Below are 461373 nucleotides of genomic sequence, written 5' to 3'. Positions count from 1 at the left end.
CGTCAACGGCGTGCTTCTGCTCGGTGTCGAGGCGGGAGACCTGACGCTCGCCGAGGGTCTGCCCGTGCTGGTCATCCAGGGGTCTGACGACGACGTCACTCCGCCCGCTAACGGCGAGGCGCTGCAGGCCGCGGCTCCCGATCGCGTGAGTGTTGTGTCCATCGACGGCGGCGGTCACATGTTCCCGTCTGAAAACGTCGGCGCGACCTCGTGGGCGATCGAGGACTACCTCGACTGGGACTGAGCTCCGAGACCTTCGTTCGAGCGCAAGTCTCGGCGTAGCTGAGCGATCTCTTCGGTAAGGGCGCGCAGTTCCACGCGCGTCGCCGCCTGCTGGTCCTCGTCCTTTCGAGCGACGCGCTCGACGATCCACGATGCGAGCGTCGCGGTGACGACCCCGAGTAGTCCGATGCCGCCGATCATGAGCGCTACCGCGATCATCCGGCCTTCGACCGTGATGGGGGCGAGGTCGCCGTAACCGACCGTGGTGATGGTGACGACGGCCCACCAGAGGGCATCGCCGAACGTGGTGATCGTCGCGCCCGGTGCGTTCCTCTCCGCGTCAAGTGCAGCGAGCGCGGCCACGAAGACTGCCAACGATGCGGCACCCACCACGTAGACGACGACCCGCCCCCGAACGGCGGTCCCCAGGCTCCGATTGAGAACCGAAAGGAACGTGAGCAAGCGAAGCAGTCGAAGCGGTCGGAGCATCGGGAGCACGACCACCAGCAGGTCGAACAGGTGCTGCACGAACCATCGGGCACGGTTCTCGGACAGAATCAGGCTCACGACGTAGTCGATGACGAAGAGCAGCCACGTCGCCTGGATGACTGTTTCCGCGAGTGTCTCAGCGGGACCGGAGAGCTGAGCGATGATCTCCCACGCATAGGCGGCAAGGAACAGGACTGCAGAGACCGTCAAGGGCCATTCGGTGATCTTCCGCCATCGTGCGAGCTTCATGGCGAAACTCTACAGACGCTCCACGTATGCCAAGGCGGGTAGCCTTGTAGTCGCTGGGCCGCTCGAGGCGCATCGCCTTCGAGAGGAACACACATGAGCCTGATTCGCCTGAACGACGTGAGCGTGAAGTTCGAGAACACGCAGATTCTGCGCGAGGCCTTCTTTCGCCTCGAACCCAAAGACCGGGTTGGACTTATCGGCCGCAACGGGTCGGGCAAGACGACGCTGCTCAAGCTCGTGCTCGACCAGGTGCAGCCCGACCAGGGAACGGTCACCGTCGAATCGGGCGTAAAGATCGGCTACTTCTCGCAGTTCTCCGAGCTGAACGGCGAACAGACGATCAGCGAGGTGTTGGATGCGTTGTTCGTCGAGGTGCACGCCGTCGAAGACGAGCTCGCGTCGATCGACGCGGCGATCGCGGCCGATCCGTCGGGAGGGTCCGCGCTCGACGCGCTCATCGAGCGCCAGGCGGAGCTGTTCGGCGAGATGGAACGCCTCGACGGCTGGGACTACACGCGCAAGATCGACCAGGCGCTCACGACGCTCGGCTTCGATGAGCCGCACCGCACGTGCCCGATCGACGCGCTGTCGGGCGGATGGCGCAACCGTGCCGCGCTCGCGAAGATCCTGCTCGAAGACCCCGACGTGCTGCTGCTCGATGAGCCGACCAACTTCCTCGATGTGGCCGGCGTGGAGTGGCTCGAGTCCTGGTTCCGCGACTTCAAGGGCGCGGCCATCATCGTGTCGCACGATCGCGCGTTCCTCGATGTCGTCGTGACCCGCATCATCGAGCTCGAGAACTACCACCTGCACGAGTACCCCGGAAACTTCGGCGAGTACATCGTGCAGAAGCAGTTCCGACTCAAGACGCTCGAGGCACAGTTCGTGCACGAGAACGAGCTGCTGGCCTTCGAGGCCGAGGGCATCGCCGACCGGCGCGAGGCGGCGAAGGCCTCGAGCAAGAAGCTCGACAAGCAGCTGTCGGGAATCAAGAAGTCGCGCGCACCTCGACCCGTCGACCAGATCATCACTGAGATCTACGGTGGCCTGCACGTCAAAGACGTGCTGTGCCGCGTCGACGGGCTCGAGAAGTCATACGGCGACAAGATGCTGTTCACTGGTCTCGGCTTCGAGATCCGTCGCGGCAATCGCATCGTGGTGCTCGGTGCCAACGGAAGTGGCAAGAGCACCCTGCTTCGCGTGCTCACCGGTGACGAGAAGCAGGATCACGGCCACGTGGACTGGGCGTCGGGTGCGAAGGTCGTGTCATACAACCGGATGCTCGACGAGCTCGACCTCGACGATACGGTCACGCATGCGGTCAACGCGCTGCCCGACAGCCTCGCCCTCACCGCGACGCGCAAATCGGTGGGCCGATTCCTCGCCATGTTCCAGTTCTCGGAGGCCGACCTCAAGAAGCGCATCCGCGAGCTCTCGGGAGGGCAGCGCGCCCGCGTCGCGATGGCCCAGTGCCTACTGTCCGGCGCATCCGTTCTTCTACTCGACGAGCCGACCAACCACCTTGACCTCGCCAGCACCCAGGTCATGGAGCGCGCCCTCGTGCACTTTCCCGGCGCTGTCGTCGTGGTCAGCCACGACCGGTTCTTCACCGACAAGATCGCCAACCGGATGCTCATGTTCGGCGCGGCCGGCGCAGAGCCGGGCGAGATCGACGTGCGCGCGGCATAGGCACTCGGCGGTGCCGCCCATCATTGCTTTCTTTCAGAAAGGCGGGTCGTCGGCACCGGTGACAGGTGAGCTGGGAACTCCCTCGTCGACCGTGCCGCGGTACCAATTGCGAGCCGGTGGGTCGACGTTGTCTGGTGCGTCGGGAAAGCTGATGCGTCTGGGGGCGGGCTTCGCCAGGGCTGGAGGGTCGTGCTGCCTCGTATGACCCGACGGTGAGATGGAGATCATGGTGCCGTCGGCTCGAGTGATGAACTGCCACGCCGTCTTGTGTTTCACCTTGTGGTGGGGTGCGCATTGCGGAACGAGGTTCACGATCGACGTCTCGCCCTGAGGAAAAGGCACATTGTGATCGGCGTCGCAGTCGCGGGCGGCTCGTGTGCAACCCGGGAATCTGCAGGTGACGTGGATGAGGTCGACCAGTTCGCGCATTCTCGGGTCTGGTTTGTAGCGGGTGACGCCGGCCGTGATGACCGCCCCGGTGGCGGGGTCGGTCAACACCCGAGAGAAATAGGGTGCGTTGACGGTCAACCGGGTCGCAGTCAGCGCGTCTATGGGCCCGTATCCCTCGAGAGATGCGCTCTCATCGCTGAACCCGAGCAGCGAGAGGGCCGGCACAGTGACATAGACGTGCGCGCGGACCGCGTGTGCCGGAGCGCCCGGCATGCTGAGGTGACCGTTCAGGAGCAGATCTGACGCAACATCCGCGTGAAGCTGCGTTATGGTGCGGGGATCACCCGCGGCCTTGAGCGCAAGTGCGAAGCGGTGGAGGCGGTCGCGGATGGCCTCGTTCTCGACAGCGGGCTGCCGGATTCCGAAGACCGACATGCCCGCGTCATCATCTGTGCTGTCGACGAACGTGTTTCGGGTCTCGGCGGCGTGCAGATGACGCTCGACGGCATCCTCCATGGTGGCGGCCTTGGCTTCTCGACTTGCCTTCGTGCGCAGCACATGCACGGGCTGCTTCTTGGCGAGCTCGAGCATGCGCAGTTCGAAGTCGAGCTGCTTCTCGTCGGGGAGGCAACTGCCGAATTGCACGATGATCTCGGCATGGCGGAGAGAGATCTCACCGGAATACAGGGCGCGGTGAGTGTGCACGAATGTCTCGGCGAGCTCGTGACTGGTTTCGATGAGTGCGTAGGCCGCGCGCTCGCTCAGGTTCTCTGCCGAGGCGAGTTCTGTCGTTAACTCGCGCCTCGCGACTGCCTCAGTCGACCATTGCGGGCCTCCGCCCGACCGGTCTACTGGGTTCAGTGCCCGGCCTGCGGCCTGTGCGACGGTGACCAACCGCGCCCGCTCTGCCTGCAACGACGCGATCTGCCGCGACACCTCGTGTACTTCTTCGAGTGCCGCACGAAACGAGCTGACAAGACGATAGTCGGGCTCGGTTATCACGGCGTACCTTTCGCAGTGTGTGCAATCTATATACCAATTAAGGATAGCAGTTTCATCCAGATAATAGAACGTATGTTCGATATGTGCTGGAGATATTCTCCGACCCCGGTGACACTAAGGTCACTACGCTGTGTAGCAATAAGCGCAACTCGACAATGCTGTCCGAAAGGTTGACCATGAAAACGTCACAACCTCGCCCGCTCGACTATGTGCGCGTGACCGCACTTCTCTTTGCGATGACATTCGCAGTGTCCGCGTGCTCGAGCACGGCCGGCGCCACCTCCAGCACCGCCATCGAATCACCTACTGAGTCCCACGCCCCTGTCGAGGCCGTCGATCTCGCGGCCGGTGAGCAGGATGCCCCGGTCGAGGTGTCCGTGTCGGGTGACGACGGCGTCGGGGTCACTTTTCGCGAAATCACGTTGGCGCCGGGGGCATCGACCGGAGTGCACTGTCACTACGGACAGCTGGTCGCGGTCGTCTCGCAGGGATCGCTGACGCACTATGCCGACATCTATCCGAGTGGCGTGCACGTCTACGAGACCGGAGACAGCATCATCGAAGGAGCGGGCTATCGTCACGAGGGGCGAAACGAGGGCAACGAGAACGTGGTGCTGTGGGTCACGTACATCATTCCCGAGGGTAAGCCGCTCGCCGAGACCGACCTCTCGCACTGCGATGCCTAGCGATAGCGCACAAAAGAGATAGCGCACAAAAGAAGCAGCGCACCAGGGGGAGTACGGACCATGACGCATCATCCGCACACGAAGGTTATGCCGGACGTGAGGCTGTGGACAGGGATCGCCGCAATAGCCGTGGCGCTTCTCACCGTGACCGAGTTCTCGGTGCAGGTCTTCGTGGTCGGCGCGCGGCCCAGCCTCGATGACAAGTTGGCCCTCGTCGACTTCATGACGAGAACGAGCAACGGCACCTTGCTCACGATTCTCATCGACACGATGCTCATGGCCGCACTCATCGTGTTTCTCGCGGGTTTTCGCCAGCTCATCACGCATGCCGAGGTTGCCCTTCAGTGGGTCGCAGACCTGGCATATGGTGCAGGGCTCGTCTTCGTGGCGGTGACGCTCGTCGGCGACGCGATGGAGGCGGGCACGGCTCTCGACGTGACGGGCATGGCGGGCGACTACTCGGTTCTGCGCGCCCTCACCGTGGGTCACACCGTTCTCTTCGGTTCGATCGGATGCGTGTTGACGGCTCTGGTCGCGGCCGCCAGCGCATACGTGACGCTCGGCTCCGAGGCCCTGCCTCGGTGGACGGGCTGGCTCGCCTACTCGGTGGCGGCGTTGAATCTCATCGCCGTTCCGACGATGTTCGGGGGAACCGACCCCGCATCGTTCTTCGCCGCCGGGGGAGCGGGCACCGCGCTCTTCGCGACCTTCCCATGGTTGGTCTGGGTGACAGCGATCGGTGTCGTGACGATTCGCGACCGGCGTCGGCCCTACGACGTTGCCGCCGCCGGAAGTATCGCGGCAACCTGATGCGCTGCGCGAATTCAGGGCGCTGAGCGGCCAGGCACGTGGCCGCTCAGGAGAGCCACCGGTCTAGACCGAGGTCGTTGAATGGCGTCTCACGTACGTGCAATCGAAGCTCGTGCCGATCACCGTTCCGTCGTCGTAGTACTCGGCGACGTCGAGCATGAAGTCGAGGGTTTCGTCGACCATCCGGTCGGCTTCCTGCGGCGACAGCGACAGCGACCGCAGCCAGCCGCCGTCGGAGAGGCTCGACTCGACAGCCAGTCGCACATCGTCTTCGCTCAGTGTGGTGGCACGTACGAGCGCCGTGGTCGTCGCGTGATGCGACGCAAGACCGGAGAAACCTCGACTGCACCCACACCCGTTCTCAGGGTCGCGCCGATCTCGATCGCAGATGAATCCGAAGGTGACGATCTCGCCCTCGATACACCAGTTGTAGTCGTCGCCACGAGCCCCGTTGTCGAGACTCGTCGCCTGGAGAATTTTCATTCGGCATCCTTTCAATCGATGTGCTGAGACCGTAGACGGAGCCTCCGACACCGCACGTTCGCAGAGCGTCGGCTATCGTGAGGCGCGTGACTCGACACCTCTTCGCCCTGCCCTCTGCGCTCGCCGCGACCGCCTTGCTCGGTGCGGCACTCCTGTTTGCCGGCGCATCCAGTGCCTCGGCGCATGACGCGCTCGAGTCGTCGACCCCCGCTGTCGGCGAGGTCATCACGACCGATCCGACCGTGGTCTCGCTGACGTACAGCGACGAGCTCATCACCCTGGGCGGCGACACGAGCGCGTTCGCGATTCAGGTGACGGATGCGTCGGGTGCGTTCCACGAGAACGGATGCGTCGTCGTCGTCGACGGCGTCGTCGTCTCCACTGGTGTCGCCCTGGGAGACCCCGGAACCTACACCGTGACCTGGCAGGTGGTCTCGAGCGACGGACATCCGACGTCAGGCAGTTACACCTTCGACTATCAGCCCGTCGACACCGGGAATTCGCTGCCCGGCATGGCGGCTGCCCCCGCTTGCGGCGCGCAGTGGGCGGGCTCGCCACGGGAGGACTCCGCTCCCGCCGTGACGCCCGAGCCCTCGATGACCACGATGGCCGAGGAGCCGGCGCCGACCCTCACAGCGACCGCCGATCCGGCGTCCACGGGCGACGGCGGTGCCGATGGTGGCCGGATCGGCGTTGCCATCGCGGTGTCGATCGGCGGTCTGGCATTGATCGCGACGGTGATCGCGCTCACCGTGCGGCGCATCCGTCGTGATCCGTTCGAGAAGCCCGAGGGACCGTCGAAGGAGGAGTAGCGCTTCAATAGGCTCAGCGCTTCGACAAGCTCAGCGAACGGGGCTCAGCGACTCTGGCGGCGCTTTCCCACTCGCGGTGCGCCCTTGACGGCCGGGGCTCGCCCCTTGCCCTTCGACGCCTTCGCCTTGCCCCCGGCCTGGGGAACCGTGATCGTGGAGTTTCCTGTCGATTTCGCGAGATCTGCCGCAGCCTTTTCGGCGAAGGCAACTCCCTCGGGCGTCAGAACCGTCGACTCGGCGTCGTAGTCGAAGAGCGGGTAGCCCAGATTCTGCTCGAGCTGCTTGACGGCGGCGATCATGCTCGAGCGCGGAATGCCCTCGATCTTGGCGGCCTTGGCAAAGTGAAGCTCTTTCGCCGCCGTGATGAAGAGCCTGTTCAAACGATGATCCACAAAATCCGTCCTGACTGCGCACATCGCCCGGTCGCCTTCAGATTACGCGTTCGCGCCGCGCAACGCGTGAGCCGTATGTTGCTAGGCTGGCCGCACAAACGAATATCGGGCCGACATCACGCGATGCGGGAGAGCCCGCCGATCACCTCGGCAGGCACCGAAGGAGCAATTCTCCCCACCAATCTCTCAGGTACGTGTACCGCATCGAACAGGCCACTCTGAAAAGAGATCTCGAACGACAAGTCCGACGATCCGCCCACGGTGAAAGCCGCTGCCGATGCGCAGTGTCGAAGCTCTCAGGCACAGATGACAGAGGGGGAGTTCTTGACTGCCCGGGTTCACACCCGGGATCCGCAATACCCACTGCGCCCTGGAGAACTCGTGACCGATAGATATTCCCCGCTCAACCGCATCCATGTGGATGCTGGTGCGAGCTTCACCGACTTCGCCGGCTGGCAGATGCCGGTGCGCTACTCGAGCGACCTTGCCGAGCACCACGCCGTGCGCACCGCCGCTGGCATCTTCGACCTCTCGCACATGGGCGAGATCTTCATCGTCGGGCCTGAGGCGGCAGACGCCCTTGACTACGCGCTGGCCGGCAAGCTGTCGGCGACGACCGTGGGTCAGGCGAAGTACAGCCTGCTGCTCGACCGAACGGGCGGAATCATCGACGATGTCGTCGTGTACCGCACGGGCGACGACCGGTTCATGGTCGTGGCCAACGCCTCGAACAGAGAGGTCGTCGCCGCCGAGTTGACCGACCGCACCGCGCCGTTCGAGTGCGAGGTCTTCGACGAGAGCGACGAGCTCGCACTCATCGCCGTTCAGGGTCCGCGCTCACGCGAGATTCTCGTCGCGACCGACGGGTTCGCCATCGAAGGCGGCCATCCCGATGGGCGCGACGTGGCGGAGAAGCTCGGCGAGCTCAAGTATTACCGCGCGCTGCCGGGGTCGTTCCGCACGCAGCCCGTACTGATCGCCCGCACCGGCTACACCGGCGAAGACGGCTTCGAGCTCTACGTCAGCCCCGGCCACGCCGAAGAGCTCTGGAACGCGCTCACCGAAGCCGGGGCCCCGCTCGGACTCGTTCCCGCCGGGCTTGCAAGCCGCGACACCCTGCGTCTCGAGGCGGGCATGCCTCTCTACGGCCACGAGCTCGGCACCGAAACCTTCCCCGTGCAGGCGGGCCTCGGCCGCGTCGTCGCCACGGCGACGAAGGGCGACTTCGTGGGTCGCGAGGCCGTCGAGTCCGGCCCTGCCCCGGATGCGCGCACGCTGGTTGGCCTGGTCGCCGACGGCAAGCGGGCCGCGCGGGCAGACTACGAGGTCTTCGCCTCCGATGACTCCACGGAAGCCATCGGCGTCGTGACGAGCGGTGCCCTGTCGCCGACCCTCGGCATCCCTATCGCCATGGCCTACGTCGATGCGTCGTTCGCGGCGCCCGACACGGTCGTCAGCATCGACATCCGCGGCAAGCGCCTGAGCTACCGCGTCACCCCCCTCCCGTTCTACCGCGCGAAGAAAGACTGAACCCATGGCTACCGAAAGCGAACTGCAGTACACCAGCGAGCACGAGTGGGTGCTCGTCGAGGGCACCACCGCCACCGTCGGCATCACCGCCTACGCGGCTGAGAAGCTGGGCGACGTCGTCTTCGTCGACCTGCCCGACGTAGGAACGACCCTCGCCTCCGGCGCGATCGTCGGCGAGATCGAGTCGACCAAGTCGGTGGGTGAACTCTTCGCCCCCGTCGACGGAACGGTTCTTGAGAAGAACTCCGCCGTCGAGGACACCCCCGAGCTGGTCAACAGCGACCCGCTGGGCGAGGGCTGGCTCATCAAGATCGAGTTCACCGAGCTGCCGCCGCTGCTGTCGTTCGACGAGTACACCGCACTGCTGGGGGAGTAGCACACCGATGTCGCTTCCTTTCACCGCGCGTCATATCGGCATCGATGACAGCGCGCAGGCCGTTATGCTCGCCCGCCTCGGCTACGAATCGGTCGACGCGCTCGTGCGCGCGGCGATCCCCGGATCAATCCAGCTGAGCGAAACCCACCGTGCTGAGGCCATCCCGGCCGCCGCGACCGAGCGCGAGACCATCGCCGAGCTTCGCGCGTTGGCGTCGCACAACACGGTGAACCGCTCGATGATCGGGCTCGGCTACTACGACACCATCACGCCCGCGGTGATCCGCCGAAACGTGCTCGAGAACCCCAGCTGGTATACGGCGTACACGCCCTATCAGCCGGAGATCTCGCAGGGTCGCCTCGAGGCGCTCATCAACTTCCAGACCATGGTGGCCGATCTCACCGGTCTGTCGACGGCCAACGCGTCCATGCTCGACGAGGCCACGGCCGTCGTCGAGGGCATGCTGCTCGCTCGTCGCGCATCGAAGTCGACCTCCAACGTCTTTCTCGTCGACGCCGACGCTCTGCCCCAGACCAAGGCGCTTCTGCGTTCGCGCGCCGACGCCGTGGGCATCGAGATCGTCGAGCTCACCCTCGACCGCGTCGATCACCCGGCGTCGCACGACCACCCCCTCGCCACCGGATTCGGCGCCTTCATTCAGTACCCCGGTGCATCCGGCCGTGTCTGGGACCCGCGCGACGTGATCGAGGCGGTTCACGCATCCGGCGGTCTCGCCGTGGTCGCCGCCGATCTACTCGCCCTCACGCTCATCACCTCTCCCGGCGAACTCGGGGCCGACGTCGCCGTCGGCACGAGCCAGCGATTCGGCGTTCCCATGGGCTTCGGTGGCCCGCACGCCGGCTACATGGCCGTGCGCTCAGGGCTCGAGCGTCAGCTTCCGGGCCGCCTCGTGGGCGTGAGCCAGGATGCCTCGGGCCACCCCGCCTACCGGCTCAGCCTGCAGGCGCGCGAGCAGCACATCCGCCGAGAGAAGGCCACGTCGAACATCTGCACCGCCCAAGTGCTTCTCGCCGTGATGGCCGGAATGTACGCGGTGTATCACGGGCCGGAGGGGCTGCAGCGCATCGCCCTCGACGTCAACGACACCGCGCGTCGGCTCGCCAGCGCCCTCGAGGCGGCCGGTGCGGAGCTCGTTCACGAGGAATTCTTCGACACGATCCAGGTGCGGGTGCCCGGTCGCGCCGCTGAGATCGCCGCGCAGGCCCACGCCGGTGGCTACCTGCTGAACGTGGCCGACGACGACACGATCGGAGTGTCGGTCGACGAGACCACGACCTCTGTCGACATCGACACGGTGCTCGGGCTCTTCGGTGTGGCGGCCGCGAGCGATGCCGAGCAGCTCGCCGAGAGCCTGCCTGAGCACATCCTGCGCACGAGCGACTACCTCACGCACGAGGTCTTCAACACGCACCGCTCGGAGACGAGCATGATGCGCTACCTCAAGCGCCTCGCCGACTACGACTACGCGCTCGACCGCGGCATGATCCCGCTCGGTTCGTGCACGATGAAGCTGAACGCGGCCACCGAGATGGAGGCCGTCACCTGGCCCGAGTTCGGTGCCCTGCACCCGTTCGCGCCGCGAGTCGATGTCGAGGGCTATCTCACTCTCATCTCGCAGCTCGAGACGTGGCTGGCCGAGGTCACGGGCTACGACTCCGTGTCGCTTCAGCCGAATGCGGGAAGCCAGGGTGAGCTCGCAGGTCTCCTCGCCATCCGCGGCTACCACCACTCGAATGGATCGTTCGAGCGCACCGTCTGCCTCATTCCGTCGAGCGCGCACGGCACGAATGCCGCCTCCGCGGTGCTCGCGGGCATGAAGGTCGTCGTCGTCGCATGTGACGAGAACGGCAATGTCGACGTAGACGACCTGCGGGCCAAGATTGAACTGCACGCCGAGTCGCTCGCAGCCCTCATGATCACCTATCCGTCGACGCACGGGGTGTACGAGCACGAGGTCGCGGAGATCTGCCGCCTGGTGCACGCCGCCGGGGGACAGGTCTACGTCGATGGAGCGAACCTCAACGCCCTGCTGGGCTTCGCGCGGTTCGGCGACTTCGGCGGCGACGTCTCGCACCTCAACCTGCACAAGACCTTCTGCATCCCTCACGGCGGCGGAGGCCCCGGTGTCGGGCCCGTCGCAGCGAAGGCGCATCTCGCGCCCTTCCTGCCGGGCCATGCCCAGGCGCAGGATGCATCGCATCCGCTTGCCGGAGGCGGCACCGTGGTGCACGCCGGTGGGCCGATCTCGGCAGCGCCGTACGGCAGCCCGAGCATCCTGCCCATCAGCTGGTCGTACGTGCGCATGATGGGTTCGCAGGGCCTCGCGGATGCGACGGGTGCGGCCGTTCTTTCGGCCAACTACGTCGCGGCCCGGCTCTCGGAGCACTTCCCGGTGCTGTACGCCGGAGACAACGGACTGGTGGCGCACGAGTGCATCATCGACATCCGCCCGCTCACGGCGTCGACGGGGGTCTCGGTCGACGATGTGGCCAAGCGCCTGATCGACTACGGCTTCCACGCGCCCACGATGAGCTTCCCGGTGGCGGGCACCCTGATGGTCGAGCCGACCGAGAGCGAGGACCTCACCGAGATCGACCGATTCATCGACGCGATGATCGCGATCAAGGGCGAGGCCATGCAGGTCGCTGCAGGCGTCTGGCCAGCCGACGACAACCCTCTGCGCAACGCACCGCACACCGCGCAGTCCGTCGTCGAGGGCGAGTGGACGCACCCCTACGACCGCGAGACGGCCGTCTACCCCGTGCGATCGCTCATCCGCTCGAAGTACTGGCCTCCCGTGAGGCGCATCGACCAGGCATGGGGAGACCGTAACCTCGTGTGCTCCTGCCCGCCGCCCGAGGCGTTCGAGTAGCAGCACGTCGCCGTTTCTGCGGGTGCGGTAGCCTCTCAGCATGGCGAGACGATTTGCGATACAGCGCGGCCGAATTCCGATGATCGTTGCGGTGACGCTGGGAACTCTCGCCCTCGCCGCCGCTCCGGCGACGGCAGCGAACGCGGAGGTCTTCTACGACGAGGGCGGATGCGTCGTGCAGCAGGTCACAGACGGCGCGCCCGCGGGTGGCAGCCAGTGCGCCGGAGTCGACTTCGGCGGAACGAGCATGGGCCAGGCCGCCTTCATGGGTGCGAACCTGGCCGGTGCGAATCTGTCGGGTTCGAAGCTGCAGGCGGCGAACTTCACCGGCGCGAACATCGAGGGCGCTAATTTCACCGACGCCCAGGTCGATGGTGCCGATTTCACGGATGCGGGCATCCTGCCGGGCACCATCACGGCCGAGGCCACCGACGCGAACGGCGCCCCCATCAACTTTGCCCCCGTGGTTCCTGCCGGCCTCACCGCGGGTGATTGCATGATCGTCGACGTTCCTGTCGTCTCCGGCACCGTGTTTCCCATCGGCGATTCCGGCATGGTGTGCAAGTTCTCGTCGTCTAATGGCACGGCGATTGCTGTCGTCAAGATCCAGGTGACTCCGCATCCCGAGGCGACCGAGGCGCCGACGCCACTGTTCACCGACGAGCCGACCACGACGGGTACCACCGCATCGACGAGACAGCCCACCGACTGGGGACTCGTCGCGGCTGTCGGCGGCGGAGCGGTCGTTGTACTCGCATTGGGCGTCGCGGCGATGGTCATCTCGCGACGCAGGCCCGCCATCGTTGCCGGTGAAGACGGGGCCGGTGAAGAGAGTGCCGTCGAGCCGGACGACGACGAGGAGCCGAAGGCGCCCGGGGCCTAACTCAGCCTGAAGAGTTCGGGGAACGTCACCACGGCCCACGCATAGCCGACGAACGAGGCGATGTCGATGATCCAGTGGGCGATGACGAGAGGCATCGTGCGGCCCCAGCGGAGGTAACACCAGCCGAAGACGATTCCCATGACCACGTTGCCGAAGAACGGCCCGATGCCCTGGTAGAGGTGATAGCTGCCACGGAGCACGGCGGCGCTCAGGATGATCTGCCATTTCTGCCACCCGAGCTGTTTGAGCCGGGTGAAGAGGTAGCCCACGACGATCAATTCCTCGGTGAGGGCGGCTCTGAGGGCAGATGCGATCAGCACGGGGACAGTCCACCAGTACGCGTCGATCGGCGCGGGAACGACGTTGACGGTGATGCCGGCGGCCCGACCGATGAAGTAGAGCGCGATTCCCGGCACACCGATCACCAGTACCAGCAGAAGCCCGCGAGCGGAGTCCCGAGCGGGGGAGCGCAGGTCGAAGCCGATCCGCCGGAAGGGGTTCGGCCCGGAGATAGCCAGCAGGTAGAAGACGAGGGCGACGGGGATGAGGTCAAAGAAGATGGCCAGCGATTGGTACGTGAAATCGAGCCACTCGCGCGGGCTCTGCGCAGAGTTCAGCGCTGTCGACTGGCTCGCGAGAGGGGTGTCGTCCGTGAGTTTGGCGGCGAGGCTCACGATTGAGTAGACGGCGGATGCCCCGAGCGACAGCCCGAGAACGATTGCGATCTCCCACGTCAGCCGTCGTCGCCGCGTGATGCGCCACGGGGGTGGGGTGGATACAGGCACAGGTGTTCTTTCTTGCGTCGGCGGGCGCACATAGAGGGAATATTGTGCGTTCGGCACAAGGAATGCCGATTTCACGTTTCTAGTGTGTAACTTTTTCCCGCTGGATTTGGCAAGAACCCAGCCCCCTTTTAGGGTACTGGGTAGTCAGCCACGCGACTGATCACCTTTCGGGTGCCTCCGAGAACGTCAAGTGGGCATCCGGTAGCCCAAGAAAGTCCTCAGGAGGAAAATTGAAAATCAGACGCATTGGCATTGGGGCAATCGCCCTTGCCGCGGCCAGCGCTCTTATGCTGTCCGGTTGCACAACGTCGGCTCCGGATCAGAGCAAGGGCAATAAGGGCACCATCACGGTGGCCACTACGAACGAGGCGACCTCGTTCAACTCGAGCACACCGCAGGGCAACCTCGACACCAACGGCATGATCGTGTACTTGACGGGCACCGCAGGAACCTCTGCCGGTGCCAGCCTCGGCGGGTTCTTCACTCTTGACGACAAGTTCCAGGTCAAGCACAACGACAACATCGGCACCTATGAGAAAGTCTCCGATGACCCGCTGACAGTCAAGTACACGTTGAAGGACGACCTCAAGTGGTCTGACGGCAAGCCCATCACCGCCGATGATCTGCTCGTCGGCTGGGCCATCGGCTCCGGCTACTACAACGACTCGACCATCGACGAGGCAACGGGCGATGTTACGGGCGGTACCCAGTACTTCAGCCTGGCCGGCAGCACCGACGGTCTCGACAAGACCGCCTTCCCCGAGGTCTCCGACGACAACCTCAGCCTCACGCTGACCTACTCGGAGCCTTTCGTCGACTGGGAGCTGGCCAACCTGCTCGACAAGCCGGCCCACGTTCTGGCAGACAAGGCCGGCGTCAGCGAAGAAGACTTCATCAAGACGCTCAAGGACACGCCGAAGGGTGACCCGGCGAACCCCGTCGCACCGAACGCCACCCTGAAGGCTGCAGCCGACTTCTGGAACACCGGCTACGACTTCACATCGTTCCCCGACGACAAGTCGCTGCTGGTCTCGAGCGGACCGTTCATCGTCTCGGCCTACACGCCGCAGCAGTCGATCACCTTCAGTAAGAACCCCGAATACAAGGGTTCCGACGAGCCTGCTTACGACGAACTCGTACTTCGCTTCATCGGTGACTCGAACGCTCAGGTGACCGCCCTGCAGAACGGCGAGGTCAACGCGATCTACCCGCAGGCATCAGCCGACACCCTCACCGCTCTGAAGAACGCCAACCTCGAGACCTTCGAGGGCAACCAGCTCTCGTACGACCACCTCGACCTGAACTTCGGCTCGCCCGTGTTCCAGGACCCGAAGGTGCGTGAGGCCTTCCTCAAGACGATTCCGCGTCAGCAGATCCTCGATTCCATCGTGACCCCGGTCAACCCCGATGCGAAGGTTCTGAACTCGCAGATCTTCGTTCCCGCCAACCCGGAGTACAGCGACGCGGTCGCCGCGAGTGGATACGACTCGTTCGACAAGCCCGACATCGAGGGTGCGAAGGCGCTTCTTGCCGGAGCAACCCCGACCGTGCGCATCCTGTACAACACCGACAACCCGAACCGCGTCGACTCCTTCCAGGCGATTCAGGCTTCGGCCGCGCAGGCCGGATTCAACATCGTTGACGCCGGTTCGCCCGACTGGGCGTCGCTGCTGCCCGGCGGAGACTACGACGCGAGCGTCTTCGGCTGGATCTCGCCCGGAGCCGGAAACGCCGCTCTTGCCCAGATCTTCAAGACTGCCGGTGGTGGAAACTACAGCAAGTACTCGAACGCTTCTGTCGATGAGATGGTCAACCAGGCTCAGACGGAGCTCGACGCCGATGCGCTCAGCAAGCTGAAGATCGACATCGACGCCCAGACGGCGAAGGACTTCTACGGTCTTCCGCTGTTCCAGGCGCCGGGTCTCTTCGCGTCGAACGGAACGGTCGACGGCATCAAGTTCTTCGGCAACCAGACAGGAATCGTCTGGAACGCCCAGGACTGGACCCTGAAGGGCTAGCCCAGGTCCTGCACGCAGGCTGAATGGGGAGCGAACCTGCGTTCGCTCCCCATTCACAGGCCTGGCGTGCGACTATGTTCGTCGACCCCCACCGCTCCGCCGATTGTGCGGCGCGGCTAGAAGGTGCCCTGCCCAGGCACATTACGAGAATTCCGGTTCATGGCCGCATACATCGCGAGACGCATCGGCGTCTCGATACTGATCTTGATCGCCGCGTCGTTCATCATGTACGTTCTCGCGGCTGGATCGGGTGACCCGCTCAGAGACCTGCGCGGTGGTAACGCCGCCAACGAGGCGCAGCTGATTGCAGCCCGGGTCTCCGCGCTCGATCTCGACGTTCCCGCGCCCCTCCGATGGTTTCTGTGGCTCGGGGGCGCCGCCAAGTGTCTCGTTCCCTTCGCGAACTCCTGCGATCTCGGGCTGACCCTCGACAACGCTCCGGTCGCCACGATCCTGCCGACGGCAATGGTGTCGACGCTGCAGCTCGTGACCGTCGCCACGGTCGTCGCGATCATCCTCGGGGTCGTCATCGGTATCGTCACCGCCCTGCGCCAGTACAGCGGCTTCGACATCGCCACCACATTCCTCAGCTTCTTCCTCTTCTCGCTGCCGTCCTTCCTCATCGCGGTGCTCCTCAAGGAGTTCATTGCGATCGGATTCAACGACTTTCTACAGGATGGTGCCGCCATACCCGCGTGGTTGATCGTTGTGATCGCGCTGGTGGCAGGGCTCATCTGGATGGTTCTCATCGGCGGAAGCCGGCGCCGTCGGCTCATCGTGTTCGGTGTCTCCGCTGTGGCCACCGGGGCTGTGCTCGTCTACGTCTCGCTCACCAGCTGGTTCCTCTTCCCGGGACTCGGACCGGTCGGGCTGCTGGTGGTTCTGGCGGGTGTTGTGTTCATCACGACCTCGCTCGTATCAGGCCTGGCGAATCGTCGCGCGCTACTTGCTTCGGCGATCACCGCTGCCTTCGTCTACATCGCGTTCTTCGTGCTGCAGGGGCTCTTCACCATCTCGTCGGCGTTCACCCTGATCTTCATCGCGGTTGCCGCGCTCGTCGTCGGAATCGTCGTGGGCTTCCTTGTCGGCGGCAGCGATCGCGGCCAGGCTGTTCGAGCGGGTGCCATCACCGGCATCGTGAGCATGCTCTTGGTATTTCTCGACCGCTTTATGCAGGCCTGGCCGAGCTATGTCGAGAGCGGGCGCATCAACGGTCGACCGATCGCGACCGTGGGCTCCGGCACTCCCGGACTCACGGGCGACGTGTGGGTGACGGGCATCGATTCATTCACTCACCTGCTGCTGCCCACGATCGCCCTGCTGCTCATCTCCTTCGCGCAGTACACGCGTTACGCTCGTGCCGGCCTGCTCGAGGTTCTCAACCAGGACTACATCCGCACCGCTCGCGCCAAAGGCCTTCCGGAGCGCACCGTGATCATGCGGCACGCGTTCCGCAACATGCTGATTCCCATCGCCACGATCGTGGCGACGGATGTCGGCGCTCTGCTGGGAGGCGCGGTCATCACCGAAAAAGTCTTTGCCATCAGTGGAATGGGCAATCTTTTCGCAACGGCGTTGGGGCGCACAGACCTCAACCCGATCATGGGCTACTTCATCGTGATCGCCATCGTGGCCATCGCATTCAACTTCCTCGCCGACCTCGCATACGCGGCGCTGGATCCCCGGGTGAGGGTACGGTGAGCGGCTTGGCTACCAGACACATCAGGGCGTGGAAGCAGAACAGGAAATCATCATGAGCCAGGGCATGCTCGAAGTCACACCGGAGCCGCACGGCCCGACAGGCGATCGTTCCGATGCGGTGGCCGGCAAGTCCCAGGGCCGCATCATCTTCGACCGCTTCTTGCAGAACCGTATTTCAGTGGTCTCGCTCTTCGTGCTGGTACTGATCGTGCTGTTCGCATTCTCGGCCACCGGAATCGGACCTATTCCGGGCTGGTGGAAGTACGACTATCGCTCTCTCAACGATCAGGCAGGCGCACCGACGCTGTCGTTGTGGCCCTTTGCTCTCGGCGAACACCCCTTCGGCCAGAACCGAATCGGCGTTGACTATTTCGCGCTCGTTATGCGGGGCATCCAGAACTCGCTCATCGTTATGGTCGTGATCGGCGGGCTCGGCACCGTCGTCGGCACGGTGGTGGGCGCGATCGCGGGCTACTACCGTGGCTGGGTCGATGCGGTGCTCATGCGCATCACCGATGTATTCATCGTGATCCCCGCCATCGTCATCGGCGCGGTTGTCGGCCAGACGGCGGGAAGCGGTGGCCTCGGGGTCTGGTTCCTCTCGATACTGCTCGCGCTCGTGTCGTGGATGTCGATCGCTAGGCTGGTGCGCGCTGAGTTCCTGTCCCTTCGTGAGCGGGAATTCGTCGAGGCGGCCCGCGTCGCGGGGGCGAGCGATCTCCGAATCATCTTCAAGCACATCCTGCCCAACGCCGTCGGTGTCGTGATCGTGAGCGCGACCCTTCTCGCGGCCAGCGCCATTCTGCTCGAGACGGGCCTCAGCTACCTGGGCTACGGCATCCGGAGCCCCGAGTCGTCGCTCGGCCTGCTGATCAGCGACAACCAGTCGGCGTTCTCGACTCGCCCGTGGCTGTACTGGTGGCCGGCGCTGTTCATCGTCTCGCTGGCTCTGCTGGTCAACTTTGTGGGTGACGGCCTGCGTGATGCGTTCGACCCCCGGCAGAAGCGCTTCAAGCGGCGCAAGATGCGCGAGTTCGTCGAGGCCGCTCAGCCGCAGGTCTCGCTCAAGGCCCCGAAGTCGCCCACCTCGTGATCAGCTCGCTAGAGCAGGATCGTCACCAGCGCAACGGCGACGACACCGGCAACGAGGCCTGCAATCGAAGCGACGTGCGGCTGCACCTGAACCCGTTGGTCGCCGGCGGTGCCCAGCTCGATGCGCCCCTGTTCGCGCAGCGTGTTCCAGCGCGAGCGAACGAGGAATGCGGCGCGACCCGATTCGGTCCCCGCGAGGTCTCCTGGGCGCAGATCGGAGGCGGCCGTCCAGGCGCGGGCCTGCGTTCCCTGCGCGCGAGACGCTCGCAGGGCGGCGGTGGCACCGGGCGCCGGCGCGCACCAAACCGCGACCTTGCGCTGCGGAGTGATGAGTGTGAGCGCGTACTTCGTGTCGACATGGATCAGCGCATTCCACGGAACAACGATGGTGCTCAGCACATTGCGCACGACGATCGCGTCGTCAGAAACCGTGAGCTGGGGGCGCCAAAGCACCACCAAGACGGCAACCCCGATAAGGACCGAACCCACCGCGAGACCGGCGACGGAGCCGGTGGGCCGGTATGCGTATGTCAGACCGATCGCGACGAGAGCCGCGGCACAGACCACCCAGAACACCGCCGCGAGAATTCTGTTGAATCGCGAACGGAACACGACGGTCTCTTCTTCTACGGGGGGCACGGCTCAATTCTCGCAGTCCGACGCCCGAGCCCGATCATCCGCGCTGAAAGGAACCATCTCGCGTGAGTGCAACACTTCACACCTACCCTGCAGACACCACGCCGGTGCTGAAAATCGACGAGCTGTCTGTCGACTTCGGCGTCGACGGCGTCTGGGTGCCGGCGGCCCGCAAGGTGTCGTACACGATCGGACCCGGCGAGGTCGTGGCCGTAGTCGGAGAATCCGGAAGCGGCAAGAGCGTCTCGTCGATGGCGATTCTCGACCTCCTGCCCAAGAACGCCCGCGTGACGGGCGACATCCAGGTCGCCGGCCGCTCCGTCGTAGGACTCAACCCCCAGGAACTGCGTGCCCTTCGCGGCCAGGAGGTCGCCGCGATCTTCCAGGAGCCGATGACGGCACTCAACCCCGTCTACACGGTCGGCTTCCAGATCGTCGAGGCGATCCGCATCCACCGTTCGATGACGCCGTCGGATGCTCGGCTGCGGGCTCTCGAGATGCTGCAGCTCGTCGAGATGCCCGACCCCGAGAAGGCCTTCGATTCGTACCCTCACCAGCTCTCGGGCGGCCAGAGGCAGCGCGCGATGATCGCGCAGGCTCTGGTGCTGGACCCGGTTCTGCTCGTCGCCGATGAGCCGACCACGGCACTCGACGTGACCGTGCAGGCCGAGATACTCGAGCTGCTGCGAGACCTGAAGGATCGGCTGAAAAGTGCGGTGCTGCTCATCACCCACGATATGGGTGTCGTCGCCGATCTCGCGGATTGGGTCGTTGTGATGCAGGCCGGTGTTGTGGTGGAGCAGGGACCCGTCGCCGAGATCTTCGCCTCGCCGCAAGATCCCTACACCCAGGCGCTCCTCGACGCCGTTCCCCACCTCGGCCGCGGCAGCGAAGGCGACGAGGCGGTTGACGTTCTCGAGACGCTGACCGAGGTCAGCGACGCTATCGAGACCACGCCGCGCGACGCATCCGAGCACGCCGTCGCCGTCGCCGCCTCGGCTCCCATCCTCGAACTCTCGAACGTGATCGTCGAATACGGCGCACGCGGCAAGGTTGGCGCTTTCCGGGCTGTAGACGAAGTGAGCCTCTCGATCGCCGCGGGCGAGGTTCTCGGCCTGGTCGGCGAGTCGGGCTCGGGCAAATCGACCATCGGCCGCGCCGCGATCGGTCTGCAGCCGATCGCCGGCGGTCGCCTGGAGGTCGCGGGTGTCGACATCTCTCATCATTCGCGATCGGTCGTGCGACAGCTCCGCAACAAGGTGGGCATCGTCTTCCAAGACCCGTCATCGTCGCTGAATCCACGTCTGCCCATCGGTGAGAGCATCGGCGAGCCACTTCTGCTTGCAAAGGTTGCCGAGGGCGCGGATCTCGCCCGCAGGGTCGAAGAATTGCTCGACAGCGTGCGCCTTCCACGCAGCTACCGCAACCGATTCCCCCACGAACTCTCGGGCGGCCAAAAGCAAAGAGTAGGAATCGCTCGCGCGCTCGCACTCAGTCCGCAGCTCCTGGTTGCTGACGAACCCACGTCTGCGCTCGATGTTTCCGTGCAAGCCACAGTGCTCGACTTACTTGCGGGCCTGCAGCGAGAGTTGCGATTCGCGTGTCTCTTCATCAGCCATGACCTAGCGGTCGTTGATCAGATGGCCGATCGAATCGCCGTCATGAACCACGGCCACATAGTTGAAACCGGCACCCGAGATAATATTTTGCGCACCCCACAGAATCCTTACACGCAACGACTTATAGCGGCCATCCCGGTGCCCGACCCCGCTGAGCAAAAACTTCGAAGAGAACTCAGGCAGAGTAAGCGTCCGGATTCTGACGCAAAATAACTGGATGCGCGATCGGCGGCGGGTGTCAGCGAGATTCCGAGCTGCAGCGCGATGACAGTCTTCAGGACGTTCTCGCCGTGATGAAGCCGGCGAATCAACGCCGAATCTTCCAAAGTGATCACCCGTCCAATCGTGGATTGAAGTGTTCAATTTTGGACCGTCACAACTGCCCAGTTTTCAACCGTTGCCGACAAGGTCGAGGCCGCTGTTCCGGTAGCCGTCACTATGCGCCTCGGCTCAAGGTGCAAGCCTGCCCCCTCGGCGCCGGCGATCGGGGGACAGCAGCACGTTGCTCATGGTTTGCAGCGGCTGCACATCAGGGTAGGACGCTTCGGTCAGAGCGTCCGAGCGCAGAATGTCGGCTGTTGACTCGCGGTCCACGCCGGATTTAGTATCTTGACATACCCCAAACGGGGGTATCGATTGATCAGAAGGGTGACTCATGACAGTCCAAGAATTGACGCGCGGCGCATACGACTTTGAAGCCAGCGATGACTTCGACCTCGGGCTTGCATTCAGCGAAATCGAATGGGACACATCGACACCAATGATGTGCAGCGAACCGTTTGGTACCACCTCTGGTTGCTGTAGATCGAGGGTGCCATCGTCCTGCGGAAACACTGCATTTGGTGTCGCTATGTGCACGACCTGCCTCTGAGGGTTGGTGCCAGGGAGCCCGCCTCGCCCGCTCTGGCGGGGAGGGGCCTCTGTGATGAATAGAAGAGTTCTATGGAGGCAACAATGTACAAAGAGTCGGTTGAACTGGGCTTTCACGATGGTGGTGCCGGGTTGGTCGAAGACAGAGTGGAGCATCGCTTGACTGCAGGCTGGAGACTCTTCGGTGTCGCGGCCACTGGCAGTCACTGAAACAGGGTCGCCGACCATTCTAAAAGGTGACCAAACTGGATGATCGGCCTAGCAGTCGCCTGTCGTTTTCGACGGGTGAGAAGTCGCAGTGGGAGATAGCTCGGCTGGTCGGCGCCGCGGTCGACTGCTGATGGCACCCCTGAGATCTCTTGCCAAAGTCTCTCCGGGAAGATGTTGAATGCGAGGATGTCAACACGGGCGGCATCAAGGCAATCATGAGCAGCCAGGAGATTGGCTTCGACCTAGTCGTGGATCCGGATGAACTGGGCGTTCACGCTGTCGGTATCGGGTTGGCCGTAGGGTGGAGTGGCATCGCATTCTCGACTGCCCAGCGATTCTTGGGGTCATGCTCACAAGCGTCCGAGCGCTGAATGTCGGCTGTTGACTCGCGGTCCACGCCGGATTTAGTATCTTGACATACCCCAAACGGGGGTATCGATTGATCAGAAGGGTGACTCATGACAGTCCAGGATTTGACGCGCGGCGCATACGACTTTGAAGCCAGTGATGACTTCGACCTCGGGCTTGCATTCAGCGAAATCGAATGGGACACATCGACACCAATGATGTGCAGCGAACCGTTTGGCACCACCATGGCTTGCCCTAAGTCGACCGATGTGCCATCGGCCTGCGGAAACACGGCATTTGGTGTCGCTATGTGCACGACCTGCCTCTGAGGGTTGGTGCCAGGGAGCCCGCCTCGCCCACTCTGGCGGGGGATGAGCCTCTGTGGTGGATAGAAGAGGTTCTACGAAGGGAACAGTGTCAGAGTTGGTCAACGGCGCATATCTTGTCAGAGTTAGCAGTTTTACCAGAAGCCAAGTTGACGATGACGTCGATCAAATTATTCAGTTTCTGATTGGGGGAGAATCTGACGACTACTCTCTAGATGGAAATCGGCTCTTCAAGGCAATTAAGCACGCATCGTCGGATCTTGCTGAGGCCTTTAAGGGATCAGTCGAGAACCCTCAACGTCGTTCGATTGTGCTGGCGACTCTCCTTGCGTATGCAACTCGAGCGAAGACTCGTGCTACTCCATTTGGTTTATTCGCGGCCGTTGGTGAGCCCAATTCTTCCATTGCCTGGACTTCGGAGCAGGCGACCCCAACCTTGACAATCCGGCAAAGTGACTATCTCGATGGGTGGCAGCTGTCCCGCCAATCTTTTCCCGCCTGGCAATCAGCTCGCGCTGATGATTGGCTCTTCACAAACAACTCGCTGACAATCGAAGAGGGACGCTACATAACACCGTCAATCGTCCTCGAGCCCGAGGGCGACTTCAAGCCCCGAAGGTCCTCCGTGCGTCGATCGGTGACCCTGGACGAACTTCTGCGCCACTGCCGTCATGGTGTGACTGTGGAACTCGCTCTCGAATGGTTTGCTGAGCGGAATCCGACACGTTCGCATGTGGAGCTTTCTCGGTTCATTCGTGAGTGCGTAGAAGCACAAGCCCTGTTTCTCGTGAATCGGGGACGACCCCTCGTAAGTGCCATCCAGAGCAAAAAGGCGGTCTCTCACGATCCGAGGACAGGAGGGACGAGTGGTTTAGCTATGTCGAGTGGCGCGTCTCAAAGCGCTGTCGAGCAACCTCGGGCTGTAGATCAATTCGCGTCCAATATCCCGACGGTGCCCCAGGCAATGTCTTCTCGGGTCGATAGGGTCGCAAAAAAGGTTTTCTGCTTCACAGTGCCGTCAACGATACTCGAAACCCGAATTAAGTTTGCAAACGCGTTCGCGGAACGCTACGGGTACGGCGTCCGAGTCCCATTACGCGTCGCCACGGACAGACATATGGGGGTTGGCCAGATTATCGACTACAAGAAGGACGATCGAGGTTTTCCTGATGAAAGCCGGAAAGTCGCCGATACTCGAGACGATATCGTTCTGGCATCGAGCCGCTCGGGCGAAACGTTCATTTCTTTGACCGACGAGCAAATTTATGCGATGACCGACCCACGGCGGCAGCGCCTCACGGCGCACTTCGACGTTCTTTACTCTCAAGCACCGGTTACGAAACCCGGGGACCCCGACCTATGGTTTGGAACTACGCCTGGAACGGTGACACCGGGAGAATCGGCGGGACGGTTTTGGCGACATTTGTCGCCAACCATTTTCAATGACGTTGCGAGCGGGACCTTAAGCAGCTTCGAGGAGGCTGAACCGGTACAAGTCTGGTTTCTGCCTTTGAGGGCTAAGACTTTAGGGATCATGGACGCTCCCGACGTAACTGAGCGCTATATATCTGTCGGATATGAAACGAATGATGATCGTTGCATTCCCTTGGTCGACATTGAGCTGGTTCACGATGGACGGACAGTCCGGCTGCTTCGGTCAGGATCGGAGCGACCCTTAGTCGTGAGAAACCCGTCAATGGTAAATTACGCGCAACTCGCGCCGGAACTCGCTCAGACTCTTATTGTTTTAGGACGAGACGTGGAGACCCAATGGCACCCCTTCGACTGGGGATACCGGACGGAGTTGGCGTTCCTGCCCGCAGTGGTGGTTGACGACATTGTTGTTAGCCGCGCCACATGGCGCACTCCCGCTCAGCTATCGCGATCTGGAGGCCTCCCACCGAAGGAGTGGGCTCATGAGTTTTCCTATTGGAGGGATCGCGCTCGCCTCCCAGAGCTTATTGAGGTCGGCGTCGGAGACCGACTACTCACTCTTGATCCATATGAACCTAACAACTTCGAATTGCTTCGACGGAACCTGGCTGACGATAAACCTGCCATTACCCAAGCCCCTCCACTACCTGATGTAACAGGTTGGATCGGGGAGAGGGCTCATGAAATTGTCCAGCGAATACATTTGCCGGGTCGACCGGGAGGCGCTGAATCTCAGACGCGAGAGATGACGCCATTTATTCCGGCCCGGCCGCCGAAAAGCTGGATAGCGATGGAGCTAGTCGGCGGACCTAAACTTGAGCCGTCAATAACGGCTGCAGCGAATCTGGTCAAGATTGCTCGGACGTTTGGAATCGAGGATTGGCACTTTGTGAGATACAACTTGCCGGATCGCCATCTTCGGTTGCGTTTTGAGGTGAAGGCTCCTGGAGACCGATACGCTCTAATGCCTTCGCTCGAGTCCGCCGCGTTCGCACTCATAGGTGAAGTTTTCTCGAATGTTAGGTTCGTGGCATTCCAACCTGAACTAGCGAGGTACGGAGGTCAGGCGGGGTTCGGCGAAGTCAAATCTCTATTCACACTGAGTAGTGATTCTTGTCTAGCGTTCGAGACCAACGCTGGTTCTGGAGAAACGTTCGAACTTCGACTAGCGGCAGCTACGGCCTCGGCGATCGAGCTCCTGGCGGGCTTGATCGGCGGCTCAGAGTGGGTTGAAACTGCAATTGATGCACTCCGTGGGCTTCCTCGCGCCGTCGCGATGAAGAAGGATCGGCGTGCTGTCACCGACGCCCTAGGACGTGTGAACTTGGCAGGCTGTGACACATCGGAAAATCAAATGAATAACACTAGGTCAGCGTTCGCGACTAGCTCGGCAAGATCTGTCATCTTAAGCGTGCTTCATATGCATTCGAACAGATTTTTCGGCATGTCGGTCGAGCATGAAAAGGTGCTCATGTCCACAGTTGATTCAGTACTTCGTCGGCGCCTCGCGCTGTCAAGCAAATGACTTGCGTGAATATCGAGGGCCTGCGGTGAAGCTTGAAGATATTCCGCTTCGGGTAGCTGACTTGCTGTCCTCTCCCGGCGACGTGTTCGGGAATCACGCCTCCATTCGGGCAACTTATGTTGCGACAACCGGCGTTATCGTCCCGCTCATCGATGAGCTCTCCTACCATGATGGGGCTTCGGGTGCTTGCGTGCTTATGGCGGAGCTCGGCAGGGACGACCCGCGATTCATCGTTACAGCCAAGCAGTATTGCGCGTATATCTTCGGCGCGGCGGCTAAGGCGACTGCTAGAGGGGAAGCCTCGGCCACACTCTCGATGGATATGATGACCGCGATAGGTGCCGTTCGAAAAACGGTATCGGGAGCCCTTGATGGTCCATATCAAAAGGTGCTGTCGCTTGTGCGACAAAAAGCCGTGGCAGAGGCGGAATTATTGCGCACCGCTCGACTAGCCAAGCCATTCCCGGCCCTCTCTTCGTTCTCGGTATACGATCATATAACAGGACTCAGCCGAAGCGTGCTGTTGCTTGCGCGCGACACAGATCCAGCGACCATGCCGGTTCTTGAACAATCCATAGATGCTCTCATAGACGCAATTCCGACGTATCTTGGGAAGAACACTCAGATGGGCGGCATCTGGGTCGCCGGGTACCCCATTCGTGGTGACGATTCAGATGCGAATGCCGATCTGTTTCACTTTAATGTCGGTGCAGCGCACGGATTGGCAGGGATACTCACTGCTGCCGCGGCGGCATACATTGCGCTTCGATCCATAAAGGGGTTTGACTACAATAAGAGCCGCCACGACGCTCTTAAGCGTGCCTCTGAGGCTCTGATCTTATTCTCGCAGTCCACGGACGACGGGTCATTGTGGCCCGCCTTTGCCCTACGCACATCTGCGGGTGGCCCGGAGTGGACGGACGTGGAGAGAAAACCGTCATGGTGCTACGGCGCCCCCGGGATATGTTCGGCAATTTTCGCCGTAGGCCTAGCTTTGAGGGAGGATGACTTACTGGGCTGGGTCGCTGAGAACGTCTCGGCTGTAATTGCCGGTCCGTCACTGCAACGCCTAGAGGATCAATCGGTCTGCCATGGCCAGGCGGGCTTGATGTTATTCGCCGCCCGAGTCTCAGCGGTCACGAGCCATAAGCATTTAAGACTGTTGTCAGCAACCCTTCAGAGCCGCGTAGCGGCGGCCTACGATGAGAATTGCGCTTTCGGCTACACGTATACCTCAAGCGGACTCATCCGGCCAGCGAACGTGCCTGGAGTGCTAACTGGCGCGGCTGGCGTCGCATTGGCTCTTATATATACTGAACGCGCCCTCAACGGTAAGATGTCAGAGGCAGATGTTTTCTCTCAAGCTCCTTGGGTGTGAAAGCATGCATTTGCGAATGAACCCGGACTGATTCGGCTTGGCCCCCGAGCTCGCCGCCTTAGGGCATGCGCGGGATGTACTTCGGTAAGGCGTGTTTTCAAATGCATTATTCGGCTCGGATCTGCCGATCGCTGCCAGCTCGCCCGTATGGAGAAAGCCTCGGTGACCTGCCCAAGAGTTCTCGCGATCAGTGCATGGCCCGGTCAGCTTGTCCGAGAAGCAGAGTAGTTTCCCATCATGTCCGTTCCTATCAGTAGGCTCCGTCGACGGGTTCCCGACGGATATTCTCCGCCTTGCCGAGGAAACCCAATCGCGCAACGGGACGCATCGTGGAGGCCGCAACAACCGACGAGGTGTTCGGAAACCCGCGTGAGGAATATACTAAAGAGTTGCTTGATGCCATTCCCGGGGCCAACATACCCCTGGGCGTCTAGCCGTTCAGGGCGTTGTCGCCCGATATCCCACGCTAAAAAGAGCCCGTCACGATTCGGGTTCATCCCGATCCTCAAGGACTTTCTCCATGGCTGAAGCCACCCGCGCCGACCTGCGCAACGTCGCAATCGTCGCCCACGTCGACCACGGCAAGACGACACTCGTCGACGCCATGCTCAAGCAGACCAACTCGTTCGACGCCCACTTCGAGGGTGACGACCGCATGATGGACTCGAACGACCTCGAGCGCGAGAAGGGCATCACGATCCTCGCGAAGAACACCGCTGTCACGTACAACGGTATTCACGCGGCCGAGCATGGTGCCGGCGGCCCCATCGTCATCAACGTGATCGACACCCCTGGCCACGCTGACTTCGGTGGTGAGGTCGAGCGCGGCCTCTCCATGGTCGACGGTGTCGTTCTGCTCGTCGACGCCAGTGAGGGTCCGCTTCCTCAGACTCGCTTCGTGCTGCGTAAGGCCCTCGAGGCCAAGCTCCCGGTCATCCTGCTCGTGAACAAGACCGACCGCCCCGACGCGCGCATCGACGAGGTCGTCGCCGAGAGCCAGGATCTGCTTCTGGGCCTCGCCAGCGACATGGCGGATGACGTTCCCGATCTCGACCTCGACGCCATCCTCGACGTCCCCGTGGTCTACGCATCCGGTCGCAACGGTGCCGCTAGCATCAACAAGCCCGCCAACGGTGAGCTGCCCGACAACGACGACCTCGAGCCGCTGTTCGAAGCCATCCTCACGCACGTTCCCGCGCCGAAGTATGACGACGAGCACCCGCTGCAGGCGCACGTCACAAACCTTGACGCGTCGCCGTTCCTCGGACGCCTCGCTCTGCTGCGCATCTTCAACGGAAACATCAAGAAGGGCCAGCAGGTCGCCTGGGTGCGTCACGACGGTTCCGTGCAGAACGTGAAGCTCACCGAGCTTCTGATGACCAAGGCGCTCACGCGCTACCCGGTCGACAGCGCGGGCCCCGGTGACATCGTCGCCGTCGCCGGCATCGAGGAGATCACTATCGGTGAGACCCTGGCCGATCCCGATGACGTTCGCCCCCTGCCGACCATCACGGTCGACGACCCGGCGATCTCGATGACCATCGGAACCAACACGTCGCCTCTCGTCGGCAAGGTCAAGGGCCACAAGCTCACGGCTCGCATGGTGAAAGACCGTCTCGATCGCGAGCTCGTCGGTAACGTCTCGCTCAAGATCGTCGACATCGGAAACCCTGCAGCCTGGGAGGTGCAGGGCCGTGGAGAACTCGCCCTCGCCATCCTGGTCGAGCAGATGCGTCGCGAAGGCTACGAGCTCACCGTCGGCAAGCCCCAGGTCGTCACCAAGCAGGTCGACGGCAAGACCTACGAGCCGATGGAGCACCTCACCATCGACGCGCCGGAGGAGTACCTCGGCGCCATCACGCAGCTGCTCGCAGCGCGCAAGGGTGTCATGGATGGCATGTCGAACCACGGCACCGGCTGGGTGCGCATGGAGTTCATTGTTCCGTCGCGAGGCCTGATCGGCTTCCGCACCGAATTCCTCACCACCACCCGCGGCACCGGAATCGCGAACGCGATCTCGCATGGCTACGGCCCCTGGACCGGCCCGATCGTCACCCGTAACAACGGCTCGATCGTGGCCGACCGCTCCGGCGTGGTCACCCCCTTCTCGATCGTCAACCTGCAGGAGCGCATGAGCTTCTTCGTCGAGCCGACGCAGGAGGTCTACGAGGGCATGGTCATCGGTGAGAACTCGCGTGCAGACGACATGGACGTGAATATCACGAAAGAGAAGCAGCTCACGAACATGCGCCAGTCGACCTCGGACACGTTCGAGCGCATGACTCCGTCGCGCAAGCTCACGCTGGAGGAGAGCCTCGAGTTCGCCCGCGAAGACGAGTGCGTCGAGGTGACGCCCGAGTTCGTGCGCATCCGCAAGGTCGAGCTCGACTCGAACGCGCGCGCCCGCGCCACGGCGAACCTGAAGCGCGCCAACCAGGGCAAGAACTAGTCCCACCCTCTCGAAGCGGGGCAGCGGAGTCGATCCGCTGCCCCGCTTCGTCGTTGATAGGTTCTCGTGACAACGCGCCGGGCGCCCCCTAGGCAATGGCCTGGTCGAAGCTGAGTAGTGCCCACTCACGACCGGCTTCGCGTCGCTCCGTAGTGTCTGAGGTACCGGCAGATCTGCCGGACAACCTCAACTTTGGAGAAGACAATGACCATTTCACGCGCACACATCGCCATCCCGTTTCTCGCACTTGCTCTGCTCGCGGGTCCCGCTTTGACCGGATGCTCGTCTCAGACGCTCGCCGAAGGGGTCGCCGAGGGAATCGCCGGCGAGAACGGTCAGGAGATCGATCTCAACACGGACGGTGGCCTGCCCGACGGCTTTCCCGAGAACATTCCCGTTGTGGACGGCGACGTGATCTCGGGCGTCTCCGTTGGCGATGGTGAGACGCAGACGTGGACCGTTCAGATCGCCATCACCGACCCCGAGGCCGCCTACAACGAGATCAAGACGGGCCTCGAGAAGGCGGGCTTCACCTCGGACTTCACCGGAATGAACGAGGGCCAGGGCTACGGCACCTTCGACGATGGTGTGCACTCCGTGGTCATCTCGACCGGCGACAACGGCACCAATGTGGTTGCCGCGACCTACATCGTCGCGCAGACGATGCGCTAGGCGAAAAGCCCTGCTCCGACGTACGATCCCTGCCGCGCGCCCGGCGGAACAGCGAACAGGCCCGAGCCCACGTGTCTGATGTACTCGTTCATCAGGTCGTTCTTCGCCAGGTTCATCTGAATATCGATGAACTGCGCGGGGGAGCGCTGGTAGCTGATGAAGAAGAGGCCGGCCTCGAGACGGCCGAGGTTGTCGTTGCCGTCGACGAAGTTGTATCCGCGCCGCAGGATCTCCGTACCCGCATTCGATTCCGGATGCGCGAGACGCACGTGCGAATCCTTGTCGATGAGCGCTTTGTCTGCCCGGCCGAGCACGGCGAAGTCGGGGGCGGTGAACTCCGTGCCGCCCGACAAGGGGGCTCCGTTTCCCTTGGTGCGGCCGATGATCCGTTCCTGCTCGCTGAGCGCCGTTCGGTCCCACGTCTCAATAGTCATGCGGATGCGTCGGGCGACCAGGTAGGAGCCTCCCGCCAGCCAGGCGGGCGTGGCAGAGGCGGGAACCCAGACGGAGTTCATGACCTTGCCGAGTTGCTCCGCCTTGATGTTCGCTGTTCCGTCTTTGAATCCGAACAGATTGCGTGGTGTGACCTGCGAGGTACTGGTCGACGACGTTCGCCCGAACCCGAGCTGCGACCAGCGGAGGCTGGCGCGGCCGAATGCGATCCGCGACAGATTTCGGATTGCGTGCACCGCGATCTGCGGGTCCTCAGAGCATGCCTGGATGCAGAGGTCGCCCCCCGTTTTCTGCGGATCGAGATCGTCAGCAGGAAAATGCGGCAGCTCACGCAGCTCAGCGGGCTGCTGCGAAGCGATGCCGAAGCGGTCGGCCCCTGACGCATCGACGAACAGCGTCGGGCCGAAGCCGAAAGTGATGGTGAGGCCACCGGTGGGGAGATCGAGTGCCTCCCCGGTGTCCTCTGGCGGAGCATCGTACGGGCCGTCGACTGCGCCGAACTCGCCTACGGGCTTGCCCTGGCACATCAGCGCTGCCGCAGCGCTCCAGTCCTGCAGCAGCTCGATCAGATCGGCTCTCGAGGCCGTCGACGACATGTCGAACGACGCGAAATGAAGACGGTCCTGAGCGGGCGTAACGATTCCTGACTGGTGCGTGCCGTGGAACGGGTAGGCCGTGTTGCCCGCCGTCGAACCGCCGGCCGTCATGGATCCGGACGCGGCCATAGCACCGCGGTCGCCAGCGACGCCCACGCCGAGTCCCACAACGCCGGCGCCGGCCAGCCCGAGCAGCCCTCTGCGAGAGAGCTTCTGCGGGGCGGCCGGGGCCTCCTCCTCTGTGGAGCGTTCGTCAGTCATAGGAGTTAGCCGACGAGAGTCGCGGTGAGCTTGCTGAGCGGCTCACTCAGGGCGTTGACGCCGTCGGCGAGTTCCTTGACCTGGGTCGGCGTGAGTTCGTTGTAGTACACGAAGCCGCTGTCGAGGCTGCCGTATGTGGCCAGCTGCTTCTCGAGGTCGCTGAACCGTGTGTCGAGCGTCGTCACGAGGTCAGGATCCTTGGCTTCGACGATGTCGCGAACGCCTTCGTAGGCGACGCGGGCGCCCTCGAGGTTGGCCTGGAAGTCCCAGAGATCGGTGTGAGACCAGATCTCCTCTTCGCCCGTGATCTTGCCGCTGGCGACCTCTTCGAGCAGGCCGATCGCACCGTTCGAGATGGCGTCGATCGACACCGTGTAGTCGCTGGCATGAACTGCGTCGTAGAGCTGCTGGGTGTTCTCCGCGAGCTTGTCGGCGTAGTAGTTGCGCTGATCGGGCGTGAGGGCGATGTACTCGACGCCGCCGTTGTCGGCGGCGGCCGGCGGGAAGAGATCCTTCTCGATGCGGTGCCAGCCGGTCCACTCCTTGTCGGGCGCGACATCGGCCTCGCGGAAGTCGAGCTCCGGGTCGAGGTCTCCGAACGACTCGGCGACGGGCTCGATGCGCTCGTAGTTGGCCCGGGTGGTGGCGTAGGTGGCGCGAGCGGTCTCGTCGTCGCCGGCCTTGTAGGCGGCGAGGAAGGTGTCGGTACCCGTGACGAGCTGTGCGACCTGGTCTTTGATGTAGGCCACGTAGTTGGTGGCTGCGGCGTCGACCTGCTCCTGCTGGTCGCCCGCGAGCTTCACCTTGTCTCCGGTGACGGAGAAGGCGGCGTTGCCGACGCCGTCTCCGATCATGCCCGGCTTGCAGACGGTGAAGTAGTCACCGGGCTGCGCCTGCACGACGAGGTCGCGCGAGATGCCGGGGCCGACGTTCTCGACCTCACCGATAATGCGCAGGCCGTCGTCGGCGAGCAGGTAGAACTCGGTGACCTTGTCGCCCGAGTTGGTGACCTTGAAGCGCAGGGTTCCGCTGGCTGCCGTGTTCGTGCTGACCGAGCACGCGTCGGCGCTGGAGTCGACCGTGATGGCCGCGGCATCCGACGATGTCGCGTTGGGCACGCATCCGGTGAGTGCCAGCAGGGTCGCTGCGGCGCCGATCGATGTGATTACTGCTCTGGCTTTCACCGGGCTCCTTGGGGGGTTGAACGTGCTGTGCTGCTGTCGGACGTACTTGTCTGGGGCGCGGGCGTCTTTCGGGCCACCGCGCGGAGAAAGATGATCATCGTGGGAACGATATAGAGGACCCAGGCTGTGGCCTCGAGCCAGGTCGTCGCCGGCGAGAAGTTGACGGTGCCCTTGAGGAGTGTGCCGTACCAGCTGTCGGGCGGAACCGCGGCTGAGACGTCGAAGGCCAGGTTGTGCAGACCGGGCAGGATTCCCGCCTCCTGCAGATCGTGAACGCCGTACGACAGAACGCCGGCGGCGACGACAATGAGGAATGCGCCCGACCAGGCGAAGAACTTCGCCAGGTTGATGCGCACGAGACCGCGGTTGATGAGCCAGCCGAGAACGACGGCGACAACGATGCCGAGAGCGGCTCCTACCAGAGGCAGGGTGGTCGATCCGGTGGCCTGTACCGCGGCCCAGATGAACAGGGCTGTTTCGATTCCTTCGCGTCCCACGGCGAGGAAGGCGACGAGCACGAGGCCCCATCCGGCGCCGACGAGATGCTGATCGACATCGTGCTGCAGGTGATGCTTGAGGTTCTTCGACGTGCGGAGCATCCAGAAGACCATCCACGTGACGAAGATCGTGGCGACGATCGATAGCGATCCGCCGATGGCCTCCTGCGCCTCGAATGACAGACCGTAGGTGCCGAAGGTCAGGATCGCGCCGAGCGACAGCGAGACGAGAATCGCGAGACCCACGCCGAGCCAGATGCGTTTCAGCACGTCGTGGCGCTTGATCTTGACGACGTAGGCGATGAGGATTCCGACGACGAGGGCAGCTTCGAGTCCTTCGCGCAGGCCGATGAGAAAGTTCGCGAGCACGGTTGAGGGCCTTCGGGTGAGGCGGCGCAGGGCGGCGCCGGGGGCAGAGAGGCGGCCCACACTGGTCGTCTCGAATGTTCGGTAAGGCTTGCCTTACCGAATCTGACTGTAACCCAGCGGTGTCGTCGTGTCCAGTTAGCTCGGCTGCGGATTGACGGTGACTTCTCGACCCGAGGTCACGAGCCGAAGAGCGACCGCGACCGCCGCCGCGGTCAGTGTCAGAAGCAGCAGGCTCAACCCCCATTGAATCTCTGCAGCGAAGACGACGAAGGCGAGAAGTGCGGCGATACGGATGCGCATGGCCCCCGGGTCGCGAGACTCCCGCGGGGCGGCTTCCGTCGGCCGCTCCCAGCGCACGACGGCCAGGCTCAGCGCGGCGAGAATCAGCCAGACCGCCAGAACGAAGAGCGGCCGGGTCGCCCACCAGACACCGCTGCCCGGCACGCTGTCGACCCACCCGCTCAAAAAGCAACGCTCCACTGAGCGCCACGATGATCGGCAGATGCCATAGATAGATTGTCATCGCTCTGCTGCCGACGAAGAATGTCGCGATCAGGACCGGCTTGAGTGTCATGGCGACCCGCAGCAGGGGATACAGCAGATGAAGGATACAGACCTGCGCCACGCCCAGGAGGATCAGGGGAACGGTCGCGGGGTTGAGATTCGTCAGCATGTCGACCGGATAAATGTGGAGCGTGTAGGTGAGCACGGCGAGCAGCGCATAACTCGAGGCCGCCCCCGTGACGAGTTGCCAGCGAGGCCGCCGTGCGAACCATCCGTCGGCGTAGAGGAATCCGAGCTGTTGCACCGCGAGCCAGACGAAGACGAGGTTCAGCAGACCGATCTCCTGAATGCCGCTCAGGATGCGCGCGGCATCGACGATCACCGACAGTGCGATGAGCGCCGCGATGGTCGCCGCCGGGCGGGAGAGGTGCCAGCGGTGCACGAGGGGGAGGAACGCCTGGCAGGAGATGAAGGCCGCGAGGAACCACAACGGCATGCCCACGCCTGCGGCCACGATGTCGACGAGTGCTCGATCGACGCCGCAGATCACAAGAACCCAGAGCACCACGGTCAAGAAGACGAGCAGGGGCAGCGCGGGCCTGAGCAGGCGCACGAGTCGTGACCGAAGGAACTCGGCCGGTGTTGTGCCCCGCCGCATGGCGCTCCGCCACGAGACCGCCCCTGCGAACCCGCCGACGACGAAGAAGAGCGGCATGATCTGGCCAACCCACGTGGCGAGCGCGAACCAGTCCTGGGTCTGCAGCGGGTTGATCTGCCCGATCGAGTCGCCATCGCGATAGAGGCCCACCATCAGAGAGTGCATCATCACAACGACGAAGACGCAGAACACTCGCGCGAGGTCGACCACGAGATCACGCTTGCTGCTCGCAGCGAGTTCGACGATGTCGGCGGGCTCGCTGTCGGTGCTCGTGGTAGTTCGGCCGGATCGCTTCGGCATTGAATCATCCCCTCCGGGTGGTACCGAACATGATAGCGACGGCTGCGCCGGGCCGAGCACACAGCCTGGCCCAGATAGTCTGGAGTGATGATCGAGCAGGCGAACCAACCGCACCGGGAGACGTCTTCCGAGCCGCTGTCCTCGCGGGTCGTGTCCTGGGTCGTCGGTCTCGGGCTCGGCGCGCTGTTCGGGGTCATGGGAACGGCGGTCAGCCAGTCGACGTGGATGATCGCTTCGGGGTTCAGCCTGCCGATCGGGCTCATCGTCGCGCTTCTCGCGGTCACCCTGCTCCTCGTTGGCCTTCGCCTGGTGCTGCGCACACGAACCACGGCCATCCTCGCGGCATTCGGCATCGTCGTCACGATCTTCCTGCTCTCGCAGCCCAGCGCGGGCGGCTCCATTCTGGTGCCGGGCAACGCGCTCGGTGTCACCTGGACCTTCGCGCCGACGATCATCGCGCTGCTGGTGCTCGCGTGGCCGCGCTTGATGAAGAATTAGACTTGTTCAGCCGCACCATCTTCTGTGCGGCATGAAGGGAACGAACGCACTGTGACCTACGTCATCGCCCTGCCCTGTGTCGACGTCAAAGACCGGGCCTGTATCGACGAATGTCCGGTCGACTGCATCTACGAGGGCGAACGCTCGCTGTACATCCACCCCGACGAATGCGTCGACTGCGGCGCGTGCGAGCCGGTCTGCCCCGTCGAGGCCATCTACTACGAAGACGATCTGCCCGAAGAGTGGGCCGACTACTACAAGGCCAATGTCGAGTTCTTCGACGACATCGGTTCTCCCGGTGGCGCAGCCAAGATCGGCGTGATCGCCAAGGATCACCCGGTCATTTCGGCTCTGCCTCCGCAGTCGCACGGCGAGCAGTAAGTGGCCCTCGCGCCTCTTCCCGACTATCCGTGGGACGCGATGAGGCCCTATGCGGAGATCGCCCGTCGGCACCCTGGCGGCATCGTCGACCTCTCGATCGGCTCGCCGGTCGACGAGACACCGCGCCTCGTTCGTGAGGCTCTTGCTTCGGCGACAGACGCCCACTCGTATCCGCAGACCGCGGGAACGCCGACGCTGAGGGCAGCGGTTGGGGGCTGGTTCGCTCGCCGTCGCAACGTGCCAGACGTGAACGACGACGAGGTTCTGCCCACCATCGGATCCAAGGAGCTCGTGGCGTGGTTGCCGCTGATGCTCGGGCTCGGCGACGGTGACGTCGTTGTGCATCCCCGCGCCGCGTACCCCACGTACGCCGTCGGCGCGACGATCGCGGGAGCCAGACCCTTCGCATCCGACGACCCGGCCGACTGGCCGGAGAACACGCGCCTCGCGTGGCTCAACTCGCCCGGCAACCCTGACGGCGCAGTGCTGGATGTCTCGGGCCTGCGACGTGCGGTCACCCGTGCGCGCGAGCTCGGCGCGATCGTGGCGAGCGACGAATGCTATGCCGAACTCGGATGGGATGGACCCTGGCAGGACGAGCCTGTGCCCAGCGTTCTCGATCCACGGGTCACCGGCGGAGATCGCACGGGTCTGCTCGCGGTGTACTCGCTCAGCAAGCAGTCGAACCTCGCCGGGTATCGAGCCGCATTCGTGGCGGGCGACAGTCTCCTGATCGACCGTCTTCTCACCGTTCGCAAGCACGCGGGAATGATGCCGCCCGCTCCCGTGCAGGCCGCGATGGCTGCAGCTCTCGCCGACGACGAGCATGTCGCCGCCCAGAAGAGTCTCTACAGGGCGCGCCGTGAGGCCCTGCGCCCCGCCCTTGAGAAGTTCGGCGTGCGCATCGACCGCAGCGAGGCCGGTCTCTACCTGTGGGGTACGAAGGGTGTCGACGCCTGGCAGACCATCGCGGAGTTGGCCGAGCGAGGAATCCTGGCCGGCCCCGGCCTGTTTTACGGCGAGCATTTTCCCCAGCACGTCAGGGTGTCGCTCACCGCGACAGATGAGCGGATCGCTGCCGCCGTCGCCCGTCTTTCCTGAGTTCGGGCGTTGTCGGCAACCTCCAATGAGACCCGTCGGTTACGGGTGGATGTCATGGTTGCCACTATTTCGCCCTAGGCTGTAGGAGGGTCAACGCGGTCCGGGGTCACACATCCTGCGTCTAGCGTCCCGCCACTTACCATCAGGCAGGAACACTCGTCAGGAGGCGCCGTGACCGACGTCGGGCAGAACACATCAGCAGCAGAACCGGGAAAGGCGACCCTCTCTTATCCGGGAGGCACAGCCGAGTTTCCGATCCTCGAGAGCGTCGACGGGGCATCGTCCATCGATCTGTCGACGTTCACCAAGCAGACGGGAATGACGACCCTCGACTACGGGTTCGTCAACACTGCTGCCACGAAGTCGAACATCACGTACATCGATGGAGACCAGGGCATTCTGCGTTACCGCGGATACCCGATCGAGCAGGTGGCCAAGGGACTCAGCTTTCTCGAGGTCTCGTGGCTTCTGATCTACGGCGAGGTTCCCACTGAGAGTGAACTCGAAGACTTCGATCGACGTATCCGTCGTCATACGCTCCTGCACGAAGACCTCAAGCGTTTCTTCGACGGACTGCCGCACCAGGCTCACCCGATGTCGGTGCTGTCGAGCGGTGTGTCCGCCCTGTCGACCTATTATCAGGACTCGCTCGATCCCACGAACCCCGAGCACGTCGAGATCTCGACACTGCGCCTTCTCGCGAAGATGCCCGTTATGGCGGCATACGCCCACAAGAAGAGCGTGGGGCAGGCTTTCCTGTACCCCGACAACAGCCTGAGCTTCGTCGACAACTTCTTGCGACTCAACTTCGGCACCATGGCCGAGCCCTACGAGGTGAACCCCGTCGTATCGAGCGCGCTCGAGCGGCTGCTGATCCTCCACGCCGACCACGAGCAGAACGCGTCGACGTCGACCGTGCGGCTGGTCGGCTCCACCCAGGCCAATATGTTCGCGTCGATCTCGGCCGGCATCAATGCGCTCTTCGGCCCCTTGCACGGCGGAGCCAACGAGGCTGTTCTGAGCATGCTCGGCGACATTCAGGCATCGGGCGAAGGCGTCGCGAAGTACGTGGAGCGCGTCAAGAACAAAGAGGCCGGGGTCAAGCTCATGGGCTTCGGCCACCGCGTCTACAAGAACTACGATCCGCGCGCCAAGCTCGTGAAAGAGAGCGCCGACGAGGTGCTCGAGGCGCTCGGTGTTCACGACGATCTGCTCGAGATCGCGAAAGAACTCGAGCAGATCGCCCTTGCAGACGACTACTTCAAAGAGCGTCGCCTGTACCCGAACGTCGACTTCTACACGGGCGTCATCTACAAGGCGATGGGCTTCCCCACCCGCATGTTCACCGTGCTCTTCGCCATCGGGCGTCTTCCGGGGTGGATCGCTCACTGGCGCGAGATGACGAGCGACCCGCAGACCAAGATCGGCCGCCCGCAGCAGCTGTACTTAGGCCACGCCGCTCGCGACCTGCCTTCTGCTCAGTAGCCGCCGTCGCCCGTGGCAGGGGCTCCCGAGAGAACCTGCCGCGAGCTCGACACTCCGAGACGAGTCGCACCAGCTTCGATCATCGCGAGCGCGTCGTCGTAGCTGCGGATGCCGCCGGATGCCTTGACGCCCAGTCGTCCGCCCACGGTCTCGGCGATCAGACGCACGGCGTGCACCGTGGCGCCGCCGGTCGGGTGGAAACCGGTGGAGGTCTTGACGAAGTCTGCGCCTGCCGCCTCGGCGGCCTTGCACACGGCTACGATCTCCTCATCGCTGAGCGCGGCAGACTCGATGATGACCTTCAATACCCGGGGTGCAGGAATCTCGGCGCGAACGGCCGCGATATCGGCCTGAACCCGATCGAAAGCTCCGGCCTTGGCAGCGCCCACGTCGATGACCATGTCGACCTCGTCGGCGCCCTGCTCCACAGATAGACGCGCCTCGGCCGCCTTGATCTCGGAATGGTGCTTGCCCGAGGGGAATCCGCAGACCACCGCGACCTTGAGCGATGATCCGCTGGGGATGTGCAGCGGCAGCATCGACGGCGACACGCACACGGAGTAGGCACCCAGATCGGAGGCCTCGGCGATAAGTGCGGCAACGTCTTCGACCGTGGCCTCGGGCTTCAGCAGCGTGTGGTCGAAGTAGTTGGCGAGATCGGAGGTGCTGATCGGTTGGGGGTCGAGCGAGGTCATGATGATTCCTTCGTGGATCGGGTGAATTGAGGTGACTCAGGCGTGCAGCATGGCGTTGAGCTGGATGCCCGCGCCGGTGCGGGGCAGCACCTCGACGGAGCCGGTGAGTGAGTTGCGGCGGAACAGCAGATTCGGAACCCCGGAGAGCTCGACCGCCTTGGCCGTGCGACGCCCGCCATCGGCCGTGGGCGCGGAGTCGATGAGCACGACCTTGGTTCCCGCTGTCACATAGAGGCCGGCCTCGACGACCGAATCATCGCCGATGGAGATGCCGATTCCGGAGTTGGCGCCGAGAAGGGCACGCGCGCCGATGGAGACACGCTGGGTTCCGCCGCCCGACAGGGTGCCCATGATGGATGCGCCGCCGCCGATGTCCGATCCGTCGCCGACCACGACGCCCTGCGAAATGCGGCCCTCGACCATGGATGTGCCCAGTGTGCCCGCGTTGAAGTTCACGAATCCTTCGTGCATCACAGTGGTGCCGGGCGCCAGATGAGCGCCGAGGCGAACGCGCGAGGCGTCGGCGATGCGCACGCCTGAGGGGCTCACGTAGTCGAGTAGACGCGGAAACTTGTCGATTCCTGTGCTCGCGATGCCGTGGCGCTGGAGTGAGGGACGTAGGCGATCGAAGTCGTCGGGGTGCACGGGGCCGGCGTTCGTCCACACCACGATCGGGAGGTGTCCGAAGATGCCGTCGAGGTTGATGGTGTTGGGGCGCACGAGAAGGTGCGACAGCAGGTGGAGCCGGAGGTAGGCATCCGGTGTGGATGTCGGCGGCTCTCGCAAATCGATCTCGGTGGTCACGACCTCGACCGTCACGCTGCGTCGGGCATCGGACAGGGCATGCGCCTCGAGCGAAGCCTCGGCGAGATGTGCATCTCGGCCCTCGGGCGCCCGCCCCAGGGCCGGACTCGGGTACCAGGTGTCGAGAACGACGCCGCTGCTGGAGATGGTGGCAAGACCAGCCGCCCAGGCGAATTCGGGCGTTGCGGGGCTGGCAAATGTCTCAGAACTCATGCACTGAGCCTACCGAGTCCGTCGTTGCCGCCGACCGTGTGCCGCGTCGGCATCTAGGCTTGGCAGCATGACGGATTCTGCCCCCGCCCTGGTTTCGCCCCTTGATCTCGCCGCCACATCCGTCGCATTGACCAAGCAGCTGTGCGACATGCCATCGGTGTCGGGCGATGAGAGGTCGATCGCCGACGCGATCGTCGCGAGCCTCGGCGGATTCGACCATCTCGAGCTGCATCGAGACGGCGACACCGTCGTGGCGAGAACCAATCTCGGCCGCCCCTCACGTGTGGTGATCGCGGGGCATATCGACACCGTGCCCATCAACGACAACGTGCCGACGCGCTACGAGACCCTCGTGGAGGGGGAGTACCTGTGGGGCCGCGGAACGGTGGACATGAAAGGCGGCGTGGCGGTGCAGCTCAAACTGGCTGCCGAGCTGACCGACCCCGCGGTCGACATCACGTGGATGTGGTACGACAACGAAGAGGTCTCGAGCGATCTGAACGGCCTCGGGCGACTGGCGAGAAACTCTCCCGAACTGTTCGCGGGGGAGTTCGCCATTCTCGGGGAGCCCACCAACTCGCTCATCGAAGGCGGCTGCAACGGAACGCTGCGAGCGCAGATCCGAACGCACGGTCTGCGCGCCCATTCGGCGCGCAGCTGGGTCGGCGACAACGCCATTCACTCTCTCTCGCCGGTGCTCGCCACCTTGGCGACGTACGAGCCGCGACAGGTCGAGGTCGAGGGTCTCGTCTTCCGCGAAGGCCTGAACGCCGTCGGCATCAGTGGCGGGGTGGCCGGCAACGTGATTCCGGATGCGGCCGCCGTCGAGGTCAACTACAGATTCGCGCCGTCCCGCTCCGGCGATGAGGCGGAGGCCCATATCCGGGAGCTATTCGCCGGATTCGACGTGACGATCGTCGACGTCGCGGAGGGAGCTCGTCCGGGGCTGGACGCGCCTGTCGCGCAGCAGTTCCTCGAAGCCGTCGGCGGAGACCCGCTGCCCAAGTACGGATGGACCGACGTCGCCCGTTTCTCGGCCCTAGGCGTTCCCGCCGTGAACTACGGGCCAGGCGATCCGTTGAAAGCGCACGCTGATGACGAACGTGTGCTCCTCAGCCAGATCACGGCCTGCGAAGACGGCCTGCGACGGTGGCTGAACGGAACAGCCGCTTCGGCCGAATGATCACTCGCAGGCGTGCCGCACTCGTGCGTTACCGGGTCCTTCCCTGGTGGGCGCGTGTCGCCCTCATCTATGGGGCGGCGCGCCTCGTCAGCACCGTCATCATTCTCGCGATCGCCGCTCGGCAAGGACCCAACCCGTGGACGGGCGCGCATCCGTCGTATCTGGACTTTGCGACCATCTGGGACGGCCGCTGGTACTTCATCGTCGCCATGACGGGATATCCGGACCAGCTGCCCCTCACCGTCGACGGACACATCGGCGAGAACGCGTGGGCGTTCATGCCCGTATACCCGTTCCTTGTGAGGGGGCTCATGGTGGTCACGACGCTCTCGTGGCCTGCGGTATCGGTGGCTGTCTCGGTGATCGCGGGTCTCGGAGCTGCGCTCGTTTTCTTCAAGCTCATGTCGCGCGTGCTCGGGGACTCGCAGACGGCGATGTTCTCGGTGGTGCTGTTCAGCGTCGCACCTGTCTCCGCACTGTTCCAGCTGTCGTACGCGGAGTCGCTCTACACGTTCCTGCTCGTTGTCGGGCTCTATCTCGTGGTGCTGCGGCGATATGGCTGGCTGGTTCCTCTCATCGCCGTCATGGCGCTCACACGGCCGTCGGGGCTCGCGTTCGCGCTCTTCCTCGGACTGCACGTGATCGTTCGCCTTGTCGCGCGGCGTACCGATCCGTTCCCGTGGCCCGAGCGGATCGCGGTGAGTCTGATCGCCGTCTTCAGTGCCGCGATGGGACTGCTCTGGCCGGCGATCGCCGGGCTGGTCACGGGTGATCTCACCGCGTATACCGACACGGAGCTGGCCTGGCGGTCGGCCTACATCGGCTACCAGCACCTCGTTCCCTTCGCGCCATGGTTCCAAGGGGCCAATTGGTGGATGAATTCGCAGTCCGGGTTCCCGACCGGAGGACTGGTGGTCGTGTTGCTGATCGCCGCGTTCGGTCTCAGCCTCTTTATTCGGCCGGTGCGGCGACTCGGTGTCGATCTGCGGCTCTGGGTGCTGAGCTACGGCGTCTACCTGCTGGCCGTTTTCTTTCCGCAATCCAGCACGTTCCGCCTGCTGATGCCGATGTTCCCCCTTCTGGGGGCCGTCGCGCAGCCGAAGTCCATGGTCTATCGAGTCTCGATGGTTCTGGTCTTCGTCGCCGCGCAGACGGGCTGGCTGCTGATCTGCTGGGGCGTCGACGGGGCCGATTGGACCCCGCCGTAGACGTCGCGTCCCGAGAGACGGCGGCGGAACCGCTGTGAAATAGCGGATAATAGAAGTTCACGACGAAAGGGAGCCGCATGGCCGCCATGAAGCCCAGGACCGGAGACGGACCAATGGAGGCTGTCAAAGAAGGACGCCTCATTATCGTGCGAGTGCCACTCGAAGGAGGCGGTCGCCTCGTGGTTTCGGTGAACGATGCCGAGGCGAAAGAGTTGCACGATGCTCTCGCGGGGGTTGTGACCCCCGCCTGACCTGGCTGCGCACGAACGAGGCGCACCACACAGCGAAGTTCGGCGGTTGGTCTGACGGGAGAGCGGGTATTTCACCCGTTCTCCCCGATGATCAGTCGCCGACTTTTGTTATCTGGAGCAGTCCGTCGCCGGCAGGGGAGAGAGCGACAAGCACCGCACTCGACTTCGAGAGTTCGGTGATGAGGGTTCTGAAGTCGGTGGCCGTGTCGTCACGCTGTGCCGGATCGGCAACACGATCGCGCCACAGAGCGTGGGGAACAGCGACCGTTCCACCCTTGCGCACGAGCCGAAGACCGTGCTCGACGTATTCGATCACGTTCTCGGTGTCGGCGTCGACCAGGACGAGATCGTAGGAGTTCTCGTTCATGCGGGGCAACACGTCGACCGCGCGCCCGGCGATGAGTCGGAACCGATTGGCCGGGATGCCTTCGGCGAGGAACGACGCTCGGGCCGCCTGCTGGTATTCGATCTCGGTGTCGATCGACGTGATGGACGCCTGGGGCGCACCCCGCAGCATCCACAGACCCGACACGCCCGCGCCCGTGCCGACTTCGATGATCGCCTGAGCGCCGGATGCCGCGGCGAGAACGCCGAGTTGCGCACCGACGGCGGGCGACACGGGGTCGATGCCCAATTCGAGCGAGTGCGCGCGAGCCTGCGCGAGCCCGGCCGGCTCCAGGACGACGTCCTCGGAGTACTTCCAGTTCATTTCTTTACCTGACACGTCACTCTCCCGAAGGCAAGCATAGGTACTGGGCGCCCTGTCAGCCGCGAGCCACGCGGCGGAGGTAGTCTGTGAGAGTGTTCAACGGGTTGTCGTTCGAGAAGCTGCTGCTCGTGGGAGTGATTGCCGTCTTCCTGCTCGGCCCCGACAAGCTCCCGAGCTACGCCGCCAAGCTGGGCCGGCTCGTGAGAACTCTGCGCGACTACGCCAACGGGGCCAAGGTGCGCATGAAAGAGGAGATGGGCCCCGAGTTCGACGATGTCGACTGGAAGAAGCTCGATCCCCGTCAGTACGACCCCCGCCGCATCATCCGCGAGGCGTTGCTCGAGGACGCTCCCGTCGCGGCTGCGCCGGTGATCAAGCCTGTTTCCAAGCCTCAGCCCGCATACCTCTCCCGGCAGAAAGACGGTGCGAGTCCGCAACCGACGGCTGCTGTGGCCACGCCGTTCGACTCGGAATCAACCTGATTTTGCAGGCATTCGCGCTAGATTGAGGTCATGACAAGCGACGTCGACAGCACGGACTCGGTCACTTCTCTCTTCTCAGGAGCTGACGGCCTCATCGTCACGACTGACACCGTGACTGCAGACTGGACATCGTCGCCGTGGACGCTCAGCGGCCTCGTTCTTGTGGGATGTGTCGCTGTTACCGCGCTGCTCGTCGTCGTCATTCCCGTGCTTGCCGACCTCGTCTTCGGCTGGATTCCCCAGATCATTCTGCTCTGAGTTCGATTCGTGCGCTCGATCGTTAGCGCGGGCTCCCGCTGAAGTCGAGCGCTCCGTCTGCCATCCATACCGCCCGCATGGCCGATCGCACGGTGCCCCGCGCTCCGTCTGCTGACATGCTGTTCATCTCACCAGACCATTCCAGCCGTAGTCCGGTAGACGGGAACTCGTCGACCGGAACACACGACATGGCGAAGGAGTCTTCGGGCTGCGCAGCCAAGATGCACACCATGTCGGCCGCATTACGCCCGATATAGAGCTTGAAGAAAGGGTCGCCTAGAGCCCGGATGGATTCCGTGATGACGGTCGGCGGAAGCGACTCGACGGGCCTGTCGGCAGCGACCTGCGGGCGGTCGAACAGGGCGAGCGCACCACGAGCGTCGACGACGGCGCGTGATGCCGTCGGCTCTGGAACAGCGTCTGGACGTTCGGCGACCGACAGCCCGATTGCCACACCGACGGCGAGAGAGAGGAGAGCGGCCACGGCGAGTCGTGCAACCGCGAGACGGGACGATGCGCGACCGGTGGTGTTCGGAAGGATGCTTTCGCCCAGCGGGTCGGGGTCGCTCCGGTTCTGCGACGGAGGTGCCGAATCCTCGTGAAGCGGGGCGGGCTCAGGCGCCGTGAGCGGACGACGATGGCGGTCGAGGGCTTCGTGCATGCGGCGGGCATCGAGTTGCTGCAGCTGACGTGCCGCGACGCGGGCGTCGGCCGCGTCGCTGGCGGCCGAGAACACCCGCCGCTGCAGCTCTCTGCGCTGTGCATCGGTCGCAGCGTCGTCGTCGTTCACTGCTGCTCCTCTCGCGCCGTGGATGCGACCATACTGACACGTCGGCTCGAACCACGACGGAAGGGCCGTCAGAACGTGATTCGCCAGAGGTATTCGGTGCCATCGGGACGGAACCATCGAACGACGACGATGCCCCGCCGGGGCAGTTCCTGGCCGGTGACCACGAGCCTGACCTGGCGACCCGGGTCGAGAATCAGCGGCGCGCTCGTGCGCAGGGAGCCGGTTCCCAGCAGGCTGAACGACAAGGCTGTCAGGCGCTCGCGACTGCGATTGGTGAGCACGAGAGTGTGCGGCGCGATGCGCTTCTCAATGGTGAAGGGAACGGGATAGGCGTCGTCGATCATGCGGGCAGGCTAGGTGCAGCGACCGACTCCGGAGCCGCGTTCCGGCCCGTTGAGAGCCCGTGCTGTGGACGGACCCTGATGCGTGACCTCTGGGGAGGACGAGGTGCTTCAGCGGGGCGACACGCCGAGCCGGCGACCGGCCAACTGCCGACCGCGGGTGGCGATCATGTCTGCGACGGAGAGGATCGCGACGCTTGCCGGATCGGAGGGGTCTGAGAGCACCAGGGGTTCGCCTGCGTCGCCGCCCTGGCGCAACTGCAGACTCAGAGGCACCGATGCGAGCAACGGAACGGGCTCGTCTTGCCCCGCCGACAGCCGTCTGGCGACCTCCTCGCCCCCACCAGATCCGAACAGGTCGAGAATCGAGCCGTCGGACTGCGTGAGAGGCCCCATATTCTCGATGACTCCGAAGATCCGCTGTCCGGTCTGTCGGGCGACGATGCCACTGCGCTCGGCGACATCTGCCGCCGCCGGTTGCGGAGTCGTCACGACGATGATCTCGGCGTTCGGGAGCAGCTGCCCGATGGAGATCGCGATGTCGCCGGTGCCGGGCGGAAGATCGAGGAGGAGCACATCGAGGTCGCCGAAGAACACATCCGTGAGGAACTGCTGAATGGTGCGGTGCAGCATCGGTCCCCGCCATGCCACAGCCCCGCCCGACGAACCCGATCCGGGCGCCGAATCAATGAACATGCCGATCGAGATGACCTTCACGTCTCGGCCCACCGGAGGCAGAATCATGTCCCCGACTCGAGTGGGCTTCACTGCTAGCCCATCGTCATCGACGAGACCGAGGATTGCGGGGATGGAGAAGCCGTAGACGTCGGCGTCGACGATGCCGACCCGTAGGCCGCGCGCCGCAAGCGCCACCGCGAGATTCGCGGTCAGGGTCGATTTGCCCACCCCGCCCTTGCCACTGGTCACCGCGTACACGCGTGTCAACGAGTCGGGACCGAACTGAACCGAGCGGTGGGCCGCCGACCCTCGAAGCTTGTCGACGAGCGCGCGGCGCTCTTCTGAACTCATGATCGACACGTCGACGTCGACCGTTGTGACACCCGGCACCGCGGATGCCGCGACCCGCACGTCGCGCTCGATCGTGTCGGCGGCCGGGCATCCGACGATCGTGAGCTTGAGATCGACGGACGCGCGCCCGGCCTCGTCGACGGCGACGCCGCCGACCATGTCGAGGTCGGTGATCGGCTTGCGGATCTCGGGGTCGATGACGCGCGACAGAGCCTGCCGAACCGCCAGGCCGAGCTGCGTGTCGGGAGCCTCAGGCACCGGATGTTCCGGCTGCACGGCGACCTTCGGCATCCGGTTCGACGTCACGATCGAGTTCGTCGAGGAACGCGCGCAACTCGGTTCGGATGAAGTCCTTGCTGGCCAGATCTTTCATCGCGAGTCGCAGGGCCACAACCTCTCGCGCCAGGTACTCGGTGTCGGCCAGGTTGCGCTCGGCGCGCTGCCTGTCCTGTTCGATCTGCACGCGGTCGCGGTCATCTTGTCTGTTCTGCGCCAACAGGATCAGGGGCGCGGCGTACGAGGCCTGCAGAGAGAGGATGAGAGTGAGCGCCGTGAATCCGATCGCCGCGTCGTCGAATCGCAGACCTTCCGGCGCCGTGGTGTTGTAGAACATCCAGACGACCACGAACACGGTGAGGATAACGAGGAACCATGGAGTTCCCATGCCTCGGGCGATGGCCTCTGTCGCGCGGCCGAATCGATCGCGGTTCTGGCGATTGCGGCGCGGGATGACATTGCTGCGCAGACCTTTGGGCGCGTCGAGGCGAACGTCTGAGCGGTTATTGCGTGCCATTGCCGGCCCTCCTTCGTGCGCCTATGCGTACTGGTCTCTTCGTGGGAACGGGAACTGTTCCGAGGCGTTCGGGGAAACGCGTCGGGGTGCGTTTCTCGTCGTCGCCGTCGTGACTTCGCCAGTCATCGGGCAGCAGGTAGTCGAGGACATCGTCAATGGTCACCACCCCGACGAGTCGGTGGTTGTCATCGACGACCGGAACGGACACGAGGTTGTAGCTCGCGAGGATGCGGGAGACCTCTGCGGCCGAGGTATCGGCCGTGACCGGGTCGAGGCTCGAGTCGAGCAGAGTACCCAGGCGTTCGTGCGGCGGGTAGCGCAGCATTCGCTGGAAGTGCACCATGCCGAGGAACCGGCCGGTGGGAGGCTCGTACGGGGGCAGCGTGACACAGATCGCGGCACCCAGGGCGGGGGCCATCTCCTGGCGGCGGATGAGCGCGAGCCCCTCGGCGACCGTCGCATCGGCCGACACGATGATCGGTTCAGTGGTCATGAGTCCACCGGCCGTGTCGGGCTCGTACGACAGCAGCATGCGCACGTCGTCGGCCTCTTCGGGCTGCATCAGGCTGAGCAGGGCCTCGCCTCGTTCGCCTGACAGCTGCGCTATCAAGTCGGCGGCATCGTCGGGCTGCATCTGGTCGAGCACGTCTGCGGCGCGGTCATCGCCCAGCTGACCGAGGATCTCGACCTGTTCGCTCTCGGGCATCTCTTCAAGCACATCCGCGAGGCGTGCGTCGGGTAGCTCTTCGGCGACTTCGAGCATGCGCGCCTGAGGAAGATCCATCAGGGTCGATGCGAGGTCGGCGGGCTTGAGATCTGAATATGTCGCGATCAGCTGCTCGGCCGACTGCGCTTCGCCACCCTTGGTCTGCTCGACGACCTCGCGCCACTGCACGAACGAGGTGGCTCCCTTTGCGAACGGCGATCCACCCGTCTTGGGCCGCCGCACGAAGAGCTGCGCCACCTGCCACTCGCCGGGCCCTACCTCTTCGATCGCGACGTCTTCGACGGTGGCCTCGCCACTGCCGTCGTTGAAATCGAGTTTGCGGCCGAGCATCTCGGCGATCACGCGCACTTCGCCGCCGCGCTGCTCGAAGCGGCGCACATTGATGAGCCCGGTCGTGATGATCTGCCCGCTGCCGATGGAGGTGACGCGGCCGATCGACAGGAAGACGCGGCGTTTGCCGGGGATCTCGACGATCAGGCCGACAACGCGGGGCGACTCGGTTCTGCGATACACCACGAGCACGTCGCGAACCTTGCCGAGGCGGTCACCTGCGGGGTCGAAGACGGTGCACCCGGCCAATCGGGCGACGAAGACTCTGGTGGCACTCACACGTCTAACTTAGACCTTCCACATGAGGGCCATGGGAGGATGGACCTGTGAGTAACCAGATGCCGTTCGGCGGCCGTGCGCCCAGCAATTCCGTGACGATGCCCCGCGGTGAGGTCGTCGCGACGTACGAGTCGTACGTCGAGGCCCAGAGCGCGGTCGACAGTCTCGCACACGCCGATTTTCCGGTGGCCGAGGTCTCGATCGTGGGCAGCGACCTGAAGACGGTGGAGCGCGTGCTGGGCAAGCAGAGCTACGCCAGGGCCGCCGTCTCCGGCGCGCTCAGCGGCCTCTGGCTCGGCCTCTTCTTCGGCTTCTTCCTCGTCGTTCTGTCGCCGACCGCCACATCGCTGCCGTTCATCGCCGCCGCGAGTCTCATCGGGGCCGGTTTCGGAATGCTGTTCCGCGTCGTCACCTACTCGATCTCGCGGCGACGTCGCGACTTCACCTCGACGATGCAGGTGATGGCCACGAGCTACTCGCTCATTGTGAGCCCTGACGTCGCCAACAAGGCGCGGAACGTACTCGAGGCGCCCTAGCTCAGACGCGCCATCCACGCCTCAACGTCGTCGGCGGTGCGCGGGATGCCGGCCGAGAGGTTCTCCGCTCCGTCGGCTGTGACGAGGATGTCGTCTTCGATGCGAACGCCGATGCCCCGAAACGACTCGGGGACCGTCAGGTCATCCGGCTGGAAATAGAGCCCGGGCTCGATCGTGAAGACCATGCCGGGTTCGAGAACGCCGTCGAGGTACATCTCGCGGCGGGCCTGGGCACAGTCGTGAACGTCGATCCCGAGGTGGTGGCTCGTGCCGTGCACCATGTAGCGGCGGTGCTGCTGATTGTCGGCCTCGAGAGCCTCCTCCGCCGACACAGGCAGAAGGCCCCACTCCGCGGTGCGCCGGGCGATCACGGCCATGGCTGTCGCGTGGATCTCTCGAAAGCGGATGCCGGGACGCACGATTGCGAAGGCCGCATCGGCCGCCTCGCGCACGGCCTCGTAGATGTCTCTCTGAACGGGGGAGAAGCTGCCCGAAATCGGTAGCGTACGCGTGATGTCGGCCGTGTAGAGCGTATCGACCTCGACGCCGGCATCGAGCAGCATCAGATCGCCCGGAACGACGGGGCCGTCGTTCGTCGTCCAGTGAAGAATGCACGCGTGCGGCCCGGAGGCGGCAATGGTGTCGTAGCCCACGGCGTTGCCGTCAACTCGAGCGCGGGTGTTGAAGACGCCCTCGACTATGCGCTCACCGCGCTGGTGCGCCGAGATCCTCGGCAGGTCGCGAATGACGTCGTCGAATCCGCGAGCGGTGGCCGCCACGGCCAGCCTCATCTGTTCGATCTCGAACGCATCCTTCACGAGACGCAACTCCGAGAGATCGCGGGCGAAGCCTGCATCGAGCTCCTCGTCTGTGCCCTGCAGCAGCTCGCCGGCGGCCTCACGCACGACCCGCGTCGACGCATCCGCTGACTGTCGAACAGCGTCGAAGTCGGCGATGCCTCGGGTTGCGATGCCCAGGTCACCGGCGACCTGGGCCAACGACGGCCGGGCACCGATCCAAAACTCGCCGATCTCCGAGTTCGCGTAGAACTCGTCGGAGTCGCGCCCCGCCCGTTCGCGGAAGTACAGGGTCGCATCGTGTCCGCCTCCGGCCCGAGGCTCGAGCACCAGCACGGCTCCGGGCTCGCTGTCCGAGCCCCAGCCCGTGAGCCACGAGAATGCGGAATGAGCCCGGAAGGGATAGTCGGTGTCGTTGGATCGCTGCTTGCGATCGCCGGCGGGGATGACGAGTGTCTCTTCAGGGTGAAGGGCCGAGATCGCGTCGCGGCGCGCGGCGGCGAAGGATGCCTCGGGCCGGGCCGGAGGGATGATGTCGGTTCGATCCGCCCACCCGCTGGCGATGTAGTCGCGGAACGTCGTCGAGCCCGGAGTCGTGCTTCTGTTGCTCGCCCCAGCTTGCGCGGGAGCGGCGGAATGTTCTGTCTTCTGTGCGTCGGCCATGTATCCATTCTGAGCCATCGATTCGGGTGCCGAGTAAGTTAGACGCATGCCCGCAGTCCGTGACCGATCGTCGTCGCGTCTGCTCTCGCTGGTCGAGCAAGCGACTCCCGCTTTCTATGCCATATCCGCGCTCGCCGTCGTGCTCGGTGCCGTGGCCGGATTCGGAGGGCTGGACACCGTGGCGGAGGTACCTGTCGCGCGGGCGGCGAGCGGCCAGGTGGTCACAGGCAAGCAACTCGACGTGACAATCGAGGATGCGTTTCTCGCGGATGGCTTCGACCCCTACTTCGAGCCGGATGAGGGGAACCGATTTCTCGCCGTCAGGGCGCTGATCACCAACGTGTCGAACACACCGATGGACACGGCAAAAGACAATGTACTGGTCAACGGCGTCGTGGGATCCGCCGGCGAACCGCAGGCCGACGAGGTCATCCGCATCGGCGAATCGTCGAGCAACCCGATGCTGCAGCCCGGTGTCGCGCAGGAGGTCGTGCTGCTCTGGCAGATTCCCGCCACTGACAAGAAATCCGGCGCCGAGATCACCGTGCAGGTTCTCGACAAGACCCTGCGAAAGGGTTTTCTTTTCGACGACTCGTGGGACGACCCCCGTGTCACGGCAGAAGTTCCGCTCGTTGTGGGCGATCGCGGCTTCGACTTCGCGAGGGACGACGCGCCGTGACCTCTCGCATCCGAGTGACACGACGTGGCGCGATGTCTGCGCTGACGGTCGTCGCCGCGCTCGTGGCCACGGTGGTGGTCTACGGAATAACGCCGCACGGTGACGACATCAACGCTCCCTTTAACGTGCGCGGCAACATCGGCGATGTTCTGACCGGCCGCACGCTCACCGGTTCGGTGACGTCGGTGCGTCTGGCGTCGTCGATAGATGCCACAGCGGCCGACAGCGACTGGACCGGCGAGACGACGGGAACCTGGGTCGTGGTCGAAGCCGACATCGCCGCCAGGTTCGAACCCTCTTCGTTGTACAGGCCGACGCTGACGATCGGCGACACGACGTACTACGCCACCGAGCGTCTGTCGTTGGTGACGCTCGACGACGGCAGCGTCAGGCCCGGCATCTCGTCGGCCGGCGTCATCCTCTTCGAAGTCGCCAACGACCAACTGCAATCCGCCGACGCGGCCAAGGCGGAGATCGGCATCAATTCATCTTTTCAGTCGATTCTCGACTCCCGTCTTGTCACCGAGGTCGATCTGACATCCCTTCGCGTCGAGGCGAACCTCGCTGTGTCTCGACCAGAGGAGAGAGTCCTGTGAGCACCGAGCCACCAGCCGCATCCGATCCGTCGTGGTGGAGACGCAATCGGTGGCCGGTTCTCGCGCTCGCGGTGCTGCTGCCGGGAACCATGATCCTCACCACGTCGAGCGAATGGTTCGACTACCAGAACAGTCTCTATTCGCACGCGGTGACGGTGCCCGACGGCGAAAGCGCGGTGTACGGCGGGGTCGAATTCCGAGTCGACAACACGGTACTGGTGCGGGGCGGAACAGAGGGCGGCGACGAGCTCGAGCTCGACCCTGGCATGGATCTCATCGTCGCGATTCTGGAGGTCACGCCCGGCGACGAGCCCATCGACTCGTGCAATCTGACGATCTCGGCGACGAGCCCCGAGCATCCGGAACGACGAACATGGAACGCGAACGTCGATCTGCCTCGCAAGTTTCCCCCGACCGGCGATTCTCAGACGACGTGCTCCGACTCGGAAGGAAAGCCGTACCGACTCGTCGTCGCGGCCACTGTTCCGGGCGGCGCCACCGAGACCGCCTCATGGGTCGACATCGAGAAGCTCGGGTTGGCGCCCGACTATCTCGCGTTGGAGCTCTCGCCTTCCGGCATCTCGAGCGCGTCCACGTCTGACGAGATGTCGTCGAGTGCCACGTCGGCCGCCCGGCCCGACGACCTGAGGCAGAAATCGAACGCGACCGCGAGCAGGCTGATGCGAACAGGCTCGACGAGCAGATCGATGAGGAAGCCGATCGGCTGATCGGTCGCCATCCACCACGCGTAGGGGTGTGGGCCGATTGCCGCATAGATCCCGGCGAGAACCCAGTCTCCGATGCTGACCCAGAGGGCGTACGCGAAGACGTAGACGGCGAGAAAGACGACGCCCCCTCGCCAGATGACTCGAGCGCTCAGAAGCAAGGGCTTCGCTATCTCGATCGCGTCGTCGAACAGGGGGCGTGCGCGGCGAGCCAGACCGGCGGGGGCTGAGTTGAGGGTCGCTCCGAGAAGTGTGCCGCGAGGCTGGGCGCGGCGGCGCAGTTCGAGCCGCGAGGTCGTCAACGAACGCACATAGACGACGCCGGCGACGAGGAGCCAGGCGAGGGCCAGGAACACGATCTCGCTGCTCGAGTTCCAGACCCAGGATGCGCCGTCCCACGCGAGTCTGAGGGTCAGGGAATTCTCGACGAGGGTCTGTCTCAGGTCGTCGAGAGACCGAATGAACTGACGGCTGTCGATCCAATCGGGAACAACGCTGAAGAGGCTCGACAGCACGTTCACCGCGATGAAGACCCAGACCGCTTCGAGGTAGACCGTGATGATCGAAGTCCACGCCGGCAGCCTCGAGCGTAGGCGTTTGAGAGCGAAACGACCGACGAAGGCGATGATGGCCACCGCAACAGATGCGGGGGTGGCCGTCACCGCGAGCACCGTGGTGCCTGAATCGGCGTAGGTGAAGAAATTGTCGGACTCGATGGCGAGTCCGGCGTATTTCAGGAGATCCTGCCGCATGAGGTCCATTGCCGAGTACAGGGCGAAGAAGACGAGCACGCTCGAGAGCAGAATGTCTCGGAAGCCGAGGGCGGCTTCCTCTGCAGAGCCGTCGGTGACGTTGCCGCGGGCGAGCCGGGTGAAGGTGGGCATCGAGTCGCGGAGAACAAGGAACATGCCGATGTATGACACCAGCCTCGCGAGGACGGCGATCGGCAAAACGATGAGTCCCAGCGTCGCGTCGATCGCTCCGAGCTCGGCGGCGATGCGGATGACTACCCAGCGCACGATCCAGCCGCCGAGGAACCAGACCAGCAGCATCGGCCACGTGCGTCCCGCGAGCCTGAGCACCTCGCGGATCGTCGACCTCATGCGCTCATCGTAGCGGCGAGCTGCGCGCGCTCGAACTCGTACGATGGGCAGATGGCATCCGCATTCCCTCCAGGGCCGATCGATCTGCATACGCACTCCAGTGCCTCGGACGGAACCGAGACGTCGGCCAAGCTGGTTCGTGCGGCCGCCGACGCGGGCCTCGGAACCGTCGCCATCACAGATCACGATTCGACGGCCGGCTGGGAGTCGGCATCCGCCGAGGCCCGGCGAGTGGGCATCGCGCTGATCCCTGGCATGGAGCTCTCGACGCGGCGCGGGCGCGCCAGCATCCACATGCTCGCGTATCTCTTCGATCCCAACAGTGCCGGCCTGGTCGCCGAGACAGCACGCATCCGGTCTGCCCGCCTTACGCGGGCAGAGGACATGGTGCAGGCCATCGGCGCGGACTATGACCTCAGCTGGGACGATGTTCTTGCGCAGACCCAGGACGGGGCGACCGTGGGGCGGCCGCACATCGCAGACGCCTTGGTCGCGAAGGGGCACTCACTGACGAGGAGTGACGCATTCGCCGGAATTCTGCACTGGCGGGCCGGCTACTACCTTCCGCACTACGCGCCCGATCCGCTGACGGGCGTCGAGCTCATCGTGGCCGCGGGCGGCGTTCCTGTCATCGCCCACCCCGCCACGCGTGGACGTGAGGGAGTCGTGAGCGAGGGGGAGCTCTCGCGTCTCGTCGACGCGGGCCTCTTCGGACTCGAGATCGACCACAGGGAGAACACGGACGACGGCAAGGAGCGGTTGCGCGAGCTCGCCGCCAAGTTCGACCTCGCGATCACGGGGTCGAGCGACTACCACGGCGACGGAAAGCCCAATCGCTTGGGCGAGAACCAGACATCGCCCGACGTGCTCGAGCGCCTCGTCGAGCGCAGCACGGGCTGGACGCCCGTGCTGCCCGACTAAGTTCTACTCCGCTGCGCGCGGCGTGCGGCGACGCGTGCGGCGGCGAGGCGCGCTGTTGCCGTCGTGGTGCTCAGGGCCGGTGCCCGTGTGGGTTCCGGCGCCGTCGGCAGACGTCACGCGCGGCGCGTTCGCTGTGCCCGACTCGTGCCCAGCCGCACGCGGCGCGCGTGAGCGCGTGCGCGGGGGACGCGAGTCGCCCGAGCCACGAGGGGCGCGATCGGTGGCGGGCGCACCCGTCTTGGGCGAAGCGGGCCGCAGGCGACCCTTGGTGCCGGCCGGGATGTTCAGATCGGAGAACAGGTGCGGGCTCGACGAGTAGGTCTCGGTGGGCTCGGGCTGGCCGAACTCGAGCGCGCGGTTGATGAGGGCCCACTTGTGCAGATCGTCCCAGTCGACGAAAGTCACAGCGATTCCGGTCTTGCCGGCACGGCCGGTGCGGCCGACGCGGTGCAGATAGGCCTTCTCGTCTTCGGGGATCGTGTGGTTGATGACGTGAGTCACGTCGAGCACGTCGATGCCGCGTGCCGCGACATCCGTGGCGATGAGGATGTCTTTCTTGCCCGCCTTGAACGCGGCCATCGCGCGCTCGCGCTGTTCTTGGTTCAGGTCGCCATGAACAGCTGCAGCGTTGAAGCCGCGGTCGTTCAACTCTTCGACGAGCTTTGCCGCTGCCCGCTTCGTGCGAGTGAAGATCACGGTCTTGCCGCGGCCCTCGGCCTGAAGGATGCGGGCGATGACCTCGTCTTTGTCCATGTTGTGGGCGCGGTAGATGAGGTGGTTGATCTGCGCCTGCACCTGACCCTCGTCGGGGTCGGTGGCGCGGATGTGGATGGGCTTCGACATAAAACGACGAGCAAGGGCCACGATCGGGCCCGGCATGGTCGCGGAGAAGAGCATCGTGTGCCGCGTTGCGGGGGTCTGGGCGAAGAGCTTCTCGATGTCGGCGAGGAATCCGAGGTCGAGCATCTTGTCGGCCTCGTCGAGCACCATCTCGCGTACATTGGCGAGATTCAGCAGACGCTGGCCCGCCAGGTCGAGTAGGCGGCCGGGCGTTCCGACGACGATCTGCGCGCCTGCCTTCAGCTGCTCGATCTGACCCTCGTAGGCCTTTCCGCCGTAGATCGACACGATGGTCGTGGGGCGGTTGGATGTGGCAAGGACGAGGTCTTCGGTCACCTGCACCGCGAGTTCGCGGGTGGGAACGACGACGAGCGCTTGCACGCCGTTCTCCGGGGTGAGTCCGAGGCGCTGGATGAGCGGGAGGCCGAACCCGAAGGTCTTGCCCGTGCCCGTCTTGGCCTGGCCGATGATGTCCTGGCCGTCGAGGGCCAGGGGGATCGTCTGCGTCTGAATGGGGAACGGCTCGAGGATGCCCTTGCTTGCAAGCGCGTCGGCCATGTCCTGGTCGATGCCTAGATCGGTGAAAGTCACTGTGTGATGCCCTGTCATGAATTATCGGGCTACGCCGCTTACGGAGAATGGTCGCGGTGGGGATCGAGACCGATTCGGTCTGTGCCCTGCGCGTCGAAGGCCGGCGATGGCGCCTGGCGGGCGGCGTAGACGCCCCGATTTGTGTCAGGGCTTCACCGAGTTTACTGGATCGACAGGAATAAGGGCGCGTTGGGTCCGTTAGCGGGTGCGGCGCGCCGCTAGGCTAACGAGGGTGTTCACGTTTCGCCGGCCCAAGGTGCGCCTCGAGGTGCCCCGCCTGAAGCCTCGCGGAGAGGCGCTGCAACTGCCGCGCGTGAACCTCGCCGAACTCACCCCGGCCTTGCTTCCTTATCTGGGCCAGGCCGCGTACATCCAGCTCTCGCTTTTCGAGTCGCTGTCGCGCATCGTGACCCAGGCTCCTACTGTCGCGCACAAAGAGTCGCTCGGTCCGGCCGCGGGCCAGGCGCTCGACAAGCACGAGCGGCTCGTCGCCGAGATTCGCCGACACGTCTCTGATCCCGCGGTCATCATGCAGCCGTTCGCCGCCGCCATCGACGACTATCGTGAGGTCGTCGCGGGAGCGAACTGGTACGAGGCTCTCACGAGTCTCTACGTCAGCGCGGGCATCCTCGATGACTTCTTCATCCACCTCGCCGCCGGGCTCGAGAACGGTTCCGGTCCGCGCATGGTGCAGATCCTCGACGCCGAGAGCGGCCGCCAGGCGATCGCCACGATCGTGGCCGAGGGCATCGCGAACGATCCGAAGCTGGGATCGCACCTCGCCATGTGGGGTCGTCGAGTCGTAGGAGATACCCTCCTGGTCGCGCGCTCCGCGATTCATCACACCGACAACCGAAACTCAGACGAGCAGCGCATCGAACCGGTCTTCACCGAGGTCATCGCTGCGCACACCCGCCGCATGGACGGGCTCGGACTCACAGCCTGACGAGCTGCTCTCGCACCGCCTCCAGGCCGTTCCAGAGCTCGACGTGGCTCGTTGACAGCGGTGAAAGGCCCAGACGCATGCCCTGAGGTGCGCGAAAGTCTGGGATAACGCCGCGGCGCCAGAGTTCTGCGGTGATCTGCTTGAACGCCGGATGCTCGATGGTTACGTGGCTGCCCCGGCGTTCTGCCTGTCGCGGGGTCGCGACGTCGACGGCCCAGGATGCGGGCCAGCCGTCGACGGCATCGATGGCGAATCGGGTGAGCGTCTCCGATTTGGCGCGGACTGCCGGCATGCCCACCTCATCGACGAGATCGACCATGTCACGGAGTGCCTGCATGCCGACGATCGACGGAGTGCCGCTCAGGAATCGCCGCATGCCGGGCGCGGGGGAGTATCCGGGCCCCATGTCGAACGGCGCCGCGTGGCCCATCCACCCTTGGATCGGCTGCACGAGGCTCTCCTGCAGTTCCCGTCGCACGTAGACGAAGGCGGGAGATCCCGGGCCGCCGTTGAGGTACTTGTATGTGCACCCCACGGCGATGTCGACACCCCAGCCGTCGAGATCCATCGGCACGCTGGCGACCGAGTGGCAGACATCCCACAGCACGAGCGCACCCGCCGCGTGCGCGATTCGCGTCAGAGCGGGAACATCGGCCAGGAAGCCTGAGCGGTAGGCCACATGGGAGAGCAGAACGAGCGCGGTGTCGTCACCGAGAACGGCCTCGAGCTCGGGTGCCGTGACCCCGCCGCGGGTGTCGGATTCGATCCAGCGCACGACGAGGTTGCGCTCTGCCGCTATCGCCTCGACGAGGTAGCGATCCGTTGGAAAATTGTCGGTGTCGACGACGATCTCGCGGCGACCGGGCCGCGCATCGACGGCAGCGCGGATCAGTTTGTACAGCAGCACGGTCGTCGAGTCGCCGACGGCCACCTGGCCGGGCGCCGCACCGAGGGTGACGGCTCCGATCCGGTCGCCCAGCGTGAGCGGCAGGTCGAACCACTCCTCGTCCCAGCCCCTGATGAGGCGCGCGCCCCAGGCGGCGGGCACGAACTCGGCCAGACGCGCCGCGCTGGCCCGGAGGGGGCGCCCCAACGAGTTGCCATCGAGATAGGCGACGATGCCGGGGTCGTCCGAACCGACGAAGAGATCGCGCTTCGACCGCAGGGGGTCGTGCGCATCGAGCTCCTCTGCCTGGGCGAGGGATGCCATCGAAAGCTAGTTCGTGGCGGCCGACGAGCGAAGCGCGACGAAACGCGCGATATCGGCGCGCTCTCGGTAGATGCCGATCACAGGATCTGCAACACCGACGACCGCGGCGGTCACGACGAGACTGATGACCCAGATCCAGCCGCCGTCCCAGGGAAGGCCGGCCCAGGTGAGGCCCACCCAGACGACGGCGGCGACCGCTGCTCCGATGGCGGGCACGAGGGCGACTCCGTGGTTCTCCCGGTGCGCGAGGCTGTACCTGGCGATGAGGCCGAGGATCGCTCCGCCCAGGGTGATGAAGAGCAGTTCCATGGGTTAGAGCACGAAGCCGACGCGTCGTGCCTCTTCTGCACCGATCTCCACGTAGCTGAGAGTCGTTGCCGGAACGAGGTAGACGGTGCCCTTGACATCTGTCAGCGACAGGTGACCGGAGGCGCCGCTCAGGACCTCGGCAACGGCCTTCTCGATGTCGGCCGGTGACTGGCTCGACTCGAAGCTGATTTCGCGGGGGGAGTGTGCAATGCCGATTCGAATATCCACCAGGGCTACCTTTCACAAGTGCTGCGGCCCGCTCTGGGGCCATGCGTCCAGATTAGGACAGAATCGCGGGTCGTCATGTCGATCGGAGGCCGGGGTGACTCGCCGAGAGCGAACAGGCCCGACACAGGATGCGTACGAGTGTCCGTGGCACGCGTTAGCTTTGCACTCGTGGAAATTGATCGGCCCGAGCGCCTCGACCCCGCGCAGTTCCGTGTCCTGGCGCTCGGCGACTCGGCCAGCTGCGCCGTCATCGGCGCGCCGGGCACCGGCAAAACAACCGCTCTGGTCGAACTGCTGTGCGATCGCGTGCACAACCGTGGCTTCTCTCCAGACGAGGTTCTGGTCATCACCCCCACGCGTGCATCCGCCACTGCACTGCGTGACCGGTTGGCTCTTCGTTTGGGCGTGCCGTCTAACGGGCCGCTGGCACGCACGGCGAACTCGATCGCGTTCCAGATCGTGCGCGGCATGGCGGCGGTGCGCGGTGATGACCCGCCCGTACTCCTGACCGGGGCCGAGCAAGACCAGATCATCTCAGAGCTGCTCGCGGGTGACATTGCAGACGCGTCCGGTCCTGCGTGGCCCGAACATCTTGGAGATGACGTGCGGCGTCTGAGAGGGTTCCGCACCGAGTTGCGCGACCTCATGATGCGCGCCGTCGAGACCGGCACATCCGCCGACCGCCTCGCCGGGCTCGCCGAGTCTGTCGGCCGGCCGGAGTGGGCAGCTGCCGCCCAATTCATCGAAGAGTACGACCGCGTCAAGTCGAGCTATCGCGATCGCAGTTTTGATTCCGCCGAACTCGCTCGTGAGGCGGCCGTTCTGCTGCGCGAGGCGGAGTCGGCACCCGACGAGCTCGAGGCGGCCGTCGGCTCGCTTGCCAGGCTGCGGCTCCTGGTGCTTGACGACGCGCAGGAGTCGACGCTCGCGACGCTCACCCTGGTTCGCGAGTTCGCGCGACGCGGCGTGACCGTGGTCGCGTTCGGCGACCCCGACATCAGCACAGGCACGTTCCGAGGTGCCCATCCCGACACGCTCGCGCGTCTCGACGAGTACCTGGGCGTGCCCATAGAACCGGCCATCGTTCTCGGCGTTGTGCATCGTCATGGCGCTCAAGTGCGGTCGATCGTCGCCGACGTCACCGCCAGAATCGGCACGGCCAGGGCCGGCAGCCAACGTCGCGCTCTCGCGGCAGACGACGCTGCCCACTCCCGTGCGCGATCCGGAGTCTCGACGGTGCTCGCGACGAGCCCGTCCGACGAAATCGCTGTGATCGCGCGCCGCCTTCGTGAGGCGCACGTGTTCGAAGACATCGCATGGGACGACATGGCCGTGATCGTTCGCAGCGGATCTCAGATCGCGCCTCTCGAGAGGGGACTCGCCGCGTTCGATGTGCCCACCCGCGTCTCGCGTGCCCGCGTTGCGTTGCGAGACGAACCTGTGGTTCGCGCGTTCGCGTCGATCCTTGAAATCGCGTTCGGTCGCCGCGAGTTGACCTCAGAACTCGCCGAGGCGCTCCTGCTAAGTCCGCTTGCAGGCTCCGACGCCGTGCTGCTCCGGCGACTCAAGCGTGCACTTCGACAGCTGGAGTTCGAATCCGGGGGACAGCGCACGGGCTCAGAGCTGCTGGTCGATGCCTTGCAGATGCCGCTCGTTCTCGCTCGAATCGAGCCGAGGGTGGGCCGCAAGGCGCGTTTGCTCGCGTCGATGATTCTCCTCGCGCGTGAGGGTGCGTCGACCGAGGCGAGCGTCGAAGAGCTGCTGTGGCAGATCTGGGAGACCAGCGGCCTCGCGGAGCCTTGGCGTGCGCAATCCCTCGGTACCGGGCTCGTCGCCGACGAGACTGCGCACGACCTCGACGCCGTGGTCGCGCTTTTCTCGTCGGCCAAGAGGTTCGTCGAGCGATCGCCGGAGGCCCCGGCGACCGTGTTCCTCGAACAGCTTCTCGACGTCGACGTTCCCGAAGACACTCTGGCGAGGGCGGCGACGAGCCGCGCTGTCACCGTCACGTCACCCGCCGGAGCCGTCGGAACGGAATTTGCTCTTGTAGTGGTCTCCGGGCTTCAAGAGAACGTCTGGCCGAACCTCCGCATTCGCGGAACTCTGCTCGGCGCGGACGCTCTCGAGGGGGCCAGGCGAGGCGAGGCTTCGCCCGTACTCGATCAGCGAACGGCCGTTCTTCACGACGAGCTCCGCATGTTCGCCCAGGCGATTTCCCGTGCCTCCGCTGAGCTGCTCGTCACCGCCGTCGATGACGACGACTCATCGCCGTCGCCTCTGTTCCGGCTGCTGCCCGAACCTGTTCCTGGCGCCGTGTCGCGTACACCGCTGTCATTGCGTGGTCTGGTGGGTGTGCTCCGGAGAACCGTCGCCGCGCGGGGCGACTCGCAGGCAGCATCCGCACTCGCCACGCTCGCCCGTGAGGCCGTGCCAGGGGCGCATCCGGCGGAATGGTACGGACTGGCCGCGGCCAGCTCGACGGAGCCGCTCGTCGACCTCTCCGACGAGGCCGCACGGGTCACCGTCTCACCGTCGCGAATGGAGTCGTTCGAGACCTGTCCGCTGAATTGGTTGATCGACCATCTGGGCGGAGGATCATCGAACACGTCGTCACAGGTCGGAACGTTGATCCACGAGGCGATGGAGACCAGCACGACCGCTGCGGCTCCCGATACCAGCGAACAGGCGCTTTTCGATCTCGTCGATGCGCGGTGGGGCGAGTTGTATTTCGAGTCGTCGTGGCTCAGCGAGATCAAGCGCAGGGAAGCGAGGCAGCTCGTTGCGCGGCTGTCGACGTATCTCGCCGACTTCGACCGCCAGGGTGGCACGCTCCTGGGTGCGGAGTCGAAATTCGAACTCGAGGTCGATCAGGCTGTCCTCCGGGGAACGATCGATCGGGTCGAACTCTACCCAGACGGATCGGTGGTGATCGTCGATCTCAAGACCGGCAAACGGGCGTACACGGCTGCGGAGATCGGCGAGAATGCGCAGTTGGGCGCATATCAGCTTGCTTTCGACGCTGGCCTGATCGAGGGAGTGCCCGCCGAGGCCACGCCCGGCGGAGCCCGGCTGCTCATCGTGTCGAAAGCCAGTCGAGGCAAGAACTTCGTCGATCACACTCAGACCCCTCGATCGCCTTCCGAGCTCGAGGAGTTCCGGCAGCGCATCCTGACCGATGCCTCCGGAATGGCCGGTTCTCACGTCGATGCCCGCATCGGGTCGCACTGCCTCGACCCCTGGTCGCACGGGGCATGTCGCATTCACGTGATCAGGGCGGTGAGCGCATGATCGGCGCGGTCGAACTCGCCGACGCGCTCGACATGCCGAGACCCACCGACGAGCAATGCGCGGTGATCGAAGCGCCTCTCGTGCCATCGCTGGTCATCGCCGGCGCCGGAAGCGGCAAGACCGCGACGATGGCGAACAGGGTCGTCTGGTTGCTCGCAAACGGCCAGGTTCAGGTCAACGAAGTTCTCGGGCTCACCTTCACGCGCAAGGCAGCCGGAGAGTTGAGCACACGCATCTCGGGGCACATCGACTCCTTGCGGCGGTCAGGGCTGCTGCCTGCCATAGCGGTTCAGGGTGTGGCAGGGCATGACGGGGCTACCGACTCCCGCGACCTCTTCGACCGGCCCACCGTGTCGACCTACAACTCCTTCGGCAACACGATCTTCCGAGACAATGCGCTGCTCGTCGGCCGCGAACCGGAGTCGGTGCTCCTCGGCGAGAACGCGGCGTGGGGTCTCGCCCGGCGGGTGCTGCTCGCCGCAGGCGACGAGAGGCTGGTACCCCTCGGCAAGAGCCTCGATCAGCTCGTCGAAGCGGTGCTTTCTCTCAGCTCAGAATTGAGTGAGAACGTGGTCGACACCGAGGCCGTCGCCGGCCTGGCCGAGCGGTTCTCCTATCTCGTCGACCTTCCTTACACGGAGGGTAAAGCGAAGTCGACACCATACGCGTCGGTGGGTGCTGCCGTCGAGCCCATCGGCGCGCTTCCCCTCCTCGTCGACCTCGCACGATCGTATGCGCGACAGAAGCAGGCGAAGGGTCTCGTAGAGTTCTCCGACCAGGTCGCGCTTGCGCTCGAGATCTGCATGCGCAACCCGCAGATCGTCGACGAGTATCGCTCGCGTTTCTCCGTCGTGCTGCTCGACGAGTATCAAGACACGTCTGTCGTGCAGACCCGTCTACTCGCCCGGCTCTTCGGGGGCCACGGAGTCATGGCCGTGGGCGACCCGCACCAGTCGATCTACGGATGGCGAGGTGCGAGTGCCAGCAACCTCGGATGGTTCGGACGAGACTTCGGCGCCGGCGAGGTTCCGACCTTCTCTCTGTCGACGAGCTGGCGCAACTCCCGGTCTGTGCTCGACGCGGCGAACACCCTCGTCGAGCCGCTGCGCACGCAGTCGGCCGTCGACGTGCACCGCCTGAAACCGCGCCCCGATGCTCCGGCAGGCAGCGTGGAATACCGCTTTCTCGAGACGCGCGACGACGAGGCCGATGCGGTGGCTGACTGGCTCGCTCTGCAATTCGCGAGTCACGCGTCGTCAGGTTCGGCCGACGCGGCAAAGCCGTTGTCTGCGGCGATGCTGTTTCGGGTTCGAAGCCACATGGACTTCTTCGCCGCCGCCCTCGACCGTCGGGGGATACCGTTCCACATTCTCGGCGTCGGCGGACTTCTGAGCGCGCCCGAGGTCGTCGACGTCGTCAGCGCCCTCAGAGCCACACACGACCCGGCGGCAGGCTCATCGCTGATCAGGCTTCTCTCCGGTGCCCGATGGAACGTCGGCGTGCACGATCTCAGAGCTCTCGCGGAGGTCGCGAGTTGGCTCGCCTCGCGCGACTCCTTTCACCGGCCGGTATCGCAGGATGTCACGCGCAGCATGCGCGAATCGGTGGCACCCGACGACTCGGCGTCGATCGTCGACGCACTCGACTTCGTCACGGAACACGCGTCGACGCACCATCAGCTCGAGCGCTTCTCGGAGCAGGGCCTCGAACGACTGCGTCACGCAGGGCGAACACTGGCCACGTTTCGCGCCCGCGGAAATCTCCCGCTCATCGATTTCGTGCGATTCGTCGAGCAACAGCTGCTTCTCGATGTCGAACTCGCCGCCAACGAGAGGGTGGCGGCAAACGGCGGCTCCCGCGGAGCGCTCGACGCATTCCACGACGAGATCGCGTCGTTTCTCGCTGGCGACGACGAGGGAACTCTGGGCAGTTTTCTCGCTTGGCTCGACCGCGCCGAGAAACGAGACGACTTGAGTCCTCGCACCGACGAGCCGGAGCCAGGCACCGTTCAGCTCCTGACCATTCACGGATCCAAAGGCTTGGAGTGGGATGTCGTAGCCGTGCCTAGGCTGGTCGCCGACGAGATCCCCGCCCAGAGCAAAGAAGGAAAGGGATGGCTTCGGTTCGGAGTACTCCCATATGAATTCAGGGGAGACGCCTCGTCGCTGCCGGTCCTCGAGTGGCGCGGACTCGGATCGCAGCAGGCCTTCGACAGCGCAGTGAAGACCTTCCAAGCAGAACTTGCGGCGAAACACCTGGCAGAAGAGCGTCGACTCATCTACGTCGCGGTCACGCGCGCGCGAAACTCGCTTCTCCTCACCGGCTCGTTCTGGGCTACGCAATCGAAACCGCGCCGGGCGTCGACATTTCTCACTGAACTTGCACAAGCCGGTCTGATCGACGACGTGCCAGCGCACTCTGAGCACGAAGAGAACCCGCTCGAGGCCGACGGTCTCACGGCACGATGGCCTCTCGACCCGTTGGGCGCCCGACGTGGCCGCGTCGAGCAGGCCGCCGAATTGGTGCTTGCGCGCATCCAGAGCCCTCAGTCGCTCGCGGCTGGCCGCTGGCAGCGCGACCTCGATCTGCTCTTATCGGAACGCGACAGACAGATCGAGGAGGCCGGTCTCGCACCGGTGCCCAACCGCATCGCGGCCTCGCGATTCAAGGACTACGTCACAGATCCCCAGGCCGTCGCACGATCCCTTCGCCGGCCGATGCCGGAGAAGCCTTTTCGACAGACACGACTGGGCACTCGATTCCACGCCTGGGTAGAGAGTCGTTATGGCATTGCGGGCAGCGCTGAACTGATCGACTCCGCGGCGGCAGACAGCGACCAGGCGCCCGACGAACTGCCCCTCGAGCAATCTCAGCTCGAGAGCCTGCAGGCCACGTTCGAAGCGTCTCCGTGGGCCGACAGACGGCCGCTCGAGGTCGAACTCGAGATTCACCTGGTGCTCGGCACGCACGTTGTGGTGTGCAAGATCGACGCGATCTTCACCGATGGCGAGCGCTACCAGGTTGTCGACTGGAAGACGGGGAAGGCGCCGACCACCCCTGAAGACCTCGAGGTCAAGCAGCTGCAGCTGGCGCTGTACCGTCTCGCCTATGCCAGATGGAAGGGCATAGATCCGCAGCTGATAGACGCCGTGTTCTACTTCGTCGCAGACGACACGGTCATTGCACCCGAGCAGCTCTTCTCAGAGAAGCAGCTTCTCGAGCTCTGGCCGTTCTAGTCTTCGGAGATTCCACTCACACGGGTGCTGTCGCGTGCCGAAGATGGATCGGTGCGGGGTGTGCGACGAAGCATCTCTTCGACCTCTTCGACCGCCATGATCTGGCCGGTGTCGGTTGACAGAGGGTTCAACATGTCCGACTCCACGCTCACCGACAGCCCAGCCAGCATGGTCTTGGCATCGGCGATGATCGTCTCGTCGTGCTTCTCCGTGCCGTGCAGCAGCCATTTGGCGATCTCGAGCTCGGCATACAACCGGGCGCGCTTGCGCAGCTGGCGGTCGACCGGCGTGCTGCGGCCGAGGTTGTAGGCACCGAATACCCGGGTCGCAAGCTGCTCGCTCGGTGCCGAGCTGAGCCAGAACAGATCTGAGGCTGGATCGCCGACCTGCAGCTGCGACCAGCCCAGCACTCCCGACACCGAGTTCGCTGCGAGGAGGAAGGAGTCGGGAGAGAGTGATCCGTGCACGACAGTCGGCTGGAACTGCCAGAGCGCGCTGTCTTCGAGTGCCGTCGACCAGCGCGCGAGAAGGTCGGAGGGTACAGCGCCGGTCGCTGCGGCCCTGTCTTTCGTGATGCGGGCGAGACGCGCTGCGTCTGCTGCCGTCTGCACGGGAAGGCCCGAGTCGGTGACGAGCGATGTCGGCAGCGAGTGAATGGATGCGATGGCGCGCCCGATCGACTCGGCCACCGGATCTGCGGCATCGAGTTCGGCCAGCACAGCGGGGCTGCCAGGGATGTAGCTATAGACGATTGCTCGTGTGTTCGCGACAGGCGTCTGACCCTCGACGTGGGGAACGTCGAAGGGAAGACGGCCCCGGAACCCGGCGGTGAGAGCGTTCAGAGCGACGAGGTCTCGAGACTGTTCCGTCTCGGCGTCTTGAGAAGTCGGCACGCGCACGATGAGTTCGTTGCGGTCGCGCAGAGTGACCACAGCGGAGTCGTAGCGGCCCTGTGTTCCGGTTCCGATCGGCCTGGTCGAGACGATGTCAGCCCCGGGAACGGCCGCGGTCGAGAGCGCGGCTAGAGTGAAGTGGGATCTGGCCATACCAACAGGGTAGGGCTGGCATCTTCCCCCGTCGCGTTCGCCACGCACGATTGGTTCACATGACTTCCACCTTCCTCTCCCACCTGCCTCTGTCTCGGCAGGAGATCGACCGCGACAACGAATCCCGAGCACGCCCCCAGCTCTTCGATGAACTCTGGGCCGATCCGACGACCCGACTGCTGCCCCTGTGGCGGGGGCGCGCTCTTGCCGCACCCGACTTCAGCAGTAGGGCCGGACTAGCGCTTCTTGCCGTCGACCGAGTGCGTGAATTCGAGTTGCGCGTCTACCTCGGCATTTCGCTGTCGACGACCTCGCCCGAGCCTGTTGGAACGCGGATCGTGCTCGTCGTCGTGGGTGATGACGAGGCCGAGAGACTTGAACCCGATGAGGCCCGTTGGCTGAATCTCAGGGAGACGGCGACCGTGTTGAGCGATCGCGACGCCGGAGCGTTCGTCGAAGCCTTGGCGATCGCCGGATGGCACGCGTCGCACAGCCATTCGCCTCGGAGTGGAGCCGAGACCGTCGTCGAGAAGGGCGGCTGGGTACGGCGCGACGTGGAACTGGGCGTCGAACTCTTTCCGCGTACCGACGCGGCAGTCATCGTGGGGATCGTCGACTCGGAGGACAGGATCCTGCTCGGCTCGAACGCCATGTGGAAGCAGAACCGGTATTCGCTGCTCGCCGGGTTCGTCGAACCGGGGGAGTCGTTCGAAGCGGCGGCGCAGCGAGAGGTTTTCGAAGAGTCGGGCGTGCGCATCCTCACCCCGCAGTACCTCGGGTCGCAGCCGTGGCCGTTCCCGGCCTCGTTGATGGTCGGGTTCTACGCGCATGTCGATCCCGCCTTCGCAGACGACGCATTGCGCCCGGATGGCGAGGAGATCCTCGACCTTCGATGGTTCACCCGGGCCGAGATCGCGGATCCCGCGACGGGCGTTGCCCTGCCCGGCCCATCCTCGATCGCCCATGCCATCCTCGAGCACTGGTACGGAGGGCCGCTGCCCGCAGAGGCCCTCGCGTGGTGAGCGCAGGAACGGTCGCGAACGGCGAACTCTCGGAGAGCATCCTCGCCGCCCTCGATGACGACCAGCAGATCGCCGCACGCGCGCTCGTCGGGCCGGTGTGCATTCTCGCCGGCGCGGGCACGGGAAAAACCCGGGCGATCACGCATCGGATCGCCTATGGCGTCGCGACCGGTGTTTACTCTCCCAATCGCGTTATGGCTCTCACGTTCACCGCTCGTTCGGCCGCGGAGCTGCGCACACGGCTGCGCCCGCTTGGGGCCGGAGGCGTCTCGGCCCGAACATTTCACGCGGCAGCGCTGTCGCAACTCAACTATTTCTGGCCCACCGTTGTCGGCGGCGACATGCCACGAGTGCTCGAGGGCAAGGCTCGTCTGCTCGGTCAGGCCGCAGAGACGCTGCGTTTGAAGGTCGATACCGCGAGCCTCCGTGATCTCGCCGCCGAGATCGAATGGCGAAAGGTGTCGAGTCTGAGTCTGGATGCCTATGAATTGGCCCTGCGCACCTCGCGTTCGCTGCCGGGCACGCTCACGGTCGATCAGGTGCTCTCCCTGCATCAGAAGTACGAAGACATCAAAGACGAGCGCCGCCAACTCGACTTCGAGGACGTGCTGCTCGCCACGGCCGGCATGATCGAGCAGGAGCCCGCCGTCGCAATGCAGGTGCACGAGCAGTACCGGTTCTTCGTCGTCGACGAATACCAGGACGTCTCGCCGTTGCAGCATCATCTGCTGTCGCTCTGGGTGGGTGGTCGCAGCGACCTCTGCGTCGTCGGGGACGCCAGTCAGACCATCTATTCCTTTGCAGGTGCCCGAAGCGACTACCTCCTCTCGTTCGCCGCGGAGTATGGCAGCGCCACCACCGTGCGTCTGGAGCAGAACTACCGCAGCACGCCGGCGATCGTCGACGTCGCGAACCGATTGATGAAGGGTCGCTCGGGCGCCCTGTCTCTGCAGGCGCTAGGCGATCGCGGAGTTGCTCCTGAGGTCACGCCCTACGCGTCCGACGTGGCCGAGGCACGGGGGATAGCCTCCCGCATTGCGCAACTCATCGACGAGGGCACGCGAGCAGAGGACATCGCTGTGCTTTACAGGGTGAACGTGCAGGCCGCCGCCCTCGAGACCGCGCTGGCAGACGCCGGTGTCAGCTATCAGATCCGTGGGTCTAAGCGGTTCTTCGACCTCCCCGAGATCAAGCAGGCCGTGATGTCGCTGCGCGCCGCCTCGGTGTCGATCACCGGGGAACCGCTCTTCAAGTCGGTCAGCGACGTTCTGCGCTCGCTCGGGTGGAGCCAGGATGCGCCCGAGGCGCGCGGCGCGGTGCGAGACAAATGGGAGGCGCTCAACGCCTTGATGGCGCTCGCGGAGAGTCAGCCGGCGTCGACGACGTTCCGCCAGTTCACCGATGAATTGATGGAGCGCCAAGGGTCGGGTCACGAGCCCACCGTGCAAGCGGTCACCCTCGCCACGCTGCATTCGGCCAAGGGCCTCGAGTGGCCCGTGGTCTTTCTCGCCGGGTTGTCGGAGGGACTCGTTCCGATCAGCTATGCCACGACGTTCGAGCAGATCGACGAGGAGCGACGGCTGCTCTATGTGGGGATCACCCGCGCGCGCCGCCGGCTCGAGCTGTCGTACTCGGAGTCTGGGATGGGTCGCTCTCAGCAAAGGCAGCCGTCGCGTTTTCTGCAGGAGGCACTCCCTGGCACGCACAGTCGGCGTGAGGGCTGAACTTCTTCTCTTCGATGTCGCCCGTCTGTCCGTCGACGATACTGGCACGCGAACGCAGCCGAAGCCTCCTGGATCGCGGGGTGTCAGCTGCGAGCCGGTCGAGCACGGCGCGGGCCACGAGCGGCGTGACCGTCGACACGGTGAGCGGGTCTTCTGTCTGCGCACGTCGCCCCAGAAGCTGCCCGGCGAGGGCGGGCCAGCTCGGATCATCGTCGATGCGGGCACGTTCGACGCAGTGAAGACACGGGCCTGAACCCGGTTCCACCAGCGGTCCGATGCGCACCTCGGAATCGCCGAACACCACGGCGAGATGGGGGATGTCGCGTCGGAGCCAGGTGCCGGACTGACGGGGATCGGTGCTGAAAGTCGACACGATGATCGCCAAGTCGGCGGGTTCGGAGCCGTCGACGAGTCTGGCGCCGAGGCCCGCGAGCACCGAGCGGATCGCATCGGCGCCGACGGACGGGCCGGTGACGGCGATCATCGTACCTTCAAGCCCGCGGGTGGACGCTGCATGACGGCGCAGCGCCGGACGAACTCGCAGGAGGAGATCGGCGACATCGTCGGGGCTGGCACCGACGGTCTCGCCGATCATATCGAGCCCGGACTGGCTGATGCCCTTGCGAAGGACGGCCACGAGATGCTCCTCGGCTACAGTGACATCGTGCAATGTCACGATCGACCGGTCGGCACCGATCTGCATGCTCGACGGTGTGCGCCAGAGAACGGGGTATCGGGGATCGATCTGCAGAGCCATGCAGAGATGATGCCCGATCGAGCGTGCATACCGCCGAAGTTATGCACAGCCGACCGATATGCCTTCGGTAGCCCCTACTCGCCCTCGCCGCGGAGCAGATCTTCGAGCGCCTGGTCCATTTCGTCGGGCGCGGGCGTTCCTGCCTGCAGTCGAGACACGAGGGCCGCGGGGTCATCGATGTCGTCAGCGGTCGGAACGAGGTCGGGATGCGACCACAGCTCGTCGCGTACGTCTGAGCCGGCCGCGTCGGTCACTGCCTGCCACATCGCGGCTGCCTCGCGAAGGCGACGTGGGCGTAGCTCGAGTCCGATGAGGGTCGAGAACGCGGACTCCGCTGGGCCACCGGTGGCCCGGCGCCTGCGCACGGTCTCGGCGACGGCATTGCTCGAGGGAAGACGTGTCGTGGCCTGCGCGGTGACGACATCGACCCAACCCTCGACGAGAGCCAGCATGGTCTCGAGGCGAGTCAGAGCGTGCTGCTGAGCTTCTGTCTTCGGCGGGATGAGCGCGCCGGAGACGACGGCCTGGCGAAGCTCTTCGGGGTTCGACGGGTCGAAGCCCTCCGCGAGTTCTTCGAGGCGCTCGGTGTCGATTCGGATCCCGCGGGCGAACTCTGTGATCGAGGTGATGAGGTGCAGCCGCAACCACTTGGCGTGCCGGAAAAGGCGGGCGTGCGCCAGCTCTCGAACCGCCAGGTAGAGCTGAACCTGGTCGAGGGGAATGTCGAGGCCCTCGCTGAAGGAGGCGATGTTCTGCGGCAGCAGCGCGGCCGTCTGATCTTCGAAGAGCGGGATGCCGATATCGCCGCCCGAGACGACCTCGGTCGAGAGCTGGCCGACCACCTGGCCGAGCTGCACGGCGAACAGAGCGCCTCCGAGGTTGCGCATGAGCTTGGATGCGCCGGCGAGCATACCGGCCATCTCCTCCGGAGCCTGATCTTTCAATACGGCGGTCAGGGCGTCGGCGATGCTCAGTGCGACGGGCTCCGCGAGTTGGCTCCACACGGGCATGGTCTGTGTCGTCCACTGCGCTCGGGTGAGATAGACAGGAGGCAGAGCGAGCTCGGTGACGCTCGTGACCTCATCGAGCCAGAGCGCGGCGATGTGCAAAGCCCCGTCGAGTTCGGTGCGCTGCGCGTCGGTGACGCTCAGTGACGATTGGCCGGCGAACTCGTTCGCCTGCTTCGTGGCGACCTGCCAGTCGATGCCGTCGCCCGTCGTTCGCATCGCGTTCTGCAGCTGCTGCATGAGCTGCTGCACCGCAGCGGGGTCGGAGGGGAGTCCTGCCGCGCTCGCAAGCTTGGCCGGGTCCATCTCCGAGTTGCCCTCGAGGAAGCTCCGCAGCATGTCGCGGAAGTCGTCCTCCGGCTCCTTCGATGTGTCGTCGCTCATGGCAGGAAACCTCTTTCGCCCGGCAGTCGGCGAGGATCCGGTGTGCTCCATGCCCGCTGTCAGAATTGCTCTCTACGCTATCCCGTGGCCGATCGGCCTTGCTGGGATTTCCCATAGGCTGGTGCCTCTGGCCGTGCGCCCGTGGCGAACAGTCCTTGTCGGGTATTCCGACCCATCTGATTTCCACCCCTTTTGTCGAGGAGACACGTGAGCCTGTTCGGTTTGAATGACGCAGACCGCGTTGACGGCACGAACGGGCAACCAGGGGTGCCCTTCGTTCTCCGCTCACCCGAGGAGATCGCGACGGAGCGCCGCACGGCACGCCGTCGGACGACAGGCTGGACCGTGCTCGTCGTCGCGCTCGTGCTCGGCCTCGTCATGAGTTTTCTGCCGACGCCGTATGTCATCGAGCAGCCTGGCCCCGTATTCGACACTCTCGGGTCGCAGACCGTCGACGGCAAGGACACCCCGCTGATCTCGATAGACGGGGAGACCACGTATCCCACCGGCGGGACGCTCGACATGCTCACGGTCTCCGTTGTCGGAACACCGAAGCAGACCCCGTCGTGGGCCGAGGTCGTGCAGGCGTACTTCGACAGCAGCAAGGCAGTTGTGCCGCTCGAGGCGGTCTATCCGCCCGACGTCACCACCGAGGAGCGCGACGAGCAGAATGCCGCCCTGATGGTCGACAGTCAGCAGGAGGCCATCGCGGCCGCGCTCAGCAGCCTCGGCTATGACTTCACCACCAGGGTCGGCGTCGGAAGCGTGGCTAAGGGCTCGCCTGCCGAGGGACAACTCGAGCCCGGGGATGTTGTCACGAGCGTCAATGGCCAGCCCGTCGGCTCGATCGACGAGCTGCGGTCCGCAGTGGCGGCGAACGGCATCGACAAGCCGGCCGTCGTCGACGTGACGCGCGCGGGCACGCCGGTCGAAGCATCCATCACCCCGATCACCAGCGGCGATACATCTGTTCTGGGAATCGGCGTGCAGGCCAGCTTCGAGTTCCCGTTCGATGTGAAGATCCAGCTCGACAACGTGGGTGGGCCGAGCGCGGGCATGATGTTCGCGCTGGGAATCATCGACAAGCTCAGCGATGGAGAGCTGAACGGCGGCCAGAATGTTGCCGGCACGGGAACCATCTCGGCAGACGGCACCGTCGGGCCCATCGGCGGTATTCGCCAGAAGCTGTTCGGCGCGCGCGACGCCGGCGCCGACTGGTTCCTTGCCCCAGCATCCAACTGCGACGAGGTCGTCGGTCACGTGCCCGACGGCATCCGGGTGTTCGCCGTGGCGACCCTCGACGATTCTCTGGCCGCGCTGAAAGCGATCTCGAGCGGCGCCGGTCTCGACGCGCTGCCCACCTGCGACGCGAGCCCCGCCACATAACAGCTCGCGACAGCGGTCGTGTTCTCCCGAGGCGCAATGCGAGGCGGAGAGTTCTCAGCATGCCTTGTCTAGGATGGACGGACACCGCACCGCTGTAAAGAGGCCCCCACACGTGACTTCCCAAACCGCCGAGAAGCCCATCAGAAGATCCCGAGCACCCCTGGCGATCACCATCGCCATCGTCGTCGCCCTGGCAATCGCATTCTTCGCTTTCTCCAATCTCTACACCGAGATCCTCTGGTATGACCAGGTCGGATTCGTCGATGTGCTGACCACCCAGTGGGCCGCGGGCGGGGTGATGTTCCTCGTCGGCTTCGTAGCCATGGCCGTTCCTGTCTGGGCGTCCATAGAGATCGCCTTCCGGTGGCGTCCGGTCTACGCGAAGCTCAACTCGCAGCTCGACCGCTACCAGCAGGTGGTCGAGCCGCTCCGACGCCTCGCCTCCATCGGCATCCCCGTTATGCTCGGCATCTTCGCGGGTGTCGCCACGGCATCGCGTTGGCAGCTCACCCTCATGTGGCTCAACAGAACCCCCACGGGCCAGACAGATCCGCAGTTCGGTCTCGACATCTCGTTCTTCCTCTACGACCTGCCGTTCTTCCGCGGAGTCGTCGGGTTTGCTTCCGCCGTCATCCTCGTCGCCGGAATTGCCGCTCTCGCCACCAGCTATCTCTACGGAGCGATTCGTGTGGCGGGCCGCGAGGTGCGCATCTCCAAGACCGCCCGCATCCAGATTGCCGTTCTTGCGGCGCTGTACCTCGCCGTGCAGGCGGCCAGCATCTGGCTCGATCAGTACTCCACGGTCACGAACGGCACGGGCAAGCTCATCACCGGAGCCACCTATGCCGATGTCAACGGAACGATTCCGGGCCTGTCGATCCTCGCGGGCATCGCGGGCATCGTCGCGGTTCTCTTCATTGTCGCCGCGGTCATCGGCCGCTGGCGCCTGCCCATCATCGGCACGGTTCTGCTCATCGTGTCGAGCCTCATTCTCGGTTCGCTCTACCCCTGGGTCGTGCAGCGCTTCCAGGTCGATCCGTCTGAGCGTTCACTCGAGTCCGAGTACATTCAGCGCAATATCGACTCGACGCGCGACGCCTACGGCGTCTCCGGCGTCGAAGAGACCGAGTACGACGCCACGACCGATGCGACCGCCGGTGCACTGCGACAGGATGCGGTCACGACCGCGAACATTCGCATCATCGACCCGGCTCTCGTCTCCGACACCTACAAGCAGCTCGAGCAGTTCCGGCAGTACTACCAGTTCCCGCAGTATCTCGATGTCGACCGTTACAACATCAACGGCACTGTGCAAGACGCTGTGACGACCGTTCGCGACCTGAACCTCGAGGGCCTCGGCACATCGAACACCTGGTACAACCAGCACATCGTCTACACGCACGGCTACGGCCTCGTCGCGGCGTTCGGCAACCAGCGTTCCGTCGACGGCCAGCCCGTCTTCCTCGAGTCCGGCATCCCCACCACGGGCTCGCTCGGCCAATACGAGCCGAGGGTCTACTTCGGCGAAACATCGCCCGACTACTCCATCGTGGGCGGGCCTGAAGGCGGCCCCAAGAACGAGCTCGACTATCCGTCGGGCGAAGAGGGCGCGCAGCAGACGTATACGACCTTCACGGGCGACGGCGGGCCGAAGCTCGACAACGTCTTCAACAAGCTCGTCTACGCCCTCAAGTTCCAGTCGGAGCAGATCTTCCTGTCAGACGGGGTGACCGACCAGTCGCAGATTCTCTACGACCGTGACCCGGCTAAGCGGGTATCGAAGGTCGCGCCATACCTGACGATCGACTCCGACCCTTACGCCTCGGTCGTCGACGGCAAGGTCGTCTGGATCGTCGATGGCTACACCACGAGCGCGAACTATCCGTATTCGCGAACGGAGAGTCTCTCCGACGTCATCGCCGACACGTACCAGCCGAAGCCGGCATTCGCTGTCGACGATATCAACTACATCCGCAACTCGGTCAAGGCCACGGTCGACGCATACGACGGCAAGGTCACGCTCTATGCGTGGGACGAGACCGATCCGCTGCTCAAGACCTGGCAGAAGATCTTCCCGTCGACGCTCAAGCCCATGAGTGATATGAGTGGAGACCTGCTCAGCCACGTGCGCTACCCGGCCGACCTGTTCAAGGTGCAGCGCGCGATCCTCGGCGAGTACCACGTGACCGACGCCGGATCGTTCTACTCGAAGCAAGATGCGTGGACCACGCCGAACGATCCCACCGCGCCGTCCGAAAGCCCGAGCCTTCAGCCGCCGTACTACTTGACGCTGCAGATGCCAGGGCAGCAGGCGCCGTCGTACTCCCTGTACTCCACCTTCATTCCGGTGTCGACAGGGGAGGGCAGCCGCAACGTCTTGAACGGATATCTGGCGGTCGACTCGAACGCCGGATCGGAAGACGGCAAGGTCTCGCCCGACTACGGCAAGCTCAGGCTGCTCACCCTGCCGAAGGACGACACCGTTCCAGGCCCGGGCCAGGTGCAGAACAACTTCACCACCGACCCGACCGTGTCGCAGGCTCTCAACTTGCTGCGTCAGGGCGAGACCCAAGTCAAGAGCGGAAACCTGTTGACCCTGCCGGTCGGTGGCGGACTCCTCTATGTGCAGCCCGTCTACGTGCAGTCCAAGGGCGGCACCAGCTATCCGCTTCTGCAGAAGATCCTCGTCGCCTTTGGAGACAAGATCGCGTTCGAAGACACCCTGGATGCTGCCCTCGACGAGTTGTTCGGCGGAGACTCCGGTGCCGTCGCGGGCGACGAGTCTGTTCCCGTCACTGACGGGGGCCAGACGCCCGACAACTCGGCCGGCACACAACCGGATGCCGGAACGGGTACGCCCACGACGCCAGACACCGGCGGTCTCACGCAGGCGCTGAAGGACGCCAAGGCTGCCCTCGACGAACGCGATACGGCCATGAAGGCGGGCGACTGGGCGGCATACGGTGCTGCCGACGCCAAGCTCAAGGCAGCGCTCGACCGCGCGCTATCGGCCCAGGGGCAGTAAGCGCGGCCACCTGGTCAGAACCTCTCGCACCCTGTGTTAGTCTTAACAGGTAGCGCGGGGTGGAGCAGTTCGGTAGCTCGCTGGGCTCATAACCCAGAGGTCGCAGGTTCAAATCCTGTCCCCGCAACAGAAGAAAGGCCCTCCGGCTTCGAAGAAATTCGAAGCCGGAGGGCCTTTCGCTTTAACCCCGGCAACGTGTGCGCGGGGCTTTTGCTTTTCTGGGCCTTGGACGGTTCTGTTAGTGAAAGACGCTTGGCGGTAGGCACGTTGCGAAGCTCCTGAACTAGCTCACTATGGAATCCAACAGGCGACGCAGTTCTCGGCCATTCTTGTGGGGATGAGGAAGGTTGGAATACGCTGCGATCACGTCAACAGAGGTTGTATTACTTGATTGAATTGAAAGAGATCCGCACGTGAGCCAACAGAAGTTACTTGGAGACGAAATGGGCAGATTCCTGCTCATCGCGGAAGGCCAATGCGGCTGAGCGAAGTTCCGCAACTGGGGCGAGTTCATCGCCAGCAGACCCTACCGATTCCGTCCCTTAGGTGGAGGGTAGCGTTTTGACCAGGTTCAGGAGCCAGTTGATGAATCCCTCCTCGTCGACCACGTAATCCGGACTTGAGTCAAGAGTAGAGAGCAGTAACGGTGAACTAGTGCTCCCTTCTTTGACGCAATACAGGTCCCCTGCACCGTTGTTCATCACCGGAATCAATGTCGGGATTCTGTCATATCCCCTTTCGTCCAACGTCACTTCTAGAAGATCATTTGCCGGGGTTATGCCCTTGCCGATACCCAGAATCTCGTAATGACCAACGTTCAACCAGCCCATGTCAAGTAGAAACTGGCGGTACTCGGGCGAGATCAATCCGATACTGGCTTCGACTGCAACAATCTCTTCCTCTGTCGCGCCAGTGCCGCTTTCAACATTCCTTCGTGTTGCGAGGGCAGCTTTCAACTCATTGTTCATCTGATAATTCCTAGCTGTAGCGGTACGTTCGTCTTGTGGGCGCAAACCCTTGCGCTGCCGGAACAATCTCCACCCCGTCAGGCGAGAGCTAGCTTCTGGTCGTCATTGCTGCGGCTCAGACTGAGGGTTCGTAGGGCCTCATGGAATCTGCGGTTTGCTTGGAGTCAGGGATCTCAAGGTCTTCAAGAACGGAGTAACCACGCTTTCTCAAGCTGCGCATCTTCATTCGACCTACGCGCGGATGGAGCACCCAGACCGCAAGGGCATCGCGGAATATCCACTTTGCGTACATGCGCTCGGCGTGCATCCGGTCATGCTCGTCGGGATCGTTATCCTCGCGCTCCTGGGTCAAGGTGTGCATCGATTCCGCCCAGTGCATCAATTCGAAGACATCCTGATTACGTAGCGGGTTGACATCTTCCTTGATGCGGCTATCGAGACGTCGGTGGCTTTCCTTTGTCTTCTTGTCGGCTGAGCGGCTCAGACCGGCAAACCAAACTCGGAGCCTTTCGCGAATCTGATCACGTTCCTTCCTCCGCGCCAGACGATTGTCGCGACCGACGATGGTTATTGACACGACGACAGCTAGAGCGGCGACAATCACTGAAGCGGCGGCTACCGCGATGTCGGCGAGTTTCGTGGTCGTTTCGAACTCTGTCGCCCGCTCAGACTGGGACACGACCGCGAGAATCTGGGAGAGGCAGTCCACAATGCTGTTGCAGGTCATGAAGGGACTCTACTGAAGTGATACCAACTCGCATTTCACCTGGAGCCAACTGCGTGCTGCTGAGCGCCTCCTACTCCGTCGGAATGATGGTCCACCCTGTGGTGTGCGAGATGAGAGCCTGCAGCTGGTCCCGTGCGAGCGCGGCCTCGTCTGCTCCTCGCCAGTGCCACACGGTGAGCAGCAGAGGGTGCAGCGGATCGTCGTCGTCGACATGCACCTCGAGTGTGGTGTCCGACGTCGGCCTCAGATAGGCCGAGCCGTCATCATCGACCTCGAGCGGGAATCGAAACGTTGAGCCGAGCATCACCAGAGCCTCTCTCTGGGTGATGCGCGCATTGGCTCGCATCTGCGAGATCATTGCCGGCCGTAGACGGTGAGGCGGAGTCATCGGGTATCGACGATTGTCGAACTGTGTCCAATCGTGCATCCGAGTTCCTGCAGGCGACAGTGGATCGTGCTCGGTTCGAAGTTCGGGTCGGAGACGAGGAACTGATCGAAGATCGCGAGGAAGCCGATCGCCGAGGGCGCCCACTCCGTGGGCTTGTCGGTGAGGGTTGGCGGGCCGACATAGAAATTGTCTGTTACCGCAGGGTTCGCCAGATGTCGCACCGCGAGACCCTCGACCATCGATGAGCCGAGAACGGCATACAGCGTGTACCCTCCTCCGAACTCGTCGCGCAACTTGAATCCGAGGAGGCTCGTTAACGCCTCGTGGAAGGCGGCCATGGCCTCGATGAAACGGTCGCTGCCTTGCCGCAGTGTCTCGCCCACACGGCGGAGTGCCTCATTGCCGTCGTCGGCGAGAAGTGCCGCGGACGTGGCGAGAAAGGACTGCCATGGGCCCGAGTCGATGGTGCCGTAGAAATTCTGCTCAAGGACGACTCTGATGACCTCGCGTATCAGACGTCGCCTTCCCTCCTCGGATGAATGGAGATCGGGTCGAGATGAGATGAGATCGATGGCGGTGGGCAATGCACGATCGTCGCTGAGCTTGTCCGTAAAGCGACTGGCTGCCTCGTTGAGCACGTCACCGAGGAACAGATCCTTCGAGTTCCAGATTCGATAGACCGAGCTTCGAGAGACGCCCGCGGCGATGATCACCTCGTCCATCTGCAGACCGGGAAATCCCAGGCTCATGCCGCCCTCGCCGATCGAATCGAGCGCAGCGTCGAGCATACGTCGCCGGATCTGCTCCGAGGTCATGCGTGTCGGTCGGGTTCCGTTCAGGGATTCGCCCTGCTCGATTGCCATGAATACTCCTGAAGATCGTTTTCGCCCTACAGTCTCGTCGTCTTGACGCTGTCTCTGTAATGCGCGATGAGACGCGGAGTCCCAAGAGCTCAGGAGAAGTCGGCCTCCAGGGTGCTGATGAGCGATTCCTGAACGAACGCGACCCACCGATAGACCTCGAGAAGATAGCGGTCTGGGCCGGCGAGCTGGGGCTCGTCATCGTCGTGTTCGATGCCCAGGCCGGCCGCGATCGCGAGGCGCACGTCGGTGAGACAGCGCAACCATGCCTGCACCGCTGCCGCATCCAGGCTCACCGGGCCGGCTGAACCGTCGGCAGGGGAGAGAGCGTCGATGACTGACTGGGCGTTGCGTACCTTGCGGTCGATGAGATCTTTTGATGTGAAGCGACGGAACTCGGCGTCGAGCTCCCCCTCGTCGCCATATCCGGCTGGCAAAAGTCTGTCAATGGCTCGCGAGCCAGGGGAGTGCGGCACGACGTCGTCGGCTTGCGCAAGAAGCTCTTGTACCTCTGTGGCGAGGCGGATGAGTACGTCTGCCTCGGCGGGCTCGAACGAGGCGACGGCGACGTCGCCCAGGCGCGTGAACGGGATCACGAGTCGATTCGCTGCAGCGTCGCCCACAGCCCGAAGTCGTGCATGGCCTCGACGTGCCGTTCCATCTCTTCGCGTGTGCCTGTCGCTACGACCGCACGCCCCTCGGTGTGCACCTGCATCATTCTGCGGTCGGCTTCGGCTTTGGAGAATCCGAAATAGCTGCGGAAGACATACGCGACGTACGACATGAGGTTCACCGGGTCGTTCCACACCAACGTGATCCACGGAGAACCGAGCTGCAGTCGCTCGTCGAGCTGCGTGTCGACGTCGGTCGCGTCGAGAGTCTGTGCCACATCTACAGCCTGTCACATAGGCGGGTTGCAGACGCCCCTCTCCCTCGCGAGGGGGAGGGGCGAATGAGCGTGGGGTCACCCGAGCGGAGGATGCGGCTGGGTCGCCTGCATTCCTAGTCTGAGATCACGAACAGGTATCGAGCAAGGAGACGTGAATGAGCAACGCAGCGCACGATCTCACACCGACCTCGGCGGCGTCGCCGATCATGGCGACCCCGACGGGGTTGGCAGACAAGCAGCTGGTGCGCGCCGAGGCACAGAGACTGAAGAACGTTGAGCGGGGTCCCGTGTATCCGGCGTCGGTCTCGTGGCCGGCCGTGCTGTGCTTCGTGCTGATCTCCTGCGGCCTCGCGTGGGCGGTGCAGCTTCCCATCTGGTTGTCCGGCGACGGTCTGTCCGATCCTCTCTTTATGGTCACAACGCTTGCGATGATGTACACCCCGACCGTTGCGGCGTTCGTGTGCGTGCTGTTCGTGCGGCGACCTGCGAACATTCCTCGCCTGCTCGGACTCTCACCCTTGCGTCCGATCGGTCGGACACTCCTCTTCTGCGCCCTGGCCTTCATCGGGATCCCCATCGTGGCGTTTCTGGCGATGCTCCTAGGCGGTGCCTTCGGTCTGATTCGTCTTGACTTCGTGTCGTTCTCCGGTCTGGATGCCGCAATGGCGGCCGCCGGACAGAGCGTTCCGGGACTGTCGATCGAGATGATCGTGCTCATCAACGTGGTCACCCTGCCGATCGCCATCGTGTCGTCGTCGTTCGCGGCTTTCGGAGAGGAACTCGGCTGGCGCGGGTGGCTGCTGCCGAATCTGCGGCCCCTCGGCACCTGGCCGGCCTTGCTTCTCGTAGGCGTCATCTGGGGTGTGTGGCATTCGCCGATCATTCTGCTCGGCTACAACTACGGCCGCACCGATCTACTGGGTGTTGCGATGATGACCGCCTGGTGCGTGCTTCTCGGGGTGATCTTCGGGTGGCTCAGGCTGCGCACGGCGTCGGTCTGGCCGGCCGTGATCGCCCATGGTGCTCTCAACGCCGCGACGACGACCTGGTTGGTCACCTTCTCGGCAGAGAACCCGGGCGAGGACGCTGTCTGGGGCACCATTCTCGGAGTCTCCGGTGCCATCGTGCTGGTCGCCCTTATCGCTGTGCTGGCCATGACAGGTCAACTGAAGAAGCAGCCCCAGCCGGGTCTCCGGCTCGATGAGAGCACCGCCGGGACCGGGCCCGGCACGCCGTGAATTGAGCCCGGCGATCGACCGCTACTGGGCTTCGACCGGCGTCTCGAGATCGGCATCAACGTCGGCGTCGTCGAGTGCGTTGAGCACCCGTACGGCCGCGTCGTTCGCGCCGATCGCGTATTCGTTCGTCTCTGTTTCGTCGACGAGCTCTTCCGTTGCGATCTGCTCGATGCGACTGATCTTCTGTTCGAGCGCCTGCGTGGTCGACTGAACGAACTCCACGAGTCGCTCGTCGGGCGCGTTGTCGTCGGTCCAGTCGCCGACGACGTCGGCACTCGCCAGAGCCGCCACCGTGAGGCGGAGCCGGTTCTCCCATTCGCCGCGCTGGGCGGTGACGCCGTCGAGCTCTTCGATCGCCGCATCACGCTGGGCATCGCTGCGGTCTCGTTCCTCGCGCAGCGCGGCGATTTCTGCGCGGTTCTTCTCGAGCTCGGATGCTGCTTGTTCCGCTCGAGCGACAGCGTCGGCCAGATTGCTCCGAGCCTCGGAGAGCTCGGTGCTCGCGTCGCCGCTGTCTGCCTGCACCACGGAGGCCAAGGCCTCCTTCTCTGCGATCAACTCGGACGTCTGTCGCTCGTGGCTGGCGCTCAGCTCGGCGATCTGCTGCTCATGCGTGCTGGTGAGCTCATCGACCTGCGCGTCGTGGGCAGCCTTCAGCTCGGTGATCTGCTGCTGGTGGGCCTCGTCGATCGTCTCGAGCTGGGCGGTGTGCTCGGCGGCCAGCTCGGTGACATCTGTTGTACGAGTGCCTTCAAGCTCGGCAATCTGGGACTCGAGTCGCGCCGTGAGTTCGGCCACCTGTGCGTCGCGCTGAGCGCGAAGCTCGGCGAGTTCCGCCGTGAGAGATGCCACCTCGGTCTCGCGCTGCGCGTGCAGGCCGGCGATCGTGGCGTCTCGTTCGCTGCGGAGCGTCGCGACCTCGTTCTCGCGCTGGCTCGACAGGGCCGCCACCTCGGAGGACAGCTTCGCACGGAGCTCGGCCACCTCGGCATCGCGTTGCTGTTGGAGTGCAGCCAGTTCGGCGTCGCGCTGGGTCGTCAACGAGAGCAGCTCGTTCTCGCGCTGCTGGTGCAGGGCGGAGACCTGTGCGTCTCGCTCGTTCGCCAGCGCGGCAAGCTCTGCCTCGCGCTGCTGGTGAGCGGAACTGACGTCGGTGTCGCGCTGTGTGGTGAGGGCGGACATCTCGGAGGTCAGGCGAGCCGAGAGCTCGGTCACCTCGGCGGCACGTTGCTCGTTCAGCGCGGCAACCTCGTTCTCGCGCTGCTGGTGAAGAGCCGCGACCTCGGCCTCGCGCTGCGCGGTGAGGGCGGACACCTGGCTCTGAAGTTCTGCTCGAAGTCGCGCGACCTCGGTCTCTGCGGTCTCGGCCCGAGCGGTCTGGGCGGTCAGCTGCTGCTGCAGGTCATCGGCGTGGGCCTGTGACTCGGCCAGCTGCGCCGACACATCTGCCAGGTGCGCCTCGGCGTTGATTCGCGCGTCGTCACGCGCCTGGCGATCTTCGATCACGCTGTCGAGATGAAGGCGGATGATCTCGAGTGGATCTTCGGTGGTCTCGAGCGTGGAAATCGGTTCGAGGTCAGGTTGTATGTAGGCCGGCTTGGCCGTGGGATCGATGAGGTGGTGGCTGAAGAGCTCTTCGGTGACAGGGCGGTAGCGCGCCTGAAAGTCTTCTGATCCGATCTTGACGGCGGCATCGATCAGCTTGACGGCGAAGCGATCGCGACCCGAGAGCACAAGAGGCTGTTCGGGCGTGGATGCCGCGACAGGAGCGCGATTCTCCCGGTTCGAGTCAGAATTCTGAGGTTCGGGGGAGAGGGCATCGAAAGTCATGGAACTCCTTCGGCATTCGAGTCGATCGAATACCGTCGCTGTGGTCGGGCAGGCCGTTTTTCAGGATACCGGGCCGCGGCCCGGCGTGGGGTCAGGAATGGAAACCCGGCCACCGGCATCCAGAGCCTGTCGCAGCGCCGTCGATCACGCCGCGTCGTCGGTCAGCAGGTGGGCCGTGGGTTCGTCGATGATGAGGTCGGTGATGAGTCCGGCTGCCAGCGCGCCACGGAGGGCCGGAAGCTTCGACTTGCCGCTCACCACGCAGATGCGCCGGGCGACGCGCGAAACGAGTTCGAGACTCGGGCCGCTTGTGCGCGAGTTCATGGGGATGTCGGTAGACGAACCGTCGGCTCGGTAGAACACGGTGGCGACGTCGCCGACGACGTCCGATCGGGTGAGGGATGCGTAGTCGGACTCGTCGAGGTATCCGCCGATATAGACATGGCTGGGCACGTCGGCGAACGGCGAACCGAGGCCGAAGAGGGCAATGTCCATGCGCTTCTGGATGTCGAGCACGCGTCTGATGGCGCGCTCACGCCACATCGCCTGCTTGGTCGCGGCGTCGTCGAAGAAGGCCGGCACCGGGAACTGCTGCACGGCGGCGCCGAGGGCGACTCCGAAGCGGGTCATGATCTCGCTCGCGTAGACGATGCCCGTGGTCTGGTAGTTCGCCGCGCCGTTGAGTTGCACGAGGGTTGTGTTGTGCGTCACTTTCTCGGGAAGGTGACGGCTCACAGCGCTGATGGTCGACCCCCAGGCGACTCCGATCGTCATGTTGGAGTCGACGAACGGGGTGAGAATCCGTGCAGCCGATACCGCCACCCGCTCAAGGCGGTCGACCTCGTTCGTCGACGCCGGCACAGGCACGATGTGCGCGGTGACACCGTGACGCTCGCGTATGCGCTGCTGAGATGTCGAGACGCGCTCAGCCGGTGACTTCACCTGAATTTCGACGAGGCCTGTTTCTCGCGCAAAACTCAGCAGTCTGGAGACAGATGAGCGTGATGTATGCAGCTCGTGAGCGATGGCCTCCATGGTGATGTCCTGGAGGTAATAGAGCTGCGCGGCGCGGAGGGCGTCACGCGACTTCTCTGCATGGTGGTCCGCGGAAGCGATGGTCATGGGAACATACTTCCATGCCGTGCACGTCTGTGCATAACGCTTGAACAATTGTGTGCAGATGTTGAGACTTGACGAGTTATCGAGAACTTACTTACACGAAGGCGAGTACACAGTGAGTGCACCAGTCGTTTCCTCCTCCAGCAGCACAGAGCTTCGGCCCGACGTCGCCGGTCTCATCTCCAAGCCGCGAGCACAGGTGCTCGTGATCGGCGGAGGCATCAACGGCATCGCGACCTTCCGTGACCTGGCATTGCAGGGTGTCGATGTGATTCTCGTCGAACGCAGCGACTACTGCTCGGGTGCGTCGGCGGCGTCGAGTCACATGATCCACGGCGGTGTGCGCTACCTCGAGAACGGCGAGTTCCGTCTCGTTCGCGAATCGGTGCAGGAGCGCAACCGCCTGCTGCGGCTGGCACCTCACTACGTGAAGCCCCTGCCCACCACGATCCCCATCTTCTCGACGTTCTCCGGCATCGTCTCTGCACCTCTGCGTTTTCTCACGCACAAGCAGGGCAAGCCGAAGGAGCGCGGAGCGCTTCTCATCAAGCTCGGCCTGCTCGGCTACGACTCGTTCTCGCGCGACGGCGGATCGGTGCCCCGTCACCAGTTCGCCGGCCGCAAGAAGTCGCTCGACAAGCTTCCCCAGCTCCGACCAGACGTGAAGTACACGGCGACCTACTTCGACGCAGCCGTCGAGAATCCCGAGCGGCTCGCTCTCGACCTGGTCGAAGACGCACGTGCAGTGGGGCCGAATGCTCGCAGCGCGAACTATGTCGAGGCCATCGGTGTCTCGGGCGACGAGGTTCTTCTGCGCGATACCGTCTCGGGTCGGGAGTTCAGCATCGCGGCCGACGCGGTGGTGAACACGACGGGTCCGTGGACAGATCTGACAAACGAGGCCCTGGGTATGCCGAGCACCTTCATGGGCGGAACCAAGGGCTCTCACATCGTGCTCGACAACCCCGCCCTGTACAAGGCGTGTGCCGGTGGCGAGGTCTTCTTCGAGAACAACGACGGCCGTATCGTGCTGATCTACCCGCTCAACGGTCGAGTTCTCGTGGGAACCACCGACCTTGAGGCCGACATCACCCAGCCCGCGGTGTGCACAGAAGAAGAGGTCGACTACTTCTTCAAGCTCGTGTCGCACGTTTTCCCACGCATCCCCGTCGACCGTTCGCAGATCGTCTATCGCTATTCAGGCATCCGCCCGTTGCCGAAGCACGACGACACGGCTCCCGGATTCGTCTCCCGCGACTACCGCATCGAACCGTCGCGACTGGGTGGAACGAAAGTTCCCATGCTGAGCCTCGTCGGTGGCAAGTGGACCACCTTCCGCGCGCTCTCCGAGCACCTCGCCAACGAGACGCTCGAGCTGATCGGTCGCACGCGCAGCGTCAGCACGGAGAAGCTCGCCATCGGAGGTGGGGTCGGCTTCCCGACCACCACTCAGGCGACCGATACCTGGGTCTCGGCACACGCATCCGACGTGGGTGCCGAGCGCGCCCGCGCGCTGCTGGCGCGGTACGGAACGAAGGCCGATAAGGTCATCGACGCCGTGAGCGCCGCGGATGACGACAAGCAGCTGGTCAGCGTCGCAGGATTCTCGGCAGCTGAGATCGCGTACCTGGTCGAGAACGAGTTCGTCGTGCACCTCACCGACCTGGTTCTTCGGCGCACGATCCTCGCGTTCGTGGGCGACCTCGATCAGGCCGCATTCGACGAGCTCAGCTCAGTGGTATCGGATGCGCTGGGCTGGTCTGCTGAGCAGCTCGCCGACGAACGCGCAGCCGCTGTCCGCGACCTCGCGTTGTTCCATGGACTCGAGCTCCAGGCTGCGCAAGCGCCAACGGTGGCCGCTGCGGTCACGGACTGACTGCGCCGAGTCTGAACAGACGTGCAGGCGAATCGGTTGATTGCATCGACAACTGATCGCTAGCGTCATGGAGGGGCCGGCATCGGTCGGCCCCTCATCTCATCGAAGTGACATGGATGTCACACAAGGAAGGTCAATGTGGACAATCTTGGGGTTGTATTTCTCTCTGAATTGGTAGGCACTGCGCTGCTGGTTCTGCTCGGCTGTGGTGTGGTCGCGAACGTGGCTCTGGTGAAGAACAAGGGCTTCAATGGTGGGTTTCTGATGGTGAACATCGGGTGGGGCTTCGCTGTCTTCTCCGGTGTCATCGTGTCGTACAACAGCGGCGCTCACCTGAACCCGGCCGTCACTCTGGGGCTGGTCGCGAATGGTGCGACCGAGTTCGGTTCCGGGGTCCCGGTGAATATCGTGTCGATCCTCACCTACATCGCAGCCCAACTGCTCGGTGCGATCATCGGCGCCGTGTTCGTGTGGCTCGCGTACAAGCAGCACTTCGATGAAGAACCGGATGCCGCGAACAAGCTCGGCGTGTTCTCGACCGGTCCCGCGATCCGCTCCTACGGCTGGAACCTGGTCACCGAGATCATCGGCACCTTCGTTCTCGTGTTCGTGGTGATCGGCTTCGGACGGCAGGAGCCCGGTGGGGGTCTTGCCGCGTTGGGTGCTCTTCCCGTGGCGATTCTCGTGATCGCGATCGGCGCATCCCTTGGTGGCCCGACCGGATACGCGATCAACCCGGCCCGTGACCTCGGACCCCGCATCGCGCACGCCCTGCTGCCCATCAAGGGCAAGGGCGGATCCGACTGGTCCTACTCCTGGGTCCCCGTCGTCGGACCCATCATCGGTGGTGTCCTCGCAGGCCTCGCCGCCGTCCCCCTCCTCCCCATCCTCACGTAGCCGGTACCCCGGCTCACCGCATCCATATAACGAAGGAGTTAGTCATGAGCAAGTACGTCATTGCGATCGATCAGGGAACCACGAGTTCTCGCGCGATCATCTTCAACCACGAGGGCGGCATCGTCTCAACCGGTCAGAAGGAACACGAGCAGATCTTCCCCAAAGCGGGCTGGGTCGAGCACAACCCCAAAGAGATCTGGGACAACGTTCGCGAGGTGATCGGACAGGCTCTCTCGAAGGCCAATCTGACGCGTCACGACATCGTCGCGGTCGGTATCACGAACCAGCGCGAGACCGCGGTGGTCTGGGACAGGAACACGGGCGAGCCCGTCTACAACGCCATCGTCTGGCAGGACACACGTACCCAGGCCATCGTCGACCGCCTCTCCGCGGACGGCGGCGGCGACCGTTTCAAAGACACGGTCGGGCTGCCACTGTCGACGTACTTCGCGGGCACCAAGATCGTGTGGATTCTCGAGAACGTCGAGGGCGCCCGTGAGCGTGCCGAGGCCGGAGACCTCATCTTCGGAACCACCGACACGTGGGTTCTCTGGAACCTGACCGGCGGGGTCGACGGCGGAGTCCACGCGACCGACGTGACCAACGCCAGCCGCACGCTGTTCCTCGACCTCAAGACCCTCGAGTGGGACGACGAGATCCTCAAGGCGTTCGACGTTCCCAAGTCGATGCTGCCCGAGGTCCGCTCCTCCTCCGAGGTCTACGGCACTGTCTCTGACTCGAGCCTTCTGCGCGAGGTTCCGGTCGCCGGAATCCTGGGCGACCAGCAGGCGGCCACATTCGGTCAGGCGGCGTTCGACAAGGGCGAGGCGAAGAACACCTACGGCACCGGAAACTTCCTGATCTTCAACACCGGCACCGACATCGTCAAAAGCGAGAACGGCCTGCTCACCACCATCGGCTACAAGCTCGGCGACGGCGAGACCCACTACGCCCTTGAGGGCTCCATCGCCGTGACGGGGTCGCTTGTTCAGTGGCTGCGCGACAATCTCGGCATCATTCAGAGCGCACCCGACATCGAGGTTCTTGCGAAGACGGTCGACGACAACGGAGGCGCGTACTTCGTGCCGGCGTTCTCCGGCCTCTTCGCGCCGCACTGGCGATCGGATGCCCGTGGCGCGCTGGTCGGCCTCACCCGATATGTGAACAAGGGCCACATCGCCCGCGCCGCGTTGGAGTCCATTGCGTTCCAGACTCGGGAAGTTCTGGACGCGGTCAACGCTGATTCCGGCGTTCCGTTGACCGAGCTGAAGGTCGACGGCGGAGCCACCGCCAACGACACCCTTCTGCAGTTCCAGGCCGACATCCTGAACGTGCCCGTGGTGCGTCCCGTCGTCGCGGAGACAACCGCGCTCGGCGCTGCATACGCGGCCGGCCTCGCTGTCGGGTACTGGGACAACCTCGACGACCTGCGCAACAACTGGCAGGAAGACAAGCGCTGGACTCCGAACATGGACGACGCCGAGCGCGAGCGCCTCTACCGCAACTGGAAGAAGGCCGTCACGAAGACCCTCGACTGGGTCGACGAAGACGTGGCCGAGTAGTCACTGCCGCGTAGTACAGGCCGTTCCCTGAGCCTGTCGAAGGGCATCCCTTCGACAGGCTCAGGGAACGATGTCGTTAAAGGGCGAAGATGGTCCAGCTCGCCGTGTGCTCTTCGCCTGGATCGAGGACGACGAGGTCGGTGCCCGTGTTGAAGGCGTCTGGCGGGCACGTCATCGGCTCGACGGCCAAGCCGAGCCGGTTTATCGCTGGATCCGGCTGGTCTGCAGTGTGGATCTGCACCCACTGGCACTCGGTGCCCCAGCTGATCGCAACGCCGGATGCTCCGTCGCTGGTTGTGACGCGCACGGTTGCGAGGCCGGCTTCATCGCGTTCCAGTTCGGTGAACGCGTGGTCGATGAACGTGGAATCGATGGGCCTGGTCGCAACGAAGTCGAAGGCGCCGTCGTCTTCGAGTTCCACGTCGCCGAGGTCGATCGGAATGAGTCTGTCGGGCGTGACCGTGAGCACGGCGCGGGCGGGCAGCTCGAGCGACCAGTCGTCGACCCGGCCCGGGCCCGCGACGAGATATGGATGCGGGCCCGTTCCGTACGGGGCGGCTTCTCGGCCCGTGTTGATGGCCCGGATGGTCGTGGTCAGGCCGGCGGGGGAGAGTTCATAGCGAGCGGCGACGAGAACGCGGAACGGGTATCCCGATTGTGCCTCGATCTGGAATGCGAGTTCGACGAAGTCGTCGCCCGAGTCGACCAGCGACCACTCCTGCCACGCGGCGAGGCCGTGCAGTGCGTGGCCGCGGCGGGGTTCGGTGAGAGCCAGCTCGTATTCGGTGCCTCGGAACGTGTAGCGGCCGTCGACCACTCTGTTGGGCCACGGAGCGAGCACGGCACCGCGGAAGGCAGGGCGCACCTCGTCGGCATCGAACGGAACGACGAGATCGCGTCCTCGATATCGAAGAGTACGCAGGCTGGCGCCGACTCCGGCGATGTCGGCCGAGTAGTCGCCCGAGGTCAGTGAGTAGTCGGCGCCGGCGAGTGGAATGTCGGACAGGGTGGAGGCAGAGTTCATAGTGCCTCCACCGTAGCGGCAGAACTCAGCCGAAGTGGCGATCGAGCGAGAAGTTGAACACGCCGGAATCGAACGTGTTGTAAGCCTCGTAGTCGAGCACCTCGTAGAGGCGTGCGCGCGTCTGCATCTCGGGCAGCATCGAGGTGAGCGAGCCCTCGCGGGTGATCGTGTCGAGTCCCTTCTCGGCGGCTCCCATCGCCAGCCGAAGCAGTGACACCGGGAAGATGACGAGGTTGAGTCCGACATCGGCGAGCTGCCTCGTGGTGAAGAGCTCGCTCTTGCCGAACTCCGTCATATTGGCGAGAATCGGCACGTCGACGGCGGCCCGCACAGCCGCGAATTCCTCGAGCGAGGCCATGGCCTCCGGGAAGATCGCGTCGGCTCCGGCGTCTACGAGAGCCTTGGCGCGGTCGACCGCGGCCTGCAGACCGTCGACGCCCCGGGCATCCGTTCTGGCCATGATGAGGAAGTTGGGGTCGCGACGTGCCTCGACGGCGGCCTTGATGCGCTTGAGGGCGGTGTCGAGATCGACGACCTGCTTGCCGTCGAGGTGACCGCAGCGCTTTGGATTCACCTGATCTTCGAGGTGCATGCCGGCGACGCCCGCATCTTCGAGTGTCTGGATTGTGCGGGCCACGTTCATGGGCTCACCGAAGCCGGTGTCTGCATCGACGATCGACGGCAGATCGGTCATGCGAGCGATCTGCTGGGAGCGGCCGGCGACCTCGGTGAGGGTGGTGAGGCCGATGTCGGGGAGGCCGAGGTCGGCGGAGAGCACGGCACCCGAAATGTAGACGCCGTGCATGCCCTTCTGCTGGATGAGCTTCGCAGAGAGCGGGTTGAAGGCGCCGGGGAAGAGCTGGAGCTCACCGCTCGCCAGACCCGAACGCAGAGCGACGCGCTTGTCGGCGGCCGATGTGGGGGCGTACAGCATCAGAAGAGTCCCTTCGGTGTGACGATGCCGTCGAAGAGGCCGGGCCCGGCCGTGATGGTGAGACCGGCGAGCTCGTCGGCGCGGAGCTCGGGAAGGCGGGTGGCGACGGAAAGGAATCGCTCTATCTCGGCCTGCTCGAGCACGCCCTCTGCGAGCGTGCGGAACTTGGCGACGTACTGCTCGCGGGCGAACGGTCGCGCTCCCAGCGGGTGGGCGTCGGCGACAGCGATCTGATCGCTGATGACGGTGCCGTCGGTGAGGATGATCTCGACCCGACCGCCGAAGGCTTTCTCCTGCGGATCGATGGAGTGGTATCGCCTCGTCCACTCGGAGTCCTCGACGGTGCGCACCCTCTTCCAGAGCTTCACGGTGTCGTCGCGACCCGCGCGCTCGGGGGTGTAGGAGTCGACGTGGTGCCAGGAACCGTCTTGCAGGGCCACCGTGAAGATGTACGGGATCGAGTGGTCGAGGGTCTCCCGCGACGCGGTGGGATCGTACTTCTGGGGGTCGCCGGCACCCGAGCCGATCACGAAGTGGGTGTGGTGACTCGTGTGGATCGTGATGCTGCCGACGTTCTCCGGGTGCTCCACGAGAATCGGATACTCGTGGTGAAGTTTTCGCGCCAGGTCGATCCAGGCCTGGGCCTGGTACTCGGCCGAGTGCTCCTTCGTGTACGTGTCGAGGATGCCGCGCTTAGACTCGCCGGTGGCCGGAAGCGGAACCTCGTATGCGGCATCCGGGCCGTCGAGGAGCCATGCGATCACGCCGTCTTCGCCCTCATAGATCGGCGTGGGGCTGGTTTCTCCGCGCATTGCTCGATCGACGGCCTCGACGGCCATCTTGCCCGCGAACGCAGGCGCGTGTGCCTTCCACGACGAGATCTCGCCCTTGCGGGACTGCCGGGTAGCGGTGGTCGTGTGCAGCGCCTGGCCGACCGCCTGGAAGATCGTCTCGACATCGAGGCCGAGCAGCGTGCCGATTCCGGCGGCAGCCGACGGGCCGAGGTGGGCGACGTGGTCGATCTTGTGGGCGTGAAGGCTGATTGCGCGAACGAGGTCGACCTGAATCTCGTACCCGGTGGCGATGCCCCGGATCAGCTCTGCGCCCGTGCGGCCCGCGTGCTGGGCCACGGCGAGGATCGGCGGGATGTTGTCTCCGGGGTGCGAATACTCCGCCGCGAGAAACGTGTCGTGAAAATCGAGCTCGCGAACGGCGACGCCGTTGGCCCAGGCTGCCCACTCGGGCGAGAATCGCGCATCCGACGACAGGCCGAACACGGTCGACCCGGGGGAGTAGGGGTGCCGCTCCGCTTGCGATCGCGCCGAGACGACCGGCCGCCTGGTCAACGACGCGGCGGCCACCGAGGCATTGTCGATGACTCGGTTGATGATCATCTCGGTGACGTCGGCGTCGACGGCCACGGGGTCTGCGGCGACCTCTGCGATCGCGTGCGCGAGCTGGTCGGCTCGCGCGAGCGAATCTGAACTGGGGTGGACGCGAACGGAGTGGAGCTTCACGGGTGCGATGTCCTTTCGACGAAAGCGGCGCGGCAAGACGGCGCCTAAGAACAGGCTAGGCCACGCGTCAGACGCCCGCCCCTTGGGCACGGGTGTAGACCCGAACCTCCCACGGCTCGAGAACCGCTTCATGCCACTCCGGATAATTGCCGATGAGTCGCGTTCCGGCGTCGTCGGTGAGACCCTCGGGCAGTCGCAGCCGCTCGCCCGACCAGTTGCCGACGACGAGCAGGCGATCGTCGTCGTGGGTGCGAGTAAAGGCGTAAAGGGCCGGATGCTCCGGTTCGAGTAGCGCGAATTCGCCCAGCGAGACCACGGGCAGCTCGTGCCGCAGTGCGATGAGGCGCCGGTAGAAATCGAAGATCGACCTCTCGCCCGCAGCCCGGTCGGTTTGCACGTTGAGCGCCGCGGCGTTGCCATTGACCTCGATCCACGGCTCTGTCGAGGTGAAGCCCGCCCCAGGGTCCGGCGTCCACTGCACAGGCGTGCGAGCATTGTCGCGGCTGCGGAACGCCATCTGCACGAGAACGGTTGCGGGGTCCGCTCCGGCGGTGATGGCCTCGGAATAGTGATTGACGCTCTCGATGTCTTTGTACTGCTCGATCGCCGTGAATCCGGCGTTCGTCATGCCGATCTCGTCGCCCTGGTAGATATAGGGCGTGCCTCGGTGAAGATGCAGGATCGTCGCGAGCAGTGTGGCGGACTCGTAGCGGTAGCGTCCGTCGTCTCCGAAGCGCGAGACCGAGCGTGGCTGGTCGTGGTTGCCAAAATAGAGACTGTTCCAGCCGGACGAGGCGAGGCCGGTCTGCCATCGTGCCAACGATGTCTTGAGAGCCACCAGGTCGAACGGAAGATTGTCGAACTTGCCCGTGTCGCTATGGTCGAGCCCGACATGCTCGAATTGAAAGACCATGTCGAGCTCTTTTCGCTCGGCTCCCGTGAAGAGGGCCGCATCCTCGACCGTGACTCCGGGCATCTCGCCCACGGTAATCAGCTCGGCGTCTCTGCCTGCGAAGACCTCACGGTGCATCTCCTGCAGATACTCGTGGATCTGGGCGCCCATGCTCGGCCGCACGCTCTCGCCGACCAGCTCCGCTTCCGTCTTCGCGATGAAGTTGATGACGTCCATCCTGAAGCCGTCGACCCCACGATCGAGCCAGCGGTTCATCATGGCGAAGACGGCCGCCCGCACCTCGGGGTTTTGCCAGTTGAGATCGGGCTGCTTGGCCGCGAACAGATGCAGATAGTACTGACCCGTCGTTGTGTCGAGATGCCAGGCCGGCCCGCTGAAGGCGCTCGTCCAGCCGTTGGGCTCGTGCGCATCCAGAGGGTCGCGCCAGATGTACCAGTCGCGCTTCGGGTTGTCTCGCGAGGAACGTGATTCGACGAACCACGGGTGCTCGTCGCTGGTGTGGTTGACCACAAGATCCATCACGAGTTTCATGCCGCGTTCGTGCACCTCGGCGAGCAGCTGATCGAACTCGGCGAGGGTGCCGAACAGCGGGTCGATGTCTTCGTAGTCGCTGATGTCATAGCCGTTGTCGGCCTGTGGAGAACGGTAGATCGGTGACAGCCAGATGACGTCGACCCCCAGCTCGGCGAGATGATCGAGCTTCGAGCGGATGCCGCCCAGGTCGCCGATGCCGTCGCCGTTCGAGTCGGCGAAGCTGCGGGGGTAGACCTGGTAGACCACCGCCCGTGTCCACCACGCGGGAGTATCAGCAGTCGGCGCCGTCGTATTCACTTGACCGATCCTCTCATCACACCGGAGACCACCCACTTCTGCGCGATGACGTAGACGATGAGGAGCGGTGCCAGGGCCATCAGGTACGACGCGAAGGCCACGGTGTAGTTCGTGTTGAACTGCCCCTGAAAGATGAACTGCGCAAGAGGGAGCGTCTGCGCGGAGGGATCCGAGAGCACCACCAGAGGCAGGAGGAAGTCGTTCCATGCCCAGACGCAGGTCAGGATTCCGACGGTCGCGTTCATGGGCGCGAGCAGAGGGAATACGACTTTCCAGAACACACCCCAGGTGCTTGCACCGTCCATTCTCGCGGCCTCCTCCAGTTCGATCGGGATCGACTGGATGTAGGCGACGAAGATGAAGATGTTGAACGACAGGCCGTAGACCGTGTACAGCAAGATCAACCCGACGGGAGTGTCTAGCCCGAGCAGCGCCGTCTCTTTCACCACGGGAAGCATGATGATCGGGAATGGAACGAAGATCGCCGCGAGGAAGTAGAAGTACAGCCCTCTGAAGAACTTCTTGTGCATGTTGCGGGCGATGGCGTATGCCACGAGCGAGTTGGTGAGCAGGGTCAACACGACCGCTCCGACCGTGATGAGCGCCGTGTTCATCAGGGCTCGGGGAAAGTTTGTCAGCTGATAGGCATCGGAGAAGTTCTCCCAGCGCACACTGGTGGGCCATTCGAATCCGGTACCCCCGAGCTGGTCGGGGGTCTTGAGGGCGGTGATGATCGTGAAGTAGAGCGGAATGAGCACGGTCAGCGAACAGACCGCGATGAGGGCGGTCACCCACCAATTCGTTCCGCCGTTGACGCTGCTGCGTCGTCGACGCCGACGGGGGCTTGGAGCGGTTACGGTGCGAAGGGCTTCGACGCCCTGGAGTGCTGCAGACATCAGTAGCTGGCCTCCCTGCGCTGAAGGAAGCGCAGTTGGATGAATGACACGAGGATGATGACGAAGAGGTACACGACCGCGTTCGCCATCTGGTAGCCGTATTCGCCACCCTGGAAACCGCCGCGGTAGATCACCATGGCGATGGATTCGGTGCTCGTTCCTGGGCCGCCGTTCGTGAGGGCGACGATCTGGTCGAACACCTGAAGGAATGACTTGAACGACAGCACCATGTTGATGGTGAAGTACGCGCCGATGAGCGGGAATGTCAGAGACCAGAACCGGCGCCAGGCCGATGCCCCGTCGATGCCGGCGGCCTCGTAGATCTCGCCGGGGATGGTCTGCAGCCCCGCGAGGTAGAGGATCACGTTGAACGCTGCAGCCTGCCAGACCGTCGTGATGACGATCCCGATCCACGCGAAGTTCGGGTCGGCGAGGATGTTGCCCGACAGTCCTGTTATGCCGAGGCTCTCGAAGATGGCCGGGAACGAGTTCGCGAACAGATAGTTGAAGACGTAGCCGATGATCAGGATGGCGAGCACATAGGGAATGAAGAACACCCCTCGGAATGCCGTCTTGAACTTGATCCTCGCGTTCAGGCCCAGTGCGATCGCCAGGGCGATCACGTTGACGAGCACGGTCGAGACGATCGCGAAGCCGAACGTGAAGCCGTAGGAGTTCAACACCCGGTCGTCGAGAAAGAGGTTGACGTAGTTCGACAGCCCCACCAGATCCCACGTGCCGTAGCCGGCGTAGTTCGTGAGACTGAAGAACATGCCTGTCAGCACAGGGATCGTGTGCAATCCGAAGAAGATCACGACGGCGGGAACGACCATCCAGAAGAAGGCTCTGGGGGTGCGGCCGCTGCGGCGGCGGGGCGGGGCCGCCCGGCGGGTTGCGGATGCGGCGGGTGCGGTCATGATTTTCCCTTTCGCGCGGTCGCGGTGCGGGCCGCGACCTTGCTCCACTCGGAGTCGAGATCAGACAGGAATGCCTCCGAGTCGCCGGTGAGGACGAGGCTCTGCAGCATGTTCACGAGGGGGATCGATGCGGGTATCTGGTGATCGATGAATCCGATGATGCGACCGTCGGTGAAGTACGGCTCCAGACCGGCGAGCGCCGGATCGGCGTTCGGCACGGCATTCTTCAGGGGCGAGAACGTGCTCTGCGCCTCGGAGTACGACTGCACGACCTCGGGAGACATGAGGTAATCCACGAAGCGTTGAGCTTCTTTTCTGTGCGGGGTGTCCCTGCCTATCGAGAGGCCTACGTCGACACCGGAGACGACGACGCGAGAATCCGGGTCGTTGGTGACCGGGTACGGGAACGAAGCGATCTGCGCATCCGGGTTCGTGGCCCTGATGGCCGGAATCGCGTACGAGCCCTGCAGATACATCGCGGAATCGCCGGCACCGAACGCCTTGTTGCCCGAGGCGTAGTCTCGGCTGGCGAAGTCGTCCTGGCAGAAGCTGTAGAGCTTCACCTCTTTCTGGGCGGCGTCAGAGAAGTCCTTCGAGAACGACACGGTGTCGAGATCGGATCCTTCGCCGCGCAGCTTGTCGAAGAAGCCGTCCGGCATCAGCGTTCCACCCAGGTTGACGAAGGCTGGAGCGGCCGTCCATGCGTCTTTCATCGTGCAGTAGAACGGGTTGACCCCGTTGTCCTTGAACGTCTGCGCGGCAGCGAGCAACTCGTCCCAGGTCGTGGGAACCTCGACGCCGTTCTCGGCGAAGATCTGCGGGTTGTAAAGGATGCCGGAGGCATTGCTGGCGAAGGGGAGCGCGTTGACCTCCGGGCCCGATCCTTGGTCGCAGCTGCCGAGGGTCTGAACGATCTTCTGCACGGCGGGGTTTACGCTGGAGGCGGGGGCCTCGTCGCTCAGGTTGGCGAAGACGCAGGCGCGGGCGAGTTCGGCGAAGTTGCCGCTCACATTCAACGTGAGCACATCGGGCACCTTGTTCTTGACGAGAAGTGTGCGAATCGCTGTGTCGGGATCCGGAACCACGTTCTGCACCACGTGGATGTCAGGGTTCTTGGCCTCGAAGTCATCGATGAGCGATGCGAACTCTTTGACCGCCTCGGGCTTGAACTGGAAGAAATCGAGGTTGACGACCTGATCGTCAGCGCTCGAACATGCGACCAGGGTCGAGCTCGCGATCATGAGCCCGATTCCTGCGGCCAGTGCGCGCCGTATCGATCGTCCGTTCCGGCGAGCGGAACGGCCTGGGGGTGGTTGAAACACGAAAACGCCTCCTTGCGTCGTGCGGAACGCGGTCTGGGGTCAGATCGCGAAGATATCGATCAGCCGGAGCTGCTCGGGGAAGAGAACGGGTGCTTGGATGCCGGTGGTGCGGAGCGCACGGCCGGTCAGGTGGACAGGATGCTCGGTCCAGGCCAGAGGGGATTGGCCCGCGCTCTCGAGGGGTGCCGTCGGCGACGCCAGCGACACCCGATAGGTGCGGTCGTCTTCGAGTCCCGGAAACGTGATGGTGCCCGGCGGATAGCTTGTACTGGTCGTCACCTGCGTGTACGTAAAGAGGGCGTGCCCTCCATCGCGTGCGACGACTCCGCGCAGGTCTGCGGACTCGTCGGGTAGATCGGCATAGACCGCGCGCCCGGTGTGGGCCAGCTCGCGCACCCGCTTGTGGGCGTCCACCCACGCGGCGATGTCACTCAGCTCTGCGTCGTCGAGACGGGAGATATCCCATTCGATGCCGAAGTGACCGGGCAAAGCGACACCGGCGCGCAGCGACAGCTCGTGCTGTCGACCCGTCGAGTGCGACCGCGGGCCGCCGACGTGAGCACCCATGAGCTCGTAGGGGATGACCACATTGGTGTACTTCTGAATCGTCAGACGTTCGATCGGTTCGATGCAGTCGCTTGTCCAGATGCGGTCGGTGTGGGCGAGGATACCCAGGTCGACCCGGGCGCCGCCCGACGCGCAGCTTTCGATCTCGAGTTCAGGGTGTCTGGCCTTCAGCTCGTCCAGGAGCTCGTATAGAGCGAGAACATTGCTGTGCACGGCGGCTCGTCCGGTCACGGTGCTTCCGGCCTCGAGCAGATCGCGATTGTGATCCCACTTGAGATAGGCGATGGCGTACTGGCGAAGAAGAGCGTCGAATCGCTCGAGCAGGTAGTCGAAGACTGCGGGATTCGACAGATCGAGTACCTGCTGCTGGCGGCCCTCGATCGGCAGGCGGCCGCCCGCCTGCAGTATCCACTCGGGATGGGCGCGCGCGAGTTCGGAGTCGGTGTTGATCATCTCCGGTTCCACCCACAGCCCGAACTGCATGCCCAGCGCAGTCACATGGTCGACAATCGGGGCGAGCCCGTCGGGCCAGACCTCGTTGTCGACGAACCAGTCGCCGAGCCCGGCGGTGTCGTCGCGACGCCCGTGGAACCAACCGTCGTCGAGGACGAAGCGTTCCGCGCCCACCCGGGCGCCGGCATCCGCAAGTCGTGCCAGCCGGTCGAGGTCGTGGTCGAAGTAGACGGCCTCCCACGTATTGAGCGTGACAGGTCTTGATGACGAGGGGTGACTCGTCCGCGCCCGCACCGATTCGTGGAACCGGGCCGAGACCGCAGTGAGACCGTCGCCCCACGAGCCCAGCGCATCAGGCGTCGTGTAACTCTCGCCCGGGGCGAGGATCAGTTCGCCCGGAGACAGCAATTCACCCGCCTGTAGGAGAGCGTGCGCGCCGACCGTGCGCTCGGCGGCGACGCGTTGGTTGCCGCTCCACGCGAGGTGAACGGCGTGCACGAGTCCCCGTTCGAAACCGAAGCCGGGGGTGCCCGCGGCGAGAAAGAGAGTGGAGTCGGCGCCCGGGCGGCCGCGGCGGCTGTCGCGCACGTGTCGCCCGGTGGTGAATGTGTGTCGCTGAGGCGAGCGCTCGCGGAGGTGCCGGCCTGTTGTGTCGAGCAACTCTCGAGCGGACTGCGGCACAGGGAACGTCGCGAGCAGGTGCTGCAGCTCGTAATCCGTCGGCCCGAGATTGGTGAGGGTGTGCTGCTGGTGCAACAGACCCGCGCCATCCAGCGTCAAGGTCGTCTCGAGTTCTAGTTGAGTGCACTTGTCGACGGCGCGCAGTGTCACCGAGGTCGCGTCGAATTCATCCACGGTGCCGTTGTGCGCCTCTGGGGCATCGAAGGCGGGGGAGAAATCGTGCCCGTGCCGCGAGCCGACGAGGCCCGGTTCGTTCTGCCAGCCTGCAGATTCGAGCGGAACGAGCGTGAGCCGAGACGGGGTGTCGAGCCCGCCGGAGACGCGCTGCGGGCGGGCCGCGATGGCCATGTCAGCGAGCTGCGATTGGCTGAGTTCGCCCAGGTCTTCTCCCCAGTGAATGATGGCGGGGAACCCCGGCGTGGTGAGGTCGATGACCACGCTCGTTCCGGCTGATCTGAGGTGAAGGGTCTCGCTGCGGCTCTGCATGGATAATTTCTACCGCGAAACTAATTACGATGTCAACTCCCATTATTTGACCGAGGGCGCGTGTTTTGCTCGCAAAATGACGATCGTTAGTTGATAATCGAAACAAATGTCAGATGCTTCTCGTGATTCCGTCATCCGTGATCCTGCGCGCGACCTTGCGCGCGAGGTCTTGATCCACGGGCCGATCGCCCGCGGCGAGCTGGGGCGCAGATTGGGCCTGTCTCCGGCGAGCCTGACTCGTCTCAGCCGGCCCTTCCTCGACCATGGCATCCTCGTCGAAGCGCCGGAACGGCAGGACGGGGTCGTTGGCAGGCCGGTCAAGCCGCTCGACGTGCGGGTCGATGCGCAGCGGATGCTGGGGGTCAAGATCACGGGGGAGCGCGTGTTCGGTGTCGTGACCGATCTGCGCGCCACTGTCGGGGTGTCCGAGACCACGCTTCTGGCCGGGCATGGTGTCGAAGACGTGCTCGACGGCATCCAGCGGGTGATGGATGCGCTGGACGCCCACGATGTGGCAGCGATCGGAGCGAGCATCGGTGGCAAGGTCACCGGCTCGTCGCTCGTCGTTCGTGCTCCTTTTCTCGACTGGCACGACGTCGATCTCGGCGCAGCCATCGAAGCGCGCTTCGATCGGCCGGCGACAGTGGAGAACGACGTCGTCGCCCTCACGGCCGCTGAGCAGTGGTTCGGCCACGCGCGAGGCATCGACAACTTCTCTGTCATCACCATTGGAGCGGGCGTCGGCTACGGTCTCGTCGTACATGGGCGCCAGGTGATCTCGTCAGACACAGGTCTTGGCCTCGGAGGGCACTTTCCCCTCGATCCGACGGGTCCGCTGTGTGCAGACGGCCATCGTGGTTGTTCTTCGGCCATGCTGTCGATTCCGAGCATGTGCGGCAGCGCCGGCGTCGGGCTCGGGCGTGTGGTCGACTATGACGAGCTCCTTGCGCTCGCGGCCGAGGGCAATGCCGTGGCTCGACAGGTCGTCGACACTTCTGGACGAGCCCTAGGGCGACTCATCGCGGCGAGCGCCAACCTTGCCATGGTCGAGACCGTTGTGCTCTCGGGCGAGGGAATCGGTCTCCTAGCTGTTGCGGAAGATGCCGTGCAGGCCGCCGTGCAGGCCGACCGTGATCCCGATGCTCTGCCAGTAGAGATCAGGCAAACCGACGCGGACTTCACCGCGTGGGCCCGCGGTGCCGCCGCTGTCGCCATTCAGTCGGGCTTCGGTCTCATTCCGAGTGCCGCTTAGCTTCGCTAGGGTGAGGGCATGATCGGTTCGTCTCATCAGCCTCCGGCCGCCCGCGAAGGCCTTGGCGTGGCCATCGCGCAGTTCGCGCCGGGCGCCGACACCGCAGCGAATTTCGCCACGATCACACGGCTAGCTGAGCGGGCAGTGTCGCGCGGCGCATCCCTCGTCGTCTTTCCCGAGTACTCCTCGTACTTCTCCGACCCGTTCGGAGAGGGCTTTCTCGAGAATGCCGAGCCGCTCGACGGCGAGTTCGTCACGCGGCTTTCGGGCCTGGCCGAACGGCTCCAGATTCACGTGGTCGCGGGCATGATCGAGACGACGAAGCAGGGTGAACGGTTCTCGAACACCGTCGTCGCCGTGTCGCCCGATGGTGCCGTCGTGGCCTCGTATCGCAAGCTCCACCTCTATGACGCCTTCGGCTCGCGCGAAAGCGACTTCGTCGAGCCCGGCAGCATCGCGGCTCCCGAAACCTTCCCGGTCGGAGACTTCACCGTCGGGCTGCAGACCTGCTACGACATCCGCTTTCCCGAGGTGACGCGGCGGCTGGTCGATGCGGGCGCCGATCTCGTTCTCGTGCCGGCGGAGTGGGTGAGGGGTGTGCTGAAAGAGCATCACTGGCGCACCCTCGTCACGGCGCGGGCTCTCGAGAACACCATCTATGTCGCCGCGGCCGACCACACACCGCCCATCGGCGTCGGGGCCAGTCTCGTCGTCGATCCCATGGGTGTGACGGTCGCATCCCTCGCTGAGAACGAAGATGTCGCCGTTGCGTGGATCGCTCGCGCCCGGGTCGACGAGGTGCGGCGTGTGAATCCGGCGTTGGCGCTGCGGCGTTTCGGCACCGCGGAGTTGTAGAGCGACTGACGTGGCAGCCGAGCGGGAGAGCATCCAATTCTCATCGCGTGAGCAATTTCGTGAATGGATGCTGGTCAATCAGAATCTCGAGATCGGGATCTGGCTGATCGTCGCCAAGAAGGCCGCGCCTTTCGCGACGGTCACGTACGCGGAGGCTCTGGACGTGGCCCTCGAGTTCGGCTGGATCGACGGGCAAACACGCGGCCGCGACGAGTACACGTCAGATCGTGGATTCACACCGCGCCGCTCAGCGAGTCCGTGGTCGATGCGCAACCGTCTGGCTGCAGAGGCGATGATCGCCGAGGGCCGGATGTCGCCGCGAGGCCTCGCGGAGGTCGAACGCGCCCGGGCGGATGGCCGGTGGGAGAGGGCGTACGCGGCCTCGACCGATGCGCAGCCGCATCCGGATTTTCTCGCTGCGCTCGAACTCAACCCGGCCGCGAAAGAGTTCTACGCGACTCTCAATGCGCAGAACCGATTCGCGGTCTACTACCGAATCCACTCCCTGAAGACCGATGACGGACGGGCCCGCGCCATCACGCGCATGATCGACAAGCTCGCGCGCGGCGAAAAGCCTGCGGGCTGACGCCGACTTCTCGCCCGTGCTTGGTCAGCGGGTTTCGCGCCCGGCCCGCGCGAGTTGCGCCGCGGCCCGCTCGAGAACATCGACCTTCTTGCAGTAGGCGAAGCGCACGAGCGACGAGTATTCCGCGGCCAGCTGCTCGCCGCAGAAAGCGCTGATCGGAATCCCGACGACTCCTGCCAGGGCGGGAAGCTCTCGGCAGAGTGCCGCTGCGTCGGTGTAGCCGAGCGGCGCGGCATCGGCCACAACGAAGTAGCCGGCCTGCGGCGTGAAGACGTCGAAGCCCGCCTTGGCGAGTCCTGCGGAGAGAATGTCGCGCTTCGACTGCAGGGTGCGGGCGATGCCTTCGAAGAACTCGTCTGGCAGTCCCAGGCCGAGGGCGATCGCAGGCTGGAACGGAGCGCCGTTCACAAAAGTCAAAAACTGCTTCACGGCCAGGATCGCGGTGACGATCTCGTGCGGAGCCGTCAACCACCCGATCTTCCAGCCCGTGGTGTTGAAGGTCTTGCCGCCCGATGAGATCGTGACCGTGCGTTCCCGCGCCCCCGGCAGAGTGGCTACGGGGATGTGCGGAACGCCGAATGTCAGATGCTCGTACACCTCGTCGGTCACGATGATCGCGTCGTGCTCGTGAGCGAGCTCGACGATCAGCTCCAGAGTTTCGCGTGGAAGCGCCGTGCCGGTGGGGTTGTGCGGGTTGTTGATCAGGATGATCCGGGTGCGGTCGGTCACGGCGGCGCGCAACTCGTCGTGGTCGGGGAGGAACGAGGGGAGTCGCAGGGGGACGGTGCGGTGGATGCCGCGTGCCAACGCGATCACGGCGCCGTACGCATCGTAGAAGGGCTCGAAGGTGACTACCTCGTCGCCGTCGTCGATCAAGGCGAGCAGCGTGGCCGCGAGTGCCTCGGTGGCGCCGGCCGTAACGAGCACCTCGCGATCGGCGTCGACCTCGAGCCCGTAGAAGCGCTTCTGGTGGGCGGCGATCGCCTCGCGCAGAACGGGCATTCCGAGGCCGGGCGGGTACTGGTTCAGTCCGCCGCTGATCGCCTGCCGTGCCGCATCGAGAATCTCGGCCGGGCCGTCCTCGTCGGGAAAGCCCTGCCCGAGGTTGATGGCGCCCGTCGTAGAGGCGAGGGCGCTCATCTCGGCGAAGATCGTGGAGCGGATGGATCCGTCGGCGGAGAGGAGGCCCGCGCCGCGCGCTGTGCGCTGCCAAGAACCGGAGATAGTCACGAACACCAAACCTACCGCCAGCTGCCATGTGGATAACTTTCCCCGTCATCTGCCGACATCCTTTACGGTGTACCCATGTTCGGTCAGAAACACGCTGCGTCACTGAAGCGCTGTCTACTCGCGAGCGGTTTTCTCTTACTGATATTTACTGCGACCGGATGCGCCCCATCCGAACATCGGGATGCACCGACGGTCGCGGCACCGGATCCATCGCAAACAATGTCTCGCGAGGAAGCGCAAGCGCTAGCAAGCGATAGGTATATGAGCTTCCTTGCTGTAAGCGATGAAATTGCCGCTCACGGAGGATCTGACACTACGAAGTTGGCCGAAGTTGCAGAGGGCAAGGTCTTCGACGAGGTCGCTGAAAATATGGATGAACTTCGTGGCGCAGGTCTTCGAATCACGGGTTCTACGCGCCTTGTCCTTGTGGAGATTGTCGACTGGGATGACAACCAGATCCGGGCATACGTCTGCGAAGATGTCGGACTCGTCGATCTTGTTGACGCAGAGGGCAAGTCGCTCGTTTCACCCGACCGAATTGCCGTCACGCCGTTCGAGGTCGAGCTGACGCGAGATGGAGATTCACCGTTCCTGCTGTCTGAGAGGAAGGTATGGACAGGGAAAAACTTCTGCAATTAGTTGTGGTGGCCGGAACCGTACTTGGTGCAAGCGTGCTAATGCCCGCGCAGGAATCCGCCTCGGCAGCGGGATGTTCTCAGATCGAGCAGTGGATGTCAGGCTGCGGGGAGGTTTCCGGGGGCGGGGTCGATGTTGGGGTCGGGAGCAATAATTCCGGGGGCGGTGGATCGGGTACCGGCGGTGAGGATGGGGCCGGTGATGCTGGTTCCGGTGGATCCGATGGCGGTGGAGTCGAGGTTCCGTGTATTGCGACGAACGTCGAGCTGTGTGCAGAGCAGCGTCGGGTCGTGCCGGGAGATGAGAATCCGCCGACACCTCCGGTGACTACTCGCGAGGTTGCCCATCTCGTGCCGGGTGTCAGCGCGCAGGGAATGGAGCCGAGGGGGTTCATGGTGGTCGGGCTCCCCACGAACTTCTATGCCGATGCACAGACCTCGGTTGTGTCGACGACGCTGCTCGGGACTCCCGCGGAGGTTCGGTTCACACCAGTCTCTTTCATCTGGGATCACGGAGATGGATCGACGATCACGAGCGGAACGGGCGGCGCCACGTGGGCTTCTCTGGGCCTTCCCGAGTTCTCGGAGACGGCCACCAGCCACGTCTTCGATCGGGCCGGCGACTACACGATCTCGCTCACCATCCTCTACTCGGCCGAGTACCGCATCGGCGGCGGCGCATGGCAGGCGCTGGCAGGCACGGTGCCGTCTACATCGCCGCCCCTCACTGCTTCGGCCAAGGCGGCGAAGACCGTGCTGGTGGCCGATGACTGCGGGCGACGTCGCATATCTCCGGGTTGCTGACTCCCACCGAATCCGGCGGTCCGGTCTCCCGTTCTCCAACTCCAAGCTCAGCCCGAGCGTTACGGCAGTTCGTTTCCAGCCCACGCATAGACAACGTCCAGCTTCGGTGGTGATGCTTACAGGGCTTGGAAGGAGCACCCATTGTCTGAGAACACCGACAACCCGATCAACCCGGCGGCAGCCGAGGGCGTTGACCGCGACGACACAACGAACACCGGTTCGAGCCCCGCCGCCGCTGATCACGCCCCCGCCTTCCCTCACTACGCACCCAACGCAACCGCTGCAACACCGAGCCAGGCGACCCCCGTGACCCCAGCGGCCGCCCCCGAGGCCACGACGCATCAGCCTACCGCCCCGCAGCCGTACACCCCGGGATACTCGCAGACGCCCGCCGGGCCGCAGCCGGCTCAACCCGCTGCGCCGACGCATCCAGTTCAGGCCGCCGCCACGCACTATCCCGCCCCCCACAACCAGACCCAGCCAACCCAGGCTCAGCCCCCTCAGCCGCAGGCAAGCCAGACCCAGCCGACGCTGCCTTACGCCGCGACTCCGGGCAACTACGGAAACGGCGCATTCGGCCAGCCCCCGCAGCAGCCCCCGGTTGCGGGAGCCGAAACGTCTGGCGCCAATGCGCCGAAGAGGCGCGGAGCGACGATGGTCGTCGCGGCCCTGGCCATCGCGGCCCTCGTTGGCGGCGCATCCGGTGCCGGAATCACCGCATGGACCCTGAGCCAGAATCAGCAGACCTCGAGCTCAAGCGCGTCGGGGCCCCAGACCATCACGGTCAACAATGCCAACGATGCGTCTCTCGCCACCGCCGTGGCGGCCAAGGCCTCGCCCTCTGTCGTCACCATCTCCGTCAACGACGGGCAGTCGGGAGGCACCGGTTCGGGCGTCATCCTCTCGGATGACGGTTATATCCTCACGAACACCCACGTGGTCACACTCGACGGTGCAACGGGAAAACCGACAATTCAGGTCACCACGAACGACGGACGGATCTTCGCTGGAACGCTCGTCGGAACAGACCCCGTGGCCGATCTCGCCGTGATCAAGCTCGACAAGGCGAAAGATCTGACGCCGATCACCTGGGGCGACTCGACCAAGCTCAACGTCGGCGACTCCGTGGTCGCTATCGGCGCGCCGCTCGGCCTGTCGGGGACGGTGACCACGGGTATCGTCAGCGCGCTGAACCGCGCGATCACTGTCGCATCGTCCGCCGCCCCGAAGGGTGACACCGAGCAGACGCCTCCCGACCAGAACGGTGGCCCAGGCGACGGCACGCAGCAGAACCCATACGACTTCTGGAACTTCGACATTCCGGGCCAGGGAGGTTCCGAGGCTCCGAAGCAGGCTCAGGCCAACTCGAGCATCTCGCTCGCGGTCATCCAGACCGACGCCGCGATCAACCCCGGCAACTCGGGTGGTGCGTTGCTGAACGACAAGGGCGAACTCATCGGCATCAACGTGGCGATCGCCAGCGCCGGTTCCTCGAGCTCTTCGGGGCAGTCGGGTTCCATCGGTGTCGGATTCTCCATCCCCGCTGCACTCGCCCAGCGCATCTCACAGGAGATCATCAAGGACGGTGCCGGGAGCCACGGACTCCTCGGAGCCTCCGTGGGCGACGCCAGCTCAGACCAGGCGCTCGCCAGCGTTACGGCCGGAGCCCTCGTGAAAGAGGTCTCGTCGGGTGGCGCAGCGGAGAAGGCGGGCATCAAGGCCGGCGACGTGATCACAGCGTTCAACGGCATCCCCGTTGCCAGCGCGACCGATCTCACCGCGCAGGTCCGCAGTCTCGCCGCAGGCTCTGACGCCAAGCTCACGGTCTACCGTGACGGCAAGAACCAGGACATCGACGTGACGCTGGGAGAGCTCACCCAGTAGTCAACCTGCCCATCAGCGATCCCCGGGCGGCTTCGGCCGTCCGGGGATCGCTGTGTGTTTGGGGCGGCCACAAAACGATGCCCGGATGGGGCCTGCGATAGGCTCGTTCGGCCAGTGTCGGCGCGACGACATCGAATCACGCGTGCGACACGGCACCAGAACACAACGAGCGGATGCCATGACCCCGAACACCCCAGCGAGCTCTTTGCCCGGCGTTTCCTACGTCATGCCGGTGCTCAATGAGGTCACCCACGTCGAAGCGGCGATCGACAGCCTCCTGTCGCAGGATTACCGCGGCCCGTTCGATGTGATCGTCGCACTCGGACCGAGCATCGACGGAACCACGGAACTGGTCGAGCGGCTCTCGCGAGTCGACCCGCGCATCCAGGTGATCGACAACCCTACGGGGTCGACCCCCAGCGGGTTGAACGTGGCGATCAACGCCTCTCACAACCCGATCGTGGTGCGCGTCGATGCGCACTCGGTACTTCCGTCGGACTACACGCGCATCGCCGTCGAGACGATGGCCCGAACGAACGCAGCGAACGTCGGCGGCATCATGCAGGCCGAGGGCACGACGCCGTTCGAGGATGCCGTCGCCGCGGCATACGGATCGGCGATCGGCCTCGGAGGCGGGCAGCACCACCTCGGCGGCGAAGAAGGTCCGGCCGAGACCGTGTATCTCGGGGTCTTTCGCCGCGAGTGGATCAAGCGTGTGGGCCTCTTCAACGAGGAGATCCGGCGTGGACAAGACTGGGAGCTGAACCGGCGTCTGCGCGAGGCCGGGGGAGTCGTCTGGTTCACCCCCAAGCTCACCGTCACCTACCGTCCGAGGCCGTCGCTCGAGAAGCTCGCCCGGCAGTTCTTTTCGACAGGCATGTGGCGAGGCGACCTCGCGCGACGGTTCTTCAGTTCCAATGCGCTGAAATACTTCGCACCGCCCGTTGCCGTACTCAGCGTGGCGCTCGGCTTGCTGCTCGGCTGCTTCGGATACTTCGGCCTCGTCGGAAACGCCCAAGGCCCGGCACTCGTGATCTCGTGGATCTTCACCGCGCTCTTCATCTTTCCGATCCTCTACCTGCTGTTGGTCGTCGTGGCATCGATCGGCATCGCAGCGCGCCGCGGTATTCGCACGGGTGCATGGTTTCTCGTAGTCTTGCCGTGCATCCACTTCAGCTGGGGCACGGGCTTCATTCTGGGATTCCTGAAGCTCACGAGCAATATCACCGCGCACACCGGAAGGTAACCGTGTCACCGACGTCAATGCGAGGACGGCCGTCTTCGATCGCCGAGCTGCGCGCTGTTGCCCAGCCTCCCGAGGTGCGGGGTCGCCGCAACGCCGAACACTGGACCGCGTCGCTCTATCTGCGCAACATCTCTCCCTATCTGACCTGGCTCTTGCTCAAGACGTCGATCTCGGCGAACGGGGTCACTGGGCTCATGATTCTCGTCGGCTGGTCGGCGGCGGCGGCACTCCTGATCCCGGGAATCGGCGGCGCCTTCCTCGCCCTCGTGCTCGGCCAGCTGCAGATGCTCGTCGACTGCTGCGATGGCGAGGTCGCTCGGTGGCGCGGAACCTCGTCTCCTGCCGGGGTCTTCCTCGACAAGGTCGGTCACTACACGACCGAATCGCTGATCCCGATCGCTCTCGGCATCCGGGCGGCCGGTTTTCCGTTCGACGCGCCGGACGATTATCTCTGGACGACTCTCGGCTTCGCCCTCGCACTGGTGATCGTTCTGAACAAGGCTCTCAACGACATGGTGCATGTGGCGAGGGCCAACGCCGGACTGAGCAAGCTCGCCGACAAGCAGGGCGAATCCGAGCCCTCGCAGCGTCTGGTGGCCCGACTGCGTAGGCTGGCCCGGTTCGTGCCCTTCCACCGGCTCTACCACTCGGTCGAACTCACCATGCTGGCGTTCGCATTCGCCGCGCTCGGCATCGTGATCGGTGGACCTCTCGCCGGCCGTATCCTTCTCGGTGCTCTTCTGCCCCTCGCGGTGCTGGCCCTCATCGGGCACTTCGTCGCGATCATGGCCTCGAAGCGGGTGCGCTCATAGTCGACGTTCGACCGCCCACTGTGGGGGTCGTTGTGCTGACCCAGGGCACGCGGCCCGACGATCTGCGGCGCGGTCTCGAGTCGATTCTCGCCCAGACCGGGGTGACGCTCGACGTCGTGTGCGTCGGCAACGGATGGGTGCCGACCGAACTTCCCGAGGGTGTCGGCTCGCTCGCGCTGTCAGAGAACCTGGGCATTCCTGCGGGGCGCAACGCGGGTGTGAGCGCTGTCTCGGGTGAGTTCATCTTCTTTCTCGACGATGACGCGAGCATTCCGTCGCCCACATTTCTCATCGACGCGATCGGTCTCATCGGCGCAGACCCGAGCATCGGTCTCCTGCAGCCTCGGGTCGTCGACCCGCTGGGACTGACGAATCCCCGCCGCTGGACCCCGCGCATCCGCAAGGGCGACCCTCGGGCGTCGTCGCCGGTCTTCTCCGTATGGGAGGGCGCGGTGCTGCTGCCGCGATCCGTCTTCGATGCCACCGGCGGGTGGGCGGCACCGTTCTTCTACGCGCACGAGGGTATCGAGCTCGCGTGGCGTGTCTGGAATCAGGGCCTCGTCACCTGGTACGCCGGAGATCTCGTGGCGAATCATCCTGCCATCGAACCGACCCGGCACTCGTACTACTACCGCCTCAATGCCCGAAACCGGGTCTGGTTGGCCAAACGCAACCTGCCCGCGATTCTCGTTCCGTTCTACGTCGGCGCATGGACGGGCATCCAGATTCTTCGCTGGGCTCGACGCCCGGCGGCCCTTCGCGCCTGGTTCGGCGGTTGGATGGCAGGCTGGCGCGAAAACGCCGGCGAACGACGGCCGATGCGCTGGCGCACGGTGTTGCGGATGACGATGGCCGGCAGGCCGCCGATCGTCTAGTCGCCGTCTTCCACGGCTGCATCCGGATGCCTCGAGCACGTTCATCACGATTGGCTACCGGTAACGCCCCCTGGTCGGGGGCCCTATCAGACGCTGAGTACCCTTGAAACGTGGGAATTCTTCGCGACGCCAAGCTCGGACTCAAGGTAGGCGTCGATCTGCTGAAGTCGCGGCGCACACGGGGGCAACTCGCTCAGAAGCTCGCTCGGCGCCCACCGTTCACCCCTGGTGCTTTCGAAATCGGGCTGTACTTCGCCGACGGCGATGTCAACCTCTATCAGCTTCGCCAGTGGTACGAGCCGCTGGTCGAGCTGTCGAAGACCTGGCCGGTCGTCATCCTCAGCCGCAGTCCCTCGGCCATGAATGCCCTGCTCGAGGAGTCGCCGCTTCCCGTGGCTTATGTGCGCAAGGTCGTCGATCTCGAACGATTGATCGAAGAACAGCCGCTCAAGATCGTGTTCTACGTGAATCAGAACGCTAGAAACTTTCAGATGATGCGCTACGGGCGCCGCTGGCACGTTTTCATCAACCACGGTGAGAGCGACAAGATGTACATGACCACCAACCAGTTCAAGGCGTACGACTACAGCCTGGTCGCCGGCGAGGCCGCAGCCGCCCGACTGAATCGGGTTCTGTGGGACTACGACTTCGACAAGCGGGCGATCCGCATCGGCCGCCCCCAAGCCGATCACTACTCGGGGCCGGTGCCGTATCCACCCGACGAGCGACGAGTGGTTCTTTATGCGCCGACCTGGGAAGGCGACCGGCCGTCGGCCGCCTACGGGTCGATCGCGACACATGGAGTCAGCCTTGTGACTCAGTTGCTGGCAACCGGAGAGCACCGGGTGATCTACCGGCCGCATCCTCGCAGCGGTGTTGTCGATTCGAGCTATGCGGCCGCCAATCAGCAGATCATCAAGCTCATAGCCCAGGCCAACGCTGCCGATCCTCGGGCCCAGCACGTCTACGACGACGGTCCTCGGCTCGGGTGGCAACTCGCCGCTGCCGACATGGCTATCGTCGACATCTCTGCCATGGTGTACGACCGGCTGGCGAGCGGCAAGCCGCTCTTCGTCACACGACCGGTGAACGCGCTTGCCGAGATCGATTCGAGCGGCTACCTCTTCGAAGCCGAGTGGCTCGACGCCGACGAGGCCGCCGACATCGTCTCTCGAATCGACGCGCTCGAGCACGATCCCGAGGCGGAGGCTCGCCTGGCGCACTGGGTCGAGCGATATTTCGGTGACACGACCCCCGGCGCGACAACTCGCAGGTTTCACGAGGCCATCGACGGTCTGATGAACGAGTGGCAGAGAAACGCGGCGCTACACGCTGATGACGGGCCCATCGATGAGCACGAACCTGTCGTCGAGGAATAGAACTGACGAGGCCCTAGGCCAGTAGTCGAGCGACGGGAGTCAGCGCTCGACGCGGGCGAGACGCATGCGCACCAGAACGACCGCCACACCAATAACAACCAGAACGACGGCTGCGGCGACGAGCATAGGAACGAATGCAACTCCGGTGTCGGCCAGTGTTGTGCTGACCGGAGTGATCTCCGTGAATCGTGCGAACAATGCTCTCACCTCGCCTTTATGTGTGTAACAAATGTGTAACTTAGTCAACCCTAGCAGTTGACTCTCAGCAATTCACCACGTTTATGTGCGAGTCGCTAAAACGACGCACAATAGAGATCATGATCGACATCACTGATTCTGGTCGAGAGTACGAGCTCAGTATCGATGGAGAAGTAGTCGGGCGCTGTTTTTATCGTGATGCCGGCCGGCGTCGGGTGTTCATTCATACCGAGGTCGACGCGGGGCACGCGGGCCAGGGCCTGGCGACCAAACTCATCGAGTACGCCCTCCGCGACTGCCGTGCCCAGGGGATGCGCATCGTGGCTCGCTGCCCGATGGTGTCGGCCTACCTCGGCAAGCACAACGACTTCGCCGACCTGGTCGACACTCCCGCGGGAGTGGACGCGCCCGGGGATTCGAACGGCGATTCACCCGATCGGCGCTGAAGCCCGTTCGCCTCAGATTCGCGCTTCCGGCCACTCCGAGCCCGGAGCATCCGGTGCCAGAACATCGGGTGCGGGCGTCTTTCGAGACCGGGTGAGCATTCGTGGCTTGCGTCGATCCTTGCCCGTCACCTCTTTCTGCCGAGAAGCTTTCTTCTCTCGCAGAACCACCACTTTCGGCTCGAGGCTTGCGGGGAAGAACGGCGGGGGAGGCCCGAACGCGTAGCGAGCGCTGTGCACGACCTTGCGCCCCAGAATGTGATTGCCCGTTCCACCGATCACGGCGCCGACGCCAAAGGGCACGAGGCGACCCACGGCTCCTGCTCCCGTGCGCGCGGCGAGGTGCTTGAGAAATGTCGTCTTCAGCCGGTCGGCGATCGGTCCAACAGCGAATTGGGGGAGGCTGCGTGTCACCAACGTGCCCCAGTACTGGTTTCGCGGTGCTCCGGTTCCCGTCACCTGGCCGGCCAGCTGCCTCACGAGGTCGGCGCCCGCGGTGCCCATCATCATCGACATCACGAGCGTGCGCGCACGGTCGGGGTCGTCGACGGCGATGCCGTGCACCTCTGTGATGGACTGGGCGAACAGAGCGCTCGCCTCGAGGAATCCCGCCGTCTCGACGCTGGTGAGAGCGAGCGAGACACCGACGCCGATGCCCGGAATCACCGCGCTTGCTCCAACTGCGGCGCCGCCTGCTGTGACGGCGGCAAGATAGCGCGTCTCGAGGATCTTGATGATCTGCTCGGTCGACGCGTTCGGGTGCATCTTGCGGATCGATCGGATGTGCGCGATCACCACCGGGCGGTGCACACTCAGAAGGCCGTCGATGCCCTTCGTGAACTGGGGGTGCAGGTCGGGGTCGTAGACCGTGGGCCCGGGCTGGGCCTGGCCAATCTGTTTCTGCTTTTTCGCCACTGAGAGTCCTTCGTTCGGTCGGTGGGGTGAACATCCTACGTTTCGAATCCGAGAGGCGTAGCGTCGACACATGGATAACCGACCCACACATGCCCAGATTCCCGCCCCAGGCCAAGAGTCGGTGTGGGACTACCCGCGCCCCCCTCGCGTCGAGAAATCGGCCGAACGCATCCAGATCACCCTCGGCGGTGTCGTGATCGCCGACACAACCGACGCGCGCCGGGTTCTCGAGACCAGCCATCCGCCGGTCTACTACCTGCCTCGCACCGATTTTGCCGACGGGGTGGTCAGCCCCGCGTCGGGCAGCTCGTTCTGCGAGTTCAAGGGATCGGCGAAATACGTCACGCTTCGGGGCGGCAACGGCATCGTCGCGCAGGGGGCGGGCTGGTTCTATCCCACACCGACGCCGGGGTTCGAGGAGCTTCGAGACAGGATCGCCGTGTATCCGTCGGCCATGGATGCCTGCACCGTCGATGGCGAAACGGTTACGCCCCAGGAGGGTGACTTCTACGGCGGCTGGATCACGTCGAGGGTGGTCGGGCCGTTCAAGGGCGCGCCGGGAACGCTCGGCTGGTAACGCCGAGCCCTATTCGGCCGTGACGAAGTCGATGAGCTGCTCGACGCGGCCGAGCAGCTGCGGCTCGAGGTCGGTGTAGGTCGACACCCGTGACAGGATGCGCTGCCACGCGTGCGCGATGTCGGCCTGCTCGGCGTGCGGCCATCCGAATGCCTCGCAGATGCCGTGCTTCCACTCGATGGAGCGAGGAATGACCGGCCACTCGGTGAGGCCGAGCCGGGAGGGCTTGACTGACTGCCATACGTCGACGTAGGGGTGGCCCACGACGATGACGTTCGCGCCGTGAGGGCCGCGCGCCACCTTCTCGGCGATGCGGCTCTCCTTCGAGTTCGGAACCAGGTGGTCGACCAGCACTCCGACGCGTCGCCCTGGGCCGGGCCGGAACTCGGCGAGAATCTCTTCGAGGTTGTCGACCCCCTCGAGGTATTCGACCACCACGCCCTCGGCGCGCAGATCGGATCCCCATACCTTCTCGACGAGTTCTGCATCGTGGCGGCCCTCGACGAAGATGCGGCTAGCGCGCGCGACGCGGGCTCGTTCCTGTGGCGCGGCGATCGAACCGGATGCCGTGCGCCCGAGTCCGGTCTGCTTGGTTCGGGGAGCACGCACGGCGACGGGGGTTCCTTCGAGCAGGAAGCCCGGTCCGAGGGGGAACATCCGGCGGCGGCCCTTGCGATCCTCCAGCTCGACCATCCGCCCTTCGACCCGCACGACCGAGCCGCAGAAGTCACTGGCGACGTCTTCGAGAACGAGATCTGTCACGGCCTCTACGACCGGGAGATCGATCTTGGCGGGGCGCCTGGAGAAGTCGGCCAATACGTCGGAGCCATAGCGATCGTCGGTGTTCATCTGCTCGACGCTAGCAACTCATGACGAGGGCACCCGAGAGGCTCGCTGGGCGGCCCTTATGCGTCGTCAGAGCCACCGGGGCGCGTCGGCTCCGAGCCGGGCCGGGCATAGAATCCCGAACGGAATGGTTGCACACGCGCAACCTCCATTCGAAAGGCACCACCCGGCCTATGGCCCCCTCGACGAACTCACCCGAACCCTCCGACAACCAGAACGAACGAGACCGCCGCCAGCGCGCGCGGCTCGCCCGCACCCCGAGTGAACGGGCGATCGTCTTCACGCTGGCGCTCACTGGCCTGACAGCCGCGGTGATGCAGACCCTGGTCACCCCCATCACCCCCGAGCTGCCGACTCTGCTCGGCACGTCGAGCTCCAACGCCACCTGGGTGCTCACGGCCACACTGCTGGCAGCGGCTATCACGACCCCGATCTCCGGTCGACTGGGAGACATGTTCGGCAAGCGTCGCATCACGCTGCTGCTTCTCGCCATCACGATCGTCGGCTCGGTCGTCTGCGCGCTCGCGCAAGACGTGACGGTGCTCATCGCCGGTCGGGCGCTTCAGGGTGTAGGACTCGGTGTGATCGCACTCGGCATCAGCATTCTGCGAGACGTGCTGCACCCCAAGCGGCTCGGCGCCGCCGTCGCACTGGTCAGCTCTACCCTCGGAATCGGAGGAGCGCTCGGTCTGCCGGTGGCCGCCTTCGTCGCCGACACGTTCGACTGGCACGTGTTGTTCTGGATGGCCACCGCGCTGTCTGCTCTCGCCTTCGTGCTCGTGCTCTGGATCATCCCCGTCTCCACCCTCCGCACCGGCGGCTCGTTCGATTTCATCGGCGCGATCGGTTTCGGAATCGGGCTCGTGGCAATTCTGCTCGCGGTCTCGAAGGGCAACGAGTGGGGCTGGGCAACGCCGGGTACTATCGGCCTGTTTGTCGGGGGAGCCACCGTGCTCGTCGTGTGGGGCGTCTACGAGCTCCGCGCATCCAACCCGCTGATCGATCTGCGAGTTGCCGCGCGACGGCCGGTGCTTCTGACGAACTTGGCGTCGATCACCGTCGGGTTCGCCTACTTCGCCAGCGTGGCTGTGCTGCCTCAGCTGCTGGAGGCCCCCACCGACACGGGCGTCGGTCTCGGCCAGACGCTGTTCATCGCCAGCCTCTGCCTGATGCCCAGCGGAATCGTGATGTTCTTTCTCTCCCCGATCGCAGCGCGTCTGTCGGCGAGCAGGGGGCCGCGAACGTCTCTTGTGCTGGGATCGTCGATCATCGCGGTGGGCTACGTCGTTGCCGTCGGCCTGATGACGGAGGTCTGGCACGCCGTGCTCGTTGCGACCGCGGTGGGATTCGGCGTCGGCTTCGCATACGCCGCCATGCCGACGCTCATCATGCACGCGGTGCCCGCGTCGGAGACGGCGGCGGCGAACGGATTCAACTCCGTGATGCGCACGCTGGGGTCGACGATCGCTGCCGCGGTCATCGGAGTGATTCTCTCGTCGCACGTCGATATCGTGGGTGAGCGCGCCATTCCCACGGCCGCGGCGTTCCAGTGGTCGTTCGGACTCGCCGCTGCCGTCGCCCTCGTCGGCGCTGTGCTCGCGCTCTTCCTGCCCCGTCGCGAGACGGTTTATCAGACGGCGAGCATTCCCGTGGTCTCACCGGGCAAGGCCTGATCATTCGCTGCGCGCGGCGTTTGCCAACCAGTCGTTGAGGGCAGCCGTCAACTCTCCGTCGACCGGCAGCGGACGACCGTCGAGCGTGTGCACGGCGACCGCCTGTCGCACGCTCGACACCAGCCAGACGGCGTCGGCGTCGGCGAGATCGTCGGCCCGGATCGGTGCGAACCGTGCCGTGAACCCTCTCGACTCGAAGAACCCGAATGCCGTGGACTGGGTCGTGCCCGCGAGGATTCCGCTGTCGGCGGAGGGGCTCTCCACAATGTCACCGCGTCTCACGAGCAAGCTCGACGTGGGCCCCTCGAGGGCGAGGCCGTCGGTCGACGTGAAGATCACGTCGTCGGCGCCGCGTCGGGATGCCTCGCGCAGCGCAGCCGAGTTCGTCGCGTACGACAGATGCTTGGCTCCCAGTAGCAGCCAGGGGGCGCCCTCGGCCGCGTCGCTGGCGTAGCCGCGGTCGAGGGTGACGGCCGAGACGCCTGTGCGACGGATATCGGTGAAGTCGCGAGCGGGCCTGGCCAGCAGCCAGGCGGTGGGCGTGCCGTCGCCACCCTCGACGCCTCGAGTCAGAGCGAGCGTGACGGCCAGGCGCTCGACCGGATCGTGGGCATCGATCGAGCGGAGCAGCGCCTCGGTCCAGAGGGCGCGATCGATAAGGGGTAGGTCGAGCGCCCTCGCCGATGCCTCGAGACGATCGAAGCGGGCGTCGAGCGGAGGCATCCGGCCATCGATGACGCTGACGCTCTCGAAGATTCCGTCTCCCCGGGTCGCGCCCCAGTCGGTCACGGCCAGCTGCGGCTCCCGGGGATCGACCCGTCTGATGCCCGACGGTTCGAGGAGAAGAACAACGGGCGAGCCGGTCACGACATATCCCTGCCGACGATGTGCAGCTCGACATCACGCAGCTCGCCGGAGTCTGTGACCGCGGTGAGATAGGTGCAGTGCGGGGCCACGACGTCGTCGAGGGTCGCCTCGTCGACCCAGTCGCCCGCGTGCGGCATGAGGTCGGCGTCGTCGATCGCCTGCCACACGGCGCGGGGGAGAGCCTTCGCCCGTCTGGGCACGTGCGTGTCGGCGATCATGACGATGGGAGTGATCATCCGTTCAGTCTGACAGTGCGGGTGGGATTGAATAAGGGGGTGACTCATCCCCATCGCGACCTCATCGCGGCCCTTCGTTCCGATCTGACCGCCGCGGGGTTTACCGTCTCCGCCCTGTCCGGGCTCTGGGGCCCCGATGCCGACGCCGCACTGCACCGCAATCAGCGCGTACCCGCTCTTCGTGCGCTCGCCCGCCTGCGCAGCACCCTTGGACGCTCGACCGCGACGGCAACGCTCGCCGAACTGTTCGTCCTCGGGCTACCGGTCGCGCCCGCCCAGCTCGCCGAGGCGCTGCCGAGCCTCGGTCTCCAGGGCGCGGCCGAACTCCGTCTGATCTCGTCCGTCGACGAGCACGACGAGAGCGTGCGGCCCGTTGCCGACCTGCGCCCCTACAGCTTCATCGATCAGCTCGGCGTAGGCAGCTGGTGGATCGTGTCCGACCTGGGCGAGCTCTCGCTCGGACATGCGGTCGGCGAGGATCACGTGCTCGGCGTCGGAGGCGCATCCCTCACGCTGAGCGGACTCATGATCCAGCGGCCCGTCGACACTGCTCTCGACCTGGGCACCGGATGCGGCATCCAGGCGATGCACGCCGCCCGACACGCGCGCCGCGTCGTCGCGACCGACATCTCCGCCCGCGCCCTCGACATCGCCGCGCTGAACGCGGAGCTGAACGGGTTCGAGAACATCGAGTTCCGACTCGGCAGCCTCTTCGAGCCCGTCGCCGACGAGACGTTCGACCAGATCGTCTCGAACCCGCCCTTCGTGATCACGCCCCGGGCCGAGGGAGTGCCGAGCTACGAGTACCGCGACGGCGGCATGGTCGGCGACGCCCTCGTGCGGCACGTCGTGCGCCACGCGGGGGAGTATCTCGCACCCGGTGGAATAGCCCAGTTCCTCGGCAACTGGGAGTACACGCACGTGGAGGCCGGACTCGACCGGGTGCGGGTGTGGCTCGACGAGACGACCGATCCGATCGTCGACGCCTGGGTCATCGAGCGCGACGTGCAGCACATCGACGAATACGCGGAGACGTGGATCAGAGATGGAGGCACTACGCCCGCGTCGCCCCAGTTCGATCGGCTCTACGGGGCATGGCTCAACGATTTCGAGCACCGCGGGGTCGAACGGGTCGGCTTCGGCTACGTCCTGCTGAGGCGACCGGATGCGGCGGCGCCGGCGACGCCGTCGCCGCTTCGCCGTCTCGAGCAGGTGCACGGACCGCTCGGAGGCTCAGGCTCCGGCCTCGGTGAGCATCTGAACGACTGCCTCGCCGGCCACGACTGGCAGGCGAGCCGAAGCGATGCCGAACTCGCCTCATCGACGCTCGTCGTCGCATCCGATGTGACCGTGGAACGGCATTACTGGCCGGGTGATGACGATCCCACGGCCATGATCTTGAGACAGGGCGGAGGGTTCGGTCGTCAGAACCCCGTCGACACGGGGCTTGCGGCACTCGTTGGGGCCTGCGACGGAGAACTCACGGTCGGAGCGATCTGCGCGGCTCTCGCCCAGCTGCTCTCGGTCGATGAACGGGCTCTCGAGGCTGAGCTGCTGCCGCACGTGCGCTCACTCATCGACGACGCGATGCTGCTTCCTACTGCCGCGAGCTGACGCTCGCCGATGCCTCCCAGGGATGGCGGGACTCGACCCTGGCGGAGGCGATCACGCCGAAGAGCAGGAGCACCAGCACAGACGCCGCCACAACGACGAGGGGCGCCGACCATCCGCCGGTCACCTCGTGCACGGCGCCGACGATCGAAGGCCCCGTCGCCGCAAGCAGATAGCCGCCGCCCTGCACCAAGGCGGACATGCCCCGTGCCTGGTCGTTGCTCGCCGACATGCGCACGATGATGATGAAGACGATTGTGATGCCGCCGCCCTGTGCGGCTCCGCCGAGGACCGACCACAGGGGCCAGAGTTGGGGCGCGAGCAGCAGCCCCACCGGCATCGCCAACCAGAGAACGCCGACGAGTGCGACCACAGAGCCGGGACGCCACCGGTTGGCGAGTACAGGCACCCCCAATGCGCCCACGACAGCGAGAATCTGGAACACCGATGAGCTGGCCCCCGCGGACTTGGCATCGAGACCCTGCACCTCGTGCAGAATCGTCGGCAGCCACGTGGTGATGCCGTAATAGGAGAAGGCCTGACCGCCAAAAGCGAGCATCAGCAGCCATGCGGTGAGACTCCTGTACGAGGCGGAGTGAAGCGGCGCGGCCTCGGAGCTGTTTGGCGCAACCTCGCGGTCGCCGAGGATCGATCGGCGCCAGCCAGCGGCCTGACCCCAGACGAGTATGGCCGCTACGACGAGCACCGCCCACGCGGTGATCGCAGCGCGCCAACCGAGCCAATCGGCCAAGGGCGCGGTGCCGAGCGAGGTGAGCATGGCGCCCACATTGAGTGCGGCCGTGTAGACACCGGTCACGATACCGACCCTCGGGGCGGGGAAATCGCGTCGCACCAGGACAGGAACAACGACGTTGCCGACCGTGATGGCGATGCCGATCACCAGAGTTCCGATCACGGCGACGGCGAATCCTCCCTGAGCCCGGATCAGTGTGCCGATGAGGATTCCGGTCAACGAGATGAGAACGGCGCGCTCAGGACCAGCGCGGGCGATCAGAGCCGCTGCCAGGGGAGTGGCGAGGGCGAAGCAAAGAACGGGGAGGCTTGTGAGCAGTCCGGCGGTCGCTGCCGACAGACCGAGCTCGTCGCGGATCTGACCGATCACCGGAGCTATCGCGACGATGGGGCCGCGCAGATTGAGGGCGAAGAGGATGACCGCCACAAGCAAGAACCATGGCATCGCGCGAGCAAGGGATCCGTTGTCGCGCGTTCTCATCACTCCCTATTTTAAGGGGTTCGGCTTGGGAGCTGCCGCGACCGGGTAGTCGGCTGCGTACCGAGCGAGGACGTCGGCCACCGGCGCATCCAGAACCAGCGAACCCTTGTCGAGGTAGAGCCCGCGGGTGCAGAAACGCCTGAGGTCTTTCTCATTGTGCGAGACGAAGAACAGAGTGCGTCCGCCGGCGAGAAGTTCTTCGATGCGCCGATAGCACTTCTCGCGGAATGCCTTGTCGCCGACAGCGAGCACCTCATCGACGAGAATGATCGGCTCCTCGAGTTGAGAGATCACAGAGAAGGCGATACGTACCTTCATTCCGCTGGAGAGATGCTTGTAGGGAGTGTCGAGAAAGTCACCGATCTCGGCGAAGTCGATGATGCGGGCGAACCGCTCGTCGATCTGAGCCTTGGTCATGCCGTGCAGACCCGCGGTGAGATAGACGTTGTCGCGAACCGAGAGATCGTCGACGAACCCGCCGGTGATCTCGATGAGCGGGGCCACCCCTTCGCTCACTCGCACTGTTCCCTCGTCAGGAAGAACGACCTCGGCGACGAGTTTGAGGAGTGTGGATTTGCCCTGGCCGTTGCGACCGATCACGCCGATGGCCTCGCCCTGTTGCACGGTGAAGCTCACGTTGCGCAGCGCCCAGAACTCGTCAGGCCGCGAACGACGCAGCCTGCCGGCGAAAAGATCTTTGAAATTGCGGCGCGATCGACGGTTTCGTTTGAACCGGATGCCTGCGTCGGTGACGGTGATGACGGGCGACTCGTGCATCAGATCTCTTTCAATACGGCGCGTTCGGTGCGCCGGAATACGAGAATTCCCACGAGCAGCACGAGAAAGGACATCGCCGCGCTCACAACGACGAGGTACCAGTCGAGCTGCTCGGGAAAAAAGGCCGAACGGTAGAGCGAGAAGATGCCGCTGAGTGGATTGAAGGCAGCGAGGAGATGCAATTGAGCGGGCAGGTCAGTGGTGCTGTAGATGATGGGCGACGCATAGAACAGAGCGCGCAGAGCGAGTTTGACGGCTCGCTCGAGGTCACGGAAGAACACGACGAGCGGCGCGACGATCAGACCGACACCGACAGTGAGTATTGCCTGAATGAGGATGGCGACAGGAAAGAGGAGGACCTCGATGTGCACAGTCGCACCGGCGAAGATGGCGAACACGGCCAGCACCGGCAGGCTGGCGAGAAACTCGATGCCCTTCGAGAGCACAAGTCTGTTGACCCAGATGGTTCGTGGGATCTTGGTCGAGCGGATGAGCTTCGCCTCGCGAAGGAACGCACGCGTCGAGTCTGCGGTTGTGCCGTTGAACCACATCCAGGGCAGAAGCGCGGCGAGGAGGAAGACGATATAGGGGTCTTCGCCCACGGACTTCTGGAAGACCTGCGTGAAGACGAACCAGTAGATCAGCGCCATGACGAGCGGATCGAGGATCGACCAGACATAGCCCAATGCCGACGTGGAGTACCGAACGCGCAGGTCTCGTCTCGTCAGGAGCCAGAGCGCGTTGCGATATCGCGCGAACGGGGTGCGCTGATTCGGCCGCACCTCGCTGAGCGTCGTCGTCACGTGCCGGTTCTCATTTCTGTCGAAGAACAACGCTCCACTCTATCCCGCACACGAAAATGCCCCCTCACGCCGACCGGTGATCGGAATGAGGGGGCACTGGATCGAGATGTCACACGAAGAGGTTGGCTCGCTCCAGGTCTTCGGCGAAGTCGACCTCGACAGCGTAGAGATCGGAGATGTCGACCGGCTCGACCAGAAGCCGGTTCTGCTCGATGGCGAGTTCGATGCCTCGCTCGAAGTAGTCCTGGTCGCCGACAGCCTTGAGCTGCCGAAGCAGCGTGGCCTTGTCTGCGGCAGAGATGTAGTTGATGCCGACAGCCTCGCCCAAGCCACCCTTGACCGTCTTCGACAGTTCTTTGATGTAGCCCTCGGCGCTGGTCGTGTACTTGACCTCTTCGTCGGACACCTTCGACGTGTTGACTGTGACGAACGACTGGTCGCGGGCGATCATCGCGGCGGCACGGTCGAGCACAGCCGGGTCGAATACGACGTCGCCATTCATCCACAGAACTCCGCCAGGGCCCGATGCCTGAAGCGCTCGCATAAGACTCTTCGAGGTGTTGGTCTGGTCGTATTGTTCGTTGTAGACGAACGAGGCCTGGGGGAAGGCTTCGATGATGTGCTCGAGTTTGTAGCCGACGACGATCGTGACCTTGGCGTTGTTGCCGAATGCGTGGTGGATGTTGTCGAACTGCTGGCCCATGATCGTGCGGCCATCGTTGAGTTCTGTGAGCGGCTTGGGAAGGGTGCGGCCGAGTCGGCTGCCCATTCCTGCAGCGAGGATGACTACCTGGGTGGTCACGATGGATCTCCTTGATGGTGCGAAAGTAGCTGAGGACAATTCTGCGCATCTGCATCGGAGACGAGAATTCAGAAACCGTTAACCCATATGAGAGGCGCTGGACACTCCGTTATGCCGCACCTCACTGTATCGTGTCCCCCGTTTAGGGTCACGTGGCTCTGACTCATCGTTTCGTGTTCGTAATACAACCGGCAGGTGTTTCTCGGAAAGTGAATCGCGGGCGAGAGCACATCAGTGTGTGTCGTTGATGAATGCGAGTGTCGGCCCCGGCTGATACCTTAAGTTCGGTGAGCTCAGAGTCAGACATTTCCGCGACCGGGGGCGAAGGCAGCGAAAAGTTGAATGAGGAGTCGAATTCCTCTGCAGCAGAATCCGCGACCGGGGCCGAAGGCGCACAGTCTCAGCCCACAAAACAAGGCACGACAGCACGAAAACCGCGAGCCGCCAGAACGTCGAAAGCTCGTTCGGCGAGCGCAGAGCAGTCCTCCACGACGGTGAGACCGTCACGCACGGCGAAGCCGCGCACCCAAGTCCGACCGGTGAAGCCTGCCGAACCAGGCGCCGACTCGATCGGCGCAACCAGCGAAGAGGACGACGTGACACCCCAGTCCCCGACCGACATGGCCGACAACGCGGTTGCCGATGACGCCGTGACCGATGGCGCTGCTGCGCAGGCGGCAGGCGCAGAGAACGACGAGGCCATCGACGCCGCTGCGGTCGATGGCAGCAAGGAGAACGGTCCAAGCGCCGACAGCGAGCATGTGGAGGCGCCTTCGGCCAAAGCCACCACTAAACCTCGCCCGGCCTCGCCTCGATCTCCGCGGGCTCGCACGACCAGCACTCCTCGAGCCTCGGCCGGCGCGGACCGCGTGCCCGCTGCGCCCCGCGCACCACGCAAACCCGCAGCGCCTCGTGCGAAGGCCGCGCCGTCGGCATCCGATGCGCCTATCGTTCTCGACCCGTCGGCTGAGCCGATCAGCAAGCCGGCGAGGAAGCCGGCACCGAAGCCCGTCAGGCTGACAGCTGCACAGAAGAAGGCAGCGGCACTGGCGGAGGCCGAGGCGGCTGAGCGCGCGGCGTTCCGTGCGCAGCAGCCCGTTGTTCTCTCCATCAGCCGACTGGTCAAGAAGTTCGGCAGCACCACCGCTGTCGACGGTATCGATTTGGAGGTTCGGCAGGGCGCGTTCTATGGAATCGTCGGGCCGAACGGCGCGGGCAAGACCACGACCCTCTCCATGGTCACGGGTCTTCTTCGACCCGACTCGGGCACGATCACGATCAACGACCTCGATGTGTGGGCGAATCCCGCGCAGGCCAAGAAGATCATCGGAGTGCTTCCCGACCGACTTCGCCTGTTCGACAGGCTCACCGGCCGACAGATGCTCTACTACGCGGGCACGCTCCGCGGCCTCGACAACAAGTCCGTGCGTGAGCGCAGCGATGACCTCGCTGCCGCCTTCGGACTTGAGGATGCCCTCGGGCGCCTTGTCGCCGACTACTCGGCGGGCATGACGAAGAAGATCGCTCTCGCCGCGGCGATGATTCATTCGCCGCGAATCCTTGTGCTCGACGAACCTTTCGAGTCCGTCGACCCGGTGTCGGCGGCCAATGTGATCGAGATTCTGCAGAAGTATGTCGAGACCGGCGGAACCGTCGTTCTGTCCAGCCACAGCATGGACATGATTCAGCGTGTGTGCGACGGCGTGGCAATCATCGTGCAGGGGCAGGTTCTGGCGCAGGGCACGGTCGATGAGGTCAGGCGCGGTGGCACATTGGAAGACCGCTTCGTGGAGCTCGCTGGCGGGCGCAAGGCAGCGGAAGGCATGGAATGGTTGCTGAATTCCTCAAACTGAAGCTGAGGCTTCTCGGCAACACGTTCAACCGCACCCCAAAGCAAAATGTCGGGGTCGTCGTGAGCGTCCTTGCTTCTCTTGCGCTTACGGTCGCCTGCACGTGGGTGCTGTCGTCGCTCGTTCCTGGCTCCGATGAGGCACGCACCACAATCGTTCTCGGTGGCTCGATCGTGGTTCTGGCATTCATTGTCGGACCGCTGGTTTCGACGGTGCCCGACCCTCTCGACCCACGCAGATTCGCTTTGTTCGGCATTCCTGCGTCGACATTGGCGCGCGGCCTTGCGGTGGCGGGCCTCGTTAGTCTGCCCGTGATTCTGACCCTTGTCTTGGCTGCGTTCACGGTTCGTGTCTGGTCGCAGAACGCGGCGACGATCCTCCTGGCCTTGCTCGCAGCCGTCATCGTCGTCGCGACGGTTGTTCTCGCATCTCGTGTCACCTCTCTCCTTGCTGCCATTGGCCTCGCCACTCGCCGGTCTCGCGAAACGGCGACGCTTCTCACCATTGTTCTCATCGTGTTGGCATCGCCGGCCGTTGTGCTCTGGGTCAGCGTCAACTGGGGCCGAGACGGATCCGGCCTTGCCGGCGCTGCGGCCGACGCTCTGAGCTGGAGTCCTCTCGGCGCTGCATGGGCTCTGCCTGCCGATGCCGCGAGGGAGGTGCCCGCTGGCGAGATCACGCTCAAACTCCTTATCGCACTTGCCTTCCTCGCTCTGCTTTGGCTTTCGTGGAGGGCGCTGGTCGCCCGGGTGCTCGTCACCGCGCAGCGCAATGCGCCTGAGCGGGAGCACGCAAATCTCGGATGGTTCGCTCGAACACCCACCACCCGCGCGGGTGCTGTCGCCGCTCGAAGCTTCACATACTGGGCGCGCGATGCCCGTTACCCGGTTCCCGTCATCGGCGTCTTTGGATTCCTGGTCGTCGTGTTCCTGGCTTTTGTCATCGCGGGTATCCCGCTCACCTACCTCGTTCTGCTCACAGTGCCGGCACTGTGCGTGACCTTGGCGTTCTCGGTGCACAACGATGTTGCTCTCGACAACTCGGCCGTCTGGCTGCATGTCTCCGCGAGCCGGGTCGGATTTGCCGATCGGCTGGGGCGCACAGCTCCCGTGCTTGCGATGGGTATTCCGCTCATTGCTGTCGGATCGGTCGCGGCGGCGTTCTTCGCCGACAGCTTCGCGACGTTGCCCGCGATCCTGGGCGTCAGCACTGTCTTGCTGCTCGCAGGTCTCGGCGTCGGAAACTTTCTGTCGTCTCTGTTCCCCTACCCGGCCGTTCGTCCGGGCGACGGGCCCTTCTCTCAGCCTCAGGTCGGCGGCGGCACCGGCTTCGTCGTGCAGATTGGCTTCGTTCTTCTCACAGCGCTGTTCGCGGCGCCGTCTGTCACCTATGCCATCTTCGGGCTCCTCGGCGACGAGTCGGCGTTCTGGCCGTCGCTCTGGTGGGGCGCGGGCGCCGGTGTGGTCGTGTTCGTCGCCGGCACCGTCGTCGGCGGCGCCATCTTCGACCGTCGCGGTCCAGACATCCTGGCCGCAGCGCTGCGCAACTGATCGTGCGCCCGGTGGGTGCGCGCATCCCACACTGTCTGGAGGGTCACGGTTGCGCTCCGTGAAATTAGACTGGGCTCATGAGTCACGTTCCTCACTTCAGTCCAACAGCCAGCATCGCCGAGCCCGGCGGGCCCCGCGAGGGCGGCGGCACATCGACTCTCGACCGTGAGCTCGAAGAGCTGCTCGAGCAAGAAGCCATCGAACCGGGCGATCACGAGCGCTTCTCGCACTACGTCAAGAAAGAGCAGATTCTTGAGTCGGCGATGACCGGCAAGCCCGTCAAGGCTCTCTGCGGCAAGAAGTGGCTGCCGGGCCGCGACCCCGAGAAGTTTCCCGTGTGCCCCGACTGCAAGCGCATCTACGAGGGACTGAAGCCGGAGTAGCCGCCCACCTCGGTCAGACGTACAGCGTCGGGATCACCGGCTCGCCGCGGCCCAGACGGAACGCCTGGTCTGGGAGCTCGGCGATCGCGTCTGCCCTGTGCGCGCGTGCGCGCTCGACACCCTCGGGGCCGGTGAAGCTCTGATCCACGACGCCGTTGTCGACCAGAGTGACGAGCAGCTCGCGATCGGATGCCTCGGGCCGTGTGGCCTCTCCGACGTGGATCGTCTCCGCCGTCGAGCGCCCGGACGAGTTGATTCGGCGGACCGGGTTCTTGCGGCCCCCGACCGTGGCCTTTTCTGCGGACTTCTTGGCCACGGAGACCCATTCGCCCGCGGCGTCGGTGTGCGCGACGAGCTTGTAGACCATGCCGGCCGCGGGGGAGCCCGACCCGGTCACGACCGAGGTGCCGACCCCGTAGGAGTCGACCGGCGAGGCCGACAATGCTGCGATCGTGTACTCGTCGAGGTCGTTCGTGACGGTGATCTTGGTGTTGTGGTTGCCGAGGGAATCGAGCTGCTCACGAACGGCTTTCACGAGCGAGGGGAGGTCTCCGGAGTCGAGGCGGACCGCCCCGAGTTGATCTCCGGCGACCTTGACGGCGAGCTCGACGCCGCGGTGCACGTCGAACGTGTCGACGAGGAGGGTGGTCGATGGACCGAGCGCGTCGACCTGCGCCTGGAAGGCGGCCTCCTCGCTGTCGTGCAGGAGAGTGAACGCGTGGGCAGCGGTGCCCATCGTCGGGATGCCCCAGCTGCGCCCGGCCTCAAGGTTCGACGTAGCGCCGAAGCCGGCGATGTATGCGGCGCGCGCGGCGGCGACGGCCGATCTCTCTCCCGTGCGTCGCGATCCCATCTCGGCCAGGGGACGGCCTGCCGCGGCCGACACCATGCGCGACGCAGCACTCGCGACGGAGGAGTCGTAGTTCAGCACGCTCAGAATCAGGGTCTCGAGGATCACTCCCTCGGCGAATGTGGAATCGACAACGAGGATGGGGGAGTTCGGGAAGTAGACCTCGCCCTCGCGGTATCCCGAGATGGTGCCCCGAAAACGGTAGTCGGCGAGCCAATCGAGTGCCGCGGTGCGCACCACGCCCTGCTCTGCGAGCCAGGTGAGTTCGGCATCGCCGAAACGGAAGGCCTCGATGAGCTCGAGGAGGCGCCCTGTTCCCGCCACGATGCCGTAGCGCCGCCCCTGGGGCAATCGGCGGGCGAAGGCCTCGAAGACGCATTCGCGCTCATGAGTGCCGGCTTGAATCGCCGCATCGAGCATCGTGAGTTCGTAACGGTCGGTGAGAAGCGAGGATGCGGCGGTCACCGGGCAAGCATATCCGCGGGTCGTGCGCGCAGTAGTCTTGATGGGTGAGTGATGCGCCGATCGGAGTCTTCGATTCCGGTGTCGGCGGATTATCTGTGGCCCGGTCCATCCGCGACCAGCTGCCCCGGGAATCCATCACATACATAGGCGACACCGCTCGATCTCCTTACGGGCCGCGCCCGCTCGCTGAAGTCAGGGAGTTCGCCCTCGAGGCTCTCGACACCTTGGTTGCGCAGGGCGTGAAGATGCTTGTCATCGCCTGCAACACCGCCTCCGCGGCCATGCTGCGTGATGCTCGCGAGAGGTACTCCGTTCCCGTCGTCGAAGTGATCCAGCCTGCGGTTCGCGCCGCGGTATCGTCGACCAGAAATCTCAAGGTGGGCGTGATCGGCACCGAGGGAACGATTCGCTCCAGGGCGTACAACGATGCGTTCGCCGCGGCTCCACATCTCGAACTCTTCACTCAGGCGTGCCCTCGTTTCGTTGAATTCGTCGAAGCGGGTGATACGACGAGCCGTGAACTCTTTTCCGTGGCGGAGGACTATCTTGCCCCGCTTCGCGAGCACGACATCGACACGCTCGTGCTCGGTTGCACGCACTACCCCTTTCTGAAGGGCGCCATCTCCTACGTGATGGGAGACGGCGTGCGTCTCGTCTCGAGTGACACCGAGACGGCGAACGATGTGTTCCGTGAGCTCGTGAGCCGCGGAATCGAACGCACGTCGTCGGCACCGCCCGTGCACCGGTACGAGGCAACGGGCGCGAGCGCCGACGAGTTCATGCGCCTTGCAGATCTGATGCTCGGACGACAGGTCGAAGCGGTCGAATTCGTCGAGACCGGCGTCATTACAATTCCCCCCATCCACTGATTCACTCCTGGAGACACCATGTCGAACGATTTCCGCAAAGACGGACGCACCGCCAATCAGCTGCGCCCCATCACCATCGAGCGTGGATGGAGCGACCAGGCCGAGGGCTCGGCACTGATCTCGTTCGGCAAGACGCGCGTGCTCTGCACCGCGTCGTTCACCAACGGCGTTCCCCGGTGGAAGCAGGGCAAGGGCCAGGGATGGGTCACGGCCGAATACTCCATGCTGCCTCGCTCGACGAACGACCGCATGGACCGTGAAGCGGTCAAGGGCAAGATCGGTGGTCGCACGCACGAGATCTCCCGCCTGATCGGCCGAAGCCTTCGTGCTGTCGTTGACATGAAGGCTCTCGGCGAGAACACGATCGTGATCGACTGCGACGTATTGCAGGCAGACGGCGGCACGCGCACGGCGGCCATCACCGGCGCGTATGTCGCACTGGTCGATGCGATCGAATGGGCCCGCACCAAGAAGTTCATCGGGCAGAAGTCGCAGCCACTCATCGACAGCCTGTCGGCCGTGTCGGTGGGCATCATCGACGGTGTTCCCATGCTTGATCTCGCATACGTCGAGGACGTGCGCGCGGAAACCGACATGAACGTGGTCGTCACAGGCCGCGGGCTCTTCGTCGAGGTGCAAGGCACGGCCGAGGGCGCCCCCTTCGATCGCGCGGAGCTCGATGCCCTGCTCGATCTCGCGCTGGCGGGCACGGCCGAGTTAGCCGAGATTCAGGCGACGGCTCTCGGGTCGGGCGAATGAGCATCCGGGTCGTTCTGGCGACGCACAACGCGCACAAGGTCGAGGAATTCCAGAAGATTCTGGCCGCCGAGATCCCTGAGCTCGAGATCGTGGCCTACGACGGACCCGAACCGATCGAAGACGGCGTCTCGTTCGCCGACAACGCTCTGATCAAGGCTCGTGCCGCTGCGGCGCACACCGGGCTCCCCGCCCTCGCCGATGACTCGGGCATATGCGTCGACGTTCTCGGTGGTGCGCCCGGTATTTTCTCCGCGCGATGGGCGGGACACGGCCGAGGGGCGACCGCGAATCTCGAGCTCCTGCTCGATCAGCTGGCAGACATCAAAGACCCGCACCGCACCGGTTGGTATGCCTGCACGATCGCCGTCGTTGTGCCCGGGCAGCAGGGCCAGGCCGCCAGTGATCATTTCGCCGTGGGCGAATGGCCGGGGCGAATCGTGGATGCGCCGCGCGGCGAGAACGGATTCGGTTACGATCCGATCTTCGTTCCCGACGGCGGAGATGCCTCTGCGGCCGAACTCACGCCGGAGCAGAAGAACGCTGACAGCCACCGCAGTCGGGCGTTCCGCGAGCTCGTTCCCGTGTTGAGAATGAGCGTCATTCCTAACTAGCGCAGTCGTTAGGCGTAGTCCCGGAGCGTGCCTACGCTGGAGTGACAATGGCACGCACTGAACAGCATTCCCACGGCTCCCACGATCACGCTTCGGCCACCACGAACCGCGCCCGACTCGGCTGGGCAATCGCTATCGTCGCGACCGTCCTGATCGTCGAGGTTGTCGGCGCCCTGGCTACCGGCTCCCTCGCGCTCCTCGCCGACGCGGGGCACATGGCATCCGATCTCATCGGGCTCACCGTGGCGCTCGTCGCGACGATCATCGCGGCTCGCCCGGCGACAGACAGGCACAGCTTCGGCTTTCAGCGCGTGGAGGTCTTTGCCGCGTTGTTCAACGGGATACTGCTGATCGGGGTGGCGACGTTCGTGGCCATCGAGGGTATCTCTCGGCTCATCACGCCCGAAGACGTGCAGATTCCTCCGGTGCCTCTGCTCGTAGTCGCCGTCATCGGTCTGGTCGCCAACTTCGGCGCTCTGATGCTGCTTCGAGGGGGAGCGAGCTCGTCATTGAATATGCGCGGAGCGTACCTCGAGGTGTTCGGCGACCTGCTCGGATCGGCGACGGTGATCGTGGCCTCGATCGTGATCCTGCTAACTGGCTTCGCCCCGGCCGACGCGATCGCGTCACTTGTGATCGCGGCCATGATCATTCCTCGCGCCATCTCGTTGCTGCGCGACGTCATCCGGGTGTTGTTGCAGCAGACGCCCGTCGAGACCGACGTGGCGGAGATTCGCAGTCACATCCTCGCGGAGGACGGTGTTGTGGAGGTGCACGACGTGCACGTGTGGGCCGTGACGACGGGCAAGAACATCTTCTCGGCACACGTCGTTGTCGAGCCGGCGGTCTTCGAACGAGGGGAGTCGGGCCGGCTGCTCGATCGACTTTCAACGTGTCTGTCTGCGCACTTCGACGTCGGCCACTCCACGTTCCAGATCGAACCGGCGGAGCACGCGCAGCACGAGGAACACCTGCACCCGTAGGCGAGGGTCCCTCGTGCCGCGGGGTTACTTCTGGGGCAGAGCCTGGACGCCGAGCGTGCGGTACAACTCGACCTGCTGCACCGTCTCGAGCTCGGCCGGCGCACCCGTGAGCGGGTCGTTGCCGCCGCCCGACTTGGGGAAGGCGATGACGTCGCGGATCGAGTCTGTCGCCGCAAGAAGCGACACGACGCGGTCGAAGCCCATCGCGAATCCGCCGTGCGGCGGGGCACCGAAGGCGAAGGCCTGCAACAGGAAGCCGAATTTCTCCTGCGCCTCCTCCTCGCTGATGCCCATGATCTTGAAGACGCGCTCCTGCAGCTCGCGGGTGTGGATACGGATGCTGCCGCCGCCGATCTCGTTGCCGTTGCAGACGATGTCGTAGGCGTATGACAGAGCCGATTCGGGGTCGGAGTCGAAGGTGTCGATGAACTCGGGCTTGGGCGAGGTGAAGGCGTGGTGTACTGCGGTCCACGCGCCGCCGCCGACGGCGACGTCGCCACTCGCGACGGCATCGCCTGCGGGCTCGAACAGGGGAGCGTCGACCACCCAGGTGAAGGCCCAGGCGTTCGGGTCGATAAGACCCTGGCGTGCCGCGATCTCGCCGCGAAGCGCGCCGAGAAGACCGCGTGACGCCTTTGCGGCTCCCGCTGCGAAGAAGATGCAGTCGCCGGGCTGTGCGCCGGCGTGCGCCACGAGTCCGGCGCGCTCCTCATCGGACAGGTTCTTGGCGACCGGGCCACGAAGCTCTCCGTCTTCGCCGACCAGCACATAGGCGAGGCCCTTGGCGCCGCGCTGCTTCGCCCACTCCTGCCACGCATCGAGGGCGCGGCGTGCCTGACCGGCACCGCCGGGCATCACGACCGCACCGACGTAGGGCGCCTTGAAGATGGCGAAGTCGCTGCCCTCGAAGTACTCGGTGAACTCGACGAGCTCGAGGCCGAAGCGCAGGTCGGGCTTGTCAGAGCCGAAGCGACGCATTGCCTCTGCATAGGTCATGCGGGGAAGCGGAGTGGGGAGCTCGACATCGATTGTGCGCCACATGGCTCGCAGCACCTTTTCGGCGAGTGCGATGACCTCTTCTTGATCGACGAAGCTCATCTCGACATCGAGCTGCGTGAACTCCGGCTGCCTGTCGGCCCTGAAGTCTTCGTCGCGGTAGCAGCGAGCGATCTGGAAGTACTTCTCGAAGCCGCCGACCATCAGGAGCTGCTTGAACAGCTGTGGGCTCTGGGGCAGAGCGTAGAACGTGCCGGGCTTGAGCCTGGCCGGCACAAGGAAGTCGCGTGCGCCCTCGGGAGTCGAGTGGGTGAGGGTCGGTGTCTCGACCTCGACGAAGTCCTCGTCGACGAGAACGTTTCGAACGGCGGCCGACACTTTGGAGCGCAGCTTCAGCGGGTACGCGGCGTTCTCACGACGAAGATCGAGATAGCGGTATGCCAGGCGGGTCTCCTCGCCGGGCTCGTCGTCGAGCTGGAACGGCAGCACATCACTGGCGGCGAGAACCTCGAGGCTGGTCGCCTGGATCTCGACCTCACCGGACGCGATCGTGGTGTTCACGTTGCCAGCGGGACGCTCGCGAACGATTCCCTTGACGGTGACGACCGACTCGACCCGCAGACTCTCGGCCGTGGCCACCAACTCGTCACGGAACGTGACCTGAGCGATTCCGGATGCGTCGCGCAGGTCGATGAAGGCGACACCGCCGTGGTCGCGGATGCGGGCGACCCAGCCGGAGAGCATGACTTCGAGGCCCACGTCTTCGCGGGTGAGCGAGGACGCGTAGTTGGTTCTGTACATATGTATGCGTGTTGCTTTCTAGGCCTCGGGCTTGTGGTCGAAGACGTCTGGGTCGAGCGCCAGGTCTGCGCGGGACTGGGCAGCCCCCGCAGCGTTGGCCTTTCGAGCCTTCATCGTCGACTGCACGTAGTGCCAGATCGTGGGGATGAGTGTCGCCGCGACTGCGGCGAGCAGGATGATGTCGATGTACTTCGTGACGAAGTCGGCGACGGGGGGAATGTAGCCGAGTACGAAACCGCCATATGTCACGCCGGCGCCCCAGATGATCGCACCGATGAGGTTGTACAGCGAGTACTTGCGGTAATTCATGTGGCCGACGCCCGCGGCGATCGGTGCGAATGTGCGAACGACGGGAACGAATCGGGCCAGGATCACGGCGAAGGCGCCGTACTTAGAAAAGAACGCGTTCGTGCGCTCGACGTTCTTGATGCTGAAAATGCCCGATTCTTTGCGCTCGAAGATGCGAGGGCCGAACTTGTGACCGATCAGATAGCCGACCTCGCCGCCGAGGAACGCAGCGAAGCCGATCGCGAGGCACACCCACCAGATGTCGATCTTGATCGTGCCCGCGAAGGTGAGGAGGCCCGTGATGATGAGCAGCGTGTCACCGGGAAACAAGAATCCGATGAGGAGACCGGTTTCGGCGAAGATGATGAGGCAGACGCCCACGAGCGCGAGAGGTCCGAAGCCCTGGATGAGTGCCTCGGGATCGAGCCAGGGGATGAGTGCTGCGTGTGTCAAGTGGGCTCCAGTCGTCGGCGGGTCGAGTCAAGGCCGGTCGGCGGCGGACAAGGGTGCGGTCAGTGTGCATCAAGAGTACCTCTGCCGAGCTGCCGTATACGCGGACGACAGTGAGGAGTACGGGAGAAGGGACTTGAACCCTCACGCTCGAAAGCACAGGAACCTAAATCCTGCGTGTCTACCAATTCCACCACTCCCGCAGAGCAAAACCAGTGTACCGGCCAGCGCGGATCAGCTTCGTCCCGGAACGAGCAGCCCCGACTCGTAGGCGATGATGACCAGCTGCGCGCGATCGTGTACGCCGAGTTTGCTCATCATGCGGTTGACGTGCGTCTTCGCGGTCTGCGGCGAGATCACGAGTCCAGCGGCGATCTCTCCGTTAGACAGGCCCGATCCCACGAGAAGCAAGATCTCGCGTTCGCGCTCGGTGAGGAGCGTCAACTCGTCGGGGACGCGGTGCGGTGCGGGTTCTGCCGGCGAGAGATACCGATCGATGAGCGCTCGGGTTGCCTTCGGTGAAAGAAGGGCTTCACCCTCGTTGACCGTTCTGATGGCCGCCATGAGCGCTTCGGCCTCGGTGCCCTTTCCGAGGAAGCCGCTGGCGCCGGCGCGGAGGGCGCGCAGCACGTACTCGTCGTCTTCGAAGGTGGTGAGGATGATGATCCGGGTCGCCGAGAGCTGGGCGTCGGCGCAGATCGCCTCGGTCGCCTGTAGCCCGTCCATCACGGGCATCCGGATGTCCATCAGCACGACGTCGGGACGTGTCGCGCGAACGACATCCACGGCTTCGAGACCGTTGGACGCTTCGCCGACGACGGCGAAGCCGTCGGTATGAGAGACAAGCTCGGAGACGGCCGTGCGGATGAGGGCCTGGTCGTCGGCGAGTACGACGGAGATCATGATTGGGGTCCTGAATCGGAAGAGTCGAACGGGATGGTCACAACGAAGCGGTGCACGGGTCCAGGGCCGAACGACGTCTCGAGGCTTCCCCCGACAGACGACACGCGCTCCCGCACGCCGACGAGCCCGTGGCCGCTTTCGACGACGATCCTGTCGTCGCGTCGCGGCTTCGTCACGTTCGTGACGGTGATGCCGAGGCTGTCGGTGCCATAGTCGAGCTGAACGAGGGCGGTGCCGTCGCCGCCGTGCTTGTGGGCGTTCGTCAGGCCCTCCTGCAGAACGCGGTGGGCCACGATGTCGCGCAGTGAATCGAGCTCGAACGGCGTGCCGACCGTCCTCTGCTCGATGGAGAGACCGGCTTTGGAGAACTCGTCGATCAGCTGGGGGAGGTGGGATAGGCCGGGCGTGGGTGCGAGCGTCACCGAGTGCCCGCTGTCAGCCGACCGGAGCACGGTCAGCAGGCTGCCGATTTCGCCGAGGACGGTGCGAGCCGCCTCACGCACGGTGGTGAGGGACCGTTCCGCGTCATCCGGTCGCGTGCGCAGCGCCTGCGAAGCCGACGCTGCGTGCAGGTTGATCACGGCGATCTGGTGGGCCATCACGTCGTGCAGGTCGCGGGCGATGGCGAGCCGCTCCTCGGCCACCCGCCTCTCGGCCTCGGATTCGCGGGTCTCCTCGGCCCGCCTCGCACGCTCGGTGATGGACTGGATGAACGCGCGGCCGTTGTACTGGGCCACGCCGCCTGAGGCGGCGAGACCCACGAGGGCGACGAGCAGCACGAGTGATTCGATGCCGCGCGACTCGGGCGGGGGAGCGAGCAGTACCACGGCACCGATCGCGACGATGCCGGATCCCGCGAGGATGAGGGCCGGCATGCGGCCCTGTCGGGACCCGACGCCGAAGAGGGTGATCATCACCGTGAGGGTCGAGGCGACGACCGGGCCGGGACCGATGAGCGCCAGACTCGACAGCAGCACTGCTGCGCACGCCGCCGCGATCGCGACCGCCGCCGTGCTGCGGGGATACCGCGCTCGCAGTACGAGGGCGGCGACCAGAACGATCGCCACCACGGCAGAAGTCGCGAGCACCTCGGTCGTGCTGCCGGCGAGCGTGTTTGCACTACGGGATGCGACGACGACGGGAATGCAGACGACGATGATCGCGAGGGCCGAGGGTATCCAGCGCAGCCGCACGGGCAGGTGAGACTCGAAGGGCACCGGGAACGCTCGAGAACCGGATCTCATGGGCGCACCTCCTTCTTACTTACTTCCTTGCGTTTGCTCGCTGTCGTCCAGTCTCGCAGCACGCCCGGGCCGCGCGCGTCCCACGTTCGTGGTAGCCGAAGATGCCGTACCGGGGTGACGACGGGCATCCGGTTCGCGGCCAGTCTGGAGTGATCGTGCACATCGCACGATCAGACAGCACAGGAGCGATCATGCCGGTTCCGGTTCTCGCGGCGCGAGACGTCAAGAAGTCCTACGGTCGAGGCGCAGCCCGCTTCGACGCGCTGAAGGGGGTGTCACTCGACATCGAGGAGGGCGAGTCCATCTCGATCGTCGGTAAGAGCGGATCGGGCAAGTCGACGCTCATGCACCTGCTCGCGCTGCTCGACAAGCCGTCGACCGGTGCGGTCGAGTTGAGTGGACGCGACGCCGGCGCTCTCGGCGGCCGAACCCTCAACCGCACCCGCAACCAGACGTTCGGCTTCGTGTTCCAGCAGTTCTTTCTCACCCCCAACACCTCGGTGCTCGACAACGTGACGCTGCCGCTGCGCATCGCCGGGGTCGGCGGCTCCGAAAGGCGGCGGCGCGGCATGGAGGCGCTCGAACGCCTCGAGCTCGCCGACAAGGCGAAGAACAAGGCCACTGACCTCTCGGGCGGCCAGAAGCAGCGCGTGGTCATCGCCCGCGCGCTGGTGAACGAGCCGCGTGTGATCTTCGCCGACGAGCCGACGGGCAACCTCGACACGGCCACGGGTGCGGTGGTCGAAGACATCCTCTTCGACCTCAACCGGCGCACGGGAATCACGCTGATCGTGGTGACCCACGATGAAGACTTGGCGGCGAAGACCGACCGCAGCGTCTTCATTCGTGACGGCCTCATCGTCGACCGCAAGGGAGAGAGCGCATGAGCGGCCTCGACCTGATCCGTTCGGCGATCAGCAACACGTTCCGCAGCAAGACCCGTACGACACTCACCGTGCTGGCCATCTTCATCGGCGCCTTCACGCTCGCGCTGACCAGCGGTGTGGGAACGGGAATCAACCGCTACATCGACACGACGGTCTCGTCGATCGGTGCGAACGACGTGATGACGGTCACGAAGACCGTGGAGAACACGACGTCAGGGCCGGCGAAGTACGAGCCCAACACCACCAACGTCGAGAGCGCGACCGGCAGGCCCGGCTCGACGGTCGAGGCCATCACTGCGGCGGAGCTCGACGGCATCCGGGCGGTGAAGGGTGTGGATTCGGTCGAGCCTGTACTGACCGCCCGACCGAACTACGTGGAGTACAACGGAGGCACCCAGTACCAGGCGTCGATCGGCGGCTTCGTCTCGGGCATGAGCCTCGACCTGGCAGCCGGGTCAGAACCGTCCAGCGGCACCGATACCTACGAGGTCGCCCTGCCCGTGTCGTACGTCGAGCCGCTGGGCTTCACGAGCGATGAGGATGCCGTGGGCAAGACCGTGACGTTCGGCGTCACCGACAAGACCGGCGCGTCGACCACCGTCGATGCCACGGTGTCGGGTGTCTCCGAGGCCGGACTGCTCGGCTCCACGAGCCTCACCGCGAACGATGCGCTGACGACCGCCCTCTACGACGCGCAGTCGGTGGGCCTCAGCTCGTCGAGCAAAGACAGCTATGCGTCGGTGAGCCTGCGTTTCGACCCCTCGTCGTCGGATGATCAGGTGTCGACGATCAAGAGCGACCTGAAGGCACTCGGCTACGACGCCACGACCGTGAAGGACCAGATCGGGTCGTTCAAGACGGTCATCGATGCGATCGTTCTGGTGCTGAACGGCTTCGCCGTGATCGCTCTGATCGCGGCCGGGTTCGGCATCGTGAACACGCTTCTGATGAGTGTGCAGGAGCGCACCCGAGAGATCGGGCTCATGAAGGCGATGGGCATGGGCGCCGGCCGGGTGTTCGGCTTGTTCAGCCTCGAGGCGGTGTTTATCGGGTTCCTGGGAAGTGCCATTGGAGCGATCGGCGCGATCCTCGCGGGAACGGCGCTGAACGGGGTCCTGGCCAATGGGCTGCTGTCTGCATTGCCCGGTCTCACGCTGATCGCATTCGATCCCGCGTCGATCGCGGTCATCATCCTCGTGGTGATGGGCATCGCGTTCCTGGCCGGAACGATCCCGGCGCTGCGTGCGGCGCGGCAGGATCCGATCGAGTCGCTGCGGTACGAGTAGTTCGTAGCTGGTAGTTCATTCGCCTGTTCGCCGGAGCCCTGTGGATAACTTCCACGGGGCTTCGGCGTTTCGGGGCATCATGTCGGTCGAAGACGATCGACAGGAGAATGCGAGTGGCGAGCGCCGTGCAGCAGATCACCGAGCGCGTGCGCGACCGCGTTCGCCGTGAGGGTGTCGACCTGGCCTCCGACGAAAGCTTGGCCAGGCAGTTCGTCGACGACGAGGTTCGCAGCTATACGGAGCGGGCGTTGGGTGGCGGTGCTCCGCTGCTGGCCGATGAGATGCTCGCCACCCGAGAGGTCGTGGCCTCGCTCACCGGATTCGGTGCACTTCAGCCGCTGCTCGACGACCCGGGCATCGAGGAGATCTGGATCAACGGACCCAACAGGGTGTTCGTGGCGAGAAACGGTGTGTCGGAGCTGTCGACCGTGACGCTGTCCGATCTCGAGGTACGCGAACTCGTGGAGCGCATGTTGCAGAGTTCGGGCAGACGCGTCGATCTCAGTTCTCCTTTCGTCGACGCGTCCCTTCCCGACGGCAGTCGGCTCCATGTTGTGATTCCCGACGTCACCCGGGCCCACCTGGCGGTGAACATCCGAAAATTCGCCCGTCGCATCCGAGATCTGCACCAACTGGTCGGTCTCGGCGCGCTCACTCAGCAGTCCGCCGAGTTTCTGCGCATGTGCGTGCTCGCACAGCAGAACATCCTGGTGTCGGGCGCGACCCAGAGCGGCAAGACCACGCTGCTCAATGCTCTTCTCTCGGTCGCCCGGCCTAGCGATCGCATCGTCACGGTGGAGGAGACCTTTGAACTTGACCTCTCCGCCCGCGACGTTGTCGCCATGCAGTGCCGTCAGGCGAGCCTTGAAGGCACGGGTGAGATCACGTTGCGGCGCCTGATCAAAGAGGCTCTGCGAATGCGGCCCGACCGCATCGTGGTCGGAGAGGTGCGCGAGGCGGAGAGTCTTGATCTGCTCATCGCTTTGAATTCAGGCCTGCCCGGGGCATGCAGTATCCACGCGAACAGTGCCAGAGACGCGTTGGTCAAGCTGTGCACTCTGCCGCTGCTCGCCGGGCGCAACATCGATGCCGCGTTCGTGACGCCCACGGTGGCGTCGTGCATCGACATCGTCATTCACTGCGAGATGGACAAGCGCGGTGCGCGGCGCATCGTCGAGATCCTCGCGCCGAGCGGCCAGGTGGCGGGCGCTGCAGGACAGGGCGGGGTGATCGAGGCCAGCACGATCTTCGCTCTTGACGGGCGCGACCTCGTCGCGACCGGGGGATACCCCACGAAGATGGCGAAATTCCGCGCCGTCGGTCTCGATCCTTCCATCGTGCTCGCGAGAGGTGATCGATGAGTACTGTCTTCGGTCTCATTCTGGGTCTCGGGCTCGTCTTGTGCGCGGCCCCGATTCTCTGGCCCGCATCGCCCGAGCCGGTGGTGAGGGGGCGCGCGGGGCGTGTTCGTTCTCTTCTCAACCGTGCGGGCCTCGAGAGAGTGCCTGTTTCGGTGTTCATTGCCGCCAGTGCGTGCCTTGGGTTGGTCGCGGCTGCTGTTGCGGAGGCGTCGCTCGCCGTTCTCGCGCTCGACGCCGCAGCGCTGGTGGTCGGCGCTCTTCTGCCAATCACCGTGGTGCGCCGCCGGGGTCGTGCTCGTCGGCGCGCGAGTCACACATTCTGGCCGGATGCCGTCGACCACCTCGTGTCGGCTGTTCGCAGCGGGGTCGCCCTGCCCGACAGCGTCAGTACCCTCGCGCACGCCGGGCCGGCGTCAAGCCGGGCCGCCTTCGCCGAGTTCGAGGCGATGTATCGCACGACGGGAAATTTCGGCGTGAGTCTTGACGCACTCAAAGCGCGGCTCGCAGATCCCACGGCCGACCGCATCCTCGAGACGCTGCGCATGTCTCGCGAGGTCGGCGGAACTGATCTCACGCGAGTGCTGCGAAGCCTGTCGGCTTACCTGCGTGAAGACGCCGCGATTCGCAGCGAGGTCGAGGCGCGCCAGTCGTGGGTGATGAACGCGGCGCGGCTGGGGGTCGCGGCGCCGTGGATCGTGCTGCTTCTCCTGTCGACGCGACCAGAGGCAGCGGCCGCATACAACAGCCCCGGAGGAGTGGCGCTCATCGTCGGAGGCCTCTGCCTCAGCCTCATCGCCTACCGAGTGATGCTGGTCATCGCACGCATCCCCGAAGAGCGGCGGTGGTTCGCATGAGCGCGACCGTGGCCTGGGCGATGCTGTTCGGCGTGGTTCTCGGCGTCGGCCTCTGGTCGCTGGTGAGCGTGGCTCCGAGGCTGTCGAGACCATCGCTGGCCGAACGCACGGCTCCCTATCTCGTCGACGTGTCGGCCGGAGCCCGGCAGTTCCTGTCGAAGCGTTCCAGCGATCCGCTTCCTGTCTTCGGCGTGCTGCTAACGCCGATGGCCCGGGTCGCCATCGACATCCTCAGCGGAATTCTCGGAGGTACGGAGCAGATCGAGCGTCGTCTGGCGCAGTCGCGGTCGGAGCTCTCCGTCGAGCACTTCCGCTCGCAGCAACTCGTGTACGGAGTCGTCGGCGTGGTTATGGGAGCAGTGTTCGTCACCGTCTCCTTGCCTACGACGACGATGCCGGTGGTCACGCAGCTGGCTATTCCGATCGTGCTCGGCGCTGTGGGAGTCGGGGTGCGCGATCTTGTTCTGCGCAGGGCGGCGCGCAGGCGGATGGCCCGCATCGACAGTGAGCTCCCCACGGTGCTCGAGTTTCTGACGCTCAGTCTCTCGGCCGGTGAGACGGTGCTCGATGGGCTGCGACGAGTGGCGCGGGTCTCGAACGGTGAACTGGCCCGTGAGTTCGCCGTCGTCGTCACCGAGGTCAACTCGGGCGTCGGCCTTGTATCCGCCCTCGAGTCACGCGCCGGATCGTTGGCGTTTCCGGCGTTCACACGCTGCGTCGAGCAGATGACAGGGGCACTCGAGCGCGGAACCCCGCTGTCTGACGTTCTGCGAGCGCAGGCTCAGGACTCCCGCGAAGACACCAAGCGTGCCCTGCTCGAGGCGGCAGGCAAGAAAGAGGTCACGATGCTCGTGCCTCTCGTGTTCCTGATTCTTCCTACCACCGTGCTCTTCGCCGTGTGGCCGGGCATCGTCGTTTTGCAGACGGGCTTCTGACCCTACATACCTCGCCCATCCGATCCTGTTGAAAGAGAGACCGATGTTGTCCATCACCTCCCGAATTGCCCACCGCCTGCGCGACGACCGGGGCGACGTGCCCGGGTGGGTGCTCATCACGTTGATGACCGCCGGTCTCGTCATCATCATCTGGGGTCTTGCCGGGCCCGCACTCAGCCAGGTCTTCGAGCAGGCGATCGACCGCGTGACGGCCTTCTGACGCGGTTATGTTGTCGAACAGTCTGCGGGTCCTCGAGAGACTGCGGCGAGACGACGGATCGGCCGCCGTCGAGTTCGTTCTCGTGGGCGTGCTGCTGACCGCTCTGACGCTCGGGGTCATTCAACTGGCATTCGCGCTGCACGTGCGCAACACGCTGCTCGACGCGGCGGCCGAGGGTGCGCGGTTCGCCGCGCTCGCGGGAAACTCTCCTGAAGACGGAGCCGAGCGAACGAGGCAGCTCATCACTACCGCGGTGGGCGCCGACTACGCCGCCGCAGTATCCGCGGGGTACACGGAGTACCTCGGAGTGCCGGCGACCGAGGTCACTGTGAGCGCGCCTTTGCCGCTGGCCGGCCCATTCGGACCCCCGAGATCGTTGGAGGTGACAGGGCATGCCGCTGTGGAAGCACTTGATGGCTGACGACGGCTCGGCCTCGCTCGAGTTCATCACCGCGGGAATCCTGCTCCTGGTGCCGCTCGTCTATCTGGTGAGTGCACTCTCAGTGCTGCAGGGCGCCGCATTCGCCGCGGAAGGCGCTGCCCGCCAGGCGGCTCGGGTCTTTGTACAGTCGGAAACGATCGAGCAGGGGGCCGCGTCGGCCGAGCATGCCGCGGCGATCGCGTTCTCTGACTTCGGCATCACCGAGGGCATCGCTCCAATCGAGTACTCGTGTGAGCCGGTTCCGGATGCCTGCCTCACGCGGGCAGGTCACGTCACCGTGACGGTACGTGTGTCGGTGCCGCTGCCGCTGCTCCCGGCGTTTCTGGGCACCGAGAACTCGGGCGGCATACCGTTCGTCGCCAGAGCGACCCAGACGGTCTCGCGATTCCACTCGTGATGCGGGCCGACTGGTGGGAGTGAACGCTGCGGCAGAGCGACTCCGCTCCGACGAGGGTTCGACCCTGCTGCTCACCATCTTCTACGCTGCCCTCGCGCTACTCGTCGTGCTCGTTGTCGTAGGTGCGTCGAGCCTGTATCTCGAGCGCACACGACTCTTCACCGTGGCAGATGGGGCCGCGCTCGCCGGTGCCGAGTCGTTCTCGCTCGACGATGTCGAACTCGTCGAATCCGCGGTCGTGCCAAGGCTCGACCCCGTAGCCGTCGATGCCGCGGTCGACCGTTATCTCGCCAACACTCCGTCGGCGGCCGAGTTCGCCGACCTCACCGTGATCGAGGCCACCACCACAGACGGGCGCAGCGCCACGGTCACGCTCTCCGCGTCATGGCGGCCGGCCGTGCTGTCGCTCATCGTGCCGAACGGCTTCCCCATCGAGGTCGCTTCGGTCGCTCGCTCGGTGTTCCGGTAGCGCGCGCAAGGTCGCCAATCCCGGTGCTGGCCGTCGCCTCGACGACGGCCAGCACCGGGCGGAGACGCTCAGTCGAGGCCGAGAACGCGCACCGCCGCGTCTGTCGTCGCCGACGCGAACACGATGGCGGCATCAAAGGCTCCTGCCCCCACCTCCGCCGTCGCACTCTGCGACCGGATGCGGATAGTTTCGGCTTCGCCGGTTGCCTCCCAGCGGACGACGGACGCGTCGGCCGACTGCAGCACGTTGGCGCAGGCAGCCTCCACACTGTCCTCGCCGATAGGGGCCGAATCTGCCCGCTCGACGCGGAAGCCGATGTCGGTCGCGGCGGGGAAACTCATCTCGGGTACCTGGTCGTCAGTATGCGTCAGTGCGATCGCGCGGTATCCGGAGCCGAGCGAGTCGGCGAGCATGCTGCCAGCCGAGTACGCCGTCAGCACCCCGTCGAACACGACCGGTGTCTTCTGGATGTGGTTGTTGTGCGCCACGTAGGCGATGCGATCGCCAGCGGCCAGTGTCTCGACCGCCTCGCTGATGCGCCGCGCGACGAAGACCTCGCGGATCGTCGTGTCGTCGATGCGCCCTGTGCTGGAAAACAGGTCGGCCATCGCGCGCACCATGACGTCGGTCGTGGCCGCCGCGTCGATGAGCGCGTTCGCCTCGCGCCACAGGTGCGCATTGGCTCCGATCGCGTGCACCGCGCTGAGAGCATCGACGCGTGCCCGCAGGCGTGTCAAGTGCACGGTGAGAGCATCCTGTGCAGGACGGTCGAGCGCGAGCCACGACGTAGCGCTGGCCGCAGCCGAGCCGCCCACGACTCCTGCTGCAAGTTGTCTCGTCGCCTGGACAAGTTCCGTGGCGGCGGGATCGACCGTGGCAAGAATGCTAGCGAGCGGTGCGAGACTCGGTTCGATCGCCAGCGAATTTGGCAAATCCACTCCTAGCACGTGGATTCCATGGCCTTGCGGCAGTCGGTTGCGGAGATCGTCGAGGAACGTTCCGTAGAGCGCCGTGGTCAGAGGACCTACGAGCGTGCGCAGTTCTTCTGGTCGCTCTCCCGAGAGCCACTGTTCGACGAGGTGCGCCCCATCGTGACCAATCTCGAGGGCGAGACTATTGACGCCGCGCTGAATGAGCGCTTCGACGAGGCTCGCCCGCGCTGCGTTGAGCTCGGCAACGAAGTGCGCGGACTCGCCGACGCCGATAACTCGGGCGCCGGATAGGAGCTCGCTCAGCTCCGCATTTGCAAGTGGGTGTCGCTCGTCCCAAGTGGCCGTGGTGAATGACGGGGCGGGCGCTGGGGTATGAGGGTGGTTAGACATGGATCAGCATTCCTTATGTGAGAAACGGCATACGTAGGAGACCGGACGAGCCGGTCGAGGACGACGTGGTGCCGAATCAGAGCAGGATGCTTGCGATCACCCTTCGATCATATCCAGACGAGATATCGGCCGCTGGGGCATCAGTGCGCTGCCTCATGCGACGAATTGGTAGGTTCCATTCATGAGACTGACGACACCACCCGCTGGGGCGAGCTGGACCCACACAGGAGTGCGAGCTGGTTTCGAGGTCGCCTTCTTTGAGGATCTGGGCACCGGCCACCGTCTGACTGGTCATACAACCGCGCGCGAGTCCTCTGCCCTGTGGTCGGTTGGATATGACGTGGCGGTGGATCATTCTTGGAAAACGGTCGCTGTGCATGCATCCAGCCTGACGACCGCAGGAGAATGTGAGCTGGCTCTCACGCGCGACTTCGAGGGAATATGGACCGTGAACGGCGAGCTGCGGCCCGAGCTTGATGGGTGCTTTGATGTTGATTTCGAGTCGTCCGCGGTGACGAACACGCTTCCCCTCCACCGCCTCGACTTCATCGAGGGAGTCGGCGTCGACGTCCCCGCAGCGTTCGTTCGAGCTGACGACCTCCGTGTGGAACGTCTCGAACAGCGTTACACATTACTCGAGGCTGGTCCGGAGCAGATTCAGTTCCACTACGAATCATCTACCTTCGAATTTTCGTGTGATCTGCGCTACGACAGGGCAGGGCTCGTCGTTGATTATCCAGGCATCGCGATCAGAGAGTCCTAGGCCAGGGCCCGAACGGCATCGAGGGGACGCGAGGAGCCCGCAGCGCCAAATAACCACGTCATGTCTGGCTCCCCGCCGGTGCTAACAAGGGCGCAGTACTCACCTGCGCGACCGTACGGGAGATCGCCGGCTAGTTCGTGCGGTGTTTGCTGCGACCAGCGGTTCGAGAGACTAGAGGTGCGGCAACGGCAAGCGCAAAGCCGACAATCGCAATAGAGATAGCGACTGGAATGCTTGCTTGAACGCCGGCACGATCCTGAGAACTCTCAACAGTGGCGCTCACGAGCACGATGACGACTGCAAATACGACGGCCCCTAGGACGAGTAGAACGGCTGCTCCGTATAACGTCCTTACTGCCAGTCGGCCCCTCGAGATTACGGTCCTCGTGTATTCGCGCATGCATCTAACTCAGCACAGATCGACCGCGGAGGAAAGCAGAGCATCGGACTTCATGTCCCCCCACATGGCTGGTATCGAGCGGCCGGAGCGCCACGGTCATCCTCTCGGTCACCTGGCGACCGGCGATACTCTCGCTCATCGTGTCGAAGGGGTTCCCCATCGCGGCCACCTCCGTCGCGCGGTCTGTGTTCCGGTAGAGAGCGCGCAAGGCCCTCAGGCCACGCACAGCTTCGGTGTAGCGTACGTGTCCATGACTTCCAGTTCGCCGGCACCGAAGATCGATCTCACCGAGCGGGCGAAGTGGCAGGCGTTCGCTGTGGCCGTCGGCGTCGCGGCGCTCACGATCCTCGATCTGTCGAAGGTCAACGTCGGGCTTCCCTCCATAGAGAAGGCGCTCGGCGCCGGCTCCACCGAACTGCAGCTGATCGTCGCCGGCTATGCGCTCGCGTTCGGCCTCGCGCTCGTTCCCGCCGGCCGACTCGGCGACATCTACTCGCGCAAACTGCTCTTCTCCATCGGACTCATCTCGTTCACCCTCGCCAGCCTCGCCTGCGCGCTCGCTCCGACGGTCGAGACGCTGCTCATCGCGCGCATCCTTCAGGGAGTCGCCGCAGGCATCCAGATGCCACAGGTGCTCGGGCTCGTGCAGCAGCTGTTCCAGGGTGCCGCGCGTGGACGTGCATTCGGAATCTTCGGTGCCACCATCGGCGTCGCCACCGCGTTCGGGCCGACGCTCGGCGGGCTGCTGATCGCCGTCGGGGGAGAGACTGACGGGTGGCGCCTGCTGTTCTGGATGAACATTCCGCTCGGACTCATCGCCCTGTTCTTCGCGCTCCGCCTGCTGCCAACGAAGCCGAAGGGCACGACCGTCAAGACAGAACTCGACCTCGTCGGCATCCTGCTTCTCGGGTTCTCTGTGTTCAGCGTTATGGTTCCGTTCGTCTTCACGACGGGAGGGCCGGACGACGACCCGAAACGCTGGTTCTGGCTTGTCGGCTTTGTGCTCGGAACCGCGGCCTTTCTGCTGTGGGAACGCGACTACTCGCGTCGCGGCAAATCGTCGGTTGTGCACTTCGCCCTGTTCCGCATCGCGTCATATCGCAACGGAATCCTCGTGGCCACGGCCTACTTCGCGGCCATCCCGGGCACCTTCCTTCTCACCACGCTCTACCTGCAGCAGGGGCTCGGCGCCCTCCCCGTCTTCGCCGGCATGGTCAGCATTCCGTTCGCACTCACCTCGGCGGCCAGTTCGCTTATCGGCGGGCGCATCGTCGAGCGCTACGGACGTAAGCTCGTTGTGATCGGCACGGCCACGGTCATCGTGGGTTTCTCCCTGATACTCGCCGCGGCCGTGCTCACGCCGCGCGATCAGACGATCTGGTGGATGGCCGCCGCCATGGCCGTCGCGGGAGCAGGAGGCGGCCTCGTGATCTCGCCCAACCAGACCCTGACACTCGCAGAGGTTCCCGTCAGCGAGGGCGGCGTGGCCGGCTCGCTCGCGCAGGTCGGGCAGCGAGTCGGCACGGCGATCGGCGTGGCAGCCGTGAGCTCGACCTTCTTCTCGACCCTCTACCGAGAGACGTCGGCGCCCGACCAGCTCGCCGTGTATCACGACGGATTCCGCAACGGAATCCTGATCGCGATCTCGCTCATCACGGTGTCGCTCATCGTGGGACTCGTTGACCTGAGGTCGCGTGCGAAAGCCCGGGCCCACCAGGCCGCGCCATCCGCCTGATGAGAACTGTCGATGCCTGATCAGGCCGACGGCCTGCCCGGCCGCCGAGGAACGTAACGGGGAACGTAGCGCAGCATGAGGCCGGCGCCCAGTACGCCGACAACCCCCATGATCGCCGTCGAGAGCGACAGCGTGGCCACGGCCACGATGAGCGACACGAGCAGGGGAGCGGCGGCCGTTCCCGCGTCGCCCGTGAAGCGGAACGCTCCGAGGAACGGGGCAGGGTCGTCTTTCGGGGCGAGGTCGGCGCCGAGCGTCATCAGAATGCCGCTTCCGATGCCGTTCGCTAGGCCCGTGACTGCCGTGACACCGATGAACCACCCGACCGCGTGCTGCAGGTCGTGGGTGAAGGCCAGAACGAAGAGTCCGATTCCCATGCCGAGCATCGACGGTACGACGCTCCACAGTCGCCCGAACCGATCCATCACCTGGCCACTGGCATAGAACAGAGCGAAGTCCATGGCGCCGCCGAGGCCGATGATCAGGGCAGTCGTGCTCTCGGGCAGTCCAAGGCTCACCGCCCAGAGCGGCAGAATCACGGAGCGGCTCGCGCGCAGCGCACCGAGGATCGCCACTCCCGTTCCGAGCCGCACCAGAACTCCGCGGAAGTTCCAGACGGTGCGGAAGAGCCCGTGCGACTCCTCGGCGACGAGATGTTCGCCCTCGGTCTCGTGCGTTCCCTGCGCCCGGGCCAGAGCAGCGGCGCCCGCTGTGGGGTCGGGCATCACCATCAGCAGCACGATTACGATCACCGCGCACGCGAGGTGCACCCAGAACACGATGGCCGCCTGCGCCGTGAGTGCGATCAGGCCCGCAGCGATGAACGGTCCGACGAACCATCCCGCTCTGAAGGTTCCGCCGAGGGTCGACAGCGCCCTGGCTCGGTACTGCAGCGGAACGAAGGTGGTCATGAACGCGTGCCGCGCGAGCGCGAAGGTCGCGGTCGACAGGCCGAGCAGAAAGATGCCGACCCCGAGCATCCAGGGCCCTGATGCGGCGATGCATGTCGTGACGCCGATGATCGAGACGAGCGACGCGCCGACCATCGCGCGTCGTTCACCGATGCGGCTCACGATCCAGCCGCTCGGGATGTCGCCGATGAGCTCGCCGACCATGATCATCGCCGCGATGAATCCGGCCAGGGCGAGACCGGCGCCGAGATCCTGCGCGATCGCCGGAATGATCGGAATGATCGAGCCTTCACCGATGCCGAAGAGCAGCGACGGAAGGAGAGCGGGTAGGGCGATGGAACGGAATCGGAACCCGGTCTCTGCGTCGCTCATGTCGCATCAACCCTACGCCGGAGGATCGCCCACGCCCGCCCGGTAGGCTGGGTGCACCATGCAGGAACTAGATTTCAGCGAGCAGATCGCCGCCCTCCGCTCCACCTTCCGCGACATCCTCTCGGTCATCGACGTCGATGACCTGAAGGCCCGCATCGATGACCTCAGTGCTCAGGCCGGTGTGCCCGATCTCTGGGACGACACCGAGAAGGCGCAGAAGGTCACCAGCGCTCTGTCGCACGCGCAGTCCGATCTGGCGAAGGTCACGAGCATCACCTCGCGTCTCGAAGACCTCGAGATCATGGTCGAGCTCATCAACTCCGAGGGCGACGAGGAGTCAGCCCAGGAGGCGCAGGCCGAACTCGAGAGCCTCACAAAGCTGCTCGGCGAGCTCGAGGTGCAGACCCTGCTCAATGGCGAATACGACCCCCGCGCGGCTGTCATCACGATTCGTGCGGGAGCGGGCGGCGTCGACGCGGCCGACTTCGCGGAGATGCTTCTGCGCATGTACCTGCGCTACTCCGAGCAGCACGGCTACTCGGTCACTGTGCTAGACACCAGCTATGCAGAAGAGGCGGGCATCAAGAGCGCCACGTTCGAGGTCGACGCCCCCTACGCATTCGGAACACTCTCGGTCGAGGCGGGAACGCACCGCCTCGTGCGCATGAGCCCGTTCAACTCGGCGGGCAAGCGCCAGACGAGCTTTGCCGCCGTCGAGGTGATTCCGCTCATCGCGCAGACCGAGTCGGTCGACGTTCCCGAAAGCGACATCCGAGTGGATGTCTTCCGCTCGTCGGGCCCGGGCGGCCAGTCGGTCAACACCACAGACTCGGCCGTGCGCATCACACACCTTCCCACGGGGATCGTCGTCAGCTGCCAGAACGAGAAGAGCCAGATCCAGAACCGCGCCGCCGCCCTTCGCGTGCTGCAGTCGAGACTGCTTCTGCTGCAGCGCGACGAGGAGAACGCCAAGAAGAAGGAGCTGGCCGGAGTCATCACGGCGAGCTGGGGCGACCAGATGCGCAGCTACGTGCTCGCGCCGTACCAGATGGTCAAAGACCTGCGCACCGACTACGAATCGAACAACCCGTCGAACGTCTTCGACGGCGAGCTCGACGGCTTCATCTCGGCGGGCATCCGCTGGCGCAAGCAGAAGGTCTCTTAGGCAATACCGGGCTTGCGTTCAGACTCGAGCGCCAATCGGCGATCCGTGGCGAGTCGCGCGTCGAGTAGCTCCCCGTCCTGCTTAAGCTCAACCTGCCATGATTCGATTTGATCACGTATCCCAGATTTACCGGGGGACCAAGAAGCCGGCGCTGAACCGCGTCGACCTCGAGATCCTCCGTGGTGAATTCGTCTTTCTTGTGGGGGCCTCGGGCTCCGGCAAGTCGAGCTTCCTGCGCCTTGTGCTGAAGGAAGACAAGCCTACGAGCGGCAGCATCCACGTGCTCGGTCAAGACTTGGGAACGATCTCGTCGCGGAAGGTGCCCTACTTCAGGCGCAACCTCGGCGTCGTGTTCCAGGACTTCCGCCTTCTACCCAACAAGAACGTGTTCGACAACGTGGCGTTCACGCTGCAGGTCATCGGCAAGTCTCGCGGCTTCATTCAAGAGGCCGTGCCCGACGTGCTGGCCATGGTCGGTCTCAACGAGAAGGCCAACCGTCTTCCGCACGAGCTGTCGGGTGGTGAGCAGCAGCGCGTGGCCATCGCCCGCGCGGTCGTCAACAAGCCCGCCATCCTGCTCGCCGACGAGCCGACAGGTAACCTCGACCCGCTCACCAGCGGTGGCATCATGCAGGTTCTGCAGCGCATCAATGCTGGCGGCACCACGGTGATCATGGCCACCCACGACAATGCCATCGTCGACCAGATGCAGCGCCGCGTGATCGAGCTCGTTCAGGGCGAGGTTGTTCGCGACGAGCTCGAGGGCGGCTACGGAATGACTGCCGAGATCGCTCTGCGTGACAGCGGCATGACCGCCGAGATCGGCATTCCCGGAATGGTGCGCGGCAGTCGCGGAATGAGTGGTTCGACCCCGACGTTCTCGACTCCGGTCGTGGCGCCACAGACATCGTCGACGCCGCAGACACCGTCGGCCCCTGTCGCACCGGCTCAGAAGCCGGCGGCCCAGGCGCCCGAGCAGGGCGAGCCGGCCGTATCGGCGCCCCCAGCACCCGTGCCCGCCGCATCCACGCCACCGGCGCCGCTGTCAGCGACGCCCCGCCCCGTCGATCCTGTGACCGATCAACTCGGCCTGGCCGAGAAGCTGGGGCTTCGCGCTCCCGGTGAACGAATCGATCCAGCCAAGGACCAGAACGTAGGACCCACCTCGTGAGACTCGGACTCATCTTCGGAGAGGTCGGCACCGGCCTCAGACGCAACGTCTCGATGGTCATCTCCGTCGTGCTCGTCACCTTCATCTCGCTCACCTTCGTCGGCACGGCCATCCTTCTGCAGATGCAGATCGGCCAGATGAAGAACTACTGGTACGACAAGGCGCAGGTCGCGGTCTACCTCTGCACCGCCACGGACACGGGGGAGACCTGCGGAAACGGTGACGTGACGCAGGATCAGATCGACGCCGTGCAGGCGCAGCTCGACGGTCCGACCCTGTCGCCGTTCATCGACAAATACTACTTCGAGAACCACGATCAGGCGTTCGAGAACTTCCAGGCGCAGTTCAAGGGCAATCCGGTCACCGACTATGTGACGCCCGACCTGCTGCCGCAGACCTTCTGGGTCAATCTGAAAGACCCCACGCAGTCTGCCGTGCTTGTCGAGAGTCTGTCGGGCTTCGCCGGTGTCGAGAGCGTCACCGACCAGCGAAGTTATCTCGAGCAGATCTTCACAGTGCTGAACGCCGCCAGCTACACAGCAATCGCCGTCGCCGCCATCATGCTGATCGCGGCTGTCCTGCTGATCGCCACGACCATCCGGCTATCGGCCTTCTCACGTCGTCGAGAACTGGGCATCATGCGATTGGTCGGTGCGTCGAACAGGTTCATTCAGACCCCGTTCATCATCGAGGGCGTGATCGCGTCGCTCATCGGATCGGCCCTCGCGGGGCTGGCCATCTGGGCGATCGTGAAGTTCTTCGTGCAGGGCTGGCTGCTGAATCAGCTGCCGTTCACGTCGTTCGTCAGCACAGGCGACGCGTTGCTTGTCGCTCCGATTCTGATCGTGGTGGGAGCAGTGCTGGCTGCACTGTCGGCGAAATTCGCCATCACTCGCTACCTCAAGGTCTGATCGCCGCATAGCGGGCGCGGGCAGCGCGAGCCGCGCGGCTGGGCGTATACTGGACGGCTGCCGCGCGCGAGGTGCGGCACACGACATCGTCAGGAGTACAACGTGCCCAAGGAGAGCGGTCAGAAGGTCGTCGCGACCAACCGCAAGGCTCGGCACGACTACACAATCGAGTCGACGTACGAGGCCGGAATGGTCTTGAATGGCACAGAGGTCAAGTCGCTGCGCATGGGTCGTGCCTCGCTGGTCGACGGCTACGCGTTCATCGAGAACGGCGAAGTGTGGCTCGATGCGGTGCACATTCCCGAGTACACGCAGGGAACGTGGAACAACCACACCCCGCGTCGCAAGCGCAAGCTGCTCTTGCACAAAGAGCAGATCCTCAAGCTGCACAACAAGACGAAAGAGGGCGGTTACACCCTCATTCCCCTGCAGCTCTACTTCAGTGACGGGCGCGCTAAGGTCGAGCTGGCGGTGGCAAAGGGAAAGCGCGAGTACGACAAGCGCCAGACACTGCGTGAGCGGCAAGACAAGCGTGAGTCCGACAGGGCCATGTCGGCTCGACGCAACCTCGGCGACTGAGCGATCTTCCGCGCGGTCGGTGACCGGCGGTTACAGGCGCAGGGATGTTCCGGTCAGGTTCTCCGACAGGTGCCACAGTTTGGCTGCGATAGCTCGATCGCGTGACCACGCCTTGGCGGCGGTGACGCGCGGGTGACCGCGCAGCTGCTGCCAACCGGCCGGCCCCACATATTCGCCCCCACGCAGGTACTCGTCCGTGGCGGCCATCACGATCGGCCAGGCACCGGCATCCTTGCCCTGAGCAAACGAGCCGAGCAGCGTCCGCACCGCGGCTCCGGGTCTGGTGTCTGGCGTGATGCCCGGCCGTGCGGGTGTCAACTCATCGAGAGCGAATCCGGGATGCGCGACGATGCTCCGCGTGTCGTGGCCCGACTCGCGAAGTCGTCGGTCGAGTTCGAAGGCGAACGTCATCACCGCCAGCTTCGAGCGTGAGTAGCTTCGAAAGCTGCGGAATCGTTCGGGCGAATCGTGCTCATCGAGGTCGAGGGCGTAGAAGCGGTGGCTGATGCTGCCGAGATGAACGATTCGCGAGTCGGCGGTGGTGAGAAGTGACGGCATGAGTTGCGAGATCAGGGCGAAGTGGCCGAGGTGGTTGGTGCCGAACATGCTCTCGAACCCGTCGACTGTCGTCGAGTCAGCAGTGCTTTCGGTGATACCGGCATTCGCGACCAGGACATCGATCGACGGCAGCGCGACCAGCTCGTCGGATGCGCGCGACACGCTTGCGAGGTCGGCGAGATCGAGATGCACGTATGACGGCGGCTCGATGTTCTCTACTTCGCGGTGGAGGGAGTCGATGGCGAGCTTTGCCTTGGCCTCGTTGCGGCTCGCGATGACTACCCGGGCACCCCGCAGGGCGAGCTGTTCGGCGGTGAAGTATCCGAGTCCGGCGTTGCCGCCGGTGACGACGATGATTCGGCCGATGAGGTCGCGGCTCATGCCGTGGCCGCGAATCGCGCTTCGATGGATGCGCTGATGACGACGTCGGCGGGCGTCAGGTCGAGCGGCTCGCCCTCGCCGCTCTTAGCCAGGTCGTGTGAGGCGAACCGGGCGACGCTCATGGTGGAGCCAGCGCCTCCGACGTCTCCGAGCATCCCGGGGTCGGCGACGGCGATCGGTCGGAGGTTTGATAGCCCGAGTGCCTCTGCATAGCTCTGCGCCTTCGAGCGGGCCGACACGATCGCGGTCTTCTGAGCCTCCGCCTGCAGAGCGGAGTGCGTCGCCGAAGTCAGAGTCCACTCGACAGACGTCACCGTCACGCCGTCACGGAATGCGACGGAATCGATCCACGTCGCCAACGCCGAGAAGTCACGGAAGCGGGCGCGCACGGTCGTCGTGGCGTGATACACCGGCGGCAGCTGGGCGCCGTCCTGACTCCAGGGGCGCTGGCCCCACACACTCACCTGATCGGCGCTCCATCGTGTGACGGCGTCGGCTATCGGATCGTGCAACGCACGGAGGCTTTCAGACGTCTCCGCGTGAAGCTGACGAGTCTTCTCGAATACCGGCTGACGCTCGGGTCCTTCGAAACCGAGGGCGAGCTGCACGGTCGCGCGCTCCGGAGAGTGGTGAGTGTCGGTCGACGCCGTGACGGTGATGATGGTCTCGCTCATGGCTTCACTTTATCCGCGACCACGTACGCGCGGTGCTGGCGATTGCCGCGCATCTGTCGTAGGATAGGGGGCTGCATCCTTTGAGGTGCTGGTGCGCAAGACACAACTCAACAGTGCATGATAGTGACCCCGCTTGGGGATGATCGGTTTCGACACTGCCTGCGAAACTGCGAGAAGCGGGCCGAGGATTCAGGGTTATCTCGTTAACGATCTCTGAAAAACAATAAGTGCCAATTCAAACCGCACTGTCTCTGCTCAGGCAGACTTCGCCCTCGCGGCGTAGTTCTCTTCTAAGCACTAAATAGAGACCGTCAGTCCGGGAATGCTCTCTACCCGGGTTCTGGCGATATTCAGAGAGATTGCTTCCGCGTTACGCCTGAGGGCGCGGAGGGACTTGCACTCGGGCTGGGCCCGTCGAGCTAGATGCCTGTAGCAAAGCTCGGGGCCGAGTAGAACGACTCAACAGGATACGCCCGTAGAAGGCGCAGAATCACAGCAGTGGACCGGGGTTCAATTCCCCGCATCTCCACCATTGAGGTCACATCATGCACTGTTGAGAAGTTCTCGGTGGGGGGAATGCCCAGCCGACGTCATTCAGCCCGCGCGAAGTCCAACGGATGTCGGGATGGCCTGCCGTTGGCCGCCGGAGTGCACGATGTCGTCGCCGTCTACACGAACCTGAGTGGCGTGAGCGCGAAGAGCCTCCGCGACTGTTGGCAGCCGATGTTCGAGCTCGAACCACTCGACGTAGTCGCCGGACTCGGCCACAATCTCGGCCCACGGCGTGCGCGTTATGCGACACGCGGCAACGGTCGCCTCGTGCATGCGAACGTGATCCGGATGCCCGTATCCGCCTGCATTGTCATAGCCGACGACGAGAGATGGGCAGGTAACCTCGATCAGCGCCGCCAGGTCGTTGGTCACCTCATCGAGTGACGCGCTGACGAGTGCGTCCGGCGTGACGTCAGGCGACGGGCCGGCGAGTTCGGGGGTGACCCAGGACATGCCCGAATCGCGATATCTTCGGTCGGCATGACTCCGAGCGCGCGCAGGGCTGTTGCCGAGCCAATATCTGTCGCTGATGCCGAGAATCGCCGACGCTGCGCTCAACTCATTTTCGCGGATCTCAGACAGCGTCTCGGGGTCGGGTTCGACCTCGAGCGCACCGGCGACGATCTCACCGCGCTCGCCTCGCGTCGCGGTCACCAGCTGCACCCGGATGCCTCGGGCGACCAGCTCGGAGATCAGCGCACCTGTGGCAAGCGTCTCGTCATCGGGGTGCGCGTGCACGAACAAGACACTGTGCACACCATCGAGGATGCTCATGCGGCCGCGAGCGGCGAAACGAGGCTGCTGTAGACGCGCAGGAGCGCCTCGGCCGAGCGTGACCAGCTGAGTGCCTCTGCGCGCTCACGGGCCTTCATCGACAGGGCATTCGCCTCGTCGCTGTGGGAAAGGAGCCGCGTGATCGCCTGCGCCCAGACCTCGGGATCTCGAGAGTCGAGGACGATGCCGGTGACGCCGTCGATGACCGCCTCTTGGAGGCCTCCCGACGCAGCCGCGACCACGGGAACGCGGCTCGCTGCCGCCTCGAGTGCGACGAGCCCGTATGTCTCTGAGTGCGACGGGATCAGGACGACCCGTGCCTGGCGCAGCAGCGCGGCGAGCGCCTCACGGGATTGCGGCCCGATGAAGTGCACTGTGTCACCGATGCCTCGGAGTTCGGCGAGCCGTGAGAGCTCATCGACGTAGCCGTCAAAATCGGCGGACGCGTCGCCCGACACCACGAGTTCGGGACGGAGATCGGGCGATACGGCCGCGATGGCCTCGATCGCCAGGTCGAGACCTTTCAGCGGCTGCAATCGGGCGGCGACTACCGCATAGGGCGCACGTGCGTTCGATTCGGGTTCGGATGCGGAAGGAGCGAAGAGATCGCTGTCGACCCCGGGGGAGACCACAGTGATGCGCTCACGCGAACCACCCAGCCGAGTTTCGATCGTGAGTGCCTCGGCCTCGCTGATCGCGATCACAGCGTCGGATTCGCGCGCCAGCCAGGATTCTCCGGCCATGCGCCCCGGAGACTCGGACCGTTCCCCGTCGGAGAGTGGGGTCGAGTCGTCGGCTGCGATGCTGTGGAAGCTCTGGATGTGGGGGATGCGACGGGCGCGCGCGACGGGCAGCGCTGCCATTCCGGAGAACCAGTGGTGAGAATGAATGACGTCGAATGGACCGAGCTCCGAGAGCCGTTCGCCGAACTCGACGATGTAGTTTTCGTGGTCACCCTTTGCGGCGGGCCTCGCCGGACCGGCGTCGACGAGGCGCAGACGAAGACGCTCGCCAAGTGCGAGAACCGACGGTGCGGCCGCCGTGGATCGTCTGGTGATGATCTCGACGTCGTGCCCGAGCGACGCGAGAGCCTGGGCCTGGTGCAGAACGACCACGTTCATGCCTCCGGCGTCGCCGGAACCGGGCTCGTCAGCCGGTGAGGTGTGCAGGCAGACGAGAGCTATGCGCAGCACTTAAACGAACACTCGGTAACCGTTGAGGAACTTGTTGACGGGCGCGAGAAGCGCAACAAGCGGCACGAACATGCGCAGGAGGTAGACGATCACCGTGACCTGCCCGAGGTCGGCCAGCGCGAACAGGCCGAGGGCCACGGCGCCCCAGCCGAGCGCGATCTTCAGCGATCGGGTCGTGGCCAGGAATGGGGCCGCCGTTCCCAGGGAAGCGAAGACGATTCCTGCGTCGGCGACGAATCCGCGAATCCCGGCGTCGTCGAACTGACCGACCAGTACCCACAGCACGATGGCGATGGCCCAGAAGAGAACGAAGAGACCGCCGCCGACTGCCTTGGTCAGATACGTGACTGGGGCGGAGGTGGTGGCCGGGGCTGAAGCAGTCGTCATACCCCAAATTCTAGCCCGAGGCCTACGCGTCTCGTGGACGATGTCGGTGGCGAGTGCGAGGCTCGATATATGCGATGCATGATTGTTCCCCCGTACTTGCTAGCTCGGCTGTCGAGACTCGACGCAACCAGTCTCGAGACCGTCGCGACGGCGGCACACGAGACGTTGATGCACACACAGCCGCTACGCGCAGCCCGCCAAACAGCGATGCTGCGCCCCGCCCATCCGACGCAGGCCGGCCACGGTCCTCGGCGCACTATCAGCGACGCCGGTGGCCGCGAGGTTCTGCCGGGCACGGTTGTGCGGAGAGAAGGCGGCGCACCGACGGCAGATCCTGCGGTCGACGAGGCCTACGACGGGCTCGGCGCGACCTACGCTCTCTTCGCGGATGCCTTCGGTCGGGCATCCATCGATGACCGAGGGCTCGGGCTTGACGCCACGGTGCACTACGGGGCTCGGTACGACAACGCCTTCTGGGACGGGGAGCGCATGGTGTTCGGCGATGGCGACGGCGAGATCTTTCGACGGTTCACCCTCTCGCTGAGCGTCATCGGGCACGAACTCAGCCACGGGGTGACGCAGTATTCCAATCCGCTCGAGTACTCGGGGCAGTCCGGCGCTCTCAATGAGTCCGTCTCAGACGTGTTCGGCGCCCTGGTCGAGCAGTATGCCCGGCGGCAGACCGTGGCCGAAGCGAATTGGCTGATCGGGGCAGAACTCTTCACCGAGATGGTCGAGGGCGCAGCGCTCCGCTCGATGAAGGCTCCCGGCACCGCCTACGACGACGACATCCTCGGCGTCGATCCCCAGCCCGCTCATATGCGTGACTTCGTCGAGACAAGCGACGACAACGGCGGGGTCCACATCAACTCCGGCATTCCGAATCGAGCGTTCTATCTGGTGGCCGATTCACTCGGTGGCTTCGCGTGGCACCGCGCCGGTCAGATCTGGTACGACACCATCACCGGCGGCGCGCTTGCACCCACGGCGACGTTCGCCGACTTCGCGCGGGCGACAGCCGGGGCTGCGAGGAGCCGTTTCGGCGGTGGCTCGAGCGAACTCGATGCGGTCGAACGTGCCTGGTCATCGGTGGGGGTGCGGCCGTGAACATCACGGTCGTTCGCACCGGAGGCTTCGCAGGCCTGCGTCGAATCTGGCGCGTCGAGATCGACACAGCGTCTGAGTCGGCACTCGACGAGTGGAGTCAGATCCTCGATGCCTGCCCCTGGAACGAAGCCATAGACCTCGACGGCGACGGCGTGCCGGATCGCTTCGTCTTCGTGATCACGGTCGAGTCGCCGCCCGATGCCTCGGCTGCTGCTTCCGACGCCGTCGACTCCGAGCTGCGCGCGACCCTTCCCGAGACTCGAGTCGTCGGCCCATGGAAGCAGTTGGTCAATCGCGTGCAGTCGGATGATCGTGCCGACATATGACGACACCGAAACATGCCGTCAACACGGGCGCGCTAGTTTAGGTCGGTGACGAATTTCGCTGACACGACCCCCGGCAATCCCGAGCCCAGCCGCAGAAGCATTCGCGATGAGGTCGACGCGGCGTTGCGCGCCGACGTTCGTCTGCTCGGAGCGCTGCTCGGAAGAATTCTGACCGAAGCCGGCGGAGCAGAGCTGCTCAACGACGTGGAGCGGCTGCGCGAGCTCACGATCGACGCGTACGAGAAGCAGAACAACGCCTCTATCGAAGATGCGGAGAAGCTCGTCGACTCCTTTACTCCCGTGCGCGCCGAGCAGGTCGCGCGGGCGTTCACGAGCTACTTCCACCTGGCGAATCTGGCCGAGGAGCACCACAGGGTTCGGGTACTGAAAACCCGATTCGCGTCTCCGAGCGATCCGGCGCCCGCAGATTCTCTGCCCGCTGCGATCGAACGCCTTGTCGACGAGGTCGGTCGGGAGGAGGCTGCTGAGCGACTGGCCTCGTTGCGATTCCATCCCGTGCTCACGGCCCATCCAACGGAGGCGCGACGCCGGGCGGTCGCCTCGGCCATCCGACGTATCAGCGATCTTCTCTCCGACAGAGATGCCGGCCAGCAGAGCCGGTTGGCTGCGGCAGAGATCGAACGGCGCCTGCTCGAGCAGATCGATGTGCTCTGGCGTACATCTCCGCTGCGCACGACCAGGCCGACGCCGCTCGACGAGGTTCGTACGGCGATGAACATCTTCGATCAGACCCTGTTCCAGGTCGTGCCGCAGGTGTACCGGCTTCTCGACGACTGGATGCTCGATTCCGAGGCGGGCAAGGCACCCGTTGTGGCTCCGGCATTTATGCGGCTCGGAAGCTGGATTGCAGCGGATCGCGACGGAAACCCCTTCGTCACGGCAGCGGTGACAGAAGAGGCCGCTGCGATCGCCAGCGAGCACATTCTCTTCGGCCTCGAGCATGCGGCAACGCGCATCGGACGCACGCTGACTCTCGATTCCGAGGACACCCCGGCCAGTGAGGCGCTGATGGCACTGTGGGAGCGGCAGCAGTCGATCGCGCCCCAGGTGACGAGCCAGATCGGCACGCGTTCGCCGCATGAGCCGCACCGTCGGGTGCTCATGGTTGTCGCGGCGCGTATCGTCGCCACCCGTCAGGGCACCGAACTTGCCTACGGGCTGCCCGATGAGCTGATCTCCGATCTTCGTGTGATCCAGCAATCGTTGCGTGAGGCCGGAGCGGACCGCAGCGCCAACGGCGAACTGCAGAACCTCATCTGGCAGGTCGAGACCTTCGGCTTCCACCTGGCCGAGCTCGAGGTTCGTCAGCATTCGAAGGTGCATCGCCAGGCGCTGGAGGAGATCCGGGCCGGCGGCGAGACGAGCGAGATGACCCAGGAGGTCCTCTCGGTCTATCGCACCATCGCGACGCTGCAGAAGCGCTATGGCACGGCAGCGGCCCGCCGCTACATCGTGTCTTTCACCCAATCGTCTGCCGACATCGCCACGGTGTTCGCTCTGGCCGAGGCGGCCCTCGGCTCACCCGAGGCCGCCCCGGTTCTCGACGCGGTTCCTCTGTTCGAGACGTTCGCCGACCTCGAGGCGAGCACAACGATCCTCGACGAGATGATCACGTTGCCGCAGGTGCAGCAACGGCTCGCCGCGACGGGTCGACGGCTCGAGGTCATGCTCGGATACTCCGACTCCTCGAAGGACGTGGGGCCGGTCTCAGCGACGCTCGCGCTCTACTCGGCGCAGGAGCGCATCTCACGCTGGGCCCAAGACAACGACATCGAGCTGACGCTGTTCCACGGTCGAGGCGGTGCCCTGGGCCGCGGCGGCGGACCGGCGAACGAGGCCGTGATGGCCCAGCCCGGCGGGTCTGTGGAGGGCCGATTCAAGCTCACCGAGCAGGGCGAGGTGATCTTCGCCCAGTACGGCGACAAGGCGATCGCAGCGCGCCACATCGAACAGATGGCCGCTGCAACGCTGCTCGCGTCGAGTCCGTCGAACGAAGAGGCCAACAACACTGCCACGCGCGATTTCGCCGACATCGCCCGCACTCTCGACCTCCGGTCGCGTGAACGCTTCTTCGAACTCATCAAGGCCGACGGCTTCGCGCCCTGGTTCGCGCAGGTGACGCCGATGGAAGAGGTGGGATTGCTCGCTCTCGGCTCCCGCCCAGCGCGCCGCGGGCTGTCGGTCGAGTCACTCGAAGATCTGCGAGCCATTCCCTGGGTGTTCGCGTGGACTCAGGCGCGCATCAACCTGACAGGCTGGTTCGGCCTGGGTTCGGCCCTCGCCGCCGTGGGAGATGTCGACGCTCTGCGCGACGCCTACGAGCGCTGGCCTCTCTTCACCGCCATGATCAACAACGTGGAGATGTCGCTCGCGAAGACCGACGACAGGCTCGCCAAGCGCTACCTCGCCCTGGGCGATCGCGACGACCTGGCTTCGCTCGTGCTCGACGAGATGGAGATCACACGCGAGTGGGTCCGGCGCACAACCGGGCATGGCGAGATCCTCGAGGGTCGTCCGGTGCTGCAGCGCGCGGTTCGTCTGCGCAGTCCTTATGTCGACGCCCTGTCCCTTCTGCAGCTTCGCGCTCTGCGAGCTGTTCGCCAATCAGGCAGTGTCGATCCGGCAGACGATACGCACCGACTGCTGCTGCTCGCCGTCAACGGGGTTGCCGCCGGTCTGCAGAACACGGGATAGAACGTCGTGTCGGTTGGTCGTCGTTCCGTGTATCAGGCGCTACTCGGTGACCGGGTCGCGCTGCTGCAGCCGGAGTTGTCGCACTACGTCGGCGGCGCAGCGCGAGGCGAGGCCGGAATCGGCCGCGGGGTATACGAATTCGCGGGGCCATCGAAGACCTGGCTCGTACCCCTGTTTGCCGCGACAGCCCGAGCCGACGCCCTGTTCGGCGACCGAGGCCGCGACGTCGGCCTCACCGTGGTCAACGTGCCGCATTCCGATGCCCACGGCCGGCTGTGCCTCAGCTCGACCCGCAGCTTCGCCTTCGCCGGGGTGACTCGCACAATGCAGGACACGATGCTGGCCGGCCGTGATGGCTTGCTGCACGACTTCCTCGGCAGAACCCGCTTCCTCGAAGTCTCGTTGAGACTTTCCGTCTCGCCCGAGGGGTGGCTCCGGATGCGATCGGTCGGCACGTGGCTGTGGTTAGGACGTCTGCGCGTCCCGGTTCCCCGGATCCTCTCCGCGCGCGTGGATCTCCTCGAGCGCTGGGACACCGCGACGGCGAGCCAACAGGTCGACGTGACCCTCACGCATCCGGTGTTCGGCCGGGTGTTCGAGTATCGAGGTTCGTTCGTCTACGACCCTCGTGCCGGTTCAGTCGACGACGTCGATACCGCGCGCATCAACCGCCGGTACTAACGTTTGGGCTATCGCGCGGGAGCGGACGATTACTCGGAGAGGACGCGAAGTGCGTCGTCATGCAGCAGCCCGTTGCTGGCGAGCGCGGAGCCCGACCACGGCCCTGAAGTTCCATCGACCGACGTGAACCTGCCTCCGGCCTCCTCGATCACGGGAATCAGCGCGGCCATGTCATAGGGCTGGAGGTCGAATTCGCCGGCCACGTCGAGCGCGCCCTCGGCCACAAGCATGTACGACCACATCTCGCCGTAGGCTCGGGTGCGCCAGACCGAACGTGAGAGCGACAGCAGGCTCTCGAGGCGCCCGGCCTCATCCCATCCCTTGAGGCTGTTGTAGCTGATGCTGGCGTCGGCCAGCCCTGCGACGCGGGAGACCTGCAGTCGGCGCGGCTCCGTGTTTGCCGCAAGGGTCTGGTCGCTCGTCCAGGCGCCCTCGCCGCTCGCCGCCCACCAGCGCCTGCCCAGGGCAGGCGAACTGACCACGCCGACAACCGGAACGCCATCGATCGCAAGGGAGATCAGTGTGGCCCACACCGGCACGCCTCGGAGGTAGTTCGCCGTGCCATCGATGGGGTCGATGATCCACTGCCGGGAGGAGTCGCCCTCTGCGCCGTACTCCTCGCCGAGGATCGAGTCGCCGGGGCGCGCCTCTGCGAGTCGGTCTCTGATCTCCCGTTCGACGGCCTTGTCCGCATCCGTCACCGGCGTGCGGTCGGGCTTTTTCTCGACCACCAGGTCGAGTGCCATAAAACGGTCGAGCGAGATGCGATCGGCCGCGTTGGCGATATCGAGCGCGAGGGCGAGGTCGTCGGCGTACGAGACAGTCATGATGCCAGCGTAGCTAGCTCAGCGTGGTCACGAGTTTCTGCAGCGACTCGATGCGCGCCTTGCCGCTTTCTCCGAGCTCACCCGCCTTCACCCTGTCGAGGATCTCCCAGTCGTGAGCCTCGCTGAGCGCGACACCATCGGGTGGCGGCACCGAGGAAGGGATCGCCATGCGTGCGAACGACTTCAGCACGTTCGCGGGGTCGACGTGACCGAGGCCGAACGAACGTACGCCCGGCGTGTCGATGATCCAGCCGGAGCGGCCCTCGTCGTCGTGCACTCGAAGACCCAGGGTCGACGACGAGGTGTGCCGGCCCCTGCCGGTGACATCGTTCACTCGCCCGATCGCCCGGTCGGTTCCCGGTACGAGTGCGTTGACGAGGGTGGACTTGCCGACTCCGGAATGGCCCACGGTAACGGTCGTGTGCCCGATGAGCAGCGCCTTCAGCTCGTCGAGAGGCAGCTCGTCGCGTTGACCCGTGACCACCGTGAGGTCGAGGCAGTCGAACTCCGAGAGGAACTCCGCCGGGTCTGCGAGGTCGGTCTTGGTGATGAAGAGGATCGGGGTGATACCGGCGTCGAAGGCGGCGACCAGATAACGATCGACGAGTCGTGCGCGCGGCTCGGGGTTGGCGGCGGCGACGACGATCAGCATCTGGTCGGCATTGGCCACGATGACGCGCTCGACGGCGTCGGTGTCGTCGGCGCTGCGCCGCAGAAGCGTGCTGCGCGGGGTGATCTTGACCACGCGGGAGAGACTGCCCTCGGCACCGGACGTGTCGCCGACGAGGCCGACCCGGTCTCCGGTCACGATGGCGGTCTTTCCCAGTTCGCGGGCGCGGGATGCGGTGATCGCTCGCTCGGTCGGCGTGTCCTCGTCGACCAGCACCGTGAAGCGTCCACGGTCGACGGTCAGGATGCGCCCCGGTACGGCGTCGGCGTATTCAGGGCGGATCTTCGTGCGCGGCTTGTTGCCCTTGGGGTTCGGCCTTATCCGAACGCTCGACTCGTCGTACTCCGACTCGTCGTCGTCATCATCGTCGTTCGACCACCAGGTCATGAGCAGCTCGCGGCCAGCGCGCTCCAGAGCTCGGGAAACTCGGGAAGAGTCTTCGACGTCGTGGCGATGTCCTCGATGAGGACGTCGGGCGTGACGAGAGCGATGATCGCGCCCGCGTGGGCCATCCGATGGTCGGCGTAGGTCTTCCATGTGCCGCCGTGAAGGTGCGCCGGCTCGATGCGAAGGCCGTCGTCGAGTTCGGTAATGACGCCTCCCAGCGCGGTGATCTCGGTCGCGAGCGCCGCGAGGCGGTCTGTCTCGTGGTGTCGGATGTGCCCGATGCCGGTGATTTCGCTAGGGGAGTCGGCCAACGCTGCCAGTGCCACCAGGGCCGGGGCTAGCTCTCCGCCTTCAGAGAGGTCGAGGGTGATGCCGTGGATCTGGCCCGTGCCTTCGACGGTGAGCACACCGTCGACCAGCGACACGGTGGCACCGAAGAGCGGCAGAAGATCGATGAGATGGGCGCCGACCTGGGTCGTGCTGGTGGGCCAGCCGCTGACGCTCACTCGGCCGCCGGTGGCGACGGCTGCGGCGAGGAACGGCGCCGCGTTCGAGAGGTCGGGTTCGATGTCGATGGTCGCACCCCGGATGCCGCTGGGCGCCATCTCCCAGACGCCCGGCTCGGGAGACTCCACGGAAACTCCGCGATCCGCCAGCGCCTGGATTGTCATCTCGATGTGAGGCTGGCTGGGCACGCGTTCGCCCGAGTGACGCAGCACGAGGCCGTCGTCGAACCGAGCGGCGGAGAGCAGAAGACCCGAGACGAACTGGCTTGAGCTGGACGCGTCGATGACGATCTCCCCGCCCGCGACGCGGCCGGTGCCATGCACGGTGAAAGGAAGCGCTCCTGCGCCATCGTCTGCGATGTCGACACCGAGCGCGCGGAGTGACGAGATGGTCGTCGTCATGGGCCTGCGCCGGGCGGCTTCGTCGCCGTCGAACACGATCGGTCCGAGGGCCAGAGCCGCGACGGGTGGGATGAACCGCATCACCGTTCCCGCGAGGCCGCAGTCGACGGTTGTACTGCCGAGCAGCTCCTCGGCCGGGGTGATGAGCCAGTCGTCACCGAACTGCCCGGAGCCGGTGACGGCCTCGATCGTCGTTCCCATCGAACGGAGTGCGTCGACCATCAGGGTGGTGTCGCGCGAGTGCAGCGGAGCCCGGAGTGTCGATGGCGAATCCGCCAGTGCCGATAGCACCAGCTGACGGTTCGTGAGGCTCTTCGAGCCGGGCAGAACAACCGTCGCGTCGATGGGCCCGGAGGCGGTCGGCGCCGGCCACGGCGCATCGCCGGGTGGAACAGCGGCGACCCCCGGCGTCTCGTCGTCGTAGGGGGAGAAGCGCGGATCGAGTTGATTGATGATGCCCATTGCCCTCCAGATTACCGCCACGGCGGAATAAACGACGTTCCGGTGGTCGTTGTTGATCGTATGCGGGTCGGAACGGACCCGGGGATGGATCCGAAGGGGAGGGTGAGCAGACATGCTGACACAGGAGCGTGCGCGGCCGCTTGTCGCAACCCCACGCATGGCCTGGGATGAACGCGCCCTCGCCGAAGTAGACTCTGCTCTGATGAGCAACTCCACACCTGACACCCCTCCAGCGGCCACCCCAGATCCGCGGGATCTGTTCGAGGAACAGGCGATACCGTTCCTCGATCAGCTGTACGGCGCTGCCCTGCGCATGACCCGCAACCCGGCCGACGCCCAAGACCTGGTTCAAGAGACGTTCGTGAAGGCCTATGCCGCGTTCGGGCAGTTCGAGCAGGGCACGAATCTCAAGGCCTGGCTCTACCGCATTCTCACGAACACGTTCATCAACACCTATCGCAAGAAGCAGCGTGACCCCTACAAGGGCACCATCTCCGACATGGAGGACTGGCAGCTGGGTGAGGCCGAGTCGGCAACGGCCATGTCGAGCCGATCCGCCGAAGCGGAGGCCATCGACCATCTGCCCGACAGCGCGGTCAAAGACGCGCTTCAGTCGATTCCCGAAGATTTTCGTCTGGCGGTTTATTTCGCCGACGTCGAAGGTTTCTCCTATCAGGAGATCGCCGACATCATGAAGACCCCTGTCGGCACGGTAATGAGTCGCCTGCATCGAGGCAGACGACTCCTCAGGGGACTTCTGACCGACTACGCAGCAGATCGCGGCATCCATGTCGCGTCCAAGACGGGGAGCACGAAGAAATGACCGATTGCGGTTGCGACAAGGCCAAGGCTGAACTCGAAGAGTATCTGCATAATGAGCTCTGCTCGGCGGACGCCGACGACATCAGAGAGCACCTCGCCGGATGCGTCGACTGCGAGTCGGAGTTGCACGTCGGTCGAGTGCTGACCGAGGCTGTTCAGCGCGCGTGCCGCGAGACCGCGCCCGGCGACCTGCGTGACCAGGTGCTGCTGAAGATTCGCACGATTCAGGCGACGCACTGACGAACGAGTGACGGTCGGTTTCTCGAGAAGTACTCGAGAAACCGACCGATCATCACCTCTCGGTGGCGCGCTCGATGAGCTCCGTCTGCTCGACGGCGTGCCGCTTGGCGGAGCCGGCGGCGGGCGATGCCGCTGCGGGACGTGAGACGACGCGCACTGGTCGACCGAGGTGCGGTGCGACCTCGACGGCCACGAACGGCCAGGCGCCCTGGTTCTCGGGCTCATCCTGCACCCAGACGACCTCGGCATTCGGGTACTGACTCAGCACCGACTTCAGTTCCCCGATCGGTGCCGGGTAGTACTGCTCGAGGCGCACGAGCGCGATCGTCTCGTCAGGCTTCTTCTGCAGCTCGTTGAGCAGATCGTAGTGGATCTTGCCGGAGTGCAGCAGGACCCGTGTGACCGATGCCTTGTTCGTGACGCGGCTGTCGTCGATCACGGGCTCGAACGTTCCGGTCGTAAGGTCGGGTACGTCGCTCGTCGCACCGCGGAGTCGAAGCATCGCCTTCGGCGTGAAGACGACGAGCGGCTTGCGCGGGCGAGCGTATGCCTGTCGGCGCAGCAGGTGGAAGTACGATGCCGGCGTCGACGGACGTGCGACGGTCATGTTGTTCTCTGCGCACAGCTGCAGGTAGCGCTCGATGCGTGCCGATGAGTGGTCAGGACCCTGGCCCTCGTAGCCGTGGGGGAGAAGTAGAACGAGCGACGAGCGCTGCGCCCACTTCTGTTCGGCCGACGAGATGAACTCGTCGATCACGATCTGGGCGCCATTCGCGAAGTCGCCGAACTGGGCCTCCCAGAGCACCAGTGCATCCGGTCGTTCGACCGAGTAGCCGTACTCGAAGCCCATCGCGGCGTATTCGCTCAGCAGCGAGTCGTAGATCCAGAACCGCGCCTGGCTCTCGCTCAGGTTCGCCAGAGGCAGCCATTCCTGACCGTTCTCGCGGTCGTGGAGTACGGCATGACGCTGAACGAAGGTGCCGCGGCGGGTGTCCTGGCCGGCGAGGCGCACCGGGGTGCCCTCGAGCAGCAGTGACCCGAGCGCCAAGAGCTCGGCGAACGCCCAGTCGATTCCACCCGAGCGACTCATCTCGAGGCGTTTGTTCAGCAGCTGCTGCAGCTTGGGATGAACCGTGAAGCCGGCGGGCTTGTTCTGGAATGCGTCGCCGATCTGGTGGATGGTCGACTCGGCGACGGCGGTTGAGAACGCGTCGGAGCTCGATGAATCGTTCTGCTGCGCGTCGGGCAGTTCGAGGTCGGCAACGCTCGACCCGTCAGCCTTGATGACCGGGATCGACGAGGTCTGCGCCGCGTGGGTCTCGGCGAACGCGCGCTCGAGGCGATCCTGGAAGTCGCGATGGGCGGCCTGGTACTCCTCTTCGGTGATGTCGCCACGACCGACGAGCGACTCGGTGTAGAGACGGCGCACGCTGCGCTTCGCCTCGATGAGGTTGTACATAAGCGGCTGCGTCATCGAGGGGTCGTCTCCCTCGTTGTGTCCGCGACGTCGGTAGCAGATGAGATCGATGAAGACATCTCGGTGGAACTGCTGACGGTACTCGAATGCGAGTTGGGCGACGCGTACGACCGACTCGGGGTCGTCGCCGTTCACGTGGAAGATCGGAGCCTGGATCGTCTTGGCGACGTCGGTGGAATAGACCGACGAGCGAGACTCTCCGGGAGGGGTCGTGAAGCCCACCTGGTTGTTGATGTTGATGTGGATCGTGCCGCCCGTGCGGTAGCCGCGCAGCTGCGACATCTGCAGCGTCTCGACCACGATGCCCTGTCCGGCCAGTGCCGCGTCTCCGTGAATGAGGATTGGCAGCGTCGAGAAGGTTCCGATCGCCTTACGGTCTTGCTTCGCCCTGACGATTCCCTCGAGCACGCCGTCTGCTGCCTCGAGGTGTGACGGGTTCGCGGCGAGGTAGACGGGAATCTCGGTGCCGTCGCTGCCGCGGAAGGTGCCCTCGGTGCCGAGGTGGTACTTCACATCTCCTGAGCCTTGAACGGTCCGTGGGTCCTGAGTTCCCTCGAACTCACGGAAGATCTGACCATAGGTCTTGCCTGCGATGTTCGTCAGAACGTTGAGGCGACCGCGGTGAGCCATGCCGATCGCGACCTCATCGAGCCCCTCGTTTGCGGCGCCCTGGATGATCGCGTCGAGCAGGGCGATCGTGGACTCTCCGCCTTCGAGGCTGAAACGCTTCTGGCCGACATACTTCGTCTGCAGGAAGGTCTCGAATGCCTCGGCCTCGTTGAGCTTGGCCAGGATGCGCATCTGCTCGTCGTGTCCCGGCTTGGCATAGCGCTGTTCGACCTTGTCCTGGATCCACTTGCGCTGGGCGGGATCCTGAATGTGCATGTACTCGATGCCGGTCTTGCGGCAATAGGAGTCGCGAAGCACGCCGAGGATGTCACGCAGCAGCGCGCTGCGCTTCGCGCCGAACTCACCGGTTACGAATTCCCGGTCGAGATCCCAGAGGGTCAGCCCGTGGTTCGCGATGTCGAGGTCGGGGTGCGTGCGCTGGCGGTACTCGAGAGGGTCGATGTCGGCCATCAGGTGGCCGCGCACGCGGAAGGCGTTGATCAGCTCTTGAACTCGGGCGGTCTTGTCGACGGCGTCGGAGAGATCGACGCTGATGTCGGGAGCCCAGTGGATCGGCGCGTAGGGGATGCGCAGCTCGGCGAAGATGTTCTCGTAGAAGTTGCGCTCGCCGATGAGCAGCTCGTGCACCTTGCGCAGGTACTCGCCGGAGCCGGCACCCTGAATGACGCGGTGGTCGTAGGTACTGGTGAGCGTGATGATCTTGCCGATGCCCAGGTCGTTGAGCGTCTTCGCGCTGGTGCCCTGAAACTCGGCCGGGTATTCAAGGGCGCCGGCGCCGATGATGCAGCCCTGGCCCTTCATCAGGCGGGGAACGGAGTGCACCGTTCCGATTCCGCCCGGGTTGGTGAGCGAGATCGTCGTGCCCTGGAAGTCGGCTGCCGTGAGCTTGTTCGCTCGGGCTCGGCTCACCAGCTCCTCGTATGCCCTGAGGAACTCGTTGAAGCCCATGGTGTCGGCTCGCTTGATGCCCGGAACCAGGAGGGCGCGTGTGCCATCGGGCTTCGGGATGTCGATGGCGATGCCCAGTCCGACGTGCGCGGGCGCGACGACAGACGGCTTTCCGTCTACCTCGTCGTAGTACACGTTCTGGCTGCGGAACTCCTTCATCGCCTGAACGAGTGCCCAGCCGATGATGTGGGTGAAGGAGACCTTGCCGCCGCGGCTGCGCTTGAGGTTCGAGTTGATGACGATGCGGTTGTCGATCAGCAGCTTCGCCGGGATCGACCGCACACTGGTCGCCGTTGGCACTGTGAGACTGGCGTCCATGTTGGTCGCCAGCGTCTTGGCCATGCCGCGAAGGGGCGTGACGACGTCTTTCTCGGCATCGTCTTCGCTGCTGGTCGATTCGGCGGCGGTCTCCCGCTTGGGAGCGGACACCGGTGCTTCCGCCGGGATGGGAGCCTGGCGGGCCTGCACGCTCGTGGTGCGGGCTTCCGGCTGGGTTTCACGCTGGTCGGCGACGGATGCGCCGGACGGCGCCTCAGTCGAGACCGTCGCAACGGGTGACGTGGTCGGGGTGGCCGCTCCGGAGCTTTCCGCGACCTGCTCCGATTCGGTCGCGGCGGGTGGAGCCTGCCCGGCCGTCACGGGTGCTGCTGCACCGCCCTTGGAGACCACGGTCGAGTGGTAGCTCTCGAGAATCGGCCACCACGACTCGTCGACCGACTTGCGGTCTACCTTGAACTGCTCGTAGAGCTCCTCGACGAGCCATTCATTGGCTCCGAACTCCGACGCGCTCTCGTCGTTTTCCACTCCGGTCGTTTGGCTAGACAAGCCCGATCGCCCACTCTCTTCATCGTGCATCGACAATTCGCCTGAAATCAGTACATTCATGACAGCCGTCAGCGCCCTGCATCGTTGCCGGCGGGCGCCCGACACGTTCGTAGTCAAGCCTAATCCCCTCAGCCTGAAGCGCCACCCGGCACGGCCCGCTCGGCGCAGAAGCGACTACCGTTGGAGGTATGGAGTTCTATCACGCGACCGCGACCCACGACCTCACGTATTCCGACGTCTTTCTCGTGCCGTCGCGCTCGCAGGTGACGAGCAGACTCGACGTATCGCTCGCGCCGAACGACGGCACGGGAGCGAGCATCCCGATCGTCAGCGCGAACATGAACTCGGTCACGGGTCCCAGACTCTCGGCCACCCTCGCGCGGCGCGGTGGGCTCGGTGTTCTTCCGCAGGACATGCACCTCCAAGATCTCGATGCGGCGATCCGTTGGGTGAAGGCCCAGCCCGTCGAATTCGACACCCCCTTCGACTTTGCTCCCGACGACACCGTCGAGCAGGCGCTTCGCCAGGTGCCCGCGGTCGCGGGTCACGGAATCGTCATTCACGACTCCGCCGGCGTGTACCTCGGGTGCATCGCCGCAGCCCGTCTCGCCTCTGCGCTGCCCGATGCGCTCCTCGGAGATCTGCTGCACGGCCCGCTGACGGCTCTCTCCGCCGACGACATCGACTCTCCCAGAGAGGCGTTCGACGCGATGGTCGAGGCCGAACTCGACTTCGCCCCGGTGATGCGGCACGGAGCGGTCATCGGAACCCTGAGCCGCACGAGCGCACTGCGCTCCACTCTCTACACCCCGGCGCTCGACGCACAGGGCCGCCTTCGGGTCGCCGCAGCCATCGGTATCAACGGCGATGTCGCATCCAAGGCCCGTGCGCTCGCGTCGGCCGGCGTCGACGTGCTCGTGATCGATACGGCCCACGGGCACCAGGAGGGCATGCTGCGCGCCATCGAGACGGTGGCCAACGAGAACCTCGGCCTTCCCATCGTGGCCGGCAACATCGTGACGGCCGACGCCGTGCACGATCTCGTCTCGGCCGGTGCAACGATCCTCAAGGTCGGGGTCGGCCCGGGCGCCATGTGCACAACGCGCATGATGACGGCGGTCGGTCGCCCGCAATTCTCGGCCGTGCTCGAGACCGCCGATGCGGCTCGCGAGCTCGGGGCCCACGTGTGGGCCGACGGGGGAGTGCGCTACCCGCGTGATGTCGCGCTGGCGCTGGCAGCCGGAGCATCCAGCGTGATGATCGGCTCGTGGTTCGCCGGCACGATCGAGGCGCCAGGCACACTGAAGACGGATGCGACGGGCCGGCTCTACAAAGAGAGTTGGGGCATGGCGTCGACCAAGGCCGTCAAAGACCGCTTCGGACGCCTCGACGCCTACGAGCTCGCCCGCAAGACGTTGTTCGCCGAGGGCATCTCGTCGAGCAGCATCTACCTCGACCCGCTCCGCCCCTCCGTCGAGGATCTGCTCGACATGATCACGTCGGGCGTGCGCAGCTCATTCACCTACGCGGGAGCCTCCGATGTCGCCGAGTTCCACGATCGGGCGCTCGTCGGCATCCAGTCCGCCGCGGGGTACGAAGAGGGAAAGGCCCTTCCCGTCAGCTGGTAATCGCCCCGGCGATCTGGCGAGGCCTGCCGGTATACTGGCCAGACAATGGACGACCCTCCCTCAGCCCATCCATCCTTTCTTCTGAACAATTCCGGCGGCCACCGTGCCTCTTGACTGGATCATGTTCGGCATCGGTATCGTTCTCACATTCGGTACCGGCATCTTCGTCGCCAGCGAGTTCGCGCTGGTCAACCTCGACCGCAACGACCTCGAGACCAGGCAGAAGCGCGGCGGCACCGGGCTCGGTCCTACGATCTCGGCGCTGAAGATCACCTCGACCCACCTCTCGAGCGCGCAGCTCGGCATCACGCTCACCACTCTTCTCACCGGTTACACCATGGAGCCGGCCATCTCGAACCTGCTTCGCGCCCCGCTCACCGGCGTCGGCATCCCCGAGGCCGTCGTGCCTGGCGTCTCGGCGACGATCGCAATCGTGTTCGCCACGCTGCTGTCGATGATCGTCGGCGAACTCGTTCCGAAGAGCTTCGCGCTGGCGCTGCCGCTGCAGACGGCGAAGCTGGTGATCCCGTTCCAGCGACTCTTCACGCTGGTGTTCAAGCCGGCTGTCAGCCTGCTCAACAACAGCGCGAACGGTCTCCTTCGCGCGGTAGGCATCGAGCCGAAAGAGGAGCTCTCGGGTGCCCGCACCGCGGAGGAGCTCTCCTCGCTGGTGAGACGCTCCGCCATGCAGGGCAGTCTCGATCTCGACACGGCGACCCTGCTCAACCGCACGCTCCTCTTCTCGGGACACACAGCATCCGACGCCATGACACCCAGGCCGCGTATCGCGAGCGTCAAGCGCACAGACAGCGCAGAAGACGTGATCACCCTCACCCGCACGACCGGACACAGCCGCTTTCCCGTGCTCGACGACGACATCGATGACATCGTCGGAGTCGTGCACGTCAAGCAGGCCGTGAGCGTTCCACGGAACAGGCGGCACGACGTGCCCGCAGCGGCCCTCGCCTCGAACGTCATTCGCGTGCCCGAGACCATGAAGCTCGACTCATTGCTCGGCGAGCTGCGCGGTCGCGGCTACCAGATGGCGATCGTGGTCGACGAGTACGGGGGAACGGCGGGCGTGGTCACGCTCGAAGACCTGGTCGAAGAGCTCGTCGGCGAACTCGACGACGAGCACGACCGCTCGCGCGCCGGAGTCGTCAAGACTCTCAACTCCGTATCGTTTCCCGGCATACTGCGGCCCGATGAACTCGCCGATCGCGCGGGCATCAGCGTTCCCGACGACGGTCCGTTCGAGACGGTGGGTGGCTTCATGATGAGCGAACTCGGACGGCTGCCCGTCGTGGGCGACACGGTCGAGTTGCCCACCGGCCAACTCACCGTCGTTCGGCTCGACGGCCGGCGTATCGATCGCATCCGGTTCACCCCGATCGCCACCGACGAGGCCGCAGCGCCCGTCGATGCGCTCACGACCGATGAAGCGAGTACGGAGGTGAACGACCGTGGCTGATTGGCTGGGTATCGTCTGGCTCGTTGTGCTTCTTCTGGCCAACGCGTTCTTCGTCGGCGCCGAATTCGCCGTCATCTCCGCTCGCCGCTCGCAGATCGAGCCCCTCGCTGATCAGGGCAAGGCGAGCGCCAAGACCGCGCTCTGGGCCATGGAGCACGCGACACTCATGCTGGCCATGTGTCAGCTCGGAATCACCGTGTGCTCGCTTCTGATCCTCAATGTCTCAGAGCCGGCGATCCATCACCTGCTCGAGATTCCGCTGGCCTTCACCGGTCTGCCTGAAGAGGCGATCGGCACGATCGCCTTCATCATCGCGCTGCTGATCGTGTCGTTCCTGCACGTCGTATTCGGCGAGATGGTTCCCAAGAACCTGTCATTCTCGTTGCCCGAGCGCGCCGTTCTGCTTCTCGCTCCGCCGCTCGTGTGGATCGCCCGTGTCTTCAGATTCGTCATCGTCGCGCTCAATGCGACCGCTAACTCGATCCTGCGACTCTTCGGCGTCGAGCCGAAAGACGAAGCGGCGAGCGCATTCACGCTCGACGAGGTGTCGACGATCGTGTCGCAGTCGACCCGTGAGGGTGTTCTGAGCGATACGACGGGCACCCTCAATGCGGCGTTCGAGTTCACGTCGAAGACGGTTAAAGACGTGGCCGTGCCTCTCGAGTCGCTCGTGAGCCTGTCGGACCACGTGACGCCGGCCGAGATCGAGCACGCGGTCGTCAAACACGGATTCTCTCGCTACATCGTGGTCGACGAGGAAGGGCGCCCGGACGGCTACCTGCACCTGAAAGACGTGATCGATATCGACGCAGACGAGGCCGATCTGCCGGTGCCCGCCAAACGCATCAGGCAGCTCGTCTCGATCTATGAGGGAACCGAGCTGGAGGATGCGCTGGCCAGCATGCGTCGCACGAACGCGCACCTGGCGCGTACTTTCTCAGAGTCGGGTCGCACCACCGGTGTGCTCTTTCTCGAGGACATCATCGAGGAGCTGGTCGGCGAGGTGCAGGATGCGACCCGGCGCCTCTGAGAATCACGCGGCCGTGCGTCGGCTAGCGCTTTAGACGGGCCAGGCGGCGCGCACGTACTGCGACGGCCAGTAGTCGATGGCCACGCCCAGTTCGTGGGCGGCTCTCAGAGCAAAGTGCGGGTCTCGCAGCATCTCGCGGCCGAGCATCACTGCGTCGGCGCGACCCTCGTCGACGATCTGCGCCGCCTGCGTCGCGGTGGTGATGAGACCCACTGCACTGACGGGCACGTCGCCTCTCGCCGCAACGTATTCGGCCAAGGGAACCTGATATCCGGGCGCGAGCGGAATCGTGACGCCAGTGATGTTTCCGCCGCTCGAGATGTCGAACACGTCGGCGCCGCTGTCTCTGGCCCACCCCGCCACAGTCGCGGTCTGCTGTTCGTTCCAGCCGTCGGCAACCCAATCAGTGGCCGAGAAGCGCACTAGAAGGGGAACCTCGTCGCCCACCGCGGCGCGGATCTCAGCCACTATTCGAAGGAGCAGTCTGGCCCGGTTCTCAAGGGTTCCACCGTATTCGTCTGTGCGCTCGTTGCTGAGCGGTGACAGGAATTGGTGAAGGAGGTACCCGTGCGCTGCGTGGATCTCCAGCACGTCGAATCCGGAGTCGATCGCCCGCCGTGCCGCTGCGACGAAGTCGTCGACGACACCGTCGATGGCGGCGGAGTCGAGCTCGACGGGTGTCGCGTAGCCGGGGAATGCGAGAGGCGACGGAGCGACGGACTGCCAGCCGCCGGCATCCAGCGGAACCGTGCCCTTCTCACTCGCCCAGGGGCGATAGGTCGAGGCCTTGCGGCCGGCGTGGGCGAGCTGGATGCCCGTCGTCGCTCCCTGAGCGTGCAGGAAGTCGGTTATGCGGCGGAAGCCCTTCGCCTGCGCGTCGTTCCAGATCCCCAGGTCTTGGGGTGAGATGCGGCCCTCGGGGCTGACCGCCGTGGCCTCGGTGATCACGAGACCCGCACCGCCCTGGCCGAAGGAGCCGAGGTGCACGAGGTGCCAGTCGGTGGTCATGCCATCGTGTGCCTCAGCGGAGTACTGGCACATGGGCGCGACCCAGATGCGGTTGCGGATGGTCACGCCCCGGATGCTGAGGGGAGTGAAGAGAGTGGAGCCGCTCATGGTGATGTCTTTCGTCGGGTCATGCTGACGCGGTTGCTGCACGGTCATCCAGGAACGCGTGGAGAAGCTGCGCGGTCGTGAACACGTGACCGTCGATGCCGAGCTCCGCTGCTCCGTCGATATTCACGGCCTTGTTATCGATGAAGATCATGTCGTGCGCCTCGATGTCGAGTTCGCGCAGCACCTCGAGGTAGATCGCGCTTTCGGGCTTGAGTCGGCCCATCTCGGCACTGACGAAGACGCGCTCGAAGAGGGCGCCCATGGGTCCGCGACGGAAGTAGTCGCCGAAGTCGAAGCCCGCGTTCGACAGGAGAGCGATGCGGGTGCGTCCGTCGCGGAGCGCGAGGAGGATGTCGTAGGTGTCAGGGTTCACGCTGAGCCAGCTGCGGTAGTCGGCGATCCAGAGCTGCTGAATGCGCGACTCGCTGAATTCGACTCCGGCATGCCGCGCGATCTCGAGCCAATAGTCGCGGATGCTCAGGGTTCCGCCGTCGAGGGCGTCTCGGTTGGCCCAGTACGGCGGCCAGAACAGATCCTCCGGCACCCGCGCAATCGACATCAGTGCCTGGCGGTCTGCCTCGGAGGGGGAGTAGGAGATGACCTCGCCGTAGTCGAAGACCACGACTTTGCCGGGGATGCTGATGGGCATGAAGCTCCGCAGGTCGATAGAGGGTGGGGGTGCATCCAATCTATCGTGGAGCTGTGAGCGACAATACTGAACGCACTCCTGCACTACAGGCCGGCCGCGACGCCGCGACGGTCGAATGGACCGACGCCGACGCGATGCCGATCGTGCGAGTGCCTCGGGAGAGCGACGACAAGTATCGACGCGGTGTCCTGGGCGTGCGGACAGGATCGAACATGTACCCGGGAGCGGCCGTGCTCGGCGTCGATGCAGCGGCTCGGACGGGGGTCGGCATGATTCGCTATCTGGGCCCCGATGTGCCGACGGGCCTCGTGCTGCAGAGGCGGCCGGAGGTGGTGACCGCACCGGGCCGGGTGCAGGCGTGGTTGCTCGGATCCGGCATGGATGCCGAGAAGAGATCGGATGCCGAGACGTCGCTGCTTCGAAGCGCCCTCGGCGACGGCGTGCCCTGCGTGATCGACGCCGGCGCTCTCGATCTGGTGCCCGAGGCCGGAGCCGACACGATCATCACTCCGCACGCGGGCGAACTCGCCTCGCTGTGGGCTCGCGTCGGAGTAACGATCGATCGATCGAGCATCTCCGACGACCCCGTGCACTGGGCCATCGCCACAGCGCAGCGCTTCGGCGTGACCGTGCTGCTGAAGGGAGCTCGCACGATCATCGCCGGTCCGTCGGCCGAGACGATCAGTGTGACGGCGTCGTCGAGCTGGGCGGCGACGGCCGGCTCGGGCGATGTCCTCGGCGGAATTCTGGGGGCCCTGCTCGCGACGAACGCGACATTCGTCGCCGACGAGGCGACGGGCATCCTGTCGCAGGTGGCGGCCACCGCCGCCTACCTGCACCAGGCCGCTGCCGCGCGTGCGTCAGGGGGAGGACCGATCACGGCGCTCGACATTGCGGACTCGCTGGGCCCCACGATCGCAGATCTGCTCAGCCGGAATGCGCACTGACCAGCCCGATGCGTATCGGAGGACGGGCGGGCGTCAGCGCGGAGAGACGGTCAGGATGAAGTCGATCGAACCCTTGTCATCGACGCGCGCGAATCCGAGATCGATAGGCGCGATGCCATAGTCATCGAACGACACAGGCACACTGCCGGCGAGGCTCAGCCGTCCGTTCTCGAGACTGGCGGTGAGCGAGACGTTCACAGCTCGGCTTACACCGTGGAGGTTCAGCTCGCCGGATGCGGCCACGACCACCGGTTTTCCATCGATCAAATCGTCGCTGAGCGTGATGGGCGACGAGAGCGTGAATAGAGCGGTGGGAAAGTCGTCGGCGTCGAGGGCTGGTCCCCTGAAGTAGGCGTCGCGCACAGCATTGTCTGTCGTGATGCTGGCGACCTCTACGACGATCGTCGCGCTGGTGAGCACACTGTGGTCAACAGTGGCCGATCCCGTGACGTGGTCGGTTGTGCCGGTGACCGTCAGAGCCGACCCATTGACCACGGCGTCGACGGTGTAGCCCGCCTCCGAGCCGTCTGCGATAGCCCAATCTCCGGAAAGGTCGGAGATGTCGTCGAAGGCCACCTGGGGTGAAACCTCGCGGACGGTCGGCATCACGCTGGGCTCCACGGCGGCGGGACTCGCGGCCGCACTGCCGTACATGATGGGGCCGGCCACAGCGGCCATGGTTCCCAATGCAAGCACCGACGCCGAGACGCCGATAGCGATGCTCGCAATTCTCTTCATGATCCGTCCGCGGTAGTTGGGGGGTGAATGGCCAGACAATCAGGCGCAGGTGATCCCTTGCTGGGAGCCAGCGGGGAGCACCCTGTGCCCGACGTCCCGCGAGGTCGGTGTGGTGCGGCCTAGTATGGGCGACGTGCGGATGATGCTGGAGACGACGGTCAGGCGTCCGGCAGTCCTCTGGTCGGCCTTTCTGCTGGTGCATGCTTGGCTCGGCTTCGTGGGGCTCACGCACCCGACCCTGCCGTGGGGCGATGTGACACGGCAATACAGTTCGTGGGTGCAGAACGCCCTGGCCGGCGACGTCGTCGGGGTGTCGCAGCCGTGGGTCTATCCGCTCGTAGCGCTGGTACCGATGCTCGCGGCGATGGTGCTCGGCCCTCAGTTGTACGGCGTCGGCTGGCTGCTTGTCGTGGTAGTGACCAATGCCGTCGTCCTGGCCTATCTGCTTGCGCGCACCGGCCCGGGCGCTCGACTCGGGTCGCTGCGCATCACGGCGGCGTGGTGGTGGATCGGTTTTATGCTCTTCCTCGGACCTGTGGCCCTCGGACGAATCGACGTGACGACCGTAGCCATCGCGATCATCGCTCTCCTCGTGGCCCAGCACCGACCGGTCGTGGCCGGCGCGTTGCTCGCGCTCGCGACCTGGATCAAGGTCTGGCCCGCGGTTCTCGTTGCCGCGATCGTCGTCGCAATCCGAAAACGAGCATCCGCCGCGATCTCGTTCGTTGTGACCGCTATTGCCATCGGACTTGTCGTACTCGGTGTCGGAAGCGGTGCGAACAGCCTCGGATTCATCTCTCAGCAATCCTCGCGCGGGCTGCAGATCGAGGCGCCGATCAGCACGATCTGGATGTGGATCGCCTTCCTCGACCCGGCGTCTGCGTCGGTGAAGTACATTCGGTCGATCAACACGTTCCAGGTGGTCGGTTCGGGCATCGACACGGCAAGCGCGGTGATGACGCCTCTTCTGGTCGTCGCATCAGCAGCGCTGCTGACACTGGGTTTTGTCGTTATGCGCAGCGGAGCAAGGCCTGCTCACCTGCTCGCACCGCTCAGCCTCGCCATTGTCGTGGGTCTGCTCGTATTCAACAAGGTCGGTTCCCCTCAGTTCGTACTGTGGATCGCCGCCCCGGTGGTGCTCGGCATCGTCACGCAAGGAAGACGATTCCTCGCCCCCGCGATGCTGGCTCTGGGCATAGCCGCCGTCACCCAGATCTTCTACCCGTTCGGGTACGACGCGCTTCTGGTGCTGCAGCCCGGCATGCTCGTCGTGCTGACTCTGCGCAATGTCGCCCTCGTCGTGCTGCTCGGCGTGGCTGTACGCATGGTCTGGCGATTGAGACGGCACCCCGGCTCCGCTCGCTCTACCAAGGACTCACTGGAAAGGCAGGTCACCTGATGCTCGTCGCATTTTCTGTTGCACCCTCGGGAACCGGACGCGAGGACGGTTCGGTGCATGACGCCGTCGCTGCGGCCGTGAAGGTCGTCCGCGACTCGGGGCTGCCCAATCACACGGACTCGATGTTCACCACCCTCGAGGGGGAGTGGGACGAGGTCTTCGCCGTCATCAAGGAGGCAACCGAGGCGGTCGCACGTTTCGGCAGCCGGGTTTCGCTTGTTCTGAAGGCGGATATCCGAGATGGCTACAGCGGTGAACTGACGGCCAAGGTCGAGCGGCTCGAAAGCGCACTCGACCAGATCACTCCGTGATGTCGGTCTCTGACGCTCGGTGATAATCGACCTGCACGAGCAGGCCGTCTTGGATCGCCCGTTTGCGCAGTGCGACCTTCGTTCCGACGTCGATGCCGGCCACGCGATACTTCTCTCGAATGCGCTTCAGATAGGACTTCGCGGTCTCTTCTGAGATCTCGAGGGCCTGGGCGACCTGCTTGACCGGCTCGCCACCGCCGTACAGGGCCATGACGCGGCGCTCCTGAGCCGAGAGCTTGGGCGCTCCGCCGACCTCGTCTGCAGACAGGGCGAGATCGAGCTCGCTCGAGATGAACGGCCTGCCGGCGTGGGCCGCGCGGATCGCCTCGACGATCATTCCGGCCTCCTCGCTCTTGACCAGGTACCCCAGGGCGCCGGCCGCGATGGCCTCGCGAATCACCGCGGGCTCGGAGTACGTGCTCATGAGCACCGTCTTGACCCCCGTTGTCTTGAGGGTGCGGAGCTTGACCGAGATCGGAAGCGAGTCCTTGAGATCGAGATCGAGCAGCACCACGTCGACGGGAAACTCGGGGTGGGTGAGCAGGTCTGGCCATGTCGTGACAGCGGCCACCATGTCGATGTCGTCGGCTGCGTTGCGGATCCACTCCGTCAACGCTCCGAGGAGCATTCGATGGTCGTCGACGATCGCAAGTCTGATCGGTTCTGCGGAGTCTGTCACGGTTGTCCTCCCGGCCGCTTACGCTGCGGCCTGCTGTGCCACGGTATGAACTGTCGTCACGATCGTTATGCTTCCCCTCGTGACCATCTCCGAATGGTCGCCGACACGATCGAGCGCCGGCCATACGGCGGGGTCGATGCGCCGCTTGGGGACGCCATCGACCGTGAGTGCGACCGGGAAACTCATTCTATCGGGAGCGTCCCCGTCTTCTTCGACGCTCTGGGGGCCGATCACGATCTGCAGGGTCGGCTGCACACGAGACGAATCAGCCACGAGCAGCCAGACGGCAGAGAGGAGACCCTCGCGTTGGCTGGGGTCGAGGAACCCGGCCAGCCCACTCGGATCGGTGAGAGTCACGACCGGGCCGAGCACTTCTGACTCCTCGATCGCGTGGTGGAGCCAGGTGTCGTGTCGCCCCGCGACCAGAAGCAGGCGCAGCTCGGTCGCGATCGATGATGCCCCCGCCGCCACCTCGGGGTCGAGGGGAAGATCGATGGTGCCGCGGGCGATACCGTCGAGGATCTGCTCCGCATCGAGGTCGAGGCGTGCGAGTTCATCGGATGCCCGCATGCCGAACGCGAATCGGGGAGAGAGAAGGGCGCTCTCCACGACAGAGCGGTCGAGCTCCAGCTGCACGAGAGCGCCGAAACCTTTTACGATGAGCGCACCGAGGAGCGGCGGAAGCAGGGCTGTCGTGGCGACCTGCATCGACTGACCGGGGGAGAAGGAGTCGGAGAAGGCGCCTGAGACGAGCATGGCCACGATGATCACCGCGAACACGATGTCGGCGACGAGAAGCTGTCGCGCGGGCCGCGATCCGACCAGAGCGAGCAGTGTCGCTCCGACCCCGAATACCGTCGACGTGTGGAGAATCGGCTGAGACGTGCCGACGTTCGCGACGGTCTCCAGCAGCAGCGCGAGCGCCATGAGCACTGTGGCCGATGCGAACGCGACGGCCGGGATGCGTCCATGAAATCTGCGGGCGAGCAGACACGACCCGACGAGGGCCACCAGGAGCAGTGCCCAGGCAACGATGCGAACTGGAATGGATCCGTCGGCGGGATCGGCGACGGTGTCGGAGATGAAGGTGATCAGGCCCCGCAGAAACAGACACGACCCGAGGACGATCGCGGCGATGCCGAGATACCCGTAGCCGAGCCTGGAGTCCCTTGCCAGGTCGTCGTGCAGCGCGGAGACTGCTCGCGGCCCGATCCGGCGTGCCCGAACAAGTCGGCTCAGCACGTTCGGATCTTCGCCAGACGGCGACTGGCCGTGGGGGATGACGTCGGTCACAGCTTCGGAACCTCCAGAACGACCGTGGTGCCAGAGCCCGGTGCGGAGAAGAGTCGAGTACGACCGCCGACCTCTCGGATGCGGGCGACGACAGACTCGGCGAGACCGAGTTTGGCCGCATCGACCTGCTCGAGATCAAAGCCCACGCCGGTGTCGGTCACCATCGCGCGCACCGTTGTGTCGTCTTGGGTGATGGTCACCTCCGCGTTGCTGACACCGGAGTGTCGTCTGACGTTCTCGAGGCATTCCGCAAGCGAGAGCAGAAACGCGTCGAGCACGTCGCTGGGCAGCAGAAGACGCCCCGCCCCGTGCCAGGAAACCGTCAATCCCATACGGTCGAAGCGCTGTTTGACGGATTCGAGCGTGTGCCCGAGGTCGCTCGTCTCGGTTGCCTCCAGCGTGTACGCCCCAGAGGATCGAGGCATCGGGGTTCCCCCGAGGCGCAGTTGCCTCAGGAGGCGCGCGTCCTCCGCGGCCTGTGCCCTCAGCGCATCAGGACTCACGCCGACTCCGGAGTGCGCGAGCAGCGTCAGCGTGGCGAGAACAGTGTCGTGCAGAAGCCGTGCGCCCTGTCGGCGCTGCGCTTCGGTCTGTGTGGCGTGCCGTTCAGCGAGATGCGCACGACCCAGGCGAGCGATGCGGGCGAGTGCGCGCGAGATGCTCACGGAGAGCCACACGGTGACGCCGGTGAGGATCGACCAGCCGATAACCACGGAAAGCAGACCTTCGAGCGGAGACACCGTCGCCGAGCTGGTCATGATGGTCGCGACGAGAACGAGCGTCGCGCCCGTGGAGAGGGTGATGATGCGGGCAGGCGCGTCGAGATTGCAGATGATCAGGGCGGGAAGGGCGCCTGATCCGAGAACAATGGCGGCCGCCGCCGTCGATGCCGTGCCACCCCCGAGTGCGTCGAGGTCGAGGAGCAGAATTGTCGCCACCCCCGCCACGAGCACCGTCGCGGTCCAGGCCAGCGACCGTGTTCTGCCGATGATGACGAAGCCCGCGGCCATGAGGCCGTAGAGAGGCAGTGCTGCAACGAGCAGGTCGAGATCGGACGGTATGTCGAGCAGAAGGGTAGCGAACGACGCAGACAGAAAGGAGAGCCCGACCATGCGCGTCGTGCGGGCCAGGAATCGTCGTTGACCGCTTGCGCTCAGCGGCATGATCGGCGGCGGACGACTGCGGAAAACCAGCGTTCTGTCACGACAGTCATGCTAGTGGCTCTGTGCCCTGAAGTGGGGGGACATGCATATATTGTGTTGCAGATACGAGGGGCGTAGCCTGATTCAACTACTTGGGGGGAACCGCCGGGAGTGTCGTTGGCAAGGCGATACTCCCGGCCTTCTTTGTGTGGCATGCCAGGCGCGGAACGGCGGTCAGGCATCCAGCAGCCGCCTGAGCTGCCCGCCCACAGCCTCGTTCTCGATCAGGAAACCGTCGTGCCCGAAGGGCGACGACAGAACGACAGCGTCAGTTCCGTCGATGTTTCCAGGAACGTGCTGTGCGATCTCGAACTGGTCGTCGATCGGAAACAGTCGATCACTGTCTATGCCGATGATGATCGTGGGGATGGTGACGTTCGAGAGAGCCTTGGCCACCCCGCCCCGCCCCCGACCCACGTCGTGCGAGTTCATCGCCTGCACCAGGGTCACGTAGGAGTTGGCGTCGAAGCGACGCGTGAATTTGTTGCCGTGAAAGTCGAGGTACGACTCTACGGCGAATCTGCCGTCGCTGCCGAGGGGGCTGATGCCCGACTGCCAGCTTCTCTCGAACCTGTCATTCAGTTCAGACGGGCTGCGGTAGTTGAGCAGGGCCATACGGCGGGCGAGGGCGAGGCCGCGATGAGGCCCTTCACCGTCGGGCGCGTCGTAGTAGTCGCCGCTCGCAAATCGAGGGTCGATATGGATCGCCTCGACCTGAACGGAGTTGAGTGCAACCTGGTCGGCGCTCGAGCGGGCCGGTGCGGCGATCACGGCCAGCCTGTCGATGCGCTCGGGGTGGGTCACGCCCCACTCGATCGCGTGCATGCCTCCCATGGAACCGCCGATGACGGCGGCCCAGCGCTCGATGCCGATGGCGTCGGAGAAGGCCACCTGGGCTCGCACCTGGTCGGTGACCGAAGTGTACGGGAAGGATGCGCCCCATTCGATTCCGTCGGGACCGAGTGATGCCGGACCGGTGCTTCCTTGACAGCCTCCCAGCATGTTGGGGCTCACCACGAACCACTTGTCGGTGTCTATCGCGAGGCCCGGCCCGACGATGCCGCCCCACCAGCCGTCGGTCGGATGCCCCGGTGCGGCGTGTCCGACGAGGTGGCTGTCGCCGGTCAGCGCGTGCAGAACGAGAACGGCGTTGTCGCGCTCGGGAGAGAGCGTGCCGAGCGTTTCATAGGCGATGCGTACATCGGGAATGCTCGCTCCGACCTCGAAGTCAAATGGTCCGATCGAGACGAAGCTGCGACTGCCGACAGGGTCGCCGTCGCGCCACGCACCGGATGCGGGCGGCTTGCCGAGGATCGACCTGATCTGTGCGTCGGTGATGAAGCCGCTCGGCACGGTGTCTTCGGGTGTCTGCCAGTCCATATCACTTCATTCTGGCGTGCAGCGAGCGACCCGGCCCGAATGTTACGTCGGACCGGGTCGTCGATGGAACGAAAGGGGAGGACTACACGGCCGCGTTGGCGTGTGTGACCTCGCGTGCCGCGGTGAGGCCGGCCTCGAGGTCGGCCTTGATGTCGTCGATGTTCTCGAGACCCACGGACAGTCGCACGAGGCCCGGCGTGACACCCGAGGTGAGCTGCTGCTCGGGCGTCAACTGAGAATGCGTCGTCGACGCGGGGTGGATGACAAGACTGCGCACGTCGCCGATGTTGGCCAGGTGGCTGAACAGCGTGAGGTTGTCGACCAGCGCGCGCCCGGCATCCACACCGCCCTTCAGCTCGAACGACAGAACGGCGCCGACGCCCTTCGGCGCGTACCTATTGGCCGCGGCGTACCACGGACTCGACGGCAGGCCTGCGTAGTAGACGGTGGCGATGTCGTCGTGGGCGTCGAGCCATTCGGCGACCTCCTGTGCGTTCTGCACATGGCGTTCGATGCGCAGGCTGAGCGTCTCGATGCCCTGGATGAGCTGCCAGGCGCTGGCAGGCGCGATCGACGAACCGAGGTCGCGAAGCAGCTGCACGCGCGCCTTGATGATGTAGGCGATGCCGTTGCCGAGCGCTTCGGAGTAGTTGACCCCGTGGTACGAGGGGTCGGGCGAGGTGAGGCCCGGGAAGCGGTCGGGGTGCTCGCTCCAGGCGAACTTGCCGCCATCGACGATGACGCCGCCGATGACCGTGCCGTGCCCGCCGAGGAACTTCGTGGCGGAGTGCACGATGATGTCTGCGCCGTGCTCGAACGGGCGGATCAGGTAAGGCGTCGCGATGGTGTTGTCGACGATGAGCGGCACGCCGGCTTCGTGCGCGACATCGGCGACGAGGCGAATATCGAGGATGTTGATCTTCGGGTTGCCGATGGTCTCGGCGAAGAAGAGCTTCGTGTTCGGGCGCACGGCGCGACGCCACTCGTCGGCGTCATCCTGGTTCTCGACGAACGTCGTCTCGATGCCGAGCTTCGCGAGCGTGTACTTGAAGAGGTTGTAGGTACCGCCATAGATTGAGGCGCTCGACACGATATGGTCGCCGGCCTCGGCGATGTTCAACACGGCGAACGTCTCTGCCGCCTGGCCCGAGGCGACCAGCAGCGCTGCCGTTCCTCCCTCGAGGGCGGCGACCCGCTCCTCCACGACGTTCTGCGTGGGGTTCTGGATGCGGGTGTAGATATTGCCGAACTCGGCCAGGGCGAAGAGGTTCTTCGCGTGGTCGGAGTTGTTGAAGACGTACGAGGTCGTCTGGTAGATGGGTGTCGCGCGGGCGTTGGTCACCGGGTCGGGTGCCGCGCCCGAGTGGATCTGCTTGGTCTCGAATTTCCAGCTGGCGTCGTTGTCGCTCATGAGTCCTGCCTCCTTGGGGCGAATGCGAGAGCTGATCGCTCTCAGGCGAGCCTAAGAAGCGGGGGCACGAGCGTCAACGGGCGTAGACACACGGCGTAACAGCCATCGGGGATGGGGCTCGACCAGGGGCCTGAAGACCTTCCGCACGGGCTTCGAGGCCAGAAGGAAGGTGACGACGATCGCGAACAGGATCATGGCTGGCAGGTACCAGAAAGGAGTGTCTCCCTCGAGAATTCCGGACTCGCGGAACGGATACAGGACGAAGGTGTGCAGCAGATAGATGTAAAGCGTCGCCTGCCCCAAGTCGGTGAAGACCGTGCGGCGTCGAGGCACGAGAACGAGAAAGGCGAACGACAGGATGACGGCCACGGCGATCACGGCCAGACGAACGCCGCCGGCCCACCACTCGTGATATCCCATCTCCGGGTAGGACTCATCGAAGAGGAGGAACCGGCGAATGCCGATCTCGCGCCAGAAGTCGATTCCCGTGAAGGCGACGAGCGCGACCGCCGCGAACACCAGCACTGCGCCGGCGCGCCACACGGCGACGGTCGACGGAGACCACGACAGCCACCGGCGGGTCAGGCCGCTGTCGCGTAGACGCCAGCCGAGTACGAAGAAGGGAAGCAGACCCAGGGTGCGCGACGCGGCGAATTCCGAGGTGATCGCACCGATGTAGCCCGCCCAGACCGATATAACGACGCTGATCAGAAGCGGGTAGCGCAGCTGCGCGAGGTACGGCAGGGCCACGCGCCACGCGATCAGCGAGACGATGAACCACAGCGTCCACGACGGCCGGGCCAGGTCGAGATTGAGCGTGCCGACAACCGCCCAGCGCACCAGCGTCCAGATGATCTCGAAGATGAGATAGGGCAGAACCAGATCTGTGACGAGGCGCTTGAGCTGCTTCGCCCCGGGAGGACTCGACTTGGCGAAGTATCCGCTCACGAGCACGAAGACAGGAACGTGGAACGCGTAGATGACCAGGTAGACGCTGTACGACGTGTCGGACGCGTCGATGAGCCGCAGGATGGCGTGACCGACCACCACGAGAGTGATCGCCAGATATCGCGCGTTGTCCCACAGCGGCAGCCGCACCTTCGATCCGGTGGCGGGCGCAGGGGTCTGCGGTTGGCGTGGCTGCTGGGGTGATGTCACGGCGACCAGCCTAGCTTTGGCCCGGCAGCCCAGTTTCGGACCGACGGCGGTCTCACATCGCGCGGTCAGGGCAACGGTCTCGAACGCACTACCGTGGAACCGGAGTTCGAACCTTGAGGGGAGATGCAGATCGATGATCCGTCGCGCGGTTGTCACAGGAGCAAGTTCAGGCATCGGAGAGGCAACGGTCGTCGCGCTGCGTTCAGCCGGCTGGGATGTCGTCGGCGTGGCTCGACGCAGGGATCGACTCGAAGCGCTCGCGGAGCGCACCGGAGCCAGGTATTTCGTCGCTGACCTGACGGTGCAGAGTGAGGTCGATGCGCTCGCGGAGTATCTCGCGGAGACGGGCGGCGTCAATACGCTCGTCAACAACGCCGGAGGTGCGCGGGGTCTCGATTCGATCGAGAACGGCGGTGTCGAAGACTGGGCCTGGATGTATGAGGTCAACGTGTTGGCAGTGAAGAGAGTGATCTCGGTCCTTCTTCCTCACCTGCGCGAATCCGTAGGAGACGGCGGTGTCGCCGACATCGTCACGGTCTCCTCGATCGCGGGACACACGGCATACGAGGGCGGTGGAGGCTACAACGCAGCCAAATTCGCAACGCACGCCATGCTCGAGGTGTTGCGACTCGAGGTGAGCGGCGAACCCATCCGCGTGCTCGAGATCGCGCCCGGCATGGTCTACACCGAGGAGTTCTCGTTGAATCGCTTCGGCGGCGACAAGGAGAGGGCCGAGAACGTCTACGCCAGCGTGCCCGATCCGTTGGTCGCCGACGATGTGGCACGGGTGATCGTGTCGATGCTCGAGCAGCCTCCCCACGTGTCACTCGACCTGGTCGTCATCAAGCCCGTGGCCCAGTCGGCGCCGCACAAGGTGCACCGAGGGGCGCTCCACGTGCGGCCGCAGGATCACAGGGCCTGATCTGAGGCCTGATCGGTTGTGGTGGAATCGTCGACCGGAATGACCGGGTCGGCGAAGGCGAGGCGAGGCACGAAGAAAAGAAGGATGGCCGCGGCCAGCGCCCCCGCTCCGCAGATGGCCCACACCTGCATGTAGCCGAAAAGGCTTGATGCGGTCGCTGTGACGGTGGATGCTCCGGCGAAGAGCACGACGCCGAAGACAGCGGAGGCGAACGAGCCCCCGATCGTCTTTGTGGTGTTCGTGAGCGCCGCGGCGATGCCTGTCTGGCCACGAGGTGCCGCGGCGGCGGCGGCGCTGGGAAGCGCGCCGACCAACGCTCCTGATCCGAGTCCGGCGACGACCATGTTTGTCACCACCTGTGCCGCAGTGTCGTGGAAGGGCAGGAACAGAAGGTAGCCGAGCGCCACCAGGAACGCGCCCCCAATGAGGGCGACCCGGGGCGTCGCCCAGTTCGAGACCATCGGGAAGAGGATCGCCCCGACGATCATCGACACGAGATACGCCCCGATGAGGTTCGAGATGTCGCTGGCGGCGAGGCCTAGACCGTAGCCGTTGACGGGATCTGTCCCGGCGAAGGTGCTGAGGGGCGCCTGCGCGCCCAGAAGGCTGATGCCGATCAGGGCAGCCGTGAGCTGCACCGGCCACATGCTGGGCTGGGCGAGCACCCTGATGTCGATTGCCGGGTCGGACTGTCGTCGCTCGTACTGCACGAACGGAACGAAGACGAGTGCGCCGACGGCGACGAGCGCCCAGACCCACCACGACTCCGGTCCGTTGATTCTCAGGAAGGTCAGACCCGACGTGATGAGCAGAAGGCCCGCGGTGAGGATCGAGAAGCCCACAAGGTCGAGAGTACGCCCCGGTTGAGGCGTCGATTCGGGAACGCCGATCAGCACCACGAAGAACACGAGTGTGACGGCGATCGCGGGAATCATCAGGGTGGGACCGACAGCTTCGCCGAACGCGGCCAGAACCCGCCCGCCCGCCAGGGCGCCCAGGATCGCACCGGCCTCGAGGGCGACGACGAGCAGGCCTGCAGCGCGGCGGGTCTGCGATGCGGCACGGCCTGTGCGACGACCCCGCTCGAAGATGAGCGCGACCTCGAGCGGCAGCCAGACCACGTAGAACCCCTGCAGGGCCCACGCGATCAGGAACGACACGAAGTCGTCGGCGAAGACGAGCCACCAGCTCGCCGCCGCTGTCAGTACCGTCGTGAGGAGCAGCATCCGCTTGTGGCCCCACATGTCGCCGAGCTTCGCGATGAGAGGAACGACGAGGGCAGCCACCAGAAGCTGGCTGGCCTCGAACCAGTTGAAGTCAGCATCGACGATGCCCAGATGCTTCACCAGGTCGGGAATGAGGGGGATGTAATACCCCTGGAGGATTCCGCTGGTGATCTCGACGAGGAACAGATAGCCGATGAGGCTCGCCGTGACGCCCACGGATGTTGTACTGAGAGATCGTATCCCGGCGAATCTGCGCTTGCCAGGTCCGGTCGTCATGAGCGGATATTACTCGCGCTGTGGAAGGTGAGAAAACCGGTACCGTATGAGGCATGGTTCGAAGTGACGAGAAGACAACTGCCGATACGGCCCCCGTGGCTGAACCCGAGAGGGAGGTGCTCGGATGGTTGGAGTTCGGTGATGCCTCTCGTGACCTCGCGCGCGACGTCCTCGGAAGCGGCTTTGTTCCCGACTTCGTCATCGCCATCGCCCGCGGTGGTCTGCTCCCGGCGGGAGCCCTCGCCTACGCTCTCGGAACCAAGAGCTGCGGCAGTCTCAACGTCGAGTTCTACTCCGACATCGAGACAACCCTGCCCGAGCCGATTTTTCTGCCGCCGATGCTCGATAACACCGCACTGATCGGCAAGAACATCCTTCTGGTCGACGACGTCGCCGATTCCGGCCGCACACTCGCCCTGGTCGTCGGACTCCTCGAGAACGTCGGCGTGATCGTCAAGACGGCGACGCTCTACTCGAAGCCCCGCTCGGTCATCCAACCTGATTTCTTCTGGCGTAAGACAGACCGGTGGATCGTCTTCCCCTGGTCGGCGCATCCGCCGGTCAGCGTCTGATGTCCATCCACCTCTCTGGCGGCGGCTGGCCCTTCAACGACGATGGGGCGGTCTTCCGCCCCTTTCTCGACGAGGCCACTCAGCGGGCGACCGATGCAGGTCGCCTCGACGGCCCACGTATCGCTATCGTGCTCATTCGCGACGGCGACGGTCCGGAGAAGTTCGCGGAGCTGTCGGCGGTATTCGGAACCCTCGGCAAGGTCGATCCCATCGCCGTGCTCGCACCGGAGGGCGCTCCGATCGACGAGTCTCTCCTCGTCGACATCGATGGCCTCGTCGTGTGGGGCGGGCTCGTGCCGGCCTACCGCGAGAGCTTGTCATCGTCGTTCGGGGTAATCCGTTCCCTCGTGGAGTCGGGCGTTCCCTACTTCGGTATGTCGGCCGGCGCCGCCGTCGTGAGCGACGGTGCCCTGATCGGCGGATGGAAGATCGGCGAAGTGCAGGTGTGCCCTGTCGATGCTTCTCAGGAGATCGAACAGGTGACGGTCGCCGAGGGCATCGGTCTCATCGACACGGCGATCGACGTGCACGCCGCGCAGTGGGGCACTGTAGCTCGGCTCATCGCGGCGACGGAGGCAGCGGTCGTCGATGGCGGACTGGCCATCGACGAGCACACGGCGCTGATCGTGGGGGAAGGCTCGCTGCGAGTCGTCGGATCCGGCAGCGTGTGGTCGGTCTCTCGCGAGAACGGCACAGTGCGGGTCTCCACGATCGGCGTCGGCTGAACGATGGCGGATTCGCTGCAGAGGCTTCTCTCCGAGGGGCTGATCGACCCGGGTTGGGCTGAGGCGCTTGCCCCGGAGGAGGACACGATCGTCTCGCTGGGGGAGTTCCTGCGCGCCGAGGTCGCCGAGGGGCGTGGCTATCAGCCGAGCGGGCGCAATGTGTTCCGGGCATTCCGCCTGCCGCTGGCAGACGTGCGTGTACTCATCGTGGGGCAGGATCCGTATCCCACCCCTGGGCATCCGATCGGCCTGTCCTTCGCGACCGAGGCTCACGTGCGCCCTCTGCCGCGCAGCCTGCAGAACATCTATCGCGAACTGCGCGACGACCTTGGAGTGGTGCCTCCGCCGCACGGCGATCTGAGCGCGTGGTCTCGCTCGGGCGTTATGCTGCTCAACCGAGTGCTCACCGTGCGGGCCGGTGAGGCCGGCTCACACCGCAAGAAAGGGTGGGAGCGCGTGACCGACCTGGCCGTGCGCACCCTCGCATCTCGCGGAGCGCCGCTCGTGTCGATCCTGTGGGGCCGAGACGCCGCGACGCTGAAGCCGCTTCTCGGAGACACCCCGGCCATCGAGTCCGCGCATCCGAGCCCTCTCTCGGCCAGCCGAGGATTCTTCGGTTCGCGACCGTTCAGTCGAGCGAATGAGTTGCTCGAAGCGCAGGGCTCGCAGCCTGTCGAATGGTCGCTTGCGGCCGCGCCGCAATAGGCTTGAACAATGCTTGAAGAGGAGTACCAGCCGCGCCGCAGACTGCCGCCGGCCTTGCGCCCGAAGTCGCCGCCCCCGCCGAAGTTCGAATACGAGATCCGTGATGCGACGACTCGCGACCTTCCTGATATTCGCGAGATCTACAACCACTACGTGGCCAACAGCACCGTCACCTTCGACGAAGATCCGATGTCGCTCAAGGCCTGGCGCTCAAAATTCGCGTGGGTCGCCAAACTCGGATTTCCTTTTCTCGTCGCCGTATCGCCGAGTGGAAACGTTCTCGGCTTCGCCTACGTGGCTCCGTGGAAAGAGAAGGCGGCATATCGTCGCACCGTCGAGAACTCGATCTACCTCGGCCCGGCGGCCACGGGCAAGGGCCTCGGCAAGGCGCTGATGGGAGAGCTTCTGACGCGGGCCAAGGCCGCCGGTATCAAAGAGGTGCTCGCCGTGATCGCCGACCAGGGCGCCGAGGCGTCACTAAAGATGCACGAGGGCTTCGGGTTCAAGGAGGTCGGCCGTCTCGGCCGGGTCGGCTTCAAGTTCAACCGCTGGCTCGGAACGGTCATGCTGCAGAAGTCGTTGAAGTAGCCGAACTAGGCTCGCAGAATGACCGCTCCGCACGAGTTCTCTGCCCTCGACCAGTACCGCCACCTGCAGCGAGGCGAGCTCGGCGTCGTTGAGTTGACTCGGCACTACCTCGACCGCATCGAGGCGAGCAATGGTGACCTCGGCGCCTTCTTCACGGTGACCGCCGAGCGCGCACTTGAGCGCGCCCGACACGTCGAGAGCCAGGTTCCGCGATCGACGCGGCTGTGGGGACTGCCGTTCGCCGACAAGGATCTGTGGCGAAGGCAGGGGGTGCGCACGACATTCGGATCGCGCGCGTTCGCCGACTTCGTGCCCGATACGAGTGACGAATTGCCGCGAGTGCTCGACGAAGCCGGCGGCGTCAGCCTCGGCAAGACAGCGACGCCCGAGTTCGGTATGACCAGCCATAGTGAGACCGTCATCGCCGCGCCGGCCCGCAATCCCTGGAACCTCGACCTCGGTCCCGGCGGATCGAGCGGGGGAGCGGCTGCCGCTGTCTCCGCCGGTATGCTCCCGTTCGCACCGGGGTCGGATGGCGGCGGATCTATTCGCATCCCTGCAGCGGCCTGCGGGCTCGTGGGAATCTAGCCCTCTCGCGGGCGGGTGCCCGCGTTGTCGGGCATAGACGCGCTCGGCGGTCTTTCTGTAGCCGGTCCGATCGCCCGCAGTGTCGTGGATGCGGCGTTCCTTCTCGACGGCATGATCGGGCGCCGAGGCTCGGTGATCGACGATCATTTTGCGCTGCGGGCTCCGAGTGACAACGACGGCGACTTCCTGGGCTACGCAATCCGGGGCGAGGGCCGCTTCCAGATCGGAGTCTGCATCGATTCGCCGTGGTCGACATCGCACGATGTCGTCGTCGATCCCGAGATCATGGCGGTGTTCAGCGACACGGTTGCGCTGCTCTCCGATCTCGGCCACGGAATCGAGGAGACCAGCCTCGAACCGACGCCAGGTTACGGGGCCGCATTCACGACCGTGTGGCAGGCCGGCGCCGCGCAGATCCGGCTCGGGCCCGGCGCGCACGGCGATGCGGATGCCGATGGTGGCGTCGAACCGCTCACCGCATGGCTTCGTCGTCGCGGCCGTGAGCTCACGGCCGTGCAACTCGCGGAGGCGCTGGCCGAACTGTCTCGCTTCGAGCGTCGTGTCGTCGGCGCATTCTCCAGGTTCGATGCCGTGCTCACGCCGACGGTCGCCCTGCTTCCTCGCCCCATCGGCTGGTATGACGCCCTCGACCCGGAACGCAACTTCGCTCAGCAGGTCGCGTATTCGCCGTTCACGTCGTTCGTCAACGCCGCTGGACTTCCGGCTGTCACGGTTCCGGTCGGCACGAGCTCGGACGGCCTGCCCATCGGCATGCAGCTCATCGGCAAGCCCGGAGGAGAAGGCGCCCTCCTCGCGCTGGGGCGTCAGCTGGAGCATCGTCTGCGGTGGGAAGAACGGCATCCACCGGTCTGGGACTGAGCGGTATTCTCTTCGCAGGTTAGGTATGCCTATACTAAGTCCGATGAGAGTTCTGATGACCGAGGCGGGAGCCATGCCCACGACCGCCGGGCGCGTACTGCTGGCAGGCGATTCGACGATCATTCCCGTCATCCGTGGGTTGATCGAGACGCTTCCCGATACGGCCCGCGGGCAGATCTTCATCGAGGTGGAGACGGCGCTCGATATCACTCCGCTCGAGACGCCCGAACGCATCACCGTGAGCTGGCTGGCTCGTGATGTGCGCGCGGGTGCTCCGGGCCAGGCTCTCGGTCGCGCCGTTCGCGCGTGGGTGAGCGAGATGACCACGGGCGATGTTATGGCCGACGGAGCGGAACTCTGTGTCTGGCTCGGTGGCGAGGCCGCGCGCATCGACGATCTGCGTTCCGACCTGGCAGAACGACTCGGTTCCAGCCGAGAGACGCTCGCGCGCTGATTCACGCCTGGTCAGAGACGCGGCGGCCTGCGGCGAGCGCGCGTCTTAGAAGGATGTGTTGGAGTAGACCGGCACTGCCGGGGCGAGAAGCCGCTGCATCGTGGTCGCCGCTCCCGGAGTGACCTCCCGCAGTGCACCCGCCGCCGCAGCGACTCGGGCATCCGCGCCGCCGAGGTAGAGAGCGCCGAGCACCCAGGCATCCATCTCGATATCGACCGAGCCCGAGGTGAGCCGCTCGAGCTGCCCGGCGCCTGCCTCGGTCGACAGCCTGAACGAGCCGGCTGCGAATCCCAACGAGTCGGTCACCCGAAAAGAGACAGAACCCTCGTCGCCGTACGTTCGCGCCGTGAAGGCCGCGATCGGGTCGAGGATACGCAGCCAGATACGGTCCTCGATGTTCGTGACGGTCAGCACACGCGGGTCGACCAGTGCCCAGCGCAGCGCGTCGTCGGGTGCGCCGGAGGAGAACGTGACGCGGGTGCTCAAATCGATCGAGGCGAGGTACTGCCAGAGTGCCAGATAAGCGTCGCGAGAGGCGGCAACGAGATCGGTGACCTCGATCGAGTGAGGCTTGGATTCCCATCCGCTGAAACGGTAGGTGACATAGCCGTCGACGTCGCCGGCATCGCTGTAGTGCACGGCGGCACGACGGGCTCTGTCTTCTTCGCCCTCTTCTGTCACCCTGCCCGAGATGCGATCCGCGTACTGGGCGTGTCGAGCGATGGAGCCCGGCTGGGCCACATGGAAGGCATCGAAGACCGCAGGAGCGATGGCGGGAATATCGTGCGGATCAACGAGAGAGCAGTAGCCTCCGGGGGTTGTCGTCAGAGCGAAACGCGAGTCGGTGTCGACGGCGAGATCGTGAACCCAGGTCGCCGCGCCGAAACCGAAGCGTCGATAGATCGAGGCCTCTGACGCGGTCAGGGCGGCCACGGCGAGTCCCGCCTCAGCGGCGCGGTCGAGGTCGTCGGTCATCATGCGGCGCAGAATTCCGCGACGCCGGTGAGTGGCGCGCACGGTCACGGACGAGATGAGGTGGGCCGGCATCTGAACCCCGGGGCTCACCGTCAGCGGTTTCTCGAACGAAGAGAAGGTGGCCACCGGAATGTCGGGGCGCAACGAGTGCGTCGGCGCGTCGGTGTCGTACACGCCCGTGAGTACCTGGCCGTCGTCGATGATGTTGCGCGCTACGGATGCCGCATGGGTCGGCGTCGGCTTGCGGCCGTGAAAGCCGAGGAACTCAGCCTCGAGCCAACCGGCGGTCGATGCGTCTGGAGTGTCGCCGGTGATGGCGGCCTGAAACGTGCGGAAGTCGAGAGAGTGCGTTGAGGTGCTCACACCGTCAACGTTAGCGCCCGAGACCGACGCCTCAGTCGATGGGCTCGAGCAGGCCTGCCTCGGATGTGTCGAGGGAGATGGTCGGGAGCGACGAGGTGATCACACTGCCGTCTGCTCGAAGATTGCCCTCGACATCGGCGGCGCGAGGCGCGCCGGCCAGCCTGGGGCCGTGGTGATCGAGACCGATCAGAACGGGCTCACCAGCCTGCACGGTGACACGTTCGCCGCGAACGAAGACAGTGGCTCTGTCGCCCTCTTCGACGGTCAGCTCGATGTCCGCCTGCCGAACGTCGACCCGCACCCGGGTGTCGCGCAGCGTGATGCGATAGGTGAGTCCCTGCCATTCCTCCGGCAGGCGCGGATCGATCGTGATCCGGCCGCCGTGGTCGCGGAAGCCTCCGAACCCGTAGACCAGAGCGCTCCAGACCCCGCCCGTCGACGCGACGTGCACGCCGTCGGCGGTGTTGTTGTGCAGATCAGCCAGATCGACGAAGAGACCAGAGGTGAAGTACTTCAGAGCCAGGGCCGAATATCCGACTTCTGCCGCGATGATCGACTGCACCACGGCCGACAGGGTCGAATCACCGGTGGTGATCGGGTCGTAGTAGTCGAAATCGGCGCGCTTCTCTGCAGCCGTGAACTGGTCGCCCTGAAGAAGCAGTGCCAGAACCACGTCTGCCTGCTTCAGCACCTGGAAGCGATAGATCACCAGCGGGTGGAAGTGCAGGAGGAGAGGGCGCTTCTCGGGCGGGGTGTGCGAGAGGTCCCAGCGCTCTTTCTCAAGGAACTGGGCGTCCTGCGGGTGGATGCGCAGATTCTCGTCGAAGGGGATGTGCATCGCCTCGGCGGCACGCGACCACTCGTCGATCTCCGCCTCGTCGAACTTCACGCGCGCCACCATGCGGTCGTACGCCTGCGGGTCCTCCTCGCGGATGCGCGTGACCGCCGCTGCGGCAGAGCGCAGATTCGAGCGCGCCATGACGTTGGTGTAGAGGTTGTCGTTGACGACGGTCGTGTACTCATCGGGGCCTGTCACGCCGTGGATGTGGAAGATGTCTCCGCCGTTCGCCCGCCAGAATCCCAGATCGGCCCACATCCGCGCGGTTTCGACCAGGATGTCGATGGCCTCCCGGGCGAGGAAGTCCTCGTCGCCCGTTGCGGATACGTACTGCGTGAGGGCGTGAGAGATGTCGGCATCGATGTGGTACTGCGCCGTTCCGGCGGCATAGTACGCGCTCGATTCGAGGCCGTTGATCGTGCGCCAGGGGAAGAGCGCGCCCAGCTGATTGAGTTCGGTCGCGCGCATGCGGGCGTGGTCGAGCATGGCATGCCGGAAGCGCAGCGCATTTCGCGCGGCGATGGGCGAAGTGTACGTGAGGAAGGGGAGGACGTAGACCTCGGTATCCCAGAAGTAGTGGCCGCCGTAACCTGACCCGCTGACGCCCTTGGCCGACACGCCCTGGCCGTCGGCACGCATGGAGGCCTGCGCGAGCTGGAACAGGTTCCACCGTGTGGCCTGCTGAAGCACGGGCTGCCCTGGCAGCACCACGTCGGTGCGGGCCCAGAACGCCGCGAGCCACTCGCGCTGGCGTGCGACGAACGACTCCATGCCCTCGTCGCGCGCGCGGTCGAGCGTGCGATCGCAGCGGTCTGCGAGCTCTCGGGTGGGCACCCCCGACGACGTGTGATAGCTCACCGTCTTCGTGATGCGGATCGTCTTGCCCTGGTGAGCACGGATTCGATACACGTGCTTCGCCAGGTCATCGCCGATCTGGGACGACTCCTCGAATTCGTTCTCGGTCTCGATCGTATGGTCCGCGCCGCACGCGATCGTCATGCCCGAGTTGGTGCAGCGATAGCCCAACACGTAGCGGCCATCCTGATCGCGCTTGTAGCGCGGTTGGAGAACCCGATCTGTGAACGCCTCGGCCTTGCGCGGATCGAATTCTTTCGATGAGGCAGTCGGAGCGTGATACTCGTCGATGCCGTCTTGCCGATTGAGGATCTGGCTCGAGATGACGACGGAGGCGTCGGCGTCGAGCAGGGTGACCTCGTAGTCCATGAACGCCAGATGGCGATCGGTGAACGACACCATGCGGCGCGAGTTGATCAGCACCCGCTTGCCCGACGGCGTGCGCCACTCGAGCGAGCGGCGCAGGATGCCATCGGCGAAGTCGAGTCTGCGCTCGTACATCGGCAGGTCGGCCTCGGTCAGAACCAGCGGCTCATCGTCGACGTAGAGTCGGATGATCTTGGCGTCGGGAGCATTGACGATCGTCTGCCCGACCCGAGCGAAACCGAAGGCCTCTTCGGCATGCCTGATCGGCCAGGTCTCGTGGAACCCGTTGATGTAGGTGCCGTGTTCGTGGCCATCTCTGCCCTCGTCGACGTTGCCTCGGAGACCGAGGTATCCGTTGCCTATGGCGAACAGCGTCTCGGTTCTGCCCATGTCCTTCGAGCTGAAGTCCGTCTCGACGAGCGCCCACTCGTCGAGGGGAAAACGGTTGCGGTCGAGCGGGTCGCGAGAGATCAGGTTCATACGAGTTCCCCTGGGGTAGGAGTCGAAGACGAAGAAGGAGAGAGGGGGAGCAGTTCGTCGAGGTCGTCGACCACGATGTCGGCGCCGCTGTCGAGAAGCTCGGACGCGCCGGCGCCGCGGTTCACCCCGAGCACAAGACCGAATTTACCATCGCGTCCGGCCTGTACTCCGGAGTGGGCATCCTCGACGACGACGCACTGCTGTGGCGTCAGCCCGAGCAGTTCTGCGCCGTAAGCGTAGGTCGCCGGTGACGGCTTGCCGGCAAGCCCCTTCTGGGCTGCGACCAGTCCGTCGACGACCACCTCGAAGCGATCCCGGATGCCGGCTGCGCGCAGCACGGGCTCGGCGTTGCGTGAACTCGACACCACGGCCACGAGGCTCCCTGCATCGGTGATGGCGTCGAGAAAACGAAGAGATCCCGGGTACGGCGCAACACCGTCGGCCTCGAGGGACTCGGTGAAGGCGGAGTTCTTGCGGTTGCCGAGGCCGCAGACGGTTTCACTCTCGGGGGCATCGTCGGGCGTGCCCTCCGGCAGGGTGATCGAACGCGAGGCCAGAAAGGATCGCACCCCGTCATAGCGGGGCTTGCCATCGATGTACGCGAAGTAGTCGGCGTCGGTGTACGGCTCGTCGATGCCGCGCGCGGCGAGATAGGGCGAGAAGAGGCGAGCCCATGCAGACATGTGCACGTCGGCGGTCGGCGTGAGCACTCCGTCGAGGTCGAAGAGCACGGCCTTCAGCGACCGCAGCCGCGCGCGCGCGTCATCGATGGAGAGCACCGGAGTCGGGGCAGAGGTCACAGGAATCCTCGGGGGGTTCTGAGGCGAAGAGTGGAGGGGGAAGCTGTCGGATGAAGCGGGTAACTCCGCCATAGTAGTGGCTGCATGGAAACGTTTTCGCACCACGGCGTCAGTCGGTGGAAACCTCGATGCCGAGAAGTTCTTCCGATCTGGTCCACAGACGAGCGGCGAGGGAATCATCCCGCGCCGCCTTGCTCGTTCTGCCGTTCGGCACCAACCCGTCGAAGTAGGTTCCGCTGGGTGCGGGAGGCTCGGAGGCCGAAGCCAGTTCGATGAGCGGCACGGCTCCTGCCTCGGGAGTGATTCCGAGTCCGCCGTTGCCGAGCGCGCTGCCGAGCCGGAGCATCCATGAATCAGCCCCGAACGATGACGTGACGAACCCCGGGTGGAAGGCGTACGCGGTGATGCCGCTTCCGTCTGTTCTGCGCGCGAGCTCTCGGGTGCTGAGCAGCACCGCGGTCTTGGCCGAGCCGTAGGCCTGCCATCCGCCGAGCCACGGCCTGGCACGGGAATCGAGGTCATCGAGCCGAAGCCGACCCCAGCGATTCGCCACGCTGCCCGTTGAGACGACGGTCACGGGATGCCCCGCCGCCGCCGTTTCGCGAAGCCTCGGCAGCAGAAGATTGGTGAGCAGAAACGGCGCCAGGTGGTTGACCTGGAATGTTGTTTCGTGGCCGTCGACCGTCAGTGAGCGGCGCGGGAACAGTCCGCCCGCGTTGTTCGCAAGCACGTCGATTCGGTCGAGACTATCGAGGAGTTCGCCTGCCACGCGGCGCACGTCAGTCAGCGAGGCGAAATCGGCCACGAACGCTTCGGCATTCGTGATGGATGCGGCAACGCCGCGAGTTCGCTCGGCATTGCGCCCGAGAACCGTGACTCGGGCGCCGCGACGGCCGATTTCCTCAGCCGCCGCGCGTCCGATGCCCGAACTCGCCCCGGTGATCACCACTGTCGCGCCGGTCATCGTACGCGGGGAGAGAGTCATCGGTAGTTGCCCTTCTCGAGCCCGGCTTCGATCTCGAAGCGGTTCGTGAGGGCGTTGCGTCCGGCGAGAAAGTAGAGCACGGGGAAGACCATGCCGTACTTCTTCCACTGCTGTCTGTGCACGGCCTCGTGCTCCAGCACAGGAGGTTTTGTGTTCGTATCTGTGAGGTAGACCCCGCCCACGCAGGACCCTCCGCGAGAGAAGGCCCATTTCGGCATGCCTTCGCACACGAAGAGGCTGTCGACGCGCCTCACCTTTCCGGTGCTGAGTGTGAACCCCCAGAGGAGCGCCACCGTTGTGGCATAAAGGTAGCCGGCGCGGGCCAGCGGGGGAGCGAGCAGCACCGACTTCACCGCCCTGGTCAGCGCGACGTCGGGAATGGAGATCGGCTTCACGCGCCGACGGGCCGACCGTAGGTTTCGAGCAGCCGGAGCCAGATCTCGTTCATCGTGGGATAAGCGGGGACCGCGTGCCAGAGTCGATCGAGGGGAACCTCAGCGGTGACAGCGATCGTGGCTGCGTGAAGCAGCTCGCCCACGTCAGGTCCGACGAAGGTCACTCCCAGGATGACGCGGCGGTCCTCGTCGACGACCATGCGCGCTGTGCCGGTGTAGCCGTCGGCGTGCACGCTCGCGCCGGCGACGTTGCCGATCTCATAGTCGACGACACGGATGCGATAGCCGGCCTTCTCTGCTGCCGCCGCGGTCAATCCGACCGACGCAACCTCCGGGTCGCTGAACGTGACCTGAGGAACGGCGCGGTGGTCGGCCGTGGCGACGTGTGCGCCCCACGGTTTGTCGAACACCTCTCGACCCTCGGCGCGCGCCGCGATAACGTCGCCGGCAGCCCGAGCCTGGTACTTGCCCTGGTGGGTCAGAAGAGCGCGGTGGTTGACGTCACCCGTGGCGTACAGCCAGCCTCCGTCGAACGGCTCACCGTCGTCGCCGACGACACGCAGCGTGTCGTCGACGGTGAGCCAGTCGCCGGGCGTGAGTCCGATGGTCTCGAGTCCGAGATCGTCTGTGCGCGGTGTGCGCCCGGTCGCCACAAGAAGCTCGTCGCTCACGACGGTCGATCCGTCGTCGAGGTGAACGACCACGTCGCCGCCCGAGATCCGGTCGACCGAGGTGGGTGAGGTGTGCAGTCGCAGAGTCACTCCGAGATCGGTGAGCGATGCACCCACGAGCTCGCCGGCGAACGGCTCCATCGCCTCGAGGATTCCCCCGCGCGCGATGAGGGTGACGGTCGAGCCGAGGCCGGCGTAGGCGGTGGCCATCTCGACGGCCACGACGCCGCCTCCGATGATGGCGAGCCGAGGCGGAATCGACTGTGCGATTGTGGCCTCGCGGCTCGTCCATGGACGGGACTGGGCCAATCCCGGAATGTCGGGCAGCAGCGCCGCGGATCCGGTCGAGACCGTGATCGCGTGTTTTGCCGAATACCTGGTCGTCGTGCCGTCGGTGCCGGTCACGTCGATCTGTTTCGGACCGACGAATCGCGCGTATCCGCGGATGAGGTCGATGCCCGCGCCGGAGACCCAGTCGGCCTGGCTGTCATCTTTCCAGTCATTGGTGAACGAGTTGCGCCGCTTCAACACCGCCGCGACGTCGACGTCTGCCGTCACGGCTTCTTTCGCGCCTTCGACCGAACGGGCCGCGCGCAGCACGGTTGCGCTTCTCAGCAGAGCCTTGGAGGGCATGCACGCCCAGTAGCTGCACTCGCCCCCGACGAGTTCGCTTTCGACGAGCGCTGTGCGCAGGCCGCCTTGAACCGCGCGGTCTGCCACGTTCTCGCCGATGGCTCCCGCGCCGATGACGATGAGGTCGTATTCGGTCGTTGTCATGATGCTGTCCTTCGTCAGTGGCCCGTGAAGCGAGCCGTGGTGCGGGTGGCGAATGCTTCGAGTCCGATTCGTGCGTCGTCGCTCGAGGCGAGGCGCACCAGGGCAGGTTGAAGCTCGGCCTCGGCCGCGGCGTCGCCCGAGCGCACGGCGAGTCTGGCGTTGGCGAGCGCCGCCTGAACGGCGAGGGGCGCCTGCGCTGCGATGCGTTCGGCGAGCTCGAGTGCACGGTCGAGTTGCGAACCCTCGGGAACGATCTCTTGCACCAGGCCGATCCGAAGAGCCTCCGCCGCGTCGAACATGTCGCCGGTCAGGATCCAGCGCATGGCGTTTCCCCAGCCGACTGCGCGGGGAAAGCGCAGGGTGGCCCCGCCGAAAGGCAGGATGCCGCGACTCACCTCGAGCTGACCGAAGCGCGTCGAATCCGCGGCGACGACGATATCGCTGGCGAGCATCAATTCGATTCCGAGTGTGAGGCAGATTCCCTGAACGGCCATCACGACCGGCTTGCTGAGGCTGCGCCCTGAGACCTGCCAGGGATTGATGCCGTCTGCATCGACGTAGTCGATTCCCGATTCGGTGATGCGCGGGCCGATGTCGGCGAGATCGAGCCCGGCCGTGAAGTGGTCACCGGCCGCGTGCACCAGACCCACGCGCAGGTCCGGATCGGAATCGAGTTCGCCGTAGGCAGCCGAGAGCTGCTGCAGCATCGAAAAATCGGCTGCGTTGCGCTTGTCGGGCCGGTGGAGCTCGATGAGCAGAACGTGTCCGCGTCGTTCGGTCACGATGCGGGTCTCGGCGAGCCGACTGTCGGGTTCGGTCATGGTGTGTTCTCCTCTGCTGACGGCACGGGGCGGGTGAGGGCCGAGATGACGCGGAGAATGCTGGGCAGATCGTCGGACGCGGATTCGGGCGTCGACGGAGCGAACTCGGTGATACCGGCGCCGACGAGCGCAAAACGTGCGCGGATGGCCGAGATCGCCTGCACGAGCTGCTGCACGGTGAGTCCGAACGGTTCGGGATAGCCGACGCCATCGATCTCGGCGGGGTCGATGACATCGAGGTCGACATGGATATAGACCGAGCGCGCTCCTGTCTGCGCAATCGCCGCAACCACGGCCTCGGGGTCGTTCAGCTCTGCGGCCGACACAACTCGAATGCCCGAAGCATCGATGTATGCGGCCTCGTCGTCGTCGAGGGATCGCGTGCCGGCGAGCACCACTCGCGCCGTCGACAGGGGCTCCGCTGGCACAAGCGCGTCCGGACCATCACCGAGCAGTGTGCGCAACACCATTCCGTGGAATGCGTGCGATGGCGAGGTCTCGGGCGAATTGAGGTCGCCATGAGCGTCGAACCAGACGACCGTTGTGGTTGATTCGTTGGATGCCTGGAGCGCATGCGGAATCGCTCCCAGTTCTACCGCGCAGTCTCCGCCGATCGTCACGACAGGTCCGGTGGTCGCCCCGAGTACTCGCCTCTGATTCGCGAGCACCGACTGAATAGCCGTGTAGCGCAGAACGCCGGTACCCTGCGACTCTCCGGCCCCGACCGGTATCTCGACCACCCGGGTCGCGGCGGCGGGCAGATCGCCCTGAATGGCTGACGCTCCATCGACGAGGCGCATGGCCCTCGATGAGCCGGACCCCTGCCACTGAGGCACGATCACGAAAGTAGCTGGCACCTGTTCAGTCTTCCACGGTCTGCGGTGCACGACCCCGGATGTCTCTCGACCGGATTTGTGTCGCTCCGTTACAACCCTGCTGGGAAGGATGGGGCGGGATCAGCATGATGGATGCATGACCACCCGCACCGAGAAGCGACTCAGCGTCGTAGAGGTCACCCGGTACCGCCCTCGCGATGTCGAGTACCACGCCTACGTCGAGGTGCTCAACTCCCGAGCCGTCCGTGCCGCGCAGGATGCCGGCTGGGTCGTGAACCGTGTAGCGGCCGCCGATGTCGGAACGGCATCCCTGCTCGCTCTTACAGATGCGAGCGACGCGATCATGCTGATGGGTGGCGAGGACATCTCGCCGCGGTTCTACGATGGTGCGGCCGACTATCCCTTCGAGAGCCAGCACTTCGAGACCGCCGACGAGGGGCAGATCTCTCTTGTGCACCGCGCAATTCGCCGGGGCACGCCCCTCTTGGGCATCTGCCGCGGCCTCCAGGTCATCAACGTCGCACTCGGCGGCAGCATCGTTCAGGATCTCGGCACGCAGACCATTCACAAGAATCTCGGCGCCCCCATTCGCGACATCATGGCCGCACACACCGTGGCTCTCGACTCGTCGAGCAGACTGTCCACAGATCTGGGCGTCTCCGAGATTCTTGTGCAGAGCGCACATCACCAGGCCGTTGCGCACTTGGGTGACGGGCTGGTTACGGTGGGCGTAGCACCGGACGGGGTCGTCGAGGCGGTCGAACATATCGAGGCGCCGATCACGGGCGTGCAGTTCCACCCCGAAGACCCTGGTGCGCCATCGGGGCAGCTCGCTGCGCTGGTGGCACGCCTGAGCGTGCGAGAGCGCGCACTGGCCTGAGACTGTTGCCGATCGTTTTAACTGTCCGAACGCGACGCCGCGGCGGAGATTGCTGTCAGCGAGGCCTGCAGGGTCTGAAGCTCGGCAACGGGCATGCCCAGCCGCTCGATCATGGTCTGCGGGATGCTCTCCGCCCGCGATCGCAGCGCTCGGCCTGCCTCGGTGAGCGTTACGTCGAGTCTCCGCTCGTCGGTCGAGCTGCGTCGGCGATCGATGAGACCGGATGCCTCGAGCCGCTTGAGCAGGGGTGACAGAGTCGCAGGTTCGAGCTGGAGCGCAGCGCCGAGCTCTGTAACCGATCTCGGATCCTGCTGCCAGAGCGCCAGCATCACCAGGTACTGGGGATGGGTCAGGCCGAGTGGTTCGAGCACGGGCCTGTAGAGCCCGATGACGCTGCGCGACGCTACCGCGAGAGCGAAGCACACCTGGTTCTCGAGCGCGAGCACATCGATATCCTCCGGCATGCACGTTCCCCTTCGCCCGTGCGGTGCGCACGAATCAATAGTGCACTAAGTATATGAGGCTCACAGACCCGGAACGTGCTTGATGTTCGAACGGGCCATTCGCATGGCTTCACCGACGCCGCCGTTCAGTACGAGCTTCGACATGGCGAGTCCGAATCCGGTGACCTGCTTGGCGGTGATGGTCGGTGGCAGCGACAGGGCGAGTGGATCGGTGGCGATGTCGACCAATGCCGGCCCGTTGTGGGCGAAGGCCTCGGTCAGGGCCCCGCGCAGATCCTGAGGATCCTCGACGCGACAGGAGAAGAAGCCGAGCGCCGAGGCGACGGCGGCGTAGTCGACGCCGGGCACATCCACACCGAAGTCGGGATAGCCGTCGACGAACATCTCGAGCTTCACGAGGCCGAGGGTGGAGTTGTTGAACACGACCACCTTGACGGGCAGCTTGTACGCGGCGATGGTCACCAATTCGCCGAGCAGCATCGACAGCCCTCCATCGCCCGAGATCGTGACGACCTGGCGATCCGGATATGCCGACTGTGCGCCGATGGCCTGGGGCACCGCGTTGGCCATCGACCCGTGCAGATACGATCCGATCAACCGGCGCCGCCCGTTGGGGGTGATGTAGCGTGCCTGCCAGACGTTGCCCATGCCGGTGTCTGCGGTGACGATGGCGTCGTCGGCCAGCAGCTCGTCGAGCACGGTCACGGCGAATTCCGGATGGATCGGCACGGTCTTGTCGACGTCGGTGTACGTGCCGACGACCGAGTCGAGCAGCTTGTGGTGCCGCTTGAGCGTCTTCTCGAGGAAGCTGCGGTCGCGTTCGCCCCGAACGAGCGGTGTGAGGGCGGCCAGGGTGGATGCGACGTCGCCGTGGATCGCGTGCGTCACGCTTGCCCGCCGCCCGAGATGCGACACATCCGCATCGATCTGCGCGATCTGGATCTTCGAGCCGTCGGGCAGGAACTGCTCGTACGGAAAGTCGGTGCCGAGCAGAATCAGCAGTTCAGCGTCGTGGATTCCGGCGTGTGCTGCACCGTAGCCGAGCAATCCGGTCATGCCGACGTCGAAGGGGTTGTCGTACTGAATCCACTGCTTGCCGCGCATCGTGTGGCCCACGGGAGCGGCCAGCAGATCGGCGAACGCCACGACCTCGTGGTGCGAGCCTTCCACTCCGGCTCCCGCGAAGATGGCCACCGTCTTCGCTTCATTGATCGCGTTGGCCAGGGCGGCGACGTCCTGGGCGTCGGGCACGATCGCGGGTCTGCGGGGCAGAACGAATGCCGGGGCCGAGCCCACGGCATCCAGTTCGGCGACATCGCCGGGCAGCGACACGACGGCCACGCCGCCGAGTCCGGTCGCGTGCCGGATGGCCGAGTTCACGACGCGCGGCGCCTGCACGGCCGTCGAGACGAGCTCGCAGTAGTTCGAACACTCCACGAACAGGCGGTCGGGGTGGGTTTCTTGAAAGTAGGAGCTGCCGATCTCGACGCTCGGGATGTGACTCGCGATTGCCAGAACGGGTGCGCCCGATCGGTGAGCGTCGAACAGGCCGTTGATGAGATGCAGGTTTCCCGGCCCGCAGCTGCCGGCGCACACGGCGAGGCGACCGGTGAGCTGTGCCTCGGCTCCGGCAGCGAAGGCCGCAGCCTCCTCGTTGCGCACGTGGATCCAGTCAATGCCGCCCTTGGCGGATCCTCCGGTGCGGCGCACGGCGTCGACGACCGGATTGAGACTGTCTCCGACGATGCCGTAGATGCGGTGCACCCCCGCGTCGATGAGTTGGGCGATGAGCTGGTCTGCAACGGTTCTGGCCATGGCCCCAGTTAACCGTGCGCGGCTGAACGGGGCTAGGACGCCTGTCGAGTCTCCGCTGCAGCGCGAGGCCACCGCCGGGAGATCCAGAGCACCCCGGCCGCGGTCAGGCCGATCACCGCGGCGATCAGAACCACGTAGAACGCGACCGACACGTAGCCCTGGGGTGAGGTGTTCGGGTTGAGGAACGGATACGGGTACCAGTAGTCGGTCGAGGCGACCTGGTCGACGACGAAGGGAGCGCGCACGAGGGTGTAGACCACCCAGGCCAGGGGATAGATCAGAACGATTCCGATTCGTCGAGCTCCGAGCGGCCGGCGACCGGGCGCGAGGATCCAGTCGATCAGAAGGTAGGCGGGAGCGACGGCGTGCAGGATCTCGTTGGACCATTCGAGCGTCGCGCCCTGGGGAAGCTCGATGCCGCGCAGAAGCAGGTTGTAGACGATGCCGGTGACGACCATGTACGTCACGACCGCGGCGCGGGTCACCTGGAACCACTCGGGGTCGGCGCCGCGTCGAGCGATGAGGACGTATGCGCCGATGGCGAGAACGACGATCGCGGCGATGTTCGACTCGATGGTGAAGAAGCTGAAGAAATTCACGATGTTGCTGCCGACGTTCGTGACGTCTCTCGACGACCAGAAGGCCAGGCTCGTGATCAGCTGCCCGACGATGGCGGCGATGATGGCGACGGCCACGACTGTGCGCAGAACCGCGAAGAGGATCCTCATGCCGGTGTCATCTCCTTCGACGCGACCGCGCTGTGCTTTCCAGAAAGCTCCGTGCGCTCCGGGGGAGCTGTGTGCCCTCGACTGGATTTGAACCAGCGACCTATTCCTTCGGAGGGCCTGCGAAAGAACGTTATCCATGGTAGCTCCCTGAGCGCCAATATGCCTCGTCGACTTTGGCGTAACCCTATCCCCCTCTGTCATCACGGCTCCCACGAGCCTGGCGACCTTGTGTATTCTCCCCGCAAGAACCGCCAGATGCCGACGATGGGGCTCGCTGTCGTGAATTCGGCGGGCTTGGCATGGGTCATGGTCGGATCACGGCTGCCCCTGCACGATTCCGAAGGGCCACGAGCACTTCTATTTGAAGCGATTGAGAACGACGGCGTCAGCTTGGGGCTTTGCGCCGAAGTCGAACTGGCTAGTCGTCTTTGTAGACCCGATCCATCGCCACTGAGATTCGGAATACTTCAGCTTGGGGGATGGCATCGCCGCGAACGTAGGCTGCAACAATCTCACGGACCGCGTTGAGGACAATTATCTTCTCTGCGTCGTGGAGTTTGTCGAGCGCCGACCCAATAGCGAAGACTGAAATTCCGTCTTGAACGGCTCCGCGGGTGGCGGCATCAGGAATCCAGTGGACAGCGTTGTTGATGCCGCGAATCTGCTCGGTGGTCATCCACTTGAGCCATCCATCCGTCGTTGCCCCACGAGGTTGCGAGATTGCGTCGTTGAGCGTGTCGAGAATCTGTTCTACGCGTTCCCGGGCCTCGAGCCGGGAGGCATCCTCGCGCAAACGCATGTAGTTCATCGCTTCCCGCTTGGCCGCACGTCTGTCTGCCTGCCAGTTTGTGAGCCAAGTAACAATCAGCGTGAGAAGGCTACCTGCGGCGATCGGAGTAAGGGCATTCAAGATTTGATCGCTCACAACGCGACTGTATCTGAAAGCCAACCGTGGCCCCTCGCACCGATCATGCGGCCTGTCTCGACGAATTTCGAGGTCGTGTCGCCAGTTCACCGTTGGAGAAATCGTTGCGGCTTCCGCCGGTTCCGATCGCTGGCGGTTAGTTCAGGGTCCCGATGCTGGCCCCGGGCTGCGCTCACAGTTCCGAACTCGCGGCAAGGAGCCAAGGGGTATGAGCCACCTGTCGGAGTCTGCATCTCGGTTTCCCCGGCACGGAGACATAGGCAGGTTTAGCACTTCCGAGACTGACTACATCTGGATAATCCACGCGTGGATTCTCCACGTCTTAGGTATCAAAATATCCATCAATAGTGGTCACTAGACAATTCCTCGATGACACGCCTCAGAAGGGGGTCTTCCACCAGCACCTATGTCACAACCATGAGCAGCTTCGTGTACTGGTAGGCGTGTCATCGAGGAATTGTCTAAGCACCATCATGAATCGTCGACGCTATCTCAGGGACTGATGGCGTCGGGTCGGCAGGTTCATCATACGAAGGTTGATTCAGCGTGCGTGGCCGCTCGCTAGTAAACAGGGAGCGAGAGGAGGTTGTCAGACTGGGTTCCGTCCGCCCTCGTCCGCAGGTACGGAACGTTTGATTCCACCACGTCGACGAATGCGGATGAACCGCCTCCGCTCACATAAACCGTCGAAGGATTTTGGCGGACGTATGCAACCCCCTGGAGTTTGGTCATCCATTGAGAAGTCTCGCCGTTTCGACCTTGGAAATAGTAGTCAGTGATGGTGTCCAGACGCGGAGGTTGCTGCGCAACCTGAATACCTATGATCTCGTACACACAAAGCCCCCAAGCTTCAGAAACGCTACATTAAGTTTTGATTAGCCTGACAGTTGTGGACCGAATTGCCAAGCCTTTGTAGCCGGAAGTTCCTGAGGAGGATCTCGCCGGTGTCGATTGACACAGACGAAGAACGCGGCTGCATCCGAGCATGGACGAGTGAGGCTGGGTTGGACGTCCTACAGACCATGCTTGATCCAGAGCGTCGCTGGGCCACAGCCGGGGCGAGTCTGTTTGTCTTCGACGGCGGCGAAGCGGAAGTGGGTTGACTATTCGGCGCCGTCCACTGAGTAGCGTCTTATGCAAAGCGAAGACGGACCGACGTGCCGGACGCGATGCTGGTTGGCAGTGGCGCCGCTCTTGGCTGAGCGGCCGATTCAGCAGTGTTTCAAAAATGGGGAATCTGGTATGCCTCCGGGGGAGCTGTGTGCCCTCGACTGGATTTGAACCAGCGACCTATTCCTTCGGAGGGAAGCGCTCTTCCGCTGAGCTACGAGGGCGTACTCCAGAAAACCTACCAGAAGCGGCACATCGCGGCGCGCCCGATTGGCGGCTCGCGGTGGCCGCGCACGCAACATGATCTCGAAACATTCGGATGGCATGATGCATCCCATGAAGCGCTCCGTCTCAGCCCACATCGCCGTTCGTATCGACAGCCCCGTGACGATGGTCTTCGCCGCGTCGGTCGCCGAAGGCATCACTAGGGAGGTTGAGACCCTCGACTTCCGCTACGGCGACAGCAGCATTACTCCGGTGGAGATCAGCGATCTGCACGGCACGCGGCTGCACCAGTTCACGGTGGGTGCGGGAACCCTGACCATGGACTACTGGGCGACAGTGACGGGGGAGGCGGTGCCGGCCGCCATCACGGCGCTCGACCGCATCACCTATCTCAAGCCGAGTCGGTACTGCGAGTCCGACATCCTGCTTCCCACTGCCGTCTCCGAGTTCGCTGGTTTGAAAGGCCGGGCGCTGCTCGACGGCGTCAGCTCATGGGTCGGCGACAAGCTGAGCTACGTTCCGGGCTCGAGCCTGCCCACCGACGGAGCGGTTCGAACGCTGCTCGCCAGGCAGGGAGTCTGCCGTGACTATGCGCACCTCGTCGTGGCTCTGCTCCGCGCACTCGACGTGCCCGCGCGACTTGTGGCCGTGTACGCGCCGGGGCTCGATCCCATGGACTTCCACGCCGTGGCCGAGGCATTCGTCGACGGCGCCTGGCACATCGTGGATGCGACGGCCCTGGCCCCGAGGCAGAGTCTCGTGCGTATCTCCACGGGACGCGACGCGGCCGACACCGCGTTTCTCACGAACCACGACGGCCTCCTGACTCTGACCGAGCTCGAGGTGACGGCGACCGTCGACGAGCTGCCGACCGACGACGTGACCCAGCTGGTGCAGTTGCGCTGACGCCGATCAGGGGCTCCGGGGCACGACGGTGGGTGCGGGCCGAACGGTAAGATCGACGCTCGTGACTCCCGAACAGCTCTCCCTCGCCCTCTTCGATATCGTGACCGCCCGCATCGAGCGGCGCCGCGCCGCCGGAGAGGCCGTTCCCGACGGTGCCGTCACGATCGCCGATCTCGCTCTGGAGCGACCGCGAAACCGCGACCACGGAGACTGGGCATCGAATGTGGCCATGAAGTTCGCTGGGCGCCTCGGCACGAACCCTCGCGCATTCGCCGCAGAGATCACGCCCGAGATCGAGGCGATCCCCGGTGTGGCGTCGGTGGATGTCGCGGGTCCGGGATTCATCAACATCACGCTCGACGTCGCGGCCGCTGCCGAGATCGCTCGGCAGATCGTCGATGCGGGCGACGCATACGGACATAACGACTCCCTGGCGGGGCTCTCGGTGAACATGGAGTTCGTCTCGGCGAACCCGACGGGGCCGCTGCACCTCGGCCACACCCGGTGGGCCGCACTCGGCGACGCGATCGCCCGCGTGCTGCGCGCATCCGGTGCCGTGGTCGCGACCGAGTACTACATCAACGACGCCGGCAATCAGATGGACAACTTCGGCCTGTCGATCCTGGCGGCCGCCAAGGGCGAGCCGATGCCGGAGAAGGGGTACCCCGGCGCCTATATCGGCGAACTCGCGAAGCACGTGCTCGAGAGCGCGCCGAACCTGCTCGAGCTTCCGCTCGATGAGGCCGTGGCGCTCGCGCGCGATCTCGGCTACCTCAAGCAGCTCGAAGAGATCAAAGACTCGCTCGAACGTTTCCACGTTCACTTCGACGTTTTCTTCTCCGAGCGCACGCTGCACGCGGTCGACCCGACCACCGGGCGCAGCCTCATCGACGACGCGGCTGACAGGCTGCGCGCCCAGGGCCACGTGTTCGAGGCGGATGACGCCGTGTGGGTGCGAACCACCGATTTCGGCGACGACAAAGACCGGGTGCTCACGCGCGGCAACGGCGTTGTCACCTACTTCGCGGCCGACGCCGCCTACTACCTCAGCAAGAAGGACCGCGGCTTCACCGAGAAGATCTATCTTCTGGGCGCAGACCACCACGGCTACGTCGGCCGACTCAAGGCCCTGGCCGCCGCCGCTGGCGACGACCCGAACGTGAACATCTCGGTGCTGATCGGCCAGCTGGTGAACCTCAACGGAGCCAAGCTCTCGAAGCGTGCCGGCAACATCATCGAACTCGATGACCTGCTGGAGTGGGTCGGTGCCGATGCGCTGCGCTACTCGCTCGCTCGGTATCCCGCGGATTCGCCGCTGTCACTCGACGGTGACGTGCTGCGGTCGAAGACCAACGACAACCCGGTCTTCTACGTGCAGTACGCCCATTCGCGCACCCGTTCGGTTGCACGTAATGCCGCCGCGGCCGGTGTGGAGCGCTCCGCCTTCGACCCGTCGTTGCTTTCGCACGAGTCCGAGACCGAGCTGCTCGGATCGCTTCAGGAGTTTCCGCGGATCGTGCAGAAGTCCGCCGAACTGCGCGAGCCGCATCGCATTGCGCGCTACCTCGAAGAGGTCGCCGGTCACTACCACCGCTGGTATTCGCAGGCACGCGTGCTGCCTTTGGGCGAGGAGCCCATCAGCGATCTGCACCGCACCCGTCTGTGGCTGAACGACGCGACGGGACAGGTCATCCGCAACGGACTCGACCTTCTGGGTGTCTCCGCTCCGGAACGGATGTAGCTGGTGTGGTGGGGGAGCCTATGACAGTCGGCGGAGAGAGTGCCGTGCCTCGCCGACGCAAGACCGGGATCTTCGTCGCGTTGTCGGTCGTGCTCGTTCTCATCGCTGCGATCGTCGTAGCAGACGTCGGACTGCGTGCGTATGCCGAGGAGAAGGCGAGCTCCGAGATGGCGTCGAGCCTGCCCGACACCGTCGACGGAAAGATCGACGTGAAGATCGGTGGTTTCTCGTTTCTGCAGCAGTATCTGTCGGGCAGCTTCGATCAGGTGACTCTCGATGCTCCCGGGCTCTCGGTGGACGGCGTCCCGGTCGATGCCCACGTCGTGGCTACGGGAGTTCCCACCGACCTGTCGAAACCGGTGGGAGCCGTGTCGGCACGCCTTACGCTCAGCGAAGACGCTGTGAACAGCGTCATCGAGGTTCCCGGCTCGGCCGCGTTGACGCTTGACAACCAAGCCGTGGGCTACGACGGCTCGATCACCCTCCTCGGGCTCAGCCTCCACTATCTGGTCACGGCGGGCGTGTCGGTCACCGCCGACTCCGTCGTGCTGACGCCCGAGACGGCCAAGCTGACCGCGGGTTCCGCCGTGGTCGACGCGTCGGGTGCGTTGAACGCGGTCCTCGACAGGTCGATTCCTCTCTGCGTCGCGAACTACCTGCCGCAGGGAGTCGAGCTGAAATCCCTGTCGATCGTCCCCGGCTCCGCCACGGTCACCCTCGGCGCATCCGATTTCACCGTCGACGAGGCGAGCCTTCGCACAGTGGGAACATGCCCGTGAGCGCGCCGTCGTCGGTCATTCACCGCGTCGCCGCTCCGGCAGACGGGCTCCGAGACCTCGAAGTCACCTCGGACGGCGCCGTGTGGTGCGCGCTCGCTGCGACCGGCGTCGTCGTGCGCGTGGCACCCGATGGTGAGCAGCGCAGGATTGCCCTCGGCGGCGAAACAGCCGAAGCCCACTCGATCGCCGCCGCGACACACGACTCCGTCTGGGTCACCGATCGGGCGTCCGATCGCATCCTGAGACTCGATTCCACCGGTGTCGTATGGTCGGCCACGGTCACTTTCGGCGCCGCACCCGCCGGCATCGTCGGGCAGCACGACGGCAGTGCGTGGTTCGTCGAAGAGCGAGCGGATGCCGTCGGCCACGTCGACATCCTGGGGCGGGTGACGGAATTCGATACGGGTGTGCCTGGCGGAGAACCCGCATCCATCGCATCGAACGGCTCATCCGTCTGGTTCGCTCTTCCCGGTGCTGGAGCGATCGCCCATGCCAGGGGCGGCGACTCACTGCCCTCTCTGGTGGAGTTCGACGACACGTCGGCTGCGCCGACGTCGGTGAGTATCGGTGACGACGGATGCCTCTGGTTCGCCGATCCCGCCCGTCGCGTCGTCGGCCGTGTCGGGCGCAGCGGTGCGATCACGGAGTTCGTTCTGCCCGAGCCCTTATGGCGTCCGGTGCGCGTCGCGTCCGACGCAGCGGACGGGTGCTGGTTCACGATCGACGGAGTCGACGCGATCGGCCACGTCGACGGCGAGGGTCGCGCTGCGATGATCGCTGTGCCCGGCGAGCGAGGCGCCCCGGTGGCTATTGCACTCTCCGCGGTCGGTGAGCTCTGGGTGGCTCTGGATTCCGGTGACCTCCTCTACATTGCCGACCCCGGAAGCCTCGCGGCAGACATCCAGTAGTATTCTGCTGTCGCCCTTCTGCGGGCGCGCGAAGGCTTCAGGAACCAATCCGGGTTCGCTCGCCCCCACCCGACCATTGGTCCCGTGCCGGGACGATCGATCGCACGTCAGGATCCTCCATGACCTCTGTCGCAAATCCGCTTGCCCCCGATTGGCTCTCTGTGCCCGTCGATGCGAACGCCCTCTCTCCGGCCGTGTGGCCATCGAGTGCGCTCCGCGATCAGCGCGGGGTGCTCTCCATCGGGGGAGTTCTCGCTCCCGATCTCGCCCGTCAGTACGGAACTCCGCTGTACATCCTCGACGAGGAGCACGTCCGCTCGCGGGCCCGCGAGACTCTTGCAGCCTTCTCATCGCAGTTCGAGCGCATCGGAACGCGGGCGAAGGTCTACTACGCAGGCAAGGCGTTTCTCAGCACGGCTGTGGCCCGCTGGGTCAGCGACGAAGGCCTCGGGGTCGACGTGTGTTCGGGCGGAGAGCTCGCCGTCGCGCTGGCCGGCGGAGTGGATGCCGCCCACATCGGCATGCACGGCAACAACAAGTCGGTCGATGAGATCGAGCGTGCCGTCGCCGCCGGGGTGGGAACGATCGTGATCGACAGCGAGATCGAGATCGAGCGCGTGGCGGATGCCGCGGCCCGGCTGGGCAAGGTGCAGGCGGTCAGACTGCGGGTCAATAGTGGAGTGCACGCCCACACGCACGACTTTCTCGCGACCGCCCACGAAGACCAGAAGTTCGGGTTCCCGCTCGAACGGGCCGAGGCGGCAGTGCGAACGATCCGTTCACATGCCGGCCTGACCTTTCTCGGGCTGCACTGCCACATCGGCTCGCAGATCTTCGGAGCCGACGGTTTCGCCGAATCGGCAGCGCGGCTTCTCTCGCTGCAGGCGAAGCTCCTCGAAGACGGCCCGGTGCCCGAACTCAATCTTGGGGGAGGATTCGGCATTGCGTACACGACGGCCGACGACCCGACGCCCATCGCCGAGCTGGCCGCCCGCATCGCCGACATCGTCGCTGCGGAGTGCGCGAAGCTCGGTATCGCTCTGCCCGTCGTCGCCTTCGAACCCGGGCGCACGATCGTCGGCGGCGCGGGAGTGACTCTGTACAGCGTGGGCACGATCAAAGACGTCGACGTCACTCTGCCCGACGAAGCGTCGGGAGAGACGGCCCTGCGGCGCTACGTGAGCGTCGACGGCGGCATGAGTGACAACGCCCGCCCGGCCCTCTACGGTGCCGACTATTCCGTGCGAATCGTGGACCGCGCATCCGATGCCGATGCTGCCCTCGTTCGCGTCGCAGGCAAGCACTGCGAATCAGGCGACATCGTCGTTTATGCCGACTATCTTCCGGGCGATGTGGCTCCCGGCGATCTGCTGGCCGTTCCCGCCACCGGGGCATACTGCTGGGCGCTGGCGAGCAACTACAACATCGTCGGTCGCCCGCCCGTCGTGGCCGTCGCCAACGGCGAGGCGCGCCTCCTCATCCGGGGTGAGACCGAGCACGACCTTCTTGCACGCGACACGGGTGTCGCATCCGACGAATCAGGAGCATCATGATCGCCTACCGCAACCTCCGAGTAGCCCTGCTGGGAGCCGGTTCCGTCGGTGCCCAGGTGGCGACGTTGCTCACCGAACACCACGACGAACTCGCGTCGCGAGTCGGTGCCGGCCTCGACCTCATCGGAATCGCGGTGCGCGATGTCGACGCCCCCCGCACGGCACCCATCGACCCCGCTCTTTTCACGACCGATGCGATGGGTCTGATCGAATCGGCCGACATCGTGATCGAGCTGATGGGCGGTATCGAGCCCGCGCGCAGCTACATTCTGCACGCCCTCAATTCGGGCGCCGACGTCGTCACCGGCAACAAAGCCCTGCTGGCGGCTCACGGACCCGAGCTGCAGGCCGCCGCGGAGCAGGTGGGCGCCCAGGTCTATTACGAGGCAGCGGTCGCGGGTGCCATTCCCATCATCCGCCCGCTTCGCGAGTCTCTCGCCGGAGACCGGGTCAAGCGCATCCTGGGCATCGTCAACGGCACGACGAACTTCATTCTCGACAAGATGGATGTCGAGGGCGACACGTTCGAGAACGCCCTGGCCGTCGCTACAGAGCTCGGGTATGCCGAAGCCGACCCCACCGCCGACATCGAAGGCTACGACGCCGCGCAGAAGGCGGCGATTCTCGCGCGCCTCGCGTTCCACACGGAGGTTCCGGTCGAGGCGGTTCACCGCGAGGGCATCACGCAGATCACCGCTGCTCAGGTGAGTCAGGCCCAGAAGGCCGGCTATGTGGTGAAGCTGCTGGCCATCTGCGAACGCATCACAGACCCTGCCTCCGGCGTCGACGGCGTATCGGCTCGGGTCTATCCTGCACTGATCCCTCGCCGGCATCCGCTGGCCACCGTGCACGGCGGCAAGAATGCCGTGTTCGTCGAGGCCGAGGCCGCCGGCGACCTGATGTTCTACGGTGCCGGGGCCGGCGGAATCGAGACCGCGTCCGCGGTGCTCGGCGACGTGGTCTCCGCCGCACGTCGCCACGTCGCCGGTGGACCCGGCGTCGCAGAGACGACGCACGCGAACCTCACGATCCTTCCGATCGACAGCGTCAGCACCCGCTACCAGATCACACTCGAGGTGTCGGATGCTCCGGGTGTTCTCGCGCGCATCGCCTCGCTGTTCAGCGAGCACGGCGTTTCTGTCGAGGCGGTGCAGCAGTCGATCGCTTCGGTGGAGTCCGGAACATCGGAGTCCTCCGGCACCGCTACCCTTGTCATTGTCACGCACGTGGCCAGCGAGCGCGCACTGTCGCGTACGGTGGCCGACATCGCAGACCAGCAGGTCGTCGTGCGGGTCGAATCCGTCTTGAGAGTTGAAGGAGCATAATCCCGTGAGCACCACACGAGCATCCCGTCAGTGGCGCGGAGTGCTGCACGAGTACGCGGACCGTCTCAACATCTCGGAGGCGACCCCCATCGTGACGCTCGGAGAGGGCGGCACGCCCCTCATCCCCGCACCCGCGCTGTCTGCTCGCACAGGCGCCCAGGTCTACGTGAAGTTCGAAGGAATGAACCCGACCGGCTCTTTCAAGGACCGCGGCATGACGATGGCCATCTCGAAGGCCGTCGAGCACGGCGCCAAGGCCGTCATCTGCGCCTCCACCGGCAACACCTCGGCCTCCGCAGCGGCCTACGCCACGCACGCCGGCATCACGGCGGCCGTTCTCGTTCCCGAGGGCAAGATCGCGCTCGGCAAGCTGAGCCAGGCCATCGCGCACAACGCGGAGCTGCTGCAGGTTCGAGGCAACTTCGACGACTGCCTCGACATCGCGCGCGATCTGGCAGAGAACTACCCGGTGCACCTCGTGAACTCGGTGAACCCCGACCGCATCGAAGGCCAGAAGACGGCTGCGTTCGAGGTCGTCGAGGTTCTGGGCGACGCTCCCGACTTCCACATCGTTCCTGTGGGCAACGCCGGCAACTACACGGCCTACTCGCGCGGATACTCCGAAGAACTCGTTCGCGGCGAGACCACGAAGCTGCCGCGCATGTTCGGCTTCCAGGCTTCGGGCAGCGCTCCGATCGTTCGCGGCGAGATCGTTCGCAACCCCGAGACGATCGCCTCGGCTATCCGCATCGGAAACCCGGCATCGTGGGAACTCGCCCTCGCTGCTCGTGAGGCCAACGACGGCTACTTCGGCGCCATCGACGACGATAAGATCCTCGAGGCATACCGCATCCTTTCGGCCGAGGTCGGAATCTTCGTCGAGCCCGCCTCCGCGATCAGCGTTGCAGGCCTGCTCGAGCGCGCCGACGCCGGAGTGATCGGAAAGGGAGCCGTTGTGGTTCTCACCGTGACGGGTCACGGTCTGAAAGACCCGCAGTGGGCGCTCAAGACCGCAGACGGCTCCGACGTGACGCCCACATCGGTGGCCGTCGACACCGACGAGATCGCCGGTGTGCTCGGTCTGTCGAAAGCCGACTCGTGAGCCTTGCCGGCCGCTCGGTGACCGTCAAGGTTCCGGCCACGACGGCGAACCTCGGCCCGGGATTCGACACCCTCGGTCTGGCCCTCGCGCTCTACGACGAACTGACGGTCACCGTGCGAGAACAGCCTGGAGCGACCGTGCAGGTCACGGGCGTCGGAGAGGGCGAGGTTCCCACCGACGAGTCCAATCTGGTGGTGCGAGCGATCGCCCACGCGTTTGCTGCCTACGACCAGCCCTTGCCGGGACTCGACCTCGTAGCGCACAACGTCATTCCGCACGGGCGCGGCCTCGGGTCGTCCGGTGCTGCCATCGTGTCGGGCATCATGGCAGCCAAGGGCCTGCTCGAAGGCATCGTCGAGATCGACGCGCTCGGTCTGCTCGCACTGGCTACGGAGATGGAAGGGCACCCCGACAACGTCGCGCCCTGTCTGTTCGGCGGACTCACCATCGCGTGGGTAACGGCGGAGGGGCCGCAGTTCAAGAAACTGATCGTTCACCGTGGCGTTTCTCCTCTTGTACTGGTTCCCCAGGCCACGATGTCGACCGCCCTCGCTCGCAGCCTGCAGCCCGAATCGGTGCCGCACGCCGACGCCATCTTCAATGTGTCGCGCTCGACGCTTCTGATCGCGGCGCTCATCCAGAGCCCTGAGCTCTTGCTGGCGGCGACGGAAGACCGTCTGCACCAGAACTACCGGGCCGAAGCCATGCCCGACACGTCGCGCCTCATCGGCCTCTTACGCGAGCAGGGCTTCCCGGCCGTCGTGTCTGGAGCCGGCCCGAGCATCCTGGTGCTGTGCAGTGATCCGGCCCAGCGTCTCGCCGCCGTCGAGCTCGTCGAGTCGGAGTCGGCCACACCGTGGAAGTCACTCGTTCTGGCTGTCGACTTCAAAGGTGCTACAGTGGTCACGCATCCGGTTGAAGCGGCTTGATCCAAGCTCGTACCCGGTAGCAATCTCACACTCATCGCTGCCCCGCGACTTACGCGTACTGGCTCAGCACCTCTCGCCCATACGCCTCGTACACGGACAGCTCTCTGCTTAGTACCGCCCCGGCTTCAGGTTCGGAGCGGACAGCAGTGGAAGGAAACCCCACACACGTGACTGACGTCAATCTCCGCGCTCCGGGCGCGGAAACCCCCACAGCTCTCACCGGCCTCAAGGTCGCTGAGCTCCAGGCCCTCGCCCAGTCCCTCGGCATCAACGGTGCCGCCAGACTCCGCAAGGGCGAACTGGTGCAGGCCATCACCGAGCGCCAGGCAGCCGACTCCGCCGCTCCCGCGGCGACCGCAGACGAGTCCGTCGTCTCCTCGCCTGCAGAGCCGTCGGCGGAGCAGCCGACCCTCGTCGAGGTTTCGGAGAACACAGAGACCTCAGACGGCACTATTGTCGATGCCGCCTTTGCCGACGCCTTCGTCGCAGCGCCGCTGAACGACATCGTTCCCGTCGACGAGGCCGTCGAGGTCGAGCGGCCGCAGACCGACACTTCTGCTCCGCGCAAGCGTGCCCCCCGCCGTGCCAAGTCTGTCGATGGCGCCGGCGCGGTCGAGTCGGAGACTCGCGTCTCGGCCGTATCGCACGTGAACGCCAAGAGCGACGAGCTCTCCGCTCTCCTCCCGCCCGTCACCCGCGGTCGCGCAGCAGATAAAGACGCTCGTGCTTCGGAGCCGCGCGCAACGGAGAATGCTCCGTCGAGCGACACCGATGAGTCGCGCTCGGAACTGCCCCGTGAGCAGGGCGGTCGCCAAGGCCGCAACCGCAACCGCAACCGTGATCGCGGTGGCAACCAAGACAGGCAGAGCACCCCCGAGCAGTCCGCCGACGCTGCGCAGAACACCGAGCGCTCGGGTGCTGCACGCGGTCAGGGCGATCGAGCCCAGAACGAGAACGGCCGCAACGGTCGCGTTCAGGACGAGAACGGCCAGAACGGTCGCGGCCAGAACGGTCGAAACCAGGTCGAGCGCCCTCAGAACGATCGCGCCCAGAACGATCGTGCCCAGAATGACCGCAGCGATTCGAACGGACCTGCTCTCGACGAAGACGGCCGTGCCGACCGCAGTGCGCGCAACCGCTACCGCGACCGCAAGCGTCGTGGACAGACGGGCAACGACGACCTCGAGCCCGAGATCAGCGAAGACGACGTTCTGATTCCTGTCGCCGGAATCCTCGACATCCTCGACAACTACGCATTCGTGCGCACGAGCGGCTACCTGCCGGGCAACAACGATGTCTACGTCTCGCTCGGACAGGTCAAGAAGTACAACCTGCGTAAGGGCGATGCGGTCGTCGGTTCGATCCGCCAGCCGCGCGAGGGCGACGGCAACGGACGCCAGAAGTACAACGCGATCGTCAAGATCGAGTCCATCAACGGGCTCCCCATCGACGAAGCGGCGAACCGGGTCGAGTTCAACAAGCTGACCCCGCTCTACCCTCAGGAGCGTCTGCGCCTCGAGACCGAGCCAGGCAAGCTGACGCAACGCATCATCGACCTTGTGGCCCCCATCGGCAAGGGCCAGCGCGGCCTGATCGTGGCGCCGCCGAAGGCCGGCAAGACGATCGTTCTGCAGCAGATCGCCAACGCCATCTCGACGAACAACCCCGAGGTTCACCTCATGGTCGTTCTCGTCGATGAGCGTCCCGAAGAGGTCACCGACATGCAGCGCACGGTCAAGGGAGAGGTCATCGCCTCGACCTTCGACCGTCCCGCCGAAGACCACACCACGGTCGCCGAGCTCGCCATCGAGCGCGCCAAGCGCCTGGTCGAACTGGGCCACGACGTCGTTGTGCTGCTCGACTCGATCACCCGCCTCGGGCGTGCGTACAACCTGGCTTCGCCGGCATCCGGCCGTATTCTCTCGGGCGGTGTCGACGCATCCGCTCTCTACCCGCCGAAGCGCTTCTTCGGTGCCGCGCGCAACATCGAGAACGGTGGATCGCTGACCATTCTGGCGACCGCGCTCGTCGAGACCGGATCGAAGATGGACGAGGTGATCTTCGAGGAGTTCAAGGGCACCGGCAACAGTGAGCTGCGCCTCTCGCGCCAGCTCGCCGACAAGCGCATCTTCCCGGCCGTCGATGTCAACGCATCCTCCACGCGCCGCGAAGAACTGCTGATGGGCGTCGACGAGACCAAGATCACGTGGAAGCTGCGTCGAGCCCTCGCCGGCGTCGACCAGCAGCAGGCGCTCGAGATCGTTCTGGGCCGTCTCAAGGAGACGACGTCGAACGTCGAGTTCCTTATGCAGGTGCAGAAGACGATGCCGGCTCCCGCGGGTCACAACGGACGCGACCTGGAGAAGTAGAACATGTTCGAGTCAGTTGAAACACTGCTGACCGAGCATGACGAGTTGCAGGAGCAGCTCGCCGATCCCGCGTTGCACTCGGATCCTGCCCGGTCTAAGAAGGTCAATCGCCGCTACGCGGAACTCAGTCGCATCATCGCGGCCTACCGTCAATGGCAGCAGCTCGAAAGCGACCTCGAGGCCGCTCAGGAGATGGCCGCCGAAGACGCCTCGTTCGCCGAAGAGGTCCCTGGAATCACGGCTGACCTCGCGGTCGCCGAGGAGAGGCTCCGACGCCTCCTGATTCCGCGTGACCCCAACGACGGTCGCGACGTGATCATGGAGATCAAGATGGGCGAGGGCGGGGCCGAATCGGCACTGTTCGCGGCCGATCTTCTGCGTATGTACCTGCACTACGCCGAGAGCAAGAAGTGGAAGACCGAGATCATCGAGCAGACCTCGAGCGATCTTGGCGGCATCAAAGATGTTCAGCTCGCGATCAAGGGTTCTTCGTCTGATCCGGCGCAGGGAGTCTGGGCGCATCTCAAGTACGAGGGCGGCGTTCACCGCGTGCAGCGCGTTCCCGCTACCGAGTCGCAGGGGCGCATTCACACGTCGGCCGCCGGCGTGCTCGTGTTCCCCGAGGTCGACGAGCCCGAAGAGGTGGAGATCAGCCCCAACGATCTCAAGATCGACGTCTATCGGTCCTCCGGGCCTGGCGGTCAGTCGGTCAACACGACCGACTCGGCCGTGCGCATCACCCACCTTCCCACCGGAATCGTGGTGGCGATGCAGAACGAGAAGAGCCAGCTGCAGAACCGTGAGGCCGGCATGCGTGTTCTGCGAGCCCGCGTGCTCGCGCGCCAGCAGGAGGAGATCGACGCGGCGGCATCCGTGGTTCGCAAGAGCCAGATCCGCACGATGGATCGGTCCGAGCGCATCCGCACGTACAACTTCCCAGAGAACCGCATCGCGGATCACCGCACGGGTTACAAGGCGTACAACCTCGACGGTGTGATGAACGGAGCCCTCGAGCCTGTCATCGAGTCGTGCATCGCTGCCGACGAGGAAGCTCGTCTGCAGGAGCTCGGGGGAGCGGCCGACTAATGAGCGCGGTCGTCCTCGAACCGACGGGAACGCTCCGGCCGCCCACGGTCAGAAGCCTCCTCGAGCACGGCATCGCCGTGCTCGCTCGCAGCGGCGTCGCAGATCCGCAGGTCGACGCCGAACTTCTCGTGGGCTTCGTGCTCGGAGCGAGCCGCGGCCAGGTTCAGGCAATGACGATCACCGACAAGACTCTCGGTGTCGAAGATGCAGTGGCCATCAGCGAGGCGATCGAGCGTCGCGCTGCGAGAGAGCCGCTTCAGCACATCACTGGTGTCGCCTGGTTCCGCAACCTCGAGCTCGAAGTCGGCCCTGGCGTCTTCGTGCCTCGGCCTGAGACCGAGTTCGTGGCCGGCCTGGCCATCGATTCCCTGCGTTCGATCGTCATCGATCCTCGGCGCGAGGATGGCCCCATCGCGGTCGACCTCGGAACGGGAAGCGGTGCGATCGCACTGTCGCTGGCGACGGAGGTTCCCCACGCGCAGATAGTTGCCGTCGAGAACAGCTCCGCCGCGTTCGTCTGGACCAAGCAGAACTTTCGCCGGGTCGATGCCCCGAACGCTCGTCTGGTCTTCATCGATCTGATCGACGCAGTGCCGGAGCTCGACGGCCGCGTGTCCGTCGTCGTCTCGAACCCGCCGTACATTCCTGCCCAGGCGATCCCTCGCGATCCCGAGGTTCGTCTCTTCGACCCCGAGCATGCGCTCTACGGTGGAGAAGACGGCCTCGACGTCGTCAGGAACGTGTCACGCACTGGTCTTCGGCTGCTGCATTCGGGAGGCGTGCTGGTGATCGAGCACGGCGAGCTGCAGGGCGCCGAGATAAGGCAACTACTGGATGCCGATGGCTGGCATGCCACCGCCACTCACCGCGACCTCACCGGACGAGACCGGGCCACCACCGCGCTGCGCTGATACCGCAGCTATGCTTGGTCGGCGGCATGCCACCGGGCACCGTCCCTCGAACATCAGGAGTGATCATGGAACCGATCAGCGCAACTATCGGAAGCCTCGTGCTGTTCGTCATCTTCGTGGCGACGGTGATCTCCATCGTGCGCAATCCGAACCACGGTTTCGTCGGCAAGCTGGTGTGGTTGATCGTGGTGCTTCTGACCTCTGTGATCGGTTCGATCCTCTGGCTGCTCTTCGGCCGTGGCAAGGTCACCCGGTAGAGCTTCGGCCAGACCGAAAGACATGTCGAGAGCCGACGCCGCGATCGAGGCGACCGTGCGCCGCGCTCCGCTGATCGGCGCCCTGACGGGTATCCGTGCCTTGGCCGCATTCTGGGTATTTCTTCGACACTTCCGCACAGAGATCGTCGACGCACTCGGACCTGGGCCATTCACGCAGTTCGTGATCCACCTCGCGTCGGCGGGGTATCTCGGAGTCGACCTCTTCTTCATCCTCAGCGGATTCATCCTGACCTACACCCACCTGACGACGATGACCAGTGCGTATACCTGGCGCACGGCAGTCGGATTCATCTGGCTGCGGCTGGCGCGCGTCTGGCCGCTCACGGCCTTCGTGCTCATGCTGTTCGGGGCATATTTCATCTTCCAAGCCTTCTCGTCGGGCGACCCCTCGTTCCTGGCTCAGGCCGATCCCGGGCGACTGCTGCTGCACCTCACTCTGCTCAACGGCTGGTTCCCGTCGACGCTCGACTGGAATGGTGTCGACTGGTCGGTCAGTGCGGAGTGGATGGCGTATCTCACCTTCGCCGTCGGAGTCGTCGCGCTCGCTCGATTCGCGGCCGTCGCATCCCGACGTGTCATGGTCACGGTGATCGTGCTGCTGATGCTGCCCGTGCTTGTCGTGGGACTCAGCATGCAGGACGACACGATCTTCCTCTTCGCGAATGACAGCTACGTGACGGCAGCAGGTGTTCTGCCTATTCGGGTTCTCGGCGAGTTCTGGATCGGCGCCGTGCTGTGTCTGCTTCTGCGCCGATACCTCAGCGAGACGCCCGAACCGCAGAATGTCGGGGGAGTGCGGCGCATGCCTCTTGCCACGCTGGCCGCGGCCGCCTCAGTGGCCGTTCTTCTGGTCGTGGCCTACCACGACCCGCTGCACAACATACGGGCTGGTCAGGAGGAGTTCCACAACGGCATCGACATGATCGCGCCCGCCGAATCGATCATCGTGCTTCCCCTGCTCGTGCTCCTGATCGCCTGCCTTGCGATCTGCCCGCGCGATCCGCTCTCCAGGCTGCTTGCGACGAGGCCGTTTCTCTTGGCCGGACGAGCGTCGTTCGCCTTCTATCTGGTGCATCCCCTCATCATCGGAGCGGGACTCCTCGCCGCGTCGAGGCTTCACGCCGACTCAGGGCCGCCGCTGCTCGCAATGGGCCTCGCCACAGCTGCAGCCGCATGGCTCAGCGCCTGGATACTGTGGCGATTCATCGAGGAGCCGTCTCGCAAACTCCTGCGCCGCATGCTTCCCCCGAGCGTCGTTGTCTGAATGCTCAGGGCCCACCGACTATCATTGGGGTCGATATGGCTGCCCTCTATGACTGCTCGGTTCCGTCTGAGCTCCTGACAGGGATGCGACTGGCCCGTGCCGCTATCGGCCGCGGCGCTCTCGTCGTGATCCCGACAGATACGGTGTACGGCATCGCGGCCGATGCGTTCAACCCGGCTGCGGTTCAGGCATTGCTCGATGCCAAAGGTCGTACTCGCAGCTCACCGCCTCCCGTTCTCGTGCCAGGAGTCGCCACCCTCGATGCCCTCGCCGAGACGGTGAGCCAGCCCGTGCGCGACCTGGTCGATGCATTCTGGCCCGGCGGGCTCACGATCATCGTTCCTGCACGGTCTTCGCTCGCGTGGGACCTCGGCGACACCCGCGGCACCGTCGCGCTGCGCCAGCCGTCCGACCCCATCGCCCTCGAACTGCTCACCGAGGTAGGCCCCTTGGCGGTGTCGTCGGCGAATCTCACCGGCGAGCCTGCCGCAACCACGGCATCCCTCGCACGTGAAAGTCTCGGCGACAGCGTCGACGTGTATCTCGACGGCGGCGCAACCGAAACGATCACATCGACGATCGTCGATGCGAGCACGTTCGGCGACGACGGCGCGATTCGAATCGTGCGTCACGGGGCGGTTTCGGAGGAGCAGCTACGGTCGATTCTGGGTGATGTGCTCTCGGTGCCCGACGAGCGACTGGGCGGCTGATCCGTGCGGATCTACCTGCTTGTCGCTGCGATCTCGGCCGTCGTCACCTTTGGGCTCGCGCTCATCGTGTACAAGCTGAGTCACCGGTTCAGGCTCTATCCCAAGATCCGCGAACGCGATGTGCACACCCGACCCACACCGCGGCTGGGCGGTGTCGCCATGTTCATCGGCATGGTCGTCGCCTTCGCCGTGGCCTCGCAGGTCGATGGATTCAGACTGGTCTTCGTCAACCCGGGACCGGTGTTCGCAATTCTGGGCGCGGCCCTGATCATCGTGGTGATCGGAGTGATCGACGACCTCATCGACCTCGACTGGACTATCAAGCTCGCGGGTCAGATCATCGCGGCGTGGCTTCTCGTCTGGCAGGGCGTCGCGATCGTCTCGCTTCCGATTGCGGGAACGCTCGCGGTCGGATCCGGCGTGATGTCGCTCATCATCAGCCTGTTCGCGGTCGTGCTGGTGATGAATGCCATCAACTTCATCGACGGCCTCGACGGGCTGGTGGCGGGAGTATGTCTCATCGCGAACGGCGTCTTCTTCCTTTACACCTTCCTGCTCATTCAGGAGGGGTCGGCTACCGACTACTTCAACCTCGCCGCGCTCATCTCCGCCATCCTGATCGGTGCGTGCGCGGGATTCCTGCCGCTCAACTGGCACCCGGCGAAGCTGTTCATGGGTGACGCGGGCGCCATGCTGGTCGGACTACTCATGGCCACCAGCGCCATCGCAGTCACCGGAGTCATCGACCCAGCGACACTGGGCCGGCGCGAACTGCTTCCCGCGTTCATTCCGATCCTGCTTCCCTTCGCCATCCTCGTGTTGCCGCTGCTCGACTTCGGGCTCGCCGTCTTTCGGCGCCTTCGTGCGGGCAAGAGCCCCTTCAGTGCAGACAGAAAGCATCTTCATCACCGGCTGCTCGACATGGGGCACTCGCACTTCCACGCGGTTCTCATCTTCTACGCATGGACGGCCGTCGTCTCGGTCGGCTGCCTGCTGTTCTTCCTCGTTCCGACCGGCTACGCAGTTGTGTTCCTGCTCGTCGGTCTGGTCGTGTGCACTGTCCTGACCCTGGCGCCTCTCAGTCGACGCAAGGTCGTCGAGGCCACGGCCCAGTCGACAGAGGTCGAGAGCCCCGAGGCGTCGATGGCTGCATCGCTCGACCCGCTCGATGCGGCGTCCGAATCAGTCTCACCCCCCGCCGAAACGAAAGGCGCCTAGCGTGTCGACCCCCACCCCCCGTGCCACCCCAGCCGCCTCTGGATCCTCCGCGCGGCCCGTCTTTATGCGCATCCTGAAATGGGGCGGCCTGCTCGCCCTGGCCATCGCGGTGATCGGGGGAGTGGTGGGTTTTCTCGTCGATGCCGAGCGAGGCCTGGTGAGCGCTCTCGTGGGAACGGCGATGGCCATCTTGTTCACCGGCCTGACCGCCGCGTCGATCCTCGTCGCCAACCGCTTCTCAGGAACGGATTTCTTCACCGCAATCTTCTTCGCTGTCGTGATGGGCGCGTGGATCGTGAAATTCGCGATCTTCCTCGTGCTCGTCTTCCTCCTGCGCGACCAGCCTTGGATCAATCCCGTGGTGATGTTCCTATGCATCATCGCTGGCGTGCTCGGCTCGCTCATCGTCGATGTCGTCGTGGTCGCTACATCCCGCATGAGCTATGCAAGCGACGTCACGCTGCCCGGCGAGTAAGAATATGTCCGATCCGGCACATTCGGCGCACCAATAGGCCTTCTCGATTGGTCAGGGGGGCCTAACTCTTGATAGGCTTCATCACGATCGTTCCGCTGCGTCACTAGGGTTGTCACCCAGAGGCAGCACACCCCATCATTCGTCGTCGCGAGAGTCTTGCTCCACGCCCCGAACCAGGAGATAGCGCTGTTAGCTAACGCTCTGAACTTGCTTGTGCCGTTGGCTGCCGATGATGGTCAATTCCACGGTCCGTCCATCGAGGAATTTTTCCCAGAAGTCATCTTCTTCCCCGGTACCCCTTTCGAGATCAACCGGGTCATTCTGATCCGCTTCATCGCCGTCGCCGCGATCCTGATTCTCTTCTGGCTCGGAACGCGCAAGATGAAGCTGGTTCCCACACGGGGCCAGAGCATCGCCGAGATGGCGCTCGACTTCGTTCGCGTCACGATCGCCGAAGACCTGCTGGGCAAAAAAGACGGCAAGCGATTCCTGCCGATTCTGACCACGATCTTCTTCATGGTTCTCGCTATGAACCTCACGGGCATCATTCCGTTCTTGAACCTCGCCGGAACGTCGGTCATCGGTGTGCCGCTGGTGCTCGCGGTGGTCGCCTACGTGACCTTCATCTACGCGGGTATCAAGAAGCATCCCGGCGCATTCTTCAAGAACGCTCTCTTCCCGCCCGGAGTGCCCAAGGGTCTCTACATCATCGTGACGCCGATCGAGCTCCTCTCTACGTTCGTTCTGCGTCCGGTCACGCTGACTCTCCGACTGCTCATGAACATGGTCGTCGGCCACCTTCTGCTGGTGCTGTTCTTCGGGGCCACCTGGTTCTTCTTCTTCACGGCCGGCGGCTGGTTCGCTCTCTTCGGTGTCGGAACGCTGGCCTTCGGCTTCGTGTTCACACTCTTCGAGATTCTCGTCGCCGTGCTTCAGGCTTACGTCTTCACCCTGCTCACCGCTGTCTACACCCAGCTCGCGCTGGCTGAGGAACACTAAACGAATTAGGCGCCCGCCTCGTTCGACATCACGGAAGGAAACACACGTGGACGCAACAACCGTTCTCGCCGAGATCAACGGAAACATCGCGACGGTCGGTTATGGTCTCGCGGCCATCGGCCCGGCCATCGGCGTCGGTATCGTCGTTGGAAAGACCATCGAGGGTGTCGCCCGCCAGCCCGAGCTCGCAGGCCGCCTGCAGGTTCTGATGTACATCGGTATCGCCTTCACCGAGGCTCTGGCCTTCATCGGTATCGCGACCTACTTCATCTTCGTCTGATCCCGCTTCGCTCACTAACAGATAGGAGGCTGGAGTGCTTCACGCATTTCTAGCTGCCGCAGAGGAAACGGCCGAGACGACGAATCCGCTCATCCCAGAGATCTACGACATCGTCTGGTCGGCTCTCTGCTTCGTCATCATCCTGTTCTTCTTCTGGAGAATGGTGCTTCCTCGCGTCAAGACGATGCTCGACGAGCGCTCCGCCGCCATCGAGGGCAACATCGCCAAGGCCGACGCGGCTCAGGCGCAGGCCGAGGCTGCTCTCGAGCAGTACACGGCTCAGCTCGCCGAAGGTCGCGCCGAGGCCGGCAAGATCCGTGAGCAGGCTCGTGCCGACGCTCTGAAGATCGCGGCCGAGCTCAAAGAGCAGGCTCAGCTCGATGCTGCCCGCATCCAGGCGCAGGCAACGAGCCAGATCGAAGCTGAGCGTCAGGCGGCTGTTGTGTCGCTGCGTGCAGAGGTCGGAAGCCTTGCTCTCGACCTCGCGTCGGGCGTCATCGGTGAGTCCGTCAAGGACGACGCCAAGGCTGCCGGCATTGTCGATCGCTTCCTCGCTGACCTTGAGGCGTCCGAGGCATCCGCCCCGACCGCCGGAAACAAGTAAGCACATGGGATCAGCGACCAGAGAAGCTATCGCGGGCGTTCGAGCCAGACTCGCTGGCCAGGGCGGTGGCACCACTCTCGCCACCGGGGAGCAGCTGCTTCTTGCGGGCCGGGTCATCGGCGAGTCGTCTGCACTCCTGTCGCTCCTCGCGGACCCGTCCGCAGATCAGGCATCGAAGGCCGGGGTCGTCTCAGAACTCTTCGGCTCGAAGCTCGACGCAGAAGCGGTTCGTATTCTGAGTGACGTGGCCGCCAGCCGCTGGTCCAGCCACGACGACCTGCTCGAGGCCGTAGAAGAGCTCGGCTTCCGAGTGCTCGCCGATTCGGCAACGGACGCCGAATCGATCGAGGCCGAACTGGCCCGCTTCGGCGAAGCGGTTTCGACGAGCGATGAGCTCGAGCTCGCGCTCGGCTCGAAGCTCGGAGCTGTCGACGCCAAGCTCGCCCTGGTCAATGCTCTGCTCAAGGGCAAGGCATCGGCTCAGACGCTTGCGATCGTGCAGCAGCTTGTTGCCCAGCCCCGTGGCCGACGCATCGGAGAGCTGCTTCGGGTAGCGGCGAACATCGTGGCAGATCAGGCCGGCAAGTCGATCGCCACCGTCACCAGTGCGACTCCCATCGCTCCCGCGCAGCTGGAGCGTCTGGAGAAGGGGCTCTCGTCGCTGTACGGACGCGCCCTCTCCGTGAACCAGCAGATCGATCCCGCCCTCATCGGCGGTCTTCGCATCCAGGTTGGAGATGATGTCATCGATGGCAGCGTCTCCGCCCGCATCAACGATTTGAGACTTCAGCTCGCTGGCTAGCCCCTTGTGGCTGGCTTGCTACACGCCGGAGCGAATCCTTCGGCAGAAAAAAGGAAAAACGATGGCAGAACTATCGATCAGCCCCGACGAGATCCGTGGTGCTCTTCAGGACTTCGTGAAGTCCTACGAGCCCGGCAAGGCCACCAAGACCGAGGTCGGATACGTTACCGACGCCGGTGACGGTATCGCCCACGTCGAGGGTCTTCCCGGCGTTATGGCAAACGAACTGATCCGCTTCGCCGACGGAACTCTGGGACTTGCCCAGAACCTCGACGAAGACGAGGTCGGTGTCATCATCCTGGGTGAATTCTCGGGCATCGTCGAAGGCATGGAGGTGCAGCGCACGGGCGAGGTCCTCTCGGTTCCCGTCGGCGACGCCTACCTGGGTCGCGTCGTCGACCCGCTGGGCAACCCGATCGATGGTCTCGGAGAGATCGCATCAGAAGGGCGCCGCGCACTCGAGCTGCAGGCACCCGGCGTGATGCAGCGCAAGAGCGTGCACGAGCCCATGCAGACCGGCATCAAGGCCATCGACGCCATGATCCCCGTCGGCCGTGGCCAGCGCCAGCTCATCATCGGTGACCGCCAGACCGGTAAGACCGCCATCGCGATCGACACGATCATCAACCAGAAGGCCAACTGGGAGTCGGGCGACGTCAACAAGCAGGTTCGCTGCATCTACGTCGCCATCGGCCAGAAGGGCTCGACCATCGCCTCGGTGAAGGGCGCGCTCGAAGACGCCGGAGCGCTCGAGTACACGACCATCGTCGCGTCTCCCGCTTCGGACCCCGCGGGATTCAAGTACCTCGCCCCCTACACGGGCTCGGCTATCGGCCAGCACTGGATGTACGGCGGCAAGCACGTTCTCATCATCTTCGATGACCTGTCGAAGCAGGCAGAGGCGTACCGCGCCGTGTCCCTTCTTCTTCGTCGTCCGCCGGGACGCGAGGCATACCCCGGTGACGTGTTCTACCTGCACTCCCGTCTGCTCGAGCGTTGCGCCAAGCTCTCCGATGAGCTGGGTGCGGGTTCGATGACCGGCCTTCCGATCATCGAGACCAAGGCCAACGACGTGTCGGCCTACATCCCGACCAACGTGATCTCGATCACCGACGGCCAGATCTTCCTGCAGTCCGACCTCTTCAACGCCAACCAGCGTCCGGCGGTCGACGTGGGTATCTCAGTGTCGCGAGTCGGTGGCGACGCTCAGGTCAAGTCGATCAAGAAGGTCTCCGGAACCCTGAAGCTGGAGCTCGCTCAGTACCGCTCGCTCGAGGCATTCGCGATGTTCGCTTCCGACCTCGACCCGGCGTCGCGTCGCCAGCTCGCCCGTGGTGCGCGCCTCACTGAGCTGCTGAAGCAGCCTCAGTACTCGCCGTACCCCGTCGAAGACCAGGTCGTCGCGATCTGGGCTGGAACGAATGGCAAGCTCGACGAGGTTCCTGTCGAAGACATCCTGCGTTTTGAGCGCGAGCTTCTCGACTACCTTGCCCGCAACACCCAGGTGTTGACCACGCTGCGTGAGTCCAACGTTCTCTCCGACGAGACAGCCGCGCTGCTCGACTCCGAGGTCGACAAGTTCAAGCTCGAGTTCCAGACGGGCGAAGGCAAGCCGCTCGCCTCGGTCGGCCGCGAGGAGTTCACTGCGACCAAGGTTGAAGACGTCAACCAGGAAAAGATCGTGAAGGGTCGCCGCTAACTTATGGGAGCGCAACTCCGCGTCTACCGGCAGAAGATCAAGTCTGCCCAGACGACCAAGAAGATCACCAGGGCCATGGAGCTCATCTCCGCCTCGCGCATTCAAAAAGCGCAGGCGCGAGTTGCGGCATCCACCCCGTATTCGCGGGCGATCACTCGTGCCGTCTCAGCAGTGGCGTCGTACTCGAATGTCGAGCACATCCTCACCACCGAGCCGGAGAAGATCGAGCGCGCGGCGATCGTCATCTTCTCGAGTGACCGAGGTCTGGCCGGTGCCTTCAACAGCAACGTGCTCAAGGAGTCGGAGCAGCTGGCCGAGCTGCTGCGAAGCCAGGGCAAGGATGTCGTGTACTTCCTGGTCGGTCGCAAGGCGAACGCGTACTTCGCGTTCCGTCGTCGGGCGTCAGAGAAGACTTGGCAGGGCGGCACCGACAACCCCGAGTTCGAGACGGCCAAGGAGATCGGCGATGCCATTCTCGAGTCGTTCCTGAAGCCGGCGGCCGAGGGCGGTGTCGACGAGATCCACATCGTCTACAACCGTTTCGTGTCGATGCTCGTTCAGGTTCCCGAGGTTGTTCGTCTGCTTCCGCTCGAGGTCGTCGAGGGTGTTGAAGAGCCCGACTCGAAGGCGGTTCTGCCGCTCTATGAGTTCGAGCCCGACGCTGCCTCCGTTCTCGATTCGCTGCTTCCCGTCTACATCGAGTCGCGTCTGTTCAACGCCATGCTCCAGTCCGCGGCTGCCAAGCACGCCGCGACGCAGAAGGCTATGAAGGCTGCGAGCGACAACGCGGATGGCCTCATCCGCGACTACACACGACTGGCGAACAATGCTCGCCAGTCCGAGATCACCCAACAGATTTCCGAGATCGTCGGCGGCGCCGACGCGCTGAGCTCGGCAAAGTAGCGCGAAAGAAGAGAGAAGCAATGACACTGACCGCACCTGAAGCTGCGACGACGACTGCGCCCGGCGCTGTCGGCCGCATCGCCCGCGTCACCGGCCCTGTCGTGGACATCGAGTTCCCCCACGACTCGATCCCGGGCATCTACAACGCCCTCAAGACCACGATCGCCATTCCGGGCGCTCCCGAGACCGTGTTGACCCTCGAGGTCGCCCAGCACCTCGGAGACGACCTGGTTCGCGCCATCGCTCTGAAGCCGACCGACGGACTCGTTCGCGGTCAGGAAGTCACCGACACCGGAGAGCCGATTACGGTTCCCGTCGGCGACGTCACCAAGGGCAAGGTCTTCAACGTCATCGGTGAGGTGCTCAACGCTGAGCCGGGCGAGAAGATCGAGATCACGGAGCGCTGGCCCATCCACCGCAAGCCCCCGGCATTCGACCAGCTCGAGTCGAAGACGGAGCTCTTCGAGACCGGTATCAAGGTCATCGACCTTCTGACCCCCTATGTGCAGGGTGGAAAGATCGGACTCTTCGGAGGCGCCGGTGTCGGCAAGACCGTTCTGATCCAGGAGATGATCCAGCGCGTCGCGCAGGATCACGGTGGTGTCTCTGTGTTTGCCGGTGTCGGTGAGCGCACCCGTGAGGGCAACGACCTCATCGCCGAGATGGAAGAGGCCGGAGTCTTCGACAAGACGGCCCTTGTGTTCGGCCAGATGGACGAGCCGCCGGGAACGCGTCTTCGCGTCGCACTGTCGGCCCTGACGATGGCGGAGTACTTCCGCGACGTGCAGAAGCAGGATGTTCTGCTCTTCATCGACAACATCTTCCGGTTCACGCAGGCGGGTTCCGAGGTCTCCACGCTGCTCGGCCGCATGCCGTCCGCGGTGGGCTACCAGCCGAACCTGGCCGACGAGATGGGTATCCTCCAGGAGCGCATCACGTCGACCCGTGGTCACTCGATCACATCGCTGCAGGCGATCTACGTGCCCGCTGACGACTACACCGACCCGGCGCCGGCCACCACGTTCGCGCACCTTGACGCCACCACAGAGCTGTCGCGTGAGATCGCGTCGAAGGGTCTGTACCCGGCCGTCGACCCGCTGACGTCGACGAGCCGTATCCTCGACCCCCGCTACTTGGGTGAGGACCACTACAACACGGCCGTGCGAATCAAGGCCATCCTTCAGAAGAACAAGGAACTCCAGGAGATCATCGCGATCCTCGGTGTCGATGAGCTGTCCGAAGAAGACAAGATCACCGTCTCGCGGGCCCGCCGTATCCAGCAGTTCCTGTCGCAGAACACTTACATGGCCAAGAAGTTCACTGGCGTCGAGGGTTCGACTGTTCCTCTGAAAGACACGATCGAGTCGTTCTCGGCTATCGCCAACGGTGACTTCGACCACGTGGCCGAGCAGGCCTTCTTCAACGTCGGTGGCATCAACGACGTCGAAGAGAAGTGGGCTCAGATCCAGAAAGAGAACGGCTAGTCATGGCATCGCCCCTTACCGTGAGTGTCGTCTCGGCCGATCAGGAAGTCTGGTCGGGCGAGGCAACCATGGTCATTGCCAAAACGGTCGAAGGCGAGATAGGTATCCTGGCCGGTCACGAGCCTCTTCTCGCCATCTTGGCCGAGGGAGAGGTCCGCGTAACGCAGGCTTCGGGTGCACGAATCACGGCTCAGGCCGATGACGGCTTTCTTTCTGTAGAGAACAACACCATCACGATCGTCGCGCGCAACGCGGCGCTCGTTTAACGCAAGCGGGTCGACCACCTCGTGCTCATCCTCCTTCCCCCGTCTGAGACGAAGCGGGAAGGGGGTGACGCCGCGAGGCTGGATCTGGCCCGCTTGCGATTTTTTCGTCGTTGACGGCGACTCGTCGTCGTCTCGTTCGAGAATTGCGCGCGATCTCTCGCGATGAGGACGCAAGCCTCAAAGCGTTGAAGATCAGCGCCCGCCAGCGCTCAGAGGTTCTGCGCAATCGCACGGTGACTACATCGCCGACGATGCCCGCTATAGACAGGTACACGGGTGTCGTCTTTGACGCTCTAGACTCTGCCAGCCTGTCAGCCGAGGCCCGGTCGTTTGCGGCGGGCCATGTAGTGATCCAATCCGCGCTGCTGGGGCCTATTGGTGCCATGGATCCTATCCCGGCTTACAGGTTGTCGCACGACTCGAAGCTGCCGGGAGTCCATCTGGCCAAGACGTGGGCGCCTCTTGTGCCTCAGGAGATTGCCGCAACCAACGACCTTGTGCTCGATTTTCGATCTGAGGCCTACGTTGCTCTGTCGCCTCTGCCACGGGGAGGGAACTCCTGGTTCCTGCGGGTTGTGACCGAATCCGATGACGGCAGCGTGCGCGCCCTGAACCACTTCAACAAGAAGGCGAAGGGGCTGTTGACGCGAGCGCTGCTTATGCATGCACGCGATCTCGCGACGGTCGATGAGGTGTTCACCGTAGCCGTGCAAGCCGGGCATCGGATGGAGTTCGGAGACCCCGGAGAGATCCGCCTCTTCACCTCCGGCGTCTGATCACGGCAGGCTGGTTGGCGTTGCCGCTAGTCTTGCTGCATGATCACGACATATGACCCGGATGGCACGGCGGCCGGAGCTGCCGCCGGACTGATTTTCACCTTGATCTTCACGGCGTTCTACGTGCTTCTGATCGCTGCCATCTATGTCGTCAGCTCGTGGTTCCTGAGCAAGATCTTCGTGAAAGCGGGAGAGCCCGCGTGGAAGGCCTGGGTTCCGGTCTACAACTCGTGGGTGTTCCTCGAACTCGGGGGACAGGCCGGTTGGTGGGCCCTTGTCGCGTTCGTGCCCTTGGTCAACATCGCGTCGAGTGTGTTCATCTGCATCGCCGCTTACAACATCGGCTTGCGCTTCGGTAAGACAGGCACCTGGGTTGTGCTGTACATCTTCGTTCCGTACGTATGGTGGGGCATCTTCGCGTTCAACCGATCTGTGTGGAACCCTCAACCGATCGCGGGCATCTTCATCGCTCCGGATTGGGCGAGACCTACCGGCGCCGTGCTGCGCTACATACCGCAGGCGAGGCCTGTCTATGCGGCTCCGCCGACAGGTGGCCCGCAGAACCCCACATATTGAGTCAGGCCGCCGCCGCCTTCTCTAGCTCGTCGCCCCGCACGCAGCCCAGCGCGTGATCGTTGATCAGCCCCGCTGCTTGCATCAAGGCGTGCATCGTGGTCGGCCCTACGAACCCGAGTCCGAGGCTTCGCAACTGCTTGCTGAGAGCACGCGACTCGTCTGTCACCGTTAGCACCTCGTCGACTGTGCGGGGACGCTTGTGCGACGACGGAGCGTGGCTCCAGATCAGCCGATCGAGGGCCCCCGGGTTGTGACTCACCAACTCGTGGATCGTTCGAGCGTTTGTGATCGTGGCCGTGATCTTCTGACGATTGCGGATGATCGATGAGTCGACGGCCAACTCGTCGATCTTGACCTCGTCGAATTGAGCGACGCGCTCGATCGAGAAGTCGTCGAAAGCGATGCGGAATGCCGGCCGCCGCCTCAGAATGGTGAGCCAGGAGAGTCCCGACTGGAATCCCTCCAACGCGATCGTTTCGAAGAGGCCTGTGTCGCCGTGCAGTGGGGTTCCCCATTCCTCGTCGTGATACCGCCGATATTCGGAGTCATCGGAGACCCAACCGCATCGCGCGATACCGTCGTCTCCGGTTGAGAGAAGTTTTCGTGTCATGATTCCGAGAGTATCTCCGTGGACCGTGGCGCACTGTCACAGTGAGCCCCGCTGGGGATCGTTCGAGTGACCTGCGTTTGTGGAGAGGGCCGCAATCGTCCACTCCGTCACACTGCGCAGTTCCCAGGGTTTCTGCACAGACTGCCGGACGGCCGTCGTTTCGGTGCACGGGAGGCGGCAGCCTCTCATCATGACTTCCTCGGTGAAAGCGAAACGACCCGCAGATTTTTTGATCGCGCTGCCTCGCATCATGGGCTACACCCCAGCGAACAGCATTGTCGTCCAAACGTTTCAGAGCCGGCAGACAGCCGCCTCGTTGCGAGTCGATCTACCCGCCGAGTCGCAACAGACCAACCCGCGGCTGATTGCGGATGCGATCATCCGACTCATCAGTCGGGTGCCCGGGGTGGATGCGGTCCTCATAGCGATCTACACCGACGACGTATGGTCGGCGGAGGATCGGCCGCCTCGGCCGCAACTCGTCGAGGCCATCGTCACCAGGATGGCATCCGCAGGGCTAGGCATCGTCGACGCGCTGTGCTGCTCCGGTCGCGCGTGGGCTTCGTATCTCGATGCGGAGCACGGCGAATTCAACGACAGCGACACGACCCGGATCGATTCGGAGCTCGACAGCGTCGGCGCGCCGCGTAATGTACAGGGAGTAACTCAGGGCGCGCCACCGGTAGAAGACGCGCCGAGAGGGCAGCGCGACGAGGTGTCCGAGGCGTCGGCCGCAATCATGCACGATGTGCGCGACAGAGAACGACTGTGGGAGTGGTCGGCGGCACAGATCCTCTGGACAGACGCCATCGAATCCGCGCCGACCGACATTCCGCCGAAAGCGCTGGCAGCCCTCCTCCGGAGTATCAGAGACAAGGGGGTGCGAGATTGCGTGTTGATGCTTCTAGCCTGGGGTGACGATGCCGGAGATCGGGCTGCCGCGGACACGGCCATGCTTCGTCGCGGAATGGCCGTGCCTGACGGGTCGATTCTCCAGACCTTCGTCGGCGAGGGTCGGGAATGCCCTGACGGACTGAGGATTGAGGGCGCGGTACGCCTTCTACGCCACCTCGTCTCGCTGGCACCTCGACCCTGGCAGCTGGCTCCGTTCACCATGCTCGCCTGGTTCGAGTGGGCACGAGGACAGGGCTCCGCAGCGGGAGACTATCTCGAAGAGGCTCTGTCTATCGGCCCGGGGTACGAGTTGGCCCGGCTCTTCGAGCAACTGATCAGTACGGGCCGGGTGCCCGATTGGGTGGGCAGGCAGGCCGTGTGACCGGTGATCAGAGTCTGCTCCAGGCCTCCGTGAGTACACCGCGCAGTATCTGCTCGATCTCATCGAACTCAGCCGCGCCAACGGTGAGTGGTGGCGCCAACTGAATGACGGGATCTCCCCGGTCGTCGGCGCGGCAGTAGAGTCCGGCGTCGAAGAGCGCCTTCGAGAGGAAGCCGCGGAGCAGCCTCTCCGACTCCTCGTCATCGAACGTCTCTTTGGTCGCCTTATCTTTCACAAGCTCTATGCCGAAGAAGTATCCGTCGCCGCGCACGTCGCCCACGATCGGCAGATCGTTCAACTTCTCGAGCGTGGAGCGGAAGAGCGGCGAATTCGCGCGGACATTCTCGTTGAGTTTCTCCTCTTCGAAGATGTCAAGATTCGCCAGCGCGACGGCGGCCGACACAGGATGTCCGCCGAACGTGTAGCCGTGCGCAAACGATGTCTGGCCGTGCTTGAACGGCTCATAGACCCTGTCGCTCACGATGGTCGCGCCGATAGGGGAGTATCCGCTGGTCATACCCTTGGCGCAGGTGATCATGTCGGGCACATAGCCGTATTCGTCGCAGGCGAACATGTGGCCGATGCGGCCGAACGCGCAGATGACCTCGTCGCTGACCAAGAGAACGTCGTAGCGGTCGCAGATCTCACGCACCCGCTGAAAGTATCCGGGCGGCGGGGGAAAGCATCCACCCGAGTTCTGAACCGGCTCGAGAAAGACCGCAGCCACTGTGTCTGGGCCCTCGAACTGAATCATCTCCTCGATGCGATCGGCAGCCCAGATTCCGAACGCGACAGGATCGTCGCCGTGCTCGGGCGCGCGGTAGAAGTTCGTGTTGGGCACGCGGAAGCCGCCCGGCGTGACGGGTTCGAACATCGCCTTCATGGCCGGAATCCCAGTCACTGCCAACGCGCCCTGGGTCGTGCCGTGATAGGCGACTGCGCGCGAGATGACCTTGTGCTTCGTGGGCCGCCCCTGAAGCTTCCAGTAGTACTTGGCCAGTTTGAACGCCGTCTCCACAGCCTCCCCGCCGCCGGTCGAGAAGAACACGCGGTTCAGGTCGCCCGGCGCGTAGTGGGCGAGCCGGTCGGCAAGCTCGATCGCGTTCGGGTGCGCATACGACCACACGGGAAAGAAGGCCAGTTCTTCTGCCTGGCGAGCGGCGGTCTCCGCCAGACGACGGCGACCATGACCTGCGTTCACCACGAACAGACCCGAGAGGCCGTCGATGTATTTCTTTCCTCGACTGTCCCAGATGTGATGCCCCTCGCCGCGTGTGATGATCGGCACGCCTGCGCCGGATTCCATCACCGACTGCCGGCTGAAATGCATCCACAGATGGTCTTTCGCCTTGCGCTGCAGCTCGCTCTCCGCTGCGTCGGAATAGGTCATGTCATTCATCGGGTACCCCAGTTGTAGAGCTGCTTGTGCAGTTTCAGATAGACGAACGTCTCGGTTGAGATGACTCCGTCGAGATGCCGGATCTGCGAGTTGAGCAGAGTTATGAGATCGTCATCGCTCTCACAGACGACCTCGGCCATGATGTCGAATGTGCCCGCGGTGAGCACAACGTAGTCGACGGCCGGTATCGCGGCGAGCGCGTCGGCGACGATACGGGTGTCGCCCGACACTTTCAGGCCGATCATGGCCTGCCGGTAGAACCCGAGTTGCAATGGATCAGTGACAGCGACAATCTGCATCACGCCCGACTCGGTAAGCTTCTGCACCCGTTGTCGCACGGCTGCCTCGCTCAGGCCGACGGCCTTGCCGATCTCGGCGTACGACCGTCGACCGTCGACCTGGAGCTGCTCGATGATCGCCTTCGACGTGTCATCGAGATGGGATTGTCGTGGTTTCGAACTCATGCCTCGATTCTGTCAGCGCGACGGCCTGCCATCAAGGGATTTCGTCGTAGATGATCTCTTTCACCGCGAAATCAGTTGAATTGAATGCTCGCTCACGTCGCGATGGGGCGGCGGTGGAGCGATGCTCTGTGCGTCGGCGATTAGGCTCAACGGGTGAACGTGCCCGATATGACCCGAGGGCGGGTCGCATATGAGGCGGCTTCGTCATCGGGCTCCTGGCTGGCCTTCGTCGCGCCGGGCTTGGTCGCCGTCCTGGCCGACGGATGTCCGCCGACCGTGCTGTCTCGAGTGTGGCGCGAAATGTCGAGCGGCTCCACGTCGTTCGAGCGTGTCGTTCAGACTATTCCGTCGCTCGGCACCGACGCGGTGACCTCGTTCGCCGTAGCCGCTTTGGAGACTGATGGCCCGTCGTCCGCGGTCGTCTCCGTCGTCGCGCGGGGAATCTCCGTCGTCGACGTGTACACGACAGGCGCCGCGCCTCGACGGTTTTCGTCGCAAGGACTTCGTCCCTGGCATCTCGCATCGTTCTCGGACGTGACCGGACTTCGCTTCGGAGAAAGTCTCGACGCCGGTGGCCCCGCACCCGCGCTCACCATCTCGGGGGCCGAGCTTCCGCTCGTGCTTGGCGTCGCATCCGTCGATTCGGTGGTCTGGATGCTCGACGAGCGTCATGCGATCGTCGACCCGTCGGTGAGACGCGTGCGGCTCGAGTCGCGGGCGACGGCCGTCGCAGGCGACGACAGCGAGATCACGTTGGACCGAACTCCGGGTCTGCGCCCGGGCCGACACAGCGGCGCGCCTGAGGTCGACACGCTGTCGCCGCAGCGTCTTCGGCCCAGTCGTGTGAGGGTCGGGTCGCAGGCGCCCTTCGAGCTGCACGTTCCCGTGTTCATCGGGCGTCGTCCGCGCGGCCCACGTCAGCTTTCAGGTGATCAGGTGATTCTCGTCGAAGTGCCGTCGCCCACTCGCGAGGTCTCGGCTTCGCATCTGCATATCGTGCAGCGAGGTCGTGAGGTCGTTGTGACCGATCTTCAGTCGACGAATGGCACCGCCGTCACTCTGCCCGGCTCTCCTCGGATAAAGTTGAAGCAGGGGGACTCGATCGTTCTTCCCCCATACAGCCGGGTCGAGATCGGTGACGGAAATGTCATCGAGATACTTCCCGGAGCGGATTGACCGTGCAGAGCGGTCCGCGCACCGACACAGGTGTCTGCGCCCGCGTCCGAACAGTATGTCGAGGAGAAGAGTCCCGTGACCCAGATCGGTGACAGCAACGCCCACGTGAGCGTTGTCCTTCCCGGCGCCGCCGACACAACTCTGACCCTTACCTGGTCGTTCCTGTCAGACCGAGGCAACAAGCGTGCCGTCAATGAAGACAGCGTCGTCGCGAATCCGCCGCTCTTCGCCGTGGCAGACGGCATGGGCGGCCACTCCGCTGGGGACATCGCCAGCGCTGCGGTCGTTACGCGCCTCGGAGACATCACAGGCAGGGCCTACATCGATGCGGACACGATCGACCGAGCCCTCGAGTCAGCGCGCGCCGACATCGACAAGGTGGGCGACGAGAGTGTGCTGGGAACGGGAACCACGGTCACCGGTGTCGCACTCACCGTTGTCGACGACGAAGCGCAGTGGGCCGTGTTCAATATCGGGGACTCGCGGGTCTACATCTTCGCCGATGGCGTGCTCGAGCAGATCACGACCGACCACTCCGTCGTGCAGGAGATGGTGGCCGCCGGCCTGATCACGCGAGAGCAGGCCGATGTGCATCCAGACAGCAACGTGATCACCCGGGCTGTTGGATTCCACGACAGGTCGGTTCCCGACTACTCGCTCGTTCCCGTTGTGCCGGGCCAGCGGATCCTTGTCTGCTCCGACGGACTGACGAAGGAACTCACCGATCACGGCATCCGGCACTACTTGGCGACGACTGAGTCCGCCGAGCGCGCTGTGAGCGAGCTCGTCGCCGCGTCGCTGGCGAACGGCGGCAGAGACAACGTGACGGTGCTTGTCGTCGACGTCTCGTTGGCTGTCGATGAGATCGAATCGACGCGACCGAGCGCGCGAACCCGATGAGTGCGGTGCGGTGCAAGACCTGCGGAACAGTGCTTCCCAGTGGCGCGATGTTCTGTGGCGAGTGCGGGAGTTCGGTGCTGGCTGCGTCGGCAATGAGCGACACGCAGCACGTGGAGCCTCTGCCCATGCCGGGACGACACGAGGCCTTCACCGCTCCTGCCCGGCCCACGCCGAAGTCGTCTGCTGCGCGGGCTGTCTTCCGGCTTGTGTTCAGCACCGGCGAGAACGTCGTCGTGGCCGGACCGGGACTCATCGGGCGAAACCCGGTTGCCTCCGAAAGTGAGCGTCCACTCGAAATCGTGCGCATCGTCGATCCGCAGTTGAGCGTGTCGAAGACTCACCTCGAGTTCGGAATCGAGAACGGCATGTTCTGGGTCAGCGACAGGAACTCCGGCAACGGAACCTCGATCTCCGTCTCCGGAGAGGAGTCGGTGGATGCCCTGCCTGGCGAACGGTATGGAGTGGCCCGAGGCACGCGCATCCGAATCGGCGAGCAGTATTTCGACGTGCTCTAGGAGCAGCCCTCTGTTCGGATCCGCTCACAGGGCGGATTCAGGGCGATCTCTCCACCGGTGGGAGCGGGTGCAGGCGAGCGGGGCTGCCCCCGAGGTCTACTCGTTCCATGCGCCGCCATGACTCGTTCCTTGCCGACGAGGTCATCGTCGTTCCTCGGCCGGCGGACCCGCCTCCGAAGCCGCCATTTCCGATCATCGGAGCGCTCGCCCCACTGGGGGTGGCGGTGGTGGTCTGGTTCGTTCTGCATTCGCCTCTCGCGCTGATCTTCGCGCTGCTCTCACCGGTGATGGCCGTGGCGACGCTTCTCGACGGGCGGTTCAACGGGAGACGGGCGAAGAGACGAAGCGACGCCGAGTTGGTGCGGCGGAAACGCGCCTTTGCCGAGCGTGTGGATGCCTTCCACGCGCGCGAGATCTCGACGCTGAGACAGTGTGCCCCCTCGGCGCGGTCGATTCTTGATCGGACGGCCAACCCGTTCACGGCGACAGTGGCGGGGCAGGCGGTGGTCTGTCTGGGCACCGGATCGGCGAGGAGCAGTATCAGAGTCGAGGGAGGTACCGATGACGATGACGATTCGCGACGGTTGCGCTCGGCGGCTCTTCTGCTGACGGACGCACCCGTGCTTGCGGCGTCTCCCGCGCGGATCGTCGTCGTCGGGGCGCCCCCGCTAGCTCACGCGATCGCCCGAGGGTATGCCGTGCAGCTCGCCGCGGCCGTCTCACCCGATGCGGTCACCTTTCTGGCGGGCTCCACGATGCGGACCCAGGATTCCCGTGCGTGGGCGTGGGTGCACTCACTGCCTCACTCCGGCGGAGAAGAGGTGTCGCTCGGCTCGCTCGACGGGGCCCGACGACCTCTCTGCGCGACGTTCATCGTTGTCGCCGACTCTGTCGAAGCGGTGCCGGCGGAGGCGAACGTGGTCATCGCCGCGGATTCGGTTGCTGATGTCACGGTTCTTCGGCATCCCACGCTCTCGACTCCGTTTCAGATCGGAGGCGAATTCGTATCGGTCATCGAGGTGGAGGATTTCAGCAGAAGGCTGAATCGGCAGACGGCTGCAGCCGGTCATGTGCTCTTCGAACTGCCATCGCGTGTAACCGCTGCCGAGGTCGAGGCGCGGGTGCGCAGAGGAGACGGGGGAGCACCCCGGCCGTCAGTGCCCGGGCTCAGCGCGGCGATCGGAATCGGCGAGCAGGGCGAGGTCTTCAACCTCGACCTCGTCGAACAGGGCCCGCACGCGGTCGTCGCCGGCACCACCGGAAGTGGAAAGAGCGAGCTCCTCGTCACCTGGGTGGCCGCGCTGGCTCAGGCACACACCGCCGCCGCGTTCACCGTTCTGCTCGTGGACTTCAAGGGCGGAGCGGCGTTCGACCCACTGACAGGTCTCGAGCAGTGTGTCGGGCTGATCACCGACCTCGATCCCGGAGGGGCTGAGCGTGCTCTGTCGAGCCTCAGGGCCGAAGTGCGATGGCGGGAAGGAGTTCTCCGCGACGCGTCCGCCCGAGACATCTCCGACGAGCGACTCGGTGGCCGTCTGCCCCGTCTGGTGATCGTCGTCGACGAGTTCGCCGCGATGCTGTCGGAGTTTCCGCAGTTGCACGATGTGTTCGCCGATATCGCGGCCAGGGGGCGGTCGCTCGGCATGCACCTCGTGCTCTGCACACAGAGACCGTCCGGGGTCGTCAAGGACTCTCTGCTCGCAAATTGCGAGCTTCGGCTGTCTCTGCGAGTGAACAACGCGGCCGATTCGACCGCCATCATCGGCAGCCCGGCAGCGACTATGCTGTCTCCCGATCAGCGCGGTCGCTGCCTCATCTCGGTGGGCGGCCGATCGCCGGTCGCCGTGCAGGTGGCCTACACGGATGCCGCCGCCCTCGTCGACGGCCGAACCGCGACCGGGTCTGGCATCCGAGCGCCATGGCTGCCCGCTCTGCCTCATCGGATCATGCTCGACGATCTTCCGAGACCGTCTTCGGGTCTTGCGCTCGGCCTGCTGGATCTACCCGACGAGCAGCGTCAGCCACTCGCTTGCTATGACCTGACCGAACAGGGGCCGCTGCTGATCCTCGGTTCGTCGCGCTCGGGAAAATCGACCCTTCTCTCGACGATCGCTCATCAGGCATCCGCGGTGGTCGCCGTCGGCGCGGGCATCGAGCAGATGTGGGACACGGTGCGCGATGTCGTCGCTCTGTGTCGGGAGAGGCAAGCCGGCGACGATCCTTGCTCACCGGTCGTTGTGCTCATCGACGACCTCGATTCCGCGTTGCGCCGTTTCGATGCCGAGTACCAGAGCGTTCTCGTCTCCGACCTGGCCGCCATTCTGCGGGATGGCCCGGCATGCGGGATCACGCTCATCGCCTCGGCCCAGCGGCTGGCCGCGCCCCTCACCGGCCTCGCGCCGCTCTTTCCGGAACGTATCCACCTCAGATTCGCGAGTCGTCAGGAGTACATCGTCGCCGAAGGTGCGTCCTCTGACCACAATCCCCGTCTGCCTCCGGGGGCGGGGCATTGGCGAGGAGCACGGTTGCAGGTGGCGCTCGTTCCGACTCTTGCGCCGACACGAACAGTGGTGCCGTCGCGGCATGTGCGCACGCATCGCCGATCGATGCCGCCCGTCTTGCTCGTCGTCACGTCTCGCCCCGCGCACTTTCTCGATCGACCGGGCGACGCGATGCCCGATGCGGTCACCCTGATCGACGCCAGCGATCGTGCTGCACTGTCGGCTTTCACGCCCGCGGACGACATGCCGGTATGGATGGTCGGCACGCCTGACGCCTGGATCGCCGCGTGGAGCACATTCGCGAGTCTACGAAGCCGCATCCCCGTCTATTTCGACGGGTGCTCGCTCAGCGATTTTCGCTCGCTGACTCGGCGCCGTGACCTGCCGCCGGCTGTCGATCACGGGCGGCCTGCACGATGGTTGCTCACGCCCGATGACACGGTTACTCGATTCGAGCCGGCAGAGGTTTCCGGCCGGTAATCGCCAATATGGCAGCGGATTTCGTGAATTCTATGTTTCGGTATTGACGCTTTCGCCCTGTTTTGCCCCACGACCTCCTCTGCTATGCCACTATCAGACCACCCTGATGTCCGCCGAGTTCGGAGACCCACCCGACATGAACGCACCGCTGCCCCGTGACCCGATGATCCAGCAGGCGATCGCGTACGCGCGGTCCATGCAACGGGCGAAGCAGATCGCGTTGTCCCGGCGCTCGGTGCTGGCCGGAGCAGGAATGGGACTCGGCGCCTTGGCATTGGCCGCCTGCTCGACCGGCCCGCGTCCTGCACCGCTGGCAGCCGTCGACTCGTCGGCGTCGGACAAGTCGCTCGTGTGGGACAACTGGCCCGCGTACATCGATGAAGACGACGACGGCAACTACCCCACGGTCATCGGATTCGAGGAACAGACCGGCATCAGCGTCACCTACAACGTCGCCGTCGACGACAACAACACCTACTACGGCAAAGTAAAAGACCAACTTGCGCTGGGCCAGGACATCGGTGCGGACACCGTGTGCCTCACGGAATGGATGGTCTCCCGTCTTGTGCGAAAAGGCTATGTGCAGGAGCTCGACGCCAGCAACATTCCCAACAAGAAGAACATGCTGCCGTCGCTCGCGAACCCTGACTTCGATCCCGGTCGCACGCACTCGCTTCCCTGGCAGGGCGGGTTCGCGGGCATCTGCTGGAACAAGGAGCGGCTGCCGAAGGGCCTCCGATCGGTCGAAGATCTGTGGAATCCGGAACTCAAAGGCCGTGTGGGCGTGCTGAGCGAGATGCGAGACACCATCGGAGTCATCATGCAGTCACAGGGAACGGACGTTTCGAGTGACTGGGGCGAGGCCCAGTTCATGGATGCCGTAGATCTGTTCCGCAAACAGGTCGACGACGGGCAGGTGCGCAACATCAAGGGCAACGCATACCTGAACGATCTGCAGAACGAGGACACACTGGCGGCCATCTGCTGGTCTGGTGACATCACGCTCATCAACGCGGAGGCGGGCGACAAATAGGAGTTCATCCTGCCCGACTCGGGCGGCACCTTGTGGAACGATACCTTCGTTGTGCCGATGGGGTCGACCCGCAAGGCGAATGCCGAGGCGTTGATGAACTACTACTACGAGCCTGAGGTCGCCGCCGAGGTCGCGGCCTGGGTCAACTACATCACCCCTGTCGTCGGCGCACGCGAGGCGATGGAGTCCATCGATCCTGAGCTCGCGGACAACCAGCTGATCTTTCCCGACGAGAAGACCCTCGAACGAGCACACGTGTTCCGAACATTGACAGCAGAGGAAGAGAAGACCTTGGGCACTGAATTTCAGAAAGTGTTGTTGGGCATCTGATGAAGACGACGGGTACATTCGCCGAGGCGGGCGCCGACCTCGAGTTCGTCGATATCAGCAAGAGATTTCCGGGCTTCACTGCCATCGAGAGTCTCAATCTCACCATTCCAGCCGGCTCGTTCTTCGCGCTCCTCGGCCCGTCGGGTTGCGGCAAGACGACGACGCTCAGGCTCGTAGCTGGACTAGAGGAGCCGTCGGCAGGCCGCATTCTCATCGGTGGAAAAGACGTCACGAACACGAAGTCTTTCCAGCGGCCGGTGAACACGGTCTTCCAGTCCTACGCGCTGTTTCCGCACATGACGATCCTCGAGAACGTCGCCTTCGGCCTCCGTCGCCGCAAGATCGACGACCCACTGGGCAAGGCTCATGAAGCGCTGCGGCTCGTCGAGCTCGATCATCTCGCGGCTCGGCGGCCGGCGCAGCTGTCGGGCGGCCAACAGCAGCGCGTGGCGCTCGCCCGCGCGATCGTGAACCGTCCAGCACTTCTGCTGCTCGACGAGCCGCTCGGGGCGCTCGACCTCAAGCTGCGCCGCCAGATGCAGCTCGAGCTGAAGAGCATCCAGACCGAGATCGGGCTGACCTTTCTTCATGTGACCCACGACCAGGAGGAAGCCATGACCATGGCCGACATCGTGGCGGTCATGAACAAGGGCGAGATCGAGCAGATGGGGGCCCCAGAGCAACTCTATGAACTGCCCCGAACGGCATTCGTCGCCAACTTCCTCGGCCAGTCCAACCTCTTTACGGGCCAGGTCACCGATTCGACCGCAGACTTCATCACCGTCGACATCGCAGGCAGGGGCATAGTGGTGCCTCGCACCCGGGCTCAGCGCCACGCGGGCGAGGTGACGATCGGCGTGAGGCCCGAGAAGCTGATGCTGCACACGGACGCGCCGGCCGCGGGCGCGGGAATCAACATTCTCGGACCGGGGCGTGTCACCGATGTCTCGTTCTCGGGAGTCAGCACCTCGTACATCGTTCACATTCCGGGACTGGGGGCTGTGACTGTCTTCGCCCAGAACATGGTCTTCGGGCCGGTCGTCAACGAGGGTGCCGAGGTGTGGGTCAGTTGGACTGTCGACCACGGTTTCGGGTTGGAAGACGAGCCGACGCCGGGTTCCCGATTCCCCGCCGACGCGTCGACCAATGCGATCGCCATCCAGCGCAGGGCTGCGCTCGAGACGGAACTGGAAGGGGCGTAGCTCATGGCCTTCGCCGCCTTCGCATCGAGTGATGCGGCCGTGACGAAACCGCCTCGGCGAAAATCCACGATCGCCCTGGTTCTGCTTCTGCCCGGCATCCTCTATATGGTGCTGTTCTTCCTCACGCCGCTCATCTCTCTCGTCATCACGTCATTCCAGGCGGAACTTCCCGGGGGCGACATCGGCGAATACGTCCCTGCTCTGCAGTGGCAGAACTACGTCGACAGTGCGAGCGAGTACCTGCCTCACATCCTGCGCGCCTTCGGCTACGCGCTCGTGGCCACGGTGTTCGCCTTGATCGTCAGCTATCCGATCGCCTACTACATCGGGGTGAAGGCTCGGCGCTGGCCCCTGCTGCAGAGCATGATGCTGACTCTGGTCATCGCGCCGTTCTTCATCAGCTTCCTGCTCCGCACCCTCGCGTGGAAGCAGATCCTCTCGGACGAGTCCCCTGTGGTGCAGGCCCTCAAAGCGGTGGCCATCCTGCCCGCAGACGGGCACCTCACGGGCACACCGTTCGCCGTGATCTTCGGGCTCACCTACAACTTCATCCCGTTCATGACGCTCCCGCTCTATACGACTCTGGAGCGCCTCGACACCCGCTTCCTCGAGGCGGGAAGCGACCTGTATGCGAATCCCGCCACGACGTTCCTGAAGGTCACTGTTCCACTGTCGATGCCGGGCATCATCTCCGGCACACTGCTCACGTTCATCCCAGCGGCCGGTGACTATATCAACGCCAGTCGCGACTTTCTGGGATCGAGCAAGACTGCCATGCTCGGAAATGCGATCGAGGCAAACTTCCTCACCCTTCAGAACTATCCCGTCGCGGCGGCGCTCTCCATCATCCTGATGGCTGTGATCCTGATACTCGTCGGCGTCTACGTGCGCCGCAGCGGAACGGAGGACTTGCTGTGACAGCCCCGCCCCTTGAGACGAGCAACCCATCGCCGGAGCGCGCGGCCGCGCCGCGCCCACGGAGGAGGTTCGCGGGTCTCGGTCTTCCCATCTACGTCACCCTGGCACTCGTGTTCCTGCTCATCCCGATCGCGTACACCTTCGTGTTCTCGTTCAATGACTCCGCGAAGTCCAACATCGCGTGGAGAGGGTTCACCTTCGACAAGTGGCTCACCGTCTGTAACGAACCCGGACTCTGCGAAGCCTTCGGCAACAGCATCCTCGTCGGAGTCGTGGCAACCGCCCTCGCGACGGCGCTCGGCACGGCGATCGCCATAGCCCTCGTTCGGTACCGATTCCGATTCCGCTCCAGCATCAGCCTGCTGCTGTTCCTGCCGATGGCGACTCCCGAGGTTGTGCTGGGTGCGGGGCTCGCGGCGCAGTTCCTGGCCCTCGGCACGCAGAAGGGCATCGTCACCGTGATCCTCGCGCACACGATGTTCTGCATCAGCTTCGTCGTGGTCACCGTGAAGGCGCGCGTGGCCAGTCTCGACCCCGCGCTCGAGGAAGCCGGCAGAGACCTCTACGGTTCCCCGGCGCAGGTCTTCTGGCGCATCACATTTCCCCTGCTGCTGCCAGGCATTCTGGCGGCGGCGCTTCTCTCGTTCGCGCTGAGCTTCGACGACTTCATCATCACGAACTTCAACTCGGGCGCGGTCGACACGTTCCCCAAGTTCATCTACATCGCCGCGGCTCGAGGCATTCCTGCCGAGGCCAACGTGGTCGCATCGGCCGTCTTCATCATCGCGATTCTCATCGTCGTAGTGAGCCAGGTCAGCCGGTCGGCCAGACAGAAGAGGCTCGCGAAGCTCGGCTAGGTCACCGGGGCAGGCGCCGTCAGGCCGTGACTCTGATCGTGCCGACAGGCTGTCCGCCGCCGAGAACGGTGAGATCGAATGTGCGCACCAGTGCATCGACGTCGCCGCGGTCGACGGCGCCCGCCCGGACCAGGAGTTCGAGCGCCACGATCGCGGCGGCGCGCAGGCTGCCGTCGAGAATCTTGAGCGCGACGGCCACCCCGGACCTGGTGGACATGACCATGACCCCCTCGGCACCGAGTTTCGCGAAGAGCTGGAGCTCGTCGATGACGAGAGTGTTCTGCTCTTTCGGGGAGTCGACCGCCCAGCCGTTGGCGAGCACCGAGTCGACGAGCCATTCGGCATCCGGCGTCTCGCTCTGAGCGATGCGCGACACACCTCGCGCAAGCGCCCGGAGGGAGATCGCGTGCACAGGCGCACCGCATCCGTCGACACCGGATGCCGCGATCTCTTCACCGGTCTGCTCTTCGATGAGGTCACGGATGCGCAGCTGCAGGGGATGCGCGGGGTCGAGATAGTCGGTCGTGCTCCAGCCCTGCTGAACGCACGCGAGCAGCATCGCGGCATGCTTGCCAGAGCAGTTCATATAGACGCGCTCGGCGGAGCCGCCCGCCCGAACCGCGGCGTCGCGGGCTGCACGATCGCCGGGCCAGTCTGCGGGGCATCCGAGGGCCGACTCATCGAGTGAGGCCAGCTGAAGAATCTCGCGCACGACGTCGACATGCTCTGGTGTTCCGCCGTGACTCGCCATGGAGAGTGCGGTCTGCAGGGGAGTGAGGTGCACCCCCGCCTCGCGGATGGCCAGGGCCTGGAAGGGCTTGAGGCTGGAGCGCGGGAATACGGGAGCCGCCGCATCGCCGAGTTCTTCGAGCACCGTGCCCGTGGGATCGACCACGACTGCGGCACCGACGTGACGCGACTCGATGAATCCGCTGCGCTCCAGAACCGCCAGCTCGACAGCCCCTTCGATGGAGAAGGTGCCCAGTGAAGAGCCGTGCGATGCAGCCGTCGCCGCAGAGGTCATCGCAACGTCGCCATTGCGTCGTCGATGACTCCCAGTGCATCGGCCAGGAGTGCGTCGGAGATCGCGAGGCTCGGAAGGAAGCGCACGATGTTGCCATAGGTTCCCGCGTTCAGAACGAGAACGCCCTGAGATGCCGCGTAGGCCACGATCGCGTCGACGGCCTTCGGATTGGGTTCCTTGGTGGTGGCGCCCGTGCCTGGCTGAACCAGTTCGATCGCGATCATCGCTCCGACACCCCGGATGTCGCCGATGATGTCGTACTTCGATGCCAGCTCCTCGAGGCCCGCGACGAGCGTCTGCTCGATTCGGGTCGCCTCGGCGAGCAGATTCTCGCTCTCGATCTGCTCGAACACGGCCACGGCCGCCGCAGCAGCCACAGGGTTTCCACCGAAGGTGCCGCCCAAGCCGCCGGGAAGAGCGGAGTCCATGATCTCGGCGCGGCCGGTGACACCGGCGAGAGGAAGACCGCCCGCGATTCCCTTGGCGCTCAGAACCACGTCGGGAACCAGGCCGAAGTGCTCGCTGGCGAAGTAGGCGCCGGTGCGGGCCATACCGCTCTGGATCTCGTCGGCGATGAAGACGATGCCGTTCTCGGTGCACCACTGCTGCAGCGCGGGCAGGTAGCCGTCGGCCGGCACAACGAAGCCGCCCTCGCCCTGAATCGGTTCGACCACGAGGCAGGCCAGATCGTAGGCGCCCACGGTCTTCTCGAGGTAGCCGATCGTGCGGGCTGCAGCCTCGGCACCGGTGAGACCGTCGTGGTATGGGTACGAGTTGGGCGCGCGGTAGACATCGCCGGCGAAGGGGCCGAAGCCCGTGGAGTACGGCGCCGCCTTGAAGTTCATGGCCATGGTCAGATTGGTGCGGCCGTGATAAGCGTGCTCGAGAACAGCCACGCCCGTGCGACGCGTGTACTTGCGAGCGATCTTGACGGCGTTCTCAACTGCCTCGGCGCCGGAGTTGACGAGGACCGTCTTTTTCGCAAAGTCACCCGGGGTGTGCTGGGCGAGAAGTTCGGCGACCTGCACATACTCCTCGTAGGGGGTGACGGTGAACAGCGTGTGAGTGACCTTGCCGAGCTGTGCGGCGGCGGCCTCGATGACGTGCGCTGAGGTATGACCGACGGTCGTGACTCCGATGCCCGCACCGAGATCGATGAACTGGTTGCCGTCGGCATCGACGAGGATCGCGCCGTTCGCCTTCTCGATATAGATGGGAAGCGCTGTGCCGACACCCACCGGCACAACGGTCAGTCGTCGCTCGTGCAGTGCGATGCTCTTGGGACCGGGGATGGCCGTGACGACCTTCCGCTCCTGGGCGACGGTGTACGAGGAATTCAGGGTGTCTGTCATGATGCGATCGAGTTTACCGTCGCGCCGGCGCCCGCCCGGTTAGGCTGATCGCGTGAAAGCGCAGCATTCCTACACCGTGACCGTAGAGTGGCTTGGAAATCGAGGCACGGGCACGAGCGGCTATCGCGACTACGGGCGTGGCCACCTTGTGACGGCATCGGGAAAACACCCCATCGAGGGCAGTGCCGACCGCACGTTCCACGGTGACACCGAGCGGTGGAATCCCGAGGAGATGCTGCTGGCCGCCTTGAGCCAGTGCCACATGCTGTCGTATCTGCACGTCGCGGTTCTGCACGGCGTCGTGGTCACGGGATACCGGGATGAGGCGACCGGAACCCTCGCCCTCGACCGCACGGGTGGCGGACGCTTCACTTCTGCGACGCTGCATCCGAGGGTCGAACTGGCCGACCCGTCGCAGGCCGAGCTTGCGCAGTCGCTGCACGGCGAAGCGAGCGAGAAGTGCTTCATCGCGAACTCGGTCAATTTCCCCGTGCGGCACGAACCTCTGGCCGAATGACCGCCAGGCACGTGCGGGTGACTCTGCATACCGCGCCGGCGACCGACGCGCTCGAGCGAGCCGTCGCATCCGTGGTCGGCGTTGCGCACACGAAGGTGGTTCTGGATACCTCGTGCGACGAGTGCGGCAGGCAGCACGGCAAACCGCGTGTGGCCTCTCCCCGCGCCGACGACGGCTCGGAGATCATGGTGAGCAAGAGCTCGGCGGCAGGGCGGGTCGCGATAGCCCTATCGATGGATGCGCGAGGGGGCGATCTCGGAATCGACATCGAGTCGTCGGTACAGATGTCGCGGGCGCGGGTCGACGAGGCGGCCTTCTCCGCCGCGGAGCGCGATCTCATCGACGACGAGCGACCCGAGAGCCGTGACCTGCTGCGCACCCGACTCTGGTCTCGCAAGGAGGCGTATCTCAAGGCGACCGGTCGCGGTCTTCGCCTCGACCTCACCACGATCGATCTCGCATCCGGTATCGCGCCCGACGCGGTCATCGTCGAGGTTCCGCTAGCGGACCCGACCGTGGTGCTGACCGTCGTGATGCTCGGCCAGGAGCCTGTCTTCGTCGACGTCGAAGACCTGCGGGATCAGGCCGAGTCAGCGGGGCAGCACCGGCAGCCGCTCGGAGAACAGCCAGCTCTCGAATAGCTCGTCGAGATCGACGGCGCTGCGTTCGCGGGCGTGCAGATAGAAGCCCTCGGTCGTCACATTGCCGTAGCGGTTCTCGGTGGCCCATGAGCTCAGGAGTTCGAAGAACGCGTCGTCACCGATCGTGGTACGCAGAGCATGGAGCGTGAGCGCTCCCCGCTTGTACACTCTGTCGTCGAACATCCTCTCGGGCCCAGGATCGCCGATCGTCAGGTCTTGCGGGAGGTGCGAGAGACGCGCCCAGTGCTGATGCGCGAGTCGGTCCGCTGTCGGTCCGCCCGATTCCTCCGACCAGAGCCACTCGGCGTAGCAGGCGAAGCCCTCGTGCAGCCAGATGTCCTTCCACGTCGTAGCGGTGACACTGTTGCCGAACCAGGAGTGGGCCAGTTCGTGCGCGATGAGCCGTTCCGATCCGCCCAACCCGTCGATGTGGTTCCTGCCGAAGACCGCGAAGCCGTGGGCCTCGACCGGGATCTCGAGGTCGTCGTCGGCGACGACCACCGAATATTCGCCGAACGGATACGGGCCGAACGAGCGCTCGAAGAGTGCCAGCATTCGCTCCTGGTCGGCGAAGTCCTTCTGTGCGCGATCAACGATCGATGCCGGCGCGAGCACGGTCTGGGGCACCGGCGATCTCGAGAGCACCAGTTCTCTGTAGACACCGATCTGAATGCTGGCCAGGTAGGTGGCCATGGGCTCGACCGTCTCGAACGTCCACGAGGTGCGGCTCGCTCGACGTACCTTCGATGTGAGGCGCCCGTTCGCGAGCACCGAATACGACGATTCGGTCGAGATGCGGATGCGGAACGCGGCCTTGTCGCTCGGGTGGTCGTTGCAGGGGAACCAGCTCGGCGCGCCGCTGGGCTGAGAGGCGACGAGCACGCCGTCGCTGAGCTCCTCCCAGCCGAGTTCACCCCAGGGGCTGCGGACGGGCCGTGGGGATCCGCCGTAGCGCACTGTCACGACGAACTCCCGGCCCGCAGGGATCGCGGTGGCCGGTGTGATGGTGAGTTTCCTGGCCGATTCGACCAGTTTCGAGGGAGCCGCTCCGTCGATGGTGACGCGCGTCGCGACGAGCCCGCAGAAATCGACGCTGAAGCGGGTCAGCTCGTGGGTGGCCGTGGCCGTGATGATGGCGGTCGCCGCCAGCCGGTTGTTCGCGACCCTGTAGTCGAGGTCGAGGTCGTACGACGAAACCGCGTAGCCGCCGTTGCCGCTTGTGGGAACGTAGCTGTCGCCGATGGTCAGGGAACCGTTACTGGGGTGAGGAGGAGTGTTCGGCATCTGTCGATCAAGTATTCCACGGTGCGATGGGGTTGCCTGTCCAGCGGCTGGCGGCCGGCACGACCTCGCCGCGCATCACGAGTGATGCCGGCCCTACCGTGGCACCGTCGTCGATGCGAGCGGCGGGAAGGATCACGCTGTGCGGGCCCAGGGTCGCTCCGGATGCGATCACGACGGTGTCGAGCGACATCACACGGTCGTGAAACAGGTGGGTCTGCACGACACAGCCGCGGTTCACGCTCGATCCGTCGCCGAGCTCGACCAGATCTGCCTCGGGAAGCCAGTAGGTCTCGATCCAGGCGCCTCGGCCGATGCGTGCGCCGAGCGACGCCAGCCACAGTGCGAGCGCGGGCGTTCCCGTCGCGGCCCGCGCGAACCAGGGCGCGGCGACCATCTCGACGAAGGTGTCCGACACCTCGTTTCGCCAGATGAACGACGACCACAGCGGATGCTCGGTGGCGCGAATTCTGCCCACGATCGTCCACTTGGCGACGGTCGTGACGGCCGCCGCAACGGCGCCCGCCGCGAGCATGACCGGCCCCGAGAGCACGATCATCCAGCCGAGCCCGAACTCGAGAAGGAGCAACTCGAGCGTCAGCAGAACGCCGAGGCCGATGCCGACGGTGATCATCACGGGCACGAGACGGCCGAGCTCCCACAGTGCGCGCGCCACTCGCAGCGAGACGGGAGGCTGGTAAGTGCGACTCTCATCGAACTCGGCCACGGCGCGGCGCAGACGTACCGGCGGGTTGCCGAGCCATGACGACCCCGACTTCGCCTTGCGTGGTGTCGCCGACAGCACGGCGACCAGTCCGTTCTTCGGAACGGTCCTTCCGGGGCCGGTCATGCCGCTGTTTCCGAGGAACGCCCGACGGCCGATCTTCGCCTCGTCGATGCGCATCCAGCCGCCACCGAGTTCGTACGACGCGACCATGGTGTCGTCGGCGAGGAACGCATGGTCGCCGATTGTGGTCATTGCGGGCAGAAGAAGCACCGTCGAGGCCTCGACATTCGTTCCAACCTTGGCTCCGAGGAGTCGGAGCCAGACGGGAGTGAAGAGACTTGCGTAGAGCGGGAACAGCATCGTGCGCGACAGATCGAGCAGGCGTTCGGTCGCCCAGACCTGCCAGCCCACACGGGAGCGCACCGGATAGTGACCGGGAGCGAGGCCGATGCCCAGAACGCGAACACTGACCACGACGAGCAGGGCGAAGACGACGCCGGCCGCGATCGTCGCTAGGGGCAAGGATGCGAGAGACCTCAGCGCGAGCTCCCCAAGGGAGTTCGAGCCGCGCACCATGGCGCCGGTCACCAGCGCGCCGACCGCCAGGGCCACAAGGGGCAGAAGAGACAGCAGTACCGAGCCTGCACCGTAGGCGGCGACCCATCCGGATGCGCGCGGCGGCCGTTCGGACGGCCAGCCCGGGCGGGCCTTGCCCATCCGTTCTGCCGGCGAGCCCGCCCAGCGCTCTCCGCCAGGAACGCGGCCGGACACCGATGATCCTGCGGCGATCTCGGCGCCCCGTCCGACCCGCGCGCCGGGCAGCAGGGTGCTGCGTGAGCCGATCGTCGCGTCTGCACCGATCGTGACCGCTCCGATACGCAGAATGTCACCATCGAGCCAGTATCCAGAGAGGTCGACCTCGGGCTCGATTGCGACGCGTGCGCCGAGTTTGAGCATGCCCGTCACCGGGGGAAGGGAGTGCAGATCGACGCCTTCGCCGATGGTGGCTCCGAGAGCCCGGGCGTAGTAGGCGATCCAGGGGGCGCCGGCGAGACTGGCCGCACCCACCAGCGCGGCGACCTGCTCGGCCATCCACAGTCGCACGTGAACGTGGCCCCCGCGCGGATATGCACCGGGCTTCACACCACGCAGCAGCAGACGGGCTGCGATAACCGACACCCCCATGCGTCCGACAGGGGTCACGAGAATCAGGAATCCCGCGACCAGCCACCACCACGACACAGAAGGGAGCCAGCCGATTCCGGCGAAGGAGAGGAGCAGTGCGTTTGCGGCGAGAAGGTACACGCTCCAACGCGCGCCGACGATGATATGCAGCGGAATACCGAGCAGGGTCTGGGCCCATTGGGTGGAGCGCGGTGTGGGAATGACCGTGCGTGGCTCCACAGCGACGCTCGGTGCTCGGGAATCGAGTTCGGTCGCGAGCGCTCCGATGCGCGGATGGTCGTAGAGATCGGAGACGCGCGCCTCGGGGAAGCGTGCGCGGATCATGCTCGTGAGCTGGGCTGCGGCAAGACTGCCACCGCCGACGGCGAAGAAGTCGTCGGATGCGTCGGTGACGGACGTGCCGAGCACCTCTGTCCAGAGTTCGGCGAGCCAGCCGGCTGTTCCGCTGAGTTCGGCTGACGAGCCTGCTGCTCCGCTCGACGCGGATGCGAGGGGCCAGGGGAGAGCGGCCCGGTCGACTTTTCCAGAGATTCGGGTCGGTATGGACTCGACGATGGCGAGTGCGGGAACCAGGGCGGCCGGCAGTTCCTCTCGGAGTCGCGCGACGGCCGCGGCGCGGTCGAACTCGGACTCTGTGGTCGCGGGATCGAGCGCAAGGTAGCCGACGAGCACCTGATTGCCCGCGTTCGTCGTCTGCACGACCGCAGCCGCACCGGCCACACCGGCCAGACCCTGCAGCGCAGCCTCGATCTCGCCGAGCTCGATACGCCGTCCGCCCAGTTTGATCTGGTCGTCGGCTCTGCCCTGAAAGACGAGTCCCTCGCGCTCGAAGCGCACGAGGTCTCCGCTTCGGTATGCGCGCTCCCAGCCGAGGCTCGGCATCGGCGCGTATTTCTCGGCATCTTTTGCCGGGTCGAGGTAGCGTGCCAGCCCGACTCCGCCGATGATCAGTTCGCCGACCTCGCCGTCTCCGACAGGAGCTCCCGTTGCATCGACAACGGCGAGGTCCCACCCATCGAGGGGGAGTCCGATACGAATCGGCGTCGTGCCATCGAGAAGAGCGCCGCATGCGACGACCGTCGCCTCCGTAGGCCCGTAGGTGTTCCACAACTCGCGAGCGGGGGTGGCAAGGCGGGCTGCCAGCTCGGGCGGGCAGGCCTCGCCGCCGAAGATCAGCAGGCGCACATTCTCGAGCGATTCCGCGGGCCAGAGTCCCGCGAGGGTGGGAACCGTGGAGACGACCGTGATGCCGTGAGCGATGAGCCACGGCCCCAGGTCGGCACCCGAGCGAACCAGCGATCGGGGCGCAGGCACAAGGCATGCTCCGTGCCTCCAAGCGAGCCACATCTCTTCGCACGATGCGTCGAAGGCGACCGAGAGCCCGGCGAGTACGCGGTCAGCCTGGTCGAGCGGCTCCGACTGCAGAAACATCCGCGCCTCGGCATCGACGAACGCGGCCGCCGATCGATGTGTGACGGCGACGCCCTTGGGCACCCCCGTCGAGCCCGAGGTGAAGATGATCCAGGCGTCGTCGTCTGGCGTGGGAGCGCCGAGGGTGGTGATGGTGCCGGTGCCCGAGCGCACCGGTTCGAGGCCGATGCTCTCTCGAGTGTCAAGACGCCGGGTTCCGTCTGTGGAGACGCGCGGCACGATCGTGCCATCTGCGCCGATGTACCCGACGACATCCGCCTCGCCGAAGACCAGCTCAGCTCTCTCTTCGGGGTCGTCAGCATCGACAGGAACGTACGCGGCGCCGAGCACCAGCACGGCCAGAATCGAGATATAGAGGGTTCTGCCGCCCGACGGAATGCGGATGCCCACCCGATCGCCGCGGCGCACGCCGGCGACCGAGAGCGCGACCGCTGCCTGTGACACCAGTCGCATCAGTTCGCGGTAGCTGACCGATCCGTTCGCATCGGCGAGGGCGGCCGATTCCGGATGCCTGTCGGCCGAGTCGCGCAGAATGTCGACGAGCGTGCGCGGGGCTGGGGTGCGCTCGCTGCCCAGAAGGAGTCCGGGTTCAGCGGGGGAGTCTGTCACATCTGTCTCCTGGGGAATCGATCGTCGCGTGCCCACGCGGCGATCGAACCGTAGGGCCTCGAGGTGGACGAGAGGTTAACGAGCCTGAGGGGCACGGATCCGCCCGTTGTGCAGTTAGCTAGGACTGTGTCCGTTCCAACCACCCCCGTTCTGCAGCGATTGGTTCTCATCGTCGCTGTGCTCGCCGCCTTCGTCGCGTTTCTCGACGGTACCGTGATCACGGTCGCCCTGCCCGCCATTACGCGCGAACTGGGCGGTGGCATCGTGACTCAGCAATGGGTGATGGATGCCTATCTCATCACCCTCGGCTCCATCATCCTGCTGGCGGGTTCGCTCTCCGACGCGTTCGGGCGAAAGAAAGTGCTGTTCTGGGGCCTGCTGGGCTTCGGCGCGGCATCGCTGATCTGCGCGATCGCGCCCACCGCCGGGGTGCTCATCGCCGCGCGAGCTCTTCAGGGTGTCGCCGGGGCGCTCCTCGTTCCGAGTTCCCTCGCACTCATCCTCTCGACGTTCTCCGGACCCGCTCAGGCCAAGGCGATCGGGTCGTGGACCGCGTGGACGAGCACCGCCTTCCTCGCAGGCCCTCTCATCGGTGGGCTTCTTGTCGACTTGGTGTCGTGGAGGCTCGTCTTCGCAATCAACGTCGTGCCGATTGCCCTGACCCTGTTCTTTCTCGCCCGGCTTCCGCATGACAAGCCCGCTGCCGCCGGTGCGCGGGTCGACGTGACAGGCGCCGCTCTCGGCATCGTGGGGCTCGGCCTGCCCGTCTTCGCCCTCATCGAGCAGTCCAACTTCGGCTGGGCGAGCCCGGTGATTTTCGTTCCTGCGGCCGTCGGTGCAGCCTCGTTCGTGCTCTTCATCCTGCACGAGCGCCGCACGGCGCAGCCGATGATGCCACTGTCGCTCTTTAGGGTGCGCAACTTCTCGGTGGGCAATGTCTCGACCCTCTTCGTCTACGGCGCCCTCTCGCTCGGCACCTTCCTCCTTGCCGTTTTTCTGCAGCAGGTGGCTGGCTACTCGGCGACGCTGGCCGGCTTGAGCACGCTGCCTACGACGATCATCAGCATCGCTCTGTCGACGCAGATCGGCCGACTGGCGGGCAGATTCGGCTCGAGGCTCTTTATGTTCGTCGGGCCGATCGTGTCGGGTGTCGGCTTCCTGCTGCTCCTGCGCGTCACCGATTCCGCCGACTACTGGAGCCAGGTCTTCCCCGGCATCGTTGTCTTCGGCCTGGGAATGACGATCACGGTCGCGCCGCTGACATCGGCCATTCTGGGGTCGATCGAGCAAGCCCACGCAGGCATTGCATCCGCGGTCAACAACGCGGTGTCGCGCGTCGCCGGTCTCATCGCGGTGGCGGCTGCGGGCCTCATCGTGGGCTCGAATCTCGATGTCGCGGGATTCCACCGGGCGGCCATTGTCACGGGCGTACTGCTGATCGTGGGCGGCGTGATCTCCGGGATCGGCATCGTCAACTCTCATCCGACGGATGCGCAAGCGAAGGCGGCAACTCGATGACGACACCGAGGGTGCGCCTTGCCTTTCTGGGTGACGAGGTTTACGCCCTCTTGCAGCGTGGCGACCTCGCCTCGGCGTCGCGCCGCTCCCAACTCGAGCTTCCCCAGGCATTCGTCACCAGCGAGTCGTGGCTGTGGCCCATATTCCGAGCGAAGATCGCCGCAGATCCGGCAGCCGAATCCGTGGTCGTACGGGCGATCGTCGACATTGAGACCAACGTCGTGGTGGGCCACGCCGGTTTCCATGCGCCCCCGGATGCCCGGGGCATGCTCGAGGTCGGATACACGGTCCTCGAGGCCCATCGGAGGAGAGGCTTCGCCACGTCGACCGTTTCCCTGCTGCTGCAGGAAGCCGCGGAGCGAGGCGCGTCCGTCGTGCGGGCGAGCATCAGTCCTGAAAACATCGCATCCCTCGCCGTCGTTCGCGGTCTGGGCTTCGTTCACGTGGGCCAGCAGATCGACGACGAAGACGGGCTGGAACTGATCTACGAGCGGTCGCCCGAACCAGAGAGCACTCTCCCTCCCAGCCCCTGAACAGGAAGGTGCGGCGCTGGTAGTCCAGACTGGACGGGAATCATCCACTGTCTTCGCGCGCTCCGTGCCGCGCGTCCACTTCATCTCCCGTCATTCTGTGAGGCCCGCCCGTGCGCAAACTTCCCGTCATCTTCGCCGCCTCGGCGGCGCTCGCCCTGACCCTCGCAGGCTGCGCGGGATCTCCGGCGCCCAGTTCCACACCGGATGCGAGTGCGACGGCGGCGCCCCAGGCCGCGGCCGGGTCGTGCACGGACACCCCGAGCGGTGCGGCCTCGGACTCGATCAAGGTGACCGGTGACGCAGGTACCAAGGCGGGGGCCACCTTCGATGCACCTCTGAGCGTCGACGCGACACAGCGAACGGTTCTCGCCAAAGGCCAGGGCGACACGATCAACATCGGCGACCTCACGAGTGTGAACTTCACGCTCTTCAACGGTACGAGCGGCAAAGAGGTGTTCTCGACCTACGACAGTGGACACAACCTCTCCGTCAGCGTCGACCAGAACAAGATTTTGGCCGGAATTGTCAAGGGCATAGAGTGCGTTCCCGCTAACTCGCGCGTCGTAGCCGTCGTACCTCCAGCTGAGGCATTCAAAGACCAGGGATCACAGAACCTCGGCATCACGGCTACAGATACGACGGTCTTCGTCATCGACATCGGAGACATCGTTCCCTCACGTGCCACAGGTGCCGACCAGCCGGCCCAGGAAGGCATGCCGACTGTCGCCCTTGCTGATGATGGAACACCGACCGTGACTATTCCCGACACTGATCCATCGCCGGATCTGCAGATCTCAGTGCTGAAAAAGGGCGACGGGCCTGTTGTGCAGGCCGGTGCTGATGTGACCGCCCAGTATCAAGGGCTCGTCTGGGGCTCGAAGAAAATCTTCGACCAGTCGTGGGGTAAGAATGGCCCGTCTCCCTTCAGCACGGCCGATGGTGCAACGATTCCCGGTTTCGCAGCTGCCATCGTGGGCCAAACCGTCGGTTCACAGGTGATCGTGTCGATTCCTCCGGCTCAGGGCTATGCAGACAAGGGCAATCCGGGCGCGGGGATCACACCCACCGACACCCTCGTCTTTGTCATCGATATCCTGGCTACAAGCTAGGCGCATGTCGAGCGCGGGTGTTTGCAAGCGGCGTGGTGGTTATGCCACCGCTCACGACGAGAACACCCGCGTTCGAGTGGGAGGATGGACGCGTGAAACGCGTAGTCATCCTTGGTTCAACCGGCTCGATCGGCGTGCAGGCGCTCGATGTCGTTCGCTCGAATCCCGAGAGGTTCGAGGTCGTCGGCCTGGGCGCCGGGCGCAACCGCGACCTCCTCGATAAGCAGGCTGCGGACTTCGGAGTCGCTGACACGGCGCTGGGTGCCGAGGAGGCATCGCAACTCGTGCGAGACGTCGATGCCGATGTCGTCCTCAACGGAATCACTGGTTCGGTGGGACTCGGGCCGAGCGTCGCGGCGCTGAAAGCCGGGCGTGTTCTCGCCCTCGCCAACAAAGAGAGTCTCATTGTGGGCGGCGACCTGCTGAAAGATCTGGCTCGCCCGGGCCAGATCGTTCCGGTCGATTCCGAGCACTCCGCGATCGCCCAGGCGCTGCGCTCGGGCACGCCGGAGGAGGTCGAGCGTCTGGTGCTCACGGCGTCGGGCGGCCCCTTCCGGGGGCGCAGTCGCGACTCGCTCGCGAATGTCACGCCGCGCGAGGCCCTCGCGCATCCGACCTGGGACATGGGGCTGGTCATCACGACCAACTCGGCCACGCTGGTGAACAAGGGCCTCGAGGTCATCGAGGCGCACCTGCTCTTCGACGTGGCATACGGCCGCATCGACGTGACGGTTCATCCCCAGTCGATCATTCACTCGATGGTCGAGTTCATCGACGGCTCCACCATCGCTCAGGCGTCGCCGCCCGACATGAAGCTGCCCATCTCGCTCGGTCTCGACTGGCCGAACCGAGTACGCGGGGTTGGGCGCCCTCTCGACTGGTCCACGTCGCAGACGTGGACGTTCGAGCCGCTCGATTCCGAGGCGTTTCCCGCCGTGGAGCTCGCCAAGGAGGTGGGACGCGCGGGAGGCAGCTACCCGGCCGTCTTCAACGCGGCGAACGAGCAGGCGGTCGCGGCGTTCCACGCGGGCAGCATCGGATTCCTCGACATCGTCGACACCATCCGCAAGGTCGTCGAGCAGCACGACGCGCCGGCCGAGATCTCCCTCGACTCGCTGGCGGAGGCCGAGCAGTGGGCTCGGCGCACAGCCGACGCTCTTATAGTCGGCTGATCCAGCAGGCCTAGTGACGGCCGCCGCACGGCTGACGTCCAGCGAACGGACAGCGGCGACCTGGGGGAGCGCTGTAACGTGTGCACGTGGAAACGGTCCTTCAGTTCATTCTCGGCGTGCTCGTCATCTTCGTGGGCCTCGTCGTCTCGATCGGCCTCCATGAGGTCGGTCACCTCGTTCCGGCGAAGCTCTTCGGAGTAAAGGTCACGCAGTACATGATCGGCTTCGGCCCCACGCTGTGGTCCAGGCGACGCGGAGAGACCGAATACGGTTTCAAAGCCATTCCCGGTGGCGGCTATATCTCGATGATCGGAATGTTCCCGCCCGCGAAGGCCGGGGGTGCCGTGCGCAACGCGAGCACCGGTTTCTTCAACACGCTCGTGCAGGACGCGCGCGAGGTGAGCGCTGAGACGATCGGCGACGAAGACGATCGCGCGTTCTATCGGCTGCCTGTCTGGAAGCGCATCATCATCATGGCCGGCGGCCCTGCGATGAACTTCGTCATCGCCATCGTGGTGTTCGCCATCGTTCTCTGCGGCTTCGGCGTGGCCAAGACGTCGATCGGCTCGATCAGCCAGTGCGTGCTGCCGACAACGAGCGAGCGACAGACCTGCGATGTGGGCGACGAGCCTGGGCCGGGCGTCGCTGCCGGCTTCGAAGAGGGCGACATCATCACGGCCATCGACGGCAAGAAAGTCTCGAATTGGGACGAGTCGACCGCGATCATTCAGAAGTCTCCGAACAAGACGCTCAGCGTCGAGGTGCAGCGAGACGGCCAGCCGGAGACGCTCACCGTGGTGCCGCTGCTCGCAGAACGCTACGAGCAGGATGCCTCCGGCAACAAGGTGCTCGACGACAAGGGTCAGCCTGTCACGCAGGAGGTCGGCTTCGTTGGCATCGGCCCGAAGCAGGAGCTCGTGCCGCAAGGCCCCGACGCTGTGCTGCCGTTCGTGGGCGAGAACATCGCCGGCGTCGTGCACATCGTCTTGAACCTTCCTCAGCGCATGGTCGACGTCGCCAACGCGGCGTTCGGTTCAGGACCACGCGATCCGAATGGACCCATCAGCGTGGTCGGGGTCGGTCGCGCCGCGGGCGAGATCGCGAGCATGGATGAGTTCACGGTGCAGTCGAAAGTGGCGACGCTTCTCAGCCTTATCGGCTCCCTGAACATCGCGCTCGGCGTCATCAACCTCGTGCCGCTTATGCCGCTCGACGGCGGCCACATCGCCGGCGCGCTGTGGGAGGGCATCCGGCGATTCTTCGCCAAGCTCTTCAAGCGCCGCGACCCTGGGCCCGTCGACACCGCCAAGCTGATGCCGCTGACATTCGCCGTGGTCATCGTTCTCGGCGCCATGAGCGTGCTGCTGACGTATGCCGACATCGTGAAGCCGATCAACCTTTTCGGCTGATCCAGCACACCGCCCCGTACCCCTCCAGACGACGCCTACACTGGAAGATGTGGCTGCTATCAATCTGGGAATGCCGAAAGTGCCTGAAACCCTCGCACCTCGGCGCAAGTCCCGTCAGATCAAAGTCGGCAAAGTACTCGTTGGCGGTGACGCTCCCGTCAGCGTCCAGTCGATGACGACGACCCCGACACCGAACATCAATGCAACTCTCCAGCAGATCGCCGAGCTCACGGCATCCGGATGCGACATCGTGCGTGTCGCCGTGCCGAGCCGTGACGACGCCGAGGCTCTGCCGATCATCGCCAAGAAGAGCCAGATCCCGGTCATCGCCGACATCCACTTTCAGCCGAACTACGTGTACGCGGCGATCGATGCCGGCTGCGCGGCCGTGCGGGTCAACCCCGGCAACATTCGCAAATTCGACGATCAGGTCGGCAAGATCGCGGCTGCAGCCAAGGCCGCAGACGTATCGATCCGTATCGGCGTGAACGCCGGCTCGCTCGAGCCCTCGATCCTGCAGAAGTACGGAAAGGCCACCCCCGAGGCGCTCGTCGAGAGCGCCGTCTGGGAGGCGAGCCTGTTCGAGGAGCACGACTTCCACGACTTCAAGATCTCGGTCAAGCACAATGACCCGGTCATCATGGTCAAGGCCTACCGCCTGCTCGCCGAACGCGGCGACTGGCCACTGCACCTCGGAGTCACGGAGGCCGGCCCCGAGTTTCAGGGCACGATCAAGAGCGCCACGGCATTCGGCATCCTGCTTTCCGAGGGCATCGGAGACACGATCCGCGTCTCGTTGTCTGCCCCTCCCGCTCAGGAGATCAAAGTGGGCCTGCAGATTCTGCAGTCGCTCAATCTGCGTGAACGAAAGCTCGAGATCGTCTCGTGCCCGAGCTGCGGTCGCGCTCAGGTCGACGTCTACAAGCTCGCCAACGATGTCACCGACGGCCTTGAGGGCATGACCGTGCCTCTGCGGGTCGCAGTGATGGGATGCGTCGTGAACGGTCCCGGAGAGGCGCGCGAGGCCGACCTCGGCGTCGCATCCGGAAATGGCAAGGGCCAGATCTTCGTCAAGGGAGAGGTCATCAAGACCGTGCCCGAGGCCGAGATCGTCGCCACGCTCATCGAAGAGGCGAATCGCCTCGCCGCCGAGATGCCGCCGACCGACACCTCCACGGGCAGCCCCGTCGTCACAGTCGGGGCCCGATGAGGCTGGATCCACTGACGCCTGAAGAGATGGAGAGGGCGGGCACTGTCGTGCACGCCGTCGAGTCGTCGTATTCGGCCACCGTCGTGGGGCAGGTCACACTGCGTCGAGCTCTGTTGGTCGCGCTGGTCGCCGGCGGCCACGTGCTCCTCGAGAGCGTTCCCGGGCTTGCCAAGACGACGGCGGCCACGACGCTCGCCCGAGCCATCCACGCTCAGTTCACGCGCATCCAGTGCACCCCCGATCTGCTGCCGAGCGACATCACCGGCACTCAGGTGTACGACGCTCGAACCAGCACTTTCGAGACCCAGCTGGGCCCGGTCCACTCGAACTTCGTGCTCCTCGACGAGGTCAACCGCTCGAGCGCGAAGACGCAGAGCGCCATGCTCGAGGCCATGCAGGAGCGCCAGACGACCATCGGCGGAACGGTCTACCCGCTGCCCGAGCCGTTCCTGGTGATGGCGACGCAGAACCCCATCGAGCAGGAGGGCACGTATCAGCTGCCCGAGGCGCAGATGGACAGGTTTCTGCTGAAGGAGATCATCGACTATCCGACGATGGAGGAAGAACTCGAGGTGTTGCGTCGCCTCGACGCCGGTGTCTTCGACGCGTCGGGCCAACACGAGGGCACGGTCAGCCTCGACGACGTTCTCTTCTTGCAGAATGCCGCCTCGCGGGTATACGTCGACGACGCGATCCGCAACTACATCGTGTCGATCGTCTACGTCACACGCAATCCGCTCAACTACATCGGTGAAGAACTGGCCGGCTACGTCGAGTACGGTGCAAGTCCTCGCGGCACCATCGCGTTTATGCAGGCCGCGCGTGCGCTCGCCCTCCTATCGGGTCGCGCGCATGTGGTGCCCGACGACGTCAAGGCGATCCGGCACGCCGTGCTGAGGCACCGGGTGATTCTGAACTTCGACGCCGACGCCGAGGGCGTGCGCCCGGAAGCCGTCATCGACGCGATTTTCGCGTCTGTTCATACGCCCTGAGCGCTATGGACAGCCTTCTCGTGCGAATCAAGTCGCGGATGTTCATCCACGCGCACCGCAAGGCGCTGCATCTGCTCGACGGGGAATACGGCTCGCTTGTCACCGGCCGCAGCATGGACTTCGAAGACCTGCGCAGCTACGTCGCAGGAGACGAGGTGCGCGACATCGACTGGAAGGCGACCGCACGCCACGGCTCGACTCTGGTCAGGCGGTACACCGCCCTGCGCAGGCAGACGGTGTACTTCGTTCTCGACACGGGTCGCAATATGGCGGCGCGAGCAGCCGACGGAGAACGCAAGAGTGAGGTCGCCCTCGCCGTCGTCGGGGTCCTCGGCTATCTCGCGGTGCGGCACGGCGACGAGGTTGCGCTGCTCTCTGGCGACGCAGAGCGCACGATCCGGCTTCCGGCCCGATCGAGTGAGGACCACCTCGAACGAGTTCTCAGGTCGATCGACGCAGCGCACGGTCTCGATTCACCGCGGAGCGATCTCGACCGCACGCTGCGGCTCGTCGCCCGCACGGTCCGCAGGCGTGCCATTGTCGTGGTCGTGACCGATGACGTTGGCCTGGGGGCCGAAGAGACGAGGCTGGTGCGTCGGCTCCGCGCCCAGCACGAACTCGTCTGGGTCACCGTGGGCGATATCGATCCGTTGCGATTGGCTGGCGCGACGGCGGTCGATGACGGATGGCAGATTCCCGAGGCGCTTCGCACTGATCGACGACTCACTGCTGAACTGGCTCGATCCATCGACCAGGAGATCGTCGATCGTCAGACGATGTTCGACGACCTGAGGGTCTCGCACAGACGCATCGGCCGTGTCGACGACGTCGTGCCGTCACTTCTGCACCTGCTGAAGGCCAGGTCTCGTGCCTGACGCCGAACTCATTCCCCCGATCGGATACAGCGGAGCCTGGCTCATCATCGGCATCGTGCTGATCGTGGTCGTCATCGCCGCGATTGTGTTGATCCTTCTGCTGCGCGCGAGCAAGCGCTCCTCGCCACCTCAGCCGTTGCCTCCCGGTGGACTTGCCGGACTCCGGGCCGAGTACCATGCCCGGATCACCGAGATCGAGACTGAGTTCGCGGCAGGTCGGCTCTCGGCCCGTTCCGCGCATCACCGCCTCAGCGCCGTCGTGCGTCAATACGGCCGTGCCGTCAGCGGAATCGACGCCCCGGTGATGACGCTCACCGAGCTGCAGTCTTCGCCTCTGCCCACGGTGGCAGCGGCGGTTGCGGAGTATTACCCGGCCTCGTTCGAGTCGGCGGATCGCAGCGAGATCTCGTCTGCCGTGGCGAGGGCGAGGCAGGTGATCGAGTCATGGGGCTAGCCAACGCGTGGATCCTCCTCGGCCTGGTGCCGGTCGTCGTCGCGGTCATCGTGGTGCCCCGGCTTACTCGACGACGACGGTCCTCGGATGCCGCGGTTCCGGTCGCTCACACCGGGCGCCTCACGAGGCTCCCCGGCTTTGTCGCGGCCGTGTCCAGAATGCGCGGACTCAGCGTCGTCACGCTTGTCCTGGTGTCTCTGTTCATGGTCACGGCCGCCCTGCTTGCCGCTCGCCCCACCGTCACGTCCACCGAGAAACTGACGAAGTTCACTCGCGACGTTGTGCTGTGTCTCGATGTCTCGGGATCGATGACCGATGTCGACATCGACGTGCTCGAACGATTCAAGGAGCTCTCAGAGGGCTTCGAGGGCGAGCGACTGGCGCTCGTCATCTTCAATTCGTCTGCCGCCCAGGTCTTTCCCCTCACCGACGACTACGACTACGTCGCGCAGCAGGTCGAAGCGGTGCGCTCGAGTCTCGACGGCACGGGGGAGTTCGGCGATGCGTTCGGCGGAACCCTTACCGGAGAGGGCGCCTCGCTCATCGGCGACGGTCTCGCGTCGTGCGTGCTCACATTCGACAGGACCGACGAGAAGAGATCGCGTTCCGTAGTTCTGGCCACCGACAACGACATCAACGGCACGCCCATCATGACCCTCGATGAGGCCGGCTCGTTCGCGAAATCACGCGATGTGCGTGTCTACGGGATCGACCCGAGCGTGTCCAAACCCGGCGACTCTGAAGACTCGGCCGAGTTTCAGCGGGTCGTCGATTCGACCGGTGGCGACTATTTCGTGCTGGAGTCGACCGACACGGTGCCGACCATCGTCGACGGCATCGAGGCGACGGAGGCTGCCCTCGTCGACGACGAACCGAAGCTGATCGTCTCCGACCAGCCCACGATCTTCGTTGTGCTCGCCGTCGTGCTCCTCGGAGGCCTGCTCGTACTCGCTTGGAGGGCCAGGCTGTGAGATTCTCTCCCGTTCTGCCGTGGCCCGCTCTCATCGCGGTATTCGCCGTGTTGGCAGCGTTCGTCGTCTGGCAGCTGCTGCTGCGCGAGAACCGATCGCGTCGACTGTCGTGGTCGGTGCGGGCAGCCATGGTCGTGCTGCTTCTGCTTGTCGCCCTTCGGCCGGGAATTCCCGGCGCCGCGGGCGAGAAGGTGACCACAGATGTCGACGTCTTCTTCGTGGTCGACACCACCACGAGCGTCGTCGCCGAAGACTTCGATGGTTCCGAACCGAGACTCGATGGCGTGAAGAGCGACATCGTCGAGCTGGTCAAGGCGTATCCGGGAGCGCGGTTCGCCCTGATGTCTTTCGATAGCTCAGCTGTGCTGCGAGTGCCGCTCACCTCTGACGCCACGGCGGTCGCGAACGCGGCAGAGGTTCTGGCTCCTGAGATCACGATCTACTCGAACGGCAGCAGCGTGACTGAAGCGAAAGAGCTCCTCGCGTCGACGCTGCAGCGCGCGCAGACCGCAGAACCGGATCGATCGCGCGTCGTGTACTACTTCGGCGACGGTGAGCAGACCTCCTCGGCGCCGGTTGAGAGCTTCGGCGATTCCGCCTCATTCGTCAGTGCGGGCTTCGTCTTCGGTTACGGCACCGAGGCCGGCGGGCAGATGCGGGTGCAGACGGGGTACTACGACGATGACAAGACCGACGACGGGTACGTCACTGACGGCACCGGTTCGCCTGCCCGTTCGGTGATCGACGAGAAGAATCTGCGCACGATAGCTGACCAGCTGGGTGCAGAGTATGTTCACCGCACCGCTCCCGGCGATGCGCCGGTCGCCGAGGTCGGTTCATCCGCGACTCGCTCCGCGTCGAACGAGCCGTCCGGCGGCACGACGGAGCTCTACTGGATTCCGGCCGCCGCCCTCGTTCTGCTGCTTGCCTTCGAAGCCATCATGGTCGTGCGGCGACTTCGTGAACTTCGCGACGCCGCCGTTCGACACGGGGGCGAGCAATGATGCGCCGTCGCACGAAGGCCGGTCTCGTCGCGTTGCCTCCGACAGTGCTCGCGACGGTTGTCGCCGTGAAGCTGATCGGACTGGCGATCGTGTCCGGTCAGGTCGCGGCGGCCTACGAGCGCGAGGACTTCGAATCGGCCACGTCGATGGCCAGATGGCTCACCGTTGTCAACGTGATCGACCCGTGGAAGGCGCACTTCGCCGTCGGCGACGGGCTCGCAGCGCAGGGTCTCGACGCGGATGCGCAGCTCGAGTTCGAGCGCGCGCTCGGCTTGGCATCCGCCAAAGACCAGTGCCCTGTGCGGGTCAACCTGTCGCTCGTGCTCGAACGCCAGGGCGATGCGGTCGTCGCGGCCGATCCGACGAAGCGTGATGAGGCATCCGCGTTCTACGACGAGGCGCTCGACGTGATCGACGAGGCAGACGCATCGTGTCGGCAGCCGCCTCAGAACGGCGAAGACGGCACCGACGATGACCTCTCCGACTCCGAGAAGCGGGTCACAGAGAAGAAGCAGGCGCTTGCCGAGCGGACTCCCGAAGACGAGGGAGACAAGAGCGACGAGCAGCCCAAGCCAGACGGTTCGCCGAGCGATGCCACGGTGGATCAGCTCGAGGAGAAGCTCCGCGAAGCAGGTCAGGATCGCAATGACCAGCAGACGGCGGAGCGCACTCCGGCCGATCCGGACTACGTCGACAAACCCTGGTGATCGGACCGTTCAGCGGAATTCGTGCTCGGACACAGCAAATTCCGAAGTTCTCTCGCTAGTTTCGGGAGCCTTGCCGAAACCCTTCGGGGTCAGACAAAGGAATCGACTCTCATCAGCTCGCTACGCACCTCTTCAGCCATCGCCCCGCGACACGGCCGCCTCGGCAACCGCTCCAGTTTCTGGGCTGTCATCCGGCTGGTCGCGATCACCGCCGTCGTCGCGGTCGTGAGCTCGGCATCGATCGCTGCGATCGCAGTGAACAGTCTTGCGACGGAGGTGCAGGCCAACACTGTCACCCTCGGCAACGAGGACGGCGTGCAACAGCTCGTCGATGTCGGGGCCATTGAGGGGGGAGTCAACGTACTTATCGTCGGCAGCGATACGCGCATCGATCAGATCTCAACGCCGGGGGACGACACCGATGGTGCGCGTAACGACGTGACGATGCTGATGCACATCAGCCAGGACCACCAGAACGTCAGCGTGATCAGCTTTCCGCGCGACACCATGATCAATATGCCTCAGTGCACCGATCAAGGCGACGGCGAGGTCAAACCGGCGCAGCGCTATCAGCAACTCAACACGGCTTTGGGCAAGGGTGGACTGCCCTGTGTCGTTTCGGCGGTCGAGCAAATAACGGGCCTCAAAATTCCCTACGCCGGAGTCATCGCTTTTGATGGCGTCGCCGCGATGACGAACATCATCGGGGGCGTCGACGTGTGCGTCTCGAAGCCCATCAACGATCCTTACAGTCAGCTGTCGCTGAGCGCCGGAATGCACACCCTCGCTGGAACGGATGCCCTCGCCTTTCTGCGCACCCGTGAGGGCGTTGGAGACGGAAGCGACCTGGCTCGCATCAGCTCACAGCAGGTGTATCTGTCGGCACTCGTGCGCAAGCTGCTCTCGAGTGACACGCTCAGCAACCCCGTCACGCTCTACGGCATTGCGCGGGCGGCGCTAACAAACATGCAGTTCTCGACTCAGCTCGCCTCCGTCGATTCGATGATTTCGATTGCGAAGGCTCTGCAGGGTGTGCAACTCGACAAGGTCGCGTTCCTTCGGTATCCGGTCAGCGGCGACCCCAACGACCCGAACCGGGTAGTCGTCAACGAGGCGGATTCCGAGATTCTTAATGCGGCACTGGCCGCCGACACTCCACTCGACCTGAGCAAGGTCGCCACGGCTGACTCTGCGACGACGGCAGACGGCACGGGAGATGCGCCAGCCACGGATCCGGCACCGGATACGCCCACCGACCCAGCGGCCGATCCCGCGGCCACAACGGCTCCGGATGCGGGCGGGCCCACCGTGCTGCCCGACTCGTTCACCGGTCAGACGGCCGCGAAGGTCACCTGCTCCGTCGGCAACTGACCTCGCTGTCGGGTCGACGCCGGTTCGATCAATAGACTGGTGAGCGTGTCAGTTCGCCTCAGCAACTATTTCCTCCGTACCCTCCGCGAAGATCCCTCCGATGCAGAGGTGGCGAGTCATCGCCTTCTCGTGCGCGGCGGCTACATCCGTCGGCAGGCTCCGGGCATCTTCGCGTGGTTGCCCATCGGTCTTCGAGTCAAGGCTCGCATCGAGAACATCATCCGCGAGGAGATGACGGCTGCCGGGGCACACGAAGTTCACTTCCCGGCACTCCTGCCCAAGGAGCCCTACGAGGTCACGGGTCGGTACACCGAGTATGGCGACGGCATGTTCCGACTCAGCGACCGGCACGAGGCAGGCTACGTGCTAGCACCCACACACGAAGAGGTGTTCACCCTTCTGGTCAAAGACCTGGTGAACAGCTATAAAGACCTCCCCCTGTCGATCTATCAGATCCAGGACAAGTACCGCGATGAGGCCAGGCCCCGCGCCGGTCTGCTGCGCGGCCGTGAGTTCACGATGAAAGACGCCTACTCGTTCGACGTCACCGACGAGGGACTCGAGACCTCGTACCAGGCGCAGCGCGCCGCATACGAACGCATTTTCACGCGGCTCGGGCTGGAGTATGTGATCGTCAAGGCCGACGCCGGAGCCATGGGAGGGTCCAAGAGCGAAGAATTCCTGCACCCGACCCCCATCGGCGAAGACACCTTCGTGCGCAGCGCCGGTGGATACGCGGCGAACGTCGAGGCGTTCACCACCGCGCCGCCCGCGCCGCGTTCCTACGCCGGACTCACGCCGCCCGAGGTCCACGACACACCCGATACCCCCACGATCGAGACTCTGGTCGACCTCGCCAACGCGAACCACCCTCGCCCCGATGGTCGCTCGTGGACCGCGGCGGACACGCTGAAGAATGTCGTCTTGGCTCTCCGAAATCTGGATGGCAGCCGCGAGCTGGTCGTCATCGGCCTTCCGGGCGACCGCGAGGTCGATCTGAAGCGCGCGGAGGTCGCCTTTGCGCCCGCCGAGGTCGAAGCCGCGATTGAGAAGGACTTCGTCGCGAATCCCGGCCTGGTCAAGGGCTACATCGGTCCGTGGTCTGTCGACGGCGCCGTTCTGGGAACGACCGGCTCTACCGGCATCCGTTATCTGCTCGACCCTCGCGTCTCCGATGGCAGTGGCTGGATCACGGGGTCGAATCAGCATGGGCGCCACGTCTTCGGGCTGGTCGCGGGGCGCGACTTCACCTCCGATGGAATCGTCGAGGTCGCTCAGGTGCTCGCCGGCGACGAGGCGCCCGACGGTTCCGGCCCTGTCGAGCTCGCGCGCGGCATGGAGATCGGACACGTCTTCCAGCTCGGTCGCAAGTACGCCGAGGCACTCGGACTCAAGGTTCAAGATGAGAACGGCAAGCTCGCCACGGTCACGATGGGCTCATACGGAATCGGAGTAACCCGGATCCTTGCGATCATCGCCGAGCTGAACAACGATGCCAAGGGCCTCATCTGGCCCAAGGCCGTCGCCCCGTTCGACGTGCATGTCGTGGCGACAGGTCGAGACGCGGCCGTCTACGAGACGGCTGAGACGATCGTCGAGGCGATCGAGGCATCCGGGCTCGAGGTTCTCTACGACGACCGCCCCAAGGTGTCGCCCGGCGTCAAGTTCGGAGACGCCGAACTGCTGGGCGTGCCGACGATCGTGATCGTCGGTCGCGGTGCCGTCGACGGGGTCGTCGAACTCTGGGATCGCGCATCCGGCGAGCGTGTCGAGGTGCCCATCACGGAGCTCGTGCCGCGCCTGCGCTGATTTGCGTGCGCGGTACCGCGGAGTCGATCCGTCGGGTAAATTGGTCTGTTGGACCTGACGCCATCCGCGTCGGGGGACCACGAACTTAATACAGAAGAAGGAGGCCGGGTTATGGACATCGACCTCAGCGTGCTCAGGCTCTTGGAACGCGAGCGGGAGATCCCGTTCGACGAACTGGTAGAGATCATCGAACAGGCGATCCTGACCGCCTACATCAAGCACACAACGCCGGTTCTGCCGGTCGACGCACCGAAAGACACGCCGGCGCCGGTCGCTCCGAATGCACGCGTGCATCTCGACCGCAAGAGCGGACACGTGAGCATTTACGTGCCCGAACTCGACGACGACGGAGCCGTGGTCGGCGAGAGCGAAGACAGCCCGAGCGACTTCGGTCGAATCGGAGCATTCGCAGCGAAGCAGGTCATCAACCAGCGTCTTCGCGACATCGCGGATGACGCCGTCCTCGGAGAGTTCAAGGGGCGCGAGGGCGACATCGTCGCCGGAATCATCCAGCAGGGACCGAACCCGCGCATGATTCACGTCGATCTCGGAACGATCGAGGCCATCCTCCCTCCCGAGGAGCAGGTTCCGGGCGAGGACTACTCCCACGGCTCACGCATCCGTGTCTACGTCACGAGCGTGTCGAAGGGAACCAAGGGGCCCTCGATCACGGTGTCCCGCACGCATCCCTCTCTCGTGCGCAAGTTGTTCGCGCTCGAGGTGCCTGAGATCGCATCGGGCGCGGTCGAGATCGTCTCGCTTGCACGCGAGGCCGGCCACCGCACCAAGATCGCCGTGCGCGCCACCGAGCCCGGCATCAACGCAAAGGGCGCCTGCATCGGTGAGCTGGGCCAGCGGGTTCGAGCCGTTACGAGCGAGCTCGGCAACGAGAAGATCGACATCGTCGACTTCTCGACCGATCTGCCCACCTTCGTTGCGAACGCGTTGTCTCCGGCCAAGGTGTCGAGCGCATTCGTCATCGACGAGTCGCTGAAGGCGGTGCGTGCTCTCGTTCCCGACTATCAGCTGTCGCTCGCGATCGGCAAAGAGGGGCAGAACGCCCGTCTGGCTGCGAAGCTCACCGGCGCCAAGATCGACATCCAGCCCGATTCGGTGATGGACGAGGCCTGACGCCGCATCACCACAGGGATCGATTCGGCAGAGGTGTAGTATGGAACCCGTAAGAACGTGCGTCGGTTGCCGCGCGCGTGCCGATCGATCCTCACTTCTGAGGGTCGTCGCCCGGATTCCAGTCGTGGTCGTCGATGAGACGGCCGTTCTGCCCGGTCGGGGCGCGTGGGTGCATCCCCGCATCGAGTGCGTCGAAAAGGCGCAGACACGCAAGGCCTTCGGCCGGGCGTTGCGCATCAAGACCGCACTCGACACGTCCTCCGTTCTCGCTTTTCTCGAGCGGCAGGCGACTCATCCATCAATCCGCAGACATTCAGTTTCTAAAGAACAGGCTGAAACGTACATCGTGACCAACTAATGAGTGACAACTAATGAGCGGCTCCAAATGAGCCCCGCGCACAACTAATGGTCTGCCCCTGTTTGGGAGCGGATCCCAGACAGGAGAATTGTGGCTGCAAAACCACGCGTACACGAAGTCGCCGCCGAGCTCGGCGTCGACAGCAAAATCGCCCTTGCGAAGCTCAAAGAAATGGGCCAGTTCGTCAAGGGTCCTTCGTCGAGCATCGAACCGCCCGTCGCACGACGCCTGAAGGAAGCCCTTCTCGCTGACGGCGCCGGAACCGTTGCCTCGACGCCCGCTCCGGCCAAGGCTGCCCCGTCGCCGGCCCGTCCCGGTGGAGCGCGAACGACAGCGACCCCTGGCCCCGCACGTCCGGCGGCACCGGCCGCCCCCACCCCTGCGGCACCCGCAGCTCCCGCTGTCGAGACTCCCGCTCCCGCTGCCTCTCCGGCTGCGCCGGCCGAGACTGCCACAGCGGCTCCGACCCCGACTCCTGCTGTCGAGACGAATCAGCCCGCGGCCCCTGTGTCTACGGGCGACACCGCTCCCGCAGGTGGAGCGCCGCGTCCCGGCGCGCCTCGTCCGGGTAACAATCCCTTCGCCAGCCAGCAGGGCATGCAACGGCCGGGTGCACCTCGTCCGGGTAATAATCCCTTCGCCAGCCAGCAGGGTATGGGAACGACCCCGCCGCCCCGCGCGGGCAGCGGCGGCGGTTCCACCGGCGCGATTCCGCGCCCGGCAGCTCCCCGTCCCGGCGCACCTCGTCCGGGCGCTCCGCGTCCCGGCGGTGCAGGCCAAGGAGCGCGTCCCGGCGGATTCGGACAGCGTCCTGCAGGCGCCGGCGGCGGATTCCGTCCCGGTGGAGCAGGTGGCGCCCGTCCCGCGGGCGGCGGCTTCCAGCGTCCCGGTGGCGCTCCCGGCGCGACTCCCGGTTTCGGCGCTCCTCGCCCCGCGGGCGGTGGCGGCCGCGGCCGTGGCCCCGGTGGAGGAACCGCCGGAGCATTCGGTCGTGGAGGCGGTCGCGCCAAGGCGCGTAAGTCGAAGCGCACGAAGCGGGCAGAGTTCGAGCTGCGGGAAGCCCCGTCGCTCGGAGGCGTCAGCGTTCCCCGTGGTGATGGCTCGACCGTGGTGCGACTGCGCCGCGGAGCATCCATCACCGACTTCGCCGACAAGATCGACGCGAGCCCCGGAAACCTCGTCACCGTGCTGTTCCACCTCGGTGAGATGGCCACGGCGACGGAGTCCCTCGACGAGGCGACCTTCGACATCCTGGGTGAAGAGCTCGGCTACAAGATCCAGATGGTCTCCCCGGAAGACGAGGATCGCGAGCTGCTGAGCGGCTTCGACATCGACATCGACCAGGAGCTCGAAGACGAAACCGACGAGGATCTCGAGATCCGGCCGCCGGTCGTCACTGTCATGGGCCACGTCGACCACGGTAAGACGAGACTCCTCGACGCCATCCGCAGCGCCAACGTGGTTGCCGGCGAGGCTGGTGGCATCACCCAGCACATCGGTGCGTACCAGGTCTCGGCCGAGCACGAGGGCGTCGATCGCAAGATCACCTTCATCGACACCCCGGGCCACGAGGCGTTCACCGCCATGCGCGCCCGTGGTGCGCAGGTCACCGACATCGCCATCCTGGTGGTCGCGGCCGACGACGGCATCATGCCCCAGACGGTAGAGGCCCTCAACCACGCCCAGGCGGCCAACGTGCCGATCGTGGTCGCGGTCAACAAGGTCGACAAGGTCGGCGCGAACCCCGCCAAGGTGCGCCAGCAGCTCACCGAGTTCGGCCTCGTCGCCGAAGAATACGGTGGAGACGTTATGTTCGTCGACGTGTCGGCGCTCAACAACATCGGCATCAAGGAACTCCTTGACGCCGTGCTGCTGACGGCCGATGCCGGTCTCGACATGCGCGCCAACCCGAACAAGGATGCCCGTGGCGTCGCCATCGAGGCGAAGCTCGACAAGGGCCGCGGCGCGGTTGCAACCGTGCTCATCCAGTCGGGAACGCTGCGCGTCGGAGACCCGATCGTCGCCGGAACCGCGTACGGCAAGGTGCGAGCAATGCACGATGAGGATGGCAACATCGTCACCGAGGCCACGCCCGCCCGCCCCGTGCAGGTACAGGGACTCTCGACGGTGCCTCGCGCCGGCGACACGTTCCTGGTCACCGAAGACGACCGCACCGCCCGCCAGATCGCCGAGAAGCGCGAAGCCGTCGAGCGCAACGCCCTGCTGGCCAAGAGTCGCAAGCGCATCTCGCTCGAGGACTTCACCCGCGCACTCGAAGAGGGCAAGGTCGAGTCGCTCAACCTCATCATCAAGGGTGACGTCTCCGGTGCCGTCGAGGCGCTCGAAGAGTCGCTGCTCAAGATCGAGGTCGACGATTCGGTTCAGCTGCGCATCATCCACCGTGGTGTTGGTGCCGTCACCGAGTCCGACGTCAACCTGGCAACGGTCGACAACGCGATCATCATCGGGTTCAACGTTCGCCCCGACACGAAGGCGCGCGAGCGTGCCGCTCGTGAGGGTGTCGACGTGCGCTTCTACTCGGTCATCTACTCCGCACTCGAAGACATCGAGAACTCGCTCAAGGGCATGCTCAAGCCCGAGTTCGAAGAGGTGCAGTCGGGTGTGGCGGAGATCCGCGAGGTGTTCCGTTCCTCCAAGTTCGGAAACATCGCCGGTGTCATCGTGCGCTCGGGAACCATCACGAGGAACGCCAAGGCGCGGGTCATCCGCGACGGCGTCGTGGTCGGCGACAACCTGGCCATCGAGTCGCTGCGTCGCTTCAAGGACGACGTCACCGAGGTTCGTACGGACTTCGAAGCCGGTATCGGCCTCGGCAAGTTCAACGACATCCAGATCGGCGACGAGATCGAGACCATCGAGATGAAGGAGAAGCCGCGCGTCTAGTCCTCACGGACTGTGATCGCAGCTTCGAAAGAGAACGGAAAGCACCATGGCTGATCCCGCACGCGCCAGAAAAATGGCGGAGCGAATCCAGGTCATCGTCGCGAAGACGCTCGAGCGGGGGTTGAAAGACCCCCGCCTGGGCTTCGTCACCATCACCGATGTGAGAGTGACGGGCGACCTGCAGCACGCATCGGTCTTCTACACGGTGTACGGCTCAGACGAAGAGCGCGCAGACAGCGCGGCGGCTCTGAAGAGCGCCACGGGAATGCTGCGGAGCGAGGTGGGCAAGAACATCACCGCCCGCCTCACTCCGAGCCTGGAGTTCATTCCGGACGGCATCCCCGAGAATGCGCAGTTGATCGACGGCCTCCTGGCCGAAGCGCAGCAGCGAGACGCCGAGACCCTTCGGCTCGCTCGCGAGGCGAAGTACGCCGGCGACGCCGACCCGTACATCAAGCCGCGACAGCCCGGCGACGACGAGCTCGATGAGTTCGACGACGAAGATGACGACGAGCCGGTGACGACTCCTCGTCACTAGCGCGAATCGTCAGTTGATTCTGCGAAATACAGCGGCGACTTCCTCGACCTCGAGGAAGTCGCCGCTTTTTTCTACCCGGTGCACCAGCTCGGTGAGTGTCTCGTTGATGGGTGCTGTCAGCCCCGACGCGCGGGCCGCTCGCACGACGGCACCGTTGAGGTAGTCGATCTCTGTCGGCTGGCCGCGTCGGATGCTCTGCAACGTCGATCCAGGATTGGGCGTGTCGCCCATTCTCGATGCCATCACGCGTGGAAGCACACGGCCGATTGAGATCGGTGCCATCGCGAAAGCTCGCAGAAGCGGCTGGCTGAGGCCCTGCAGGGAGGCGAAACGCACTCCGGTCGCGAACCCGATCCGCACCGCTTCGCGCATGCTCCCTGTGACAATTCGGCCAAGCACCGGATGCACGAGGGTCACCTGGGCGGACAGCCCGGTGATGGCGGGCATCGCGTTGACCTGGTTCACGATGAGCTTCGACCACTGCGCACCGCGGAAATCGGAGACCAGCTGTGTTGGCATGGCCGCGCCGAGCGTGGACGATACGTGTGCGGCGATGTCTCGACGGGTCGGGTCGTTGGTGCCGATGATCGTAGGGCCGGCGGCGGTCACGTCGATGAGACCGGCTCGCAGATAGCTCGCAGCGTACACCGCGATCGCGCCGACGATGGGGGAGCCCGGCAGGAGTTCCTCGGCGATGCGCACCCCGTCGAGTCCGTTCTGCACGATCACCACGGGGATTCCGGCCAGCCATTCGGCGTTCGCCGTGATCGCGCCCGCTGCATCCTGCGCCTTGGTGCACACGAACGCCAGCTCGGGCGGCACGTCGAGTACTGCGGATGCGCGAGGCCGGGCCGTGTGCTCGCCCCAGCCTCCCGAGACTCGCAGGCCGGATGCGCGGATTGTCTCGAGCTGTTCGCCCCGCGCCGTTATGGCCACGTCGTGACCCGCGCGATCGAGAAGCGCGGCGATAGTGCCGCCGATCGCTCCAGCTCCGATCACGCCGATTCGCATGCTTCAAGCCTACGTGCTGGGGTCTACCGGGCTACTTCCACACGTCGCTGACAAGCGTGTCCAGCAGGTCTGGCGTGGAGATGTTGGCCTGGCTGACCCGGATGAAGACGCCGTCACGGACGAGGAGCGTATTGCCGACCTCGACGTTGTACTTGGAATCGGTCGAGAACTTCGTGCATGTCTCGGCGGAACCCTCCGCGGTGCAGCTGAACCCATCGGCGGGCAGTGACTGCATGTAGGCGGCCGAGATGGCAGGATCGACCTCGCCGACCTCGACGGACAGGTTCGTGATGTCGGCCTGCGGGTCTCTCCAGATGCATCGGAGCTCGGTCGCCGACAACATCGACTCGAGCAGAGTCGCGCCGCTCGGGGCGGGGGTCGGCGAAATGGATCCTGTTTGCGTGTAATACGGCTCGCCCGGGGTTCCGACCACCCCTGGGTCGTTCAACGGCCAACTCCCGAACGTGGAGGTGAAGGGAGTGGACGCGATGAGCGAGGCGCAATCGGTCGGGATCGTGTACGCGGCCGGCTCGGGAGCCGGGGGCGTGGTCTCGGGAACGGCCGGTTCGGAGCTCGTCGAGGGGGTGGCTGCCGAGGGCGACGTGGTGGTTGGTTGACCGCCCGACGGAGCCCCCGCGCATCCGGTCAGCACGACCGCGAGAAGGGTGACCGAAACGCCGAGGAGAGCCCTCATTCTTTTACCGCCTTCGTCAATCGACCTGGTGGCCAGCATAGGGCCGATCACGAAGGCAGAGCGAAGCCATCCGGCGTTCGGGCCAGAAGCCCGTCGGCGAGAAGCCCGTCGACGGCCCGCTCGAGTTGCACCCGGTCGTGCCAGACGGCGTCGACGGCTCCGATGGGCACCCCGTGGGCACCCTCGCTCGCGCGGAGAAGCGCGAGAACGAGACCCCGCACCTGGCGGTCGGAGCCCTCGAACTTCTTCTGCACCTTTTTCTTCGGCCCGCCCGTCTCGGGGAAGCCGGCACGAAGCCAGGCGCACGACGTGCGAATTGGACAGATGTCGCAATCAGGGCGCCTCGCCGTGCACACCACGGCGCCGAGCTCCATGATGGCGGCGTTGAAGCTGCGTGCATCGAGTTCATCGTGCGGAAGTAGACGATCCATCGCATCGAGGTCGCGCCGAGCGCTCGGCGGACCGGCGTCGTCGCGGCCATCGACCGATCGGGCGATCACGCGCCGGGTATTCGTGTCGACCACCGGATGCCTATCGCCGTACGCGAAGACCGCCACAGCCCTCGACGTATAGTCCCCGATGCCGGGAAGCGCCCGCAGCGCCTCGACGTCTGAGGGAACGATGCCGCCATGCTGCTCGGTGATGGCCACGGCACACGCGTGCAGCCACAGGGCTCGCCGAGGGTAGCCGAGCGACTGCCAGGCGCGCACGGCCTCACCAGGGGAGTCCGCGGCCAGCGCCTCGGGGGTGGGCCAGCGCTCGAGCCACTCTTCGAGGCGCGGAATGACTCGCACAACGGGCGTCTGCTGCAGCATGAACTCGCTGACCAGAATGCCCCAGGCCCCGAATCCCGGAGCGCGCCAGGGCAGATCGCGCGCGGATGTTTCGAACCACTCGATCAGCGCGCGGGCGTAGTCGCTCGTGGCGGCCGCTCCTGGAGAACCGATGGGCGGGGCGTTCGTCGTCACCGTGACAGCCTAGGCGGACTTCGGGCGACTACCTTGACGGCTCCCGCGACGCTTGTGAGATGCTCTTGGCGTGATCGCTTACTATTGGCCCGTTTTCAACCTTCAGCTCAAGACGGAGCGGTTGGTGCTCCGGTCTCCGAGTGACGATGAGCTGGCGGCACTCGCCGGAGTCGCTGCGGACGGGGTCCATGCGCCAGGGGAGTGCCCGTACCTCGTGCCCTGGACAGAAGGGACGCCCAGACAGCGTGCAGTGCACGTCATCCAGCAGCACTGGAGGCGCCGTGGCGAATGGACTCCGGAGTCGTGGGCCCTTGAACTGGGGCTGTTCGTCGAGGAAAGGCCCGTCGGCATGGTGGCCATGCGGGCACAGGATTTTCGTGTGCGGCGAGAGGTGAAGACAGAATCATGGCTCGGAGTCGAATTTCAACGACGCGGGCTGGGAACCGAGGCGCGCGCCGCGCTGCTGCACCTGGCATTCGCGGCGCTCGGGGCGGAGAGTGCTGTAAGCGAGGTCTTCCAAGACAACGCCGGGTCGCAGGGTGTGTCTCGACGCCTCGGCTACCGAAGAGACGGGGTGTCGCGGGATATGCGCGACGGACGCGTGGTTGTTTCGGATCGCCTTCGTCTCGATAGGAAAGACTGGGTCAGTGCCGAGCGAATGAGCGTGACGGTGACGGGCGTGGCGTCGTGTTTGGCGCTTTTCGGCGCTGCTCAAATAATCGACGACGCTCACATGGGTGCCGAGACAGAGCCCGATGCATGATCGTTTGGCTTCACGGCACCCACGGGGCAGGTAAAACGACGACCGCCGCACTCCTGCAGAAGCTGCTGCCGAATTCTCGCGTCCTCGACGCGAAGACCGCCTCGCCTGAGCGGGTCGCACAGCAGGTCGCCGACTCCGTGTTGCGTGCCTACACTTGAGGCGTGGCAACAGACCTCTCGCAAGACCGCGCAGACAGCCGTCGCTTCTTCGATGCCCAGGCGGCCGAGATCGTGCACAACTACGGTCGGGGCCGAGCCGTCGTCGCTGTGGACGGCGCGGTTCACGCTTCGGAATTCGGCCACGACCTGGTGACCGCTCTCGATCGCGCGGGCCACGCATCCATCTTCGCCTCGATCGACGACTTCGTGCATCCGAAAGTTCCCGGTGAGAACGCTCGCCAGACGTCGTCTGACTACTACGACCGTCGCTACGACTACGCCACGTTCAGGCGCGTGCTCATCGATCCGTTCCGCCTCGGAGGCAGTGCCGGTTTCGTCGTGGCGGCCTTCGATGAGAGTGCCTCCAGGGCTATCGAACCGGTCTGGCGAACGGCGCCGGCCGACGCCATTCTGGTCGTTGCCGGTCCGTTCCTCGCGCGGGGAGAACTGCGCGGTACGTTCAACTACACGATTTTTCTCGAGACGCCGGTGCGCCCCCGGAGTGCCGTACTCGACGAGGCCCTCGATCGCTACACGGCCGAGGCAGGGCCGCGCTTCTCTGCGACGGCAATCGTCGACACTACCGACCCCGAACGACCCCGGAGGGTGTTCGCGGACAGCTGCTGATGCTGCCGCACGGGCCCTCTGCCCGAGCGCGGAGCGGAGCGCGTTTACAGTTGAGGGGTGCCAGACCAGTTCACCCGAGAAAAAGCCGAGCCGTCGACGCGTAGCGGCGTTCTCCTCATCGACAAGCCCGCGGGCCTGACGAGCCACGATGTCGTCGCCCGCACCCGCCGAATAGCGGGAACGCGAAAGGTCGGGCACGCCGGCACACTCGATCCGATGGCCACGGGCCTGCTCGTTCTCGGCGTGAACACGTCGACGCGGCTGCTCACCTACGTGGTCGGCCTCGACAAGGAGTACCTGGCGACGATCAGACTCGGTGTCGCGACGACGACGGACGACGCAGAGGGGGAGGTCATCTCCGTGGCCCGGGCGGGTGCCGTCAGCAGTCTCGAAGCGGCGGACATCCGGTCTCAGGTCGCGCGTTTGACGGGTGACATCGAGCAGACGCCGAGTTCTGTGAGCGCCATCAAGGTCGACGGCAAGCGCGCTTATGCGCTCGTTCGCGACGGTGTCGAGGTGCAGCTCAAGTCGAGGCCGGTGACCGTGTCGGAGTTCGAGATCCTCGACCAGCGCTCCGCCAGCACCGAAGAGGGTGCCGACGCGATCGACCTCGATGTGCGAGTGGTCTGCTCGTCGGGAACCTACATTCGCGCTCTCGCCCGCGATCTGGGCGCCTCCGTCGGCGTTGGTGGACACTTGACCGCCCTTAGACGCACACGCATCGGCCCGTTCAGCGTCTCCGAGGCATCCGAACTCGACACCGTCGTCGTGGCCGAAGCCCTCGAAGCCCCGGCAGCGACGGCTTCGCGTCTGTTCCGGACGCTCGAGCTCAGCGAAGTGCAGAGCATCGACCTGGGGCACGGCAAGAAACTCGCGCTGGGCGACGACGTTCCGGATGCCGCGGGCCCGGTTGCCGCGATCGCTCCCGACGGCCGCCTGGTCGGCCTCGTCTCCGTCTCAGCGGGCCGTGCAAAGACACTGGTCAATTTTCCCCCGGACCCAGAATCAGGCATAGAACCGGCCTCGAGCGGAGCGTCCGAATGATCGAGTGGCTCACGATCGTGCAGGTAGTGGTTGCTGTTGCCGGCGGCATCCTGTGTCTCGTACTGGGGTTTGCGGGTCGCAAGCCGAACGACTACACACTCGGCGCTGTGGCGCTCGTGGAGGTGCTTCTGGTTGCGCAGTTGATCTCGGCGATCGTGTCTCCGTTCGCCGGCAACAACCCGAGCGGCGACCCTCTCGAGTTCTACACCTACCTCGTCTCCGCTCTGCTGCTTCCGGCCGCGGGAGCGTTCTGGGCGCTCGTGGAGAGAACCCGATGGAGCACCGTGATCCTGGGAGTAGTGTGTCTCGCGATCGCCGTGATGGTCTACCGGATGAACGTGATCTGGTTCGTGCAGGGCGCCTGACGGAGTTCTGCATGCATACGGGTTGTAAACTCGATTCGCCATGCCAGAACTCACTGCCCCCGCGCCCCGCTCGACACGCTCGAAAGGCATCGGCAGGGTACTCATCGTCGTATACGGCATCCTGGCCCTCGGAGCCACAGGACGGTCGTTCGTGCAGATCGCGAACGCCGTCAGAGACTCGCAGCAGGTTCCGCTGGCGTTCTGGCTGTCGGCCCTCGCCAGCGTGGTCTATATCGTCGCGACGATCGCTCTGATCGCACCCGGACGAGTCTGGTACCGCGTCGCCTGGATCACGATCACCTTCGAGCTCGTCGGGGTACTCGTCGTCGGCACACTCAGCCTCACCCACCCTGAGCTGTTCGCCAGGCCGAGCGTGTGGTCATGGTATGGAAACGGCTACCTGTTCATCCCGCTGGTTCTTCCGGTTCTGGGCATGCTCTGGCTCCGGTGGCGCCGGCCAGAGTCCGATGCTGTCGATCGAGACGCGTCACCGGACGCCGCATGAGGGTCTTCACCGGTCTCGACTCTGTTCCCTCTGACATCGGCCGTTCTGCCGTCACCATCGGTAAGTTCGACGGCGTGCACGCCGGCCACAGAGCGGTTATCCGACAGCTGCTCGGTGTCGCCGAAGCACAGTCGCTCACGAGCGTCGTCGTGACCTTCGACAGACATCCACTCGCGCTGCTCTCGCCGGGCAGCTGCCCGGCGACTCTCGTGGGCACCGAGCGCAAGATCGAGCTGCTGTCGTCGACAGGTGTCGATGCCGCTCTCGTTCTCACCTTCGACAGAGCATTCGCAGATCAGAGCCCCGAAGAGTTCGTCTCCCGTATGCTCGTCGACGCCCTGCACGCCAAGATCGTTCTCGTCGGCAGCGATTTCCGCTTCGGAGCGCGCGGTGCGGGCGATGTCGGCCTGCTTCGAGAGCTCGGTCGGCAGCACGGATTCGAGGTGCGACTCATCGACGACGTGCGCCTCGACGGCGACCGTCGCGTTTCGTCGACATGGATCCGCGAGTTGCTGAGAGAGGGCGACGTCGAGGGGGCTGCAGAACTGCTCGGCCATGTCCCCACAGTGCGCGGCATGGTCGTGCACGGCGCCGCGAGGGGGCGCGAACTCGGGTTTCCCACGGCGAACCTCTCACCGGAGTCGCAGGGGCTCATTCCGGCCGACGGAGTCTATGCGGGGTGGCTCACCGACAACGGGGTGAGATACCCGGCGGCCATCTCGGTGGGCAACAATCCCACCTTCACAGGCGTGCCCCAGAAACAGGTCGAGGCGTTCGTGCTCGATCAAGACATCGACCTCTACGACCATGTCGTCGATGTGGAATTCACCCATCGCATCCGCGGCATGGTCAAATACACCGGTGTTGGGCCGCTCATCGAGCAGATGAACGATGATGTCGTGCAGGTTCGACGACTGCTCGCCTGAGCCGCTCAGGCCGGTCTGATCAGATCGAACGGTAGACGAGAGCGGCAGCGCCGATCAGCGGCCCATCGGTATCGAGACCGGTGGGAACCACCTCGACGCGACGTGCGTACTCGAAGCGCGAGTACCGGTCGATTGCGGTGCGGATGATGTCGAAGAGATCGGGGGTGACGAGAGAGAAGCCTCCACCGATGACGACCAGCTCGAGATCGAGGAGTGTCGAGACCGAGGCGATCGCCCGGCCGATCGCCGTTCCGCTTCGAGTCACGGCGGCCACGGCGATGCGATCCTTCTCGGCATAGGCCCTGGCGAGATCCTCACCCGTCTCGCCCTCGAAACCGCGTGCCTGCGCCCACGCGACCGTGTGCGGGCCCGCAGCGATCTCTTCGAGCGTGCACGGAGCATCCACGTCGGTGAACCCGGGAACCTCGAGCTGACCGATGTGCCCGGCGTTGCCCGAGAAGCCGGCGACCACAGCACCGCCGGAGATCACGCCGCCGCCCACGCCTGTCGAGACGATCATGCCCATCATGTTGTCCGTACCCCGGCCCGCGCCCACCCAGTTCTCCGCGAGGGTGATGCAGAGGCCGTCGAGCCGAAGCACGGCGGGTGCATCGTGCCCGAGCTCGCGCGCAGCGGCCGCCACCGTCTCGCGCAAGGGAAAGTCGCGCCACGCCGGCAGATTGACCGGGGAGACGAGGCCTCTCTCACGATCGATCGGGCCGGCGGCGCCGATGCCTATGCCGCGAAGTGACGTGCCTTCGGGGAGACTCTGAAGCGATGACGTGGCAACCGACACGACGGCGTCTGCGAGTTCGCTCGCCGAGCGTTCACGACCCGTCGGATGCCGAAAGCGGCTTCCGGCGACGAGGGTGCCGCTGTCGTCGACGAGGGCTGACTCGACCTTGGTGCCGCCGAAGTCCACCGCGAGCACAAGGCCCGGTGGGTATGTCGGAGCGGGGGTCGATGCGGTCGGATTGAGGCTCGCTGTTGGCACCCAGCCAGCCTAGGCCACCGTGCTCCTACACCCCGAATGGATGCGCCTCGGACGCGTCTCGCCTGTCGGCCGTGCCGGATATCGTGAAGACATGGTCTTCGACGCGAACGCAGCCCCGATGCGACCCCACCGCGCCGTCGAGTCGCAGATAGGGGTTCCGTTCTCGCCATCCGTCGTGTGGCACTGCCTCGTAGATCCCGTGCTTCTCGACGGCTGGCTCGGCCATGTCTTGACCGACGGAAGCGTCGGTGGCCGATTCGCTGTCGTCTGGCCGGCGGGCGAGCCGCACGAGGCCGACTGGTTCGGAACGATCGACGAGAGCGAACCGCTGCAACGACTGAGTGTTCGCTTCGATTCGTGCGTCAGCGTCGCATTCGACATCACGCCCGACCGGCCGGCAGATCCTCGGTCGTGCGCCGTGAGTGTGTGGCACGAAGCGTTTCTCACCACGCCCGAGGAGCGTGCCGTGCGGGCTTTCTGGGGTGATCGGCTGCACGACCTGTCCGAGCTCCTCCATGGCCGACCCGTCGACTGGAACCGAGTGGTGGAGCGCTGACGATGCGCCTGAGCATGTCAATGCCTCCCCGACCAACAGCCGCGCCCCGTAGCGTAAAGAAATGGAATCCTCCGCGCAGTCTCGCGTTCTCGTCACCGGAGCGACGGGATACGTCGGCGGACGGCTCGTTCCCCGCCTGATCGACGCCGGTTTTCAGGTGCGCGTTCTTGTGCGCGACCCCGTGAAGCTCACGGACGTACCCTGGGCATCGGAGGTCGAGATCGTCACGGGCGATCTCGACGACGCGAGCACACTTAGCGCCGCCACGGCGGGCGTCGAGGTTCTGTATTACCTTGTGCACTCGATGGGCAAGCCCGGCCACTTCCGCGATCGGGAGCAACAGGCCGCCGGCAACGTCGCACGAGCGGCGAAGGCGTCGGGCGTCAAGCGCATCGTGTACCTCGGCGGGCTCCACCCCGACGACGGGCGCCTCTCCGAGCACCTGGAGAGCCGCAAGCGCGTCGGCGACATCCTGCTCGCCTCCGGTGTGCCCACGGTCGCGCTGCAAGCGGGGGTCATCATCGGATCGGGCTCCACATCGTTCGAGATGGTGCGTCACCTCACCGATGTTCTCCCGTACATGCCCGCCCCACGATGGGTGCGCAACCGCATCCAGCCCATCGCGATCCGTGACGTGCTCTACTATCTGGTGCACTCGGCAACCGTGCCATCCGATGTCAATCGCACTTTCGACATCGGCGGACCCGACGTCTTGCGCTACGGCCAGATGATGAACGGATACGCCCTCGAGGCCGGGCTGAAGCAGCGACCGATCGCTGCGCTTCCGGTGATGACGCCGTGGCTGGCCTCACAGTGGGTCAATCTCGTCACGCCCATTCCCCGCGCTCTTGCCGTACCCATCATCGCCTCTCTGCAGTTCGACTGCGTCGTCCACGAAGACGACATCCGCACGCTGATTCCCGACCCGGAGGGAGGGCTCACCTCATATCGGCGCGCCGTGCGGCTCGCCCTCGAAAAGGTCAAGACAGGGGCGGTCGAGACGAGCTGGCAAAACGCCGTCGTGCTGGGAGCTGCCAGCGACCCACTGCCGTCCGACCCCGACTGGGCCGGCCACACGGTGTTTCTCGACGTCAAACAGCGTCGGAGCAGCGCAGATCCCGCTGAGCTGTGGAAGGTGATCGAAGGTATCGGCGGAGAGAACGGTTGGTACTCGTTTCCGCTCGCCTGGGCGGCGCGCGGGTGGATGGACAAACTCGTCGGAGGCGTGGGGCTGCGCCGAGGTCGGAGGAGTGCGACAGAACTGCACAACGGCGACGCACTCGACTTCTGGAGGGTCGAGACCATCGAGCGCGGGTCTTTGCTCCGGCTCCGGGCTGAGATGAAAGTGCCCGGCCTCGCCTGGCTCGAGATGCGTGCGACCCCCGGCGACGAGGGCGCGGGTTCCGTCTACGATCAGCGGGCCGTCTTCTTCCCCCGTGGCCTCGGCGGGCGCCTCTACTGGTTCTCGATCCTTCCCTTTCACGGCGTTATCTTCACAGGAATGGCCAACCGCATCACCGCCGCAGCGGAGAAGGCTACGACGATCACGTCGAGGTCGATGCCCTCGTCGTGAATGGGCCGCCGCGTATCATGGCACGTGAGCACTAACGGAGGCATGATGACTGACAAGCCCGTGACCGCATTCGTCGGAGACAGCATTACCGCCGCAGGAGCATGGCAGGACTGGTTCTCCGACGTCGATGCGCGCAACTTCGGGGTCGACGGTGATACCACCGACGGATTGCTCGAGCGGCTCGACGCCGTCATCGAGAGCGACCCTCAGACCATCGTGCTGCTCATTGGAACGAACGATCTGGCCGAGCGCCGCAGCATCGAGCGCATCGTGCGCAACATCGAGAGCGCGCTCGTGCGGCTGCACCAGGAGTTGCCGGACGCAAGGATTCTTCTGCAGTCCGTTCTGCCTCGCGGACGAGAGTACGCCGAGAACGTGCGCGAGATCAATCGTCACATCTGGCAGTTCGCGGCAACGCAGCGGGTGCACTATCTCGACCTGTGGCCGGCGCTGGCCGATGCCGACGGAGAGTTGAACTCCGACCTCAGCGAAGACAGACTTCACCTCAACGAGGCAGGGTACGACGTCTGGCTTTCCGAACTCCGGCCGGCCCTTGAGCGGGTCAACGACCTTCCCCCCATGTCGCGCCCGATCAGGCTGCCCGACCTCTCTGCGCAGTGACGCGCCTCCAGCGCCCGGAGCCCCTGACATGACCGTGGATCGTCGTACCTTCCTGGTGGGCGCTGCAACGGGTGCGGCCGTCCTCGCCCTGTCTGCTTGTGTCGGTCCGCCGTCGCCTGCGCCCACATCGACGACACCCACACCGACACCGACGCCCGGAACGGTCCCATCGCCGAACGGCTTCATCCGGTCGAACTGGGCAGCCGACCCCTTCTCGCTCGGAAGCACCAGCTACATTCCGACGGGCACATCTCCAGACGCCCGCAAGGCTCTTGCAGAGAGCGTCTCCGATCGCATCTTCTTCGCCGGTGAGGCGACGAGCAGCGAGTTCCCCGGCACGATGAACGGGGCACAGAGCTCAGGCGAACGAGCGGCAGCCGACGTGCTCCGCCAGGCGTCCGACGGCGAACGCATCGGCATTGTCGGCGCGGGACTCGCAGGTTCCGCCGCAGCCAAAGCGCTGGTGGCCGCAGGATACGAGGTGGTCGTTTTCGAGGGCCGCGACCGCGTCGGCGGTCGGGTGGATGCCCACGGTCCCGGTGATTGGCCGTTTGTCGTCGATCTCGGCCCGAGTTTCGTTCGCGGCGTCGACTCGTCGAGCCTGACAGATCAGCTCAAGGCAGTCGATGTCGTCACGGTGCCCGTCGACGCCACATCGCGAGTGCAGCTCACCACGGCATCCGACACAGTGCCAGACAACGCCATCGGCCCGGACGCGGTCGATGCCGCAGTCACGTGGGGGGCCGCCCAGTCGCGAGACCCGAGCCTGCGAGAGTCGCTTGCACAGGCGAGCGATGCATCAGTCAACGTCACAGCAGATGAGATCGGCGTCACCCCGGCATCGCGCGTCGCAGAATATGTCGACAGGGTCGTCGTCACGACGCTCGGGGCCGATGCCGACGAGCTCTCCACCTGGTATGGACTAGACGATGCGGCCGAAGGCGAGGGCGGTGACGCGTTCGTGGTCGGCTCAGCCCACCAAGTGATCGTCGACGCGCTCGACGGCGCCGACGTGGCGCTTTCGACACCGGTGCGCGAGGTATCGCTCGGCGACGACGCCGTTCGGTTGAAGATGGCGACGGGCGAGTCCATTCGAGTCGACCGGGTGATCGTCACTGTGCCTCTCGGCGTGCTCCAATCGGACTCGATCACGTTTGACCCCCCACTTCCCTTCGGTCACCGCACGGCCATCGCCACCCTCGGATCCGGCGCCGTGGAGAAGGTCTGGCTGCGCTACGACACTCCGTTCTGGACGCAGACGGCTGCTTATTGGAGCCTGGTGGTCGACTCGCCCCCGTTCGCGGCGGATTCGACTCCTGCGCCCTCAGCGACCCCGGCAGACGAGAACGCCCCGATGATCACCCAGTGGATCAACCTCATGCCCCTGACGGGAGATGCAGTTCTGATCGGTCTGGTCGGGGGCAGCGCCGCGCGAGCATTCGCAGATCTCGGTGACAACGAGGTGCGAGACATCGCAGTAGCCAGCCTTCAGCCCTTCCTGCCCGTGTCGTGACCTCGTCGTCTCGTTAGCGCTACCAGCCCTGCTGCCAGCCCAACGATGACGAGCAGGATTGCGCCGGAGTACGCAGCGAATTCGAGGGGCCCCGAGACCTGGCCCGGGTCGAGGAAGAAGTAGGGGTACCAGCCCACGATCGAGCCTCGGATCATGGTGAAGCCGCCCCACACGAGCGGGTAGATAAGAACGAGCCATAGCCGCCGCCACGGGATTCTCGAGCGACCGGGCGCGAAGATCCAGTCGATGATCACGTAGGACGGAATCCAGAAGTGCAGCAGCTGGCTCGACCAGGGAACGACGATGCGGTAGTTGTAGTCTCCCGCCTGGCTGACGATGAGCCCGAACACGATTCCGGAGATGATCGTGAAGGTGGCCGTGAGCATCCGGGCCGTCATGAGCCACCCCGGGTCCGTCGGGCGTCTGAACGAAAGCCAAGCGCCGATCGCCAGCACCACGACTCCGGCCGCGTTGCTCTGATTGGTGAAGTAGGTGAAGTAGTTGACCGTGGAGAATCTGCTGAAGCCGAGAATGTATTGGAAGTCGCCGACCAGGGCGACGACGCCCACGATTGCCACCACCGCACGCGCCACCCCGAAGGCGGTGCGTGATCTCGTCTGACCGGAGACCGGCCTCGTACGCAACCGCACGCCGACTAGAGTCGCTCGATCAGGGTTCTGTAGAACCGTATTCCAGACAAGAACGTGCGCACGTGCATTCGTTCGTCGATCGCGTGCAGCGTCGCGCGTTCCGCAGAAGACATCTCGAACGGCGTAAACCGGTAGACATGCGAACTGATGGCCGTGAAATGTCGAGCGTCGCTCGCGCCGAGCATAACGTAGGGCGAGACGACCGCGCGGGGATATACAGCGGTGATCGTGTCTGTGAGGAGTTGCCACAGCGGACCCGAGGAGGGTGACACGGGAGACGGCTCGCTCGGAGTTGTCGCCTCGATCAACACGAGCGGGTCTCGGACCGCGCGCCTGATGTGTCGCAGCGTCGCCGAGACGGAGGAGTCGATCGCAATGCGAGTGTTGACGACGGCAACGGCATGTTCGGCCAACGCGTTCGCCGAGTCGCTCGCACGAAGCTGCGTTACGGCGGCCGTCGTTCGGATCATGGCGTTCGTCTCGTCACTGAGACGGCCGAACAGGGCGATCAGGGGCAGGCGAAAGGTCTGCGCCCGCGTGAACACGAAGCGAAGCATTGGAGTGGAATGCGCGCCGATCGTTCGGATCATCTCGACGGTCGGAGCTGACAGCGACGCGGGGAAAGGCCGCTTCTCGAGGCGCACGAGCGCCCTGGCGAGTCTGGCCGTGGCCGTCAGCCGCGGGGGAGTCGAGGCGTGACCACCGGACTGTCCGACAGTCAGTGTGACGTTGGCCATGCCCTTCTCGCTCACGCCGACCACGGCGGTCGGTCGGCTCACGCCCGGGAACACATGCTCGATGACGGCACCGCCCTCGTCGAGCACGAGTCGGGGGTGCACCCCTCTGTTCATGAGCTCGGCCGCAAGAGCCGCAGCTCCCGACCCGGCCGTCTCCTCGTTGTGGCCGAAGCTGAGGTAGATGTCGTGCTCAGGAGTGAAGCCGGCGTCGAGAAGGCCCTCGACCGCCTCGAGAATGGCGGTCAGGGCTCCCTTGTCGTCGAGCGTTCCCCGCCCCCAGACGATCTGCTCGGCGCCCGCGCCGGTCACGGCCCCGGCGAACGGCGGATGCGTCCAGCCCGTCTCGTCGTCGGCTGCCACGACGTCGTAATGGGCCATCAGCACAGACTCGTTGCCGGGCGATCGGCCTACCCAACGGAACAACAGCGCGTGTCCGTCGAGGATGTCCACCGAGAGCGTGGAATGAACCCGTGAGTAGAGCCGCGCGAGAGTGGAGATGAATTCATCGAACGTCGACCAGTCGGTCAACGACTCGTCGAGACGGGAGACGGTGGGAATTCTGATCAGCGTGCGCAGGTGGTCGAGTGCCCGTGCATCGCTGTGCCGCTCGGCCGCCTCGTCTTCCACACCACGACTTTACGCGGTGGGCACTGGCCTCGCCCCAACGCTGGCGACGGCGCGTGCCGCCGTGTCGAGGCCGCTCGAGACGGCGCGCGCAAGAACATCGCGATCGCGCGAGGGCCCATGCAGCAGAACAGACAGGAACGAGGCACAGAACGCATCTCCGGCGCCGGTCGTATCGACGGCGTGCATGGCCTTGCTCGGAGCAGAGAGGCGGATCCCGTCGTTCGTTCCCAGAGCGACACCCTCCCGGCCGAGGGTGAGGGCGACAAGCGGAAAACGATCGACCAGAGAGTCGACGATGGATGCCGGATCGGGCAGTCCGGTGAGTGCACGCCCTTCATCGAGATTCGGAACGACGATGTCTGCTCCGTCTATGGCGTCGAGGAATCGATCGCGACCGAAATCCTCGATGAAGCCAGCTGATCCCGGATCGACGCTCACCGTGACATCAGCCTCGTGCGCCCGTTGGATGAGCTCGGGGAAATCGGATGTTCTCGCGTGCCGGAAGATCGAGTATCCCGTGAAATGCAGGTGGTTCGCCCGCGACAGACGTTCGGCGCCGATATCGCGCGGGGAGAGCGCGGCGTTCGCTCCCCGTTGGGTGAGCATGGTGCGGGCGCCGTCGGGCGACACGATCACGACGATCGCTCCGGTCGGGAGGTCGGGTTCTCCGAGAAGGTGAGGACTGACTCTCGCCTCGACGAGCAGGGCGCGATGCCGCTCGAGATCGGTGACGTGCACCCGGCCCACGAAGTCGACATGGCAGCCCGCCCACGCCAGCCACGCCGCGGAGTTGGCGGCAGAACCGCCGGCCGTGCGCACGATACTGGCGGGGGTGTCGGTGTCGGGCCGGATGTCACCGCTCGGCGTGACGATGATGTCGTCGATCACGTCGCCGAACACGACGACGCGGGGTGAACCGGCCGAAACGGGCGCCGCGCCGCGATCACTCACGGCCGGGCGCACGCTCGCTCCATGCGGTGGCGATGTCGGCTGCGAGACGCACATTGTTGCGCGCGATGTCGAGGTTCACCTCGAGACTCGTGCCGCCTGACGCGTCCACGATGTAGCCGAGCAGGAAAGGCGTGACCGCCTTGCCATGAACGCCTGCTGCTTCCGCCGCGGCGAATGCCTGCGCGAGAACGCGGTCGTGCTCCTCGGGATCCCACTGCTGATCCAACGGAATGGGATTTGCAACCACGATGCCCTGGCCGTGCCCCAGCGCATCTTGGCTGTGCATGACCGCGGCGATCTCGGCCGCCGAATCGACGGACCAGTCGATGGTGTGACCCGACTCTCGCAGCCAGAAGCTCGGGAAGTTCGTGGTGCGGTACCCGATGACAGGAACCGAGAGGGTCTCGAGTCGCTCCAGCGTGGCTGCGATGTCGAGAACGCTCTTGACGCCAGCAGAGACGACGGCCACGGGGGAGATGGCGAGCGCGGACAGATCTGCCGACTCGTCGAAGGTCTGACCTGCGCCGCGGTGCACTCCGCCGAGGCCGCCTGTGGCGAAGACCCGTACGCCGGCCTTACCCGCGAGGTATGCGGTCGCAGCCACCGTGGTCGCACCGCTGATTCGCTTGGCCGCAAGAATCGGAAGGTCTCGCACACTCGCCTTCGCCATATCTTCGGATGCGATGCGCTCGACACCCTCGGCGTCGAGGCCGATGCAGGGGACACCGTCGAGAACGGCGATCGTGGCGGGTGTGACGCCACGCGATAGAAGGATCTGCTCGAACTCGCGCGCAGCCTCGAGGTTGCGCGGTCGCGGCAGGCCGTGCGAGATGATCGTGGATTCGAGCGCGACGACGGGCCGGCCGTCGGCCAGAGCGTCAGCGACGGCTGTCGAGACCAGAAACGGCGACGTCATACCTCGGCTTAGCCGAGTCGATCGCGAAGAGCGGCGACGGGGTCTGCTGCCTGGAGGACGCCCGGTCCGAAGCGGAGGACGGTGACGGTGTGCGAGACGGGGCCGGCCCCGGCTGAGAGGCGGGTCGCGATCGTCGCCCGCTCCCAGGTGAGGATGGCCTCCTGCGCAAGCTGAACCGTCAGGGCGAGGGGTTGCGTGTTGCCGACACGCTGGGCGGGCAGCGCATAGCCGCCGAGGGCCGCGAGGGCATCGTAGATGTCGGACACTTCGCGCTGCGGCAGCGGGGCAGAAGCCTGGGGCTGGAAGACGGCGACGAACAGTCGGGCCGCGAGTTCTACGGGGTCGGCATTCCAGACGCCCTCAGGGCCGGAGAAAAGGGCGGGGGCAGGGGCACCGAAGGGCACAGGAGAGGTCATAAGGAAAACTTAGCGCCGTGGCCGGTCTCGAACAATCGTGATGGCCGTGAATGTGGGGAGCGTCGACCAGACTGGACGCATGACACCTGATTCCCTGCACCCGCTCGCCACCCGTCGCGCCGTGCTCGCCGGCGCCAGCGGATTCATTGGAGAAGTGCTGCAGCGCGAACTTCTGGCAGAAGGATACGAGGTCACTCTCATCGGGCGGTCATCGCCGGCCGTGGCCTGGCATGAGCTCGAGGCGATCGACGCGGCGATCAACGGTGCCTCGCTCGTCATCAACCTTGCTGGAAAGAGCGTGAACTGCAGGTATACAGAGAGCAACCGAGCTGAGATCAGGCGATCCCGCGTCGACACGACCCGAATCCTCCGCGAGTCGATCTCACGTGTCGCATCGCCGCCGGCCCTGTGGCTGAACTCGAGCACGGCCACCATCTACAGGCATGCCGAGGATCGGCCGCAAACCGAGTCAACCGGCGAGATCGGCTCCGGCTTCTCCGTCTCTATCGCTACAGACTGGGAGCACGCGTTCTTCGCGGGCGAGCTTCCGCAGACCAGGAGGGTCGCCCTGCGGATGGCCATCGTGCTCGGTCGCGGGGGCGCGCTGAGTCCACTCCTTCGCGTGGCCAGACTCGGACTCGGGGGAACACAGCACGACGGGTGGTGGTTCCGCTCTCTATTCGGCTCTGCCGCACGGCGTCGGGCCGGCGTCTGGCACGAGAAGAGGGGAACCAAGGGCCTTCAGAAGTTCAGTTGGGTGCACATCGACGACGTCGTCTCGATCGTGCGGTTCATCCGCGACAGGCCGAACATCGAGGGCGTCGTCAACGTATGCGCTCCGGGACCGAGTGACAACAGGCGGCTGATGGCTCTGCTGCGCCGCAACGTTGGCGCCCCGATCGGGCTGCCGGCTTTCCGATGGATGCTCGAAGTCGCAATGTGGGTGCTTCGAACAGAGACAGAACTCGTTTTGAAAAGCCGGTGGGTTGTGCCGGAGCGGCTGCAGAATGCCGGCTACGTGTTTCAGCACAGCACCCTCGAGCATGCGCTCGACGACCTCGCGCGGCCGGCACCCGCTGCGACACGTTAAGCTGGCGGCACGATGTCGCAGCGCTATCCGAACCCGTCCTTCGCCCGTCTCGCACTCGCGCCCGGACTCCTCGCGGCTATCCTGCTGCTCGCCGGCGTCGCCCTGATCGACAGCGAGTGGTTCACGATCTTCCGCTATGCGATCAGCATCCTCGCGGCGATCATCGGAGTCTTCGCCTTTCAGGCCAAGCAGTGGTGGTGGATGCCTGCTCTCGCGGTCATCGTTGTTCTCTGGAACCCGATCGTGCCGCTTGAGCTAGACCTGTTGGTCTGGCAGATCCTGCACCTCGCGGCGGCCGTGGTGTTCGTGGCCGCCGGCCTGCTGATCAAGGTGCCCCAGGCGCCCGAGAACGCATCCACTCGTCGTTGAGACGGGCGCGGCGCTCGCGCCGCGCTCGGTAACGTAGACTGTGTGAAGGCCGGGCCGCTTCGCTCTCCCCGTCGACCGTGACAATGTCATGTTGCTCGACGCCCACACCCGGCCCGCACGACCGCACCGATCCCGGCCAGGGATCGTTATTTGGCATCGCCGTCCACAGAGGGAGCACGGACGGCGCGGCCCACACTCCACAGGAGGAGCATGTCTCGATCCGGCGGACGCCGATCACCCAAGAGCGTCGACAACACCGGCCTCATCCCGATCCTCGCGCGCAAGGTGCGCGAGGTCGAAGCTGCGGCACAGCGCGGAAAGGTCGCGCCCTCGAACCGCACCAAGTTTCTCGTCGTTGCCCTCCTGGCCCGCGAGGAACGCATCTCGGTTCGCAACAATCCCGAGCTGTCTGATGCAGACCGAGCCGAGCAGCTGAAACGACTCGACGGCATCGGATCGATTCTCGCGAAGACGGCGGCACGCGACACCTCGCTGATCACACTTCTCGAGAACGATGCGCCGATTTCGCCCGTCGCGCAGAAGCTGCGTCGACAGTACCTCGAAGAGGCCGGCATCGATGTGCCTGACGAGGTCGTCGAAGCGCCCAAGCAGACCACGATGCTGCCGCCCGAACTCGCCGAGCGACAGGTCATTCCCCAGTCGGTCAAGGCGCGTCAGCTCGCGAACCCGTTCCTGGCCCCCGATTTCGCAGCCGCATCAACACAGAAGCACTCCTCCCACGGTCGACTGTCGAACTGGGAGCTGCTCGGACCGCTGTTCCGCGCCTTCGAATACGGCGCGGGCGGACAGGTCGCGAGCATGGACCTTCCTGAGGCCCCTCGCATCGACAGGCTCTCGCCTCCTGGACAGGAGCTGATGCGGCACCAAGCCCGATTCGTGGCGAGTGTGGCTCAGGGCCACCGATCGTTCCTTCTCGCCGATGAACCCGGTCTCGGAAAGACGGCGCAGTCGTTGCTGGCCGCATCCGTCGCCGATGCTTATCCTCTGCTCGCCGTGGTGCCGAACGTCGTGAAGATGAACTGGGCCCGCGAGGTCGAACTGTGGACTCCGCACCGCCGCGCGACGGTTATCCACGGCGATGGAGCGGGGCTCGACGCATTCGCCGATGTTGTGATCGTGAACTACGAAGTCCTCGACAGGCACCTGGCCTGGCTGAGCACGCTCGGATTCCGCGGGATGGTCGTCGACGAGGCGCACTTCATCAAGAACATGTCGTCTCAGCGGTCGAAGCACGTGCTCGCGCTTGCCGAACGCATCCGTTCGCAGGCGCCCGGCGGCAACCCTCTGATGATGGCTCTCACGGGAACACCGCTCATCAACGACATCGACGACTTCCGCGCGATCTGGCAGCTTCTGGGCTGGATCGACGGCACGAAGCCTACGGCTCAGCTCATGGAGAAGCTCGAAGAGACCGGGCTCACTCCTGCCGACTTCGGATTCTTCTCCGAGGCACGTGAAGCAGTGATCGACATGGGGATCGTGCGGCGTCGCAAGCTCGACGTGGCCGCCGATCTGCCCGCCAAGAGGATCGTCGATCTTCCCGTCGAGCTCGATGACGACCTGGGTCGCTCCATTCGAGAAGCGGAAGCCGAGCTCGGTCGCCGACTGGTCACGCGCTACAAGCGGCTGCTCGCCGCCCGCACAAAGTCCGATCCGGATGCCGAGGTCTCGACAGAGAATCTGATGCGCGCGGTCGCACGTCAGGAGGTCGAGGAATCCAAGGCCCAGGGTGGCAGCGGAGACAACGTCTTCACCATGGTGCGACTGATCGGCCAGGCCAAGGCGTCGCTCGCCGCCGACTACACGGCTCAGCTCGCCCGATCGGTGGGCAAGGTCGTGTTCTTCGCCAAGCACATCGACGTGATGGACCAGGCCGAGGAGGCCTTCGCCAAAGCGGGGCTGCAGACGGTGTCGATTCGCGGAGATCAGTCCGCGCTGCATCGGCAGAAAGAGATCGACGCTTTCAACAACGACCCCGCTGTCTCCGTCGCCGTCTGCTCGCTGACCGCCGCCGGCGTCGGGCTCAACCTTCAGGCTGCGTCGAACGTGGTGCTCGCCGAGTTGTCGTGGACAGCCGCCGAGCAGACGCAGGCGATTGATCGCGTGCACCGCATCGGCCAGGAGGAGCCCGTTACGGCGTGGCGCATCGTCGCGGCCCAGACGATCGATGCGAAGATCGCTGAACTCATCGACAGCAAGCAGGGCCTGGCCGCACGCGCACTCGACGGAAGCGACGAGGAGATCTCGAGCGGCGACAGCGTGCAGCTGGATGCGCTCGTACACCTTCTCGAGCAGGCTCTGGCGGGCTGAGCGACTCGGCCTGCCAGAGCCACCGAGGATCAGATCAGATCCGGCACTCGCTCTGCTGCCGGCGGGGGAGGAGGCGGCGTGCCGTCGCCGAACGGACGCCCGCCCAGGATCTCGCGACCCGATGGCTCGAGCCAGCCCGTCGCATCCGGCCCAACGGGCACGATCTGCGTCGGGTTCAGGTCGGTATGCACGATGTAGTAGTGCTGCTTGATCTGCCCGAAATCGATGGTGTCTCCGAAGCCGGGCGTCTGGAAGAGGTCGCGTGCGTACGCCCAGAGCACCGGCATCTCGGTGAGCTTCTGTCTGTTCGTCTTGAAGTGGCCGTGATAGACGGCGTCGAAGCGAACGAGAGTGGTGAACAGCCGGATGTCGGCCTCGGTGATCGTGTCGCCCACCAGATAGCGCCTCGTGCTGAGGCGTTCGCTGAGCCAGTCGAGCCGGTCGAAGAGCGTGCGATAGGCGCGCTCGTATGACTTCTGCGAACCGGCGAAACCACACCGATAGACGCCGTTGTTCACGTCGGAGAAGACAACCGAGTTGACCTCGTCGATCTCGGCTCTGAGGTTCTCCGGGTAGAGCTGCGGTGCGCCCTCCCGGTGATAGGCGGTCCACTCCAGAGCGAAGTCGATGGTGATCTGGGGATAGTCGTTGGTGACGACCTGGCCACTCGACACCTCGACGATGGCGGGAACCGTGATTCCGCGCGGATAGTCGGGGAATCGCGCCAGAAACGCGTCCTGCAGGCGAGGGATCCGCAACACAGGGTCGAGGCCGTCAGGGTCGAGGTCGAAGCTCCAGCTGCGCTTGTCGTGCACGGGGCCGGCGATGCCGAGCGAGATGACGTTCTCGAGACCGAGAAGCCGCCGCGAAATGACGGCGCGGTTGGCCCAGGGGCATCCGCGGGCCACGATCAGTCTGTAGCGGTCGGGTTCGACCGGCCAGAGCAACCTGCCCTCGGAGTCGCGGCCCGACTCCGTGGTGAAAGACGTGATGCGATCGTCGATGTAGTTGGTGTCGCGGGTGAATTCGGATCCGGCGGTTACATAGGAGCCGGACGTGCTCAGGTCGTCGTTCATGTCTCGTTCACATCCATATGCTAAGGTTAACCGCCCAAATCAGGGCGCGTGCAGAAGAGGTGACGATGAAGAAGCCCAGTGTGTCCCAGGCCCTCAGGGCGATGTCGTCTCTTCGTCCAGGATCTCATCCGCATGCGCCGTCCGTCGCAGAGGTCGAGACCGAGCCTCTGGCCCGGCACAGCAGCACGGTCGACAACGCCGTGTATGCCGGCGGCCGTCGTGTGCTTTCGCCGACGAGTCTCGAGGACACGCTCTCGGGATGCGCCCGGTTCGATGACTCCATGGCCTGGATCGGCCTCTACCGCCCGGACGAGACGGAGCTTGCGGCCATCCAGAAGGAATTCGATCTGCATCCCCTCGCCGTCGAGGATGCCATTGGAGCGCACCAGCGCCCCAAACTCGAGCGCTATGGCGACACCCTCTTCGTCGTGCTCAGAGCAGCGAGCTATTCCGACGAGCGAGAAGAGGTCGACTTCGGGGAGCTCCATCTCTTCGTCGGACCGAACTTCGTGGTCTCGGTGCGGCACAGCGAATCGCCCGATCTGGCGGTCGTGCGTCAGCGCATGGAAGCCGAGCCCGAGCTTCTTGCCCTCGGCCCCGTGGCCGTGCTCTACGGCATCCTCGACGCTGTTGTCGACCAGTATCTGCCCGTGGTGTCGGGGCTCGAGAATGATATCGATGAGATCGAGGCGCAGGTATTCGCCGGCGACGCCGAGGTGTCGAGGCGCATCTACGAACTCTCGCAGGAAGTGCTCGATTTTCAGCGTGCGACCCTGCCGCTCGTCGGGATGCTCGAGACTCTTCGCGCCGGATTCGATGCGTTCGAGACCAATCTCGAGCTTCGGCGAGCGTTGCGCGACGTGGCCGACCACACGGCGGTCGTGAATGATCGGGTCGAAGGATTCCGCAGCACGCTCCGCGAGATCCTCGCCGTGAACGCGACACTGGTTGCACAGCGCCAGAACGAGGACATGAAAGTGCTCGCCGAGGCCAGTAACCGCCAGAACGAAGAGGTGAAGAAGATCTCAGCGTGGGCCGCGATCTTCTTCGCTCCGACGGTGATCGCGGGCATATACGGCATGAACTTCGACGCCATGCCCGAGTTGCACTGGCAATACGGCTACCCCGTCGCGATCGGCGTGATGTTGGTCGCGATGACAGGCCTGTACGTCATGTTCCGACGCCGAGGCTGGCTGTAATAACGCATCGCGTTCGGCGTCGCGGACGCACGGTAGAATAGTTGAAGCGAAAACTGGGGCCGCCCCGTACTGCTCGGAAAGGCTTGATATCTACTTGTCTGGAAGCTCTGCCACCCACAACATAGACATCGATGAAGGCGTCGAGGCTTTCACCCCCCAAGAACTCTTCACGGCAGCCACGGGGGTGCATGGCGCACCTCGGTCGTGGCCCGAGGTGCACGGTCGGCCCGACGTCATTGTCAAGAAGGGTCTTGCGACGCTCATCAACACGTCGCTGACTCCGCACCAGGCCCTCGTCGAAGATCTGCTCTTCATTCGCGATGCCTTCATCGCAGGAGGCATCGATTTCGTTCTCGTGCGTGGCAACGACGAGCGCCCCGTCCTCGTGGTCGATGCGCCGTTGCGCCGACGTGTCGAGAAGGCTCTCGCTGCAGCCTGCGCCGACGAGCCGTTCTACTCGCGCACGGTCGGCGGACGACGGAGGCCCCCGGTGCTACTGGGGGACGGCCTCCTCTCGGAGAAGCGCTCGGCGATGATCTTCCGACTGTTCCGTCCGAGACTCGAGCCCTTGGGCGGTCTCAGCTACGGATCGTCTACTGGTATCGAATTGCAGTTCTGGAGCATCGAGGGTGACCACTATGTGTGTCCGGTCGAGAATTCGCTGACCCGCCGGGAACTGCCTCTGGTCGAGGCCATCCCCGCGACGGTCGAGCTGTACGGCCGCAGCTGGGACACCTTTCAGGGCATGTTCGAGCCTCACGCCACCGACGTCACCTTCGACATCGACCTCGTCTTCTCGTGGGTCGACGGCAACGACGTCGAGTATCAGAAGGCCAGGGCTGCGCGCATGGAGGGTGTGGTCGTCGGCGAGGGCGACGAGGCCGACGCGCGCTACCGTCAGGTCGATGAACTGAAGTACGCCCTCAGATCGGTGTACCTCTTCGCTCCGTGGGTGCGAAACATCTTCATCGCAACCGATTCGCCGCGTCCCGCCTGGCTCGATGAACACCCCCGGGTGCAACTCATGCGCAGTGAGCAGTTCTTCGAAGATCCATCAGTGCTGCCCACGCACAACTCGCAAGCCGTCGAGAGCCAGCTGCACAACATCCCGGGTCTGAGCGAACATTTTCTGTACTCGAACGACGACATGTTCTTCGGGCGTCTTGTTCCGCCGTCGATGTTCTTCTCATCGGGAGGCGTCACCAAGTTCATCGAGGCGACGACCCGCATCGGCCTGGGCTTCAGCGATCCCAGCCGCAGTGGGTTCGAGAACTCGGCCCGAGTGAACCGCGATCTTCTTCAGAAGAAGTTCGGGCACGTCATCACGCGTCATCTCGAGCACACGCCCGCGCCGCTGCGCAAGAGCATCATCTCTCTCCTCGAGGCGGACTTCCCTGAGGAGTTCCGGCGCACGGCCGCCAGCCGGTTCCGTTCGAAGTCAGACATTTCGGTCACCAATTCGCTGTACCACTACTACGCGCTTCTGCAAGGTCACGCCGTCACTCAAGAAGACGCCAAGGTGCTCTATGTCGACACCACTCTGAAGAGCGGTCTCGGTAGGCTCCCGGCTCTGCTTCGCCGACGTCAATACGACCTGTTCTGCCTGAATGACGGCAGCTTTCCCGAGGTGCCCGCAGACGAGCGTGCCGAACTGATGGTCGACTTCCTCGAGAAATACTTCCCGATCCCCGCGCCGTGGGAGAAGACATCCGTCTGAGCGCGCGAATCGCTTAAGACGAGAGCGTGGCTTCCTGAGGCAGCAGCTGGGGCACGGTGAGAATCGGATCGATGGGAATCGCGGTCGGCTTTGCCGCGCGAATCACGACGTTCTCGCGTTCGAGGATGCGCGCCGTCTCTTCGGCTGACGTGTACGACGTCGTGCTGTAGCTGCCGATCGGCACGACGGTGTGCAGGATGGTGTTCTCGTAGACGTGCACGAGGTTGAATCCCTGCGCCCCATCGCGGGCGCGTGTTCCGCCCACAGGAACGTTGAGATCTTGTGTGTAGCACGTGGCCGATGCGACCGACACGGGGATGCCTGCGAATGTAGCTGTGCTCGAGTAGTGCAGGTGCCCCGCCAGAATGGAGCGCACGTCGGTTCCTTCGAGCACTTCGGCCAAGGCCGACTGGTTTCTCAGCTCAACGAGCACCGCGAGATCGAGAACGCTCGGAACGGGCGGGTGGTGCAGCGCCAGAATCGTGCCGTGAGGAGCGGGGGAGGAGAGTTCCTCGGCAAGCCAGTCGAGCTGCTCCGGGGTGATCTCGCCGTAGTGCGAGCCGGGCACGCTCGAGTCGAGCGCGATGACGCGCAGTCCGTTGACATCGTGCACCCTGTCGATCGGCTTCATCGAAGGAAGTTGGCCGAGCAGTCCCGCCCTGAACGACGCCCTGTTGTCGTGGTTGCCCATGACCCAGATGAGCTGGGCGCCCAGGCGCGCGGCGACGGGTTCGACCATCGCTCGCAGCTTTTCGTAGGCACGAGGATCGCCCTTGTCGGCGAGGTCTCCCGTGAAGACGATTGCTTCGGGCCGCGAGTTCGAACCCTCGAGTTCGATGAGCAGCTGGGCGAGATGGGCCTCTGCATCGATGGCCCCGTAGAGAAGGCCGTCATCCCCGATGAAATGCGTGTCGCTCAGGTGCAGGATGAAGTGATCGGGGCGGGGGTACTCGGCGGTTCTGACAGGCATGTCAACCTCGGGTGTGATGCCGAAGGCTCGGGCGACCTCCGTGCGTTTGCACCTAATAAACCACGTCTCACTGAATGACGGGTAAACGGCGCGCAGATTCCTAGATATTTTTGATGGGCTCCACGGAGGCAAGGCCCATGCGGTCGAGTACCCAGGCGTACTCCTGGGCGACTTCCTTCCACCGTTCGTAGCGGCCGCTCACGCCGCCGTGCCCGGCCGTCATCTCAGTGAGCAGCAGCACCGGCGCCTCCGCCTGCCTGAGGCGGGCGGTCCATTTGGCCGGTTCGACATACAGCACGCGCGTGTCGTTCAAGCTCGTCACGGCGAGGATCGGTGGATAACGGATGTCGTCTCTCACATTTTCGTAGGGCGAGTACGACTTCATGTATGCGTAGACCTCGGCATCGTGCAGCGGATCGCCCCACTCGTCCCACTCGATGACGGTGAGCGGAAGATCCGGATCGAGAATCGAGGTGAGAGCGTCGACGAAGGGAACCTGGGCGAGGATGCCGGCGAAACGGTCGGGGGCCATGTTCGCGACAGCACCCATCAGCAGGCCGCCCGCGCTTCCGCCCTGGGCCACCATGAGATCCGAGCTGGTTCGGCCCGAATCGATGAGTTCATCGGCGGCGGCGACGAAGTCGGTGAAGGTGTTCTTCTTCGCGAGCGTCTTTCCCTGCTCGTACCACGCGCGGCCGAGCTCTCCGCCGCCGCGCACATGTGCGATAGCGAAGACGACTCCGCGGTCGAGAAGAGAGAGCCGGGGCACCGAGAAGCCCGGATCTATGCTCGCCTCGTACGAGCCGTAACCGTAGAGCAGTGTCGGCCGTGGCATCCGAGATTCGTCGACCCGGCGACTGACGAGGGAGATGGGAATGCGTGCCCCGTCGTCGGCAGTCGCCCAGACACGTTCCTGCCGGTAATCGTCGGGGTCGTAATCGCCCTGCACGGCCTGTCGCTTCAGTAGAGTCATCGTTCCGTCGGCGACAGAGAAGTCGTAGACCGTCGAGGGCGTGACGAAAGACGTGTAGCCGAGCCGCACCGTGTGCTGAGTCCACTCAGGGTTGCCGCCTGTGCCGACCTGAAAAAGAGGCTCGTCGAATGGGATCTCTTCGATGGGGCCGAACGGGGCGGCGCCATCGAGGAGCCGGATGATGGCAACGCGGGTGAGCCCGTCCCGGCGGTATTCGACCGTGAGGTGGCCGGCGAAGGCGTCGACCTCCTCGATTCGACGACCGGGATGCGATGGGATGACAGTGCGCCATGCCGTCTCGTCACGGGGTGAATCAGCAGGCACGTCGACCACGTGGAAGTCCTCGGCGCCGTCGTTGTTCACGATGAGCAGGCGGTCTTCACTCGCAATGACCGCGTGCTCGACCTGGTACTCGATGCCTTCTCGTCGAGGCCATACGACCCGGAACTCGCCCTCTAAGTCGAGAGTGTCGAGAATGCGCACCTCGCTCGTGATCTTCGACGCGATGTCGAGCACGAGGAATCGGCCGCTGCGGGTGAGCCCCACGCCGACCCAGAATCGTTCGTCGGGCTCGGTGAAAACGGCGATGTCGAGGGACGCGTCGGTGCCGACAGCGTGCCGCCAGATGGTGTCGGGGCGCCATGCATCGTCGACGGTCGGGTAGAAGACGACGCTCGCATCGGGGGAGAACGTGGCGCCGGGGAATGTGTTGGGCACGACGTCGGCTCGGTTGGAACCCGTCTCGAGGTCGCGAATGTACAGCGTGTACCGTTCGTCGCCCGTCGTGTCGACCGAGTATGCGAGAAGGCGCCCGTCTGTCGAGACGTCGAAACTGCCGAGCGAGTAGAAATCGGTGCCCTCCGCCTCGATGTTGTCGTCGAGCAGCACCTCTTCGCGGGCGTCGTCCGACGCGAGATCCGGAGGCGTCCAGTCGTCGTCGTGCGAGATGGGGATCCGACAGTGGATGCCGTACTGCTTTCCCTCGACCGTGCGGGAGTAGTACCAGTAGCGACCATGACGCACGGGCACCGACAGGTCTGTCTCGAGCGTGCGCGACTTGATCTCGTCGAAGATCGACTGCCGCAGGTCGGCGAGGTGCGCTGTGGACGCCTGCGTGAAGGCGTTCTCGGCGTCGAGATAAGCGCGCACGGCGGGGTCGTCTTTGTCACGTAGCCACTCGAAGTCGTCGACGACGGTGTCTCCGTGGTGCGTGCGCGGGAATGGGTGGCGCTCCGCACGGGGAGCATCGGGGAAGTGTGTCATGTCAGGGCAACCAGTCTGGAGATCGCGGTCACGGGGATCGGCAACCAGGTCGGCCGGTTCCGTGCCTCGTAGATGGATTCGTAGAGCGCTTTGTCTATCTCGAGTGCGTCGAGCAGAACTCGGAAGCGCTCGATGTTGACGCCGGCACGGGCAGAATACCCCTCGAGGAATGCCGTGCGGGATGCGCGGGCCCAGTCGTCGGCCGAGGCGCCCGGATGCGACTGCTCGAATGAGCCTGCGACGTAGTCGAACGACCTGAGCATGCCCGCAACATCACGCAGAGTGAGATCAGGCTGAGACCGCTCCTTCAGGGGGCGGAGCGGCTCGCCCTCGAAGTCGAGAAGCACCCATCCGCGATCGGGAACGGCGACGACCTGGCCGAGGTGGTAATCGCCATGGATGCGCTGGAGCCTCGGCCAGTCGGCTGACTCGGCACCGGAGATGATGGCGTCGACGGCCGACGAATACACACCGAGTTCTGGCACCTCGGCGACGGCTGCGCTCAGGCGCCCCCGCATGCTCGATGCGACCTGCGCCCTCTCTGCCGCCGTCGCAGCGACAGTGGGCAGGATGTCTGCGAGCACGGCGTGAACCTCTGCGGTGGCTGCACCCAGGCTCCGTGCCCGATCACTGAAGTCCTCACGGCTCTCGACGGCATCGAGGGCTACGCGCCACGCGTCGCGCACCCCCGGAAGAAACCGCTGGGCGAAGGCCAGATGGCCCGCGTCAACGGGGGAGTCAGGTGATGATTCGGCCCGCCAGGTGCCCGAGACGTACCCGACAGAGGGAGGCACGAGCGTGCACCCGGCCTCGGCGAGCGCGGACTGAACGACGATGTCGGGGTTCTCGCCGTGGTGGAGGGTGCGGAAGACCTTGCAGATGACGGGCAGCGACGGCTCGCCCGTGGCATCCACTGTGTCGAAGATGATCGATGTGTTGGACTGCTCGCCGCGGAGAACGTGAGCCTCGGCGAAAGTCGAGGGCGATGCCGTCGGATGGCGATGCCCTGCGGCACTGGCGCCCGATGACCGCGCACTCTCGCTGCTCACCTCGCCATCGAGCATGAAGGCCAGCAGCGCAGCGCAGTAGGCCGGATCGTGCGGGGCGTCGTACACCCAGAGCGTGGCCGACGATCCATCGACCTCGCCGTCGACGGTGCCGACCAGAGTGGACTCGTCGGCGTCGGGCCTGGGCGCCGAGCGGTAGGCCAGCGGCACCTGATAGAGCGTGGATGCCGCTCCCGAGCCATCGCGAAGCAGGTGCGTCACGAAAGCGGTGCCGTCGGGTGCAGCCGGAAGAAGCCACTCGCCAACGAGGACGAGCTCTGCGCTCTGCGCAGCGCTTTGATACCACCGCTGGCGCGCAACCCAGCCTGGGAGAGTAGTCGGACGGCGGTCAGGACGGACTGCACCAGCGATCATTCTTTGACCATACCCCGGGGGAGTGCGGACACCCAGGGGGTTGCTGTAGACATGGTTAGGCTCGATATATGACGATCGCGCCAACTCACCTCCTCGCCGATGGCAACACTCTCCCCGCTGTCGGGCTTGGCACCTACCCGCTGAAGGGAGCCGAGGCGGTGACGGCCGTGAGCGCAGGCCTGTCAGCTGGATATCGACTGATCGACAGCGCTGTGAACTACGGCAACGAGGATGCCGTGGGCGAAGCCGTCCGAAACACCGACGTTCCACGCGATGAGATCGTCGTCACCACGAAGCTCCCCGGTCGCGCCCACGGGTATGACAGCACGCTCGCATCGTTCCAGGAGTCGCTCGACCGGCTCGGACTCGACCGCATCGACCTCTACCTCATCCACTGGCCTAACCCCGGCGACGACCGCTACGTCGACACCTGGCGGGCCATGGTGCAGCTGCACGAGCAGGGCTTGGCTCGGTCGATCGGAGTTTCGAACTTCACCGAGGAATACCTCATCCGTCTGCAGTCGGAGACGGGCGTGCTGCCCGCCGTGAACCAGATCGAGCTTCACCCATACTTCCCGCAGCTCGCCCTCCGCGAATTCCACGAGGTGCACAACATTCGCACGGAATCGTGGAGTCCATTGGGCAAGGGCTCAGATGTGCTGGCGTCGCCTGTGATCGTCGAGGCCGCCCGTTCCCACGGGGTGACCGAGGCGCAGGTCGTGCTTCGTTGGCACGTTCAACTCGGCAGTGTGCCGCTTCCGAAGTCTGCGGATTCGGTGCGGCAGGCCCAGAACCTCGACGTCTTCGGCTTCGAGCTGACCTCGGCCGAGATGGAGGCCATCACGCTTCTGGGGCGGCCCGACGGCCGACTGTTCGGCGCGGACCCGGTCACGCACAACGAACAGTGACGCTCAGTCGAGAGGCCTGACGAGCTTCTCGACAATGCTGCGTGCCTCGTCGCCCGGGCGGCCCGGGGACATCGCGAAGACGTGGTTCGCTCCGGCGAATGCGACCAGCTCGAAGTCGAGACCCGCCGTCTTCGCCCGGGCCTCGAGCGTCAGCGCATCCGGGTAGAGGATGTCGTTGGTGCCGACGAGCACGGTCGTCGGCGCGAGCCCCGCCAGCGAACCGTTCACTGGACTGAGGCGGTAGCCCCTGGGATCGTCGCCGTGCGCCCACGCCAACCCGTTCGGGATGAGCGCGTCTCGGTCGAGCAGCATATCGTTCGTGTCGATGGCCGGGATATCGGGATTCGTGAGAGTCAGATCCAGCCACGGCGAGAGCAGCACGATGCGCTCGGGCTGGGGGAGACCCTGCTCTACGAGACTCTGCGCGAAACCCAGCGCGAAGCCACCGCCGGCCGATCCGCCCATCAGAACGATCGGCGAATCCGGATGCGATGCACGTAGCGCGAGGTAGACATCCAGCATCTGCGCGTACGCGACCCGATAGCCGTGTTCGGGAGCCAACGCGTAGATCGGCATGGTGATCGTCGCGTTGGCGTTGCTGAGAATCTCGTCGAAGAACGGGGCGTGCAGGGCCGAGGCTTCGTGCACGTATGACCCTCCATGAATGAAGAGCACCTGCGTGTCGGTGGACTCGGATGCGCTCGAGAAGACCTCGGAGGTTACGCCGCCGACGAGAACCTGGGCTGCCGGTTCTGCTCCGGATGCGTCGGCGACGCGGTCGGTCACGTCAGGGGTCGACCACTGCTGGCAGCCGCCGAGCGCAAGCGACGCGATCACTATTCCGCACACGAGGGCGAGCCGGCGGCGCATGGGCGGTTGAAGTCCATCTGTTCGGGACCCGCCGGAGAAGTTGACCGTGCGGAGCGAAGAATGCGATCATCTAGTTGCCCGTGAACAGGGCAACCCTAGACACCCTAATAGTGTGTGAACTCATCGCGAAGAGAAGCGGTGAACTTCCGCTGCGCGAACGTGTGTGCACCTCTAGAGAGAGTCGCTGGTGGATCTCACCCTCATCGTTGTCCTGGTCATCGTTCTGGCCCTCTTCTTCGACTTCACGAACGGCTTTCACGACACAGCCAACGCGATGGCCACACCTATCGCGACGGGCGCTCTGAAGCCGCGGATGGCCGTCGCACTGGCGGCCGTGCTCAACCTCGTGGGCGCGTTTCTGAGCACCGAGGTTGCACGCACGATCTCCGGCGGCCTGATCAAAGAGGGCGACGGAGGAATCCAGATCACGCCGGAGATGATCTTCGCCGGCCTGATCGGGGCCGTGTGCTGGAACATGGTCACCTGGCTCTTCGGGCTGCCGTCGAGCTCGTCTCACGCGCTCTTCGGTGGACTCATCGGAGCGGCTATCGTCGGTGCGGGCGTCGGAGCCGTGGACTTCACTGTTCTTGTGTCGAAGGTGGTTCTTCCCGCTCTTGTCGCTCCCATTGTGGCGGGGGTCGTCGCCTTCGTTGCCACCCGGCTCGCCTATGCGATCACCCGAGATCCTGCGACGGGGCGAGGCCTTGGGCGCGGCAACTTCCGTTACGCGCAGATCTTCTCGTCGTCGCTCGTCGCGCTCGCGCACGGCACGAATGACGCGCAGAAGACAATGGGAGTCATCACTCTGACGTTGATCGCGACCGGAGCTCAGGCCGTGGGCACTGGACCGGAGTTCTGGGTCATCGCGGCGTGCGCCCTCGCCATCGCGCTGGGAACCTACACGGGCGGCTGGCGCATCATCAAGACGATGGGAACGGGCCTCACTGACATCAAGCCGGCCCAGGGCTTCGCCGCCGAGACGAGCACGGCTGCGACGATCCTCGCGTCGAGCCACCTGGGTTTCGCGCTGTCGACCACCCAGGTCGCATCGGGCTCCGTGATCGGGTCCGGCTTGGGGCGCAAGGGTGCATCTGTACGGTGGCGCACTGCGGGTCGCATCGGAGTCGGCTGGCTGTTGACGCTTCCGGCCGCCGCCGCTGTCGGTGCCGTCGCAGCGCTGCTCGTCACCATCGGGCCGGTCGGTATCGTCATCGATGCCGTGCTCGGTCTCGCGGTGATCGTGGCCATCTTTGTGATCTCGTCGCGTGACAAGGTCACGAGCGGAACCGTCGTCAGCGAGGTCGACGCCGCTGTCGGCGCCGTGCGCACCCCCAAGGCCACTCGCAAGAACCGCAAGAAGAAGAGGCAGGCAGCCGAATGATCGACTGGGCGGCATTCGCCATCGTCGCAGCAGCGGCACTCGTTTCGGCGTCCGTCGTCGTCAGCCTGTTCGCTTACGGTCTGCGACTGTTGAACGTTGGTCGCGGCCTCGACGCCGACGATTCGCCCGGCGTCATCGAGACCACGCCTTCGGGCTCCGTCACCGTCGTGAGCGGCCAGCCGGAGGGTCGACCTCGGTGGGCAACGATCGCCGCGGTGGCGTGCTTCGCCCTGTGCAGCTGCGCGGTTCTCTTCGGCATATACCTGATCGTGCCGTTCTTCCACGCGTCCTGACATCGGCCGCGCTAGGGTCGTGGCCATGGATTCAATTCCGGCGATCTCCGAACATGTCACCGCTGTTCGTAGCAGCTTCGATTCGGGGCGCACGCGTTCGCTCCGCTGGAGGATGGAGCAGCTCAACGGGCTCCGCGACTTCCTTCTCGAGCGCGGCCCTGAGCTGGAGCGCGCCCTTCGCGATGACCTGGCCAAGAACCCGAGCGAGTCGCAGCTGACCGAGATCGGAGTCGTTCTCGCCGAGGTCTCGCACACGATCTCGAGTCTGAAGTCCTGGCTTCGACCGCGGTCGGTCCCGGTTCCCCTCGCGCTGGCCCCGGCATCCGCATCCGTGATGCTCGAGCCCCTGGGTGTTGTGCTCATCATCTCGCCGTGGAACTACCCGGTTCAGCTGCTTCTCGCTCCGCTGGTCGGCGCCCTCGCAGCAGGCAATGCGGTGGTGCTCAAACCGAGCGAACTCGCTCCCGCCACATCGGCAGTGATGGCCCGTTTTCTGCCGCGCTATCTCGACGATCGGTCGGTCATCGTGGTCGAGGGCGGTGTCGACGAGACGACCGATTTGCTCGCCGAGCGCTTCGACCACATCTTCTACACGGGCAACTCGAGGGTTGCCCGTATAGTGGCCGCGGCCGCAGCCAAGAACCTCACGCCGGTGACGCTCGAACTCGGCGGCAAGTCGCCGGTGTATGTCGACGACACGGTTGACATCGACGCAGCGGCGAGACGCATCGCATGGGGCAAGTTCTTGAACGCCGGCCAGACGTGCGTCGCGCCAGACTACGTACTGGCAACAGCGGATGTCGCCGGTCGCCTCGTCGAGGCGCTGCGACGAGCGATCGGGTCGCTTTACGGCCTCGACGCGCGACAGACGACCGATTACGGGCGCATCGTGAACGATGCGCAATTCGAGCGTTTGTCCGGCCTCGTGAACGCGGGCACTTCTGCTATCGGAGGTCGATTCGACGCGTCGGAGCGCTACATCGAACCGACAGTCCTCGTGGACGTCGACCGGAACGACGAGGTCATGGCGCAGGAGATCTTCGGGCCGATCCTCCCCATCGTGACCGTTACGGGACTCGACGACGCCATCGCCTACATCCGCTCGGGCGACAAACCGCTCGCCCTCTACGCCTTCACCGACGACAAGACAGCGCGTCGCAGATTCTTGACCGAGACGTCGTCGGGAGCCGTCGGCTTCGGCGTCACCGTGGCCCACCTGAGCGTTCCGGGGCTGCCCTTCGGAGGGGTCGGCGAGAGTGGAACGGGCAGCTACCACGGCAGGCGAAGCGTCGAGACGTTCAGCCATGAGAAGGCTGTCCTTTCCAAGCCTTTGACGCCCGATACCCTGGGCCTCGTCTACCCGCCGTACACGCCCAGGCGCAGCTCCTTCATCCGGGGTCTCCTGCGCAGGCTGAGCTAGGCTTGCTTGCTGGGGCCACGAGCCCCTCTCACGAGCAATGGAGCTGATAGTCACATGGAGAATGCCCCCACGACCGCGCCCACAACGGCCGCCGAGAGACTCGCTGCGCAGACCTCGGCCGAGACGGCCGCCCAGCCCTCGACGGCCACTCGTTTCCGCACGGAGACGGATTCGCTCGGCAGCGTCGATATTCCGTTCGACGCATTCTGGGGCGTGCACACCGCCCGCGCTCTCGAGAACTTTCCGATCAGCCGTCGGCCCATCTCGGTCTACCCCGACCTGATCGACGCACTCGTGATCGTCAAGCAGGCGGCGGCCAGGGCGAACGTTGAGATCGGCGTTCTCTCAGCCAAGAAGGGCGCAATGATCGACGCCGCCTGTGAGGCGATCCGCCAGGGCGAGTACCACGACCAGTTCGTGGTGGGGGTCATCCAGGGCGGCGCCGGAACGTCGACGAACATGAACACCAACGAAGTGATCACGAATGTCGCCCTGAAACTCGCGGGCGAAGAGAAGGGCCGCTACGACCTGCTGCATCCCCTCGACGACGTGAACCGCAGCCAGAGCACGAACGACACGTACCCGACGGCAGTCAAGCTCGCGCTGTGTTTCTCGCTCAAGCGGCTGCTTGTGGAGCATGCGCTTATGCGTGACTCCTTTGCGGCGAAGGGCGAAGAGTTCGCCGGTGTGCTCAAGGTGGGCCGTACACAGTTGCAGGATGCCGTGCCCATGACGCTCGGCCAGGAGTTCCACGGCTTCGCGACCACTCTCACCGAAGACCTCGATCGTCTCGAGGAGACCGTCCCGTTGCTGTGGGAGATCAACCTCGGCGCTACGGCCATCGGCACAGGCATCACCGCCGACCCGCGCTACGTCGAATCGGTGCGGGCCCACCTCAGCGCTCTCACCGGCTACGAGCACATCACCGCGGCCGACCTCATCGAAGCGACCAGCGATGCGGGTGTCTTTATGCAGCTCTCCGGAATTCTGAAGCGCAGCGCCATCAAACTCTCCAAGATCTGCAATGACCTCAGGCTGCTCTCGAGCGGGCCCCAGGCAGGGTTTGGCGAGATCAATCTGCCGCCCCGGCAGGCCGGTTCGAGCATCATGCCGGGCAAGGTGAACCCGGTCATTCCCGAAGTGGTCAATCAGATCGCCTTCTCCGTGGCGGGTGCGGACGTGACCGTCACCATGGCGGCCGAGGGGGGACAGCTGCAGTTGAACGCCTTCGAACCCGTTATCGCGCACTCGCTGCTGCAGAGCCTGGCATGGATGCGCCAGGGGTGCCGCACACTGCGCATCAACTGTATCGACGGCATCACGGCCAACCACGAGCGGCTCGACGCCATGGTCGCGTCGAGTGTCGGCGTCGTCACCGCGCTCACTCCCTATATCGGCTACTCGGCGGCATCCTCGTTGGCGCACGCCGCCCTTCTCACGAAGCGCAACATCGCAGACCTCGTGGTGGAGGCCGGACTGATGGACAGGGAGCGCGTGCTCAAGCTCTTGTCGCCGGCCCGGCTCACCGGTCTCGAGCCGGTCACCGACGTAGTGCAGGTGATCGCGCAGGCCGAAGCGGAGGCGGCTACGAGGGAACGTCGGTAGCGTTCGACTCCGCCTCTCGCAGCAGCTGAGAGAGGCGGCGCAGCTCGCGTCCGTCTGAGAGGTCGGCCGACCAGCGTCGGGCCAGGATGCTGTTGCGCGCGGTGTCGCGCAGCGGCATCTGGATGGTCTCTTCGGCAGGAAGTCCGGCTAGCAGCTGGCGCGCACGGGTGAGCTCGGCATCCACTTCGACGCCGAGAATCAGCACCGCCGATGAGATGTACAGCCAGATGAGCGCGGCGATGGGTACGCCGAGCCAGCCGTACAGGCGGTCGTAGTTCGCGAATGTTGCGAGATAGAGGCCGAATGCGAGGGCCGCGAGGGTCCAGATGGCCACCGTGAACGTGGCACCCACCGAAAGCCAGCGCAAGCGCGGCCGATGCAGATTGGGCGTTCCGTAGTAGAGGAATCCGACGGTGAAGATTGCGACGACGGCAAGCGGAATCCACTTGAGTGCTGACCAGAGCTGTGCGATGACGTCGGGCCAGCCAAGGGAGGCGACGAGCGCCGCCGCAACGGAGGGCGTGATCGCCACGATGATGCCGATCACGAGGTAGCAGGCGATCAGACCCGCGGCGACACCGAGCATCAGTAGGCGGTTCTTCGTCAGTCGGCGTCCCTCCTCGACCTCGTACACGTTGTTCATGGCACGGCCGAATGCGGTCGCGAACCCCGACACGGTCCACAGGGTCAGCACCGTGCCGATGAGAAGGGCCCAGCCGGAGTTCGGAAGAAGAGAGAGCTGGTCGAAGATCGCGCGCACGGCCGCGGAGGTATCGGGCTGCGAGAGGCGACCGACAACGTCGAAGATGAGCTCGATGGTCGCGCCACGGCTGTCGAACAGCGCGAGTCCTGAGACGACGGCAAGGGCTGCGGGAAAGAGTGATAGCGCGGAGAAGAACGTGATCGCGGCCGCCGCGTCGATGTCGCGGTGCAGGATGAACCCGTGCCAGGTGCGACGAATCGCATACCGCGTCGCTCTGCGGTCGAGCTGTCTGCGGGTGGGGAGGGGGTCACCCGCGCTCGTCATGATTCGATAGTAGAGGGCAGCCCGAGGTGTGCCGCGACACCGCCTAGCATGGCCGTATGTTCTCCTCCGAGCCAACGTCGCCTCAGCTTGTTGTCGAGGCACTCCAGTCCGAACTGGGCGATTCGGTGTCGACCGATCCGGCCCTTCTTGAGTCTGTGCGCTCGGACAAGTCCGGATGGGTGGCGCCAGGCCTGCCCCTCGCGGTGGTTCGAGCCCGCACTACGGAGCACGTGCAATCGGCCATGCGAATCGCCACCAGGTTCAGGATTCCCGTCGTACCGCGCGGGGCCGGCACCGGGCTGGCCGGCGGCGGTGTCGGCACTCATGGCGCGCTCGTGATCTCGACCGAGCTCATGAACGAGATTCTCGAGGTGAACCCGGCCGATGAACTCGCCGTGGTGCAGGCCGGCGTCATCAATCAGCGGCTGAGCGACGTCGTGGCGCCGCACGGTCTGGTGTTCTCGCCCGATCCGGCATCGAAGGCCATTTCAACGATCGGGGGCAACATTGCCACGAACGCCGGAGGACTCCTCTGCGCGAAGTACGGGGTCACGAGAGAAGCGGTGCTGGGTCTTGTCGTGGTGCTGCCCGACGGGTCGTTGCTCCGAACGGGACATCGCAGCGTGAAGGGGGTCACGGGTCTCGACCTCACTGCCCTTCTCACAGGATCAGAGGGCACGCTCGGTGTCATCGTCGAGGCGACAGTGCGTCTCAGGCCGATTCCGCCCGGCGACGTCGTCACGCTGGGGGCGTTCTTCGGCGATATCCGTGACGCCGCAGCGGCAGCGGCGGCGATAACGGCCGCCCGCATCGGACCCGCCGTTATGGAACTGATGGATCACGCATCGCTCGTCGCCATCGATGCGTACTCCGGCACCCGGCTGTCGGCTGGCGGCGGTGCGTATCTGCTCGTGCAGACGGATGCGCGTGGCGCTGTAGACGAGGGGGCGGCGATCTCGGAGATTTTGACGGGCCTCGGAGCTGACGTGCGCCTGGCGCACGACTCCGCCGAGGGGGAGGCGCTCCTCGCTGTGCGGCGCAACTTTCACCCCGCGCTCGCCTCCGCCGGCGAGGTGCTCATCGAAGACATCTGCGTTCCCCGATCGCGCCTCGCCGACATGTTCGCCACGATCGACGAGATCTCGCGCCGGCACGGCATCGCGATCCCGACGATCGCTCACGCGGGCGACGGCAACCTGCATCCCAATTTCGTGCTGCCGCCACGCGCCTCGCAGCAGGCCGAGGGATCGGGCGAGCAGAACGATCAGTGGGTGCCGGCCTCGGTCTGGGCGGCGGCCGACGAGCTGTTCGTGGCGGCCATGAAGCTGGGCGGAACTCTGACCGGCGAGCATGGTGTGGGCGTACTGAAGAAGCGTTGGCTCGAGAACGAGCTCGGGCCGCGGAGTCTCGAACTGCAACGCGGCATCAAGGCGGTCTTCGACCCGCTGTCGATCATGAATCCCGGCGCGGTTTTCTGATCCGCGGTCACCCCCGAACAGGTGCTGTGCCGCTAAGATCAGTGGCCAGTCACCGATGAGGAGCATTGTGTCCCAGCATTATCAGCCCGGCTACTATCCGCAGCAGGCCGCGCCTGCATTCGCCCCTCAGCCTCAGCAGGCGGTGAACCCGGTCTACGCCGAGCAGGCGGTGTGGGCGGCGCCCACGCCCCCGACTCAAAGATCCACCGGACTGGTGCTATCGATCATCGGCATCAGCGTTCTCGGATTCGTCTTCCTCGCCGTGCTCGTCTACTTCGCCATCGGGCTCGGGCCTGTCGCGCTCCTGATCTGCGCTCTCATCGCGTTGATTCCTCTCGCCGTCGTGATCCTCACGATCACCTGGATCGACCGCTGGGAACCGGAACCGCGTGGCGCGCTGTGGTTCGCCTTCCTCTGGGGCGCGGCCGCCTCGGTGGCCATCGCACTGCTCGTGGGCCTCGGGGTGCAGCTCGCGGTCTACTACGCCACGGAAGGGCAGGGCGGAGTCGGCGACTTTTTCTCGGCCGTCATCCAAGCGCCACTCGTCGAGGAGAGCGCGAAGGGGCTCGGCATCCTGATCCTCTTCTTCGTGCTGCGGCGTCACTTCGATGGCCCGATCGACGGGCTCGTGTACGGAGCCACCGTCGCGGCGGGATTCGCCTTCACCGAGAACATCCTCTATTTCGGCTCGTCGCTGATCGAGTCCGGGGGAGTCGGTCTCGGTTTCACGTTCTTCCTGCGTGGCATCATGTCGCCCTTCGCCCACGTGATGTTCACAGCCTGCACGGGCGTCGCGCTCGGCTTCGCGTCGCAGAAGAAGGGCTGGCTCCCGGGCATCGGCTTCTTCTTCATCGGTCTGATTCCGGCCATGCTGCTGCACGCCCTCTGGAACGGATCGTCCTTCATCGTCGAGGGGCTCGGTGGCTTCTTCCTCGTCTACGCGATCGTGCAGGTTCCGCTGTTCGCCCTCGCGATCGTCGCCGTCGTGTTCCTGCGCAAGCGCGAAGCCGCGCTCACCCGCGTGCGTCTCGACGAGTACGCATCGGCGGGGTGGTTCACACCCGAAGAGGTCTCGATGCTTTCGACCAGCGCAGGGCGACGGCAGGCGCGAGCCTGGGCCGCGGCCCAGGGAGGCGACAAGGGTCGCGTGATGCGACGTTTCACCCAGGATGCGACGCGGCTGGCATTCGCGCGACAGCGCGTCGTCACGGGGCGCGACAGCATCGGCGGCCGCCGAGACGAGGCCGATCTGTTGCAGGCTGTCGCAGCAGATAGGGCGTTGCTGCTCGCGTCGGGCCCGCAGGCTCCCGCTTCCACGGCGCCCCAGCGCTATCCGCAGCCCTCCGACCCGACGCAGCCTTTCGACCAGTACGGCGCTCCTCAGCAGTCGCCACAGGGGCCGCCCGTCATCTGAGTGCAGGGGCGGAGGCCCGAGACGCGAGTAAACTAGATGGCCGCTGTCAAGGAGTGTCTATTCGTGGTTTCAACCGAGCTCGCCCAGGAACGTCACTACGTCGAGGGGCTGTACGCCCGTCTCGACGCACTGAGATCGGAGGCTCGAGCAGCCCTCGAAAAGGTGCGGCGCGACGATGTCGGTGGCAATCACCAGAGCCGCTCAGAGCGGGATGCCTACGCCCGGCTTTACGAGGACCGCATCGCGCAGCTCGACGAGGTTGACGACCGGCTGGCCTTCGGCCGTCTTGAACTGAGCGATAGCGACGACTCCGACGGCGCATCGGCGTTTCGGTACATCGGACGCATCGGACTGCGTGACGACGAGTTGAAGCCCATCCTCCTCGACTGGAGGGTGCCGCAGGCCGCAGCCTTCTACCAGGCGACGGCGGCGACCCCACTCGGCGCCCGTGCCCGGCGTCATCTCATCACCGAGGGTCGTTCCGTCACTCGCATCGACGACGAGATCTTCGATGCAGATCTGCTCGTCGAGCAGGCCGACTCGCTTCAGGGCGAGGCCGCCCTACTCGCGGCGCTCACCAGTCAGCGAACCGGCCGGATGAGCGACATCGTGGCCACGATCCAGGCCGAGCAAGACCGCATCATCAGGTCGGAACTCGGAGGGGTGCTCGTCGTTCAGGGTGGACCGGGCACCGGCAAGACTGCTGTGGCGCTTCACCGTGCCGCATACCTGCTCTACTCCCACCGCGAGAGACTCGCGTCATCCGGTGTTCTCGTCGTCGGGCCGTCTCGGGCCTTCCTGCAATACATCGAGGCCGTTCTGCCGAGCCTCGGCGAAACAGGAGTGGTCGTCTCGAGCGTCGGCGGCCTGTATCCGGGGCTCGAGGCTGTGCACGACGATGCGCCTGAGACCGCTCGGGTGAAAGGCGGCTCCGACATGGCGGGGCTGATCAAACGCGCGGTCCGTTCCCGACAGCGAATACCTCTCGAGGCCGTCGACCTCGACATCAACGGTGAGCGGCTCACGCTCGAGCCGGGACTCATCGCGTCGGCCATGAATCGGGCGTGGGAGACACGTAAGCCGCACAACGAGGCGCGCGTCGTGTTCGTCAAGAGTGCTCTGAATCAGCTGAGCCGACTTCTGGCCGAGCAGTTGCGTTCGCATGGCAACACTGTCGACGACGCCGATCAGGCGGTGCTGCGCGAGGACCTCCGCACCTCACAGGATGTGGTGGTGGCGCTCAACACGGCTTGGCTGCCGCTCACGCCGGAGAAGCTGCTCCAAGATCTCTACGCCAGGCCGCAATGGCTCGCGTCGCTCACTCCGTCGTGGTCGGCCGAGAAGCGTGCGCAGCTGCGCCGCGATCGCGACGCGCCGTTCACCATCTCCGATGTGCCCCTTCTCGATGAAGCGGCCGAACTCCTCGGCGAGTACAACGCGCAGAATGCCGCTCTGAAGCGCGAAGAGAAGCTGCAGAAGAAGCGCGACATCGAGAACGCCGAGAACGCGATCCGCAATATGCAGGTCGAGGGTCTCGTGCACGCGGAGGATCTCGCCGCGGGCTTTGCGGAACGCAGCGTGCGGGGAACCACGGCCGAGCAGGCTGCGGCAGATCGAACGTGGACCTACGGCCACATCGTGGTCGACGAGGCACAGGAGCTGTCGCCGATGCAGTGGCGCGTTCTCGCGCGACGCTGCCCCTTGCGATCGTTCACCGTCGTCGGCGACATGGCCCAGGCCAGCGCGGCGGCCAGCGCGCGCAGTTGGCAGGACGCGGTGCATCCGCTGGTGGGGTCGTCGCCCCTCGGCGAGCGGTGGCGGCTCGAGGAACTCACGGTCAACTACCGCACGCCCGCACAGATCGCTGCAGAAGCCGAGGCGATGGCTGAGGAGAACGACCTTCCGATCACCCGCGCGACGGCGGTGAGAGAGAGCGAGTGGCCCGTGACCACCACGATCGTCGAGCTCCGACCGGAGGGCGGTCCCGTCGATCCCGATGCGCTCGGTGACGCGGTGATCACCGTGATCGAGGACGACCGCGACATCGATGACCGCGGCACGGTGGCGGTCATTGCGCCCGAGGCGACGGTGGATTCGCTGTACCCCGCGCTGTCGGAGTCGTTCGGGCGTGACATCGGGCTGGGCGCTCAGGGTCTGAACCGCGCGATCGCCGTACTGACGCCGCAGGACGCGAAGGGCCTGGAGTTCGACGCGGTCGTCGTCGTCGACCCCGACGGCATTCTCGCCGAGTCGAGCCGTGGGGCATCCGGGCTTTACGTGGCCATGACGCGGCCCACCCAGCGCCTGCATCTCGTGCGGCCGGTGTGACGCGCGCGATTACCCCGTGAGAGAACGCTTTTGACCGGTGCACCCCGGTCACGGTTGGATGGAGCCATGACCGAAAACATGAACACCAAGCCCGAGATCGATTTTCCTGAGGGTCCCGCTCCGACCGAGCTCGTCATCGAGGACATCGTCGTTGGAGACGGTGCAGAAGCGACGCCCGGTGCAACCGTCGAGGTGCACTACCTCGGTGTTGAGTACGAGACCGGCGAGGAATTCGACTCCTCGTGGGGTCGCGGCGAGACGATCAGCTTTCCACTGAACGGCCTCATCGCGGGCTGGCAGGAAGGCATTCCGGGCATGAAGGCTGGCGGCCGACGCAAGCTGACCATTCCGCCTCACCTGGCCTACGGCCCCGCCGGCGGACACTTCCTCGGCGGAAAGACGCTCGTCTTCGTCATCGACCTGGTCAACGTTCCGTAACGCTCACCTCTTTCGACCGCCGCGGCGGGGCGTGGAGCTTTCAGCTTCGCACCCCGCCGTTGTTGTACGCGGCACGCCGAGTCAGGGCATGGGAGCGAGCGAGTCGTACTCCCTCAGCGAGCGATGTAGGCGCACGGCGGCGAGCGAGAAGAGCACCACGATGGCTCCACCGAGCAGCGGAGGCAACCAGAGAAGCGTGGTGGCTGCCGCCAGGCCGACGTAGGCGTCTCCGAGCCGCGGCCCACCCGTCACGACCACGGTGAACACACCCTGGATGCGCCCGCGCATGATGTCGGGAACGGCGGACTGCATCATGGTCTGCCGGAAGATCGAGCTGACGTTGTCGGCGGCGCCCGCGCCCGCCAGGGCGAGACTCGCCAAGGCCAGTGCCGGCAGGTTCGCGTCTTCGAACGCCGAGGTGATGCCCTCGATCGGTCTGTGATTCATCACGAGCAGCACGACGCCGAACGCGGCGATGAAGGCCCCGTAGACGGCGACGGCACGGCCGATGGCGCGACCCTGCAGGCGCACGTGACCCAGCCTTCCTGAGAACACCGACGACAGCAGCGCTCCGACGGCGAACGCCGCCGAGAGGATGCCCACGGTGATCGCGCCGCCGCCGATCAGCAGGGCGCCGACGGCCGGGAACACGACCCGGGGCATCCCGAACGTCATCGCCACGATGTCGATGAGGAACGACATGCGGATGTTCGGGGCCCGCTTCAGAAAGGCGAGGCCCTCCCAGACGGCCGCGAAACCGGCCCGCCGACTTCCACCCTCCGGAACGATGCGGGGCAGGGTGATCACGCCCGTGAATGCCGCGATGAAGAGCACGACGTCGACCGTGTAGGTCCACTGGAAACCGACGGTGGCAACGAGCACGCCCGCGAGGGCCGGCCCGAGGGTGACCTGCACACCGAAGCTGATGCCTCCGAGCGCCGACGCCGCCGGAAGGAGATCGGGGGTGAGTAGCCGCGGAACGATGGCCGCGCGGGTGGCGCCGATGACCGTGGTGGCGACGGCCGTCACCGTGGTGAGCGCGTAGAACATCCACAACTCGTCGATGTGGTTCCAGGCGAGCAAGGCGAGCCCCACCGTGGATCCCCAGGCCAGGAACTCGGCGACGAGCGCCACTGTTCGCCGGTCGAAGCTGTCGGCGAGCACTCCGCCGTACACCCCGGCGAAAATCATGGGAACGAGCGCGAACACGCCCACGAGCGAGACCGCTGTTGTCGAGCCGGTGAGGTCGTAGATGTGAAGGCCGACTGCGACGATGGTCATCTGGCCGCCGATCCCCGCGATCAGGCCTCCGAGCCACAGCCGGAAGAATGCCGGGCTGCGGCGGAACGGGCTGAGATCGACGAAGTGGGTTCGGCGCGTGCGTGCTGGCGCCGGGGAAGTGCTCACCTGTTCAGCGTACGGCCCATGATGGCCGAGATGAGGGCGTCGACCGGCTCGGCCGGGGCTCCGGGGTTGCGCAGCAGGGTGAGGTCGACCTCACCGAGCACGGGCAGCGCGAAGCGCGTGCCGACCACGACCAGGTCGTCGGGAATCAGTGAGCGGGGGAACACGGCCACGCCGAGGCCGGCTCGCACTGCGGCGAGCAGGCCGTTCACCTCACGCGTGTTGCAGGTGATGCGCCAGCGCCGTCCGGCCTGCTCGAGTGCTTCGATCGCGCTCGTGCGGCTGACGGTCGTCCCCTGGTAGGTGATCAGCGGAACCGGCGCGCCGAGTTCGACGATGGTCTTCTCCTGGCCGACCCAGACCAGTTGATCCCTTCGCACGACGGTTCCATCAGTTGTCTCGGGTTTCTGTTTGATGAAGATGAGATCGAGCGAGCCCGCGTGCAGTTTGCGAAAGAGCGGCCCCGACTGGTCGACGGTGAGTTCGAGGTTGATCTGCGGATACAGCTGCCGGAAGTGCCTGAGAATGCGGGGGAGCTGTGTGATCGCCAGGTCGTCCGCAGCTCCGAAACGGAGCTTGCCCTTCATCGCCGAGCCGCTGAAGTAGTCGTCGGCCGCACTGTGCGCCGCCAGGATCGTGCGCGCGAACCCGGCCATCGCATCCCCGTTGTCGGTCAGCGATACGTCGCGCGTGTCGCGGGCGACGAGAAGTCGACCGGACGCGCGTTCGAGCCGCCTGACGTGCTGGCTGACCGTGGGCTGGCTGATGCCCAGGCGCTGGGCGGCCAGAGTGAAGCTCGAGGTCTCAGCGAGCGCGAGGAAGGTGCGGAGAAGGGTGGGGTCGAACACAGGTCTCATTCGAAAAGGTAATGGGAGTTATAGGGTCAATTTACTCGGGGAATGAGTGGGTGGGGCAATAGCGTTGAAGAATCGGATGCCCGGCATCCGCACTCATACGCAACCGCCTTCGTTATCTCGCACTTGGATTATTCGTGACACCCCCTCCCTCCGACCCATTTCCCGTAACCGCCCCCATGCCCGTGCTGACGTCGGCACCCCCGTGGAAAGACACTTTCTCCTCTCTGAGAGTCCCCAACTTCCGGCTCTTCACCTCGGCCAACATCGTCGCCATGACGGCCCTCTGGATCCAGAGGATCGCCCAGGACTGGCTCGTGCTCGAGCTCTCCGGAAGCGTCGCCGCTGTCGGACTGACTGTCGCGCTGCAGTTCGCACCGATGCTGTTCCTGGGGCTGTACGGCGGGGTTCTCGTCGACCGCTACTCGAAGCGGATGCTGCTGGCGATCACGCAGAGCGTCTCGCTTCTCGCCAGTGTCGCCCTGGCCGTGCTGGCGCTGACCGGAGTCGTGGAGGTGTGGCACATCATGCTCGTCGCCCTCATCGTGGGCCTCGCGACCGTGATCGACAACCCCACCCGCCAGGTATTCGTCAACGAACTCGTCGGGCCGAAGTACCTGCGCAATGCCATCAGCCTCAACTCGTCGGTGTTCCAGCTCGGCGCGCTGATCGGCCCGGCGATCGGTGGCGTACTGCTCGTGTCGGTCGGGGCGGGATGGTCGTTCGCGATCAACGCTGTGGCGTGCCTCGGCGTGGTGATCACGGTCTTGATGCTCAACCCCGCGACCCTCTACCCGGCTCCTGTCGCGCCTCGGGCGAAGGGGCAGTTACGTGAGGGACTCGCGTACGTGCTCGCCAAGCCGACCATTCTCTGGACGGTCGTGATGGTGGCGTTCGTCGCCGTGTTCGCGCTCAATATGCCCGTGCTGCTCGCGGCCTACGCATCAGAGGTGTTCGACAGCGGACCGGGAGGATACGGCTTGTTCAATTCCCTCGTAGCGGTGGGAGCGCTCGCCGGGGCCGTGCTCTCGACGCGGCGCACGAGCATCCGGTTGCGCGCCGTCGTGATTACAGGCCTCGCCTGGGGAACGGTTCAGGCGATCGTCTCGAGTGCGCCCACCGAGCCTGTCGTCTGCGTGCTGCTCGTGCTCGTCGGGTTCTGCACCCTCCAGTTCCTGACGGGCGCCAATCAGCTGATCCAACTCTCGAGCAACGTATCGATTCGCGGGCGCGTCATGTCGGTGTATGTGCTTGTTCTGCTCGGCGGTCAGGCTCTCGGTGGGCCGCTCATGGGCTGGATAGTCGAAAGCTATGGTCCCCAGTTCGGCATGCTCGTGTCTGGGGTGGTGCCCGCTATGGCCGCGGTGGTCGTCGGCGTGATCCTCGCTCGGAGTGGCCGATTCACCCTTCGACTGCGTCGTCGCCTGCCGCTTGTCGCCATCGTGCAGCACTAGCCGACCGGGAAGCCCGAAATCTGCTAGAATCTCAAGGTTGCCGTCTAACGGCCGCGGATAAAGAGAGCCCGCACATACTGTGCCGGGCACCGCGCAATGAGGAGAAAGGGGATCACCAACTATGGCTCTTGAAGCTGATGTCAAGAAGGCGATCATCGAAGAATACGCAACTCACCCCGGTGACACCGGATCCCCCGAGGTCCAGGTCGCGATGCTCACGCGTCGCATCAAGGACCTCACGGAGCACCTCAAGGAGCACAAGCACGACCACCACTCGCGTCGTGGCCTCCTGCTTCTGGTCGGACAGCGTCGCCGTCTGCTGGGTTACCTGGCCGATGTCGAGATCGAGCGCTACCGTGCGCTGATCGAGCGTCTCGGTCTGCGTCGATAGTTCGCCGCATTTCTTGACGATGGGCCGTTCTCCCCTAGGGGAGAACGGCCCATTCGCATTCTTCGGCCGGGCTGAGGATCAGATGCGGTCGTCGTCGCCGAGTTCGGCAGCGCTCTCGGCTTCGTAGTCATCGTCGTCGAGATCGTCGTTCGTCTCGTTGGGATCGTCGATCTGCAGGGTGTCGATGTCGTTCTCGACTCCGAACTCGGTGTCGGCACCGTCGAGCAGTCCCTCGTCGAGACTCTCCTCGTCATCGACGGACGGGTCGCCCGGATTCGTGAACTCTGCGTCGCCCCGGCTATCGAGTTCGCTCGAGACCTCGAGCAGATCTTCCTTGTTGTATTCGTCGCGTTCTCTGTCAGTCATATCTCGACTCTAGAACAGTGAATGCACACTTCCCACAAAGACTTGTAAGGCAGGATCGACCCATGTTCCGACGCCACCCCGTGCTCTCTGTTCTCACGGTGCTCTATCTCGGCGGGGTCGCGTGGGTCACGCTCGGACCGGAGCCCTACGACGCGGACACGAGCAGTGTCCTCTGGCGTTTCCTCGACTTTTTCGGGCGCTACGAGGCAACCGACTGGATCACTTTCGACAGGGTCGAGTTCATTGCGAACATAGCGATGTTCGTTCCCCTGGGCATCTTCTTCGTGCTGCTTCTCGGCCGTCGACGCTGGTGGCTCGCGATCCTGCTCTGCGGTGCGATCTCCTGTGCCATCGAGATCTGGCAGGGTGCCCTTCTTCCGACGCGCGTCGCGGATATCGCCGACGTGGTGGCGAACACGTCGGGCGGCACGGTGGGTGTGCTTCTCGGTGTTGTGCTGATGTCGATCTCGCTGGCGCGGCGGGGTCGTCGGCGACGTGTTCGCGCTCGGGCCGCGCAGGCGCTTGGATAGACGCATGAGATTCTTTTCGTTCGGCCGCGTAAACAACCCAGAACTCGCGAAGACCGACCAGGGTTCGGGATCGCTGGATGACTATCTCTACGACCTCATGCCGCGCAACCAGAGAGTGCGCATCCAGCTCGCCGATAGCGACCCCTGCCAAGACGCTCTGCGCACCGTGATCGAGCAGGGTGTGACAGAGACCGAGGCTTTCATCACGCGCCGGAGCGCGGCCGACGAACGAACGGATGCGCCGACACCGGTGCGCCTGTTCGTGAACCAGCGACCCACCCCCGTCGTCGGCTTCGTTCCTCGGGGCCTCGAGGCCCCCGTCGAAGCGGCCCTCGGGCGGCTGGTCGACTCAGGCAAGTCCACCCGTATCCAGGCGACGGTCCGCGAGACGAAGAATGGCCTCCGGGTCGAACTGGCCATCGGTCTGACTCGCTGATTCCGATCGAGGATCTCGATCTTCCCTCTCGAACGGGAGGAGAGTTGAATGGCGCTATGGTCATCGGCGATCGCAGAGGCTCGGACGTTCCTGACAGGCACGATGCCGGCTCGGGATCCCTTGCCGACTACACCTATGGATTGTTCCCGCGTTTCACCAACGTCGTCGTGAGGGTCGCGGGCAGTATGCCCTTCCAGAGCGAACTCGTCGAGCTGCGCTCGTCGCCGATACCGCCGACGGAGGCATTCGTCGAACGGCGACCTCCGGCGGAGGATCGAGTCGATGCGCCTATGCCGGTTCGTCTCTGGGCGGGTTCGGAGCTGAGTGGCGTCGTGGGTTTTGTTCCCCGTGGTCTCGAAGCGCCGCTTGATGCCTGTCTTGGACGACTGTCAGACAGGGGCAAAGGTCCTCGAATACCGTGCTCGATCGCTTCCACCCGACATGGTCTCCGCATCGACCTCCACATGGGCCGTGCATACTGACCGGTCGGCTCGGTGCTGCGGACATGCTTGGATTGAACAATGCCTGCATCTCGCCGAAAGCTCTCCGTCTTCGCGTGGGAGCCGTTCCTCCTCGGCATCGTGCTTCTCGCGGCGTTGGCCGCTTCGATGACGGTGCGGCTTCCGGTGGCGGGCACGATTGTGGGAGTCGTCGCCGTCATCGTGGCCCTGCCGGCCATCGTTCAGCTCGTGCGCCTCGGGATCAGCCGCGGGGGAGACCGCAACACGCCGTCCGGGCTCGCGAGGCTCGACGGCTTCGCGCTGCACGACGTGCCCGTCGAAGGGGTGGTTACGCTCGACGAAACCAATCGGCGCCAGGATTCCATCGACCTCGCCCTCGGTTGGACCGACCCCGCACTCGTGGTCGTGCTGTGGCCTGGCGCAACTCGCTGGCTTGGTCGCGAGCTCCGTGTAGAGGCGTACTTCGTCGGGGGGCCGAAGCCGGCCCGCGCAGGATTCCTGCCTCGCGGCACCGGCGCATCCATCGGTGAGGCCCTTGAGGCGCTGCGCGACGAGGGTGTGCTCGTCACCGTGTCGGCGCGAGTTTTCGGTGCCGGCAAGCTGCCCGATCCGTCGAGGCCGTTCACGCGTCTGGCCCGTCCCCTCACGGTGGAGGTCGGACGACCCGCCGACGGCGCAATCGGTGCTATCCGGCCGTAAAGAGTGCGCGCCTGCTAAGATCGGCCTGTTGCCCCTCGTGGGCAACGAGAACAAATAAATACACGAGCATCAAATGCGGAGCAGGCCGGCAGGACGCTGGTCACCGGTGGTGGGTTTCGGAACGTGCGAGAAGCGGTCCGAGGTTTTCTACTGTTGGCCAGACATGCGCCCCATGCTCTGATGGTTCTGACGAATCCCTTGGATTCGACAAGGCGCGTACGTGCACGGGTCTCGCAATCGGCGAGCACCCGCATGTCGCTCTGTCACCCCACTCCGCTGTACGCATCGCGAGAGCCCACACGGGGCCGCGAATTCTCCTCGCCTGCATGGCGGGAGACAACACATAAGGAGAAAACCCCCATATGGAGGGTCCAGAAATCAAATTCGCCGAAGCCGTTCTCGACAACGGCAAGTTCGGCACCCGCACGGTCCGCTTCGAAGCGGGACGTCTGGCTCAGCAGGCACAGGGCGCGGTCGCGGCCTACCTCGACGAGGAAACCATGCTGCTGAGTGCCACCAGCATCGGAAAGCACCCGAAGGACAACTTCGACTTCTTCCCGCTCACCATCGATGTCGAAGAGCGCAGCTACGCCGCCGGAAAGATCCCCGGATCGTTCTTCCGCCGCGAGGGACGCCCCTCGACCGAGGCCATCCTGGTCTGCCGCCTGATCGACCGCCCTCTGCGTCCGTCGTTCGTGAACGGCCTCCGCAACGAGGTCCAGGTCGTCATCACGGTGCTCAGCATCGCGCCCGACGAGTTCTACGACACCCTGGCGATCAACGCGGCCTCCGCGTCGAGCCAGATCTCGGGCATCCCGTTCTCGGGTCCCATCGCCGGTGTGCGCCTCGCGCTGATCGGTGACCAGTGGGTCGTCTTCCCCAAGTACTCCCAGCTCGAAGAGGCCGTCTTCGACCTCACCGTCGCCGGCCGCGTCGTCACCGATGCCCAGGGCAACGAAGACGTCGCGATCATGATGGTCGAGGCCGAGGCCACCGAGAACAGCTGGAACCTGATTCAGGCCGGCGCCACGAAGCCGAATGAGGAGATCGTCGCTCAGGGCCTCGAGGCCGCCAAGCCGTTCCTCAAGCAGCTCGTCGAGGCTCAGGCTTCGCTCGCCTCGCAGGTGAACAAGGCAGTCCGTGAATACCCCGTCTTCCCCGCCTACAGCCAGGCCGGATACGACGCCGTCGCAGAACTCGCGTACGACGAGCTCGTCTCGATCTACCAGATCGCAGACAAGACCGAGCGTCAAGATGCAGACGACGCGCTGAAAGAGCGCGTCAAGCTGGCCATCAACGAGAAGGTGACCGCGGGCGAGCTGTCCGGCGACATCCCGCCGATGGTCTCGGCAGCCTACAAGTCGGTCACGAAGACGGTCGTCCGCGGCCGCATCCTCACCGAGGGCATCCGCATCGACGGTCGCGGCCTCGCCGACATCCGTCCGCTCGACGCCGAGGTGCAGGTCATCCCGCGCGTGCACGGCTCCGCCATCTTCCAGCGCGGCGAGACCCAGATCTTGGGTGTCACCACGCTGAACATGCTCAAGATGGAGCAGCAGATCGACTCGCTGAGCCCGATCAAGAAGAAGCGCTATCTGCACCACTACAACTTCCCGCCCTACTCCACCGGAGAGACGGGTCGTGTCGGTTCGCCGAAGCGTCGCGAGATCGGCCACGGCTTCCTCGCCGAGCGCGCCATCGCGCCGGTGCTGCCGAGCCGCGACGAGTTCCCCTACGCAATCCGCCAGGTGTCCGAGGCTCTCGGCTCCAACGGATCCACGTCGATGGGTTCCGTCTGCGCCTCCACCCTGTCGCTGCTGAACGCCGGTGTGCCGCTGCGCGCACCCGTTGCCGGCATCGCCATGGGTCTCGTCTCCGACACCATCGACGGTGAGACCCGCTACGCGGCGCTCACCGACATCCTCGGTGCAGAAGACGCTCTCGGCGACATGGACTTCAAGGTTGCTGGAACGAGCGATTTCATCACCGCGATCCAGCTCGACACGAAGCTCGACGGACTGCCCACGAGCGTGCTCGACGGCGCCCTGAAGCAGGCCAAGGCCGCGCGTACCGCGATCCTGAACGTCATCAACTCCGCGATCGACGCTCCCGACGAGATGGCACCGACCGCGCCCCGCGTGATCAGCGTGCAGATCCCCGTCGACAAGATCGGTGAGCTGATCGGCCCGAAGGGCAAGACGATCAACGCCATTCAAGACGAGACCGGCGCCGACATCTCGATCGAGGAAGACGGCACCGTGTACATCGGCGCTGTCGACGGTCCGTCTGCCGAAGCCGCTCGCGCTCAGGTCAACGCGATCGCCAACCCGACCAACCCCGAGGTCGGCGAGCAGTTCCTCGGAACCGTCGTGAAGATCGCGACGTTCGGCGCGTTCGTGTCGCTGCTCCCCGGCAAGGACGGCCTGCTGCACATCTCTGAGGTGCGCAAGCTCGCCGGTGGCAAGCGCGTCGAGAACGTCGAAGACGTGCTCGGCGTCGGCCAGAAGATCCTGGTCGAGATCACCAAGATCGACGACCGTGGAAAGCTGTCGCTCGCCCCGGTCGTGGCCGACGACGCCGACACCGAGGGCTCCGCTGCCGCCAGCGAAGGCCCCGAGGCTCCGGCCGAAGGCTAGTCGCCCTTAATGAAGGCCCGTCCCACTGAAGGTGGGGCGGGCCTTCGTCATTTCTTCCCTCTCGCAACTACACTGCCCTCATGACGCCGAACGACGACGCCAGCAGCAGCGCGGGCTTTCCGCCCGCCCGATTCCGCCTCGCGATCGACGGAAACGTCTTCGGATGGGCCTCTGGCGTCTCTGCCACGGCTGAGGCCCTCGACGCGTTTTATGCCGCAGGGGGCCGGCTCATCTCCACCGCCGATCATTACGCGGGCGGTCGCAGCGAGGTCATGATCGGCAATTGGGTACACAGCAGAAAAGCGCGCTCTCGAGTCATCCTCGCGACGAAGATCGGTCGGCATCCGGATGCGCCCGGCCTGTCCGCGCGGGGCATCATCTCAGCGACTGAGGCATGCCTCGATCGTCTTCAGACCGACCATCTCGATCTGCTCTCGTTCGATGGTGACCATCCCCAAACTCCACTAGAGGAGAGCCTGGAAGCCGCGGGCACCCTGATCGAGAGCGGCAAGATCCGTGCGCTGGCCGCGTCGTCGTATTCAGGAGCCCGCCTCATGCAGGCTCGTCAGATCGCCGATGAGAAAGCTCTGCCTCGCTTCAGGGCAGTCTTCAGTCCATACAGCCTCATGGCACGGCGGCCCGTTGAGAACGACCTCCTGCCCGCCATCAGAGCGCTCAAAATCGGGATCTTCGCCCGGCTGCCGCTGGCAAACGGCTTTCTGACCGGCGAGTACCGCGTGCGAGCAGATGCGCCCGAGTCGATCATGTTCACCGACGCGAGCAAGCACGTCGGTCGTGATGGATTCCGGGTGCTGAAAGCACTGGAGCTGGTGGCGGCCGAGCAGAACGCATCACTCGGCGCGTGTGCTCTCGCGTGGGTGCGTTCGAAACCGAGCGTCATCGCTCCCGTGGTGCGCGCGGCGTCGGCCGAACAGGTCGCCGAGCTCGTCGCATCCGCCGATCTGGTTCTCGAGCCTCACCAGCTCGCGGCCCTCGATCGCGCGTCGGAGTGACATAGGCTGGGGCGCGATGAACAATGCCGTGCCCCTACCCCTGAATCTGTCCGAACTCCACGTCGAAGCCTCCGGCGGATCTCTGGTCCGCCGCACGATCCTTCCGTCGGGGGTGCGCATCCTCACTGAGAAGATGCCCGGGGCGCAGAGCGCCACGGTTGGCTATTGGGTCGCAGTCGGCTCTCGAGACGAGCTCGGCACTGTGCTGGCTACGCCGGCGGCCCCCGCTCTTCCTTCGCGCTACGGCTCGACGCACTTTCTGGAACACCTTCTCTTCAAGGGAACGCCGACGAGGTCGGCCCTCGATATCGCGGTGGCCTTCGATGCTGTCGGCGGCGAACACAACGCAGCGACGAGCAAGGAATACACCTGCTACTACGCCAAGGTCCGAGACAAAGACCTGCCCATGGCGGTCGATGTCATCGCCGACATGTTGACATCGTCGTTGATCGAGCGAGGCGAGTTCGAGACCGAGCGCGGTGTCATTCTCGAAGAACTGGCCGAGGCATCGGACGATCCGTCCGATGTCGCGGGCGAGCGGTTCTTTGAAGCGGTTCTCGGTGACCATCCCCTCGGACGTCCTGTGGGTGGCAGCGCTGAGACGATCCGTGAGGTCACCCGCGATGCCGTCTGGCAGCACTACCTCGAGAACTATCGCCCGCAAGATCTGGTGATCACCGCGGCGGGCGCAGTCGACCACGACGAGCTCGTCGCGCGGGTCACGGCTGCACTGGCAGCTGCGGGTTGGAACCTGGAGCGCGCGGCTGACCCTGTTGCGCGACGAGAATCCGCCGGCGTCGAGATCCACAGGGGAGCGCCCCTGGTCGTGGTGCAGCGTCCCAATGAGCAGGCGAGCCTGATCGTGGGAACCGCCGGATTCACGGCCAACGACGAACGCCGCTCGGCACTCAGCGTGCTCGGATCGGTCTTCGGTGGAGGCATGTCTTCGAGACTCTTTCAAGAGATCCGTGAGAAGCGGGGCCTCGCCTACTCTGTCTACTCGTTCGCTCCTTCGTACTCCGACGCCGGGCTCTTCGGCATGAACGCCGGATGCACGCCGGCGCGGGTGGGCGATGTCGCCGAGTTGATGATCGAACAGCTTCATCTGCTCGCAGACGACGGCATCACCGACGACGAGCTGCGCCGGGCGCACGGCCAGTTGTCGGGCTCGGCCGCCCTGGCCCTCGAAGACTCCGACACCCGGATGTCGCGGCTCGGGCGCGCGGAGATCACGCAGGGCGAGTTCGTCGATCTCGACGAGGCTCTGCGTCGTCTCGACCGCGTTACGCCTCACGATGTGCAGGAGCTCGCCCGTGAGCTCGCCGCCCGCCCGATCTCGATCTCGGCCGTCGGCGCCATCTCGGAGAACGCGTTCGACAGGCTCGGCGTGACTCTGGCGGGGGCTACATCGTGACCCGCACGCTGTATCTGGTTCGACATGGCGAGCAGCAGGATGCCGAATACGGAATGGACGACGGACCGCTGTCGCCGCGCGGTCAGCGCCAGGCGCGACTCGTTGCGGAGCGCCTCGGTGGCGTGCCGTTCACGAACGTCTGGCACTCGCCCCTGCAACGCGCCGAGGACACGGCCACCATCATGGCCGCCCATCTGCCGGCTTTGCAGCCGGAGCCCACCGCGCTACTTTTCGACTGCGTTCCCACGGGCTACTCACCTCAGATGCCGCATTCGTTCCAGCCGTTCTTCAACTCGGTGACGATCGAGCAGGTCGACGCGGGCAGGGCTCAGATGGCCGATGCCGTGGCGGAGTTCCTGTCACCGACGCGCGAGACGACGAACGACCTCCTGATCACGCATAACTTCGTCATCGGATGGCTCGTGAGAGAAGCGATGGGTGCGCCGGATTGGCGCTGGGTGGGTGTGAACCAGGCCAACTGCGGACTCACCATCATCAACGTCAAGGCGGGAAGACTCCCGGAACTCGTCTCGCACAACGACCTGGGTCATCTGCCGGTCGAGCTGCGCACCGGCCTGCCAGAAGCCCAGCCGTACTGATCCAGCGTTCGCATTCCTAGACCGGAACGCTCAGATCCTTCGCGTACCAGACCGTTGCATTCGGATTCTGGTTGTACGCATCCACGGGCAGATACCCGCGCTTGGCATACAGGCGCGCCGCGCCCGTGAGCGTGTGGTGGGTGTCGAGCACCATCACATCTGCTCCGAACTGTCGCGCCCGCGACTCGAGTTCGTCCATCATCGCCGCAGCAAGGCCCCGGCCACGGCTCCTCGGGGCCAACCACAGATGCTTGACCTCGAATCGCCCGCGCCCCGCCTCATCGGGGGTGATTCGTCGAATGCCGCCGCATCCGACGGGCTCGTCGTCGACTGCGACAAGAAACGAGCCATCCGGCGTGACGAAAGCGCTCGGGTCGGGGTACGTGATCGTGTACGCCCCCTGCGCTGGAGGGAATTCGCCGGCCCGCCACGTGAAGTAGTCGGTCAGCAGTCTGTGAGCGTCGGGCGAATCCGTGCGAGCCTCGCGGATATCCATGGGTCAAGGGTAAGCGAGGAGATCGGCCTTGGTAGATTGGTGCCATGACTACGAAGGTCGCCGTCGTCGGCGCGTCCGGCCGCATGGGGCAGCTCTTCTCGCGAATCGTCGAAGAGACGGAGGGCTTCGAGCTCTTCGCACAGATCGGGTCGTCAGGAGACCTGTCCGCGATGATCGGGGCCGACCTCACGGTCGACGTCACGATCCCTGCGGTGTCGCATTCCATCGTGGACTTTGCGCTGTCGAATGACATTCCCGTGCTCGTCGGAACGTCCGGGTGGTCGGCCGATCGCATCAGGGTTCTGGAGCGTCGCCTGGTCGACAGTCCCGAACTCGGCGCGGTGATCATTCCGAACTTCTCTGTCGGTTCAGTGCTCGCGAGCTCGTTCGCGGCGATGGCGGCGCGGTTCTATGACTCGATAGAGATCGTCGAGGCGCACCATGCCACCAAGATCGACTCCCCATCGGGAACATCCGTCAGAACAGCGGAACTCATCGCTGCGTCGCGCGGAGCACTCGGACCGGTTTCGGCTCCCCATACCGATCAGCGAGCCAGAGGGCAGCAGGCGGCGAGCGTTCCCATCCACAGTTTGCGCCTGCAGGGCGTCGTCGCCAAGCAGGACGTGATTCTCGGCGGAGTCGGTGAGGTGCTCACCATCAGCCACGACACTCTGGCGCCCAGCGCATACGAGGCGGGCATCGCGATCGCCCTGCGGGCCGCAACGCAGGCAAGGGGCGTCATCGTCGGACTCGACAAGCTCATCGACCTCAACGCGGGCTCGGGCGAGCGATGAGCCGCCCCGACCGCCTCAGCGCGCGAGTGACGCAGTGAAAGGCCGCATCGCTGCATGGTCGATGGCCGTGCTCCTGGCGCTCTACCTGATTCTCGTCGTCGATCGATCCGTGCGTCTTGTAGCAACGGGGGAGCCGATCGCCATCGGACTGGGAGTCGCACTCGTCGTTCTGCCGCTGATCGCCGCCTGGGCGCTGATGCGAGAGCTGCTCTTCGGCATCCGCACCGAACGTCTGGTCAAACACCTCGAGGCGGAGCATGCTCTTCCCGAAGACGACCTTCCCAAGAGGCCCAGCGGTCGGCCCGACAGGGCGTCGGCCGATGCCGAGTTCGATCAATATCGGGCCGACGTCGATGCCGCTCCCGAAAGTTGGCGCGCCTGGTTCAGACTCGGCCTCGCTTACGACGCCAGCGGCGATCGTCGCCGTGCGCGCGCAGCGCTGCGCCGTGCGATCGCCCTGAACAGGCAGACCGCTTAGCGGCTGTCAGCGAGCCGCGCTGTGAGGCGCAGACAGGGCAGCGCTGAGAGCGTCATCGACGTTCTCGTCGCGGAACGCGAAACCGTCGGCGACAAGCAGCTGCGACGACACATTCTGGTCTGACAGCAGCAGCTCCTTGCCGGCGTCGGCCAGAGCCGCCTTGATAGCCCAGCTCGGAGCAGGCAGCCAGAACGGTCTGTTGAGTGAGCGGGCGAGAGTCTCGGAGAGTTCTGTCGCCGTCACCGGACGAGGGGCGGCGAGATTCACGGGCCCTGTCAGCGACGAGCGGAGTGCAAGGTGAGCGATCGCGGCCGCCTCGTCGTGGAGGCTGATCCACGGCCAGATCTGCGTGCCGGAGCCGAGTGGGCCGGCCACTCCCAGGCGAGCCAGAATCTCCAGCGGCTTCAGCGCTCCGCCATTGCCGAGAACAAGGCCTGTTCTGGCCATCACCACGCGTGTGGTCGGCGAAGCCTTGGCGGCCGCGCGTTCCCATGCCTCCACGACCTTGGGGAGAAAGCCATCGCCCTGAGCTGACGTTTCGGTCAGTATCTCGCCCGGTCGATCTCCGTAGAATCCCACGGCCGAGCCGTTCACCAGTGTGTGAGGTGGAGAGGACGACTTGGCGATGGCCGCCGTGATGGTGCTTGTCGCCTGGACTCGAGACGACAGGATCTGCTTCTTGTACGGCAGCGTCCACGGCAGGCGGGATATGGATGCCCCCGACAGGTTCACGATGACATCGGCAGCGTCGACCGTGGCGATGTTCAACCACGACACCTCTGGATCCCATTGGCGTTCTTTCGGGTGGTGCGTGGGACGACGAACGAGCCGGATCACGAGATGCCCGGCATCCTCGAGTTGCCGGGTCAGTTCGGTGCCGATCATGCCGGATGCGCCGGCGATGACGATGGTCTGCTGTTCAGGCATTCGGCCTCCCCTTTGTTCCAGCGTAACCGTCGTCGCTCCGATCGGACTCAGGTCAGGACGCGGCTTCTCACAAGGAGAAGATAGAGCTGGCAGCCGATGCAGAGGCCGAAGACCGAGTTGAGGAATGCCGCGACGAAGGCGAGCGCGGCACCGGTGACAAGCGCGAAGGGCACGCCCGCGAGCGCGAGAACGAGACCAAGGCCGGTGACAATCAGTCCGATGAGTTGTGCGAAGCGAGGTGGACGCGGGTCTTCGCGTTCCGCGGGCGGCGCGAGTCGTGGACGGATCACTCGACCGAAGAGCACGCCATAAGGATGTCGGGCTACGCCAGCGGCCGCGCCCCAGGAGAAGAGCACGACGATTCCGGTCAGCAGCAGGAACGCCGGTTGGGTGGCGCGCTCCCAGGGCTCGACGGGTGGCCGGGATGCCCCTGGCATGGCCAGGAGGATGACGAACAGAAGCAGCGTGGCCGTGATCGCCGCGCCGAAGCGCGGCCCACGCGGGTCGATTCCGTCTTTTGGCACCTGGGGTGACAGGGATTCATCGGCTGACTGCACGGTCATGGTTCTCCTTCTGGATGCGCTCGAGCAGGTCGACGAGTTCCGGTCGGCGGGGCGGCCCGCCGATGCGAGCGCGAACCCGTCCTTCTCCGTCGAGGACGAGGGTGGTCGGTGTCTGGAGCACGCGGTACTTGGTCGCCAGATCCGGCCGGTGGGTGAGGTCGATGTCGATGTGACGGATCGCCGAGTGGGGTTCGTCGTTCGCCAGGCCAGAGAGGAGGCGGCGGGTCGCCGGGCATTGCCCGCAGAACTCCGTGGAGAACTGAACCAGCGTCACGTCGGTTCCCAACAGGGCGGGCGATGCGGAATCCACCGTGAGGTCGCCCGCGGATACGCGGTGCACCGCACGGTCGGAGACCACCCGCCCCTGACGGCGTCGCCAGAGGAGGCCTCCGATCGACGTCACGAGAACCAGAGCTCCCACGGCCGCCCAGGTCCAGACAACATCCATATCGCGACGCTAGACGGCAGACGGTGCAAAGAACCCACTGTGACGCATCGTTACGTCGAGGAATCGGTGCTACCGTTGCAAGATGCTGTTCGGTCTGCTCCTTCTTAGCTGCCGCGACGAGTCCTAGTCTCAGGCCTTCCTCGTCGCGGAGTTCGCCATTGGCTGACCATCTGAAGAGCAGTAGAGGAACAAGACCGTGAAGAACAATCAAACAGCGTCGGCGATGCCGATCCACAAGTACCGCCCGTTCCACGAGCAGATCGCCGTCGATCTGCCCGATCGAACCTGGCCGTCGAAGCGCATCACCGAGGCACCGCGCTGGTGCGCAGTCGATCTGCGTGACGGCAATCAGGCGCTCATCGATCCGATGAGTCCCGAGCGCAAACGCGTGATGTTCGATCTCCTGGTGCGCATGGGCTACAAGGAGATCGAGGTCGGTTTTCCAAGCGCGAGCCAGACCGACTTCGATTTCGTACGCAGCCTGATCGACGAAGGCGCCATTCCCGACGATGTCACCATCCAGGTTCTGACTCAGGCGCGCGAGCACCTGATCGCCCGCACCTATGAGTCGATCGCCGGAGCCAAGCAGGCCATCGTGCATCTCTACAACTCCACGTCGATTCTGCAGCGCGACGTCGTCTTCCGCAGCGACAGGCAGGGCATCATCGACATCGCTCTGACCGGCGCGCGCCTGTGCCGTGAGTACGAGAAGACGATCCCCGAGACCGCCGTCTACTACGAGTACTCGCCCGAGAGCTTCACGGGCACCGAGCTCGAATTCGCGCTGGATGTCTGCAACCAGGTCATCGAGATCTTCGAGCCGACCCCAGACCGCAAGGTCATGATCAACCTGCCGGCGACCGTTGAGATGGCTACACCGAACGTCTACGCCGACTCGATCGAATGGATGAGCCGCCGCCTCGCCCACCGCGAGAACATCGTGCTGTCGCTGCACCCTCACAATGACCGCGGCACCGCCATCGCAGCCGCGGAGCTCGGCTACCTGGCCGGTGCTGACCGCATAGAAGGGTGCCTCTTCGGCAACGGGGAGCGCACAGGCAACGTCGATCTGGTCGCACTCGGCATCAACCTGTTCACGCAGGGCATCGATCCACAGATCGATTTCTCCGACCTCGATGAGATCCGCCGTACGGCCGAATACTGCAACCAGCTGAAGGTGCCCGAGCGCAGCCCGTGGGCCGGCGATCTGGTCTATACCGCGTTCAGCGGTTCACACCAGGATGCGATCAAGAAGGGCTTCGAGGCCATGGCGGTCGACGCGGCCGCGCAGGGCAAAAACGTCGACGAGCTGGTCTGGGCTGTTCCGTATCTGCCGGTCGACCCCAAAGACCTGGGGCGCAGCTACGAGGCGGTCATCCGCGTCAACTCCCAGTCGGGCAAGGGCGGCGTCGCCTACCTGCTGAAGAACGACCACGCTCTTGATCTGCCGCGCAAGCTGCAGATCGAGTTCTCTGGTGTGGTGCAGGCCAAGACGGATGCCGAGGGTGGCGAGGTCACGAGCGAGCAGATCTGGGACATATTCCAAGACGAGTACCTGCCCGCTCCCGCAGAACGGGCCGAGGCGAAGTGGGGCAGATTCGAGCTCGCTCGCACCCGTACGGCCAGCGATATGTCCGGCAGCGTCTCGCTGCAGGTCGAGCTGCGCATAGGCGAGGAGACTATCGATACAGAGGCCTCGGGCAACGGTCCGATTGCCGCGTTCCTCAACGTTCTGAGCGAACAGGGCGTGGAGGTCAAGCTCTACGACTACGTCGAACACGCTCTCAGTGCATCGGGCGATGCGCTGGCCGCCGCGTACGTCGAGCTGCAGGTGAACGGCACGAGGCTGTGGGGTGTGGGCATCGACGCAGACATCTCGACGGCGTCTCTGAAGGCCGTCGTCAGCGCCGTGAACCGCGCCATCCGGGTTTCGGACGCGGATCGCGAGCTCGCCGCGGTCTGATAGCGACCGGCGTCGATCGTCAGCGCTGCCCCGGCTTTGCCACACGGCGAAGCCGGGGCCAGCGTGGACGCAGGGCTGCACGCGAGATTCTCGGCATGCTCCGGATGGCGCGCTGCTCGGGGAGGCTCCAGCCGTAGCGCACGGCCAGCAGGCGCACCACCGTGGTGACGATGACGCAGATCACGGCGGCGACGGTGATATCCATGCCGCCGGCCCAGAACATAACGAGTACCGCTGAGCCTGCTCCGGCGGCCACCGCGTAGAGCGACCCCACGTGCATAAGCGCAATTGGCATCGCGAGCAGCACGTCTCGAACGACGGATCCGCCGACCGCAGAGACGACACCGACGAAGATCGAGGGGATCACGGGCAGGCCCAGTGATAGCGCCTTGGTCGTTCCGATGGCGCCGAAGAGGCCTATCGTCAGCGCATCGAGAATCGTGATCACCGTGTCGAGCCGCTCGAAGAGGCGCACAAGAAGCATGCCGAACAGCGCAGAGAGAACGGCGACGCTCAGGTACCAGTTCGTGTGCAGGGCGACGAGCGGAACCACGAGGAATATGTCGCGAAGGAGACCTCCTCCGAGACCCGTGGCGACGCCGATGATGGCGACTCCGAGCAGATCTAGTCGGCGATCGCGGAACTGCGAGGCGAACATGGCGCCCTGCAGACTGCCGATTCCCACAGCCAGCAGATCCGCCCAGAGGGGGATCGAGAAGGCCACGGCATCAGACACCTTCAAGGTGTACCACGACCGCGCGTGTGCCGGGCATTCACCAGACCGAGGGTCGATAATGGAACGTGCCTGTTTACCGTGACGACTGCGTTGTGCTGCGCACCCACAAGCTGGGTGAGGCCGACCGCATCGTCACCATGCTCACGCGTCAGCACGGCAAGGTCCGTGCGGTGGCTCGCGGGGTGCGTCGCACGGGGTCGAAGTTCGGCGCGCGACTCGAGCCCTTTATGGTCGCCGATGTTCAGTTCTACGAGGGCCGTTCGCTCGACACCGTCACGCAGGCCGAGACGATCTCCTCGTATGGGGCCGCCATCACCGCCGACTACGCGAGTTACACCGCGGCCAGTGCCATGGTCGAGACGGCAGACAAACTGAGCGAGGCCGAAGCAGGGCTCCCGCAGTACCTTCTGCTGGTCGGCGCTCTCCGCTCCCTGTCGCGAGGCGAGCACGGCGCGAGCCTCACCCTCGACTCCTATCTTTTGCGCGCCCTCTCGATGGCCGGATGGGCGCCGAGTTTTCACGATTGCGCCGTGACGGGCGAGCCCGGGCCGCATTCCGCCTTCGTCGTGCAACTCGGAGGAGTGGTCAGCGACTCGGTGGCCCCACCGGGCACGATCCGTCTCGACGAGCAGACGATCGGTCTCCTCAGCGCTCTGCTCACCGGAGACTGGGCGCGGGCCGACGCGGCCGATCAGGCATCCCGGTCGAAAGCGAGTGGTGTCGTGTCGGCTTATACGCAGTGGCACCTGGAGCGCGGATTGCGTTCCCTCGAGCACGTCGACCGCTCAGCCCAGAAACAGCGCCGGGAGGCCGTGTCGTGAGCAGATCCAGAGCATCGGACGTTCCAGAGTTCCGTCCCCTCGACTGGACAGGCGTCTACCCGCCCGACATCCCACGCGGTCAGGTTCCCAGCCATGTCGCGGTCGTGATGGACGGCAACGGGCGCTGGGCGAATTCCCGGGGGCTGACCCGGGTGGAGGGGCATCGCGCGGGCGAAGCGGCGCTGCTCGACGTGGTGGCCGGCGCCATCCAGATCGGTGTCAAGCACCTCAGCGTCTACGCCTTCTCGACCGAGAACTGGAAGCGCTCACCCGATGAGGTGCGCTTTCTTATGGGGTTCAATCGCGAGGTGCTGCATCGCCGCCGAGATCAGCTCAACGAGTGGGGTGTGCGCATCCGCTGGGCCGGACGCAAGCCGAGACTCTGGGCGAGCGTCATCAAGGATCTGCAGGTCGCCGAGCAGATGACCGCGACGAACAGCACCATGACGCTCAGCATGTGCGTGAACTACGGCGGTCGCAACGAGATCGTGGATGCGGTGACCGCCATCGCCGAAGACGTGCGAGCCGGCCGCCTGAAGCCCTCGGGAATCAGCGAGAAGACGATCCAGAAGCATCTCTACCTGCCAGACCTGCCCGATGTCGACCTCTTCGTACGCAGTTCGGGCGAGCAGCGCACCAGTAACTTTCAACTGTGGCAGTCGGCCTACGCCGAGATGGTCTTCCTCGACACCCTCTGGCCCGATTTCACACGTCTCGACCTCTGGCAAGCCATCGAGCACTACACGGGCCGCTCCCGTAGGTTCGGCGGCGCGATCGATGCACCCTCGGCGCCTGCCGTCTGAGTCGGGCGAGACCCGCTGAGTCGGGCGAAGCCCGCTAGCCTGACAGCATGTCGGATCTCACGCGCGTTGACTCTCACCCGGTGTCGCAACCCGAACCTCCCTTGGTGGTCATCGGTGAGATAGCGGTCACCAGCAGCTGGCTCGTGACACCCGCCGGCACGGTTCCTCTTGCCGGCACGGAGTTCTTCGTCACCGACTTCACCCGCGTGGAGCAGAAGACTCCGACGTGGGCCATCGTGCTCGCCATCGTGGGGTTCTTTTTCGTCTTCGTGCTCAGCCTGCTCTTTCTGCTTGCGCGCGAATCCCGGTTGACCGGATTCGTGCAGGTCACGGCGCGCAACGGTCGCCTGCAATACCAGAGCAATGTCCCGGTGACGAGCGCGGCGACGGCCCCGGATGTGTTCGGTCGCGTGCAGTACGCGCGTCACGTCGTATCTCTGGCCGGCTAGCGAACCGTCGAGCGCGCCGTTAGCGGGCACGTGCGCAGCCGCCGTCGGCGCGCTCGCCCGATAAGCGCGCTCTCGACCAGCGCGTCGACGTCAGGCCTGTCGCGGTGTGAGCTCGTCGGTGATGTCCGCGACCGTCGCACCGTAGGCATCCAGAAGCGCGTCGGCGTCGACGAAGGCCGACAGGCCGTGCTCGCCGGCGCCGAGCGCGATGCGACGACCGATGACACGCTCATCGGCGAAGACGGGCCACGCGGTCGTGCTTCCAAGGGGAGTGATCGTGCCTCGCTCGTAGCCCGTGGCATCCCGGGCCACGTCCTGGTGGGGCAGCGAGAGCTTGTTGACCCCGACGACCGCGCGCAGCTTCGCCCAGCTGATCTGACGGTCGCCCGGCACGAGGGCGAACACGAAGTCGCCGTCATGCCGCTTGACCACAAGGGTCTTCACCATCGCCGACGGGTCGAGGCCAAGTCTCTCCGCAGCCTCTTCGAGACTGTTTGCGGGCGGGCGTTCGACGATCTCCACCGCAAGCCCGCGGCGTGCCGCATCATCGATCACCCGGTCGCGTCCTGACGTCGTCATGAACGGAGTAAACCACGGGCTCGCCCCAAAACTTCCGACAACTCCGCCGAGGCCGGGAATAGCCGACGCGGGTGCGCCGTTGATATCGGCTGTGACCGATTCTCAGACACTCAGCGTCCCTGCGTCCATCAAAGTCGATGTCTGGAGCGACATCGCGTGCCCGTGGTGCTACATCGGCAAGCGCAAACTCGAAGCCGGAATCGAGGCGTACGCCACGCAGCCGGGCGCCCCGGCCGTCGAGATCGAGTACCACAGCTTCGAGCTCTCGCCCGATACCCCCGTCGACTTCGATGGCGACGAGGTCGACTTCCTCTCCAAGCACAAGGGCATCCCGGCCGAGCAGGCGAGGCAGATGATCACCCGCGTCGTGGGCATCGCCGAAGATGTGGGACTCCACTACGACTACGACGCTCTGCAGCACGCGAACACGGTGAAGGCACACGAGCTCATCCACTACGCCAAGTCGAAGGGCGTGCAGCTTCAGGCAAAAGAGCGGCTGCTCAAGGCCTACTTCGAAGAGGGCCGCAATGTCGGTCGTATCGACGACCTGGCAGACCTCGCCGCCGAGATCGGACTCGACCGTGACGACGTCGTGCGATCGCTGACATCGGGGGAGTACCTGGGCGCCGTCCGAGCCGACCAGCGCCAGGCTCAGGAGTATGGAATCCAGGGGGTTCCCTTCTTCGTGATCGATGGCAAGTACGGCGTGTCCGGCGCGCAGGATGCCGCCACGTTCGTCGAGGTGTTCGGCCAGGTCGCGGGCGAGCGCGACGGCTCCGCCGCCGAGGTATCAGCATGACGTCGGCAGTCGAGCCGGCGGGGGCGACTGAGGTGACCACCGCGTCGACACTGGCCGCACCGGATGCGCCCGGCTTGCGCATGGTCGGCGCATCCGGGGCCGTGTGCGTCGACGGCGTCTGCAGCATCGAGAGCGTGGCGCCGCCGTCTCGCTAGCCCACGGTCGGCCGTAGTTGACCGGCGTCGTCCACAGCCGTCGCCCCGCCTGCCCCGCCCCCATCAAATCTCTGGGAGAATCGACACGTCATGAATTCCTCCCTCGCAACGGTCGATACGGCCGTCACTCCGGCTCCTGCCCTCCGCATCGGGCCGATCGAACTTGAGGTGCCCGTCGTGCTCGCGCCCATGGCCGGCATCACCAACACCGCATATCGTCGGCTCTGCCGCGAATACGGCGCCGGTCTCTACGTCAGCGAGATGATCACAAGCCGCGCGCTGGTCGAGCGCACCCCGGAGTCGATGCGGCTCATTCGCCATCACCCGTCTGAGACTCTGCGCTCGATTCAGCTCTACGGAGTCGATCCGGCCACGATGCGCCAGGCCGTCACCATGCTGGTCGACGAGAACCTCGCAGACCACATCGACATGAACTTCGGGTGCCCGGTGGCCAAGGTCACCCGTAAGGGCGGCGGGTCCGCTCTGCCATGGAAGCTCGGGCTGTTCCGGCAGATCGTCGAGCAGGCGGTCGAGGCAGCCGGCGACATTCCCGTGACGGTCAAGATGCGCAAGGGCATCGACGACGATCATCTGACCTATCTCGAAGCGGCTCGCGCGGCAGAGGGCGCCGGCGTCAAGTCCATCGCCCTGCACGCCCGCACCGCTGCTGACTTCTATTCGGGCCAGGCCGACTGGTCGGCGATCGCCACCCTCAAAGAAACCATCACCAGCATCCCTGTGCTCGGCAACGGCGACATCTGGTCGGCCGACGATGCCATCCGCATGGTTGACGAGACCGGATGCGACGGGGTCGTCGTCGGGCGCGGATGCCTGGGCAGGCCCTGGCTTTTCGGCGATCTTGCAGACGCGTTCCGCGTTCGCATCGGCCAGCTCGACGCATCCGTCGCACGGGAGTCGCGCGCCGCGCCAACGCTCGGCGAGGTGGCGTCCGCCATCCGCCGGCACACCGAGCTTCTCTCGGAGTTCTTCGAAGACGAAGACCGGGCATGCCGAGATATTCGCAAGCATGTCGCCTGGTACTTCAAGGGCTATCCCGTGGGCCACGAGGTTCGTGCGAGCCTCAGCATGGTCAAGTCGCTCGCCGAGATGGATGCCGTGCTTGCCACGCTCGACGGCTCGCTGCCATATCCGGGCATCGACGCAGAAGGCCCGCGGGGTCGTGCCGGTTCGCCAAAGCGGCCGTCGCTTCCCGACAAGTGGCTCGAGTCGCGCGACCTCGCTCTGCCCGAGCGCGCCGAGCTTGCGAGCGCCGAGCTGCACCACAGTGGTGGCTAGAACCATGAGAGCCTTCTCAGATATCGCCTCCGCACCGACCGTTCTTCCTGCGGGGTATGAGCCTCACGACAGCGAACGAATCGTTGCCGAGCAGCACTCGTCACGCCGCAGCGACTTCGCCCGTGACCGCGCCCGCATTCTGCATTCGAGCGCCTTTCGTCGGCTCGCCGCCAAGACGCAGGTGCTCTCTCCTGCCGACCTCGACTTCGCCCGCAACCGTCTCACGCACTCCCTCGAAGTGGCCCAGGTGGGGCGCGAACTCGCCACGAGCCTTGGCCTCGACCCCGATGTGGTCGACACCGCCTGCCTCGCCCATGACCTGGGGCATCCGCCCTTCGGTCACAACGGAGAAAGGGCTTTGGCCGAGTGGGCCGCCGACATCGGCGGCTTCGAGGGCAACGCGCAGAGCCTGCGAATACTCACTCGGCTCGAGCCCAAGGTGATCTACGCCGACGGCACGAGCGCCGGGCTCAACCTCACCCGAGCAAGTCTCGACGCGAGCTGCAAATACCCGTGGACAATCGAGGACGCGATCGGCGACCCCAGCGGTCGGGCGAAGTACGGCGTGTACCCCGAAGACGATGCCGCCTTCCGTTGGCTACGCCAGGGGGCGCCTGCGGGTCAGAAGTGCATCGAGGCCCAGGTCATGGACCTGTCTGATGACATCGCGTATTCGGTGCACGACTTCGAAGACGCGGTGCTGACCGGCTACATCGATGTGGGGGCACTCGGCGCCCGGGCAGATCACGACGATCTCGTGGCGGCGATCTCGTCGTGGGTCGGCGACGACTTCAGTCGCGACGAATTGACAGCCGCCTTCGACGAGCTGACCTCCCTCGAGATCTGGCTTGACGGCTGGGACGGGTCACGGCTCGCCCAGGGCCGACTGAAGAATCTCACGAGTCAGCTCATCGGCCGTTTCGCGGGGCGCTCCACTGCCGCTACGCGCGAGGCCTACTCGGCCCCGGCGCTTGCCCGGTTCGGTGGAAGCGTTGTCGTGCCCCGGCTCGTGGAGGCCCAGATCGCCGTGCTGAAGGGCATTGTCGCCGCCTACGTTATGGCCAGCGATTCCCGCCAGCCGCTCTACGTCGAACAGCGCGCCATCCTCACCTCGCTCGCCACCGAGCTTCTGCGGCTGGGCGAGGGCGCTCTCGAGGTAGCGTTCGCGGCCGACTGGCGCGAAGCATCCGATGACGCGGCGCGCAAGCGCGTCGTGGTCGACCAGGTGGCCAGCCTCACCGACCAGTCGGCGATCGCCTGGAGCAGGGGACTGCTCGGCTGATGGCTGGACTGATTCTGCGGCGCGACATCGACGAGGTCAGGTCGCGCATCAACCTGGGCGACGTTGTCGGAGAATACGTCACCTTGAAGAGCGCCGGCGTCGGGTCGATGAAGGGCCTGTGCCCGTTCCACGACGAACGCAGCCCGAGCTTCCACGTTCGCCCGCAGGTGGGGTATTACCACTGCTTCGGCTGCGGCGAAGGCGGCGACGTCTTCACGTTCTTGCAGAAGATGGATCACGTGTCGTTCAGCGAGGCCGTTGAGCGCATGGCCGCCCGCATCGGCTTCGAACTGCACTACGAAGACGGGGGAGCCCCGTCTGACTACTCGAGCAGAGCTCGCCTCCTGGCGGCGAACGATGCCGCCCGCGAGTTCTTCATCGAACAGCTCATGACGCCCGAAGCCGACGTGGGCCGACGCTTTCTCGGCGAACGCGGCTTCGACGCGTCGGCGGCCCAGCGCTTCGGCGTGGGCTTCGCGCCCAAAGGGTGGGACATCCTCGGAAAGCATCTCCGGTCGAAGGGGTTCACGGCCGAGGAGCTCACCGCGGCCGGGCTCACGAGCGCGGGGGAGAAGGGCAGCTACGACAGATTCCGTGGACGCCTCATCTGGCCGATCCGCGACCAGACCGGCCAGACGGTCGGATTCGGTGCGCGTCGTCTGCTCGACGACGACAAAGGGCCCAAGTACTTGAACACGCCCGAGACTCTCGTCTATCACAAGTCTCAGGTGCTCTACGGGCTCGACCTGGCCAAGCGCGACATCGCTCGAAGCCACCAGGTGGTCATTGTCGAGGGATACACCGACGTGATGGCCTGCCACCTGGCGGGGGTCACCACCGCGGTGGCCACGTGCGGCACCTCCTTCGGCGTCGATCACATCAAGGTCATGCGTCGTGTGCTCTCCGACGACACTGCGGGCCTCGGCGAGGTCATCTTCACCTTCGACCCGGATGCCGCGGGCCAGAAGGCCGTGCTGCGCGCGTTCAGCGAGGAGCACCGCTTCGCCGCGCAGACCTACGTCGCCGTCGCTCCCGATGGACTCGACCCGTGCGACCTCAGGCTCGGTCGGGGAGACGACGCGGTGCGGCGTCTCGTCACCGGCAAGAAGCCCATGTTCGAGTTCGTGATCAAGCAGCGCCTCTCGACCTTCGACCTCAACACGGTCGAGGGCCGCGTCGCTGCCCTACGGGCGGCGGCTCCTGTCGTGGCCGACATCCGTGATCCCTCGATCCGCCCGGGATACGCGCGTGAACTCGCCCGGCTGCTCGGCATGGACCTCGGCGAGGTCGGTCGAGCCGTGGATGCCGCGGGCAGGTCGAGCGAGCATGCCGCGTCGCGAGAACTCGAGTCCCCGCGACTGGCACCGGCCGCCGAAGGCGGGCCGGCATCCATCACCTCGCTCGAGGTCGCACCCCCCGTGGCGATCTCGCTGACGAGCCTGCCGAGCACCACGGCGACCCGCCTCGAGCGCGATGCGCTGATGGCGATGCTGCAGTTTCCGAACAGCGTCGGCAAAGATCTCCTGGCTCGAGGAACCGCCGTGGCCTTCAGCAACGGCGCACTGGCTGCGGTACGCGACGCGGTGGCCATGCGGCTCAACTCATTCGACAAACCCGAGTGGGCGGCGATTATCCAGGAGACGGTTCCCGACCCGGTGAAGACGCTCGTCGCGCAGCTCGCCGTCGCTCCCGTGCCGGAGCGACCGGAAAGGGAGCTCGACGTCTACCTGCAGCAGGTGGTGCTCTCTCTCGTCGAGCGCGATCTCGTTCGTCGCAAGGAGGAACTGCTCGGGCAGTTCCAGCGCACCGACGCGGCCACCCAGCCCGAGGAGCATCGCTCGCTGCAACGCCAGCTGATGCAGGTCGAGGCCGACAGGCGTGCGCTGCGCGAATAGCTGAAGATGGCAGCAAATCGACGCTGTTCGACGGGAACCGGCTTGTTTCGATCCGGTAAACATGTTCCTTGTCGCTCTCTGTCAGCTTGGTGACAGTTCGTCTGCTGCGGTATGACTGGGGTACAGCAATCACGGTATGCCCCGATTCGGGGTACATCTGTGTCTGAGACATCACTCCAGAGAGGTAGACGGATATGAGATCCGCATCCACACGTACGGTGCGCGGCATCGCATTGCTCGCCGGAACAGCAGCGGCAGCACTGGTGCTCGCCGGGTGCTCCGGCGGCGGCGGCAGCAGCACGGGCAGCGCCATCACCATCGGCACGACCGACAAGGTCACCGTTCTCGACCCAGCAGGGTCGTACGACAACGGATCGTTCGCCGTGATGAACCAGGTGTTCCCGTTCCTCATGAACACCCCGTACGGAAGCCCCGACGTCGAGCCTGACATCGCAGAGAAGGCCGAGTTCACGTCGCCGACCGAATACACCGTCACCCTCAAGCCGGGCCTGAAGTTCGCGAACGGACACGATCTCACCTCGTCGGACGTGAAGTTCAGCTTCGATCGCCAGCTCGCCATCGCCGACCCGAACGGCCCGTCGTCGCTGCTCTACAACCTCGACTCGGTCGCCGCACCCGACGACACCACGGTCGTCTTTACGCTGAAGACCGAGAACGACCAGGTGTTCCCGCAGATTCTGTCCAGCCCCGCGGGCCCCATCGTCGATGAGGAGGTCTTCGCGGCCGACAAGGTCACCAGCGACAAAGAGATCGTCGACGGCAAGGCCTTCGCCGGACAGTACGAGATCACCAGCTACGACTTCAACAACCTGATCGCCTACAAGGCGTACTCCGGCTACAAGGGCGTTCTGGGCGCGGCGAAGACCGACGTCGTCAACGTGAAGTACTACGCCGACGCGTCGAACCTCAAGCTCGACATCCAGGAGGGCAACATCGACGTGGCGTTCCGCAGCCTGTCGGCGACCGACATCTCCGACCTCTCTACTAACGACAAGGTGAAGGTCGTCAACGGCCCCGGTGGAGAGATCCGCTACATCGTCTTCAACTTCGACACGCAGCCCTACGGCGCGAAGACGCCAGAGGCAGATGCGGCGAAGGCCCTTGCGGTTCGCAAGGCCGTTGCCGACGTCGTCGACCGCCAGGAGATCGCCACCCAGGTCTACAAGGACACCTACACGCCCCTGTACTCCTATGTTCCGCAGGGCCTCACCGGTGCAACCGAGTCGCTGAAGCCGCTGTATGGAGACGGCAACGGCGGAGCCGATGTCGAGAAGGCGAAGGCCGATCTGACCGCAGCTGGCGTCACCGTACCCGTGAAGCTGAGCCTGCAGTACAACACCGATCACTACGGCCCGGGCTCCAGCGACGAGTACGCGCTGATCAAAGACCAGCTCGACTCGAGCGGACTCTTCACAGTCGACCTGCAGTCGACCGAGTACGTGCAGTACGCGAAGGACCGCGTCGCCGACGCCTACCCGGCGTACCAGCTCGGATGGTTCCCTGACTACTCCGACGCCGACAACTACCTGACGCCGTTCTTCCTGAACCCGACGGGCAAGGAGAGCTTCCTGCAGAGCCACTACCAGAACCCGGCTGTCGACAGCCTCGTGCTGGAGCAGGGAGTGACGACCGACCCGGCCGCGCGCACCGCTCTCATCGAGAAGATCCAGGACACCGTCGCCGGTGACCTTCCGACCATCCCGCTGCTCCAGGGAGCCCAGGTAGCCGTTACCGGAACCACGGTGACGGGCACCAGCGACACGCTCGACGCGTCGTTCAAGTTCCGCTACGCAGCACTGGCCAAAGGCTAGATCCATCGCAGGCTAGAGTTCCTCTAGCGCGATCTCAGGGGCGAGGCGTCGTGCGTCTCGCCCCTGATCTGCTTGTCGGCCACCCACTCGTCTAACCAGGGACTTCTTCTTGTGACTGCAGAATTGGCAACTCCGGATCCCGCATCCGCGGCACCGCCCGTCACGGCTCGCCGTTCGGCATCCAGCGGCGGAGGACTGCTGCGCTATCTCATCGTGCGCTTTCTTCTCATCATCCCCACCATCTTCATTCTGGTGACCCTCGTGTTCGTGCTCATGCGCTCCACAGGCGATCCCATCACCGCGGCTCAGGGCGGCAAGCTCACCGCTGCCGAACTCGCCAAGCGCATCCACGATGCGGGCTATGACCGCCCGATTCTCGTGCAGTACTTCGAGTACATCGGGCAGGTCTTCACCGGAAACTTCGGCAACACCATTACCGACAACCGCCCGGTGACCGAGGTGCTCTACACCTATGGCGGCGCGACCTTGGAGCTGGCGTTCTACGCTCTCATCGTCGCCTTCATCGTCGGAATCCCGCTCGGCATGGTGGCCGCGTACTTCCGTGACAACGCTCCGGATGCGTTTCTCCGCATCTTCGCCATCCTCTGCTACGCCACCCCGGTGTTCTTCGCCGGCCTGCTGCTGAAGCTGATCTTCGCGGTCTGGCTGCACGTGCTTCCAGTGGCCGGGCGTGCCTCGACCGGTGCCGAACTCCAGATGCAGGTGCTGCCAGGCAAAACGGGCATCTACTTGATCGACGCGTTTCAGACCGGCAACCCCGATGTCATCGGGGATGTACTGTCGCACGCGGTGCTGCCCGGCATCGCCCTCGGCCTTCTCACTGCCGGAGTCTTCCTCAGGCTTGTGCGCACCAACCTCATCGGCACGCTGGGCACCGACTACGTCGACGCAGCCCGATCCCGCGGAGTGAACGAGTTTCGGCTGGTGCGCAAGCACGCCTACCGCCCCGCGCTCATTCCCATCATCACGGTGATCGGACTCCAGATCGCGCTGCTTCTCGGCGGCGCGGTGCTGACAGAGACCACATTCGAATGGAAGGGGCTCGGCTTCCAGCTCGCGCAGTATCTTGCCTCGCGCGACTTCGTGGCTGTGCAGGGCATCGTGGCCCTCCTCGCCGTGATCGTCGCCGTGACCAATTTCATCGTCGACGTCATCGCCGCCCTCATCGACCCCCGAGTGAGGTACTGACCATGTCCCGTCTCTCAACGCCGTCCCGCCCGCGCCGAAGCTTGGCTTCGCGCATCCCACTCTTCGATCAGGTGCGTTCCAGCATCGGCCTGCAACGAGGGATGCTGGTGGCCGGCCTGGTCATCACCCTCGCTTTTGTTCTCGTGGCGATCCTCGCCCCCGTGATAGCCCCGTTCGGATTCTCACAGCTACGCTCGGACGGCGTGGCCTTCGGGGCTCAACAGCCGCCTTCGTCGTCGCATCTGCTCGGTACGACCGTCGGCGGCTACGACGTGTTCTCGCGCGTTCTCTGGGGTGCCCAGACGGCCCTGCTGACGATCATCGTCTCGGTGCTGCTGTCGATCTTCATCGGCATCGCGCTGGGCCTGATCTCCGGATATCTCGGCGGCTGGCTCGACCGAGTGCTCGTCGTCGTGTGCGATGCCGTCTACGCGTTTCCGTCGCTGCTGCTCGCGATCGTGATGTCGATCGTGATCTCCGGAGGCAGATCGGATCTGACCGGAGGAATCCTGGCGGCATCCATCTCGATCACGGTCGTCTTCATTCCGCAGTACTTCAGAGTGATCCGGGCCGAGACAGTTCGCATCAAGAACGAGGCCTACGTCGAGTCGGCCAAGGTGATCGGCACCCGGGCCCCTCGAATCATCCTGCGGCACGTACTGCGCAACGCGACGCGCTCGCTGCCCCTGCTGCTGACCCTCAACTCCTCCGAAGCGCTGCTCACCCTCGCGGGCCTCGGGTTCCTCGGTTTCGGTATCGAGCCTTCGGCCGCAGCGGAGTGGGGCTACGACCTCAATAAGGCGCTGTCCGATGTCACCAGCGGCATCTGGTGGACGGCTCTCTTCCCTGGTCTTGCGATCGTGCTCGCCGTGCTTGGCATCACCCTCGTGGGGGAGAGTCTCAACGATCTGGCCGATCCACGACTCCGCGGACGGCGCGCGGCCGTCGACTCCGGTGCCCCGAGTGCCGACAACGGTGCCGTTCCCCACGGCGCGGGAGCCTCAGGCGCCCCCCTGATCGACTCGAACGAGGAGGCTCGATCATGAGCATCGCCGACGGCACTGTCAGCACCGACAACAAGAGCGTCGATGACATCGTCGCCATCACCGACTTGCGAGTGACCTTCGCGACGGATGGCGGCGCGGTGCGTGCCGTCGACGGAGTTTCGATCTCCGTTCGTCCGAGGGAGATCGTGGCGATCGTCGGTGAGAGTGGCAGCGGCAAGAGCGTGACCGCCAAGTCGATTCTCGGTCTCGTACCCGCCACCGCCACGTCGTCAGGTTCGATTCTGCTGCGGAGTCGAGACCGCACGCGCACCACCGACGTCGTCGCGGCCTCGGCCAATAAGCTCCGAGAACTTCGCGGCGAAGACGTCGCCATGGTGTTCCAAGAACCGTCGACGGCGTTGAACCCCGTCTATACCGTCGGTTGGCAGATCGCCGAGGGCATCCGGGCGCACGGCTCTGTGTCGCGCGCCGACGCCAAGAAGCAGGCCATCGACATCCTGCGCCGGGTGGGAATACCCGACCCGGAGACCCGGGTCAACTACTATCCGCACCAGTTCTCGGGTGGCCAGAAGCAGCGCGTGGTCATCGCAATGGCGCTCGTGCTCAACCCGGGCCTCATCGTCGCCGACGAGCCCACGACCGCCCTCGATGTGACCGTGCAGGCCGAGATCCTCGATCTGCTCCGCCGCCTGCGCGACGAGTTCGACACCGCGATCGTGCTGATCACGCACAATATGGGCGTGGTCGCCGATCTCGCCGACCGCGTCGTCGTGATGTATCAGGGCAAGGTCGTCGAAGAGGCGGATGCCCGAACCCTCTTCGCATCGCCCCAAGACGACTACACGAAGCAGCTCCTCGCCGCCGTTCCCCACATCGGCCAAGGAGAGGCGCGCGCGGCCGTTCGCACTCAGGAGCGTCTCGAGCGCGAGTCCTCCACGACACCTGTTGTCGCCGCTCGCGACCTGGTCATCGAGTACCCCGGGCGCCTCGGCCGAGGCGGCTTCCGGGCGGTGAACGGCGTCTCCTTCGAGATCAAGGAGGGCGAGGTTCTCGGGCTCGTGGGGGAGTCGGGCTCAGGCAAGACCACGATCGGTCGTGCGATCGCCGGTCTCTCGAAGGTCACCGGCGGCTCGCTCAACGTGCTCGGTCGCGAGATGCTCGGCATCAAAGAGCGTTCCTTCCGTAGTGCCCGGGTCGACATCGGCTTCGTCTTTCAAGACCCGGCGTCGAGTTTCAATCCTCTGCTCACCATCGCGGAATGCGTCGCCGAGCCGCTGGTCGTGCATGGCCGGGCGGCGGATGCCCGTGAGGCGCGCGCCCAGGTCGACGAACTTCTCGAGGCTGTGCAGCTGCCGAAGGCCTTCGGCGATCGCTACCCGCATGAGCTCAGCGGAGGTCAGAGGCAACGAGCGAGCCTGGCGCGCTCGATAGCTCTGCGACCGAAGCTTCTGATCGCCGATGAGCCCACCAGCGCACTCGACGTCTCGGTGCAGGCACGAGTGCTCGAGCTCTTCACCGAGCTGCAGAGGGAGTTCGGATTCGCGTCGCTGTTCATCAGTCACGATCTCGCTGTTGTCGACCTGCTCGCTGACCGCATTGCGGTGCTCTACAAGGGCGAACTCGTCGAAGAGGGAACGGGAGCCGAGGTCCTCGGTGCCCCGCGTCACCCCTACACGCAGAGGCTTCTGGCGTCGCTTCCCGTTCCGGATCCGATCGAACAGCAGGCGAGGCGCGAGGCGCTCCACCGACTTCAGGGGGTCGACGGCTAGGGTCGGTATCCATGAGCGAACGGATAATGACGGCGTCTGACGTCACGATCGAGTATCCGGCACACAGCGTCAGTTCCGCGCACACCGCGGTCAAGGGATTCACGCTGAATGTCGAGCCAGGCGAAATCATCGGCCTGGTGGGCTCGAGCGGGTCGGGCAAGTCGACGGTCGCCTCGGTGATCTCCGGATCTGCGGCCATGGCGCCGTCGCGCGACGGCGCTCCGCGCATCGTCGGTGGGGCGCTCTCGGTGCTCGGCTACGATCTCAAGCGCACCCGAGGCCGCAAGCTCAGCAGACTCACGTTCGGCATCGGGCATCTCGCACAGGATGCCGGTTCTACGTTGACCTCGAACATGACGGTCGCAGAGATCATTGCCGAGCCGCTGTTTCTGCGCGACAAGCACTTCGACGCCAACGACGCAGGGCTGAGAGCGGCAACCCTCCTCGACCGCCTGCTTCTGCCGGTCGGCATGCTCAACATGCTTCCGCACGAGCTCTCCAGCGGTCAGCGCCAGCGAGTCGCCGTCGCACGCGCCTTGGTCATGGACCCGGTCTTTCTGGTCGCCGACGAGCCGACCGCAGGCATCGATGTCTCCGTTCGCGGTCAGGTGGTCGACGTCATCGCCTCTCTCCAGCGTGATCGAGGGGCCAGCGCCATCATCATCAGCCACGATCTCGATGTGCTTCGTCGATCTGTTGATCGGATCGCCGTGCTGCACGAGGGCATGGTCGTGGGGCTGGGAACGATTGATGAGGTGCTCGACGATCCTCACCATCCCTACGTGCAGGGGCTTGCCCGCACCGTGTCCGGCGATCAGCGGTGAGCGATTCGCAGCATCATGAGATCCTGGCTGCGCCCCCGCACATCCCCGGTGATGATGCCCGTCCCGTTCCCGGTCCGATAGCGATCCTTCCGGAACAGGTTTCGCTCTTCGTCGATGCGGTCGAATCGGCTGGCGGGCAGGTCGCCGGTCTGTCGACGGATACCCGCGGAGTGATCTGGCTCGACCCCCAGGGAGCCGAGGAATTCGGTGAGATTCTTACCGAGAACCCTCAACTCAGTTGGATCCAGCTGCCGTACGCGGGAGTCGACGCTTTCGCCGACATTCTGAAGAGCTCTGCTCGGCCGACGCTGACCGTCACCAGCGCGAAGGGGGCGTTTGCCCAGCCCGTGGCGGAACACGCCCTTATGCTCACGCTGGCACTGCTACGCCGACTTCCCTTGCGTCTGCGAGCGACGTCATGGGGCGACGGCACGCTCGGAACCTCGCTCTATGGCCTCCACATCGTGATCGTGGGCGCCGGCGGAATCGCGCTCGAGCTCATCCGGCTTCTGCAGCCGTTCGGCGTCTCTGTGACGATCGTGCGGAGGGGCAGCACTCCCGTCGAGGGTGCCTCCGCAACGGTTTCGACGGACCGGCTCGACGCCGTCCTCCCTGGGGCGGACGTGCTCATTCTGGCGGCTGCCCTCACCGACGACACGCGCGGACTCATCGGAGAACAGCAGTTCGGTCAGATGAAGAATTCCTCCGTCGTCGTCAACATCGGACGAGGCGGGCTCGTGGTGACCGACGCCCTGGTCGATGCGCTGCAGACGGGCGCAATCGCCGGTGCAGGCATCGATGTGACAGACCCTGAGCCGCTTCCCGACGGGCATCCGCTGTGGAGTGCGCCGAATGTCATCATCACGCCGCACAGTGCCGACACGCCCGACATGACCCGCCCGCTGCTTGCCCGGAGGGTGGCGAACAACACGCGCGCCTTCCTCGGCGAAGGGGGATTCGACGGAGTAGTCGATCCGGTTGTGGGATACTGATGGAGGTCGATGAGCGTGACAAAGGCATCGCCGAATAGGTGATAGTGTAACTACGCTGTTTCCAGCAATCCTCGATAGCTCAATTGGCAGAGCAGTCGGCTGTTAACCGGCAGGTTCTTGGTTCGAGTCCAAGTCGGGGAGCGAAAAGGCCACCACGGGCTCCACCCCTGGTGGCCTTTTTTGTACCCGCCGCCGACACCGTAGAGCGATGACCCGATGAAGATCCGAAGCGCGGAGGACACCCGTGCCATCCGCGCAGCCCTGGCCGTGGGTCTGCCCACCGCGGCGTATGGCATTTCGTTCGGAGCTCTCGCGACACTGGGTGCGGGCCTCGACCTGTGGCAGACGATGGTGCTCAGCCTCGTGATGTTCACCGGCGGATCCCAATTCGCCCTGGTGGGGGTGCTTGCGGCGGGTGGGCTGTCCGCGTGGCCGTCAGCCGTCGCATCCGCCGCCCTGCTCGGTTCGCGCAATGCCGTGTACGCGATTCGGATGTCGCCGGTGATCGGGCCGGGATTCGCCCGTCGAGCTGCCGCCGCCCACCTGACGATCGACGAGTCGACGGCCGTCTCGAGCGCACAGAAGACGCTTCGAACCCAGAGGATCGGCTTCTGGTTGACGGGACTCGTCGTCTATGTCGGGTGGAACCTCACCACCGTGATCGGCGCCGTGATCGGCGACCTGCTGGGCGACGTGAGCGCCTATGGCCTCGATGCGGCAGCCGCAGCGGCATTCCTGGGGCTTCTCTGGCCGCGTCTGGTGAAGCTGCAGGCGCAGGCCGTGGCGGTGGCCGCCGCTTTCGTGGCCGCGCTTCTGACTCCTGTTCTGATGCCGGGGCTGCCCGTTCTCGTCGCGGCCCTCGTCGCCGTGCTGTTCGGCGCGACCAACTGGCTCGGTGGGCGGCGCACATCCAACGCGTCGACGGGTGCGCCATGACGGCCTGGCACGTCGTACTTCTCGCGTCCATCGTCTGCTTCGGCCTGAAGGCTCTCGGCTACCTGGTGCCGGCGCGCCTCATGGAGCGGCCGACGCCGGCACGCATGGTCGACCTGCTGACCGTGGCCCTTCTGGCTGCGCTCATCTCACTTCAGACGTTCGCCCGCGGTCAGGAGCTCGTGCTCGATGCCCGGCTGCCGGCCGTGCTCGTGGCCGCAGCGCTCTTCGCGCTACGCGTGCCGTTCATCGTGGTCGTCATCGCTGCCGCCCTCGTGGCAGCCGGCATCCGTGCCCTTACTTGAAGCGACGGCCCGTGGGTTACGCGTCGAGGTTGTCGACTCCAGGCATCCAGCTGCTGCCGGGCTCGGTCCAGCCCTTCTTGCGGGCGATCTTTGCGGCGCGTCGCCCGTAGATGAACTCGAGACGATCGACGTAGAGGATGCCGTTCAGATGGTCGAATTCGTGCTGGAAGATGCGGGCGAGCCAGCCCGTGGCGGCTATTTCGAACGGCTTCTGATCGAGGTCGACAGCGCGCAGCAACGCGTCCGACGACCGCACCAGCGGAAAACGCTCGCCGGGGAACGACAGGCAGCCTTCGGCATCGGAGTCCTCGTCGCTCTCGGCGACAGGTGGCGGACTGATGAGCAGAACAGGGTTGATTGCGACGCCTCGGTGCTCAACATCGTCGTCGTCGGTCCACCCGTAGGTGAACAGTCGAAGCGGCACACCGACCTGCGGCGCGGCCAGGCCGACGCCCGGCGCGGCATCCATCGTCTCGAACATGTCGGCGACCAGCTGACGCAGCGTGTCGTCGAATGCGGTGACGTCGGAGGCGGGGGAGTGGAGAACGGGATCTCCAGAGATTCGAATCGGGAGAACAGCCATTCGCTAAGCCTATCGGCGCGATCGTCAGGGTAATCTCGGGGGGTGCCTCCCGAACTCACCGACATCCAGGACCAGTTCGCCCTCGATCCGGCTCAGTTCATCGGCATCCCTATCGCCATCGTCGGCGCGGTCTTCCTGAGCCTGGGTGCTCAGTTCCAGTCGCGCGGAGTCGCCAAGGTCGAGAAGAACACGAAGGTGTCCGCGTCGAGCGGCCTCAACCTCCGGCAGCTGTGGTCATTGCTCTCCCGACCGTCGTGGGTGTTCGGAACCCTGATGCTTGGGCTCGCCGTGGTGTTCCAGCTCACGAGCCTGGGCTTCTCGCCGATCATCGTCGTGCAGCCTCTCGGTGTCGTCGCGCTCGTGATGACGGCGTTCCTCAACTCGCGTCTGAGCAAGGTGAAGCTCGACCGCAAGTCGGTTCTCTCGATCGTGCTCTGCGTCGGGGGAGTGTTCCTCTTCGTAGTGCTCGCCGCGTTCACGGCGCGCGACCGGCCGATCAACGAGCTGCAGCTCGCGGTCATCCTGGTGATCCTCGCCGTGGTGCTGCTGATCTTCGGAGCGGCATTCATCGTCTTCCGGCGCCGCGTGCGCGCTGTCGGCTACATCATCGGTGCCGGTGTGCTCTACGGCTTCGTCGCAACCCTCGCCAAGGTCGTCATCAAGCGCTTCCAGCAGGGCGACTTCGAGTGGCTCACGCTCCTCTGCGTCGCCGGTCTCGTCGCCGCGTTCGCCCTCGGCGGCTACTTCGTGCAGACGGCGTACTCGTCGGGTCCCCCCGACCTGGTCGTCGCCGGACTCACCGTCGTCGACCCGCTCATCGCAGTGGGAATCGGCATCATCGTGCTCGGCGAGGCCGCCCAGGCCCCGTGGTGGGCCATGATCGGCTATATGATCACCGGCCTGATCGCTATCGTCGGCGTCTTCGGACTCGCCCGATATCACCCGCAGATCGAACGCTAAGGTAGTTTGTCCTTTTAGCCCCGTTCGGGTTCCCCTATTTCTCCCTATCTCTCAACAGAAGGTTTCATTCCGTGTCAGATTCCTCCGGCCCACGTCCCGCCTCGGCGGAGGTGCCGTCGACGGCTTCCTCCGAACGGCCCCTGCGCATCGTGATCGGCGCCGACACCTTCTCTCCTGACGTCAACGGCTCGGCTCGGTTCTCCGAGCGTCTTGCATCGGGCATGGCTTCTCGGGGCCACGACGTCCACGTCGTCGCTCCGGCTGCGTCGAAGAAGCACGGCACGTGGACCGAAACGTACGACGGTCACGACATCACGGTTCACCGGCTGCGCAGCTGGCGCTGGTACCCGCACGACTGGCTCCGATTCGCGTTGCCGTGGGTCATCAACCAGAACAGCGCGAAGATTCTCGACGCGGTCAAGCCCGATGTGGTGCATTTCCAGTCGCACATCGTTGTGGGCCGCGGGCTCTCCATCGAGGCGGAGAAGCGAGGCATCCGCATCGTGGGCACCAACCACTTCATGCCCGAGAACCTGCTCGAGTTCACGCTCCTTCCCAAGTCATGGCAGGACTGGGCCGTAGGTCTCGCGTGGAAGGCGGCCAAGCGCACCTTCGGCCGCGCCAGCGCGATCACGACCCCGACCAGACGCGCCGCTGAATTCCTCGAGAAGTCCACGGGCCTCACCAACGTCTACGCGATCTCCTGCGGAATCAATGCCGACAACTACACACCCGACTTCACGGTCCGCCCGAAGAACCGCATCCTGTTTGTCGGGCGTGTCACCGGCGAGAAGCAGATCGATGTGCTTTTGAAAGCCATGACCCTGCTTCCCGACGACCTCGATGCGCAGCTCGAGATCGTGGGCGGCGGCGACCTGAAGAAGAGCCTCGAGGCGATGGCCGTCACGCTGGGCATCGCCGACAGGGTCACCTTCACGGGCTACGTCACCGAGCAAGAACTTCGGGATGCCTACACCCGCGCCACCGTCTTCGCGATGCCCTCGATCGCCGAGCTGCAGAGCATCGCGACCATGGAGGCCATGGCATCGGGGCTGCCGGTTGTCGCGGCCGACGCGATGGCCCTTCCGCATCTCGTTCACGACGGCGAGAACGGGCATCTGTTCGCACCCGGCGACGCCCAGCAGATGGCCGACCGGCTCGCCGGCATTCTTACGCTGCCGCAAGACGAACTCGACGTATTCAAGAACGCATCGCTCCGGCTCATCGCGGCCCACGACATCCAACGCACGTTGACCACGTTCGAGAAGCTGTATCGCGGCGAGGTCGTCACCGACCCGTTGATCGTCTCGCCAAGCGCCTCGCACGAATAGCGGTAATGTGGTGAATCGGCATCCGGCCTGAACTTTTCAGAAGCCGGTGCCTCAGGGGGCGTTAGCTCAGCCGGTTAGAGCAGCGGACTCATAATCCGTCGGTCGTGGGTTCAAGTCCCACACGCCCTACCAAGATAGATTTACTCGAACTTTTGACTGCAAAAAAAGTTTGCTCGTCGCGGTTCGACGTTCGATTCGGAGCCCCTGGTCCTGCGACCGAGGGCTCCTTTTCTAGTTTCAGTTGTCGTTACGCTATCTAGGCGCGACATCTTGAAAGGCTGATCGGCATCCTTGAGATCTTGTACCGCTTCGCGCATTTCGCTGTTTGCTTTGACGGTAAGGTCTTCGTCTACCTTGACCCATGTGAAGAAAGTCTCAAGCAACAGGCGTCGCACTCGATTCGGAGAGTCGCGGTATAGCCTCCCCGGATCCGCCAGTATTTCGACGTAAGTCATTCGCGTCTTGGCACCCCTCTCAAGGACATCATCAGTGCGTGTCAACCTGTTCTTGAGATCAGCTTGTTCGATTTTGACGGAGCGAATTCGTTCTCGAAGTCGGTCATTCGTCACGCCGACATCCATAGCTAAGTCGTAGAGTCGGCCGTCCTTGACCGCCAACGCATCGATTTGCTTCAGCAGACCCTCTTGCCCTGATCGGCGTCCAATGTGCGGGGGATTCGCTTGCGTGGTGATGGGTCGGGGCCGTTACTCCAACGGCAGCTGACCCGAGAGGACGTGGTGGACGCGTCCTTCGCTGGAGTGCAGAGAAAGGAAAGACCTCTGCCCCTGGCAGAGGTGATCCACGTCCACGCGGCGGTGACGCGCACCTCGAAGACGTCGTTTCAATTGGGTCTACATCAGCACGTAGCGGTATGCGTCGGCCCAGGTCTCGAAGACGCGGCGGCGAGGAACGACACGAACGACGACGGCACGTCCTGGGTCTCACCCAAACGCGTGGGCCCGAGTAGGATCGCGTCTCCGCAGATCTCATCCCTCAGTAGGAAGGGCGGTTGTGTCGCCACAGCAACAGTGTTGCTCGCTGGTTGACGGGCGGCTCCCGAGGCTTGCCCTCTTCGTTCACGAAGAGCGACGAAGCTGGACCGACGTGCTCGACGATCTGAGTGTCGCTTTCGACTTCTGCTTGGTAGTCGTCGAGAGACTCGAACTCGTGGAGCACGAGCGGTTTGTCATCACATGAGGGTATGAGGATTCCGATGAGCATGGGGTCACCTCCTTTGATCGTGGGATGTATCTGAAGCCGATTGGCTACAGGATGAATCCCGCGATGTGGAACTGGGACGTGGTTGTGTTGGTGGAAGCCCGACCGCAGCGCTCGGGCCCGTGAGGGCGAACACTGCGGCGGACGCCCACCGTTGAGCAGGTCAGGCGTTGGTCGGCTTCCCGCCACGAGAGGTGCTCGCCGTCGGGGGAGTGGCGGGGCTCTTCTCCTTTGCCGCGGCTGGCGCTTCGAAGATCGCCGCGATCACTCCCTGCTTTGTAGCGGACTCGCGTTCGATCTCGGCGCGGACCTCATCCGTGACGCTTCAATTGTTGAGCTGGGCGATGATGTCCAGCTGCGCCCGGGTGCTGTCGGTCATGCGAACCGACAACGGCCTGATCTGACTTCCGGCCTCCGGTTGACTGTGCCGTCGGGCAATTCCCTTTCAGACGAGTTGCCCCTGCCTATCAGTAAAACGTTGAGATCCGGATCTATCAATCCACCGTTCGCGGATGTTGTCTATTCGACTACGTGCACTTCGCGAGTTGTCATTCGTCTTGTCGAGTGTGTAACGACTCGAGCTCCCCGTGCCATTACGCCTAGCGGGCTAGGAGACCCGGAGCAGAGGAGCATCTGTGACGATGTACTCGACTATCTGGTCGATTGTCCGACCTGCGGACCCCGCCGCTCGGCGTTCCAGAACGGAGGACCATGCCGGACGACTGAGCTTCAATCTTCTTACGAAGCTGCCTCCCGCACTCGTCGGTTCCGTGAGCTCTGAATGACCCCAATCGACCGCCTGGCGCATCTTGTCGCATTTTTTTCAAAGTGTATTGTTCCCCCACTTCAGGGGTCATAAATTGACGCACGCCTTGAGTTCTCGGGCGCGATGTACTCGATTGGTACTCGACGTCCCAATATGTCTTGGACACATCGAGATCGTGTCTGTACCGTCGGATCTCGGCTAACCCGGAGAATTCCGGTCTTGAAAAACCACACTCTATGCCTCATAGCCATGCGCAGAAATGCAACGACATTTCCGCCCGAGTGTAGGTATCAAGACCGATTGTATTTTTTTCAGATGGAGATTCTTTGCGAATGCTTCATAAATGTATGCAGACCAACGTTACTTACAGCTAGGGCCACATTGTTTGAGCTCGAAAACTTCAGGAATTAGAGACATTGATAAGCGTTACAAACCTCACCAAGAACTACGGAACCGTCAAAGCGGTAAACGACCTGTCATTTGAAGTCACCGACTCATCTGTCTTTGCGTTTCTCGGAACAAACGGCGCGGGCAAGAGCACCACGATCTCGTGTCTGACGACCGTAACGACCGCCGACTCCGGACGTATCGAAATCGATGGCCTGCAGGTCGGCCGTGATGACGACGCGATACGGCGCAAAATTGGTGTGGTCTTCCAGTCTTCACTGCTCGACCCCACCCTCACTGTTCGAGAGAACCTACACGACCGAGCGTCCTTCTACGGTCTCGACAGGACAACCCGAGCCGCCCGCATCGAGGAACTTGCCGAGCGGGTCGATCTATCCGAGTTTCTCGACCGCCCCTACGGCCCCCTGTCCGGAGGGCAGAAGAGGCGCGCCGATATCGCTCGTGCACTGATGCACGACCCGGTCCTGTTGTTCCTTGACGAACCGACAGCCGGCCTCGACCCGCAGAGCCGCGAACAGGTGTGGGAGACAATCCACTCGCTACGAACGACTCAGGGACTCACCGTCTTTCTTACAACGCACTACATGGAGGAGACGGAGGAAGCAGATCAGGTGCTTATCATCCACGCGGGCGCCCTTGTCGTACAGGGAACACCGTCGCAACTTCGCGCGAGCCATAGCTCGAGCATCTTGTCTGTCACCGCTCGAGATACTGACGCACTCATCCGCGCCTGCGAGCAATCTGCACTGACCTACTCAATCGCGGGTGACGTCTGCCGTATCACCGTGCCGGATTCAGTTTCTGCTCTCGACTTCGTGAACGAAAATCGCTCCATCGTTGAGGACTTCGAGTTCCGGCACGGCACCATGGACGACGTTTTCCTCTCGGTCACGGCGACCGGAGCTCGAGCATGAACGCCTGGATCTTGGCCCGCCGCAACCTGCGCATCTTCTTCCGCGACAGGGCGGGTGTCTTCTTCTCCCTACTCTCGTCACTCATCCTCATCGGCCTGTACGCCTTGTTCCTCGGCGGCCTGCAGGTCGACAACCTCGCCGAGAAGTTCCCGAACGCCTCTGACGGCGAGATTCAGGCCTTCGTCGACGCATGGGTTTTCGCGGGCATCACGATGATCACGACGCTGACGACCGGATTGGCCGCTCTGAGCGTGTTCGTCGAGGACTCGGCGAGCGGCAGGTTCAAGGACTTCCTCGTGTCGCCCATCCGCCGGTCGAGCATCATCTTCGGCTACATGATCTCGAGCTTCGTGGTCGCGCTGGTCATGACTATCGTCGTGGTCGTCGTGTCGCAGCTCTACACGATTATTCGCGGCAACCCGCCGATGACTCCGTCAAGCCTGCTGCTGACCGCAGGCTACGTCGTCGTGTCGGCCGCCGCGTTCTCCGCTCTGTCGGGGTTCGTCGTCACGTTCCTCAGCTCCAACAGCGCATTCGCTGCCCTGAGCACCATCGTCGGCACAATCATCGGCTTCCTCGCCGGCGCGTACATTCCTGCGGGAACCTTGCCGGTGGGTGTGGTCAACGTCATGAACGCCCTACCGTTCGCCCAGGCGGCAATGTTGCTGCGACAGCCGTTCACCAACGAGGCTGCACGTGCGTTGACGAACGACAACTCGACTGCCCAGTCGGCGCTCGACACCTTCTACGGAATCGCGATCTCGGTCGGCGAGCTCAAGATCACGAACGGTCTCGCTTTCGCGGAGCTTGGCCTTCTCTTCATTGTCTTCGCTGTACTCTCCTCGATCCGACTCGCGAAGCGCATCAGATGATCGACGACGCACATACCGAAGGACAGAGCATCGGCCTCTTCCCCGGGCAGGGAAGCCAGTTCGTCGGAATGGGTGCCACGCTTGCGCGTCGCTTCTCAGAGGCAGATGCGGTATTCGACGAGGCATCCGAGGCGATCAGCACGGATGTACGTGCGCTCTGCTGGCGCTCGTCGATGGCGGAACTCTCACTTACCGAGAACGCGCAAGTCGCCATCTCGGTCTGTTCCATCGCAGCATGGAGAGTCTGGAAGACGCGGGGCGAGGCGGGCGTTCCGATGACCGTCGCAGGGCACAGTGTTGGAGCTCTACCCGCCGCCATTGCCAGCGGGTCTCTCGCTCTGGCGGACGGTCTTCGTCTTGTAAGCACTCGAGCTCGGCTCATGGCTAGGGTTCCTAGGACAGGATCGATGCTGGCAGTGTCTGTCACGTCCGACGTGATGCTTCAAGATGTTCTCGCGAACGCCGCCCAGTTCTCGCTCGACGTCGCTGCCCGCAACGGATCGCGCCAAGTTGTTCTCAGCGGTGCAATTCCCGGAATAAACGCCGCCAAGGAACATTTCGGCGCACGCTCGCGGGTGCTTGATGTCAGCAACGGATTTCACTCCCGACTGATGGATGAAGTCGTCGAAGAATGGTCGGATGCTGTCGCAGAAGCACGTTTTAATGACGGCGACGGACCCTCATATGTCGCCAGCACAACGGGTGAAATCGCTTCCGGCTCCCGAGATGTGAGAGCAGATCTGACCGCCGGACTCCGGCACACCGTGAGGTGGGACCTCGTAATCGGTGACGGTGCCCGTGACCGCTGGATCACTTTTGGCACCGGAGGGGCACTCGCCCGATTCGGCCGAGGCATGATCTCGAGCGACGCCATCACGAACGTGGACGACAAATATGTGGAAAGGGTCCCTCATGCAGGCTGACGCCCAGCGCGAAAGCTTCGCGCTCGTCTTCGGGGGATCGCGAGGCATCGGTCGAGCTGCCGCTGAACGTCTCTCGGTGAGCGGCCTCACCGCAGTCATCACTTACCGATCCGATGCGACGGCAGCGCAAGACGTGGTCATGACCATCCGGAACAACGGTGGCCGTGCCCACGCCCTGCAGGTCGATGTTCGCGACGAGTCGGCTGTTCGGACAGTATTTCGGTCAGTCGCAGTGATGGACGGCGTCCTACAGACCGTCGTCTACAGTGCGGGTATTACTTCCGACGGCCTACTCGCGACGATGTCGGCCGACAGCTGGGCGAGCGTCCTTGACACCAACCTGACGGGTGCCTTCTACGTTGCCCGACAATCCGTGAAGGCGATGCGCAAGACCGGGGGATCGATCGTTCTGGTGAGCTCGACCTCGGGCATCAGCGGCCAGCCGGGTCAGGGTAATTACAGCGCGAGCAAAGGCGGAATTAACGCACTCACGCAGTCGCTGGCCAAAGAGGTTGCCGGCCTCGGCATACGGGTCAACGCGGTCGCGCCCGGTTTCACCGACACCGACATGCTTCGGCGAATGGACGCGAAAGCGCGAGCTGAATACGCAGCGCACATTCCCCTTGGCCGCATGGGAGAGCCGCAAGAGATAGCCCACGCGATTGCATTCCTCGCAGGACCGCAGTCGTCATACATAACAGGACAAGTACTTGCGGTTGATGGAGGCATCACCGCATGAGAAAGAGGAATTCGAAATGAGCAATTTTGACGACATCAAGAATGCGGCTGCCGAGCGGTTGGCCCTGAACGCGCGTCTCCGAACGATGCTGGTAGACGGGCTCGAGCTTCCCGTGGACGCGGACAAGATCGAAGACGACCAGCCGCTCTTCGGTCGCGGCCTTGAGCTGGACTCGCTCGACACCCTCGAGATTGTGAGCCTGGTCGAGGAGGAGTTCGAGGTCTATATCACCGACGACGACAAGTCGGTCTTCGGCTCCATTAACAAGGTTGCCGACTACATCGTTGCAAATCGCCCCCGCTAATGAGCTCAGCGCTGACTGCCGCAGACATCCTGGCGAGGTTGCCGCACCGGCATCCATTCGTCATGCTCGACGCGGTGACCGAATTAGTGCCGTCGCACTCAGGCACGGCGCTCAAGAACATCTCGATCTCGGATCCAGTGTTCGCGGGTCACTTTCCGGGCGAGCCCATCTACCCCGGCGTGCTGCTGATCGAGTCGGCCGCGCAGCTCTGCGGACTGATCCTCGCTGAGGTAGGTGCGGACGGGTCACCGAGAATTGGCTATTTGGCATCGGTCAAGAAGTTCCGCTTCGTTACTCTCGTTCGTCCCGGTGACCAGATTCGCATTGAGGGACTCGCCGGCACACACTTCGGGGGAATGACCGACTTCACCGTGAAGCTGACGGTGAACGGGAAAGACGTCGCCTCGGGTTCGCTGGTTATCGCTCTTCCGAACGGATAGACATGGCTGCCGAGATTCGGGACTACAACCCGTCGACCGATGCCGACCGGGTTGCGGACTTCTTCAACCTCAATCGCTACGGGCCGGCTCGAGATGGGTCCATCCTCACGGGCTTTGAGCTCAATCTGGTTCTTGCTGAACGTGGTGTCCATCTCTTTCTGGTCGCCGAAGATCGAGGCCGAATAATTGGAACAATCGGCTACCTGCGGGTGTCCGGCCGTCGAGTATCACGTGATGACGAGCTCTTCGCCGGCATGTTCGTGATCGACCCGGGCTACCGTGCAGGTTTCCTTGCCGGACGTCTCTTCACCTCATCGTTTACTCGTCTTCTCGAAGACGGTATAACGTCGTTACGGGTCGAGGTGAACCCCGCCAATGTCAAAGCTTTCCCTCTCTACATCCGGGTTGGGTTCCGTTCAGCTGCGACCCATCCACAACCGGACCAGGACGGCTACATCGAGCTAGTCAGCCACCTGCCTGGGGTCGTCTCCCGCCTTCTGCATGAACTGGCTTCTGACGTGCCTCTCTCCGACGTATTCGCGTCATTTTCGTGGAGATCCATGGCGGGCGGGCGCAATCGCTCCCTCAGCCATGGAGTCACGATCCTCGATGACGGTGACGTTCTCGTCGAGTACGACTTCACGGTTCGAGGGGAGTCCATTCTGGTGAACGTGCGCATGGATGACGGTGCGCATGTGAGCACGGTCATCAACGGGGTGATCGCGGAGCTACCCGCGGCCCCGACAGAGAGACCTGCTACCGGCAGAACCGCAGCGGCCAACGGTTCAATCAAGGTGGGAGAGTACGCCATTGAGCTAGGTAGCGACGGCACCGTGAGCGTGCGGCACCGATCCTATTTCGGGCCGGTCTATCGCGACGCGCTCTCCTCGGTAATCGGAAGCCCCTCCGCCTGGCGTCGACCACCGTCGAACAGCCCCCTCGTGACGGAGCGGCAGGACGGCTGGCTGATTGATTGGCAGGTCGACGGCGTCCGCATGCAGAAAGCGATCACGATCGAAGGCAATGTTGTGTCGGTGGTCGTTCGCAGTAGCTCGAGTTACGGGCTTGTGGCAGAACCATGGAGCTCGATTCGTGGAGCCCTGGTTCGTTGCTATGTGGGGGATGACGAGCAGTTCCAGTCCCCAAATGTTCCCGGCCTGTGGCCGCCGGACATTGTCGACTTTGAGGCTAGTCATGCCGTTGAGCCGTTCGTCCCTCATCTGCAAACCGTTGTCGAAGAACCGGTCTCGGGAGTACGTCTGGAGTTTGAGTGGCAGCAGGTGGACTCTTTGCGCGTCGAAGGCCAGACGCTTGGCAGAGGTACGACGTCGGGGTCGGAGCTGCGTTACTCACTGACACTCAGTAAGGCCAGCGTCAACAATCATGGTTCGATCGATGAAGCTTCGAACAACCACCCCGAAGGCATCGCGTGGAATCGCGATTCACCAGGCGGTCAGGCAATCGATGCCAGTGCCACGTTGGCGGGAGCCTGGTCGAGTGAGATTCGTGGTGGTCAAAAGGCGGTACAAGCGCGAAGGGGCACGACTTCGGAACTCGTCGTCGCGCCCGAACACGGAATCGCGACGTGGAGAGTCGAAGGTCACGACGTTCTTTCGTCCCCATTCCCCTCTGCGAGAAAACTCGGTCCGCTCGATAACTGGGCCACCGGCCTGTGGGTGACAGTCCAGGGCGGACGCGAAGATGTTGAACACGGCGTTGGCTGGGGTGGATTTCCGCGAGTCGCCAACAATTCGGGGCTCGCAATCGACGGCCCATCCTGGTCAGTTGACGGCCAAGATGACTCGCTATCACAGCTCCAACTCAATCTCATTGGCGGAGATGCCTCCCTGTCCGGAGTCGAGATCGTTGCGCATCTCACTCCAAAGATTTTCGGGTCGACGGTGTTTATTCCGGCGAGCCCGACAGGCTGGTGGGCGCTAGAGAGAACAGGCCGTCGCTGGTTTTGCTTCGCACGAGCTGTTCGCATTCCTCTGAGCGGCGATCGAGTCTTGTCAATTGCAGCCTCAACGGATACAGACGAAATTCTGGTTCGATCAAGCAGCGATTCGTTTTTGGTCTCGCTCATCTCACGGTCGAATCCTTCGGGTAGCTCTTGGCTGCTGTCCGTCGAGACTCAGGAGGCAAACTGATGAGTCGACGTAGCCCCGAGATTGTCTTCGTGTGCCCCGGCAGGTACAGCGTCGGTGAGCTTTACAACGCCATCGTGATGAGCAGAAGTCTTGAAGCGGACGGGATGAAGACTAAATTCATTGTCACTGAGCAGCTCGCCGGCTACGCGAGAGGTAGCGGCGCCGACGTGATCGTCCGACCAATGCGCCGCAACCGCGGTGCCGATGTCGTCGATTCGATTGATCAGCTTGCGCCTGATCTAACAATCCTGGCCGACTACCACCTGCCATCTCTCGAACCGGGCGCGGCGGACCTCCAGAGCCTGATCTCACCGGCCTCACCAACGGTCATGCTCGATTCCTTGGGATTTGGTTTGAGGGGCGCCGACGTATCCAACGCGTTGGCGAGCCTTCCGGGCGCAGAGGCGCTTCGCCGTTGGTTCACTCCGACGACCCAGATACCACAGGCGCAGGATCCCGATGCCCTTCTGCACCCAGTTCCCGTGGCTGGCCCGGACGCGTCCAACGCATTTGCTCTCTACGATTCGGTGCCCGAGGCCAGCAACGATCGGGGGTCCGTTCGTGATCGCTTCGGCATTACACCTGGGCATGCCTTGGTCGTGGTTGCGCAGTCCGCATGGGCTGCCACCGGGTTCACCCAGCTGGGACGAACCCGAGGGAATCAACTCTCCAAGTCCTACGACGACTTGAGGATTGACTGGATTCTGTACTGCCTCAGCCTTGTCGGAGTGCCGATAGCAGTTGTGGGAGTCCGACGCGATGCAGCAACGCGCTCACAGTACCCGAACGTATCTCTTGTTCACACGCCCTTTCTGAACCTTGACGACTTCTCCGACTTACTCGGCGCCGCGGATCTTTATCTAACCGACAACCTCCTGTCCGCGGCCATGGGACGCGCGTCGCTGCTTGGCACGCCATGTCTTGCCCTCGTGCACGAGGGCGCCGACAACATCAAACCAACTACTGAGTTCGAGGCAGCCTGGCATGCGGAGATGGCCGCGCTGTTTCCTGGATACGACTTTCCGTACCTTGTCAATCCGTTTGGATGGGTCTCCGAGGTGGGCACCATGATGCCCGGAAACAACTATCTCCAGTCCGTCCCGCGGGCTGATGTCTTCGATCCCGAGGGCCTCGCTGAGGCTGTTGGCCGACAGCTCTCAACGAGCCCAGATGTCTTGCCGTCAGCTGTCCTCCGACAGCTCAGCACATCGATGGCAGGTCCGGCAGAAATTGTCCGCCGCGCCCTAGATACCCGCTCCTCCCTCACCCCGTACGCAAATCCACAGAACGGAAACAACGACAATGCTTGATACAACTGCCGGATACCATGCTCTGAGAAACACGGCTGGCGCTCACCGCCGCGGCGCAAGCGTCCTGAGCGTGACAGGTCCCGACCGAGGCGCCCTCGTGACATATGTGTGCGCCAAGCGCACAGAGTTCGCACAGCCTGGCACTGTCACTGAATCAATTTCTCTTTCATCGGATGGCAAAGTCGATGCACTGATCCTTGTCGTCATCGAAGACGAGCGAACTCTCCTCGTGTCAGACCAGATCTTGAGTGTCGACACCCAGGCAATTTCGGCCAAGCTTAACCTCAGCCAGGTGTCGGTGACTGATGTCACCGCTGGATTTACCGCGGCATCCGTCGAGGGGCCACAATCTTGGCGGGCTGTTGGCGGACTCGCCGAGGACGATATCTCGTCGGTTCTGCTGAACGAACTCAGGAGCATCTCTGTGCAGGGAACCGAGGCGCCCGCCCTGCTCGCCCGAGTTGGCACAACGGCGGAGTATGGCTATTTGATTCTGATCGAGGCGCCCGCGAGCGAGATCGACGCCCTCGACGTTGCAGCGGGTCTGGCCGGAGAGGTCGGAGGAGGCGAAGTCGACCAGCAGGCCCTGAACCGGGCGCAGGCCGAGGTCAGTCACCCGCTTGTACCCGCCCAATTCAACGGCCTGTCGATCGCGGAGGCCGGTGCCCTGTGGACCCTATCGGCCGATCGCGACGACGACTTCAGCGGCCGCTCCGTGCTCGACGACCCGCCCCCCGGTCGCAGGCTCATCGCCGTCACGGCGCCCGGTTCCGACGCGCCCGAGGCCGGCGCCCCGGTCTTCGCCGGTGAGACGCAGGTCGGACGAATCCAGGTTTCTCTCGCCCGAGCGGGCCAGGATGACGGGTTCGCGCTTGCGGTCCTCGACACGCCGTTCCATGTTCCCGGCCTCGCCCTGAACGCATCCGGCACCGAACTGCTGACCGTGTCGCGCCCGGCCGTCGACCTCATTTCGTGGGCGGAGCCGATCGGATCATGACCCGAATCGTCGTTACGGGCATAGGCCTGCAGGCAGCATCCGGTCGCACCGCCGCGGAGAGCTGGCGGTCGATCATGGACGGTCGCAGCGGGATCGCGCCGACCACGGTCGTACCGACCGACGGTCTGATCAGTTCGATGGGCGGCCAAGTCTGGGGCCTGCCAGCTTCGCCCTCCAAGTACGTCGATCGCTGTCACCAGCTGGCGATGGATGCCGCTCGGGAAGCGCTTGAAGACTCGGGCGTGCCCGCCGACCGCGGAATTCGGTTCGCCATCTCGTTGGGAACATCGCTGGGCGGTGCCCGAAGCGGACAAGACTTCCACGACCAGTGGATTCGTAGTGGACTTCGGTCGGCGAACACGGGCCTGCTGCGGCACTACCCCCTGCACAGCGTCGCGGACCAGCTGGCCTCGACGTTTGGGCTGTTCGGACCGCGCAGCGTGCAGTCGAACGCCTGTGCGGCGGGAGCCGTGGCCATCGCGTACGCGGTCGAGCTGATTGAACTCGGAACGTCGGACTTCGTGCTGGCTGGCGGAGTCGATCCCCTCGCGCTGCTCTCGTTCGGCGGCTTCTCCTGCCTCGGCGCCCTCGACCATCTCTCCTGCGCTCCATACACGCGCAGCTCCGGTTTGAATCTCGGCGAAGGAGCTGGCTTCCTCGTGCTCGAGACGGAGCAATCCGCCCTGGCCAGAGGCGCGGTCATCCATGCCGAAATCGCGGGCTACGGACTCAGCGCCGACGCGCACCACGCAACCGCTCCCGATCCGAACGGGCGTGGCGCCGTGCGAGCCATGGAGTCAGCGCTCGAAATGGCTGGACTCTCGGCCTCGGACATCGACTACGTCAACGGCCACGGAACCGGAACTCCGGCCAATGACTCGGTCGAGCGCAAGGTCATCACCCACCTACGACCGGGCCCGCCGCCCCCTATCAGCTCCACCAAATCCATGATCGGCCATACGCTCGGAGCGGCCGGAGCCGTCGAGGCGGTCGTCTCCGTGCTCGCCCTGATGAACCAACAGATACCACCCACCCATGTTCCGGACGGCGTAGAGGTACCGGAAGGTATCGATATCGTTGCGGGGGCGGGGCGCGACGAGGAGCTCTCAACTGTGGTGTCGAACTCTTTCGCGTTCGGTGGAAACAACGCTTCGCTTGTTATTCGCGCGCGTCCCACGGAGCCAGTTGCGGCCAGCTCCCCACGCCGCGGAGTTGTAATTACCGGCATCGGCGCAATCGCTGGATCGGCCGCGAAGACAGCGGATGTCCGACGCCATTTTCAGGATTCGGTTCCCGTGTTCGGAAGCGAGACAGTGGAGCTAGAGCATTTCGGCACTTTTGTGACCGCCGAGATCCCGTCGGCCGCACTTACCGCCGGCATCAACCCACAGCATCTCCGGCGCATGGACACGCTCGGCCGGCGAGCCGCCATAGCGGCCGCGCAGCTGCTGACACGTCGCAAACTGACCCGGGACGAAGCGACCGCCACCGGCCTGTTTTCGGCCACGGGAACGGGCCCGATCTCCACGATCGAGGCGTTCGAACGAGAACTGCTCGAGACGGGAACCGGCAACACGCGACTGTTCCCTAACACGGTCATGAACGCCGCCGCCGGACACGTGGCGCTGCTCAACAAGCTTCAGGGCCCGACCGCCACAATCTCGGCCGGCGGAACAAGCGGCATCTCGGCCCTGCACTTCGCGAGTGCCCTCATCGCTCGGGGAGCGGCCGATCGCATAATCGTGGTCGCGGCAGACGAATCACCTGCCGCAATGCTCGCGGGCTATGCGCGCATTCCTGGCTACCTAGCTCGCACCGATTCCGTTCCTTTCGGACACTCCGGGCGTCTTCTAGGGGGCGCCGGCGTGGCAATTCTGTTAGAAGGTGAGGGTCTCGCGCCCACGGAGTCCGTGCTTGGTCGGCTCGCTGGCTTCGGTCTGACGGGCGACGGAAGTGGAGCTGCACGGTTGAGCGAGGGAAGCGGCGCCTGGGCCCGGTCGTTCTCGCTGGCACTCGCGGACGCGGGTATCGGAGAGAACGATGTCGACGCGATCATCTCCGCAGCCTGCGGCCGCGACCAGATCGATCAGGTTGAACGCGAGGCGCTCAACCTTGCGGGGCTGGCCACCGTCCCCCTCACTGCACCGAAGAGCGTTTTTGGGGATGCCGGCGCGGCATCCGCGTTGCTCGGCGTGTTGCAGGCTTTGTGGATGGGAGAGGACGGCCGTGTTCCAGGGAGTCGTGTCAATCCGATCAACGCGCCCTCGAGTCTCGTCTCCGCAGACGGCCTGGATGGCGACGTCTCGAGGACTCTCGTTTCGTCGTACGAGGTCGGAGGAAGTTACCAGTCAGTCCTCGTAGAACGAACTGCCCAGTGAAGCCGTGAGCCGAGGCCAGGTCTGGATCATGACGGAACGCGTGCCCCGAGTTGATGATTTCAACCGCAGTCGGTCACCTTCGGGTCGGCGTGCGATGATGCAAGCGGCCGCCCGAAGCGACTGCGAGGCAGGGTCGCAAGCTTGTGCTGTTACTCGGGGCCCGCTGGGCAACTCCTGGTGTCGTCAGTGCGGAGACATCTGGTCGGCAACGCACACTGACAATGTTGTGCTGGTCGCCCGCTCACACTCGCCGATCGGGATTGATGCGGAGGTGCCAAGAAGTCGACCGGCCGCCTTCCGTTTTTTGACCCGAGCGACGGGTGAGTGCATCGAGACAATCGAGCAGTGGACGCAGGCCGAAGCACTCTGGAAAGCCAGTGGGCAAGCCCATCGGCGTCCGCTGCTGGGCGAACTTGTTATGCCTGCAGGCTGGACGAATGGATGGCACACGACAACTGACTCGAGATGGAGTGTCTATACCCAGCGCGAGACAGGCTTGGTCTGGAGTTTTGCAATCCACAACAACGAAGAGAATGACGTGTTCGACGTTATTGATCTCCGTGAGTAGCCCAATCGGGGTCATCGAGCTCGTGTCCGTATTTCACGTTGCAACCAATGGCCCCGGTGCGGTGCTTCCGGGGGATGGGACGAGGAGACGGCCAGAGATCGGTACAGGTATTCACTTAGAACCTCTTTTTAAGAAGAGGACCCTGAATGGCTCTGTCCGATCCATTCGCCCAGTGTCGGCGCTCCGGACGAAGCCGGGGGAGCGTCGTGCCAGTCGTGAGTATCACGCATCTCAACCTGTGCTCGTAGAAGACAGTTCCGGACCGTCGTGTAGCTGGCGCTGAGCTGCTCCGCGATACTTCCTATCGAGAGGCAGGATTCGTACAGCCCAACAGCCGCTTTCTCTTGAGCAGCCGTCAGACCCTGGCGTCGAATCACGGCACCGTTCGCGCGCAGCAGCTTCAGCAAGCTGCAATGGGCCAGGCCGCATTTCAGCCGGAGCTCGGCGGTAGTGGCTCCGGCATCATATTCACGGACCATCGCGGTGAGAGTCTCTGCGTCAAGCCGTCTGGACACTGAGCGCGGAGTGGTGGATGGAATAGGTTGCTCCGGGACGATTGCCGTCGATAGGTCTCGAATTCGCTCGAGTTCCTCGAGTTCCTCGAGAGAAAACGATCCTCCCCGGTTATTGGATTAGCGGGCTATGGCGTCCACCAAGAGCAAAGGGCCGCCTCGCGGATGCGGGACGGCCCTTCAGTCACGGCGCGCTTGACGCTGCAGGGGGCGGGGGAGCAGCCGCAGCCATGCCCTCGCCGATCCCGCGCCCGACAGCCTGCCCCTGAATGATCGATGCGAGGTCGACACCCGTCGCCGAGCTGACGGTGTCGAATACCGACTTCAATGCTTTTGCGCTGTCCGCACCGACGAGATTCGACGCTCCATCTTCGCTTGATCCGCCGACGATCGACACGCTTCCGATCGCGGAGTATCCCTTCGCGAATTCGGCCATGATCGACGGCAGCACGTCGAGAACGCGCTGCGAGAGGAAGGCCTCCTGGTTCGAGGCGATGGCCTTGGCTTCCGCTTCCAGAGCGGCGGCGCGGGCGTCACCTTCTGCACGGATGGCGTCAGCCTCTGCGTTTGCACGCAGACGGCGCGCCTCGGACTCGGCTTCGGCCTGCGCACGAAGTGCGCTCGCCTCACCAGTCGCCTTGGCGACCGCGGCCGCAGCCTCACCGTCCGCACGCGCCTTGTCTGCCTGCGCCTGCTGCTCGGCGATGCGGGTACGGGCCTCTGCCTGCTTGACCTGCTCGATGGCCGCAGCCTCTGCGGCCCGCTCGCGGGTGTACAACTCGGCCTGTGCACGGGTCTCCGCCTCGTATCGCTGAGCATCGGCGACACGCTTGACGTCGGCATCCAATTGCGCTTGCCGGTTCTCGGCCTGTTGCTGGAGAACGGCCTGCTGTGCCTGCTCGCGGGCGAGGTTCTCGGCCTGTTCCGCCTCGGCTCGCGCTCGGCCGATGCCGGCATTCGAGTTGGCGGTGTTGGTGTCGAGACCGGTCTGCTCGACGAGGTTGGCCTCCTTGTTAGCGATGTTCTTCTGGTTGATGGCCCGGTCTGCGTTGGTCTGCGAGATCTCTGCGGCCTGGCGCTTCGCCTGGATCTCGGGAGCGCCGAGTGATTGGATGTAGCCGACCTTGTCTGTGATGCCCTTGATCTGGAACGAGTCGAGGATCAGTCCCTGCTCAGCGAGCTCCTGAGAAACGTCGGCGGCGATCTGGTCGGAGAACTTCTTGCGCTCTCGCATGAGTTCGACAACCGACAGAGTGGCTACGATTCCACGGAGCGCGCCTTCCAGCTGCTCGGTGGTGAACTGCTCGATCGCTGTGTCCTGCGAGGCGAAACGCTCGGCGGCGCGTCGCACCAGGAGTGGATCGGAACCGATCTTCACGATGGCCACACCATCGACATTCAATGTCACACTGTCGAGCGATTGCGCCTCGGCGTTCAAGGAGACCTGGCGCGAGCGAAGCGAGATGATCTCGTGGCGCTGCGTGATCGGGTTGACGAGCGACTTGCCGTTGACGATGACCGTCACGGGCGATTCGGACATCTCGTCGCGGCTTGAGCCGTCGGCGCTGAGGACTGCAAGCTGAACTTTCTGCTTGCGGCCTGAAATGACGAGAGCCTCGTCGGCTCGAGCCACTTTGATCCAACTGCGTGCGAACACCAGCAGGATGAGAGCGACGACGACAGCGACGACTATGGCTATCCCGACGATGACGAGGATGCCGGCGAGTTCGGCGTTGTCCATAAGTACCTCTCTGGAGCCCTGTAAGGGACAGTCTCGGATGCCGCCGCGGACGCGTGGCGATTCAGGCTCCACCTTGCCAGAAAAAGGCAGGACGGCGTGCCGATGGCAAGGCGCGGTTGAGATGGCATCCCAGCGGTCAGTTTCGGCACGGCTGCAAATCGGATGACCCGGGCGCACGGCGCGCCGCTCATATTTTTGCCGATGCAGTTCACGCGCTAGAGTCGGATTCAGCCATGTGCCGGGGAGGAGCCTCGTGTTTAGTTCGTTCGAGATTCGCATCCCCGCCCCCATTCCCCGTGCTCTGCAGTCGCCGATGCCGGCGTCTGTCACCTACATCAGCACGTACAGGCTGCTCGATCCTGAGACGCCAAGCCTGACGATCGGCATTGGCATCGCCAACGCGAACTACTGGGTCATCGACGGCGAGCTCAAGTACCGATACTTTTCCGACAGCGACAAGACACTCCGCAACTGCCCGTGGGACGCGAAGACGGACTTCGATCTGATCGCTTGGGCACAGGGCGTCTTCCGAGACGGAGAAGACTACGGCCCGTCGTTCGCCGTGCATCTGCAGGCGGCTCAGGCCGCGTATAGGCGAGGTGCGTCAAACTACCTCCCCGTTGAAGAAGGCCTCGTCACAACGGCACTCATCGACCACCCTGACCTGGGTGAGGTGCAAATCCGAGACGACATGGTGATGCTGTTCACCGAGTGGCTCACCGACCCAGACGAGGGTGCGAAATATCTGACGACGGGGCATCCGGCTCACCGCGCCTGACCCGGGCATCGTTTTGCGGTGGTCAGGAGGGTCACTCGATTTGCGCGGTTAGAATCGAGCGAAACGAGGGAGTTTCCTGTTGCCCGATTCGACCACCCAGCCCAGCGCCCGTGCCGACGCCGCCGAGATCGACCTCGACGAGTTCGCTCGGCTCTCCGGCGCCATCATGGCCAATCTCGAAGCCGTCATCAATGGCAAGACCGACGTCGCAACGTTGTCGCTCATCGTTCTTCTGGCCGAAGGACACCTCCTTGTCGAAGATGTGCCTGGCGTCGGCAAGACCACCCTGGCCAAAGCGCTGGCCCGTTCGGTCAGTGCATCGGTCAGTCGAATCCAGTTCACTCCAGACTTGCTCCCGTCCGACGTGACGGGTGTGTCGATCTTCAACCAACAAGCGAACCGATTCGAGTTCAAGCCTGGAGCCGTGTTCGCCAATATCGTGATCGCCGACGAGATCAACCGGGCTTCGCCGAAGACGCAGTCGGCCCTGCTCGAATGCATGGAGGAGCGGCAGGTCTCTGTCGATGGAGTGACTCATCGTCTCGACACGCCCTTCAGCGTCGTCGCGACCCAGAACCCCATCGAGATGGAGGGGACGTTCGCGCTGCCCGAGGCGCAACGCGACCGGTTCATGGCTCGGATCTCGATGGGGTATCCCGACGCCGACGCCGAACTCGCCATGCTGCACAACCGTGAGTTGCAAAGCCCGCTCGACGACATCGATGCCGTGGTCAATCGCGATGAGCTTCAGGCGATGACCCGCTGCGCCCGCGAGGTGTTCGTCTCTCGAGCCGTCGAGCAGTACGTCGTGAACATCGCACAGGCGACCCGGCGTGATCCAGAGGTTCGTCTGGGCGTCAGCCCTCGGGCGACCCTGCATCTTGTTCGCGCGGCAAAGGTCGCCGCTGCGCTCGAGGGCCGCGATTTCGTTCTACCCGACGATGTCGACGCGTTGGTGGTTCCCGTTCTGGGGCACCGCATCGTTCCGACCCGTAAGTCCGTGAATGACCATCGCAGTGGCGTCGATGCGATCGAGGAGACTCTGATCAGAATTGTGCAGGCGACGCCGGTGCCGCTCGTCGCCGCCCGGTCTCTCTGACCGATGGGCTTTCTCGCGAACGTGTCTCGCCGAGGCCAGCGGTGGCCCGCATTCACGATCCGCGGCTGGGGATTTCTTGCGGCATCCATCGCACTGTTCGTGCTCGCGCCGATGCTCGGTCAGCGTGAGATCGCTTTCGCCGCTTCCGCCTCGTTGGCGCTGCCGCTGCTGGCGCTACTGCTCGTCTCCGTGCGCCGACCGAAGCTCACCGTCGTTCGGCGGTTCTCTCCAGAGACGGCCAACGCGGGCGCCGAGTGCGAGGTGAGCCTCTCGGTGCAGAACTGGGGCATCGCCACAACGCCTGCTGCGCTATGGCACGACGAGGCGGCCTCACCCCTCATCAGCAGCCCGACCGACACACTGCCGCCGTTACCCGCCTTCCGGTCGCTCGAAACCGGCACGCCGAGAGTGACGACTGCGCGCTACCTCATCGAATCTCCGCGACGGGGCCAGCACGAGGTCGGCCCGCTGTGGATCAGGTTCAGCGATCCGTTCGGTCTCGCGACTCGTCGCTTCGCCGTGGGCGGCACCGACGTCCTCACGGTGACCCCCGACGTCGAGACTCTTTCCCGTGGTTCGTTTCGACTGCCGAGCGGCGACGGACAGTCCATGCAGTCCCGACGCCCGTCGGCGAGTGGCGAACAAGACGTGATCGCCCGCAAGTACCAGACCGGTGACAGCATCCGACGCGTGCACTGGCCGGCCACTGCTCGGCACTCCGAGCTCATGGTGAGGCAGGACGACCAGCACACAGACCACGAGGCGGTCATCGTGCTCGACAACCGACTTGAGAGTTTCGCGCATGATCGGCGCGGACGGGCCGGCGAAACGCAGTCCGAGGCATTCGAGTGGGCGGTCTCGATGTCGGTCTCGATAGGCATGCATCTGCTTGGCGAGGGATACCGCACCGTATTCGTCGAGTCGGCCGATCCAGCAGCACCGCATTCCGGCGAGCGTTCAGCTGGCGAACCGGCCGAGCTGCTTCTTCGAGGCGCCAGAGCGCGCCTGGGGGCCGGGCATCTGCCGCTGGCTGTTCGTGACATCGTTGCGGATGCCGGACACGGGTCGGGCGAGCTGCCCCCGCTTTTCGCGGTGCTCGGCGATGTCGACGCGGAGTCGCTCGACGCCCTCTCTCGGGCGGCGACGGCAAGCTCGTCGGCCCTCGCCTTCATCGTGCATGACGTTCCCCCGACGTCGCAAGAGTTGGCGCCCGAGTGGGCGCGGCGACTGCGCGAACACCTGATGCGCGCGGGATGGACGGCACGACTCGTCTCACCTGTCGACACGCCATCGTCAGCGTGGGAGCCGGACACGGCGAGGCTCGCCCGATGAGCGCCCGTGCACGGCTCGACCGGCGGCTGCGGCAACGTGGCTCGTGGATGGTTTCTCTTGCTGTCCTGATCACGATCGGAGTACCGCTCGCGGGCCTGGCGCCGATCATCCAAGGTTCCGACTGGTGGTTCGCAGCCATGGCAATGGCCACGGCCTGTGTCGGCGCATCCTGGGCTGTTCGGGCTTCAGGCTTTCGGCCAGCATTCGGGGTCGCAGCGGCATTCGTCGTCTGGGTTCTTGTGAGCCAGTGGTTTTTCGCCCCTGGCACGGCGATCGTCGGCATCATTCCCACCCCGTCCACAATCGGCGCACTCATCGCGGGTTTCATCGATGCCGGTGCTCAGATTCAAGTACAGACGATCCCCGCCGACCCCGTCGCCTCACTCATGCAGTTGATCTGCATGGCGTGCGGCCTTATCGCCGTCGTGGCAGACGCCGCCATCGTCGCGCGCTTTCCCGCCTTTATCGGCGTACTCGCGCTAGCGCTGTTCTCTACGCCCTCGGCAGTGCAGGCGCGCGATGTCGACGTCGTGCGATTCATGGCAACAGCGGCGTCATTCCTGCTGCTGCTGTGGATTGCGGCGCGAGTCGACGGCAACACGAGACCGCAGCGCCGATCGATGAGTCGGGCCGGACGTTCTCCTGCGACCGCATTGGCGCTCGGCGCGGCTGCCGTTGTGTGTGCTCTCATCGTTCCGTCGGTCACGCCTGGACTCACCGCTCAGGCTTTCGCCGATTCGAGAAATGCTGCACGCCTGCCATCCGTCTATGGCGCGGGCATCGATCCCGTGATCCAGCTCGGGCGCGATCTCCGACGGACTACGCCGATCGTGTCGCTCCGCTATACGACAACGGCGGACAAGCCGCTCTACCTCAAGATGGTCGACTTGACCGACTTCTCGACGGGAACGTGGCAGCCCGATGAGAACGCCGATGGATTGGTGCAACAGCTGACCAGCCCGACCGGCTTAGCCGATGACGTGGAGCGCTCGACGGTGACGACCGACGTGTCGATCGAAGGTTTGAGAAGCGAGTGGCTGCCCCTGCCGTACCCGGCGACGACCCTCAACGGCGCCGGTCGCGGCTGGACCGCCGATCCCGATACGGGCGTCGTGACCCTTCCCGACAGCCGCAACGACAGCAGAGGTGACGACTACTCGGTCGACAGCCTGGTTCTCACGCCCTCGGCTGAGCAGCTGGCCGCGGCGGGAACGGCCGTCTCGCCCGCTCTGAATCCGCTGTTGCAACTGCCGGCCGACCTACCGACGATCGTTTCTGATGTTGCCAACCAAGTTGCCGCCGGGGCCACGACGAACTACGACCGTGCGGTGGCTCTGCAGTCGTACTTCACTTCGGGTCAGTTCACATACTCGGTTGAGACACCTGTCGCCGAATCGTTCGATGGCAGCAATGCTGAGGCGCTAGCGGCCTTCCTCGAGGTGAAGAGCGGATATTGCGTGCACTTCGCCGCATCGATGGCCACGATGGCCCGTGTTCTCGGAATCCCATCGCGGATCGCGATCGGCTACTTTCCGAACTCAGCAGTATCGCGCTACGTCGACGGCAAGCCGCAGTACGAAGTGCTGACCGATCAGCTTCACTCGTGGCCGGAACTCTACTTCGAGGGCGTCGGGTGGCTGCCGTTCGAGCCGACCCCCGGCCTGGGCATCTCCGTTCCGGCCTATTCTCTGCCGGCTTTCGCAGAGCAGCCCACCCAATCCACGGCGCCCACACCTCAGACGTCTGAGGTCACTCCCACGACGCGGGCCCGAGACAAGGCCGATCCGGCTGCCGAATCGTCGGCGGGGGAGACCAGATCACTGGCGCAGCTGCGGGGATGGTTGATCGTGGTAGCCGTTGTGGCGGGTGTGTGCCTCGCAGGGCTTGTTCCAGCCTCGGTCAGAATATGGCGCCGACGACGCTTTCTCGCCTCGATCGATCGCTCAGACACGCCGGCGACACAGGCGTGGCGGGAACTCCAGGACTTCGCTCGCGATTTCGGCATCGTGGTCTCGCGTGGAGACACCCCCGCGACCTTCGGCCAGAGGCTGCTCGATCTCCGCCGCATCCCCAGCGCAGACGTGGACTCGCTGCGCCGGGCAGTGGAGCGCGAACAATATGCAGACCGCCGCCACGCACCGGTCGGAGGGCTCGAGCGGGCGAAAATCAGAGTGGCGCTGATCTCAATCGAGAACGCCATCCGTGACGAGGCGGAGCAGTCCGCACGTCGTCGAGCTCGGCTGCTGCCGGCCTCGCTCTTCGTGCGTTCCGACCGACCGTCTTAGACATCTTCTCGTCGAGGACGGCGGCCTCGTCGGGGGCGAAAGCTGCCAAGCGGCCGTGCGCAGTCGACTCGCGTCAGCACATCCTGCACCTCATCGAGCCAGGCCAAGGCCGCGGTCGACAGAATCTCACCGCTTCTGAGGCCAAGGTCGTCGAGAGGACTATCAACGCCGTCTGCGGGGCGACCGTGGCTCTTGGCGTGCACCTGTCGATACGCGTCGATGAGTGCGTCGACCGGTGCACCGGGAAGGGATGCCACCAGAAGCACGTGGCCGACGAAGTCCGTCCAGCCGGCACGAGGGTCGGCCTCGGTCAGCCAGGCGGCCACCTCGGCGCGCCCCCGCGGAGTGAGAGTGTAGAGGGGCAGGCCGTCGCCTGTCGTGCCGTCGTTGATCACGGAGCCCTGGGCTTGCAGTCTCTCGAGGGTGGAGTAGATCTGCCCGACGTTGATGGAACCGGCTCGATTCATTCGAGTCTCCACCTCGCTGTGCACTTGGGAGCCGTAGGCCGACCCGAGGCTCAACACGGCCAGGATTCCCAACCTCACCGACATAGTGCACTCCAACGCAGTAATTGTCTACTCAGTATGTCGTAGGCCCATTCAGATCGAGGATCGGCTCGCCGCCCACGTCTACGGCAATTCCTCTGGCAGTACGCAGCCCTGTCGTGCATAATGCAAGAACAACTTGATATCAGTGCCGCCGCAGTTCCGTTTCACAGGTCGTTGGGGAAGACGTACCTCACGAAATGGAGAAAACAATGGTGGCACCCGTCGCACACGGAATGATCTTTGTTCATTCCGCCCCTCGCGCGCTCTGCCCCCACGTCGAGTGGGCCGCAGGTCGCGCCATTGGTCGTGCCGTCAACTTCACCTGGCGTGAGCAGCCCGTGCTCCGAGGCTCGCAACGCACCGAGTTCTACTGGGAGGGCCCGGCCGGAACCGGTGCAGCCATCGCCTCGGCGCTTCGTGGCTGGGAGCATCTGCGCTACGAGGTCACCGAGGATCCCGCGGCAGGCTCTGACGGCGGACGTTGGGTGCACACACCCGACCTCGGCATCTTCTATGCGCAGACCGACAGCGCCGGCAACACGGTGATTCCGGAAGATCGCGTTCGCGCGGCCATGGAGGCTGCCGGCACCGATGCCCTCGAACTGCACCGCGAGCTCCGCCTGGCCCTAGGACAGGCATGGGACGACGAGCTGGAGCCCTTCCGCCACGAAAGCGACTTCTCGCCCGTGGTGTGGCTTCACTCCGTCGGTTAAATAGTTCGGTCCCCTTGTCTTCGTCCGACAGGGTCGGATGGAGCCAAGGGGACCGAACGACAACCGTTCGCGCGCGTCAGGCGGTCTTGAAGGCCACCACCGCGTTGTGACCACCGAATCCGAACGAGTTGCTGATGGCCACGAGGTCGCCATCCGGCAGCGTGCGCGGTGCCGTGACCACGTCCATGTCAATCTCCGGATCCTGCTCCGTGAGGTTGATGGTCGGCGGAGCCGTGCGTTCGTGCAGCGCCAGAATCGTGAAGATCGCTTCGATGCCGCCGGCGCCACCGAGGAGATGACCGGTAGATGCCTTCGTCGCCGAGACGGGGATTCCTGCGAGCGAGTCGCCGAACACGTGGCGGAGAGCCTTGTATTCCGCGATGTCGCCGACCGGGGTCGACGTGGCGTGTGCGTTGATGTGCGCCACATCTGACAACGAGTAGCCGAACCCTTCGACGGCGGTGATCATCGCCCGGGCCGCGGCCGATCCCTCGGGATCGGGGGCTGTGATGTGATACGCGTCGCTTGTGACGGCACCGCCGACAACCTCGGCGTAGATGCGCGCGCCGCGGGCCAGTGCGTGCTCCTCGGTCTCTAGAACGATGGCCGCGCCGCCTTCGCCCAGTACGAAGCCGTCTCTCGTCACATCGTAGGGACGCGACGCCGTTGCCGGGTCGTCGTTGCGCTTCGAGAGGGCCTGCATGGCCGCGAACGACGCGATGGGAAGCGGGTGGATGGCCGCTTCTGATCCTCCCGCGATGATGATGTCGGCGTAGCCGGCCTGCAGGTGGTCGTAAGCGTTCGCGATCGACTCAGTGCTGGATGCGCACGCCGAGACGACGGTGCGGGCGCCGGCCCGCGCGCCCAGGCTCATTTCGATGGCGGCGGCGGGGCCGTTCGGCATCAGCATGGGAACGGTCATGGGCAGAACCCGGCGGGGGCCTCGCTCGCGCAGAGTGTCCCACGCGTCGAGCAGAGTCCAAACGCCCCCGATTCCTGTCGCCCAATCGACGCCGAACCGCTCGGGTACGACATCGGGGGAGCCGGCGTCAGCCCAGGCTTCCCTGGCGGCGGTCAGTGCGAACTGGCTCGACGGGTCGAGGCGCTTGGTCTCGATGCGCTCGAGCACGTCGCTCGAAGGGACCTTCGCCTGTGCGGCGAACGTGATGGGAATATCCCACTTGGCCACCCACTCCTGCTCGAGGGTGGTGGCGCCTGATGCTCCAGAGAGGAGCGCCGCCCACGTGTCGCGAGCGGTGCCGCCGAGGGGGGAGGTCGCACCGATTCCGGTGACGACGATTCGTTTGGAACTCATGGAAAAACTCTCTTGCACGTGGTCAATCGTGGGCAGTGTTCGGTGCCTCGACGACGGGCCCGGGCTCATTGCCCGGACCTGTCATCTGCGCTGCAGCGGGGAGTGTTAGTCCTGTGCCGCGACGATGAACGTGACGGCGTCTCCGACGGTCTTGAGGTTCTTTACCTCTTCGTCGGGGATCTTCACGTCGAACTTCTCTTCGGCGTTGACGACGATCGTCATCATGGAGATCGAATCGATGTCCAGGTCGTCGGTGAACGACTTGTCCATCTCGACCGTGTCGGTGGCGATACCGGTCTCGTCGTTGATGAGTTCGGCCAGGCCGGCCAGCACTTCTTCGGTGGACAATGCCATTGTGTTTCTCCTTGAGGGTTGAATTGACCGTCACTTAGTTTAGGTCAGGCCGTACGTATTCTTGACTAGGTAACGCGGGTTGGTGACTAAGGCAGCACAACGACCTGCGCGCCGAACACCAGGCCGGCTCCGAAGCCGATCTGCAGCGCGAGTCCGCCGGAGAGCTCGGGGTTCTCTTCGAGCAGTCGATGGGTTGCAAGAGGAATCGACGCGGCCGAGGTGTTGCCCGTGGTTGCGATGTCGCGCGCGATGGCCACCGACTCGGGCAGCTTCAGCTGCTTCGCGAACTCGTCGACGATGCGCATATTGGCCTGATGCGGGATGAAGGCCGCGAGATCCGCGCTCGTGACACCGGCGGCATCCAGGGCGCGCTGGGCGACCTTGGCCATCTCCCAGACAGCCCAACGAAAGACGGTGGCGCCCTCCTGGCGCATGGTCGGCCAGGTATCGATCTCTCCGTCGCGGAACTGCGCGTGGGTTCCGGTCATGTAGATCGTGTCCCACTTCGAGCCGTCGGAGCCCAAGATGCTGGGGGAGATGCCCGCGGAATCACTGGGGCCGACGATCGCTGCGCCCGCGCCGTCGCCGAGAAGGAAGGAGATGGAGCGGTCGGCCGGGTCGATGAACTCGGAGAGCTTCTCTGCTCCGACGACGAGAACGTACTCCGCAAGGCCAGCGCGGATGAGCGAGTCGGCCTGGGCGATGCCGTAGGTGTATCCGGCGCACGCAGCCTCGATGTCGTAGGCGGCGGCCGGGTTCGCGCCGACGCGCTCTGCCAGCAGCGACGAGATCGACGGTGTGACCACGGGGTTGCTGATCGTCGCCACGATCACGGCACCGATCTGCTGCGGGTCGATGCCGGCGCGCTCGATCGCCTCTAGGGCGGCAGTCGTCGCGAGGTCGACAGCAAGCACGTCTTTGCCGGCTCGACGACGCTCGATGATTCCCGTGCGCTGCCTGATCCACTCGTCCGACGAATCGATCGGGCCGACGAGATCGTCGTTAGGAACGACGTTCTCTCCGCGGGCCGCGCCCACGCTGTGGATGCGCGTGAACTCGCTGCCGCGAATCTGCTTGAGAGGGGCATGCTTCATGGAATTCTCCGGGTGTGTCGAATCGGGTGTCGGGTTCACGCGTCGCCGTCGAGCAGCGCGAAGGCCGCGTCGAGGTCGTCGGGGGTCTTGACCGCGACGGCGGGCACACCCCGGAGGCCACGCTTTGCGAGTCCGGTCAGCGCGCCTGCGGGAGCAACCTCGATGATGCCGGTGATGCCGGCGTTCGCGAAGGCCTCCATGTCGAGATCCCAACGAACGGGTGAGGAGACCTGGCCGACGAGCAGATCGACGAACTCACGACCGCTGGTCACGACGCTGCCATCCTTGTTGGTCCACAGCGTGGTCGTGGGGTCGTGCGCATCGAGCCGCGAGGCGACCTCGGTGAGAGTCGCGACGGCGGGCGTCATGTAGCGCGTGTGGAACGCACCCGCGACCTGGAGGGGGATAACCCGCGCCTTCGCTGGCGGATCTGCCGCGAGGGCAGCGAGTGCGTCGGGGGCACCGGCCACGACGATCTGTCCACCGCCGTTGAAGTTCGCCGGCTGAAGCCCGAGAGCTTCGAGTCGGGCGAGCAGCTCCTGTTCGTCCGCGCCGACGACCGCGCTCATACCCGTTGACGTCTCGGCTGCAGCCGCGGCCATGGCGAGCCCGCGCTGACGAACGAAAGCCATGGCATCCGTTTCTGTGAGCACGCCGACGCCCGCGGCGGCCGTGATCTCGCCGACCGAGTGGCCTGCGATGCCGCCGATGCGGTCGACGCGACCATCGGCCAGCAGGGTGCGAAGGGTCAGGATGCCGGCGGCGACGATCAGGGGCTGGGCGACGGCGGTGTCACGAATCGTGTCGGCGTCGCTTGTCGTGCCGTGAGTCACGAGGTCGAGTCCGGCAGCGGCTCCCAACTCGTCGAGGTGCTCGCGGTAGCCCGGAACATCGAGCCAGGGAGACAGGAAGCCGGGGGTTTGAGAGCCCTGGCCGGGGCAGACGATGACGATCACTAGATCATCCTCCCAAGAGTTGAGATGAAAGGTGTGTGCATTCCCCACCAACAATGGCGAGAACTGCTGTCGAAAGGGTACAGGGCTGCATCACCGTCGTGTGCCGGCGCCATCATGGTCGTGCATCGTTCCAAGGATGAGCGCCGACTGCAGAATGAGGGCCTCGCGTGCACCGGTGGCATCCCATCCGATGACCTGCGATACGCGCTTGAGGCGATATCGCACCGTATTCGGGTGAACGTAGAGCTCCCTGGCCGTAGCCTCGAGCGAACGCCCGTTGTCGAGGTAGCACCAGAGCGTTGCCATGAGTTCCGGCGACTGGTCTTGGAGCGGGCGATAGACGCGATTGACCAGCGTCGAACGCGCCAACGGGTCGCCGGCGAGGGCTCGCTCCGGAAGAAGATCGTCGGCGAGCGCAGGCCTGGGCGCGTTGCGCCAGGCACGAGCCACGGCGAATCCGGCAAGCGCCGCCTTCGCGCTTCTGGATGCGTCGACCAGGCTCGGTACCTCGTGCCCGAGAACGAGATGGCCGGGGCCGAATCCCGGCTCCAGCGCGCGGGCGATGTCCATGAAGCTCAGAGTGGGCTCGGTGTTCGACTCGTCGGCCTGCTCGGCAGCCGCAGCTTCGCTCGCCTGAGTCGCGCTGCCGGGCGCGGGGATGGACCGACCGATCACCAGGACGAGGCGATTGCCCTGCACCCCGATCAGAACGTCGGCCTGAAGGTGTCGGGCCGTGCGACGCAGCTGATCCACATCGAGAACTCGAGGAGTCGTGCCGACGAGAACACTTACCTCGCCGTGACCGTGCCAGCCCAGGGCGGCAATACGAGAAGGCAGTTCGTCGTCGTATTCGCCGCTCAGGATCGAGTCGACCACGAGAGCCTCGAGCCGCGCGTCCCAGAGGCCGCGGGCCTCGGCGGCGCGAGCGTAGACGTCGGCCGATGCGAAGGCGATTTCACGCGAGTAGAGCAGAATGGCCTCGCGCAGCGAGGCATCCGCGCCCTTGACCCGATCTTCGACAACCTCGACGACCACCCGGATGAGCTGCAGCGTCTGCTGCAGCGTCACCGAGCGCAGAAGCTCCCGTGGCGCGGATCCAAAGACGTCCGACGCAATCCACGTGGTGGTAGTGGGGTCTTCGTACCACTGGATGAACGACTTGATGCCGGCCTGCGCGACGAGGCCGACCGCGCTGCGCCGCCCTGGTGGCATATCGCCATACCAGGGCAGCGTCGCGTCGAGGCGCTTGATCGTCGCAGTTGCGAGCTCACCCGAGATCGTGCGGAGCCAGGCGAGTGTCTCCGCTTTACTCTTGGCCATGCTCGGTCGTCTCTTCGATCGGCGCGCCTGATCTGTTCATCGAACGCTTCGGCCGTCGCGTGGTCGTCAGCTCTCTCCGCCGGCGGAGCCCGACGTTCCGGCCGTGACGTCGTAGAGACGGTACTTCTCGATGGCCCAGGCGGGTGCCGAGGCATCGACCTCGCCCTTGGCAGCAAGCTGCTCGAGGGTTCGCACCACAACCGACGGGCCGTCGATCTTGAAGAATCGACGGGCCGCGGGCCGGGTGTCCGAGAAACCGAAGTCGTCGGCGCCGAGGGTCGCGTAGTCACCGGGCACGAACTGCCGGATCTGGTCGGGAACCGCGTGCATGTAGTCGCTCACTGCGACGAACGGGCCGGCAGCGTCTGCCAGCTTCGTCGTGACGTAGGCCGTCTGCTTCGGAGCGTTCGGGTTGAGGAAGTTGTGCTCCTCGGCCTTCAGCCCGTCGCGACGCAGTTCGGTCCACGAGGTGACGCTCCACACATCGGCGGAGACTCCCCAGTCGTCGGCCAGCAGCTGTTGCGCCTCGAGAGCCCACGGAACCGCGACGCCAGAGGCGAGGATGTTCGCCTTCGGGCCTTCGACGGTGCCATCCTTCAGCTTGTAGATACCGCGGAGCACTCCGTCGACGTCGAGGCCCTCGGGCTCGGCCGGCTGCACGTGCGGCTCGTTGTAGACCGTCAGGTAGTACATGACGTTCGGGTCGCTGTGCGAGCCGCCGTACATGCGCTCGAGACCGTCGCGCACGATGTGGTTGATCTCGTAGCCGTAGGCGGCGTCGTACGAGACGACGGCGGGGTTCGTGGATGCGAGCAGCAGCGAGTGTCCATCGGCGTGCTGCAGGCCTTCACCCGTGAGCGTCGTGCGCCCGGCAGTTGCACCGATGACGAATCCACGGGCCATCTGGTCTCCCGCGGCCCACAAGGCGTCGCCCGTGCGCTGGAAACCGAACATCGAGTAGAAGACGTACACCGGAATGAGCGGCTCGCCGTGCGTCGAATACGAGGTTCCCACGGCGGTGAACGCGGCCAGCGCGCCGGCCTCGTTGATGCCGACGTGGATGATCGTTCCTTGCGGGCTCTCCTTGTAGGCGAGCAGCAGGTCACGGTCGACCGAGGTGTAGTTCTGGCCGTTCGGGTTGTAGATCTTCGAGGTGGGGAAGAACGCGTCGAGGCCGAACGTGCGCGCCTCGTCGGGAATGATCGGCACGATGCGGTGACCGAAGCCCTTGGCACGCGTTAGATCCTTCAGCAGACGAACGAACGCCATAGTGGTGGCGATCTCCTGCGTTCCCGAGCCCTTCTTGAGGGTCTGGTAGGCGGAGTCATCGGGCAGATTGAACTGCTCGTACTTTGTGCGACGCTCGGGCAGATAGCCGCCGAGCTCGCGACGACGCTCGTGCAGGTACTCGATCGCCTCGTCACCCTCGGCCGGCTTGTAGTACGGCGGCAGGTACGGGTTCTCTTCGAGCTGGGCGTCGGTGATGGGGATGCGCAGCTCGTCGCGGAACGCCTTGAGGTTCTCGAGCGTCATCTTCTTCATCTGGTGGGTCGCGTTGCGGCCCTCGAAGCTCTTGCCCAGGCCGTAGCCCTTGATGGTGTGGGCGAGGATGACGGTGGGCTGGCCCTTGTGCTCGGCCGCAGCCTTGAATGCCGCATAGACCTTCCGATAGTCGTGTCCACCGCGCTTCAGGTTCCACACGTCTTCGTCGGTGTAGTTCTCGACGAGCTTGAGCGCGCGAGGGTCGCGACCGAAGAAGTTCTCGCGAACGTACGCGCCGTCTTCAGTCTTGTACGTCTGGAAGTCGCCATCCGGCGTGGTGTTCATGAGGTTGAGCAGCGCGCCCTCGGTGTCATTGGCGAGAAGCGAGTCCCACTCGCGACCCCAGATGACCTTGATGACGTTCCAGCCCGCGCCGCGGAAGAAGCTCTCGAGCTCCTGAATGATCTTGCCGTTGCCGCGCACGGGGCCGTCGAGGCGCTGCAGGTTGCAGTTGATCACGAAGTTGAGGTTGTCGAGGCCCTCGTTCGCTGCGACCTGCAGCTGTCCGCGGCTTTCGACCTCGTCCATCTCGCCGTCGCCGAGGAACGCCCAGACCTGCTGCTCCGACGCATCTTTGATGCCGCGGTTGGTGACGTACTTGGCCAACTGAGCCTGGTAGATCGCGTTGATCGGGCCGAGACCCATCGACACCGTGGGGAACTGCCAGAACTCGGGCATCAGACGCGGGTGCGGGTACGACGAGAGTCCGCCACCGATGTGCGACTTCTCTTGACGGAAGCCGTCGAGCTGGTTCTCGCCCAGGCGGCCTTCGAGGAAGGCGCGAGCGTATGTGCCGGGGGAGGCATGGCCCTGCACGAAGATCTGGTCTCCGCCGGACGCGTGATCCTGCCCGCGGAAGAAGTGGTTGAAGCCGACCTCGTAGAGAGCGGCGCTCGACGCGTACGTCGAAATGTGGCCACCGACGGCGATACCGGGACGCTGCGCACGGTGCACAAGCACGGCGGCGTTCCAACGGATCCACGCGCGGTAGCGGCGCTCGATCTCTTCATTGCCCGGAAACTCGGGCTCGTTCTCGGAAGCGATCGTGTTGATGTAGTCGGTGGTGGGAACCATCGGCACACCGAGATGCAGCTCTTTGCTTCGCTTCAGCAGGCTCAGCATGATCTCGCGAGCACGCCCGTGGCCGTGAGCCGCAACCAGCTGGTCGAGTGACTCGTTCCACTCCGCGGTTTCTTCGGGATCGGAATCGGTCGAGCTAACCGAGTACGGGTCCTGGTCGTTGACAGTCAACGTCGACCTCTTTCTGTGGGTGACAGATTTTCTAGTGCTGGTGCGTGCCGTGCCCGGATTCGTGTCCGAGCACGGGGATGCGCGCCATCCTCCAGCCTAGTGAATGTTCTGGACACTCTGGCCGCGTTCCGGTTGGTACTCGCTGGGATCAGGCGTAGGATCGGCGACGTTCAGCGAACGGGCATCCAGGTCGGGGCCCACAAGGCGTCCATCCCCGCTCGCGAAAGGAAACAAGTACTCTCATGGCTTTGGAGAACGACACCCGCGCTCCCGATTTCGATCTCGCCAATCAGTTCGGCGAAAGAATCCGGTTGAGCCAGTTCCGCGGCAAGAAGGCCGTCGCGCTCGTCTTCTTCCCCCTGGCGTTCTCCGGAACCTGCACGAGCGAACTCTGCGCTCTGGAGGAGAACCTCAACCTCTTCAAAGACAACGACGTCGAGCTTCTCGGTATCTCGGTCGACTCCAAGTCGGCACTGCGTTCGTGGGCCGACGTTCAGGGCTATGACTTCACTCTGCTGGCCGACTTCTGGCCGCACGGCGCTGTCGCCAAGGAGTACGGAGTGTTCCTCGAGGGCAAGGGCTTCGCAAACCGCGCGACCTTCCTCATCGACATCGACGGCATCATCCGCGAGAGCTTCATCACGGCTCCCGGGGAGGCCCGTTCGATCGATGCGTACAGGGCAGCACTCGACGAGATGCGGTCGGTCGCGGTCTGAGTCGCTCGATGCCCGCATGGACTGAGCACGCCATCTGGTGGCAGATCTACCCGCTGGGCTTCATCGGAGCCGACACCACCACGAACCCGCATGGGCCCGTCGAGCACCGGCTGGGCGAGATAGTTCAATGGCTCGATGACATCGTCGACCTGGGCGCGAACGGACTCGCGCTCGGCCCGATCTTCGATTCAGAGACCCACGGCTACGACACGATCGACCATCTGACGATCGATCCGCGGCTCGGTGACGAGGCCGATTTCGACGCGCTCGTCGCGGCCTGCCGAGAGCGGGGTATCCGCCTCCTTCTCGACGGCGTGTTCAACCATGTTGCGCGCAGCAACCCGCTCTGGCAGGCGGCCGTCGCTGCAGGGCCCGGATCCGCGGAAGCGGCGTGGTTCCGCCTCGAGGCCGAGCAGACACCGTGCAGCGAACTGAAGCCGGCCGTCTTCGAAGGCCACGGCCATCTTGTCGAACTCGACCTCGCGCATCCGCCTGCCGCCGACTACGTGACCCGGGTCATGCGGCACTGGCTCGACCGTGGCGCCGACGGCTGGCGGCTCGACGCGGCGTACGCCGTGGCTCCGGATGCCTGGCGGCCGATCCTCGACGCGGTTCGCACGACGCATCCTGACGTGTGGATCGTGGGAGAGGTGATCCACGGCGACTACGCCTCGATCGTCAACGAGTCCGGCATGGATTCCGTGACCCAGTACGAGCTGTGGAAGGCGATCTGGAACTCGCTGAACGAGAAGAACTTCTTCGAACTCGCGTGGTCGCTCGAGCGGCATCAGGAGTTCGTGGAGCGCTTCTCTCCGCTCACCTTCGTGGGAAATCACGACGTGACGCGCATCGCATCGCTCGTCGCAGACAGCCGCCACGCACAGCTCGCGCACGCCCTGCTTTTCTTCCTGCCCGGCGTTCCGAGCGTCTACTACGGCGACGAGCGCGGTCTGACCGGAGTGAAGGAAGACAGGGCCGGGGGAGACGACGCCGTGAGGCCGCGGGTCGACCGCGACGCGCCGGAATGGCAGCGCAACGAGGTCTTCGAGTTGCACCAGCGCCTGATCGCCTTCCGGCGCCAGCACGCGTGGCTGCACGACGCGCGCGTCGAGGTTCTGGAACTGGCGAACGAGACGCTCCTGCTCGAGGCGACGGCCCGTTCAGGTGATGGCCGCGCGACCCTGGCGCTCAACCTGACCGATCATGAGGTCACGCTGCGCGGCACCGCGGTGCCCGCCCACGGATACGCCCTCACCGAGTGACGGTTCGATTCCGGCATTGCGCCGCAAGCGTGTAATCTGTTCACCGCACGAGAGTTACTTTGCTCGTGATGCAGGGGCCTTTAGCTCAGTTGGTAGAGCGCCACGTTTACACCGTGGATGTCATCGGTTCGAGCCCGGTAGGGCCCACCCCTCGCACGCTGCACGTCACGCCTGCAGCAACTCCGGAAGTGACGCCAGCGTCTGCAGCATCCTGCTCTCCGACTCGACATCGCCGGCGGCCGCGTAGAGCGCTGCCGCCTCTTCGAGTCGGAGACGCGCCTGCAGCCCGTAGCCATCTTTGATCGCGTGCCCGGCAAGGAGCGTGGCCGCCCGGGCACACCAGACTCGATCGCGGTGCTCGTCTGACGACGTGCGCAGCACCTGCGCGAGAGCCTGGCTGCCCGCTCGGTCGGCATCGTCGAATTCGTCGGTGGCCGTGCTGTAGAGGCGGTCGCGCAGCGTCTCCAGCACGTCGCCGAACGGCGTCTCGATCCCTCCCAGCGACGACGTTCGGATGCCTCGGCCCGAGACGGTCTCGAGGTGCCACGTGCCTGAGACGGCCGTAAGCAGGACGGAGTACGGAGCCGCGACATCGAACTCGATCGACTGCTCGCCGATTTGCTGCCAGGTGAGGTGGGCTGTGTTCTCAGCCGCCCAGCGCATCAATTCGGCTACCGCATACGCGTCGTTCATTATGGTGATCTCCCGTTGTTCGCCCCCGACAAACGACGATAGCGAGAGCGCCCGACATCGCGCCGTCACGACACCGCTTCACGCTGAGACGGTACGTCTCAACGTGAGCACCGCGTCGGTCATCACGACCGTTTCACCCGCGGGAGACACGGCGTCGCGGTCGACCATGGCACTCGTCAACAGGGTCCACTCAGACATCGGCAGCTCGAGACGGTCCAGCACCTCGTCTGGCTCGGGCAGTGGAGGGCCTTCGTGCCGATGCGTCGACCATGGGGAAAGGCACCGTGCCCGACGATGAGCAGTACGCCAGATTCAGCGACGGCCCCCGCCGCGCGCTGAAGAATCGCTTCTCGAGGAAGCTCGACGGGGGAGTGCAGAAAGTGCGCCGACACGAGGTCGAACTCGCTGTCGGGAACCCACGTTGCCAGGTCTGCCTCCACCCACAAGATCCGATCGCCGAACCCAGCCGAATCCGCAGCGGAACGGCCCCGCTCCAGCGCCGTCGGCGAGATGTCGACCGCGGTCACGTCCCACCCGCGTGACGCCAGCCACAGCGCGTCGCCGCCCTCGCCGCTGCCGAGATCGAGCGCTCGTCCCGGGGCGAGCCCGCCGACTTCGCGCACCAGCGCGGCATTCGCCCGTCCGCTCCAGGTCTTGCCGGATTCTCGGTAGCGCGCCTCCCAGAAAGAGGCCGGCGATTGATGCTCGTGATCGATCATGATTCAACGATGGGTCGGACGCCTCGTCGGTGCAACTCGGCATGCCGTATTGGCAAGTCGGATGCCGTGGCTGACGATCGGCGCGAGCGCCGGAGTCACACAGGCACCACGCCGGTAGGCTGGGCGGGTGATGCACACGCTCCATGATTTCGAGTCGGCCGTCGAACGACTCTGGCCGACGCGGTTCGCCGAAGACTGGGATCGCCCGGGCGTCAGCACCGGAGATGCGACGCAGTCGGCCATGCGCGTTCACCTCGCCGTCGATGCCGTCGCCGAGACCGTCGATGAAGCGATCGAGCTCGGGGCTGACGTGCTCTTCGTGCATCACCCGCTCCTGCTGCGCGGAGTCACCTCCGTCGCCACCGACCGCTACAAGGGCGCTCTGCTCACTCGGCTCATCCGCTCAGGGTGCGCCCTGGTCGCCGCCCACACCAACGCCGACATCGTAGACGACGGCACCTCGTCGGTTCTCGCGAAGCGTCTCGGGCTCGCGCAGTCCGAACCGATCGTTGCCGGTGAACGTTCCGGAACCGGCCTCGGACGGGTCGGAGAGCTGGCCGAGCCGACGACTCTCGGCCGGCTCGCGCTCGCCCTCGGCGAGATTCTCCCGGCAACGGCCACGGGCATCCGGGTTTCGGGCGCCTACGACCAGGAGATCTCGCGCGTGGCCCTCTGCGCAGGTGCCGGCGACTCTCTTCTGGCGGATCCCGCTGTGACCTCAGCCGACGTCTACATCACGAGCGACCTCCGTCACCATCCCGCGTCGGAGTCGAGGCAGCAGTCGATGCTGTCGGCCGGCCCGGCGCTCATCGACGTGTCGCACTGGGCCAGCGAGTGGCTCTGGCTCGACTCCGCCGCCGAAGCACTCGCCGCCGCACTGCCTGGCGCGACCTTCTCGGTGAGCGAGCTTCGAACCGACCCGTGGGACTTCGTCGTCACTCAATAGTTCTCCTCCTCCTCGCCGTTTCACGGCATTCACCACGCTCAGCCAAGGAAGGCACCCATGAAGGCACCGATCACCGAGCAGAGAGCACTTCTCGATCTGCAGGCTGCAGACACGCGACTCGATCAGCTCGCGCACACCGCTAAGACGCTTCCACAGTCGCTCGCTCTTGCGGAGTTGGCCAAAGACGTCGCCCGTTCACGGGCGCTCTCCGCCTCCATTCGTGGTGAGCTCGAAGACACCAAGGTCGAGATCGGACGCGTCGAGTCCGACGTCGAGGTCGTGGCTGCGCGCATCGCGCGCGACAGGGAACGGCTTGCCGTCAGCTCATCGCCGAAAGACATTCAGGGCCTCGAGCACGAGCTAGCTTCGCTTCTGAAGCGACAGTCCGACCTCGAAGACATCGAGCTCACCGTCATGGAGCGTCAAGAGGAGATCGACGCGCGTTTTCAGGCCGCCGCAGCCCGCCTCGACGAACTCCTGGTCACAGAGAAAGAGCTGACGGCCGACCGCGACGACAAGCTCGAGCAGATCAATGCCGAAATTGCGCTCGTGACCGAACGACGAGCCCGCATCGCGTCGTCGATCAGTGCCGAGCTTGTCGCGCTGTACGACAAGCAGCGTTCACGATACGGAATCGGCGCGGCGCTGCTGACCCGCGGCGTCTCCGGTGGAAGCCACGTCAAGCTCCATGAGTCCGACCTCGCCGTCATCAGGGCGGCGGCGCCAGACGACGTCGTGCTCGACCCCGACAGCAACTGCATCCTTGTGCGCACGGAAGAATCCGGCCTGTGATCTTCGTCGGCGTTCTGCCGTAGACTTCCACACGAATGGGTCGGTGAGACGGTCGCGTCAGTTACGCATCTTCGGATGCTTGGCTGCCGAGGAACGTCCGGGCTCCACAGAGCAGGGCGGTGGGTAACACCCACCCGGGGCAACCCGCGAGACAGTGCCACAGAGAACAGACCGCCGCTGGCGTCAGCCGGCGGTAAGGGTGAAACGGTGGTGTAAGAGACCACCAGAGACCAGGGTGACCTGGTCTGCTTGGTAAACCTCGCCCGGAGCAAGGTCAGACAGGGAACGATTGAGACGGCTCGTCGAGTTCCCGGGTAGACCGCTAGAGGGCTGCGGCAACGTAGTCCCGAGATAGATGGCCGTCACGTATCCGCGTTATCGCGGATGCGGACAGAACCCGGCGTACGGCCGGCCCATTCACCCTCCAACCCGGGCGCGATGCGCTGGGTCGTGCTACAGCATGGCTGCCGGATGCTCCTTGGGCGACTCGTCGGCGCCCGCGACCACGCGGGGCTGGGATGCCAGTGCCGCCGCCCCGAGAATGCCCGCGTTATTGCGCAGCACAGCAGGCACGATCTCGGTCGTCAGGTTGAGCAGGGGCAGGAACTCCTGGTAGTTCTTGGAGACACCGCCGCCCACGATGAAGAGGTCGGGGGAGAGCAGCTTCTCGAGCTCGGAGTAGTACTTCTGCAGGCGTTCGGCCCATTTCGACCACGACAGATCCTCGCGCTCCTTGGCGGAGTAAGCGGCCTTCAGCTCGTAGTCGCCCCCATCGATCTGCAGGTGCCCGAGCTCGGCGTTCGGCACGAGAACCCCGTTGTAGATGATCGCCGTGCCGATTCCTGTGCCGAGGGTCGTCATCATAACCAGGCCCGACCGGTCTCGCGCCGCGCCGAATCGCACCTCGGCGTAACCCGCGGCATCCGCGTCGTTGACGAAGAAGATGTCGCGGCCCAGGGCGTCTTCGAAGAGCTTCTCGGCCTCGAGGCCGATCCACTTCTTCGAGACGTTAGCGGCCGACATCGTTCGGCCGTTCCGCACAACGGCGGGAAAGCAGATTCCGATGGGAGCGTCCGCTGGCGCGTCGGTCAGCTTCTCGAGAATCTTCGTGACCGTGCCGACGATGTCTTTAGGCTTGCCACCCTCAGGCGTGGAGAGCTTGACCCGATCGCTCAGCAATTCGCCAGAGGCGAGGTCGACGATGGCCCCTTTGATGCCGGTGCCACCGATATCGATGCCGATGGCCACGTCGGATGCCGTTGGGGTGTTCATGGTCAGTCTCCTCGAACTATCACCGTCGACGCGTCGGGCGCGCCTCTCGCGTTTCGTATCGAGCCTAGGGCAGACGAGGCTCCTGCGGCGTTCTCGAGACTGGGCCTAGGATTTGACGTAGCCGAAGCATGGACCATCGAAGGTCTGCGCGAGATCCCGGGAGTTGACATGTCGGAAGACGCCTCGAAGCAGTACTGGTACAACATGAAGACCGGCAAGGTGGAGCACGGCTACGAGTCCTCGGTCGTCGACCGCGTCGGGCCCTTCGCCACCGAGGCGGAGGCCTCACACGCCCTCGAGAAGCTTCGCGCCAACAGCGCGAAATGGGCCGAAGAAGAGGCAGACGAGCAGGGCTGAGTCAGCACCCCTTTGTATGGTCCGATCAGTCGTACGAGTTCTCGGGCCCGGGGTAGCTGCGGTCCGCAACGTCTGAGCGGAACCGGGTCACGGCATCCGTCAGCACCCCGCGAAGGTCGGCATACTGCTTCACGAACTTCGGAATGCGGCCTGACGAGAACCCCGCGAAGTCGGTCCACACGAGAAGCTGGCCGTCGACGTGAGGGCCTGCGCCCACTCCGATCGTGGGGATACTCAGCTTCTCTGTCACGAGCCGCGCAGCCTCGCTCGGAACCATCTCGAGAACGACGGCGAACGCGCCGGCCTCTTCGACAGCGAGTGCGTCGGCCATCAACTGCTCTAGGCCAGCGCCTCGGCCCTGGATGATGTGGCCGCCGAGGCCGTGCTCGCTCTGCGGGGTGAAGCCGATGTGCGCCATCACCGGGATGCCGGCGCCGACGATGCGCCGAATCTGCTCGACGCTGCGTACTCCGCCCTCGAGCTTGACGGCGTGGGCGTGCGTCTCTTTCATAAAGCGCACGGCCGTGTGCAGGGCTTCGAGGGGGCCGCTCTCGTATGAGCCGAAAGGCATGTCAGCGACAACGAACGCCCGCTGCACGGCCAGCGCCACAGCGCGGGTCAACGGAATCAGCTCGTCGACGGTGACCGGGAGGGTGGTGTCATAGCCGAAAACGGTGTTGCCTGCAGAGTCGCCCACCAGAAGAAAATCGATGCCCGCCTCATCGAAGATGCGGGCAGACAGCTGGTCGTAGCTCGTGAGTCCGGTGATCGGGGTTCCGGTCGCCTTCGCATTCTGAAAATGGCGCGTGCGCACGCGCTTCGGAGCAGAAGGGGGTACTGACGGCGGCGTCTCTGACATCGTGCCAGTCTATCGAGGGCCACAACCGTTCGGTCCTGGCGCTGCCCGTCGTCGCGATCAGCAGTGCCGCGAGGAGCCCGTCGCATCTGGAAACACTCTGCGGGGCGCGGGCGGGCACAGCGATCGATCACGGTATCGTTTGGCTGAATCGATAGTGACGGTGGCGTGAAGTGAAAAGAACAAGTCGGCTGCGAATGCCGTTCATCGCCCTTGTGGCAGGCGTTGTGCTGGCCCTGAGCGCGCCCGTTCCCGCGACTGCGGCGGCAAACGACGGTTGCCCGGAGCCTTCGAGTGGCGACGCCGACTGCGGGGTGCTTACTGTTCCGGAGAACAGGCTGAACCCTGCCAGCCGAACCATCGACATCCCGTACGCGGTCATCCCGGCGAGTGATCAGCCGGCCACGGGCACGCCCGTGATCGTCATGGCTCCCGGGCTCGGCCAGTCAGCGGCCTCCGTCGGCGAGCACCTGTCTCGCGATCTCGGATTCGGTACCCATCGAGATGTCGTTGTGCTCGAGCAGCGTGGCGGCACGGCGTCGACGCCGAACCTGGACTGTCCGGCGGTCACAGACGCGTGGATCGACGCATTCACCTCGACCAATGACGCGCTGGAGGCCGAGGGCACCGCCGTCGGCATCGAGCTTTCGGACTGTCTCGCAGCCTTCGTCGAAGCCGGGGGAGACCCGAACGGTTACACGATCGCCCAGACCGCAGCCGATGTGGTCGACCTGCGGAACAAGCTTCAGATTCCCACCTGGACCCTCTTCGGCTCCGGTTGGTCGTCGAAGGTGATGACGGCGGTCGCCGGACTCGACGCAGCCGGAAGCGATGCCGTGCTTCTCGACTCATACAGTCCGGCCGCAGCCGACATCAAGGGCGATGCGTACACGGCGCTCAAGACATCGCTCGATGACCTGTCTGCTCGCACAGGGGTCGAGGGCACCGACTACGCGGCGACGGTGACGCAACTCGCATCCGATTTCGATGACAATCCATTCAAGGGCCCTGTCACCAACCCGTTCACCGACAGGCAGCGTTTTGTCGAGCTCGAGGGAAACGACTTCGTGAGCCTTGTGCAACAACTGCTCACCGATCCCGCGGTCACAAGCACGCTCCCTGTTCTCTTCGATCGTCTCGAAGCGGGTGACACAGGCGCGCTCGCACCGTACGTGGTGCTCGGCGCCGACGCTATCGGCACAACGAACTGGGGTCAATACCTGACGTCGACCTGTCTTGACCAGAAGGCGAACTGGTCGACCGATCCCGCAGCGCCTGAGGCCGTGGCCCCTGCCGAGGGCCAGGATCCAGTCGTTCCCGTCGATCCGCCACTGCTCGTGACCTACTCGCTCACCGACGCCGTGTGCGCGCAGTCGGGCATCGCGCCTGCGGGCACCGAACTGCGAGTGCCGCCCACTTTCACCCAGCCCACCTTGATCCTCGCCGGATCGAACGACCCGATTTCGCCCGCCGCGACCGCGCAGGCTGCCGCAGGATCGATCGTGGGAAGCCAGTTCGTCTCGTTCACCGGTGCGGGGCATGAGGTGCTCGGCACGAGCGACTGTGCCGTCGAAACCGCTGTCGCCTGGCTCGACAAGCCTGGCGACGATGTCTCAAGCCTCTGCGACCACGACGATGCCGTCACGCCGCTCATCGAAGCTTCGTCTATTCATGAGACGTCGCGGGCCGCGTCCGTCGTTCGCGCAGTCGATGACGTGAACTGGTTCGAGCTGCTGATTCCGATCATTTTCTTCGGCTTCTGCGCACTCTGGTTCGTCGGCTGGGTCATCACACTCATCGTGCGCGGTATCCAGCGAGAACGGCTCGGCCTGCTCATCGCATCCGGAATCTCGCCCGTCACCGGACTGCTTTTCGGTGGCATTGTCGCTCTCGGTATGACCTCCGCGACGGCAGAGCAGCCCGCGCTCACCTTGGTGGGAGTTCCCTCGTACTTCCCCTATCTCGGCATTCTGCTTGCCGTCGGCCTCTTCGCGCTGATCGTCGTCTGGAAGCTCGGAAGCAGAGGTGCGGCACTTCTTGCATCGACCGGTGTCATCGTCTGGCTCGGGATGCTCGCCTGGTTTGCGTGGATCGTGCTCGTTCCAAGCTGACCCGACAGATAGAGGGCGTGCACTAACCTGTAACTGGTTGAAAGACCCCGTTCGAAAGAGAGTCCCCATAGATGGATAAGCAGCGTGACTTCGTTCTTCGCACCATTGAGGAACGTGGCATCAAATTCATCAGGCTCTGGTTCACCGACGTGGTCGGAACCCTGAAGTCAGTAGCCATCGCTCCGGCCGAGGTCGAAGGGGCATTCACCGAGGGTCTCGGATTCGACGGCTCTGCGATCGAGGGTCTGACGCGATCCTACGAGGCGGACGTGCTCGCACATCCAGATCCCACGACGTTCCAGATCCTTCCGTGGCGGGGTGAGATCGACCCGACCGCTCGCATGTTCTGTGACATCACCACACCGGATGGCCTGCCGGCTGTTGCAGATCCTCGCAACGTGCTGAAGCGCACCCTGGCGAAAGCCGCCGACCGCGGCTTCACGTTCTACACGCATCCGGAGATCGAGTTCTATCTTCTGAAGTCGTCGCAGTACGGCGCTGCGGGCCCGGAGCCCGTGGATTCGGCCGGGTACTTCGACAACGTTCCCGGTGGCACGGCGCACGACTTCCGCCGCCGCTCCGTTCGTATGCTCGAAGATCTCGGCATCTCCGTCGAATTCAGCCACCACGAGGCTGGTCCCGGCCAGAACGAGATCGACCTGCGGTACGCAGATGCACTGACCACGGCCGACAACATCATGACGTTCCGCACCGTGATCAAAGAGGTCGCGATCGAGCAGGGCGTCTACGCTACGTTCATGCCGAAGCCGCTCGCCGGACACCCCGGATCGGGAATGCACACCCACCTCTCGCTCTTCGAAGGCGACGGCAACGCGTTCTACGAGGCGGGGGCCGAGTACCAGCTCTCGAAGATCGGGCGCCAGTTCATCGCCGGCCTGCTGCACCACGCACCGGAGATCACGGCTGTCACCAATCAGTTCGTCAACTCCTACAAGCGACTCTGGGGTGGCGACGAAGCTCCGAGCTTCGTGTGCTGGGGCCACAACAACCGCTCCGCCCTCGTGCGCGTTCCGCTCTACAAGCCCAACAAGGGCCAGAGCTCGCGCATCGAGTACCGCGCCATCGACTCGGCGGCCAACCCGTACCTTGCGTACTCGCTGCTTCTCGCCGCGGGCATGAAGGGCATCGAAGAGGGCTATGAGCTCCCGCCGGAAGCAGAAGACAACGTGTGGAGCCTGAGCGAGGCCGAGCGCCGCGCACTGGGCTACAACCCGCTGCCCGCCAGCCTCGATCGCGCCATCACATTGATGGAGGGCTCGGAGCTGGTCGCGGAGACGCTCGGCGAGCACGTCTTCGACTACGTGCTGCGCAACAAGCGTCAGGAATGGCAGGCCTACCGTGCCCAGGTGACGCCGTTCGAGCTCAAGAGCAACCTGGAGATGCTCTAACACCAGGCAGAGCAGGGGATGCGACGGAGTCGTCGCATCCTCCTCCCGGAGGATCATGCGCGAATCGAGATCACTCAGTCATCTGGCCCGGATGGGCTTCGCAGACCTTGGGTGGGCTGACGAACAGCTCCGCATCGTTGCGTCCTTGGCGAGCCTCGATATCGACGACCTGATCGCGGCCATCCCCTCCGCGGCAGACCCGGATCAGGCGCTGTCGCTGCTGGCGATTCTTCTGCGTCGGTCTCCGGAGCAGGTCACCCCGGTTCTCGCTGAGGAGCGCTACAGGGCCCGGCTCATCCGCGTGCTCGGCGCGTCCAAGGGGCTCGGAGACTTCTTCGCTCGACACCCATCGGAACTCGCCGTGCTCGTCGATCCGCGTCTGGCGCTGCCTACTGCAGAAGAGGCTCGTTCGGCCCTGCTCGACGCGGTCGGATCTCACGACGGCTTCGCAGCGGCATCGGGCGAAGAGGCATGGACGGCGCTTCGAGTGCGATACCGGGGTCTGCTGGCCCGGGTCGCTGCCTACGATCTCGAGCAGGCGGATGCCGTTGCTGGGCTCGATCGGGTTGCTGCGGTGCTCGCCGATCTGGCGGCTGCCGCCCTCGAAGCATCGCTGAGCGTCGCCCGCACGACCCTTTCTACCAAGGGACTCGGCCTCTGGTTCTTCGACCGAGAAAGCGTCGCCGCAACCCGGCTCTCCATCATCGGAATGGGCAAAGCGGGAGCGCGTGAACTCAACTACGTGAGCGACGTAGACGTGATCTTCGTGGGCGAGGCTCAGCCTGAGAGCGAGCTGGCGCCGGAGCATGCGATCGAGATCGCCACGAGACTGGCCATGCTCACGATGCGTGGAATCAACGAGTCGGGCCTCGAGCCCGGGCTGTGGGAGGTCGATCCGAATCTCCGTCCGGAGGGCAAGGACGGCGCGCTGGTGCGGTCACTCGATTCGCATATCGCCTATTACGATCGCTGGGCGAAGAGCTGGGAGTTCCAGGCACTCCTCAAAGCGAGGCCGCTGGCCGGCGATATGGAGCTCGGTCGGCAGTACGTCGAGGCTACGGCTCCGCGCGTGTGGTCGAGCGCATCGCGCGAAGGGTTTGTCGAGTCGGCGCAGAAGATGCGCGAGCGGGTCACGCAGCACATTCCTGCAGACGACGTTCATTATCAGATCAAGCTCGGGCCGGGTGGTCTTCGCGATATCGAGTTCACCGTGCAGCTTCTTCAGCTGGTTCACGGGCAGACAGACGACGAGATCCACCAGGCCGGCACGATCGCGGCGCTGACGGCGCTGGCCGATCGCGGCTACATCGGGCGGGCCGAGCAGGTCGAGTTCGCGGAGGATTACCGCATCCTTCGCCTTCTTGAGCACCGACTGCAGCTGCGCTTCTTGAAGCGCACCCACCTGATGCCCCGCGACGAACTCGGTCAGCGGGTGCTTGCGCGCGCCACCGACCTCGAGCCGTCTGCGGCACAGCTCATCGAGCGGTGGAATGGCATCAAGCACCGGGTGCGCAACCTTCACGTCAGGCTCTTCTACCGTCCATTGCTCGCGGCCGTCGCAGGTCTTTCGGCCGATGACGTGGCGCTCACGAGCCTTCAGGCAGAGGCGCGCCTTGCAGCCATCGGTTTCATCGACCCGCGGGGTGCGCTGAAGCACATCGAGGCCATGACGTCAGGCGTCTCGCGAAAGGCGAACATTCAGCGGCACCTTCTGCCCGTGATGCTGCAGTGGTTCGCCGACGGTGCCGATCCCGACTACGGACTGCTCGCGTTCCGGCGTCTCAGCGACTCGCTGGGGGACACCTACTGGTTCCTCCGGATGCTGCGCGATTCATCCGGGGCGGCCGCGCGACTCACGCACGTACTGTCGGCGTCTCGCTATGTCGGACAGCTGCTCCAGGGCATACCGGAGGCCGCGGCGTGGCTCGAGAACGAAGACGAGTTGCGACCGCGTCCCCGAGCGGTGCTCGACGAGGAGATGCGCGCGATCATCGCTCGCCACGACACGCAGGATGCCGCGGCGAGTGCCCTCCGCGCGGCTCGCCGGCGAGAGGTGCTGCGGCTCGCGATCTCGTCGATTCTCGGAATCATCACGGTCGACGAACTCGCCCGTGGTCTGACCGATGTCACGACTGTTCTGCTCACGGGTATCACGACGATCGTGCGACAGCCTGGGTCGAGCGGGGCCGACGGCATCGAATTCGCGATCATCGGCATGGGCAGACTCGGCGGGCGCGAGGTCGGGTTCGGATCCGACACCGACGTGATGTACGTCTATCGTGCACGCTCGGCAGACAATCAGACGGCGGCGACGGATGCCCTCGCCATCGCCACCGAGATCAAGCGCCTCACCGAAGACAATCGTCTTCCACTCGAGATCGACATCGATCTGCGGCCGGAAGGCAAGAACGGCGCCATCGTTCGCTCGCTCGATTCGTATCGGGCGTACTACGCGAGATGGTCGCTGACCTGGGAAGCGCAGGCTCTCCTCCGGGCGCGGGGCCTCGTCGGCGACGAATCGCTCATACGCGACTTCGAGGAACTCGCCGACACCGTTCGGTATCCCGCCCAGATCGCCGAGAAGGAGGTTCGCGAGGTCAAGAGGATCAAAGCCAGGGTCGAGAATGAGCGTCTGCCGCAGGGCACAGACCCGCTTCGACACCTCAAGTTGGGCCGAGGCAGTCTCAGCGACGTCGAGTGGCTCGTGCAGCTGACCCAGCTGCAATGGGGCAGCCGCATTCCGTCTCTGCGCACCACGTCGACGCTCGAGGCTCTGGATGCCGCTGTCGCGGCCGACCTCGTCACGGAGGCCGACGCATCCGTACTTCGAGCCGCCTGGGTCTTCGCGTCGCGTGCACGATCCGCCGTGACCCTGTGGGCCAACAAGAACTCGGATGTGCTGCCGAGCGACCGCAAGGCTCTCGACGGCATCGCGCGTCTTCTCGAGTACCCTCCGGGGTCGGCCACAACCCTGGAAGAGGACTACCTCGGAGTCACTCGCAGGGCCAGGGCCGTCTTCGAGCGGCTCTTCTACGGCGTCTAGATTTCTGCGAACGGCCACGCGGGCGCGGACGATTCGCGGAGAGTTGCCCGTAGCCTTGAACCGTGACTGATGGCATCAACGACCGGCAAAGCGTGCACCGACGACGGGTGAGGCAGTCCCTGATCGAGCTGGCGGGTGGTGCTATCCGGGGAGTCGGCGCCCCCACTCAGATCATCTCGGTTGTCGGGGGAGATGACGCGCTCTCCCAGCGCCACGCCCGGCTGGTTATCGACCTCTGTCTTCGGGCCGGCGAGGCGATGCTCGCCACCGGCGCGTCGGCGTCGGATGTGGTCGCGACCGTACTGAGAATCAGCGATGCATACGGAATTAGCGCGATGCACGTGGACATCACGTTCACGTCGATAACGGTCTCCATCCATCGTGGAATGAACGAGGACCCGCTCTCGGTCATGCGTATCGTGAGAGTGCGCACCACCGACTACACACGCCTGCAGGCGGTCTATCTTCTGATCGATGAAATCGCGGGCCAGCAGGAGCCGCTCGACGTCGAGACAGCCAGGGATCGACTGACGGCAATTCTCGCGAGTCCGCACCCGTACCGGCACTGGGTCGTGGCCGCGGGGCAAGCTGTCTTGGCCAGCGGTGTCGTCGTGATGTTTGATGTGAGTATCGTGCTCGTCCTCGCTACGGCGATCACCGCGGCCACCTCCCATCTCATCGTGCGCAGGCTCAGCAAATGGTCGGTTCCCGGATTCTTCGCCCAGATGGCAGCGGCCATCGCTACAACGACGATCGCCGTCTTCATCTTCTGGCTGCGGTCGGTAGGCATCGATCTGCCTGGCTCGAACAGCCCCACGGTGATTGTCATCGCCGGGATCATCACCCTTCTTTCCGGTGTCGGACTGACAGCATCGGCCAGGGACGCCATCGACGGGTACTACGTGACCGCCACGGCGCGAGGGATGGAAGTGCTGATGCTCACGCTCGGCCTCGCCGTCGGCATCTCGCTCGTACTCGGATTCGCCCTGAGAATCGGCATTCCCGTGACCATCGCCACGTCGCTGGGCGATCGAATCGGCCTCGTTTCCGGCACCGTAGGAGCGATGCTCATCGGCGTCGGTTTCGCGCTCACCACCTATGTGCGCCTCCGGCTCGTGTTGCTGATGGCGGTCGCCGCAGGAGGTATCTTCGCCGTCTATTCGACGGTGCTTCCGTTTGCGACTCAGCCCGGGCTGGCTCCGGGCATCGCGGGAACGGTCGCGGGAGTCGTCGGATACCTCGCCTACCGGTGGGTCAAGGTTCCGGAAGGGGCCGTGACCATGGCAGGGATCATCTCCCTCATCCCCGGCCTCGCCGTGTATCGCGCGCTGTACGGATTCATGGATGCCGAGTTCGCCGCGGCAGACACTCTGCCCCCGGTTGTAATGGCCTTGGCCACGGGAATCGGCCTCGCAGCGGGCACGACCATCGGAGGATTCGGCGCCCGTCGTCTCTTCGGCTTCGACCGACAGGCCAAGCTCGCCAGTCAGCGCTCACGCGCGACGCGGTAGCCGTTTCCCCCAGCACTCGGCACTGCATGCGGAAGGGCCGCATTCCGATGTCGGAATACGGCCCTTCGTGGCTCAGATTCGGTGCCTAGACGCCGTAGTAGAGCTCGAACTCGAACGGGTGCGGGCGCTGCTGGAGCGGCTTGATCTCGTTCTCGCGCTTGTAGCTGATCCAGTTCTCGATCAGGTCGATCGTGAACACGTTGCCCTGGAGCAGGAACTCGTGATCGGCCTCGAGCGCGTCGAGGGCCTCGCCCAGCGATGCCGGACCCTGGGGGATGAGCTTCGCTTCTTCGGGCGGCAGCTCGTAGAGGTCCTTGTCGACCGGCTCGTGCGGCTCGATGCGGTTGATGATTCCATCGAGGCCGGCCATGAGCTGAGCGGCGAACGCGAGGTATGGGTTGCCCGAGGCATCCGGCGTGCGGAACTCGATGCGCTTGGCCTTCGGGTTCGTGCCCGTGATCGGGATGCGGATCGACGCCGAGCGGTTTCCAGCCGAGTACACCAGGTTGACCGGGGCTTCGAAGCCGGGGACGAGGCGGTGGTAGCTGTTGACCGACGGGTTGGTGAACGCGTAGACGGCGGGGGCGTGAGCCAGGATTCCACCGATGTACCAGCGAGCGATGTCGCTGAGTCCGCCATAGCCCGCCTCGTCGTAGAACAACGGCGCGCCGTCGTTCCACAGCGACTGGTGCGTGTGCATGCCAGAGCCGTTGTCTCCGAACAGCGGCTTGGGCATAAACGTCGCCGTCTTGCCCCAGCGCTCGGCCACGTTCTTGACGATGTACTTGAACTTCAGGATGTCGTCGGCCGCGTGGACCATGGTGTCGAACTTGTAGTTGATCTCACCCTGGCCAGCGGTGCCGACCTCGTGGTGGCCACGCTCGACCTCGAGTCCTGCAGCCATCAGTTCGAGCACGATGTCGTCGCGCAGGTCGGCGTGCTTATCGACCGGGCTGACGGGGAAGTAGCCGCCCTTGTAGGGGGTCTTGTTGGCCAGGTTTCCGCCCTCTTCGGTGCGACCGGAGTTCCAGGCAGCCTCGTCGGAGTCGACGGAGTAGGAGCTCGAGTGCTGGTTCACTTCGTACTTCACGTCGTCGAAGATGTAGAACTCGGCCTCGGGGGCGAAGAACGCCGTGTCGGCGATGCCGGTCGAGGCGAGGTACTTCTCTGCCTTCTTGGCCACCTGGCGCGGGTCGCGGTGGTAGATCTCGCCGTTGCGCGGGTTGTAGATGTCGAAGATCATGATCAGCGTGCGGTTGACGCGGAACGGGTCGATGTAGGCCGTCGACACGTCAGGGATGATCTGCATGTCCGACTCGTGAATCGAGGCGAACCCGCGGATCGACGATCCGTCGAACATCTGCCCGACGGTGAAGAACGACTCGTCGACCGTGGAGGCGGGGATTGTGATGTGCTGCTGGACACCGGGAAGGTCGGTGAACCGAATATCAAGGAACTTTACGTCCGTGTCCTTGATGAACTTGAGCACCTCGGAAGAATCACTGAACATGTGAGAGACTCCAAATGGCTTGGTACAGAGGAACAGCTGCGAACGCAGCCGTCCTGAGCCTACGGGGAAGCCATTACCCAGTAGTGACGCAATTGTTTCGGGCATGTTACGGCTTGCCCACAATGCGCTCACGACGGCGGCCGTAAACTCGTCTGGTGCCTAATTCGCCCTCGTCGTCATCAGCCCAAGGGGCCCCGCCCAGCAACTGGCCGGGGGAGCGAATGGGCTTTCCTCGAACGGGTGTCGGATCCGTCGCCCGCAGTGGCCGCCGACTTGCTGCGATACTCATCGATTTCGCCGCGTGTTATGTCGTTTACTTCGCGTTCTTCTTCGGCAGCGACTGGGCCAGCCTGGTGATCTTCGCGATCGAGCAGATCGTTCTGCTCTCGACTCTGGGCAGCGGCCTCGGCCACTTCGTTCTCGGAATCCGCATCGTCAAAGTCGACGGCAGTTACGCAGGTCTCTGGCGCCCTGTTCTTCGAACGGGCCTGCTTCTGCTCCTCATCCCCGCTTTGATCTGGGATTCCGATCAGCGTGGCCTGCACGACGTGTTTGCCGGCACGGTGCTCGTTATGCGCCGCTGACGCGAATCAACGGCCGCGCTGAGGCCGAACTTTGAACGGGTCGACACCCTTCGGGATCGGCATTCCGGCCGATCCGAGCGACGTCAGGCGGTTGCTCACCGCCATCACCTCGGCCTTGTTGAGGCTCGGCTTGACCTTGGCCATACGGCTGGCGACCTTGTGCAACGGAACGGCATCGGGATCGTTGTAGTCGACGTACAGGAATGTGACCGGCACGTTGGGAAGGACCCGCAACACCTTGCGGCGCTCTTCTTCGAGCATCCGGGTCGTGCGAGTCTTCGAACCCTCGCTGATCAGAACGACACCACCGCGACCGACGGCGCGATAGACCGCATCCTGAGTCTTGCCGTTCACGGCGACAGGCATCTCGCTGCCTCGCCAGCTGCGCTTGAGGCTCGACCGAAGTACAGCGCCCACCGCGCCTGGCTGCCCGGCGATCTGGCCGTATGCCGCTCGCTCTGCCCGGCGCCCGAGAATGATGAGCGCGACCAGGAAGCCTGCGAGAACGCCTGCGACAATCCACATGGCCATGGAGAAGCCGTTGCCATCCGACAGGAGCAGGGCGACGACGAGACCCGCTGCGATAGGAAGAAGGAAGCCGAGCGCCATGATCCAGACGACGTTCTTGTCGTAGCGACGGGTCATGTTGAAGACCTGCCACATCTGCTTGATGCGACCCGGTTCTTTGGGGGCCTTCGGGGTGGATTGCTCAGACTTGCGTGCCATGCGTCAAGGATACCGAGTCGAATTCGTTCATGCCGACCAGTTCGCTCACGGCAGCTTCACTGCTCCTCCACACGAGCGGGGACGCAACGGACTGCACAGATGGCGTTTGTCGGTTCATACGTACCCGCGGGTTGACGGAGGATCGCTCTATGACCCGCCGCAAGCGATCGACCCCTCCTGTACCGCAGGCTGAGTCCGGAGCACGTGCGCTCGACCCGTCAAGACTCGACGACGTTGCGGGGCACAGGATCGTGCGCCGGCTCGCCGCCGGAACCAGGGCGACGCTTCTGCTGGCTCGCGCGTCTGGTCGCGGCGAGGGTGCAGGCTCGAGTCCTCGAATTCTGAAGATCTTCACGAGTGGCACCTCCTCGGCATCCATCGACGTCGAGGTGGCAGCCCTGAGCAGAGCCGCGACACCCCACGTCGTGCGGCTTCTCGATGTCGCCAGCATCGACGAAGGCGGGCCACCCTGCCTGGTGTTGGAGAGATTGTCGGGGCCATCCCTTTCGACATACCTGGGGCAGACGAGTGCCCTCGGCGCCGGCCAAGCTGTCACCATTCTTGCTCCGCTGTGCTCGACTCTCCAGGCCCTTCATGATGCGGGCGTCACTCACGGCGCGATCCATCTGCGCCGGATCGTCTTCGACCATCGCGGAGCACCGACTCTCACCGGATTTGGCCGCGGTGTGCTTCGTCATTCACCGGATGCGCTTCACTCCGCCGCTTGGCCTGGTGGCCGTGTGCAAACCGGCGATCCAACCCATTCGAGGGAGACTCTGTGGCGCGACGCGGTAGCCGCAGATCAGCACGACCTGCTCGACGTCGTTGACGAGGTGCTCGCACGGGTCGAAGCAGCACAGTTGCCCGCAGACTTCGATATGGCGGACCTGTCGCTGGCGATCAGAGAAGGGCCGAGCAGAGAGTTTCTTTCCCAGCTGGAACGCGCCCTCTTCGCCATCGCACCACCCCAGATCGTGGCCATCGCTCCAGGGGTCTCGGAGGCCGAGTCCCGCGCTCCTGCATACCGCCACCCAGCGACGACCGATAGCGCCGATGCCCAGGCACAGACCACCGAATACGATTGGAGCCAACAAGCGCCGGTTCCTCTACCGACCCCAAGCGAGAATCGTTTCGTCGCCGCGTTGCGCGTTCTCGGAGTATCGTCGACAGGCCTCGAACTCGCCTCGTCTGTCGTCGACGGTATAGCTCGCTTCACGCATCGACAGCGACCACAGCACACAACACCCTCGACAGAGGTCAAGACCGAAGCGAGCAACTCCTCAAAGCGCTGGGGTCGTAGGCCGGTACTCGTGGGGGCGTTGTGCGCTGTCCTCGCCACCACCGCGCTGCTGCTTGTGCTTCCCTCGCCGAATGACGGCGCCCAAGCAGGTGCGGAGACGTCGTCGTCGCGCGCTCCGTCGGATGACATCCCGCATGGCGACCCTGCCCCGCCTGCGAATCCTCAAGCAGAGTCCACGTTGCGAAGCGACGATCCGGCCGCAGCGCTCCGGGCCTTGTCCCTTATGAACGACGGGTGTGCCGCCGCCGCGGAGCCGGAGGTCTGCCTGGCGACGGTCTTTCAGCGGGAGTATCTGGAGTCGCAACAGGCCGACGACCCACCACCTGTGATCGAGGCGGGCGATGCGGTTGTGACCGGTTCGTGGGGAGGATCCGCTCTCGTCGCTGCCCGCTTAAACGGCCAACCGGCCTCGTTCCTCCTGATGAAGGGCGAGGCCGGTTGGCGAGTTCGCGATGTCTTCGTGAGTGATCAGTAGCCCAGGTTGCCCTCGAACGCGCCCTCTTCGAGGCGGTTCTTCACGGCGACCAGGAATCGGGCTGCGTCGGCTCCGTCAACGATGCGGTGGTCGTAGCTCAGTGCCAGGTAGACCGTGGAACGGATGGCGATGGCTTCGCCCTCGCTTGTCTTGACCACGAGAGGCTTGCGCGACACGATGCCGGTTCCGAGAATCGCGACCTGCGGAAGGAAGACGACCGGGGTGTCGAAGAGCGCACCGCGTGAACCCGTGTTCGTCAGGGTGAAGGTGCCACCAGCCAGCTCGTCGGGCTTGAGCTTGTTGTCGCGCGTTCGCGTCGCCAGATCGGCGATCTCGCGAGCGAAACCGGCGAGGTCGAGTTCGCCGGCGTTCTTGACGACCGGCGTCAGCAGACCGCGCTCAGTGTCGACGGCGATGCTCACGTTCTCGTGATCGGGGTAGACGATGCTGTCACCGTCGACCGTCGCGTTGATGATCGGGTATGCCTTCAGTGCCTCTGTCGCAGCGAGCGCGAAGAAGGGCAGGAAGCTCAGCTTGTTGCCGGTCTTCTCCTGGAACGTGGCCTTGACCTTGTCGCGCAGGGCGGCGACTCGGGTCACATCGACCTCGACCACGCTGGTCAGCTGAGCTGTCGACTGCATCGACTCGACGGCGCGCTGGGCGACGACCTTGCGCAGACGCGACATCGGCTGAGTCGTGCCGCGAAGGTCGGAGACGGGGAGCGTCGTGGCCACAGCGGTGGCAGCACCGGTCGATGCCTGCGCAGCCGGTGCCTTGGCAGCCTCTGCTGCAGCGAGGACGTCCTCCTTGCGGATACGTCCTCCGACACCGCTGCCCGTGAGGGTGGAGAGGTCGATGCCGTTGTCGCCCGCAAGCTTGCGCACGAGGGGAGTCACGTAGCCGGCGTTCGCTGCACGAGACGCGTCGTCTGATGCGGGCGCGGTTGCCGCAGCGGCGGGCGTCGCAGCCGGTACGGCAGCAGCAGGTGCGGGAGTTGCGGCGGGTGCCGGCGCTGGTGCAGGAGTAGCGGCGGGTGCCGGCGCTGGTGCAGGAGTAGCGGCCGGTGCTGGCGCGGCTGGCGCCGCTTCAGGCTCAGGAGCGGGAGCAGGGGCTTCGGCCTCAGTCTCGGCTTCGGTCGACGGCGCCTCGGCGGGAATCTCTTCTGCCGCCGCGGGTGCCGCGGGCGCCTCGGATGAAGCAGCAGAACTGCCGTCTCCGATGCGCACGAGCGCGGTGCCGACCTCGACGGTCTCGTCTTCCTGAACCAGGATCTCCTCGATCACACCGGCTACGGGTGACGGGATCTCTGTGTCCACCTTGTCCGTTGACACTTCGAGCAGGGGTTCGTCGACCTCGACGCGGTCTCCCACACTCTTGAGCCAGCGGGTTACCGTTCCCTCTGTGACACTCTCACCGAGTGCTGGAAGGTTGACGGATTCGCTCATTAGCTTGTCTCCTTTAGAAACCGATCGTGGTTTTTAGCTTACTTGTATTGGGTCTGTGGGTGACGCGGTCTGGCTACAGCGCGTGCAGGGGCTTGCCTGCCAGGGCGAGGTGTGCCTCACCGAGGGCTTCGTTCTGCGTGGGATGCGCGTGCACCAGTTGCGCGACATCCTCCGGATACGCCTCCCAGTTCACGATGAGCTGCGCCTCGCCGATGAGTTCGCCGACGCGAGCACCGATCATGTGGATCCCGACAACAGGCCCGTCGGCGACTCGCACGACCTTGACCGAGCCGGTCGTACCGATGATGTGGCTCTTGCCGTTGCCGCCCAGGCTGTAGTCATACGACGTCACGCGATCCTGGCCGTATTGGGCGATCGCTCGAGCCTCGGTGAGGCCGACGGACGCGACCTCCGGATCCGAGTAGGTCACCTTGGGGATGTTTACGTCGTCGACGATCTGCGGCGACAGGCCCGCGATCTCTTCTGCGACGAAGATGCCGTGTTGGAATCCACGGTGCGCGAGCTGGAGTCCGGGCACGATGTCGCCCACCGCGTACAGCCCTGGGATGCTGGTTTCGAGTCTCTCGTTCGTGATGACGAAGCCGCGATCGATCTCCACTCCGACCTCTTCGAATCCAAGCCCCTGGGTCGACGGACCACGTCCGACTGCGACCAGAAGAAGTTCGGCCTCGATCTGTCGACCGTCTTCCAGGGTCACGACGACGCCGTCGTCGTTCTGCTCGACCGACTGGAATCGCGTGCCGAGCGAGAATTCGATTCCGCGCTTGCGGAACGCGCGCTCGAACTGCTTGCTGATCGACTCCTCCTCGTTGGGCACGAGGTGTGGGAGGGCTTCGATGATCGTCACCTCTGACCCGAACGATTTCCAGACGCTGGCGAACTCGACGCCGATCACACCGCCGCCCAGAATGGCGACCTTCTTGGGTACGAAATCGAGCTCGAGCGCCTGCTCGCTCGTGATCACGCGACCGCCGATCTCGAGGCCGGGGAGGGAGCGGGCGTAGGAACCGGTTGCGAGAACGACATTCTTGCCCTCGATCACGTCATCGCCGACCTGCACCCGAGTGGGGGAGATAAGGCGACCCTCGCCGCTGATCACGGTGATCTTGCGAGCCTTGATGAGCCCCTCGAGACCCTTGAATTTGCTCGAGACGATGCCCTCGCGATAGGCGGTCACACCGGCGATGTCGACGCCGTCGAAGGAGGCCGAGATGCCGTACTTCGACGCGCCGCGAGCTACATCGGCCACTTCCGCAGAGTGCAGAAGGGCCTTGGTGGGAATGCAGCCGCGATGCAGGCACGTGCCGCCCAGCTTGTCTCTTTCGATCAGGGCCACGGTGAGGCCGAGAAGACTCGCTCGAAGCGCCGCCGCATAGCCGCCACTTCCGCCTCCGAGAACGACCAGGTCGAAGTTCTGTTCAGACACCCGCGGTGACTCCCTCGTGAGAATTCGTGGTCGCCCGCATTCCACGGATGAGCGGAACGGGCTGCGATGGCGCGGTTTTGCGCCCTGTCGAGCCTACTACGGTCGACGTCACTCGGACCGCCCTGGCGCTGCTGAGGCGGCCAGGGCAAGCAGGGTACGCACGGTGACACCGGTCGGCCCCTTTCCTGTGTACCCGTAAAGCGAGTCCTTGTTCGTACCAGCGCCGGCGATGTCGAGGTGCACCCACGGAATGCGGCCTGACCCGTCAGCCGTCGTGCCGATGAAATCGCTGAGGAAGACGGCGGCAATGAGCATGCCTCCCGCCGTATTGCCCGGCTTGATATTGGCGATGTCCGCGATGTCGGAGTTGAGCATCGGCCGGAATTCCTCACCGAGGGGCATATGCCAGAGGAGTTCGCCCACGGATTCGGCCGTGCCGAGCACCTCGGCAACGAGCGGAGAGCTTCCGAGCGTTCCCACGTAGCGGTTGCCGAGTGCAACGCTCGCAGCGCCGGTCAGAGTCGCTACATCGATGATCGCGTCGGGGAACTCTTCGCTCGCCGCGACCAGACCGTCTGCGAGCACGAGTCGACCTTCGGCGTCGGTGTTCAGCACCTCGACCGTCTTGCCACCCCGGATGCGGAGCACATCGCCTGGCCGAATCGCCGTCGCCGAGGGCATGTTCTCTGCAAGGCAGAGCCACGCCGTGACCCGCGTCGGCAATGCGAGCCGCGCCGCGGCAAGAACGACGGACAGCACCGTGGCGGCCCCAGCCATGTCGTACTTCATACCGATCATCGATGCCGCCGGCTTCAACGAGAGACCGCCGGAATCGAACGTGATGCCCTTTCCAACGAGGGCGATGTGCCTCGCATCGGCCGAGTTCGCGGGGGAGTAGCTGACCTTGACCAGTCGCGGAGGACGTGACGACCCCTGCCCGACACCCAGGATGCCGCCGAATCCATCGGCGGCCAGCCTCGCCTCATCCCAGACCGCGACCTCGACGCCGGGAATGCTGCCCAGCTCAGTCGCGCGCTCGGCGAACGTCTCCGGATAGAGGTCGAGCGGCGATTCGTTGACCAGGTCGCGAACCAGATGGATGGCGCGTCCCACCTCGGTCGCGTACGCCACGGTTTCGGGAGACACGGAGATCGGCGTGACAAGTGTGAACGACTCGGCGGGACGCGACTTCGCGGATCCGCCATCAGCGCGGTATTCGGTGTACTCGTACGCGCCCAGCACGCATCCCTCGAGCACAGCCTGTGCCTGAGACTCGTCTTCGACGGGCAGCGAGATGGCGATCGACTCGACCCCGAGCATCCGTCGTGCGGCCGAGCCGGCGGCGTACCGCAGGTCGTCGGCGCTCGGCGTGGCCGAAGCCAACCCGACGAACGCGATTGACCGAGCCGCGATTCCTGCGGGCGCCGGCACTCGCACGAGGTCGTCTTTCGACCCCGTCAGACCGATCACCGAAAGATCTGCGAACGAAGGATCCGCGCTGAACAGAGCGTCCGCCGAGCCGACGAGGGCGGGGCCATCGTCTGTGCGGGTCACGCCGAGAACGAGAACGTCTACGGCGACATCGCCGGCGTCGGAATGAGAGATGGCAAGAGAGGCGAGAGTCATGCTTCAACCCTATGGCGCGGATGTTCGCTCTCGGCATGCCGGGGCAGGCCGGTGGCGTCAACCGTCGCGATTAGAGTTGAATTCATGACGGATTCGAGCGAGCTGTACGAAATCACCGGCGAGCTCGGCAACATTCCGGAGGGCCTCGACCTGGTCGTGGGCCTCACCGGCTTCACCGACGCGGGCGGTGCCGTCGCGCAGCTCGGCGAGTACATTCTCGAGAATCTCAGCAACCGCGTCATCGCCGAATTCGACGCGGATGCCCTTCTCGACTACCGCGCTCGGCGGCCCGTTATCTACTTCGACCAAGATCATCTGACCGGCTATCAGCCGCCCGTTCTGCGCCTCTATCTCGTGCAAGACGAGTTGAACCAGCCCTTCCTTTTTCTCAACGGATTCGAGCCTGATTTCCGGTGGGAGGCGTTCACCAAGTCCGTCATCGACATCATCGGCCTCCTCAAGATCAAGACGACGACATCGGTTCACGCCATTCCCATGCCGGTTCCGCACACCCGGCCCATCAGGGTGACCGTGAGCGGCAATCGACTCGAGCTCATCGACGCTCTCTCCGTGTGGAAGCCTCACACTCAGGTTCCGGCCAACGCGATGCATCTCGTCGAGTTCCGTCTTCAGGAGCTGGCCCACCCCGTTGCGGGATTCGCGCTCCTCATTCCCCACTATCTGGCCGACACCGAATTCCCCCTCGCTGCGCTCGCCAGTCTCGAGAGCATCAGCGCCGCCACCGGGCTGATCTTCCCCACCGACAAGCTCCGTGAAGAGGGGCGCGTGTTCCTCTCGAAGATCGACGAGCAGGTCGGCACCAACGGCGACCTCGAAAAGCTCGTCGGCACCCTCGAGGAGCGCCACGACGCCTACATGCAAGGCACGCCTCTCAAGTCGCCGCTCACCGATGAGGATGGCGAGCTGCCGTCGGCAGACGAGATCGCCGAGGAACTCGAGAAGTTCCTCGCCATCCGTCGCGCGGGCGACGACGACGCGGGCCCCCCACTCGGCCTGTGACGTCGTCTGCAGATCGGGCTCCGCGAGTCTGACTCTGCAGATCGAGCTCGGCACCGGCGGGGCCGTAGCATGAAGCACGTGAACTCCCGACGCGCCTGGCTCGTATTCGGAGTCAGCGTTTTCGCCTATATGACGGCGGTGATGCAGCGCACGACACTCGGCGTTGCCGGAGTCGATGCCGCAGCACGCTTCGATTCGTCGGCAGCACTTCTGTCGACGCTCGCCGTCGTCCAACTCATCGTCTACGCCGGATTGCAGATTCCGGTCGGCATCCTCATCGACCGGGTAGGACCGAAGTGGCTGATCTCGGTCGGATGCACGCTGATGGTGGCGGGCCAGGTCGTCCTGTCGTTCGCGCCGGACATTCCGACTGCCGTCCTCGGGCGGATCTTCGTCGGAGCGGGCGATGCGGCCGTGTTCATCTCGGTCATTCGACTCGTCAACTCCTGGTTCTCCGGGCCGATCGTGCCTCAACTCAGCCAATGGGTCGGCAACGTCGGGCAGCTCGGACAGGTGCTCTCGGCGCTGCCGTTCGCCTGGGTTCTGCACACCTTCGGGTGGTCGCCCGCGTTCTCGGTCGCCGCTGCCCTGTCGTTCAGCGCTCTCGTGCTATCGATCGTGTTTCTCACGAATCGCCCGCCGGATGCCCCGGGCAGCGGGCAGGTCGCCAGCATGCGCGAGGCGCTCCGGATGCTGGGGCCCACCTTGCGCAGGCCGGGAACGCAGTTGGGCTTCTGGTCTCATTTTGTGAGCCAGTCGTCGGGAACGGTGTTCACTATTTTCTGGGGATTCCCCTTCCTCGTTTCCGCCGTGGGCCTCGACCGCGGCACTGCGTCGGCTTTTCTCGTCGTGATCGTGATCTCAGGCATGGTGGCGGGCCCTATCCTCGGAATTCTGAGCGCCCGCTTCCCGCTGCGAAGATCGAACCTCGTGCTGGGCATCACCGCGACTCTCGGAGTGGTCTGGGGCGGTGTGCTCCTGTGGCCGGGCGTTCCTCCGATCTGGCTGATCGCGATCCTCACCGTGACGCTCGGCATCGGCGGCCCCGGCTCCCTGATCGGATTCGATTTCGCGCGATCCTTCAATCCGGCCCGCTCCCTCGGCTCGGCGAACGGCGTCGTGAACGTGGGCGGATTTATGGCCAGCTTCGTCATGCTGTTCTTGATCGGGGTCATCCTCGATGTTCAGTACGACGTCGGCCTGAGCACGACCCTCTATTCGATGGATGCCTTCAGGTTGGCCTTCTCGATTCAATACGTGGTGATCGGCTCGGGCGTTCTCTTTCTTCTGCGAGCCCGTCGCCACACACGGCGGCGACTCCAGGAGGACGAGGGAATATCTGTGGCCCCTTTATGGGTTGCATTGGTAGGACAGTGGAGGCGCCGACGCCCGTAGGCGGAGGGGCCGCTCTGCAATCCGTGCAATAATTGAGAATCGAGACCCGTTCTTGTGCAGGGTGTCTGGCCAACCAGACACAAAAGAAACCAGCACTTGACATGGGTCTTAGTAATGTCAGAAAACAACTCCAGCCTCCAATTGGCATCGGCTCATGAGAGTCGAATCCACCCGGTGAGACCGGCGTGAAAGGTGATCGTATGGCCACCCGCAAATCAACCACAACACTCGAACCCGTCGCTGACGAGCCTGCTGCCGAGAAAGCAAAGCCGGTGACGAAGGCCGCTGCCGCAAAGGCTGCGGCTGCCAAGGCGCCCGCGACGAAGGCACCAAAAGCTCCCACGAAGGCTGCTGCGGCGAAGACCGCTGCGGCCGCTAAGAAGGCCAAGGCCGCCGCTGAAGCCGACGGCCCCGGCGCTGATGACGACGATGCCGAGGCAGGCGTCGTCATCGAGGTCGTCGTCGACGAAGACGAGACCACGACCGACGACGAGTCCGACGACGGATCGCCCAAGCCCGCGGCTGAGATCGTTCTGCCCGCAGGAGCCCTGGTCATCTCCGACGCCGACGACGATAGCGATGTTCCGGTCTACTCGACCGCGATCACCGGTGCCACGGCCGATCCTGTCAAGGACTACTTGAAGCAGATCGGCAAGGTCGCGCTTCTGAACGCGGCCGAAGAGGTCGAACTCGCCATGCGTATCGAAGCGGGGCTCTTCGCCGAAGACACCATGTCGACGATGAGCGAGGCAGAGAAGAAGTCGGCCTACGGTCGTGAGCTCCAGTGGGTCGCCCGCGACGGCGCTCGCGCCAAGAGCCACCTGCTCGGCGCCAACCTGCGTCTTGTCGTCAGCCTGGCGAAGCGCTACACGGGCCGTGGAATGCAGTTCCTCGACCTCATCCAGGAGGGAAACCTGGGCCTTATCCGTGCGGTCGAGAAGTTCGACTACACCAAGGGCTTCAAGTTCTCCACCTACGCGACCTGGTGGATCCGGCAGGCGATCACCCGGGCGATGGCCGACCAGGCCCGCACCATCCGTATTCCGGTGCACATGGTCGAGGTCATCAACAAGCTCGCCCGCGTGCAGCGCCAGATGCTTCAGGATCTGGGACGCGAACCCACGCCCGAAGAACTGTCGCGCGAGCTCGACATGACCCCTGAGAAGGTCGTCGAGGTGCAGAAGTATGGACGCGAGCCCATCTCGCTGCACACGCCTCTGGGTGAAGACGGCGACAGCGAGTTCGGCGACTTGATCGAAGACACTGAGGCGGTCGTCCCGGCCGACGCCGTGGGCTTCACGATGCTGCAGAAGCAGCTCGAGTCGCTTCTCGATTCGCTCTCCGAGCGCGAAGCCGGCGTCATCCGCATGCGCTTCGGCCTCGGTGACGGCATGCCGAAGACGCTCGACCAGATCGGTGACACATTCGGGGTCACCCGTGAGCGCATCCGGCAGATCGAGTCGAAGACGATGGCGAAGCTTCGCCACCCGTCGCGGTCGCAGTCTCTGCGCGACTACCTCGAGTAGGCCGCGGATGCGTTATATCGCGCCCGTCCTCGTCGGTCGCGCGGTTCGGGCCGTCACCCGGGCCCGCGGCGGCGGATCGGCGCTGCCCGGGTACATCGTCAACAAGATGGCGCCCGGCTTCATCAAGAATGTGGTCGCCCAGTTCGAATACGGCGTCGTCTTCGTCCTCGGATCCAATGGCAAGTCGACGACCACCCACATGCTCACGGAGGTTCTCCGTGGGCACGGCCTCACGGTGTTCACCAACCCATCGGGGGCGAACCTTCCGCAGGGAATTTCGTCGGCCCTTCTGTCCGAGGTCAGCGTTACCGCAAAGCTGAAGGCGGACATCGGAATCCTCGAAGTCGACGAGGCGTTCGCGCTCGAGCTGTCGAAGACCCTGCTGCCGTCGACGATTCTCATGCTCAACGTGCAGGTCGACCAGCTCTATAGGTTCTTCGAGACCGAGGTCGTCGCCGACATGATGCTCGACACGGCGGCGGTGGCGACGAAGCACGTCATCAGCAACCGCGACGACGCTTATTTGTCGAAGATCGGCGAGATCCTCACGAAGAAGGCAGCCGTTGTTCCCGATGTCACCTACTTCGGGGCCTCGGCGAAATTGGTCGCCGACTCCGCGCACGGCCTCTTCAACGCGGCGAACCACCGCGAAGAGGCGTCGACGGCGCCGCTCGATGCGCTGGCCGAACTCGAGTCGTGGGACAGCACCGGAGCCCGCATTCGGGTCGGGGGCGAACTGGCCGACATCGCGCTCCCCGCAAAGGGACTGCACTACGGCATCGATGCCGCGGCGGCACTCGCGACGGCGGCGCAGCTGCTCGGCACCGAATTCGACCTCGCGAAGGCATCGGCAGCATTCTCATCGATGACGCCGGCCTATGGGCGCGGCGAGTTGCTCGACTTCGGCGACGAGAAGGTGGAGTTCGTTATGTTCAAGAACGCCGCGAGTCTCCAGCTCAATCTCGACGCCCTTCCTGCAGCACCCGAGCAGGTCATGGTCGCCATCGACGAGGGCACTCCCGACGTCTCCTGGCTCTACGACATCGATTTCGTGCAACTCGATCACGTCGATGTGCTCACGGGCGCGAAGGCATGGCAGTTCGCGCTCCGCCTCGAGCACGAGGGAATTCCCGTCGGCACGATCGAACCAGACCTCAAGAAGGCCATCGAACTGATGCGCGCTCTTCCGGCACCCGCAACGGGCCATAAGACGTGGGTCGTCAACTATGAGCAGATGATGCTCGCGAGAAAGATCATCGGTTACGGCGACATGGAGGTCTCGTTTTGAGTTCGTCATCCGCACAGTCCGTCTCGATTCTCGAGCTGTACCCTGACCACCTCGAGGCGAGCGGTGAGCGCGGCAACGTCACTGCGCTGCGGGCTCGTCTCGAACGGGCGGGTCATCGCGTCGACGTCGTGCAGCACACGATCGGTCGACGCGTTCCGAAAGATGCCGACATCGTCGTGATCGGCAACGGTCCGATCTCCGCTGTACGCGCGGTGCACGCCGACCTCATCGAGAATGCCGACGCTCTCCGCTCGCTCGCAGACGACGGTGTGCCCTTCTTCGCCGTCGGAGCCGGAGCCGAGCTCCTCGGAGGAGGCATCACGCTCGCCGATGGGACAGTTCTCGACGGAGTGGGAATCTTCCCGTTCTCGGCGCGACGCGGAGTTCCTCGTCAGGTCGGATACATCGTCGTCGAGTCGGCGCACGGAACCGTCGTGGGCTTCGAAGACAACGCATCGGAATGGAACCTCGAGGCCGGGGCGGTACCGCTCGGCGTCGTCACCTCCGGTGGTGGCAATGGCAACGGACGCGAAGGCGTCATCTCAGGCTCATCCGTCGCGACCCAGACGAAGGGGCCGGTGCTTCCGTTGAACCCTTCGCTCAGCGACGCGATCATCCGAGCCGCGCTGGAACGCCGAGACGTGGCCTATGCACCGTCCACGGCACACGCGGAGCTCGATCGCCTGGCCGCCAAGTCACGAGAAGTCATCGTCGCGAACGTCAAGAGCGTCTTCACGACGATCTAGTGATGTCGTCAGCTCTCACGACTCACCCGTCGCCGCCGCGCCGCGCGGCGATCGATCTGGCGATCGTACGCGGCAATGCGCGCATCCTGATCGTTGAAGCGTCGCCGCACGGAATCGTGGTCGATCTGCGCGGCGATGCATACGGTCACGGTGCAGTGGCCATTGCCGCGGCCCTCGACGGCGAGGCGATCGATGCTTTTCTGGTGTCGCACGACGACGACGCGCGAGCCGTTCGCGAATCGGGCGTCTCGATTCCCGCCATCCTGCGTTCCCAGTTCAACTCCGCCGAGGCGAGGCTCATCGGCCCCGAGATCTTCGGGCTCGACACAGCCACTGTCCCCGATCCTCGGGGTCGTGGTCTTCTACCCGCGATGACTCTCTCTGCCTGTGTTCTCTCGATCAAGAGGGTCAGCGCCGACGAAGGCGTCTCATACGGATACGTCTATCGCACCGCTCGACCGACGACGCTCGCCATGGTGTGCCTCGGCTACAGCGACGGCATCGACCGGCACGCGTGCAACGGCGGGCGGGCATGGTTCGCCGGCTCCACCCATCCCATCGCCGGGCGAGTGGCTATGGACGTCTTTATGCTCGACGTCGGCGAGAATCCTGTCTCACCGGGCGACGAGGTCGTGCTCTTCGGAGACGAGGCCAAGGGGTATCCGTCTCCGGTTTCGTGGGCCGCAAGCCTGGGAAAGACCGCCGCGGAGGTCACCGCGTCGCTGGGCGACAGAATCGTTCGGAGTTACGCATGACGACCTCCACCAGCGAGATTCTCATCGATCTCGGGGCGCTGCGCCACAACCTCGGTGTGCTCACCACGCGTGTGGCACCGTCTCAGGTCATGGTCGTGGTCAAGAACGATGCGTACGGGCACGGACTCGTCGATGTGGCCCGAACCGCTGTCGACGCAGGCGTCTCGTGGATCGGTGCTCTCGACGTGCCAACCGCGCTGGCGCTGCGCGAGGCAGGCATCTCGCCTCCGACGCGGATTTTCGCCTGGCTACTCGATCCTGCAGAAGACCTCGGGCCTGCCATCTCGGCCTCGATCGACCTCGGCATCTCGACCGTCGATCAACTGCACACCATCTCCGCCGCTGGGCGCCCGGACGCCGCTCGGGTTCACCTCAAGATCGACACGGGGCTGCACCGCAACGGTGCGACAGTCGACGACTGGCCCGGGCTCGTTTCACACGCACGGGCGCTGGAGAATCAGGGGATCGTCGAGATCGTCGCCGTCTGGACTCATATCGCCGAGGCCAATGACCACGAGGATTCGCTCTCGATCGCCCGCTTCGAGAAGGCCGTAGACGTCGCGCGTGAACTCGGTGTGCGGGTGCCTCTGCGGCACCTGGCGGCCAGTGCTGCCGGGTTCGCGCGATCCGATGCGCGCTTCGATCTCGTGCGGTTCGGCGCCTTCGTCTACGGCCTTCCGCCTGGCGATGGTCCGAGCGCCGAGAGCATGGGGCTGCGTCAGGTGATGACGATGCGCGCCCCCGTCACGGCCATCGACGTACTTCCGGATGGCCGCCGCCGGGCGTCGATCGACCTCGGCTTCGCCGATGGCATCTCGACACTTGCCCCCGGCCGCATCGGTGTGGCCGTCCGCGGCCGGCGGCATCCGATCGTCTTGCCGCTCGAGGTGGACCGCACCTGGATCGATCTCGGCGACGAGAGCGATGTCATCGTCGGCGATCTCGTGACCGTGTGGGGTGACGGCAGCGCGGGGGAGCCGACGCTTCAGGAGTGGGGCAACGCCACGGACACCATGTCCGAGGAATTGGTCGTGCGCCTGAACCCGCGCGTTCCTCGCCGCCTCATCTGAACGACGCCGCGGTTCGCTGCCGACCGGCGCTAATCAGGTATCGATGCGCTCCCGCGACATTCCTTCGGAGCCGGCGATGATGAACTCCTTGCGCGGTGCCACATCGTCTCCCATCAGCAGGTCGAACGTGCGCTCCGCCCGCTCCGCGTCGCTGACCCCGACCCGGCGCAGGGTGCGGTGGCGCTTGTCCATGGTGGTCGTCGCGAGCTGATCGGCATCCATCTCGCCGAGACCCTTGTAGCGCTGAATCGGATCCTGGTAGCGCTTCTTGGCCTTGTCGAGCTGCGCGAGCAGTGTGTGCAGTTCCGTCTCCGAGTAGGTGTAGATCGTCTCGTTGGGCTTCGTTCCCGGATTCATGACGACCACGCGGTGCAGAGGGGGCACAGCCGCGTATACCCGCCCGTCTTCGACGAGTGGCCTCATGTAGCGGAAGAACAGCGTGAGCAGCAGAGTTCTGATGTGTGCCCCATCGACATCGGCGTCGCTCATCAGGATGATCTTGCCGTAGCGGGCGGTCGAGAGGTCGAACGAGCGCCCCGACCCTGCGCCGATGACCTGAATGATCGAGGCGCATTCGGCATTGCCGAGCATGTCCGAAACAGACGCCTTCTGAACGTTGAGGATCTTGCCTCGAATCGGCAGCAGCGCCTGGAATTCGCTGTTGCGGGCCAGCTTCGCCGTTCCCAGCGCCGAGTCACCCTCGACGATCATCAACTCGCTCAAGGCGACATCGTTGGAGCGGCAGTCGACGAGCTTCGCCGGCAGAGAAGACGACTCGAGTGCATTCTTGCGACGCTGAGTCTCTTTGTGCGCCCGAGCGGAGATGCGCGACTTCATCTCGGCGACGACCTTGTCGAGCACCAGAGCCGTCTGAGCCTTGTCGTCGCGCTTCGTCGACTCGAATCTCTCTTTCAGGCCCTTCGCGACGACCTGCGAGACGATGTTGCGCACAGCCGGAGTTCCGAGAATCTCCTTCGTCTGCCCTTCGAACTGTGGCTCGGGCAGCCGCACCGTGAGAACAGCTGTGAGCCCGGCGAGAACATCGTCTTTCTCGAGCTTGTCGGTTCCCGCCTTGAGTCGGCGCGCATTCGCCTCCACGGTCTGTCGCAGAAACTTGAGAAGCCCGGCCTCGAATCCGGCCTGGTGGGTTCCACCCTTGGGTGTCGCGATGATGTTCACGAAGCTGCGGAACGTCGTCTCGTAGCCCGTTCCCCAGCGCAGGGCCAGATCGACCTCGCATTCCCTGCTGAGCTCGGTAGGAACCATGGCGCCCTGAGCCGAGAGCACGGGCACGGTTTCGGTGAACGACCCGCTGCCCTGAAGCCGCCACGTCTCGGTCACACCGGAATCTGTTGCGAGGTGTTCGACGAACTCCGCGATCCCACCGTCGAACCGGAACGCGTCGCGACGAACTTCCTCACCGCGTTCGTCAGTGATGCCGATCGATAGGCCGGGCACGAGGAACGCCGTCTGGCGGGCCCGGTCGAAGAGTTCCTCTGTCTGGAAGCGCGCCGTCGAACTGAAGATCTGTCGGTCTGCCCAGTAGCGGATGCGTGTTCCGGTGACGCCGCGCTTGACCTTGCCGACGATGCGCAGCTCGCTGCCGTTCTCGAACGGTGTGAACGGGGCATCCGGTGTCGGAGTCGAACCGGAGTCGTCGAAGACACCTGGTTCTCCACGGTGGAACGACATGGCATAGGTCTTGCCGTCACGGTCGACCTCGACATCGAGGCGTTCTGAGAGGGCGTTGACGACAGATGCGCCGACGCCGTGCAGGCCACCGGATGCCGCATACGAGCCGGAGCCGAACTTTCCACCGGCGTGCAGCTTGGTGAACACGACCTCGACGCCCGACAGGCCGGTCTTCGGCTCGATATCGACGGGGATGCCGCGCGCACGGTCACGAACCTCGACGCTCGAGTCGGCGTGCAACTGAATCTCGATCTCCGAGCCATGGCCGCCCAAGGCCTCGTCGACAGAGTTGTCGATGATCTCCCACACGCAGTGCATGAGTCCGCGGGAATCCGTTGACCCGATGTACATGCCAGGGCGCTTGCGCACAGCCTCGAGACCCTCGAGTACAGACAGATGCCGTGCGGAATAGTCGGCCGATGCCACGTGTTCTCCAAAATAAGCGTCGAGCCTACGAAACCGGGCCCAACGATCAACTGTAGTTTCCCGCCGGGGCGTGCCGGCTCACCGACACGAATGTGCTGATTCGACGTACGCGCAGAGCGAAACACGAGCGAAAGCGGCACCTGCGAAACCTACCCGTGATTTGATAACTAGATCGGTTGTCGAGCAGCGAGGCGTGAGGAGCATCACATGCACACAACAGCAACGGAGAACGGCACCATCACCGAAGAGACCACCTACCAACTGACCGGCGCAGATCGTTGTGACAGCTGCGGCGCACAGGCGTACGTGCGGGTCGAAATGGAGTCCGGCAGCGAACTCTTCTTCTGCTCACATCACGGCAAGAAGTTCCACGACAAGCTTTCGCCGCTCGCCAAGAGTTGGCTCGACGAGTCTGCGCGGCTGCTCGAGAAGTAGTCCCTAGATCTCAGCGCGAGACTGAAGAGAGGCCGTTCCCCTGAGGGGAACGGCCTCTCTTCTTTTTGTCAATCTGCGTTGATCGCGGACTCGGCGGGCATGAGGGACGCCATCGTGGCTCCGATAGATCCGACGATCGCCTCCAAGGGTGCACCGGATGCGTCGCGCCGAGATCCGCCATCCGGGAGCCGGCGAATGCTGCCGTCCGTGCCGACAGCGAGTGCGGGCTGCGGGCCGACCCAGGCGAGGATCATGACGTCTTCGCCCTTCAAGAACCGTTGAGCGCGCACGCCTCCGGTCGCACGGCCCTTGGCGGGGAACTCGGAGAAGTCGGACACCTTGGCGCTGCCGGGATCAGTGCCGGCAAGCATCGACGTGCTGCCCGCGACGGTCGCAACGACGGCGCTCTCCTCGGGCGACACAGCTCCGAAGAAGATGCAACGGGCGCCCGGCGACAGCTTCATGCCGGCCATACCCCCGGCCGTACGACCCTGCGGTCGCACGGAGTTCACCGAGAACCGGAGCAGCTGGGCGTCGGAGGCTGCGAAGATCAGTTCGCTCTGCTCCGTGGGCTGGGCGACGCCGACGATCTGGTCGCCAGGTTTGAGAGCGATGATCTCGAAGTCGGGCTTGTTCGCATAGTCCTGGGGAATGAGTCGCTTGACCACTCCACTGACCGTGCCGAGCGCGATCGGAAGGGCTGAATCGAGCGACACCAGGCCGACCACGCGCTCCCTCTTCGCATCGAGTCCCAGGTACTCCGCGATGCGCACACCAGCAGCGAGTTGCACGGAGTTGATCGGCACAACAGGCAGATCGAGCACGGGCATACGAATGAGCCTGCCGAGTGTTGTGACGGCACCGACCTCGCTTCGACTCGTGGTGCTCACGAGAGAAAGCACTGCGTCGTGACGCGCCCGGCGAGCGGCCGCCCCAGGAAGCGGTGCGGCATCCGTGCCTTCGGGGTAATCGATTCGGATAGCCCTGCCTGTGCTGCTGAGAGCGATCACGCACGCGGTGTCGGCGAGTTCGAGCACGACCGGCTGCGCGCGACGCGAAGCGGGCGCTGCGCCGGGCTTCGCCTCGGTGAGCAGTGTACGGCGCGGTGTGCCGAGCTTCTCGGCCACAGCGTCGAGCTCTGTCGACACTGCCAAACGGATGAGGGCGGACGAGCCGAGCAGCGCTGTGAGCTCCTCGATCTCTCTAAGGAGGGAGTCGCGTTCCGCCTCGAGCTCGATGCGAGAGAACTTGGTGAGCCGTCGAAGACGAAGTTCGAGAATGTAATCCGCCTGGAGCACGCTCAACTCGAACACGTCGATCAGCCGTGCTCGTGCCGCCTCGGTGTCTTCGCTCGCGCGGATCACCTGAATGACCTCGTCGATATTGAGGATGGCGATAAGAAGACCCTCGACAAGGTGCAGCCGCTCGGTTCTGCGCGCGAGACGGAAACGTGTGCGTCGCGTGATCACGTCGATGCGGTGGTCGATATAGACCTGCAGCAGATCGCGCAGACCGAGAGTCTGCGGCTCGCCTCGCACAAGGGCGACGTTGTTGATATTGAACGACTCCTCGAGCGGTGTGTACCGATAGAGCTGCTCGAGCACGGCGTCGGGACTGAAACCGGTCTTGATACCGATGACCAGCCGCAGGCCGTGGGTGCGGTCGGTCAGGTCCGTGACGTCGGAGATACCCGCGAGCTTCTTGCTGGTCACTCCGTCTTTGATCTTCGATATCACCTTCTCGGTACCCACGAGATAGGGGAGCTCCGTCACGACGAGACCCACCTTGCGCGCGGTGAGGTTCTCGATGCTCACCCGGGCACGCGTCTTGAAGCTTCCCCGACCTGTCGTGTACGCGTCGCGGATGCCGGCCAGCCCGACGATCGTTCCACCTCCGGGCAGATCCGGGCCGGGAATGAACGACATCAGATCGTCGATCGACGCATCGGGGTTCTCGATGAGATAGCGCGCCCCGGCGACGACCTCGATGAGGTTGTGCGGCGCCATGTTCGTGGCCATACCCACTGCGATGCCCGCTGCGCCGTTGACGAGCAGGTTCGGAAATGCCGCGGGAAGCACATCGGGCTGGGTCAGCTGGTTGTCGTAGTTGGGAACGAAGTCCACAACGTCTTCGTCGAGTCCGTCGGTCATCGCGAGAGCCGCCGCCGCAAGGCGCGCCTCGGTGTACCGCGGCGCGGCCGGTCCGTCATCGGGGGAACCGAAGTTGCCGTGTCCGTCGATGAGGGGAACGCGCAGAGTCCACGACTGGGCCATGCGTACGAGCGCGTCATAGATCGCCGTATCGCCGTGGGGATGCAGCTTGCCCATCACCTCGCCCACGACGCGGGCGCTCTTGACGTGCCCCCTGTCGGGGCGCAGCCCCATGTCGCTCATCTGGTACAGAATGCGGCGCTGCACCGGCTTGAGGCCGTCTCGAGCATCAGGCAGAGCGCGGGAGTAGATCACCGAGTAGGCGTACTCAAGGAACGAGTCCTGCATCTCGGTTGAGACGTCGACGTCGAGAATCTTCTCGGGCGTCTCGGGGGCGGCGTCTGGTGTCTGAGGGGTCATACCTGAATGGGGCTTTCTTCGAAGAAAGGCGGCGCACCGGTACGAGATCGGTCGACGCTCGGTTCGTGATCGGGACGAGAAATCCTGCCGTCACGTGTGCCAGACTTGGCCCCGATGCCCCCCATGCTACCGGCGACCCGATCCGACGAGCCTCGTCTGTCGGACGTGTTGCCCAGTTGTCTTGCGGCAGTGACGTCCGAAGACAATCGTCTGGGCCTGCCGGCCGTGTCGAAGGCCGTGGTCGTACTCGTCGACGGGCTCGGCGCATCCGCACTGCGCCAGCGCACCGGGCACGCTCGATTTCTGGCATCGCGCTTCTTCAAGAAGGCGACGCTCGTCAGCGGGTTCCCCACCACGACAGCTGCTGCGCTCGCCTCGCTCACCACGGGAGCGTCGCCGGGGCAACACGGACTCGTGGGTTATTCGGCACTTGTTCCGGCGTCGCAGAGGGTGGCGAATCAGCTGACCGGATGGGCCGCCGACATGGAGCCCTCTGTCTGGCAGAGGCGCTCCACCGTGTTCGAGCACGCGACTGCAGCGGGAATCAGCGCGATGGCCGTTGGACCAAGGAGGTACGAGTCATCCGGCTTCACGGATGCCGTTCTTCGTGGGGCCCACTATCTGGCGGCCGATTCTATCTCCGAGAGATTCGAGGTGGCTCGCTCTGTGCTCGATCGCGACGCCCGGTCGATCTCCTACGTCTACGTTCCCGAGCTAGATATGACGGCTCATGCCCACGGATGGCAGTCCGACCGGTGGACTCATCTGCTGGAAGAACTCGACTCCGCGATGCAGTCGTTCGTGCGTACCCTGCGCACAGACGAAGGGGTGCTGCTGACCGCTGATCATGGTGTCGTCGACGTTCCCCAGACGTCTCAGGTGCTCTTCGGCACCGACGCGCAGATGAAAGGCGTCGTTCACGTCGCCGGAGATCCCCGCTGTCTCCAGTTGCACCTCGAGTCCGACATCTCGGCAGACACGCGCCAGACGGTTCTGGATGCCTGGCGCGCGTCCGAAGGCCATCGCGCGTGGGTGCTCACCAGAGATGAGGCGATCGATGCGGGATGGTTCGGCGAGGTCGCCGATGCCGTTAGACCTCGTATAGGCGACATCATCGTCGCTGCGGCGAAGAACGTCGTCTACTACGACGTGCGCAAGCCTCACGACCCGTCGCGCCGAATGATCGGCCAGCACGGATCATGGAGTTCCGACGAGCTGATCGTTCCGTTACTCAGATTCGGCGCCTTCGAGCGCTGAGACCCGAGCGTTGAGACCCGAGCGCTGATACCCGATCCGTCAGGCGAGATCGTCGTCGGTTCGAGCGCCGAAGACGATCTCGTCCCAGCTGGGCATCGCAGCGCGACTGCGCCGCGGCGGCTTGGGCTGTGATGCGGCAGGAGCGGGAGTCTCGGACTCCGGCGCCTCGATGCCGTCGAGAGTGTCATTGCGTGCGGCAGAGGCCCAGATCGACGAGGTGAGCGTGGGTCGCGACTCCGTCTCGCGCTTCTCTCGGGAAATGTCGGTGGGGCGCTGCGAAGCGGTTCGTTCACTGGAGGCTGGCGAGCCGGGCGAGGATCCGCTGTCGTCGAAGTCGTCGACGAAGACGGCTGCCTCGCGTTCGCCCCGCCGGCGACGGAGCGCCTCGAGAAGATCTGCCGTCTGGTTCAGGTTCTCCGCGGGTCGTTCCTCTGAACGGGAGATCGCGGCGGAGGTGGCGGCGGGCGACGACTCTGCCTGAGACGCGCTTCGACCGTAGGGAATCACTTCGGGATTCGGTGCCGTGTCGTTGGTCGTGGTTGGCGCGACGGCGGGTGAGGAATCAGATTCCTCTACCTCGACGCGCGGCGAGACGACACGGAGCCTCGGAATGAGGCCTTCGGTGATCTCACCGTTCTGCGACAGGGTGACGGCCTCGGTGTTGAGAGGAGTGAGGGCGTGACGCTTCGGGTCGTACTGCCACCGCGCATCGTGATCGATCTCGTTCGCCGTGAACGACAGTTTGACGATCCAGCCGGATTCGTCCTTCCAGCTCGCCCATCGCTCGTCGGTTGCGCCGAGCCCTTCGAGGCGCTCCTGGATCGCTTCGCCGAATGTCGACGTCGGCTCCTCTCCCAGGGGGTCGAGGGCGGAGTCGATCTGCACGGCGACCTTGAGCGCCGAGTTCACGACGTAGGCGCGTTCGGCGAGAACCGGCCCCTCGAACCGTTCGACGTAGTCGAGGTCGGCTCCCGTGAGTCGGCTCACCTCTTCAGCAGACAAGCCCGAACGGATATGACCCTGGATCTCGCGGGGCGAGACGCGTTTGCCGTTGTTCGACGGTGTCAGGGTCTGCCTGATGCGGCTCTGAAGCACGTCGTCGATGGCGATGCGGTATCGCTCGCCGGCGTCGGACGCAACAAGGAGGGCGCCGTCTTCGACGCCGATTACTGTCAATTCCTGCATGGTGAAGAGGCCTCCAGCGGTCACTGTTGCTACGACCATGCCATGTTCTCGGCCGAATTCCGGGAATGTAACGGGCGTGCCGCAAGTTGATGGCGTCGATGGGCGACGAGGACTCCGATCCGAATTGCTATTCCGGTGGCTTTCGTGCAAACTAACGCCGCCGATTTGGTTTTATCAATCTCCTCAGAAGTGGATGGGCATGGCAACTGATTACGACGCTCCGCGCAAGAACGACGACGATTCGGAGTCGATTGAAGCGCTCAAAGAGCGCGTTCCAGACAAGATGTCTGGTGTCGTAGATGTTGACGATGCCGACAACCCCGGTGGCTTCGAACTGCCGGGAGCAGACCTCTCGGACCTCGATCTCGATGTCGTCGTTCTGCCTCCGCAGGCCGACGAATTCACCTGCATCAACTGCTTCCTTGTGAAGCACCGTTCGCAGATCGATCACGAAGAGAAGCTCGGCCCGATCTGCGTGGAGTGCGCTGCCTGACGCAGAGCACCCCGCGCACGGTGCCGCCGCCTAGGCGGATAGAGCAGCTGCCAACCCCTCAGGATTCCGAGACGACACGAGCCAGTACGGCGTCGGGTCGTCCGGATCCTCGAGGGGTATTTTTATGACCGGATCCACCCAGCCTCGGAGGCAGAGCCACGCGCGCGCGTCGAGGCGCTGGCCGCGTTGAAGAGTCGCCGCACCTCCCTTGAAGATCGACGGCGTACCGAGCAGTTCGAGGGGGATCTGGGCTTTGCCAGCGATCAGCATGCCGTCTTTCACCTCTATGACGGGGGCAAGAACGATGAAGATCCCTGTCAGACCGATGAACAGAACAGCGGCCGCAATGATGCCGGCTGTGAGATTCACTGGCGCGAGAACGAGAATACTCGCCGGTATGACGAGTGCGGTGGCGAGATAGATCCAGATTGAGGGCCAGAGCCGCTCACGATACGAAGACATGCACCTATTCGATCAGACAAACTGCACTACCCTCGACTGCGTGACCCAGTCAGTCGAAGTTCTCATTCAGGCCACCGCGATTCCCAGCTACTCCCACCCTGGCGATGCGGGCGCTGATCTCACGTCGACGGAGGCGTTGACGCTGTCTCCCGGCGAGCGCCGACTCGTCGGCACCGGAGTGAGCATCGCCCTTCCCGACGGTTTCGCGGCCTTCGTTGTTCCGCGCAGCGGGCTCGCGGCCAAGCACGGCATCACGATCGTGAATTCTCCGGGAACGGTAGACGCGGGGTACCGGGGCGAGATCAAGGTGGCCCTCCTGAACACGGACAGCACCGTGCCGTACGATATCGGCGTCGGGGATCGAATCGCCCAGCTCATCGTTATGCCGGTCTCCCGTGCCGTATTCATTCCCGTCGACACCCTTCCCGGCAGTGACAGGGGAGCCGGAGGATTCGGTTCGACCGGGTACTCCACGTCTCTGCCGGCCGAGGGGCCAGCAGCATCCGAATCACTAGGAGAGAACGCATGAGCGATCTGCAGAAGCCGAACGACGACGCGGCTGTCGAGTCGATCGACGAGATCGAAGAGCAGGAGCCGCTCGACACGAAGTCGGCTCCGGCGAATCGCGCGGAGGAGGGTCCGTTCGACGCAGACGAGGCGAACCCCGCTCGCCCGTACGTCGACCTGGGCGGTCTCAAGATTCTCCCTCGCGAGGGACTTCATCTGCGGCTCGAGGTCGAAGAGGGAACGAACCGCGTCGTCGCCGTCGGGCTCGACTACGCAGGATCCACTCTTCAGGTGCAGGCTTTCGCTGCTCCACGGTCCACGGGACTCTGGCACGAGATCCGCGCTCAGATCGAAGATCAGATCATCAAGCAGGGCGGAACCAGCACTGCTCGCGAGGGCACCTTCGGCCCGGAACTGGTGGGGGAGGTTCCCGTCGCGGCGGGTGCCTCGGCCGACGCTTCTTCATCATCGCGGCTCGCGCGCTTTGTCGGCGTCGACGGCCCTCGCTGGTTCCTCCGCGGTGTCATCGCCGGCGAGGCTTTGACGAACCCCGCCGCCGAACTTGCGATCGAAGAGCTCTTCAGGAGCGTGGTCGTGGTGCGAGGAACCCAGCCCATGCCGCCACGCGACCTCATTCCTCTCAACATGCCGAAGACGGCCGCGACGGCCACACCTCCGACGGGCGCCTGATGTCGGACCCGCAGCCCGACGACCGTGCGCCGGCCCCCAGCCTGTCGCAGGCATTCGCGGATGCAGCACGGCGGGCCGGCATCGGCCAGGTGGCGCCGGGTGAGACTCCCACCGCAGCGTCACTTCTGCGTGCCATCGGGGGAGTGCGCGGGCTCGTCGAGTCGCTTCTTCCCGGACTCGCATTCCTCGTGATCTACACGGTGACGAGCGATCTCACCCCGAGCGTCGTCGCCCCTGTCATCGTGGCAGTCGGCTTCATCGTCGTCAGGGCGGCCACCCGCAGCCCCGTCATGCCCGCCATCACGGGCCTCCTCGGCGTCGCGGTCTCGGCAGCCCTCGCGCTCTTCACCGGTCGGGCCGAAGACAACTTCCTTCCCGGCCTGATCATCAACGCGGTCAGCATCGTGGTGCTGCTGGTCTCGATCATCGCTCGCTGGCCGCTCATCGGCATCATCGTGGGGTTACTCACCGGAGATTCGACCGGATGGCGATCAGACCGAGCGAAGTTCCGAGTCGTTCTCGTCGCGACCTGGTGCTGGGTCGGCCTTTTCGCCCTGCGCCTCGGCGTGGAAGGTCCCCTGTACCTCGCGAGCCAGGCGGCCGCCCTCGGATCGGTCAAATTGATCCTCGGCGTGCCGCTGTATGCAGCCATGCTGTGGGTCACCTGGCTTCTCGTGCGTACAGCGTTCGGACACGACAAGAGCGAGATCGACGCGCGTTCCTGAAAGCCGTCACTCGACGAAGCGGGTGTTACGATTTATCTTGACGTCAAGATAAATCGGGGGCTTCGCATCGAGGCCCGGCCCGACAGAGCGGTTAGGTTAGCCTTGCTAGCCCTCAAGCGTTCCCCGGGACAAAGATTGACCTCAGGAGCGAAGGAGAAGGCGACGTGTCGAAAGTCAACAGCTTTGGATCGAAAGATCAACTGAAGGTCGGGAACGACTCATACGAGGTTTATCGCATCGATAAGGTTCCGGGTTACGAGAAGCTTCCCTTCAGCCTGAAGGTACTGCTTGAGAACCTGCTGCGCACCGAAGACGGCGGCAACATCACGGCGGAACACATCGAGGCGCTGGGCAGCTGGGTTCCCACGTCGGAACCGGACACGGAGATCCAGTTCACGCCTGCCCGCGTCGTGATGCAGGACTTCACAGGCGTTCCCTGCATCGTCGACCTCGCGACGATGCGTGAGGCCGTCGGCAGCCTGGGCGGCGATCCGACAAAGATCAACCCGCTCGCCCCCGCCGAGATGGTCATCGACCACTCGGTCATCGCCGACCTCTTCGGCTCAGAAGATGCTCTCGAACGCAACGTCGATCTCGAATACGAACGCAACGGCGAGCGCTACCAGTTCCTGCGCTGGGGACAGACGGCGTTCGACGACTTCAAGGTCGTGCCGCCCGGAACGGGCATCGTTCACCAGGTCAACATCGAGTACCTGGCACGCGTCACGATGACGCGCGAGGTCGATGGAGTCCTGCGCGCCTACCCCGACACCTGCGTCGGCACCGACTCGCACACCACGATGGTCAACGGCCTCGGAGTGCTCGGCTGGGGCGTCGGAGGCATCGAGGCCGAGGCCGCGATGCTGGGCCAGCCGGTGTCGATGCTGATCCCGAAGGTCGTCGGATTCAAGCTCTCGGGTGCAATCCCCACAGGAGTGACCGCGACCGACGTGGTACTCACCATCACGCAGATGCTGCGCAAGCACGGGGTCGTCGGCAAGTTCGTCGAGTTCTACGGTGCCGGAGTCGCCGAGGTGCCCCTCGCCAACAGGGCGACGATCGGCAACATGAGCCCCGAGTTCGGATCGACAGCCGCCATGTTCCCCATCGACGACGTGACCCTCGACTACCTGCGGCTCACCGGCCGCAGCGAGGAGCAGGTCAAGCTCGTCGAGGCCTACTCCAAGCTTCAGACGCTGTGGCACGATCCGAGTGTCGAGCCGGTCTTCAGCGAATACCTCGAGCTCGACCTCGCAACCGTTGTGCCCTCGATCGCTGGCCCAAAGCGCCCGCAGGACCGCATCGAACTCAGCGAGTCGAAGAGCCAGTTCGAGCACGACCTCAACGACTACGCCCGCGTCGAGCACGACATCGTCGATCTCGTCGGCACGGGATCCTTCCCGGCTTCCGACCCCGGAGAGCTTTCCCCCGAAGACGGCGAACCGGCGCACGCCCATAGCCACTCGCACGCCAGCCACGCGCCCAAGACGGCATCCAAGCCCACCGCGGTGTCGCTCGAAGACGGCACGAACTTCACTCTCGACCACGGAGCGGTCGCCATCGCGGCTATCACGTCGTGCACCAACACGTCGAACCCGTCGGTCATGCTGGCGGCCGGCCTGCTGGCGCGCAATGCCAGCCAGAAGGGACTCAAGGCTAAGCCGTGGGTCAAGACCACGCTGGCGCCCGGATCGAAGGTCGTCACGGACTACTACGAGAAGGCCGGACTCACGTCGTACCTCGAGGATCTCGGCTTCTATACGGTCGGCTACGGCTGCACCACCTGCATCGGAAACTCAGGACCCCTGCTCGATGAGATCTCGAGTGCAGTTCAGGAGAACGACCTCGCCGTCACCGCGGTCCTCTCGGGAAACCGCAACTTCGAGGGTCGCATCAACCCCGATGTGAAGATGAACTACCTCGCGTCGCCGCCCCTCGTCATCGCATACGCCCTCGCCGGTTCGATGAACTTCGACTTCGAGACCGACGCGCTCGGAACCGACACCGACGGCAACGACGTCTTTCTGAAGGACATCTGGCCCGACGCCGCGGAAGTGCAGTCGACCATCGACTCCTCGATCGACACGGACATGTTCCAGCACGAATACGCCGGCGTCTTCGACGGCGACGAGCGCTGGCGTTCGCTTCCCACACCCGAGGGCGCGACCTTCGAGTGGGATGCCGAGTCGACCTACGTGAGGAAGCCCCCGTACTTCGACGGAATGACCATGGAGACGACTCCGGTCACCGACATCGTCAACGCTCGCGTACTGGCCAAGCTCGGTGATTCAGTGACGACCGACCACATCAGCCCTGCCGGATCGATCAAGGGCGACAGCCCCGCCGGCCGCTACCTCGACGAGCACGGCGTCGCTCGCAAGGACTACAACTCCTACGGTTCGCGTCGTGGAAACCACGAGGTGATGATTCGCGGAACCTTCGCGAACATCCGGCTCAAGAACCAGCTGCTCGACGGCGTCGAGGGTGGGTACACGCGCGACTTCACGCAGCCGGACGGACCTCAGTCGTTCATCTACGATGCCGCACAGAACTACGCGGCCGCGTCGACTCCGCTCGTGATCTTCGGTGGCAAGGAATACGGCTCCGGTTCATCGCGTGACTGGGCGGCGAAGGGCACGAGCCTTCTCGGCGTCAAGGCAGTCATCACCGAAAGCTTCGAGCGCATTCACCGCTCGAATCTGATCGGCATGGGCGTTGTGCCGCTGCAGTTCCCCGCTGGGGAGTCGTGGGCATCGCTCGGACTCGACGGCACCGAGGTCGTCAGCATCGCGGGCATCGAGCAGCTGAACGACGGAGTCACCCCGCGCACCGTCCGTGTGACAGCGACACCGAGCGAGCAGTCACCCGAGGGCAAGCAGACCATCGAGTTCGATGCTGTCGTGCGCATCGACACCCCGGGCGAGGCGGACTACTACCGCAACGGCGGAATCCTGCAGTACGTACTGCGGAGCCTCGTAGCCTGATCGACAGAGCGCCCTCGCTGGATGCTATATAGCATCCCCGAGGGCGCTCTGTCGTTCCGAGCGGCGGCCGGAGCGATCCGTCATAGACTCGAACGAGGGGCCGGTCGGCCCTGACCGAACGGAAGGGCCGTCTGCATGAGCCTGCTGGAGAACATCTCAGGTCCCCGGGATCTCGACGCTCTCAGTCAAGAGCAGCTCGTTCAGCTCGCTGCCGAGATCCGTCAATTCCTCGTCGCAGAGGTATCGAAGACCGGGGGACACCTCGGTCCGAATCTTGGCGTGGTCGAGACGACCTTGGCCATCCACCGCGTTTTCGACTCGCCTCGCGACGCGATCGTCTTCGATACCGGACACCAGTCCTACGTGCACAAGCTCCTCACGGGGCGCCAGGACTTTTCCCGACTCCGGCAGCAGGGCGGCCTCGCAGGCTACCCGCAGCGCTCGGAGAGCGAGCACGACGTCGTCGAGAGTTCGCACGCGTCCAGTTCCCTCTCGTGGGCCGACGGCATCTCCCGGGCTTTCGAGATGACGGGGCAGAGCGATCGACACGTGATCGCGGTCGTCGGCGACGGGGCCCTCACAGGTGGCATGACCTGGGAGGCTCTCAACAACATTAGCGACGACAACACCCGCAAGCTCGTGATCGTGGTGAACGACAACGGTCGTTCCTACGCTCCGACAATCGGAGGTATGGCCCGTTATCTCAACTCGGTGCGGACGAACACCAAGTACCGCAATCTGCACCAGTCGTCGCGTCAGCTCTTCGACCGCTTCGGCGGGCCGGGCCGCGCGATCTACCGCGGCATCCGCGGCGGCACGCACGGCTTCCTCAGCCGATTCTCGAACAACGAGGCCCTGTACTCGAATCTCGACATCAAGTACATCGGCCCCATTCACGGGCACGACTTGCAGGCGATGGAGGAGGCCCTTCTCCAGGCGAAGCGCTACGCGCAACCGGTGATCGTGCACGCGATCACCGAGAAGGGGCGCGGCTACGAGCCTGCCCTGAGCGACGTCGCCGACCAGTTCCACGCCGTGGGGCAGATCGATCCCGAAACGGGTGAGTCGCTCGGAGGGCCGAGCGCCCCGTCGTGGACGGGTGTCTTCAGCGACGAGATCGTGGCCTTGGCAGAGAAGGATCCGACCATCGTCGGCATCACCGCCGCGATGCTGCGACCCACCGGCCTGCACAAGCTCGCCGAGAGGTTCCCCTCGCGCGTCTTCGACGTGGGCATCGCCGAGCAGCACGCCGTCACCTCGGCGGCCGGGCTGGCCTTCGGTGGCCTCCATCCCGTGGTCGCCGTCTACGCGACCTTCATCAACCGGGCGTTCGACCAGGTTCTGATGGATGTCGCGCTGCACCGCGCCGGCGTGACGTTCGTTCTCGACAGGGCCGGGGTCACGGGCCCCGACGGGCCGAGTCACCACGGCATGTGGGATCTCGCCATCCTGCAGGTCGTGCCCAACATCCGTCTAAGCGCTCCGCGCGACGCCGAGCGGCTCCGGGAGGAGCTGGGGGAGGCCGTGGCCGTCTCCGACGGACCGACGGTCGTGCGGTTCCCCAAAGGAAGCGTGGGCGAGGAGATCGCGGCCGTACGCCGTCTCGACGATGGTGTCGACGTGCTGGTCGAGCATGAGCGCAAGGATGTTCTGATCGTGACCGTGGGACCGATGGCGACGACGGGCCTCGAGGTAGCAGAGCGACTGGCGGCGCAGGGCATCGGCTCGACTGTGATCGACCCCCGCTGGGTGGTTCCGGTTCCGCGCAGTGTGCTCGACCTCGCCGCCGAACACCGCATCGTGATCTCGATCGAAGATGGCATCCGCGTCGGTGGCGTGGGCACGCGCATTCGGCAGGACCTGCGCGAGGCCGGCATCGACACTGCAGTGACCGAGCTGGGGCTGCCCGACGAGTTCCTCGATCACGCGGAACGCTCACAGATCATGGAGCGCGTCGGCCTCACCCCCCAGCACATCGCGCGAGACGTCGTGGCACAGGTTTTGGGCAGCAAGATTCCGATCGCACGCCCGCTCGAGGGCGAGAACGAGGACGAGCGCCGGATCACCCGCTAGCTGTCGCGAGACCCCGTGACGGTATAGGTGAACTCGACGGCGCCCTGCGGCAGCGGAAGCGAAGAGACAAGCTCGAGTTCGAGCAACTCCGTGACGGGCAGTACTCGGATGCCTGAGCCGAGCACGACCGGCATCATCGTGACGATGACCGTGTGCAGCCGACCCGCGGCGGCGAACTGAGCGGCGACATCTCCGCCGCCCACAACCCAGACGGCGCGGTCGCCGGACAGAGCGTCGAGTTCTGCAGCGACGGCGTCGATGTCGCCACTCAGAAACCGGATGTCTGCACCCGCGACGGCGACGGGAAGGTCACGATGGGTGAGCACGACGGTGGGCACGGAATAGGGCCACTCGCCCCCGCCCTCGGAGAGTAGGAACTCGTACGTTCGCGATCCCATAACGATGGCGCCGACGCCGGCCAGGAACCGCTGGTATGCGTCGTCGAAATCGGCTGTGCCGAAGCGAAGCAGCCAGTCGATGCGGTTGTCGGAGTCGGCGATGAAACCGTCGAGGGAGCTCGCCACGTAGTACTGGTTGGTCATGCCACCAGACTAGGACGAGCCCCCGACAGTGCTCCGGTCAGTCGGTTCCGACGATCGGCGGGTGGTGGAACGTGTCGCCGAAGACACGCTCGCTCGCTCCTACGCGATCGAGGTACGGGGTCGCTCCGCCCATCTGGAACGGATACCCGGCCCCGAGGATGAGGCACAGGTCGATGTCTTCGGCCGCGTGCACGACCTCGTCGTCGAGCATGCGCTTGATCTCGTCGGCCAGTCCGTCTTCGACCCGGCGCAGAAGCTCGGCCTCCGTGAGGGCGGTTCCTCCCGGTCCTCCGTCGGCAACGATCTTCACCGCCGTCTTGTCGAAGCCCTTGATCGCACCCTTCGCATCACGATCGAAGATCTTGCCGTGCTCCGCGAGCTTGTGAAGATTAGGGCTCTCGAAGAACCGATCGGGGAATGCCGAGTGGTGGGTGTCGAGAACGTGCGCTCCCACCTTCAGACCCACGAGCTCCAGCAGTTCGAACGGCGTCATGGGCAACCCAAAAGGCTTGAGCGCGTTGTCGACGACCTCGAACGGGGTTCCCGTATCGACGGCATGCATGGCCTCGCCCAATAGCTTCGCCAGAATGCGGTTGACGACGAAGCCCGGAGTGTCGCGAGTGATGACGGCGTTCTTGCGCAGCTTGGCGGCCGTGACCATGGCCGTGCTGAGCGTGGCCTCATCGGTCGCCGGGGTGTTGACGACCTCGATGAGGGGCATCACGGCGACGGGGTTGAAGAAGTGGAAGCCGACGAGGCGCTCGGGGTGTGCCAGCTTTGCACCGATCTGCTCGACCGACAGCGACGAGGTGTTGGTGGCGAGCACGGCCGTGTCAGACACGTATTTCTCGACATCGGCGAAGACATCCTGCTTGACGCCGAGCTCCTCGAACACCGCCTCGATCACCCAATCGGCGTCGGCGAAGTCGGCCTTGTCTGTGGTGCCCGAGACCAGGGCACTGAGCCGGTTGGCCTCGTCTGATCCGATTCGACCCTTGTCTTTGAGCGCCGTGATCTCGTCGCGGATGTAGGACAGACCCTTGTCGACCCTGGCCTGGTCGAGGTCAGTGATCACAACGGGAACGCGCAGTCGGCGAACGAACAGCAGTGCGAACTGGCTGGCCATGAGCCCTGCACCGATGACTCCGACTTTGGTCACGGGCTTCGCCAACGCCTTATCGGGCGCCCCGGCAGGCCGTTTGGCCCGCTTCTGCACCAGGTTGAAGGCGTAGATGCTCGCTCGGAACTGGTCGCCGGAGATGAGGTCGGCCAACGTGTCATCTTCGCGGGCGAACCCTTCTTCTGCCGAGCCCGACTTCGCAGCCTTCAGCAGATCGAGGGCGGCATACGGCGACGCCGCGACGGTGCCGATCTTCGATTCGAGCATTTTTCGTGCGATCGAGATGGCCGCGTCCCATTTAACGAGGCGCTCGAGCTTGCCGGGCACATTCGGTCGCTTCACGGTGATGCGCCCCGAGATCACCTCGTCGGCCCAGACGAGGGACTGCTCCAGATACGACGCCGGACCGAAGATGGCGTCGGCGATACCGAGATCGAACGCCTGCTGGCCTTTGAGCGTGCGGTTGTTCTTCAGCGGATTCTCGACGACGACCTTGAGGGCGTTCTCGATTCCGATGAGGTTGGGCAGCAGGTAGGCGCCTCCCCAGCCTGGGATGATGCCCAGGAAGACCTCTGGAAGGGCGAGGGCGGGGATCGAGGAGTCGATGGTGCGGTAGTCGGCGGCCAGGGCCACCTCGACTCCGCCTCCCAGCGCCAGCCCGTTGATGAACGCGAACGTGGGCACGCCGATGGCGGCCATCTTTCCGAACGTGAAGTGCCCGAGCTGGGCCATCTGCTTCGCGAGTTCGCGGTTGGGGATGTCGCTCACCTTCGACAGGTCGGCGCCGGCGGCCAGGATGTACGGTTTGCCGGTGACGGCGACGGCCTGAATCTCACCCGCGGATGCCCGCACTGCGAGGGCATCGAGTGCGGCGCCGTACTCCAGGAGCGAGTTAGGTCCGAGCGTTGAGGGGCGCGTGTGGTCGCGATCGTTGTCGAGTGTGATGAGTGCCAGCACCTTGCCGCTCGGAAGCGGGACGTCGCGAACGTACGAGTGGGTGACGACCTCGTCTGCCGACAGATCTGCCAGAGAAGAGAAGTCGATTGTGGAGTAGTCGGTCATCGCTTCGCTGCCTTCGCCTTCTTGTTGTAGTGCGGGTTCTCCCAGATCACGGTGCCACCCTGGCCGAGACCGATGCACATCGCTGTGAGTCCGTAGCGCACCTCGGGGTGCTCTTCGAACTGACGTGCGAGCTGGTTCATCAACCGCACGCCCGACGACGCAAGCGGGTGGCCGATGGCGATCGCTCCGCCATACTCGTTGACGCGCGGATCGTCGTCGTCAATGCCGAAGTGATCGAGGAACGAGAGCACCTGTACGGCGAAGGCTTCGTTCAGCTCGAAGAGACCGATGTCAGTGATAGACAGTCCTGCCTTGCGAAGAGCTTTCTCTGTCGAAGGCACAGGCCCGATGCCCATGATTTCGGGCTCGACTCCGGCGAACGCGAAGCTGACGAGCTTCATCTTGGTCGTGAGGCCGAGCTCTTTCGCGGTTGCTCCGCTGGCAAGCAGGCAAGCCGTGGCGCCGTCGTTCAGGCCCGACGAGTTTCCGGCCGTGACGCGACCGTGCGGCCTGAACGGCGTGCGCAGGCCGGCGAGCCCCTCCATGGTGGTCTCGGGTCGTGGAGCTTCATCACGGGTGGCCAGTCCCCACCCGGCGGCGCTGCGCGTTGCGACCGGAATGAGGTCGGGCTGGATCTTGCCGGCCTCGTAGGCAGCGGCGACCTTCTGCTGGCTGCGAAGCGCGTAGCGGTCGGACCGTTCCTTGGTGAGTGAGGGGAAGCGGTCGTGGATGCGCTCCGCCGTGGATCCCATGTTCAGTGCCTCTTCGGAGACCAGCTTCTCGGCGAGGAAGCGAGGGTTCGGGTCGGCGTTGAATCCCATCGGGTGGCGGCCCATGTGCTCGACGCCTCCGGCGATGGCGAGGTCGTACGCTCCGAAACCGATTCCGCTGCCGAGGGTGGTGACGCTCGTCATGGCGCCGGCGCACATGCGATCGATAGCGAAGCCTGGAACAGACTGAGGGAGTCCCGCCAGCAGGGCCGCCGTTCGCCCGAGGGTGAGCCCCTGATCGCCCTGCTGGGTGGTCGCCGCAATGGCGACCTCGTCGATGCGATCCTTGGGAACAGACGGATTTCGCTCGAGCAGGCCGATAATCGCCTTCACGACCAGATCGTCTGCACGGGTCTGCCAGTACATGCCCTTTTCGCCCGCACGCCCGAAGGGTGTGCGCACCCCATCAACAAATACGACTTCGGCTATTTCGGCCACTTTGCCTCCTTCTGGTTGAGAACCGAGACGATCCTAGGCGGGGGCTTCCAAGCGGTCGAAATCCTTTGACTGTTCCTACGACGAGGCCTCGGACTCGTTCTCTGCCTTTTGGTGGGCATCGACAAAGGCTTGGGCGATCGGCTGTGCGGTTAGTTCAAGCTGCCAGGGCCGGGCACCGAGCTCCGAAAGGGATTCCGCGATCGCCGTCGTGGTCATCGGATCGGGCGGGGACCAGGCTATTCGGCGCAGAATCTCGGGGGTGAGGAGATTCTCGACAGGGATATTGACGAACTCCGACAGCTCCATAAGGGTCGCCCGAGCCGCCTTCAAGCGAAGATCGGCCTCGAGGTTGCGGTCCGACCAGCTGCGCGGGGGAGGCAGTGTGTCTTCGCTGCGGCGGTTGACCGGAAGATCGGTGGCTGCCTTACCCTCCTCGAGGGCAGCCCACCACCGGTCGATCTCCGTTCGGCTCGCCCTGCCGGAGAACTCTTTCAGTGCCGCGAGCTCTCTCTTCGATTCGGGAAGAACGCGCGCGGCTGCGACCAGACTCGAATCTGGAACAAGTCGGCCTGGCGACACATCGATCTCTCGAGCAAGCGCGTCTCGCGCCATCCAGAGCGACCTGGCGACGGCGACGTTTCGGGGGGCGCGCAGCGAATGAATGCCCGTGAGCCGGCGCCAGGGCTCGGCGGCGACGGGTTTGGGCTCCTTCACCCTCGTCGCCTCGAACTCTTGGGCTGCGATCACGGCCTTGGAGTTCTCGATCAGAAGCTCGGCGAGTTTGTCTCGAAGATCGGGGAGCAGCTCGACGTCGAGAGCCGCGTATTCGAGCCAGGATTCGGGCAGCGGCCTGCGAGACCAATCTGCTGCGGAGTGTTCTTTCTTGAGGTGGATGCCGAGGAACTCCTCGACGACGCTGCCGAGTCCGACCCTCGGAATGCCCAGCAACCGGGCAGCGAGTTCGGTGTCGAAAATGACGCGAGGGTCAAGGCCTACCTCACGGAGGCAGGCCAGGTCTTGACTCGCGGCGTGGAGAATCCACTCCTCGCGGGAGATCGCATCGTTCAGCTCTGTGAACGACCCGATCGCCGGTGGATCGAAGAGAAAACTGCCGGCGCCCCGCCGATACAGCTGGATCAGATATGCGCGCTGCGAGAACTTGAAACCGGATGCCCGCTCCGCGTCGACCGCGATAGGCCCGTGCCCGGCGGCGATGACGTCGACCGCTTCGAGGTAGGCCTCGCGAGTGTCGATGACGGTGAGCGCCATCGTGCGCGGAGGCGACTCCGCCGACGCCTGAGTCGTGCCGGTGTCTGGGATCGTCTCGTTGTCGTCAGTCACGCCCGAAGCGCCTCGCATTCAATTGTGTGACTCCGTCGATCGCGGGCGGAAGACCGGCGAGCATGCAGAGCAATTCCCCCCAGCCTTCCACATGCGCCGTCACGTCGAAATCGTCGGGGGTCCAGGATGCGCGGAGTTCGATCTGCGCGCCGTCGCCCTGCGACCTCAGCTCGCCGAATCCGCTGGAGATGATCTTGGTGGCTGTTCCCGAGGCTGCAGAGTACCGGGCGCCGCGGGTGTTGAGCGCGTCCACAAGCCATGACCACGTGACATCGGCGAGGAACGGGTCGAGCCCGATCTCCGTCTCGAGCGGCGCCTGGGCGAAACAGACGACCCGGAATGCACCACCCCAGGCTTCCGGCTCGTCGGGATCGTAGAGAAGAATGAATCGACCTGTGCCGAGCTCCGAATCGGAGCCGTGCCGCTCGGGATTCACATCTGCGGCGAGCGCGAGCGAGTACGGAGCAAGGTTCGCCGGCGAAGGAATCTCGGTGACGACGAGTTCGGGTCGGGTCGCAGCTGCACGGACCGCTGCCACGGCAGCCTCGAAGGCAGCAGGGAGTTCGGACGTGGTTGGAGTGTCGGACACGTCTGCAGACTAGAGTTTCCCGCATGCTGCGCGCCGCAGGCACGCCGATGACGACCATTGCGGGCGGGCTCTGGCCTCTCGCCCCGCGTCGACGACAGAGAGATCACACCGCTATGACCGCACCAGACGACCGCCGCCCTGTACCGAGCTGGGCTGTCGCCGCCATCGTGGCGGGCGCCCTGGCCGCGGCGGCTACCGCCGCCGCCGCGGTGCTCACAACCCTCGTCTCACGTTCGGTCGTCGTGCCTCCGAAGAATCCATCAGAGGACGCGAAGATCGAGTCGGTCGATCTCGAAGCCGGAACGATCACCCTCCGCGCCGCAGCCGACACGCTTCTGCCCGGTCGATACAGTCTGTGGTTCGACCGAAGCGGTGGCCACGCCCGAATCGGCGAGGTCATCTCCGTGACCGAGGGCGCCGTGACCCGTTCCCTTCTCGAGGTCGACTTCGGCGACCTCGAACAGGCGTCGACCGGTCGAATCAGCGGCTGGTACTTTCTGCATCCACGCGAGTTCCCGTTCGCCTACCGCAACGTGTCCATCCCCACCCCTGTCGGAGACGCGCCGGCGTGGCTGATCCCTTCGGCCGATCCCGACTCGACACAGTGGGTCATCCAGGTTCACGGCCGGGCGGTCAGGCGCGCCGAGACGCTTCGCGCGAGCCGGGTCTTCCACGAGGCCGGTTACACGTCTCTTCTGGTCTCCTACCGCAACGACGGGGATGCGCCGCGCAGCGCCGACGGCCGGTTCCGGCTCGGCGAGACGGAGTGGGAGGACGTCGACGCCGCTCTGGACTATGCGGTCGCGGCCGGCGCGACAAGCGTCATCTTGATGGGCTGGTCGATGGGGGGAGCGACCGTGCTTCAGGTCGCCGCCCGGTCGCATCTGAAGCATGTGATCGACGGCATCGTGCTCGATTCACCCGTGATCGACTGGCACGAGACGCTCCGATACCGCAGCACGCAGCTGCGCATTCCTGCACCCGTGCAGACTGCCGCTCTGGCCACGCTGACGCATGACTGGGGCAATGTCGCGACAGGGCTTGAGAAGTCTGTCGATCTTGACCGGCTCGACTTCGTGGCCCGCAGCGGCGAACTCGACACACGCATCCTGCTGTTGCACAGCGATGACGACGGTTACGTGTCGAGCGTATCGAGCAGAAAACTCGCAGAACTCCGACCCGACATCGTGACCTTCGTGCCTTTCTCCATCGCGCGTCACACGAAGCTCTGGAACTACGACCCGGAGCGCTGGAACGAAGCGATCAGGGCCTGGCTGCACGAAGCATGAGTCAGGCTGCTCGCTCGCGCACCTGTCTCTTGATGCGCGCGAGCATCGCGGTCATGCCCCGGATGCGCAGGGGTGAGACGGCGGCAGTGAGTCCGAGCATGCTCGGGTAGTCATCGGCGAGCTCGAGCACCTGCGAGGCCGCAAGCCCGTCGATGCCCTGCACGAGGATGGACGCGAAACCACGGGTGGTCGGCGCTTCGGCCGGCGCCGTCGCGAACAGGTGGACCGCGCTGTCTGCGTCGACCTCGACGACGATGAAGATCGGCGACTGGCACTCCTCGACGCGCTCGAAGAGATCCGGGTGGTCGCGATAGCGCTCGGGCAGCTCCGGAAGCTCATTCGAGAACTCGAGCAGCAGCTGCAATCGCTCCTTGACCTCGAGATCGAGAAAATCGTCGCGGATCTCCGCGAGGGAGTCGGGAAGTTCTGTCGCATTCATGTCTATGAATTATCGCCTATTCGACAGTGCGGTCAGCGGGCCGGGGCCACTCCCGGAGCGTCGCCGGTGCTAATGGGAACACGCACGGCGCTTCCCCACTCGGTCCACGATCCGTCGTAATTGCGCACCGAGTCGAAGCCGAGAAGATGGGTGAGCACGAACCACGTGTGGCTCGATCTCTCTCCGATGCGGCAGTATGCGATGACCTCGTCGCCGTCGACGAGGCCCGCGCCCTCCCTGTAGATCTCGTTCAGCTCGTCGATGCCCCGGAATCTGCCGTCTGGGGCCGCCGCCCGCGCCCAGGGAACGTTCTGGGCCGTGGGAATGTGACCCGCGCGCAGAGCGCCCTCCTCGGGATACGCCGGCGCAGTGGTGCGCTGCCCGGTGTACTCCTCGGGCGAGCGCACGTCGATGAGTGGACTGCCCAGATGGCCGAGGACGTCGTCTTTGAACGCCCGGATGGCCGTGTCGTCGCGTTCCACGACCGGATACGACGCTGCGACGATCTCGGCCTCATCCGTCGTGACGGGCCTGCCCTCGGCGATCCAGGCATCCCGGCCACCATCGAGCAGCCGCACGTCTGTGTGGCCGAACAGGGTGAACACCCAGAGCGCGTAGGCGGCCCACCAGTTGTTCTTGTCGCCGTAGATGACCACAGTGCTGTCCCGGGAGATGCCCTTCGACTCCGCCAGCGCGGCGAACTGCTCGCCCGAGATGTAGTCCCGCACCACAGGGTCGTTGAGATCGGTGTGCCAGTCGATCTTGACTGCGGTCGGGATGTGTCCGATCTCGTAGAGCAGCACGTCCTCATCTGACTCCACCACTACGAGCCCCGGTTCGCCGAGGTGCTGCTGCAGCCAGTCGGTGCTCACGAGACGCTCCGGATGCGCGAATTCAGCGAAACGGGGCGACGGATCGGCGGCGACAGTCATGGGTTGTTCCTCCTGGAAGTGCGGGCACCGGTTGGAGACCGGCCAGCGGTATCGGCGGTTTAGTCTGGAGACACTTGTCTCCACTCGAATCTATGCCGTTCCGGTGCTCGTTCTCCGGGAAACGTCTCCGTTCGACACAAACTCTCCGGAAGAGCTCCGTCATGGCGTCATCCATCCCCACAACCCTCGTTCGACTCGTCGATCGTGCTCCGAACCTCTCCGGAGCCGAGATGGCAGCGGTGCTCGTGCCGCCGCGGCAGTTCGACGGCGCGTCGTTCGACTCGTATCGGCCCGATCCCGATTACCCCTCTCAGACCGACGCCCTCGAAATCGTGCGGACATTCTCGACGTCGTGGGCACCGACGACTCGCACGGGCGGATTCTTCTCACGACAGAAGAAGGCGCCAACCGGGCCGACAGGGATCTACCTCGACGGCGGCTTCGGTGTCGGCAAGACCCACCTCCTCGCCGCCCTCTGGCATGCCGCACCGGGGCCAAAGTACTTCGGTACCTTCATCGAGTACACGGCGATCGTGGGAGCGATGGGCTATGCGGCTGCGGTGAAGCTCTTCACCGGTGCCAAGCTGATCGCCATAGACGAGTTCGAGCTCGACGACCCGGGCGACACGATGATGATGACGCGCCTGCTCGGCGAGCTGAGCGCATCCGGAACCCGCCTCGCAGCGACCAGCAACACGCCGCCGAACGCGCTGGGCGAAGGACGATTCGCCGCGGCCGACTTTCTTCGAGAGATCCAGTCGCTCTCCGATCGCTTCGACACCGTGCGAATCGACGGTCTCGACTACCGTCGACGTGACATCGAGGGTCACGCCCGTGTGCTCGACGATTCAGGAATCGATGCCGCCGTCTCCGCTGTGGTGCAGAAATCGGCTTCGGCATCCATCTCGCGCGACGATTTCGGCGGACTCATCACTCATCTCGGCACCATCCACCCGTCGAAGTTCGTCAAGCTCATCGACGGCATCGATGCGATCGTGCTCGACGAAGTCGCACCTCTGCACGGTCAGACCGACGCCCTGCGGTTCGTCGCATTCATAGACCGGGTCTACGACGCCCAGATCCCCATCTTCGCAACGGGCAGCCCTCTTGACGGGGTCTTCGCCGGCGACATGATGTCGGGCGGCTACCGCAAGAAGTACCTGCGAGCGGTGTCCAGACTCATCGCCTCCACCCAGTACTGACAACCGTTCTCCCGGCTCGCAGCCTCTCTGCGTGGTTCGACAGCGACGCGAAACACAGTTTTTACAATTGCCGTGCGAGCGTTACGTGCCGGAAACATTGGGGCGCACGTCTTGAAACTTCTTCACACGATAGTTGGGCATACCCGAGTGAGGCGCGCGCGCTGGTTTCCTTCTAACAGCACCCCCGTTCGTCATCATCTCTCGGTGCACCTTGCAACAACTAAGAGAGGTAATTTCAATGGACCAGGGCAATACCGCCTTTTTGCTCATAGCAGCAGCCCTCGTACTTCTGATGACGCCCGGACTTGCGTTCTTCTATGGAGGACTCGTCAAGGCCAAGAGCGTTATCAGCATGATGATGCTGAGCTTCGGAGCCATGGGGCTCATCGGCGTTCTCTGGGTTCTGTACGGATACGCCATCACGTTCTCGAACGCGGGAGTCGGCAACTTCGTCGGAATCGACGGCGTTCTCGGAATCGACCTCGACCAGCTCGGCCTGCAGGGTGCCTTCAATGAGGCCACGGGCGGCGACATCACGACGGCGTACCCGACTCTCGCGTTCGCGGCGTTCCAGGCGACGTTCGCGATCATCACCGTCGCCCTCATCTCCGGCGCCATCGCCGACCGGGCCAAGTTCGGTGCCTGGATGGTCTTCGCCGGTGTCTGGGCGACGGTCGTCTACTTCCCGGTCGCCAGCTGGGTCTTCAACTTCACGGTCACGGACGGCGCCGTCTCCGACGGCGGCTGGATCGCCTACACGATCGGAGCGAACGACTTCGCCGGTGGAACGGCCGTGCACATCAACGCCGGTGCAGCAGCGCTCGCCCTGGCTCTCGTTCTCGGCAAGCGCGTCAACTTCGCCAAGGGTGTACACAAGCCGCACAACCCGCCCTTCGTGCTCCTCGGTGCCGGCCTCCTGTGGTTCGGCTGGTTCGGCTTCAACGCGGGTAGCGAACTCGCGGCCGACGGCGTCGCAGCAGTCGCGTTCCTCAACACCATCGCCGCTCCTGCCGCCGGTATCCTCGGCTGGCTCGTCGTCGAGAAGATCAAGGACGGCAAGCCGACCTCGGTCGGTGCCGCATCGGGTGCCGTCGCCGGTCTGGTCGCCATCACCCCAGCGTGTAACATCTTGACGCCGTTCTGGGCGATCGTCTTGGGAATCCTGGTCGGCGCGGTCTGCGCCGTCGCCATCGACCTCAAGTTCAAGCTCGGCTTCGACGACTCGCTCGATGTCGTGGGCATCCACCTCGTCGGCGGCGTCATCGGAACGCTCTACATCGGTCTGCTCGGCAACAACGTCGGCCTCTTCTTCGGCTTCGGCGGCGAGCAGCTCGGCAAGCAGGCCATCGCGGCCTTCGCCGTTCTCATCTACTCGTTCGTGCTCTCGTACATCATCGGACTCATCATCGAGAAGACGATGGGCTTCCGGGTCAAGAACGAAGACGAGATCGCCGGCATCGACACGGTGGTTCACGGCGAAGAGGGCTACATCCTCCTCGAAGAGACCCGCTGACCTCTCCGCATCACTGACACAGCCAAGAACGGCGTGTCGCTCCCATCTGGGAGCGGCACGCCGTTCGTCGTCGTTACGGAGAAGGCCTAGGACTTCTTGGTGGCCGTGCGGTTCTCGGCCGAGACCATCCAGGCATACTGCTCGAGCTTCTCGATGATGCCGTGCAGGATGTCGGCGCTCGTCGGGTCGGCCTCGTCGACGTCGTCATGCACGTCGCGCATGGTTCCGACGACCGCCTCGATGCGAACGGTGATCAGGTCGACGGTCTCGGCCGTGTCGACCTCGCCGTTCGGGTACTCGGGCAGCGTGGTCGTCGCCGCGACGGTGTCGCTGCGCCCGTCTGGAACCGCATGCAGTGCCCGGAGACGCTCGGCGACCGTGTCGCTGAACTCCCGGGCGGCGTCGATGATCTCGTCGAGCTGCAGGTGAAGGTCGCGGAAGTTCTTGCCCACGACGTTCCAGTGCGCCTGCTTGCCCTGGAGGTGCAGCTCGATCAGATCGACCAGAACCTTCTGCAGGCTGTCGGTCAGGGCCTTCGAGGCCTTGAAACCCCGCTCCGCGTTCTGGCGCCGGGTGCTTTTGGCTCCCGCGTCGCTGGGGGCGGTTGTCGGGCGTTCGATTGTCGTTGTCATGGTCTCCACGATAGGCACCGCCGCAGGCATGGGTCAGCGGGTTGCGCCCGCACCTCAGTCGTGCTGAGATACGACTCCGTCAGTCGAGCCCGGCGAGCTCCTCGATCGTGATGGCGGCGTTCACCAGGGCGAGATGGCTCAGCGCCTGGGGCAGATTGCCGAGGAACGACAGGTCGTCGGGATCGATCATCTCCGAGAAGATTCCGACGTCGTTCGACAGTGCGATCATGGCCTCCATCTGGGCGACCGACTCCTCAGTTCGACCCACGCACGCGAGGGCGGATGCGAGCCAGAACGAGCAGGCCACGAAGGCGCCCTCCTCGGCCTCCGCGCCCGAGTAGCGGTAGAGCAGGGGCCCGCGGCCCAGCTCCTGATGCAGCGCGTCGATGGTGCTCGACATCCTGTCACCGCGATCGAATCCGCTCGGCCCGTGCAGCAGCACCGAGGCATCCAGCTCGTCCGATCCGGGGTACGCGACGTAGCTCTGCATATCCTCCGACCAGCAGTTCGCCTCGATCCATTCACGAATGTGCTCGCGTTCGGCACTCCACCGGGCCGAGTCTCCCGGGATCTGGCCTCTCTCGCACAGCTCGACCGCGGCATCCAGAGCCTGCCAGCAGCCCATCTTCGACGAGGTGTAGTGCTGCTCGTCCTCGAGCTCCCACATGCCCGCGTCGCGCTGCCGCCACGCGTCGCAGGCACGGTCGGCGACCGATGCGAGAAGCCTGCCCGTCTCGGCATCCAAAACGTTGCCGGCCGAGACGTACAGCCTCATAACGTCGAACAGGTCGCCGTAGACGCCCAGCTGCAACTGACCCCTCGCCGGGTTCCCCGTCACGACAGGGCCGGCGCCGTTCCATCCGGGGGCGTCGTGCTTCGTCACACCCGACGGCAACGAGCCGTCGAGCCGATAGAAGATGTGCAGCTCGGGGCCGTTCTGTCTGATGGTGGTGAGAAGCCACGCGACGGCGGCGTGGGTCTCCTCACGCAGCCCGAACCGGATGAGCGCGTGCAGCGTGTACGCGACGTCGCGTACCCAGGCGAAGCGGTAGTCCCAGTTCTTGCCGCCTCGCGGGTTCTCGGGCAGGGATGTCGTGCCCGCGGCCGCGATGGCACCCGTCGGGCTGTAGATGAGCAGTTTGAGGGCAAGTGCGCTCCTGTGCACGTCGAGAGACCACGGGCCGTCATAGCTGAACTCCCGCGACCAGAACTGCCAGTTCTCGATCGTGCGGTCTATCCCGCGGTCGACGTTGGACGCGTCTGGCAGGTGCAACGGTTCGTTCGAGGTTCCCACGACGGTGATCACGTGACGCGAGCCCTTCTCCGTGGTGAAGGAACCGGCGAACGCGGCGTCACCACCGCCGCGCGGACCGTGCTCGACGCCGCGCACGGCGATCGTCACCCCGTCGACTCGGATGACGGGCCCGTGCGTCGTGGCCTGCTTCCAGGGCGAGGCCGTCGAGAGGCACGTTCCCGGCGCCACCCGCCAACGGAACCGCACACTGCCGGACGTGCCGTCGACGCGCCGGGCGATCTCCGTCCACGGCAGCCTTCCGGCTATGCCCGTCACGAGAGCGTCGGTGAGAACGGCGACGCCCGACGCCGTGGTGAACGTGGTCTCGAGCACGTTGGTGCCGTCGATGTAGCGCCTCGACACGGTGAAGTCCTCGACCGGAGCCAGCTCGATGGCTCCGCCGTCGTGCGCGTCGAGCAGCCGGGCGAACACCGGCGTCGTGTCCATTCCCGGCACAGGCAGCCAGTCAACGCCGCCGTCCTCAGCGATGAGGGCGATCGTCCTGCCGTCTCCGATGACTCCGTAAGAACGGAGGGGGACTGTGCGTCCGGCGCGAATCTTCATCCGCCCTGTCTAGCAACCGCCCCCGACGAAACTCGGGGGCTTGACGACGCTGTACGCTCGGCCTCATGAGACTCCGGGCCCTGACGAAGATCGTGAGGAGCCTTTTCTCCGCGTTCCGCACGAGCAAGCCGGCTACGCCCGATTCACCGCAGGGCCGCGGTGTTGCCTGGTCTCCGGGGCAATCAGGAGCCGATGCCACGATCGAGGTGGGAATCGAGGCACTGGGGCGACGTCGCATCGTGTTCGACCCCAGGGTCGACGGCAAGCCGGATCCCGGAGAGGTCGTCTGGACGTGGGTGCCCTACGAGGAGAACGACGGACGCGGAAAGGATCGGCCCGTGCTGATCGTGGCGCGTGAATCGTCGAGGTCGGTCTTCGCCCTGCAACTCACCAGCAAGCCGCACGATCGCGATGCGCAACACTTCGTCTACGTCGGGCCGGGGCCATGGGACTCGCAGGGCCGCCCGAGCTGGGTGCGACTCGACAGGGTCTTCCGCGTCTTCGAATCAGGGATGCGACGCGAGGCGAGTTCGGTCAGTCGTGCGCAGTTCGCCGCAGTGACGTCGGCGCTGAAAGGCCGACGCCCGTAGACGAGCGGGCTACCGCGTCGTCTCCACGTGCTCGACATCCTCAACCCGGGCCTGCGGCATAGCCAGAGCGGCGGCACCGGTGAACAGAGCGCACACGAGCACGGCCGCGAAGACAGCCCCCGATGCGTTCGTCAGAACCGAGGGATCGCTCTCGCCCCTCGAACTGGCGGCGAAGATGCTGTTCGCGATCGCTCCGAATACGGCGACGCCGACGGCGCTGCCGATCGAACGGGAGAACAGGTTCGTGCCGGTCACGACGCCGCGCTCGTTCCACGGCACGCTCGACTGGGCCGCGATCAGACTCGGGGTCGCCACGAGACCGAGTCCGAGGCCCACCAGAAAGCAACTCACCGCGACCAGCAAGATGTTCGCACTCGGGTAGATCACGATCAGCGCACCCGCTCCGAGAATGGCGAGGCCGATGCCGATGAGCACGGTCACGCGAAAGCCCAGCCGAAGATAGAACCGACCTGACAGCGATGCAGAGATGGGCCATCCGATGGTGAGAGCGGCCAGAGCCAATCCCGCGAGGAGCGGGGACGCACCGGCGACACCTTCGAGGAACGTCGGCACGTACGAGGTCAGGCCGATGAGGATCGCCCCGACACCCAGCGAAATGAGCGTCGTTGTGATGAGCAGTCGACGGGAGAAGACCCAGAGGGGGAGTATCGGCTCGGCCGCACGCCGCTCGACCATAACGAAGACTGCGAGGAGCGCGCCGCCGACGGTGAACGCCACGATGCTCGGAACCGAATCCCACGTCCACGCCTGCCCGCCCTCCAGTACGGCGAGGATGACGAGGCTGAGCCCCGCCGTGAGAAGAACGGCTCCGGCGATGTCGAGCCGGTGTTTGCGTTTCTCGATCTTCTCGTGAAACCGGCCCACAAGCATCCACCCTGCGACGAGACAGAGCGGGATGTTGATAAAGAAGATCCAGCGCCATGACACGAACTCGGAGAACACCCCGCCGAGAGTCGGGCCCGCGACGGAGCTGATGGCCCAGACACTGGCCAGATAGCCCTGCACTTTGGCGCGCTCCGCGACCGAGTAGATGTCGCCGGCGATGGTGATCGCCATCGGCTGCACGGCGCCGGCGCCCAGCCCCTGCACCGCGCGGAACGCGATGAGTGCGGGCAGGCTCCACGCGAATCCGCAGAGAATTGACCCGAGCAGGAAGAGGCCCACACCGACGAGGATGATCGGTTTACGGCCCACCGTGTCGGAGAGCTTCGCGTAGAGAGGCACAGACACGGCCTGCGCGAGCAGATAGATCGAGAACAGCCACGGGAACTGGGCGAAGCCTCCCAGATCGTCGACGATCGACGGAACCGCCGTGGCGAGAATCGTCGCATCGATCGCCACGAGACCGGTCGTCACCATCAGGGCGATGAGAACGGGGCCACGCTGGGATCTGAAGCCGACCCCGCTCATATCGACGGCCGTCATTCGGCGAGCAATTCGCGAACGCGCGGAATGACCACGGTTCCGTAGAGCTCGATGCAGGTCATGAGCAGATCATGCGACAGGGGACCGGCGCTGTACTTGAGGTCGAAGCGGCTAGCACCGATCGCGCGCACGGTCGACGCGATCTTCTGGGCGACTGTTTCAGGCGATCCGACATACAGCGACCCGTGCGGGCCGGCTTCGCGGTCGAACTCCGATCGGGCCATGGGAGGCCAGCCGCGGTCGGCGCCGATGCGGTCGCGCATCTTCTTGTATTCGGGCCAGAACTCCTCGCGGGCCTGCTCATCGGTCGCTGCAACGTATCCGGGGGAGTGCACCCCGATCGGCAGTTCGGGGCTCTCGAGCTGCGCCAGGGCGCGCCTGTAGAGATCCGCATAGGGCGCGAACCGCACGGGGTCGCCGCCGATGATGGCGAGCATCAGGGGAAGCCCGTATCTCGCGGCACGCACTACCGACTCGGGACTTCCCCCGACGCCGATCCACGTCTTCAGGTTTCCGGATTCGGTGGTCGGGAACACGCGCTGGTCGACCAGCGCGGGCCGGGTGCTGCCCTGCCAGGTGACCGGCTTCTCGGTCAGCAGGCGAGTGAAGATGTCGAGCTTCTCTTCGAACAGCTCCTCATATTGGCTGAGCTCGTAGCCGAACAAGGGAAACGACTCGGTGAACGAGCCGCGACCGAGAATGACCTCGGCACGGCCGTTGGATGCCGCGTCCAGCGTGGCGAAGCGCTGGAAGACGCGCACGGGGTCGTCGGAGCTGAGAACCGTGACCGCAGAACCGAGTCGGATGCGCGACGTCTGGCCTGCGATCGCCGCGAGAGCGACATCCGGTGCGGAGATCGCGAAGTCGTCGCGGTGATGCTCGCCCAGACCGATGAAGTCGACTCCAACCTGATCGGCCAGCACGCCCTCCGCAATGACGTCTCGAATGACCTGAGCGTAGCTGCGAGGCGTGCCATCGGGATCAGCCGTGACATCTCCGAACGTGTCCAGTCCTAACTCGAGTTGCTGGGTCATGTCGATCTCCTCGTTCTCTGCGGCTTCCATGCAAATGTATCCGTTGGGGCAACGGACCCGTCGGGCCGGGTATTCCCCTGACGCTTCACCATCGGCTCGCCCCGTGCCACAGTGTGATGCATGATCGACGGTCGAGCACGGGTGAGCACCTCACGCCACCGCTGGGCGGTCGTTCTCTTTCTTATCCTGTCCGCCGCGCACCTCGTCGCTTTGGCAGCCGGCCTGCCGGAACTGGCCGGGTGGACGAAGCCTTTGCTGATGCCAGCACTGATGCTGGTCGCTCTCGTGGTGAGCGCACGACGCGGAGGCGCCGGCATCGTGCTCATTGTGGCCGCCCTGGCGTTCTCCTGGCTGGGCGACGTGCTGCTGTCCTCGCCGGGTGACGTCGGTTTTCTGCTGGGCCTTGCGGCTTTCTTCCTCGCCCACCTGGTATACCTCGTGGCATTCGCCTCGTCGTTCAGACGCCGGCCCGTTCCTTTGGCGGCATATCTCTATGTTCTTTGGTGGATTGCCTTTGTGCTTCTGCTGCAACCGTCGCTCGGCACACTGCTCGTGCCGGTGGCGGCCTACGGTCTCGTGCTCGGAGCATCCGGCGCCGCAGCCCTAGCGACGAACAGGCTGACGGCCATTGGCGCTCTGCTATTTGTCTGCTCCGACAGCCTGCTCGCGTGCCGCATCTTTCTGCCGGACTTCGAGCTCGTTCAGCAGGATCTGATCATCATGGCCCTGTATCTCGCAGGTCAGGGACTCATCGCGTGGGGCGCGGTTCGCGCGGCACGGTCGATGAACGAGAAAAGCCCCGAACAATCTCGCGATTGATCGGGGCTTTCGACGGGTGGGCGATACCGGACTCGAACCGATGACCTCTTCGGTGTGAACGAAGCGCGCTACCAACTGCGCCAATCGCCCGTCACGCGCCGCACGAAGCAGCGCGGATCGATCCTAGCCGACGTGACGCACGCATCGCACATCGACGAGAGGAATCGCGCCGACACGCCCGGGCTGCCCCGTCACATTCAGCGCCCGACTTCGGCCTGATCCCGGGCTTGAAAGCATCTCGGCCGACGATTCCAGGAACCTGAAAAGCGCTCGGTTTGGTCATGCCGCGATGTTTCGGCTAGAGTCTTCAACGCACGCCGAAAAGCGAGCAAATGCGGATGTGGCGCAGTGGTAGCGCATAACCTTGCCAAGGTTAGGGTCGCGAGTTCGAATCTCGTCATCCGCTCGAGTGAGAAGATTCACAAAGCACAGTCATGTGTCATGTGTAGCTCAATGAATGGTGGCGTGGCCGAGAGGCGAGGCAGCGGCCTGCAAAGCCGTCCACACGGGTTCAAATCCCGTCGCCACCTCCACTCAATAGGGTTTCACTCACCCGGTCTCTTACCGAGACACAACGAATGGGCGATTGGCGCAGCGGTAGCGCGCTTCCCTGACACGGAAGAGGTCACTGGTTCGATCCCAGTATCGCCCACAGAAGATGAAGCCCCCGGGAAACCGGGGGCTTTTGTCGTTCCCGGGCATCCGGCGCCCCACGCTCACGCCGCACGTCGCGGGATCGAGCTGCTCGTACCCGGCACTACAGTGGATAGGTCGGTGACATAACAAGGAGCGGGACAAAAGTGGTTGACGGATTCGAACTCTTTCCGGACCGGTCCATCGTGGCCATGAGGGTGAACGGCGAACTGCGCGACCTCGCCACGACGGTCGATGCAGGTGACAATGTCGAGTCTGTGACGATCGATTCGCCCGATGGTCTCAATATTCTCCGCCACTCCGCAGCCCACGTGCTCGCTCAGGCGGTGCAGACGATCAACCCCGAGGCGAAGCTGGGCATCGGCCCGCCCATCACCGACGGCTTCTATTACGACTTCGACGTCGCCGAGCCCTTCACTCCCGAGAACATCAAGGCCATCGAGAAGGCCATGGAGCGGATCATCCGCCAAGGTCAGCGATTCACCCGCCGCGTCGTCACCGACGAAGAGGCTCGCGCCGAACTGGCAGATGAGCCGTACAAGCTCGAGCTCATCGGACTCAAGGGCGCGCCCGAAGACGAGACGGCCGACGAGTCGGTCGAGGTCGGCGGAGCAGAGCTCACCATCTACGACAACGTCGACCCCAAGACGGGCGAGACTCTGTGGAAGGACCTCTGCCGCGGCCCGCATCTGCCGTCGACGCGACTCGTCGGAAACGGGTTCTCCATCACCCGGCTGGCCGCCGCCTACTGGCGCGGCTCCGAGAAGAACAAGCAGCTCCAGCGCATCTACGGAACCGCGTGGCCGACCAAGGACGAGCTGCGTGCGTACCAGGCTCGCCTCGAAGAGGCGGCGAAGCGCGACCACCGCAAGCTCGGCAACGAGCTCGACCTCTTCTCCTTTCCCGACGAGATCGGGTCCGGGCTCGCCGTCTTCCACCCCAAGGGCGGCATCATCCGACGTGAGATGGAGGACTACTCGCGTCGCAAGCACGAAGAGGAGGGGTACGACTTCGTCTACACCCCCCACATCACCAAGGCGCACCTCTTCGAGCAGTCCGGCCACCTCGGCTGGTACGCCGACGGCATGTTCCCCCCGATGCACCTCGACGAGGGCCGCAACGAGGAAGGCGAGATCACTCGCCAGGGTGCCGACTACTACCTCAAGCCCATGAACTGCCCGATGCACATCCTCGTGTATCGGTCGTCGGGTCGGTCGTATCGGGATCTTCCACTTCGCCTGTTCGAGTTCGGCACCGTCTACCGCAACGAGAAGTCAGGCGTGGTGCACGGCCTCACGCGAGTGCGCGGGCTCACGATGGACGACGCACATATCTTCACCTCCCGCGAGAACATGAAGGAAGAGCTGACCAAGACGCTCAACTTCATTCTGGCTCTCCTGCGCGACTACGGGCTGACCGATTTCTACCTCGAGCTGTCGACCAAAGATCCTGAGAAGTACGTCGGCGACGACGACGTCTGGGAAGAAGCGACCTCGACCCTGGCCGAGGTCGCCGCCGAGTCCGGCCTCGAGCTCGTGCCCGACCCCGGGGGAGCCGCGTTCTACGGTCCCAAGATCTCGGTGCAGGCGCGCGACGCGATCGGCCGTACGTGGCAGATGTCGACCGTTCAGCTCGACTTCAACCTGCCCGAGCGGTTCGAGTTGGAGTACACGGCGTCGGACGGCACGAAACAGCGCCCGGTCATGATTCACCGAGCTCTCTTCGGCTCGATCGAGCGCTTCTTCGGCGTGCTCACCGAACACTACGCCGGCGCCTTCCCTGTCTGGCTTGCGCCCGTTCAGGTCGTGGGCATCCCGATCGCCGAACAGTACGAGGACTATCTCGCCGAGGTCGTGTCAACCCTGAAGAAGCAGGGTGTGCGAGCCGAGCTCGATGTCTCCGCCGACCGCATGCAGAAGAAGATCCGCAACCACACGCTGCAGAAGGTTCCCTTCCTGCTCATCGCAGGAGAAGAGGATCGCGCTCAGGGATCGGTGAGCTTCCGCTTCCGCGACGGTACACAGGAGAACGGCGTGCCGATCGACGAAGCCGTCGCCCGCATCCGAGCAGCCATCGATTCGCGTCTGCAGGTCACCAGCCAGGGCCAGGCGTGATTCCCGCTGACCAGGAGTTCCCCGCAGTGCCGATAGAGGACTCCGGTGATTTCGCGGCGGTTCCGGATGCGTACCAGCGGCTCTGGACGCCGCACCGGATGGTCTACATCGAGAACGGCCCGGTGAACGGTGACGACACCTGCCCGTTCTGTCGGGCGCCGCAGTTGAGCGACGAGGAAGCCCTCATCGTTCATCGAGGCAAGCACGCCTACGTGTTGCTGAACCTGTTTCCGTACAACAGTGGACATCTCCTCGTCTGCCCCTACCGCCATGTCTCGCTCTACGACGATGCCACGGAGGCCGAGGTGGTGGAGATCGCTGCCCTCACGCAGACCGCGATGCGGGTCGTGCGTGAGACATCCCAGTGCCACGGCTTCAATATCGGCATGAATCAGGGCAGAGTCGCGGGTGCGGGAATCGCGGATCACCTGCACCAGCACGTCGTTCCCCGATGGTCTCAGGACGCCAATTTCTTCCCGATCATCGCCCAGACGAAAGCACTTCCACAGCTGCTCGGAGACGTTCGCACGTCGATCGCCGCCGCATGGCCCGAGTCAGTCTAGACACCACACACCCGAGTAGAATCGGGTTCGAGAGGACACAATGAGCACCCTAGAAACACCTTCCCAGACCGGCCGTACCGAGCACGGATCGAGCCGCGTCAAGCGCGGTCTCGCCGAGATGCTGAAGGGCGGCGTGATCATGGACGTCGTCAACGCCGAGCAGGCGAAGATCGCCGAAGAAGCGGGCGCCGTCGCTGTCATGGCGCTGGAGCGCGTTCCCGCCGACATCCGATCGCAGGGCGGCGTCGCGCGTATGAGCGACCCCGACCTCATCGACGGCATCATCGGCGCCGTCTCCATCCCGGTCATGGCGAAGGCGCGCATCGGCCACTTCGTGGAAGCGCAGGTTCTCCAGGTTCTCGGCGTCGACTACATCGACGAGTCCGAGGTTCTGAGCCCCGCCGACTACGTCAACCACATCGACAAGTGGAAGTTCCAGGTTCCCTTCGTGTGCGGCGCCACCAACCTCGGTGAAGCTCTGCGCCGCATCAACGAGGGCGCGGCGATGATCCGCTCCAAGGGTGAGGCCGGAACCGGAGACGTGTCCGAGGCCACCAAGCACATCCGCAAGATCAAATCGGAGATCGCCGCACTGTCGTCGATGTCGAAAGACGAGCTCTACGTCGCCGCGAAGGAACTGCAGGCTCCGTACGACCTCGTTGTGGAGATCGCCGAGACCGGAACTCTTCCGGTGGTGCTGTTCACGGCAGGCGGCGTGGCTACCCCCGCCGACGCGGCGATGATGATGCAGCTCGGAGCCGACGGCGTGTTCGTGGGTTCGGGCATCTTCAAGTCGGGCAACCCGGCCGAACGTGCCGCCGCGATCGTCAAGGCGACCACCTTCTTCGATGACCCGTCGGTCGTCGCCGAGGTCTCGCGTGGTCTCGGTGAGGCGATGGTCGGAATCAACGTGTCGGATGTCGCCGCTCCCCACCGCCTCGCAGAGCGTGGCTGGTAGTCGCGGCAACGCCCCGCGCGTCGGCGTGCTCGCCCTGCAGGGCGATTTTCGAGAGCATCTTCGAGTTCTGACCTCGCTCGGGGCGGATGCCGTATCGGTACGCCGCCCCGAGGAGATCGCAGATATCGACGGCCTCGTCATTCCGGGCGGCGAATCGAGCGTTATGGACAAGCTTTCGCGGGCGTTCGGACTCGCGGAGCCACTCCGGGCGGCGATCGCGGACGGTCTGCCTGTGTACGGCACCTGCGCCGGCCTCATCATGTTGGCCGACGGCGTGCTCGACGCGATCGCGGGCCAGCAGACCCTCGGGGGGCTTTCCATCTCTGTGAGACGGAATGCCTTCGGCAATCAGCTTGATTCGTTCGAAACAGATCTCGCCGTGCCGGTACTTGGGGATCCGCCCGTGCACGCCGTATTCATCCGCGCGCCGGTCGTCGAGTCAGTCGGCGACGGCGTCACGGTACTCGCGCACCTCGACGACGGGCGCGTCGTCGCAGTCGAGTCGCAGAACCTTCTCGGTACCGCATTCCACCCGGAGGTCACCGGCGACGTGCGATTCCACGAGTACTTCCTCGACAAGGTCCGCGCCTCTCGCTAGCGCGAGCACGCCCGGTTTGGGCGGCGGTTCTCCGAGGCAGAACACGCCGCTCACTTAGACTGAACGTTGATCGAACAGAGTACGCAGGGAGCAGAACAGTGTCCGGGCATTCCAAGTGGGCAACCACCAAGCACCAAAAAGCCGTCAAAGACCAGCGCCGAGCAAAGTCGTTCGCGAAGCTGATCAAGAACATCGAGGTGGCAGCCAAGATCGGCGGTGCCGACCTGAACGGCAACCCGACCCTCGTCGATGCCATCCAAAAGGCCAAGAAGACCTCAGTTCCCATCGACAACATCAACCGCGCGGTCAAGCGTGGAGCGGGGCTCACTGGCGAGTCGGTCGACTATCAGACGATCATGTACGAGGGATACGGTCCCAACGGAGTCGCGCTGCTGATCGAGTGCCTCACCGAGAACCGCAACCGCGCTGCGGCCGAGGTGCGCACCGCCATGAGCCGCAACGGCGGCGCCATGGCCGACCCAGGAAGCGTCGCATACAACTTCGCCCGTAAGGGCGTCATCGCCGTGCCCCACGCCGACGGCCTCACCGAAGACGACGTTCTTCTCGCTGTGCTCGAAGCCGGCGCAGAAGAGGTCATCGATCACGGCGCCCAGTACGAGATCGTCACCGATCCCAGCGAACTCGTGGCCAACCGCGAGGCGCTGCAGACCGCGGGCATCGAGTACGACTCGGCCGACGTCGAGTTCGTCGCATCGCTGAAGGTCGACGTCGACGCCGAAGGCGCCCGCAAGGTCTTCAAGCTCATCGATGCGCTAGAAGACAGCGACGACGTGCAGAACGTCTACAGCAACGTCGATCTGAGCGACGAGGTCCGCGCCGAACTCGACACCGACGAGGAGTAGGGCCGACCCCGACGTGCGTGTTCTCGGAATCGATCCAGGGCTCACACGCTGCGGTGTCGGTGTCGTCGATGTCACCGCAAACAGGGTCGCGACGCTCGTCGCGGTCACCGTGGTGCGCACCCCGCCGACGATGGAGCTCGACCAGCGACTTCTGGGAGTTGCGCTCGGTCTCGACGAACTCATCGACGAGCATCGCCCCGAGAGCATTGCGATCGAGCGCGTTTTCGCACAGCACAACGTGAGCACCGTGATGGGCACAGCTCAGGTCAGCGGCATCGCCCTTCTCGCGGCGGCGCGGCACGGCATCCCGGTCAGCCTGCACACTCCGACAGAGGTCAAGGCGTCGATCACCGGGTACGGGCAGGCAGAGAAGAAACAGGTGGGAACGATGGTCGCCAAGATCCTCGGCCTCTCCGAGATTCCGAAGCCCGCCGACGCCGCCGACGCCCTGGCCCTCGCCATCTGCCACGCGTGGCGTTCGCCCGCCACGTCGAGCGCCCGCGCATCCCGCGACTCGGCATCCGAATCTGGAATGACCCGCGCCCAGCAGGCGTGGCGCGCCGCAGAGAAAGCGGCGGGCACTGCCCGTAGGCTTACACGGTGATTTCTGCCCTTCGAGGAACCGTCCTCCGCGTGAGCGGCTCGTCCGCCGTCATCGAAGTCGGGGGAGTGGGATTCGACGTGACGCTGACTCCTGCCCACACCCTGTCTCTGCGGGTCGGGCACGAAGCATCCGTCGTCACCAGCCTCATCGTGCGCGAGGATTCACTCTCGCTGTTCGGCTTCGTCGACCACGACTCGCTCGACCTTTTCACGCTTCTCACGGGTGTGACGGGGGTCGGCCCCAAGTCGGCCATGGGCGTGCTCGCCGAGCTCTCTCCTTCACAGATCGCCATCGCCGTCGCCCAAGAAGACGACGCCGTGTTCCGCAAGGTGTCGGGAATCGGGCCGAAGACCGCCAAGCTCATCGTTCTCTCTCTGGCGGGCAAGGTCGCCGTCTACGCTGCCGCCCCGGCGGCCACGAAAGAGATCACGGGCACGGTTCGCGACGACGTGCTTGCGGCTCTGATCGGACTTGGATGGAATGAGAAGGCGGCCGAGGCCGGTCTGGATGCCGTGCTCCTGCACGCCTCAGACAACGAGACGGCGTCGGTTCAGGCTTTGCTGCGGCTGGCCCTCACCGAACTCGGCCCTCGTAATCCGGGCGGCTCGCGATGACGCCCTCCGATTCCGCGATGTCTCGTGACGCCAGCCCGATCGTGAACCCCGAACCGCTCTCCGAGGGCGAAATCGCCTTCGAGGGCGCACTCCGGCCAAAGAGCCTCGCCGAGTTCGTCGGTCAGGCCCGGGTGCGGGGCCAGCTGCAGCTCCTGATCGAGGCGGCCGGCATTCAGAATCGCACCCCCGATCACATTCTGCTCGCGGGCCCACCCGGCCTCGGCAAGACCACGCTCGCCATGATCGTCGCGCACGAGAGCGATCGGCCGCTCAGACTCACGAGCGGTCCGGCTATCCAGCACGCCGGCGATCTCGCGGCCGTCCTGTCATCGCTGGTGCCGGGCGAGGTGCTCTTCGTCGACGAGATCCACCGCATGGCACGAACGGCAGAAGAGATGCTGTACCTGGCCATGGAGGATTTCCGCATCGACATCATGGTCGGCAAGGGAGCCGGTGCCACATCCATCCCTCTGGATCTGGCGCCGTTCACCCTGGTCGGAGCGACCACGCGATCAGGGCTTCTACCGAACCCGCTTCGCGACCGTTTCGGCTTCACGGCGCACCTCGAGTTCTATTCGACAGACGAACTCGTGCACGTGCTCCGCCGCGCCGCAGCGCTCATCGAGCTGTCGATCGACGAGGCCGCGCTCGTAGAGATCGCTCAGCGGTCACGAGGGACACCGCGCATCGCCAACCGCCTTCTGCGCCGCGTGCGCGACTACGCCCTCGTGCACGGAGGACGCGCGAGCACGTCGATCGTCGACGCGGCCCTCGAGCTCTACGACGTCGACGTGCTGGGGCTGGACCGACTCGATCGGGCCGTGATGAACATCCTGATCACTCGCTTCAACGGCGGTCCCGTCGGCCTCAGCACCCTTGCCGTTTCGGTGGGAGAGGAGGCTGAGACGATCGAGAGCGTCGTCGAGCCCTTCCTCGTGCGAGTGGGCCTCATCACGCGCACTCCACGTGGTCGAGTCGCGACTCCTGCGGGATGGCGGCACATGGGAATCAGCCGCTCGTCCGACTCTCTGTTCGACGATGACCTATAATTCACTGTGGCCCATAGGCCCGCCATCAGGCGGCGTCACTAGTATGAAGCCGACAATCACCCCCCCATTGCTGGAAGGCACGACTTTTTCATGGTTCTTGATCCCCTCACCATCGGCATGCTGGCGGTACTGGCCATCCTCGTGTTCTTCATGTTCCGCAACAGCCGCAAGCGCCAGCGTGAAGCTGCAGAGCTGCAGCAGAAGGTGCAGGTCGGCGCCGACGTTATGACGAACTTCGGCGTCTTCGGAACGATCCTCGACATCGACGAGGAGAACAACAAGGTGCAGCTCGAGACGTCGCCCGGCACCGTACTCACCGTGCACCGTCAGGTCGTCACGCGGGTCATCGACGACCACGATGCCGATGTCTCGAACGACGAAGGCGACACCGATACCGAAGCATCGGCCGCTGAGCCAGCCTTCGGCGCGTCAACTACCGAGCCCGCCTTCGGCGAACGTATCGAAGAGACTGCTCCCGACTCGAAGCCCACGACTTCGGGCCCCACGGCCTCGAAGACCGACAAAGTCGACGAGTAACCTCCCTCTTTTCCAACCCCTCGCGCACAACACACGCCGGGCCGCTCTGGCCTCGGACGTGCGCTAAAGAAAGCTGAGTTCGCCGGTGGCATCAACTCTTTCCGCGGTCAAGCAGGCGTGGCGAACGCTCATCTGGCTCGTCGTAGTTCTCGCAGTGCTCGCCGGGACCATCGCGGGAGGCGTGCTGTTCGGCGCCCCCGGCGCCGGTTGGGGACTCAAACTCGGTCTCGACCTCGAGGGCGGAACGCAGATCATTCTGGCGCCGAAGCTCGAGAGTGGCCAGCAGGTCAACGACGAGCAGCTTTCGCAGGCCGTGTCGATCATCAGGCAGCGGGTCGATGCCTCGGGTGTGTCCGAGGCCGAGATCAGCACCCAAGGCGGACAGAACATCGTCGTCTCGATTCCGGGAACGCCCGATCAGGACACGTTGAACCGCATCGAATCATCGGCCAAGCTCGAGTTCCGGCCCGTTCTGGTCGCCGACTCAGCCCCGACCGCCGCCGTCACTCCGACGGCGACGCCTGCTGAGGGCCTCTCAGACACCCCCACTGTCGCACCGACGAACGCGAGCGATCTGAATTGGATCACGCCGGCCCTTCAGGACCAGTTCACCAACTTCAGCTGCGACTCCGACGGAGCGAAGGACGCCGGACAGGCGCCCGCCGACAAGCCATTGTTGGCGTGCGACGAGACTGGCGCAGCCAAGTACATCCTCGGCCCGGTCGAAGTGACAGGCGAGATGATCTCCGACGCGACGAGCGGTGTCGCCCAGACGCAGACCGGAGCTTCGACGGGCCAGTGGGTCGTCAACATCGTCTTCAACGACGAAGGCACCTCGAAGTTCGCAGATGTCACCACTCGCCTCAACGCGCTCAAGGGCAGCCAGAATCAGTTCGCCATCGTGCTCGACGGCAAGGTCATCTCGGCACCGACGACCAACGCCGTCATCACCGATGGCCGCCCCCAGATCTCGGGCTCGTTCACC

423 protein-coding genes, 10 tRNA genes, 2 other RNA genes, 4 pseudogenes and 2 riboswitches (2 of these 441 running past the window's edge) are annotated in these 461373 nt (G+C 64.7%); of the genes and pseudogenes, 277 read left to right on the top strand and 162 right to left on the bottom strand.

Going from position 1 to position 461373, the window contains the following annotated elements; all coding sequences use genetic code 11:
- Positions 1–244, top strand: the end of a protein-coding gene (locus TZ00_RS02410) for an alpha/beta fold hydrolase (RefSeq protein WP_044438951.1). The gene continues 308 nt to the left of window position 1, outside the view; only the last 244 of its 552 coding nucleotides appear in the window; its start codon lies off the left edge, out of view; the stop codon is at positions 242–244.
- Here the strand turns inward: TZ00_RS02410 and TZ00_RS02405 are convergent.
- Positions 226–960, bottom strand: a complete 735-nt coding sequence (locus TZ00_RS02405) for a potassium channel family protein (protein ID WP_044438949.1) — start codon at positions 958–960, stop codon at positions 226–228. The genes TZ00_RS02410 and TZ00_RS02405 overlap by 19 nt on opposite strands.
- Positions 961–1053: 93 nt before the next feature.
- Between TZ00_RS02405 and TZ00_RS02400 the strand changes: the two genes are divergently transcribed.
- The gene (locus tag TZ00_RS02400; protein ID WP_044438947.1) at positions 1054–2649 is read left to right on the top strand and encodes an ABC-F family ATP-binding cassette domain-containing protein; all 1596 of its coding nucleotides are present in this window, start codon (positions 1054–1056) and stop codon (positions 2647–2649) included.
- 33 nt (positions 2650–2682) lie between these two features.
- Here TZ00_RS02400 and TZ00_RS18595 read toward each other — a convergent pair whose 3' ends face one another.
- Positions 2683–4041 carry an HNH endonuclease signature motif containing protein gene (locus TZ00_RS18595; RefSeq protein WP_052521210.1) on the bottom strand — a complete coding sequence of 453 codons (1359 nt, stop codon included), beginning with the start codon at positions 4039–4041 and terminating at the stop codon, positions 2683–2685.
- Between the two features lie 176 nt (positions 4042–4217).
- Here TZ00_RS18595 and TZ00_RS02390 point away from each other — a divergent pair, with 176 nt between their 5' ends.
- The gene (locus TZ00_RS02390) at positions 4218–4727 is read left to right on the top strand and encodes a cupin domain-containing protein (protein ID WP_044438945.1); all 510 of its coding nucleotides are present in this window, start codon (positions 4218–4220) and stop codon (positions 4725–4727) included.
- Positions 4728–4787: 60 nt separating this feature from the next.
- Positions 4788–5537 carry a hypothetical protein gene (locus TZ00_RS18590; protein ID WP_152631053.1) on the top strand — a complete coding sequence of 250 codons (750 nt, stop codon included), beginning with the start codon at positions 4788–4790 and terminating at the stop codon, positions 5535–5537.
- A gap of 63 nt (positions 5538–5600) precedes the next feature.
- On the opposite strand, the gene TZ00_RS02380 is transcribed toward TZ00_RS18590, so the two are convergent.
- Positions 5601–6020 carry a DUF7715 family protein gene (locus tag TZ00_RS02380; protein ID WP_044438944.1) on the bottom strand — a complete coding sequence of 140 codons (420 nt, stop codon included), beginning with the start codon at positions 6018–6020 and terminating at the stop codon, positions 5601–5603.
- 86 nt (positions 6021–6106) lie between these two features.
- On the opposite strand from TZ00_RS02380, the gene TZ00_RS02375 reads away from it, so the two are divergent.
- Positions 6107–6832, top strand: a complete 726-nt coding sequence (locus TZ00_RS02375) for a copper resistance CopC family protein (protein ID WP_161793716.1) — start codon at positions 6107–6109, stop codon at positions 6830–6832.
- 44 nt (positions 6833–6876) lie between these two features.
- Here the strand turns inward: TZ00_RS02375 and TZ00_RS02370 are convergent, their stop codons facing one another.
- On the bottom strand, positions 6877–7224 hold the full coding sequence (locus tag TZ00_RS02370) for a LysR family transcriptional regulator (RefSeq protein ID WP_044438942.1): 348 nt from the start codon (positions 7222–7224) through the stop codon (positions 6877–6879).
- Positions 7225–7340: 116 nt separating this feature from the next.
- Positions 7341–7436: riboswitch (glycine riboswitch) on the top strand.
- A riboswitch (glycine riboswitch) is annotated at positions 7437–7547 on the top strand.
- 58 nt (positions 7548–7605) lie between these two features.
- Here TZ00_RS02370 and gcvT point away from each other — a divergent pair.
- The 4 genes from gcvT to TZ00_RS18585 are packed head-to-tail and all read left to right on the top strand — an operon-like array spanning position 7606 to position 12906.
- The gene (gene gcvT, locus TZ00_RS02365) at positions 7606–8754 is read left to right on the top strand and encodes a glycine cleavage system aminomethyltransferase GcvT (RefSeq protein WP_044438940.1); all 1149 of its coding nucleotides are present in this window, start codon (positions 7606–7608) and stop codon (positions 8752–8754) included.
- A 4-nt stretch (positions 8755–8758) separates the two neighbouring features.
- Positions 8759–9130: a glycine cleavage system protein GcvH gene (gene gcvH, locus TZ00_RS02360; protein ID WP_044438938.1), complete on the top strand. Its 372-nt coding sequence runs from the start codon at positions 8759–8761 to the stop codon at positions 9128–9130.
- Positions 9131–9137: 7 nt separating this feature from the next.
- Positions 9138–12023, top strand: a complete 2886-nt coding sequence (gene gcvP / locus TZ00_RS02355; RefSeq protein ID WP_044438936.1) for an aminomethyl-transferring glycine dehydrogenase — start codon at positions 9138–9140, stop codon at positions 12021–12023.
- 40 nt (positions 12024–12063) lie between these two features.
- Entirely contained in the window at positions 12064–12906 is an 843-nt protein-coding gene (locus tag TZ00_RS18585; RefSeq protein ID WP_084605853.1) for a pentapeptide repeat-containing protein, read from the top strand.
- Here TZ00_RS18585 and TZ00_RS02345 read toward each other — a convergent pair.
- The gene (locus TZ00_RS02345; RefSeq protein WP_044438934.1) at positions 12903–13691 is read right to left on the bottom strand and encodes a CPBP family intramembrane glutamic endopeptidase; all 789 of its coding nucleotides are present in this window, start codon (positions 13689–13691) and stop codon (positions 12903–12905) included. The two genes, TZ00_RS18585 and TZ00_RS02345, sit on opposite strands and share 4 nt — an antisense overlap.
- A 230-nt stretch (positions 13692–13921) precedes the next feature.
- On the opposite strand from TZ00_RS02345, the gene TZ00_RS02340 reads away from it, so the two are divergent.
- The 3 genes from TZ00_RS02340 (at position 13922) to TZ00_RS02330 (ending at position 18503) form a co-directional block, all read left to right on the top strand.
- Positions 13922–15709, top strand: coding sequence for an ABC transporter family substrate-binding protein (locus TZ00_RS02340; protein ID WP_044438932.1), 1788 nt, complete (start codon positions 13922–13924; stop codon positions 15707–15709).
- Positions 15710–15868: 159 nt separating this feature from the next.
- Positions 15869–17410, top strand: coding sequence for an ABC transporter permease subunit (locus TZ00_RS02335; protein ID WP_044438930.1), 1542 nt, complete (start codon positions 15869–15871; stop codon positions 17408–17410).
- Between the two features lie 52 nt (positions 17411–17462).
- The gene (locus TZ00_RS02330) at positions 17463–18503 is read left to right on the top strand and encodes an ABC transporter permease (RefSeq protein ID WP_238579547.1); all 1041 of its coding nucleotides are present in this window, start codon (positions 17463–17465) and stop codon (positions 18501–18503) included.
- Between the two features lie 8 nt (positions 18504–18511).
- On the opposite strand, the gene TZ00_RS02325 is transcribed toward TZ00_RS02330, so the two are convergent.
- Positions 18512–19141, bottom strand: a complete 630-nt coding sequence (locus TZ00_RS02325) for a PH domain-containing protein (protein WP_044438928.1) — start codon at positions 19139–19141, stop codon at positions 18512–18514.
- A 62-nt stretch (positions 19142–19203) separates the two neighbouring features.
- On the opposite strand from TZ00_RS02325, the gene TZ00_RS02320 reads away from it, so the two are divergent.
- The 6 genes from TZ00_RS02320 to TZ00_RS02290 all read left to right on the top strand — a co-directional run bounded on the left by TZ00_RS02320 (position 19204) and on the right by TZ00_RS02290 (position 29969).
- Positions 19204–20970 (top strand): dipeptide ABC transporter ATP-binding protein, encoded by a 1767-nt coding sequence (locus TZ00_RS02320; RefSeq protein ID WP_044438926.1) that lies wholly within the window; start codon positions 19204–19206, stop codon positions 20968–20970.
- A gap of 1325 nt (positions 20971–22295) precedes the next feature.
- Complete coding sequence (locus TZ00_RS02310; protein WP_044438923.1) at positions 22296–22514, top strand: hypothetical protein; 219 nt, start codon at positions 22296–22298, stop codon at positions 22512–22514.
- A gap of 52 nt (positions 22515–22566) precedes the next feature.
- On the top strand, positions 22567–25470 hold the full coding sequence (locus TZ00_RS19175; protein ID WP_084605851.1) for a thiopeptide-type bacteriocin biosynthesis protein: 2904 nt from the start codon (positions 22567–22569) through the stop codon (positions 25468–25470).
- A gap of 25 nt (positions 25471–25495) precedes the next feature.
- Entirely contained in the window at positions 25496–26848 is a 1353-nt protein-coding gene (locus TZ00_RS02300; protein ID WP_044438921.1) for a lanthionine synthetase LanC family protein, read from the top strand.
- Positions 26849–27368: 520 nt separating this feature from the next.
- On the top strand, positions 27369–29297 hold the full coding sequence (gene typA / locus TZ00_RS02295) for a translational GTPase TypA (RefSeq protein WP_044438920.1): 1929 nt from the start codon (positions 27369–27371) through the stop codon (positions 29295–29297).
- Positions 29298–29501: 204 nt separating this feature from the next.
- On the top strand, positions 29502–29969 hold the full coding sequence (locus TZ00_RS02290; RefSeq protein ID WP_044438918.1) for a hypothetical protein: 468 nt from the start codon (positions 29502–29504) through the stop codon (positions 29967–29969).
- Here TZ00_RS02290 and efeB read toward each other — a convergent pair.
- The 5 genes and pseudogenes from efeB to TZ00_RS20560 form a co-directional block, all read right to left on the bottom strand.
- Positions 29966–31279, bottom strand: a complete 1314-nt coding sequence (gene efeB, locus TZ00_RS02285) for an iron uptake transporter deferrochelatase/peroxidase subunit (RefSeq protein WP_044438916.1) — start codon at positions 31277–31279, stop codon at positions 29966–29968. The two genes, TZ00_RS02290 and efeB, sit on opposite strands and share 4 nt — an antisense overlap.
- A 5-nt stretch (positions 31280–31284) precedes the next feature.
- Entirely contained in the window at positions 31285–32463 is a 1179-nt protein-coding gene (efeO, locus tag TZ00_RS02280) for an iron uptake system protein EfeO (protein ID WP_044438914.1), read from the bottom strand.
- Positions 32460–33329 carry an iron uptake transporter permease EfeU gene (efeU, locus tag TZ00_RS02275; RefSeq protein ID WP_044438913.1) on the bottom strand — a complete coding sequence of 290 codons (870 nt, stop codon included), beginning with the start codon at positions 33327–33329 and terminating at the stop codon, positions 32460–32462. Before efeU ends, efeO begins: the two co-directional genes overlap by 4 nt.
- A 135-nt stretch (positions 33330–33464) precedes the next feature.
- Positions 33465–33794: a hypothetical protein gene (locus TZ00_RS19565; RefSeq protein ID WP_152631052.1), complete on the bottom strand. Its 330-nt coding sequence runs from the start codon at positions 33792–33794 to the stop codon at positions 33465–33467.
- Between the two features lie 61 nt (positions 33795–33855).
- Positions 33856–34644: pseudogene (locus tag TZ00_RS20560) on the bottom strand (acyltransferase family protein); the annotation flags it as partial.
- 6 nt (positions 34645–34650) lie between these two features.
- Between TZ00_RS20560 and TZ00_RS20260 the strand changes: the two are divergent.
- The 5 genes from TZ00_RS20260 (at position 34651) to TZ00_RS02250 (ending at position 38256) form a co-directional block, all read left to right on the top strand.
- Positions 34651–34794, top strand: coding sequence for a hypothetical protein (locus tag TZ00_RS20260; protein WP_238579546.1), 144 nt, complete (start codon positions 34651–34653; stop codon positions 34792–34794).
- A gap of 84 nt (positions 34795–34878) precedes the next feature.
- Positions 34879–35289 carry a DUF6113 family protein gene (locus TZ00_RS02265; RefSeq protein ID WP_052521204.1) on the top strand — a complete coding sequence of 137 codons (411 nt, stop codon included), beginning with the start codon at positions 34879–34881 and terminating at the stop codon, positions 35287–35289.
- Positions 35290–35340: 51 nt separating this feature from the next.
- Complete coding sequence (fdxA, locus tag TZ00_RS02260; RefSeq protein ID WP_044438911.1) at positions 35341–35670, top strand: ferredoxin; 330 nt, start codon at positions 35341–35343, stop codon at positions 35668–35670.
- Positions 35671–36771 carry a succinyldiaminopimelate transaminase gene (dapC, locus tag TZ00_RS02255; protein WP_044438909.1) on the top strand — a complete coding sequence of 367 codons (1101 nt, stop codon included), beginning with the start codon at positions 35671–35673 and terminating at the stop codon, positions 36769–36771.
- 171 nt (positions 36772–36942) lie between these two features.
- Positions 36943–38256 (top strand): citrate synthase, encoded by a 1314-nt coding sequence (locus TZ00_RS02250; protein WP_078714893.1) that lies wholly within the window; start codon positions 36943–36945, stop codon positions 38254–38256.
- Here TZ00_RS02250 and deoC read toward each other — a convergent pair.
- Entirely contained in the window at positions 38250–38951 is a 702-nt protein-coding gene (gene deoC / locus TZ00_RS02245; RefSeq protein WP_044438908.1) for a deoxyribose-phosphate aldolase, read from the bottom strand. The genes TZ00_RS02250 and deoC overlap by 7 nt on opposite strands.
- A 36-nt stretch (positions 38952–38987) precedes the next feature.
- A complete protein-coding gene (gene dapD / locus TZ00_RS02240) occupies positions 38988–39968 on the bottom strand; it encodes a 2,3,4,5-tetrahydropyridine-2,6-dicarboxylate N-succinyltransferase (protein ID WP_044438907.1) in 981 nt (326 codons plus the stop codon).
- A gap of 67 nt (positions 39969–40035) precedes the next feature.
- Between dapD and dapE the strand changes: the two genes are divergently transcribed.
- From dapE to TZ00_RS19165, 3 genes are all read left to right on the top strand, one after another.
- Complete coding sequence (dapE, locus tag TZ00_RS02235) at positions 40036–41151, top strand: succinyl-diaminopimelate desuccinylase (protein ID WP_044438906.1); 1116 nt, start codon at positions 40036–40038, stop codon at positions 41149–41151.
- Positions 41118–42359, top strand: a complete 1242-nt coding sequence (locus tag TZ00_RS02230; protein ID WP_238579545.1) for a mannosyltransferase family protein — start codon at positions 41118–41120, stop codon at positions 42357–42359. The genes dapE and TZ00_RS02230 overlap by 34 nt, the downstream gene beginning before the upstream one ends.
- Before the next feature lie 77 nt (positions 42360–42436).
- The gene (locus TZ00_RS19165; RefSeq protein WP_078714890.1) at positions 42437–42610 is read left to right on the top strand and encodes a DUF3117 domain-containing protein; all 174 of its coding nucleotides are present in this window, start codon (positions 42437–42439) and stop codon (positions 42608–42610) included.
- 91 nt (positions 42611–42701) lie between these two features.
- Here the strand turns inward: TZ00_RS19165 and TZ00_RS02225 are convergent, their stop codons facing one another.
- Positions 42702–43334 (bottom strand): O-methyltransferase, encoded by a 633-nt coding sequence (locus TZ00_RS02225; RefSeq protein WP_044438904.1) that lies wholly within the window; start codon positions 43332–43334, stop codon positions 42702–42704.
- A gap of 77 nt (positions 43335–43411) precedes the next feature.
- On the opposite strand from TZ00_RS02225, the gene TZ00_RS02220 reads away from it, so the two are divergent.
- Together TZ00_RS02220 and TZ00_RS02215 are read left to right on the top strand one after the other, a co-directional pair.
- Entirely contained in the window at positions 43412–43801 is a 390-nt protein-coding gene (locus tag TZ00_RS02220) for a twin-arginine translocase TatA/TatE family subunit (RefSeq protein WP_044438903.1), read from the top strand.
- Between the two features lie 30 nt (positions 43802–43831).
- Positions 43832–44059 (top strand): hypothetical protein, encoded by a 228-nt coding sequence (locus tag TZ00_RS02215; RefSeq protein ID WP_044438902.1) that lies wholly within the window; start codon positions 43832–43834, stop codon positions 44057–44059.
- Positions 44060–44081: 22 nt separating this feature from the next.
- Here the strand turns inward: TZ00_RS02215 and TZ00_RS02210 are convergent, their stop codons facing one another.
- From TZ00_RS02210 to TZ00_RS02190, 5 genes are all read right to left on the bottom strand, one after another.
- Positions 44082–44849, bottom strand: coding sequence for a hypothetical protein (locus tag TZ00_RS02210; RefSeq protein WP_044438901.1), 768 nt, complete (start codon positions 44847–44849; stop codon positions 44082–44084).
- Between the two features lie 68 nt (positions 44850–44917).
- Complete coding sequence (locus TZ00_RS20050; RefSeq protein WP_044438900.1) at positions 44918–45193, bottom strand: hypothetical protein; 276 nt, start codon at positions 45191–45193, stop codon at positions 44918–44920.
- A gap of 108 nt (positions 45194–45301) precedes the next feature.
- Positions 45302–46510 carry a P-loop NTPase gene (locus tag TZ00_RS02200; RefSeq protein WP_052521203.1) on the bottom strand — a complete coding sequence of 403 codons (1209 nt, stop codon included), beginning with the start codon at positions 46508–46510 and terminating at the stop codon, positions 45302–45304.
- Positions 46470–47012: a DUF1003 domain-containing protein gene (locus tag TZ00_RS02195; protein WP_044438899.1), complete on the bottom strand. Its 543-nt coding sequence runs from the start codon at positions 47010–47012 to the stop codon at positions 46470–46472. The genes TZ00_RS02200 and TZ00_RS02195 overlap by 41 nt, the downstream gene beginning before the upstream one ends.
- Positions 46999–48348 carry a magnesium transporter MgtE N-terminal domain-containing protein gene (locus TZ00_RS02190; protein ID WP_044438897.1) on the bottom strand — a complete coding sequence of 450 codons (1350 nt, stop codon included), beginning with the start codon at positions 48346–48348 and terminating at the stop codon, positions 46999–47001. Before TZ00_RS02190 ends, TZ00_RS02195 begins: the two co-directional genes overlap by 14 nt.
- A 47-nt stretch (positions 48349–48395) precedes the next feature.
- Between TZ00_RS02190 and TZ00_RS02185 the strand changes: the two genes are divergently transcribed.
- Complete coding sequence (locus TZ00_RS02185) at positions 48396–48884, top strand: YflT domain-containing protein (RefSeq protein ID WP_238579544.1); 489 nt, start codon at positions 48396–48398, stop codon at positions 48882–48884.
- On the opposite strand, the gene TZ00_RS02180 is transcribed toward TZ00_RS02185, so the two are convergent.
- Entirely contained in the window at positions 48881–50344 is a 1464-nt protein-coding gene (locus TZ00_RS02180; RefSeq protein ID WP_044438893.1) for an aminopeptidase P family protein, read from the bottom strand. The two genes, TZ00_RS02185 and TZ00_RS02180, sit on opposite strands and share 4 nt — an antisense overlap.
- 46 nt (positions 50345–50390) lie before the next feature.
- On the opposite strand from TZ00_RS02180, the gene TZ00_RS02175 reads away from it, so the two are divergent.
- Both TZ00_RS02175 and TZ00_RS02170 read left to right on the top strand, forming a co-directional pair.
- Positions 50391–51023 (top strand): DUF4352 domain-containing protein, encoded by a 633-nt coding sequence (locus tag TZ00_RS02175; RefSeq protein ID WP_044438892.1) that lies wholly within the window; start codon positions 50391–50393, stop codon positions 51021–51023.
- Positions 51020–51619, top strand: coding sequence for a hypothetical protein (locus tag TZ00_RS02170; RefSeq protein WP_152631051.1), 600 nt, complete (start codon positions 51020–51022; stop codon positions 51617–51619). The genes TZ00_RS02175 and TZ00_RS02170 overlap by 4 nt, the downstream gene beginning before the upstream one ends.
- A gap of 547 nt (positions 51620–52166) precedes the next feature.
- Here TZ00_RS02170 and TZ00_RS02165 read toward each other — a convergent pair.
- Positions 52167–53447 carry a hypothetical protein gene (locus TZ00_RS02165; RefSeq protein ID WP_044438890.1) on the bottom strand — a complete coding sequence of 427 codons (1281 nt, stop codon included), beginning with the start codon at positions 53445–53447 and terminating at the stop codon, positions 52167–52169.
- A 51-nt stretch (positions 53448–53498) separates the two neighbouring features.
- Between TZ00_RS02165 and TZ00_RS02160 the strand changes: the two genes are divergently transcribed.
- Positions 53499–54368: a PHP domain-containing protein gene (locus tag TZ00_RS02160; protein ID WP_044438889.1), complete on the top strand. Its 870-nt coding sequence runs from the start codon at positions 53499–53501 to the stop codon at positions 54366–54368.
- Between the two features lie 3 nt (positions 54369–54371).
- On the opposite strand, the gene TZ00_RS02155 is transcribed toward TZ00_RS02160, so the two are convergent.
- The gene (locus TZ00_RS02155; RefSeq protein ID WP_044438888.1) at positions 54372–55799 is read right to left on the bottom strand and encodes a DEAD/DEAH box helicase; all 1428 of its coding nucleotides are present in this window, start codon (positions 55797–55799) and stop codon (positions 54372–54374) included.
- Between the two features lie 232 nt (positions 55800–56031).
- On the opposite strand from TZ00_RS02155, the gene TZ00_RS02150 reads away from it, so the two are divergent.
- On the top strand, positions 56032–56745 hold the full coding sequence (locus tag TZ00_RS02150; protein ID WP_044438886.1) for a ferritin-like fold-containing protein: 714 nt from the start codon (positions 56032–56034) through the stop codon (positions 56743–56745).
- Here the strand turns inward: TZ00_RS02150 and kynU are convergent.
- Genes kynU through TZ00_RS02135 form a run of 3 tightly spaced genes read right to left on the bottom strand, consistent with a single transcriptional unit; the run spans position 56735 to position 58492 of the window.
- On the bottom strand, positions 56735–57955 hold the full coding sequence (kynU, locus tag TZ00_RS02145) for a kynureninase (protein ID WP_044438884.1): 1221 nt from the start codon (positions 57953–57955) through the stop codon (positions 56735–56737). The two genes, TZ00_RS02150 and kynU, sit on opposite strands and share 11 nt — an antisense overlap.
- Before the next feature lie 6 nt (positions 57956–57961).
- Positions 57962–58264: a hypothetical protein gene (locus tag TZ00_RS02140; RefSeq protein ID WP_044438882.1), complete on the bottom strand. Its 303-nt coding sequence runs from the start codon at positions 58262–58264 to the stop codon at positions 57962–57964.
- A gap of 3 nt (positions 58265–58267) precedes the next feature.
- Complete coding sequence (locus TZ00_RS02135) at positions 58268–58492, bottom strand: DUF3107 domain-containing protein (RefSeq protein ID WP_044438881.1); 225 nt, start codon at positions 58490–58492, stop codon at positions 58268–58270.
- A 168-nt stretch (positions 58493–58660) separates the two neighbouring features.
- Here TZ00_RS02135 and TZ00_RS02130 point away from each other — a divergent pair, with 168 nt between their 5' ends.
- On the top strand, positions 58661–61780 hold the full coding sequence (locus tag TZ00_RS02130) for an ATP-dependent helicase (RefSeq protein WP_238579543.1): 3120 nt from the start codon (positions 58661–58663) through the stop codon (positions 61778–61780).
- The gene (locus TZ00_RS02125) at positions 61744–65016 is read left to right on the top strand and encodes an ATP-dependent DNA helicase (protein ID WP_044438877.1); all 3273 of its coding nucleotides are present in this window, start codon (positions 61744–61746) and stop codon (positions 65014–65016) included. Before TZ00_RS02130 ends, TZ00_RS02125 begins: the two co-directional genes overlap by 37 nt.
- Here TZ00_RS02125 and TZ00_RS02120 read toward each other — a convergent pair.
- Entirely contained in the window at positions 65013–66062 is a 1050-nt protein-coding gene (locus TZ00_RS02120; protein ID WP_044438875.1) for a phosphotransferase, read from the bottom strand. The two genes, TZ00_RS02125 and TZ00_RS02120, sit on opposite strands and share 4 nt — an antisense overlap.
- 59 nt (positions 66063–66121) lie before the next feature.
- Here TZ00_RS02120 and nudC point away from each other — a divergent pair, with 59 nt between their 5' ends.
- The gene (gene nudC / locus TZ00_RS02115; RefSeq protein WP_044438874.1) at positions 66122–67084 is read left to right on the top strand and encodes an NAD(+) diphosphatase; all 963 of its coding nucleotides are present in this window, start codon (positions 66122–66124) and stop codon (positions 67082–67084) included.
- Positions 67081–68808, top strand: a complete 1728-nt coding sequence (locus tag TZ00_RS20255) for an ATP-dependent helicase (protein WP_044439324.1) — start codon at positions 67081–67083, stop codon at positions 68806–68808. Before nudC ends, TZ00_RS20255 begins: the two co-directional genes overlap by 4 nt.
- Here the strand turns inward: TZ00_RS20255 and TZ00_RS20250 are convergent.
- Together TZ00_RS20250 and TZ00_RS02105 are read right to left on the bottom strand one after the other, a co-directional pair.
- Positions 68771–69292, bottom strand: a pseudogene (locus TZ00_RS20250) (TOMM precursor leader peptide-binding protein); the annotation flags it as partial. The gene TZ00_RS20255 and the pseudogene TZ00_RS20250 overlap by 38 nt on opposite strands.
- 347 nt (positions 69293–69639) lie before the next feature.
- The gene (locus tag TZ00_RS02105; RefSeq protein WP_044439323.1) at positions 69640–70956 is read right to left on the bottom strand and encodes a zinc-dependent metalloprotease; all 1317 of its coding nucleotides are present in this window, start codon (positions 70954–70956) and stop codon (positions 69640–69642) included.
- A gap of 267 nt (positions 70957–71223) precedes the next feature.
- On the opposite strand from TZ00_RS02105, the gene TZ00_RS02100 reads away from it, so the two are divergent.
- The 3 genes from TZ00_RS02100 (at position 71224) to TZ00_RS02090 (ending at position 75494) form a co-directional block, all read left to right on the top strand.
- Positions 71224–72342: a YlbL family protein gene (locus TZ00_RS02100; protein WP_044439321.1), complete on the top strand. Its 1119-nt coding sequence runs from the start codon at positions 71224–71226 to the stop codon at positions 72340–72342.
- Positions 72343–72415: 73 nt separating this feature from the next.
- Positions 72416–75367: a UPF0182 family membrane protein gene (locus tag TZ00_RS02095; protein ID WP_166428658.1), complete on the top strand. Its 2952-nt coding sequence runs from the start codon at positions 72416–72418 to the stop codon at positions 75365–75367.
- A gap of 53 nt (positions 75368–75420) precedes the next feature.
- Positions 75421–75494: transfer RNA gene (locus TZ00_RS02090), tRNA-Met, on the top strand.
- A gap of 415 nt (positions 75495–75909) precedes the next feature.
- Here the strand turns inward: TZ00_RS02090 and TZ00_RS02085 are convergent.
- From TZ00_RS02085 to clpS, 6 genes are all read right to left on the bottom strand, one after another.
- Positions 75910–76335, bottom strand: a complete 426-nt coding sequence (locus TZ00_RS02085; protein WP_052521201.1) for an SMI1/KNR4 family protein — start codon at positions 76333–76335, stop codon at positions 75910–75912.
- A gap of 115 nt (positions 76336–76450) precedes the next feature.
- Positions 76451–77062: a hypothetical protein gene (locus tag TZ00_RS02080; protein ID WP_044438872.1), complete on the bottom strand. Its 612-nt coding sequence runs from the start codon at positions 77060–77062 to the stop codon at positions 76451–76453.
- 70 nt (positions 77063–77132) lie between these two features.
- Positions 77133–77408, bottom strand: a complete 276-nt coding sequence (locus TZ00_RS02075) for a hypothetical protein (RefSeq protein ID WP_152631050.1) — start codon at positions 77406–77408, stop codon at positions 77133–77135.
- A gap of 38 nt (positions 77409–77446) precedes the next feature.
- On the bottom strand, positions 77447–78313 hold the full coding sequence (locus TZ00_RS02070) for a TetR/AcrR family transcriptional regulator (RefSeq protein WP_044438870.1): 867 nt from the start codon (positions 78311–78313) through the stop codon (positions 77447–77449).
- An 89-nt stretch (positions 78314–78402) separates the two neighbouring features.
- Positions 78403–78933, bottom strand: a complete 531-nt coding sequence (locus TZ00_RS02065) for a DUF2017 family protein (RefSeq protein WP_052521200.1) — start codon at positions 78931–78933, stop codon at positions 78403–78405.
- The gene (clpS, locus tag TZ00_RS02060; protein ID WP_044438869.1) at positions 78903–79199 is read right to left on the bottom strand and encodes an ATP-dependent Clp protease adapter ClpS; all 297 of its coding nucleotides are present in this window, start codon (positions 79197–79199) and stop codon (positions 78903–78905) included. The genes TZ00_RS02065 and clpS overlap by 31 nt, the downstream gene beginning before the upstream one ends.
- Before the next feature lie 155 nt (positions 79200–79354).
- On the opposite strand from clpS, the gene TZ00_RS02055 reads away from it, so the two are divergent.
- Positions 79355–80437 carry a CPBP family intramembrane glutamic endopeptidase gene (locus TZ00_RS02055; protein WP_238579540.1) on the top strand — a complete coding sequence of 361 codons (1083 nt, stop codon included), beginning with the start codon at positions 79355–79357 and terminating at the stop codon, positions 80435–80437.
- Positions 80438–80458: 21 nt separating this feature from the next.
- Here the strand turns inward: TZ00_RS02055 and TZ00_RS02050 are convergent, their stop codons facing one another.
- Positions 80459–82267, bottom strand: a complete 1809-nt coding sequence (locus TZ00_RS02050) for a coiled-coil domain-containing protein (protein WP_044438867.1) — start codon at positions 82265–82267, stop codon at positions 80459–80461.
- A gap of 144 nt (positions 82268–82411) precedes the next feature.
- Positions 82412–83389: a sugar-binding transcriptional regulator gene (locus tag TZ00_RS02045; RefSeq protein WP_044438866.1), complete on the bottom strand. Its 978-nt coding sequence runs from the start codon at positions 83387–83389 to the stop codon at positions 82412–82414.
- Positions 83390–83447: 58 nt separating this feature from the next.
- Between TZ00_RS02045 and TZ00_RS02040 the strand changes: the two genes are divergently transcribed.
- The 3 genes from TZ00_RS02040 to glpK all read left to right on the top strand — a co-directional run bounded on the left by TZ00_RS02040 (position 83448) and on the right by glpK (position 87721).
- Positions 83448–85262 (top strand): glycerol-3-phosphate dehydrogenase/oxidase, encoded by a 1815-nt coding sequence (locus tag TZ00_RS02040; protein ID WP_084605845.1) that lies wholly within the window; start codon positions 83448–83450, stop codon positions 85260–85262.
- Between the two features lie 138 nt (positions 85263–85400).
- On the top strand, positions 85401–86159 hold the full coding sequence (locus TZ00_RS02035; protein WP_078714868.1) for an MIP/aquaporin family protein: 759 nt from the start codon (positions 85401–85403) through the stop codon (positions 86157–86159).
- A gap of 44 nt (positions 86160–86203) precedes the next feature.
- The gene (glpK, locus tag TZ00_RS02030; protein WP_044438863.1) at positions 86204–87721 is read left to right on the top strand and encodes a glycerol kinase GlpK; all 1518 of its coding nucleotides are present in this window, start codon (positions 86204–86206) and stop codon (positions 87719–87721) included.
- Between the two features lie 76 nt (positions 87722–87797).
- Here glpK and TZ00_RS02025 read toward each other — a convergent pair whose 3' ends face one another.
- The 8 genes from TZ00_RS02025 to TZ00_RS01990 form a co-directional block, all read right to left on the bottom strand.
- Complete coding sequence (locus TZ00_RS02025) at positions 87798–88745, bottom strand: aldose 1-epimerase family protein (protein WP_044438862.1); 948 nt, start codon at positions 88743–88745, stop codon at positions 87798–87800.
- Positions 88746–88770: 25 nt separating this feature from the next.
- Positions 88771–89679, bottom strand: a complete 909-nt coding sequence (gene prpB, locus TZ00_RS02020; protein WP_044438861.1) for a methylisocitrate lyase — start codon at positions 89677–89679, stop codon at positions 88771–88773.
- Positions 89679–91196: an MmgE/PrpD family protein gene (locus tag TZ00_RS02015; protein WP_044438860.1), complete on the bottom strand. Its 1518-nt coding sequence runs from the start codon at positions 91194–91196 to the stop codon at positions 89679–89681. The genes prpB and TZ00_RS02015 overlap by 1 nt, the downstream gene beginning before the upstream one ends.
- A 67-nt stretch (positions 91197–91263) precedes the next feature.
- Positions 91264–92940 (bottom strand): alpha-glucosidase, encoded by a 1677-nt coding sequence (locus tag TZ00_RS02010; RefSeq protein WP_044438859.1) that lies wholly within the window; start codon positions 92938–92940, stop codon positions 91264–91266.
- Positions 92937–93836 carry a carbohydrate ABC transporter permease gene (locus tag TZ00_RS02005; protein WP_044438858.1) on the bottom strand — a complete coding sequence of 300 codons (900 nt, stop codon included), beginning with the start codon at positions 93834–93836 and terminating at the stop codon, positions 92937–92939. The genes TZ00_RS02010 and TZ00_RS02005 overlap by 4 nt, the downstream gene beginning before the upstream one ends.
- Positions 93836–94753, bottom strand: a complete 918-nt coding sequence (locus tag TZ00_RS02000; RefSeq protein ID WP_044438857.1) for a carbohydrate ABC transporter permease — start codon at positions 94751–94753, stop codon at positions 93836–93838. The genes TZ00_RS02005 and TZ00_RS02000 overlap by 1 nt, the downstream gene beginning before the upstream one ends.
- Complete coding sequence (locus tag TZ00_RS01995; protein ID WP_044438856.1) at positions 94750–95994, bottom strand: ABC transporter substrate-binding protein; 1245 nt, start codon at positions 95992–95994, stop codon at positions 94750–94752. Before TZ00_RS01995 ends, TZ00_RS02000 begins: the two co-directional genes overlap by 4 nt.
- Positions 95995–96114: 120 nt before the next feature.
- Complete coding sequence (locus TZ00_RS01990; protein ID WP_044438855.1) at positions 96115–98262, bottom strand: alpha-galactosidase; 2148 nt, start codon at positions 98260–98262, stop codon at positions 96115–96117.
- A gap of 106 nt (positions 98263–98368) precedes the next feature.
- On the opposite strand from TZ00_RS01990, the gene TZ00_RS01985 reads away from it, so the two are divergent.
- The 3 genes from TZ00_RS01985 to TZ00_RS01975 all read left to right on the top strand — a co-directional run bounded on the left by TZ00_RS01985 (position 98369) and on the right by TZ00_RS01975 (position 100955).
- Positions 98369–99514: an ROK family protein gene (locus TZ00_RS01985; protein WP_044438854.1), complete on the top strand. Its 1146-nt coding sequence runs from the start codon at positions 98369–98371 to the stop codon at positions 99512–99514.
- Between the two features lie 18 nt (positions 99515–99532).
- Positions 99533–100369 carry a carbon-nitrogen hydrolase family protein gene (locus tag TZ00_RS01980; RefSeq protein WP_044438853.1) on the top strand — a complete coding sequence of 279 codons (837 nt, stop codon included), beginning with the start codon at positions 99533–99535 and terminating at the stop codon, positions 100367–100369.
- Positions 100370–100436: 67 nt separating this feature from the next.
- Positions 100437–100955, top strand: coding sequence for a YdeI/OmpD-associated family protein (locus TZ00_RS01975; protein WP_044438852.1), 519 nt, complete (start codon positions 100437–100439; stop codon positions 100953–100955).
- 24 nt (positions 100956–100979) lie between these two features.
- Here TZ00_RS01975 and TZ00_RS01970 read toward each other — a convergent pair whose 3' ends face one another.
- Positions 100980–102185, bottom strand: a complete 1206-nt coding sequence (locus tag TZ00_RS01970) for an aminotransferase class I/II-fold pyridoxal phosphate-dependent enzyme (protein ID WP_044439312.1) — start codon at positions 102183–102185, stop codon at positions 100980–100982.
- Positions 102186–102446: 261 nt separating this feature from the next.
- Between TZ00_RS01970 and TZ00_RS01965 the strand changes: the two genes are divergently transcribed.
- Positions 102447–102824, top strand: coding sequence for a hypothetical protein (locus TZ00_RS01965; RefSeq protein WP_139368599.1), 378 nt, complete (start codon positions 102447–102449; stop codon positions 102822–102824).
- Positions 102825–102919: 95 nt separating this feature from the next.
- On the opposite strand, the gene TZ00_RS18570 is transcribed toward TZ00_RS01965, so the two are convergent.
- Positions 102920–103168 (bottom strand): hypothetical protein, encoded by a 249-nt coding sequence (locus TZ00_RS18570; protein WP_052521199.1) that lies wholly within the window; start codon positions 103166–103168, stop codon positions 102920–102922.
- Between the two features lie 45 nt (positions 103169–103213).
- Here TZ00_RS18570 and TZ00_RS01960 point away from each other — a divergent pair, with 45 nt between their 5' ends.
- The 6 genes from TZ00_RS01960 to TZ00_RS01935 all read left to right on the top strand — a co-directional run bounded on the left by TZ00_RS01960 (position 103214) and on the right by TZ00_RS01935 (position 109820).
- Positions 103214–103624 (top strand): PKD domain-containing protein, encoded by a 411-nt coding sequence (locus TZ00_RS01960; protein ID WP_052521198.1) that lies wholly within the window; start codon positions 103214–103216, stop codon positions 103622–103624.
- Between the two features lie 141 nt (positions 103625–103765).
- Positions 103766–105508, top strand: a complete 1743-nt coding sequence (locus TZ00_RS01955; RefSeq protein ID WP_052521197.1) for a S1C family serine protease — start codon at positions 103766–103768, stop codon at positions 105506–105508.
- Between the two features lie 178 nt (positions 105509–105686).
- A complete protein-coding gene (locus TZ00_RS01950; RefSeq protein WP_044438847.1) occupies positions 105687–106754 on the top strand; it encodes a glycosyltransferase family 2 protein in 1068 nt (355 codons plus the stop codon).
- Positions 106755–106771: 17 nt separating this feature from the next.
- Positions 106772–107566 carry a CDP-alcohol phosphatidyltransferase family protein gene (locus TZ00_RS01945; RefSeq protein WP_044438845.1) on the top strand — a complete coding sequence of 265 codons (795 nt, stop codon included), beginning with the start codon at positions 106772–106774 and terminating at the stop codon, positions 107564–107566.
- A gap of 32 nt (positions 107567–107598) precedes the next feature.
- Positions 107599–108441 carry a glycosyltransferase family 2 protein gene (locus TZ00_RS01940; protein ID WP_238579539.1) on the top strand — a complete coding sequence of 281 codons (843 nt, stop codon included), beginning with the start codon at positions 107599–107601 and terminating at the stop codon, positions 108439–108441.
- A 110-nt stretch (positions 108442–108551) separates the two neighbouring features.
- On the top strand, positions 108552–109820 hold the full coding sequence (locus tag TZ00_RS01935; RefSeq protein ID WP_044438841.1) for a membrane protein: 1269 nt from the start codon (positions 108552–108554) through the stop codon (positions 109818–109820).
- Between the two features lie 39 nt (positions 109821–109859).
- Here the strand turns inward: TZ00_RS01935 and TZ00_RS19880 are convergent, their stop codons facing one another.
- Positions 109860–110027, bottom strand: a complete 168-nt coding sequence (locus TZ00_RS19880; RefSeq protein WP_161793715.1) for a hypothetical protein — start codon at positions 110025–110027, stop codon at positions 109860–109862.
- A 110-nt stretch (positions 110028–110137) separates the two neighbouring features.
- On the opposite strand from TZ00_RS19880, the gene TZ00_RS01930 reads away from it, so the two are divergent.
- The gene (locus TZ00_RS01930) at positions 110138–110464 is read left to right on the top strand and encodes a GNAT family N-acetyltransferase (protein ID WP_044438839.1); all 327 of its coding nucleotides are present in this window, start codon (positions 110138–110140) and stop codon (positions 110462–110464) included.
- A 12-nt stretch (positions 110465–110476) separates the two neighbouring features.
- Here TZ00_RS01930 and TZ00_RS01925 read toward each other — a convergent pair whose 3' ends face one another.
- On the bottom strand, positions 110477–111376 hold the full coding sequence (locus tag TZ00_RS01925; protein WP_238579538.1) for a hypothetical protein: 900 nt from the start codon (positions 111374–111376) through the stop codon (positions 110477–110479).
- Positions 111377–111446: 70 nt separating this feature from the next.
- Here TZ00_RS01925 and TZ00_RS01920 point away from each other — a divergent pair, with 70 nt between their 5' ends.
- Positions 111447–111953, top strand: a complete 507-nt coding sequence (locus TZ00_RS01920; RefSeq protein ID WP_044438837.1) for a DUF427 domain-containing protein — start codon at positions 111447–111449, stop codon at positions 111951–111953.
- A gap of 9 nt (positions 111954–111962) precedes the next feature.
- Here TZ00_RS01920 and TZ00_RS01915 read toward each other — a convergent pair whose 3' ends face one another.
- The gene (locus TZ00_RS01915) at positions 111963–112802 is read right to left on the bottom strand and encodes a DUF3097 domain-containing protein (protein ID WP_044438836.1); all 840 of its coding nucleotides are present in this window, start codon (positions 112800–112802) and stop codon (positions 111963–111965) included.
- Between the two features lie 170 nt (positions 112803–112972).
- Between TZ00_RS01915 and TZ00_RS01910 the strand changes: the two genes are divergently transcribed.
- The gene (locus TZ00_RS01910) at positions 112973–114472 is read left to right on the top strand and encodes an MFS transporter (RefSeq protein ID WP_084605844.1); all 1500 of its coding nucleotides are present in this window, start codon (positions 112973–112975) and stop codon (positions 114470–114472) included.
- Here TZ00_RS01910 and TZ00_RS01905 read toward each other — a convergent pair whose 3' ends face one another.
- Entirely contained in the window at positions 114473–115339 is an 867-nt protein-coding gene (locus tag TZ00_RS01905; RefSeq protein ID WP_044438834.1) for an aminotransferase class IV, read from the bottom strand.
- On the bottom strand, positions 115336–115575 hold the full coding sequence (locus TZ00_RS20520; RefSeq protein WP_044438832.1) for a metallophosphoesterase family protein: 240 nt from the start codon (positions 115573–115575) through the stop codon (positions 115336–115338). The genes TZ00_RS01905 and TZ00_RS20520 overlap by 4 nt, the downstream gene beginning before the upstream one ends.
- 39 nt (positions 115576–115614) lie before the next feature.
- Between TZ00_RS20520 and TZ00_RS01895 the strand changes: the two genes are divergently transcribed.
- Entirely contained in the window at positions 115615–117189 is a 1575-nt protein-coding gene (locus TZ00_RS01895) for a DUF7059 domain-containing protein (protein ID WP_044438830.1), read from the top strand.
- Here TZ00_RS01895 and TZ00_RS01890 read toward each other — a convergent pair.
- The 4 genes from TZ00_RS01890 to TZ00_RS01875 form a co-directional block, all read right to left on the bottom strand.
- Positions 117173–118420, bottom strand: a complete 1248-nt coding sequence (locus TZ00_RS01890; protein WP_052521196.1) for an MFS transporter — start codon at positions 118418–118420, stop codon at positions 117173–117175. The genes TZ00_RS01895 and TZ00_RS01890 overlap by 17 nt on opposite strands.
- A gap of 6 nt (positions 118421–118426) precedes the next feature.
- A complete protein-coding gene (locus TZ00_RS01885; protein ID WP_044438828.1) occupies positions 118427–119197 on the bottom strand; it encodes an ABC transporter ATP-binding protein in 771 nt (256 codons plus the stop codon).
- On the bottom strand, positions 119197–120000 hold the full coding sequence (locus TZ00_RS01880; protein WP_238579537.1) for an ABC transporter permease: 804 nt from the start codon (positions 119998–120000) through the stop codon (positions 119197–119199). The genes TZ00_RS01885 and TZ00_RS01880 overlap by 1 nt, the downstream gene beginning before the upstream one ends.
- Before the next feature lie 109 nt (positions 120001–120109).
- Positions 120110–120802, bottom strand: coding sequence for a phosphocholine cytidylyltransferase family protein (locus tag TZ00_RS01875; protein ID WP_044438827.1), 693 nt, complete (start codon positions 120800–120802; stop codon positions 120110–120112).
- 596 nt (positions 120803–121398) lie between these two features.
- Here TZ00_RS01875 and TZ00_RS01870 point away from each other — a divergent pair.
- From TZ00_RS01870 to TZ00_RS01860, 3 genes are all read left to right on the top strand, one after another.
- Positions 121399–122655 (top strand): ABC transporter ATP-binding protein, encoded by a 1257-nt coding sequence (locus TZ00_RS01870; protein WP_338010780.1) that lies wholly within the window; start codon positions 121399–121401, stop codon positions 122653–122655.
- Positions 122631–124202, top strand: a complete 1572-nt coding sequence (locus TZ00_RS01865) for a hypothetical protein (protein ID WP_044438825.1) — start codon at positions 122631–122633, stop codon at positions 124200–124202. The genes TZ00_RS01870 and TZ00_RS01865 overlap by 25 nt, the downstream gene beginning before the upstream one ends.
- A gap of 77 nt (positions 124203–124279) precedes the next feature.
- Positions 124280–124585: a DUF3039 domain-containing protein gene (locus TZ00_RS01860; protein ID WP_044438823.1), complete on the top strand. Its 306-nt coding sequence runs from the start codon at positions 124280–124282 to the stop codon at positions 124583–124585.
- Between the two features lie 13 nt (positions 124586–124598).
- Here the strand turns inward: TZ00_RS01860 and TZ00_RS01855 are convergent, their stop codons facing one another.
- Complete coding sequence (locus tag TZ00_RS01855; protein ID WP_078713591.1) at positions 124599–125900, bottom strand: nicotinate phosphoribosyltransferase; 1302 nt, start codon at positions 125898–125900, stop codon at positions 124599–124601.
- A gap of 44 nt (positions 125901–125944) precedes the next feature.
- Here TZ00_RS01855 and murI point away from each other — a divergent pair, with 44 nt between their 5' ends.
- Genes murI through TZ00_RS01835 form a run of 4 tightly spaced genes read left to right on the top strand, consistent with a single transcriptional unit; the run spans position 125945 to position 129122 of the window.
- A complete protein-coding gene (gene murI / locus TZ00_RS01850; protein ID WP_044438822.1) occupies positions 125945–126769 on the top strand; it encodes a glutamate racemase in 825 nt (274 codons plus the stop codon).
- A gap of 18 nt (positions 126770–126787) precedes the next feature.
- A complete protein-coding gene (gene rph, locus TZ00_RS01845) occupies positions 126788–127528 on the top strand; it encodes a ribonuclease PH (RefSeq protein WP_044438820.1) in 741 nt (246 codons plus the stop codon).
- Positions 127525–128139 carry an RdgB/HAM1 family non-canonical purine NTP pyrophosphatase gene (gene rdgB / locus TZ00_RS01840; protein ID WP_044438819.1) on the top strand — a complete coding sequence of 205 codons (615 nt, stop codon included), beginning with the start codon at positions 127525–127527 and terminating at the stop codon, positions 128137–128139. Before rph ends, rdgB begins: the two co-directional genes overlap by 4 nt.
- A 47-nt stretch (positions 128140–128186) precedes the next feature.
- Positions 128187–129122 carry a cation diffusion facilitator family transporter gene (locus tag TZ00_RS01835; RefSeq protein WP_044438818.1) on the top strand — a complete coding sequence of 312 codons (936 nt, stop codon included), beginning with the start codon at positions 128187–128189 and terminating at the stop codon, positions 129120–129122.
- A gap of 24 nt (positions 129123–129146) precedes the next feature.
- Here the strand turns inward: TZ00_RS01835 and aspS are convergent, their stop codons facing one another.
- The 5 genes from aspS to TZ00_RS01810 form a co-directional block, all read right to left on the bottom strand.
- Positions 129147–130919, bottom strand: coding sequence for an aspartate--tRNA ligase (aspS, locus tag TZ00_RS01830; protein WP_044438817.1), 1773 nt, complete (start codon positions 130917–130919; stop codon positions 129147–129149).
- Positions 130920–130937: 18 nt separating this feature from the next.
- Complete coding sequence (locus tag TZ00_RS01825; RefSeq protein ID WP_044438816.1) at positions 130938–131660, bottom strand: DedA family protein; 723 nt, start codon at positions 131658–131660, stop codon at positions 130938–130940.
- A 118-nt stretch (positions 131661–131778) separates the two neighbouring features.
- Positions 131779–131860, bottom strand: a tRNA-Leu gene (locus tag TZ00_RS01820).
- 31 nt (positions 131861–131891) lie between these two features.
- A complete protein-coding gene (locus tag TZ00_RS01815; protein ID WP_044438815.1) occupies positions 131892–132560 on the bottom strand; it encodes a response regulator transcription factor in 669 nt (222 codons plus the stop codon).
- Complete coding sequence (locus TZ00_RS01810) at positions 132557–133804, bottom strand: sensor histidine kinase (RefSeq protein ID WP_084605843.1); 1248 nt, start codon at positions 133802–133804, stop codon at positions 132557–132559. The genes TZ00_RS01815 and TZ00_RS01810 overlap by 4 nt, the downstream gene beginning before the upstream one ends.
- A 191-nt stretch (positions 133805–133995) precedes the next feature.
- Between TZ00_RS01810 and TZ00_RS01805 the strand changes: the two genes are divergently transcribed.
- The 9 genes from TZ00_RS01805 to TZ00_RS01770 all read left to right on the top strand — a co-directional run bounded on the left by TZ00_RS01805 (position 133996) and on the right by TZ00_RS01770 (position 140655).
- Positions 133996–134691, top strand: coding sequence for an ABC transporter ATP-binding protein (locus tag TZ00_RS01805; protein ID WP_044439296.1), 696 nt, complete (start codon positions 133996–133998; stop codon positions 134689–134691).
- On the top strand, positions 134688–135977 hold the full coding sequence (locus TZ00_RS01800; RefSeq protein WP_044438813.1) for an ABC transporter permease: 1290 nt from the start codon (positions 134688–134690) through the stop codon (positions 135975–135977). The genes TZ00_RS01805 and TZ00_RS01800 overlap by 4 nt, the downstream gene beginning before the upstream one ends.
- A gap of 107 nt (positions 135978–136084) precedes the next feature.
- Positions 136085–137338, top strand: a complete 1254-nt coding sequence (locus TZ00_RS01795; protein ID WP_044438811.1) for a TadA family conjugal transfer-associated ATPase — start codon at positions 136085–136087, stop codon at positions 137336–137338.
- Entirely contained in the window at positions 137335–138192 is an 858-nt protein-coding gene (locus tag TZ00_RS01790) for a type II secretion system F family protein (protein ID WP_044438810.1), read from the top strand. Before TZ00_RS01795 ends, TZ00_RS01790 begins: the two co-directional genes overlap by 4 nt.
- Positions 138189–139127 (top strand): type II secretion system F family protein, encoded by a 939-nt coding sequence (locus tag TZ00_RS01785; RefSeq protein ID WP_044439295.1) that lies wholly within the window; start codon positions 138189–138191, stop codon positions 139125–139127. The genes TZ00_RS01790 and TZ00_RS01785 overlap by 4 nt, the downstream gene beginning before the upstream one ends.
- A gap of 43 nt (positions 139128–139170) precedes the next feature.
- Complete coding sequence (locus TZ00_RS20080) at positions 139171–139347, top strand: hypothetical protein (protein WP_166428657.1); 177 nt, start codon at positions 139171–139173, stop codon at positions 139345–139347.
- 7 nt (positions 139348–139354) lie between these two features.
- A complete protein-coding gene (locus TZ00_RS01780) occupies positions 139355–139768 on the top strand; it encodes a TadE family protein (protein ID WP_174436055.1) in 414 nt (137 codons plus the stop codon).
- Positions 139761–140186 carry a hypothetical protein gene (locus tag TZ00_RS01775; protein WP_238579536.1) on the top strand — a complete coding sequence of 142 codons (426 nt, stop codon included), beginning with the start codon at positions 139761–139763 and terminating at the stop codon, positions 140184–140186. Before TZ00_RS01780 ends, TZ00_RS01775 begins: the two co-directional genes overlap by 8 nt.
- 19 nt (positions 140187–140205) lie before the next feature.
- Positions 140206–140655 (top strand): pilus assembly protein TadG-related protein, encoded by a 450-nt coding sequence (locus TZ00_RS01770; protein WP_044438808.1) that lies wholly within the window; start codon positions 140206–140208, stop codon positions 140653–140655.
- A 68-nt stretch (positions 140656–140723) separates the two neighbouring features.
- Here the strand turns inward: TZ00_RS01770 and TZ00_RS01765 are convergent, their stop codons facing one another.
- A complete protein-coding gene (locus TZ00_RS01765) occupies positions 140724–141977 on the bottom strand; it encodes an erythromycin esterase family protein (RefSeq protein WP_084605842.1) in 1254 nt (417 codons plus the stop codon).
- A 181-nt stretch (positions 141978–142158) separates the two neighbouring features.
- Here TZ00_RS01765 and TZ00_RS01755 point away from each other — a divergent pair, with 181 nt between their 5' ends.
- Both TZ00_RS01755 and TZ00_RS01745 read left to right on the top strand, forming a co-directional pair.
- On the top strand, positions 142159–142740 hold the full coding sequence (locus TZ00_RS01755) for a putative glycolipid-binding domain-containing protein (protein ID WP_052521194.1): 582 nt from the start codon (positions 142159–142161) through the stop codon (positions 142738–142740).
- Between the two features lie 650 nt (positions 142741–143390).
- Positions 143391–144875, top strand: coding sequence for an MFS transporter (locus TZ00_RS01745; RefSeq protein WP_044438802.1), 1485 nt, complete (start codon positions 143391–143393; stop codon positions 144873–144875).
- Positions 144876–144895: 20 nt separating this feature from the next.
- Here TZ00_RS01745 and TZ00_RS01740 read toward each other — a convergent pair whose 3' ends face one another.
- Entirely contained in the window at positions 144896–146158 is a 1263-nt protein-coding gene (locus TZ00_RS01740; protein WP_044438801.1) for an MFS transporter, read from the bottom strand.
- A gap of 58 nt (positions 146159–146216) precedes the next feature.
- Between TZ00_RS01740 and prfB the strand changes: the two genes are divergently transcribed.
- The 4 genes from prfB (at position 146217) to smpB (ending at position 149984) form a co-directional block, all read left to right on the top strand.
- A complete protein-coding gene (prfB, locus tag TZ00_RS01735) occupies positions 146217–147323 on the top strand; it encodes a peptide chain release factor 2 (RefSeq protein ID WP_044438800.1) in 1107 nt (368 codons plus the stop codon).
- A 97-nt stretch (positions 147324–147420) separates the two neighbouring features.
- Complete coding sequence (gene ftsE, locus TZ00_RS01730; protein WP_044438799.1) at positions 147421–148494, top strand: cell division ATP-binding protein FtsE; 1074 nt, start codon at positions 147421–147423, stop codon at positions 148492–148494.
- Positions 148491–149405, top strand: a complete 915-nt coding sequence (gene ftsX, locus TZ00_RS01725; RefSeq protein WP_044438797.1) for a permease-like cell division protein FtsX — start codon at positions 148491–148493, stop codon at positions 149403–149405. The genes ftsE and ftsX overlap by 4 nt, the downstream gene beginning before the upstream one ends.
- 102 nt (positions 149406–149507) lie before the next feature.
- On the top strand, positions 149508–149984 hold the full coding sequence (gene smpB, locus TZ00_RS01720; RefSeq protein WP_044438795.1) for an SsrA-binding protein SmpB: 477 nt from the start codon (positions 149508–149510) through the stop codon (positions 149982–149984).
- Between the two features lie 30 nt (positions 149985–150014).
- On the opposite strand, the gene TZ00_RS01715 is transcribed toward smpB, so the two are convergent.
- Entirely contained in the window at positions 150015–150923 is a 909-nt protein-coding gene (locus tag TZ00_RS01715) for an SDR family NAD(P)-dependent oxidoreductase (RefSeq protein WP_044438794.1), read from the bottom strand.
- A complete protein-coding gene (locus TZ00_RS01710; RefSeq protein WP_044438793.1) occupies positions 150920–151597 on the bottom strand; it encodes an SIMPL domain-containing protein in 678 nt (225 codons plus the stop codon). The genes TZ00_RS01715 and TZ00_RS01710 overlap by 4 nt, the downstream gene beginning before the upstream one ends.
- Positions 151598–151732: 135 nt before the next feature.
- On the opposite strand from TZ00_RS01710, the gene ssrA reads away from it, so the two are divergent.
- Positions 151733–152129, top strand: a transfer-messenger RNA (tmRNA) gene (gene ssrA, locus TZ00_RS19155).
- Between the two features lie 62 nt (positions 152130–152191).
- Here the strand turns inward: ssrA and TZ00_RS01705 are convergent.
- Genes TZ00_RS01705 through TZ00_RS01695 form a run of 3 tightly spaced genes read right to left on the bottom strand, consistent with a single transcriptional unit; the run spans position 152192 to position 154503 of the window.
- Positions 152192–152923 carry a PIG-L deacetylase family protein gene (locus tag TZ00_RS01705; protein ID WP_044438792.1) on the bottom strand — a complete coding sequence of 244 codons (732 nt, stop codon included), beginning with the start codon at positions 152921–152923 and terminating at the stop codon, positions 152192–152194.
- Positions 152920–154116, bottom strand: a complete 1197-nt coding sequence (locus TZ00_RS01700; protein ID WP_044438790.1) for a glycosyltransferase — start codon at positions 154114–154116, stop codon at positions 152920–152922. The genes TZ00_RS01705 and TZ00_RS01700 overlap by 4 nt, the downstream gene beginning before the upstream one ends.
- Positions 154117–154503 (bottom strand): hypothetical protein, encoded by a 387-nt coding sequence (locus TZ00_RS01695; protein WP_044438788.1) that lies wholly within the window; start codon positions 154501–154503, stop codon positions 154117–154119.
- Positions 154504–154572: 69 nt separating this feature from the next.
- Here TZ00_RS01695 and TZ00_RS01690 point away from each other — a divergent pair, with 69 nt between their 5' ends.
- The 4 genes from TZ00_RS01690 to TZ00_RS01675 are packed head-to-tail and all read left to right on the top strand — an operon-like array spanning position 154573 to position 159332.
- A complete protein-coding gene (locus TZ00_RS01690; protein ID WP_044438786.1) occupies positions 154573–155610 on the top strand; it encodes a M4 family metallopeptidase in 1038 nt (345 codons plus the stop codon).
- Positions 155607–155936, top strand: coding sequence for a protealysin inhibitor emfourin (locus tag TZ00_RS18565; protein ID WP_052521193.1), 330 nt, complete (start codon positions 155607–155609; stop codon positions 155934–155936). The genes TZ00_RS01690 and TZ00_RS18565 overlap by 4 nt, the downstream gene beginning before the upstream one ends.
- Before the next feature lie 45 nt (positions 155937–155981).
- On the top strand, positions 155982–158651 hold the full coding sequence (locus tag TZ00_RS01680) for a phosphoenolpyruvate carboxylase (RefSeq protein WP_084605841.1): 2670 nt from the start codon (positions 155982–155984) through the stop codon (positions 158649–158651).
- Between the two features lie 6 nt (positions 158652–158657).
- Positions 158658–159332, top strand: coding sequence for a DUF4166 domain-containing protein (locus tag TZ00_RS01675; RefSeq protein ID WP_084605840.1), 675 nt, complete (start codon positions 158658–158660; stop codon positions 159330–159332).
- Positions 159333–159361: 29 nt separating this feature from the next.
- On the opposite strand, the gene hisN is transcribed toward TZ00_RS01675, so the two are convergent.
- Genes hisN through aroA form a run of 3 tightly spaced genes read right to left on the bottom strand, consistent with a single transcriptional unit; the run spans position 159362 to position 162586 of the window.
- The gene (hisN, locus tag TZ00_RS01670) at positions 159362–160159 is read right to left on the bottom strand and encodes a histidinol-phosphatase (RefSeq protein ID WP_044438785.1); all 798 of its coding nucleotides are present in this window, start codon (positions 160157–160159) and stop codon (positions 159362–159364) included.
- Between the two features lie 13 nt (positions 160160–160172).
- Entirely contained in the window at positions 160173–161216 is a 1044-nt protein-coding gene (gene rsgA / locus TZ00_RS01665) for a ribosome small subunit-dependent GTPase A (RefSeq protein ID WP_044438783.1), read from the bottom strand.
- Positions 161213–162586 carry a 3-phosphoshikimate 1-carboxyvinyltransferase gene (aroA, locus tag TZ00_RS01660; protein WP_044438781.1) on the bottom strand — a complete coding sequence of 458 codons (1374 nt, stop codon included), beginning with the start codon at positions 162584–162586 and terminating at the stop codon, positions 161213–161215. Before aroA ends, rsgA begins: the two co-directional genes overlap by 4 nt.
- Positions 162587–162788: 202 nt before the next feature.
- Between aroA and TZ00_RS01655 the strand changes: the two genes are divergently transcribed.
- Both TZ00_RS01655 and TZ00_RS01650 read left to right on the top strand, forming a co-directional pair.
- Positions 162789–163409: a sigma-70 family RNA polymerase sigma factor gene (locus TZ00_RS01655; RefSeq protein ID WP_055781940.1), complete on the top strand. Its 621-nt coding sequence runs from the start codon at positions 162789–162791 to the stop codon at positions 163407–163409.
- Positions 163406–163648: a zf-HC2 domain-containing protein gene (locus TZ00_RS01650; RefSeq protein ID WP_044438780.1), complete on the top strand. Its 243-nt coding sequence runs from the start codon at positions 163406–163408 to the stop codon at positions 163646–163648. Before TZ00_RS01655 ends, TZ00_RS01650 begins: the two co-directional genes overlap by 4 nt.
- 52 nt (positions 163649–163700) lie before the next feature.
- Here the strand turns inward: TZ00_RS01650 and TZ00_RS01645 are convergent, their stop codons facing one another.
- Positions 163701–167528: a multifunctional oxoglutarate decarboxylase/oxoglutarate dehydrogenase thiamine pyrophosphate-binding subunit/dihydrolipoyllysine-residue succinyltransferase subunit gene (locus TZ00_RS01645; RefSeq protein WP_174436054.1), complete on the bottom strand. Its 3828-nt coding sequence runs from the start codon at positions 167526–167528 to the stop codon at positions 163701–163703.
- A 188-nt stretch (positions 167529–167716) separates the two neighbouring features.
- On the opposite strand from TZ00_RS01645, the gene guaB1 reads away from it, so the two are divergent.
- The 3 genes from guaB1 (at position 167717) to TZ00_RS01630 (ending at position 171657) form a co-directional block, all read left to right on the top strand.
- The gene (gene guaB1 / locus TZ00_RS01640) at positions 167717–169156 is read left to right on the top strand and encodes a GMP reductase (protein ID WP_044438777.1); all 1440 of its coding nucleotides are present in this window, start codon (positions 167717–167719) and stop codon (positions 169154–169156) included.
- Positions 169157–169277: 121 nt separating this feature from the next.
- The gene (locus tag TZ00_RS01635; protein ID WP_044438775.1) at positions 169278–170627 is read left to right on the top strand and encodes a hemolysin family protein; all 1350 of its coding nucleotides are present in this window, start codon (positions 169278–169280) and stop codon (positions 170625–170627) included.
- Positions 170620–171657: a hemolysin family protein gene (locus TZ00_RS01630; RefSeq protein ID WP_044438773.1), complete on the top strand. Its 1038-nt coding sequence runs from the start codon at positions 170620–170622 to the stop codon at positions 171655–171657. The genes TZ00_RS01635 and TZ00_RS01630 overlap by 8 nt, the downstream gene beginning before the upstream one ends.
- 30 nt (positions 171658–171687) lie before the next feature.
- On the opposite strand, the gene TZ00_RS01625 is transcribed toward TZ00_RS01630, so the two are convergent.
- On the bottom strand, positions 171688–172773 hold the full coding sequence (locus TZ00_RS01625; protein ID WP_044439287.1) for an NADH:flavin oxidoreductase/NADH oxidase: 1086 nt from the start codon (positions 172771–172773) through the stop codon (positions 171688–171690).
- 19 nt (positions 172774–172792) lie between these two features.
- On the bottom strand, positions 172793–173422 hold the full coding sequence (locus TZ00_RS01620; protein ID WP_044438771.1) for an HAD-IA family hydrolase: 630 nt from the start codon (positions 173420–173422) through the stop codon (positions 172793–172795).
- A gap of 53 nt (positions 173423–173475) precedes the next feature.
- Here TZ00_RS01620 and TZ00_RS01615 point away from each other — a divergent pair, with 53 nt between their 5' ends.
- On the top strand, positions 173476–174369 hold the full coding sequence (locus TZ00_RS01615) for an ADP-dependent NAD(P)H-hydrate dehydratase (protein ID WP_238579535.1): 894 nt from the start codon (positions 173476–173478) through the stop codon (positions 174367–174369).
- Between the two features lie 33 nt (positions 174370–174402).
- Here the strand turns inward: TZ00_RS01615 and TZ00_RS01610 are convergent, their stop codons facing one another.
- Positions 174403–175107, bottom strand: a complete 705-nt coding sequence (locus TZ00_RS01610) for a YceI family protein (protein ID WP_044438769.1) — start codon at positions 175105–175107, stop codon at positions 174403–174405.
- A 139-nt stretch (positions 175108–175246) separates the two neighbouring features.
- Between TZ00_RS01610 and TZ00_RS01605 the strand changes: the two genes are divergently transcribed.
- Positions 175247–176506 carry a glycosyltransferase 87 family protein gene (locus TZ00_RS01605; RefSeq protein WP_238579565.1) on the top strand — a complete coding sequence of 420 codons (1260 nt, stop codon included), beginning with the start codon at positions 175247–175249 and terminating at the stop codon, positions 176504–176506.
- Positions 176506–176817 carry a thiamine-binding protein gene (locus TZ00_RS01600; protein WP_044438767.1) on the top strand — a complete coding sequence of 104 codons (312 nt, stop codon included), beginning with the start codon at positions 176506–176508 and terminating at the stop codon, positions 176815–176817. Before TZ00_RS01605 ends, TZ00_RS01600 begins: the two co-directional genes overlap by 1 nt.
- Here TZ00_RS01600 and TZ00_RS01595 read toward each other — a convergent pair.
- The 6 genes from TZ00_RS01595 to TZ00_RS01570 all read right to left on the bottom strand — a co-directional run bounded on the left by TZ00_RS01595 (position 176807) and on the right by TZ00_RS01570 (position 183940).
- Entirely contained in the window at positions 176807–177496 is a 690-nt protein-coding gene (locus TZ00_RS01595) for a response regulator transcription factor (RefSeq protein WP_044438765.1), read from the bottom strand. The two genes, TZ00_RS01600 and TZ00_RS01595, sit on opposite strands and share 11 nt — an antisense overlap.
- An 18-nt stretch (positions 177497–177514) precedes the next feature.
- Positions 177515–178789: a hypothetical protein gene (locus TZ00_RS18560; protein WP_052521190.1), complete on the bottom strand. Its 1275-nt coding sequence runs from the start codon at positions 178787–178789 to the stop codon at positions 177515–177517.
- On the bottom strand, positions 178786–179952 hold the full coding sequence (locus TZ00_RS01585) for a sensor histidine kinase (protein ID WP_044438764.1): 1167 nt from the start codon (positions 179950–179952) through the stop codon (positions 178786–178788). Before TZ00_RS01585 ends, TZ00_RS18560 begins: the two co-directional genes overlap by 4 nt.
- 213 nt (positions 179953–180165) lie before the next feature.
- Complete coding sequence (gene metX / locus TZ00_RS01580) at positions 180166–181371, bottom strand: homoserine O-acetyltransferase MetX (protein ID WP_044438763.1); 1206 nt, start codon at positions 181369–181371, stop codon at positions 180166–180168.
- Between the two features lie 82 nt (positions 181372–181453).
- Positions 181454–182782 carry a bifunctional o-acetylhomoserine/o-acetylserine sulfhydrylase gene (locus tag TZ00_RS01575; RefSeq protein WP_044438762.1) on the bottom strand — a complete coding sequence of 443 codons (1329 nt, stop codon included), beginning with the start codon at positions 182780–182782 and terminating at the stop codon, positions 181454–181456.
- A 51-nt stretch (positions 182783–182833) separates the two neighbouring features.
- On the bottom strand, positions 182834–183940 hold the full coding sequence (locus TZ00_RS01570; RefSeq protein ID WP_052521189.1) for an acyltransferase family protein: 1107 nt from the start codon (positions 183938–183940) through the stop codon (positions 182834–182836).
- Between the two features lie 133 nt (positions 183941–184073).
- Between TZ00_RS01570 and TZ00_RS01565 the strand changes: the two genes are divergently transcribed.
- Positions 184074–184862, top strand: coding sequence for an SDR family oxidoreductase (locus TZ00_RS01565; RefSeq protein ID WP_044438758.1), 789 nt, complete (start codon positions 184074–184076; stop codon positions 184860–184862).
- On the opposite strand, the gene TZ00_RS01560 is transcribed toward TZ00_RS01565, so the two are convergent.
- A complete protein-coding gene (locus TZ00_RS01560; protein ID WP_044438757.1) occupies positions 184850–186364 on the bottom strand; it encodes an MFS transporter in 1515 nt (504 codons plus the stop codon). The two genes, TZ00_RS01565 and TZ00_RS01560, sit on opposite strands and share 13 nt — an antisense overlap.
- Before the next feature lie 53 nt (positions 186365–186417).
- On the opposite strand from TZ00_RS01560, the gene TZ00_RS01555 reads away from it, so the two are divergent.
- The 6 genes and pseudogenes from TZ00_RS01555 (at position 186418) to TZ00_RS01530 (ending at position 190875) form a co-directional block, all read left to right on the top strand.
- Positions 186418–186936, top strand: coding sequence for a phosphoribosyltransferase (locus tag TZ00_RS01555; protein ID WP_044438756.1), 519 nt, complete (start codon positions 186418–186420; stop codon positions 186934–186936).
- Entirely contained in the window at positions 186891–187661 is a 771-nt protein-coding gene (locus TZ00_RS01550; RefSeq protein WP_238579534.1) for a type 1 glutamine amidotransferase family protein, read from the top strand. The genes TZ00_RS01555 and TZ00_RS01550 overlap by 46 nt, the downstream gene beginning before the upstream one ends.
- 3 nt (positions 187662–187664) lie before the next feature.
- Positions 187665–188366 (top strand): uracil-DNA glycosylase, encoded by a 702-nt coding sequence (locus TZ00_RS01545; RefSeq protein ID WP_044438754.1) that lies wholly within the window; start codon positions 187665–187667, stop codon positions 188364–188366.
- 9 nt (positions 188367–188375) lie between these two features.
- On the top strand, positions 188376–188954 hold the full coding sequence (locus TZ00_RS01540) for a GNAT family N-acetyltransferase (protein ID WP_044438752.1): 579 nt from the start codon (positions 188376–188378) through the stop codon (positions 188952–188954).
- 18 nt (positions 188955–188972) lie between these two features.
- Positions 188973–190421: pseudogene (locus TZ00_RS01535) on the top strand (amidase).
- A gap of 43 nt (positions 190422–190464) precedes the next feature.
- Complete coding sequence (locus tag TZ00_RS01530; RefSeq protein ID WP_044438750.1) at positions 190465–190875, top strand: siderophore-interacting protein; 411 nt, start codon at positions 190465–190467, stop codon at positions 190873–190875.
- 45 nt (positions 190876–190920) lie between these two features.
- Here the strand turns inward: TZ00_RS01530 and TZ00_RS01525 are convergent, their stop codons facing one another.
- The 8 genes from TZ00_RS01525 to TZ00_RS01490 all read right to left on the bottom strand — a co-directional run bounded on the left by TZ00_RS01525 (position 190921) and on the right by TZ00_RS01490 (position 200058).
- Positions 190921–192213 carry a GNAT family N-acetyltransferase gene (locus tag TZ00_RS01525; RefSeq protein WP_044438749.1) on the bottom strand — a complete coding sequence of 431 codons (1293 nt, stop codon included), beginning with the start codon at positions 192211–192213 and terminating at the stop codon, positions 190921–190923.
- Positions 192214–192244: 31 nt separating this feature from the next.
- Positions 192245–194752, bottom strand: coding sequence for a glycoside hydrolase family 65 protein (locus TZ00_RS01520; RefSeq protein WP_044438748.1), 2508 nt, complete (start codon positions 194750–194752; stop codon positions 192245–192247).
- Complete coding sequence (locus tag TZ00_RS01515) at positions 194749–195552, bottom strand: HAD family hydrolase (RefSeq protein WP_420796220.1); 804 nt, start codon at positions 195550–195552, stop codon at positions 194749–194751. Before TZ00_RS01515 ends, TZ00_RS01520 begins: the two co-directional genes overlap by 4 nt.
- Positions 195553–195661: 109 nt before the next feature.
- Complete coding sequence (locus tag TZ00_RS01510) at positions 195662–196537, bottom strand: SDR family NAD(P)-dependent oxidoreductase (protein ID WP_238579533.1); 876 nt, start codon at positions 196535–196537, stop codon at positions 195662–195664.
- Entirely contained in the window at positions 196534–196923 is a 390-nt protein-coding gene (locus TZ00_RS01505) for a Fe-S oxidoreductase (RefSeq protein WP_238579562.1), read from the bottom strand. The genes TZ00_RS01510 and TZ00_RS01505 overlap by 4 nt, the downstream gene beginning before the upstream one ends.
- 5 nt (positions 196924–196928) lie before the next feature.
- Positions 196929–198380 carry a dihydrolipoyl dehydrogenase family protein gene (locus tag TZ00_RS01500; protein WP_044438746.1) on the bottom strand — a complete coding sequence of 484 codons (1452 nt, stop codon included), beginning with the start codon at positions 198378–198380 and terminating at the stop codon, positions 196929–196931.
- A gap of 14 nt (positions 198381–198394) precedes the next feature.
- Complete coding sequence (locus TZ00_RS01495) at positions 198395–199201, bottom strand: crotonase/enoyl-CoA hydratase family protein (RefSeq protein WP_044438745.1); 807 nt, start codon at positions 199199–199201, stop codon at positions 198395–198397.
- Positions 199198–200058, bottom strand: coding sequence for an arginase family protein (locus TZ00_RS01490; RefSeq protein ID WP_174436053.1), 861 nt, complete (start codon positions 200056–200058; stop codon positions 199198–199200). Before TZ00_RS01490 ends, TZ00_RS01495 begins: the two co-directional genes overlap by 4 nt.
- Positions 200059–200173: 115 nt before the next feature.
- On the opposite strand from TZ00_RS01490, the gene TZ00_RS01485 reads away from it, so the two are divergent.
- Positions 200174–200917: a gamma-glutamyl-gamma-aminobutyrate hydrolase family protein gene (locus TZ00_RS01485; RefSeq protein WP_044438743.1), complete on the top strand. Its 744-nt coding sequence runs from the start codon at positions 200174–200176 to the stop codon at positions 200915–200917.
- A gap of 17 nt (positions 200918–200934) precedes the next feature.
- On the opposite strand, the gene TZ00_RS01480 is transcribed toward TZ00_RS01485, so the two are convergent.
- The 6 genes from TZ00_RS01480 to TZ00_RS01460 all read right to left on the bottom strand — a co-directional run bounded on the left by TZ00_RS01480 (position 200935) and on the right by TZ00_RS01460 (position 206183).
- Entirely contained in the window at positions 200935–201381 is a 447-nt protein-coding gene (locus TZ00_RS01480; RefSeq protein WP_044438742.1) for a MarR family winged helix-turn-helix transcriptional regulator, read from the bottom strand.
- A 60-nt stretch (positions 201382–201441) separates the two neighbouring features.
- Positions 201442–203196 carry a pyruvate dehydrogenase gene (locus tag TZ00_RS01475; RefSeq protein WP_044438741.1) on the bottom strand — a complete coding sequence of 585 codons (1755 nt, stop codon included), beginning with the start codon at positions 203194–203196 and terminating at the stop codon, positions 201442–201444.
- Positions 203197–203228: 32 nt separating this feature from the next.
- A complete protein-coding gene (locus tag TZ00_RS01470; RefSeq protein WP_044438738.1) occupies positions 203229–203924 on the bottom strand; it encodes a Pr6Pr family membrane protein in 696 nt (231 codons plus the stop codon).
- A gap of 418 nt (positions 203925–204342) precedes the next feature.
- Positions 204343–204849 (bottom strand): hypothetical protein, encoded by a 507-nt coding sequence (locus TZ00_RS01465; RefSeq protein WP_152631049.1) that lies wholly within the window; start codon positions 204847–204849, stop codon positions 204343–204345.
- A 561-nt stretch (positions 204850–205410) separates the two neighbouring features.
- The gene (locus TZ00_RS20555) at positions 205411–205683 is read right to left on the bottom strand and encodes a DUF3892 domain-containing protein (RefSeq protein ID WP_084605836.1); all 273 of its coding nucleotides are present in this window, start codon (positions 205681–205683) and stop codon (positions 205411–205413) included.
- Between the two features lie 428 nt (positions 205684–206111).
- Positions 206112–206183, bottom strand: a tRNA-Arg gene (locus TZ00_RS01460).
- Positions 206184–206295: 112 nt separating this feature from the next.
- On the opposite strand from TZ00_RS01460, the gene TZ00_RS01455 reads away from it, so the two are divergent.
- The 26 genes from TZ00_RS01455 to TZ00_RS18555 all read left to right on the top strand — a co-directional run bounded on the left by TZ00_RS01455 (position 206296) and on the right by TZ00_RS18555 (position 232127).
- Entirely contained in the window at positions 206296–207090 is a 795-nt protein-coding gene (locus tag TZ00_RS01455; RefSeq protein ID WP_044439274.1) for a transglutaminase-like domain-containing protein, read from the top strand.
- 61 nt (positions 207091–207151) lie between these two features.
- Positions 207152–208831: an arginine--tRNA ligase gene (argS, locus tag TZ00_RS01450; protein ID WP_044438735.1), complete on the top strand. Its 1680-nt coding sequence runs from the start codon at positions 207152–207154 to the stop codon at positions 208829–208831.
- A gap of 20 nt (positions 208832–208851) precedes the next feature.
- Complete coding sequence (locus TZ00_RS01445; RefSeq protein ID WP_044438733.1) at positions 208852–209610, top strand: LmeA family phospholipid-binding protein; 759 nt, start codon at positions 208852–208854, stop codon at positions 209608–209610.
- Complete coding sequence (locus TZ00_RS01440) at positions 209601–210518, top strand: Vgb family protein (RefSeq protein WP_044438732.1); 918 nt, start codon at positions 209601–209603, stop codon at positions 210516–210518. The genes TZ00_RS01445 and TZ00_RS01440 overlap by 10 nt, the downstream gene beginning before the upstream one ends.
- Before the next feature lie 119 nt (positions 210519–210637).
- Positions 210638–212071 carry a diaminopimelate decarboxylase gene (lysA, locus tag TZ00_RS01435; RefSeq protein ID WP_044438731.1) on the top strand — a complete coding sequence of 478 codons (1434 nt, stop codon included), beginning with the start codon at positions 210638–210640 and terminating at the stop codon, positions 212069–212071.
- Complete coding sequence (locus TZ00_RS01430; protein ID WP_044438730.1) at positions 212068–213396, top strand: homoserine dehydrogenase; 1329 nt, start codon at positions 212068–212070, stop codon at positions 213394–213396. The genes lysA and TZ00_RS01430 overlap by 4 nt, the downstream gene beginning before the upstream one ends.
- A gap of 4 nt (positions 213397–213400) precedes the next feature.
- Positions 213401–214498, top strand: coding sequence for a threonine synthase (thrC, locus tag TZ00_RS01425; RefSeq protein ID WP_044438728.1), 1098 nt, complete (start codon positions 213401–213403; stop codon positions 214496–214498).
- Positions 214495–215427, top strand: coding sequence for a homoserine kinase (gene thrB, locus TZ00_RS01420; RefSeq protein ID WP_044438726.1), 933 nt, complete (start codon positions 214495–214497; stop codon positions 215425–215427). Before thrC ends, thrB begins: the two co-directional genes overlap by 4 nt.
- 167 nt (positions 215428–215594) lie before the next feature.
- Positions 215595–217796 carry a transcription termination factor Rho gene (gene rho, locus TZ00_RS01415; protein ID WP_044438724.1) on the top strand — a complete coding sequence of 734 codons (2202 nt, stop codon included), beginning with the start codon at positions 215595–215597 and terminating at the stop codon, positions 217794–217796.
- Between the two features lie 3 nt (positions 217797–217799).
- A complete protein-coding gene (prfA, locus tag TZ00_RS01410; protein WP_044438722.1) occupies positions 217800–218882 on the top strand; it encodes a peptide chain release factor 1 in 1083 nt (360 codons plus the stop codon).
- On the top strand, positions 218882–219793 hold the full coding sequence (gene prmC, locus TZ00_RS01405; RefSeq protein WP_044438720.1) for a peptide chain release factor N(5)-glutamine methyltransferase: 912 nt from the start codon (positions 218882–218884) through the stop codon (positions 219791–219793). The genes prfA and prmC overlap by 1 nt, the downstream gene beginning before the upstream one ends.
- Before the next feature lie 65 nt (positions 219794–219858).
- Complete coding sequence (locus TZ00_RS01400; RefSeq protein WP_044438718.1) at positions 219859–220050, top strand: PLDc N-terminal domain-containing protein; 192 nt, start codon at positions 219859–219861, stop codon at positions 220048–220050.
- 22 nt (positions 220051–220072) lie between these two features.
- Entirely contained in the window at positions 220073–221335 is a 1263-nt protein-coding gene (locus tag TZ00_RS01395) for an acyltransferase family protein (protein ID WP_052521187.1), read from the top strand.
- Positions 221336–221370: 35 nt separating this feature from the next.
- Positions 221371–222045, top strand: a complete 675-nt coding sequence (locus TZ00_RS01390) for an L-threonylcarbamoyladenylate synthase (protein WP_044438716.1) — start codon at positions 221371–221373, stop codon at positions 222043–222045.
- A 3-nt stretch (positions 222046–222048) separates the two neighbouring features.
- The gene (locus tag TZ00_RS01385) at positions 222049–223263 is read left to right on the top strand and encodes an MraY family glycosyltransferase (RefSeq protein WP_044438714.1); all 1215 of its coding nucleotides are present in this window, start codon (positions 222049–222051) and stop codon (positions 223261–223263) included.
- A 1-nt stretch (position 223264) separates the two neighbouring features.
- Complete coding sequence (locus TZ00_RS01380; RefSeq protein WP_052521186.1) at positions 223265–223738, top strand: Cg1360 family ATP-synthase-associated protein; 474 nt, start codon at positions 223265–223267, stop codon at positions 223736–223738.
- Between the two features lie 201 nt (positions 223739–223939).
- Positions 223940–224737 carry a F0F1 ATP synthase subunit A gene (atpB, locus tag TZ00_RS01375; protein ID WP_044439272.1) on the top strand — a complete coding sequence of 266 codons (798 nt, stop codon included), beginning with the start codon at positions 223940–223942 and terminating at the stop codon, positions 224735–224737.
- Between the two features lie 46 nt (positions 224738–224783).
- A complete protein-coding gene (gene atpE, locus TZ00_RS01370) occupies positions 224784–225017 on the top strand; it encodes an ATP synthase F0 subunit C (protein ID WP_035837596.1) in 234 nt (77 codons plus the stop codon).
- Positions 225018–225051: 34 nt separating this feature from the next.
- Positions 225052–225621, top strand: a complete 570-nt coding sequence (locus tag TZ00_RS01365) for a F0F1 ATP synthase subunit B (protein ID WP_044438708.1) — start codon at positions 225052–225054, stop codon at positions 225619–225621.
- A gap of 4 nt (positions 225622–225625) precedes the next feature.
- Positions 225626–226423 (top strand): F0F1 ATP synthase subunit delta, encoded by a 798-nt coding sequence (locus tag TZ00_RS01360; protein ID WP_044438707.1) that lies wholly within the window; start codon positions 225626–225628, stop codon positions 226421–226423.
- 61 nt (positions 226424–226484) lie between these two features.
- Entirely contained in the window at positions 226485–228122 is a 1638-nt protein-coding gene (atpA, locus tag TZ00_RS01355) for a F0F1 ATP synthase subunit alpha (RefSeq protein WP_044438705.1), read from the top strand.
- Between the two features lie 3 nt (positions 228123–228125).
- Entirely contained in the window at positions 228126–229025 is a 900-nt protein-coding gene (locus TZ00_RS01350) for a F0F1 ATP synthase subunit gamma (protein ID WP_044438702.1), read from the top strand.
- Between the two features lie 20 nt (positions 229026–229045).
- Entirely contained in the window at positions 229046–230509 is a 1464-nt protein-coding gene (atpD, locus tag TZ00_RS01345) for a F0F1 ATP synthase subunit beta (protein WP_044438700.1), read from the top strand.
- A 2-nt stretch (positions 230510–230511) separates the two neighbouring features.
- Positions 230512–230775 (top strand): F0F1 ATP synthase subunit epsilon, encoded by a 264-nt coding sequence (locus tag TZ00_RS01340; protein WP_044438698.1) that lies wholly within the window; start codon positions 230512–230514, stop codon positions 230773–230775.
- A gap of 110 nt (positions 230776–230885) precedes the next feature.
- Positions 230886–231551: a YaaA family protein gene (locus tag TZ00_RS01335; protein ID WP_338010779.1), complete on the top strand. Its 666-nt coding sequence runs from the start codon at positions 230886–230888 to the stop codon at positions 231549–231551.
- A gap of 39 nt (positions 231552–231590) precedes the next feature.
- On the top strand, positions 231591–232127 hold the full coding sequence (locus TZ00_RS18555) for a DUF5684 domain-containing protein (protein WP_052521185.1): 537 nt from the start codon (positions 231591–231593) through the stop codon (positions 232125–232127).
- A gap of 1 nt (position 232128) precedes the next feature.
- Here the strand turns inward: TZ00_RS18555 and TZ00_RS01325 are convergent, their stop codons facing one another.
- Entirely contained in the window at positions 232129–232737 is a 609-nt protein-coding gene (locus TZ00_RS01325; RefSeq protein WP_044438697.1) for a DNA-3-methyladenine glycosylase I, read from the bottom strand.
- A 190-nt stretch (positions 232738–232927) separates the two neighbouring features.
- Here TZ00_RS01325 and TZ00_RS01320 point away from each other — a divergent pair, with 190 nt between their 5' ends.
- Positions 232928–234013, top strand: a complete 1086-nt coding sequence (locus TZ00_RS01320) for a DUF4192 domain-containing protein (protein ID WP_152631048.1) — start codon at positions 232928–232930, stop codon at positions 234011–234013.
- Between the two features lie 7 nt (positions 234014–234020).
- Here the strand turns inward: TZ00_RS01320 and TZ00_RS01315 are convergent, their stop codons facing one another.
- Entirely contained in the window at positions 234021–235403 is a 1383-nt protein-coding gene (locus TZ00_RS01315) for an aspartate aminotransferase family protein (RefSeq protein ID WP_044439269.1), read from the bottom strand.
- A 5-nt stretch (positions 235404–235408) separates the two neighbouring features.
- Positions 235409–235876: an Lrp/AsnC family transcriptional regulator gene (locus TZ00_RS01310; RefSeq protein ID WP_044438693.1), complete on the bottom strand. Its 468-nt coding sequence runs from the start codon at positions 235874–235876 to the stop codon at positions 235409–235411.
- Positions 235877–236029: 153 nt separating this feature from the next.
- Between TZ00_RS01310 and TZ00_RS18550 the strand changes: the two genes are divergently transcribed.
- The 10 genes and pseudogenes from TZ00_RS18550 to TZ00_RS01270 all read left to right on the top strand — a co-directional run bounded on the left by TZ00_RS18550 (position 236030) and on the right by TZ00_RS01270 (position 245788).
- Positions 236030–237052: an FHA domain-containing protein gene (locus tag TZ00_RS18550; protein WP_052521184.1), complete on the top strand. Its 1023-nt coding sequence runs from the start codon at positions 236030–236032 to the stop codon at positions 237050–237052.
- A 75-nt stretch (positions 237053–237127) separates the two neighbouring features.
- Positions 237128–237952: a PP2C family protein-serine/threonine phosphatase gene (locus tag TZ00_RS01300; RefSeq protein WP_044439267.1), complete on the top strand. Its 825-nt coding sequence runs from the start codon at positions 237128–237130 to the stop codon at positions 237950–237952.
- Positions 237949–238023: pseudogene (locus tag TZ00_RS20550) on the top strand (zinc-ribbon domain-containing protein); the annotation flags it as partial. The gene TZ00_RS01300 and the pseudogene TZ00_RS20550, both read left to right, overlap by 4 nt.
- Positions 238024–238044: 21 nt before the next feature.
- The gene (locus TZ00_RS01295) at positions 238045–238467 is read left to right on the top strand and encodes an FHA domain-containing protein (RefSeq protein WP_052521183.1); all 423 of its coding nucleotides are present in this window, start codon (positions 238045–238047) and stop codon (positions 238465–238467) included.
- 107 nt (positions 238468–238574) lie between these two features.
- Positions 238575–241448 carry an FtsK/SpoIIIE domain-containing protein gene (locus TZ00_RS01290; RefSeq protein WP_044438691.1) on the top strand — a complete coding sequence of 958 codons (2874 nt, stop codon included), beginning with the start codon at positions 238575–238577 and terminating at the stop codon, positions 241446–241448.
- Between the two features lie 136 nt (positions 241449–241584).
- A complete protein-coding gene (locus tag TZ00_RS01285) occupies positions 241585–242481 on the top strand; it encodes an ABC transporter substrate-binding protein (protein ID WP_238579531.1) in 897 nt (298 codons plus the stop codon).
- Positions 242482–242511: 30 nt separating this feature from the next.
- A complete protein-coding gene (locus tag TZ00_RS20240; RefSeq protein ID WP_238579530.1) occupies positions 242512–242811 on the top strand; it encodes a type 2 periplasmic-binding domain-containing protein in 300 nt (99 codons plus the stop codon).
- Positions 242811–244013 (top strand): ABC transporter ATP-binding protein, encoded by a 1203-nt coding sequence (locus tag TZ00_RS01280; protein ID WP_044438689.1) that lies wholly within the window; start codon positions 242811–242813, stop codon positions 244011–244013. Before TZ00_RS20240 ends, TZ00_RS01280 begins: the two co-directional genes overlap by 1 nt.
- A gap of 3 nt (positions 244014–244016) precedes the next feature.
- Positions 244017–244931 carry an ABC transporter permease gene (locus TZ00_RS01275; protein ID WP_044438687.1) on the top strand — a complete coding sequence of 305 codons (915 nt, stop codon included), beginning with the start codon at positions 244017–244019 and terminating at the stop codon, positions 244929–244931.
- An 89-nt stretch (positions 244932–245020) separates the two neighbouring features.
- Positions 245021–245788 (top strand): ABC transporter permease, encoded by a 768-nt coding sequence (locus tag TZ00_RS01270; protein WP_238579561.1) that lies wholly within the window; start codon positions 245021–245023, stop codon positions 245786–245788.
- Positions 245789–245807: 19 nt separating this feature from the next.
- On the opposite strand, the gene TZ00_RS01265 is transcribed toward TZ00_RS01270, so the two are convergent.
- Both TZ00_RS01265 and gabT read right to left on the bottom strand, forming a co-directional pair.
- On the bottom strand, positions 245808–246812 hold the full coding sequence (locus tag TZ00_RS01265; RefSeq protein ID WP_044438683.1) for an asparaginase: 1005 nt from the start codon (positions 246810–246812) through the stop codon (positions 245808–245810).
- The gene (gabT, locus tag TZ00_RS01260; protein ID WP_084605834.1) at positions 246809–248164 is read right to left on the bottom strand and encodes a 4-aminobutyrate--2-oxoglutarate transaminase; all 1356 of its coding nucleotides are present in this window, start codon (positions 248162–248164) and stop codon (positions 246809–246811) included. Before gabT ends, TZ00_RS01265 begins: the two co-directional genes overlap by 4 nt.
- A 52-nt stretch (positions 248165–248216) precedes the next feature.
- On the opposite strand from gabT, the gene TZ00_RS01255 reads away from it, so the two are divergent.
- Together TZ00_RS01255 and TZ00_RS01250 are read left to right on the top strand one after the other, a co-directional pair.
- Complete coding sequence (locus tag TZ00_RS01255) at positions 248217–248681, top strand: OsmC family protein (RefSeq protein ID WP_044438680.1); 465 nt, start codon at positions 248217–248219, stop codon at positions 248679–248681.
- Positions 248678–249322 (top strand): 4'-phosphopantetheinyl transferase family protein, encoded by a 645-nt coding sequence (locus tag TZ00_RS01250; protein ID WP_044438678.1) that lies wholly within the window; start codon positions 248678–248680, stop codon positions 249320–249322. The genes TZ00_RS01255 and TZ00_RS01250 overlap by 4 nt, the downstream gene beginning before the upstream one ends.
- On the opposite strand, the gene TZ00_RS01245 is transcribed toward TZ00_RS01250, so the two are convergent.
- Positions 249272–250606, bottom strand: a complete 1335-nt coding sequence (locus TZ00_RS01245; protein WP_044438676.1) for a M1 family metallopeptidase — start codon at positions 250604–250606, stop codon at positions 249272–249274. The two genes, TZ00_RS01250 and TZ00_RS01245, sit on opposite strands and share 51 nt — an antisense overlap.
- A 7-nt stretch (positions 250607–250613) precedes the next feature.
- Positions 250614–254555: a Pls/PosA family non-ribosomal peptide synthetase gene (locus TZ00_RS01240; protein ID WP_044439264.1), complete on the bottom strand. Its 3942-nt coding sequence runs from the start codon at positions 254553–254555 to the stop codon at positions 250614–250616.
- Positions 254556–254681: 126 nt separating this feature from the next.
- Here TZ00_RS01240 and TZ00_RS01235 point away from each other — a divergent pair, with 126 nt between their 5' ends.
- The 18 genes from TZ00_RS01235 to rbfA all read left to right on the top strand — a co-directional run bounded on the left by TZ00_RS01235 (position 254682) and on the right by rbfA (position 274620).
- Entirely contained in the window at positions 254682–256073 is a 1392-nt protein-coding gene (locus tag TZ00_RS01235; RefSeq protein ID WP_044438674.1) for a DHA2 family efflux MFS transporter permease subunit, read from the top strand.
- Complete coding sequence (locus TZ00_RS01230; RefSeq protein ID WP_044438672.1) at positions 256070–256606, top strand: GNAT family N-acetyltransferase; 537 nt, start codon at positions 256070–256072, stop codon at positions 256604–256606. Before TZ00_RS01235 ends, TZ00_RS01230 begins: the two co-directional genes overlap by 4 nt.
- A gap of 110 nt (positions 256607–256716) precedes the next feature.
- The gene (locus tag TZ00_RS01225; protein ID WP_044438670.1) at positions 256717–257715 is read left to right on the top strand and encodes an FKBP-type peptidyl-prolyl cis-trans isomerase; all 999 of its coding nucleotides are present in this window, start codon (positions 256717–256719) and stop codon (positions 257713–257715) included.
- Positions 257716–257807: 92 nt separating this feature from the next.
- Entirely contained in the window at positions 257808–258887 is a 1080-nt protein-coding gene (gene dxr, locus TZ00_RS01220; protein WP_174436052.1) for a 1-deoxy-D-xylulose-5-phosphate reductoisomerase, read from the top strand.
- A gap of 86 nt (positions 258888–258973) precedes the next feature.
- Positions 258974–260296 carry a M50 family metallopeptidase gene (locus tag TZ00_RS01215; protein WP_044439262.1) on the top strand — a complete coding sequence of 441 codons (1323 nt, stop codon included), beginning with the start codon at positions 258974–258976 and terminating at the stop codon, positions 260294–260296.
- A 49-nt stretch (positions 260297–260345) separates the two neighbouring features.
- Positions 260346–261506, top strand: a complete 1161-nt coding sequence (gene ispG / locus TZ00_RS01210; RefSeq protein ID WP_166428656.1) for a flavodoxin-dependent (E)-4-hydroxy-3-methylbut-2-enyl-diphosphate synthase — start codon at positions 260346–260348, stop codon at positions 261504–261506.
- Positions 261503–262498 carry an AAA family ATPase gene (locus TZ00_RS01205; RefSeq protein WP_044438666.1) on the top strand — a complete coding sequence of 332 codons (996 nt, stop codon included), beginning with the start codon at positions 261503–261505 and terminating at the stop codon, positions 262496–262498. Before ispG ends, TZ00_RS01205 begins: the two co-directional genes overlap by 4 nt.
- A 5-nt stretch (positions 262499–262503) precedes the next feature.
- Positions 262504–263373, top strand: coding sequence for a DUF58 domain-containing protein (locus TZ00_RS01200; RefSeq protein WP_044438664.1), 870 nt, complete (start codon positions 262504–262506; stop codon positions 263371–263373).
- Positions 263366–263827, top strand: a complete 462-nt coding sequence (locus TZ00_RS01195; protein ID WP_052521182.1) for a hypothetical protein — start codon at positions 263366–263368, stop codon at positions 263825–263827. The genes TZ00_RS01200 and TZ00_RS01195 overlap by 8 nt, the downstream gene beginning before the upstream one ends.
- Complete coding sequence (locus TZ00_RS01190; protein WP_044438662.1) at positions 263818–264798, top strand: vWA domain-containing protein; 981 nt, start codon at positions 263818–263820, stop codon at positions 264796–264798. Before TZ00_RS01195 ends, TZ00_RS01190 begins: the two co-directional genes overlap by 10 nt.
- On the top strand, positions 264795–265802 hold the full coding sequence (locus TZ00_RS01185; RefSeq protein ID WP_044438660.1) for a vWA domain-containing protein: 1008 nt from the start codon (positions 264795–264797) through the stop codon (positions 265800–265802). Before TZ00_RS01190 ends, TZ00_RS01185 begins: the two co-directional genes overlap by 4 nt.
- A complete protein-coding gene (locus tag TZ00_RS01180) occupies positions 265799–266509 on the top strand; it encodes a hypothetical protein (protein WP_044438657.1) in 711 nt (236 codons plus the stop codon). Before TZ00_RS01185 ends, TZ00_RS01180 begins: the two co-directional genes overlap by 4 nt.
- Positions 266510–266734: 225 nt before the next feature.
- Entirely contained in the window at positions 266735–267880 is a 1146-nt protein-coding gene (locus tag TZ00_RS01175) for an LCP family protein (protein WP_152631047.1), read from the top strand.
- Between the two features lie 45 nt (positions 267881–267925).
- On the top strand, positions 267926–269689 hold the full coding sequence (locus TZ00_RS01170; protein ID WP_044439254.1) for a proline--tRNA ligase: 1764 nt from the start codon (positions 267926–267928) through the stop codon (positions 269687–269689).
- 111 nt (positions 269690–269800) lie between these two features.
- A complete protein-coding gene (gene nusA / locus TZ00_RS01165) occupies positions 269801–270820 on the top strand; it encodes a transcription termination factor NusA (RefSeq protein WP_044438655.1) in 1020 nt (339 codons plus the stop codon).
- Between the two features lie 40 nt (positions 270821–270860).
- On the top strand, positions 270861–271178 hold the full coding sequence (locus TZ00_RS01160; RefSeq protein WP_044438653.1) for a YlxR family protein: 318 nt from the start codon (positions 270861–270863) through the stop codon (positions 271176–271178).
- Positions 271179–271268: 90 nt separating this feature from the next.
- A complete protein-coding gene (gene infB / locus TZ00_RS01155) occupies positions 271269–274082 on the top strand; it encodes a translation initiation factor IF-2 (RefSeq protein ID WP_044438651.1) in 2814 nt (937 codons plus the stop codon).
- Positions 274083–274128: 46 nt separating this feature from the next.
- Entirely contained in the window at positions 274129–274620 is a 492-nt protein-coding gene (gene rbfA / locus TZ00_RS01150; protein WP_044438649.1) for a 30S ribosome-binding factor RbfA, read from the top strand.
- A 9-nt stretch (positions 274621–274629) separates the two neighbouring features.
- Here rbfA and TZ00_RS01145 read toward each other — a convergent pair whose 3' ends face one another.
- From TZ00_RS01145 to TZ00_RS01135, 3 genes are read right to left on the bottom strand one after another with little or no spacing between them, the layout of a single operon-like run.
- Entirely contained in the window at positions 274630–275631 is a 1002-nt protein-coding gene (locus tag TZ00_RS01145) for a ketopantoate reductase family protein (protein ID WP_044438647.1), read from the bottom strand.
- Positions 275632–275662: 31 nt separating this feature from the next.
- Positions 275663–276325, bottom strand: a complete 663-nt coding sequence (locus TZ00_RS01140) for a hypothetical protein (RefSeq protein WP_044438645.1) — start codon at positions 276323–276325, stop codon at positions 275663–275665.
- Positions 276326–276372: 47 nt separating this feature from the next.
- A complete protein-coding gene (locus TZ00_RS01135; RefSeq protein WP_420796219.1) occupies positions 276373–277293 on the bottom strand; it encodes an HhH-GPD family protein in 921 nt (306 codons plus the stop codon).
- 70 nt (positions 277294–277363) lie between these two features.
- Here TZ00_RS01135 and TZ00_RS01130 point away from each other — a divergent pair, with 70 nt between their 5' ends.
- From TZ00_RS01130 to TZ00_RS01105, 7 genes are read left to right on the top strand one after another with little or no spacing between them, the layout of a single operon-like run.
- Entirely contained in the window at positions 277364–278056 is a 693-nt protein-coding gene (locus tag TZ00_RS01130) for a GNAT family N-acetyltransferase (RefSeq protein WP_044438643.1), read from the top strand.
- Positions 278053–278214: a hypothetical protein gene (locus TZ00_RS20235; RefSeq protein ID WP_238579529.1), complete on the top strand. Its 162-nt coding sequence runs from the start codon at positions 278053–278055 to the stop codon at positions 278212–278214. Before TZ00_RS01130 ends, TZ00_RS20235 begins: the two co-directional genes overlap by 4 nt.
- A 3-nt stretch (positions 278215–278217) precedes the next feature.
- Positions 278218–278841 (top strand): nucleoside/nucleotide kinase family protein, encoded by a 624-nt coding sequence (locus TZ00_RS18545; RefSeq protein WP_052521180.1) that lies wholly within the window; start codon positions 278218–278220, stop codon positions 278839–278841.
- Positions 278842–278898: 57 nt separating this feature from the next.
- Entirely contained in the window at positions 278899–279885 is a 987-nt protein-coding gene (gene truB, locus TZ00_RS01120) for a tRNA pseudouridine(55) synthase TruB (protein ID WP_044438641.1), read from the top strand.
- Entirely contained in the window at positions 279882–280250 is a 369-nt protein-coding gene (locus TZ00_RS01115; protein WP_044438639.1) for a hypothetical protein, read from the top strand. The genes truB and TZ00_RS01115 overlap by 4 nt, the downstream gene beginning before the upstream one ends.
- Before the next feature lie 40 nt (positions 280251–280290).
- Positions 280291–280755 (top strand): hypothetical protein, encoded by a 465-nt coding sequence (locus TZ00_RS01110; RefSeq protein WP_044438637.1) that lies wholly within the window; start codon positions 280291–280293, stop codon positions 280753–280755.
- Positions 280752–281681 carry a bifunctional riboflavin kinase/FAD synthetase gene (locus tag TZ00_RS01105; protein ID WP_044438635.1) on the top strand — a complete coding sequence of 310 codons (930 nt, stop codon included), beginning with the start codon at positions 280752–280754 and terminating at the stop codon, positions 281679–281681. Before TZ00_RS01110 ends, TZ00_RS01105 begins: the two co-directional genes overlap by 4 nt.
- Positions 281682–281700: 19 nt before the next feature.
- On the opposite strand, the gene TZ00_RS01100 is transcribed toward TZ00_RS01105, so the two are convergent.
- Positions 281701–282675, bottom strand: a complete 975-nt coding sequence (locus tag TZ00_RS01100) for an ROK family protein (protein WP_084605833.1) — start codon at positions 282673–282675, stop codon at positions 281701–281703.
- A gap of 91 nt (positions 282676–282766) precedes the next feature.
- On the opposite strand from TZ00_RS01100, the gene TZ00_RS01095 reads away from it, so the two are divergent.
- The 4 genes from TZ00_RS01095 (at position 282767) to TZ00_RS01080 (ending at position 286938) form a co-directional block, all read left to right on the top strand.
- On the top strand, positions 282767–283231 hold the full coding sequence (locus TZ00_RS01095; RefSeq protein WP_161793713.1) for an SRPBCC family protein: 465 nt from the start codon (positions 282767–282769) through the stop codon (positions 283229–283231).
- A gap of 61 nt (positions 283232–283292) precedes the next feature.
- On the top strand, positions 283293–284804 hold the full coding sequence (locus TZ00_RS01090; protein WP_044438629.1) for an SDR family oxidoreductase: 1512 nt from the start codon (positions 283293–283295) through the stop codon (positions 284802–284804).
- 45 nt (positions 284805–284849) lie between these two features.
- A complete protein-coding gene (locus TZ00_RS01085) occupies positions 284850–285425 on the top strand; it encodes a GDSL-type esterase/lipase family protein (protein ID WP_044439248.1) in 576 nt (191 codons plus the stop codon).
- Between the two features lie 28 nt (positions 285426–285453).
- Positions 285454–286938 (top strand): flavin monoamine oxidase family protein, encoded by a 1485-nt coding sequence (locus tag TZ00_RS01080; protein ID WP_044438627.1) that lies wholly within the window; start codon positions 285454–285456, stop codon positions 286936–286938.
- On the opposite strand, the gene TZ00_RS01075 is transcribed toward TZ00_RS01080, so the two are convergent.
- The 5 genes from TZ00_RS01075 to TZ00_RS01055 form a co-directional block, all read right to left on the bottom strand.
- A complete protein-coding gene (locus TZ00_RS01075; protein WP_152631045.1) occupies positions 286914–287519 on the bottom strand; it encodes a Pr6Pr family membrane protein in 606 nt (201 codons plus the stop codon). The genes TZ00_RS01080 and TZ00_RS01075 overlap by 25 nt on opposite strands.
- A 74-nt stretch (positions 287520–287593) precedes the next feature.
- The gene (locus tag TZ00_RS01070; RefSeq protein ID WP_044438625.1) at positions 287594–288952 is read right to left on the bottom strand and encodes a M20/M25/M40 family metallo-hydrolase; all 1359 of its coding nucleotides are present in this window, start codon (positions 288950–288952) and stop codon (positions 287594–287596) included.
- Positions 288953–288961: 9 nt separating this feature from the next.
- On the bottom strand, positions 288962–289915 hold the full coding sequence (locus tag TZ00_RS01065; protein WP_161793712.1) for a carbohydrate kinase family protein: 954 nt from the start codon (positions 289913–289915) through the stop codon (positions 288962–288964).
- Positions 289896–290819 (bottom strand): pseudouridine-5'-phosphate glycosidase, encoded by a 924-nt coding sequence (locus TZ00_RS01060; RefSeq protein ID WP_044438621.1) that lies wholly within the window; start codon positions 290817–290819, stop codon positions 289896–289898. Before TZ00_RS01060 ends, TZ00_RS01065 begins: the two co-directional genes overlap by 20 nt.
- An 8-nt stretch (positions 290820–290827) precedes the next feature.
- On the bottom strand, positions 290828–291235 hold the full coding sequence (locus TZ00_RS01055) for a hypothetical protein (protein WP_044438619.1): 408 nt from the start codon (positions 291233–291235) through the stop codon (positions 290828–290830).
- A 79-nt stretch (positions 291236–291314) separates the two neighbouring features.
- On the opposite strand from TZ00_RS01055, the gene TZ00_RS01050 reads away from it, so the two are divergent.
- The 3 genes from TZ00_RS01050 (at position 291315) to TZ00_RS01040 (ending at position 295025) form a co-directional block, all read left to right on the top strand.
- On the top strand, positions 291315–292325 hold the full coding sequence (locus TZ00_RS01050) for an epimerase (RefSeq protein WP_044439244.1): 1011 nt from the start codon (positions 291315–291317) through the stop codon (positions 292323–292325).
- A 12-nt stretch (positions 292326–292337) separates the two neighbouring features.
- Positions 292338–292694 (top strand): DUF6804 family protein, encoded by a 357-nt coding sequence (locus TZ00_RS01045; protein ID WP_044438616.1) that lies wholly within the window; start codon positions 292338–292340, stop codon positions 292692–292694.
- Between the two features lie 210 nt (positions 292695–292904).
- Positions 292905–295025, top strand: coding sequence for a DEAD/DEAH box helicase (locus tag TZ00_RS01040; protein ID WP_044438614.1), 2121 nt, complete (start codon positions 292905–292907; stop codon positions 295023–295025).
- A gap of 29 nt (positions 295026–295054) precedes the next feature.
- Here TZ00_RS01040 and TZ00_RS01035 read toward each other — a convergent pair whose 3' ends face one another.
- Positions 295055–296101: a glutathione S-transferase family protein gene (locus TZ00_RS01035; RefSeq protein WP_044438613.1), complete on the bottom strand. Its 1047-nt coding sequence runs from the start codon at positions 296099–296101 to the stop codon at positions 295055–295057.
- Between the two features lie 65 nt (positions 296102–296166).
- On the opposite strand from TZ00_RS01035, the gene TZ00_RS01030 reads away from it, so the two are divergent.
- Together TZ00_RS01030 and TZ00_RS01025 are read left to right on the top strand one after the other, a co-directional pair.
- Entirely contained in the window at positions 296167–297300 is a 1134-nt protein-coding gene (locus tag TZ00_RS01030) for a magnesium and cobalt transport protein CorA (RefSeq protein ID WP_078713470.1), read from the top strand.
- A 184-nt stretch (positions 297301–297484) separates the two neighbouring features.
- On the top strand, positions 297485–299017 hold the full coding sequence (locus tag TZ00_RS01025; protein WP_420796223.1) for a stealth family protein: 1533 nt from the start codon (positions 297485–297487) through the stop codon (positions 299015–299017).
- 13 nt (positions 299018–299030) lie between these two features.
- Here the strand turns inward: TZ00_RS01025 and TZ00_RS01020 are convergent, their stop codons facing one another.
- From TZ00_RS01020 to TZ00_RS01010, 3 genes are all read right to left on the bottom strand, one after another.
- Positions 299031–299987 carry a phosphodiesterase gene (locus tag TZ00_RS01020; protein WP_084605832.1) on the bottom strand — a complete coding sequence of 319 codons (957 nt, stop codon included), beginning with the start codon at positions 299985–299987 and terminating at the stop codon, positions 299031–299033.
- A 100-nt stretch (positions 299988–300087) separates the two neighbouring features.
- Complete coding sequence (locus TZ00_RS01015) at positions 300088–302223, bottom strand: S9 family peptidase (protein WP_044438607.1); 2136 nt, start codon at positions 302221–302223, stop codon at positions 300088–300090.
- The gene (locus TZ00_RS01010; protein WP_044438605.1) at positions 302220–303644 is read right to left on the bottom strand and encodes a maltokinase N-terminal cap-like domain-containing protein; all 1425 of its coding nucleotides are present in this window, start codon (positions 303642–303644) and stop codon (positions 302220–302222) included. The genes TZ00_RS01015 and TZ00_RS01010 overlap by 4 nt, the downstream gene beginning before the upstream one ends.
- Positions 303645–303712: 68 nt before the next feature.
- On the opposite strand from TZ00_RS01010, the gene TZ00_RS01005 reads away from it, so the two are divergent.
- Positions 303713–304552, top strand: coding sequence for an aldo/keto reductase (locus TZ00_RS01005; RefSeq protein WP_044438603.1), 840 nt, complete (start codon positions 303713–303715; stop codon positions 304550–304552).
- A gap of 3 nt (positions 304553–304555) precedes the next feature.
- Here the strand turns inward: TZ00_RS01005 and TZ00_RS01000 are convergent, their stop codons facing one another.
- On the bottom strand, positions 304556–305422 hold the full coding sequence (locus TZ00_RS01000; RefSeq protein ID WP_052521178.1) for an alpha/beta hydrolase fold domain-containing protein: 867 nt from the start codon (positions 305420–305422) through the stop codon (positions 304556–304558).
- A gap of 187 nt (positions 305423–305609) precedes the next feature.
- Between TZ00_RS01000 and TZ00_RS00995 the strand changes: the two genes are divergently transcribed.
- Genes TZ00_RS00995 through TZ00_RS00980 form a run of 4 tightly spaced genes read left to right on the top strand, consistent with a single transcriptional unit; the run spans position 305610 to position 310121 of the window.
- Complete coding sequence (locus TZ00_RS00995; RefSeq protein ID WP_044438601.1) at positions 305610–306803, top strand: inorganic phosphate transporter; 1194 nt, start codon at positions 305610–305612, stop codon at positions 306801–306803.
- Positions 306800–307096 (top strand): hypothetical protein, encoded by a 297-nt coding sequence (locus tag TZ00_RS00990; RefSeq protein WP_044438599.1) that lies wholly within the window; start codon positions 306800–306802, stop codon positions 307094–307096. The genes TZ00_RS00995 and TZ00_RS00990 overlap by 4 nt, the downstream gene beginning before the upstream one ends.
- Positions 307097–307121: 25 nt before the next feature.
- Positions 307122–308516, top strand: coding sequence for an aldehyde dehydrogenase family protein (locus TZ00_RS00985; protein WP_044438597.1), 1395 nt, complete (start codon positions 307122–307124; stop codon positions 308514–308516).
- 54 nt (positions 308517–308570) lie between these two features.
- A complete protein-coding gene (locus TZ00_RS00980; protein ID WP_084605831.1) occupies positions 308571–310121 on the top strand; it encodes an aspartate ammonia-lyase in 1551 nt (516 codons plus the stop codon).
- Here the strand turns inward: TZ00_RS00980 and TZ00_RS00975 are convergent.
- Positions 310102–311148, bottom strand: a complete 1047-nt coding sequence (locus TZ00_RS00975) for a YihY/virulence factor BrkB family protein (RefSeq protein ID WP_044438594.1) — start codon at positions 311146–311148, stop codon at positions 310102–310104. The genes TZ00_RS00980 and TZ00_RS00975 overlap by 20 nt on opposite strands.
- Positions 311149–311204: 56 nt before the next feature.
- Between TZ00_RS00975 and TZ00_RS00970 the strand changes: the two genes are divergently transcribed.
- The 4 genes from TZ00_RS00970 to TZ00_RS00955 all read left to right on the top strand — a co-directional run bounded on the left by TZ00_RS00970 (position 311205) and on the right by TZ00_RS00955 (position 316806).
- Positions 311205–312626, top strand: a complete 1422-nt coding sequence (locus TZ00_RS00970) for an FAD-binding oxidoreductase (protein WP_044438592.1) — start codon at positions 311205–311207, stop codon at positions 312624–312626.
- Positions 312627–312693: 67 nt separating this feature from the next.
- Positions 312694–314040 carry a PrsW family intramembrane metalloprotease gene (locus TZ00_RS00965; RefSeq protein WP_161793711.1) on the top strand — a complete coding sequence of 449 codons (1347 nt, stop codon included), beginning with the start codon at positions 312694–312696 and terminating at the stop codon, positions 314038–314040.
- Between the two features lie 63 nt (positions 314041–314103).
- Positions 314104–316368 carry a HelD family protein gene (locus tag TZ00_RS00960; RefSeq protein WP_044439235.1) on the top strand — a complete coding sequence of 755 codons (2265 nt, stop codon included), beginning with the start codon at positions 314104–314106 and terminating at the stop codon, positions 316366–316368.
- Positions 316369–316434: 66 nt separating this feature from the next.
- Positions 316435–316806 (top strand): FKBP-type peptidyl-prolyl cis-trans isomerase, encoded by a 372-nt coding sequence (locus TZ00_RS00955; protein ID WP_202965811.1) that lies wholly within the window; start codon positions 316435–316437, stop codon positions 316804–316806.
- Positions 316807–316887: 81 nt separating this feature from the next.
- On the opposite strand, the gene TZ00_RS00950 is transcribed toward TZ00_RS00955, so the two are convergent.
- Positions 316888–318213, bottom strand: coding sequence for an MFS transporter (locus tag TZ00_RS00950; RefSeq protein ID WP_084605829.1), 1326 nt, complete (start codon positions 318211–318213; stop codon positions 316888–316890).
- Complete coding sequence (locus TZ00_RS00945) at positions 318210–319058, bottom strand: LysR substrate-binding domain-containing protein (protein ID WP_044438590.1); 849 nt, start codon at positions 319056–319058, stop codon at positions 318210–318212. Before TZ00_RS00945 ends, TZ00_RS00950 begins: the two co-directional genes overlap by 4 nt.
- 143 nt (positions 319059–319201) lie before the next feature.
- On the opposite strand from TZ00_RS00945, the gene TZ00_RS00940 reads away from it, so the two are divergent.
- Both TZ00_RS00940 and rpsO read left to right on the top strand, forming a co-directional pair.
- Positions 319202–320518, top strand: coding sequence for an MFS transporter (locus TZ00_RS00940; protein ID WP_238579528.1), 1317 nt, complete (start codon positions 319202–319204; stop codon positions 320516–320518).
- 121 nt (positions 320519–320639) lie between these two features.
- Positions 320640–320909, top strand: coding sequence for a 30S ribosomal protein S15 (gene rpsO, locus TZ00_RS00935; protein WP_044438586.1), 270 nt, complete (start codon positions 320640–320642; stop codon positions 320907–320909).
- Between the two features lie 78 nt (positions 320910–320987).
- Here rpsO and TZ00_RS00930 read toward each other — a convergent pair whose 3' ends face one another.
- The gene (locus TZ00_RS00930) at positions 320988–321275 is read right to left on the bottom strand and encodes a hypothetical protein (protein ID WP_044438584.1); all 288 of its coding nucleotides are present in this window, start codon (positions 321273–321275) and stop codon (positions 320988–320990) included.
- A gap of 62 nt (positions 321276–321337) precedes the next feature.
- Between TZ00_RS00930 and TZ00_RS00925 the strand changes: the two genes are divergently transcribed.
- The 7 genes from TZ00_RS00925 (at position 321338) to TZ00_RS00890 (ending at position 329063) form a co-directional block, all read left to right on the top strand.
- On the top strand, positions 321338–321805 hold the full coding sequence (locus tag TZ00_RS00925) for a VanZ family protein (RefSeq protein WP_052521176.1): 468 nt from the start codon (positions 321338–321340) through the stop codon (positions 321803–321805).
- 4 nt (positions 321806–321809) lie between these two features.
- Positions 321810–322241 carry a hypothetical protein gene (locus TZ00_RS00920; RefSeq protein ID WP_044438582.1) on the top strand — a complete coding sequence of 144 codons (432 nt, stop codon included), beginning with the start codon at positions 321810–321812 and terminating at the stop codon, positions 322239–322241.
- Positions 322242–322762: 521 nt separating this feature from the next.
- The gene (locus TZ00_RS00910) at positions 322763–323401 is read left to right on the top strand and encodes a hypothetical protein (protein ID WP_044438578.1); all 639 of its coding nucleotides are present in this window, start codon (positions 322763–322765) and stop codon (positions 323399–323401) included.
- A gap of 362 nt (positions 323402–323763) precedes the next feature.
- Entirely contained in the window at positions 323764–326037 is a 2274-nt protein-coding gene (locus TZ00_RS00905) for a polyribonucleotide nucleotidyltransferase (RefSeq protein WP_044438576.1), read from the top strand.
- A gap of 80 nt (positions 326038–326117) precedes the next feature.
- Positions 326118–327050 carry an aldo/keto reductase gene (locus TZ00_RS00900; RefSeq protein WP_044438574.1) on the top strand — a complete coding sequence of 311 codons (933 nt, stop codon included), beginning with the start codon at positions 326118–326120 and terminating at the stop codon, positions 327048–327050.
- Positions 327051–327066: 16 nt separating this feature from the next.
- Positions 327067–328464, top strand: a complete 1398-nt coding sequence (locus tag TZ00_RS00895) for a M16 family metallopeptidase (RefSeq protein ID WP_044438573.1) — start codon at positions 327067–327069, stop codon at positions 328462–328464.
- Positions 328461–329063, top strand: coding sequence for a histidine phosphatase family protein (locus TZ00_RS00890; protein WP_044438572.1), 603 nt, complete (start codon positions 328461–328463; stop codon positions 329061–329063). The genes TZ00_RS00895 and TZ00_RS00890 overlap by 4 nt, the downstream gene beginning before the upstream one ends.
- Positions 329064–329079: 16 nt before the next feature.
- On the opposite strand, the gene TZ00_RS00885 is transcribed toward TZ00_RS00890, so the two are convergent.
- A complete protein-coding gene (locus TZ00_RS00885; RefSeq protein ID WP_044438570.1) occupies positions 329080–329559 on the bottom strand; it encodes a GNAT family N-acetyltransferase in 480 nt (159 codons plus the stop codon).
- A gap of 44 nt (positions 329560–329603) precedes the next feature.
- Between TZ00_RS00885 and TZ00_RS00880 the strand changes: the two genes are divergently transcribed.
- Complete coding sequence (locus TZ00_RS00880; protein ID WP_044438568.1) at positions 329604–330353, top strand: 4-hydroxy-tetrahydrodipicolinate reductase; 750 nt, start codon at positions 329604–329606, stop codon at positions 330351–330353.
- A 61-nt stretch (positions 330354–330414) separates the two neighbouring features.
- Positions 330415–330831, top strand: coding sequence for a tetratricopeptide repeat protein (locus TZ00_RS00875; RefSeq protein WP_044439227.1), 417 nt, complete (start codon positions 330415–330417; stop codon positions 330829–330831).
- 6 nt (positions 330832–330837) lie between these two features.
- Here TZ00_RS00875 and TZ00_RS00870 read toward each other — a convergent pair whose 3' ends face one another.
- The 3 genes from TZ00_RS00870 to TZ00_RS00860 are packed head-to-tail and all read right to left on the bottom strand — an operon-like array spanning position 330838 to position 332769.
- Positions 330838–331758, bottom strand: coding sequence for a TIGR01777 family oxidoreductase (locus TZ00_RS00870; protein ID WP_044438566.1), 921 nt, complete (start codon positions 331756–331758; stop codon positions 330838–330840).
- A gap of 47 nt (positions 331759–331805) precedes the next feature.
- The gene (locus TZ00_RS00865) at positions 331806–332321 is read right to left on the bottom strand and encodes a DUF4395 domain-containing protein (protein WP_044438564.1); all 516 of its coding nucleotides are present in this window, start codon (positions 332319–332321) and stop codon (positions 331806–331808) included.
- A complete protein-coding gene (locus TZ00_RS00860) occupies positions 332299–332769 on the bottom strand; it encodes a thioredoxin family protein (RefSeq protein ID WP_044438562.1) in 471 nt (156 codons plus the stop codon). The genes TZ00_RS00865 and TZ00_RS00860 overlap by 23 nt, the downstream gene beginning before the upstream one ends.
- A 196-nt stretch (positions 332770–332965) precedes the next feature.
- Between TZ00_RS00860 and leuA the strand changes: the two genes are divergently transcribed.
- Complete coding sequence (leuA, locus tag TZ00_RS00855; RefSeq protein WP_044438560.1) at positions 332966–334732, top strand: 2-isopropylmalate synthase; 1767 nt, start codon at positions 332966–332968, stop codon at positions 334730–334732.
- 19 nt (positions 334733–334751) lie between these two features.
- Here the strand turns inward: leuA and TZ00_RS00850 are convergent, their stop codons facing one another.
- Complete coding sequence (locus TZ00_RS00850; protein ID WP_044438557.1) at positions 334752–335468, bottom strand: trimeric intracellular cation channel family protein; 717 nt, start codon at positions 335466–335468, stop codon at positions 334752–334754.
- Positions 335469–335533: 65 nt separating this feature from the next.
- On the opposite strand from TZ00_RS00850, the gene recO reads away from it, so the two are divergent.
- The 3 genes from recO to TZ00_RS00835 are packed head-to-tail and all read left to right on the top strand — an operon-like array spanning position 335534 to position 337541.
- Complete coding sequence (gene recO, locus TZ00_RS00845; RefSeq protein WP_044438555.1) at positions 335534–336289, top strand: DNA repair protein RecO; 756 nt, start codon at positions 335534–335536, stop codon at positions 336287–336289.
- Positions 336286–337092, top strand: a complete 807-nt coding sequence (locus TZ00_RS00840) for an isoprenyl transferase (RefSeq protein WP_044438553.1) — start codon at positions 336286–336288, stop codon at positions 337090–337092. The genes recO and TZ00_RS00840 overlap by 4 nt, the downstream gene beginning before the upstream one ends.
- 47 nt (positions 337093–337139) lie before the next feature.
- Positions 337140–337541, top strand: a complete 402-nt coding sequence (locus TZ00_RS00835; protein ID WP_044438551.1) for a hypothetical protein — start codon at positions 337140–337142, stop codon at positions 337539–337541.
- A 90-nt stretch (positions 337542–337631) separates the two neighbouring features.
- On the opposite strand, the gene TZ00_RS00830 is transcribed toward TZ00_RS00835, so the two are convergent.
- Complete coding sequence (locus tag TZ00_RS00830) at positions 337632–338120, bottom strand: aminoacyl-tRNA deacylase (protein ID WP_044438549.1); 489 nt, start codon at positions 338118–338120, stop codon at positions 337632–337634.
- Between the two features lie 91 nt (positions 338121–338211).
- On the opposite strand from TZ00_RS00830, the gene TZ00_RS00825 reads away from it, so the two are divergent.
- From TZ00_RS00825 to TZ00_RS00765, 14 genes are all read left to right on the top strand, one after another.
- Positions 338212–338919: a DsbA family oxidoreductase gene (locus TZ00_RS00825; RefSeq protein WP_044438547.1), complete on the top strand. Its 708-nt coding sequence runs from the start codon at positions 338212–338214 to the stop codon at positions 338917–338919.
- Complete coding sequence (locus TZ00_RS19875; protein ID WP_161793710.1) at positions 338916–339074, top strand: hypothetical protein; 159 nt, start codon at positions 338916–338918, stop codon at positions 339072–339074. Before TZ00_RS00825 ends, TZ00_RS19875 begins: the two co-directional genes overlap by 4 nt.
- Before the next feature lie 90 nt (positions 339075–339164).
- Complete coding sequence (dusB, locus tag TZ00_RS00820; RefSeq protein WP_044438545.1) at positions 339165–340370, top strand: tRNA dihydrouridine synthase DusB; 1206 nt, start codon at positions 339165–339167, stop codon at positions 340368–340370.
- Positions 340371–340374: 4 nt separating this feature from the next.
- Positions 340375–341652, top strand: coding sequence for a deoxyguanosinetriphosphate triphosphohydrolase (locus tag TZ00_RS00815; protein WP_044438543.1), 1278 nt, complete (start codon positions 340375–340377; stop codon positions 341650–341652).
- The gene (gene dnaG, locus TZ00_RS00810; protein ID WP_044438541.1) at positions 341652–343547 is read left to right on the top strand and encodes a DNA primase; all 1896 of its coding nucleotides are present in this window, start codon (positions 341652–341654) and stop codon (positions 343545–343547) included. Before TZ00_RS00815 ends, dnaG begins: the two co-directional genes overlap by 1 nt.
- 194 nt (positions 343548–343741) lie before the next feature.
- Positions 343742–345379: an ABC transporter substrate-binding protein gene (locus TZ00_RS00805; protein WP_044438539.1), complete on the top strand. Its 1638-nt coding sequence runs from the start codon at positions 343742–343744 to the stop codon at positions 345377–345379.
- Between the two features lie 123 nt (positions 345380–345502).
- Positions 345503–346588: an ABC transporter permease gene (locus TZ00_RS00800; protein WP_152631068.1), complete on the top strand. Its 1086-nt coding sequence runs from the start codon at positions 345503–345505 to the stop codon at positions 346586–346588.
- Positions 346589–346590: 2 nt separating this feature from the next.
- Positions 346591–347634, top strand: coding sequence for an ABC transporter permease (locus TZ00_RS00795; protein ID WP_044438537.1), 1044 nt, complete (start codon positions 346591–346593; stop codon positions 347632–347634).
- Positions 347631–349364 (top strand): dipeptide ABC transporter ATP-binding protein, encoded by a 1734-nt coding sequence (locus tag TZ00_RS00790; RefSeq protein ID WP_044438536.1) that lies wholly within the window; start codon positions 347631–347633, stop codon positions 349362–349364. The genes TZ00_RS00795 and TZ00_RS00790 overlap by 4 nt, the downstream gene beginning before the upstream one ends.
- 11 nt (positions 349365–349375) lie before the next feature.
- Positions 349376–350188 (top strand): ATP-binding cassette domain-containing protein, encoded by an 813-nt coding sequence (locus TZ00_RS00785; RefSeq protein ID WP_044438534.1) that lies wholly within the window; start codon positions 349376–349378, stop codon positions 350186–350188.
- Positions 350185–351180, top strand: a complete 996-nt coding sequence (locus tag TZ00_RS00780; RefSeq protein WP_084605827.1) for a D-isomer specific 2-hydroxyacid dehydrogenase family protein — start codon at positions 350185–350187, stop codon at positions 351178–351180. Before TZ00_RS00785 ends, TZ00_RS00780 begins: the two co-directional genes overlap by 4 nt.
- A 68-nt stretch (positions 351181–351248) precedes the next feature.
- Positions 351249–351321, top strand: a tRNA-Asn gene (locus tag TZ00_RS00775).
- Between the two features lie 75 nt (positions 351322–351396).
- Positions 351397–352116: an AzlC family ABC transporter permease gene (locus tag TZ00_RS00770; protein WP_044438533.1), complete on the top strand. Its 720-nt coding sequence runs from the start codon at positions 351397–351399 to the stop codon at positions 352114–352116.
- Positions 352113–352418, top strand: coding sequence for an AzlD domain-containing protein (locus tag TZ00_RS00765; RefSeq protein WP_044438532.1), 306 nt, complete (start codon positions 352113–352115; stop codon positions 352416–352418). Before TZ00_RS00770 ends, TZ00_RS00765 begins: the two co-directional genes overlap by 4 nt.
- Before the next feature lie 16 nt (positions 352419–352434).
- Here the strand turns inward: TZ00_RS00765 and def are convergent, their stop codons facing one another.
- Positions 352435–353001, bottom strand: coding sequence for a peptide deformylase (gene def, locus TZ00_RS00760; RefSeq protein WP_044438531.1), 567 nt, complete (start codon positions 352999–353001; stop codon positions 352435–352437).
- A 42-nt stretch (positions 353002–353043) separates the two neighbouring features.
- Between def and TZ00_RS00755 the strand changes: the two genes are divergently transcribed.
- The 3 genes from TZ00_RS00755 to TZ00_RS00745 all read left to right on the top strand — a co-directional run bounded on the left by TZ00_RS00755 (position 353044) and on the right by TZ00_RS00745 (position 355424).
- Positions 353044–353961, top strand: a complete 918-nt coding sequence (locus tag TZ00_RS00755; protein WP_044438529.1) for a DMT family transporter — start codon at positions 353044–353046, stop codon at positions 353959–353961.
- A 71-nt stretch (positions 353962–354032) separates the two neighbouring features.
- Positions 354033–355292 (top strand): glycosyltransferase, encoded by a 1260-nt coding sequence (locus tag TZ00_RS00750; protein ID WP_420796218.1) that lies wholly within the window; start codon positions 354033–354035, stop codon positions 355290–355292.
- Positions 355293–355347: 55 nt separating this feature from the next.
- Positions 355348–355424, top strand: a tRNA-Ile gene (locus TZ00_RS00745).
- A gap of 861 nt (positions 355425–356285) precedes the next feature.
- Here TZ00_RS00745 and TZ00_RS00735 read toward each other — a convergent pair.
- Positions 356286–356513 carry a hypothetical protein gene (locus TZ00_RS00735; RefSeq protein WP_044438522.1) on the bottom strand — a complete coding sequence of 76 codons (228 nt, stop codon included), beginning with the start codon at positions 356511–356513 and terminating at the stop codon, positions 356286–356288.
- Between the two features lie 1179 nt (positions 356514–357692).
- Between TZ00_RS00735 and TZ00_RS00725 the strand changes: the two genes are divergently transcribed.
- From TZ00_RS00725 to TZ00_RS19555, 11 genes are all read left to right on the top strand, one after another.
- Entirely contained in the window at positions 357693–358598 is a 906-nt protein-coding gene (locus TZ00_RS00725) for an ABC transporter ATP-binding protein (protein ID WP_044438519.1), read from the top strand.
- A complete protein-coding gene (locus TZ00_RS00720; RefSeq protein ID WP_044438518.1) occupies positions 358595–359470 on the top strand; it encodes an ABC transporter permease in 876 nt (291 codons plus the stop codon). The genes TZ00_RS00725 and TZ00_RS00720 overlap by 4 nt, the downstream gene beginning before the upstream one ends.
- Entirely contained in the window at positions 359467–360393 is a 927-nt protein-coding gene (locus TZ00_RS00715) for an ACP S-malonyltransferase (protein WP_044438517.1), read from the top strand. Before TZ00_RS00720 ends, TZ00_RS00715 begins: the two co-directional genes overlap by 4 nt.
- On the top strand, positions 360383–361132 hold the full coding sequence (locus tag TZ00_RS00710) for an SDR family oxidoreductase (RefSeq protein WP_044438516.1): 750 nt from the start codon (positions 360383–360385) through the stop codon (positions 361130–361132). The genes TZ00_RS00715 and TZ00_RS00710 overlap by 11 nt, the downstream gene beginning before the upstream one ends.
- 16 nt (positions 361133–361148) lie before the next feature.
- Positions 361149–361436 carry a phosphopantetheine-binding protein gene (locus TZ00_RS00705; protein WP_044438514.1) on the top strand — a complete coding sequence of 96 codons (288 nt, stop codon included), beginning with the start codon at positions 361149–361151 and terminating at the stop codon, positions 361434–361436.
- Complete coding sequence (gene fabZ / locus TZ00_RS00700; protein ID WP_044438512.1) at positions 361436–361876, top strand: 3-hydroxyacyl-ACP dehydratase FabZ; 441 nt, start codon at positions 361436–361438, stop codon at positions 361874–361876. The genes TZ00_RS00705 and fabZ overlap by 1 nt, the downstream gene beginning before the upstream one ends.
- Before the next feature lie 2 nt (positions 361877–361878).
- The gene (locus TZ00_RS18540; RefSeq protein WP_052521173.1) at positions 361879–364026 is read left to right on the top strand and encodes a GNAT family N-acetyltransferase; all 2148 of its coding nucleotides are present in this window, start codon (positions 361879–361881) and stop codon (positions 364024–364026) included.
- A complete protein-coding gene (locus TZ00_RS00690; RefSeq protein WP_044438508.1) occupies positions 364026–365336 on the top strand; it encodes a DUF6365 family protein in 1311 nt (436 codons plus the stop codon). Before TZ00_RS18540 ends, TZ00_RS00690 begins: the two co-directional genes overlap by 1 nt.
- Before the next feature lie 70 nt (positions 365337–365406).
- Entirely contained in the window at positions 365407–366333 is a 927-nt protein-coding gene (locus TZ00_RS00685) for an aminomethyl transferase family protein (protein WP_238579527.1), read from the top strand.
- Positions 366330–368711 (top strand): beta-ketoacyl-[acyl-carrier-protein] synthase family protein, encoded by a 2382-nt coding sequence (locus TZ00_RS00680; RefSeq protein ID WP_044439223.1) that lies wholly within the window; start codon positions 366330–366332, stop codon positions 368709–368711. Before TZ00_RS00685 ends, TZ00_RS00680 begins: the two co-directional genes overlap by 4 nt.
- A 226-nt stretch (positions 368712–368937) precedes the next feature.
- Positions 368938–369279: a hypothetical protein gene (locus TZ00_RS19555; protein ID WP_152631043.1), complete on the top strand. Its 342-nt coding sequence runs from the start codon at positions 368938–368940 to the stop codon at positions 369277–369279.
- Between the two features lie 696 nt (positions 369280–369975).
- Here TZ00_RS19555 and TZ00_RS00675 read toward each other — a convergent pair.
- Positions 369976–371532 carry an SPFH domain-containing protein gene (locus tag TZ00_RS00675; protein ID WP_044438506.1) on the bottom strand — a complete coding sequence of 519 codons (1557 nt, stop codon included), beginning with the start codon at positions 371530–371532 and terminating at the stop codon, positions 369976–369978.
- 253 nt (positions 371533–371785) lie between these two features.
- Between TZ00_RS00675 and TZ00_RS00670 the strand changes: the two genes are divergently transcribed.
- From TZ00_RS00670 to TZ00_RS00655, 4 genes are all read left to right on the top strand, one after another.
- A complete protein-coding gene (locus TZ00_RS00670) occupies positions 371786–372310 on the top strand; it encodes a hypothetical protein (protein WP_044438505.1) in 525 nt (174 codons plus the stop codon).
- A gap of 166 nt (positions 372311–372476) precedes the next feature.
- Positions 372477–373409, top strand: a complete 933-nt coding sequence (locus TZ00_RS00665) for an AAA family ATPase (protein ID WP_078713634.1) — start codon at positions 372477–372479, stop codon at positions 373407–373409.
- Positions 373410–373412: 3 nt separating this feature from the next.
- Positions 373413–374741, top strand: coding sequence for a DUF58 domain-containing protein (locus TZ00_RS00660; RefSeq protein WP_044438503.1), 1329 nt, complete (start codon positions 373413–373415; stop codon positions 374739–374741).
- Positions 374738–377026 (top strand): transglutaminase TgpA family protein, encoded by a 2289-nt coding sequence (locus TZ00_RS00655; protein ID WP_161793709.1) that lies wholly within the window; start codon positions 374738–374740, stop codon positions 377024–377026. The genes TZ00_RS00660 and TZ00_RS00655 overlap by 4 nt, the downstream gene beginning before the upstream one ends.
- Here TZ00_RS00655 and TZ00_RS00650 read toward each other — a convergent pair.
- A complete protein-coding gene (locus tag TZ00_RS00650; RefSeq protein ID WP_044438501.1) occupies positions 377023–377577 on the bottom strand; it encodes a PadR family transcriptional regulator in 555 nt (184 codons plus the stop codon). The genes TZ00_RS00655 and TZ00_RS00650 overlap by 4 nt on opposite strands.
- Before the next feature lie 206 nt (positions 377578–377783).
- On the opposite strand from TZ00_RS00650, the gene TZ00_RS00645 reads away from it, so the two are divergent.
- Complete coding sequence (locus TZ00_RS00645; protein WP_044438499.1) at positions 377784–378287, top strand: DUF3145 domain-containing protein; 504 nt, start codon at positions 377784–377786, stop codon at positions 378285–378287.
- A 76-nt stretch (positions 378288–378363) separates the two neighbouring features.
- Here TZ00_RS00645 and TZ00_RS00640 read toward each other — a convergent pair whose 3' ends face one another.
- The 6 genes from TZ00_RS00640 to aceE form a co-directional block, all read right to left on the bottom strand.
- Entirely contained in the window at positions 378364–379602 is a 1239-nt protein-coding gene (locus TZ00_RS00640) for a beta-ketoacyl-[acyl-carrier-protein] synthase family protein (protein ID WP_044438498.1), read from the bottom strand.
- Positions 379603–379707: 105 nt separating this feature from the next.
- Positions 379708–379956 (bottom strand): acyl carrier protein, encoded by a 249-nt coding sequence (locus tag TZ00_RS00635; protein ID WP_044438497.1) that lies wholly within the window; start codon positions 379954–379956, stop codon positions 379708–379710.
- An 86-nt stretch (positions 379957–380042) separates the two neighbouring features.
- Positions 380043–381050, bottom strand: coding sequence for a beta-ketoacyl-ACP synthase III (locus TZ00_RS00630; protein WP_044438495.1), 1008 nt, complete (start codon positions 381048–381050; stop codon positions 380043–380045).
- 35 nt (positions 381051–381085) lie between these two features.
- On the bottom strand, positions 381086–382006 hold the full coding sequence (locus tag TZ00_RS00625; protein ID WP_044438493.1) for an ACP S-malonyltransferase: 921 nt from the start codon (positions 382004–382006) through the stop codon (positions 381086–381088).
- A 90-nt stretch (positions 382007–382096) separates the two neighbouring features.
- Positions 382097–383326: a PucR family transcriptional regulator gene (locus tag TZ00_RS00620; protein WP_044438491.1), complete on the bottom strand. Its 1230-nt coding sequence runs from the start codon at positions 383324–383326 to the stop codon at positions 382097–382099.
- Positions 383327–383392: 66 nt separating this feature from the next.
- Positions 383393–386119 (bottom strand): pyruvate dehydrogenase (acetyl-transferring), homodimeric type, encoded by a 2727-nt coding sequence (gene aceE / locus TZ00_RS00615; RefSeq protein WP_044438489.1) that lies wholly within the window; start codon positions 386117–386119, stop codon positions 383393–383395.
- A 242-nt stretch (positions 386120–386361) separates the two neighbouring features.
- Here aceE and TZ00_RS00610 point away from each other — a divergent pair, with 242 nt between their 5' ends.
- From TZ00_RS00610 to TZ00_RS00600, 3 genes are all read left to right on the top strand, one after another.
- Positions 386362–386835 carry a peroxiredoxin gene (locus tag TZ00_RS00610; RefSeq protein ID WP_044438487.1) on the top strand — a complete coding sequence of 158 codons (474 nt, stop codon included), beginning with the start codon at positions 386362–386364 and terminating at the stop codon, positions 386833–386835.
- Positions 386836–386843: 8 nt separating this feature from the next.
- Positions 386844–388097 carry an alpha-amylase family glycosyl hydrolase gene (locus tag TZ00_RS00605; protein ID WP_044438486.1) on the top strand — a complete coding sequence of 418 codons (1254 nt, stop codon included), beginning with the start codon at positions 386844–386846 and terminating at the stop codon, positions 388095–388097.
- A 74-nt stretch (positions 388098–388171) separates the two neighbouring features.
- Positions 388172–388244: transfer RNA gene (locus TZ00_RS00600), tRNA-Val, on the top strand.
- An 18-nt stretch (positions 388245–388262) separates the two neighbouring features.
- On the opposite strand, the gene TZ00_RS00595 is transcribed toward TZ00_RS00600, so the two are convergent.
- Together TZ00_RS00595 and TZ00_RS00590 are read right to left on the bottom strand one after the other, a co-directional pair.
- Positions 388263–388790 (bottom strand): hypothetical protein, encoded by a 528-nt coding sequence (locus TZ00_RS00595; RefSeq protein WP_044438484.1) that lies wholly within the window; start codon positions 388788–388790, stop codon positions 388263–388265.
- Between the two features lie 176 nt (positions 388791–388966).
- Positions 388967–389509: an SAM-dependent methyltransferase gene (locus tag TZ00_RS00590; RefSeq protein WP_202965810.1), complete on the bottom strand. Its 543-nt coding sequence runs from the start codon at positions 389507–389509 to the stop codon at positions 388967–388969.
- A 127-nt stretch (positions 389510–389636) separates the two neighbouring features.
- Between TZ00_RS00590 and TZ00_RS00585 the strand changes: the two genes are divergently transcribed.
- The 3 genes from TZ00_RS00585 (at position 389637) to rnpB (ending at position 391667) form a co-directional block, all read left to right on the top strand.
- Positions 389637–390455, top strand: a complete 819-nt coding sequence (locus tag TZ00_RS00585; RefSeq protein WP_420796217.1) for a Nif3-like dinuclear metal center hexameric protein — start codon at positions 389637–389639, stop codon at positions 390453–390455.
- 57 nt (positions 390456–390512) lie between these two features.
- Positions 390513–391247: a zinc ribbon domain-containing protein gene (locus TZ00_RS00580; RefSeq protein WP_044438481.1), complete on the top strand. Its 735-nt coding sequence runs from the start codon at positions 390513–390515 to the stop codon at positions 391245–391247.
- A 36-nt stretch (positions 391248–391283) separates the two neighbouring features.
- Positions 391284–391667, top strand: an RNA gene (gene rnpB, locus TZ00_RS18635) — RNase P RNA component class A.
- Between the two features lie 33 nt (positions 391668–391700).
- Here rnpB and ppgK read toward each other — a convergent pair.
- Positions 391701–392519, bottom strand: coding sequence for a polyphosphate--glucose phosphotransferase (ppgK, locus tag TZ00_RS00575; protein ID WP_044438479.1), 819 nt, complete (start codon positions 392517–392519; stop codon positions 391701–391703).
- 168 nt (positions 392520–392687) lie between these two features.
- Between ppgK and TZ00_RS00570 the strand changes: the two genes are divergently transcribed.
- Positions 392688–392876, top strand: coding sequence for a hypothetical protein (locus tag TZ00_RS00570; RefSeq protein WP_044438478.1), 189 nt, complete (start codon positions 392688–392690; stop codon positions 392874–392876).
- A gap of 25 nt (positions 392877–392901) precedes the next feature.
- Here the strand turns inward: TZ00_RS00570 and panB are convergent, their stop codons facing one another.
- A complete protein-coding gene (gene panB, locus TZ00_RS00565; RefSeq protein ID WP_044438476.1) occupies positions 392902–393735 on the bottom strand; it encodes a 3-methyl-2-oxobutanoate hydroxymethyltransferase in 834 nt (277 codons plus the stop codon).
- A 194-nt stretch (positions 393736–393929) separates the two neighbouring features.
- On the opposite strand from panB, the gene TZ00_RS00560 reads away from it, so the two are divergent.
- From TZ00_RS00560 to TZ00_RS00545, 4 genes are all read left to right on the top strand, one after another.
- Complete coding sequence (locus TZ00_RS00560; protein WP_044438474.1) at positions 393930–395843, top strand: alpha/beta hydrolase; 1914 nt, start codon at positions 393930–393932, stop codon at positions 395841–395843.
- A 71-nt stretch (positions 395844–395914) separates the two neighbouring features.
- Entirely contained in the window at positions 395915–397252 is a 1338-nt protein-coding gene (locus TZ00_RS00555; protein WP_044438472.1) for a glutamine synthetase family protein, read from the top strand.
- Between the two features lie 55 nt (positions 397253–397307).
- Positions 397308–400295: a bifunctional [glutamine synthetase] adenylyltransferase/[glutamine synthetase]-adenylyl-L-tyrosine phosphorylase gene (locus tag TZ00_RS00550; protein ID WP_044438471.1), complete on the top strand. Its 2988-nt coding sequence runs from the start codon at positions 397308–397310 to the stop codon at positions 400293–400295.
- Between the two features lie 62 nt (positions 400296–400357).
- Positions 400358–401806 carry a threonine/serine exporter family protein gene (locus TZ00_RS00545; RefSeq protein WP_238579526.1) on the top strand — a complete coding sequence of 483 codons (1449 nt, stop codon included), beginning with the start codon at positions 400358–400360 and terminating at the stop codon, positions 401804–401806.
- 85 nt (positions 401807–401891) lie between these two features.
- On the opposite strand, the gene glnA is transcribed toward TZ00_RS00545, so the two are convergent.
- Positions 401892–403316 (bottom strand): type I glutamate--ammonia ligase, encoded by a 1425-nt coding sequence (gene glnA, locus TZ00_RS00540; protein ID WP_044438469.1) that lies wholly within the window; start codon positions 403314–403316, stop codon positions 401892–401894.
- 155 nt (positions 403317–403471) lie between these two features.
- On the opposite strand from glnA, the gene TZ00_RS00535 reads away from it, so the two are divergent.
- Positions 403472–403900: an RDD family protein gene (locus TZ00_RS00535; RefSeq protein WP_044438467.1), complete on the top strand. Its 429-nt coding sequence runs from the start codon at positions 403472–403474 to the stop codon at positions 403898–403900.
- Between the two features lie 6 nt (positions 403901–403906).
- Here the strand turns inward: TZ00_RS00535 and TZ00_RS00530 are convergent, their stop codons facing one another.
- Positions 403907–404626 (bottom strand): DUF4191 domain-containing protein, encoded by a 720-nt coding sequence (locus tag TZ00_RS00530; RefSeq protein WP_044438465.1) that lies wholly within the window; start codon positions 404624–404626, stop codon positions 403907–403909.
- 149 nt (positions 404627–404775) lie between these two features.
- On the opposite strand from TZ00_RS00530, the gene TZ00_RS00525 reads away from it, so the two are divergent.
- Positions 404776–406401 (top strand): protein kinase, encoded by a 1626-nt coding sequence (locus tag TZ00_RS00525; protein ID WP_044438463.1) that lies wholly within the window; start codon positions 404776–404778, stop codon positions 406399–406401.
- Here the strand turns inward: TZ00_RS00525 and sucB are convergent.
- The 3 genes from sucB to TZ00_RS00510 all read right to left on the bottom strand — a co-directional run bounded on the left by sucB (position 406395) and on the right by TZ00_RS00510 (position 410919).
- A complete protein-coding gene (sucB, locus tag TZ00_RS00520; RefSeq protein ID WP_044438461.1) occupies positions 406395–407846 on the bottom strand; it encodes a 2-oxoglutarate dehydrogenase, E2 component, dihydrolipoamide succinyltransferase in 1452 nt (483 codons plus the stop codon). The two genes, TZ00_RS00525 and sucB, sit on opposite strands and share 7 nt — an antisense overlap.
- 73 nt (positions 407847–407919) lie before the next feature.
- A complete protein-coding gene (lpdA, locus tag TZ00_RS00515) occupies positions 407920–409293 on the bottom strand; it encodes a dihydrolipoyl dehydrogenase (RefSeq protein WP_044438460.1) in 1374 nt (457 codons plus the stop codon).
- Positions 409294–409401: 108 nt separating this feature from the next.
- Positions 409402–410919 (bottom strand): leucyl aminopeptidase, encoded by a 1518-nt coding sequence (locus TZ00_RS00510; RefSeq protein ID WP_044438459.1) that lies wholly within the window; start codon positions 410917–410919, stop codon positions 409402–409404.
- An 84-nt stretch (positions 410920–411003) separates the two neighbouring features.
- Between TZ00_RS00510 and TZ00_RS00505 the strand changes: the two genes are divergently transcribed.
- From TZ00_RS00505 to alr, 7 genes are all read left to right on the top strand, one after another.
- Positions 411004–411939, top strand: a complete 936-nt coding sequence (locus tag TZ00_RS00505) for a proteasome assembly chaperone family protein (RefSeq protein ID WP_044438458.1) — start codon at positions 411004–411006, stop codon at positions 411937–411939.
- 78 nt (positions 411940–412017) lie between these two features.
- Complete coding sequence (locus tag TZ00_RS00500) at positions 412018–413334, top strand: MFS transporter (protein WP_044439218.1); 1317 nt, start codon at positions 412018–412020, stop codon at positions 413332–413334.
- Positions 413335–413534: 200 nt separating this feature from the next.
- Entirely contained in the window at positions 413535–414860 is a 1326-nt protein-coding gene (locus tag TZ00_RS00495; RefSeq protein WP_044438456.1) for an RNA polymerase sigma factor, read from the top strand.
- A 7-nt stretch (positions 414861–414867) separates the two neighbouring features.
- Complete coding sequence (locus TZ00_RS00490; RefSeq protein ID WP_044438454.1) at positions 414868–416148, top strand: MurT ligase domain-containing protein; 1281 nt, start codon at positions 414868–414870, stop codon at positions 416146–416148.
- Complete coding sequence (locus tag TZ00_RS00485; protein ID WP_044438452.1) at positions 416145–416894, top strand: type 1 glutamine amidotransferase; 750 nt, start codon at positions 416145–416147, stop codon at positions 416892–416894. The genes TZ00_RS00490 and TZ00_RS00485 overlap by 4 nt, the downstream gene beginning before the upstream one ends.
- Before the next feature lie 2 nt (positions 416895–416896).
- Positions 416897–417649, top strand: a complete 753-nt coding sequence (locus TZ00_RS00480; protein ID WP_044438451.1) for an alanine racemase C-terminal domain-containing protein — start codon at positions 416897–416899, stop codon at positions 417647–417649.
- Positions 417646–418719, top strand: a complete 1074-nt coding sequence (gene alr, locus TZ00_RS00475) for an alanine racemase (protein ID WP_044438450.1) — start codon at positions 417646–417648, stop codon at positions 418717–418719. Before TZ00_RS00480 ends, alr begins: the two co-directional genes overlap by 4 nt.
- Before the next feature lie 33 nt (positions 418720–418752).
- On the opposite strand, the gene TZ00_RS00470 is transcribed toward alr, so the two are convergent.
- Positions 418753–420837 (bottom strand): DNA gyrase/topoisomerase IV subunit B, encoded by a 2085-nt coding sequence (locus TZ00_RS00470; RefSeq protein WP_044438449.1) that lies wholly within the window; start codon positions 420835–420837, stop codon positions 418753–418755.
- A gap of 207 nt (positions 420838–421044) precedes the next feature.
- On the opposite strand from TZ00_RS00470, the gene TZ00_RS00465 reads away from it, so the two are divergent.
- Positions 421045–421272: a DUF7455 domain-containing protein gene (locus tag TZ00_RS00465; protein ID WP_044438448.1), complete on the top strand. Its 228-nt coding sequence runs from the start codon at positions 421045–421047 to the stop codon at positions 421270–421272.
- Positions 421273–421340: 68 nt separating this feature from the next.
- On the opposite strand, the gene TZ00_RS00460 is transcribed toward TZ00_RS00465, so the two are convergent.
- Positions 421341–423842 (bottom strand): DNA gyrase/topoisomerase IV subunit A, encoded by a 2502-nt coding sequence (locus tag TZ00_RS00460; RefSeq protein WP_044438447.1) that lies wholly within the window; start codon positions 423840–423842, stop codon positions 421341–421343.
- A gap of 189 nt (positions 423843–424031) precedes the next feature.
- Here TZ00_RS00460 and TZ00_RS00455 point away from each other — a divergent pair, with 189 nt between their 5' ends.
- Positions 424032–425099 (top strand): alkaline phosphatase family protein, encoded by a 1068-nt coding sequence (locus tag TZ00_RS00455; RefSeq protein ID WP_238579525.1) that lies wholly within the window; start codon positions 424032–424034, stop codon positions 425097–425099.
- Between the two features lie 39 nt (positions 425100–425138).
- Here TZ00_RS00455 and sepH read toward each other — a convergent pair whose 3' ends face one another.
- The gene (gene sepH, locus TZ00_RS00450) at positions 425139–426323 is read right to left on the bottom strand and encodes a septation protein SepH (protein ID WP_238579524.1); all 1185 of its coding nucleotides are present in this window, start codon (positions 426321–426323) and stop codon (positions 425139–425141) included.
- A 160-nt stretch (positions 426324–426483) separates the two neighbouring features.
- On the opposite strand from sepH, the gene TZ00_RS00445 reads away from it, so the two are divergent.
- Positions 426484–426777: a DUF4193 domain-containing protein gene (locus TZ00_RS00445; protein WP_044439215.1), complete on the top strand. Its 294-nt coding sequence runs from the start codon at positions 426484–426486 to the stop codon at positions 426775–426777.
- Between the two features lie 30 nt (positions 426778–426807).
- Here TZ00_RS00445 and TZ00_RS00440 read toward each other — a convergent pair whose 3' ends face one another.
- Positions 426808–427239, bottom strand: a complete 432-nt coding sequence (locus tag TZ00_RS00440) for a DUF3093 domain-containing protein (protein WP_044438445.1) — start codon at positions 427237–427239, stop codon at positions 426808–426810.
- Here TZ00_RS00440 and dut point away from each other — a divergent pair.
- The 5 genes from dut (at position 427238) to dxs (ending at position 434218) form a co-directional block, all read left to right on the top strand.
- Entirely contained in the window at positions 427238–427768 is a 531-nt protein-coding gene (gene dut / locus TZ00_RS00435; RefSeq protein ID WP_044438444.1) for a dUTP diphosphatase, read from the top strand. The genes TZ00_RS00440 and dut overlap by 2 nt on opposite strands.
- Positions 427765–428436: a DUF3710 domain-containing protein gene (locus TZ00_RS00430; protein ID WP_044438443.1), complete on the top strand. Its 672-nt coding sequence runs from the start codon at positions 427765–427767 to the stop codon at positions 428434–428436. The genes dut and TZ00_RS00430 overlap by 4 nt, the downstream gene beginning before the upstream one ends.
- The gene (locus TZ00_RS00425) at positions 428436–429161 is read left to right on the top strand and encodes a DUF3159 domain-containing protein (RefSeq protein ID WP_044438442.1); all 726 of its coding nucleotides are present in this window, start codon (positions 428436–428438) and stop codon (positions 429159–429161) included. Before TZ00_RS00430 ends, TZ00_RS00425 begins: the two co-directional genes overlap by 1 nt.
- A gap of 164 nt (positions 429162–429325) precedes the next feature.
- Positions 429326–432145 (top strand): aconitate hydratase, encoded by a 2820-nt coding sequence (locus TZ00_RS00420; RefSeq protein ID WP_044438441.1) that lies wholly within the window; start codon positions 429326–429328, stop codon positions 432143–432145.
- A gap of 135 nt (positions 432146–432280) precedes the next feature.
- Positions 432281–434218: a 1-deoxy-D-xylulose-5-phosphate synthase gene (gene dxs / locus TZ00_RS00415; protein ID WP_044438440.1), complete on the top strand. Its 1938-nt coding sequence runs from the start codon at positions 432281–432283 to the stop codon at positions 434216–434218.
- On the opposite strand, the gene TZ00_RS00410 is transcribed toward dxs, so the two are convergent.
- From TZ00_RS00410 to TZ00_RS00390, 5 genes are all read right to left on the bottom strand, one after another.
- Complete coding sequence (locus TZ00_RS00410; RefSeq protein ID WP_044438439.1) at positions 434215–434760, bottom strand: dihydrofolate reductase family protein; 546 nt, start codon at positions 434758–434760, stop codon at positions 434215–434217. The two genes, dxs and TZ00_RS00410, sit on opposite strands and share 4 nt — an antisense overlap.
- Positions 434761–434797: 37 nt before the next feature.
- Positions 434798–436942: a 3-hydroxyacyl-CoA dehydrogenase NAD-binding domain-containing protein gene (locus tag TZ00_RS00405; protein ID WP_044438438.1), complete on the bottom strand. Its 2145-nt coding sequence runs from the start codon at positions 436940–436942 to the stop codon at positions 434798–434800.
- Positions 436939–438150, bottom strand: coding sequence for a thiolase family protein (locus TZ00_RS00400; RefSeq protein WP_044438437.1), 1212 nt, complete (start codon positions 438148–438150; stop codon positions 436939–436941). The genes TZ00_RS00405 and TZ00_RS00400 overlap by 4 nt, the downstream gene beginning before the upstream one ends.
- Positions 438151–438225: 75 nt before the next feature.
- Entirely contained in the window at positions 438226–439419 is a 1194-nt protein-coding gene (locus TZ00_RS00395) for an HRDC domain-containing protein (RefSeq protein WP_044439213.1), read from the bottom strand.
- A 64-nt stretch (positions 439420–439483) separates the two neighbouring features.
- A complete protein-coding gene (locus TZ00_RS00390) occupies positions 439484–440080 on the bottom strand; it encodes a DUF3000 domain-containing protein (protein WP_044438436.1) in 597 nt (198 codons plus the stop codon).
- A 23-nt stretch (positions 440081–440103) separates the two neighbouring features.
- Between TZ00_RS00390 and TZ00_RS00385 the strand changes: the two genes are divergently transcribed.
- Positions 440104–441369 carry an alpha/beta hydrolase family protein gene (locus tag TZ00_RS00385; RefSeq protein WP_052521170.1) on the top strand — a complete coding sequence of 422 codons (1266 nt, stop codon included), beginning with the start codon at positions 440104–440106 and terminating at the stop codon, positions 441367–441369.
- A gap of 1 nt (position 441370) precedes the next feature.
- Here TZ00_RS00385 and TZ00_RS00380 read toward each other — a convergent pair whose 3' ends face one another.
- Positions 441371–441808 carry a SufE family protein gene (locus TZ00_RS00380; RefSeq protein ID WP_044438435.1) on the bottom strand — a complete coding sequence of 146 codons (438 nt, stop codon included), beginning with the start codon at positions 441806–441808 and terminating at the stop codon, positions 441371–441373.
- A gap of 32 nt (positions 441809–441840) precedes the next feature.
- Positions 441841–442740: a sulfurtransferase gene (locus TZ00_RS00375; RefSeq protein WP_044438434.1), complete on the bottom strand. Its 900-nt coding sequence runs from the start codon at positions 442738–442740 to the stop codon at positions 441841–441843.
- 161 nt (positions 442741–442901) lie between these two features.
- On the opposite strand from TZ00_RS00375, the gene zapE reads away from it, so the two are divergent.
- Both zapE and TZ00_RS00365 read left to right on the top strand, forming a co-directional pair.
- A complete protein-coding gene (zapE, locus tag TZ00_RS00370) occupies positions 442902–443942 on the top strand; it encodes a cell division protein ZapE (protein WP_044438432.1) in 1041 nt (346 codons plus the stop codon).
- Positions 443943–444180: 238 nt separating this feature from the next.
- Positions 444181–445455 carry an ammonium transporter gene (locus TZ00_RS00365; protein ID WP_044438430.1) on the top strand — a complete coding sequence of 425 codons (1275 nt, stop codon included), beginning with the start codon at positions 444181–444183 and terminating at the stop codon, positions 445453–445455.
- Between the two features lie 86 nt (positions 445456–445541).
- Here the strand turns inward: TZ00_RS00365 and TZ00_RS00360 are convergent, their stop codons facing one another.
- Positions 445542–446087, bottom strand: coding sequence for a Dps family protein (locus TZ00_RS00360; protein ID WP_044439210.1), 546 nt, complete (start codon positions 446085–446087; stop codon positions 445542–445544).
- A 79-nt stretch (positions 446088–446166) separates the two neighbouring features.
- On the bottom strand, positions 446167–447945 hold the full coding sequence (locus tag TZ00_RS00355) for a glycoside hydrolase family 15 protein (RefSeq protein WP_044438429.1): 1779 nt from the start codon (positions 447943–447945) through the stop codon (positions 446167–446169).
- A gap of 65 nt (positions 447946–448010) precedes the next feature.
- Here TZ00_RS00355 and TZ00_RS00350 point away from each other — a divergent pair, with 65 nt between their 5' ends.
- Positions 448011–448535 carry a type II toxin-antitoxin system PemK/MazF family toxin gene (locus tag TZ00_RS00350; protein WP_044438428.1) on the top strand — a complete coding sequence of 175 codons (525 nt, stop codon included), beginning with the start codon at positions 448011–448013 and terminating at the stop codon, positions 448533–448535.
- Between the two features lie 9 nt (positions 448536–448544).
- Here TZ00_RS00350 and TZ00_RS00345 read toward each other — a convergent pair whose 3' ends face one another.
- Positions 448545–449981 carry an MFS transporter gene (locus tag TZ00_RS00345; protein WP_044438426.1) on the bottom strand — a complete coding sequence of 479 codons (1437 nt, stop codon included), beginning with the start codon at positions 449979–449981 and terminating at the stop codon, positions 448545–448547.
- Positions 449978–451015 carry an LLM class flavin-dependent oxidoreductase gene (locus tag TZ00_RS00340; RefSeq protein ID WP_044439209.1) on the bottom strand — a complete coding sequence of 346 codons (1038 nt, stop codon included), beginning with the start codon at positions 451013–451015 and terminating at the stop codon, positions 449978–449980. The genes TZ00_RS00345 and TZ00_RS00340 overlap by 4 nt, the downstream gene beginning before the upstream one ends.
- A gap of 120 nt (positions 451016–451135) precedes the next feature.
- Between TZ00_RS00340 and TZ00_RS00335 the strand changes: the two genes are divergently transcribed.
- On the top strand, positions 451136–451834 hold the full coding sequence (locus TZ00_RS00335; RefSeq protein ID WP_052521169.1) for a lysoplasmalogenase: 699 nt from the start codon (positions 451136–451138) through the stop codon (positions 451832–451834).
- Positions 451835–451851: 17 nt separating this feature from the next.
- Here TZ00_RS00335 and TZ00_RS00330 read toward each other — a convergent pair.
- Positions 451852–451924: transfer RNA gene (locus TZ00_RS00330), tRNA-Val, on the bottom strand.
- A gap of 244 nt (positions 451925–452168) precedes the next feature.
- On the opposite strand from TZ00_RS00330, the gene TZ00_RS00325 reads away from it, so the two are divergent.
- From TZ00_RS00325 to secD, 13 genes are all read left to right on the top strand, one after another.
- A tRNA-Gly gene (locus tag TZ00_RS00325) sits at positions 452169–452240 on the top strand.
- Positions 452241–452293: 53 nt separating this feature from the next.
- Positions 452294–452367 (top strand) — tRNA-Cys (locus TZ00_RS00320).
- 47 nt (positions 452368–452414) lie between these two features.
- A tRNA-Val gene (locus TZ00_RS00315) sits at positions 452415–452486 on the top strand.
- A 193-nt stretch (positions 452487–452679) separates the two neighbouring features.
- The gene (thrS, locus tag TZ00_RS00310; RefSeq protein ID WP_238579559.1) at positions 452680–454602 is read left to right on the top strand and encodes a threonine--tRNA ligase; all 1923 of its coding nucleotides are present in this window, start codon (positions 452680–452682) and stop codon (positions 454600–454602) included.
- The gene (locus TZ00_RS00305) at positions 454602–455165 is read left to right on the top strand and encodes an HIT family protein (RefSeq protein ID WP_238579558.1); all 564 of its coding nucleotides are present in this window, start codon (positions 454602–454604) and stop codon (positions 455163–455165) included. The genes thrS and TZ00_RS00305 overlap by 1 nt, the downstream gene beginning before the upstream one ends.
- Positions 455166–455205: 40 nt before the next feature.
- Positions 455206–456123, top strand: a complete 918-nt coding sequence (gene pdxS, locus TZ00_RS00300) for a pyridoxal 5'-phosphate synthase lyase subunit PdxS (protein ID WP_044438422.1) — start codon at positions 455206–455208, stop codon at positions 456121–456123.
- Positions 456083–456721: a pyridoxal 5'-phosphate synthase glutaminase subunit PdxT gene (gene pdxT, locus TZ00_RS00295; RefSeq protein WP_044438421.1), complete on the top strand. Its 639-nt coding sequence runs from the start codon at positions 456083–456085 to the stop codon at positions 456719–456721. The genes pdxS and pdxT overlap by 41 nt, the downstream gene beginning before the upstream one ends.
- A 98-nt stretch (positions 456722–456819) precedes the next feature.
- Positions 456820–457584, top strand: a complete 765-nt coding sequence (locus TZ00_RS00290; RefSeq protein WP_044438420.1) for a YebC/PmpR family DNA-binding transcriptional regulator — start codon at positions 456820–456822, stop codon at positions 457582–457584.
- Positions 457585–457597: 13 nt separating this feature from the next.
- Entirely contained in the window at positions 457598–458188 is a 591-nt protein-coding gene (ruvC, locus tag TZ00_RS00285; RefSeq protein WP_044438418.1) for a crossover junction endodeoxyribonuclease RuvC, read from the top strand.
- Positions 458185–458802: a Holliday junction branch migration protein RuvA gene (gene ruvA, locus TZ00_RS00280; protein ID WP_044438417.1), complete on the top strand. Its 618-nt coding sequence runs from the start codon at positions 458185–458187 to the stop codon at positions 458800–458802. The genes ruvC and ruvA overlap by 4 nt, the downstream gene beginning before the upstream one ends.
- 17 nt (positions 458803–458819) lie before the next feature.
- Positions 458820–459851, top strand: coding sequence for a Holliday junction branch migration DNA helicase RuvB (gene ruvB / locus TZ00_RS00275; protein WP_044439203.1), 1032 nt, complete (start codon positions 458820–458822; stop codon positions 459849–459851).
- Positions 459852–459941: 90 nt separating this feature from the next.
- On the top strand, positions 459942–460388 hold the full coding sequence (gene yajC, locus TZ00_RS00270; protein ID WP_044438415.1) for a preprotein translocase subunit YajC: 447 nt from the start codon (positions 459942–459944) through the stop codon (positions 460386–460388).
- Between the two features lie 85 nt (positions 460389–460473).
- Positions 460474–461373, top strand: partial view of a protein translocase subunit SecD gene (secD, locus tag TZ00_RS00265; protein ID WP_044438412.1) — the 5' portion only. It continues 816 nt past the right edge of the window; only the first 900 of its 1716 coding nucleotides appear in the window; it begins with the start codon at positions 460474–460476; its stop codon lies off the right edge, out of view.

Origin of the sequence: Agreia bicolorata (genome assembly GCF_000938265.1) — a bacterium.
GTDB classification, from domain to species: domain Bacteria; phylum Actinomycetota; class Actinomycetes; order Actinomycetales; family Microbacteriaceae; genus Agreia; species Agreia bicolorata.
This window is presented reverse-complemented; position numbering and strand designations above follow the sequence as displayed.

Excerpts from the sequence above, each read along its gene's own strand:
- TZ00_RS02405 (WP_044438949.1), bottom strand. The coding sequence starts at position 960 with ATGAAGCTCGCACGATGGCGGAAGATCACCGAATGGCCCTTGACGGTC.
- TZ00_RS02400 (WP_044438947.1), top strand. The coding sequence starts at position 1,054 with ATGAGCCTGATTCGCCTGAACGACGTGAGCGTGAAGTTCGAGAACACG.
- TZ00_RS02390 (WP_044438945.1), top strand. The coding sequence starts at position 4,218 with ATGAAAACGTCACAACCTCGCCCGCTCGACTATGTGCGCGTGACCGCA.
- TZ00_RS18590 (WP_152631053.1), top strand. The coding sequence starts at position 4,788 with ATGACGCATCATCCGCACACGAAGGTTATGCCGGACGTGAGGCTGTGG.
- TZ00_RS02380 (WP_044438944.1), bottom strand. The coding sequence starts at position 6,020 with ATGAAAATTCTCCAGGCGACGAGTCTCGACAACGGGGCTCGTGGCGAC.
- gcvH (WP_044438938.1), top strand. The coding sequence starts at position 8,759 with ATGGCTACCGAAAGCGAACTGCAGTACACCAGCGAGCACGAGTGGGTG.
- gcvP (WP_044438936.1), top strand. The coding sequence starts at position 9,138 with ATGTCGCTTCCTTTCACCGCGCGTCATATCGGCATCGATGACAGCGCG.
- TZ00_RS18585 (WP_084605853.1), top strand. The coding sequence starts at position 12,064 with ATGGCGAGACGATTTGCGATACAGCGCGGCCGAATTCCGATGATCGTT.
- TZ00_RS02335 (WP_044438930.1), top strand. The coding sequence starts at position 15,869 with ATGGCCGCATACATCGCGAGACGCATCGGCGTCTCGATACTGATCTTG.
- TZ00_RS02330 (WP_238579547.1), top strand. The coding sequence starts at position 17,463 with ATGAGCCAGGGCATGCTCGAAGTCACACCGGAGCCGCACGGCCCGACA.
- TZ00_RS02310 (WP_044438923.1), top strand. The coding sequence starts at position 22,296 with ATGACAGTCCAGGATTTGACGCGCGGCGCATACGACTTTGAAGCCAGT.
- typA (WP_044438920.1), top strand. The coding sequence starts at position 27,369 with ATGGCTGAAGCCACCCGCGCCGACCTGCGCAACGTCGCAATCGTCGCC.
- TZ00_RS02290 (WP_044438918.1), top strand. The coding sequence starts at position 29,502 with ATGACCATTTCACGCGCACACATCGCCATCCCGTTTCTCGCACTTGCT.
- efeB (WP_044438916.1), bottom strand. The coding sequence starts at position 31,279 with ATGACTGACGAACGCTCCACAGAGGAGGAGGCCCCGGCCGCCCCGCAG.
- TZ00_RS02265 (WP_052521204.1), top strand. The coding sequence starts at position 34,879 with ATGATCGAGCAGGCGAACCAACCGCACCGGGAGACGTCTTCCGAGCCG.
- deoC (WP_044438908.1), bottom strand. The coding sequence starts at position 38,951 with ATGACCTCGCTCGACCCCCAACCGATCAGCACCTCCGATCTCGCCAAC.
- dapD (WP_044438907.1), bottom strand. The coding sequence starts at position 39,968 with ATGAGTTCTGAGACATTTGCCAGCCCCGCAACGCCCGAATTCGCCTGG.
- dapE (WP_044438906.1), top strand. The coding sequence starts at position 40,036 with ATGACGGATTCTGCCCCCGCCCTGGTTTCGCCCCTTGATCTCGCCGCC.
- TZ00_RS19165 (WP_078714890.1), top strand. The coding sequence starts at position 42,437 with ATGGCCGCCATGAAGCCCAGGACCGGAGACGGACCAATGGAGGCTGTC.
- TZ00_RS02215 (WP_044438902.1), top strand. The coding sequence starts at position 43,832 with ATGACAAGCGACGTCGACAGCACGGACTCGGTCACTTCTCTCTTCTCA.
- TZ00_RS20050 (WP_044438900.1), bottom strand. The coding sequence starts at position 45,193 with ATGATCGACGACGCCTATCCCGTTCCCTTCACCATTGAGAAGCGCATC.
- TZ00_RS02200 (WP_052521203.1), bottom strand. The coding sequence starts at position 46,510 with ATGCCGAAGGTCGCCGTGCAGCCGGAACATCCGGTGCCTGAGGCTCCC.
- TZ00_RS02195 (WP_044438899.1), bottom strand. The coding sequence starts at position 47,012 with ATGGCACGCAATAACCGCTCAGACGTTCGCCTCGACGCGCCCAAAGGT.
- TZ00_RS02180 (WP_044438893.1), bottom strand. The coding sequence starts at position 50,344 with ATGGCCGACGCACAGAAGACAGAACATTCCGCCGCTCCCGCGCAAGCT.
- TZ00_RS02175 (WP_044438892.1), top strand. The coding sequence starts at position 50,391 with ATGCCCGCAGTCCGTGACCGATCGTCGTCGCGTCTGCTCTCGCTGGTC.
- TZ00_RS02165 (WP_044438890.1), bottom strand. The coding sequence starts at position 53,447 with ATGAGGTCGACGATCCGCGAGGTGCTCAGGCTCGCGGGACGCACGTGG.
- TZ00_RS02160 (WP_044438889.1), top strand. The coding sequence starts at position 53,499 with ATGGCATCCGCATTCCCTCCAGGGCCGATCGATCTGCATACGCACTCC.
- kynU (WP_044438884.1), bottom strand. The coding sequence starts at position 57,955 with ATGGCATCCCTCGCCCAGGCAGAGGAGCTCGATGCGCACGACCCCCTG.
- TZ00_RS02140 (WP_044438882.1), bottom strand. The coding sequence starts at position 58,264 with ATGGAACTGCTCTTCATCACCCTGGGCGGAGCGATCCTCGGCCTCATC.
- TZ00_RS02125 (WP_044438877.1), top strand. The coding sequence starts at position 61,744 with ATGTCGCATTCACGTGATCAGGGCGGTGAGCGCATGATCGGCGCGGTC.
- TZ00_RS02120 (WP_044438875.1), bottom strand. The coding sequence starts at position 66,062 with ATGGCCAGATCCCACTTCACTCTAGCCGCGCTCTCGACCGCGGCCGTT.
- nudC (WP_044438874.1), top strand. The coding sequence starts at position 66,122 with ATGACTTCCACCTTCCTCTCCCACCTGCCTCTGTCTCGGCAGGAGATC.
- TZ00_RS02105 (WP_044439323.1), bottom strand. The coding sequence starts at position 70,956 with ATGAGCGACGACACATCGAAGGAGCCGGAGGACGACTTCCGCGACATG.
- TZ00_RS02095 (WP_166428658.1), top strand. The coding sequence starts at position 72,416 with ATGGACGGACACCGCACCGCTGTAAAGAGGCCCCCACACGTGACTTCC.
- TZ00_RS02085 (WP_052521201.1), bottom strand. The coding sequence starts at position 76,335 with ATGAACAATGAGTTGAAAGCTGCCCTCGCAACACGAAGGAATGTTGAA.
- TZ00_RS02080 (WP_044438872.1), bottom strand. The coding sequence starts at position 77,062 with ATGACCTGCAACAGCATTGTGGACTGCCTCTCCCAGATTCTCGCGGTC.
- TZ00_RS02075 (WP_152631050.1), bottom strand. The coding sequence starts at position 77,408 with ATGCGAGCCAATGCGCGCATCACCCAGAGAGAGGCTCTGGTGATGCTC.
- TZ00_RS02070 (WP_044438870.1), bottom strand. The coding sequence starts at position 78,313 with ATGGCAATCGAGCAGGGCGAATCCCTGAACGGAACCCGACCGACACGC.
- TZ00_RS02055 (WP_238579540.1), top strand. The coding sequence starts at position 79,355 with ATGAGCAACGCAGCGCACGATCTCACACCGACCTCGGCGGCGTCGCCG.
- TZ00_RS02050 (WP_044438867.1), bottom strand. The coding sequence starts at position 82,267 with ATGACTTTCGATGCCCTCTCCCCCGAACCTCAGAATTCTGACTCGAAC.
- TZ00_RS02045 (WP_044438866.1), bottom strand. The coding sequence starts at position 83,389 with ATGACCATCGCTTCCGCGGACCACCATGCAGAGAAGTCGCGTGACGCC.
- TZ00_RS02040 (WP_084605845.1), top strand. The coding sequence starts at position 83,448 with ATGTTGAGACTTGACGAGTTATCGAGAACTTACTTACACGAAGGCGAG.
- glpK (WP_044438863.1), top strand. The coding sequence starts at position 86,204 with ATGAGCAAGTACGTCATTGCGATCGATCAGGGAACCACGAGTTCTCGC.
- TZ00_RS02025 (WP_044438862.1), bottom strand. The coding sequence starts at position 88,745 with ATGAACTCTGCCTCCACCCTGTCCGACATTCCACTCGCCGGCGCCGAC.
- prpB (WP_044438861.1), bottom strand. The coding sequence starts at position 89,679 with ATGCTGTACGCCCCCACATCGGCCGCCGACAAGCGCGTCGCTCTGCGT.
- TZ00_RS02005 (WP_044438858.1), bottom strand. The coding sequence starts at position 93,836 with ATGTCTGCAGCACTCCAGGGCGTCGAAGCCCTTCGCACCGTAACCGCT.
- TZ00_RS02000 (WP_044438857.1), bottom strand. The coding sequence starts at position 94,753 with ATGACCGCACCCGCCGCATCCGCAACCCGCCGGGCGGCCCCGCCCCGC.
- TZ00_RS01995 (WP_044438856.1), bottom strand. The coding sequence starts at position 95,994 with ATGATCGCGAGCTCGACCCTGGTCGCATGTTCGAGCGCTGACGATCAG.
- TZ00_RS01990 (WP_044438855.1), bottom strand. The coding sequence starts at position 98,262 with ATGCAGAGCCGCAGCGAGACCCTTCACCTCAGATCAGCCGGAACGAGC.
- TZ00_RS01985 (WP_044438854.1), top strand. The coding sequence starts at position 98,369 with ATGTCAGATGCTTCTCGTGATTCCGTCATCCGTGATCCTGCGCGCGAC.
- TZ00_RS01980 (WP_044438853.1), top strand. The coding sequence starts at position 99,533 with ATGATCGGTTCGTCTCATCAGCCTCCGGCCGCCCGCGAAGGCCTTGGC.
- TZ00_RS01975 (WP_044438852.1), top strand. The coding sequence starts at position 100,437 with ATGCTGGTCAATCAGAATCTCGAGATCGGGATCTGGCTGATCGTCGCC.
- TZ00_RS01965 (WP_139368599.1), top strand. The coding sequence starts at position 102,447 with ATGAGCTTCCTTGCTGTAAGCGATGAAATTGCCGCTCACGGAGGATCT.
- TZ00_RS18570 (WP_052521199.1), bottom strand. The coding sequence starts at position 103,168 with ATGGGCAACCTCGCGAGTAGTCACCGGAGGTGTCGGCGGATTCTCATC.
- TZ00_RS01960 (WP_052521198.1), top strand. The coding sequence starts at position 103,214 with ATGGTGGTCGGGCTCCCCACGAACTTCTATGCCGATGCACAGACCTCG.
- TZ00_RS01950 (WP_044438847.1), top strand. The coding sequence starts at position 105,687 with ATGACCCCGAACACCCCAGCGAGCTCTTTGCCCGGCGTTTCCTACGTC.
- TZ00_RS01945 (WP_044438845.1), top strand. The coding sequence starts at position 106,772 with ATGCGAGGACGGCCGTCTTCGATCGCCGAGCTGCGCGCTGTTGCCCAG.
- TZ00_RS01930 (WP_044438839.1), top strand. The coding sequence starts at position 110,138 with ATGATCGACATCACTGATTCTGGTCGAGAGTACGAGCTCAGTATCGAT.
- TZ00_RS01920 (WP_044438837.1), top strand. The coding sequence starts at position 111,447 with ATGGATAACCGACCCACACATGCCCAGATTCCCGCCCCAGGCCAAGAG.
- TZ00_RS01915 (WP_044438836.1), bottom strand. The coding sequence starts at position 112,802 with ATGAACACCGACGATCGCTATGGCTCCGACGTATTGGCCGACTTCTCC.
- TZ00_RS01910 (WP_084605844.1), top strand. The coding sequence starts at position 112,973 with ATGGCCCCCTCGACGAACTCACCCGAACCCTCCGACAACCAGAACGAA.
- TZ00_RS20520 (WP_044438832.1), bottom strand. The coding sequence starts at position 115,575 with ATGATCACTCCCATCGTCATGATCGCCGACACGCACGTGCCCAGACGG.
- TZ00_RS01890 (WP_052521196.1), bottom strand. The coding sequence starts at position 118,420 with ATGAGAACGCGCGACAACGGATCCCTTGCTCGCGCGATGCCATGGTTC.
- TZ00_RS01885 (WP_044438828.1), bottom strand. The coding sequence starts at position 119,197 with ATGCACGAGTCGCCCGTCATCACCGTCACCGACGCAGGCATCCGGTTC.
- TZ00_RS01865 (WP_044438825.1), top strand. The coding sequence starts at position 122,631 with ATGGTTGCTGAATTCCTCAAACTGAAGCTGAGGCTTCTCGGCAACACG.
- TZ00_RS01860 (WP_044438823.1), top strand. The coding sequence starts at position 124,280 with ATGAGTCACGTTCCTCACTTCAGTCCAACAGCCAGCATCGCCGAGCCC.
- rph (WP_044438820.1), top strand. The coding sequence starts at position 126,788 with ATGTCGAACGATTTCCGCAAAGACGGACGCACCGCCAATCAGCTGCGC.
- rdgB (WP_044438819.1), top strand. The coding sequence starts at position 127,525 with ATGAGCATCCGGGTCGTTCTGGCGACGCACAACGCGCACAAGGTCGAG.
- TZ00_RS01835 (WP_044438818.1), top strand. The coding sequence starts at position 128,187 with ATGGCACGCACTGAACAGCATTCCCACGGCTCCCACGATCACGCTTCG.
- aspS (WP_044438817.1), bottom strand. The coding sequence starts at position 130,919 with ATGTACAGAACCAACTACGCGTCCTCGCTCACCCGCGAAGACGTGGGC.
- TZ00_RS01815 (WP_044438815.1), bottom strand. The coding sequence starts at position 132,560 with ATGATCTCCGTCGTACTCGCCGACGACCAGGCCCTCATCCGCACGGCC.
- TZ00_RS01810 (WP_084605843.1), bottom strand. The coding sequence starts at position 133,804 with ATGAGATCCGGTTCTCGAGCGTTCCCGGTGCCCTTCGAGTCTCACCTG.
- TZ00_RS01805 (WP_044439296.1), top strand. The coding sequence starts at position 133,996 with ATGCCGGTTCCGGTTCTCGCGGCGCGAGACGTCAAGAAGTCCTACGGT.
- TZ00_RS01800 (WP_044438813.1), top strand. The coding sequence starts at position 134,688 with ATGAGCGGCCTCGACCTGATCCGTTCGGCGATCAGCAACACGTTCCGC.
- TZ00_RS01795 (WP_044438811.1), top strand. The coding sequence starts at position 136,085 with ATGCGAGTGGCGAGCGCCGTGCAGCAGATCACCGAGCGCGTGCGCGAC.
- TZ00_RS01790 (WP_044438810.1), top strand. The coding sequence starts at position 137,335 with ATGAGTACTGTCTTCGGTCTCATTCTGGGTCTCGGGCTCGTCTTGTGC.
- TZ00_RS01785 (WP_044439295.1), top strand. The coding sequence starts at position 138,189 with ATGAGCGCGACCGTGGCCTGGGCGATGCTGTTCGGCGTGGTTCTCGGC.
- TZ00_RS20080 (WP_166428657.1), top strand. The coding sequence starts at position 139,171 with ATGTTGTCCATCACCTCCCGAATTGCCCACCGCCTGCGCGACGACCGG.
- TZ00_RS01780 (WP_174436055.1), top strand. The coding sequence starts at position 139,355 with ATGTTGTCGAACAGTCTGCGGGTCCTCGAGAGACTGCGGCGAGACGAC.
- TZ00_RS01775 (WP_238579536.1), top strand. The coding sequence starts at position 139,761 with ATGGCTGACGACGGCTCGGCCTCGCTCGAGTTCATCACCGCGGGAATC.
- TZ00_RS01765 (WP_084605842.1), bottom strand. The coding sequence starts at position 141,977 with ATGTCTAACCACCCTCATACCCCAGCGCCCGCCCCGTCATTCACCACG.
- TZ00_RS01755 (WP_052521194.1), top strand. The coding sequence starts at position 142,159 with ATGAGACTGACGACACCACCCGCTGGGGCGAGCTGGACCCACACAGGA.
- TZ00_RS01745 (WP_044438802.1), top strand. The coding sequence starts at position 143,391 with ATGACTTCCAGTTCGCCGGCACCGAAGATCGATCTCACCGAGCGGGCG.
- TZ00_RS01740 (WP_044438801.1), bottom strand. The coding sequence starts at position 146,158 with ATGAGCGACGCAGAGACCGGGTTCCGATTCCGTTCCATCGCCCTACCC.
- prfB (WP_044438800.1), top strand. The coding sequence starts at position 146,217 with ATGCAGGAACTAGATTTCAGCGAGCAGATCGCCGCCCTCCGCTCCACC.
- ftsE (WP_044438799.1), top strand. The coding sequence starts at position 147,421 with ATGATTCGATTTGATCACGTATCCCAGATTTACCGGGGGACCAAGAAG.
- TZ00_RS01715 (WP_044438794.1), bottom strand. The coding sequence starts at position 150,923 with ATGAGCCGCGACCTCATCGGCCGAATCATCGTCGTCACCGGCGGCAAC.
- TZ00_RS01710 (WP_044438793.1), bottom strand. The coding sequence starts at position 151,597 with ATGAGCGAGACCATCATCACCGTCACGGCGTCGACCGACACTCACCAC.
- TZ00_RS01705 (WP_044438792.1), bottom strand. The coding sequence starts at position 152,923 with ATGAGCATCCTCGATGGTGTGCACAGTGTCTTGTTCGTGCACGCGCAC.
- TZ00_RS01695 (WP_044438788.1), bottom strand. The coding sequence starts at position 154,503 with ATGACGACTGCTTCAGCCCCGGCCACCACCTCCGCCCCAGTCACGTAT.
- TZ00_RS01690 (WP_044438786.1), top strand. The coding sequence starts at position 154,573 with ATGCGATGCATGATTGTTCCCCCGTACTTGCTAGCTCGGCTGTCGAGA.
- hisN (WP_044438785.1), bottom strand. The coding sequence starts at position 160,159 with ATGACTGTCTCGTACGCCGACGACCTCGCCCTCGCGCTCGATATCGCC.
- rsgA (WP_044438783.1), bottom strand. The coding sequence starts at position 161,216 with ATGACCTGGTGGTCGAACGACGATGATGACGACGACGAGTCGGAGTAC.
- aroA (WP_044438781.1), bottom strand. The coding sequence starts at position 162,586 with ATGGGCATCATCAATCAACTCGATCCGCGCTTCTCCCCCTACGACGAC.
- TZ00_RS01655 (WP_055781940.1), top strand. The coding sequence starts at position 162,789 with ATGAGCAACTCCACACCTGACACCCCTCCAGCGGCCACCCCAGATCCG.
- TZ00_RS01650 (WP_044438780.1), top strand. The coding sequence starts at position 163,406 with ATGACCGATTGCGGTTGCGACAAGGCCAAGGCTGAACTCGAAGAGTAT.
- guaB1 (WP_044438777.1), top strand. The coding sequence starts at position 167,717 with ATGGAGTTCTATCACGCGACCGCGACCCACGACCTCACGTATTCCGAC.
- TZ00_RS01635 (WP_044438775.1), top strand. The coding sequence starts at position 169,278 with ATGTTCGGCATCGGTATCGTTCTCACATTCGGTACCGGCATCTTCGTC.
- TZ00_RS01625 (WP_044439287.1), bottom strand. The coding sequence starts at position 172,773 with ATGAGCGGCTCCACTCTCTTCACTCCCCTCAGCATCCGGGGCGTGACC.
- TZ00_RS01620 (WP_044438771.1), bottom strand. The coding sequence starts at position 173,422 with ATGCCCATCAGCATCCCCGGCAAAGTCGTGGTCTTCGACTACGGCGAG.
- TZ00_RS01610 (WP_044438769.1), bottom strand. The coding sequence starts at position 175,107 with ATGAAGAGAATTGCGAGCATCGCTATCGGCGTCTCGGCGTCGGTGCTT.
- TZ00_RS01605 (WP_238579565.1), top strand. The coding sequence starts at position 175,247 with ATGATGCTGGAGACGACGGTCAGGCGTCCGGCAGTCCTCTGGTCGGCC.
- TZ00_RS01600 (WP_044438767.1), top strand. The coding sequence starts at position 176,506 with ATGCTCGTCGCATTTTCTGTTGCACCCTCGGGAACCGGACGCGAGGAC.
- TZ00_RS01585 (WP_044438764.1), bottom strand. The coding sequence starts at position 179,952 with ATGCCGCTGAGCGCAAGCGGTCAACGACGATTCCTGGCCCGCACGACG.
- metX (WP_044438763.1), bottom strand. The coding sequence starts at position 181,371 with ATGGACTGGCAGACACCCGAAGACACCGTGCCGAGCGGCTTCATCACC.
- TZ00_RS01575 (WP_044438762.1), bottom strand. The coding sequence starts at position 182,782 with ATGAGCGACAACGACGCCAGCTGGAAATTCGAGACCAAGCAGATCCAC.
- TZ00_RS01565 (WP_044438758.1), top strand. The coding sequence starts at position 184,074 with ATGATCCGTCGCGCGGTTGTCACAGGAGCAAGTTCAGGCATCGGAGAG.
- TZ00_RS01560 (WP_044438757.1), bottom strand. The coding sequence starts at position 186,364 with ATGACGACCGGACCTGGCAAGCGCAGATTCGCCGGGATACGATCTCTC.
- TZ00_RS01555 (WP_044438756.1), top strand. The coding sequence starts at position 186,418 with ATGGTTCGAAGTGACGAGAAGACAACTGCCGATACGGCCCCCGTGGCT.
- TZ00_RS01545 (WP_044438754.1), top strand. The coding sequence starts at position 187,665 with ATGGCGGATTCGCTGCAGAGGCTTCTCTCCGAGGGGCTGATCGACCCG.
- TZ00_RS01540 (WP_044438752.1), top strand. The coding sequence starts at position 188,376 with ATGCTTGAAGAGGAGTACCAGCCGCGCCGCAGACTGCCGCCGGCCTTG.
- TZ00_RS01530 (WP_044438750.1), top strand. The coding sequence starts at position 190,465 with ATGAGAGTTCTGATGACCGAGGCGGGAGCCATGCCCACGACCGCCGGG.
- TZ00_RS01520 (WP_044438748.1), bottom strand. The coding sequence starts at position 194,752 with ATGAACCTGATCTCTCGCGACCCGCTCGACCGCAACCGTTTTCCCCTC.
- TZ00_RS01510 (WP_238579533.1), bottom strand. The coding sequence starts at position 196,537 with ATGACTCTCTCCCCGCGTACGATGACCGGCGCGACAGTGGTGATCACC.
- TZ00_RS01500 (WP_044438746.1), bottom strand. The coding sequence starts at position 198,380 with ATGACAACGACCGAATACGACCTCATCGTCATCGGCGCGGGAGCCATC.
- TZ00_RS01495 (WP_044438745.1), bottom strand. The coding sequence starts at position 199,201 with ATGACCGAACCCGACAGTCGGCTCGCCGAGACCCGCATCGTGACCGAA.
- TZ00_RS01485 (WP_044438743.1), top strand. The coding sequence starts at position 200,174 with ATGACCACCCGCACCGAGAAGCGACTCAGCGTCGTAGAGGTCACCCGG.
- TZ00_RS01480 (WP_044438742.1), bottom strand. The coding sequence starts at position 201,381 with ATGCCGGAGGATATCGATGTGCTCGCGCTCGAGAACCAGGTGTGCTTC.
- TZ00_RS01475 (WP_044438741.1), bottom strand. The coding sequence starts at position 203,196 with ATGGCCAGAACCGTTGCAGACCAGCTCATCGCCCAACTCATCGACGCG.
- TZ00_RS01470 (WP_044438738.1), bottom strand. The coding sequence starts at position 203,924 with ATGAGGATCCTCTTCGCGGTTCTGCGCACAGTCGTGGCCGTCGCCATC.
- TZ00_RS01455 (WP_044439274.1), top strand. The coding sequence starts at position 206,296 with ATGAAGCGCTCCGTCTCAGCCCACATCGCCGTTCGTATCGACAGCCCC.
- TZ00_RS01445 (WP_044438733.1), top strand. The coding sequence starts at position 208,852 with ATGACAGTCGGCGGAGAGAGTGCCGTGCCTCGCCGACGCAAGACCGGG.
- TZ00_RS01440 (WP_044438732.1), top strand. The coding sequence starts at position 209,601 with ATGCCCGTGAGCGCGCCGTCGTCGGTCATTCACCGCGTCGCCGCTCCG.
- lysA (WP_044438731.1), top strand. The coding sequence starts at position 210,638 with ATGACCTCTGTCGCAAATCCGCTTGCCCCCGATTGGCTCTCTGTGCCC.
- TZ00_RS01430 (WP_044438730.1), top strand. The coding sequence starts at position 212,068 with ATGATCGCCTACCGCAACCTCCGAGTAGCCCTGCTGGGAGCCGGTTCC.
- prfA (WP_044438722.1), top strand. The coding sequence starts at position 217,800 with ATGTTCGAGTCAGTTGAAACACTGCTGACCGAGCATGACGAGTTGCAG.
- prmC (WP_044438720.1), top strand. The coding sequence starts at position 218,882 with ATGAGCGCGGTCGTCCTCGAACCGACGGGAACGCTCCGGCCGCCCACG.
- TZ00_RS01400 (WP_044438718.1), top strand. The coding sequence starts at position 219,859 with ATGGAACCGATCAGCGCAACTATCGGAAGCCTCGTGCTGTTCGTCATC.
- TZ00_RS01395 (WP_052521187.1), top strand. The coding sequence starts at position 220,073 with ATGTCGAGAGCCGACGCCGCGATCGAGGCGACCGTGCGCCGCGCTCCG.
- TZ00_RS01390 (WP_044438716.1), top strand. The coding sequence starts at position 221,371 with ATGGCTGCCCTCTATGACTGCTCGGTTCCGTCTGAGCTCCTGACAGGG.
- TZ00_RS01360 (WP_044438707.1), top strand. The coding sequence starts at position 225,626 with ATGGGATCAGCGACCAGAGAAGCTATCGCGGGCGTTCGAGCCAGACTC.
- atpA (WP_044438705.1), top strand. The coding sequence starts at position 226,485 with ATGGCAGAACTATCGATCAGCCCCGACGAGATCCGTGGTGCTCTTCAG.
- TZ00_RS01350 (WP_044438702.1), top strand. The coding sequence starts at position 228,126 with ATGGGAGCGCAACTCCGCGTCTACCGGCAGAAGATCAAGTCTGCCCAG.
- atpD (WP_044438700.1), top strand. The coding sequence starts at position 229,046 with ATGACACTGACCGCACCTGAAGCTGCGACGACGACTGCGCCCGGCGCT.
- TZ00_RS01340 (WP_044438698.1), top strand. The coding sequence starts at position 230,512 with ATGGCATCGCCCCTTACCGTGAGTGTCGTCTCGGCCGATCAGGAAGTC.
- TZ00_RS18555 (WP_052521185.1), top strand. The coding sequence starts at position 231,591 with ATGATCACGACATATGACCCGGATGGCACGGCGGCCGGAGCTGCCGCC.
- TZ00_RS01325 (WP_044438697.1), bottom strand. The coding sequence starts at position 232,737 with ATGACACGAAAACTTCTCTCAACCGGAGACGACGGTATCGCGCGATGC.
- TZ00_RS01320 (WP_152631048.1), top strand. The coding sequence starts at position 232,928 with ATGACTTCCTCGGTGAAAGCGAAACGACCCGCAGATTTTTTGATCGCG.
- TZ00_RS01315 (WP_044439269.1), bottom strand. The coding sequence starts at position 235,403 with ATGACCTATTCCGACGCAGCGGAGAGCGAGCTGCAGCGCAAGGCGAAA.
- TZ00_RS01310 (WP_044438693.1), bottom strand. The coding sequence starts at position 235,876 with ATGAGTTCGAAACCACGACAATCCCATCTCGATGACACGTCGAAGGCG.
- TZ00_RS01295 (WP_052521183.1), top strand. The coding sequence starts at position 238,045 with ATGAGCGACACGCAGCACGTGGAGCCTCTGCCCATGCCGGGACGACAC.
- TZ00_RS01290 (WP_044438691.1), top strand. The coding sequence starts at position 238,575 with ATGCGCCGCCATGACTCGTTCCTTGCCGACGAGGTCATCGTCGTTCCT.
- TZ00_RS01285 (WP_238579531.1), top strand. The coding sequence starts at position 241,585 with ATGAACGCACCGCTGCCCCGTGACCCGATGATCCAGCAGGCGATCGCG.
- TZ00_RS01280 (WP_044438689.1), top strand. The coding sequence starts at position 242,811 with ATGAAGACGACGGGTACATTCGCCGAGGCGGGCGCCGACCTCGAGTTC.
- TZ00_RS01275 (WP_044438687.1), top strand. The coding sequence starts at position 244,017 with ATGGCCTTCGCCGCCTTCGCATCGAGTGATGCGGCCGTGACGAAACCG.
- TZ00_RS01265 (WP_044438683.1), bottom strand. The coding sequence starts at position 246,812 with ATGACCTCTGCGGCGACGGCTGCATCGCACGGCTCTTCACTGGGCACC.
- gabT (WP_084605834.1), bottom strand. The coding sequence starts at position 248,164 with ATGACAGACACCCTGAATTCCTCGTACACCGTCGCCCAGGAGCGGAAG.
- TZ00_RS01250 (WP_044438678.1), top strand. The coding sequence starts at position 248,678 with ATGACCGCCAGGCACGTGCGGGTGACTCTGCATACCGCGCCGGCGACC.
- TZ00_RS01245 (WP_044438676.1), bottom strand. The coding sequence starts at position 250,606 with ATGCCGAACACTCCTCCTCACCCCAGTAACGGTTCCCTGACCATCGGC.
- TZ00_RS01230 (WP_044438672.1), top strand. The coding sequence starts at position 256,070 with ATGACGACACCGAGGGTGCGCCTTGCCTTTCTGGGTGACGAGGTTTAC.
- TZ00_RS01205 (WP_044438666.1), top strand. The coding sequence starts at position 261,503 with ATGAGGCTGGATCCACTGACGCCTGAAGAGATGGAGAGGGCGGGCACT.
- TZ00_RS01200 (WP_044438664.1), top strand. The coding sequence starts at position 262,504 with ATGGACAGCCTTCTCGTGCGAATCAAGTCGCGGATGTTCATCCACGCG.
- TZ00_RS01190 (WP_044438662.1), top strand. The coding sequence starts at position 263,818 with ATGGGGCTAGCCAACGCGTGGATCCTCCTCGGCCTGGTGCCGGTCGTC.
- TZ00_RS01180 (WP_044438657.1), top strand. The coding sequence starts at position 265,799 with ATGATGCGCCGTCGCACGAAGGCCGGTCTCGTCGCGTTGCCTCCGACA.
- nusA (WP_044438655.1), top strand. The coding sequence starts at position 269,801 with ATGGACATCGACCTCAGCGTGCTCAGGCTCTTGGAACGCGAGCGGGAG.
- TZ00_RS01160 (WP_044438653.1), top strand. The coding sequence starts at position 270,861 with ATGGAACCCGTAAGAACGTGCGTCGGTTGCCGCGCGCGTGCCGATCGA.
- rbfA (WP_044438649.1), top strand. The coding sequence starts at position 274,129 with ATGGCTGATCCCGCACGCGCCAGAAAAATGGCGGAGCGAATCCAGGTC.
- TZ00_RS01145 (WP_044438647.1), bottom strand. The coding sequence starts at position 275,631 with ATGCGAATCGGCGTGATCGGAGCTGGAGCGATCGGCGGCACTATCGCC.
- TZ00_RS01140 (WP_044438645.1), bottom strand. The coding sequence starts at position 276,325 with ATGAGGGCTCTCCTCGGCGTTTCGGTCACCCTTCTCGCGGTCGTGCTG.
- TZ00_RS20235 (WP_238579529.1), top strand. The coding sequence starts at position 278,053 with ATGATCGTTTGGCTTCACGGCACCCACGGGGCAGGTAAAACGACGACC.
- TZ00_RS01115 (WP_044438639.1), top strand. The coding sequence starts at position 279,882 with ATGATCGAGTGGCTCACGATCGTGCAGGTAGTGGTTGCTGTTGCCGGC.
- TZ00_RS01110 (WP_044438637.1), top strand. The coding sequence starts at position 280,291 with ATGCCAGAACTCACTGCCCCCGCGCCCCGCTCGACACGCTCGAAAGGC.
- TZ00_RS01105 (WP_044438635.1), top strand. The coding sequence starts at position 280,752 with ATGAGGGTCTTCACCGGTCTCGACTCTGTTCCCTCTGACATCGGCCGT.
- TZ00_RS01095 (WP_161793713.1), top strand. The coding sequence starts at position 282,767 with ATGGTCTTCGACGCGAACGCAGCCCCGATGCGACCCCACCGCGCCGTC.
- TZ00_RS01090 (WP_044438629.1), top strand. The coding sequence starts at position 283,293 with ATGGAATCCTCCGCGCAGTCTCGCGTTCTCGTCACCGGAGCGACGGGA.
- TZ00_RS01085 (WP_044439248.1), top strand. The coding sequence starts at position 284,850 with ATGACTGACAAGCCCGTGACCGCATTCGTCGGAGACAGCATTACCGCC.
- TZ00_RS01080 (WP_044438627.1), top strand. The coding sequence starts at position 285,454 with ATGACCGTGGATCGTCGTACCTTCCTGGTGGGCGCTGCAACGGGTGCG.
- TZ00_RS01060 (WP_044438621.1), bottom strand. The coding sequence starts at position 290,819 with ATGACGTCGCCGTTTCTGGTCTCGACAGCCGTCGCTGACGCTCTGGCC.
- TZ00_RS01055 (WP_044438619.1), bottom strand. The coding sequence starts at position 291,235 with ATGACCTCTCCTGTGCCCTTCGGTGCCCCTGCCCCCGCCCTTTTCTCC.
- TZ00_RS01050 (WP_044439244.1), top strand. The coding sequence starts at position 291,315 with ATGACACCTGATTCCCTGCACCCGCTCGCCACCCGTCGCGCCGTGCTC.
- TZ00_RS01045 (WP_044438616.1), top strand. The coding sequence starts at position 292,338 with ATGTCGCAGCGCTATCCGAACCCGTCCTTCGCCCGTCTCGCACTCGCG.
- TZ00_RS01040 (WP_044438614.1), top strand. The coding sequence starts at position 292,905 with ATGTCTCGATCCGGCGGACGCCGATCACCCAAGAGCGTCGACAACACC.
- TZ00_RS01035 (WP_044438613.1), bottom strand. The coding sequence starts at position 296,101 with ATGAACGACGACCTGAGCACGTCCGGCTCCTATGTAACCGCCGGATCC.
- TZ00_RS01030 (WP_078713470.1), top strand. The coding sequence starts at position 296,167 with ATGAAGAAGCCCAGTGTGTCCCAGGCCCTCAGGGCGATGTCGTCTCTT.
- TZ00_RS01020 (WP_084605832.1), bottom strand. The coding sequence starts at position 299,987 with ATGCCTGTCAGAACCGCCGAGTACCCCCGCCCCGATCACTTCATCCTG.
- TZ00_RS01015 (WP_044438607.1), bottom strand. The coding sequence starts at position 302,223 with ATGACACACTTCCCCGATGCTCCCCGTGCGGAGCGCCACCCATTCCCG.
- TZ00_RS01010 (WP_044438605.1), bottom strand. The coding sequence starts at position 303,644 with ATGATCGCTGGTGCAGTCCGTCCTGACCGCCGTCCGACTACTCTCCCA.
- TZ00_RS01005 (WP_044438603.1), top strand. The coding sequence starts at position 303,713 with ATGACGATCGCGCCAACTCACCTCCTCGCCGATGGCAACACTCTCCCC.
- TZ00_RS01000 (WP_052521178.1), bottom strand. The coding sequence starts at position 305,422 with ATGCGCCGCCGGCTCGCCCTCGTGTGCGGAATAGTGATCGCGTCGCTT.
- TZ00_RS00990 (WP_044438599.1), top strand. The coding sequence starts at position 306,800 with ATGATCGACTGGGCGGCATTCGCCATCGTCGCAGCAGCGGCACTCGTT.
- TZ00_RS00985 (WP_044438597.1), top strand. The coding sequence starts at position 307,122 with ATGGATTCAATTCCGGCGATCTCCGAACATGTCACCGCTGTTCGTAGC.
- TZ00_RS00980 (WP_084605831.1), top strand. The coding sequence starts at position 308,571 with ATGGAGAATGCCCCCACGACCGCGCCCACAACGGCCGCCGAGAGACTC.
- TZ00_RS00975 (WP_044438594.1), bottom strand. The coding sequence starts at position 311,148 with ATGACGAGCGCGGGTGACCCCCTCCCCACCCGCAGACAGCTCGACCGC.
- TZ00_RS00970 (WP_044438592.1), top strand. The coding sequence starts at position 311,205 with ATGTTCTCCTCCGAGCCAACGTCGCCTCAGCTTGTTGTCGAGGCACTC.
- TZ00_RS00955 (WP_202965811.1), top strand. The coding sequence starts at position 316,435 with ATGACCGAAAACATGAACACCAAGCCCGAGATCGATTTTCCTGAGGGT.
- rpsO (WP_044438586.1), top strand. The coding sequence starts at position 320,640 with ATGGCTCTTGAAGCTGATGTCAAGAAGGCGATCATCGAAGAATACGCA.
- TZ00_RS00930 (WP_044438584.1), bottom strand. The coding sequence starts at position 321,275 with ATGACTGACAGAGAACGCGACGAATACAACAAGGAAGATCTGCTCGAG.
- TZ00_RS00925 (WP_052521176.1), top strand. The coding sequence starts at position 321,338 with ATGTTCCGACGCCACCCCGTGCTCTCTGTTCTCACGGTGCTCTATCTC.
- TZ00_RS00920 (WP_044438582.1), top strand. The coding sequence starts at position 321,810 with ATGAGATTCTTTTCGTTCGGCCGCGTAAACAACCCAGAACTCGCGAAG.
- TZ00_RS00910 (WP_044438578.1), top strand. The coding sequence starts at position 322,763 with ATGCCTGCATCTCGCCGAAAGCTCTCCGTCTTCGCGTGGGAGCCGTTC.
- TZ00_RS00905 (WP_044438576.1), top strand. The coding sequence starts at position 323,764 with ATGGAGGGTCCAGAAATCAAATTCGCCGAAGCCGTTCTCGACAACGGC.
- TZ00_RS00900 (WP_044438574.1), top strand. The coding sequence starts at position 326,118 with ATGACGCCGAACGACGACGCCAGCAGCAGCGCGGGCTTTCCGCCCGCC.
- TZ00_RS00895 (WP_044438573.1), top strand. The coding sequence starts at position 327,067 with ATGAACAATGCCGTGCCCCTACCCCTGAATCTGTCCGAACTCCACGTC.
- TZ00_RS00885 (WP_044438570.1), bottom strand. The coding sequence starts at position 329,559 with ATGGATATCCGCGAGGCTCGCACGGATTCGCCCGACGCTCACAGACTG.
- TZ00_RS00880 (WP_044438568.1), top strand. The coding sequence starts at position 329,604 with ATGACTACGAAGGTCGCCGTCGTCGGCGCGTCCGGCCGCATGGGGCAG.
- TZ00_RS00875 (WP_044439227.1), top strand. The coding sequence starts at position 330,415 with ATGGCCGTGCTCCTGGCGCTCTACCTGATTCTCGTCGTCGATCGATCC.
- TZ00_RS00870 (WP_044438566.1), bottom strand. The coding sequence starts at position 331,758 with ATGCCTGAACAGCAGACCATCGTCATCGCCGGCGCATCCGGCATGATC.
- TZ00_RS00865 (WP_044438564.1), bottom strand. The coding sequence starts at position 332,321 with ATGACCGTGCAGTCAGCCGATGAATCCCTGTCACCCCAGGTGCCAAAA.
- TZ00_RS00860 (WP_044438562.1), bottom strand. The coding sequence starts at position 332,769 with ATGGATGTTGTCTGGACCTGGGCGGCCGTGGGAGCTCTGGTTCTCGTG.
- TZ00_RS00835 (WP_044438551.1), top strand. The coding sequence starts at position 337,140 with ATGTCGGATCTCACGCGCGTTGACTCTCACCCGGTGTCGCAACCCGAA.
- TZ00_RS00830 (WP_044438549.1), bottom strand. The coding sequence starts at position 338,120 with ATGACGACGTCAGGACGCGACCGGGTGATCGATGATGCGGCACGCCGC.
- TZ00_RS19875 (WP_161793710.1), top strand. The coding sequence starts at position 338,916 with ATGACGTCGGCAGTCGAGCCGGCGGGGGCGACTGAGGTGACCACCGCG.
- dusB (WP_044438545.1), top strand. The coding sequence starts at position 339,165 with ATGAATTCCTCCCTCGCAACGGTCGATACGGCCGTCACTCCGGCTCCT.
- TZ00_RS00815 (WP_044438543.1), top strand. The coding sequence starts at position 340,375 with ATGAGAGCCTTCTCAGATATCGCCTCCGCACCGACCGTTCTTCCTGCG.
- dnaG (WP_044438541.1), top strand. The coding sequence starts at position 341,652 with ATGGCTGGACTGATTCTGCGGCGCGACATCGACGAGGTCAGGTCGCGC.
- TZ00_RS00805 (WP_044438539.1), top strand. The coding sequence starts at position 343,742 with ATGAGATCCGCATCCACACGTACGGTGCGCGGCATCGCATTGCTCGCC.
- TZ00_RS00795 (WP_044438537.1), top strand. The coding sequence starts at position 346,591 with ATGTCCCGTCTCTCAACGCCGTCCCGCCCGCGCCGAAGCTTGGCTTCG.
- TZ00_RS00790 (WP_044438536.1), top strand. The coding sequence starts at position 347,631 with ATGAGCATCGCCGACGGCACTGTCAGCACCGACAACAAGAGCGTCGAT.
- TZ00_RS00785 (WP_044438534.1), top strand. The coding sequence starts at position 349,376 with ATGAGCGAACGGATAATGACGGCGTCTGACGTCACGATCGAGTATCCG.
- TZ00_RS00770 (WP_044438533.1), top strand. The coding sequence starts at position 351,397 with ATGAAGATCCGAAGCGCGGAGGACACCCGTGCCATCCGCGCAGCCCTG.
- TZ00_RS00765 (WP_044438532.1), top strand. The coding sequence starts at position 352,113 with ATGACGGCCTGGCACGTCGTACTTCTCGCGTCCATCGTCTGCTTCGGC.
- def (WP_044438531.1), bottom strand. The coding sequence starts at position 353,001 with ATGGCTGTTCTCCCGATTCGAATCTCTGGAGATCCCGTTCTCCACTCC.
- TZ00_RS00735 (WP_044438522.1), bottom strand. The coding sequence starts at position 356,513 with ATGCTCATCGGAATCCTCATACCCTCATGTGATGACAAACCGCTCGTG.
- TZ00_RS00720 (WP_044438518.1), top strand. The coding sequence starts at position 358,595 with ATGAACGCCTGGATCTTGGCCCGCCGCAACCTGCGCATCTTCTTCCGC.
- TZ00_RS00715 (WP_044438517.1), top strand. The coding sequence starts at position 359,467 with ATGATCGACGACGCACATACCGAAGGACAGAGCATCGGCCTCTTCCCC.
- TZ00_RS00710 (WP_044438516.1), top strand. The coding sequence starts at position 360,383 with ATGCAGGCTGACGCCCAGCGCGAAAGCTTCGCGCTCGTCTTCGGGGGA.
- TZ00_RS00705 (WP_044438514.1), top strand. The coding sequence starts at position 361,149 with ATGAGCAATTTTGACGACATCAAGAATGCGGCTGCCGAGCGGTTGGCC.
- fabZ (WP_044438512.1), top strand. The coding sequence starts at position 361,436 with ATGAGCTCAGCGCTGACTGCCGCAGACATCCTGGCGAGGTTGCCGCAC.
- TZ00_RS18540 (WP_052521173.1), top strand. The coding sequence starts at position 361,879 with ATGGCTGCCGAGATTCGGGACTACAACCCGTCGACCGATGCCGACCGG.
- TZ00_RS00690 (WP_044438508.1), top strand. The coding sequence starts at position 364,026 with ATGAGTCGACGTAGCCCCGAGATTGTCTTCGTGTGCCCCGGCAGGTAC.
- TZ00_RS00680 (WP_044439223.1), top strand. The coding sequence starts at position 366,330 with ATGACCCGAATCGTCGTTACGGGCATAGGCCTGCAGGCAGCATCCGGT.
- TZ00_RS00675 (WP_044438506.1), bottom strand. The coding sequence starts at position 371,532 with ATGGACAACGCCGAACTCGCCGGCATCCTCGTCATCGTCGGGATAGCC.
- TZ00_RS00665 (WP_078713634.1), top strand. The coding sequence starts at position 372,477 with ATGGCCAATCTCGAAGCCGTCATCAATGGCAAGACCGACGTCGCAACG.
- TZ00_RS00660 (WP_044438503.1), top strand. The coding sequence starts at position 373,413 with ATGGGCTTTCTCGCGAACGTGTCTCGCCGAGGCCAGCGGTGGCCCGCA.
- TZ00_RS00655 (WP_161793709.1), top strand. The coding sequence starts at position 374,738 with ATGAGCGCCCGTGCACGGCTCGACCGGCGGCTGCGGCAACGTGGCTCG.
- TZ00_RS00650 (WP_044438501.1), bottom strand. The coding sequence starts at position 377,577 with ATGTCGGTGAGGTTGGGAATCCTGGCCGTGTTGAGCCTCGGGTCGGCC.
- TZ00_RS00645 (WP_044438499.1), top strand. The coding sequence starts at position 377,784 with ATGGTGGCACCCGTCGCACACGGAATGATCTTTGTTCATTCCGCCCCT.
- TZ00_RS00640 (WP_044438498.1), bottom strand. The coding sequence starts at position 379,602 with ATGAGTTCCAAACGAATCGTCGTCACCGGAATCGGTGCGACCTCCCCC.
- TZ00_RS00635 (WP_044438497.1), bottom strand. The coding sequence starts at position 379,956 with ATGGCATTGTCCACCGAAGAAGTGCTGGCCGGCCTGGCCGAACTCATC.
- TZ00_RS00630 (WP_044438495.1), bottom strand. The coding sequence starts at position 381,050 with ATGAAGCATGCCCCTCTCAAGCAGATTCGCGGCAGCGAGTTCACGCGC.
- TZ00_RS00620 (WP_044438491.1), bottom strand. The coding sequence starts at position 383,326 with ATGGCCAAGAGTAAAGCGGAGACACTCGCCTGGCTCCGCACGATCTCG.
- TZ00_RS00610 (WP_044438487.1), top strand. The coding sequence starts at position 386,362 with ATGGCTTTGGAGAACGACACCCGCGCTCCCGATTTCGATCTCGCCAAT.
- TZ00_RS00605 (WP_044438486.1), top strand. The coding sequence starts at position 386,844 with ATGCCCGCATGGACTGAGCACGCCATCTGGTGGCAGATCTACCCGCTG.
- TZ00_RS00595 (WP_044438484.1), bottom strand. The coding sequence starts at position 388,790 with ATGAACGACGCGTATGCGGTAGCCGAATTGATGCGCTGGGCGGCTGAG.
- TZ00_RS00590 (WP_202965810.1), bottom strand. The coding sequence starts at position 389,509 with ATGATCGATCACGAGCATCAATCGCCGGCCTCTTTCTGGGAGGCGCGC.
- TZ00_RS00580 (WP_044438481.1), top strand. The coding sequence starts at position 390,513 with ATGAAGGCACCGATCACCGAGCAGAGAGCACTTCTCGATCTGCAGGCT.
- ppgK (WP_044438479.1), bottom strand. The coding sequence starts at position 392,519 with ATGAACACCCCAACGGCATCCGACGTGGCCATCGGCATCGATATCGGT.
- TZ00_RS00570 (WP_044438478.1), top strand. The coding sequence starts at position 392,688 with ATGTCGGAAGACGCCTCGAAGCAGTACTGGTACAACATGAAGACCGGC.
- panB (WP_044438476.1), bottom strand. The coding sequence starts at position 393,735 with ATGTCAGAGACGCCGCCGTCAGTACCCCCTTCTGCTCCGAAGCGCGTG.
- TZ00_RS00560 (WP_044438474.1), top strand. The coding sequence starts at position 393,930 with ATGCCGTTCATCGCCCTTGTGGCAGGCGTTGTGCTGGCCCTGAGCGCG.
- TZ00_RS00555 (WP_044438472.1), top strand. The coding sequence starts at position 395,915 with ATGGATAAGCAGCGTGACTTCGTTCTTCGCACCATTGAGGAACGTGGC.
- TZ00_RS00550 (WP_044438471.1), top strand. The coding sequence starts at position 397,308 with ATGCGCGAATCGAGATCACTCAGTCATCTGGCCCGGATGGGCTTCGCA.
- glnA (WP_044438469.1), bottom strand. The coding sequence starts at position 403,316 with ATGTTCAGTGATTCTTCCGAGGTGCTCAAGTTCATCAAGGACACGGAC.
- TZ00_RS00530 (WP_044438465.1), bottom strand. The coding sequence starts at position 404,626 with ATGGCACGCAAGTCTGAGCAATCCACCCCGAAGGCCCCCAAAGAACCG.
- TZ00_RS00525 (WP_044438463.1), top strand. The coding sequence starts at position 404,776 with ATGACCCGCCGCAAGCGATCGACCCCTCCTGTACCGCAGGCTGAGTCC.
- sucB (WP_044438461.1), bottom strand. The coding sequence starts at position 407,846 with ATGAGCGAATCCGTCAACCTTCCAGCACTCGGTGAGAGTGTCACAGAG.
- TZ00_RS00510 (WP_044438459.1), bottom strand. The coding sequence starts at position 410,919 with ATGACTCTCGCCTCTCTTGCCATCTCTCATTCCGACGCCGGCGATGTC.
- TZ00_RS00505 (WP_044438458.1), top strand. The coding sequence starts at position 411,004 with ATGACGGATTCGAGCGAGCTGTACGAAATCACCGGCGAGCTCGGCAAC.
- TZ00_RS00495 (WP_044438456.1), top strand. The coding sequence starts at position 413,535 with ATGGCCACCCGCAAATCAACCACAACACTCGAACCCGTCGCTGACGAG.
- TZ00_RS00490 (WP_044438454.1), top strand. The coding sequence starts at position 414,868 with ATGCGTTATATCGCGCCCGTCCTCGTCGGTCGCGCGGTTCGGGCCGTC.
- TZ00_RS00480 (WP_044438451.1), top strand. The coding sequence starts at position 416,897 with ATGTCGTCAGCTCTCACGACTCACCCGTCGCCGCCGCGCCGCGCGGCG.
- alr (WP_044438450.1), top strand. The coding sequence starts at position 417,646 with ATGACGACCTCCACCAGCGAGATTCTCATCGATCTCGGGGCGCTGCGC.
- TZ00_RS00465 (WP_044438448.1), top strand. The coding sequence starts at position 421,045 with ATGCACACAACAGCAACGGAGAACGGCACCATCACCGAAGAGACCACC.
- TZ00_RS00460 (WP_044438447.1), bottom strand. The coding sequence starts at position 423,842 with ATGACCCCTCAGACACCAGACGCCGCCCCCGAGACGCCCGAGAAGATT.
- sepH (WP_238579524.1), bottom strand. The coding sequence starts at position 426,323 with ATGGTCGTAGCAACAGTGACCGCTGGAGGCCTCTTCACCATGCAGGAA.
- TZ00_RS00445 (WP_044439215.1), top strand. The coding sequence starts at position 426,484 with ATGGCAACTGATTACGACGCTCCGCGCAAGAACGACGACGATTCGGAG.
- dut (WP_044438444.1), top strand. The coding sequence starts at position 427,238 with ATGCACCTATTCGATCAGACAAACTGCACTACCCTCGACTGCGTGACC.
- TZ00_RS00440 (WP_044438445.1), bottom strand. The coding sequence starts at position 427,239 with ATGTCTTCGTATCGTGAGCGGCTCTGGCCCTCAATCTGGATCTATCTC.
- TZ00_RS00430 (WP_044438443.1), top strand. The coding sequence starts at position 427,765 with ATGAGCGATCTGCAGAAGCCGAACGACGACGCGGCTGTCGAGTCGATC.
- TZ00_RS00425 (WP_044438442.1), top strand. The coding sequence starts at position 428,436 with ATGTCGGACCCGCAGCCCGACGACCGTGCGCCGGCCCCCAGCCTGTCG.
- dxs (WP_044438440.1), top strand. The coding sequence starts at position 432,281 with ATGAGCCTGCTGGAGAACATCTCAGGTCCCCGGGATCTCGACGCTCTC.
- TZ00_RS00410 (WP_044438439.1), bottom strand. The coding sequence starts at position 434,760 with ATGACCAACCAGTACTACGTGGCGAGCTCCCTCGACGGTTTCATCGCC.
- TZ00_RS00405 (WP_044438438.1), bottom strand. The coding sequence starts at position 436,942 with ATGACCGACTACTCCACAATCGACTTCTCTTCTCTGGCAGATCTGTCG.
- TZ00_RS00395 (WP_044439213.1), bottom strand. The coding sequence starts at position 439,419 with ATGGCGCTCACCGTCATCGACACTCGCGAGGCCTACCTCGAAGCGGTC.
- TZ00_RS00385 (WP_052521170.1), top strand. The coding sequence starts at position 440,104 with ATGCTGCGCGCCGCAGGCACGCCGATGACGACCATTGCGGGCGGGCTC.
- TZ00_RS00380 (WP_044438435.1), bottom strand. The coding sequence starts at position 441,808 with ATGAATGCGACAGAACTTCCCGACTCCCTCGCGGAGATCCGCGACGAT.
- TZ00_RS00375 (WP_044438434.1), bottom strand. The coding sequence starts at position 442,740 with ATGACTGTCGCCGCCGATCCGTCGCCCCGTTTCGCTGAATTCGCGCAT.
- zapE (WP_044438432.1), top strand. The coding sequence starts at position 442,902 with ATGGCGTCATCCATCCCCACAACCCTCGTTCGACTCGTCGATCGTGCT.
- TZ00_RS00365 (WP_044438430.1), top strand. The coding sequence starts at position 444,181 with ATGGACCAGGGCAATACCGCCTTTTTGCTCATAGCAGCAGCCCTCGTA.
- TZ00_RS00360 (WP_044439210.1), bottom strand. The coding sequence starts at position 446,087 with ATGACAACGACAATCGAACGCCCGACAACCGCCCCCAGCGACGCGGGA.
- TZ00_RS00355 (WP_044438429.1), bottom strand. The coding sequence starts at position 447,945 with ATGAAGATTCGCGCCGGACGCACAGTCCCCCTCCGTTCTTACGGAGTC.
- TZ00_RS00350 (WP_044438428.1), top strand. The coding sequence starts at position 448,011 with ATGAGACTCCGGGCCCTGACGAAGATCGTGAGGAGCCTTTTCTCCGCG.
- TZ00_RS00345 (WP_044438426.1), bottom strand. The coding sequence starts at position 449,981 with ATGACGGCCGTCGATATGAGCGGGGTCGGCTTCAGATCCCAGCGTGGC.
- TZ00_RS00340 (WP_044439209.1), bottom strand. The coding sequence starts at position 451,015 with ATGACCCAGCAACTCGAGTTAGGACTGGACACGTTCGGAGATGTCACG.
- TZ00_RS00335 (WP_052521169.1), top strand. The coding sequence starts at position 451,136 with ATGATCGACGGTCGAGCACGGGTGAGCACCTCACGCCACCGCTGGGCG.
- thrS (WP_238579559.1), top strand. The coding sequence starts at position 452,680 with ATGAGGGTGAACGGCGAACTGCGCGACCTCGCCACGACGGTCGATGCA.
- pdxS (WP_044438422.1), top strand. The coding sequence starts at position 455,206 with ATGAGCACCCTAGAAACACCTTCCCAGACCGGCCGTACCGAGCACGGA.
- pdxT (WP_044438421.1), top strand. The coding sequence starts at position 456,083 with ATGTCGCCGCTCCCCACCGCCTCGCAGAGCGTGGCTGGTAGTCGCGGC.
- ruvB (WP_044439203.1), top strand. The coding sequence starts at position 458,820 with ATGTCTCGTGACGCCAGCCCGATCGTGAACCCCGAACCGCTCTCCGAG.
- yajC (WP_044438415.1), top strand. The coding sequence starts at position 459,942 with ATGGTTCTTGATCCCCTCACCATCGGCATGCTGGCGGTACTGGCCATC.